The 461,373-nt window shown below is 64.6% G+C and carries 397 protein-coding genes, 15 tRNA genes, 3 rRNA genes and 1 riboswitch (2 of these 416 only partly in view); of the genes, 158 read left to right on the forward strand and 257 right to left on the reverse strand.

What is annotated here, in order from left to right; translation table 11 throughout:
- The 3 genes in view from PWP93_RS06350 to PWP93_RS06360 are tightly spaced (at most 4 nt apart) and all read right to left on the reverse strand, a layout consistent with a single transcriptional unit that may run on beyond the window.
- Positions 1-554, reverse strand: partial view of a xanthine dehydrogenase family protein molybdopterin-binding subunit gene (locus PWP93_RS06350; RefSeq protein WP_421043861.1) — the beginning only. It extends 2,488 nt beyond the left edge of the window; only the first 554 of its 3,042 coding nucleotides appear in the window; its start codon is at positions 552-554; the stop codon falls past the left edge of the window.
- 4 nt (positions 555-558) lie between these two features.
- A complete protein-coding gene (locus PWP93_RS06355) occupies positions 559-1,173 on the reverse strand; it encodes a UbiX family flavin prenyltransferase (protein WP_057928645.1) in 615 nt (204 codons plus the stop codon).
- Positions 1,166-2,656 carry a UbiD family decarboxylase gene (locus PWP93_RS06360; RefSeq protein WP_421023870.1) on the reverse strand — a complete coding sequence of 497 codons (1,491 nt, stop codon included), beginning with the start codon at positions 2,654-2,656 and terminating at the stop codon, positions 1,166-1,168. The genes PWP93_RS06355 and PWP93_RS06360 overlap by 8 nt, the downstream gene beginning before the upstream one ends.
- A 279-nt stretch (positions 2,657-2,935) precedes the next feature.
- Between PWP93_RS06360 and PWP93_RS06365 the strand changes: the two genes are divergently transcribed.
- The 3 genes from PWP93_RS06365 to PWP93_RS06375 are packed head-to-tail and all read left to right on the forward strand — an operon-like array spanning position 2,936 to position 6,355.
- On the forward strand, positions 2,936-3,877 hold the full coding sequence (locus PWP93_RS06365) for a LysR family transcriptional regulator (protein WP_421023869.1): 942 nt from the start codon (positions 2,936-2,938) through the stop codon (positions 3,875-3,877).
- On the forward strand, positions 3,874-5,313 hold the full coding sequence (locus tag PWP93_RS06370) for an aldehyde dehydrogenase family protein (RefSeq protein ID WP_057928643.1): 1,440 nt from the start codon (positions 3,874-3,876) through the stop codon (positions 5,311-5,313). Before PWP93_RS06365 ends, PWP93_RS06370 begins: the two co-directional genes overlap by 4 nt.
- Before the next feature lie 19 nt (positions 5,314-5,332).
- Positions 5,333-6,355 (forward strand): XdhC family protein, encoded by a 1,023-nt coding sequence (locus tag PWP93_RS06375; RefSeq protein WP_421043862.1) that lies wholly within the window; start codon positions 5,333-5,335, stop codon positions 6,353-6,355.
- Between the two features lie 401 nt (positions 6,356-6,756).
- Here PWP93_RS06375 and PWP93_RS06380 read toward each other — a convergent pair whose 3' ends face one another.
- The 4 genes from PWP93_RS06380 to guaB form a co-directional block, all read right to left on the reverse strand.
- Positions 6,757-8,055, reverse strand: coding sequence for a tyrosine-type recombinase/integrase (locus PWP93_RS06380; protein WP_421023867.1), 1,299 nt, complete (start codon positions 8,053-8,055; stop codon positions 6,757-6,759).
- A gap of 222 nt (positions 8,056-8,277) precedes the next feature.
- Positions 8,278-9,861: a glutamine-hydrolyzing GMP synthase gene (guaA, locus tag PWP93_RS06385; protein ID WP_421043863.1), complete on the reverse strand. Its 1,584-nt coding sequence runs from the start codon at positions 9,859-9,861 to the stop codon at positions 8,278-8,280.
- Between the two features lie 205 nt (positions 9,862-10,066).
- The gene (locus PWP93_RS06390; protein WP_421043864.1) at positions 10,067-10,714 is read right to left on the reverse strand and encodes a hypothetical protein; all 648 of its coding nucleotides are present in this window, start codon (positions 10,712-10,714) and stop codon (positions 10,067-10,069) included.
- Between the two features lie 6 nt (positions 10,715-10,720).
- Entirely contained in the window at positions 10,721-12,181 is a 1,461-nt protein-coding gene (guaB, locus tag PWP93_RS06395; protein ID WP_421023864.1) for an IMP dehydrogenase, read from the reverse strand.
- Between the two features lie 312 nt (positions 12,182-12,493).
- Between guaB and PWP93_RS06400 the strand changes: the two genes are divergently transcribed.
- Positions 12,494-13,540: a DMT family transporter gene (locus PWP93_RS06400; RefSeq protein ID WP_421043865.1), complete on the forward strand. Its 1,047-nt coding sequence runs from the start codon at positions 12,494-12,496 to the stop codon at positions 13,538-13,540.
- Positions 13,541-13,601: 61 nt separating this feature from the next.
- On the opposite strand, the gene PWP93_RS06405 is transcribed toward PWP93_RS06400, so the two are convergent.
- Together PWP93_RS06405 and PWP93_RS06410 are read right to left on the reverse strand one after the other, a co-directional pair.
- On the reverse strand, positions 13,602-13,934 hold the full coding sequence (locus tag PWP93_RS06405) for an RnfH family protein (protein WP_421043866.1): 333 nt from the start codon (positions 13,932-13,934) through the stop codon (positions 13,602-13,604).
- Positions 13,931-14,374: a type II toxin-antitoxin system RatA family toxin gene (locus PWP93_RS06410; protein WP_421043867.1), complete on the reverse strand. Its 444-nt coding sequence runs from the start codon at positions 14,372-14,374 to the stop codon at positions 13,931-13,933. Before PWP93_RS06410 ends, PWP93_RS06405 begins: the two co-directional genes overlap by 4 nt.
- Positions 14,375-14,476: 102 nt before the next feature.
- Between PWP93_RS06410 and smpB the strand changes: the two genes are divergently transcribed.
- Complete coding sequence (smpB, locus tag PWP93_RS06415) at positions 14,477-14,923, forward strand: SsrA-binding protein SmpB (RefSeq protein ID WP_129561912.1); 447 nt, start codon at positions 14,477-14,479, stop codon at positions 14,921-14,923.
- Between the two features lie 18 nt (positions 14,924-14,941).
- Here smpB and PWP93_RS06420 read toward each other — a convergent pair whose 3' ends face one another.
- The 3 genes from PWP93_RS06420 to ppsA all read right to left on the reverse strand — a co-directional run bounded on the left by PWP93_RS06420 (position 14,942) and on the right by ppsA (position 18,969).
- On the reverse strand, positions 14,942-15,898 hold the full coding sequence (locus tag PWP93_RS06420) for an SPFH domain-containing protein (protein ID WP_421023860.1): 957 nt from the start codon (positions 15,896-15,898) through the stop codon (positions 14,942-14,944).
- 45 nt (positions 15,899-15,943) lie between these two features.
- Positions 15,944-16,360 (reverse strand): NfeD family protein, encoded by a 417-nt coding sequence (locus tag PWP93_RS06425; RefSeq protein WP_421045020.1) that lies wholly within the window; start codon positions 16,358-16,360, stop codon positions 15,944-15,946.
- A 209-nt stretch (positions 16,361-16,569) separates the two neighbouring features.
- Entirely contained in the window at positions 16,570-18,969 is a 2,400-nt protein-coding gene (gene ppsA / locus PWP93_RS06430) for a phosphoenolpyruvate synthase (protein WP_421023859.1), read from the reverse strand.
- Between the two features lie 403 nt (positions 18,970-19,372).
- On the opposite strand from ppsA, the gene ppsR reads away from it, so the two are divergent.
- Positions 19,373-20,188 carry a posphoenolpyruvate synthetase regulatory kinase/phosphorylase PpsR gene (gene ppsR / locus PWP93_RS06435; RefSeq protein ID WP_421043868.1) on the forward strand — a complete coding sequence of 272 codons (816 nt, stop codon included), beginning with the start codon at positions 19,373-19,375 and terminating at the stop codon, positions 20,186-20,188.
- 97 nt (positions 20,189-20,285) lie between these two features.
- On the opposite strand, the gene PWP93_RS06440 is transcribed toward ppsR, so the two are convergent.
- The 16 genes from PWP93_RS06440 to rpsB form a co-directional block, all read right to left on the reverse strand.
- The gene (locus PWP93_RS06440; protein WP_421043869.1) at positions 20,286-21,071 is read right to left on the reverse strand and encodes a TrmH family RNA methyltransferase; all 786 of its coding nucleotides are present in this window, start codon (positions 21,069-21,071) and stop codon (positions 20,286-20,288) included.
- A gap of 94 nt (positions 21,072-21,165) precedes the next feature.
- On the reverse strand, positions 21,166-21,846 hold the full coding sequence (gene rnhB, locus PWP93_RS06445) for a ribonuclease HII (protein WP_421045021.1): 681 nt from the start codon (positions 21,844-21,846) through the stop codon (positions 21,166-21,168).
- Between the two features lie 110 nt (positions 21,847-21,956).
- A complete protein-coding gene (gene lpxB / locus PWP93_RS06450; protein WP_421043870.1) occupies positions 21,957-23,126 on the reverse strand; it encodes a lipid-A-disaccharide synthase in 1,170 nt (389 codons plus the stop codon).
- Between the two features lie 3 nt (positions 23,127-23,129).
- On the reverse strand, positions 23,130-23,918 hold the full coding sequence (lpxA, locus tag PWP93_RS06455) for an acyl-ACP--UDP-N-acetylglucosamine O-acyltransferase (RefSeq protein ID WP_421043871.1): 789 nt from the start codon (positions 23,916-23,918) through the stop codon (positions 23,130-23,132).
- Positions 23,919-23,957: 39 nt separating this feature from the next.
- Positions 23,958-24,422 carry a 3-hydroxyacyl-ACP dehydratase FabZ gene (gene fabZ, locus PWP93_RS06460; RefSeq protein WP_421023855.1) on the reverse strand — a complete coding sequence of 155 codons (465 nt, stop codon included), beginning with the start codon at positions 24,420-24,422 and terminating at the stop codon, positions 23,958-23,960.
- A 261-nt stretch (positions 24,423-24,683) separates the two neighbouring features.
- Entirely contained in the window at positions 24,684-25,757 is a 1,074-nt protein-coding gene (gene lpxD, locus PWP93_RS06465) for a UDP-3-O-(3-hydroxymyristoyl)glucosamine N-acyltransferase (protein ID WP_421043872.1), read from the reverse strand.
- Between the two features lie 18 nt (positions 25,758-25,775).
- Positions 25,776-26,318: an OmpH family outer membrane protein gene (locus PWP93_RS06470; protein WP_152617265.1), complete on the reverse strand. Its 543-nt coding sequence runs from the start codon at positions 26,316-26,318 to the stop codon at positions 25,776-25,778.
- Positions 26,319-26,362: 44 nt separating this feature from the next.
- Positions 26,363-28,672, reverse strand: a complete 2,310-nt coding sequence (gene bamA, locus PWP93_RS06475) for an outer membrane protein assembly factor BamA (RefSeq protein ID WP_421043873.1) — start codon at positions 28,670-28,672, stop codon at positions 26,363-26,365.
- Positions 28,673-28,739: 67 nt separating this feature from the next.
- On the reverse strand, positions 28,740-30,158 hold the full coding sequence (rseP, locus tag PWP93_RS06480; protein WP_421043874.1) for an RIP metalloprotease RseP: 1,419 nt from the start codon (positions 30,156-30,158) through the stop codon (positions 28,740-28,742).
- Positions 30,159-30,289: 131 nt separating this feature from the next.
- The gene (locus PWP93_RS06485; RefSeq protein ID WP_421043875.1) at positions 30,290-31,471 is read right to left on the reverse strand and encodes a 1-deoxy-D-xylulose-5-phosphate reductoisomerase; all 1,182 of its coding nucleotides are present in this window, start codon (positions 31,469-31,471) and stop codon (positions 30,290-30,292) included.
- A gap of 12 nt (positions 31,472-31,483) precedes the next feature.
- Positions 31,484-32,293, reverse strand: coding sequence for a phosphatidate cytidylyltransferase (locus PWP93_RS06490; protein ID WP_421043876.1), 810 nt, complete (start codon positions 32,291-32,293; stop codon positions 31,484-31,486).
- The gene (gene uppS / locus PWP93_RS06495; protein ID WP_421043877.1) at positions 32,287-33,069 is read right to left on the reverse strand and encodes a polyprenyl diphosphate synthase; all 783 of its coding nucleotides are present in this window, start codon (positions 33,067-33,069) and stop codon (positions 32,287-32,289) included. Before uppS ends, PWP93_RS06490 begins: the two co-directional genes overlap by 7 nt.
- A gap of 73 nt (positions 33,070-33,142) precedes the next feature.
- The gene (gene frr, locus PWP93_RS06500; RefSeq protein ID WP_421023848.1) at positions 33,143-33,703 is read right to left on the reverse strand and encodes a ribosome recycling factor; all 561 of its coding nucleotides are present in this window, start codon (positions 33,701-33,703) and stop codon (positions 33,143-33,145) included.
- 92 nt (positions 33,704-33,795) lie between these two features.
- Complete coding sequence (pyrH, locus tag PWP93_RS06505; protein WP_035531856.1) at positions 33,796-34,512, reverse strand: UMP kinase; 717 nt, start codon at positions 34,510-34,512, stop codon at positions 33,796-33,798.
- 253 nt (positions 34,513-34,765) lie between these two features.
- A complete protein-coding gene (gene tsf, locus PWP93_RS06510; protein ID WP_421023847.1) occupies positions 34,766-35,647 on the reverse strand; it encodes a translation elongation factor Ts in 882 nt (293 codons plus the stop codon).
- A gap of 210 nt (positions 35,648-35,857) precedes the next feature.
- Positions 35,858-36,613: a 30S ribosomal protein S2 gene (gene rpsB / locus PWP93_RS06515; protein ID WP_035531861.1), complete on the reverse strand. Its 756-nt coding sequence runs from the start codon at positions 36,611-36,613 to the stop codon at positions 35,858-35,860.
- A 388-nt stretch (positions 36,614-37,001) separates the two neighbouring features.
- On the opposite strand from rpsB, the gene map reads away from it, so the two are divergent.
- From map to PWP93_RS06530, 3 genes are all read left to right on the forward strand, one after another.
- Complete coding sequence (gene map, locus PWP93_RS06520) at positions 37,002-37,823, forward strand: type I methionyl aminopeptidase (protein ID WP_421023846.1); 822 nt, start codon at positions 37,002-37,004, stop codon at positions 37,821-37,823.
- 206 nt (positions 37,824-38,029) lie between these two features.
- Positions 38,030-40,609, forward strand: coding sequence for a [protein-PII] uridylyltransferase (locus PWP93_RS06525; RefSeq protein WP_421043878.1), 2,580 nt, complete (start codon positions 38,030-38,032; stop codon positions 40,607-40,609).
- A gap of 1,049 nt (positions 40,610-41,658) precedes the next feature.
- Positions 41,659-42,612: a pseudouridine synthase gene (locus PWP93_RS06530; protein ID WP_421043879.1), complete on the forward strand. Its 954-nt coding sequence runs from the start codon at positions 41,659-41,661 to the stop codon at positions 42,610-42,612.
- A 91-nt stretch (positions 42,613-42,703) separates the two neighbouring features.
- Here PWP93_RS06530 and def read toward each other — a convergent pair whose 3' ends face one another.
- The 5 genes from def to PWP93_RS06555 form a co-directional block, all read right to left on the reverse strand.
- On the reverse strand, positions 42,704-43,237 hold the full coding sequence (gene def / locus PWP93_RS06535) for a peptide deformylase (protein WP_213295933.1): 534 nt from the start codon (positions 43,235-43,237) through the stop codon (positions 42,704-42,706).
- Positions 43,234-45,294: an NAD-dependent DNA ligase LigA gene (gene ligA / locus PWP93_RS06540; protein ID WP_421043880.1), complete on the reverse strand. Its 2,061-nt coding sequence runs from the start codon at positions 45,292-45,294 to the stop codon at positions 43,234-43,236. Before ligA ends, def begins: the two co-directional genes overlap by 4 nt.
- Before the next feature lie 193 nt (positions 45,295-45,487).
- Positions 45,488-46,816, reverse strand: a complete 1,329-nt coding sequence (locus PWP93_RS06545) for a cell division protein ZipA C-terminal FtsZ-binding domain-containing protein (protein WP_421023840.1) — start codon at positions 46,814-46,816, stop codon at positions 45,488-45,490.
- Positions 46,817-46,898: 82 nt separating this feature from the next.
- Positions 46,899-50,417 (reverse strand): chromosome segregation protein SMC, encoded by a 3,519-nt coding sequence (gene smc / locus PWP93_RS06550; protein WP_421043881.1) that lies wholly within the window; start codon positions 50,415-50,417, stop codon positions 46,899-46,901.
- 202 nt (positions 50,418-50,619) lie between these two features.
- Entirely contained in the window at positions 50,620-51,693 is a 1,074-nt protein-coding gene (locus PWP93_RS06555; protein ID WP_421023838.1) for a DMT family transporter, read from the reverse strand.
- Between the two features lie 540 nt (positions 51,694-52,233).
- Between PWP93_RS06555 and dapC the strand changes: the two genes are divergently transcribed.
- The 6 genes from dapC (at position 52,234) to cls (ending at position 58,607) form a co-directional block, all read left to right on the forward strand.
- Complete coding sequence (dapC, locus tag PWP93_RS06560; RefSeq protein WP_421045022.1) at positions 52,234-53,469, forward strand: succinyldiaminopimelate transaminase; 1,236 nt, start codon at positions 52,234-52,236, stop codon at positions 53,467-53,469.
- 78 nt (positions 53,470-53,547) lie between these two features.
- Positions 53,548-54,375 (forward strand): 2,3,4,5-tetrahydropyridine-2,6-dicarboxylate N-succinyltransferase, encoded by an 828-nt coding sequence (gene dapD / locus PWP93_RS06565; protein ID WP_421043882.1) that lies wholly within the window; start codon positions 53,548-53,550, stop codon positions 54,373-54,375.
- A complete protein-coding gene (locus PWP93_RS06570; protein WP_035531888.1) occupies positions 54,375-54,743 on the forward strand; it encodes an ArsC family reductase in 369 nt (122 codons plus the stop codon). The genes dapD and PWP93_RS06570 overlap by 1 nt, the downstream gene beginning before the upstream one ends.
- 94 nt (positions 54,744-54,837) lie before the next feature.
- Positions 54,838-55,977 carry a succinyl-diaminopimelate desuccinylase gene (gene dapE, locus PWP93_RS06575; RefSeq protein ID WP_421023835.1) on the forward strand — a complete coding sequence of 380 codons (1,140 nt, stop codon included), beginning with the start codon at positions 54,838-54,840 and terminating at the stop codon, positions 55,975-55,977.
- 25 nt (positions 55,978-56,002) lie between these two features.
- The gene (gene prmB / locus PWP93_RS06580) at positions 56,003-56,899 is read left to right on the forward strand and encodes a 50S ribosomal protein L3 N(5)-glutamine methyltransferase (RefSeq protein WP_421023834.1); all 897 of its coding nucleotides are present in this window, start codon (positions 56,003-56,005) and stop codon (positions 56,897-56,899) included.
- Between the two features lie 220 nt (positions 56,900-57,119).
- The gene (gene cls, locus PWP93_RS06585) at positions 57,120-58,607 is read left to right on the forward strand and encodes a cardiolipin synthase (RefSeq protein WP_421043883.1); all 1,488 of its coding nucleotides are present in this window, start codon (positions 57,120-57,122) and stop codon (positions 58,605-58,607) included.
- 27 nt (positions 58,608-58,634) lie between these two features.
- Here cls and PWP93_RS06590 read toward each other — a convergent pair whose 3' ends face one another.
- The gene (locus tag PWP93_RS06590) at positions 58,635-59,117 is read right to left on the reverse strand and encodes a glutathione peroxidase (protein WP_421023832.1); all 483 of its coding nucleotides are present in this window, start codon (positions 59,115-59,117) and stop codon (positions 58,635-58,637) included.
- A gap of 100 nt (positions 59,118-59,217) precedes the next feature.
- Here PWP93_RS06590 and PWP93_RS06595 point away from each other — a divergent pair, with 100 nt between their 5' ends.
- Positions 59,218-61,164 (forward strand): ATP-binding cassette domain-containing protein, encoded by a 1,947-nt coding sequence (locus PWP93_RS06595; protein WP_421043884.1) that lies wholly within the window; start codon positions 59,218-59,220, stop codon positions 61,162-61,164.
- Positions 61,165-61,251: 87 nt separating this feature from the next.
- Complete coding sequence (locus PWP93_RS06600) at positions 61,252-62,421, forward strand: CaiB/BaiF CoA transferase family protein (RefSeq protein ID WP_421045023.1); 1,170 nt, start codon at positions 61,252-61,254, stop codon at positions 62,419-62,421.
- A gap of 111 nt (positions 62,422-62,532) precedes the next feature.
- Here the strand turns inward: PWP93_RS06600 and PWP93_RS06605 are convergent, their stop codons facing one another.
- The 3 genes from PWP93_RS06605 to alr all read right to left on the reverse strand — a co-directional run bounded on the left by PWP93_RS06605 (position 62,533) and on the right by alr (position 65,400).
- Positions 62,533-62,802, reverse strand: a complete 270-nt coding sequence (locus PWP93_RS06605) for a DUF2866 domain-containing protein (protein ID WP_421023830.1) — start codon at positions 62,800-62,802, stop codon at positions 62,533-62,535.
- 131 nt (positions 62,803-62,933) lie between these two features.
- Entirely contained in the window at positions 62,934-64,310 is a 1,377-nt protein-coding gene (gene radA / locus PWP93_RS06610) for a DNA repair protein RadA (protein WP_035531908.1), read from the reverse strand.
- A gap of 19 nt (positions 64,311-64,329) precedes the next feature.
- Entirely contained in the window at positions 64,330-65,400 is a 1,071-nt protein-coding gene (gene alr, locus PWP93_RS06615) for an alanine racemase (protein ID WP_421043885.1), read from the reverse strand.
- 219 nt (positions 65,401-65,619) lie between these two features.
- Here alr and lplT (PWP93_RS06620) point away from each other — a divergent pair, with 219 nt between their 5' ends.
- Positions 65,620-66,930: a lysophospholipid transporter LplT gene (gene lplT / locus PWP93_RS06620; RefSeq protein WP_421043886.1), complete on the forward strand. Its 1,311-nt coding sequence runs from the start codon at positions 65,620-65,622 to the stop codon at positions 66,928-66,930.
- A gap of 61 nt (positions 66,931-66,991) precedes the next feature.
- Positions 66,992-67,798: a bifunctional hydroxymethylpyrimidine kinase/phosphomethylpyrimidine kinase gene (gene thiD, locus PWP93_RS06625; protein WP_421043887.1), complete on the forward strand. Its 807-nt coding sequence runs from the start codon at positions 66,992-66,994 to the stop codon at positions 67,796-67,798.
- A gap of 43 nt (positions 67,799-67,841) precedes the next feature.
- Here thiD and PWP93_RS06630 read toward each other — a convergent pair whose 3' ends face one another.
- Genes PWP93_RS06630 through tsaB form a run of 4 tightly spaced genes read right to left on the reverse strand, consistent with a single transcriptional unit; the run spans position 67,842 to position 71,236 of the window.
- On the reverse strand, positions 67,842-68,954 hold the full coding sequence (locus PWP93_RS06630; RefSeq protein ID WP_421045024.1) for a DUF1853 family protein: 1,113 nt from the start codon (positions 68,952-68,954) through the stop codon (positions 67,842-67,844).
- 5 nt (positions 68,955-68,959) lie between these two features.
- Positions 68,960-69,961 (reverse strand): uracil-DNA glycosylase family protein, encoded by a 1,002-nt coding sequence (locus PWP93_RS06635; protein ID WP_421043888.1) that lies wholly within the window; start codon positions 69,959-69,961, stop codon positions 68,960-68,962.
- A complete protein-coding gene (gene rimI / locus PWP93_RS06640) occupies positions 69,948-70,442 on the reverse strand; it encodes a ribosomal protein S18-alanine N-acetyltransferase (RefSeq protein ID WP_421023825.1) in 495 nt (164 codons plus the stop codon). The genes PWP93_RS06635 and rimI overlap by 14 nt, the downstream gene beginning before the upstream one ends.
- Positions 70,439-71,236, reverse strand: coding sequence for a tRNA (adenosine(37)-N6)-threonylcarbamoyltransferase complex dimerization subunit type 1 TsaB (tsaB, locus tag PWP93_RS06645; RefSeq protein ID WP_421043889.1), 798 nt, complete (start codon positions 71,234-71,236; stop codon positions 70,439-70,441). The genes rimI and tsaB overlap by 4 nt, the downstream gene beginning before the upstream one ends.
- A gap of 161 nt (positions 71,237-71,397) precedes the next feature.
- On the opposite strand from tsaB, the gene PWP93_RS06650 reads away from it, so the two are divergent.
- From PWP93_RS06650 to aceA, 3 genes are all read left to right on the forward strand, one after another.
- On the forward strand, positions 71,398-71,667 hold the full coding sequence (locus tag PWP93_RS06650; RefSeq protein WP_413189194.1) for an acyl-CoA-binding protein: 270 nt from the start codon (positions 71,398-71,400) through the stop codon (positions 71,665-71,667).
- A gap of 382 nt (positions 71,668-72,049) precedes the next feature.
- On the forward strand, positions 72,050-73,777 hold the full coding sequence (locus tag PWP93_RS06655; protein WP_421043890.1) for a DEAD/DEAH box helicase: 1,728 nt from the start codon (positions 72,050-72,052) through the stop codon (positions 73,775-73,777).
- Between the two features lie 384 nt (positions 73,778-74,161).
- A complete protein-coding gene (gene aceA / locus PWP93_RS06660) occupies positions 74,162-75,469 on the forward strand; it encodes an isocitrate lyase (RefSeq protein WP_421043891.1) in 1,308 nt (435 codons plus the stop codon).
- Positions 75,470-75,662: 193 nt separating this feature from the next.
- Here the strand turns inward: aceA and PWP93_RS06665 are convergent, their stop codons facing one another.
- Positions 75,663-76,097 carry a universal stress protein gene (locus tag PWP93_RS06665; RefSeq protein WP_421023820.1) on the reverse strand — a complete coding sequence of 145 codons (435 nt, stop codon included), beginning with the start codon at positions 76,095-76,097 and terminating at the stop codon, positions 75,663-75,665.
- Between the two features lie 202 nt (positions 76,098-76,299).
- Entirely contained in the window at positions 76,300-77,211 is a 912-nt protein-coding gene (locus PWP93_RS06670) for a LysR family transcriptional regulator (protein ID WP_421043892.1), read from the reverse strand.
- Between the two features lie 168 nt (positions 77,212-77,379).
- Between PWP93_RS06670 and PWP93_RS06675 the strand changes: the two genes are divergently transcribed.
- Complete coding sequence (locus PWP93_RS06675; RefSeq protein ID WP_421023819.1) at positions 77,380-78,159, forward strand: haloacid dehalogenase type II; 780 nt, start codon at positions 77,380-77,382, stop codon at positions 78,157-78,159.
- Positions 78,160-78,221: 62 nt separating this feature from the next.
- Positions 78,222-79,814, forward strand: coding sequence for a malate synthase A (gene aceB / locus PWP93_RS06680; protein WP_421043893.1), 1,593 nt, complete (start codon positions 78,222-78,224; stop codon positions 79,812-79,814).
- Positions 79,815-79,920: 106 nt separating this feature from the next.
- Here the strand turns inward: aceB and PWP93_RS06685 are convergent, their stop codons facing one another.
- Positions 79,921-80,322 carry a gamma-glutamylcyclotransferase family protein gene (locus tag PWP93_RS06685; RefSeq protein ID WP_421043894.1) on the reverse strand — a complete coding sequence of 134 codons (402 nt, stop codon included), beginning with the start codon at positions 80,320-80,322 and terminating at the stop codon, positions 79,921-79,923.
- Between the two features lie 174 nt (positions 80,323-80,496).
- Here PWP93_RS06685 and PWP93_RS06690 point away from each other — a divergent pair, with 174 nt between their 5' ends.
- Entirely contained in the window at positions 80,497-81,396 is a 900-nt protein-coding gene (locus PWP93_RS06690; RefSeq protein ID WP_421043895.1) for an AraC family transcriptional regulator, read from the forward strand.
- Between the two features lie 59 nt (positions 81,397-81,455).
- On the opposite strand, the gene PWP93_RS06695 is transcribed toward PWP93_RS06690, so the two are convergent.
- The 9 genes from PWP93_RS06695 to gltX form a co-directional block, all read right to left on the reverse strand.
- On the reverse strand, positions 81,456-81,920 hold the full coding sequence (locus PWP93_RS06695) for a GNAT family N-acetyltransferase (RefSeq protein ID WP_421043896.1): 465 nt from the start codon (positions 81,918-81,920) through the stop codon (positions 81,456-81,458).
- A 161-nt stretch (positions 81,921-82,081) separates the two neighbouring features.
- A tRNA-Asp gene (locus PWP93_RS06700) sits at positions 82,082-82,158 on the reverse strand.
- Positions 82,159-82,250: 92 nt separating this feature from the next.
- Positions 82,251-82,325 (reverse strand) — tRNA-Glu (locus PWP93_RS06705).
- Positions 82,326-82,381: 56 nt separating this feature from the next.
- A tRNA-Asp gene (locus tag PWP93_RS06710) sits at positions 82,382-82,458 on the reverse strand.
- A gap of 91 nt (positions 82,459-82,549) precedes the next feature.
- Positions 82,550-82,623: transfer RNA gene (locus tag PWP93_RS06715), tRNA-Glu, on the reverse strand.
- Positions 82,624-82,690: 67 nt separating this feature from the next.
- Positions 82,691-82,767: transfer RNA gene (locus PWP93_RS06720), tRNA-Asp, on the reverse strand.
- Positions 82,768-82,851: 84 nt separating this feature from the next.
- Positions 82,852-82,927 (reverse strand) — tRNA-Glu (locus PWP93_RS06725).
- Between the two features lie 48 nt (positions 82,928-82,975).
- Positions 82,976-83,051, reverse strand: a tRNA-Ala gene (locus PWP93_RS06730).
- A gap of 239 nt (positions 83,052-83,290) precedes the next feature.
- A complete protein-coding gene (gene gltX, locus PWP93_RS06735; RefSeq protein ID WP_421043897.1) occupies positions 83,291-84,712 on the reverse strand; it encodes a glutamate--tRNA ligase in 1,422 nt (473 codons plus the stop codon).
- A 606-nt stretch (positions 84,713-85,318) separates the two neighbouring features.
- Here gltX and PWP93_RS06740 point away from each other — a divergent pair.
- Positions 85,319-86,239, forward strand: coding sequence for a patatin-like phospholipase family protein (locus tag PWP93_RS06740; protein WP_421045025.1), 921 nt, complete (start codon positions 85,319-85,321; stop codon positions 86,237-86,239).
- A 76-nt stretch (positions 86,240-86,315) separates the two neighbouring features.
- Here the strand turns inward: PWP93_RS06740 and PWP93_RS06745 are convergent, their stop codons facing one another.
- The 5 genes from PWP93_RS06745 to PWP93_RS06765 form a co-directional block, all read right to left on the reverse strand.
- Positions 86,316-87,014, reverse strand: coding sequence for a C40 family peptidase (locus tag PWP93_RS06745; protein ID WP_421043898.1), 699 nt, complete (start codon positions 87,012-87,014; stop codon positions 86,316-86,318).
- Between the two features lie 161 nt (positions 87,015-87,175).
- On the reverse strand, positions 87,176-88,813 hold the full coding sequence (locus PWP93_RS06750) for an ABC transporter ATP-binding protein (RefSeq protein WP_421043899.1): 1,638 nt from the start codon (positions 88,811-88,813) through the stop codon (positions 87,176-87,178).
- Positions 88,810-89,916, reverse strand: coding sequence for an ABC transporter permease (locus PWP93_RS06755; protein ID WP_035531944.1), 1,107 nt, complete (start codon positions 89,914-89,916; stop codon positions 88,810-88,812). Before PWP93_RS06755 ends, PWP93_RS06750 begins: the two co-directional genes overlap by 4 nt.
- 1 nt (position 89,917) lies before the next feature.
- On the reverse strand, positions 89,918-90,955 hold the full coding sequence (locus PWP93_RS06760; RefSeq protein WP_421023810.1) for a microcin C ABC transporter permease YejB: 1,038 nt from the start codon (positions 90,953-90,955) through the stop codon (positions 89,918-89,920).
- A 34-nt stretch (positions 90,956-90,989) separates the two neighbouring features.
- The gene (locus tag PWP93_RS06765) at positions 90,990-92,819 is read right to left on the reverse strand and encodes an extracellular solute-binding protein (protein WP_421045026.1); all 1,830 of its coding nucleotides are present in this window, start codon (positions 92,817-92,819) and stop codon (positions 90,990-90,992) included.
- A 223-nt stretch (positions 92,820-93,042) separates the two neighbouring features.
- Here PWP93_RS06765 and fabI point away from each other — a divergent pair, with 223 nt between their 5' ends.
- Positions 93,043-93,834, forward strand: coding sequence for an enoyl-ACP reductase FabI (gene fabI / locus PWP93_RS06770; protein ID WP_421043900.1), 792 nt, complete (start codon positions 93,043-93,045; stop codon positions 93,832-93,834).
- Between the two features lie 120 nt (positions 93,835-93,954).
- Here the strand turns inward: fabI and PWP93_RS06775 are convergent, their stop codons facing one another.
- The 7 genes from PWP93_RS06775 to cysS all read right to left on the reverse strand — a co-directional run bounded on the left by PWP93_RS06775 (position 93,955) and on the right by cysS (position 101,654).
- Positions 93,955-94,302, reverse strand: a complete 348-nt coding sequence (locus PWP93_RS06775; protein WP_421043901.1) for a hypothetical protein — start codon at positions 94,300-94,302, stop codon at positions 93,955-93,957.
- 434 nt (positions 94,303-94,736) lie between these two features.
- A tRNA-Ser gene (locus PWP93_RS06780) sits at positions 94,737-94,830 on the reverse strand.
- 151 nt (positions 94,831-94,981) lie between these two features.
- Positions 94,982-96,232 (reverse strand): aspartate kinase, encoded by a 1,251-nt coding sequence (locus tag PWP93_RS06785; RefSeq protein WP_421023807.1) that lies wholly within the window; start codon positions 96,230-96,232, stop codon positions 94,982-94,984.
- A gap of 420 nt (positions 96,233-96,652) precedes the next feature.
- Positions 96,653-98,107 (reverse strand): tRNA lysidine(34) synthetase TilS, encoded by a 1,455-nt coding sequence (gene tilS, locus PWP93_RS06790; RefSeq protein ID WP_421043902.1) that lies wholly within the window; start codon positions 98,105-98,107, stop codon positions 96,653-96,655.
- 51 nt (positions 98,108-98,158) lie between these two features.
- Positions 98,159-99,130, reverse strand: coding sequence for an acetyl-CoA carboxylase carboxyltransferase subunit alpha (locus tag PWP93_RS06795; RefSeq protein ID WP_035531959.1), 972 nt, complete (start codon positions 99,128-99,130; stop codon positions 98,159-98,161).
- 131 nt (positions 99,131-99,261) lie between these two features.
- Positions 99,262-100,209, reverse strand: a complete 948-nt coding sequence (locus PWP93_RS06800) for a DNA-3-methyladenine glycosylase family protein (protein ID WP_421043903.1) — start codon at positions 100,207-100,209, stop codon at positions 99,262-99,264.
- Between the two features lie 47 nt (positions 100,210-100,256).
- Positions 100,257-101,654 (reverse strand): cysteine--tRNA ligase, encoded by a 1,398-nt coding sequence (gene cysS / locus PWP93_RS06805; RefSeq protein WP_421043904.1) that lies wholly within the window; start codon positions 101,652-101,654, stop codon positions 100,257-100,259.
- 323 nt (positions 101,655-101,977) lie between these two features.
- Here cysS and PWP93_RS06810 point away from each other — a divergent pair, with 323 nt between their 5' ends.
- The 4 genes from PWP93_RS06810 to PWP93_RS06825 all read left to right on the forward strand — a co-directional run bounded on the left by PWP93_RS06810 (position 101,978) and on the right by PWP93_RS06825 (position 104,801).
- A complete protein-coding gene (locus PWP93_RS06810; protein WP_421043905.1) occupies positions 101,978-102,694 on the forward strand; it encodes a tetratricopeptide repeat protein in 717 nt (238 codons plus the stop codon).
- A 70-nt stretch (positions 102,695-102,764) separates the two neighbouring features.
- Entirely contained in the window at positions 102,765-103,346 is a 582-nt protein-coding gene (locus PWP93_RS06815; RefSeq protein WP_421023802.1) for a peptidylprolyl isomerase, read from the forward strand.
- Positions 103,347-103,484: 138 nt separating this feature from the next.
- Entirely contained in the window at positions 103,485-103,979 is a 495-nt protein-coding gene (locus PWP93_RS06820; RefSeq protein WP_421043906.1) for a peptidylprolyl isomerase, read from the forward strand.
- A gap of 24 nt (positions 103,980-104,003) precedes the next feature.
- Positions 104,004-104,801 carry a UDP-2,3-diacylglucosamine diphosphatase gene (locus PWP93_RS06825; protein WP_421043907.1) on the forward strand — a complete coding sequence of 266 codons (798 nt, stop codon included), beginning with the start codon at positions 104,004-104,006 and terminating at the stop codon, positions 104,799-104,801.
- A 51-nt stretch (positions 104,802-104,852) separates the two neighbouring features.
- Here the strand turns inward: PWP93_RS06825 and cysE are convergent, their stop codons facing one another.
- Both cysE and PWP93_RS06835 read right to left on the reverse strand, forming a co-directional pair.
- The gene (cysE, locus tag PWP93_RS06830) at positions 104,853-105,671 is read right to left on the reverse strand and encodes a serine O-acetyltransferase (RefSeq protein WP_421043908.1); all 819 of its coding nucleotides are present in this window, start codon (positions 105,669-105,671) and stop codon (positions 104,853-104,855) included.
- Positions 105,672-105,908: 237 nt separating this feature from the next.
- Positions 105,909-106,778, reverse strand: a complete 870-nt coding sequence (locus PWP93_RS06835; protein WP_421025201.1) for an RNA methyltransferase — start codon at positions 106,776-106,778, stop codon at positions 105,909-105,911.
- 345 nt (positions 106,779-107,123) lie between these two features.
- Here PWP93_RS06835 and PWP93_RS06840 point away from each other — a divergent pair, with 345 nt between their 5' ends.
- The 4 genes from PWP93_RS06840 to PWP93_RS06855 all read left to right on the forward strand — a co-directional run bounded on the left by PWP93_RS06840 (position 107,124) and on the right by PWP93_RS06855 (position 113,490).
- Complete coding sequence (locus PWP93_RS06840) at positions 107,124-107,924, forward strand: inositol monophosphatase family protein (protein WP_421023799.1); 801 nt, start codon at positions 107,124-107,126, stop codon at positions 107,922-107,924.
- A 131-nt stretch (positions 107,925-108,055) separates the two neighbouring features.
- Complete coding sequence (lplT, locus tag PWP93_RS06845; protein ID WP_421045027.1) at positions 108,056-109,405, forward strand: lysophospholipid transporter LplT; 1,350 nt, start codon at positions 108,056-108,058, stop codon at positions 109,403-109,405.
- Positions 109,406-109,439: 34 nt separating this feature from the next.
- Entirely contained in the window at positions 109,440-112,142 is a 2,703-nt protein-coding gene (mutS, locus tag PWP93_RS06850) for a DNA mismatch repair protein MutS (protein WP_421043909.1), read from the forward strand.
- A gap of 49 nt (positions 112,143-112,191) precedes the next feature.
- Positions 112,192-113,490 carry a hypothetical protein gene (locus tag PWP93_RS06855; RefSeq protein WP_421043910.1) on the forward strand — a complete coding sequence of 433 codons (1,299 nt, stop codon included), beginning with the start codon at positions 112,192-112,194 and terminating at the stop codon, positions 113,488-113,490.
- Between the two features lie 82 nt (positions 113,491-113,572).
- On the opposite strand, the gene PWP93_RS06860 is transcribed toward PWP93_RS06855, so the two are convergent.
- A complete protein-coding gene (locus PWP93_RS06860; protein ID WP_421043911.1) occupies positions 113,573-114,118 on the reverse strand; it encodes an FKBP-type peptidyl-prolyl cis-trans isomerase in 546 nt (181 codons plus the stop codon).
- 32 nt (positions 114,119-114,150) lie between these two features.
- On the opposite strand from PWP93_RS06860, the gene PWP93_RS06865 reads away from it, so the two are divergent.
- Positions 114,151-115,425, forward strand: a complete 1,275-nt coding sequence (locus PWP93_RS06865) for a JmjC domain-containing protein (RefSeq protein WP_421043912.1) — start codon at positions 114,151-114,153, stop codon at positions 115,423-115,425.
- A gap of 231 nt (positions 115,426-115,656) precedes the next feature.
- Positions 115,657-115,923, forward strand: a complete 267-nt coding sequence (locus PWP93_RS06870) for a hypothetical protein (protein WP_421043913.1) — start codon at positions 115,657-115,659, stop codon at positions 115,921-115,923.
- Positions 115,924-116,172: 249 nt separating this feature from the next.
- Here the strand turns inward: PWP93_RS06870 and PWP93_RS06875 are convergent, their stop codons facing one another.
- The 3 genes from PWP93_RS06875 to PWP93_RS06885 form a co-directional block, all read right to left on the reverse strand.
- Positions 116,173-118,455 carry an ATP-dependent DNA helicase gene (locus PWP93_RS06875; protein ID WP_421043914.1) on the reverse strand — a complete coding sequence of 761 codons (2,283 nt, stop codon included), beginning with the start codon at positions 118,453-118,455 and terminating at the stop codon, positions 116,173-116,175.
- A 75-nt stretch (positions 118,456-118,530) separates the two neighbouring features.
- Positions 118,531-118,764 carry a DUF465 domain-containing protein gene (locus tag PWP93_RS06880; RefSeq protein WP_035531989.1) on the reverse strand — a complete coding sequence of 78 codons (234 nt, stop codon included), beginning with the start codon at positions 118,762-118,764 and terminating at the stop codon, positions 118,531-118,533.
- Between the two features lie 112 nt (positions 118,765-118,876).
- Positions 118,877-119,848 carry a colicin transporter gene (locus PWP93_RS06885; RefSeq protein ID WP_421043915.1) on the reverse strand — a complete coding sequence of 324 codons (972 nt, stop codon included), beginning with the start codon at positions 119,846-119,848 and terminating at the stop codon, positions 118,877-118,879.
- A 214-nt stretch (positions 119,849-120,062) separates the two neighbouring features.
- Here PWP93_RS06885 and PWP93_RS06890 point away from each other — a divergent pair, with 214 nt between their 5' ends.
- The gene (locus PWP93_RS06890; protein WP_421043916.1) at positions 120,063-122,399 is read left to right on the forward strand and encodes a Tex family protein; all 2,337 of its coding nucleotides are present in this window, start codon (positions 120,063-120,065) and stop codon (positions 122,397-122,399) included.
- A 124-nt stretch (positions 122,400-122,523) separates the two neighbouring features.
- Here the strand turns inward: PWP93_RS06890 and PWP93_RS06895 are convergent, their stop codons facing one another.
- The 17 genes from PWP93_RS06895 to ndk all read right to left on the reverse strand — a co-directional run bounded on the left by PWP93_RS06895 (position 122,524) and on the right by ndk (position 142,020).
- Positions 122,524-124,410, reverse strand: coding sequence for a potassium transporter Kup (locus tag PWP93_RS06895; protein ID WP_421043917.1), 1,887 nt, complete (start codon positions 124,408-124,410; stop codon positions 122,524-122,526).
- Between the two features lie 266 nt (positions 124,411-124,676).
- The gene (locus tag PWP93_RS06900) at positions 124,677-125,249 is read right to left on the reverse strand and encodes a phosphoribosyltransferase (RefSeq protein WP_413189228.1); all 573 of its coding nucleotides are present in this window, start codon (positions 125,247-125,249) and stop codon (positions 124,677-124,679) included.
- A gap of 37 nt (positions 125,250-125,286) precedes the next feature.
- A complete protein-coding gene (locus PWP93_RS06905) occupies positions 125,287-126,633 on the reverse strand; it encodes an adenylosuccinate synthase (protein ID WP_421043918.1) in 1,347 nt (448 codons plus the stop codon).
- Positions 126,634-126,776: 143 nt separating this feature from the next.
- Complete coding sequence (locus PWP93_RS06910; protein ID WP_421043919.1) at positions 126,777-127,928, reverse strand: ATP phosphoribosyltransferase regulatory subunit; 1,152 nt, start codon at positions 127,926-127,928, stop codon at positions 126,777-126,779.
- Between the two features lie 139 nt (positions 127,929-128,067).
- The gene (locus PWP93_RS06915; protein WP_035535019.1) at positions 128,068-128,259 is read right to left on the reverse strand and encodes a DUF2065 domain-containing protein; all 192 of its coding nucleotides are present in this window, start codon (positions 128,257-128,259) and stop codon (positions 128,068-128,070) included.
- Positions 128,260-128,306: 47 nt separating this feature from the next.
- Complete coding sequence (gene hflC, locus PWP93_RS06920) at positions 128,307-129,212, reverse strand: protease modulator HflC (protein ID WP_421043920.1); 906 nt, start codon at positions 129,210-129,212, stop codon at positions 128,307-128,309.
- Positions 129,213-129,224: 12 nt separating this feature from the next.
- Positions 129,225-130,700 (reverse strand): FtsH protease activity modulator HflK, encoded by a 1,476-nt coding sequence (gene hflK / locus PWP93_RS06925; RefSeq protein WP_421043921.1) that lies wholly within the window; start codon positions 130,698-130,700, stop codon positions 129,225-129,227.
- A 107-nt stretch (positions 130,701-130,807) separates the two neighbouring features.
- Complete coding sequence (hflX, locus tag PWP93_RS06930) at positions 130,808-131,980, reverse strand: GTPase HflX (RefSeq protein ID WP_421043922.1); 1,173 nt, start codon at positions 131,978-131,980, stop codon at positions 130,808-130,810.
- 74 nt (positions 131,981-132,054) lie between these two features.
- Entirely contained in the window at positions 132,055-132,291 is a 237-nt protein-coding gene (hfq, locus tag PWP93_RS06935) for an RNA chaperone Hfq (RefSeq protein WP_028210028.1), read from the reverse strand.
- 163 nt (positions 132,292-132,454) lie between these two features.
- Complete coding sequence (gene der, locus PWP93_RS06940; protein WP_421043923.1) at positions 132,455-133,792, reverse strand: ribosome biogenesis GTPase Der; 1,338 nt, start codon at positions 133,790-133,792, stop codon at positions 132,455-132,457.
- Between the two features lie 340 nt (positions 133,793-134,132).
- Positions 134,133-135,278 (reverse strand): outer membrane protein assembly factor BamB, encoded by a 1,146-nt coding sequence (bamB, locus tag PWP93_RS06945; RefSeq protein WP_213296173.1) that lies wholly within the window; start codon positions 135,276-135,278, stop codon positions 134,133-134,135.
- A gap of 65 nt (positions 135,279-135,343) precedes the next feature.
- Positions 135,344-135,973: a tetratricopeptide repeat protein gene (locus tag PWP93_RS06950; protein ID WP_421023741.1), complete on the reverse strand. Its 630-nt coding sequence runs from the start codon at positions 135,971-135,973 to the stop codon at positions 135,344-135,346.
- 119 nt (positions 135,974-136,092) lie between these two features.
- On the reverse strand, positions 136,093-137,430 hold the full coding sequence (hisS, locus tag PWP93_RS06955; protein WP_421043924.1) for a histidine--tRNA ligase: 1,338 nt from the start codon (positions 137,428-137,430) through the stop codon (positions 136,093-136,095).
- Between the two features lie 82 nt (positions 137,431-137,512).
- Positions 137,513-138,820, reverse strand: coding sequence for a flavodoxin-dependent (E)-4-hydroxy-3-methylbut-2-enyl-diphosphate synthase (gene ispG, locus PWP93_RS06960; protein ID WP_421043925.1), 1,308 nt, complete (start codon positions 138,818-138,820; stop codon positions 137,513-137,515).
- A gap of 115 nt (positions 138,821-138,935) precedes the next feature.
- Positions 138,936-140,063, reverse strand: coding sequence for a helix-turn-helix domain-containing protein (locus PWP93_RS06965; RefSeq protein WP_421043926.1), 1,128 nt, complete (start codon positions 140,061-140,063; stop codon positions 138,936-138,938).
- Positions 140,064-140,311: 248 nt separating this feature from the next.
- A complete protein-coding gene (gene rlmN / locus PWP93_RS06970; RefSeq protein ID WP_421043927.1) occupies positions 140,312-141,466 on the reverse strand; it encodes a 23S rRNA (adenine(2503)-C(2))-methyltransferase RlmN in 1,155 nt (384 codons plus the stop codon).
- A gap of 128 nt (positions 141,467-141,594) precedes the next feature.
- Complete coding sequence (gene ndk / locus PWP93_RS06975; RefSeq protein ID WP_421043928.1) at positions 141,595-142,020, reverse strand: nucleoside-diphosphate kinase; 426 nt, start codon at positions 142,018-142,020, stop codon at positions 141,595-141,597.
- Positions 142,021-142,341: 321 nt separating this feature from the next.
- On the opposite strand from ndk, the gene PWP93_RS06980 reads away from it, so the two are divergent.
- Positions 142,342-143,040: a Bax inhibitor-1/YccA family protein gene (locus PWP93_RS06980; RefSeq protein WP_421043929.1), complete on the forward strand. Its 699-nt coding sequence runs from the start codon at positions 142,342-142,344 to the stop codon at positions 143,038-143,040.
- A gap of 122 nt (positions 143,041-143,162) precedes the next feature.
- On the opposite strand, the gene PWP93_RS06985 is transcribed toward PWP93_RS06980, so the two are convergent.
- The 10 genes from PWP93_RS06985 to PWP93_RS07030 all read right to left on the reverse strand — a co-directional run bounded on the left by PWP93_RS06985 (position 143,163) and on the right by PWP93_RS07030 (position 152,442).
- Positions 143,163-143,936 (reverse strand): MBL fold metallo-hydrolase, encoded by a 774-nt coding sequence (locus PWP93_RS06985; protein WP_421043930.1) that lies wholly within the window; start codon positions 143,934-143,936, stop codon positions 143,163-143,165.
- Positions 143,937-143,943: 7 nt separating this feature from the next.
- A complete protein-coding gene (gene bamC, locus PWP93_RS06990) occupies positions 143,944-145,083 on the reverse strand; it encodes an outer membrane protein assembly factor BamC (RefSeq protein WP_421043931.1) in 1,140 nt (379 codons plus the stop codon).
- 102 nt (positions 145,084-145,185) lie between these two features.
- Positions 145,186-146,091, reverse strand: a complete 906-nt coding sequence (gene dapA, locus PWP93_RS06995; protein ID WP_421043932.1) for a 4-hydroxy-tetrahydrodipicolinate synthase — start codon at positions 146,089-146,091, stop codon at positions 145,186-145,188.
- Positions 146,092-146,135: 44 nt separating this feature from the next.
- Positions 146,136-146,831 carry a class I SAM-dependent methyltransferase gene (locus PWP93_RS07000; protein ID WP_421043933.1) on the reverse strand — a complete coding sequence of 232 codons (696 nt, stop codon included), beginning with the start codon at positions 146,829-146,831 and terminating at the stop codon, positions 146,136-146,138.
- A gap of 12 nt (positions 146,832-146,843) precedes the next feature.
- The gene (locus PWP93_RS07005; RefSeq protein ID WP_421023731.1) at positions 146,844-148,046 is read right to left on the reverse strand and encodes a tryptophan--tRNA ligase; all 1,203 of its coding nucleotides are present in this window, start codon (positions 148,044-148,046) and stop codon (positions 146,844-146,846) included.
- A 4-nt stretch (positions 148,047-148,050) separates the two neighbouring features.
- Positions 148,051-148,716, reverse strand: a complete 666-nt coding sequence (locus PWP93_RS07010) for a site-2 protease family protein (RefSeq protein WP_421023730.1) — start codon at positions 148,714-148,716, stop codon at positions 148,051-148,053.
- Between the two features lie 81 nt (positions 148,717-148,797).
- Positions 148,798-149,433 carry an L-threonylcarbamoyladenylate synthase gene (locus tag PWP93_RS07015; RefSeq protein ID WP_421043934.1) on the reverse strand — a complete coding sequence of 212 codons (636 nt, stop codon included), beginning with the start codon at positions 149,431-149,433 and terminating at the stop codon, positions 148,798-148,800.
- A 206-nt stretch (positions 149,434-149,639) separates the two neighbouring features.
- On the reverse strand, positions 149,640-150,470 hold the full coding sequence (locus PWP93_RS07020) for a 3',5'-nucleoside bisphosphate phosphatase (RefSeq protein ID WP_421043935.1): 831 nt from the start codon (positions 150,468-150,470) through the stop codon (positions 149,640-149,642).
- 84 nt (positions 150,471-150,554) lie between these two features.
- Positions 150,555-151,463 carry an alpha/beta fold hydrolase gene (locus tag PWP93_RS07025; protein WP_421023727.1) on the reverse strand — a complete coding sequence of 303 codons (909 nt, stop codon included), beginning with the start codon at positions 151,461-151,463 and terminating at the stop codon, positions 150,555-150,557.
- Positions 151,464-151,530: 67 nt separating this feature from the next.
- Positions 151,531-152,442 carry a ferritin-like domain-containing protein gene (locus PWP93_RS07030; protein WP_421043936.1) on the reverse strand — a complete coding sequence of 304 codons (912 nt, stop codon included), beginning with the start codon at positions 152,440-152,442 and terminating at the stop codon, positions 151,531-151,533.
- Between the two features lie 213 nt (positions 152,443-152,655).
- On the opposite strand from PWP93_RS07030, the gene PWP93_RS07035 reads away from it, so the two are divergent.
- The 3 genes from PWP93_RS07035 to PWP93_RS07045 all read left to right on the forward strand — a co-directional run bounded on the left by PWP93_RS07035 (position 152,656) and on the right by PWP93_RS07045 (position 154,747).
- Entirely contained in the window at positions 152,656-153,180 is a 525-nt protein-coding gene (locus PWP93_RS07035) for a gamma carbonic anhydrase family protein (protein ID WP_421023725.1), read from the forward strand.
- Between the two features lie 67 nt (positions 153,181-153,247).
- Positions 153,248-154,210: an Hsp33 family molecular chaperone HslO gene (hslO, locus tag PWP93_RS07040; RefSeq protein ID WP_421043937.1), complete on the forward strand. Its 963-nt coding sequence runs from the start codon at positions 153,248-153,250 to the stop codon at positions 154,208-154,210.
- Between the two features lie 132 nt (positions 154,211-154,342).
- Entirely contained in the window at positions 154,343-154,747 is a 405-nt protein-coding gene (locus tag PWP93_RS07045; RefSeq protein ID WP_421043938.1) for a hypothetical protein, read from the forward strand.
- A gap of 93 nt (positions 154,748-154,840) precedes the next feature.
- Here the strand turns inward: PWP93_RS07045 and ftsB are convergent, their stop codons facing one another.
- From ftsB to PWP93_RS07090, 9 genes are all read right to left on the reverse strand, one after another.
- Positions 154,841-155,263, reverse strand: a complete 423-nt coding sequence (ftsB, locus tag PWP93_RS07050) for a cell division protein FtsB (RefSeq protein ID WP_421043939.1) — start codon at positions 155,261-155,263, stop codon at positions 154,841-154,843.
- A gap of 101 nt (positions 155,264-155,364) precedes the next feature.
- Complete coding sequence (eno, locus tag PWP93_RS07055; protein WP_028216897.1) at positions 155,365-156,648, reverse strand: phosphopyruvate hydratase; 1,284 nt, start codon at positions 156,646-156,648, stop codon at positions 155,365-155,367.
- Positions 156,649-156,916: 268 nt separating this feature from the next.
- A complete protein-coding gene (gene kdsA, locus PWP93_RS07060) occupies positions 156,917-157,771 on the reverse strand; it encodes a 3-deoxy-8-phosphooctulonate synthase (RefSeq protein ID WP_421023722.1) in 855 nt (284 codons plus the stop codon).
- A complete protein-coding gene (locus PWP93_RS07065) occupies positions 157,768-159,429 on the reverse strand; it encodes a CTP synthase (RefSeq protein ID WP_421043940.1) in 1,662 nt (553 codons plus the stop codon). Before PWP93_RS07065 ends, kdsA begins: the two co-directional genes overlap by 4 nt.
- Positions 159,430-159,606: 177 nt before the next feature.
- Positions 159,607-160,410 carry an alpha/beta fold hydrolase gene (locus tag PWP93_RS07070; protein WP_421043941.1) on the reverse strand — a complete coding sequence of 268 codons (804 nt, stop codon included), beginning with the start codon at positions 160,408-160,410 and terminating at the stop codon, positions 159,607-159,609.
- Positions 160,411-160,492: 82 nt separating this feature from the next.
- Positions 160,493-163,069, reverse strand: coding sequence for a DNA internalization-related competence protein ComEC/Rec2 (locus PWP93_RS07075; RefSeq protein WP_421043942.1), 2,577 nt, complete (start codon positions 163,067-163,069; stop codon positions 160,493-160,495).
- 109 nt (positions 163,070-163,178) lie between these two features.
- Positions 163,179-163,967, reverse strand: a complete 789-nt coding sequence (locus tag PWP93_RS07080) for a TatD family hydrolase (protein ID WP_421043943.1) — start codon at positions 163,965-163,967, stop codon at positions 163,179-163,181.
- 52 nt (positions 163,968-164,019) lie between these two features.
- A complete protein-coding gene (gene lolD / locus PWP93_RS07085; RefSeq protein ID WP_421043944.1) occupies positions 164,020-164,751 on the reverse strand; it encodes a lipoprotein-releasing ABC transporter ATP-binding protein LolD in 732 nt (243 codons plus the stop codon).
- Positions 164,744-165,997 (reverse strand): lipoprotein-releasing ABC transporter permease subunit, encoded by a 1,254-nt coding sequence (locus PWP93_RS07090; RefSeq protein WP_421023716.1) that lies wholly within the window; start codon positions 165,995-165,997, stop codon positions 164,744-164,746. Before PWP93_RS07090 ends, lolD begins: the two co-directional genes overlap by 8 nt.
- A gap of 165 nt (positions 165,998-166,162) precedes the next feature.
- On the opposite strand from PWP93_RS07090, the gene PWP93_RS07095 reads away from it, so the two are divergent.
- From PWP93_RS07095 to PWP93_RS07115, 5 genes are all read left to right on the forward strand, one after another.
- On the forward strand, positions 166,163-167,317 hold the full coding sequence (locus PWP93_RS07095; RefSeq protein ID WP_421043945.1) for a regulator: 1,155 nt from the start codon (positions 166,163-166,165) through the stop codon (positions 167,315-167,317).
- 57 nt (positions 167,318-167,374) lie between these two features.
- The gene (recJ, locus tag PWP93_RS07100) at positions 167,375-169,081 is read left to right on the forward strand and encodes a single-stranded-DNA-specific exonuclease RecJ (RefSeq protein ID WP_421043946.1); all 1,707 of its coding nucleotides are present in this window, start codon (positions 167,375-167,377) and stop codon (positions 169,079-169,081) included.
- A 105-nt stretch (positions 169,082-169,186) separates the two neighbouring features.
- A protein-coding gene (prfB, locus tag PWP93_RS07105; protein ID WP_421023713.1) for a peptide chain release factor 2 occupies positions 169,187-170,291 on the forward strand; the annotation gives its coding sequence in 2 pieces (ribosomal slippage) (positions 169,187-169,267 and positions 169,269-170,291; 1,104 coding nt in all).
- Positions 170,292-170,414: 123 nt separating this feature from the next.
- Positions 170,415-171,950, forward strand: a complete 1,536-nt coding sequence (lysS, locus tag PWP93_RS07110; RefSeq protein WP_421043947.1) for a lysine--tRNA ligase — start codon at positions 170,415-170,417, stop codon at positions 171,948-171,950.
- Between the two features lie 275 nt (positions 171,951-172,225).
- The gene (locus PWP93_RS07115; RefSeq protein ID WP_421043948.1) at positions 172,226-172,963 is read left to right on the forward strand and encodes a glycine zipper 2TM domain-containing protein; all 738 of its coding nucleotides are present in this window, start codon (positions 172,226-172,228) and stop codon (positions 172,961-172,963) included.
- 86 nt (positions 172,964-173,049) lie between these two features.
- Here the strand turns inward: PWP93_RS07115 and iscX are convergent, their stop codons facing one another.
- The 12 genes from iscX to PWP93_RS07175 all read right to left on the reverse strand — a co-directional run bounded on the left by iscX (position 173,050) and on the right by PWP93_RS07175 (position 182,719).
- Positions 173,050-173,247: a Fe-S cluster assembly protein IscX gene (gene iscX / locus PWP93_RS07120; RefSeq protein WP_421023710.1), complete on the reverse strand. Its 198-nt coding sequence runs from the start codon at positions 173,245-173,247 to the stop codon at positions 173,050-173,052.
- Positions 173,248-173,273: 26 nt separating this feature from the next.
- Positions 173,274-173,615 (reverse strand): ISC system 2Fe-2S type ferredoxin, encoded by a 342-nt coding sequence (gene fdx / locus PWP93_RS07125; RefSeq protein ID WP_421043949.1) that lies wholly within the window; start codon positions 173,613-173,615, stop codon positions 173,274-173,276.
- Positions 173,616-173,785: 170 nt separating this feature from the next.
- Entirely contained in the window at positions 173,786-175,657 is a 1,872-nt protein-coding gene (hscA, locus tag PWP93_RS07130) for a Fe-S protein assembly chaperone HscA (protein WP_421043950.1), read from the reverse strand.
- A 142-nt stretch (positions 175,658-175,799) separates the two neighbouring features.
- Entirely contained in the window at positions 175,800-176,336 is a 537-nt protein-coding gene (hscB, locus tag PWP93_RS07135; protein ID WP_213296298.1) for a Fe-S protein assembly co-chaperone HscB, read from the reverse strand.
- Positions 176,337-176,443: 107 nt separating this feature from the next.
- Positions 176,444-176,767, reverse strand: coding sequence for an iron-sulfur cluster assembly protein IscA (gene iscA, locus PWP93_RS07140; RefSeq protein WP_421023708.1), 324 nt, complete (start codon positions 176,765-176,767; stop codon positions 176,444-176,446).
- A gap of 169 nt (positions 176,768-176,936) precedes the next feature.
- Complete coding sequence (gene iscU / locus PWP93_RS07145; RefSeq protein WP_421043951.1) at positions 176,937-177,341, reverse strand: Fe-S cluster assembly scaffold IscU; 405 nt, start codon at positions 177,339-177,341, stop codon at positions 176,937-176,939.
- 95 nt (positions 177,342-177,436) lie between these two features.
- Positions 177,437-178,660 carry an IscS subfamily cysteine desulfurase gene (locus PWP93_RS07150; RefSeq protein ID WP_421043952.1) on the reverse strand — a complete coding sequence of 408 codons (1,224 nt, stop codon included), beginning with the start codon at positions 178,658-178,660 and terminating at the stop codon, positions 177,437-177,439.
- Positions 178,661-178,732: 72 nt separating this feature from the next.
- The gene (gene iscR, locus PWP93_RS07155) at positions 178,733-179,266 is read right to left on the reverse strand and encodes a Fe-S cluster assembly transcriptional regulator IscR (protein ID WP_028216877.1); all 534 of its coding nucleotides are present in this window, start codon (positions 179,264-179,266) and stop codon (positions 178,733-178,735) included.
- Positions 179,267-179,418: 152 nt separating this feature from the next.
- Complete coding sequence (locus PWP93_RS07160; protein ID WP_421023706.1) at positions 179,419-179,901, reverse strand: low molecular weight protein-tyrosine-phosphatase; 483 nt, start codon at positions 179,899-179,901, stop codon at positions 179,419-179,421.
- A 126-nt stretch (positions 179,902-180,027) separates the two neighbouring features.
- Positions 180,028-180,276 (reverse strand): hypothetical protein, encoded by a 249-nt coding sequence (locus PWP93_RS07165; protein WP_421023705.1) that lies wholly within the window; start codon positions 180,274-180,276, stop codon positions 180,028-180,030.
- A gap of 167 nt (positions 180,277-180,443) precedes the next feature.
- Positions 180,444-181,880: a lactate utilization protein B gene (locus tag PWP93_RS07170; protein ID WP_421043953.1), complete on the reverse strand. Its 1,437-nt coding sequence runs from the start codon at positions 181,878-181,880 to the stop codon at positions 180,444-180,446.
- 116 nt (positions 181,881-181,996) lie between these two features.
- Positions 181,997-182,719 carry a (Fe-S)-binding protein gene (locus tag PWP93_RS07175; protein ID WP_421043954.1) on the reverse strand — a complete coding sequence of 241 codons (723 nt, stop codon included), beginning with the start codon at positions 182,717-182,719 and terminating at the stop codon, positions 181,997-181,999.
- A gap of 235 nt (positions 182,720-182,954) precedes the next feature.
- On the opposite strand from PWP93_RS07175, the gene PWP93_RS07180 reads away from it, so the two are divergent.
- Positions 182,955-183,758, forward strand: a complete 804-nt coding sequence (locus PWP93_RS07180) for an IclR family transcriptional regulator (RefSeq protein WP_035531082.1) — start codon at positions 182,955-182,957, stop codon at positions 183,756-183,758.
- Between the two features lie 185 nt (positions 183,759-183,943).
- On the opposite strand, the gene pbpG is transcribed toward PWP93_RS07180, so the two are convergent.
- Positions 183,944-185,125, reverse strand: coding sequence for a D-alanyl-D-alanine endopeptidase (pbpG, locus tag PWP93_RS07185; RefSeq protein WP_421043955.1), 1,182 nt, complete (start codon positions 185,123-185,125; stop codon positions 183,944-183,946).
- 736 nt (positions 185,126-185,861) lie between these two features.
- On the opposite strand from pbpG, the gene PWP93_RS07190 reads away from it, so the two are divergent.
- The gene (locus PWP93_RS07190) at positions 185,862-186,437 is read left to right on the forward strand and encodes a phasin family protein (RefSeq protein WP_421043956.1); all 576 of its coding nucleotides are present in this window, start codon (positions 185,862-185,864) and stop codon (positions 186,435-186,437) included.
- Between the two features lie 232 nt (positions 186,438-186,669).
- Here the strand turns inward: PWP93_RS07190 and lpdA are convergent, their stop codons facing one another.
- The 3 genes from lpdA to aceE form a co-directional block, all read right to left on the reverse strand.
- The gene (gene lpdA / locus PWP93_RS07195; protein WP_421043957.1) at positions 186,670-188,445 is read right to left on the reverse strand and encodes a dihydrolipoyl dehydrogenase; all 1,776 of its coding nucleotides are present in this window, start codon (positions 188,443-188,445) and stop codon (positions 186,670-186,672) included.
- 101 nt (positions 188,446-188,546) lie between these two features.
- Complete coding sequence (aceF, locus tag PWP93_RS07200; RefSeq protein ID WP_421043958.1) at positions 188,547-190,190, reverse strand: dihydrolipoyllysine-residue acetyltransferase; 1,644 nt, start codon at positions 190,188-190,190, stop codon at positions 188,547-188,549.
- Between the two features lie 80 nt (positions 190,191-190,270).
- On the reverse strand, positions 190,271-192,967 hold the full coding sequence (aceE, locus tag PWP93_RS07205; protein WP_421023698.1) for a pyruvate dehydrogenase (acetyl-transferring), homodimeric type: 2,697 nt from the start codon (positions 192,965-192,967) through the stop codon (positions 190,271-190,273).
- 296 nt (positions 192,968-193,263) lie between these two features.
- Here aceE and fixL point away from each other — a divergent pair, with 296 nt between their 5' ends.
- From fixL to PWP93_RS07225, 4 genes are all read left to right on the forward strand, one after another.
- On the forward strand, positions 193,264-195,780 hold the full coding sequence (gene fixL / locus PWP93_RS07210) for an oxygen sensor histidine kinase FixL (protein ID WP_421043959.1): 2,517 nt from the start codon (positions 193,264-193,266) through the stop codon (positions 195,778-195,780).
- The gene (fixJ, locus tag PWP93_RS07215) at positions 195,777-196,427 is read left to right on the forward strand and encodes an oxygen response regulator transcription factor FixJ (RefSeq protein WP_129561776.1); all 651 of its coding nucleotides are present in this window, start codon (positions 195,777-195,779) and stop codon (positions 196,425-196,427) included. The genes fixL and fixJ overlap by 4 nt, the downstream gene beginning before the upstream one ends.
- A 276-nt stretch (positions 196,428-196,703) precedes the next feature.
- Positions 196,704-197,558 carry a bifunctional methylenetetrahydrofolate dehydrogenase/methenyltetrahydrofolate cyclohydrolase FolD gene (gene folD / locus PWP93_RS07220; RefSeq protein WP_421043960.1) on the forward strand — a complete coding sequence of 285 codons (855 nt, stop codon included), beginning with the start codon at positions 196,704-196,706 and terminating at the stop codon, positions 197,556-197,558.
- Positions 197,559-197,871: 313 nt separating this feature from the next.
- Complete coding sequence (locus PWP93_RS07225) at positions 197,872-199,971, forward strand: M3 family metallopeptidase (protein ID WP_421043961.1); 2,100 nt, start codon at positions 197,872-197,874, stop codon at positions 199,969-199,971.
- A gap of 113 nt (positions 199,972-200,084) precedes the next feature.
- Here PWP93_RS07225 and PWP93_RS07230 read toward each other — a convergent pair whose 3' ends face one another.
- Complete coding sequence (locus tag PWP93_RS07230) at positions 200,085-201,371, reverse strand: amidohydrolase family protein (RefSeq protein ID WP_421043962.1); 1,287 nt, start codon at positions 201,369-201,371, stop codon at positions 200,085-200,087.
- Positions 201,372-201,456: 85 nt separating this feature from the next.
- The gene (gene dinB / locus PWP93_RS07235; protein ID WP_421043963.1) at positions 201,457-202,614 is read right to left on the reverse strand and encodes a DNA polymerase IV; all 1,158 of its coding nucleotides are present in this window, start codon (positions 202,612-202,614) and stop codon (positions 201,457-201,459) included.
- Between the two features lie 134 nt (positions 202,615-202,748).
- Here dinB and PWP93_RS07240 point away from each other — a divergent pair, with 134 nt between their 5' ends.
- A complete protein-coding gene (locus PWP93_RS07240) occupies positions 202,749-203,453 on the forward strand; it encodes an aspartate/glutamate racemase family protein (RefSeq protein ID WP_421023691.1) in 705 nt (234 codons plus the stop codon).
- Between the two features lie 91 nt (positions 203,454-203,544).
- Here the strand turns inward: PWP93_RS07240 and PWP93_RS07245 are convergent.
- Together PWP93_RS07245 and PWP93_RS07250 are read right to left on the reverse strand one after the other, a co-directional pair.
- Positions 203,545-203,621, reverse strand: a tRNA-Met gene (locus PWP93_RS07245).
- Positions 203,622-203,770: 149 nt separating this feature from the next.
- On the reverse strand, positions 203,771-204,316 hold the full coding sequence (locus PWP93_RS07250; RefSeq protein ID WP_421043964.1) for a PadR family transcriptional regulator: 546 nt from the start codon (positions 204,314-204,316) through the stop codon (positions 203,771-203,773).
- A 255-nt stretch (positions 204,317-204,571) separates the two neighbouring features.
- On the opposite strand from PWP93_RS07250, the gene PWP93_RS07255 reads away from it, so the two are divergent.
- Complete coding sequence (locus PWP93_RS07255; protein WP_421043965.1) at positions 204,572-205,558, forward strand: NAD(P)H-dependent flavin oxidoreductase; 987 nt, start codon at positions 204,572-204,574, stop codon at positions 205,556-205,558.
- A gap of 317 nt (positions 205,559-205,875) precedes the next feature.
- Positions 205,876-206,661: an exodeoxyribonuclease III gene (gene xth, locus PWP93_RS07260; protein ID WP_421043966.1), complete on the forward strand. Its 786-nt coding sequence runs from the start codon at positions 205,876-205,878 to the stop codon at positions 206,659-206,661.
- 46 nt (positions 206,662-206,707) lie between these two features.
- Here the strand turns inward: xth and PWP93_RS07265 are convergent, their stop codons facing one another.
- The 4 genes from PWP93_RS07265 to glnA all read right to left on the reverse strand — a co-directional run bounded on the left by PWP93_RS07265 (position 206,708) and on the right by glnA (position 213,271).
- Positions 206,708-208,801: a prolyl oligopeptidase family serine peptidase gene (locus PWP93_RS07265; protein ID WP_421043967.1), complete on the reverse strand. Its 2,094-nt coding sequence runs from the start codon at positions 208,799-208,801 to the stop codon at positions 206,708-206,710.
- 136 nt (positions 208,802-208,937) lie between these two features.
- Complete coding sequence (gene ntrC, locus PWP93_RS07270; RefSeq protein ID WP_421023686.1) at positions 208,938-210,521, reverse strand: nitrogen regulation protein NR(I); 1,584 nt, start codon at positions 210,519-210,521, stop codon at positions 208,938-208,940.
- Positions 210,522-210,571: 50 nt separating this feature from the next.
- Positions 210,572-211,714 (reverse strand): nitrogen regulation protein NR(II), encoded by a 1,143-nt coding sequence (glnL, locus tag PWP93_RS07275; protein WP_421043968.1) that lies wholly within the window; start codon positions 211,712-211,714, stop codon positions 210,572-210,574.
- Between the two features lie 141 nt (positions 211,715-211,855).
- Positions 211,856-213,271 (reverse strand): type I glutamate--ammonia ligase, encoded by a 1,416-nt coding sequence (glnA, locus tag PWP93_RS07280; protein ID WP_421023684.1) that lies wholly within the window; start codon positions 213,269-213,271, stop codon positions 211,856-211,858.
- 466 nt (positions 213,272-213,737) lie between these two features.
- On the opposite strand from glnA, the gene PWP93_RS07285 reads away from it, so the two are divergent.
- Positions 213,738-214,202, forward strand: coding sequence for a rhodanese-like domain-containing protein (locus tag PWP93_RS07285; protein WP_421043969.1), 465 nt, complete (start codon positions 213,738-213,740; stop codon positions 214,200-214,202).
- Positions 214,203-214,382: 180 nt separating this feature from the next.
- Here PWP93_RS07285 and PWP93_RS07290 read toward each other — a convergent pair whose 3' ends face one another.
- The 5 genes from PWP93_RS07290 to hrpA form a co-directional block, all read right to left on the reverse strand.
- Positions 214,383-215,219, reverse strand: coding sequence for a competence/damage-inducible protein A (locus PWP93_RS07290; protein WP_421043970.1), 837 nt, complete (start codon positions 215,217-215,219; stop codon positions 214,383-214,385).
- Between the two features lie 99 nt (positions 215,220-215,318).
- Positions 215,319-216,152 carry an EI24 domain-containing protein gene (locus PWP93_RS07295; RefSeq protein ID WP_421043971.1) on the reverse strand — a complete coding sequence of 278 codons (834 nt, stop codon included), beginning with the start codon at positions 216,150-216,152 and terminating at the stop codon, positions 215,319-215,321.
- Between the two features lie 131 nt (positions 216,153-216,283).
- A complete protein-coding gene (locus PWP93_RS07300; RefSeq protein ID WP_421043972.1) occupies positions 216,284-217,312 on the reverse strand; it encodes a sterol desaturase family protein in 1,029 nt (342 codons plus the stop codon).
- 69 nt (positions 217,313-217,381) lie between these two features.
- Positions 217,382-218,413, reverse strand: coding sequence for a beta-propeller fold lactonase family protein (locus tag PWP93_RS07305; protein ID WP_421043973.1), 1,032 nt, complete (start codon positions 218,411-218,413; stop codon positions 217,382-217,384).
- Between the two features lie 101 nt (positions 218,414-218,514).
- Positions 218,515-223,173, reverse strand: a complete 4,659-nt coding sequence (gene hrpA / locus PWP93_RS07310; RefSeq protein ID WP_421043974.1) for an ATP-dependent RNA helicase HrpA — start codon at positions 223,171-223,173, stop codon at positions 218,515-218,517.
- A 23-nt stretch (positions 223,174-223,196) separates the two neighbouring features.
- Here hrpA and argA point away from each other — a divergent pair, with 23 nt between their 5' ends.
- The 3 genes from argA to proP all read left to right on the forward strand — a co-directional run bounded on the left by argA (position 223,197) and on the right by proP (position 227,014).
- On the forward strand, positions 223,197-224,597 hold the full coding sequence (gene argA / locus PWP93_RS07315; RefSeq protein ID WP_035530996.1) for an amino-acid N-acetyltransferase: 1,401 nt from the start codon (positions 223,197-223,199) through the stop codon (positions 224,595-224,597).
- A gap of 66 nt (positions 224,598-224,663) precedes the next feature.
- Complete coding sequence (locus PWP93_RS07320; RefSeq protein ID WP_421023677.1) at positions 224,664-224,939, forward strand: oxidative damage protection protein; 276 nt, start codon at positions 224,664-224,666, stop codon at positions 224,937-224,939.
- Between the two features lie 605 nt (positions 224,940-225,544).
- A complete protein-coding gene (gene proP / locus PWP93_RS07325; protein WP_421043975.1) occupies positions 225,545-227,014 on the forward strand; it encodes a glycine betaine/L-proline transporter ProP in 1,470 nt (489 codons plus the stop codon).
- A gap of 132 nt (positions 227,015-227,146) precedes the next feature.
- Here proP and PWP93_RS07330 read toward each other — a convergent pair whose 3' ends face one another.
- The 5 genes from PWP93_RS07330 to PWP93_RS07350 form a co-directional block, all read right to left on the reverse strand.
- A complete protein-coding gene (locus tag PWP93_RS07330; protein ID WP_421043976.1) occupies positions 227,147-227,635 on the reverse strand; it encodes a metallophosphoesterase family protein in 489 nt (162 codons plus the stop codon).
- A 97-nt stretch (positions 227,636-227,732) separates the two neighbouring features.
- Positions 227,733-228,137: a cupin domain-containing protein gene (locus tag PWP93_RS07335; RefSeq protein ID WP_421043977.1), complete on the reverse strand. Its 405-nt coding sequence runs from the start codon at positions 228,135-228,137 to the stop codon at positions 227,733-227,735.
- Positions 228,134-229,558 carry an FAD-containing oxidoreductase gene (locus PWP93_RS07340; protein ID WP_421043978.1) on the reverse strand — a complete coding sequence of 475 codons (1,425 nt, stop codon included), beginning with the start codon at positions 229,556-229,558 and terminating at the stop codon, positions 228,134-228,136. The genes PWP93_RS07335 and PWP93_RS07340 overlap by 4 nt, the downstream gene beginning before the upstream one ends.
- 240 nt (positions 229,559-229,798) lie before the next feature.
- The gene (locus PWP93_RS07345) at positions 229,799-230,008 is read right to left on the reverse strand and encodes a hypothetical protein (protein ID WP_421023672.1); all 210 of its coding nucleotides are present in this window, start codon (positions 230,006-230,008) and stop codon (positions 229,799-229,801) included.
- A gap of 192 nt (positions 230,009-230,200) precedes the next feature.
- A complete protein-coding gene (locus PWP93_RS07350; protein ID WP_421043979.1) occupies positions 230,201-230,815 on the reverse strand; it encodes a glutathione S-transferase family protein in 615 nt (204 codons plus the stop codon).
- 520 nt (positions 230,816-231,335) lie between these two features.
- Here PWP93_RS07350 and PWP93_RS07355 point away from each other — a divergent pair.
- From PWP93_RS07355 to PWP93_RS07370, 4 genes are all read left to right on the forward strand, one after another.
- Complete coding sequence (locus tag PWP93_RS07355; RefSeq protein ID WP_421043980.1) at positions 231,336-231,584, forward strand: hypothetical protein; 249 nt, start codon at positions 231,336-231,338, stop codon at positions 231,582-231,584.
- A 383-nt stretch (positions 231,585-231,967) separates the two neighbouring features.
- Positions 231,968-232,240: a hypothetical protein gene (locus PWP93_RS07360; protein ID WP_421023670.1), complete on the forward strand. Its 273-nt coding sequence runs from the start codon at positions 231,968-231,970 to the stop codon at positions 232,238-232,240.
- A gap of 63 nt (positions 232,241-232,303) precedes the next feature.
- Positions 232,304-232,510: a hypothetical protein gene (locus PWP93_RS07365; RefSeq protein ID WP_421023669.1), complete on the forward strand. Its 207-nt coding sequence runs from the start codon at positions 232,304-232,306 to the stop codon at positions 232,508-232,510.
- A gap of 300 nt (positions 232,511-232,810) precedes the next feature.
- The gene (locus PWP93_RS07370; protein WP_421043981.1) at positions 232,811-233,968 is read left to right on the forward strand and encodes an acyltransferase family protein; all 1,158 of its coding nucleotides are present in this window, start codon (positions 232,811-232,813) and stop codon (positions 233,966-233,968) included.
- Here the strand turns inward: PWP93_RS07370 and PWP93_RS07375 are convergent.
- Positions 233,928-235,145, reverse strand: a complete 1,218-nt coding sequence (locus PWP93_RS07375) for a phage terminase large subunit (protein WP_421043982.1) — start codon at positions 235,143-235,145, stop codon at positions 233,928-233,930. The genes PWP93_RS07370 and PWP93_RS07375 overlap by 41 nt on opposite strands.
- A 456-nt stretch (positions 235,146-235,601) precedes the next feature.
- On the opposite strand from PWP93_RS07375, the gene PWP93_RS07380 reads away from it, so the two are divergent.
- Positions 235,602-235,814, forward strand: a complete 213-nt coding sequence (locus tag PWP93_RS07380) for a DNA-binding protein (RefSeq protein ID WP_421043983.1) — start codon at positions 235,602-235,604, stop codon at positions 235,812-235,814.
- Here PWP93_RS07380 and PWP93_RS07385 read toward each other — a convergent pair.
- Positions 235,811-236,809, reverse strand: a complete 999-nt coding sequence (locus tag PWP93_RS07385; protein ID WP_421043984.1) for a tyrosine-type recombinase/integrase — start codon at positions 236,807-236,809, stop codon at positions 235,811-235,813. The genes PWP93_RS07380 and PWP93_RS07385 overlap by 4 nt on opposite strands.
- A gap of 788 nt (positions 236,810-237,597) precedes the next feature.
- On the opposite strand from PWP93_RS07385, the gene PWP93_RS07390 reads away from it, so the two are divergent.
- Positions 237,598-238,800 carry an MFS transporter gene (locus PWP93_RS07390; RefSeq protein ID WP_421043985.1) on the forward strand — a complete coding sequence of 401 codons (1,203 nt, stop codon included), beginning with the start codon at positions 237,598-237,600 and terminating at the stop codon, positions 238,798-238,800.
- 118 nt (positions 238,801-238,918) lie between these two features.
- Entirely contained in the window at positions 238,919-239,056 is a 138-nt protein-coding gene (locus PWP93_RS07395) for an entericidin A/B family lipoprotein (RefSeq protein ID WP_421023667.1), read from the forward strand.
- A gap of 106 nt (positions 239,057-239,162) precedes the next feature.
- On the opposite strand, the gene PWP93_RS07400 is transcribed toward PWP93_RS07395, so the two are convergent.
- Positions 239,163-240,158, reverse strand: a complete 996-nt coding sequence (locus PWP93_RS07400) for an EamA family transporter (protein ID WP_421043986.1) — start codon at positions 240,156-240,158, stop codon at positions 239,163-239,165.
- A 697-nt stretch (positions 240,159-240,855) separates the two neighbouring features.
- Between PWP93_RS07400 and PWP93_RS07405 the strand changes: the two genes are divergently transcribed.
- The 5 genes from PWP93_RS07405 (at position 240,856) to PWP93_RS07425 (ending at position 246,566) form a co-directional block, all read left to right on the forward strand.
- A complete protein-coding gene (locus tag PWP93_RS07405) occupies positions 240,856-241,263 on the forward strand; it encodes a GreA/GreB family elongation factor (protein WP_421043987.1) in 408 nt (135 codons plus the stop codon).
- Between the two features lie 83 nt (positions 241,264-241,346).
- A riboswitch (TPP riboswitch) is annotated at positions 241,347-241,486 on the forward strand.
- Positions 241,487-241,582: 96 nt separating this feature from the next.
- A complete protein-coding gene (thiC, locus tag PWP93_RS07410; RefSeq protein WP_421023664.1) occupies positions 241,583-243,514 on the forward strand; it encodes a phosphomethylpyrimidine synthase ThiC in 1,932 nt (643 codons plus the stop codon).
- 172 nt (positions 243,515-243,686) lie between these two features.
- A complete protein-coding gene (locus PWP93_RS07415; RefSeq protein ID WP_421023663.1) occupies positions 243,687-243,908 on the forward strand; it encodes a glycine zipper 2TM domain-containing protein in 222 nt (73 codons plus the stop codon).
- Positions 243,909-244,342: 434 nt separating this feature from the next.
- Positions 244,343-244,717: a hypothetical protein gene (locus tag PWP93_RS07420; RefSeq protein ID WP_421043988.1), complete on the forward strand. Its 375-nt coding sequence runs from the start codon at positions 244,343-244,345 to the stop codon at positions 244,715-244,717.
- A gap of 247 nt (positions 244,718-244,964) precedes the next feature.
- A complete protein-coding gene (locus tag PWP93_RS07425; RefSeq protein WP_421043989.1) occupies positions 244,965-246,566 on the forward strand; it encodes an L-lactate permease in 1,602 nt (533 codons plus the stop codon).
- 111 nt (positions 246,567-246,677) lie between these two features.
- Here PWP93_RS07425 and bamC (PWP93_RS07430) read toward each other — a convergent pair whose 3' ends face one another.
- Entirely contained in the window at positions 246,678-247,913 is a 1,236-nt protein-coding gene (gene bamC / locus PWP93_RS07430; RefSeq protein WP_421043990.1) for an outer membrane protein assembly factor BamC, read from the reverse strand.
- A 393-nt stretch (positions 247,914-248,306) separates the two neighbouring features.
- On the opposite strand from bamC (PWP93_RS07430), the gene PWP93_RS07435 reads away from it, so the two are divergent.
- On the forward strand, positions 248,307-248,795 hold the full coding sequence (locus PWP93_RS07435; protein WP_421043991.1) for a DUF2844 domain-containing protein: 489 nt from the start codon (positions 248,307-248,309) through the stop codon (positions 248,793-248,795).
- Positions 248,792-250,138 (forward strand): DUF3443 domain-containing protein, encoded by a 1,347-nt coding sequence (locus tag PWP93_RS07440; protein ID WP_421043992.1) that lies wholly within the window; start codon positions 248,792-248,794, stop codon positions 250,136-250,138. Before PWP93_RS07435 ends, PWP93_RS07440 begins: the two co-directional genes overlap by 4 nt.
- A 22-nt stretch (positions 250,139-250,160) precedes the next feature.
- Here PWP93_RS07440 and PWP93_RS07445 read toward each other — a convergent pair whose 3' ends face one another.
- Entirely contained in the window at positions 250,161-250,820 is a 660-nt protein-coding gene (locus PWP93_RS07445) for a hypothetical protein (protein WP_421043993.1), read from the reverse strand.
- A 171-nt stretch (positions 250,821-250,991) separates the two neighbouring features.
- Between PWP93_RS07445 and PWP93_RS07450 the strand changes: the two genes are divergently transcribed.
- Together PWP93_RS07450 and PWP93_RS07455 are read left to right on the forward strand one after the other, a co-directional pair.
- On the forward strand, positions 250,992-252,797 hold the full coding sequence (locus PWP93_RS07450) for a VRR-NUC domain-containing protein (protein ID WP_421043994.1): 1,806 nt from the start codon (positions 250,992-250,994) through the stop codon (positions 252,795-252,797).
- Positions 252,794-255,085 carry an ATP-dependent DNA helicase gene (locus tag PWP93_RS07455; RefSeq protein ID WP_421043995.1) on the forward strand — a complete coding sequence of 764 codons (2,292 nt, stop codon included), beginning with the start codon at positions 252,794-252,796 and terminating at the stop codon, positions 255,083-255,085. The genes PWP93_RS07450 and PWP93_RS07455 overlap by 4 nt, the downstream gene beginning before the upstream one ends.
- A 167-nt stretch (positions 255,086-255,252) precedes the next feature.
- Here the strand turns inward: PWP93_RS07455 and PWP93_RS07460 are convergent, their stop codons facing one another.
- The 18 genes from PWP93_RS07460 to PWP93_RS07545 all read right to left on the reverse strand — a co-directional run bounded on the left by PWP93_RS07460 (position 255,253) and on the right by PWP93_RS07545 (position 272,852).
- Positions 255,253-256,113, reverse strand: coding sequence for a 3-hydroxybutyryl-CoA dehydrogenase (locus PWP93_RS07460; protein ID WP_421043996.1), 861 nt, complete (start codon positions 256,111-256,113; stop codon positions 255,253-255,255).
- Positions 256,114-256,287: 174 nt separating this feature from the next.
- A complete protein-coding gene (locus tag PWP93_RS07465) occupies positions 256,288-256,821 on the reverse strand; it encodes an acyloxyacyl hydrolase (protein ID WP_421045028.1) in 534 nt (177 codons plus the stop codon).
- 576 nt (positions 256,822-257,397) lie between these two features.
- Positions 257,398-258,339, reverse strand: a complete 942-nt coding sequence (locus tag PWP93_RS07470; protein ID WP_421023652.1) for a DMT family transporter — start codon at positions 258,337-258,339, stop codon at positions 257,398-257,400.
- Positions 258,340-258,671: 332 nt separating this feature from the next.
- Positions 258,672-258,748 (reverse strand) — tRNA-Pro (locus PWP93_RS07475).
- A gap of 81 nt (positions 258,749-258,829) precedes the next feature.
- Positions 258,830-259,228 (reverse strand): MerR family transcriptional regulator, encoded by a 399-nt coding sequence (locus PWP93_RS07480; protein ID WP_421043997.1) that lies wholly within the window; start codon positions 259,226-259,228, stop codon positions 258,830-258,832.
- A gap of 145 nt (positions 259,229-259,373) precedes the next feature.
- A complete protein-coding gene (locus PWP93_RS07485; RefSeq protein WP_035530944.1) occupies positions 259,374-259,784 on the reverse strand; it encodes an integration host factor subunit alpha in 411 nt (136 codons plus the stop codon).
- A 90-nt stretch (positions 259,785-259,874) separates the two neighbouring features.
- Entirely contained in the window at positions 259,875-262,328 is a 2,454-nt protein-coding gene (pheT, locus tag PWP93_RS07490) for a phenylalanine--tRNA ligase subunit beta (RefSeq protein ID WP_421043998.1), read from the reverse strand.
- Between the two features lie 118 nt (positions 262,329-262,446).
- Positions 262,447-263,460 carry a phenylalanine--tRNA ligase subunit alpha gene (gene pheS, locus PWP93_RS07495; protein ID WP_213296418.1) on the reverse strand — a complete coding sequence of 338 codons (1,014 nt, stop codon included), beginning with the start codon at positions 263,458-263,460 and terminating at the stop codon, positions 262,447-262,449.
- Between the two features lie 154 nt (positions 263,461-263,614).
- Complete coding sequence (gene rplT / locus PWP93_RS07500; protein WP_007585475.1) at positions 263,615-263,974, reverse strand: 50S ribosomal protein L20; 360 nt, start codon at positions 263,972-263,974, stop codon at positions 263,615-263,617.
- A 30-nt stretch (positions 263,975-264,004) separates the two neighbouring features.
- The gene (gene rpmI, locus PWP93_RS07505) at positions 264,005-264,202 is read right to left on the reverse strand and encodes a 50S ribosomal protein L35 (protein ID WP_035530936.1); all 198 of its coding nucleotides are present in this window, start codon (positions 264,200-264,202) and stop codon (positions 264,005-264,007) included.
- A gap of 330 nt (positions 264,203-264,532) precedes the next feature.
- The gene (gene infC / locus PWP93_RS07510; RefSeq protein ID WP_421025197.1) at positions 264,533-265,054 is read right to left on the reverse strand and encodes a translation initiation factor IF-3; all 522 of its coding nucleotides are present in this window, start codon (positions 265,052-265,054) and stop codon (positions 264,533-264,535) included.
- A 49-nt stretch (positions 265,055-265,103) separates the two neighbouring features.
- Positions 265,104-267,011 (reverse strand): threonine--tRNA ligase, encoded by a 1,908-nt coding sequence (gene thrS, locus PWP93_RS07515; RefSeq protein WP_421043999.1) that lies wholly within the window; start codon positions 267,009-267,011, stop codon positions 265,104-265,106.
- 306 nt (positions 267,012-267,317) lie between these two features.
- Positions 267,318-267,394 (reverse strand) — tRNA-Val (locus PWP93_RS07520).
- A 97-nt stretch (positions 267,395-267,491) separates the two neighbouring features.
- On the reverse strand, positions 267,492-269,744 hold the full coding sequence (locus PWP93_RS07525) for a RelA/SpoT family protein (protein ID WP_421044000.1): 2,253 nt from the start codon (positions 269,742-269,744) through the stop codon (positions 267,492-267,494).
- A 111-nt stretch (positions 269,745-269,855) separates the two neighbouring features.
- Positions 269,856-270,209 carry a RidA family protein gene (locus PWP93_RS07530; RefSeq protein WP_421023647.1) on the reverse strand — a complete coding sequence of 118 codons (354 nt, stop codon included), beginning with the start codon at positions 270,207-270,209 and terminating at the stop codon, positions 269,856-269,858.
- Between the two features lie 60 nt (positions 270,210-270,269).
- Entirely contained in the window at positions 270,270-271,163 is an 894-nt protein-coding gene (locus PWP93_RS07535) for an alpha/beta fold hydrolase (RefSeq protein WP_421044001.1), read from the reverse strand.
- Positions 271,164-271,475: 312 nt separating this feature from the next.
- Complete coding sequence (locus tag PWP93_RS07540) at positions 271,476-272,117, reverse strand: CoA transferase subunit B (RefSeq protein WP_213296431.1); 642 nt, start codon at positions 272,115-272,117, stop codon at positions 271,476-271,478.
- A gap of 15 nt (positions 272,118-272,132) precedes the next feature.
- A complete protein-coding gene (locus PWP93_RS07545; RefSeq protein WP_421044002.1) occupies positions 272,133-272,852 on the reverse strand; it encodes a CoA transferase subunit A in 720 nt (239 codons plus the stop codon).
- Positions 272,853-273,116: 264 nt separating this feature from the next.
- On the opposite strand from PWP93_RS07545, the gene PWP93_RS07550 reads away from it, so the two are divergent.
- Positions 273,117-273,683 (forward strand): LuxR C-terminal-related transcriptional regulator, encoded by a 567-nt coding sequence (locus PWP93_RS07550; RefSeq protein WP_421023644.1) that lies wholly within the window; start codon positions 273,117-273,119, stop codon positions 273,681-273,683.
- Positions 273,684-273,800: 117 nt separating this feature from the next.
- On the opposite strand, the gene PWP93_RS07555 is transcribed toward PWP93_RS07550, so the two are convergent.
- Positions 273,801-274,241 carry an acyl-CoA thioesterase gene (locus tag PWP93_RS07555; protein ID WP_421044003.1) on the reverse strand — a complete coding sequence of 147 codons (441 nt, stop codon included), beginning with the start codon at positions 274,239-274,241 and terminating at the stop codon, positions 273,801-273,803.
- Between the two features lie 30 nt (positions 274,242-274,271).
- Positions 274,272-275,051, reverse strand: a complete 780-nt coding sequence (locus PWP93_RS07560) for an SDR family oxidoreductase (protein ID WP_421023642.1) — start codon at positions 275,049-275,051, stop codon at positions 274,272-274,274.
- A gap of 176 nt (positions 275,052-275,227) precedes the next feature.
- Between PWP93_RS07560 and PWP93_RS07565 the strand changes: the two genes are divergently transcribed.
- Positions 275,228-276,901 (forward strand): electron transfer flavoprotein-ubiquinone oxidoreductase, encoded by a 1,674-nt coding sequence (locus tag PWP93_RS07565; protein WP_421044004.1) that lies wholly within the window; start codon positions 275,228-275,230, stop codon positions 276,899-276,901.
- A 120-nt stretch (positions 276,902-277,021) separates the two neighbouring features.
- Here the strand turns inward: PWP93_RS07565 and PWP93_RS07570 are convergent, their stop codons facing one another.
- The 4 genes from PWP93_RS07570 to PWP93_RS07585 form a co-directional block, all read right to left on the reverse strand.
- Positions 277,022-277,282, reverse strand: coding sequence for a glycosyltransferase family 9 protein (locus tag PWP93_RS07570; protein ID WP_421044005.1), 261 nt, complete (start codon positions 277,280-277,282; stop codon positions 277,022-277,024).
- Between the two features lie 215 nt (positions 277,283-277,497).
- Positions 277,498-278,598, reverse strand: coding sequence for a chorismate synthase (gene aroC / locus PWP93_RS07575; protein WP_421023639.1), 1,101 nt, complete (start codon positions 278,596-278,598; stop codon positions 277,498-277,500).
- 113 nt (positions 278,599-278,711) lie between these two features.
- On the reverse strand, positions 278,712-280,736 hold the full coding sequence (locus PWP93_RS07580; RefSeq protein WP_421044006.1) for a 1-acyl-sn-glycerol-3-phosphate acyltransferase: 2,025 nt from the start codon (positions 280,734-280,736) through the stop codon (positions 278,712-278,714).
- 140 nt (positions 280,737-280,876) lie between these two features.
- Positions 280,877-281,332: a CBS domain-containing protein gene (locus tag PWP93_RS07585; protein WP_421023637.1), complete on the reverse strand. Its 456-nt coding sequence runs from the start codon at positions 281,330-281,332 to the stop codon at positions 280,877-280,879.
- A 337-nt stretch (positions 281,333-281,669) separates the two neighbouring features.
- Between PWP93_RS07585 and PWP93_RS07590 the strand changes: the two genes are divergently transcribed.
- From PWP93_RS07590 to PWP93_RS07600, 3 genes are all read left to right on the forward strand, one after another.
- Positions 281,670-282,998: an O-acetylhomoserine aminocarboxypropyltransferase gene (locus PWP93_RS07590; RefSeq protein ID WP_421044007.1), complete on the forward strand. Its 1,329-nt coding sequence runs from the start codon at positions 281,670-281,672 to the stop codon at positions 282,996-282,998.
- Positions 282,995-283,834, forward strand: a complete 840-nt coding sequence (locus PWP93_RS07595) for an alpha/beta fold hydrolase (RefSeq protein ID WP_421023635.1) — start codon at positions 282,995-282,997, stop codon at positions 283,832-283,834. The genes PWP93_RS07590 and PWP93_RS07595 overlap by 4 nt, the downstream gene beginning before the upstream one ends.
- Positions 283,835-283,959: 125 nt before the next feature.
- Positions 283,960-284,280, forward strand: a complete 321-nt coding sequence (locus tag PWP93_RS07600) for an Mpo1-like protein (protein ID WP_421045029.1) — start codon at positions 283,960-283,962, stop codon at positions 284,278-284,280.
- Between the two features lie 60 nt (positions 284,281-284,340).
- On the opposite strand, the gene PWP93_RS07605 is transcribed toward PWP93_RS07600, so the two are convergent.
- Positions 284,341-285,648 (reverse strand): YihY family inner membrane protein, encoded by a 1,308-nt coding sequence (locus PWP93_RS07605; protein WP_421044008.1) that lies wholly within the window; start codon positions 285,646-285,648, stop codon positions 284,341-284,343.
- Positions 285,649-285,773: 125 nt separating this feature from the next.
- Between PWP93_RS07605 and wrbA the strand changes: the two genes are divergently transcribed.
- The 4 genes from wrbA (at position 285,774) to PWP93_RS07625 (ending at position 289,275) form a co-directional block, all read left to right on the forward strand.
- Positions 285,774-286,382 carry an NAD(P)H:quinone oxidoreductase gene (gene wrbA, locus PWP93_RS07610; protein ID WP_421044009.1) on the forward strand — a complete coding sequence of 203 codons (609 nt, stop codon included), beginning with the start codon at positions 285,774-285,776 and terminating at the stop codon, positions 286,380-286,382.
- A gap of 20 nt (positions 286,383-286,402) precedes the next feature.
- The gene (locus PWP93_RS07615) at positions 286,403-286,816 is read left to right on the forward strand and encodes a DUF2069 domain-containing protein (RefSeq protein WP_421025195.1); all 414 of its coding nucleotides are present in this window, start codon (positions 286,403-286,405) and stop codon (positions 286,814-286,816) included.
- 186 nt (positions 286,817-287,002) lie between these two features.
- Positions 287,003-288,439, forward strand: coding sequence for an FAD-binding oxidoreductase (locus PWP93_RS07620; RefSeq protein ID WP_421044010.1), 1,437 nt, complete (start codon positions 287,003-287,005; stop codon positions 288,437-288,439).
- A 29-nt stretch (positions 288,440-288,468) separates the two neighbouring features.
- On the forward strand, positions 288,469-289,275 hold the full coding sequence (locus tag PWP93_RS07625) for a metallophosphoesterase (protein ID WP_421045030.1): 807 nt from the start codon (positions 288,469-288,471) through the stop codon (positions 289,273-289,275).
- A 7-nt stretch (positions 289,276-289,282) separates the two neighbouring features.
- Here PWP93_RS07625 and PWP93_RS07630 read toward each other — a convergent pair whose 3' ends face one another.
- Both PWP93_RS07630 and PWP93_RS07635 read right to left on the reverse strand, forming a co-directional pair.
- Positions 289,283-289,423, reverse strand: a complete 141-nt coding sequence (locus PWP93_RS07630) for a hypothetical protein (protein ID WP_421023631.1) — start codon at positions 289,421-289,423, stop codon at positions 289,283-289,285.
- Positions 289,424-289,583: 160 nt separating this feature from the next.
- Positions 289,584-290,522 carry a LysR family transcriptional regulator gene (locus tag PWP93_RS07635; protein WP_421044011.1) on the reverse strand — a complete coding sequence of 313 codons (939 nt, stop codon included), beginning with the start codon at positions 290,520-290,522 and terminating at the stop codon, positions 289,584-289,586.
- A 155-nt stretch (positions 290,523-290,677) separates the two neighbouring features.
- Here PWP93_RS07635 and PWP93_RS07640 point away from each other — a divergent pair, with 155 nt between their 5' ends.
- From PWP93_RS07640 to PWP93_RS07665, 6 genes are all read left to right on the forward strand, one after another.
- Entirely contained in the window at positions 290,678-292,294 is a 1,617-nt protein-coding gene (locus PWP93_RS07640) for an efflux transporter outer membrane subunit (protein ID WP_421044012.1), read from the forward strand.
- 10 nt (positions 292,295-292,304) lie between these two features.
- Positions 292,305-294,554: an FUSC family protein gene (locus tag PWP93_RS07645; protein WP_421044013.1), complete on the forward strand. Its 2,250-nt coding sequence runs from the start codon at positions 292,305-292,307 to the stop codon at positions 294,552-294,554.
- Entirely contained in the window at positions 294,544-294,744 is a 201-nt protein-coding gene (locus PWP93_RS07650; RefSeq protein ID WP_421044014.1) for a DUF1656 domain-containing protein, read from the forward strand. Before PWP93_RS07645 ends, PWP93_RS07650 begins: the two co-directional genes overlap by 11 nt.
- A gap of 54 nt (positions 294,745-294,798) precedes the next feature.
- Positions 294,799-295,662: an efflux RND transporter periplasmic adaptor subunit gene (locus tag PWP93_RS07655; RefSeq protein ID WP_421023626.1), complete on the forward strand. Its 864-nt coding sequence runs from the start codon at positions 294,799-294,801 to the stop codon at positions 295,660-295,662.
- A 191-nt stretch (positions 295,663-295,853) separates the two neighbouring features.
- On the forward strand, positions 295,854-296,438 hold the full coding sequence (locus tag PWP93_RS07660) for a hydrogenase maturation protease (protein ID WP_421044015.1): 585 nt from the start codon (positions 295,854-295,856) through the stop codon (positions 296,436-296,438).
- Positions 296,439-296,638: 200 nt separating this feature from the next.
- Positions 296,639-298,543 carry a propionate--CoA ligase gene (locus PWP93_RS07665; protein ID WP_421044016.1) on the forward strand — a complete coding sequence of 635 codons (1,905 nt, stop codon included), beginning with the start codon at positions 296,639-296,641 and terminating at the stop codon, positions 298,541-298,543.
- 31 nt (positions 298,544-298,574) lie between these two features.
- Here the strand turns inward: PWP93_RS07665 and PWP93_RS07670 are convergent, their stop codons facing one another.
- The 3 genes from PWP93_RS07670 to PWP93_RS07680 form a co-directional block, all read right to left on the reverse strand.
- Complete coding sequence (locus PWP93_RS07670; protein ID WP_421044017.1) at positions 298,575-299,957, reverse strand: MFS transporter; 1,383 nt, start codon at positions 299,955-299,957, stop codon at positions 298,575-298,577.
- Between the two features lie 196 nt (positions 299,958-300,153).
- Positions 300,154-300,972 carry a 5'-methylthioadenosine/adenosylhomocysteine nucleosidase gene (locus PWP93_RS07675; RefSeq protein WP_421044018.1) on the reverse strand — a complete coding sequence of 273 codons (819 nt, stop codon included), beginning with the start codon at positions 300,970-300,972 and terminating at the stop codon, positions 300,154-300,156.
- An 84-nt stretch (positions 300,973-301,056) separates the two neighbouring features.
- Positions 301,057-303,429 carry a UvrD-helicase domain-containing protein gene (locus PWP93_RS07680; protein ID WP_421044019.1) on the reverse strand — a complete coding sequence of 791 codons (2,373 nt, stop codon included), beginning with the start codon at positions 303,427-303,429 and terminating at the stop codon, positions 301,057-301,059.
- A gap of 182 nt (positions 303,430-303,611) precedes the next feature.
- On the opposite strand from PWP93_RS07680, the gene PWP93_RS07685 reads away from it, so the two are divergent.
- Together PWP93_RS07685 and galU are read left to right on the forward strand one after the other, a co-directional pair.
- The gene (locus PWP93_RS07685) at positions 303,612-306,491 is read left to right on the forward strand and encodes a valine--tRNA ligase (RefSeq protein ID WP_421044020.1); all 2,880 of its coding nucleotides are present in this window, start codon (positions 303,612-303,614) and stop codon (positions 306,489-306,491) included.
- Between the two features lie 65 nt (positions 306,492-306,556).
- Entirely contained in the window at positions 306,557-307,438 is an 882-nt protein-coding gene (galU, locus tag PWP93_RS07690; RefSeq protein ID WP_035533635.1) for a UTP--glucose-1-phosphate uridylyltransferase GalU, read from the forward strand.
- A gap of 94 nt (positions 307,439-307,532) precedes the next feature.
- Here galU and PWP93_RS07695 read toward each other — a convergent pair whose 3' ends face one another.
- From PWP93_RS07695 to PWP93_RS07710, 4 genes are all read right to left on the reverse strand, one after another.
- Complete coding sequence (locus PWP93_RS07695) at positions 307,533-307,760, reverse strand: sulfurtransferase TusA family protein (RefSeq protein ID WP_421045031.1); 228 nt, start codon at positions 307,758-307,760, stop codon at positions 307,533-307,535.
- 129 nt (positions 307,761-307,889) lie between these two features.
- On the reverse strand, positions 307,890-308,957 hold the full coding sequence (locus PWP93_RS07700; RefSeq protein WP_421044021.1) for a Gfo/Idh/MocA family oxidoreductase: 1,068 nt from the start codon (positions 308,955-308,957) through the stop codon (positions 307,890-307,892).
- A 72-nt stretch (positions 308,958-309,029) separates the two neighbouring features.
- On the reverse strand, positions 309,030-310,037 hold the full coding sequence (iolG, locus tag PWP93_RS07705; protein WP_421044022.1) for an inositol 2-dehydrogenase: 1,008 nt from the start codon (positions 310,035-310,037) through the stop codon (positions 309,030-309,032).
- On the reverse strand, positions 310,030-310,920 hold the full coding sequence (locus PWP93_RS07710; protein ID WP_421023616.1) for a MurR/RpiR family transcriptional regulator: 891 nt from the start codon (positions 310,918-310,920) through the stop codon (positions 310,030-310,032). Before PWP93_RS07710 ends, iolG begins: the two co-directional genes overlap by 8 nt.
- 283 nt (positions 310,921-311,203) lie before the next feature.
- Here PWP93_RS07710 and PWP93_RS07715 point away from each other — a divergent pair, with 283 nt between their 5' ends.
- The 7 genes from PWP93_RS07715 to iolB all read left to right on the forward strand — a co-directional run bounded on the left by PWP93_RS07715 (position 311,204) and on the right by iolB (position 320,126).
- Positions 311,204-312,265 (forward strand): sugar ABC transporter substrate-binding protein, encoded by a 1,062-nt coding sequence (locus PWP93_RS07715; RefSeq protein ID WP_421044023.1) that lies wholly within the window; start codon positions 311,204-311,206, stop codon positions 312,263-312,265.
- Positions 312,266-312,346: 81 nt separating this feature from the next.
- Positions 312,347-313,522: an ABC transporter permease gene (locus tag PWP93_RS07720; RefSeq protein ID WP_421044024.1), complete on the forward strand. Its 1,176-nt coding sequence runs from the start codon at positions 312,347-312,349 to the stop codon at positions 313,520-313,522.
- A gap of 13 nt (positions 313,523-313,535) precedes the next feature.
- Complete coding sequence (locus tag PWP93_RS07725) at positions 313,536-314,348, forward strand: ATP-binding cassette domain-containing protein (RefSeq protein ID WP_421023613.1); 813 nt, start codon at positions 313,536-313,538, stop codon at positions 314,346-314,348.
- Positions 314,349-314,381: 33 nt separating this feature from the next.
- Positions 314,382-316,400, forward strand: coding sequence for a bifunctional 5-dehydro-2-deoxygluconokinase/5-dehydro-2-deoxyphosphogluconate aldolase (locus PWP93_RS07730; RefSeq protein ID WP_421044025.1), 2,019 nt, complete (start codon positions 314,382-314,384; stop codon positions 316,398-316,400).
- Positions 316,397-318,394, forward strand: a complete 1,998-nt coding sequence (gene iolD, locus PWP93_RS07735) for a 3D-(3,5/4)-trihydroxycyclohexane-1,2-dione acylhydrolase (decyclizing) (protein WP_421044026.1) — start codon at positions 316,397-316,399, stop codon at positions 318,392-318,394. Before PWP93_RS07730 ends, iolD begins: the two co-directional genes overlap by 4 nt.
- The gene (gene iolE, locus PWP93_RS07740; RefSeq protein WP_421044027.1) at positions 318,391-319,326 is read left to right on the forward strand and encodes a myo-inosose-2 dehydratase; all 936 of its coding nucleotides are present in this window, start codon (positions 318,391-318,393) and stop codon (positions 319,324-319,326) included. The genes iolD and iolE overlap by 4 nt, the downstream gene beginning before the upstream one ends.
- Positions 319,323-320,126 (forward strand): 5-deoxy-glucuronate isomerase, encoded by an 804-nt coding sequence (gene iolB / locus PWP93_RS07745; protein WP_421044028.1) that lies wholly within the window; start codon positions 319,323-319,325, stop codon positions 320,124-320,126. The genes iolE and iolB overlap by 4 nt, the downstream gene beginning before the upstream one ends.
- Before the next feature lie 7 nt (positions 320,127-320,133).
- Here the strand turns inward: iolB and PWP93_RS07750 are convergent, their stop codons facing one another.
- Positions 320,134-321,762, reverse strand: a complete 1,629-nt coding sequence (locus tag PWP93_RS07750) for a methyl-accepting chemotaxis protein (RefSeq protein ID WP_421044029.1) — start codon at positions 321,760-321,762, stop codon at positions 320,134-320,136.
- A 561-nt stretch (positions 321,763-322,323) separates the two neighbouring features.
- On the opposite strand from PWP93_RS07750, the gene tssA reads away from it, so the two are divergent.
- The 21 genes from tssA to PWP93_RS07855 all read left to right on the forward strand — a co-directional run bounded on the left by tssA (position 322,324) and on the right by PWP93_RS07855 (position 350,013).
- Positions 322,324-323,382 carry a type VI secretion system protein TssA gene (gene tssA / locus PWP93_RS07755; RefSeq protein ID WP_421044030.1) on the forward strand — a complete coding sequence of 353 codons (1,059 nt, stop codon included), beginning with the start codon at positions 322,324-322,326 and terminating at the stop codon, positions 323,380-323,382.
- 49 nt (positions 323,383-323,431) lie between these two features.
- Positions 323,432-324,004: a type VI secretion system contractile sheath small subunit gene (gene tssB / locus PWP93_RS07760; protein WP_421044031.1), complete on the forward strand. Its 573-nt coding sequence runs from the start codon at positions 323,432-323,434 to the stop codon at positions 324,002-324,004.
- Positions 324,005-324,054: 50 nt separating this feature from the next.
- Positions 324,055-325,554 carry a type VI secretion system contractile sheath large subunit gene (tssC, locus tag PWP93_RS07765; protein ID WP_421044032.1) on the forward strand — a complete coding sequence of 500 codons (1,500 nt, stop codon included), beginning with the start codon at positions 324,055-324,057 and terminating at the stop codon, positions 325,552-325,554.
- Positions 325,555-325,595: 41 nt separating this feature from the next.
- Complete coding sequence (locus PWP93_RS07770; protein WP_421044033.1) at positions 325,596-326,078, forward strand: Hcp family type VI secretion system effector; 483 nt, start codon at positions 325,596-325,598, stop codon at positions 326,076-326,078.
- 92 nt (positions 326,079-326,170) lie between these two features.
- On the forward strand, positions 326,171-326,692 hold the full coding sequence (gene tssE / locus PWP93_RS07775; RefSeq protein WP_421044034.1) for a type VI secretion system baseplate subunit TssE: 522 nt from the start codon (positions 326,171-326,173) through the stop codon (positions 326,690-326,692).
- Complete coding sequence (tssF, locus tag PWP93_RS07780; protein WP_421044035.1) at positions 326,689-328,566, forward strand: type VI secretion system baseplate subunit TssF; 1,878 nt, start codon at positions 326,689-326,691, stop codon at positions 328,564-328,566. The genes tssE and tssF overlap by 4 nt, the downstream gene beginning before the upstream one ends.
- Positions 328,563-329,657: a type VI secretion system baseplate subunit TssG gene (gene tssG / locus PWP93_RS07785; RefSeq protein WP_421044036.1), complete on the forward strand. Its 1,095-nt coding sequence runs from the start codon at positions 328,563-328,565 to the stop codon at positions 329,655-329,657. The genes tssF and tssG overlap by 4 nt, the downstream gene beginning before the upstream one ends.
- Positions 329,658-329,694: 37 nt before the next feature.
- Positions 329,695-331,638: a type VI secretion system Vgr family protein gene (locus PWP93_RS07790; RefSeq protein ID WP_421044037.1), complete on the forward strand. Its 1,944-nt coding sequence runs from the start codon at positions 329,695-329,697 to the stop codon at positions 331,636-331,638.
- Between the two features lie 98 nt (positions 331,639-331,736).
- A complete protein-coding gene (locus PWP93_RS07795) occupies positions 331,737-333,803 on the forward strand; it encodes a type VI secretion system Vgr family protein (RefSeq protein ID WP_421044038.1) in 2,067 nt (688 codons plus the stop codon).
- A 15-nt stretch (positions 333,804-333,818) separates the two neighbouring features.
- Positions 333,819-336,203 carry a DUF2169 family type VI secretion system accessory protein gene (locus PWP93_RS07800; RefSeq protein ID WP_421044039.1) on the forward strand — a complete coding sequence of 795 codons (2,385 nt, stop codon included), beginning with the start codon at positions 333,819-333,821 and terminating at the stop codon, positions 336,201-336,203.
- Complete coding sequence (locus tag PWP93_RS07805) at positions 336,200-337,285, forward strand: pentapeptide repeat-containing protein (RefSeq protein ID WP_421044040.1); 1,086 nt, start codon at positions 336,200-336,202, stop codon at positions 337,283-337,285. The genes PWP93_RS07800 and PWP93_RS07805 overlap by 4 nt, the downstream gene beginning before the upstream one ends.
- Positions 337,282-337,947 carry a DUF3540 domain-containing protein gene (locus tag PWP93_RS07810; RefSeq protein WP_421044041.1) on the forward strand — a complete coding sequence of 222 codons (666 nt, stop codon included), beginning with the start codon at positions 337,282-337,284 and terminating at the stop codon, positions 337,945-337,947. Before PWP93_RS07805 ends, PWP93_RS07810 begins: the two co-directional genes overlap by 4 nt.
- 5 nt (positions 337,948-337,952) lie before the next feature.
- Positions 337,953-338,339: a PAAR-like domain-containing protein gene (locus PWP93_RS07815; RefSeq protein WP_421045032.1), complete on the forward strand. Its 387-nt coding sequence runs from the start codon at positions 337,953-337,955 to the stop codon at positions 338,337-338,339.
- On the forward strand, positions 338,339-338,905 hold the full coding sequence (tssJ, locus tag PWP93_RS07820) for a type VI secretion system lipoprotein TssJ (RefSeq protein ID WP_421044042.1): 567 nt from the start codon (positions 338,339-338,341) through the stop codon (positions 338,903-338,905). Before PWP93_RS07815 ends, tssJ begins: the two co-directional genes overlap by 1 nt.
- On the forward strand, positions 338,902-340,296 hold the full coding sequence (gene tssK, locus PWP93_RS07825; protein WP_421044043.1) for a type VI secretion system baseplate subunit TssK: 1,395 nt from the start codon (positions 338,902-338,904) through the stop codon (positions 340,294-340,296). Before tssJ ends, tssK begins: the two co-directional genes overlap by 4 nt.
- Positions 340,297-340,347: 51 nt before the next feature.
- A complete protein-coding gene (gene icmH, locus PWP93_RS07830; protein ID WP_421044044.1) occupies positions 340,348-341,610 on the forward strand; it encodes a type IVB secretion system protein IcmH/DotU in 1,263 nt (420 codons plus the stop codon).
- The gene (gene tssM / locus PWP93_RS07835; RefSeq protein ID WP_421044045.1) at positions 341,607-345,254 is read left to right on the forward strand and encodes a type VI secretion system membrane subunit TssM; all 3,648 of its coding nucleotides are present in this window, start codon (positions 341,607-341,609) and stop codon (positions 345,252-345,254) included. The genes icmH and tssM overlap by 4 nt, the downstream gene beginning before the upstream one ends.
- Before the next feature lie 55 nt (positions 345,255-345,309).
- Positions 345,310-346,908 (forward strand): FHA domain-containing protein, encoded by a 1,599-nt coding sequence (locus tag PWP93_RS07840; protein ID WP_421044046.1) that lies wholly within the window; start codon positions 345,310-345,312, stop codon positions 346,906-346,908.
- A gap of 235 nt (positions 346,909-347,143) precedes the next feature.
- Positions 347,144-348,388 (forward strand): MFS transporter, encoded by a 1,245-nt coding sequence (locus PWP93_RS07845; RefSeq protein WP_421044047.1) that lies wholly within the window; start codon positions 347,144-347,146, stop codon positions 348,386-348,388.
- Between the two features lie 176 nt (positions 348,389-348,564).
- Complete coding sequence (locus PWP93_RS07850; RefSeq protein WP_421044048.1) at positions 348,565-349,050, forward strand: adenosine-specific kinase; 486 nt, start codon at positions 348,565-348,567, stop codon at positions 349,048-349,050.
- 6 nt (positions 349,051-349,056) lie between these two features.
- Entirely contained in the window at positions 349,057-350,013 is a 957-nt protein-coding gene (locus tag PWP93_RS07855; RefSeq protein WP_421044049.1) for an ATP adenylyltransferase family protein, read from the forward strand.
- Here PWP93_RS07855 and PWP93_RS07860 read toward each other — a convergent pair.
- From PWP93_RS07860 to PWP93_RS07890, 7 genes are all read right to left on the reverse strand, one after another.
- A complete protein-coding gene (locus PWP93_RS07860; RefSeq protein WP_421044050.1) occupies positions 349,999-350,703 on the reverse strand; it encodes an ABC transporter ATP-binding protein in 705 nt (234 codons plus the stop codon). The genes PWP93_RS07855 and PWP93_RS07860 overlap by 15 nt on opposite strands.
- A complete protein-coding gene (locus PWP93_RS07865; protein WP_421044051.1) occupies positions 350,700-351,503 on the reverse strand; it encodes an ABC transporter ATP-binding protein in 804 nt (267 codons plus the stop codon). Before PWP93_RS07865 ends, PWP93_RS07860 begins: the two co-directional genes overlap by 4 nt.
- Complete coding sequence (locus PWP93_RS07870; RefSeq protein WP_421044052.1) at positions 351,500-352,828, reverse strand: branched-chain amino acid ABC transporter permease; 1,329 nt, start codon at positions 352,826-352,828, stop codon at positions 351,500-351,502. The genes PWP93_RS07865 and PWP93_RS07870 overlap by 4 nt, the downstream gene beginning before the upstream one ends.
- A complete protein-coding gene (locus tag PWP93_RS07875) occupies positions 352,825-353,793 on the reverse strand; it encodes a branched-chain amino acid ABC transporter permease (RefSeq protein WP_421044053.1) in 969 nt (322 codons plus the stop codon). The genes PWP93_RS07870 and PWP93_RS07875 overlap by 4 nt, the downstream gene beginning before the upstream one ends.
- Before the next feature lie 45 nt (positions 353,794-353,838).
- On the reverse strand, positions 353,839-354,300 hold the full coding sequence (locus PWP93_RS07880) for an acyl-CoA thioesterase (protein ID WP_421044054.1): 462 nt from the start codon (positions 354,298-354,300) through the stop codon (positions 353,839-353,841).
- An 88-nt stretch (positions 354,301-354,388) separates the two neighbouring features.
- Positions 354,389-354,919 (reverse strand): NUDIX domain-containing protein, encoded by a 531-nt coding sequence (locus tag PWP93_RS07885; RefSeq protein WP_421044055.1) that lies wholly within the window; start codon positions 354,917-354,919, stop codon positions 354,389-354,391.
- A 129-nt stretch (positions 354,920-355,048) separates the two neighbouring features.
- Entirely contained in the window at positions 355,049-356,338 is a 1,290-nt protein-coding gene (locus PWP93_RS07890; protein ID WP_421045033.1) for a YbfB/YjiJ family MFS transporter, read from the reverse strand.
- A gap of 125 nt (positions 356,339-356,463) precedes the next feature.
- Here PWP93_RS07890 and PWP93_RS07895 point away from each other — a divergent pair, with 125 nt between their 5' ends.
- Positions 356,464-357,393 carry a LysR substrate-binding domain-containing protein gene (locus PWP93_RS07895; RefSeq protein WP_421044056.1) on the forward strand — a complete coding sequence of 310 codons (930 nt, stop codon included), beginning with the start codon at positions 356,464-356,466 and terminating at the stop codon, positions 357,391-357,393.
- Between the two features lie 123 nt (positions 357,394-357,516).
- On the opposite strand, the gene alaS is transcribed toward PWP93_RS07895, so the two are convergent.
- Positions 357,517-360,141 carry an alanine--tRNA ligase gene (gene alaS, locus PWP93_RS07900; RefSeq protein WP_421044057.1) on the reverse strand — a complete coding sequence of 875 codons (2,625 nt, stop codon included), beginning with the start codon at positions 360,139-360,141 and terminating at the stop codon, positions 357,517-357,519.
- A gap of 342 nt (positions 360,142-360,483) precedes the next feature.
- On the opposite strand from alaS, the gene PWP93_RS07905 reads away from it, so the two are divergent.
- Entirely contained in the window at positions 360,484-361,704 is a 1,221-nt protein-coding gene (locus PWP93_RS07905) for a CaiB/BaiF CoA transferase family protein (RefSeq protein ID WP_421044058.1), read from the forward strand.
- A gap of 22 nt (positions 361,705-361,726) precedes the next feature.
- Here PWP93_RS07905 and PWP93_RS07910 read toward each other — a convergent pair whose 3' ends face one another.
- Positions 361,727-361,981, reverse strand: coding sequence for an alpha/beta hydrolase (locus tag PWP93_RS07910; protein ID WP_421044059.1), 255 nt, complete (start codon positions 361,979-361,981; stop codon positions 361,727-361,729).
- Between the two features lie 176 nt (positions 361,982-362,157).
- On the opposite strand from PWP93_RS07910, the gene PWP93_RS07915 reads away from it, so the two are divergent.
- Entirely contained in the window at positions 362,158-363,882 is a 1,725-nt protein-coding gene (locus PWP93_RS07915; protein WP_421044060.1) for a glutamine--tRNA ligase/YqeY domain fusion protein, read from the forward strand.
- A gap of 128 nt (positions 363,883-364,010) precedes the next feature.
- Here the strand turns inward: PWP93_RS07915 and PWP93_RS07920 are convergent, their stop codons facing one another.
- Both PWP93_RS07920 and PWP93_RS07925 read right to left on the reverse strand, forming a co-directional pair.
- Positions 364,011-364,460 (reverse strand): NUDIX hydrolase, encoded by a 450-nt coding sequence (locus tag PWP93_RS07920; protein WP_421044061.1) that lies wholly within the window; start codon positions 364,458-364,460, stop codon positions 364,011-364,013.
- A gap of 7 nt (positions 364,461-364,467) precedes the next feature.
- A complete protein-coding gene (locus PWP93_RS07925) occupies positions 364,468-364,854 on the reverse strand; it encodes a hypothetical protein (protein WP_421044062.1) in 387 nt (128 codons plus the stop codon).
- Between the two features lie 289 nt (positions 364,855-365,143).
- On the opposite strand from PWP93_RS07925, the gene PWP93_RS07930 reads away from it, so the two are divergent.
- Entirely contained in the window at positions 365,144-365,386 is a 243-nt protein-coding gene (locus PWP93_RS07930) for a hypothetical protein (protein ID WP_421044063.1), read from the forward strand.
- A 325-nt stretch (positions 365,387-365,711) separates the two neighbouring features.
- Here the strand turns inward: PWP93_RS07930 and PWP93_RS07935 are convergent.
- The 3 genes from PWP93_RS07935 to PWP93_RS07945 all read right to left on the reverse strand — a co-directional run bounded on the left by PWP93_RS07935 (position 365,712) and on the right by PWP93_RS07945 (position 367,243).
- Positions 365,712-365,788: transfer RNA gene (locus PWP93_RS07935), tRNA-Arg, on the reverse strand.
- Positions 365,789-365,925: 137 nt separating this feature from the next.
- Positions 365,926-366,756 carry an undecaprenyl-diphosphate phosphatase gene (locus PWP93_RS07940; protein ID WP_421023589.1) on the reverse strand — a complete coding sequence of 277 codons (831 nt, stop codon included), beginning with the start codon at positions 366,754-366,756 and terminating at the stop codon, positions 365,926-365,928.
- Positions 366,757-367,066: 310 nt separating this feature from the next.
- Positions 367,067-367,243 (reverse strand): hypothetical protein, encoded by a 177-nt coding sequence (locus PWP93_RS07945; protein ID WP_421023588.1) that lies wholly within the window; start codon positions 367,241-367,243, stop codon positions 367,067-367,069.
- A gap of 136 nt (positions 367,244-367,379) precedes the next feature.
- On the opposite strand from PWP93_RS07945, the gene PWP93_RS07950 reads away from it, so the two are divergent.
- From PWP93_RS07950 to PWP93_RS07965, 4 genes are all read left to right on the forward strand, one after another.
- Positions 367,380-368,291: an aldose epimerase gene (locus PWP93_RS07950; RefSeq protein ID WP_421044064.1), complete on the forward strand. Its 912-nt coding sequence runs from the start codon at positions 367,380-367,382 to the stop codon at positions 368,289-368,291.
- A 164-nt stretch (positions 368,292-368,455) separates the two neighbouring features.
- On the forward strand, positions 368,456-369,130 hold the full coding sequence (locus PWP93_RS07955; protein WP_421044065.1) for a peptidoglycan DD-metalloendopeptidase family protein: 675 nt from the start codon (positions 368,456-368,458) through the stop codon (positions 369,128-369,130).
- A 702-nt stretch (positions 369,131-369,832) separates the two neighbouring features.
- Entirely contained in the window at positions 369,833-370,159 is a 327-nt protein-coding gene (locus tag PWP93_RS07960) for a DUF2288 domain-containing protein (protein WP_421023585.1), read from the forward strand.
- A 50-nt stretch (positions 370,160-370,209) separates the two neighbouring features.
- A complete protein-coding gene (locus PWP93_RS07965; RefSeq protein ID WP_421045034.1) occupies positions 370,210-371,511 on the forward strand; it encodes an MATE family efflux transporter in 1,302 nt (433 codons plus the stop codon).
- Between the two features lie 27 nt (positions 371,512-371,538).
- On the opposite strand, the gene PWP93_RS07970 is transcribed toward PWP93_RS07965, so the two are convergent.
- The gene (locus tag PWP93_RS07970; protein WP_421023583.1) at positions 371,539-371,679 is read right to left on the reverse strand and encodes a hypothetical protein; all 141 of its coding nucleotides are present in this window, start codon (positions 371,677-371,679) and stop codon (positions 371,539-371,541) included.
- A 169-nt stretch (positions 371,680-371,848) separates the two neighbouring features.
- Between PWP93_RS07970 and PWP93_RS07975 the strand changes: the two genes are divergently transcribed.
- Complete coding sequence (locus PWP93_RS07975) at positions 371,849-372,022, forward strand: hypothetical protein (RefSeq protein WP_174220040.1); 174 nt, start codon at positions 371,849-371,851, stop codon at positions 372,020-372,022.
- Positions 372,023-372,234: 212 nt separating this feature from the next.
- Here PWP93_RS07975 and rrf read toward each other — a convergent pair.
- From rrf to PWP93_RS08000, 5 genes are all read right to left on the reverse strand, one after another.
- Positions 372,235-372,348 (reverse strand): 5S ribosomal RNA (gene rrf / locus PWP93_RS07980).
- A gap of 155 nt (positions 372,349-372,503) precedes the next feature.
- A 23S ribosomal RNA gene (locus PWP93_RS07985) occupies positions 372,504-375,383 on the reverse strand.
- 300 nt (positions 375,384-375,683) lie between these two features.
- Positions 375,684-375,759, reverse strand: a tRNA-Ala gene (locus PWP93_RS07990).
- A 43-nt stretch (positions 375,760-375,802) separates the two neighbouring features.
- Positions 375,803-375,879, reverse strand: a tRNA-Ile gene (locus tag PWP93_RS07995).
- A gap of 65 nt (positions 375,880-375,944) precedes the next feature.
- A 16S ribosomal RNA gene (locus tag PWP93_RS08000) occupies positions 375,945-377,477 on the reverse strand.
- Together the 16S, 23S and 5S rRNA genes with 2 tRNA genes alongside form the textbook arrangement of a ribosomal RNA operon.
- Before the next feature lie 603 nt (positions 377,478-378,080).
- On the opposite strand from PWP93_RS08000, the gene PWP93_RS08005 reads away from it, so the two are divergent.
- From PWP93_RS08005 to PWP93_RS08020, 4 genes are all read left to right on the forward strand, one after another.
- Positions 378,081-379,295: a DUF2863 family protein gene (locus PWP93_RS08005; RefSeq protein ID WP_421044066.1), complete on the forward strand. Its 1,215-nt coding sequence runs from the start codon at positions 378,081-378,083 to the stop codon at positions 379,293-379,295.
- Between the two features lie 198 nt (positions 379,296-379,493).
- Positions 379,494-380,432: a helix-turn-helix transcriptional regulator gene (locus PWP93_RS08010; protein ID WP_421044067.1), complete on the forward strand. Its 939-nt coding sequence runs from the start codon at positions 379,494-379,496 to the stop codon at positions 380,430-380,432.
- Positions 380,433-380,442: 10 nt separating this feature from the next.
- Entirely contained in the window at positions 380,443-381,117 is a 675-nt protein-coding gene (locus PWP93_RS08015) for an energy-coupling factor ABC transporter permease (protein ID WP_421023581.1), read from the forward strand.
- Positions 381,118-381,278: 161 nt separating this feature from the next.
- Positions 381,279-382,055, forward strand: coding sequence for a BspC domain-containing protein (locus tag PWP93_RS08020; protein ID WP_421044068.1), 777 nt, complete (start codon positions 381,279-381,281; stop codon positions 382,053-382,055).
- A 93-nt stretch (positions 382,056-382,148) separates the two neighbouring features.
- On the opposite strand, the gene PWP93_RS08025 is transcribed toward PWP93_RS08020, so the two are convergent.
- Both PWP93_RS08025 and yaaA read right to left on the reverse strand, forming a co-directional pair.
- Positions 382,149-383,312: a M14 family metallopeptidase gene (locus tag PWP93_RS08025; RefSeq protein ID WP_421044069.1), complete on the reverse strand. Its 1,164-nt coding sequence runs from the start codon at positions 383,310-383,312 to the stop codon at positions 382,149-382,151.
- Positions 383,313-383,347: 35 nt separating this feature from the next.
- Positions 383,348-384,142, reverse strand: a complete 795-nt coding sequence (gene yaaA, locus PWP93_RS08030) for a peroxide stress protein YaaA (protein WP_421023578.1) — start codon at positions 384,140-384,142, stop codon at positions 383,348-383,350.
- Positions 384,143-384,207: 65 nt separating this feature from the next.
- Between yaaA and PWP93_RS08035 the strand changes: the two genes are divergently transcribed.
- Positions 384,208-384,723: a putative toxin-antitoxin system toxin component, PIN family gene (locus tag PWP93_RS08035; protein WP_421044070.1), complete on the forward strand. Its 516-nt coding sequence runs from the start codon at positions 384,208-384,210 to the stop codon at positions 384,721-384,723.
- 97 nt (positions 384,724-384,820) lie between these two features.
- Complete coding sequence (locus PWP93_RS08040; RefSeq protein WP_421044071.1) at positions 384,821-386,014, forward strand: pyridoxal phosphate-dependent aminotransferase; 1,194 nt, start codon at positions 384,821-384,823, stop codon at positions 386,012-386,014.
- Positions 386,015-386,148: 134 nt separating this feature from the next.
- Here PWP93_RS08040 and PWP93_RS08045 read toward each other — a convergent pair whose 3' ends face one another.
- Positions 386,149-386,790 (reverse strand): glutathione S-transferase, encoded by a 642-nt coding sequence (locus PWP93_RS08045; RefSeq protein WP_421023575.1) that lies wholly within the window; start codon positions 386,788-386,790, stop codon positions 386,149-386,151.
- Positions 386,791-386,898: 108 nt separating this feature from the next.
- On the opposite strand from PWP93_RS08045, the gene PWP93_RS08050 reads away from it, so the two are divergent.
- From PWP93_RS08050 to PWP93_RS08070, 5 genes are all read left to right on the forward strand, one after another.
- A complete protein-coding gene (locus PWP93_RS08050; protein ID WP_421044072.1) occupies positions 386,899-388,461 on the forward strand; it encodes a 3-hydroxyacyl-CoA dehydrogenase in 1,563 nt (520 codons plus the stop codon).
- A complete protein-coding gene (locus PWP93_RS08055; RefSeq protein WP_421023573.1) occupies positions 388,458-389,249 on the forward strand; it encodes an oxepin-CoA hydrolase, alternative type in 792 nt (263 codons plus the stop codon). The genes PWP93_RS08050 and PWP93_RS08055 overlap by 4 nt, the downstream gene beginning before the upstream one ends.
- A gap of 55 nt (positions 389,250-389,304) precedes the next feature.
- On the forward strand, positions 389,305-390,420 hold the full coding sequence (locus tag PWP93_RS08060) for a phosphotransferase (protein ID WP_421044073.1): 1,116 nt from the start codon (positions 389,305-389,307) through the stop codon (positions 390,418-390,420).
- Positions 390,421-390,503: 83 nt separating this feature from the next.
- Positions 390,504-391,763 (forward strand): acyl-CoA dehydrogenase, encoded by a 1,260-nt coding sequence (locus tag PWP93_RS08065; protein WP_421044074.1) that lies wholly within the window; start codon positions 390,504-390,506, stop codon positions 391,761-391,763.
- A 169-nt stretch (positions 391,764-391,932) separates the two neighbouring features.
- Entirely contained in the window at positions 391,933-392,649 is a 717-nt protein-coding gene (locus tag PWP93_RS08070) for a glutathione binding-like protein (RefSeq protein WP_421044075.1), read from the forward strand.
- A gap of 100 nt (positions 392,650-392,749) precedes the next feature.
- On the opposite strand, the gene PWP93_RS08075 is transcribed toward PWP93_RS08070, so the two are convergent.
- From PWP93_RS08075 to PWP93_RS08210, 28 genes are all read right to left on the reverse strand, one after another.
- Entirely contained in the window at positions 392,750-393,220 is a 471-nt protein-coding gene (locus PWP93_RS08075; protein WP_421044076.1) for a MaoC family dehydratase, read from the reverse strand.
- Positions 393,217-393,675 carry a MaoC family dehydratase gene (locus PWP93_RS08080; protein ID WP_421044077.1) on the reverse strand — a complete coding sequence of 153 codons (459 nt, stop codon included), beginning with the start codon at positions 393,673-393,675 and terminating at the stop codon, positions 393,217-393,219. Before PWP93_RS08080 ends, PWP93_RS08075 begins: the two co-directional genes overlap by 4 nt.
- 71 nt (positions 393,676-393,746) lie before the next feature.
- On the reverse strand, positions 393,747-394,868 hold the full coding sequence (locus tag PWP93_RS08085; RefSeq protein ID WP_421044078.1) for an acyl-CoA dehydrogenase family protein: 1,122 nt from the start codon (positions 394,866-394,868) through the stop codon (positions 393,747-393,749).
- 11 nt (positions 394,869-394,879) lie between these two features.
- Positions 394,880-396,076 (reverse strand): acyl-CoA dehydrogenase family protein, encoded by a 1,197-nt coding sequence (locus PWP93_RS08090; RefSeq protein WP_421023567.1) that lies wholly within the window; start codon positions 396,074-396,076, stop codon positions 394,880-394,882.
- Between the two features lie 67 nt (positions 396,077-396,143).
- On the reverse strand, positions 396,144-396,599 hold the full coding sequence (locus PWP93_RS08095) for a DUF1178 family protein (protein ID WP_421044079.1): 456 nt from the start codon (positions 396,597-396,599) through the stop codon (positions 396,144-396,146).
- A gap of 249 nt (positions 396,600-396,848) precedes the next feature.
- The gene (locus PWP93_RS08100) at positions 396,849-397,442 is read right to left on the reverse strand and encodes an NUDIX domain-containing protein (protein ID WP_421044080.1); all 594 of its coding nucleotides are present in this window, start codon (positions 397,440-397,442) and stop codon (positions 396,849-396,851) included.
- A 93-nt stretch (positions 397,443-397,535) separates the two neighbouring features.
- Positions 397,536-397,838 carry a DUF2818 family protein gene (locus PWP93_RS08105; RefSeq protein ID WP_421044081.1) on the reverse strand — a complete coding sequence of 101 codons (303 nt, stop codon included), beginning with the start codon at positions 397,836-397,838 and terminating at the stop codon, positions 397,536-397,538.
- On the reverse strand, positions 397,838-399,310 hold the full coding sequence (nuoN, locus tag PWP93_RS08110) for an NADH-quinone oxidoreductase subunit NuoN (RefSeq protein ID WP_421044082.1): 1,473 nt from the start codon (positions 399,308-399,310) through the stop codon (positions 397,838-397,840). The genes PWP93_RS08105 and nuoN overlap by 1 nt, the downstream gene beginning before the upstream one ends.
- 23 nt (positions 399,311-399,333) lie before the next feature.
- Complete coding sequence (locus tag PWP93_RS08115; RefSeq protein ID WP_421044083.1) at positions 399,334-400,833, reverse strand: NADH-quinone oxidoreductase subunit M; 1,500 nt, start codon at positions 400,831-400,833, stop codon at positions 399,334-399,336.
- 20 nt (positions 400,834-400,853) lie between these two features.
- Positions 400,854-402,905 carry an NADH-quinone oxidoreductase subunit L gene (nuoL, locus tag PWP93_RS08120; protein WP_421044084.1) on the reverse strand — a complete coding sequence of 684 codons (2,052 nt, stop codon included), beginning with the start codon at positions 402,903-402,905 and terminating at the stop codon, positions 400,854-400,856.
- Positions 402,906-402,919: 14 nt separating this feature from the next.
- Positions 402,920-403,225, reverse strand: coding sequence for an NADH-quinone oxidoreductase subunit NuoK (gene nuoK / locus PWP93_RS08125; RefSeq protein WP_006052894.1), 306 nt, complete (start codon positions 403,223-403,225; stop codon positions 402,920-402,922).
- An 11-nt stretch (positions 403,226-403,236) separates the two neighbouring features.
- On the reverse strand, positions 403,237-403,914 hold the full coding sequence (locus PWP93_RS08130) for an NADH-quinone oxidoreductase subunit J (RefSeq protein ID WP_421044085.1): 678 nt from the start codon (positions 403,912-403,914) through the stop codon (positions 403,237-403,239).
- 183 nt (positions 403,915-404,097) lie between these two features.
- The gene (nuoI, locus tag PWP93_RS08135; protein ID WP_129561604.1) at positions 404,098-404,586 is read right to left on the reverse strand and encodes an NADH-quinone oxidoreductase subunit NuoI; all 489 of its coding nucleotides are present in this window, start codon (positions 404,584-404,586) and stop codon (positions 404,098-404,100) included.
- Positions 404,587-404,600: 14 nt separating this feature from the next.
- Complete coding sequence (gene nuoH, locus PWP93_RS08140; RefSeq protein WP_035534409.1) at positions 404,601-405,665, reverse strand: NADH-quinone oxidoreductase subunit NuoH; 1,065 nt, start codon at positions 405,663-405,665, stop codon at positions 404,601-404,603.
- Positions 405,666-407,999 carry an NADH-quinone oxidoreductase subunit NuoG gene (gene nuoG, locus PWP93_RS08145; protein WP_421044086.1) on the reverse strand — a complete coding sequence of 778 codons (2,334 nt, stop codon included), beginning with the start codon at positions 407,997-407,999 and terminating at the stop codon, positions 405,666-405,668.
- A 117-nt stretch (positions 408,000-408,116) separates the two neighbouring features.
- Positions 408,117-409,445, reverse strand: coding sequence for an NADH-quinone oxidoreductase subunit NuoF (gene nuoF, locus PWP93_RS08150; RefSeq protein WP_421023559.1), 1,329 nt, complete (start codon positions 409,443-409,445; stop codon positions 408,117-408,119).
- On the reverse strand, positions 409,442-409,927 hold the full coding sequence (nuoE, locus tag PWP93_RS08155) for an NADH-quinone oxidoreductase subunit NuoE (protein ID WP_213296627.1): 486 nt from the start codon (positions 409,925-409,927) through the stop codon (positions 409,442-409,444). The genes nuoF and nuoE overlap by 4 nt, the downstream gene beginning before the upstream one ends.
- A 152-nt stretch (positions 409,928-410,079) precedes the next feature.
- A complete protein-coding gene (locus PWP93_RS08160; RefSeq protein WP_421023557.1) occupies positions 410,080-411,333 on the reverse strand; it encodes an NADH-quinone oxidoreductase subunit D in 1,254 nt (417 codons plus the stop codon).
- Between the two features lie 9 nt (positions 411,334-411,342).
- Entirely contained in the window at positions 411,343-411,948 is a 606-nt protein-coding gene (locus PWP93_RS08165) for an NADH-quinone oxidoreductase subunit C (RefSeq protein ID WP_421023556.1), read from the reverse strand.
- Positions 411,949-411,970: 22 nt separating this feature from the next.
- Positions 411,971-412,450 carry a NuoB/complex I 20 kDa subunit family protein gene (locus tag PWP93_RS08170; RefSeq protein WP_035534401.1) on the reverse strand — a complete coding sequence of 160 codons (480 nt, stop codon included), beginning with the start codon at positions 412,448-412,450 and terminating at the stop codon, positions 411,971-411,973.
- A 72-nt stretch (positions 412,451-412,522) separates the two neighbouring features.
- Positions 412,523-412,882: an NADH-quinone oxidoreductase subunit A gene (ndhC, locus tag PWP93_RS08175; RefSeq protein WP_421044087.1), complete on the reverse strand. Its 360-nt coding sequence runs from the start codon at positions 412,880-412,882 to the stop codon at positions 412,523-412,525.
- 161 nt (positions 412,883-413,043) lie between these two features.
- Positions 413,044-413,128 (reverse strand) — tRNA-Leu (locus PWP93_RS08180).
- Positions 413,129-413,239: 111 nt separating this feature from the next.
- Positions 413,240-413,626, reverse strand: coding sequence for a preprotein translocase subunit SecG (gene secG, locus PWP93_RS08185; protein WP_421045035.1), 387 nt, complete (start codon positions 413,624-413,626; stop codon positions 413,240-413,242).
- A gap of 100 nt (positions 413,627-413,726) precedes the next feature.
- Positions 413,727-414,509 carry a triose-phosphate isomerase gene (tpiA, locus tag PWP93_RS08190; protein WP_421044088.1) on the reverse strand — a complete coding sequence of 261 codons (783 nt, stop codon included), beginning with the start codon at positions 414,507-414,509 and terminating at the stop codon, positions 413,727-413,729.
- 179 nt (positions 414,510-414,688) lie between these two features.
- Positions 414,689-415,705 carry an NAD(P)H-quinone oxidoreductase gene (locus PWP93_RS08195; protein WP_421044089.1) on the reverse strand — a complete coding sequence of 339 codons (1,017 nt, stop codon included), beginning with the start codon at positions 415,703-415,705 and terminating at the stop codon, positions 414,689-414,691.
- Between the two features lie 94 nt (positions 415,706-415,799).
- Positions 415,800-417,947, reverse strand: coding sequence for a polyribonucleotide nucleotidyltransferase (gene pnp, locus PWP93_RS08200; protein WP_421044090.1), 2,148 nt, complete (start codon positions 417,945-417,947; stop codon positions 415,800-415,802).
- A 344-nt stretch (positions 417,948-418,291) separates the two neighbouring features.
- Complete coding sequence (rpsO, locus tag PWP93_RS08205) at positions 418,292-418,561, reverse strand: 30S ribosomal protein S15 (RefSeq protein ID WP_027795476.1); 270 nt, start codon at positions 418,559-418,561, stop codon at positions 418,292-418,294.
- A gap of 147 nt (positions 418,562-418,708) precedes the next feature.
- Positions 418,709-420,022, reverse strand: a complete 1,314-nt coding sequence (locus PWP93_RS08210; protein ID WP_421045036.1) for a branched-chain amino acid ABC transporter substrate-binding protein — start codon at positions 420,020-420,022, stop codon at positions 418,709-418,711.
- 247 nt (positions 420,023-420,269) lie between these two features.
- On the opposite strand from PWP93_RS08210, the gene PWP93_RS08215 reads away from it, so the two are divergent.
- Positions 420,270-420,740 (forward strand): hypothetical protein, encoded by a 471-nt coding sequence (locus PWP93_RS08215; protein WP_421045037.1) that lies wholly within the window; start codon positions 420,270-420,272, stop codon positions 420,738-420,740.
- Between the two features lie 133 nt (positions 420,741-420,873).
- Here the strand turns inward: PWP93_RS08215 and PWP93_RS08220 are convergent, their stop codons facing one another.
- The 6 genes from PWP93_RS08220 to PWP93_RS08245 all read right to left on the reverse strand — a co-directional run bounded on the left by PWP93_RS08220 (position 420,874) and on the right by PWP93_RS08245 (position 427,962).
- Entirely contained in the window at positions 420,874-422,418 is a 1,545-nt protein-coding gene (locus PWP93_RS08220; RefSeq protein ID WP_421044091.1) for a 2-isopropylmalate synthase, read from the reverse strand.
- A gap of 325 nt (positions 422,419-422,743) precedes the next feature.
- Positions 422,744-423,622 (reverse strand): CDP-diacylglycerol--serine O-phosphatidyltransferase, encoded by an 879-nt coding sequence (gene pssA, locus PWP93_RS08225; RefSeq protein ID WP_421023549.1) that lies wholly within the window; start codon positions 423,620-423,622, stop codon positions 422,744-422,746.
- An 11-nt stretch (positions 423,623-423,633) separates the two neighbouring features.
- Positions 423,634-424,287 (reverse strand): phosphatidylserine decarboxylase, encoded by a 654-nt coding sequence (locus PWP93_RS08230; RefSeq protein ID WP_035534386.1) that lies wholly within the window; start codon positions 424,285-424,287, stop codon positions 423,634-423,636.
- A gap of 137 nt (positions 424,288-424,424) precedes the next feature.
- A complete protein-coding gene (ilvC, locus tag PWP93_RS08235; RefSeq protein ID WP_421045038.1) occupies positions 424,425-425,471 on the reverse strand; it encodes a ketol-acid reductoisomerase in 1,047 nt (348 codons plus the stop codon).
- Positions 425,472-425,579: 108 nt separating this feature from the next.
- Positions 425,580-426,071, reverse strand: coding sequence for an acetolactate synthase small subunit (gene ilvN / locus PWP93_RS08240; protein ID WP_028226244.1), 492 nt, complete (start codon positions 426,069-426,071; stop codon positions 425,580-425,582).
- Positions 426,072-426,186: 115 nt separating this feature from the next.
- Positions 426,187-427,962, reverse strand: coding sequence for an acetolactate synthase 3 catalytic subunit (locus tag PWP93_RS08245; RefSeq protein WP_421045039.1), 1,776 nt, complete (start codon positions 427,960-427,962; stop codon positions 426,187-426,189).
- 426 nt (positions 427,963-428,388) lie between these two features.
- Here PWP93_RS08245 and PWP93_RS08250 point away from each other — a divergent pair, with 426 nt between their 5' ends.
- From PWP93_RS08250 to PWP93_RS08295, 10 genes are all read left to right on the forward strand, one after another.
- Entirely contained in the window at positions 428,389-428,952 is a 564-nt protein-coding gene (locus PWP93_RS08250; RefSeq protein WP_213300244.1) for an RNA polymerase sigma factor, read from the forward strand.
- Positions 428,949-429,386 (forward strand): DUF3619 family protein, encoded by a 438-nt coding sequence (locus tag PWP93_RS08255; RefSeq protein WP_421044092.1) that lies wholly within the window; start codon positions 428,949-428,951, stop codon positions 429,384-429,386. The genes PWP93_RS08250 and PWP93_RS08255 overlap by 4 nt, the downstream gene beginning before the upstream one ends.
- Positions 429,387-429,403: 17 nt before the next feature.
- Positions 429,404-430,210 carry a DUF3106 domain-containing protein gene (locus PWP93_RS08260; protein ID WP_421044093.1) on the forward strand — a complete coding sequence of 269 codons (807 nt, stop codon included), beginning with the start codon at positions 429,404-429,406 and terminating at the stop codon, positions 430,208-430,210.
- A 126-nt stretch (positions 430,211-430,336) separates the two neighbouring features.
- The gene (locus tag PWP93_RS08265; RefSeq protein WP_421044094.1) at positions 430,337-430,912 is read left to right on the forward strand and encodes an RDD family protein; all 576 of its coding nucleotides are present in this window, start codon (positions 430,337-430,339) and stop codon (positions 430,910-430,912) included.
- Positions 430,913-431,147: 235 nt separating this feature from the next.
- Positions 431,148-432,101, forward strand: a complete 954-nt coding sequence (locus PWP93_RS08270) for a UDP-2,3-diacylglucosamine diphosphatase (RefSeq protein ID WP_421044095.1) — start codon at positions 431,148-431,150, stop codon at positions 432,099-432,101.
- A 77-nt stretch (positions 432,102-432,178) separates the two neighbouring features.
- Positions 432,179-433,210 carry a glycosyltransferase family 4 protein gene (locus PWP93_RS08275; protein WP_421044096.1) on the forward strand — a complete coding sequence of 344 codons (1,032 nt, stop codon included), beginning with the start codon at positions 432,179-432,181 and terminating at the stop codon, positions 433,208-433,210.
- A gap of 163 nt (positions 433,211-433,373) precedes the next feature.
- Positions 433,374-433,946 carry a diacylglycerol kinase gene (locus tag PWP93_RS08280; RefSeq protein ID WP_421045040.1) on the forward strand — a complete coding sequence of 191 codons (573 nt, stop codon included), beginning with the start codon at positions 433,374-433,376 and terminating at the stop codon, positions 433,944-433,946.
- Between the two features lie 200 nt (positions 433,947-434,146).
- Positions 434,147-434,887 carry a TetR/AcrR family transcriptional regulator gene (locus PWP93_RS08285; protein WP_421044097.1) on the forward strand — a complete coding sequence of 247 codons (741 nt, stop codon included), beginning with the start codon at positions 434,147-434,149 and terminating at the stop codon, positions 434,885-434,887.
- Positions 434,884-435,468: a TIGR00730 family Rossman fold protein gene (locus tag PWP93_RS08290; protein WP_421044098.1), complete on the forward strand. Its 585-nt coding sequence runs from the start codon at positions 434,884-434,886 to the stop codon at positions 435,466-435,468. Before PWP93_RS08285 ends, PWP93_RS08290 begins: the two co-directional genes overlap by 4 nt.
- A gap of 115 nt (positions 435,469-435,583) precedes the next feature.
- Positions 435,584-436,330, forward strand: coding sequence for an SDR family oxidoreductase (locus PWP93_RS08295; protein ID WP_421044099.1), 747 nt, complete (start codon positions 435,584-435,586; stop codon positions 436,328-436,330).
- Positions 436,331-436,355: 25 nt separating this feature from the next.
- On the opposite strand, the gene PWP93_RS08300 is transcribed toward PWP93_RS08295, so the two are convergent.
- From PWP93_RS08300 to PWP93_RS08320, 5 genes are all read right to left on the reverse strand, one after another.
- A complete protein-coding gene (locus tag PWP93_RS08300; protein WP_421044100.1) occupies positions 436,356-436,979 on the reverse strand; it encodes a DUF924 family protein in 624 nt (207 codons plus the stop codon).
- Positions 436,976-437,719, reverse strand: a complete 744-nt coding sequence (locus PWP93_RS08305) for an alanyl-tRNA editing protein (RefSeq protein WP_421044101.1) — start codon at positions 437,717-437,719, stop codon at positions 436,976-436,978. The genes PWP93_RS08300 and PWP93_RS08305 overlap by 4 nt, the downstream gene beginning before the upstream one ends.
- 147 nt (positions 437,720-437,866) lie before the next feature.
- Complete coding sequence (locus tag PWP93_RS08310) at positions 437,867-438,277, reverse strand: group II truncated hemoglobin (protein ID WP_421044102.1); 411 nt, start codon at positions 438,275-438,277, stop codon at positions 437,867-437,869.
- A 152-nt stretch (positions 438,278-438,429) separates the two neighbouring features.
- Positions 438,430-438,741, reverse strand: a complete 312-nt coding sequence (locus tag PWP93_RS08315; RefSeq protein WP_421044103.1) for a Zn-ribbon domain-containing OB-fold protein — start codon at positions 438,739-438,741, stop codon at positions 438,430-438,432.
- Positions 438,738-439,907, reverse strand: coding sequence for a thiolase family protein (locus tag PWP93_RS08320; RefSeq protein WP_421044104.1), 1,170 nt, complete (start codon positions 439,905-439,907; stop codon positions 438,738-438,740). Before PWP93_RS08320 ends, PWP93_RS08315 begins: the two co-directional genes overlap by 4 nt.
- A 289-nt stretch (positions 439,908-440,196) precedes the next feature.
- On the opposite strand from PWP93_RS08320, the gene PWP93_RS08325 reads away from it, so the two are divergent.
- From PWP93_RS08325 to PWP93_RS08345, 5 genes are all read left to right on the forward strand, one after another.
- A complete protein-coding gene (locus PWP93_RS08325) occupies positions 440,197-441,213 on the forward strand; it encodes a PDR/VanB family oxidoreductase (protein WP_421044105.1) in 1,017 nt (338 codons plus the stop codon).
- A 29-nt stretch (positions 441,214-441,242) separates the two neighbouring features.
- Positions 441,243-442,562: an aromatic ring-hydroxylating dioxygenase subunit alpha gene (locus PWP93_RS08330; protein ID WP_421044106.1), complete on the forward strand. Its 1,320-nt coding sequence runs from the start codon at positions 441,243-441,245 to the stop codon at positions 442,560-442,562.
- An 18-nt stretch (positions 442,563-442,580) separates the two neighbouring features.
- A complete protein-coding gene (locus tag PWP93_RS08335; RefSeq protein ID WP_421044107.1) occupies positions 442,581-443,069 on the forward strand; it encodes an aromatic-ring-hydroxylating dioxygenase subunit beta in 489 nt (162 codons plus the stop codon).
- 8 nt (positions 443,070-443,077) lie between these two features.
- Entirely contained in the window at positions 443,078-444,751 is a 1,674-nt protein-coding gene (locus PWP93_RS08340) for an AMP-binding protein (RefSeq protein WP_421044108.1), read from the forward strand.
- A gap of 167 nt (positions 444,752-444,918) precedes the next feature.
- Positions 444,919-445,674 carry an SDR family NAD(P)-dependent oxidoreductase gene (locus PWP93_RS08345; RefSeq protein WP_421044109.1) on the forward strand — a complete coding sequence of 252 codons (756 nt, stop codon included), beginning with the start codon at positions 444,919-444,921 and terminating at the stop codon, positions 445,672-445,674.
- A gap of 16 nt (positions 445,675-445,690) precedes the next feature.
- On the opposite strand, the gene PWP93_RS08350 is transcribed toward PWP93_RS08345, so the two are convergent.
- From PWP93_RS08350 to PWP93_RS08405, 12 genes are all read right to left on the reverse strand, one after another.
- A complete protein-coding gene (locus tag PWP93_RS08350; RefSeq protein WP_421044110.1) occupies positions 445,691-446,188 on the reverse strand; it encodes a MarR family winged helix-turn-helix transcriptional regulator in 498 nt (165 codons plus the stop codon).
- 91 nt (positions 446,189-446,279) lie between these two features.
- Positions 446,280-448,799, reverse strand: a complete 2,520-nt coding sequence (locus PWP93_RS08355) for an ABC transporter permease (RefSeq protein WP_421045041.1) — start codon at positions 448,797-448,799, stop codon at positions 446,280-446,282.
- A 197-nt stretch (positions 448,800-448,996) separates the two neighbouring features.
- Complete coding sequence (locus tag PWP93_RS08360; protein WP_421044111.1) at positions 448,997-449,611, reverse strand: DUF4126 domain-containing protein; 615 nt, start codon at positions 449,609-449,611, stop codon at positions 448,997-448,999.
- Between the two features lie 186 nt (positions 449,612-449,797).
- The gene (locus PWP93_RS08365; protein WP_421044112.1) at positions 449,798-450,118 is read right to left on the reverse strand and encodes a DMT family transporter; all 321 of its coding nucleotides are present in this window, start codon (positions 450,116-450,118) and stop codon (positions 449,798-449,800) included.
- A 135-nt stretch (positions 450,119-450,253) separates the two neighbouring features.
- Entirely contained in the window at positions 450,254-450,952 is a 699-nt protein-coding gene (gene kdpE, locus PWP93_RS08370; protein ID WP_421044113.1) for a two-component system response regulator KdpE, read from the reverse strand.
- Positions 450,945-453,773, reverse strand: a complete 2,829-nt coding sequence (locus PWP93_RS08375; protein WP_421044114.1) for a DUF4118 domain-containing protein — start codon at positions 453,771-453,773, stop codon at positions 450,945-450,947. Before PWP93_RS08375 ends, kdpE begins: the two co-directional genes overlap by 8 nt.
- A gap of 131 nt (positions 453,774-453,904) precedes the next feature.
- Positions 453,905-454,495: a potassium-transporting ATPase subunit KdpC gene (gene kdpC, locus PWP93_RS08380; RefSeq protein ID WP_421044115.1), complete on the reverse strand. Its 591-nt coding sequence runs from the start codon at positions 454,493-454,495 to the stop codon at positions 453,905-453,907.
- Between the two features lie 44 nt (positions 454,496-454,539).
- Complete coding sequence (gene kdpB, locus PWP93_RS08385) at positions 454,540-456,651, reverse strand: potassium-transporting ATPase subunit KdpB (RefSeq protein ID WP_421044116.1); 2,112 nt, start codon at positions 456,649-456,651, stop codon at positions 454,540-454,542.
- A gap of 16 nt (positions 456,652-456,667) precedes the next feature.
- Positions 456,668-458,473 (reverse strand): potassium-transporting ATPase subunit KdpA, encoded by a 1,806-nt coding sequence (kdpA, locus tag PWP93_RS08390; protein ID WP_421044117.1) that lies wholly within the window; start codon positions 458,471-458,473, stop codon positions 456,668-456,670.
- Positions 458,470-458,562 (reverse strand): K(+)-transporting ATPase subunit F, encoded by a 93-nt coding sequence (kdpF, locus tag PWP93_RS08395; protein ID WP_027819619.1) that lies wholly within the window; start codon positions 458,560-458,562, stop codon positions 458,470-458,472. The genes kdpA and kdpF overlap by 4 nt, the downstream gene beginning before the upstream one ends.
- A complete protein-coding gene (locus PWP93_RS08400; protein ID WP_421044118.1) occupies positions 458,559-458,684 on the reverse strand; it encodes a potassium ABC transporter ATPase in 126 nt (41 codons plus the stop codon). The genes kdpF and PWP93_RS08400 overlap by 4 nt, the downstream gene beginning before the upstream one ends.
- A 185-nt stretch (positions 458,685-458,869) precedes the next feature.
- Positions 458,870-459,550 carry a lipase secretion chaperone gene (locus PWP93_RS08405; protein ID WP_421044119.1) on the reverse strand — a complete coding sequence of 227 codons (681 nt, stop codon included), beginning with the start codon at positions 459,548-459,550 and terminating at the stop codon, positions 458,870-458,872.
- Here PWP93_RS08405 and PWP93_RS08410 point away from each other — a divergent pair.
- Positions 459,519-459,791 carry a hypothetical protein gene (locus PWP93_RS08410; protein WP_421044120.1) on the forward strand — a complete coding sequence of 91 codons (273 nt, stop codon included), beginning with the start codon at positions 459,519-459,521 and terminating at the stop codon, positions 459,789-459,791. The genes PWP93_RS08405 and PWP93_RS08410 overlap by 32 nt on opposite strands.
- 130 nt (positions 459,792-459,921) lie before the next feature.
- Here the strand turns inward: PWP93_RS08410 and PWP93_RS08415 are convergent, their stop codons facing one another.
- Both PWP93_RS08415 and PWP93_RS08420 read right to left on the reverse strand, forming a co-directional pair.
- Complete coding sequence (locus PWP93_RS08415; RefSeq protein ID WP_421044121.1) at positions 459,922-460,983, reverse strand: esterase/lipase family protein; 1,062 nt, start codon at positions 460,981-460,983, stop codon at positions 459,922-459,924.
- Between the two features lie 187 nt (positions 460,984-461,170).
- Positions 461,171-461,373, reverse strand: partial view of a quinone oxidoreductase family protein gene (locus tag PWP93_RS08420; RefSeq protein ID WP_421023518.1) — the end only. It continues 772 nt past the right edge of the window; 203 of the gene's 975 nt are visible here — the last part of the coding sequence; its start codon lies off the right edge, out of view — the gene reads right to left on this strand; its stop codon occupies positions 461,171-461,173.

Genomic DNA, 461,373 nt, shown 5'->3' on the forward strand with positions numbered 1-461,373 from the left:
AAATGCCGGTCGCTGATGACGTTGCTGCCGACGCGTTCGTGCAGCACCGGCGCGTCGTCCTTCGCGGCTTGTTCAATCGACGTCACGGGATCGAGCATCGCGTAGTCGACCTTGATCAGATCGAGCGCGTCTTCCGCGAGCGCACGCGATTCGGCCATCACGACCGCGACCGGCTCGCCGACGTAGCGCACGCGGTCCATCGCGAGCGCCCACTGTTCCATCGGCGATTTCACGCCGACGACGAACGGTCGCGACCACGGACGCAAATCGTCGCGCGTGAGCACGGCGCGCACGCCCGCGAGTTTCGATGCGGCTTGCGTATCGATAGACAGGATATCCGCGTGCGCGTGCGGCGAACGCAGAATCGCGGCGTGCAGCGTGCCCGGCTTGACAGCGATGTCGTCGCCATAGCGGCCACGGCCCGTCAGGATCGCCGGGTCTTCGAGGCGCTCCATCGAGCGCCCGATGTGACGCTGCGGTGCGGTCGCTTCGCGCATCTCTTTGCCGGCGACGCGCGCGTCCATGTCGGCAAATGCGGTTTCGCGCTGATTCATGACGTTACTCCTCACGTGCGGCGCGGCCGCCGAATTCATCGGCGAGACCGCTCCAGCGGCGCGCAATCTCGTCGTGCTCGATGCCGAACAGATCGAGAATGCGCCCGACCGTGTGGTCGACCACGTCCTCGATAGTCTGCGGATGCGCGTAGAACGCGGGCACCGGCGGCATCACGATCGCGCCCATTTCCGTGGCGAGCGTCATGTTGCGCAGATGCGCGAGATTGAGCGGCGTTTCGCGCGCGACCAGCACGAGGCGGCGGCGCTCCTTGAGCATCACATCGGCGGCACGCGTAAGCAGGTTGTCCGCGAAGCCGTTCGCGACGCCCGCGAGCGTTTTCATCGAACATGGCGCGATCACCATGCCTTCGGTCAGAAACGATCCGCTCGCCACGGCCGCGCCGATATCGCGCACGTTGTGCACGACATCGGCAACGGCTTCGAGATCGCCACGCGCGAGGCCGAGTTCCTGTGCGGCCGTCACCGCGCCCGACGACGACACGATGAGATGCGTCTCGTGCGTGCCGAGCCGGCGCAACGCGGCGAGCAAACGCACGCCGATCACCGCGCCGCTTGCGCCCGAAATGCCGACGACGATGCGCTTCTTTCGTTCAGCCATGATCGCGCGACAAATAGGCGTCGAACGCGCTGTTGTCAGCGGCGACGAGTGCGTGCAGGTCGACCGTGTCTTGCCCCGGTATGTGTACGCGCGTGAACACATGCGCGGGATACACGACGGGGCGCGTCGCATCGAGGCCCATCTTCGCGCTCACGCCTTGCAGATGCGACGGCGCATCGTCGGGCTGACCGACCGTCGTCGATGGATCGAGCGGCGAACCTTGCGCGCCTGCTATCACGACGAGATCGCGGTCTGCCTGGAAGCGCGTCGCGATCGCCCATTCGATTTCGGCGGGATCGTGCACGTTCACATCGGTATCGACGACGACGACCTGCTTGATGTCGTAATGCGCGCCGAACGCGCACAGGATGACGTTCTTCGCTTCGCCTTCGCGCTGCTTGTCGAATTGCACCCACAGGTGATAGCGGCACACGCCGCCCACCGACAGATGCACGTCCTTCACGGCGGGATGGCTGCGCTGAAGATGCGCGAGCAACGTGGCTTCGCGCGGAATCGCGCCGAGCAGCAGATGCTCCATTTCGGCGGGCACGATCGTATGAAAAATCGGATCGCGCCGATGCGTGACGGCCGTCACTTCGATGACTTCGCGTGCTTCCTTCGCGCTGTAGTACTTCGGAAATTCGCCGAACGGACCTTCCGGCTCGCGCACGTTCGGCAGAATGCGCCCTTCGATGACGATCTCCGCAAACGCCGGCACGTGCACGCCGTTCGTCATGCATCGCACGACAGGCAGCGGCGCACCGTGCAGCGCGCCCGCGATTTCGAGTTCGTCGTGATCGATCGGCGTGATCGCTTGCGACGCGAGCATCGTCAGCGGATCGACGCCAATCACGATGGCGACGTCGAGGGCATCGCCCGCGGCTTCCGCGTCGCGCTGGAATGCGTAGAGATGACGCGGCAGCAGCAGGATCGCCATGCGATCGGCGCCATGCACCTGAATGCGGTTGATCGAGACGTTCTGCACACCGGTGCGCGGATTGCGCGCGATCACGAGACCGGCGGTGATGTACGGGCCGTTGTCGTGTTCGCTGTGCGTGGGAATGGGCAGCAGCGCGTGAAGATCGATGCCGCTCGTATGCACCACTTGCTGACAGGGCGCGTCCTCACGTTGAATCAGTTTCGATGCGAGCGGCACGGCGGCCGCAGCGGAAAAACGCGCGAGCAACGCGGATTCATCGACGCCCATCGCTTCCGCGATCCACGCGCGCTTCGACATGAAGCCGCTCACGACGGGCATCGCATGTCCGTGCGGCTGCGTGAAAAAAGCAGCTTGGTCGCCGTCGAGCCGCTTCGCAATGGCGGCGAGTTCGTGCTCGAGCGCGACGGGCTTGTCGATCGTCGCGACACGGCCGGTTTTCGCGAGATGCGCGAGCCAGTCGCGCAGCGACAAGCCGGTGTCGGCGTGATCCCGTGCCCAGGCGAATGAGGGAATGCCGTGCGTCGCGGCATCGCGTGTGTTCATCATCGTCTCCATCTGTGAGCGCCTGCCATGGCAAGCGCATGGGATGAAGCGTAGCGAGATCGCGCCATAACATCTAATACTGTTTACTGATGCGACGAATCATTCGTTCTTATATCAGTGTTAGCCCTGATGACAGCGTTCTTACAGTTACGTATCAATAGACCGCTCGCGCACGCCCTTACGGAAGGGCGCGTCACGATAAGCCGCCCTGCACCGTCGACGAACGCAGGGTGATAATGTCATCGCACCCCATTAGCGTAACTGATGCCCCGAGGGAACATGGACCTCAAGCAAATTCAGTACTTCATCGCGCTGTTCGAGGACGGCTCGGTCACGCGCGCCGCGAAGCGGCTGAACATCGTGCAACCGGCCTTGAGCATGCAGATTGCGAAGCTCGAGGACGAACTACATCAGCAGCTGTTCGAGCGCGGCGCAGACGGCATGGCGCCGACCGCCGCCGGACGGCTGATGTACCGCCTGTTTTTGCCGATCATGCGCGATCTTGCCCACGCGCGGCAGCAACTCGTGCAGCGCGACGAAGTGGTGACCGGGCATGTCGGCATCGGGCTGATCGCATCGGTGACGGAAAGCGTGCTCGCGGATTCGCTGTCGCGCTTTCACGCGCGTTACCCCGATGTCGAAGTCACCGTCGCCGATGGCTACAGCGCGACCTTCATCGACTGGGTGGCGGGCGGCCAGCTCGATGCCGCCATCATCAACAAGCCGCGAGCGCGCCTTTCGCTCGACTCGCGCCCGCTGCTCGACGAAGAGATGGTGCTTGCCACCAGCGCCGCGCATGGTCCCGACTTGCCCCATGCAATCGAACTCGCGCAATTGCCCGAACTCGAACTGGTGCTGCCGACGAAGCGCCACGGCCTGCGCGGCGTGCTCGACAGCGCCGCGCAACACGAGGACGTTTTGCTCGCGCCGCGCTTCGAGATCGACGTGCTTTCGACGATTCTGAAGCTCGTCGAGCACACGCGGTTCGCGACGATCCTGCCCCGCATCGTCGTTGAGCGGGCGGCGCGGCATGGCACGTTGCGCGCGTGCCCGATTCTGGCGCCTCGCATCGTGCGGCACATTGTCTGCGTGAGCCATCCGCGCCGCCCGTTGAGCGCGGCGGCAGAAGCACTGATCGAGATCATCGGCGACGAGTTGCACCGCGCGTCGAACATGTCGGGCGACGAGCCCTCACACACCATCAAGGAACGTTCAGCATGAACGCACGACACTGGATTGCCGGTGAATGGACCGGCACGCCCGACATCGACAGCATCGATCCCGCGACGGGCGAGGCCATCGGCCAGTTCGCCGACGGCGGATCGGGCGAAGCCGATGCCGCCATCGCCGCCGCGCGCCACGCGTTCGATCGCACGACATGGGCGCAGGACGCGCGTTTGCGCCAGGACGTGCTGCTCGGCTGGGCGTCGGCGCTCGAAGCCGAACGCGACACGCTCGCAACGCTGCTCACGCGCGAGAACGGCAAGGCGATCACGCAATCGCGCGGCGAGATTGCGGGTGCGATATCGGAAGTACGCTATTACGCGGGGCTCGCGCGGCATATTGCCGGGCACGTGCTCGAACCGGAACCGGGCACGATATCGACGATGCTGCGCGAAGCGGCCGGCGTTGCGGCAATCATCGTGCCGTGGAATGCACCCGCCGTGCTGCTCGTGCGCTCGCTCGCGCCTGCACTGGCGGCCGGCTGCACGGCGATCGTCAAACCGGCGGCGCAGACGTCACTGCTCACGGCCGCGATGTTGCGCTGCTTCGAATGCACGGCGTTGCCTGAAGGTGCGGTGAACCTCGTCAACGAACGGGGACACGCCGCCAGCCAGCGGCTCGTGGATTCTCACGACGTCGATGTGGTGAGCTTCACGGGGTCGACGGCAACGGGCAAGAAGATCATGGCGGCCGCTGCCGACAGCATGAAGAAGCTGTCGCTCGAACTTGGCGGCAAGTCATGCTGCGTCGTCTTCGACGATGCCGATATTGCGGCGATAGCGCCGCGTCTCGCGCGCGCCGCGACGATCATCTCCGGGCAGCAATGCACGGCGGCGCGCCGGGTGCTGGTTCATGCGTCGCGCGCCGCGGAGATGCGCGAGCACCTCGCGTCGGCGCTTGCGTCGCTGAGGGTCGGACCGGGCATCGATCGGGCAACGGATATCGGCGCGCTCATTGACGGCACGACGCGCGATGCGGTGCAACGGACGATCGAGCGCGCGTGCGGGATGGCCGAGCGCGTGCTGCTGCGAGGCACTTGCTCGGGGCATGCGTTTCTGTCGCCGACGCTCGTCGAACATGGCGATCCCAAGGCGTTCTTCTGTCAGGACGAGATCTTTGGCCCGTTCGTCACGCTGGAAGTCTTTGAGAACGAAATGGAAGCGATCGACAAAGCCAACGACACGGTCTTCGGTCTCTCGGCAAGCGTATGGACGCACGACGGGGCGCGCGCGTTCCGCGTCGCGCGTGCGCTGCGCAACGGCACTGTGTGGATCAATGACCACAACAAGCTTTTCGCCGAAGCCGAAACAGGCGGGTATCGCCAAAGCGGACTGGGTCGGCTGCACGGCTACGATGCGCTTGCGGACTTCACCGAGTTGAAGCACATCTGCATGCCGGCCGGCGTTGCGGAACGTATCGCGCCGTTGCGGTGAATGGCAGGGAGGCGAGTCAATGGACAGCGTGGATCTCGAAGTACTGAAAAGCAGCGCGCGATGGTTGGCAGACGGGCATCGCGTGCTGCTGGTGACGGTGGTGAAGACATGGGGATCGTCGCCGCGTCCCGTAGGCGCGATGCTCGCCGTGCGCGCCGATGGGCATGTGGTCGGGTCGGTGTCGGGCGGATGCATCGAAGACGATCTGATCGATCGCGTGCGGCAGCGAGGCATCGAACAGGAAAGGCCGCAGGCGTTGAAGTACGGCGTCAGCGCGCAAGAAGCGCATCGCTTCGGCCTGCCTTGTGGCGGCACCATTCAGCTCGTGCTGGAGCCGTTGATGCTTGCGAGCGGTATCGCCGAGCTGTGTGCAGCGGTGGAGGCAGGCAGGCTCGTCGCGCGCACGCTCGACTTGACGACGGGGGCTGCGCGCCTCGAACCGGCGCAGGCGACGGACGGCGTCCTCTTCGACGGGACGACGCTGCTGACCATCCATGGGCCCCGTTACCGGATGCTGGTGATCGGCGCGGGACAGTTGTCGCGCTATCTTTGCAGCATCGCGGTTGGGCTGGATTATCAGGTCACGGTGTGCGATCCGCGCGAGGAATATACGGACGAGTGGAACGTGCCGGGCACGAGCATCGTTCGCGCCATGCCCGACGACACCGTGATGGACATGAAGCTCGACGAACGCTGTGCGGTGATCGCGCTGACGCACGATCCGAAGCTCGACGATCTCGCGCTGATGGAAGCGCTGAAAACGCCTGCGTTCTATGTGGGTGCGCTCGGTTCGCGTCGTAATAACGCGGCGCGGCGGAAGCGCTTGAGGGAGTTCGATCTCAACGATGAAGAACTCGCACGCCTGCACGGACCGGTGGGCATCTACATCGGCAGCCGGACGCCGCCGGAGATCGCCCTGTCGATACTTGCCGAATTGACGGCCGCAAAAAATGGCGTGTCGTTGCCAGAACTTCTACGGGTCGAAGGCGCGAAGGCGGCCCGCGAGATGGCGGGCAACGTGGTGGGCTGTGGCGCCTTGTAAGCGGAGCAGAAACGAATTTTGCATGGTTTCTGCGTCTGCGAATCGCACACTCTATCAAAGCGTCGATGGTCAGTTTGTTGCTCGCTGGGAAAACGCCCGCCTGCAAGGCTATGCCGCGACGTCTGCGGCCACAATCGCGGGACTGCGGCGCTGCGCGACGATATGCCCGCACATCGGGAATATCGCGCTCCCCTACCCGCATTTCGCGCCGGTGGTAAGACCCAGCCCGACCATTTGAATCCTCTCCTGGAGACAACCAATGTTTGTCCAAATGAATAGGAAACCGATTCATCTAGAAAAGTTTTTTGCCGTATGACGAAATTTTGTTCATTGCCGTCCAGCGTCAAACATGGCGATCCTAATGCAAACGGGTTCATTCTTGAGCACACAGACGTTCGAACTCAAGAGATGTACTCACGAGTCTTAGCTGGGTGTGCCAGCGTTAGGTCGCTCGCCTTTGGATTCGTAGCAATCCAGCCGTCCAGCATATCTGCCCACGCCTGGAGCATCGTCCTCCTCTGCTCTGCATACTCCGCCTTGTTGTAGACCGCGCGCACGCCACGCTGTTCGTGAGCGAGGCATTTCTCAATCCAGTCGGTGTTGAACCCTGCTTCATGCAACAGCGTGCTGGCAGTCCGACGCAGATCGTGCACCGTGAAAGGATTAAAATCTGTCCCATCGTCGCGTATCAGCTTGACCGTGCTGTCAATGACCCGGTTCAGAGTCGCCATACTTATTGGGGATGCCGTCTCATAGCGGCCGGGATGCACGTACGAACTCGCTCCGAAGCACGTCTTGAATGCGACCAGAATGTCCAGAGCCTGTTGGCTCAGATAGACAATGTGGGGGCGACCGGCCTTCATCCGATCCTTCGGAATTGTCCAGACTGCGGCGTCGAAATCTATCTCACCCCACATCGCCAAAATGAATTCGGACTTGCGCACCAGAGTGAGCAGCATGAATCTGATAGCAAGGCGCAGCGTAGGCATCGTCGGCGTCTGTTCCAATGCACTGAAAAACAGATGGATTTCGGAAGGCGACAGGGTCCGATCGCGCGGCTTGAAGGTGGCGATCGCAGACGGGCGGATGGCCTCCGCAGGATTGTCCACCTTTAGTCCCCGCGCCTGCACGAAACGGTAAACCTGCAGAACTATGTCGCGCGCCTGCACGGCAGGGGCCGCAGCGCCCCTCTCCTTGATCTTCTCGCAGCGCGCCATCAGTCGCGCGGGCGTGATCTCTCCCAACTTCAGCCGGCCAAATTCCGACGCGAGATTCCGCTCGTATACTGATTTGCGCATCGCTCGTGTGGAGTCGGCAAGAGCAGTCTCCACAAAGTATTTCTCCGCCCACTTACCAAACGTCAGCGCCTCGGTCGCCTCGACCCGTTTCTCGACTTTCGCACGTGACGGACTCTCGCCACGTTGGATTGCTCCGTAGGCATAGTCGCGTAGAAGCCGGGCTTCCGGGAGGCTAATAGCCATCCCGAATCCGAGTTCGTCTGGCTTGCGTGGCTTCCGTGCGGAAAGTGATGGATCGTAGCGGCCGATAACCAGGGTTTCCCGGCGACCGTTCACCCGGTAGTCGTACCGGAAGCTCACCGCGCCTGACGGCGTCACTGCCGCATATAGCCCCCGCTGATCAGCAACCTTATAGATCTTCTGGGCCGGCTTCAGCGCTCGCAACTGCATGTCTGTGAGCATAGGGACTCCTCGAACGTATACCGTCAACCGATACCGTCAGACTAACTTGACGGTATCGGACAAGGCCGTCCGAGGAAGAAATGTCGGTACCGTCACCGATACCGACATTTCCATCAGGTATTGCCCGGATCACAGCAGACCACACCGGACAATAACCTCATGTTTTTAAACGGAAAAACATGAAAAACCGGACCTCACGGAACGACTTGGGAGCAGTCTAAATCATTCCCACTCAATCGTCGCCGGCGGCTTCCCCGAAATGTCGTAGACCACCCGATTAATCCCCCGCACCTCGTTAATGATGCGGTTGGACACCTGCCCAAGCAGTTCATGCGGCAGATGCGCCCAATGCGCGGTCATGAAGTCGAGCGTCTGCACCGCACGCAGCGCGACCACGTACTCGTAGGTACGGCCATCGCCCATCACACCCACGCTCTTCACGGGCAGAAACACGGCAAAAGCCTGGCTCGTGAGCTCATACCACGACTTGCCGGACTCCTTATCGACGGTGTTGCGCAGCGTCTCGATGAAAATCGCATCGGCACGACGCAGCAGATCCGCGAACTCGCGCTTCACTTCGCCGAGAATACGCACGCCGAGGCCCGGGCCCGGGAACGGATGGCGATACACCATATCGTGCGGCAAGCCGAGCTTCACGCCCAGTTCGCGCACCTCGTCCTTGAAGAGTTCGCGCAGCGGCTCGAGCAGCTTGAGGTTCAGCGTCTCGGGCAGGCCGCCCACGTTGTGGTGGCTCTTGATTGTATGTGCGCTCTTCTTGCCCTTGCCCGCCGACTCGATCACGTCCGGATAGATCGTGCCCTGCGCGAGCCACTTCGCATCCGTGAGCTTGCCCGCCTCGGCCTGGAACACCTCGACGAACTCCGCGCCAATGATCTTGCGCTTCGCCTCCGGATCAGTCACGCCCGCCAGCTTCGACATGAACGCCGCGCTCGCATCGACGTGAACCACTTTCACGCCGAGGTTATCCGCGAACATCGACATCACCTGCTCAGCTTCGTTTAAGCGCAGGAGGCCGTGATCGACGAACACGCAAGTCAGCTGATCGCCAATCGCGCGATGCAGCAGCGCTGCCGCCACCGACGAGTCCACGCCGCCCGAGAGGCCGAGGATGACGTGCTCGCTGCCCACCTGCTTGCGAATCGCTTCGACGGCTTCATCGATGTAGTGGCCCATTTCCCAGTCGGCCTTCGCGCCGCAGATGCCCAGCACGAAGCGCTCGAGCATTGCGCGGCCCTGCACCGTGTGCGTGACTTCCGGGTGCCATTGCAGACCGTAGAAGTGACGTGCTTCGTCGGCCATCGCCGCGATCGGGCACGATTCCGTCGATGCCATCAGCCTGAAGCCTGGCGGCATGTCGGTGACCTTGTCGCCGTGGCTCATCCACACCTTGAGCATGCCGTGGCCTTCGCTCGTGCGGAAGTCCTCGATACCTTCGAGGAAACTCGTGTGGTTGCGCGCGCGCACTTCGGCGTAGCCGAATTCGCGCAGATGGCCGCCGTCGACCTTGCCGCCGAGCTGCTCGGCCATCGTCTGCATGCCGTAGCAAATGCCGAGCACCGGCACGCCCAGTTCGAACACCGCTTGCGGTGCGCGCGGTGTATCGGTTTCGGTGACGGAGTTCGGTCCGCCCGAGAGGATGATGCCCTTTGGCGCGAACTCGCGGATGAATGCGTCGTCGACGTCGTGCGGATGGATTTCAGAGTAGACGTTGGCTTCGCGCACGCGGCGCGCGATCAGTTGGGTGACTTGCGAACCGAAGTCGAGAATCAGGATTTTGTCGTGCATGGCAGCGGACGAGACCTAAAAAAGAACAGATACAGAAAGCCGCGCGCTGGGTGAATCTGGCGCGCGGCGTGAATTCATCGGAAACCTGGCGCTTGATGGCTGCGGCGCAAAACAGTGCATAAACCGGCGAACGAGCCAATAAGCAGGTAGCGCAATCCGGACATAAAGCGACGGGTATTGCCCGCGCCCCGGCTTCTCGCGCGAATCAGCCACGCAGCGGCGGCCGCGGCGCGTCTGCTGCTTCGTCTCGCGCGGCAAGATACGGATCTTGCACTTGCGCAGCCGCACCCGCTGAAGCGGGTGTTGCCGGCGCGGGTTCTGCGCGGGCCGCGCCAGTTGCCACCGCGCCGCCCACAAAAACCGGCTTCGCGTATGCCACGGGCTCTTCGCGCTTCGTCCTGGCCACGGCGCGCGCTTCGCGTTCCTGCGCGGCGGCCTCGGCCGCCTGTGCCTTCTCGCGCCGCTTCACCGCACCGGCAAGCCGTGTGCCGCCCAGCCCGACGATGATCAGCCAGGCGCTCAGTGCTCCAGCCACCAGTTGGCCGAAGCCCGTGAGTTGCGGCGTATGCAGGCCAATCAGCCAGACCAGCATCAGCACGCCAGCGATCCAGTTAACGTGCCCCACCGTGCGCCCGACCGTGACGGTCAAGTCGCCGTCAAAGGCCGCTCGCAGCGCAATCCACGCGAAACCAGCCAGCACCACTCCGAACGCCTGGCCGATGAGCGGCGGCTGCGCCTGCACCAACTGCAAGGCGTTGTAGAGCGAGCTCCAGGGCGTGAGCAGGAACAGCACGCCGAACCCCAGCAGCATCAACGCGTCGACAATCAGCACTATGCGCAGCAGCGGCTTCATCGCGGTTTAGTCCACGTGGTAGTTGGGCGCTTCCTTGGTGATCTGCACGTCGTGGACGTGGGATTCGTTCAGGCCGGCACCGGTGATCTGCACGAACTCCGCCTTCGCATGCAGCTCGTCGATCGTGCGGCAACCGCAGTAGCCCATCGAGGCGCGCACGCCGCCGATCAGCTGGAACAGGATTGCGTTGATCGGCCCCTTGTAGGCAACGCGGCCTTCGATGCCTTCCGGCACGAGCTTGTCGATATTGGCCGAGTTGTCCTGGAAGTAGCGGTCCGCGGCGCCGTCCTTCATCGCACCGACCGAGCCCATGCCGCGGTACGACTTGTACTGGCGGCCCTGGAACAGGAACACGTCGCCCGGCGACTCTTCGGTGCCTGCGAACATGCTGCCCATCATCACAGCGTTCGCGCCGGCTGCCAGCGCCTTCGAAACGTCGCCCGAGTAGCGCACACCGCCGTCGGCGATGCACGGCACGCCCGTGCCCTTGAGCGCTTCCGAGACATTGGAAATCGCGCTGATCTGCGGCACGCCCACGCCCGCCACGATACGCGTCGTGCAGATCGAGCCCGGGCCGATGCCGACCTTCACGCCGTCCGCGCCGTACTCGACGAGCGCGCGCGCGGCGTCAGCCGTAGCGATGTTGCCGCCGATCACCTCGACGTGCGGGAAATTCTGCTTGACCCACCGGACGCGCTCGAGCACGCCCTTGCTGTGGCCGTGCGCCGTGTCGACCACGATCACGTCCACACCGGCCTGCGCCAGCAGTTCGACGCGCTCCTCGTTGTCCGGGCCCACGCCGACAGCCGCGCCCGCGCGCAGCTTGCCGTGCTCGTCCTTACACGCGGCCGGATGCTCGGTCTGCTTGGTGATGTCCTTGACGGTCATGAGGCCGCGCAGCTCGAACGCGTCGTTCACGACCAGCACGCGCTCGAGACGGTGGCTGTGCATGAGCGCCTTGGCTTCGAGAAGCGGCGTGCCTTCCTTGACGGTGACGAGGCGCTCGCGCGGCGTCATGATCGAGCGCACCGGCTCATCCAGACGCGTTTCGAAGCGCAGGTCGCGGTTCGTCACGATACCGACGAGTTGCGCGCCTTCCACCACCGGGAAGCCCGAGATGCCATGCTGCTGCGAGAGGGCGATCACGTCCGCGACTTTCATCTGCGGCGGAACCGTGATCGGGTCGCGCACCACGCCCGATTCGAACCGCTTCACCTTCGCAACCTCGCGCGCCTGCTCGGCCGGCGTGAGGTTCTTGTGGATGATGCCGACGCCGCCCTGCTGCGCCATCGCGATTGCGAGGCGGCCTTCCGTGACGGTATCCATCGCGGCCGAGACAAGCGGAATATTCAGGGAGATATTGCGGGTCAGCCGGGTTTTCAGGCTGGTGTCGCGCGGGAGAACGTCGGAAAAGGCGGGGACGAGGAGCACGTCATCGAACGTGAGTGCTTTCTGGATCAGACGCATGGCAAATCCTATAGGCGCAAAAGCAGATTATACGGGATAGCGCCCTGGAAATCATCAGTGTCTACAGTAGCTTAGCGCCGTTTTCGGGATTTTTTTGAGGTTTGGGGCGGGGCACGCGGGGATATAAGAGCCCTGTGTCAGACCCGATTTTCTGGCCGCCGGCCGAACGCTGCGACTCAGGAATCGGGAGATCGGGAAAATCTGGAATCGCGCCGTGCAGGATTGAACAAGACGGCCACGCGGCCTGTGATTAAGCTTCCACCCATCCTGCAAGGCCAGAATGGCCGGATTGAAATTGTGGAGGCAAGGGAAATGCAGCGTGGTGTGTTGTACGGCGTGCTCGCCGGTGCGTTGTGGGGAACGGTGTTCCTGGTTCCGCGCCAGTTGACGGAGTTCTCGCCGCTGCTCCTGAGCGCCGGGCGCTACGCAATGTATGGCCTCGTGTCGTTCGCCGCCCTTCTGCCCATGCTGCGGCGCGTCTGGCCACGCCTGACTCGCGCGGACCTCGCCGCGCTCGTGAAACTCGCTCTCGTGGGCAACCTGCTGTACTACCTCTTTCTTGCGAGCGCGATTCACCTCGTGGGTATCGCGCCGGCCTCGCTGATTGTCGGCGTCCTGCCCGTCACGGTCACGCTGCTCGGACGCGGCGATCATGGCGCGGTGGCACTCTCTAAGCTGGTTTGGCCGCTCGCCATGATCGCGGCCGGCATCGTGTGCATCAACGTCGATGTTTTCACTGCGGGCGCAAGCGATCACGCCAGCACGCTCACGAAGATAGCCGGCCTTGGCTGCGCGGTTGGCGCGCTCGCTTGCTGGACGTGGTACGCCGTCGAAAATGCCCGCTATCTGCAACGCAACGCCCATTTCGGCGGCAACGAGTGGTCGGTGCTTTGGGGCGTCGTGACAGGCGCGCTCGGTGGCCTGCTCTGGCTCGCGGTGCTCGTCATGCCCGCCGGCATGGTGCAGCACAGCGTGGCCAGCGGACGCTGGACAGCATTCTGGCAACTGAACCTCGTGCTGGCCATCGGCGCGTCGTGGCTTGGCAACGGCCTCTGGAACGCGGCGTCCAAGCGGCTCCCGCTTACGCTTTCGGGTCAGATGATCGTATTCGAGACGCTGTTCGCCCTGCTCTACGGTTTCGTCTACGACCACCGCCTGCCACGCATGCTCGAAGTCGCAGCCATCTTGCTGCTGGTCGTGGGCGTGAGTTGGTCAGTCCGCCAGCATTCGGGCGGCCCGGAAGACACGGCGCATGGAGACGGTATCGTGCCGAAAGGCGATTTGCCGGGAATTCCTGCCATTGGCGAAACGAACGCCTCGGCAAGTAACGGCCCGGAGCGCCGCCGCACGGCGAATTGAAAAGCCCGAGGGCGCAACACGCGCCCTCGGATAGCCACTCATTTGCCCCGTCAACGCCGATTTAGCGCGAATCCTTGTTTTGCCACTTGCGGCCCTCGATCGAGCCTTCCTTGCGCGTCTTGTCGACACGGCGCTGGCGCGCGAGCTTGGGGTCGACCACCAGCGGGCGATAAATTTCCACGCGATCGTGATTGGCGAGCACCGTGTCGAGCGGCTTGAGCTTGCCGTAGACGCCCACCTTCAGTTTCGTCAGATCGATTTCCGGATGGCGGACGAGAATGCCGCTGGCGTCGATGGCCTGCTGCACCGTCGCGCCGGGCTCGAGCTCCACCCCGATGAGCGTCTGCGCGTCAGGCAGTGCATAGCAGACGTCGATGAACAGTTTCGCGCTCATGGCTTGTTCTTGCCGTAACGCTGGTCGGCGCGCTTCACGAACGTGTCGACGAAGGTGTTCGCAATATGGTGGAACACAGGGCCGATGATCTTCTCGAGAAGAATGTTAGAAAACTCGTAGTGCAGCGAGAATTCGATCTTGCAGGCATCGGAGCGCAACGGCGTGAAGCGCCAGGCGCCCGTGAACTTCCTGAACGGGCCGTCGGCGAACTCCATGTCGATGCGCTCGGGCCGCTTGTGCTTGTTGCGCGTGGCGAAGTGCTGCTTGATGCCCTTGAAGTTGATATCGATTTTCGCTTCCATTCCGTTCTCGTCCTTGCGGCGAACCTCGACGCCGCCGCACCACGGCAGGAAGTTGGGATAGTCGTCGACGTCGGTCACGAGGTCGAACATTTGCTCCGCCGAATGGCGAATCAACACGGTTTTCTGAACATCCGCCATAAATTGCGCAATGCGAGGCAAGGGTGAAAGCGCCACGGGCTTTCGGTGGCCCGCTTTGCTAAAATCGTAATTTTAAACGAGTTGGGCGTTTCCCATTTTCCTATGAGCATCATCGACAACAGAAAAGCCTTCTTCGATTACTTCATCGAAGAGCGCCACGAGGCGGGGCTCGCGCTCGAAGGATGGGAGGTCAAGGCCATGCGCGCCGGACGAGCCAACATCAAGGAAAGCTACGTCGTGATCAAGAACGGCGAGCTGTACCTGATCGGCACGCACATCAGCCCGCTGCCCGAAGCCTCGACGCACATCCAGCCCGACCCTACGCGCATCCGCAAGCTGCTGCTCCACCGCGAGGAAATCGACAAACTGATCGGCAAGGTCGAGCAGCGCGGGTTCACGCTCGTGCCGCTGAACTTCCACTACAAGGGCGGCCGCGTGAAGTGCGAGATTGGCCTCGCGAAGGGCAAGAAGCTGCACGACAAGCGCGAAACGGAGAAGCAGCGCGACTGGCAGCGCGAGAAGGCGCGCCTCATGCGCACGCCGACCTGAGCACGCCCAGGCACCCGCTCAGGCGCCCTTCGCCGCATCGCGGCTCAACTGCGTCTCTTTCATGCCCGAGCGGTTCACGATGGTGAGCGCCGAAGCAATCATCGAGCTCAGGTCGCTCATATTGCCGGGCACGATCAGCGTATTGCCCTGCTTCGCGAGATTGCCGAACGCCGTGACGTACTGCTCGGCCACCTTGAGATTGACCGCATCCATGCCACCCTGCGCCTGGATCGAGTTGCCGATCTTCTGGATGGCCTGCGCATTCGCCTCGGCCACCGCGAGAATGGCGGCCGCCTGACCCTGCGCCTGATTGATGGCGGCCTGCTTCTCCCCTTCCGACTTCTGGATCGCCGCTTCGCGCGCGCCCGCCGCGAGGTTGATCTGCTCCTGCTTGCGCCCTTCCGAGGCCGCGATCAGCGCGCGCTTTTCACGCTCCGCCGTGATCTGCGCCTGCATCGCGTGCAGGATTTCCTTCGGCGGCGTGAGGTCCTTGATCTCGTATCGCAACACCTTCACGCCCCAGTTGGCGGCGGCTTCATCGAGCGCCGAGACGACGCTGTGATTGATGAAATCGCGCTCCTCGAACGTCTTGTCGAGTTCCAGCTTGCCGATCACCGAGCGCAGCGTGGTCTGGGAAAGCTGCGTGATGGCGAACACGAAGTTGCTCGAGCCGTACGAGGCCTTCATCGGATCGGTCACCTGAAAGTACAGCACGCCGTCCACCTGGAGCTGCGTGTTGTCGCGCGTGATGCAGATCTGGCTCGGCACGTCGAGCGGAATTTCCTTGAGCACGTGCTTGTAGGCCACGCGGTCGATGAACGGCAGCACGATCGAGAGACCCGGTGTAAGCGTGGCATGGTAGCGACCCAGCCGCTCGAGCACCCAGGCATGTTGCTGCGGCACGATCTTCATGGTCCTCGAGATCAGCACCACGACGATCACGAGCAGAATCACCCCAACGATAGGCACTTGCATACGCATCCCCTTTTTGCTTTGACTTCGGCTTCGATTTGACTTCGTTCAGGCGTGGCGCGTGCCTTCGCGCGCACCCGGCGCCACGCTGCCGGCGCGCCTCGCCGCAACAACGAGGCAACTGCCCCGCACCGCCTTGATTTCGTAGAGATGGGCGTCCTCGGGCTCGCCCGGCGCGAGTTCGACATCCCACTCGGCGCCCCGATACATCGTGCGTGCGCACCCGTCTCGCCACTCGGCGACCGGGACAGTCGAGCCGATGTCGAGATTCACACCCGGATCGGTTGACGCGTCGACCATGCGCCGGCGCCGCCCGAACCGCGAGCGCCGCAGTGCGATCACGGCCATCAACGCCACGAGCGCAGCTGCCACCATTTGGAGTTCGAGCGGCGCGCCCAGCTCATAGGCGAGCACACCCGCGAGGCACCCGAGCGCGATCATCAGCAAATAGAACGTGCCGGTCATCAGCTCGGCGACGATCAGCACGCCTGCGCCGATCCACCAGAACACACCATGCGGACCCACGTCGACCTCCCAAAGTAAAACACCCCGGCTTGACCGGGGTGTTATAGCACGAAGCTGACACTGATTTGCGCAGCGTGCGAAGCAAGGCATAAGCCGCCTCAACTTCCGCACGCTGCGCGTGCCGGAGCGGCAGGGTCAACAGGCGGGCATTACTTCGCTTGCGACTTCGCGAGCGCCTGCCACGTATCGACGATCGTGTCGGGGTTCAGCGACATCGACGCAATGCCTTCGTCCGCGAGCCACTGGGCGAAGTCCGGATGATCGGACGGACCCTGGCCGCAGATGCCGACGTACTTGTTCAGGCGCAGGCAGGTTTCGATCGCGCGCTTGAGCATGAACTTCACGGCCGGATCCCGTTCGTCGAAGTCGACTGCCAGCAGTTCCATGCCCGAGTCACGGTCGAGGCCGAGCGTGAGCTGCGTGAGGTCGTTCGAGCCGATCGAGAAGCCGTCGAAGTACTGCAGGAACTCTTCGGCGAGGATCGCGTTCGACGGCACTTCGCACATCATGATGAGACGCAGACCGTTCACGCCGCGCTTCAGACCGAACTTCTCGAGCAGCCCGACCACACGCTCCGCCTGCTTGAGCGTGCGCACGAACGGCACCATGATCTCGACGTTGGAGAGGCCCATCTCTTCACGCACGCGCTTGAGCGCGAGGCACTCCATCTCGAACGCCTGCGCGAAGTCCTCGGCGACATAACGCGACGCGCCGCGGAAACCCAGCATCGGGTTTTCCTCATCCGGCTCGTAACGCGAACCGCCGATCAGCTTCTTGTACTCGTTCGACTTGAAGTCCGACAGACGCACGATGACGGGTTTCGGATAGAACGCCGCCGCGATCGTGGCGATGCCTTCCGTGAGCTTGTCGACGTAGAACGCACGCGGCGACGCATGGCCGCGCGCCACGCTCTCGACCGCCTTCTTCAGGTCCGCGTCGACGTTCGGGTACTCGAGGATCGCCTTCGGGTGCACGCCGATGTTGTTGTTGATGATGAACTCGAGACGCGCGAGGCCAACACCTGCATTCGGCAGTTGCGAGAAGTCGAACGCGAGTTGCGGGTTGCCGACGTTCATCATGATCTTGACCGGAATCGCCGGCAGCTCGCCGCGCTGCACTTCGCTGACTTCGGTTTCGAGCAGACCGTCGTAAATGCGGCCTTCGTCGCCTTCGGCGCACGACACGGTCACCAGCGCGCCGTCCTTCAGCACGTCGGTTGCATCGCCGCAGCCCACGACTGCCGGCACGCCCAGCTCACGCGCGATGATCGCGGCGTGGCAGGTACGGCCGCCACGGTTCGTGACGATGGCCGAAGCACGCTTCATCACCGGCTCCCAGTTCGGGTCGGTCATGTCGGCGACCAGCACGTCGCCCGGCTGCACGCGTTCCATTTCGGACGGATCGTGAATCACCTTCACGCGGCCCGCGCCGATCTTCTGACCGATCGCGCGGCCCGTTGCGAGAACCTGCGACTGGCCCTTGAGCTTGAAGCGCTGCTCGGCCTTGCCCGCGGCCTGGCTCTTCACCGTCTCCGGACGCGCCTGGAGAATGAAGATCTTGCCGTCGAGGCCGTCCTTGCCCCACTCGATGTCCATCGGGCGCTGATAGTGCTTTTCGATGATGACGGCGTACTTCGCCAGCTCGATCACGTCTTCGTCGGTGATCGAGAAGCGGTTGCGCTGCTCATGCGAAACGTCGACCGTCTTCACGCGGCCCGGCTCGCCCGGCTGCGTGAACTCCATCTTGATGAGCTTCGAGCCGATCGAGCGGCGGATGATCGGCGCCTTGCCCTGCGCGAGCGTGGTCTTGAAGACGTAGAACTCGTCCGGATTCACCGCACCCTGCACGACAGTCTCACCAAGGCCGTAGCTCGACGTGATGAAGACGGCATCCTTGAAGCCGGACTCCGTGTCGAGCGTGAACATCACGCCCGCGGCGCCGCGGTCCGAGCGGACCATGCGCTGCACGCCAGCCGACAGTGCGACTTCGGCGTGGGTGAAGCCCTTGTGGACGCGATAGGAAATGGCGCGGTCGTTGTAGAGCGACGCGAACACGTGCTTGAGGCGATCGAGGACGTCCTCGATGCCCACCACGTTCAGGTAGCTCTCCTGCTGGCCGGCGAACGAAGCGTCGGGCAGGTCTTCGGCCGTAGCCGACGAACGCACAGCGAACGAAAGCTCGGACGGCGAGCTGTTCTTGAGCGTCTCGAAGCCCGCGCGGATGTCTGCCTCCAGCTTCGGCTGCAGCGGCGCGTCGACGATCCACTGGCGGATTTCCTTGCCCGCTTCGGCCAGCGCCTTGACGTCGTCGACGTCGAGCGTCTCCAGACGAGCGGCGATCCGTTCGGTCAGGTTGTTGTGCTTCAGAAAGTCGCGGAAGGCGAGCGCGGTCGTCGCGAAGCCCGTAGGCACACGCACGCCAGCTTCAGCCAACTGGCTGATCATTTCGCCAAGCGAGGCGTTCTTGCCGCCCACGATCTCGACATCGGTCATCCGCAACTGCTCGAAAGGCACTACATAAGCCTGATCCTTGGCAACGGTGTTAGTCATTACAAGCCCCTAAGTGTGAAAAAAATTCACGATTGCGCAAGTGGGCTCGAACGCGGGCCGCCTATTGGGAGCGGATTCGCGTCTTGCGCAACCTGTTGGAGAAGCAATCGCCACCACCCGGGGGCCAGCATCCAGCACAAGGAGAAGCAGGGAGATGCGCGCGATTGCACGAAATTACCCGGAATCGCTGCGAATTGACGTCCAATTGAGCCATGATGAGCTGCGGTTTGGCGCGAATGCACTGCAATTGCTTATCCAACAGGTTGCCGCTATTCTACCGTGCCGACTCTCGAAAATGTGTCTGTCGGTGAGAATCCCCTCTCAGGGCTCATCCACAAAGCTCAGGGAGTCTCTTCCGGGCGCTCCGCCCGTCTGGCCCCACTTACACGCCCAGCCTCAACCGATGTCGCCTACCGTATTCATCGTCTCCGACGGTACCGGGATCACTGCCGAAACTTTCGCGCACTCGATCCTCTCGCAGTTCGACCAGAAATTCCGCCTCGTGCGCGTGCCATTCATCGACTCGGCGGACAAGGCCTACTCGACCGCCGAAAAGATCAACGAAGCCGCAGTGCATGAAGGCCGCCGCCCGATCGTCTTCACGACGCTGGTGGACAGCAACTCCAACGAAATCCTCAAGCGCTCGAACGCGCTCGTGCTCGACATGTTCCAGACCTTCGTGGAGCCGCTGGAGCAGGAACTGGAGCTCAAGTCGAGCCACGCGATGGGCCGTGGCCACCAGAACGCCGACACCGACGAATACAAGAACCGCATCGAGGCCATCAACTTCTCGCTCGCGCACGACGACGGCCAGTCCGACCGCAATCTGAACGACGCCGACGTGATCCTCGTGGGCGTGTCGCGTAGCGGCAAGACACCGACCAGCCTTTATCTGGCGATGCAGTACGGCGTGAAAGCGGCAAACTATCCGCTGATCCCCGACGACTTCGAACGCGGCAAGCTGCCCAATTCGCTGCTACCGTATCGCGGAAAGATCTTTGGGCTTTCGATCGATCCGCAGCGTCTCACGGAAATCCGTAACGAGCGGCGGCCTGGCAGCAAGTACGCGGCGCTGGAGAATTGCCGCTACGAAGTCAATGAAGCCGAGGCCATGATGCGCCGTGAGAACATCAAATGGCTCTCGTCGACGCACAAGTCCATCGAGGAAATCGCCACGACGATCTTGCAGGAAATCCGCCTCGACAAGCCGGTGTACTGAAGATCGCTCCGTGTAGAAACGAATAAGGCCTGCTCACTCGCGAGCAGGCCTTTTTGTTGCATCAGTCACCAAGGCGTGAACCCGTGCTGAGCGCAGCTCAACGCGCGTGGCGCTGCTGACGGCATTGCTCGAAGATGCATACAGCGGCAGCCGCCGCCACATTCAGGGACTCCATGCCGCCCGGCTGAGGAATCGTCACGCGCAACGCCGCCGCGTCGCGCCACAGCTGCGAGACGCCCGCCCCTTCGTTGCCGAAAACCCACGCCACCTGCCCCGTGAGATCGGTCTCGTCGATGGCCCGCGCGCCATGCGAGTCGGTGATCACGACCGGCACCCCCAGCATGGCGATCAGCGTCTCGGGTTCGACATTTTCGAAGACCTGCAGCAGGAAGTGCGCGCCCATAGCCGAGCGCAGCACCTTCGAAGACCACGCGTATGCCGTGCCCGGCGTGCAGAACACCTTGTCGACGCCCGCCGCCGCCGCGCTGCGCAGGATCGAGCCGACGTTGCCCGCATCCTGCAGGCCGTCGAGCACGAGGCAGGTCGATTCGACCCGCTCAGGCAGATGCGCCTCTGGCATATCCACGAGCAGCAGCATGCCCACGCCGTGCACGACGTTCGAAAGCTGGCCAAAGAGCGCATCGGGCAGCGTGATCACACGGCGCTCGTCGACGCGCTCGACGATGGCCTGCGCCTCGGCATGCGCGAGCGCGCCTTCGGTCACGATGCAATATTCGGGCTGCGTGCCACCGTCGAGCCATGCGCTCGCGAGGTGAAAACCCTCGAGCAGAGCTTGATGGCTGCGCCGCTGCTGATGCGTCGAGCCGGCCAGCGCCTTCAGGCGCTTGTAAAGCGGATTGTCGCGCGAAGTAATGGCTTTCACAGGCGGGCCTGGCGATTTGAAAAAGGAAGGTTGAAAAGAACAACGGCGCCGCACGAAGCGACGCCGGACTGCATGAACCCGGGCATTGCGCTGCTCAGGCTGATGCGAAGGCGTCGTCGTCCGGAGCGGCGTCGCCAGCTGTACTTGCCAAGCTCGTCAGCGCGAGGCCATGCAGCGCATACGCGTCGCGCACGGGCGCGAACGTGCGCCGGTGGTGCACGCAAGGGCCATGCTCGCGCAGCGCGGCCAGATGCTGTGCGGTGCCGTAACCCGCGTGCGCATCGAAGCCATACACGGGGAACGCCTCGTGCAACTCCAGCAGCATGCGGTCGCGCGAGACTTTCGCAATGATCGACGCCGCCGAGATGCTGGGCACGAGCGCGTCGCCGCCGATCACGGCCTCGCTGCGCACCGGCAGCACCGGGCAGCGGTTGCCGTCGATCTTGGCGAGCGTGGGTTTCACGCTCAGCCCCTCCACGGCGCGCCGCATCGCCAGCATGGTCGCGTGCAGGATATTGAACGAGTCGATCTCCTCGACGCTCGCCGACGCCACGCACCATGCGAGCGCGCGTTCGACGATGAGGTCGTAGAGCGCCTCGCGCGCTTTCGCCGTGAGCGCCTTGGAGTCGTCGAGACCTGCGATCGGACGCGCCGGATCGAGAATCACGGCGGCGGCGGTGACCGGGCCGGCGAGCGGCCCTCGTCCAGCTTCGTCCACGCCGCAGACGATGTCGTCAGGCGACTCGAACAACAGACCCGCTTGCTCCGCCCACATTTGCCGCTCCGCGCGTTTCTCGGCCGCTTTCGACGGTGCTTTGGAGCTGGCTTGCGCTGCGGCTTTCGCCGCTGGCGCCTTCGCGCGAGTGCGCTTGATCGCGCCTTCGGTCATGCCAGGCTCCTGCGGCGATCCACTACGCTGGCAACCACCTCCGCCGCTCGCTCCGACATGTTCTGCCGCAGCGCATGGTGCATCTGCGTGAACACTTCGGTCAGCGTGCGCCGGTTTGCTTCGTCGTGCAATTGCGTGAGCGTGGCGTCCGCGAGCGCCTCGGGCGTGGCGAAGTGCTGAAGGATCTCGGGCACCACGAAGCGTCCCGCGAGAATGTTCGGCAGACCGACATACGGCAGGTAGCCCTGACGGCGCATGATTTGCCCCGTGAGCCAGGGCACCTTGTACGAGATGACCATCGGCTTCTTGAGCAGCGCCGCCTCTAGCGTGACCGTGCCGCTCTTGACGAGAATCGCATCGGCGGCGGTCATCGCCACCTGCGACTGCCCGTCGATGATCGTGAGCGCCAGGCCCTGGTGCGAGTTGGCGAGCTCCTGCAGCTGCGCGTGGATCGCCGGCGTCGCCGCCGGCATCACGAAGCGCAAGCCCGGCTCGCGCTGCTGCATGATCTGCATCGCGTCGAAGAACGTCGGGCCGATCAGGTTGATCTCGGAGCGGCGGCTGCCCGGCAGCACCGCGATGATCGGTCCGCTGTCTGACAAGCCGAGCGCGCGGCGCGCGCCGGGCACATCCGGCTCGAGTGGGATATCGTCGGCAAGCGGATGCCCCACGTAGGTCGCCGCCACACCCGCTTTCTCGAGGATCGCCGGCTCGAACGGAAACACGCAGAGCATGTGATCCACGGCCTTCTGGATCTTCTTGATGCGGCCGCCGCGCCACGCCCAGATGGACGGACACACGAAGTGGATTGTGGGAATGCCCGCGTCGCGCAGCGGGTGTTCGAGACCGAAGTTGAAGTCGGGCGCGTCCACGCCGATGAAAACGTCGGGCGGGTCCGCGAGTAGTTGATGCTTGAGTTCGCTGCGAATGCGCAGAATCTCGGGAATGTGCTTGAGCGCCTCGACATAGCCCCGCACGGTGAGCTTGTCCATCGGCCAATGCGCTTCGAAACCGGCGGCCTGCATGCGCGGCCCGCCGATTCCGTAGTAGTGCGCAGTATCGGGCAGCCTGCCAGTCAGCCCTTTGAGCATCGACGCCGCAAGCAGGTCGCCGGACGGCTCGCCGACAACCATGGCGAGGCGCAGCGGACGGGTTTGAAGCGCCATCGGTTAGCGGATGATGCCGCGTTGCGACTGCTCGACGAAATCGAGCAGCGCCTTCACGTGTGCGTCACCGTCGCCGCCCGCTTGCGCGAGTTCGGCGATCTGCACCTTCGCCTCTTCGAGCGACAGGCCGTTCTTGTACAGCACGCGATAGGCCGAACGCAGCGCCGAGATCGCATCGGGCGTAAAGCCGCGGCGGCGCAGCCCTTCGACGTTGATGCCATGCGGCACCGCCTTGTTGCCCGCGGCGACCACGAACGGCGGCACATCCTGCACGAGCGCCGATGCGCCGCCCACCATCGAGTGCGCACCGATGCGCACGAACTGATGCACGCCCGTCATGCCGCCGACGATCGCGAAATCGTCGACGATCACATGGCCCGCGAGTTGCGCGTTGCTCGACATGATCACATTGTTGCCGAGCCTGCAGTCGTGACCCACGTGCACATACGACATGATCCAGTTGTCGTCGCCGACAATCGTGACGCCGGTGTCCTGCACCGTGCCCGTATGAATCGACGTGAACTCGCGGATGGTATTGCGATTGCCGATCACGAGCTTCGTGGGCTCGCCCTTGTACTTCATGTCCTGCGGACGGCCGCCGATGATCGCGTAGTGGCCGATCATGTTGTCTTCGCCGATCGTCGTATGGCCTTCCAGCACACTGTGCGAGCCGATTTTGGTGCGTGCACCGATGGTGACGTTGGCCCCGATCACCGCATACGGCCCGATCTCCGCCGATTCATCGACTTGCGCGCCGGTCTCGACGACCGCGGTGGGATGGATCCTGCTCATTCGTCCTGGCTCTCCATTCTGTTGCCGTGCTGGCGCGTCTTACTGCGCCGCGTCCATTTTCTTGACGGTGCACATGAGTTCCGCCTCGCAGGCGACAGCGCCTTCCACTTCGGCCTGCGCCTTGAACTTCCAGATGCCGCGCATGTAGCGCTCGAACGTCACGTTCAGGATGAGTTGATCGCCCGGTTCGACCACGCGCTTGAAGCGCGCGCCATCGATGCCGACGAAGTAGTACAGCGTGTTCTCGAAATCCTGCTCCTCTTCCGAAAACGTGAGGAGCGCAGCGGTTTGCGCCAGGGCTTCGAGAATCATCACGCCAGGCATGACCGGGCGCTGGGGAAAATGGCCCTGGAAAAAGGGCTCATTGACGGTCACGTTCTTCAACGCCTTGATGCTCTTGTGCGGCACGATTTCGGTGACCCGGTCCACCATCAGGAACGGATAACGGTGCGGAAGCAGCGTGAGGATCTTGTGGATGTCGAAGTTGAGTTTTTCGATGTTCATGGTGTTTCTGCTCACGCTGGAATTGCGTGTGACTGTCGAATGCGATGTCCGAAGTGCCTTGCCGAAGCATGGCTCCCGCAGTGCCTCACGGCCCGCGCTTCTGGCGCAGTATGCGCCATGTGCGACACTTCGTGCATGCGGATTGCCCCGGGTCTCGCAGACCAGATCTCGCAACCGGGTCTCGCAGACCGGGACACATGGATAGGCACGCGCCCAAGGCTCGAGCGCTTCACGCCCGAGCCACGAACCTGCCTTACCTTGTTACGCGCCGCCTTGTGCCTTCTGGGCAGCGGCTTCGAGCGCCCTGATGCGATCGCGCAACTTGTCGATATTGCGCAGCAGCGCGGCGCTCTTGTTCCAGTCGGCGTGATCGACCGCCGGGAACGCGCTCGTGTAGATGCCAGCCTTGGGCAACGACTTCGAGACACCCGACTTCGCCGTGACGATAACGTAGTCGCCCAGCGTGACATGTCCCGCGATGCCAACTGCGCCGCCGATCATGCAATGGCGGCCGATCGTGGTGCTGCCTGCAATGCCCGCGCAACCCGCAATCACGGTGTATGCGCCCACCTTGCAGTTGTGACCGATCTGTACGAGGTTATCGATCTTGACGCACTCCTCGATGATCGTGTCGGCCATCGCGCCACGATCGATCGTGGTGTTCGCCCCGATCTCGACATCGGGGCCGATCGAGACGCCGCCCACTTGCGGAATCTTCACCCAGCTGCCCGTGCGTGCATCACCCTCGCCCGTGAAGTCGGGCGCAAAGCCAAAGCCGTCCGAGCCGATCACGGCACCGGCGTGCACGATGGCGCGCGCGCCGATCCTGCAGCCGTGATAAACCGTCACGCCCGGATAGAAGTGCGAGCCCTCGCCCACCTGGGTGCCACGGCCAATGAACACGTTGGCGTCCAGCCACACGTGCTCGCCGATCGTGGCACCCGCCTCCACCGTGACGTTCGGGCCGATCACCGCACTCGCGGCAATCTTTGCCGTGGCATCGACATGGGCGCTCGGGTGCACGCCTGCCTGCACCTTCGGTGCGGCCAGATCGATGAACGCCTGCGCCACGCGTGCGAAATAAGCATACGGATTGGGCGTGACGATGAAATTACGACCGTCGCGGGAAGCCAGTTTTTCGAGATCGTCCGGGCTGATCAGAACGGCGCCTGCGCGAGTCGTCTCGACCTGCGACAGATACTTGGGGTTGGCGAGGAACGCCAGTTGTTGCGGACCCGCCTGATCGAGCGGCGCGAGCGAGCCGACACGTTGCGTCGGGTCGCCAACTACAGCGCCGCCGAAGCGCCCGGCGATGTCCTCAAGCGTAAAAGCCATGCGCGAGATGCTCCTGCCTCAATTGCTGCTGCCAGCGCCGCCAGACGCGAGCGCCTTCAGGACCTGGTCGGTGATGTCGATGCGCGGGCTCACGTACACCGCTTCCTGCACGATCAAATCGTAGTGCTGCTGCTCGGCGATCTGCTTGATCACCTTGTTCGCCCGATCCAGCACCGCCGCAAGCTCTTCATTGCGACGCTGGTTCAGATCTTCGCGAAACTCGCGCTGCTTGCGCTGGAAATCGCTGTCGAGCTGCGACAGATCGCGCTGCTTCTGCGCGCGATCGCCGGGCGACATGCCCGGCCCATTCTTGTCGAGGGAGTCCGACATGGACTTCAAGCGTTGCGCCATGTCCTGCAAGTCCTTGTCGCGCTTTGCGAACTCGGCTTCGAGCTTGGTTTGCGCGGCCTTCGCGGGGGCGGATTCGCGCAGGATGCGATCGGAGTTGACCGCCGCGATCTTCGCTTCCTGCGCATGGGCCGCGCCCGTGCCAACAGCGAGCATCGCCAGCGACAGCGTCAAGGCCCCGATCGTCCGTCTGGAAAACATACCCGTTAGCAAAGTTATCCTCTCGTTTCTGTAAATACCTGTTCCTGCGAGCCTCGTCAGAAGGCCGTGCCAATCTGGAACTGGAACTTCTGGTACTGATCGCCTTCGTGCTTGACGATCGGGAAGCCAAGGCTCAGCTTGAGCGGGCCGATAGGCGAAATCCACGCTAGACCCACACCGTACGCATAGCGCAGACCGTTCGCGCCCGTGCTGGTGTTGCCCTCGTCGCCCCAGACGTTACCGGCGTCGACGAATGTGAAGACGCGCAGCGTGCGATCGTAGCCCGTGCCCGGCAGCGGGAACGTGAGCTCGATGTTGCCGACCACCATCTTCGAACCGCCGATCGGGTCGTTAGTCTTGGCGTCGCGCGGACCCAGCGAGCTCGGCTCGTAGCCACGCACCGAACCGATACCGCCCGCGTAGTAGTTCTTGAAGATCGGGTACGGCTTGCCGTCGAGGCCCTTGCCGTAGCCGGCCTGGAAGTTCATGCCCAGCACGAAGCCGCGTGCGAACGAGTAATAGTACTGCGCCTGCACGTCGGTCTTGACGTAAGGCGTCGAGCCGACCGGCGTACCCCATTCAAAATTCGCCTGCGTAAAGTAGCCGCGGCTCGGAATCAGCGCACTGTCGCGCGCGTCGCGCGACCAGCCGATCGTGAACGGAATGTTGTTCGACACACGGCCGAAGTTTTTCACGTAATCGATGTAGCTCTGCGGCGTGTACGCGTCGGTGTCGAGCGTGTCCTGCTCGAAACCGAGGCCGAAGAAGACCGTGTCCACTTCCGAGAACGGAATGCCGAACTTCAGGTCAGCGCCCGTCGTGATGATCTTGAAGCTCGAATCGGTCGAGTAGTACAGCGGCTGGTACGTGCGGTAGTAGACGTCGGTAATGCGCTTGATGCCGTCCACAGTGAAGTACGGGTCCACCTGCGTGACAGCCAGCGTGCGGTACGTCTTCGCGGTGTTGATGTTCACCGAGAGGCTCGTGCCCGAGCCGAACACGTTGTCCTGCGAGACCCCGGCCGAGAGCACCACCTTGTCCGTGGACGAGAAGCCCGCGCCCAGCGTGATCGCGCCGGTCGGCTTTTCGGCCACCTTCACGTTCACGTCGACCTGGTCGGGCGTGCCTTCCACCGGCACCGTGGTCACGTCGACATCGGTGAAGTAACCGAGACGGTTGATACGGTCCTTCGAAAGCGCGAGGCGGCTCGAATCGAACCACGAGCTTTCGAGCTGGCGCATTTCGCGGCGCACGACTTCGTCACGCGTGCGCGTGTTGCCGATCACGTTGATGCGGCGCACGTACACGCGGCGGCTCGGGTCGATCTGCAGCGTGAGGTCGACCGTGTGGTCGGCCTGATTGATCTGCGGCAGCGCATTGACGGTGGCGAATGCGTAGCCGTATTCGCCGAGCTTGTCGACGATCGACTTGGTCGTAGCCTGCAGCTTCTCGGCCGAGAAGCGGTCGCCCGGCTTGATCTTGATGAGCTTGTTGAGCTCGGCCTCACGGTCGAGCAGATTGCCCGCCAGGTGGATGCCCGAAACCTTGTAGGGCTCGCCTTCGTGGATCCCGATCGTCAGGTACATGTCCTTCTTGTCGGGCGAAATCGAAACCTGCGTCGAGTCGATGTTGAACTCGAGGTAGCCGTGATTCAGGTAGTACGAGCGCACGTTCTCGAGGTCGCCCGTGAGCTTTTCCTTCGAGTACAGGTCGTTCTTCGTGTACCACGAGAACCAGTTCGGCGTGGAGAGTTGCATCTCCGAGAGCAGCGTGCCGCTGCTATACGTCTTGTTGCCGATGAAGTTGATCTGCCGGATCTTCGCGCTCGGGCCTTCGACCACCGAGAACAGCAGGCCGACGCGGTTGCGGTCGATCGGGGTTACCGTGGTCGTGACTTCGGCAGCGTAGAAGCCGCGCGTGAGGTACTGACGCTTGAGTTCCTGCTCGGCCTTGTCGACGAGCGCTTTGTCGTAATAGCGACCTTGCGAGAGACCGACTGCGCGCAGCGCCTTCGTGAGGTTGTCCTTGTCGAACTCCTTGATGCCGGCGAAGTCGATCGTGCCGATGGCTGGCCGCTCCTGCACCTGCACGACCACGACACCGCCTTCGGTGCCGACGCGCACGTCGTTGAAGAAGCCCGTTGCATACAATGCGCGAATGGCATCGGAGGCCTTGTCGTCGGTGAACGTATCGCCCTGCTTGATGGGCAAGTACGCGAACACCGTGCCCGGCTCGACGCGTTGCAGTCCTTCGATGCGGATGTCCTGTACCACGAAAGGCGTTGTCGCCGCGTGAGCGACCAGGCCATGCGCGGCAATCGCCGCAGCCGCAACCGTTTTTGGAACCAAGCGATGAGGTCTAAACAACGTGCTTCCCCAGTATGTATAGCTGCATCAGATCAGGCGGCCCGCCCTCGGACGCCGCCAGACATCTTTAAAAATGGATTAACCGAGCCAGATCGTTGAACAACGCGATCGCCGACAGCGCGACGATGCAGGCAAGTCCCGCGCGCTGCAGGACGAGCTGCCAGCGGTCCGAGACGGCTTTGCCCGTTACGGCTTCAACCGCATAATATAACAGATGCCCCCCATCCAATACCGGAATTGGGAGCAGGTTGAGTACGCCGAGGCTAATGCTGACAAGGGCGAGGAACGACAGGAAGGCGGACGGACCGAGTCTTGCGCTCTTGCCCGCATAGTCAGCAATCGTCACCGGGCCCGACAGATTTTTCAGAGACGCCTCGCCCGTGAGCATGCGGCCGAACATACGCAGCGAATAGATCGCGATATCCCACGTGCGGAACGCACCCAGCCGAACGCTCTCGATCGGCCCGTAGCGGACGTCCACAGTGGGCGCCTGGGCCGCGAGCGCCGCACCGATGCGCCCCACTTCCTCACCTGTTTCGCCGTCACGCTGCGCCATGGGCGTGATCATGAGCGTCAACGTCTGCCCTTGTCCGGACGCGCCGTTCTGCGCAACGATTTGCGTATCCCCACGCACGATGCGCAGGTGCACAGGCTTGCCCGCGTGGGCCTTCACGTAGCCGATGAAAGTGCTTGCGCTGTCAACGGGGCGGCCATCGATCGCAACCAGGCGATCGCCTTTTTCCAGCCCCGCCTGCTGGGCAGCACTGCCCGCCTCCACGCCCGCGATCGTCAGTTTGGCACCGCCGGCCTCGAGACCGAGCTTCGACATGAAGTCGTCGTCGAGATCTTTGCTGGTGAGGCGCGAGAGATCGAGGGGAAAGTCGTAGGTGCCGCCGCCGTCACGCGCGGAGAGCACCACGCGGTTTTGATCGAAGGCCGCCGACAGCAGCTTCCAGCGCAGATCGGCCCACGAGCGCACGGGCTCCGTGTCGCTGCCGTTCGCGTCGCTCACGGCGAGAATGGTCTCGCCGCCCTGGAAGCCGGCCTGCGCGGCGACCGTCTGTGCCGGCGGCACGGCAACGATGGCGGTCGGCTCGGTCACGCCGCTCGCAAACACCGCTGCGAAGAGCACGATGGCAAGAATGAAATTGGCCAACGGCCCGGCAGCGACGATGGCGATGCGCTTGCCAACCGACTGCCGGTTGAACGCGTGCGGCAAATCTTCGGCGGGAATGTCCCCTTGCTTGTCCTGCAACTCGCGCTCGTCGAGCATCTTGACGTAGCCGCCGAGCGGCAGCGCCGAGATCGTCCATTCGGTCCCGCTCTTCTTGCTGACCCACTGCACGAGCGGCTTGCCGAAGCCGATCGAAAATCGCAGAACCTTGACGCCGCACAAGCGTGCGACGCTGTAGTGTCCATATTCGTGCACGACAACGAGTACGCCGATCGCCACGACAAAAGACACCAATTCGGTGAGCAGATTCATATGCGCCTCCTCTGCTGGAAGCAGCGCGCCAATGCGGGTCAACCTCGTTGGCGGGCCGATGGGTCTGCAAGCAGACCCTCACGCCTCCGCGGGCGGCCTGAGCACAGCCCGGGAGCGGCCCGAGCGAGGCTTCAGGCCGGCACCGGCAGGCTGTCGATGATCTTGAGCGCCGCGCGGCGCGCGGCTGCGTCGGCTTCGAGCACGACTTCGAGACTCGCGGCGCGGCGATTGTCCAGCGCGTTGAGCACGGCGTCGACCGTCTGCGCAATCGCCATGAAACCGATCCGGCGGTTGAGGAACGCCTCCACCGCGATTTCGTTGGCTGCGTTGAGCGTGGCGCTCGCCACGCCGCCCTCGGCCAGCGCCTTCATTGCCAGCGCAAGACACGGGAAACGTGCGTAGTCCGGCTTCTCGAAATTGAGCGTGGCCACCTGCGCGAGGTCGAGTTGCGCAACGCCCGAATCCACACGATCCGGGAACGCGAGCGCGTGCGCGATCGGCGTGCGCATGTCCGGGTTGCCCAGTTGCGCGAGCACCGAACCGTCCGCGTACGAGACCATCGAGTGGATCACGCTCTGCGGGTGGATCAGCACGTCGATGCGCTCGCCTGGCAGATCGAACAGATAATGCGCCTCGATGACTTCGAGGCCCTTGTTCATCATCGTGGCCGAGTCGACAGAAATCTTGCGGCCCATGGACCAGTTCGGGTGCTTGCACGCCTCGTCCGGCGTCACGTCGACGAGCGTGGCCGGCTCGCGCGTGCGGAACGGGCCGCCAGAAGCGGTCAGGATGATCTTCGTCACGCCGCCATGCTGCGTGCCTTCGGCGGGCAAACACTGGAACACGGCGTTGTGCTCGCTGTCCACCGGCAACAGCACCGCGCCGTTATCGCGCGCCGCATTCATGAAGATGTCGCCCGACATCACGAGCGCTTCCTTGTTTGCGAGCAGAATGCGCTTGCCGGCCTGCGCCGCCGCGAGTGTGGGCACGAGGCCCGCCGCGCCGACGATGGCGGCAACCACGGTGTCGCATCCATCGCTCTTCGCGACATCGGCGAGCGCCTGCGGCCCGTACGCCACAACCGTCTTCGAACCTGCCGCGCGCAGCTTGCGCTCGACCGCCGCGGCGGTATCGGCATCGCCGACTACGGCCACTTCGGGCGCGAAGCGCAGACATTGTTCGACGAGCTTGTCGCCGTTGCGGTGCGCAGTGAGCGCGTAGACGGAGAACCGTTGCGGATGACGCGCAACCACGTCGAGCGTGCTGTCTCCGATCGAGCCCGTGGATCCGAGCAAGGTGAGTCGTTTTTGCATTTCCATTAGTCTCTAACCGAGCAGCAGCATGGCAAGCGGCAGGACCGGCAGCAGCGCGTCGATGCGATCGAGCACGCCGCCGTGGCCTGGCAAGAGGCCGCTCGAATCTTTTACGCCCGCCTGGCGCTTCGTCATCGACTCGAACAGATCGCCGATCACGCTGAACGCGACCAGCACGGTGAGCACGAAGAGCGCCCGGCCAAGGCCGAGGCGGGTCGCCAGCGCAGAATACAGGGTCGGCTCGAACGCGTGCAGCGCGAGCGCGGCGCCCGACACGGCCATCACGGCCACCCACCCGCCCACGGCGCCTTCCCAGGTCTTGCCCGGACTGATCGCGGGCGCGAGCTTATGCTTTCCGAATGCCTTACCTGCAAAGTATGCGCCGATATCGGCAAGCCAGACGATCAGCAGCAGCGAGAGCACGAACGCCACGCCCACCGTGCGCGCCGCGACCAGCGCGTGCCAGCAGGCGCAGAAAATCACAAGCCCGGCGGCGAGCAGGAAGGCGCGCCAGACGCCGGCGCCGAGCGTCGGCTTGCGCACGAGCACGTAAGGGCCGGCGATGAGCCAGAAGATGCCGGCGGCCTGATAAAGCGGATGAGCCGACTCGAGCCGCTGGCTTGCGATGACAGCCAGCACGGCAATTGCCGCATAGACGATCGAGCCCGCTTTGCCGGCCTTGAGCAGGCGCGCCCACTCCCACGCGGCAAACAACACCACGACGCCGATCAGCACGCCAAACCAGGCAACCGGTGCGAACAGGGTGACCGGCAGGAGGATGGCCAGCAGGACGAGCGCCGTGATGACACGGGTCTTTAGCATGAAAGCGAGTCGGCGTTCTGGGATTGGTTTACGAGTTGGGCGCTCGTGCGGCCAAAGCGGCGCTCACGTTCGGCGTAGGATCCGATCGCGCGATTGAGCGCATCGGCGTTGAAGTCCGGCCAGAACGTGTCGGTGAAATAAAATTCTGCGTACGCGAGTTGCCAGAGCAAGAAATTGCTCACACGCTGCTCGCCACCGGTGCGAATGAAGAGATCGGGCTCCGGCGCGTAGTTCATGGCCAGATACTGGCCGATGGTGTCCTCGGTGACGGGCACCGGCTCGCCGGCCGCAGCGGCAGCCTCGACCAGTTTGCGGGTCGCCTGCATGATGTCCCAGCGGCCACCGTAATTCGCCGCGATGGTAAGCGTGAGCCGCGTGTTGCGCGCGGTCTTGGTTTCCGCGCGGCGAATCAGGTCCTGGATGCGCTCGTTGAACATCGACAGGTCGCCGACCACGCGCAGACGAATGCCGTTCGCATGAAGGCGCGCCACTTCGCGCTCTAGCGCGGTGACGAACAGGCGCATCAGGAACGACACTTCGTCGGTCGGACGCCGCCAGTTTTCCGAACTGAACGCGAACAGGGTGAGGTATTCGACGCCATTCTCGACGCAGGCCTCGACGACCGAACGCACGGCATCGACGCCGCGCGTATGGCCCGCGACACGCGGCAAGCGGCGTTGCGTCGCCCAACGGCCATTGCCGTCCATGATGATCGCGATGTGGCGCGGCACGGCCGCCACGTCGGGCACGCGAACGGTTGAGCTGGTATAGGTCATGGCCGTCAGACTAAAACTACGGATACGGACAAAAGGGCAGGAGAACCCTGGCGGAGCTGAGAACCTGGCGGCCTCAGACCGTCATGATCTCCGCTTCCTTGGTCTGGACGAGCTTGTCGATCTCGGCAACGAAGCGGTCCGTCAGCTTCTGGACGTCGTCGCCAGCGCGGCGCTCGTCGTCTTCAGAGATTTCCTTGTCCTTCACGAGCTTCTTGAGCGTTTCGTTGGCGTCGCGGCGCAGGTTGCGCACGGCCACCTTGGCCGTCTCGCCTTCGCTCTTGACAACCTTGGTGAGCTCCTTGCGGCGCTCTTCGGTCAGCGCGGGCATAGGCACGCGGATCAGATCGCCGTGCGTAGCCGGGTTCAGGCCGAGATCCGACTCGCGGATCGCCTTTTCGATGACCTGCACCATCTTCTTTTCCCACGGCTGCACGCCGATCGTGCGCGCGTCCACGAGCGTGAGGTTCGCGACTTGCGAGATGGGCACGGGCGAGCCGTAGTAGTCGACCTGGATGTGATCGAGCAGACCGGTATGGGCACGGCCCGTACGGATTTTCGCCAGATCGCTCTTGAACGCTTCGATCGAGCGCTGCATTTTTTGCTCAGCGCCCTTCTTGATGTCAGCCACAGCCATTTTGATACCTCCGAACCTTCATTACGGAACGGGCCCGCCAGCGCGCTCGGGGGCGGCGCGGCCCATGTTCGTTTCCCGTTTGAGACGAGAGTTTACACGTGGACGAGCGTGCCTTCGTCTTCGCCTTGAATGATGCGCTTGAGCGCGCCCGGCTTGACGATGGAAAAAACCCGGATGGGCAGCTTCTGGTCGCGGCACAGCGCAAACGCCGTCGCATCCATCACCTGCAGATTGCGGCCGATTGCCTCATCGAAGCTGATCGTCGAGTAGCGCGTGGCAGAAGGATCCTTTTTCGGGTCCGCCGAGTAGACGCCGTCGACCTTGGTGGCCTTGAGCACGACTTCCGCGCCCACTTCCGCGCCGCGCAGCGCAGCGGCGGTGTCGGTGGTGAAGAACGGGTTGCCCGTGCCCGCCGCGAAGATCACGACCTTGCCCTCTTCGAGCTGGCGAATCGCACGCGGGCGAATATACGGCTCGACCACCTGGTCCATGCGCAGCGCCGACTGCACGCGCGCCTCGATGCCTGCGTGACGCATGGCATCCTGCAGCGCGAGCGCGTTCATCATGGTGGCGAGCATGCCCATGTAGTCGGCCGTCGCGCGGTCCATGCCGGCTGCGCCGCCCGCGACGCCGCGGAAAATGTTGCCACCGCCGATCACGACCGCGAGCTGGGTGCCAAGCCGCACCACCTCGGCCACGTCCGCCACCATTCGTTCGATCGTGGCGCGGTTGATGCCGAAGGCATCGTCGCCCATCAGGGCTTCGCCGGAAAGTTTAAGCAGGACGCGTTTATAGGCGGGTGTGGGCATGGGGGTATCCAGGATCGCGCGCAAAGGGCAATAACTTGAAACTGTAGGGGTGAAATACGGCTTGGGGCAAGCGCCGCCAGAATAGCGAAGATTTGCGCCACGGGGCGCGGCGGGAGTCCACCGCGCAAGGCGCCGCTACATCGGGCGTCGCTATGCTGCCCACCGCGGCGGAAACGCTCCGCCGCGGCTTGCTACGGTACTGCTTGGTGCTTTTACTGCGGTACGGCTTGAAGCTTGAAGGCTTGCGCGGCCTTTATTGCTGCTTTGCAGCAGCGACTTGTGCGGCCACCTCGGCGGCGAAGTCGTCCTGGCGCTTCTCGATGCCTTCGCCCACCACGAAGAGGGCGAACTTCTGCACCGTCGTGCCAGCAGCCTTGAGCATCTGCTCGATCGTCTGCTTGTCGTTCTTCACGAACGGCTGGTTCAGCAGCGACACTTCCTTCAGGTACTTCTGAACCGAACCTTCGACCATCTTCGCGACGATCTCAGCCGGCTTGCCCGATTCGGCAGCCTTCTGCTCGGCGATGCTGCGCTCCTTGGCGATCAGGTCGGCCGGCACGTCGTCCGACGACAGCGAGACCGGCTTCATGGCGGCGATGTGCATCGCGACGTCCTTGCCCACTTGCTCGTCGGCGCCCGTGTACTCGACCAGCACGCCGATGCGCGTGCCGTGCAGGTACGCAGCCAGCTTGTTGGCGGTTTCGAAACGCGCGAAACGGCGGATCGAGAGGTTTTCACCGATCTTGCCGACCAGCGCGAGGCGCACTGCGTCGACCGTCGAGCCGTCCAGCGGCAGCGCCGATAGCGCAGCGACGTCAGCCGGGTTCTGCGTAGCGACGAGCTCGGCGATCTGCTTCGCGAATGCGAGGAAGTCGTCGTTCTTCGCAACGAAGTCGGTTTCACAGTTCAGTTCGACCACCGCGCCAGCGTTGGCACCGATGAACGACGAGATCACGCCTTCTGCCGTGACGCGCGAAGCTGCCTTGCTCGCCTTGTTGCCGAGCTTCACGCGCAGCAGTTCTTCAGCACGCGCGAGGTCGCCGTCGGCTTCCGTCAGCGCCTTCTTGCATTCCATCATCGGCGCGTCGGTCTTCGCGCGCAGTTCTGCCACCATGCTTGCGGTAATTGCCGCCATCATTCGCTCCTTGAATCTGTCTGGTACGCGCCAGCCGCATGATTCGATGCGGCCGGCAGGAATTCGTTTCCGTAAATACCGTGCTGAAACGCTTTTTTACAGCTGCTTCTACAGGACTACGGTGCCGCCCATATGACGCGGCTTCGAACGCCACGGCTTAAAAAAAAGGGGCCTATGGAAGCCCCCTTTTCTTGCCGGACACGGGGCGGCTTACGCCTCCGGATTGACCTCGACGAACTCGTCGTCGCCTTCGTTGCCGCGCACGGCTGCAACTACTTCGTTGACCGCGCTGGCACGGCCTTCGAGGATCGCGTCAGCCACGCCTTGCGTGTAGAGCGCGACAGCCTTGCTGGCGTCGTCGTTGCCCGGGATCACGTAGTCGATGCCTTCCGGCGAGTGGTTCGTGTCGACCACGGCGATGACGGGGATGCCCAGCTTGTTGGCTTCCGTCACGGCAATCTTGTGGTAGCCGACGTCGACCACGAAAATTGCGTCAGGAATGCCGCCCATGTCCTTCACGCCGCCGATCGACTTTTGCAGCTTGGCGATTTCGCGTTCGAACAGGAGCGCTTCCTTCTTGCTCATCTTCTCGAGCTCACCGGCTTCCACGGCCGCTTCCATGTCCTTCAGGCGCTTGATCGAAACCTTCAGCGTCTTGAAGTTGGTCAGCATGCCGCCGAGCCAGCGTGCGTTCACGAACGGCATGCCAGCGCGCGCCGCCTCGTCGGCGATCGTGTCGCGCGATTGACGCTTCGTGCCGACGAACAGAATCGTGCCACGGTTCGATGCCAGCTGACGCACGTACTTCAGTGCGTCGTTGTACATCGGCAGCGTCTTTTCGAGGTTGATGATGTGAATCTTGTTGCGATGACCGAAAATGAAGGGAGCCATCTTCGGGTTCCAGAAGCGCGTCTGGTGACCGAAGTGGACACCTGCTTCCAGCATTTGGCGCATGGTAACTGCCATGTTTCAATTCTCCGCTAGGGTTGGGTCTTAAGCCGGCTGCCGTATCGGTACGCCGCCCCGCTTACAGGGCTGACGCACCCGACACCCTGGATGCACCGGCTCGCGATTTCGCTTTGTTACTGCCTTGCTACTTAATGTTGCCGCCGTTATTTTTTGCCCGCGGCGACAGCAGGCATAATCGTGTTCCAAAGCTTCCGCAACCGAAAGATACAGGAAGCGACTTAGCCGAAGAGTATAGCACGTAAAGCTGAGCGCACTCAAGCCAGCTATTACCCTCGGAACGAATGCGCCGGCGCGCGGCGCGCTCGGCCGCCCCCCCTCAAAAGCCAGCGATCGTCCGGATAAGGTGCGATAATTTAATATTCGACTGCATTTTCGGGCGCACACCATGGCCATTTCGATCAAGAACGAACACGACATCGCGCAGATGCGCGTCGCCTGCCGGCTGGCAAGCGAGGTGCTCGACTACATAACACCGTTCGTCGTGGCGGGTGTGACGACGGGCGAGCTCGACCGGCTCTGCCACGAATACATGACCAACGTGCAAGGTACGGTTCCGGCGCCGTTGAACTATCAGCCGCCGGGCTATCCGCCCTACCCGAAGGCCATCTGCACCTCGGTGAACGACGTGATTTGTCACGGTATTCCGGGCGACAAGGCGCTGAAGAACGGCGACACGCTCAATATGGACATCACGGTGATCAAGGACGGCTATTTCGGCGACACGAGCCGCATGTTCATCGTTGGCGAGGGGTCGATTCTCGCGAAGCGCCTCGTGCAGACGACCTATGAATGCATGTGGCTCGGCATCGACCAGGTGCGCCCGGGCGGCCATCTGGGCGACATCGGCCATGCCATCCAGCGCTACGCCGAAGCGCAAGGCTACAGCGTCGTGCGCGAGTATTGCGGCCACGGCATCGGCACGGTGTTCCACGACGAGCCGCAGGTGCTCCACTATGGCCGCGCCGGCACGGGCGTCGAGCTGCTGCCGGGCATGATCTTCACCATCGAACCGATGATCAACGCCGGGCGCCGCGAGATCCGCACCATGCCGGACCAGTGGACCGTCAAGACCAAGGACCGCAGCCTCTCGGCGCAATGGGAGCACACTGTGCTCGTGACCGAGACCGGCTACGAAGTGCTGACGGTTTCGGCCGGCACGCCGGCCAAGCCTGCCATCGTTGCGCAGATGGCCGGTTCGGCCGCCTGATTGCAGGGCGCGCGCTGGGGGCGAGCGCAACAGCAGGCGGCACAATGCAGTTCTGTAAGCAGGCTTCACCCAGGCATCATTCAGGCATACCCCGGACATAAATCAGGCTTAACCCGGCATCGCCCCCCGCCCGCACGGTCCACCGCCCGGCAGTCCGCGCGTGGGCGCCGGGCATTCTCCAACCCGCGCCAACTGTACCAAAGCCCATGAGCGTTCCCGCCGTCGCCGCACCCGATACGTCGTCGCTGAAGTCCGACTACAAGGCCGCCAAGGCCCAGTTGCTCGAACGGTTCAGGAGCGCATCCAATGTCGACTCGCTGATGCGCGCGCTCGCCCGCGCCACCGACGACACCCTGCGCCGCGCATGGAGCCTGTGCGAGCTGCCGGCCTCGCTCGCGCTCGTGGCCGTGGGCGGCTTCGGGCGCGGCGAACTCGCGCCGTACTCCGACGTCGACATCCTCGTGCTGCTGCCTGACGATGAAGCGCTCGCACCGCTCGAATCCCGCCTCGAACACTTCATCGGCCTCGCGTGGGACCTCGGCCTCGAAATCGGCAGCAGTGTGCGCAGCGTCTCGCAATGCCTTGAAGAAGCCGCCGGCGACGTGACGGTGCGCACATCGCTGCTCGAAGCGCGCCGCATCACGGGCAGCCCGACGCTGTTCGGCGATTTTGTCCAGCGCTACCGCGACGCCATGGATCCGCGCGCATTCTTCCAGGCCAAGGTGCTGGAAATGCGCCAGCGTCATGGGCGCTTCCAGGACACGCCCTATGCGCTGGAGCCGAACGTCAAGGAAAGCCCCGGCGGCTTGCGCGACCTGCAACTGATCCTGTGGGTCACCGAAGCCGCAGCCTTTGGCAGCAGCTGGAAAGAACTCGATCAGCGCGGACTCATCACGGAGCGCGAAGCGCGCGAGTTGCGCCGCAACGAGGCGTTCCTGAAAACCCTGCGTGCGCGCCTGCACGTAATCGCCGGCCGCCGCCAGGACATCCTCGTGTTCGATCTGCAGACGAGCGTGGCGGAAAGCTTCGGCTACTCGGCCAGCGCGGCGCGGCGCGCGAGCGAGCAGCTCATGCGCCGCTACTACTGGGCGGCCAAGGCGGTCACGCAGCTTGCGACCATCCTCATCCAGAACATCGAGGCGCAACTCTTCCCGAGCACGAGCGGCATCACGCGTACCCTCTCGGATCATTTCGTTGAAAAACAGGGCATGATTGAAATCGTGACCGACGACGTGTTCGAGCGCGAACCGCATGCGATCCTCGAAGCCTTCCTGCTTTACGAACAGGTGCCTGGCGTGAAGGGCCTCTCGGCGCGCACCTTGCGCGCGCTGTACAACGCCCGCGAGAAGATGGATCAGCACTGGCGCCGCGACCCGGAAAACCGCCGCCTCTTCATGGCGATCATGAAGGAGCCCGCTGGCATTACGCATGCCATCCGGCTGATGAACCAGACGAGCGTGCTGGGGCGCTATCTGCTGAATTTCCGGCGCATCGTCGGGCAGATGCAGCACGACCTCTATCATGTCTACACGGTCGATCAGCACATCCTGATGGTGCTGCGCAATATCCGGCGCTTCGCCGTGGCCGAGCACGCGCACGAGTACCCGTTCTGCAGCCAGTTGATCGCCGATTTCGAGCGGCCCTGGGTGCTTTACGTGGCGGCGCTGTTCCATGACATCGCCAAGGGGCGCGGCGGCGACCATTCGCAGCTCGGCATGGCCGACGCGCGGCGATTCTGCCGCGAGCATGGCATCGCCAGCGAAGACTCCGACCTGATCGTCTGGCTCGTGCAACAGCACCTGACCATGAGCCAGGTCGCCCAGAAGCAGGACACGAGCGATCCCGAAGTGGTGAAGCGCTTTGCCGATCTGGTGGGCTCCAAGCGCCGGCTGTCGGCGCTCTATCTGCTGACGGTAGCCGATATCCGCGGCACCAGCCCGAAGGTATGGAACAACTGGAAGGGCAAGCTGCTCGAGGATCTCTACCGCTCGACGCTCGCCGTGCTCGGCGGCGCCCAGCCCGACGCGCACTCGGAGCTCAAGACGCGCCAGGAACTGGCGCTCGCGCTGCTACGCCTCGAAACCGTGCCGGAAAACGCGCATCGCGCGCTGTGGGACAAGCTCGATGTGGGCTATTTCCTGCGCCACGACGCCGCCGACATCGCGTGGCAAACGCGTGTGCTCTACCGCTACGTGGAAACGCCCTCGCCAGTCGTGCGCGCTCGGCCTTCACCCGTGGGCGAAGCGCTGCAAGTGCTGGTCTATGCGAAGGACCGGCCGGACCTGTTCGCCACCATGTGCGCCTACTTCGACCGCAGCGGCCTGTCCGTGCTCGATGCGCGCGTAAGTACGACGCGCCACGGTTACGCGCTCGACAACTTCATCGTCGCCCACCCCGAAGGCGACGTGCATTACCGCGATATTGCGAATCTGGTCGAGCAGGAACTCGCCCAGCGCCTCGCGGCGTCCGGCAATCCGCTGCCGGAGCCGTCGAAGGGACGGCTCTCGCGCCTGTCGCGCACCTTCCCGGTCACGCCGCGCGTCGACCTGCGGGCCGACGAGCGCGACCAGTACTACATCCTGTCCGTGTCGGCGAACGACCGGCTGGGCCTTCTTTATTCCATCGCGCGCGTGCTCGCCGAGCACCGCATCGGCGTCCAGGCGGCGCGGATCAATACGCTCGGCGAGCGCGTGGAGGACGTGTTTCTGCTCGACGGGTCGGGTCTGTCCGACAACCGCCAGCAGATCCGCGTCGAAACCGAACTGCTGCGCGCGATAGCAGTGTGAAAGCAACATCGAAAGACGTAGAACCATGCGAGCCAAACTGACAGCCAAACATCCGCGCCCGGCCACGCCCGAACGCGCCCCCGTGCGCCGCGGCAGCACGACCGCCCGCAAGCCGGTGCGCTCAGACGAGGCGCGGCCGGCTGAAGGACGGCCCGCACAAGCGCGCCCGTCCATGGCAAAAACCGGCGGGAAGCCCATGTCCGGGAAGCCAGCGACCGCGCGCGAGCGCGACCGTCGAACCGGCCCGCGCGCGCGCGCGCGAAGGCGGCGGCCACGGCGACGAGCGCCGCCGCCGCGACGCGGGCGACGCGCCACACAGCGCCAAACCGTGGGGCCGCGACGTGCGGCCCGCGCGCCGGACTGATGGCGATGAGCGCCCGTTCCCGCGCAATCGAGGCGAGGGCGACGAACGCCGGCCGTTCCGGGCGCGTGATGAGGGCTCCTCCGAGCGCCGTTTTGAACGTAGCGGCAATAACGAAGGACGCCGCCCGTTCCGCCCGCGCGAGGAAGGCGGTGAGCAGCGCCGTTTCGAGCGCAGCGGCAATAGCGAAGGACGTCGCCCGTCCCGCCCGCGCGAGGAAGGTGGCGAGCAGCGCCGTTTCGAGCGCAGCGATAATAACGAAGGACGCCGCCCGTTCCGCCCGCGTGAGGAAGGTGGCGCGCAGCCCCGTTTCGAGCGCAGCGGCAATAGCGAAGGACGTCGCCCGTCCCGCCCGCGCGAGGAAGGTGGCGAGCAGCGCCGTTTCGAGCGCAGCGATAATAACGAAGGACGTCGCCCGTCCCGCCCGCGCGAGGAAGGTGGCGAGCAGCGCCGTTTCGAGCGCAGCGGCAATAACGAAGGACGTCGCCCGTCCCGCCCGCGCGAGGAAGGCGCCGAACGCCGCTTCGAACGTAGCGGCAGCGACGAAGGTCGCCGCCCGTTCCGTGCACGCGAAGAAAACGATCGCCGCGCACCGGGTGCCGCACCACGCGGCGATCGCCCCGCATTTCGCCGCGACCAAGGCTCCGACGAACGCCGCCCGCGTGACGAACGAGGCTTCGCGCGCCCCGTGAAAGCCTCGTGGGACAACGCAAACGAGCGCGGCAACAGCGCCCCGCGCCCACGCAGCCGCAACGAAGGCGAATCGTTCGCGCCGCGTGAGCGCAAACCCTTGGCGAAGGGCTCCAACCGCGCGCCGCGCCGCCCACCCGCCGCGGGCGACCACACTGCTCCGCAACGCACCGCGCGCGTGGAAATCGATGGCGACAATACGCTACGCCTCTCCAAGCGCATGTCGGAGCTGGGCCTGTGCTCACGCCGCGAAGCCGACGAATGGATCGAAAAGGGCTGGGTCTATGTGGACGGCGAAGTCGTCGACACGCTAGGCGCCAAGGTCACGCCGCAACAGCGCATCGAAGTCGACCCGGCCGCGCTCGCCGCACAGGCACGTCAGGTGACGATCCTGCTGCACAAGCCGGTGGGCTACGTCTCGGGCCAGGCCGAGGACGGCTATGAGCCGGCGGCCACGCTCGTGACGGCCGAGAATCATTGGGACGGCGATCACTCGGGCATCCGCTTTTCGGCAAAACACCTGCGGACGCTCGCGCCGGCGGGCCGCCTCGACATCGACTCGACCGGCCTGCTCGTGCTGACCCAGGACGGCCGCGTGGCAAAGCAATTGATCGGCGAGAGCTCCGACATCGACAAGGAATACCTCGTGCGCGTGACCTATGGCGACATCGAGATGGAAGTCGACCAGCACTTCCCGCCCGAGTTGCTGGCGAAGCTGCGCCACGGCCTCTCGCTCGACGACGTGCCGCTCAAGCCCGCCATGGTGAGCTGGCAAAACGGCGAGCAATTGCGCTTCGTGCTGCGCGAAGGCAAGAAGCGCCAGATCCGCCGCATGTGCGAACTCGTTGGACTGAAGGTGGTGGGCCTCAAGCGCGTGCGCATGGGCCGCGTGCTGCTAGGTGCACTGCCGCAGGGGCAGTGGCGCTATCTGTCGGCGGACGAGGCGTTCTGAGCACCGCAAGTTGATGCCAGTCGCAGCAAATAAAACGGGAGCCGCGGCTCCCGTTTTTTTCATGCGCACCCGCTTGTTCGCACACCCGACCTTAATCGTCGCTCTTCGGGTCGAGATCGGGGAACAGGATGTCGGTGAAACCGAACTTCGAGAAGTCGGTGATCCGCATGGGGTACAGCTTGCCGATCAGATGATCGCATTCGTGCTGGACCACGCGCGCGTGAAAGCCTTCCGCCACGCGCTCGATGGAGTTGCCGTACTGGTCGAAGCCGTTGTAGCGGATCATCGAATAGCGGCTCACCGCACCGCGCAGGCCGGGCACCGAAAGGCAGCCCTCCCAGCCCTCTTCCATGTCGTGCGACAGCGGATGGATGACCGGGTTGATCAACACGGTTTGCGGCACCGGCGGCGCTTCCGGATAGCGCTCGTTGTCTTCGAAGCCGAAGATCACGACCTGCAGATCGACGCCGATCTGCGGCGCGGCGAGCCCTGCCCCGTTAGCCGCATGCATCGTGTCGAACATGTCGGCAATCAGCTCGTGCAATTCGGGCGTGTCGAAATGGTCGACCGGTCTGGCGATGCCGAGCAGGCGCGGATCACCCATTCTGAGAATTTCGCGAATCATGTCGTGTGCCCCTCCAGGAGCTTGTGCAACCCTTCTTCGTCGAGCACCGGCACGCCGAGTTCCTCGGCTTTCGCAAGCTTGCTGCCTGCTTCGGCGCCCGCCACCACGTAATCGGTCTTCTTCGACACCGAGCCAGCCACCTTCGCGCCGGCCGCTTCCAGCATTTCTTTCGCTTCATCGCGCGTGAGCGTGGGCAGCGTGCCGGTGAGCACCACCGTCTTGCCCGCCAGCACCCCCACGGGCGCTTTCGGCGCGGGAGGACCGTCCGCCCATCTGACCTTGCCCGGTGCGCGCAGTTGCTCGATTACGGTGCGGTTATGTTCTTCCGCAAAGAACCGATGAATCGACTCGGCCACGATCGGCCCGACATCGTTCACTTCGAGCAGTTGCTCGATGGACGCGTCCATGATCGGGTCGAGCGAGCCGAAATGCTTGGCCAGATCCTTCGCCGTGGATTCACCCACGTGGCGAATCCCGAGCGCGTAAATGAAGCGCGCCAGCGTGGTGGACTTGGCCTTCTCGAGCGAATCCAGCAGATTCTGTGCCGACTTGTCCGCCATGCGGTCGAGCTCGGCCAGCGTGGAGAAGCCGAGATTGAACAGGTCGGCCGGCGTGCGCACGAGATTCTGCTCGACAAGCTGGTCGATGATCTTTTCCCCGAGACCGTCGATATCGAGCGCGCGGCGCTGCGCGAAATGCCATAGCGCCTGCTTGCGCTGCGCCGGACAAAAGAGGCCGCCAGTGCAGCGGGCGATCGCTTCGTCGGGCAGACGTTCGATGCTCGAACCGCACACCGGGCATTCGGTGGGCATCACGAACTCGCGCGCGTCCGCAGGACGCCGCTCGGCGAGCGCGCTCACCACCTCGGGAATCACATCGCCCGCGCGGCGCACGATCACCGTGTCGCCGATGCGGATGTCCTTGCGACGCACTTCGTCTTCGTTGTGCAGCGTGGCGTTGGTGACGGTCGCGCCGCCCACGAACACGGGTTCGAGGCGCGCGACCGGCGTGATGGCGCCCGTGCGGCCCACTTGCACGTCGATGGCGACAACCTTCGTGAGCGCCTCCTGCGCCGGGAATTTGTGGGCGAGCGCAAAACGCGGCGCGCGCGAGACGAAGCCGAGCGTATCCTGCTCGTCGCGCCGGTTGACCTTGTAAACCACGCCGTCGATGTCGTAGGGAAGCGACTCACGCTTCTCGCCCACGGCGCGGAAAAATTCCAGCAGCCCCTGCGCGCCTTTCACGACCGCGCGCTCGCTATTCACGGGCAGGCCCATTTCGGCGTACCAGTCGAGCAGTTCGCTGTGCGTGGCGGGCATGGGCTCGCCTTCGAGCACGCCAATGCCATAGGCGAAAAACGACAGAGGCCGCTGCGCGGTGATCTTCGAATCGAGCTGGCGCAGGCTGCCTGCCGCGGCATTGCGCGGGTTCGCGAACTCCTTGTGGCCCGCTTCGCGCTGACGCTCGTTCATGCGGTCGAAGTCGCGGCGGAACATCAGCACCTCGCCGCGCACGTCGAGCACTTTCGGCACGCGCCGGCCTTTGAGCCGCAGCGGCAGCGAGCGGATCGTGCGCACGTTTTCGGTGACGTTCTCGCCCGTCGTGCCGTCGCCGCGCGTGGAAGCCTGCACGAACATACCGTCCACGTAGCGCAGCGAAATCGCCAGCCCGTCGAACTTGAGCTCGCACGCGTACTCGACCGGGTCGCCTTCGCCCTTGCCGAGTGTATCGGACACCCGCTTGTCGAAGGCGACGATGTCTTCGTCGGCAAAGCCATTGTTGAGCGAGAGCATCGGCACGTCGTGCACCACTTGCTCGAAGCCCGCTGCCGCCTCGCCGCCCACGCGCTGCGTGGGCGAATCGGGCGAGACGAGTTCCGGATGCCCGGACTCGATCTGCTGGAGCTCGCGGAACAGCTTGTCGTATTCCGCGTCGGGCAGCTCCGGCTGGTCGAGCACGTAGTACGCGTGGTTGGCGCGCTCGAGTTCGGCGCGCAACCACGACGCGCGCTGGGCCGCAGTGGACTCTTCGGAAGGACGGGCGGGAGAACGGACCATGCTTGGGGCGGTTTCTTCTGAGTGATCTGGATTGTCAGATTATCTCAGGAAGCCACCGCCGTGGCATCGGCCGAGCGGCCAGCTTCGTGCGTCGCCGAACGGCCCGCGTTTGCAAGCTCGCGTTTGCGCCACGCACAAAAAAGCGCGGCGCCGTGATGGCGCCGCGCTTCTCGCAATGGCAAAGCCTCAGCCCTTACTGGCTGAAGAGCCGCCGCGTGGCCGGCGAACCCGCCGGAATGCCGGCCTGCTCGAGCTTTGCGTAGAGCGTCATGAGCTGCTTGTCGATGGACTGCAGCACGGACTCCGGCAGCGGCCGGCGTTGATCGTCCACCACGCGGCCGCCGATGCGTTCCGCGAGCGAGCGAGCGTAATCGCACATCAGGCGGAACGGCAGGATGTCTTCGTCGGCCACCGGCACGTCGAGAACCAGGGTAATCATCTGGCCGCCCTTGTAGGTGAGATCGTCGCGCAGGAAGTTGGTGTCGCCGAATTGCAGCATGAACACCGGGCTCTGCTTCGAATCGAGCTTCACGAAACGCGTGCCATCGCGCGAAAGCAGCAAGCCGTCCTGGGCGGCCACCGCCTGCACGTAGTTCGCCGACCACGGCGCGCCGTCCGAGAGCACATTGATCGACAGCTGGGCATCGCACTGCGCCGCGAAGCCGTCGAGCTCACGGGCCATCGCAACAGTTTCGGTCATATCGGGGAATTCGGGCAGGCCATCGAGCGCATCCGCGAACTGCTGGACGCCCGCGACGAACTCGGAGAACTCCAGTTCGTTGAGCGGACCGTTGCGATTCGCCAGCTGCGCGGCCGCGCGCAATTCCTCGTAGCGCACGCCGTTTTGCAGCAGTTCCCAACCGTCGCCGCCTTCGGGCTTGCCTTCGATATGCACCGGCTTGCTGCCCGCGCGACGCAAACGCTGCGCAAGCGGAATCACGCGCTCGCCGGGCTGCGGCCCGCCGAGCCGGATCGGCACGATGCAGTCGATGCGCCGATCCACGATGGCGGGCGGCGCCGACGATATCGTCGTAGCGGCCGGCAGCACCGGCTCGACGCGATCGTCTTCCGCGCGCTTTTCGCCCTGCTTTTCATCATGCTTTTCGTCGCGCTTCTCATCCTTCGCGACATCAGCCGCGGGCTCGCCGTGCTCTGTTGAGGACGCAAGCGACTCGTCGGCCTCCTCAGCCTCGTCGCTCGAAAAGCCATTCGACGAAGTTCTCTCCGCCTGGATGTCCACCGGCGTATCCGCGGGCGCCACCGCGCCGAAGCCCGGCTCCATGCGCTCCTCGGCGGCGCTGCCGCCCGCGAGCGACGGCTCGCGTTTGGCCGGCGCGCGGGCTGGCTCGATGAACGGGCTCTGCTCGTTCAGGTCGTCGCGCAACGGCGCCTCGACCGCTTCCTCGGGCATCGGGCGCGGCATGCGCCGGCGCACTTTGGCGTTCTGCCACGCGTTGTACACCACTACGCCCCCGACGACCACGGCACCCGCGCCGATCAACCCGAGAGTCAACTGATCCATGCATGCTCCATCTGCAATTCTTTTCCGGCGGCGCGCCTGGTCCCTTCATCCTTCCTGAACACGCACGCCGCGTGCGTGGCCATCAGGCCGTATTCTGTGCGAAACCCGCCGCCGTTTCCATGTCGACCGCAACGATGCGCGAAACACCCTGCTCCTGCATCGTCACGCCAATCAATTGCTGCGCCATCTCCATCGCGATCTTGTTGTGCGAGATGAACAGGAACTGCGTCTTGTCCGACATCGCGCGCACCAGATTGGCGAAGCGTTCCGTGTTGGCGTCGTCGAGCGGCGCGTCCACTTCGTCGAGCAGACAGAACGGCGCCGGGTTCAACTGGAACATCGCGAACACGAGCGCCGTGGCGGTGAGGGCCTTCTCGCCGCCCGAGAGCAGGTGGATCGTCGAGTTCTTCTTGCCGGGCGGCTGCGCCATCACCTGCACGCCGGCGTCGAGAATCTCGTCGCCGGTCATGATGAGCTTCGCCTGGCCGCCGCCGAAGAGGCGCGGGAACAAGTCGCCGAAATGCCGGTTCACCTCGTCGAAGGTGCCTTGCAGCAGCGTGCGCGTTTCCTGGTCGATCTTGCGGATCGCGTCTTCGAGCGTTTCGATCGCGCTCGTGAGGTCGGCGGACTGCGCGTCGAGGAAGACCTTGCGCTCCTTCGCGGCGGCCAGTTCGTCTAGCGCGGCCATGTTGACCGGCCCCAGCGCCGTGATCGCGTTATTGATGCGCGTAACTTCGCCTTGCAGATACGAAGGTTTGAGGTCGGGCGAAAGCTTCTCCTGCAGCGCGGTTTCGTCCACGCCCGCAGCCTGCAGTTGCTCGACGAACTGCTCGCCGTTCAGTCGCGCGGCCTGCTCCTTCAACTGCAATTCGGTGATGCGGTCGCGCAGCGGTTGCAGTGCGCGCTCGGCGGTAAGACGCATCTCGTCGGCCGCGCGCAGCTTCGCGCTCAGGTCGTCGAGCTCGGCGCGCGCGGCGCGCAGCGCCTCTTCCTTCTCCGCACGGATTTCCAGCGCGTCCTGCAACCCCGTGTGCGCGGTCTGCTCGTTGATCGTTTCCAGCTCGGCGCGCGCGTCTTCGAGCGAGGCGGCCACGCGCTCGCTCTGATCGTGCGCGACCTGGATGTTGCGCTTGAGCTCTTCGATGCGGTTGGCCATGTTGCGCGCCGCGAAACGTGCATCGCCCGCCGCGCGCTCGAGATCGCGCGCCTCGTTGCGGGCGCTGCCCAATTCCTCGTCGAGCGCCTCGAACGCCAGTTGATTGTCTTCGAAGCGAGCCTGCAATTCGGCGAGCTCGACGTCGTGGCGCTCGAAGTTCGCCTCCGACTCCGCGCGCAGCGCACGCTGCTCTTCGATCTGTGCGCGGATCTCTTCGAGTTCCTCGCGAATCTGCGTGCTGCGCGCCGTGTAGCGCTCGTGCGCCTGAGTGAGCTTGAGCACGTCCATCTGCAGCGCGTGCACCCGCTGCGTCGCGCGTTCGGCCTGCTGGCGCACTTCGGTGAGCGCCTGGGCCGCCTGGGTGTGCGCGGCCTCGGCGCGCACGGCGACGGCACGTGCGTCGTCGGCGAGCAGCGCCTGGGCGCGCACCTGACGCGTGAGGTTTTCGATTTCCTGCTGGCGCGCCAGCATGCCCGCCTGCTCCGAGTCGGCGGCATAGAGCTGCACGCCCACGCGCGTCACCACATGGCCGGCCTTCACCACGAACGCGCCGCCTTCGGGCAACTGCGCGCGCTTCGCGAGCGCTTCGGCCAGATCGGCGGCCACGAACGTCGTGCCGAGCCATTCGTTGAGCACCGCGCGCAGGCCCGCGTCGTCGATGCGCACGAGAGAAAGCAGCGGCGTGAGGCCCGCAGGCGCGGCCAGCGCCGGGCCAGCGGGCGGCGGCGCGTAGAACGCGAGCTTGGCCGGCGGCGCGTCGGTCGCGAATGCCTTCACCCAGTCGAGGTTCGACACTTCGAGCGCGGCCAGGCGCTCGCGCAGCACGGCCTCGAGCCCGGTCTCCCAGCCGGCTTCGACATGGAGCTTCTTCCACAAACGCGGCAGCGCGCCCAATTCATGGCGCTCGAGCCACGGCTGGATCTTGCCTTCGGTCTGCACGTTCTCCTGAAGCTGCTTGAGCGCCGCGAGGCGCGCTTCGAGCTGATGGATCTGCGCGCCTTCGGCCTGCACGCGCTCGTGCGCGGCGCGGCGCTCGGCGTCGAGGCGTGGCACGGTTTCCTGCGCATCGGCAAGGCGCTGCTGCGCCTCGTGCAGGATCTCTTCCTGCTCGGCCAGTTGCATGCGCAACTCTTCGAGCTGTGCTTCGTCGGGTGCGTCGAGCCCGCCTTCCTCCGACTTCAGGCGCTCGTGGCGCTGCTGAAGCTGCTGGAGCATCTGATCGGCGTTGCGCTGATGCGCGGCTTCGAGCTTGATCGCCTGCTCGGTGCGCGCGATGCCCGCGCGCTCGTCGTTCAGTTGGGACTGAGCGTCGCGCCAGCGGTTTTCGAGCGCGGGCAGCGCTTCCTGCTTCGCCGCCGCCTGTTCTTCGGCGATGGCTGCCTTCTCCTCGCCCATCGCGAGCTGCTCTTCGGCATCGGCGATGTCGTCCTGGGCCTTCTGCGCCTGCACCTGCCATTGCTCGCGCTGGGCGGTGAGCGCCGCGATCTGCGCCTGCACCCGATTGCGCGATTCGACGATGAACTTGATTTCCGCTTCGAGGCGGCTCACTTCGGCGTTCGCTTCATAGAGCGAGCCTTGCGCGCCCTGCATCGCATCGCTGGCCGAATAGTGCGCGACGCGCAGCGTTTCGAGCTGCGCTTCGACTTCGCGCAGCTGCGCGGTGTGCCGCTCCAGGTCAATCTGCGCCTGCTCGATCGCGCGCTGCTGGCGCTGCTGCTCGCCGGCCGCTTCGTTCTTGCGCAAGAGCCATAGCAAGCGCTGCTTTTCTTCGCCTTCGGCTTGCAGCTCGCGGAACCTGGTCGCCACCACGGCCTGCCCTTCGAGCTTCTCCAGGTTGGTGGAGAGCTCGCGCACGATGTCCTCCACGCGCGTGAGGTTCTCGCGCGTGTCGTGCAGACGGTTTTCCGTCTCGCGGCGGCGCTCCTTGTACTTCGAGACACCCGCGGCCTCTTCGAGGAACACGCGCAGTTCTTCGGGCTTCGCCTCGATGATGCGCGCGATCATGCCCTGCCCGATGATCGCGTACGCACGCGGCCCAAGGCCGGTGCCGAGGAAGATGTCCTGGATGTCGCGCCGGCGCGCCGGCAGATTGTTGATGTAGTAGCTCGAGGTGCCATCGCGCGTGAGCACGCGCTTGACGGCGATCTCGGCATACTGGCCCCACTGGCCCGCGGCGCGCCCGTCGGCGTTGTCGAACACGAGTTCGACGCTCGCGCGGCTGCCGGGCTTGCGCGCGGTGGAACCGTTGAAAATGACGTCCTGCATCGACTCGCCGCGCAGTTCCGAGGCGCGCGATTCGCCGAGCACCCAGCGCACGGCGTCGATGATGTTCGATTTGCCACAGCCATTGGGCCCGACCACCCCGACGAGTTGGCCCGGGACCTGGAAATGCGTGGGATCGACGAAGGATTTGAAGCCAGCGAGTTTAATCGAGGTCAGACGCACGGCGATATCGCTGTTTGAATAGGGAAGTGAACGGGACCGCCCGCGCCGCAAGCCATGCGCCGCACGCGCATGGGTCACGCATCGATTGCTGCGGGCACTTCAGGCACAACACCAGCACTTCGGGCACTACATCTCGGGCAGCTGCCACGGCTCGCCGCGCGAAGCACTGTGTGCGCGCCCGCCCGGCGAGGATCAGCGGCAATCATACCATCGTGCGCGCGCCTTTCTGCCCGCTGCGCGGCGAAGCTCCGGGGTCGCCGGCGTCATGGGTCCCGCCGTCGGCATCGTCGCCTTCGCCGCTTTCGTCGATCGGGCACGCTTGCGCGTGGGCAATCACGCTGGCATCGGCGCTCGCGTGCTGCTCGTGCCTCCCGCCCGCTTTGGCGTCCTGCGCGCGGTGCACCCAGCTCGATAGCAGCGTGGCCAGCACGATGCATGCGCCGCCCGCGCACTCGCGCGGCCCTGGCGTTTCACCCGCGAGCAGCCACGACGAAAGCGCGGTCACCACGAGTTCGAACAGCATGATGATCGACGCGCGGTTCGCAGGCACGCGCGCGAGGCCGTACTGCACCAGCATGTTGTTCGAGCTCAGCAGCAGCCCGAGCACGACCACCAGCAGCACGATGCGCGCCAGCGGCTCGCCGCCGTGCAGCACCGGCGTCGGCTCGAAGCGCGACGCCACGACGCCGCAGATCGCCGCCCCGGCAAAGATCACGGCAGTGCGCATCTCCGGCTTCATCTGCGGCAGCACGCGGCTCGTCTTCACCACGAGCACATTGCTCATCGCGAAGCCCATGCCGCCCGCGAGCCCCGCCCATTCGGCCGCGTTGGCCGGCAACGGCACGCCGAGCTTCGGCGACCACAGCATGAGCGCCGCGCCCAGCAGCGACAGCGCGGAAAGCGCCGCGCCAGCCCCCGTGAGGCGCTCGTTCAGGATGAAATGCGCGTAGATCGCCGTCCATGCCGGCGTGAGGTAGAACAGCAGGAGCACACGCATCACTTCGCCGTGGATCGCGCCCCACACGAAGCCCATATTGGCCACGCCCGCAGCCAGCCCAAGCATCGGCAGCACCCAGTGCCAGCGCACCGTGGCGATCGAGCGATGGCGCAACAACAGCACGAAGAGGCACCCCGCTGCACTAGTGGCCGCTCCGGCGGCCGTGCCGGTCAGCCCGAGGCTAGCGAGCGTGCGCAGCGGATACCAGATCACGCCCCACACCGAGGCGCCGATCATGATGGCGAGCGTCGGCCAGCCGGACTTCAGGCTCGTGTTCATCGCCCGGCTCTCTCACACCGCGCCCGCGCGAAGACAGCGCGCAACGGCTGCTTTTCGGACTGCATACTCCTCCTTTGTTGCTTCTCGTTTGTTACTGACTGTCCTGCCGGTTTGTCTTGCCCGATGCCGTATGTGCGGTATGCGCGTTGCGCCATGCCCGGGCAAGCTTCGTCGCCGAAGCGCGCCCACCGGGCCTTCCGGGTGCATTTCTGGATCATGGTCCGGGCCACATGCCTTGCCTGCGCACACGCCGGAGCGCCCGCAGGCCGTGCATCGCCACGTTATAATCGACGCTTTTCCAGCCGCAGCAGCCTTCATCCCCGACGCGCGACAAGCTCCGTGCCGCCGCGATCCACGCCATCCATGCCGGATCGCGCCGCCAGGCACGGCAGAAACCGGCCCTATCATGGCCACGACATCGCCGCGCCGGGTTACATCGGATCACATCGTCGCCGAAGCCGGGCCGCCGCTGCCGGCCGATATGCCGACCATTGCATCGCGCGCTGTCCAACCGTGTTTCGCCTTTCGCCCGCCAAGCCCGTGAATCCGCTACTCGACACTCTCCAGCCCTATCCCTTCGAAAAGCTGCGTGCGCTCTTCAAGGACGTCGCGCCGAATGCCGGCCTGCGCCATATCAGCTTCGGGATCGGCGAGCCGAAACATCCGACGCCCGCGCTGATCCGCGACGCCATCGTCGCTTCGCTCGACGGCCTGTCGGCCTACCCGGCCACGGCCGGCAGCCCCGCGCTGCGCGAGGCGATCGCGAAATGGGTGACCGAGCGCTACAGCCTGCCCGCCATCGACGCGAACACGCAAGTGCTGCCCGTGTGCGGCTCGCGCGAGGCGCTCTTTGCGCTCGCCCAGGCCGTAGTGAACCCGACGGCGAATCCCTCGGCGGGAGCAAAAGATCCGGCAAAGCGGCCGATCGTACTCTGTCCGAATCCGTTCTACCAGATCTACGAAGGCGCTGCGCTGCTCGCGGGCGCCGAGCCGTACTTCGTGAACAGCGATCCCAGCCGCAACTTCGCCTGCGATTATTCGCAGGTCCCCGAAGAGGTCTGGGCGCGCACGCAGTTGCTCTATGTCTGCTCGCCGGGCAATCCGACGGGCGCCGTGCTCACCCTCGAGGACTGGCGCGAGCTGTTCGCGCTCTCCGAGCGCTACGGCTTCGTGATCGCCTCCGACGAGTGCTACTCGGAAATCTACTTCGACGAAACACATCCGCCGCTCGGCGGCCTGGAAGCGGCGCACCAGCTCGGCCGCGGCTTCGAGCGTCTGATCATGCTCTCGAGCCTCTCAAAGCGCTCGAACGCGCCCGGCATGCGCTCGGGCTTCGTCGCGGGCGACGCGGCACTGCTCAAGCAGTTTCTCCTTTACCGCACGTACCACGGCTCGGCGCTGTCGCCGGTCTGGCAGTCCGCCAGCATCGCGGCCTGGGGCGACGAGGCGCACGTGCGCGAGAACCGCGCGAAGTACCTGCAGAAGTTTTCGACCGTGACGCCGATGCTCGCCGACGTGCTCGACGTGAAACTGCCCGACGCCGCGTTCTATCTGTGGGCCAACGTCGCGCGCACTGGCCTTACGGATACCGCGTTCGCCCAGCGCCTCTACGCCGACTATAATGTGACGGTTCTGCCCGGCTCGTACCTCGCTCGCGAAGCGCATGGCGCGAATCCCGGCAAAGACTTCGTCCGCATGGCGCTCGTCGCCGACGTCGAGGAGTGCATCGAGGGCGCGCAGCGCATCGTCGAGTTCTGCCGCTCGCTCAAGCAGTAACAGTAAAGCCATCTACGTACGCGCGCCCGTCCCCGGATGCGCGAGTCATCGCACTTGAACTCATACGAAACCACCATCATGTCGCAACAACTTCAGCAGATCATCGACACCGCCTGGGAAAACCGCGCCGACTTCTCGCCCAAGTCGGCTCCGAACGACGTGCGCGAAGCCGTCGCCCACGTCATCGCCGAGCTGGACAAAGGCGCGCTGCGCTGCGCCGAGAAGAAGGACGGCGACTGGGTCGTCAACCAATGGGTGAAGAAGGCCGTGTTGCTGTCGTTCCGCCTGGAAGACAACGTGCCGATGCCCGCCGGCGGCTACAGTCAGTTCTACGACAAGGTGCCCTCGAAGTTCGCCAACTACACGGCCGAAGACTTCGCCGCGGGCGGCTTCCGCGTCGTGCCGCCGGCCATCGCGCGCCGCGGCTCGTTCATCGCGAAGAACGTCGTGCTGATGCCGTCGTACACCAACATCGGCGCCTATGTCGATGAGGGCACGATGGTCGACACGTGGGCCACTGTCGGCTCGTGCGCGCAGATCGGCAAGAACGTGCACCTCTCGGGCGGCGTGGGCATCGGCGGCGTGCTGGAGCCGCTGCAGGCCAACCCCGTCATCATCGAAGACAACTGCTTCATCGGCGCGCGTTCGGAAGTCGTGGAAGGCGTGATCGTCGAAGAGAACTCGGTCATCTCGATGGGCGTGTACCTCGGCCAGTCGACCAAGATCTACGACCGCGAAACCGGCGAAGTCTCGTACGGCCGCATTCCGGCAGGCTCGGTCGTGGTGGCCGGCAACCTGCCCTCGAAGGACGGCTCGCACAGCCTCTACTGCGCCGTGATCGTCAAGAAGGTCGACGCGAAGACGCGCGCCAAGGTCGGCCTGAACGAGCTGCTGCGAGGCGACTGATGGCGAAGGCCGCAAAAACCGTCGTCGTCTACGGCATTCCGAACTGCGACACCGTGAAGAAGGCCCGCGTGTGGCTCGAGGAGCACGGTATCGAGTTCGAATTCCACGACTTCAAGAAGGCCGGCGTGTCGAATGCGCTGGTCCAGGACTGGCTCAAGGATGTGTCTCTGGATCTGCTCATCAACAAGCGCGGCACGACCTGGCGCGGCCTGTCCGACGTGCACAAGGCCGAAGCCGACACGACCGCCGGCGCGATCGCGCTGATGATCCACAAGCCGTCGATCATCAAGCGGCCGGTCGTGGCCGTGAATGGCCGTGTGAAGACGCTGGGTTTTTCCGCCGAACAATACGAGGCGCTGTTCGCTTGAGAAAAGCGCCGTTCGCCTGAAACGGTTTTCCGTTGCTGTTGCCGGCCCCTGTTCGATCAGCGGTGCCGGCATTTTTATTGAAAGTGGTTCATTCATGTCCGCCACCCTCGCCCTTACCGAAGCCCTGATCGCCCGCGCGTCCGTGACGCCCGACGACCAGCACTGCCAGCGCATCATGACCGAACGCCTCGGCGCGCTCGGCTTCGCGTGCGAAACGATCGAATCCAACGGCGTGACCAACCTGTGGGCCGTCAAGCGCGGCACGGGCGGCGCCGCGGGCCCGCTGCTCGCCTTCGCGGGCCACACCGACGTAGTGCCCACCGGCCCGCTCGAGCAATGGAGCTCGCCGCCGTTCGAGCCCGCGCACCGCGACGGCAAGCTCTACGGACGCGGCGCCGCCGACATGAAGACCTCGCTCGCGGCGTTCGTGGTGGCGAGCGAAGAGTTCGTTGCCGCGCATCCGCAGCATCGCGGCGCGATCGCCTTTCTCATCACGAGCGACGAGGAAGGCCCCGCCACTGACGGCACCGTCAAGGTCGTCGAAGCGCTGCAGGCGCGCGGCGAAAAGATGGATTACTGCATCGTGGGCGAGCCCACTTCCACGCACACGCTCGGCGACTGCGTGAAGAACGGCCGGCGCGGATCGATGTCGGGCAAGCTCGTCGTGAAGGGCGTGCAGGGCCACATTGCCTATCCGCATCTCGCGAAGAATCCGGTGCATCTGCTCGCGCCCGCGCTAGCCGACCTCGTCGCCGAAAAATGGGACGACGGCAACGAGTACTTCCCGCCTACCACCTGGCAGGTTTCCAACATCCATAGCGGCACCGGCGCCTCCAACGTGATCCCCGGCCATGCCGACGTGATGTTCAACTTCCGCTTTTCGACCGCGAGCACGGTGGAAGGCCTGCAAAAGCGCGTGCATGCGATTCTCGACAAGCACGGCCTCGAATACGATCTGCACTGGAGCGTGAGCGGCCTGCCCTTCCTCACCCCGCGCGGTGCGCTTTCGGATGCGCTCGAACAGGCGATCCTCGGCGAGACCGGCGTGAAAACCGAACTGTCGACCACGGGCGGCACGTCCGATGGCCGTTTCATCGCGCGCATGTGCGAGCAGGTCGTGGAGTTCGGACCGCCCAATGGCAGCATCCACAAGATCGATGAGCATATCGAAGTAAAATTCGTCGACCCGCTCAAGAACGTGTACCGTCGCGTGCTGGAACAACTGATCGCCTGAGCGGCCTATTGCTGGAGTCAATGACATGCCCCATTCACTAGCCACGACCTTTTCCACCGTGCGCGACCTGCTGCGCTACGGCGTCTCGCGCTTTTCGGCCGCGCATCTCGCGTTCGGCCATGGCTCGACCAACGCCTACGACGAAGCCGCGTATCTGATCCTGCATACGCTGCATCTGCCGCTCGACCTGCTCGATCCGTTTCTCGACGCGCGCCTCGCGCCCGAGGAAATCGACAAGGTGCTCGCCGTGATCGAGCGCCGCGCCAACGAGCGCGTGCCGGCCGCCTACATCACGCAGGAAGCGTGGATGCACGGCCTGCGCTTTTACGTGGATGAGCGCGTGATCGTGCCGCGCTCGTTCATCGGCGAACTACTCGAAGACGGTTTGCAGCCCTACGTGGAAGACCCCGAGCAGGTCACCGCCGTGCTCGAGCTGTGCACGGGTTCCGCAAGCCTTGCGATCCTCGCGGCGCACGCGTTCCCGAACGCCGACATCGACGCCGTCGACCTCTCGGCGCCCGCGCTCGAAGTCGCGGCGCGCAACGTGCACGAGCACGGTCTCGACGAGCGCATCGCGCTCTTCGAAGGCGACCTGTACGCGCCGCTGCCCGAGCGCCGCTACGACGTGATCATCACGAATCCGCCGTACGTGAACGCCGAATCGATGCAGGCGCTGCCGCCCGAGTACCGCCACGAGCCGGAGATGGCGCTCGCGGGCGGCGCGGACGGCATGGATATCGTGCGCCGCATAATCGGGCAAGCGCGTAACTGGCTGACCGACGACGGCGTGCTCGTGGTCGAAATCGGCAACGAGCGCGCGAACGTGGAAGCCGCGTTCGGCGGCCTCGAACTCGTCTGGCTCTCGACGAGCGCGGGCGACGACCAGGTGTTCCTGATCCAGGCCGCTGACCTGCCGGTCTGAGCATGGGGAAATAGCGGTCCGGCAGCGCTCGAATGCACTCGGGAACGCTGCCGGGCCGCGGCGCGCCCTCACGCGCTCCCGATTAGCGCAATGCCGGCGTGCAAGCAGACTCGCCGCGGCGCGACAGGGTTCGGTAAGATGAATGTTTCCCGGCTTACGCGGTTCGCACGGCTCGCACTCGCAGCTGCGCCGCACGGCTTCAGGAGCGTCCCGCGCCTTTATGCGATTCGACTGGTCAACTCTGGGCATTCTGCTCGCGATCACCCATTTGCTCGGCCTGATCGCCGCCTGCCACGCCATCCTCAATACGCGCACCTCGCAAGGCGCAATCGCCTGGGCCGTCTCGCTCGCGACGATGCCCTACTTCACGCTGATCCCCTATCTGTTCCTCGGCCGTAGCAAGTTCGAGGGCTATGCGGACGCACGGCGTCTACGCAACGAAACCTTGCGCACGCGCGCGCACATGCCCGCCTGGCGCCCGCCCGGCGGCCCCGATGACGAACTGGCCAATACGGCCGACTGGCCCGTCGACGAACTGAGCACGCGCATGATCCGCTCGTTCTCGCGCCTGGCCGGCATGCCGCTCGTGGCGGGCAACACGGTGCGTACGCTCGTCAATGGCGAAGCCACGTTTTCTGCGATCTTCGACGCGATCGAACAAGCGCGCCGCTACGTGATCGTGCAGTTCTTCATCGTGCGCGCCGACGCGCTCGGCGACATGCTCAAGGACGCGCTGCTCGCCTGCACCGCGCGCGGCGTGCGCGTGCTTTTCCTCTACGACAGCATCGGCAGCTTCGACCTGCCGGCGCGCTACGTGCACGAGCTTCGTGCGGGCGGCATCGAAGTGCATCCGTTCTCGACAAAGCGCCGCTTCGTCAACCGCTTCCAGCTCAACTTCCGCAACCACCGCAAGATCGTGGTGGTGGACGGTGAGCGCGCGTTCGTGGGCGGCCATAACGTAGGCGTCGAATATCTGGGCGCAAAGGCGCCGCTCTCGCCGTGGCGCGACACGCATATCGAGGTGCGCGGCCCGGTGGTGGCCAACATTCAGTTCGCCTTCACCGAAGACTGGTACTGGGTCACCCAGGAACTGCCCGGCTGCGAACCGCCCGCCCTGATGCAGCGAATCGAGCCGCGAGTCGAGTCGCGCGAGCGCAGCGACATGCACTGCCTCGTGATGCCCACCGGCCCCGCCGATCGTCAGGAAACCTGCTCGCTCTTTTTCGTCGAGGCGATCAACGCCGCGAAAAAACGCGTCTGGATCACCACGCCTTACCTCGTGCCCGACGAAGCGGTGTTCTCGGCGCTGCGCCTCGCGGCGCTGCGCGGCGTGGACGTGCGCATCATGATCCCGAGCCGGCGCGATCACTTCGTGGTGTTCGAGGCATCCACGCTCTACGCCTACGACGCGCTGCGCGCGGGCATTCGCATCTTCCGCTACAAGCCGGGCTTCCTGCACCAGAAAGTCGTGCTGATCGACGACACCGCCGCCGCCATCGGCAGCGCGAACCTGGACAACCGCTCGTTCCGCCTGAATTTCGAAATCATGGTGCTGACCGTGCACCGCGGCTTCGCCGCCGAAGTCGAGGCGATGCTGCTGCACGACTTCGAGCAGACCTTCGAGATCGACCGCAGCGAATATCGCAACGCCCACGCGTGGCGCAAGATCTCGATGCATGTTGCCCGCCTCTTCGCGCCGGTTCTGTAGCCCGCCCACGAGCCAGCCGGTACGCCTTTACAGCAGTTGCTCGATGTCCGCAGCAATGGCGTCGGGTTTCGTGGCGGGCGCATAGCGCTTGACGACCTTGCCATCGCGACCCACGAGAAACTTCGTGAAGTTCCATTTGATCCGCCCGATGCCGAGCAGCCCCGGCGCCTCGCCCTTGAGCCACTGGTACAGCGGGTGCGCGTTCGCGCCGTTCACCTCGACCTTCTCGAACATCGGAAACGTGACGCCGAAGTTCTTTTCGCAGAAGGCGCCGATTTGCGCGGCGTCGCCCGGCTCCTGCTTGCCAAACTGGTTGCACGGAAAACCGAGCACCGCGAGTCCGCGTGCGGCGTACTGCTCGTGGAGCTTCTGCAAGCCCTGATACTGCGGCGTGAATCCGCATTCGCTCGCCGTATTGACGATCAGCATGATCTTGCCCTCGTATTGCGCGAGGCTCACTGGCGCGCCACCACCGAGCGGCGTGGCCGAAAACGAATAAACCGTCGACATCTCGCTCTCCCAACGAAAGCGCCAGTCTACGTGAGAAAACCGGCCCGGTTAAAATAGCGCTTTACGTTTTATCCGCGGTTTTGTCCGCGCCAGCGCTCTCGTGATCCGCTTCAATCAATTCAGCCTTGCCCGCGGCACCAAGCCGCTTTTCGACCAGACCTCGTTCACCCTGAATCCGGGCGAAAAGGTCGGCCTCGTCGGCGCCAATGGCGCGGGCAAGTCCACGCTCTTCGCCGTGCTGCGCGGCGAGTTGCATGCGGATGCCGGCGATTTTTCGATGCCGCCGTCGTGGCAGATCGCCCACGTCGCGCAGGAAACGCCGGCCGTCGAGAAAAACGCGCTGGAATACGCGCTCGATGGCGACGCCGCGCTGCGCGAAATCGAGGCGCGCATCGCCTCTGCTTCCGCGGCCCACGACGGCGCGGCCGAGGCCGAGGCGCACGCCGCCTTCGCTGACGCCGACGGCTACACCGCGCCCGCGCGCGCCGAGGCGCTGCTGCTGGGCCTCGGCTTCACCATGGAGCAAACGCAGCAACCGGTGGCGAGCTTCTCGGGCGGCTGGCGCATGCGCCTGAACCTCGCCCAGGCGCTGATGTGCCGCTCGGACCTGTTGCTGCTCGACGAACCCACTAACCACCTCGACCTCGACGCGATCGTCTGGCTCGAAGACTGGCTCCACCGCTACCCCGGCACGCTGGTCGTGATCTCGCACGACCGCGAGTTTCTCGATTCCGTCTGCAACGTCACGCTGCATCTGGAAAACCAGCAGGTCAAACGCTACGGCGGCAACTACTCGCAGTTCGAAATCCTGCGCGCACAACAGCTGGCGCTCCAGCAAAGCGCCTACGAAAAGCAGCAGAAGACCGTCGCGCATCTGCAAAGCTTCATCGACCGCTTCAAGGCAAAGGCCACCAAGGCGCGCCAGGCACAGAGCCGCGTCAAGGCGCTGGAGAAGATGGAGCTGATCGCGCCCGCGCACGCAAGCTCGCCGTTCACGTTCGAGTTCCGCACGCCCGACTCCGCGCCCAATCCGATGCTCGTGATGGACAGGGTGCGCTGCGGTTACCGTGCCGACGACGGCAGCGAAACGCCCATCGTCGAGGGCGTCGCGCTGTCGATCCAGAACGGCCAGCGCATCGGCCTGCTCGGCGCGAACGGACAAGGCAAGTCCACGCTCATCAAGACGCTTGCCGCAACGCTCGCGCCGCTCTCGGGCGAATTACGCACCGGCAAGGGCCTGCAGATCGGCTATTTCGCGCAGCATCAACTGGAAACGCTGCGCCCGGACGACACGCCGTTGCAGCACCTCGCGCGCCTCGCGCCCGACACGCGCGAGCAGGAACTGCGCGACTTCCTGGGCGGCTTCAACTTTCCGGGCGAGATGGCCACGGCGCCCATTGCCCCATTCTCGGGCGGCGAGAAAGCACGCCTCGCGCTAGCGCTCATCATCTGGCAGAAGCCGAACCTCCTGCTGCTCGACGAGCCGACCAACCACCTCGACCTGGAAACGCGCCACGCGCTCACCATGGCGCTCGCGCAATTCGAAGGAACGCTGATCCTCGTGTCGCACGACCGGCATTTGCTGCGCGCCACGACCGACCAGTTCATGCTGGTGGCGAAGCATCGCCTGCAACTGTTCGACGGCGATCTCGACGATTACCGCGACTGGCTGCTCCAGCACGCCGCCGAACAGCGCGCAGCCATCAAGAGCGCGGCGCTCGGCACGGCAAATGCGCTGGATGGCGACACGGGCGACGCCGTGAACCGCAAGGAGCAACGGCGCCAGGAAGCGGAGACGCGCCAGCGGCTCTCGCACCTGAAAAAGCCATTGCAGGCGAAAATCGGCAAGATAGAAAAGGAGATGGATGCACTCAATGCCGAGAAAGGCACGCTGGACGCGTTCGTCGCCGACCCGGCCAGCTATGAGCCGGCGCAAAAGACCCGGCTGACCGAAGCGATCCGCCGTCAAGCCGAAGTCCAGGCGCGCCTCGAAACGCTCGAAGCCGACTGGCTCGGCGCGCACGAGGAGCTTGAGCAGATCGGCTGACGCAATCGGCGCCCCCACGGTCATCCCCATTGTCAGGCGCTAATCAGGAGCAAACGAGTGTCGAATCGAGTGTCGATCCCCCCCGCATTGCAGGGCCTGCGCGTTCTCGATCTGACCCGCCTCCTGCCTGGCCCCGTAGCCACGCTGCGCCTCGCGGAAATGGGTGCCGACGTGCTGAAGATCGAACCGCCCGGCGCCGGCGACGCAGCGCGCAACATGATGCAAAGCGCCGAGGACGAAATCGCGGGCCGGCCAGGCGCGTTCTACCGGCTCGTCAACCGGGGCAAGCGCGAGACGCGGCTCGATCTCAAATCGGAAGGCGGCCGCGCCGTCTTGCTCGCGCTCGCGCGCGATGCCGATGTGCTCGTGGAGAGCTTCCGCCCCGGTGTGATGGAGCGGCTCGGCCTCGGCTACGATACCTTGCGCGCGAATAATCCCAAGCTCGTCTACTGCGCGATCACCGGCTATGGCGCGAACGGGCCGTTCTCCGACCGGGCCGGCCACGATCTGAACTACATCGCGTACGCGGGCGTGCTCGACCAGATCGCCACGCATGAAGGCGAGCCCGTGCTGCCGAACTTCCAGATCGCCGACCTGCTCGGCGGTGCGCAAGCCGCGCTCTCGCAGATCCTCGCCGCGCTCTGGCACGTGGCGCGTGGCGGCGAAGGCCGTTTCGTCGATGTTTCGATGGCGCACCAGGCGCATGCGCACAACGTGATGGCTCACGTCGCACTCGCCAACGACGACGCAGCGGCGCTCCAGCCCGGCGGCGGCCTGCTCAATGGCGGCGTGCCCTGCTACAACCTGTACCGCACGCTGGACGAGCGCTGGCTCGCCGTGGGTGCGCTCGAACTGAAGTTTTGGCAAACGCTGTGCACGGCCATTGGGCGCGAGGATTGGGCCCAGCGGCACTGGAGCCTCGGCCAGACGCCAGGCGGGGCGGACGCAGCGGCGCTCACGCGCGAACTGGCCGCGCTCATCGCGAGCGAAACGCTGCAGACGTGGATCGACCGGCTAGAGGTGATCGATTGTTGCGTCTCCCCCGTCCTCAAGCCCGGCGAGGCTGCCAACCACCCACTGTTCAACCCCGAGGTGCTGCAAGCCCTGCTCGACGACGCCGCTGCCCAGCGCGAGGCCACTGCGCGCAACACAACCAGTCAGGGTACGGCCGCGCCCACCGCAACGGCTGGGAGCAACCCCGCGCCAGCCGGCCAGGCGCCCGGCAAGAAGCCGTTCAACTATGGTCCTTGGGGCTGACTGAAGAAGCCGTAAATGAAAACGGGCGCTTGCCGGCTCCGAAGCGGAGCATCAAGCGCCCATTTTCACAATGAAGATTGAACGGTGCGAAGCCGAGCTGCAGGCTCCGGCCTAACGACGCGGCAAAGTCTGACGTGGCGAGCGCTCGTCGTCGTAAAGCACGTGCTTGCGGCCTTCCACATGATGCGCGATGGTGCTGCGCACCTGAGCCGCGGTCACGTTGCCAGCCACCACCTGACGCGAAATGCGGCCGTCGCTGTCGATCCACTCGACGATGCGACAGCTACTGCCCCAAGGCTGCAAGAGCGGCTCGGAGACCCGGCAGCCGCGCACGACGATCGAGCTACCGCCGATGCCGATGGACGATTCTGTCTGTTTCAAGTCGCTATCCTTTCCGCTGGATGCGGGTTGAGCATCGCGAAAGCATAGGGAAATCACGAAACGAAAAGGTTACAGTGCGTACCAGGGTTGTTACCAATCATTACGCGCCAGACCGCGGCGGCGCGCCGGCCCTACTCGAGCTCGCGCACGCGGTCGATGGCTTCCTCGATCCGCTCCACGGCGATGACGTTCAATCCCTCGATCGGCTGTTTCGGCGCATTGGCGCGGGGAATCAGCGCACACGTAAAGCCGAGCTTGGCCGCTTCCTTCAAGCGATCCTGCCCGCGCGGCGAGGGTCGGATCTCCCCGGCGAGCCCCACTTCGCCAAATACGATCAGGCCCTTTGGCAACGCCTTGTTACGCATCGATGAGTGGATGGAAAGCAGCACGGCGAGGTCGGCGGCCGGTTCGGTGATCTTGACGCCGCCCACCGCGTTCAGGAATACATCCTGATCGAAGCAGCCGATGCCGGCATGGCGATGCAGTACCGCCAGCAGCAGCGCGAGGCGGTTCTGCTCCAGCCCGACCGCGAGGCGGCGCGGATTGGGCACCTGCGCCGTATCGACGAGCGCCTGCACTTCCACGAGCAGCGGCCGCGAGCCCTCCTGGGTCACCAGCACGCAGGAGCCCGGCACGCTTTGCTCGTGCTGCGAGAGAAACAGCGCCGACGGATTGGCCACGCCGCGCAGCCCGCGCTCGGTCATCGCGAACACGCCCAGCTCGTTGACCGCGCCGAAGCGGTTCTTGAACGCGCGCACGAGCCGGAACGACGAGTGCGTGTCGCCCTCGAAGTACAGCACCGTGTCGACGATGTGCTCCAGCACGCGCGGGCCCGCGAGATTGCCCTCCTTCGTCACGTGGCCAACCATGATGATGGCCGTGCCTGACTGCTTGGCAATGCGCGTGAGCTGCGCGGCGCACTCGCGCACCTGTGCAACCGACCCGGGCGCGGAGGTGAGCGCCTCGGAATAGATGGTCTGGATGGAGTCGATCACGGCGACGTCGGGCTTTTCGGCCTCGATGGTCGCCTGGATTTTTTCGAGCTGGATTTCGGCGAGCAATTGCAGCTCGCTCGCCTTCGAGCCCGGATCAAGCAAGGCAAGCCGTTGCGCGCGCAACGCGATTTGCGCCGCCGACTCCTCACCGCTCACGTAGAGCGCGCGCCGCTCGGCCGCGATCTGCGCGAGCGACTGCAGGAGCAGCGTGGACTTGCCGATGCCCGGATCGCCGCCGATCAGCACCACGCCGCCCGCGACCAGACCACCGCCCAGCACGCGATCGAACTCGCCGACACCGGTGGTGAAGCGCGGCACGTCGGACGCCTCGATATCGGCCAGACGCCGCACCGGCGCGCTCTTTGCCAGCGCCTGAAAGCGGTGATTGCCGGCCGGCTCCGCAACGCTCTCGACCAGGGTGTTCCACGTGCCGCACGCGGGGCACTGTCCTTGCCATTTCGGCGCCTGTCCGCCGCATTCGGTGCAGATATAGAGCGTCTTCGCCTTCGCCATGCTTTTTGCCATGGTGGGTTTATTCCGCGCGAACCGGCACGCGCGGCGCGACCGCACACATCAGCTCGTAGCCGATCGTGCCGCATGCTTGCGCGACATCGTCGATAGGCAAATTCGTGCCCCACAGCTCGACGCGCGCGCCCACACCCGCGCCCTGCACCGACGTGAGATCGACCGTGAGCATGTCCATGGAGATGCGCCCGACCACGCGCGTGCGCACGCCTTCGACGATCACGGGCGTGCCTTCGGGCGCGACGCGCGGATAGCCGTCCGCGTAGCCGCAGGCCACCACGCCGATGCGCATCGGCTGGCGCGCCGTGAAGATCGAGCCGTAGCCGACACTCTGGCCTTCAGCGATCGTCTGCGTGGCGATGATCTCGGAGGCGAGCGTCATGGCCGGCTGCAAACCGACGCCATCGAGCGCCGAGGCCACGCCCGAAGGCGAAGCGCCATACAGAATGATGCCGGGGCGCACCCAGTCGAAATGCGATTCGGGATGCCATAACGTGGCCGCCGAGTTCGCAAGGCTGCGCGTGCCCGCGATGCCTTGCGCGCCGCGCTCGAACGCCGCCATCTGCGCGCCGATGCCGCGCGGCGTATCGGCGTCCGAAAAGTGCGTCATCAAGGTGATCTGGCCGATGCCGGGGCAAGCGCGCGCCCGCTCCCACGCCGCACGGTATTTCTCCGGCGTGTAGCCGAGCCGGTTCATGCCGCTGTTCATCTTGAGCTGAACATTGAGCGGCTTGGACAGACGCGCCATTTCGAGCATGCGCATTTGTTCGTCGCAATGGATCACCGTGGTGAGGCTATAGCGGTCGATGACGTCAATGTCGGTCGGCCGGAAGAAGCCCTCCAGCAGCAGAATCGGCCCGGCCCAGCCCAGTTCGCGCAATTTCACCGCCTCTTCGAGGTCGAGCAGGCCAAAACCGTCGGTCGCGCGCAGGCCGGGAAAAGCGCGCGCAAGCCCGTGCCCGTAGGCATTGGCCTTGACCACGGCCCAGATTTTCGACTGCGGCGCGTATTTGCGGACGACGGCGAGATTATTGGCGAGAGCGGTGGTATGAATCGTGGCGGAAAGGGGGCGAGGCATGGGATTTTTTCGCAAAGACGCTTTTGAATCAGGACCTTACAGGGTGATTTCAGCACCCGTCAGGCCCGTCTGACAGGCGGTCAAGGAATGTGCTAGTCCGAATCACGCTATTTTCGTGATATAAAGCCCTGCGCACAACCCATTTCGAACGTAATAAAGCCCGGATGCCTCCCACCCGTCCGGGGCGGACGGACCGCAGCGAGGAAAGCATCGCATCAGATGAAAAAAGGCTTTTACACCATCATGGCCGCGCAGTTTTTTTCGTCGTTGGCCGACAATGCGCTCCTCATCGCTGCAATCGCACTGCTGAAAGACCTCCACGCCCCGAACTGGATGACGCCGCTGCTCAAGCTGTTCTTCGTCCTCTCCTACGTCGTTCTTGCCGCATTCGTCGGCGCCTTTGCTGATTCCCGCCCCAAGGGCCAGGTCATGTTCATCACGAACACGATCAAGGTCGTGGGCTGCGCCATCATGCTCGCCGGCACGCATCCGCTGTTTGCCTATGGGGTGGTCGGCTTCGGCGCGGCGGCCTATTCGCCGGCCAAGTACGGCATTCTCACGGAACTGCTGCCGCCTGAGCGCCTCGTGGCCGCCAACGGCTGGATCGAAGGCACCACGGTCGGCTCGATCATCCTCGGCACGGTGCTCGGCGGCGCGCTGATCAGCCCGCATATCGCCGCCCACATCATTCGCCACACGCCCGCCTCGATCAGCACCCCCGCCGAAGCCGCGATGCTCGTGATCATGGTCATCTACGTGATCGCCGCGCTCTTCAATCTGCGCATCCCCGACACCGGCGCGCGCTATCCGCGCCAGCAGCACGGGCCGATCCGCCTCATCACCGACTTCGCCGAGTGTTTCAACACGCTCTGGCGCGACAAGCTCGGCCAGATTTCGCTCGCGGTCACGACGCTGTTCTGGGGCGCCGGCGCGACGCTGCAATTCATCGTACTCAAGTGGGCCGAAGTGTCGCTCGGCATGTCGCTCTCGGAAAGCGCTGTGCTGCAAGCCGTGGTGGCCGTGGGCGTCGCCGCCGGCGCGATGATCGCCGCCGCGCGCGTGCCGCTCAAGAAGTCGCTCTCGGTGCTGCCAGTAGGCATCATGATGGGCATCGCCGTCATGCTCATGGCGTTTTACACGCGCAGCCTGTTTCCGCCGCACTGGGGCCTGCATGTCGGCCATATGCGCATCCCGGGCTATCTCGTGTTCGCCTATATCTTCCTGATGGTGGTGGGCGCGCTCTCGGGTTTCTTCGTCGTGCCGATGAACGCGCTGCTCCAGCATCGCGGCCACGTGCTGCTCTCCGCCGGCCACTCGATCGCCGTGCAGAATTTCAACGAGAACCTCTCGGTGCTCGTGATGCTGTGCCTCTACGCCGTGCTCGTCTGGCTCGATGTGCCGGTGACCATCGTGATCGTGCTGTTCGGCACCTTCGTCTGCCTGATGATGTGGCTCGTGATGCGACGCCACCAGGCCAATCAGCGCTCGTTCGACTCGGTCGCGCTGATCGGCGAAAATCATCGCCACTGAATCCCGCGCCCGCGCGGCGGTGGCCTGCGGGCCCGGCGCGCGGCACATTAGCGACGCCGCCATGACCTCACCGATTTCCAACGTCCTCACGATCGCCGGCTCCGACTCGGGCGGCGGCGCAGGCATCCAGGCCGACCTCAAGGCTTTCTCCGCGCTCGGCGCCTATGGCGCGAGCGTCATCACCGCGCTCACTGCGCAGAACACCCGCGGCGTTACCGCCATCCACGCGCCCGATGCGGGCTTCGTCACCGCGCAGCTCGACGCCGTGTTCGAGGACATCCGCATCGACGCCGTGAAGATCGGCATGCTGGCCAACGCATCGATCGTGCGCGCCATCGCCGATGCGCTGCGCCGCTACCGGCCGCCGCGCATCGTGCTCGACACGGTGATGATTTCGAAGAGCAATCACGCGTTGCTCGCGCCCGAGGCCGTGACGGCGCTGCGCGAGGAACTGCTGCCGCTCGCGGGCGTCGTCACGCCAAATCTTCCCGAGGCCGCGGCGCTGCTCGGCGTGACGCCGGCCGCCGATGAAGCCGCGATGGTCGAGCAAGGCGAGGCGCTGCGCGCGCTCGGCGCGCAAGCCGTGCTGATGAAAGGCGGCCACCTGGGCGGCGCAGACAGCCCCGACTGGCTGATCGAAGCCGGCGGGACGCTGCGTCTGGGCGGGCCGCGCGTGCCGGTGACGAACACGCACGGCACGGGCTGCACGCTCTCCTCGGCGATCGCCGCGCTGTGGCCGCAGCATGCGACGCTCGCGGAGGCCGTCACGCAAGCGAAGACGTATCTCACCGGAGCGCTCGAAGCGAGCGAGCGGCTCGACGTAGGCCATGGCGTCGGCCCGGTGCATCACTTCTGGCGCTGGTGGTGAATCCGGCGCGGCGCGCTCGTCATTCGTAACGTCGTAGCTGACGTCATGGGCGCGCAAAGGCCTGGGCGCGCGCCGGCCAGTCGTCGGGAACGATGAAACCTCGCGAGCGCTCAACGTAGCTGCCCGCGCCATCGGCCACAAATGCGGCGACCATCACGGGCTCATGAGCCTGCGTGAGGCCTGCGAACAATGGTGCAGCCGGCACCGGCGCGGCCACGGTTCTGCGGGCCGCGGACGCATCGCCCTCCACATCGCGATGGTGCCTGGCGCCGCAGCCCTCGTGCCGGTCACGCTCGTCGTGGGGTATCGACAAGCATTGCCCACCGTCCGGCCCGATCCGCCGTGGTGCAAGCCAGGCGAGCCGCGGCAGCACACTCCAGCCATCGGCGCCTTCACGATCCGCGAAATCGGCCCAGTCCGCCCGCGTGACCCACCAGCCGCGCCCATGCTGCTCTGCGAGTTCGGGCGGGTCGCCCGGCGGCGTGCCCGCCCCCTTGCCCGCGCGATAGAAAAGCCAGCCCTTCCAGAACATCTGCGCGAGCCACGGCCCTGGATAACCGAGCCAGGCGAACTCTTCGCGCGCACTCAGGCGCAGTTGGTGATCGCGCAGATGCGCGAGCTTCAAATCGAAACGATCGCGCAGGTTCGGCCCGACGAAATCGGCAAGTCCCGGCGCACCGTTCTCCGCCATGCCGAGGTGCATGTACCACTTAACCGCCAGTTCCCAATGGAGCCGCTGGCCGTTGCGCGTTTGAACGAGGAAGTCGCATTCGCCCAGCGTGAGGCCCGCGCGCCGCAGTGCGACGTTGGCCGCGACGAGCCGGGGCGCCGGTCCATGTGCGAGAAACCAGCCGAGCAGCGTTTCGGCGTAGCGGCCCAGCCGCGTGAGGCGCGTCGCGTCGAGCGAGGCATGCAAGCGGGCAGGATCGCGATCGAGTTGCCTAAGCCACGCTGCGGCGGCATTCGCCTCCTCATCGCTCGCCCATAGCTCGGCAAGCGGCGCATGTGGTTGCGCACGCAACAAATCGGCACTGAATAGCAGCCACGCGAGATCGCGCACGACTGGGTCAGTGAGATCCCGATAGAGCGAATCGAGCAGCAGCTTGCTGAAACCCGCGGCAGCCAGCTCGCCCGACGAGGCATCCGCGGGCCGCATCATCGTCATCGCTTGCCGCCACCCGCCGCGCGCCAGGTGTCGCGGGCAAGGCACAGGTCGGTCCACGCCTTCGATTTGTCGTTCAGGCTGCGCAGCAGATAGGCGGGGTGATACGACACGATCACGGGCACGCCCTCGTACTGGTGCACGCGCCCGCGCAGCGAGGCGATACTGCCGTCGGTCCTCAGCAGGCTTTGCGCGGCGAAGCGCCCAAGGGCGACGATGATCTTCGGCTTCACGAGCGCCACCTGGCGTTGCAGATACGGCTCGCAGCGCGCGACCTCGTCGGGCTCGGGATTGCGGTTGCCGGGCGGGCGGCATTTGATGACGTTCGCAATATAGACGTTTTCGCCGCGCGCGAGTGACAACGCCTTCAGCATGTTGTCGAGCAGCTTGCCTGCCTGGCCGACGAACGGCTCGCCGAGGCGGTCTTCGTTTTCGCCCGGCGCCTCGCCGATCAGCATCCACTCCGCAGCGCGATCGCCCACGCCGAACACGGTGTTGGTGCGCTTCTCGCACAGACGGCAACGCGTGCAGGAGGCCACGCGTTCGGCGAGCGCATCCCAGTCGAGCGTCGCGACGTCATCGCGCGGAGCCGGAGCAGGCTCCAGATCATGCGGCAACGACGGCTCGGGCATCGCATCGAACCAGGCGAAATCGTCTTCGGTCAGCGGCAGCGGTTCTTCCTGCGCGGCCTGGCCCGCCTGAATGGGCACGGCGGCTGCGCGGCCACGGTCGGGGTCGGTCAGCGGCAGCGGCGAGACCTGCGCTTGCACAACGGCGTGCTGTTGCGGCGCTTGCGCTGCGACGCGTTGCGCAACCGGTTGCGGCGTCGGCGCTGTTCGCGGCACTGTTCGCGGCTCTGCGTTCGGCGCGGCTTGTCCGGCCAGGCTGGCGCTCGCAGCCGTCATCGATTCAGAGGATGACGGTGCCGCCGTAGTCATGTCCCGGCGCACCCAGCGCGGCGCGAGGCCGAGCTCCTCCAGCGCGATCTCATCGAGCGGCATCGGCGCCCTCCATTGCAAAGGTGAAGCGCATCACGATCGCGTCTTCACGGGTGTGATGGCGAGCCGGATAATAGTTCTTGCGACGCCCGATGGTGACGAAGCCAAACTGCTCGTAGAGCCGGATCGCGCGATGATTCGACGGCCGCACTTCCAGCAACAGCCCTTCGAGCTGCTGCGCACGCGCGAGACGCACGCTTTCGCGCAGCAGCGCAAGGCCCGCGCCCAAGCCCTGCGCCTGCGGCGCGACGCACAGGTTCAGCAGATGCATCTCGTCGACGACCGGCATCAGCACGCAATAGCCGATCAAGGTGCCCGTCACATGGCGCATGCACACGCCAAAGTAGCCGTTGCGCAGCGAATCTTCGAAGTTGCCGCGCGACCACGGGAATTCGTACGCGGATTTTTCGATGACCACGACCTCGTCGAGATCGCTCTCGGTCATCTGCGAGAGGTAGCGGTCCGTCATCAGCACGCCGCTCATCGCCCCCCCTCGCCGCTGTTGTGTACCCCGCCCTGCGCAGCTTTTGCCGCCATGCGTTCGGCCGTGGTCTGCGCGACCTTGTTGCGCACGTATTCGGGCGCGGCCTCGTCGGCGCGCAGCGTGCGGCCCGCGCGGAACGCGCGCAGCGCCGCGTGTGCGAGCGGCAGCGCGTGCGGCAGGGCTTCGGCGTCGATGGTGCGCGCGGTCGTCGAGGCGACGAGGCGCGCGCCGAACGCCGCCGCCGCGTTGCCGGCGAGCGTGAACGGTTCGTCGGGCGCCGCGATGGCCTCGGGTGCATCGAGCGACGCCGGGCGCAGCGTGCGCCAATCGTTCGCGGCCGCATCCCACGCGTAATCGGCCCAGTACGCTTCGTCCATGCGCGCGTCCAGCGCCGCGAGCACGCGTGTCGCCGCCGGATCGCGCATGCGTGCGCTCTCGGCACAGATGAGCAGCGTGCTCACCGGCACCACGGGAATGTCGACGCCGAAGGCCAGGCCCTGGGCGACGCCCGTGGCGGTGCGCAGGCCGGTAAAGGAGCCTGGGCCCGCACCGAACGCGATCGCATCGCAGTCGGCCAGCGCGAGCCCCGCTTCGGCCAGCAACTCGCCGATCGCCGGCAAGAGGCGCGTGCTGGAGACGGCGCCGGTGGCTTCATGGCGCATCCAGACGCGCGGCTCGGGCGGCGCCTCGTTGGCGGATCCGGATGCGCCGCTGACGGGCGCGGCGGCGCGGAGCAATGCGACCGAGCAATATTCGGTCGAGGTATCGAGAGCAAGCAGCACGGTTTCAGTCATGAGCGCTATTGTAATGCGCCGCCTTCGTGCAGTCGCCGGCCAGGCATGGCCCATGCGGCGACGCTCAGCCTCCATAGAATGGAGGAACGGTTCCAGCCCGTTACCAGGCGGCGCTGCTACCATCGCCGGGCTGTTCCGATCATCCAGTGGAGGAAAAAACAATGAGCGATGTGAATGCCCAATTCGAGCAGGCCCAGCAAGACGTGCAAAAGCTGCCGGAGCGCCCGGGAAACCTGACGCTGCTGCGCCTGTACGCGCTCTTCAAGCAGGCCACCGAAGGCGACGTGCACGGCGACAAGCCAGGATTCACCGATATCGTCGGCAAGTACAAGTACGAGGCGTGGGCCGCACTGCAAGGCACCGCGCAAGATGCCGCGAAAGCGCAGTACGTCGAGGTCGTCGAATCGCTCAAGAGCGGCGCCGCGAACTAGAAGCAACCGGAAGCGCCGGCGAGCGGCCTCGCCTCAAACCAGACGAAACGATTGCTGGCGCACTGCAACAAAACAAGATACAATACACGCTGCGTTGCGCTCCGGTCGCCCTTGCGATCAGCAATACGCCACGTAGCGTTAAGCTCCAATCCAGTTTAGAACCTGTCCCCCCCTGCCATGGCCCAGTTTCCGGGCCGTCAAGTATCAGGCTGGCGGTTGGCCAATCCCGGCTAAGCCGCACCCAAAACAGCTTCTAACGAAAATCCGCCTTCGCCCTTGTGTGGTGCGGATTGCCCCCGTTTTTCGATTTGCTCGCAAATTCAGACGACTTGGGTATGCCGATTGGCGCCGACGTTCTATTTCCTGTGTACCAAGGATTTTCATGACTTCGAGCAATACCCAAAGCCCCCTCGACGCGATTGCCAACGACGCCCTCGGTCTCAACGCCGCCACCGCTGCTCCTGAAGCCGCCGTGCAGGCCGACGACACGCCCGCAGGCCCGACGTTCGCATCGCTCGGTCTGTCGCCGGAGATCGTCTCCGCGCTGACCGCGGCGGGCTACAAGGCCCCGACGCCCGTGCAGGAACGCGCCATTCCTGCCGCCATCGCGGGCCGCGACCTGCTGGTTTCCAGCCCGACCGGCTCGGGCAAGACCGCTGCCTTCATGCTGCCCGCGATCGAACGCTTCGCGCAGCTGCAAAAAGCCCAGGCCGCCCAACCGCGCGAGCCGCGTCCGCAAGGTCAACCCGGCCAGCAAGGCCAGGGCGACCGCCGCCAGCGCCGTCCGCAACCGGTCGCGCGCCCCGGCCTGCTCGTGCTCACGCCCACGCGTGAACTCGCCATGCAGGTGACCACGGCTGCGTCGACCTACGGCCAGCATCTGCGCCGCCTGCGCACCGTCAGCATTCTGGGCGGCGTGGCCTACGGCCAGCAGCTCATGCTGCTCGCGAAGAACCCCGAGATTCTCGTGGCGACCCCGGGCCGCCTGCTCGACCACCTCGAGCGCGGCCGCATCGACCTGTCCGAGCTGAAGATGCTCGTGCTCGACGAAGCCGACCGCATGCTCGACATGGGCTTCATCGACGACATCGACACGATCGTGGCCGCCACGCCCGAGTCGCGTCAGACGATGCTGTTCTCGGCCACGCTCGACGGCAAGATCGCCTCGATCACGGGCCGCCTGCTCAAGGACCCCGAGCGCATCGAGATCGTGCGCAAGGTCGAAGCGAACTCGAACATCGCGCAAACCGTGCACTACGTGGACGACCGCGATCACAAGGACCGTCTGCTCGACCACCTGCTGCGCGACGAGAGCCTCGACCAGGCCGTCGTGTTCACGGCGACCAAGATGGATGCGGACCAGCTCGCTGGCAAGCTCGCCGACGCCGGCTTCGAAACCGCTGCCCTGCACGGCGATCTGCCGCAAGGCGCGCGCAACCGCACGATCCGTGCGCTGCGCGAGCGTCGCGTGCGCGTGCTCGTCGCCACCGACGTCGCGGCGCGCGGCATCGACATCCCCGGCATCACGCACGTGTTCAACTACGACCTGCCGAAGTTCGCCGAAGACTACGTGCACCGCATCGGCCGCACGGGCCGCGCGGGCCGTTCGGGCATCGCCGTGAGCCTGGTGCATCACGCCGAGCAAGGCGCGCTCAAGCGCATCGAGCGCTTCGTGCGCGCACCGCTGCCGGTCAACGTGATCGAAGGCTTCGAGCCGCGCAAGGCGCCGCCCTCGAACCGCGGCTTTGGCGGCCGTGGCCGTCCGGGCGGCGGCAATGGCGGTGGCCGTCGCTTCGGCAACGGCAGTGGCAAGCCGGGCGGCTACGGCAACCGTGGCGGCGAGCGCAGCTACGGCGATCGTCCGCAGGGCGAGCGCAGCTTTGGCGAACGTTCGTCCGGCGGCGAGCGCAACGGTAATAGCTGGGGCAACCGTCCGGAAGGCTCGCGTGGCGGCTATGGTCAACGCGAAGGCGGCTATGGCGCCTCGCGCGGCGAAGGCAATGCCCGCGGCGGCTACGGCCAGCCGCGCGGCGACGGCTACGGCCGTTCGCGTGAAGGCTACGGCGCGCGCCGCAACGACGGCCCGCGTGGCGCACGTCGCGACAGCTAAATCAGCGCGCGGCGGCGGACGGCAACGTCCGCCCGCCAACTGATGTTGAAAAGGACCGGTGCTCGTCACCGGTCTTTTTTTGTCCGCGCCCAAAATTTCACAATACAAAAAATTTTTTTGCTTCGTAAAAAATCGTGTTGCGGGGCACAAATAGATCCATTGCAAGATGGAAAATTGCGTTTCTTATCGCGAAATAAAATACATAACTTATTGAATTTATTGATTTAAAATTTACCAAAAAAACCCACCCCTTGTCTGTTGCGGGGCGATCGATTTGCCTAGACTCTTATATAAGAGTTCGCGAACCGAAATCCCCTTTGCGAATCTCAGCGGTTCAGCAGTTCCGATCACCGGTTTATCTCCAGGTAAACGAAGGAGCCCATCATGTCGCCCCGTCAACAGCAAGCACAGCAACTTCAACAGCAATGGGAAACGGACCCGCGCTGGAAGGGCATCAAGCGCAACTACACGGCTGACGACGTGGTACGCCTGCGCGGTTCGATCCAGCCCGAGCACACGCTCGCGAAGATCGGCGCTGAAAAGCTCTGGAAAGGCGTGACCACCGAGCCGTTCATCAACTCGCTCGGCGCGCTCACGGGCAACCAGGCCATGCAGCAGGTGAAGGCCGGTCTCAAGGCCATTTACCTGTCGGGCTGGCAAGTCGCCGGCGACGCCAACCTCGCCGGCGAAATGTACCCGGACCAGTCGCTCTATCCGGCCAATTCGGTGCCGCAGGTGGTCAAGCGCATCAACAACACGCTCACGCGCGCCGACCAGATCCAATGGTCCGAAGGCAAGAATCCAGGCGACGAAGGCTATGTCGACTACTTCCAGCCCATCGTGGCCGACGCTGAAGCCGGCTTCGGCGGCGTGCTCAATGCGTTCGAACTGATGAAGGCGATGATCGAAGCGGGCGCCGCGGGCGTGCACTTCGAAGACCAGCTCGCTTCCGTGAAGAAGTGCGGTCACATGGGCGGCAAGGTGCTCGTGCCGACGCGCGAAGCCGTCGCCAAGCTGACGGCCGCGCGTCTGGCCGCCGACGTCTGCGGCGTGCCGACCGTGCTGCTCGCGCGCACGGACGCCGAAGCCGCCGACCTCGTCACCTCCGACATCGACGACAACGACAAGCCGTTCCTCACGGGCGAGCGCACGGTGGAAGGCTTCTTCCGCACGCGCAACGGCCTCGAGCAGTCGATCTCGCGCGGTCTCGCCTACGCGGCCTACGCCGACATGATCTGGTGCGAAACGGGCAAGCCGGATCTCGAGTTCGCGAAGAAGTTCGCGGAGGCGATCCACAAGGAATTCCCGGGCAAACTGCTCGCCTACAACTGCTCGCCGTCGTTCAACTGGAAGAAAAACCTCGACGACGCGACGATCGCGAAGTTCCAGCGCGAGCTCGGCGCAATGGGCTACAAGTTCCAGTTCATCACGCTGGCAGGCTTCCACTCGCTGAACTACTCGATGTTCAACCTCGCACACGGCTATGCGCGCCAGAACATGAGCGCGTTCGTCGAGCTCCAGCAGGCCGAGTTCGCCGCGGCAGAAAAGGGCTTCACCGCCGTGAAGCACCAGCGCGAAGTGGGGACGGGCTATTTCGACGCCGTGACGCAAACGGTCGAACGAGACGCATCGACCACGGCGCTGCACGGCTCGACCGAAGACGAGCAGTTCTTCGACCAGAAGGTGGCGTAAGACCACCCGCAGGGGGCACGCCCCCCGCTTTTTCTGGCGCCGGACGCACGGCGCGGCAGCCGGTTCGCAAGTCCTTGGCGGGGCCTGCCGGACGCCGCCACCGCCGCACGCGCGCCAGAGTGTAGTGAGGCAAGCCACGGAAGGCGCATGGACATCGCGCCGTGCATGTCCATGCGCCGACTGCGGCTATGCACTATCGATAGACGATCACCGGAATCTTCGTATGCGTGAGCACGCGCTGCGTCTCGCTGCCGATCAACAGGCTGCCCAGACCGCGCCGCCCGTGCGAAGCCATGAATATGACGTCGCAGCCGCAGTTTTCGGCGGCTTCGATGATGCCGAGGTACGGGGAAGGATGCACGCTGGTGCAGGAGTCGCAGGTGACGCCCACGCTGTGCGCCGCGTCCTCCACCTCCTGCAGGTGGATGCGCGCCTCGCGCTCGCTGCGGGTCTGAAAGTCGCCGGGCAGCTCCATCACGACATCGGCGTAAGGCGAGTACGGATATTGCGGCAGGCACGCGTAGGCCGTGACGCGGGCGCCCACCGTTCGCGCGAGATCGATCGCGCCGTCAATCGCCTTCTTCGACAGATCGGTGCCGTCGGTTGGAACGAGGATGTGCTTGAACATGGCGCCCTCCGTGTTCCCGTGCTCTCTGCATCCGGGTGGCCTCGCGAACCGCGCCATGGCCTCGCACGGCGCCCCGCTACGCCCTCAGATCGATTGTAGTGCGCGAATAAGCGGTGCACGGCGCGCATGCGGGCATCCCCCCATATCGGAAACGCGGATGCACTGGCCGTGACGCAGAGGCGGAAGCACGAACCGCCAGGACTCAGTCCTGGCCCCAGTAACCCGGCTGGCCGTAGGTATGCTTGAGAAAGTCGAGAAAGAGGCGCACGCGCAACGGCAAGTGCCGGCGCTGCGGAAACACGGCGTGAATGCCGATGGGCGGCGCGGCATAAGCGTCGAGCACGCTCGCGAGCCGGCCCGCTGCAATATCCTCACCGACTTCCCACCACGAGCGCCACGCGAGGCCATAGCCTTCGAGGCACCATTCGTGCAGCACCGCGCCGTCCGAGCATTCCATCGTGCCGGAAACGCGAATCGACACCACTTTGTCGTCCTGCTGAAAGGTCCAGCCGCGCTGCTGGTTCGCGCTGCTCGCGCCGAGCGCGAGACAATTGTGACGCGCGAGGTCGGCCAGCGTCTCGGGCGCGCCGCGCCGCGACAGGTATGCGGGCGACGCCACGCAGACGCGCCGGTTTTCGCCGAGCTTGAGCGAAACGAGCGACGAATCGGGCAGCTCGCCCAGCCGCACCGCGCAGTCGAAGCCTTCGTTGACGAGGTCGACGAGCCGGTCCGAGAGGTCGAGCGTGGTCGTCACGTCAGGGTGCGCGGACGTGAAATCGGGCACGAGCGGCGCGACGTGCCGCCTGCCGAAACCCGCCGGCGCGGACACGCGCAGGTGCCCGCTCGCCTTCACGCCGCCCGCGGAGACGCTGGCCTCCGCGTTCTGCATGTCATGAATGATGCGCTGGCAGTCTTCGAGGAACGCGGAGCCCTCGAACGTCAGCGTAATGCGGCGCGTGGTGCGCACAAACAGCTTCACGCCGAGCCGCTCTTCGAGCGCGTCGATGCGCCGGCCGATGATGGCGGGCGCGACGCCTTCGACCTGCGCCGCCGCGGAAAGACTGCCCTTCGCCGCGACGTTGGCGAAAGTTTCGATTTGTTTGAAGCGATCCATCGGAACAGGAGGAAAACAGGATTACGCAACACCTTTGATAGAAAAAAACCTCTAGAGCGTCAGATTAGGTGGGTAAAAGTAAAAGATCAAGTGATCAATCCCGTCTTTTTCAGCACCCATGATCATGAATACAATTCCCCCCGACCTCTGATGATGGAGTGCAAGGCTATGTCGGCCACAACGACACCACGATTCCCCAAGGCTGTGATCTTCGACGCATACGGCACGCTCTTCGACGTGCACTCGGTCGTTGCCGCGGCCGAGCAGATGTTCCCCGGTCACGGCGACGCGCTCTCGCAGCTCTGGCGCCTGAAGCAGATCGAATACACGCAGTTGCGCACGCTCTCGGACCCCGCTGGCGCGCGCTACCGCCCCTTCTGGGATATCACGCTCGACGCGCTGCGCTACGCGGCGCGCCGCCTGAACCTGTCGCTTTCCGGCGCGGGCGAAAAGCGGCTGATGGACGAATACGCCTGCCTCTCGGCCTTTCCCGACGTGCTGCCCGTGCTGCGCCGCCTGCGTGCGCCGGCCGCTGACGGCACGCGCATGGGCCTCGCCATCCTCTCGAACGGCAATCCGCAGATGCTCGACATCGCGGTGAAAAGCGCCGGCATGAACGGCCTGTTCGACCACGTGCTCTCAGTCGACGCCGTGCGCGCCTATAAACCAGCCGCGGCCGCCTACGCGCTCGGCGCCAGCGCGTTCGACGCCGCGCCGCGCGACATGGTGTTCGTCTCGTCGAACGGCTGGGATGCCGCCGGCGCCGCCTGGTTCGGCTATACCACATTCTGGATCAACCGCCAGCGACTGCCCGCCGAAGAGCTCGGCGTGCCGCCGCACGGCACCGGCGGCGGCATGGCAGAACTCGCCGCCTTTCTCGAAACCGCTGTGCCTGCCGAGCGAAGCCGCCCCGCGCCCCAGCCCGGGCGCGTGACGAAATCGTCCTGACCGGCACGGTAATTACAACAACCACCGCATTCAAAGTCTGACCGACCAAGGAGCAAGCAATCATGGCGAACACGTTGAACCTGCCGCAAGGCATGCAGATCTCGGCTGAAATCAAGCCCGGCTTCGAAACGATCCTCACGCCCGAAGCACTCGAACTCGTCGCGAAGCTGCACCGCGCATTCGAGCCGCGTCGTCAGGAACTCCTCAAGGCGCGCGTCGAGCGCACCAAGCGCCTCGACGCCGGCGAGCGTCCCGACTTCCTGGCTGAAACGAAGTCGATCCGCGAAGGCGACTGGAAGATCGCGCCGCTGCCGAAGGACCTCGAATGCCGCCGCGTCGAAATCACGGGTCCGGTCGAGCGCAAGATGATCATCAATGCGCTGAACTCCGGTGCGGACTCCTACATGTCCGACTTCGAGGATTCGAACGCGCCGAGCTGGGACAACCAGATCACCGGCCAGATCAACCTCAAGGACGCCGTGCGCCGCACGATCTCGCTGGAACAGAACGGCAAGACCTACAAGCTCAACGAAAAGACCGCCACGCTGATCGTGCGTCCGCGCGGCTGGCACCTTGACGAGAAGCACGTGACGGTCGACGGCCAGCGCGTCTCGGGCGGCGTCTTCGATCTCGCGCTCTACCTGTTCCACAACGCGAAGGAGCTGGTTGCACGCGGCAGCGGTCCGTACTTCTACCTGCCGAAGATGGAGAGCCATCTCGAAGCGCGCCTGTGGAACGACATCTTCGTCGTGGCGCAGGAAGCCGTCGGCATCCCGCGCGGCACGATCCGCGCCACGGTTCTGATCGAGACCATCCTCGCCACGTTCGAGATGGACGAAATCCTCTATGAACTGCGCGAGCACAGCTCGGGCCTGAACGCCGGCCGCTGGGACTACATCTTCTCGGCTATCAAGAAGTTCAAGAACGACAAGGACTTCTGCCTCGCCGACCGTTCGCAGATCACGATGACGTCGCCGTTCATGCGCGCCTACGCGCTCGAACTGCTCAAGACGTGCCACCGCCGCAATGCGCCGGCCATCGGCGGCATGAGCGCGCTGATCCCGATCAAGAACGATCCGGCGGCGAACGACAAGGCCATGGGCGGCGTGCGTTCGGACAAGGCGCGCGATGCCGGCGACGGTTACGACGGCGGCTGGGTTGCGCACCCGGGCCTCGTGCCCATCGCGATGGAAGAGTTCGTGAAGGTGCTCGGCGACAAGCCGAACCAGATCAGCAAGCAGCGCCCCGACGTCAATGTGACGGCCAAGGACGTGCTCGACTTCCGTCCGGAAGCGCCGATCACCGAAGCCGGCCTGCGCAACAACATCAACGTCGGCATCCACTACCTGGGCGCATGGCTCGCAGGCAATGGCTGCGTGCCGATCCACAACCTGATGGAAGACGCGGCAACCGCGGAAATCTCCCGTGCGCAAGTCTGGCAGTGGATCCGCTCGCCGAAGGGCAAGCTCGAAGACGGCCGCAAGGTCACGGCCGAGCTCGTGCGTGAATTGATCCCGCAAGAACTCGACAAGGTGAAGGCCTCGGTCGGCGGCGACACCCAGCCGTACGTGCGCGCTTCGCAGATCTTCGAACAGATGTCGACCTCGGAGAACTTCGTCGACTTCCTGACGCTGCCGCTGTACGAGGAGATCTGATCGTTCGAATCACCTGACGACTGATCGATACAAAAGGCCCGGCGGATGCAAATCCGCCGGGCCTTTGTACTTCTATCCAGTGCTTCTACGCCGTGCCGCGCACCGATCAACGCGCGAGACGGTGCGCGATCCAGTCGCCGTCATGAATCCGCGGCCGCCCTTCCACCGCATGACGCGCCACCGGATAGAACAGGCACTCGAGCCGCTCGCCCGCCACTTCCACGCTCACCTTCTGCGAGACGAAGAGCCCGTCGACGCCCGGATACACCTGCTCGATCTCGTCGAGCACGGCCACCAGCGCTTCGTCGATTTCGTAGACCTCGCCGATCACCGGCGTGGCCTGCGCATCGGCCACCATCCCCGGGTACGCCCCAAAGTCGAACAGGTAACCCGCGACCGCCGTACTGCCCACGAGGCGCGGCTGCCGGAGCGCATTGCGTGACGCCGAGAGATGGATGTCGTTGATCTCGCCCGCGCGCAGCGTGCCGTAGATGAATACGTACTTCATTGCTTGTGCTCCTTGCTCCCGGTTGCCGGCTGGCTGCCGGCTAGCTGCCTGTTGCCGATGACTCGTGCAGCAAATCGGCAGCATTATGCGCCTGCGCCCATGCCGATGGGCACCATCGGACAGCCATGCACACGCGCGCCTACAATAATGCGCACAGAAACGCGCAGATCCACCATGCCCTTTTCCTCGCCCGCCGCCTTGCCGCCCGCCGAGCTCGCCGACATCCCGCCCGAATTCGAGCCGACGCCCGAGCACCCGATCCGCGTGCGCTCGCGGCCCATGGCCGCCGGCGTGCGCATCGCGCGGCATACGCACGCGTGGGCGCAGCTCGCCTACGCGTCGCGCGGCGTGCTGCGCATGGCGACGCCCGGCACGACGTGGATGGTCCCGCCTTCACGGGCAATCTGGGCTCCGCCATTCGTCATGCATGAAGTGGCGATCGTCGAGGATGCGTTCCTGCGCACGCTCTATGTCGATGCCTCGGTCATTCCGCCCGGGCTCGACGCTTGCCGCGTGGTGGAGGTGTCCGGCCTGCTGCGCGAGGCGATCGCCGCGTTCGACGAGCGCGGCATCGACCCCGCGCGCGAGCGCCTGCTGGGCGCCGTGGCGCTCGACGAAATCACGCGCTCGGCGCCGCTGCCGCTCTCGGTGCCGATGCCCGAGGAAAAGCGCCTGCACTCGCTGTGCGAGGCGCTGCTCGCCGATCCTGCCGGACCGGGTTCGCTCGAATACTGGGCGGCGCACGTGGGCGCGAGCACACGCACGATCGCGCGGCTCTTCCGGCAGGAGCTTGGCGTGAGTTTTTCGCAGTGGCGCCAGCAGGCGATCCTCGCGCGTGCGATTCCGCTCCTGAACCAGGGCAAGCCGATGGCCGTCGTGGCCCATGAGCTCGGCTACCAGAGCCAGAGTGCGTTTTCGGCGATGTTCCGGCGCGCGTTCGGCGAGAGCCCGCGTGCGTTCATTGCGCGCGGGACAGGCGAGCGGGAATTGGGCCCGCACGAAGACGACATGGCGATCGACACGCCGGCCCTGGCAGCGCCTCTGGGACCGCTGACGGCACGGCACGACGTTTGAGCATGCACGGCGGGGCGAGCGCCACAACGCTGCTTCGCGCTGAGATCTCCGGAAATTCGTCAGACCGGCCGCGTCATGTGACGGATCGAGCCGAGGCGCGCGAGCCGTGGCCCCGCCACCCGGTAGCCCATGCGCAGATAAAGCCGCGCCGCGGGATTGTCGACGAACACGCGCAACTGCAACTCGCGCAGGCCGCGCTCGCGCGCCCAGCGATGCGACATGTCGAGCAGGAAGGTCCCCGCACCGTTGCCGCGATAACCCTCGGCGATCTGCACGTCACGTATATGCAGCGAGTCGGCCTCCTGCGTCACGCGCAGCACGCCAATGGCCTCGCGATCGAGTTCGAGGATGAAATTTTCCGATTCGCGGTAGCTGGCCAGAAAGAGGTCGCCGCGCCAAATCAGATGATGGCGCACGTAATAGCCCCCCATGTTCCTGCGCGTCAGCGACTCGGCGAATTCGAAGTCGTCCATGGTGGCGTGACGCAACTGGAAGCGCGACGGAATGTCGTTCGGTGCGAACATGGCAAGCAACGCGGCAAAACGCGACAATTCGAAGTTCCGACAACGCTACGATAACGCGCCGGCTCAGGCAATGGCCGTTTGTCCGTATCCGCGTGGATGCGGCATGGAGATAGGAGAGAGAAATAGAAAAAGCCCGCTGGAAATCCAGCGGGCTTTGATTCTGGCGGAGCGGACGGGACTCGAACCCGCGACCCCCGGCGTGACAGGCCGGTATTCTAACCGACTGAACTACCGCTCCAGTCCTGCTTTGCTGCACCGGCGGTCGGTTAGAACCCGCTGGCGGCGTCGCCCTGCTGCTTGCTGTACTACGCTGTGGCGCCGCATTTTATTTGGCGTCCCCTAGGGATTCGAACCCCTGTACTCACCGTGAAAGGGTGATGTCCTAGGCCTCTAGACGAAGGGGACAACACAGGCTTGCGCCTTGAACTACATTCCACCCGAGACACTGGGCAGATCGAATCTGGCGGAGCGGACGGGACTCGAACCCGCGACCCCCGGCGTGACAGGCCGGTATTCTAACCGACTGAACTACCGCTCCAGTCCTGCTTTGCTGCACCGGCGGTCGGTTAGAACCCGCTGGCGGCGTCGCCCTGCTGCTTGCTGTACTACGCTGTGGCGCCGCATTTATTTGGCGTCCCTAGGGATTCGAACCCCTGTACTCACCGTGAAAGGGTGATGTCCTAGGCCTCTAGACGAAGGGGACAACACAGGCTTGCGCCTATAACACTTCAACTAAAAGCCCGCTCAATATTTCTGAACGGGCTTCTATCTGGCGGAGCGGACGGGACTCGAACCCGCGACCCCCGGCGTGACAGGCCGGTATTCTAACCGACTGAACTACCGCTCCAGTTCGACATAGACAGATGGGCGTCGGTTGATTCCCACCTGCTGCCTCATCGATATCGCGACGATTTGCTCGATGACGCTCATTTGGCGTCCCCTAGGGGATTCGAACCCCTGTACTCACCGTGAAAGGGTGATGTCCTAGGCCTCTAGACGAAGGGGACATAATCTTTTCAGATAATGCCTTGCTACACTTTACTACGCTGTTCTGATGGTGGAGGTAAGCGGGATCGAACCGCTGACCTCTTGCATGCCATGCAAGCGCTCTCCCAGCTGAGCTATACCCCCTTGCAGAACAGAAGCGAGATTTTAAACATCAATTTCGCTTTCGTCAAGAGTGTTTCGAATCTTTTTTTCATCGCTTCGAGGTTTCTACGAAACATCGTTGCTCGATTCGACCACTCTTTGCGTGAAACTTACCGCTGTTTCGCGCTCCGTATTCAACGGAGCCCGAATACTACAAGAACTCCCGCTCCGGCGCTAGTGCCAGAGCGAAAATTCTTCAATTATTTTTACGCACGCGCCTTTCAGGCGCCCTTCGCAAGACCGTGCTCGATGCGGCTCACGACCACGTCACGGCCGAACAGCGCGAGCACCGCGTCGATTGCCGGCGTGTGCGTCGTGCCAGCCACGAACAGGCGCACCGGCATCGCGAGTTGCGGCATCTTCAGCTTGTGTGCGCCCAGCGTCGTCTTGAAGGCGGCCGAGATGGCTTCCTTGGTCCACTCCGCACTCTTGAGCGCGCTCGCGAGGTCGGCGAGAGCCGGACGCACCGCGTTGGTCACGTGCTGCGCCAGCGCATCTTGTTCGGGCTGCGGCTCGCGATAGAACATCATGGCGCTCTCGGCGATTTCCTTGATGGTCGTCGCGCGATCCTTGAAGAGCGCCACCACGCCGGCGAGCGCCGGCCCCTTCGCGAGTGCCGCACCGTCCACGCCCAGCGCCGCAAAGAAGGGCTTCGAGAGCTCGGCGAGGCGCGCGTTGTCGACTTCCTTCAGGTAGTGGTTGTTGAGCCAATTGAGCTTGTTGTGGTCGTACTGCGCCGGCGACTTGCCCAGATGGTCGAGATCGAACCATTCGACGAACTGCTCGCGTGAGAACACTTCCGCATCGCCGTGCGACCAGCCGAGGCGCGCGAGGTAGTTCAGCACCGCTTCCGGCAGGTAGCCGGCGTCGCGATAACCCATCACGCTCATCGCGCCGTGACGCTTGCTCATCTTTTCGCCCTGTTCGTTGAGCACCGTCGGCAGGTGCCCATAGACAGGCGGCTCGGCGCCCAGCGCGCGCAGGATGTTGATCTGGCGCGGCGTGTTGTTCACGTGATCGTCGCCGCGAATCACGTGCGTGATCTTCATGTCGATGTCGTCCACGACGACGCAGAAGTTATAGGTCGGCGTGCCGTCCGGGCGCGCGATCACGAGGTCGTCGAGTTCTTCGTTGGAGATCTCCACGCGCCCTTTCACCGCGTCGTCCCATGCGACCACGCCCGTGAGCGGGTTGCGAAAACGCAGCACCGGCTGCACGCCTTCGGGCGGCGTCGGCAGGACCTTGCCGGGCTCCGGGCGCCACGTGCCGTCGTAGCGCGGCTTTTCGCCCGCCTCGCGCTGGCGCTCGCGTAACGCGTCGAGTTCTTCGGTCGACATGTAGCACGGGTACACGAGGCCCTGATCCTGCATCTGCTTGAGTACTTCGCGGTAACGGTCCATGCGCTGCATCTGGTAGAACGGGCCTTCATCGAAATCGAGGCCGAGCCATTGCATGCCTTCGAGGATCGCGTCGACCGCTTCGGTGCTCGAGCGCTCGAGATCGGTGTCCTCGATCCGCAGTACGAAAACGCCCTTGTTGTGGCGCGCGAACGCCCACGGATAGAGCGCGGAGCGAATGTTGCCGAGGTGGATGAAGCCGGTCGGGCTCGGCGCGAAGCGGGTACGGACGGGGGTCGTGGTCATGTGCGAATACTCGAGGACGGTGCCGCCCGGCGACCGTCAGGCGCCGCGGCGTGCTCGATACGAGCGGCGCAGCAGGCGAAATACAGGCCGGTGGGCGGCAAAGGTTCGCGCGGGCGTAGCCATGGCGATGCGGGCTTGGAAGCCGCACGACGCAGCGCGACACGGCAAGTGCAAGACGCGAACGGAAAACCGGGAAAATTAGAGACGGGATTATACCCGCCACGCGCCGGTTCGACCGCGCATGGGGGAAGCTCCGGGCCCATCCGCGAGGCGCAGAATGCCCGGCCGCTGTCGATACATCGCATCGAAATTCGCCGGCACATCGCAAACACATCGCGTTACACGCACGCAACGTAAGCGCGCATGGCTTTGCCTTATCATGTCGGCGCGCTGGCGCCCTCGCCTGCGTGGCCCCGCGTGGTCGCAATCGCGGGCCGCAAGAATAGACGCGACGCGCACCGCACGAAAATAGCCTTCGCGCGCGCCGCCTGGAGAATCTGCTTGAAACCCAGTTCGAAGCCGAATCTGAATCCCGCCCAGCAAACGGACCCACAACAGGGCACACAACAGGGCCCGCAACCGGACCGTCACCCGTCGCCGCTTTCATTGAGCCGCCGCCATTTCTCGCTCGCGGCTGCCTCCACCGTCCTCGCCGCCTGCACCACCGCGGGCACGCAACCGACCGACAACAAAAGCGTCACCGCCGCTCCCCCCCCGTCCGCCAAAACGCAGCGCCCGATCCGTGTGGGCCTTGCGCTCGGCGGCGGCGCTGCGCGCGGATTCGCGCATATCGGCGTGATCAAGGGACTCGAGGCGCGCAACATCCAGGTCGATCTGATCACGGGCACGAGCGCGGGCTCGGTGGTGGCCGCGCTCTACGCGTCGGGCATGAATGGCTTCGCGCTCAACAAGCTGGCACTGACGATGGATGAAGCGTCGATCAGCGACTGGGCCATGCCGTTTCGCAACCGCGGTGTTCTGCAAGGCGTGGCGCTGCAGAATTTCCTGAACACGACGCTGCGCGATCGCCCGATCGAAAAAATGGCCAAGCCGCTAGGCGTGGTCTCAACCGATCTGCGCACCGGTCAGGCGATCCTGTTCCAGCGCGGCAATACAGGCATTGCCGTGCGAGCCTCGTGCAGTATTCCGTCGATTTTCGAGCCGGTCCGCATCGCGGGTCACGAGTACGTGGACGGCGGCCTCGTGAGCCCGGTGCCGGCGTCGTTCGCGCGCAAGATGGGCGCGGACTTCGTGATTGCCGTGGATATTTCGTCGCGCCCGGAAACGGCGCCCACGCAAAGCCAGTTCGACGTGCTGATGCAGACCTTCACGATCATGGGCCAGTCGATCAAGAACTACGAGCTCGAGAAGTACGCCGACATCGTGATCCGCCCGAACCTCAACGCCATGTCGAGCAGTGATTTCACCCAGCGCAATGCCGCGATCCTCGCCGGCGAGGAAGCCGCCGCCAAGATCTTCCCCGAGATCGAACGCCGGCTGGCTGCCGCACGCACGGCGACGGCGTAAGCGGCGATCGAAAACAAAAAAGCCTGCTTCGATGAAGCAGGCTTTTTTTGCACCCGTATTGCAACTGATTGGGCGATTAGTTGCCGCTGCTGCCGTCGAACTGCGCGCTCACGCGCTGCTTGAGGCCTTGCTCCTGATCCGGCGTAAACGACGCTTCGATGCGACGCGCACCCGTGAAGCGCTTTTCCCAATAGCCGTTGTCCAGATCGTCGACGCGAATCGTGCTGCCGGTGGACGGCGAGTGCACGAACTTGTTGTCGCCGATATAGATGCCCACGTGCGAGAACGTGCGGCGCATCGTGTTGAAGAACACGAGGTCACCGGGCTTGAGGTTGCTCATGCTCACCTTCTCGCCCACGCGGCTCATTTCCTCTGCGCGGCGCGGCAGGTTCATGCCGAGCGTGTCCTGGAACACGTAGCGCACGAAACCGCTGCAGTCGAGACCCGAATCCGGCGTATTGCCACCCCAGCGATAACGCACGCCGATCATGTTCAACGCGCCCACTACGACGTCGCCGGCCTTGCCGGCCATGCCGGACAGAAATGCCTTCGCACCGCCTTGAGCCGGAGCGGTGGTCTGGGTCGTGGCTTGAGCAGCGGGCTGAGCTGCGGAAAGCGACTGGAGATTCGTCGAATTGCTCGGCGAAAATGAGACGTTCTGATTAAAACTGCTTGCTTCGTCGGCGAACGCGCCGTTAGCTGCAGCCATCAGTGCGCCGATAAACATCCCGGCGACGACGCGCGTGCAAGCCTGGGTCAAGGATCGGTGCTGCATGGGTCGAAATAAATTGCCCGTAAATCAGAGGGTTAGAAGAAAAAGTTTGGACGATAGTAGCCAGTAAGTATTTGTGTGTCAAAACAAATAGAAAAAAACAATTACGATGCAGGCCTCATTGGTGAATTTCACCAAAAAACCCCCTTAAGTTCCGCGATCGTTCATCGATCAAACGCGGCTTTCAGCAACTTTCGCGTGTAAGGGTGGGCAGGCTCGTCGAAGATTCTTGTTACATCTCCGGTCTCGACAATCGCCCCGTTTTGCATGACCGCGACCCGATGAGCCATCGCACCGATGACCTCGAGATCATGGCTGATGAATACGTAGCCCAGATTGTATTTGCGTTGCAAATCAGTCAACAAACGCAACACCTGCTGCTGGATCGAGACATCGAGTGCGCTGGTGGGTTCGTCGAGCACGATCACGCGCGGCTCGAGCACGAGCGTGCGCGCAATTGCAATGCGCTGGCGCTGGCCGCCGGAAAACTCGTGCGGGTAGCGCTGCAAAACCGTGCGGTCGAGGCCCACTTCCCGTAACACGGACACGATGCGCTTGCGGCGCTCGTCGCCGGAAAGATCGGGCCGGTGCAGCGCCAGCCCCTCCCCTACGATGCGCTCGATGGTTTGCCTGGGTGAAAGCGAACTGAACGGATCCTGAAAGACCACCTGCAGGTGCGAACGCAGCCCGAGCTTGTCGCGGCCCTGATAGCTCTCGATGGAACGACCCTGGAACTCGATCGCGCCAGCCGCGGTACGTTGCAGACCCAACACCGCCATCGCGAGCGTCGATTTTCCCGACCCGGACTCGCCGACGATGCCAAGCGTCTCGCCCTGGCGCACCGAGACGCTCGCGTCGTCGACCGCACGAAAGCGGCCGTGCCGCCACCAGCCCGTAAAACCAGGCAGCTTCGTTGCGAAATCGACGCTCACGTCTTTCGCTTCGAGCAGCACCGGCGCGATCGGCAGCACCGGCAGCACGTTGCGCTCGGGCCGGCTTGCGATGAGCCGCTGTGTGTAGGGATGCTGAGGCGATTCGAAGATTTGCTCGACGCTTCCGGTCTCCACGAGCCGGCCCTTCTCCATCACCGCCACGCGCTGCGCGAAGCGGCGCACGAGATTCAGATCGTGCGTGATGAGCAGCACCGACATGCCCCCGCCGGACTTGCCCGCCTCCTCGCGCTGCAGCTCGCGCAAGAGTTCGACGATCTGCCCGCGGATCGTCACATCGAGCGCCGTCGTAGGCTCGTCCGCCAGCAACAGGCGCGGGCGACACGCGAGCGCCATCGCGATCATCACGCGCTGGCGCTGGCCGCCCGAAAGCTGATGCGGATAGCTGAACAGACGCCGGCGCGGCTCCGCAATGCCAGTGCGCTCAAGCAGGCCCGCCGCGCGTTCGTACGCTTCCTTCTTCGTCACGCCATCATGCAGCACGATGGTTTCCGCAATCTGCTCGCCAATCGTGTAGAGCGGATTGAGCGCCGTCATCGGCTCCTGGAAGATCATCGCGATGTCGCTGCCGCGCAAGCCGCGCATGGCGCGCTCACTCTTCGCGAGCAGATCCTCGCCGTCAAGACGGATCGCACCCGAGATGCGTGCATCGCTCAACAGCCGCAGGATCGCGAGCGCGGTCACGGTCTTGCCCGAGCCCGACTCGCCCACGAGCGCCACGCGCTCGCCGCGCTCGATGGACAGCGCGACGTCGTCCACGGCGAGCGTCTCGCCGAAGCGCACGCTCAGATGCTCGATCGAGAGCAAGGGCCCTGCATTCTTCGCATCGACATCCCCTGGCAGCGCGCTCACTGATTGCCTCCGGCCTTCATCGCGTCGGAGATGCGCGTATCGAGCGCGTTGCGCAGCGCGTCGCCCATGAACGTGAGCAGCAGCAAGGTCACGACGAGCACGCCGAACGTCGACATCGAGATCCACCACGCGTCGAGATTGCCTTTGCCTTGCGCGAGCAATTCACCGAGGCTAGGCGTCGGCGGCGGCACGCCCAGGCCGAGAAAGTCGAGGCTCGTGAGCGCGAGGATCGAACCGCTCATGCGAAACGGCAAAAACGTGATGACGGGCGTGAGGCTGTTGGGCAACACGTGGCGCCAGATGATCTGCCAGTTCGAAAGCCCCATGGCGCGCGCGGCGACCACGTAATCCTGATTGCGATTGCGCAGGAACTCGGCGCGCACGTAGTCGGAAAGCCCAATCCAGCCGAACAGCGAGAGCAGCACGATCAGCAGGATGAAGCCCGGCTCGAAGATCGACGCGAAGATGATGAGCAGATAGAGCTCGGGCATCGCGCTCCAGATCTCGATCAGGCGCTGTCCGACGATGTCGACGCGTCCGCCGAAGTAACCCTGGATCGCCCCCGCCAGCACGCCGAGCAGCGTGCCGATCGCGGTCAGCACCAGTGCGAACTCCACCGAGACGCGAAAGCCATACAGCAGCCGCGCGAACAGATCGCGCCCGCTCGCATCCGTGCCGAGCCAGTTATCGCGCGACGGCGGCGCCGGATTCGGCACCTTCGAAAAATAATTGAGCGTGTCGTAGTAGTACGGATTCGGCGGATAGATCGCGAAGTTGCCGGGCGCGTCGAAGCGGTGGCGAATGTACGGGTCGAGATAGTCGGCGGACGTCGGGAAATCGCCGCCGAAGGTCGTCTCGGGATACGACTTGAAAAGCGGGAAATAGAGGTGCCCGTCGTAGCGCACCACGAGCGGCTTGTCGTTGCACCAGAGCGGGCCCGCAAGACTCGCCGCGAAGGCGATCACGAAAACGATCAGGCTCCAGTAGCCAAGGCGCTGCTGCTTGAAGCGCAGCCACACCCGGCGCGCGGGCGTGGGCGACTTGAAGGCGCGTACGCTCTCGGTGCGCAGTTCGGGTTCGGCGCCGGCGCGGGTTCGGTTCAACTCAGCGCTCCAGTTGTTCGAATTGAATGCGGGGGTCGACCCACACGTAACAGAGATCGGAGATGAGCTTGGTCAGGAGTCCGATCAACGTGAAGAGATAGAGCGTGCCGAGCACCACGGGATAGTCGCGCCGCACCACCGATTCGTAGGACAGCAAGCCGAGGCCGTCGAGCGAAAACAGCGTTTCGATCAGCAGGCTGCCCGTGAAGAATGCGCCGATGAACGCAGCCGGAAACCCGACGACGAGCGGCAGCAGCGCGTTGCGAAACACGTGCTTCCACAGCACGGTGCGCTCGGACAGGCCTTTCGCGCGCGCAGTCAGCACGTATTGACGGCGGATTTCTTCGAGAAACGCGTTCTTGGTGAGCATGGTCGTGACAGCGAAACTCCCCACGACCGAAGCCGTGACCGGCAGTGTGATGTGCCACAGGTAGTCGAGAACCTTGCCGCCGAGCGAGAGCGTGTCCCAGTCGTCGGAGGTCAGGTTGCGCAGCGGAAAAAGCTGCAGGAAGGTACCGCCGCCGAACAGCACGAGCAGCAGCACACCCAGCACGAAGCCCGGTATCGCATAGCCGATCAGCACGATAAGACTCGTGACGAGGTCGAATCGCGAGCCGTTGCGCACCGCCTTGGCGATGCCCAACGGCACCGATATCAGATAAGTGAGAAAGAAGGTCCACAAGCCGATGCTGATCGACACCGGCAGCTTGGAGATAATGAGCGACCACACGCTCTGATGGTGAAAATAGCTCTGCCCGAGATCGAAGCGCGCGAAGCGGCCGAGCATCAGAAAATAGCGCTGCAGCGGAGGTTTATCAAAGCCATAGAGCTGCTTGAGTTGCGCGATCTGTTGCGCGTCCACCCCCGAATGCGCGCGCATGCCGAACGGCATGCCCTGCTCCGCGCCGCGCTTGAGCTCGCGCACCGCCTGCTCGACGGGGCCGCCCGGCACGAACTGGATCACCGCGAAAGTCAGCGTGAGCACGCCGAGCAGTGTCGGGATCATCAGCAACAGGCGTTTGACGATGTAGCTCCACATGGTTCTTCGTGTCCGTCAAGAGTGGTCGGGCATCTCAGTGCTGCGGCGCGTGCGCGCCGCCAAGCCACCACGTCGATATGATCCAGTCGACCGCGCCATAGTACAGCGGCAGCTTCGCCGGATAAGCCAAGGTCTTCTTGTACGCCACGCGGTGCGTCGCGCTGTACCACTGCGGCACGACATAGTAGCCGTGCATCAGCACGCGGTCGAGCGCATGCGTGGCGTCGAGCAGTTGCTCGCGCGTCTGCGCAAGCATCAGCGACTTGAGAATCGCGTCGACGGCCGGCGACTTCAGGCCGATCAGGTTGCCCGAGCCCGGCTCGTCGGCGGCCTTGCTGCCGAAGCGGTCCAGTTGCTCCGCGCCCGGGACCTGCACGTCGGGGAACTTGATCGTCGTGATATCGAAGTCGAAGGCATCGAGCCGCTTCTGATAAAGCGCAAAGTCCACCGAGCGATAGTTCACCTGAATGCCTAGCCGAGCCAGCGCTTGCGTGTACTGCGCCATGATTGGCGCCCATTGTGCGGCGGCACTCGTGTCGTCGAGCACCTCGAGCACGAACGGCTGACCTTGCGCGTTGCGCAGCGCGCCGTCGCGATATGTCCAACCCGCCTGTGCAAGCAGCGCACGCGCCTTGAGCAGATTCGCACGCAGAGAGCCCGGCGGATTGGTGCTCGGCTGCACAGGCGGCGGACCGAATACCGCCGGATCGAGCTGCTTGCGCCACGGCTCGAGCAGCGCGAGTTCGCCGGGCGTCGGCACACCCTTCGCCTGCAAATCCGTGTTCACGAACCAGCTGTCGATGCGTTTGTACTGGCTGTAGAACAGCATGCGGTTGAGCCACTGGAAGTCGAGCGCGAGATCGAGCGCCTCGCGCACGCGCACGTCCTGGAACATCGGCTTGCGCAGGTTGATCACGTAGCCCTGCATGCCGGTGCCGTTGTGCTGCGGGAATTCGCGCTTGATGAGCTCGCCGCTGTCGAACTTCTTGCCAACGTCGCGGCGCACCCAGTTGCGCGCCACGTATTCGACGAGCGCGTCGTACTCGCCCGCCTTGAATGCCTCGAGACGCGCGACGTCGTCCGAATAGAGTTTGTAGACGATGCGCTCGAAGTTGTGGGCACCCACGCGCACGGGCAGATCCTTGCCCCAATACGCGGGATCTCGCTTGTAGGTAATCGTGCGGCCATTCGAATAACGCTCGATCACATACGGGCCGCTGCCGATCGGCTCCTCGAACCCGATCTGGTCGAACGCAATGCGCGTGCCGTCCGCGCGCAAGCCCCACTTGTGCGAGAACACCGGCATGCCGCCCGCGATGAGCGGCAGCTCGCGATTGTTGCTGTGAAACTCGAAGCGGACGGTTGCCGGGTCGACCACCACGGCGCGCACGATTTCACTGAAATAGGCCTGCATCGACGGCGCGGCCTGACGGCTCTTGAGCATGTCGAGCGAGAACTTGACGTCGGCCGCGGTAACCGGATCGCCGTTCGAAAAATGCGCGCGAGGATTCAAGTGAAACGTGACCGACAAGCCATCGGGCGCGATGCGGATATCGTCGGCGAGCAAGCCGTACGCTGACGCCACCTCGTCCATGCTGCCCGTCGTCAGGCTCTCGAAAATCATGCCGAGTCCCGGCGCCGAGTTGCCGCGCATCGTGAACGGATTGAACTTGTCGAAGCTCGTGAGCCGGTCAGGATTTGCGAGCACCAGCGTGCCGCCCTTGGGCGCATTCGGGTTCACATAATCGAAATGCTTGAAGTCTTGCGGATACTTCGGCTCGCCGTATTGAGCGATGGCGTAAACCGCGTGCGCCGAAGGCATCGTCGCGAATGCGAAGGCGAGAACAAGCGCCGTGCCCAGCATGCGCCACCCTGCCCGCCCGTTGCCCCGCCGTGCGCAACCCTGATCAGGACGCCAGCCAGGAACCATTGCCCCACGCGCCATGCGCGTTCTCCTGCCTCGCGTTCCTGTCGTCATAGAAAGGGATTTGTCCGGGGTGCGGTGTCAATTGTGAGAGAATTCTACCCAAACCACGCGGCGCCGCCTCTACTGGCGCCCGGTGCATTGAACCTGTTCAGGAGAATTCATGGGCTTCCTCGCTGGCAAACGCATTTTGTTGACCGGCCTGCTGTCGAACCGATCGATCGCGTATGGCATTGCGCAGGCATGCAAGCGCGAAGGCGCGGAACTGGCGTTCACGTACGTCGGCGAGCGCTTCAAGGACCGCATTACCGAATTCGCGCAGGAGTTCGGCAGCAACCTCATTTTCCCCTGCGATGTGGCCGACGACACGCAAATCGAAGCGCTCTTCACCGACCTCAAGCAGCACTGGGGCACGCTCGACGGTCTCGTCCACTCGATCGGCTTCGCGCCGCGCGAAGCCATCGCAGGCGACTTCCTCGACGGCATGACGCGCGAAAACTTCCGCATCGCCCACGATATCTCGGCCTACAGCTTCCCAGCGCTCGCCAAAGCCGCGCAACCGATGCTCGCGGCCAACGCCTCGCTCCTCACGCTCACTTATCTCGGTGCCGAGCGCGCGATCCCCAACTACAACACGATGGGCCTCGCGAAGGCCTCGCTCGAAGCAAGCGTGCGCTACCTCGCGGTATCGCTCGGCGCCAAGGGCGTGCGCGTGAACGGCATCTCGGCTGGCCCGATCAAGACGCTCGCGGCAAGCGGCATCAAGAGCTTCGGCAAGATTCTCGACTTCGTCGAGCACAATGCGCCGCTGCAGCGTAACGTGACGATCGAGCAAGTCGGCAACACGGCGGCGTTCCTGCTCTCCGATCTGGCGGGCGGCGTGACGGCGGAAATCGTCCACGTCGACGCCGGCTTTAACGCCGTGGTCGGCGGCATGGCGGGCCTCGGCGAATAACGCGCCGCCAGGTCCTGCCCGTGCCTCGTTGCGCCGGCAACCGCAGCAAGTAAAAAGCCGCCCCTCGGGCGGCTTTTCTTTTGACCGGGTTCAGGTCCGTCGCGATACGGACGAACTGGCTTAGCGCCAATGTCCGGGAGGACCGCCGTGATCGCGGTCATAGTGACCGCGGCCATGGTCGTAACCGCCGTGATGGCGATACCAGTCGTCACGCGCCCAGTAGCGGCGGCCATCCCAATAGCGATCACCGTACCAGCCGACCACGACGGCCGGCGGCGCCGCGTAGACCGGCGCGGGCTGATAAACCACGGGCGGCGGAGGCGGCGGTACGTAGACCGGTTGTGGCGCGACGTAAACCGGGGCCGGAATACCGATGTTGACGCCGACGCTCACGCCGGCCATAGCCGCACTCGATGCACCGATAGCCAAGCCCGCGACCAGCATTGCAACAACACGAGCGAACTTCATGAACTCACCTTTTGGGGTTGATGTTTTGTTGGGGTCAATATAGCGCAGGCTCCCGGACCGCGTATTTCAATATTGTAATAACTGATGCACAAAACCACCGCGAGTTCGCCAGCGTAACGTCTGGTTACACCCGAGGCTAATTCGCAATCGCGCACGCGCGGCACACAGGCGGCACATAGGCAATTCGCCCCATTCAGCCTTGACTCGGCTCGAATGCGACTTCAAATAAAACATGAAAAGATGAACGGCTGAAACGCAAAAATCATTGCACCACTCAATTCGGCATCCTTATAAAAATTCAAGCAGGCAATGACCCCAGGCGTTCACGCGAAGCTCAATGAAATGAATCGCCCGGTCGAGTATGCGTCCATGAATTCGCGCGGAAAAAACAAAAACCCCGCAAGCCGAGACTTGCGGGGTTTCGCCGCCATAACTGGCGGAGACGGAGGGATTCGAACCCTCGATCCAGGTTTTGGCCCAGATGCTCCCTTAGCAGGGGAGTGCCTTCGACCTCTCGGCCACGTCTCCCGAAAACTTCGTTCGCGCCAGGGAGGCAGCGCAACGAAGCAAAGATAATAGCGGGTTCGAGCGCTCTGGTCAATTTTTAAGACGCACTTTTTTCAAACTTTTTCGTGCGTGCTCACAATTGCCCGTCACACCCGCGTCATACGACACCGGTTCAAGCGTGCTCGAGCTCGAATGCCTTGTGCAACGCGCGGACCGCCAACTCCATATACTTCTCGTCGATCAGCACCGAGATTTTGATTTCGGACGTCGAAATCATCTGGATGTTGATGCCCTCTTCCGAGAGCGTGCGGAACATCTTGCTTGCCACGCCCACGTGCGAGCGCATGCCCACGCCGACTACGGAGACCTTCGAAACTTTCGCATCGCCCAGCACCTGCTCGGCGCTCACGTGGCCCTTCACCTGGTTCGTCAGGATATCCATCGCGCGCTGGTAGTCGCCGCGTCCAACCGTGAACGTGAAGTCGGTCTTGCCGGCCACGCTCTGGTTCTGGATGATCATGTCGACGTCGATGTTCGCGTCCGCCACCGGGCCGAGAATCTGATACGCGATGCCCGGCTTGTCGGGCACGCCCATCACGATGATGCGGGCCTCGTCGCGCTGGAACGCGATACCCGAGATGACTGCTTTTTCCATGGTCTCGTCTTCTTCAAAGGTAATCAGGGTGCCCGACTTCATTTCCTCGTCGAGGTTCATCGCCGGATCGGTCAGGCTGGAGAGCACGCGCGTCTTCACCTGATACTTGCCCGCGAATTCCACCGAGCGGATCTGCAGCACCTTCGAGCCGAGGCTGGCCATTTCCAGCATTTCTTCGAACGTGATGCGATCGAGCCGGCGCGCGTCGTCCACCACGCGCGGGTCGGTCGTGTAGACGCCGTCCACGTCGGTGTAGATGAGGCATTCGTCGGCCTTCAGCGCCGCTGCGACCGCAACCGCCGAGGTGTCCGAGCCGCCGCGGCCGAGCGTGGTGATGTGGCCTTCCGGATCGATGCCCTGGAAGCCCGTGATCACGACCACCTTGCCGTCATCGAGATCGGCCAGCACGCGCTCGCCGTCGATGTCGTTGATGCGCGCCTTGGTGAAGGAGCTGTCGGTTTTGACCGGCACTTGCCAGCCGGTATAGCTGATGGCGTCCACGCCGGCTTCTTGCAGCGCGATCGACAGCAGACCGACGCTCACCTGTTCGCCGGTCGACGCAATCATGTCGAGCTCGCGCGGGCTCGGCTGCGGCGAAATCTCTTTCGCGAGACCGAGCAGACGATTGGTTTCGCCGGACATCGCCGAGGGCACGACGACCATCTTGTGGCCGGCCTTGTGCCATTTGGCGACGCGCTTGGCAACGTTCTTGATGCGCTCGACCGAGCCCATCGAGGTGCCGCCGTATTTGTGTACGATGAGTGCCATTGTCGTTCTGAACTGGAGATGTTACCGCGCTGGCGCACCGAAGACGGCTCCGCCCGGTACCGTTCAGGCCGCGCGAAGGCTTGGCGCGTGCAGCACACGCGGAATTTGCCCGGGCGGCCGCGAGGCAGCCGCATCGGCATCGAAGAGATACTGATACGCGCTCGCGCGCCCTGCCCGCATACCGCTACGACGTCCTTGCAACCGTCGGATACCGCTGAAGGAGACATCGCGTCCTGGCACGGCATACGCCGCTTTTGACGGCGTCCGTGAACGCGAAAAAGCGGGCTGGACAAACAAGTTACCCTACCCGATCAAGGTCAAAATTACAAGGCGAAATTGGGCCATCGGGGGCGAAAAAGGCTTGTGCGGCAAGGATTTGCGCTGGCGCATTTGGTGCTGGCGCATTTGGCGCTGGCGTGCTCACGCAATCAGCAAATCCTCGCGCCATTCGATGCGCCGCCAGCGTGACGCACCGCCTTGCGCGCCGAACGCCGAACGGTTGACGCCGATCCGGGGCACGAACAGCAGCGTCTCGCCGACATACAGCAGCGGCACATCGCGCTCCCACGCCGGCACGCCGCGCGCCTGGAACAGGTTCTTGAGCGTGCGGCTCACGTTCGCGGCTTCGTCGCGCAGGCGCTCGCCACCCTCTCTCGCACACGCCACGAGCGTGCCCTCGCGCAATACGCCTTCGGGTACGGCATCGGGATCGCTCGCATCGGCGGGCGCGAAGACGTAGCTGCCCCGCCATGATGGCAGGCGCCAGACTTCCTCGCCGCGCCAGTTCATGCTGACGGGCCCGCGCCGGGCGCCTTCGCCCGCAACGGTGTCCTCCGTGCTCGCAGGCATCGCTTCCGCTCGTGGCGCTTCCCATGACACGCGGCCCCGATAGCAGCGCAGCGTGCATCCGGCGTGATCGACCCGCAGCGCATGGCCCTCGCCTTCGCGCGCGATCTCGCGCAACTGGCGCAGCGCGTCGGCGAGCCGCGCGGTCGACGCCGCAGGCAAGCCGAGCGCGCGCATCCAGTAGCGCAACAGATTGAGCGCACGCGTATCGTCTAACGCGACGAGCGCGGCATGCGAAAGCGTGCCGGTGTCATCGTGCCCGGCCGCGTGCAAATCGATTCGCGCGAGGTCATCGAGCAGGCGTTGCGCGGAAGCAGCGTGTGCAGCCGTACGCGCGAGCGCATCGCGAAAACCGGGGAAATGCGCGGAAAGCGCAGGCAGCACGTCATGGCGCAATGCGTTGCGCGCATAGCGCGTGTCGGCATTCGATTCGTCCTCGACCCAGTGCACGTGATACGCGCGCGCATAGCGCTCTAGTTGCGCACGCAACAAATACAGCAACGGCCGCACGCGCGAGGCAGCGCCAGTCATCTCGCGCGCGGGCGCCATCGCGGCGAGTCCCGCCAGCCCCGCGCCGCGCAGCAATTGCAGCAGGACCGTTTCCGCCTGATCGTCGGCGTGCTGTGCAAGCCACAGCGACCGAACTCCGTGCGCTTCACACATCGCATCGAGCGCGCGGTAGCGCGCCTCGCGCGCCGCCGCTTCCACGCCCATCGCGCCCATCGCGCCCATCGCATCGTCGCGCGCGAGCGTCACGCGCCGTGCGTCGAACGTCACGCCGCAGGCGCGCGCCGTAGCCTCGCAATGCGCGAGCCACTGATCGGCGTTCGGGCTCAAACCATGATGCACGTGCAGCGCCACGAGCCGCGCCGCGCCCGCCGTGCGCACCGCCGCGTCGAGCAGCACCGACGAGTCGAGACCGCCGCTGAACGCAATGGCGATGCGCGCATCGGCGGGAAGGCTGGAAAGCACAACGCCGAGCGCATCGAGAACGATGCGCCCGGCGTCGGATTCGGGATGGTCGGTCACGGCATGACGGCGGCGCCTCTGGCGCCGGCTCGTGTCAGCGACTTCGCGCGCTTACGCGCCCGACGTCGTTTCCTTGAACTTGCCGTACTCCATCAGGCGCTCGTAACGGCGCGCCTTCAGATCGGCGATGCTCATACCCTGGAACTGGCGCAGCGAGTCGGAGAGCGCGCGGCGCAGCAGCGCGGCCATGCCCTTCGGGTCGCGATGCGCGCCGCCGAGCGGCTCGTTCACGATCTTGTCGATCAGGCCGAGCGCCTTGAGGCGGTGCGCGGTGAGACCCAGCGCCTCGGCGGCCTCGGGCGCCTTGGCGGCGCTCTTCCACAGAATCGATGCGCAGCCTTCCGGCGAGATGACGGAATACGTCGAAAATTGCAGCATCATGACCGTGTCGGCCACGGCGATCGCGAGCGCGCCGCCCGAACCGCCTTCGCCGATGATCGTCGTGATGATGGGCGTCTTGAGTTCTGCCATCACGTAAAGATTGCGGCCAATGGCTTCCGACTGGCCGCGCTCTTCCGCGCCGATGCCGGGGTAGGCGCCCGGCGTGTCGACGAAGGTGAAGATGGGCAGGCCGAATTTTTCGGCAAGGCGCATCAGGCGCTCGGCCTTGCGATAGCCTTCCGGACGCGGCATGCCGAAGTTGCGCGCAGCGCGCTCCTTCGTGTCGCGGCCCTTCTGCTGGCCGATCACCATGCAGGCCTGGCCATTGAAGCGCGCGAGGCCTCCAACGATCGAAAGGTCGTCCGCGAATGCGCGGTCGCCATGGAGTTCATGGAAATCGGTGAACAGCTCGTGCACGTAGTCGAGCGTGTACGGACGCTGCGGATGACGCGCGATCTGCGAGACCTGCCACGGGCTCAGGTTCGCGTAGAGGTCCTTCGTGAGCTGCTGGCTTTTCTTCGACAGCCGCTCGATCTCTTCCGAAATATCGACGGCCGAATCGTCCTGAACGAAGCGCAGTTCTTCGATCTTCGCTTCGAGTTCAGCGATCGGCTGCTCGAAATCCAGAAACGTGGTTTTCATGTGTTGGAATCCTTGCACTATGCGGCAGCGCGTATTCTAACCGCGCTGGCCATCGTCGAAATCTGAACCGAACTATCAAATTCGGATATCGATAGAAAATAGCTTAACAAGCCCGAGTCGCGGCATCGTTTTCACGACGGTTCGAGGCTGCGCCACATATACCAGGTTGCGACGGTTCGCCACGGCTCCCAGTTGGCCGCGACTTCACGGGCTTCGCTGCGCGTGACCGGCTCTCCGCTGAAGTAGTTGACGCTGATTGCCTGGATGAGTCCGAGATCGTCCAGCGGCAGCACGTTGGGGCGCGCGAGGTTGAAGATCAGGAACATCTCGGCGGTCCAGCGGCCAATGCCACGAATGGCCGTGAGCTCCGCGATCACATCCTCGTCTTCCATGCTGGTCCACTTGCCCACATGGAGCGCACCCGAGACGAAGTGCTGGGCGAGATCGAGGATGTACTCCGTCTTGCGCTTCGACAGGCCGCACGCCGCCAGTTTCTCGTGGCCGAGCTTGAGGAACTGTTGCGGCACGAGCTTCGGGCATGCGGATTCGACGCGTTGCCACAACGCCTGGGCCGCCGCGGTCGAGATCTGCTGGCCGACCACCGAACGCGCGAGCGTGACGAACGGGTCGTCGCTGCTCATGAGATGCACAGGGCCGAACTTCGGAATGAGCTTCTTGAGGATGCGGTCGCGCTTGACGAGATCCGCGCAAGCCTTGTCCCAGTAGTCGGGACGCACGACCTCCGGCTCGTTGCCGCGCACGGACGCCGCCGGCGCCTCGATGCCGTCACTGGCGGTGCCACCCTCGGAAAATGCGCTCGCCATCGGTGCGGCGCCGTCGAGCGCGCCATTGCCCTTCGCGCGCGCCGGCCTGGCCGCGGCGCCCGCCTTGACGGCGCCATTGGGCGCGTGATGCTCGGCCTGCGCCTTCGCGCCCGCCTTCTTCGCGCCGTCAACCGCAGCGGTGTCGTCTTGCTGCGCCTTCAGGGCGCCAGTGCGCGCGGCGCGCCTTTTAGCCTCGCCTGCCGCGCCCGTGAGCGACGCAGAGCGCTTTGCCTGCGTCTTCGTGGCCGTTGCCATCCTGCCTCCTGCCTCGCGAATCGATCAGTGGAAACTGGACAGCCCGCTTACACGCGGCGCCACTCGGTCAACCCGCCCGGTTTGTCTTCGAGCGCGACACCGGCATCGAGCAGTTCGGCCCGGATCCGGTCCGCCTCCGCATACTGTTTCGCCTGCTTCGCGGCGGTGCGCGCCGCGATCTTCGCCTCGATCGCGGCCACGTCAAGCGCGCCCGCATCTTGCGCGCCCGCGGCCTGCTGAAGGAACGTGCGCGGCTCACGCACGAGCACGCCGAGCACGCGCGCGAGGCGCTGCAACTGACGCGCCAGCACGGCGTCGCGCGAGCGGTTCACTTCGGTTGCCAGCTCGAACAGCACCGAGATGGCAACCGGCGTATTGAAATCGTCGTTCATTGCAGCCTGGAAACGCTGCGCGTGCGCCTCGTTCCAGTCAAGTTCGCCCGCATCCGGGCTCACATCCTTGAGCGCCGTGTACAGACGCGTGAGCGCATTGCGCGCGTCGTCGAGGTGCACATCGCTGTAATTGAGCGGCGAACGGTAGTGCGCGCGCGCCATGAAAAAACGTACGACTTCCGCATCGTACTTGGCCAGCACCTCGCGAATCGTGAAGAAGTTGCCGAGCGACTTCGACATCTTCTCGTTGTCGATCTGCACGAAACCGTTGTGCATCCAGTAATTGACGAACTTCTCGCCGGTGGCGCCTTCGCTTTGCGCAATCTCGTTCTCATGGTGCGGAAACTGCAGGTCCTGACCGCCGCCATGAATATCGAAATGCTTGCCGAGCAGCGTGCAGCCCATTGCCGAACATTCGATGTGCCAGCCCGGACGGCCGCGGCCGTACTTCGAATCCCAACTCGTGTCGGCGGGCTCGTCCGCTTTAGCCTGCTTCCACAGCACGAAGTCAAGCGGATCCTGCTTGGCGTCGTTCGCCGCGACTCGTTCGCCCGCGCGCAGGTCCTCGATCGACTTGCCCGACAGCGCGCCGTAGCTCGCGAACTTGCGCACCGCGTAATTCACGTCGCCGTCGCTGCCCTGGTAGGCGTAGCCATTGCTTTCCAGCATGCCGATCATGTCGAGCATTTGCGGGATGTACTGCGTCGCGCGCGGCTCGCGATCGGGACGCTCGACGCCGAGCGCATCCGCATCTTCGTGCAGCGCATCGATGAAACGGTCGGTCAGCGCCTTGATCGTCTCGCCGTTTTCCACCGCGCGGCGAATGATCTTGTCGTCGATGTCGGTGATATTGCGCACGTAGGTCACTTTGTAGCCGAGCGTGCGCAGCCACCGCTGCACTATGTCGAACACCACCATCACGCGCGCGTGCCCCACATGGCAATAGTCGTACACCGTCATCCCGCAGACGTACATGCGTACGACGCCGGGCTCGATTGGCACGAAATTTTGCTTGTCACGCGCGAGCGTGTTGTAGATGCGCAGTGATTCCATAGAGACGATGGATACGTGGGTCGAAAGAAATCCGCGACAGCGCCGACAACAGCCCGCGAGTGAATGCACCGCGTTGCCCGAGGCTGCGTACAGTCGCGCTCAATCAGTCATCAGGGCGGAGACGACCACGAGTAGTGAAAGAAAGCCTGGCGTGCCGCGAAGACTGTCCGGAAGCAACACCCCGGGGGCCGGCCACAACAAGCCGCGACGAACCGGAGAGGACGCTCGACAGGCACCCGCTGTCGCGCGGCCAAAAGCGCGCGACGAAAACGCACAGACCTTTTGTTAGAATGGCTCGGAGTATAACACCGCGACCTTCCCCTATGAAATCTTCCAGCGCCTGCGCGCCCCGCGCTGCGACCCTTGCCGCGGCAGCTCTCGCGAGTGTCGCGTTCGTCTTCGGCGGTGCGTTCGTGGTGCATGCCGCGCCGCCTGCCACGGCCGATGGCACACCCGGCGCCGATGCGGCGATCGCCCAGCGCAACTGGGCGGCGGCGCTCACGGAGCTGGACGCGCGCATCAAGTCGAACCCGCGTGACGTGCAGGCGAAGTTCAAGCGCGCGACCATCCTCGCACGCCTTGGCCGCGACAACGACGCCATTGAAGCCTTTACCGAGCTCACGCAAGCCTACCCCGAGTTGCCCGAGCCCTATAACAATCTCGCGACGCTCTACGCGAAGCATGGCCGCTATGAAGAGGCGCGCGTCGCGCTCGAAACGGCCACGAAGGCCAACCCTTCATACAGTCTCGCGTGGGAAAACCTCGGCGATTTGTACCTGCGCATGGCCGACGCGTCGTACCGCCACGCGAGCAGCCTTGGCCACACGAGCGGCGCAACACTGCAGCGCCTGACCGACATTGAGAAGATCGTCAATCCGCCGGCAGCGAAGCAGCGCGCGCGCGCAGCAGCGGCAGCGGCAACACCCGCGCCGGAAGCCGGGACGACGACCGTGAGCCCGATGCTCGACAATCCGGTGTACCAGTTCGGCGGCCCCACCGGGTCGCTCGCGACGCCGCCCTTCGTGGCGCCGTCGCGCTAAGCCGCTGCGCGCTTCGGATTCGTTCGGCGGCGCACAGCGACACGTTTTTCCCGTACTTCCGAGGACACTCATGAAATGGTTGATGTTGGCGCTCGGCAGCGCCGCCCTGATCGCGAACGCGCCCGCCTTTGCGCAAACCGGCCAGCAGGCCGCGCATCCACAGGTGCTCTTCAAGACCAGTGAAGGCGACATCCGCGTCGAACTCTATCCCGAGAAGGCGCCCAAGACTGTCGACAACTTCCTCCAGTATGTGAAGTCCGGCCAGTACAGCGGCACGATCTTCCATCGCGTGATCCGCGGCTTCATGATCCAGGGCGGCGGCTACACTACGAGCTTCGTCGAGAAGCCCACGCGCGCGCCTGTTCCGCTCGAGAGCAAGAACGGACTGAAGAACCTCACCGGCACCATCGCGATGGCGCGCACCAGCGATCCGAACTCGGCCACGGCGCAGTTCTTCATCAACACCGTCGACAACGCCGGCCTCGACTATCCGAACCCGGACGGCAATGGCTACGCGGTGTTCGGCAAGGTCACCCAGGGCATGGACGTCGTGAAGAAGATCGAAGCGGCGCCCACTACCTCGCGCGGCCCGATGTCGGACGTGCCGCAAAAGGAAATCGTGATCCAGTCGGCCACCGTCGTCGGCAAGTAACGCCGCAATTCAATCGTCGCAAAGCTGCCTCACTATTCGTCACGCGGCGCTGCAACGGTACACGCGAGCGGCCACACGCCCCGCCTCGTACCGCTACCGCGCCGCCCTTTCCCCCCAGCCACTGACTAAGGATCCATCATGGTCGAACTGCACACGAACCACGGCGTCATCAAGCTCGAACTGAACGCCGAGAAGGCACCGAAGACGGTCGCCAACTTCCTCAACTACGTGAGGAGCGGCCACTACGACGGCACGGTGTTCCACCGCGTCATCGACGGCTTCATGATCCAGGGCGGCGGCTTCGACGCCAGCATGCAGCAAAAGCCCACCCAGGCACCGATCGAGAACGAAGCGAACAACGGCCTGAAGAACGAGCGCGGCTCGATCGCCATGGCGCGCACCAACGATCCGCACTCGGCGTCGGCGCAGTTCTTCATCAACGTTGCCGACAATGACTTCCTGAACCACTCGTCGCCGACGCCGCAAGGCTGGGGCTACGCCGTGTTCGGCAAAGTCGTCGACGGTCTCGACGTAGTCGAGAAGATCAAGAAGGTCAAGACGGGCTCGAAGGGCTTTCATCAGGACGTGCCGCTCGAAAACGTCGTGATCGAGAAGGCTGTCGTCGTCGAATAACGTCAAGACGCGCGCGCTTCATTCATGCTGCAGGAAAAGGCATTAAGACACGCCGCTGCGGGCGTGCCCGGCGAGGGCAGACGTCCGCACGCGGCGCGTCCGTTTTTCTTCATCTCCGACCTGCACCTGAGCGCAGCCATTCCGCGCACGGTCGCCGCGTTCGAGCATTTCATCAGCGTCACGGCCGATCAGGCCGACTCGGTGTTCATTCTCGGCGACCTCTTCGAATACTGGATCGGCGACGACATGCTCGCCGATCCTTTCGTCGCGCGCATGACCGCGCTGATGCACACGCTCGCCGAGCGCGGCATCGCGCTCTACGTCATGCACGGCAACCGCGACTTCCTGCTGGGCAAGCGCTTCATGAAAGCCACGGGCGCCATTTGGCTGCCCGACCCCATCGCCATCACCGCATTCGGCACGCGCATCGCGCTCGCTCACGGCGACGCGCTGTGCACCGACGATCGCGGCTATCAGTTCTTTCGCCGTTTCGCGCGCAACCGTCTCGCGCAACTGCTTTTTCTCGCGTGGCCGTTCCGCTGGCGCCGCTCACTCGCCGAGCGCATGCGCCACAAGAGCGAGGCAGGCCGCGATCGGCCCGCGCTGCCGAAATACGATGTCACCGCCAAGGGGGTTGCGACGCTCTTCAGGCGCGCACGCGCGAACACGATCATTCACGGGCATACGCATCGTCCCGCGCGCCATCAGGAACCCGGCGGCACGCGCTGGGTGCTGCCCGACTGGGATCTCGATCACGGCAAGTCGCGCGGCGGCTATTTGCGCGTCGACGCTGAAGGGTTCAGGATGTTGCCGCTCGATTGAGCGCGTGCCGGAAAACACGCGCCAGCGACATGAAAAAATACCGTGAGACGCTCAGACGCGTGCCGCTTGTTCTGGTGCATTTCCGGGCTCGCGCGGGGTCGCCCCGCCCTCTAGTCCCTCCGAGAGCCGGCGCAGTTCCGCGAGCGTCGCATCGGCGCCATGTAGCGCCTCGAGCCGCGCGCCCAGCCGCTCGAGCGCGGCGGCCATCGCATCCACGCGCTGCGTCTGCGTGGCGGCATGATCGATCAGGCCGTGAATGGCGAGCGAAACAGGGTCATCGGCATTCGGCGTGATGCCGTAGGCACAGAAGCCCTCACGCGCGCTCCCCGACTTCACTTGCTCCGGCGCGGTTTTCGCGGGCGCGACGATGCGCGCCGGATTACCCACCGCGGTGCCGCCCGCGGGCACCGGCTTCACGACCACGGCGTTCGAGCCGATCTTCGCCTGCGCGCCTACCGTGAAACCGCCCAGCACCTTCGCACCCGCGCCCACGATCACGCCGGGGCCGAGCGTCGGATGGCGCTTCGCGCCGCGCGTGAGCGACGTGCCGCCGAGCGTCACACCCTGGTAAATCGTGCAGTCGTCGCCGACTTCAGCGGTCTCGCCAATCACCACGCCCATGCCGTGATCGATGAACACGCGCCGCCCAATGGTGGCGCCCGGATGGATCTCGATGCCGGTCAAAAAGCGTGCGACCTGCGAGACATAGCGCGCAAGCCAGCGGCGCTTCGCGAGCCAGCAGGCATGGGCAAAGCGATGCAGGAAGAGCGCATGCAGACCCGGATAACAGGTCAAGACTTCCCAGGCGCTGCGGGCGGCGGGATCGCGCTCGCGGATCGTGGCGATGTCTTCGCGAAGTCTCTTGAACATGGCTGTCACACGCTCGACGTGAGGGACATGGGGAAAAGGCCGCGCGTCGCCCTTGGCGCGCACAGGTCATGCACGGCTTTAGCAGCCATCCTTATTTGCTTGTGATCGACAATCGATTGTAGGCGAAAGGCGCGCGCAAGCCAGCAAGCCCCCGCGGGCATCAAGGTCGAACGCGCGGCCGTGACGTCTGCTCCCGGTGCGCCTCCTTAGGGGCGTCGATGCGGGCCTCGATGCGGGCTATTTCCCGCCTTCCCTGCCCTTGCGCATCAGGATGTGCTTGGCGATACCGCGCACGATGTTGACCTCCTCGCGCTCGAGCCCAGAGCGCGCGAACAGCCTGCGCAGACGCGACATCAGCTTCTTCGGATTGGCGGGATCGAGAAAATCGAGCGCGATCAGGGCGTTCTCGAGATGCACATACATGCGCTCGATGTCGTCGCTCGTGGCGAGCGGCGTCCCTGCGGACGGCCCGCCCGGCACCGCCCCCGCGCCCGGCAATGCCATGCCGGGCTCACCCTCGCCGAGGTACGCCAGTCGCAGTTCGTAGGCCAGCACCTGGACCGCCTGCGCGAGATTGAGCGAGCTGTAGGCCGGATTCGCCGGAATGTGGGCGAGCGCGCTGCAGCGCTCGACGTCGTCGTTCGAGAGCCCGGTGCGCTCGTTGCCGAACACGAGCGCGATGTCACCGTGCGCGACCTGGCGGCAGGCATCTTGCACCGCCTGGCGCGGCGCCCCCGGCGGGGGTCCGTATTCGCGCGTGCGCGCCGTGAGCGCCATCGACCATTGCACGCCCGCGAGGGCGTCGGCCAGCGTCGGGACGATGTGGGCGGCGGCGAGCACGTCGTCGGCGCCGCTCGCCATCGCGACGGCCTCCGGATCGCAATGGACCTGCGGCACGCGCGGCGCGACCAGCACGAGGCGCGAAAAACCCATGGTCTTCAGCGCGCGCGCCGCGGCGCCGACGTTGCCCGGATGGCTGGGCTCGACCAGCACGAAGCGGGTGGACGTGAAACCGCCTCGTAGCGGTTCGTGGGCCTCGCCGGCGGGCGACGGGGATGCCGCTGTAGCGGCCGGATGGGCGGGCGGGACGTGTGAATCTGGGGGCACCAAGATGAATCTCTGAGAGCAACAAATATAGAATTTTCTATGTTATCGCGCCTTGGCCTCCCGGCCTATCCGCGCCGTCGACCAGCCTCTACCGGCATGGCTATCGATACAGCGATATAGGAATACATATATTCGGGTAAAATACGAGATTCGCGCGTTTTCGGCCGGCCAGGCCAACGCGCCCCGCTCTTATCCAATTCGTCTCCGTTGGCGGTTCAGGACCTGTAAGCTCAGCCGCAAGCCGTTCGTGGCTCGCGCCCTGTCCAATCGTTAGACGCTTTTATCTTCTGCACCACCGGCGCGCCGCATGCTCGGGCAAGCGCCGGACAACAAGGATCCAGGCACATGCATCCCATGCTCAACATCGCTGTCAAGGCCGCGCGCCGCGCCGGACAGATCATCAACCGCGCGTCGCTCGACCTCGACCTCATCCAGGTCGCGAAGAAGCAGCATAACGATTTCGTCACGGAGGTCGACAAGGCGGCTGAAGCGGCCATCATTGACACGCTCAAGACCGCCTACCCCGATCACGCGATCCTTGCCGAAGAATCCGGCCACTCGGAGAACGAATCGGAATATCAGTGGATCATCGATCCGCTCGACGGCACGACCAACTTCATCCACGGCTTCCAGTACTACTGCGTCTCGATCGCGCTCGCGCACAAGGGCATCGTCACGCAGGCAGTGGTCTACGACCCCACCCGCAACGACCTCTTCACAGCCTCGCGCGGCCGCGGCGCGTTCCTGAACGACCGTCGCATCCGCGTGGGCCGCCGCGACCGGCTCGCCGACGGCCTCATCGGCACAGGCTTTCCGTTCCGCGAAAAAAACGGCCTCGATAGCTACTGCGAGCTCTTCGCCGAAATGACCAACGTCTGCGCCGGCCTGCGCCGCCCGGGCGCCGCCGCGCTCGATCTCGCGAACGTCGCGGCGGGCCGCATGGACGGCTTCTTCGAACAGGGTCTCAACCCGTGGGACGTCGCGGCGGGCGGCCTGCTCGTCACGGAAGCCGGCGGCCTGGTCGGCAACTACACGGGCGACTCCGACTTCCTGCACATGGGTGAAGTCGTCGCGGGCAATCCGAAGATTTACGCGCAAATGGTGCCGGTGCTCTCGAAGTACACGCGCGTGAAGAAGGAAGGCTGAGCGAAGCCGCCTGCGCGCGCAGCTCTGGCGCATCAAGCGGCTTCGGCCGCTTTTTTGTTTCGCGCACGGTGTCTCGCGCGAGGTCGTCGCCCTGACGATCCACGATGGCACCTCAACAGCTCTTCCCCGCGATGAAGAAAGGCTTCTATACGATCATCGCCGCGCAGTTCGTTTCGTCGCTCGCCGACAATGCGCTTCTGATTGCGGCAATCGCGCTGCTCACGGTGATCTCGTCGCCGGCCTGGGTCACGCCGCTCCTGCAGATTTTCTTCACGATCTCCTACGTGCTGCTTGCGCCCTTCGTCGGCGCGTTCGCCGACGCGCTGCAAAAGCGCCACGTAATGTTCGTCTCGAACGCGCTAAAGGCCGCCGGCTGCCTGCTGATGATCGCGGGCGCGCACCCGATGATCGCCTATGGCGTGGTGGGCTTCGGCGCGGCGGCCTACTCGCCCGCAAAGTACGGAATCCTCACAGAATTGCTGCCTGCCGAAAAACTCGTCGCGGCGAACGCGTGGCTCGAATCGGCCACCGTGCTCTCGACGATCGCAGGCACGATGCTGGGCGGTGCGCTCGTCTCTACTTACGCGGAACGCTTCGTCGCCCATCATCCGATGCCATTCATCCGGACGGCCGCCGATCTCGCGATGCTCGCGGTGATGCTTACCTACGCGCTCGCCGCGCTTATCAATATCGGCATTCCCGACACCGGCGCGCGCTACGAGAACCGGCTCAGGGAGCCGGGCCGCCTCGTGTCCGACTTCGTGCATTGCTTCAATGTGCTGTGGGCCGACAAGCTCGCGCAGATCGCGCTATGGGTCACGACGCTGATGTGGGGCGCCGCCGTCACGCTGCAACTGCTCGTGCTCAAATGGGCCGATGCGAATCTCGGCCTGTCGCTCTCGAAGGCCGCCGTGATGCAAGGCGTGACGGGGCTCGGCATCGCGCTGGGCGCGGCGGCCGCGGCCGCCTGGGTGTCGCTGCGCGCGTCGTTGCGCGTGCTGCCGGTGGGCGTGCTGTGCGGCTTGGTGGCCGTGGCGATGGCGTTCTACAGCAAGGCGCTCTTTCCGGCAGGCGAAGGCGTGCGCGTCGGCGCATTCGTCATGCCCTTCTACCTGCTCTTCGCGTATCCGCTGATGGTGCTGCTCGGCACGCTCGCGGGCTTTTTCATCGTGCCGATGAACGCACTGCTCCAGCATCGTGGCGCGACGCTGCTTTCAGCGGGCCATTCGATCGCCGTGCAGAACTTCAACCAGAATCTCGCCGTGCTGCTGATGCTCGGCGCCTACGCGCTGCTGCTGACGGCAAGGATGCCGGTGCAGTGGATCATCGTCGTGTTCGGTCTGTTCGTCGCCGCGATGATCGGGCTCGCGATGCGGCGCAGTGCGGCAAACGCACGCACGAACGACATGCAGGCGCTCGTCGACGGGCCTCGCGCGCACCAGACCATCCGATCAGGTTCGCACGAGCGCGACGCGGGTTAAACTCACGCCCTGAACCCTTAGCAAGACACCGAGGATGGCTACACACACCGCCAGCGCCAGCGACACCGCGCAACACACTCCCATGATGCAGCAGTACCTGCGCATCAAGGCCGACCATCCGGGCACGCTCGTGTTCTACCGGATGGGTGACTTCTATGAGCTGTTCTTCGAAGACGCCGAGAAAGCCGCGCGCCTGCTCGATCTCACGCTCACGCAGCGCGGCGCGTCGGCGGGCAATCCGATCAAGATGGCGGGCGTGCCGCATCACGCCGTCGAGCAATATCTCGCGAAGCTCGTGAAGCTCGGCGAGTCGGTGGCGATCTGCGAGCAGATCGGCGACCCGGCCACCTCGAAGGGACCGGTCGAGCGCAAGGTCGTGCGCGTGGTCACGCCCGGCACGCTGACCGACGCCGCACTCCTTTCCGATAAAAACGACGTCTACCTGATGGCGGTCTGCCCGGGTCACAACCGGCGCGGCGTGACGGTCAACGTCGGGCTCGCGTGGCTGAACCTCGCGAGCGGCGCGCTGCGTCTCGCCGAAGTCGCGCCGGAACAGGCCGCGGCGGCATTCGAGCGCATTCGTCCCGCGGAAATCCTCGTCGCGGAAATGCCGGCGGAATCCTCGGGCTGGGCGCCGCCCGCTGGAACCGGCGCAGGCTCAGGCGGTGCATTGACGCGCGTGCCGGCCTGGCACTTCGACGTCACCTCGGGCAAGCAGCGCCTGTGCGACCAGCTCGACGTCGCAAGCCTCGACGGTTTCGGCGCGCAGGCTCTCACCAGCGCATGCGGCGCGGCCGGCGCGCTGCTGCTGTATGCGGCCGCCACGCAAGGCCAGCAGTTGCGCCACGTGCGCAGCCTCAAGGTCGAAGCCGAATCCGAATACATCGGGCTCGATCCGGCCACGCGCCGCAATCTCGAACTGACCGAAACGCTGCGCGGCACCGAATCACCCACGCTGTGCTCGCTGCTCGACACGTGCAGCACCGCCATGGGCAGCCGTCTGCTGCGGCATTGGCTCCACCATCCGCCGCGCGACGCGGGCATCGCACAGATGCGCCAGCAGGCCATCGGCGCGCTGCTAGAAGCGCCGCCGCCCGCCAGCGTCGACGCATTGCGCGGCGCGCTGCGCCAGATCGCCGACGTCGAGCGCATCACGGGGCGCCTCGCCTTGCTCTCGGCACGCCCACGCGATTTGTCGAGCTTGCGCGACACCTTCGCCAATCTGCCTGCGCTGCGCGAGCAGGTCGCCGCAGCGAGCGGCGCTTCGGCCACGCTCACACACATCGTCGAAGGGCTTGTGCCGCCCGGCGACTGCGCGGACCTGCTGCAGCGCGCGGTCGCGCCCGAGCCTGCCGCCATGGTGCGCGACGGCGGCGTAATGGCGACCGGCTACGACGCCGAACTCGACGAACTGCGCAACCTGTCCGAGAACTGTGGCCAGTTCCTGATCGACCTCGAGGCGCGCGAGCGTGCACGCACCGGCATCGGCAATTTGCGGGTCGAATACAACAAGGTGCACGGCTTCTATATCGAAGTCACGCGCGGCCAGACCGACAAGGTGCCCGACGACTACCGCCGCCGCCAGACGCTCAAGAACGCCGAGCGCTATATCACGCCCGAGCTCAAGGCATTCGAGGACAAGGCGCTCTCCGCACAGGAGCGCGCGCTCGCACGCGAGAAGGCGCTCTACGACGCGCTGCTCCAGGCACTACTGCCCTTCATTCCCGATTGCCAGCGCGTCGCGGCAGCGCTCGCCGAGCTCGACCTGCTCGCGGCCTTCGCCGAACGTGCGCGCGCACTCGACTGGAACGCGCCGGAATTCACCGAAGCGCCCAGCATCGAGATCGAACAGGGTCGCCACCCTGTCGTCGAGGCGCAGGTCGAGCAGTTCATCGCCAACGACTGCACCCTGAGCGCCGAGCGCAAGCTGCTGCTCATCACCGGCCCGAACATGGGCGGTAAATCGACGTTCATGCGCCAGACAGCGCTCATCGCGCTGCTCGCCTACGTGGGCAGCTATGTGCCGGCAAAACGCGCGCGCTTCGGCCCGATCGACCGCATCTTCACGCGCATCGGCGCCGCCGACGACCTCGCGGGCGGCCGCTCGACCTTCATGGTCGAAATGACCGAAGCCGCCGCCATCCTCAACGACGCCACGCCGCAAAGCCTCGTGCTGATGGACGAAATCGGCCGCGGCACGTCAACCTTCGACGGCCTCGCGCTCGCATGGTCCATCGCGCGGCACCTGCTCACGAGCAATGGCTGCCATACGCTGTTCGCGACGCACTACTTCGAGCTCACACAGTTGCCCGCGGAGTTCGCGCAGGCAGCCAATGTACATCTGTCGGCGGTCGAGCACGGACACGGCATCGTGTTCCTGCACGCCGTGAGCGAAGGCCCCGCCAACCAGAGCTACGGGCTCCAGGTCGCGCAACTTGCGGGCGTGCCCAACCCGGTGATCCGCGCGGCGCGCAAGCACCTCGTGTATCTGGAGCAACTCTCGGCCGGACAGCCCACACCGCAGCTCGACCTGTTCGCCGCCCCCGCCTCTGCCGAAGACGACGATTTCGACACGCAACCGTACGTCGAAGACGCACCGGCAGCAGCCGACCCGGGCGCCGCGCTCGTCGCCGAGCGGCTGCGCGCGCTCGATCCGAACGAGTTGCGACCGCGCGATGCGCTCGATCTGCTGTACGAACTGCATGAACTGGCCACCGCGCCGGACGGCAAACGCTGAGCGTCGCCTCGCGACGCCGCCCCGGCCATTTCGACATGGCCGGGGCGGCGTGCGAGATGTTGCTCCGAGTGTCGCTATTTCGCCGCGTCGCGGACTACAGAGCGCGCTCGTCTGCCTGGCGCTGTTCGGCCTGTCCCTCGCCGCGCGAGCGCAAGATTCTTCGTCTTCACCACGCTATTCGTTCGCCGTCGTCGCGAACGTCGTCACCGAGCCGGGCGACGAAGCCACGCTTCAGCGCCTCATCGACGCTATCGGCCGCGATCCGCAGATTTCGTTCGTCGTTTACGATGGCAATCTCAAAGGACCGCACGAGACATGCACGGATCACCTCTACGACCGGCGCCGCGCATTACTCGACGCCTCGCGCGCACCGCTCGTGTTCGTGCCGGGCCAGCGCGACTGGAGCACCTGCGGCAGCGCTGGCGCAGGCGGCTACGATCCTGTCGAGCGGCTCGATTTCCTGCGCCAGAATTTTTTCACCGATACCAATTCGCTCGGCCAATCCCCTCTCACGCTCACGCGCGAAAGCGAGGTCTCGCGTTTTCGGCCTTATCGGGAAAATACACGCTGGCAGTTCGGCGACACGGTGTTCATCGCAATGAATGCGCCCGACGGCAACAATCATTTTCTGAATGCCGGCGGCCGCAACGGCGAATTCGAAGACCGCGTGATCGCCAACGGTTTCTGGTTAGAGCATGCAGCCGAGTTTGCGCGCCGCCGCAATGCGCGTGCCATCGTCATCTTCATGCAGGGCGATGCGATGCCCGAACAGTACGAGCGCAAGGACCGCTTTGCATGGCTACGTTTTCGCCGCACGCCACGCGACGGCTACACCGAGTTGCGGCACAGTCTCACGAAGCTTGCGGAAACGTTCCGGGGCCCGGTGATCCTCGTGCATCCGGAAACGACGAAGCTCGCGCGTGGCTTCGCCATCGATCAGCCCTTGCGCAACGAGAAAGGAATCAGGATTGCTAACGTCACGCGGATTGCATTCTCGCTGCACGACCCGCTCACGCAGTGGCTTCAAATCGATGCGGACATGGCGCGCCGCACACCGCTGCGCGTGAGTGTGCATGAGGTGCCCAGCCACCTGCCGCTGCTGCCGCCTCAACCGCCGGCTCTTCTGCAGGGTGGCAGCAGCGAACCCGCGTTGCCGGAAATGCCCGAAATATCGTCGATGCCCGACGTGACGGAGATTCCCGGGATGCAACAGGCGCCCGATGCAAACGGCACGAGCGGCACAAACGGCGCGGGCGGTGCAAATCGGGCGGGCGACATGGGTGCGCCAGGCGGCGCGAGCGCGGGAACGGTGATGCCCGCGTGGCCTTCACAGCGCACGGCGCCATGAACGCGACGAGGCGAGAAACGAACCGGGACTCGAAGCAAAACGCGCCAGCAGTCACTACGGTCACTACCGGCGCGTTGCCCGGTCAATGCAGGGTGGGCTTGGAGGCGGCTTCGTCGCCGTCTTCGTCATCGTCCTCATCGGCGATTTCGAGACCGTCCGCGCCATGCGCATGTTCGTGCTCGATCTCATCCTCGGTCGCCTGACGCACTTCCTTGACCGACAGCGCGAAGCGCAGCGCCATGCCCGCTAGCGGGTGATTGCCGTCGAGCACGACCTTGTCCTCTGCAACGTCGGTGACGGTGTAGATGAGCGTGTCGAGATCATCGTCGCCCTCTTCGGGCGTGCCTTCGAACTGCATGCCCACTTCGAGCGGTTCCGGGAAGCGGTTGCGCGGCTCGATCTTGACGAGTTCGGGATCGTACTCGCCGAAAGCGTCGGAAGGCTCAAGCTGGATCTGGGTCTCGAAGCCCGGCTCCTTGCCGTCCAGCACTTCCTCGATCTTGGGGAACGTGCCATCATAGCCGCCATGCAGATAGACCATCGGCTCGTCGCTTTCCTCGATCAGATTGCCCTGCGCATCCGATAGCTTGTAAGCGACCGACACGACGGTGTCCTTTGCAATTTTCATTCGATCCTCCAGATTACAGACCACATTATACGATGCCCAAGCGGTCCCCAGACCACCCGGAGGACGCCTGCAAGCGACGCGCCCCCTCCTCCCTGGCATGTCCCGCGCCCGATACGCCCACGCCACTGCTTGGCGGCCTGAGTCCGGCGCAGTTCATGAAGAAATACTGGCAGAAAAAGCCATTGTTGATCCGCCAGGCGATACCCGGCATCGCCGCGCCGCTCTCGCGCGACGAACTCTTCGCGCTGGCCGACCAGGACGACGTCGAATCCCGCCTCATCACGCATTTTCGCAAGCGCTGGGCGCTCGAGCATGGCCCGTTCGCCGCCGACGAACTGCCGACACCGAAGACGCGTCAATGGACCTTGCTCGTGCAAGGCGCGGACCTGCACGACGACCGCGCGCGGGCGCTGCTCGAACGCTTTCGCTTTGCACCCGACGCCCGCCTCGACGACCTGATGATCTCGTACGCCTCCGACGGCGGCGGTGTCGGCCCGCATTTCGATTCGTACGATGTGTTTCTCCTGCAGGTGCATGGCAAGCGGCGCTGGCGCATCGGCGCACAGCGCGACCTGTCGCTGCAGGAAGGGCTGCCGCTCAAGATCCTCGCGAATTTCGAACCCGAAGAGGAATGGGTGCTGGAGCCGGGCGACATGCTGTACTTGCCACCGCACATCGCGCACGACGGCGTGGCCGAGGGCGAATGCATGACCTGCTCGATCGGCTTTCGTTCGCCTTCCACGACGGAACTCACGAGCCAGTTTCTCTACTGGCTGGCCGAGCGCGGCGCAAACGGCGCCGCTGGCCGGAATTCGGGCAAACACAAAGATGCGAACAGCAGCGCAGGCAACCCTACGCTCTACCGCGACCCTGACCAGCCAGCGGTGTTGCATGCGGCACAACTGCCCCCGGCACTTGTGGAGCGCGTCTCGGCCGTGCTTGCTAAAGTGAGATGGGACGGTGCGGATGTATCTTCGTTCGTCGGCTCCTGGCTTTCGGAACCGAAATCGAATGTGGTATTCGACGCTCCCGAGAAACCGCTGGACGAAGCGCGTTTTGTTGCGCGCGCCGCGAAAAATGGGATAAGACTCGACCGCAGGACAATCCTGCTTTACGATGCGCGGTCGTATTACCTGAACGGGGAGCAGTACTTGCTCAAAGAAGTGAGAAAATGGCTGCCGGCATTGGCCGACAACCGCTTTCTGGATGGGAAACGCTTTGTAACACTCTCACACGATTCGTGTGTGACATCGTTGCTACACGAATGGTATTGTGCGGGCTGGTTACGGCTCGGGGTGCTTGCGTAAGCGCTTCGGACTGTTATACCGTACTAATATAGTGCTTGTATGAGAAAGACAACGTATTGTCCCCGGATTTGTCGACGGTCGATACGAAAGTGCCTATAATTTCCGCCCAGGCCGTAGGGAAGATTCACGCTCTTGCAGTGCATCTCCACCAGCGGCTCAGGTCGGTGTTGGGGCACATTACCGGTATTATTTTGCGCTGTTGCTTACCTTTAACCATAAAAGGACGTGATCATGAAGAAATCCCTCCTCGTAGCATCCCTGCTGGCAGCTGTTGCACTGGCTGCGTGCAACAAGAGCAGCGACCAAGCTGCTGCGCCGGCTAGCGATGCTGCTGCTGCTTCGGCACCGGCTGCTGCCGCTTCGGACGCAGCCGCTGCTGCTTCGGGCGCCGCTGCTGCGAGCGACGCTACGGCTGCTGCGAGCGACGCTGCTGCTTCGGCTACCGCTGCTGCTTCGGACGCTGGCGCTGCTGCTCCGGCTTCGGGCGCAAGCCAGTAAGCTGCATTCGCGAGATGCTCGCCCGAAGCTCCGGCTTCAGCGAGCCTCGAAGCGAACCGCCGTGCAGTCTGATGGCCTCGTCAGATGCGCGGCGGGCAAACAAAAAGGCCACGAACCCAGGTTCGTGGCCTTTTTGTTTGTATCTTCTCGATCACTTAACGTCATTTCAGCACACAGACGTATGCGCAACGCATGTAACGACCGTTGCGCATATGCAAGCGGAAATTACACGACGCGCGCTCGGCAGCGTCATTGAGCGCCCTGCTCTTCCTCGCCCGTGAAGAAAGCCCGCACGACCTCGATCTCGCGCGTGCGCTTGAACGGCGGCAAGCTTTGCCAGATGCGCCGCCCATAAGGCTTGTCCACGAGGCGCGTGTCGCAGATCATCAACACGCCGCGATCGGTCTCCGCACGAATCAGGCGCCCGGCGCCCTGCTTGAGCGTGATGACGGCCTGCGGCAGTTGATGAACGGCGAATGGGCTCAAGCCCTTCTTCGCCAGCGCGTCGAGGCGTGCGGCCAGCACAGGATCGTCGGGCGGCGCGAACGGCAGCTTGTCGATGACGACGAGCGACAGCGCATCGCCCCGCACATCGACACCTTCCCAAAAGCTCTGACTGCCCACCAGGATCGCATTGCCATACGCGCGAAAGCGTTCGAGCAATTCAGTACGGCTCGCATCGCCCTGCACCAGCAATGGCGTATTCCAGCCACGTGCCACGATCGTGTCGCGCAGCTTCCCGGCGATCTTGTCGACGGCGCGCAAGGTCGTGCACAACATGAAAACCCCGCCCCCCGACGCTTCGATGGCGGGTAGCGCGGCGTCGAATACCGCGTCGGTGAATTGCGGCGACGACGGCTGCGGCATATTGCGCGGCACGTACAGCAAACCCTGCTGCGGATAATCGAACGGGCTCGGCAACGTCATCGAGCGCCGCGAGCTCAGGCCCATCTGCGCCGCGTAGTGCGTGAAGTCGCCGCGCACGGAAAGCGTCGCCGACGTAAAGATCCACGTGCGCGGCACACCCGCACGCTGCTTCGCGAAAATGGGCGCCACCGAAAGCGGCGTCTCGTGCAACTGGACCGTGTGCGAGAACACTTCGACCCAGCGGACCTTTTCATCGTCGGCGCTGGACTCGCTTGCGGCGTCACCTGGAGCGTCGGGCTGGTCAGCACCGCTGGCAGCCTGCGCGACGCGCGACGACGCGTCACCGGACGCGGCTGGAGCTACCCACCCGGCCAGCACGCCCTGGAGTTCGCGCGCGCGGCGCAGGCACGCCCCCAGCGATTCTGCACGCTCAGCTTGCCCCGCAAGTGCAGCAGCGAGCGCGTCGAGCTCGGTTTGCAAGGCATCGAGCGCGTCGAAGAGCGGATGATCCTCCGGCAACTGCGTGATCGACACGCGCAGCGAATCTTCCTTGAATGCGAGCCGCACATCGCGCGCCGCGCGTTCGAGCGCCGCCCCGAGCTTCACCCACTCCACCGCATCGCGCGCATGGCTCAGGCCTTCAGCCACGCAATCGCGCGCGAGTTCGAGAAACTGCGCAGTCGAAAGCGTCTCGCCGAAAAACAACGTGGCGGTTTCGGGCAGTTGGTGCGCCTCGTCGAAGATAATCGTGTTGGCGCTCGGCAGCAGCTCGGCCATGCCCGTGTCGCGCAGCATGATGTCGGCGAAGAACAGATGGTGATTCACGACAACGATGTCGGCCTGCTGTGCCTCGCGGCGCGCCTGCATTACGAAGCAGTCCTTGTAGTTCGGGCACTCCTGACCCAGGCAGTTGTCGCGCGTGGAGGTGACCATCGACCAGACCGCGGCCGTTTCCGGCACGCTCGCGAGCTCGGCCTTATCTCCCGAACGCGTAATCTTCGCGAAACGGATGATCTCCTGCAGATACGCCGTTTCCTGGCGCGACGGCAAGCGGCCATTGTCGGCCGTGCGCTGCAGATAGTAGTGGCACAGATAATTCGAGCGGCCCTTGAGCATAGCCACGCTCACGGGCACGGCGAGCGCGTCACGCACCGTTGGAATATCGCGAGCGAATAGCTGGTCCTGCAAGTGCTTGGTGCCCGTCGAGACGATTACCTTGCCGCCCCACAGCATGGCCGGCACGAGATAGGCGTAGGTCTTGCCGGTGCCGGTCCCCGCTTCGACGATCAGCGTGTTGTCGCCAGACTCGGTGGCTGCACGCGCGGCATCTTCGGCACGATCCTGCGCGGGGACCGGTGCACCACGCTCGAGACGCCGTGCGGGACGCGACTGCGCCTCGAACATCGCCGGTTCCGGCAAGGCTTGGGCAGCGGCTTCCATCGCTGCGGCCACGGCGCGCGCCATCTCGATCTGCGCGGCGCGCGGGCGATAGCCATCGATCTCGCGTGCGAGCAACCCATTGGCGGCGAAGAGCTCTTCGAGCTCGGCGCCGCGGCGCGCGCTCAATGCAGGTGCAGTCGATGATGAATGGGTGGCGCATGCGTCCCCCTCCTGCGCGCCGCCGTCGCGCGCGGGACGGGATCGGGAAACGGTCGTTGAATTCAAGGCAAGCGGTTCCTGCTCGGTCCTCGGAGCGCGGCCCGACTACAGCCGCGCCCCGGCGCCTGCCAGGACCCGGAATCAGGCGTGCCCGTTCGAGGTCTTTGTTGAATCGGGTTCCAGCTGCAGTTGCAGCAGGATGATGTTGTCCTTCAGCTTGAGCTTGCGCCTCTTCAGCTTCTGCAATTCGAGATCATCGTAGTCCGATGTCTCGCACATCCTCTCGATCAGACGGTCGAGATCGTCGTGTTCCGATTCCAGTTGCAGAATGCGGTCACGAAGGACCTCGCCCTTGACTTCACGATGCTCGCGCATGCTCGCCTCCTCGTCATGATCGGCGCACGCCGTGCGAAAGGTCGCACGCCTGAGGTTGCTGTCCGGCTGAAAAAGCGGGGTGCTGCCTGGTACCGCTGGAGGCCGTTCAGTTCTACTGGCCCTGCGGTTTTTGTTGCTGTTGCTGCTGCGCCTTCTCGGCCGCCTGCTTCTGACGTGCTTCCACATCAGCCTTATGCTTCGCCGCCTCTTCCTGCTTCTGCTGGAAGCGCTCAGCTTTCTTGGCACGCTCTTGCGCCTTCTGCTGGCCTTCGCGGCGAGCTTCGTCCAGTTGCTTCTGATAATCCGACTGTTTCTTGTCGTATGCGGCCTGGTTGGCCGCACGTTGCGACTGAGCCTGCCCGCCCTCGCGCTGTGCCTGCTGCACCGCGTGCTGGCGCTGCTTCTCCTGAAACGCCTGCTCGTTCGCGGCACGTTGCGGCGCTTCTGCCTGACGCTGCGCCTGAGCGAGCGCGTGCTGACGCTGCTTGTCTTCATAGGCCTGCGCACTCGCTGCCTCATTCGCAGCGCGTTGTGGCGCGTCGGCCTGGTCCTTCGCCCGCTGCAACGCGGCCTGCTCGTCGCGTCGGCGCGCATTGTCTGCGCGCTGCTCTTCGTCGAGCGTCAACTGCTCGCGGCGGATATCCGCCTGCACGACGCGCATCGCATCACGCGCCGTGCCGAGACAGTGGTTCACGAAAAACGTGTCGTAGCAATTGTGCTGCGCGACGGCGTACTGGTAATTGTTTTCCGCAGTACGCCGGTCAAGAACCTTCTGCCGCTCGGCGAAGCCATTGCTCGCGGCGGCATCCGGAGCCGTTGCGCCCGTGGCCACCGCCGCTGCACCCGGAGCAGCCCCCAACGCCGCACCCGGCGCGTGCGCCGATTCCACTGCCGACGCCGCACCCGCGCCATCGATCGGTCCGCCGACTTCGACCGGGCGCGTGTCTTGCGCGCCGCTGGCCGTCACTTCTTGCGCGAGGGCCGGAACGCTCGCCGTCGCCAGCAATGCGACAGCGCAGGCCGCCGCTCGGGCGGTGGTCCGCCATGCTGCGCGTTCGCGCGCGTCGGGCTGGATTTGTGTCAAACGGGATGGGATCAACGTCTTCTGAGGGCAACGGAACATGCCTGAAATTCTAACACCCCCCGAGTTGAGCGCCCCGCCATTTATGGCAAAATGCCCCGCTCCGCCAGCCGGCGGGCGCTCGCTCGCTTGACGTCGCCGCCCGCCTATCCGGCCGCAAACCCAGGAATACGAACCCGGGACCGCAAACCGATCCTCGCAGGAATATCCAGACTCTATGACGGAAACCGTAGCACTCAAGATCGTCCAGCGTATCGCCAGCGAACTGACCGTTCAACCGCGTCAGGTGGCGGCCGCCGTCCAGCTTCTCGACGAAGGAGCGACCGTTCCGTTCATCGCCCGTTACCGCAAAGAAGTCACGGGCAATCTCGACGATACGCAACTGCGCACGCTCGAGGAACGGCTGCTGTATCTGCGCGAACTCGAAGACCGCCGTGCCGCGATCCTCGCGAGCATCGAAGAACAGGGCAAGCTCACTGACGAGCTGCGCACCGCCATCGAGGCCGCCGACAGCAAGCAGGTGCTCGAAGACCTCTACCTGCCGTACAAGCCCAAGCGCCGCACGCGTGCGCAGATCGCGCGCGAAGCCGGCCTGCAGCCGCTCGCCGACGCGCTGCTCGCCAATCCGCTGCTCGACCCGCAAACGGAAGCCGCGCAGTACGTGGACGCCGAAAAGGGCGTCGCCGACGTGAAGGCCGCGCTCGACGGCGCGCGCGACATCCTCTCGGAGCAGTTCGGCGAAACGGCCGAGTTGCTCGGCAAGCTGCGCGACTGGCTGTACAACCAGGGCGTCGTGATTTCGAGCGTGGTCGAGGGCAAGGAAAACGAGGAAGGCGAGAAGTTCCGCGACTACTACGAGTACTCGGAAACGATCAAGACGGTGCCGTCGCACCGCGCGCTCGCCCTCTTTCGCGGCCGCAACGCCGGCGTGCTGATGGTCAAGCTCGGCCTCGGCGGCGAGCTCGACGCGCAGGTGCCGCATCCCGGCGAAGCGATGATCGCGCGTCACTTCGGCATCGCCAACCAAGCCCGTCCTGCCGACAAATGGCTCTCCGACGTCTGCCGCTGGTGCTGGCGTGTGAAGGTGCAGCCGCACATCGAAAACGAGCTGCTCACGAACCTGCGCGAGCAGGCCGAAACCGAAGCGATCCGCGTGTTCGCGCGTAACCTCAAGGACTTGCTGCTCGCCGCGCCCGCCGGCCCGAAGGCCGTGATCGGCCTCGATCCGGGCCTGCGCACCGGTGTGAAGGTCGCCGTCGTCGACCGCACGGGCAAGCTGCTCGCCACCGATACGATCTATCCGCACGAGCCGCGCCGGGACTGGGACGGCTCGCTCGCGAAGCTCGCGCGCATCGCCGCGCAAACGCAGGCCGAGCTCATCAGCATCGGCAACGGCACGGCCTCGCGCGAGACCGACAAGCTCGCGAGCGAACTGATCTCGAAGCATCCCGAACTCAAGCTGCAAAAGATCGTGGTCTCCGAGGCCGGCGCCTCGGTCTATTCGGCGTCCGAACTGGCAGCGAAGGAATTCCCCGAGCTCGACGTCTCGCTGCGTGGCGCGGTGTCGATCGCGCGGCGTCTGCAAGATCCGCTCGCCGAGCTCGTGAAGATCGAGCCCAAAGCGATCGGCGTGGGCCAGTACCAGCACGACGTGAACCAGCGCGAGCTGGCGCGCTCGCTCGACGCCGTGGTCGAAGACTGCGTGAACGCCGTGGGTGTCGACGCCAATACCGCATCGGTGGCGCTGCTTGCGCGCGTGTCGGGTCTGAACGCGACGCTCGCGCGCAATATCGTCGATTACCGCGACGCCAACGGCCCCTTCCCCTCGCGCGATCATCTGAAGAAGGTGCCGCGTCTGGGCGACAAAACCTTCGAGCAGGCCGCGGGCTTTTTGCGCATCAACGGCGGCGAGAATCCGCTCGACCGCTCGTCGGTGCACCCGGAAGCGTATCCCGTCGTCGAGCGCATGCTCGCGAAGATCAAGCGCACTATCGGCGACGTGCTCGGTAGCCGCGAGGCGCTCTCGGGTCTCTCGCCGGCCGAGTTCGTCAATGAGCGCTTCGGTCTGCCGACCGTGCGCGATATCCTCTCGGAACTCGAAAAGCCGGGCCGTGATCCGCGCCCCGAGTTCAAGACGGCGACCTTCCGTGAAGGCGTCGAAAAGGTGTCCGACCTCGTGCCAGGCATGGTGCTCGAAGGCGTCGTGACCAACGTGGCGGCGTTCGGCGCGTTCATCGACGTGGGCGTGCATCAGGACGGCCTCGTGCACGTCTCGGCCATGTCGACGAAGTTCATCAAGGACCCGCACGAAGTTGTGAAGGCGGGCCAGGTCGTGAAGGTGAAGGTGCTCGACGTCGATGTGAAGCGCCAGCGCATCGCGCTCACGATGCGCATGGACGACGATCCGGCAAGCGCTGCGCAACGCAGCGGCGCCGGCAGCAATGGCGGAAACCGCAATCAGCGCGGCGGCGATGCGAACCGCGGCGGCCAGCGCTCGCGCGACGCGGAACCAGCAGGCGCAATGGCGGCGGCCTTCGCGAAACTCAAGCGCTAACGCGCCAGCGCGGGATGGCGCGGGAACTGCGAAGCCCCGCGCCGCGCTTCGCAACAGGTAACGAAAAAAAGGCACCGCAGCGGTGCCTTTTTTGTTGTTCACGCAACGATCAACGATCGAAACTTTAAATCTCGATCTTCGTCCCCAGTTCAACCACGCGGTTGGCGGGAATGCTGAAGAAGTCGGTCGGCTTCGCGGCGTTCTGATGCATCCACGCAAACACGCGCTCGCGGAATATCGACATGCCCGGCAACTGCGTGGGCACGACCGTTTCACGCGCCAGGAAGAACGACGTATCCATCATCTCGAACGACGTGCTCTCTCTGCGGCCTATCTCTTCGAGCACCGCCTTCACGTCCGGCGTTTCATTGAAACCGTAGTCGGCCTTCACGAGATACAAGCCACCGCCGATATCTTTGATCTGCACGCGCTCCGAGTCGGCAACATAAGGAATGTCGCGAATCCGGAACGTCAGGAAGATCGTGCGCTCGTGCAGCACCTTGTTGTGCTTGAGGTTGTGCAGCAGGCTCACCGGCACGAGCGTGTCGCTGCCCGTGAGATAAATGGCCGTGCCGGACACGCGATGCGGCGGATGCGCGAGCAGCCCCTGCAGGAATGGCATCAGCGGAATACCGTCGGCGGCAGTGCGCTCCTTGACGATCATGCGTCCCTTGAACCACGTCATCAGCAGGAAGAACAGCAGCGCGCCGATGCTGAGCGGCAGCCAGCCGCCCTCCTCGACCTTCAGCAGGTTCGCGCCGAAGAAGCCGAGGTCGACGATCATGAAACACGCAATGATGAACGTCACGAGCCAGACGTTCCATTTCCAAACCTTCACCATCACGACACTCGCGAGCATGGTGGTGATGACCATGGTTGCCGTCACGGCAATGCCATACGCGGCAGCGAGGTTATCGGAGCTCTTGAAGCCCACGACAATGCACAGAATGATGACGAGCAACATCCAGTTCACGACCGGCACATAGATCTGGCCGATGGCGAGATCGGACGTATGCAGCACCTTCATGCGCGGCACGTAGCCGAGCAGAATCGCCTGACTCGTAAGCGAGTACGCGCCCGAAATCACGGCCTGCGACGCAATCACGGTCGCCACCGTCGACAGCACCACGAGCGGCAGCAGCGCCCATTCCGGCGCAAGCAGGAAGAACGGATTTTCGATTGCGCGATGGTCCTGCATCAGGAGCGCGCCCTGGCCGAAATAGTTGAGCACGAGCGAGGGCATCACGAGCCCGTACCACGCGTAGCGAATCGGCTTGGCGCCGAAGTGGCCCATATCGGCGTAGAGCGCTTCGGCGCCGGTCAACACCAGCACGACCGAGCCCAACACCACATAGGCCTGCAGCAGGTGCGCGCCCATGAACGTGACCGCGTAATACGGATTAAGCGCGGCGATCACGCCAGGCGCATGAACGATGCGCGAAACGCCGAGGACGCCGATGGTCACGAACCAGAGCACCATGATTGGCCCGAACAGGCGCCCTACCAGCGAAGTGCCGTGCCGCTGGATCCAGAACAGCGCAATGAGGATCACCATCGTGAGCGGCAGCACGAGATGCGAGAGCTTGGGCGCCGCAATCTCGAGACCTTCGACCGCCGACATCACCGAGATGGCGGGCGTAATCACGGCGTCGCCGTAGAACATGCACGCACCGAAGATGCCCAGCGCCGTCAGCACCACCGCGGACTTGCTCTTGCGGTCGAACGAGCGCATGGCGAGCGCCATGAGCGCGAGCACGCCGCCTTCGCCGTTGTTGTCGGCCCGCATCACGAAGAGCACGTACTTGACGCTGACGACGATGATGATCGCCCAGAACAGCAGCGAGATCACGCCGAGGATGGAGGTGTTGTTAAGCGGAATGCCGTGGGCCGGGCTGAACGCTTCTTTGAGCGCATACAGCGGACTCGTGCCGATGTCGCCGAACACCACGCCGATAGCCGCTACTGCGAGTGTCGGTAGCGGCTGCTTTGCCACGTGCGTGCTAGTTGTCATATACGCGGAAATCCGTTTGAGGCGGAAAAAACGAGCGCTATTCTAAACTGGCTGCGGACGAAACCCGAGTGATCGTTGTGACCCCGCGACGCCTGCCTGTCCCGCGGGAGTTTAGCATGGCCCCCAGCTGCGCCAACCGGGTCGTGTATCGTGGTTGGCCTGTGCGTACGGCAATAGCGCGAAAAGCGCGCGACGCATAAAAAAACGGAGCCTGAAAGGCTCCGTTCCGGACGGGTATCGCGGTAATGTCAGCGGCTTACAGACGCTTACTTCTGCGCATCCTGCTGGGCCTGCTGCAGACCACGCTTGATCCATGCGCCGAGATTGTGGGGGCGCACCGTATCCCACTCCTCGAACGGCTGATGAATCCAGGGATTAGTCGGCAAATGCTGAACGAAGTAGTCGGGCTTCACCTTCGAGCAGCCCTTGTACCAGAGCACCGCCGAACGCACACCGGTCACGGCCGGGTAGCGTTCCTTGAGATGCTCCTGCACACGCGCAAGCGTGACGCCCGAGTCGACGAGGTCGTCGACGAGCAGCACGTTGCCCGAAAGCTCGCCACGCGTCATCGTGATGTACTGCGCGATGTCGAGATCGCCTTGCTGTGTGCCCGCCGCTTCGCGGTACGAACTCGTCGCCAGGATCGCGAGCGGCAAGTCGTAAATGCGCGAGAGCTGGTCGCCCACGCGCAAGCCGCCCCGAGCAAGACACAGGATCTGGTCGAACTTCCAGCGCGAATCGTGTACCGAAAGCGCGAGCAGCTCGATCAGCCGGTGATACTCATCCCAGCCGACCCACAGATTCTTTTCGTCGTTGCGCGGGTCCATCATCTGAATCATTTTTGCATCTACCTTGTTTCTGCTTATTTCTGCGTCTTTACGCCTTGAACGGATGACGCAGCAGGATCGTTTCGTCGCGATCGGGGCCCGTGGAGACCATGTCGACCGGAACGCCCGCCACTTCCTGCACACGCGACAGATACGCCCGCGCGCTCTTGGGCAGGGCATCCCATTGCGTGATGCCGATGGTGCTTTCCTTCCAGCCTTCGAACGTTTCGTAGACCGGCTCGCATGCGGCCACTTGCGACGCCCCGCGCGGCAGAATATCGACATCCCTGCCGTCGACCTTGTAGCCCACACACAGCTTCACTTCGTCGAGGCCGTCGAGTACGTCGAGCTTGGTAATGCACAGGCCCGTCACGCCGTTGATCTGGATCGAGCGGCGCAGCGCGGCGGCGTCGAGCCAACCGGTGCGGCGCGGGCGGCCCGTGACCGAACCGAATTCCTTGCCCACCTTCGCGAGCGTGAGGCCGACTTCTTCCTGACGGTCAGCGTTATCGGCATCGTACAGTTCGCTCGGGAACGGGCCCGCGCCGACGCGCGTGCAGTACGCCTTGGTGATGCCGAGGATGTAGTTGAGCTGCTGCGGGCCCACGCCCGCGCCCGCCGACGCCGCACCGGCAACGCAGTTGCTCGACGTGACGTACGGATAGGTGCCGTGATCGATGTCGAGCAGCGTGCCTTGCGCGCCTTCGAACAGCAGGTTGCCGCCCTGGCAGTTCACGTCGTAAAGGCGACGCGAAACGTCCGTGACCATCGGCTTCAGACGCTCGGCATACGAGAGCATCGTGTCGAGGGTCTGCTGGAAATCGACCGCGGGCGCACCCAGGTATTGGGTGAGCACGAAGTTGTGATAGTCGAGGTTCTCACGCAGGCGCTCGGCAAAGACTTCCGGCTCGAACAGGTCCTGCACGCGCAAGCCGCGGCGCGCCACCTTGTCTTCGTAAGCCGGGCCGATGCCCCGGCCGGTCGTGCCGATCTTCGCGGCTCCGCGCTTGGCTTCCCGCGCCTGGTCGATGGCGACGTGATACGGCAGGATGAGCGTGGTGGCTTCGGAGATGAAGAGGCGCTTCTGGACGTCGATGCCCGCTTCTTCGAGTTCGCCGATTTCCTTGAACAGGGCTTCGGGCGAGAGCACCACGCCGTTGCCGATGTAGCAGGCGACGCCGGCGCGCATGATGCCCGAGGGGATCAGCCGGAGAATGGTCTTCTTGCCGCCGATGATGAGAGTGTGACCGGCATTGTGGCCGCCCTGGAAACGCACCACGCCTTGCGCGTGGTCCGTCAGCCAGTCGACGATCTTGCCCTTGCCTTCATCGCCCCATTGGGTGCCCACGACGACGACATTGCGCCCCGGGGTTACATTCACTGCGCTGGCAGACATGGTGTTTCGTTAGCTGGTTAAAAACGTATTCTACCTGGGTTCGGCGGCAAGGCCGCCATTTTTTCCCAAAATTCCCAGGATTTCCTTTTGCGCTCAACGGCATGCGTGCAGACCGCGTGCCGTCCCGGCTCCCTGGCTGCGACTCAGGCGCGCGCCTCGACCACCCACGCGCCGTTGCGCTCGACGAGCACGCGGTCGCAGGCGAATTCGTCCATGTCGTGCTCGTGGCCCGGAAGTGCCTGGATCACGACCTCGCCGGCATCGCGCAGCGCCACGACCGCGGCACGCAGCGACTCGCCGTGGGCCCACGGCGCGAGCACCGCGGTGCTGCGTGCCTCGACCGGCGAAATACGCGCCACTTCACGCAGATCCAGCGAAAAACCCGTCGCCGCGCGGGCGCGGCCATACGCCTCGCCCACCTTGTCGTAACGCCCGCCGCGCGCGACCGCGTTGGGCACGCCGTCTACGTAGGCAGAGAACATTACGCCGCTGTGATACGCGTAGCCGCCCAGATCGGCGAGATCGATCATCAGTTCCGCACCCTCGATCTCGCCCATGAGGAACGCGAGGTCGTCGAGCGCGCGCGCAATGCCGGGCAGCGCCGGCAAGCGCTTGCGCGCCTCGTCGATCACGCTGGCGTCGCCGTACAGCGACGGCAGCGCGCGCAGCGCGTCGCGCGACACGGGCTGCAGAGCGGCGGTGAGCTCCGCCAGATGCGGCACGTCCTTGCCAGCCAGCGCTTCATACAAAGCATCGCCGAGCGCCGCGGCGGCGGGATCGGCTTCGAAGATCGCCGCGAGCACGCCCGCGTGCGAAAGATCGAGGCGCACCTTCGCGAGGCCCGCGAGGCGCAGCGCGTCGAGCATCAATTGCTGGATTTCGAGGTCGGCCTCCAGGCCCGCATGGCCATAGATTTCCGCGCCGATCTGAATCTGCTCGCGCGTGGCGTGCAGGCCGCGCGGGCGCGTGTGCAGCACGTTGCCTGCGTAGCACAGGCGCGTCACGCCCTGGCGGTTCAGCAAATGCGCGTCGATACGCGCAACCTGCGGCGTCATGTCCGCGCGCAGTCCGAGCGTGCGGCCCGACAGTTGATCGACGAGCTTGAAGGTGCGCAGGTTCAGATCGCGCCCGCTGCCCACCAGCAGCGACTCGAGATACTCGAGCAGCGGCGGCATGACCATCTCGTAGCCATAGGCGCGAAAGCGGTCCAGCAGGCTGCGGCGCAGCACTTCGATCTTGCGTGCCTCGGAAGGCAGCACGTCGGCGATATTCTCGGGAAGTAACCAGGTCGACATCGAATCAATCCTACAACTACAGCGATAAGGGCCACGCGGCGGCGGAACGCGCCAGCCGCGGGGCCTGAGCGCGCACGCGCGCCTGATGCGCGGGCCGAACGATAGAAACGGCGCATGCCGCGAGGCATGAGCCTTGAATTCAAGTAGCGAGCAACAGCAACACGAGTCCGAGCCCCATCACGATCAGCCCGCCGATCCGGATGTGATGCGGCGGCCGTTCCGCAATTCTACGAAACGTGTCGCGCCAGGCCGCCGGAAAGACGAACGGGAACATGCCCTCGATAATCAGCATCAACGCGATCGCGAGCAACAGGGAACCAGCTATGTTCATGCGAAAAAACGCGCCGCGCAAGTGCGCGGCGCCCGTGTCTCGTTTGTTTAATGTTTGCGCGGCGCAGCAGCAGCGGGAGCCGACTGCGCCTCTCCGTTCGGACTGCGCATGAAGCGGAAGAAGTCACTCGAGGAGTCGACCACGACAACGTCGCCCGGTTTGAAGCTTTCGCGGTACGCCTGCATGCTTTGATAGAAGCGATAGAAGTCCGGATCGCGGCCATACGCCTGCGCGGCGATTGCGGCAGCCTTGCCGTCACCTTCGCCCTTGATGGCCTGCGCCTGGCTGTTCGCATCGGCCAGCGCGGCCTGCTGCTGGCGCTCAGCTGCGTCCTTGATCTTCTGCGCCTCGGCAGCGCCCTTCGCGCGCTGCTCGGCGGCGGCCTGCTCGCGCGTGGCGCTCATGCGCTTGTAGACCACCTCGGCAAGCTCCGCCGGATAGTCGATGCGCGTGAGCTCGATGTCGATCACATCGATGCCGAGCGGCGCCGCAGCCACCTTGAGGGCGTCGCGCGCGCCGTTGGCGATCGCCTCCTGCTGTGCAAGGGCTTCGCTCAAATCGACCTTCGAGAACGCGCTCGACAGCGCATCGCGCGAAAGCGGCGCGAGCCGGTCCGCGAGGGTCTGCGGGTCGCCCTTGGTGGCCGCGAAAAGCTTGAGCGGATCGGCCACGCGGTAACGCACGACCGGGTTCACGAGCAGCTCGGTTTTGTCCGCCATCGTGTAACGGTCAGCATCGGGCGCATCGAACGCCTGGATACGCGTGTCGATGAGCGTGGCGGTCTGAAACGGCGGCGGCAGCTTCACGTGCAGGCCAGGGCCCGCGAGCGTCGCATTGGCGCCGCCCGAGGCGGATACCACCGCAACATGGCGCGGATCGACGACGAACACCGCCGACGACGCCACTAGCACCACCACCACGAAGGCGACGACGAACGCAATGATCTTGTTCATGTCGGCGCTCCGTTATTGCACATCGTCTTCGCGGCCGCGCGAACGCAGCGCGTCGCGCGAACGGAAAGCATCGCTGGCCGCCTGGGCCGCTTCGCTCGCAGACGGCGCCGGTGCCGCGCTCCGCGGCGCGGATTGCGCGCCCTGCTGTGCACCTTGCTGCGTGCTTTGCGGCTGCGCGCTTTGCTGCGCGCCCGGCTGCGCGTCGCTGCTTGCCGCAGGCGCGGCTGCGGCGCTCGCTGCATCCGATGCACCGCTCGCCGGCGCGGCGTCCGTGCCAGGAGCGCCCGTTGCAGCCGCAGCGCGCTGACGCGTCGCGTCGACGATCTTGTCGAGCGGCAGATAGATCACGTTATTGCCTGACTTGCTGTCGACGAACACCTTCGTCGTATTCGAGTAGATGTGCTGCATGGTGTCCAGATACATGCGCTCCCGAATCACGGCCGGCGCTTTCGCGTATTGATCGTAGACGCTGTTAAAGCGCTGCGCGTCGCCCTGCGCCTTCGCCACCACGCGGTCGCTGTAGGCCTTGGCGTCTTCGATCACACGCGCCCCCTCGGTTTGCGCGCGCGGCAGCAACTGATCGGCGTAGGCCTGCGCATCACGTTTCGCGCGCTCGCTTTCCTGGCGCGCCTTCGTCTCGTCGTCGAAGGCGGCCTGCACGCGATCGGGCGCCGAAACGCCCTGAATCGTCACGCCGACCACGCCAAGCCCGGTCTTGTAGACGTCCAGCGCATGCTGGATCGAATCGGCAAGCTGCGCGCGAATCGGTTCACGGTCCGCATAGAGCAGATCGTGGGTGCTACGCGCGCCCACCACGGTGCGCACGGCGGCCTGCGCGGCCTGGCTCACGGCAAGGTCGGGGTCGGCGCTATGGAACAGGTAATCTGTAGGCTGCTTGACCTGGTACTGCACGGTGAAACGCACATCGAGAATATCGCCATCGTGCGTAAGCACCGAGGCGTCCTTCACATTCGACGGACGCACGAGATTATTACGACCGATCTCGACACTGCGGATCTGGCCGACATTCACGATTTCCTGCGACTGGAACGGGAACGGGAAACGCCAGTGCACGCCCTGACCGACCGTGTGGCGATACTGACCCAACTGCAGCACGACGCCAGCCTGCCCTTCCTGGACGACGAACACACCGCTGCCCACATAAATGGCGATCAGCACGCCAAGCACGATACCCACGCCGATGCGCGCATTGCGGCCGTTGTCCGGTCGAGGCCCGAGCCCGCCCGGCCCCTTGTTGCCCTTCTTGCCGAAGAGCGTCGACAACCGGCGATTGAAATCGCGCCACATTTCGTCGAGATCGGGGGGGCCGTCACCCTTGCCGCCGCCGTTGTTGCCGTTATTGCCCGACGGGCGCCGTGCGTCGTCGGTGCGCTGGCCATTGCCCTCGCCACGGCCCCAACGCGGGTCGTTCAACGAGAAAATGGCGCTCGCGCGCTGCCAGCCAGTCCGCTTGTTGTAATCGTTCACCTGTGTTCGTTCACCAGAGTAGACAGCGGGTCATGTGCGTGGAAATACCTCGTCGGCGCACTTCAGTCCGCCGTTCGGACGCACCGCGAGGCGCTTTCCGATAGCGTTCAGCGGCCGAGTTCGGGCTCCCTGCTGGGTTGTTCGTGCGGCGCCGCGCTCCAGTCGGCGGCGAGGAACTGCGACGGCTGGGCGAGCGGCTCGGCAGTCGCGATTTCGGCGATGGCGGCGCGCAGCGCATCCAGTCCGACGCCCGTGCGCGCGCTCAAAAAGACGCGCGAAATATTACCATACTCGTCCCGCTCGACCGTCCCGCCCCGGGCCGCCAGTTCTGGCACGGCGTCGATCTTGTTGAACACCAGCACCTGGCGAATCGTGTCCGCGCCGATCTCGTGCAGCACTTCGTTCACCTGGTCGATCTGATCGAGCCGCACGGAACTCGACGCGTCCACCACGTGCAACAGCAAGTCGGCCTGCACGGTTTCCTGCAGCGTTGCGCGAAACGCCGCAACGAGCTGGTGAGGCAATTCACGAATAAAGCCGACGGTGTCCGACAACACGATCTGGCCGACATCGTCGCCAAGCCACACGCGCCGCGACGTCGTGTCGAGCGTCGCGAACAACTGGTCGGCCGCATAAGCCTGCGCCTTGGTGAGCGCGTTAAACAGCGTGGACTTGCCCGCGTTGGTGTAACCGACCAGCGAAACCGACATCGTGCGCGTGCGCTCGCGCTGACGCCGCTGCGTGCCGTGCTGGCGACGCAGCTTGGCGAGCTTGCCCTGCAGCATCTTGATGCGCTCGCCGATCAGCCGCCGGTCCGTTTCGAGCTGCGTCTCGCCGGGGCCGCGCAGGCCGATACCGCCCTTCTGGCGCTCAAGGTGAGTCCATGCGCGCACGAGGCGCGTGGCGAGATATTGAAGCTGCGCGAGTTCGACCTGCAGCTTGCCTTCGTGGCTGCGCGCGCGCTGCGCGAAGATGTCGAGAATAAGGCTCGTGCGATCCACCACGCGACGATTCAACGCACGCTCCAGATTACGCTGCTGGGCAGGCGAAAGCGCGTGATTGAAAATGACGATTTCGATGTCGTTCGCTTCACAGGCGAGACGCAGTTCCTCGGCCTTGCCGCTGCCGATGAACATGGCGGCGTCCGGGCTGGAGCGGCGCCCGGTAAGCGTGACAGCGGGCGAGGCGCCCGCGCTCTTCGCGAGCAGGCTGAGTTCTTCGAGACTGGCTTCGAAGTCGGTCTTGCCGAAGTCGATGCCGACGAGTGCGGCGTTGATCAAATTAGCAGATATCAAAATGAAAGCGGCCGGGCCGCAAGCGCCAGCGGGGCGCTCCGGACCGGCCGCGTCGAGGATCAGGACGCTTCCGCGTCCGGGTGGAAGTTCACCGGACGCGCCGGGACCACCGTGGAAATGGCGTGCTTGTAAACCATTTGCGTAACCGTATTACGGAGCAACACGACGTACTGGTCGAACGATTCAATGTTCCCTTGAAGCTTGATGCCGTTGACCAGATAGATCGAAACAGGCACGTGCTCCTTGCGCAGCGCGTTCAGAAACGGGTCTTGTAACAGTTGCCCTTTGTTGCTCATAGCAAACTCCGTATTTTTTTGCAGGTTTAACTAAACTGGCGCCGAAGAAAAAGAAATCCGGCGCCAATCGCTACACTATAGCTGATTCTCGTTCCACCGCACCCCTCCACACCGTCCGGCCAGGAGGCCCAGCAGTGCACTTGCGCGCGGTAACGAACGCAGCTCAACTTTTTTCAGTGTAGGGATTCGTCGAAGAGCGAAACTCTATGCGCAATGGAGTCCCGGTCAACGAGAAAGTTTCCCGGAAGCGGTTCTCCAGGTAGCGCTTGTAGGTCTCAGTCACCGCATCGAGTGCATTGCCGTGAATCACGATAATGGGTGGGTTCTGTCCCCCCTGATGCGCATAGCGCAGCTTCGGACGCACAGGGCCACGACGGCGCGGTTGCTGGAACTCCACCGCCTCGATGAGCGCGCGTGTCAGGCGCGGGGTCGGAAGCTTGGACATTGCCGCGGCATACGCCTCGTCCACCGAGCGCATCAGCGGGCCAATGCCGAATTTTTCGGTCGCCGAGATGAAGCGCATTTCCGCGAAGTCGAGGAACTTCAGCTTGCGCTGCAAGTGGTGCTTGGTGCGCTCGCGCGCGTGGTCGTCCATGCCGTCCCACTTGTTCACGCCCACCACGAGCGCACACCCCTGCTCCACCACGAAGCCGGCGATATGCGCGTCCTGATCAGAGATTTCCTGGCGCGCATCGAGCAGCAGGATGACCACGTTGGCATCGGCAATCGACTGTAGCGTCTTCACGACCGAAAACTTCTCGATGGCCTCGAATACCTTGCCGCGGCGACGCAAACCCGCAGTGTCGATCAAGGTGTACTTCTTGCCGCCCCGCTCGAAATCCACATAGATAGAGTCGCGCGTGGTGCCGGGCATGTCGAACGCAATCACGCGGTCTTCGCCAATCAGCGTATTCACGAGCGTGGACTTGCCCACGTTCGGGCGGCCGACGATCGCGATCTTGATGCCATGCTTGCCGGCGTCCTCGTCAACCGCTTCCGGACGATCCGCATAGGCCTGATCGAGCGCTTCGTTGATCATCTCCGTTACGCCGTCGCCGTGCGCCGCGGAAATCGCGCGCGGGTCGCCAAGGCCAAGCTCGTAGAAGTCGGCCGCTACGGCGCTGTACTTCATGCCTTCGGCCTTGTTGACCACGAGAAAGATCGGCCGGCCAGTCTTGCGCAGGTAATCGGCGATGTGCTTGTCCTGCGGCGCGAGACCATTGCGGCCGTCACAGATGAACACGACGATGTCTGCTTCCTCCACCGCCTGGCGCGTCTGACGCGCCATTTCGTGCAGGATGCCGTCTTTCGCGATCGGCTCGAAGCCGCCGGTATCGACCACGAGATAGGCGCGATCGCCCACCCGCCCTTCGCCGTAATGGCGGTCGCGTGTGAGGCCGGGCAGATCGGCCACCAGCGCATCGCGCGAACGCGTGAGCCGGTTGAAGAGCGTGGATTTCCCCACATTGGGGCGCCCGACTAGGGCGATTACGGGTTTCATCTGATCTTTTCTACGGTAAGGCGCGGCGTCGGCACGTCCGGCGCATCGCGCGGCAAGCGTCTGCGTTCAGGCTTGCAGAGCTGCAATAGTTGCAAATTATCACGAATTGGGTCGCGCGCCCGCTGGATGAGCCCTTAGGGGTTCCGGCACGTGCCGTGCCGTAGAGCGGGATTCCCTGCCTGACAGGGGGCGACCATCGGGGCCCAACATTGGTGCGCCCCATCCCCGCCAACCGGCTCGAGGAAAGCAATGCGCAAGCACAAAATACAAGAGGCCGCTGCCTGCGGGCGCGGCCCCTCGATGCGACACCCGGCAGCACGCGCCGGGCGTCCCCGTCCGGTCAACGCGGACGCAGGCCGTACAGGTCGCCGTCCTTCGTTTGCACGACGAGCGTGTTGCCAGCCAGCACCGGCGCGGCGGTGATCGGGCTGCCGTCGGTCTTCACGCGCGAGACGAAGCTGCCGTCGTCGAGCGAAAGAAAATGCACGTAACCCTGGTAGTCGCCAACCACGACTGCGTGGCCGAGCACGGCAGGCACGCTGACGTCGCGGTTCTTAAGCTTGTCCGTACTCCAGACCTGCTCGCCGGTCGAGACGTTATATGCCTTCACGACCGACCAGTCGTCGCCACCGACCACCTCGGTGTCGCCCTGGGCGATACCGCTCGTGCTCGAGAACGGCTTCTCCCACATTGGACGGCCGGAATTGGCGTCGAAGCAGCCCAACTGGCCCTGGAACGTGACCGCGCACGTGGTCGCGCCAACGAGCGTGGGTGGACCACTCACGTCATTGATGCGCTCGACTTCGGTCACACCCTTCGGATAGGACACCGGCGTTTCCCAGAACGCATCGCCACTTTGCAGGTTGATCGCTGCGAAGGAGCCGCCCGGGAAGCCGGCGATCACAGCCTGCTCGCCCGCGAAAGTCATACCGGCGGAGACCCGCAGGTTGAGCGGCACCGCACGGTTGCGATAGACCCACTTCTGCTCACCGGTCTGGCCGTTGAACGCGACGATCTGGCCGTCGATGGTGCGCACGATCACGAGACCATTGCCGACCAACGGCGGCGAAATTATCTCGCCCGGCGCCTTGGCTTGCCACGAGAGCTTGCCATTGGCGTCGAGCACGTAGACGTTGCCCTTCAGGCCGCCGACAGCCGTGAGATTGCCATCGCTGCCAACGCCTGCGGAGATATCGTCCTTGAGCTTCGTACTCCAGACTTCTTTGCCCGTCTGCGCGTCGAACTTTGCGACAGAACCGTTTTCGCCGGCAGCATACACCGCATCGCCCACGGCGACCGGCGAGAACAGATAACGGCCTGCCTTGCCGACGCTCGCCTTCCACACCTGCTGGACGTCCAGCACCGGCTTGAACTCGGTCAGCGGCACCGGTACGCGACGCTCATCTTTCGTCGACGAGCAAGCCGCCAGCGCGAGAACGGTCATCGCACAGGCGACAGGTACAACGGTTCGTTTCAGCAAATTCATCGGTGAACGAAGCATGAATGGAAATGGTTTAGCGTTTATATTCACGGGCGGCACGCGCAGCTTGCTCAGCCACCCAGCGCGTCAAGCTTGAACTGGACCAACTGGCGTTCGGCGGCATCGCTCTTGGGCAGGGTGTCGAGCGCAAGCTTGTAGGCCGCGCGCGCTTCATCCTGCTTGCCCGCTGCCGCGAGCAGGTCGCCGCGGCCATCCGCGACGATACCCTTGAACGGTCCCGAATCCGGTTGCGGAATCAGCGCAAGGCCCTGATCGTAAGCCTTCTCGTCGAGCAGGACGGAAGCCAGACGGATCTTCGCGACCTGACGGAACTCCTCGTCCTTCGCATGATCGGCCGCCCACTGCAATTGAGCTTTCGCTCCCGCGGTGTCACCCGCCATATAGAGCGATTTGGCCACACCCAGCGCGGTCATCTGCGCGTACGCGGTGCCGCCGAAGCGGTCTTCCATGTCAGTCGCGATGCGTGTGAGCATGGCCTTGTCACTGCCAGCGGTCGCCTGCTGCACCTGGTCGTACAACACCGCGGCCTCAGCGGCCTGGCGGCGTTGCCAGAAGTTCCAGCCGTTCCACGCGGCGAGCGCGAGCATAACGATCAGCACGATCCACGTAGTGGCGTTGCCCCACTGCGCCCACCATGCCTTGAAACTCTCGATCGATTCCTGTTCGTCGTGGTAACTCATCGCGTAGCGATTCCTTGTTTATTCTGGAGCCAACTGCCGGGCGCGCCACAGGCACCGGCTGGATGCATCGATCCTGATCGTGAAGACCCCGCGCCCCGAAGTTGCCCGAAGTGGCCCTATCAGTCGTCGCCGTCTTCGGCGGATGCAACCATCGCATTGATTAGATATTCGGTCAAGTCTTCGAGTGCTACCGTCTGTTGCTCGCTGCGAGCCGCATCGGCGCCACCGCGCAGCGCCTTCACGCCCGCTTCGCCCCTGGCCACTTCGTCTTCGCCAAGCACCACGGCGAACGCCGCTCCGCTTGCGTCCGCACGCTTCATCTGCGACTTGAAGCTCGCCGACTGACCGTCCGCGCTGCAGTGAAGGATGACATCGAGACCCGTGTCACGCAGCCGCTCGGCCACGATGAACGCCTGCTCGCGTGCTGCCTCGCCCTGGTGCACGACGTAGACGTCGCAACCTTCCTCTTCGGGCACAAGGTTTTCTTCCTTGAGCAATTCCAGAATGCGCTCGACACCCATTGCCCAGCCGCACGCGGCCGTCGGCTTGCCGCCGAGCTGTTCGATCAGCGGATCGTAGCGGCCGCCGGCTGCCACCGTGCCCTGCGCGCCGAGCTTGTCCGTAACCCACTCGAACACGGTCAGATTGTAGTAATCGAGACCACGCACGAGACGCGGGTTGATCTTGAACGGAATGTTGTTCGCCTTGAGCAGACGTTGTAGCCCGTCGAAGTGGGCGCGCGAGTGCTCGCCGAGGAAGTCGATCAGCTTCGGCGCATTGTTTGCGATTTCCTGGAGCGCGGGGTTCTTCGTGTCGAGCACGCGCAGCGGGTTCGTATACAAGCGGCGCTTGCCGTCTTCGTCGAGCAGATCGACGTGCTGCTCGAGATACTTGATGAGCTCGACGCGATGCGCGGCGCGCTCTTCGGCAAGACCCAGCGAATTGATTTCCAGCTTGATGCCGGTCAGGCCGAGGTCGTCCCAAAGACGCTGGCACATCAAAATGATTTCTGCGTCCGCATCCGGGCCCGCGAAACCGAGCGCTTCTACGCCGACCTGATGGAACTGGCGATAACGGCCGCGCTGCGGACGCTCGTGACGAAACATCGGGCCGACGTACCACAGACGCTTCGGGCCGTCGTAGAGCATATTGTGCTCGATCGACGCGCGCACGACCGCAGCCGTGTTTTCCGGGCGCAGCGTGAGGTTCTCGCCGTTGAGCGCGTCGGTGAAGCTGTACATCTCCTTTTCGACGATGTCGGTCACTTCGCCGATACCGCGCGTAAAGAGCTGCGTATGCTCGACGATCGGCGTGCGGATGTTCTGGTATCCGTACGAACGGAGCATGGACTTCACGGTCGTTTCGAAGAAGTCCCACAACCCTGCGTCCTGCGGCAGGATGTCGTTCATGCCCTTCACGCCGGTCAGTTTTTCGAGCTTTCTTTTCTGTTCAGTCATTGCGTTGCGTATGTGCCTGCGAATAGTGAAATTCGGGCGATATTCGGTTGCGCCAGGAATCGATATCCGAAAAACGAGGCGCTCAGGCCGTCGCTTCGGTCTTGCCGTACTTGCGCACGACGTAGTCGCTCACGATCTGCTGGAATTCCTCGGCAATATGCTCGCCGCGCAGCGTCTTGACCTTCTCGCCGTCGACGAAGACCGGCGCTGCGGGATTCTCACCCGAGCCTGGCAGGCTGATACCGATGTTCGCGTGCTTGGACTCGCCCGGGCCGTTCACGATGCAGCCCATGACGGCGACGTTCATCGTCTCCACGCCCGGATATTCAGCGCGCCAGACCGGCATTTGCGCGCGCAGATAATTCTGGATCTGCGAAGCAAGCTCCTGGAACAACGTGCTGGTCGTGCGACCGCAGCCCGGACAGGCGATGACCATCGGCGTGAACGAGCGCAGACCCATGGTCTGCAAAATTTCCTGTCCGACCACGACTTCGCCCGTGCGCGGAGCACCCGGCTCCGGCGTCAGCGAGATGCGGATGGTGTCGCCGATACCCTGCTGGAGCAGCACCGAGAGTGCCGCCGTCGACGCGACGATGCCCTTCGAGCCCATGCCCGCTTCGGTCAAGCCGAGGTGCAGCGCGAAATCGCAACGCCTCGCGAGTTGCTGGTATACGGCGATCAGGTCCTGCACGCCGCTGACCTTGCACGACAGGATGATCTTGTCACGACCGAGACCGAGTTCGACAGCACGCTCCGCCGAACCAATGGCCGACTGGATCAGCGCTTCGTACATCACGCTCTGCGCTTCCCACGGCGTCGAGCGCGCCGCGTTCTCGTCCATCATGCGCGCGAGCAGATCCTGGTCGAGGCTGCCCCAGTTCACGCCGATACGCACCGGCTTGTCGTACTTGATGGCGGCTTCGATCATCTGCGCGTACTGCGTGTCGCGCTTGGCGCCCTGGCCAACGTTGCCCGGGTTGATGCGGTACTTCGAGAGCGCCTCGGCGCACGCCGGATAGTCACGCAGCAGCAAGTGGCCGTTGTAGTGGAAGTCGCCGACGAGCGGCACCGTCACGCCCATACGATCGAGCTGGTCGCGAACATGCGGCACGGCCGCGGCGGCTTCCGGCGTGTTCACCGTGATGCGCACGAGCTCAGAGCCGGCCTGCGCCAATTCCTTGATCTGGATAGCCGTACCGATCGCATCCGCGGTATCGGTATTGGTCATCGACTGCACGCGCACCGGCGCGTCGCCGCCGATCGTCACCAACTGGCCGCCCCAGCGCACGTGCACCGCGTGCGACTTGCGGCGCGGCGCGTGACCACCGAGGATAGGCTCCCTGGAACATATCTGGCTGTTGCTGGACGGGGATAGCGTTTCGCTTTGCATCGAAGAACCCACATTTACACCTCGCGCGCGACGACACCCTTGACGAGTGCGATGCAGCGCGAATTGAAAAAGCATCGCGGCCCGTCACCTGGCCGCGATGCACGTCATATCTTGATCAGGGCAGCACGAAGCGCGCGACATTGCCACGCGCCGACGCATACTTCGATGCATCGACCGGCTGGCCGTCGATGGTCATCGACTCGATGCCGGCCTTGTTGCCCACCGTGATCCTGAGCGGCTCGACACCGGAAATCTCACGCCCGTCGTTGCCGTGGATCAGCCCGGAGAAGAGCTCCTTACCATCTTTCTGGCGCACGCTGACCCAGGAATCTTGCGTCACGCGAATCGCGAACGTAGACGTGCCGGGCGCCGCCGGCGCCGAAGCCGCTTGCTCCGGTGCGGCTGCCGCTACCGCCGCTGCGCTCGCCGGCGCGGGGGTAGCGGCTGGCGTGGCGCTTGCCGGTGCGGCTGAAGCCGGCTGCGGCGCGCTCGCTGCGCCTTGAGCGCCTGCGGCCTGACCGCTAACTTGACCGTCTGCCTGGGTGTTCGTTGCATTAGCAGCGTTCGCGGCCTCGCCACCTTGCTCCTGGCGTGCACCCTGCTCGACCGCTGCGCCCGCCGTCGAGCCCTCGGCCACCGTGGCCGAAGCAGCGCCCGATTCGTTGCTCGCAGCACTCGTCGCGCCGCCCGCCATCGACTTCAGACGCGCGAACCATGCCGACGATTCGCCGCTATTCGTGTGCCACATCGAAATCCCGATCACGGCGATCACGACGAGCGCGAGGCCCCATAGCCACGATGCACGTCGGCGCGGCGCATGTCCGCCGCCGCCCAGCGAAAGCGAGACGCGGCCGCGCGGCAAATCCGCGCCCGCCGATGCGGGCATCGACAGATCCGGCTGCGGCACGCCGCGCTCGCGGCGCAGCGCCTGGGTAAGCGGCGCGGGATCGGCGCCAAGCAGTTTCGCGTAGGCTCGCACCACGCCGAGCGCGAACGTCGCATCCGGCAAATGACTGATATCGCCCGCTTCGAGCTCGCGCAGCTTCGGCACCGCCACTTTCAAACGCGCCGAGACATCCTCGACCGACCAGCCCTTTGCCGTGCGCAACTGCGCAAGACGCGCGCCTACTGAGGCCAGCGTGTCGGGCACGGCCTGCACCGGCGATGGCGAGCCGTCGGATCCCGAACGGCCTGCGTTGGTCTCTGTCCCGTCTGTCCCGAAAGGGTGCTGCGGCTCGCTCATCCCAAAGTCCTTGCGTCGATTCTTTTCTATCCCGGAACCGGCGGGCGCGCCGCGCCCTGCCTCGGTTCGCAGACCGTTTATAACAAAATGCGCGGCAACTGTGCCGCATCCGATCGCTTCTGCAATGTTTCTTGTCAAATTTGACGGCTATGTTGCGTTATCCCCCGCGCAACCGCGTCGATACTGCCTTTCGCGTTCTCTTACTGCCCCGCTATCACCCTTTTCCGACTTATCCCGGCCAACGGCGTTCAATGTCGAACCGGATGCACGTCGATTACCTTTCGCGCACTGCGCTCGGCGAGGCGCGTCCGGTCCTTGACCTCGCCCGCGAGCTGGCCACAGGCCGCGTCGATGTCGTCGCCGCGCGTCTTGCGCACGGTTGTGACAACGCCCGCATCCATCAGAATCTGCGCGAAACGCTTGATCTGATCCGGCTTCGAGCGCAGCAGGCCCGACTCGGGGAACGGATTGAACGGGATCAGATTGAATTTGCACGGCACGTCACGCGTTACTGCGAGCAACTGTCGTGCGTGCTCTTCGGTGTCGTTGACGCCGTCGAGCATGCAGTACTCGAACGTGATGAAGTCGCGCGGCGCCACCTTCAGGTAGCGCTGGCAAGCGGCCATCAGTTCGCGCAGCGGGTACTTGCGGTTCAGCGGCACAAGCTCGTCGCGCAGCGCGTCGTTGGGCGCGTGCAGCGACACCGCGAGCGCGACCGGCAGGTCGGCGCCAAGGCGGTCCATCATGGGCACGACGCCCGAGGTCGAAAGCGTGACGCGCCGACGCGACAGGCCGTAAGCGTTGTCGTCGAGCATCAGGCGCATCGCGGGCACGACCGCATCGTAATTCAGAAGCGGCTCGCCCATTCCCATCATCACGACGTTGGTGATGACGCGTTCACCCTTGCCCTCACCGCCGGTCGCACGGCCGCCTGCCTCGCCCAGAAGCGAGGCGCGCAGGGCGAACTCCGCCATGCGCAATTGGCCGATGATCTCTGCAGTGGTGAGATTACGTGAGAACCCCTGCTTGCCGGTGGAGCAAAAACGGCAATTCACCGCACATCCCGCTTGTGACGACACGCACAGCGTGCCGCGCGTTTCTTCGGGGATGAACACGGTCTCGACCGCGTTGCCGTTGCCGACGTCCACGAGCCACTTGCGCGTGCCGTCGGAGGAAACGTTGTCGGAAATAATACCGGGCATGCCGATCGAGGCGCGCCCTTTGAGCTTCTCGCGCAGCGATTTGGCCAGATCCGTCATGCCGTCAAAGTCGGTGGCATTGTATTGATGAATCCAGCGCTGAAGCTGTTTGGCGCGAAACGGCTTCTCGCCCAGGCTCTCGCAATATGCGACCAGCCCTTGAGCGTCGAGATCGAGAAGGTTGACGGTGGAACTGCTCGTCATGTCGAATCCTGCCATTTCAGTGCGAGAGCGCGTTCACCGCCGGATTCGAGAGAACCCGGCACCGGACAGTGAACGACATCGCCGTTCGCGACCCTATGCTGCTTGAACTGCTATCGCGCCTTGGTTGCTTAGCGCGAGTAAACGTTGACTTCGGGGAAGAAGAACGCGATTTCGACGCGCGCCGTTTCAACAGCGTCCGACCCGTGAACTGCGTTGGCGTCGATGCTGTCCGCGAAGTCGGCGCGGATCGTGCCCTTTTCCGCCTTCTTCGGATCGGTCGCGCCCATCAGGTCGCGGTTCTTCAGAATTGCGTTCTCACCTTCCAGGACCTGGATTTGCACCGGGCCCGAGATCATGAACTCAACGAGGTCCTTGAAGAACGGACGCTCGGCATGAACAGCATAGAACTTCTCAGCGTCGGCGCGCGAGAGTTGGACCATGCGCGAGGCAACGATCTTCAGACCAGCGTTTTCGAAGCGGCTGTAGATCTGGCCGATCACGTTCTTTGCCACTGCGTCCGGCTTGATAATCGACAGGGTGCGTTCGAGCGCCATAAAAACTCCAGAAAATTAAGAGGTTACAGATTCAAATGAATCCGCAATTGTAGCATGTTCCCATGTATGATTGCGATTGAACCCCGTTAGGTTAGTGGGCGAGGCCCAGCCGGCGCCAAAGCCGCCCTGGCCCACCTTTCAGCGCCAATTAAGCATGGGAGGTTACGCTCCCGATGTAACAAAGCTACGGCCGCAAATCTACCGTAGAAGAACTGCATGCAGCCCCCGTTGAAACTCCGGGACACCACGCATATCTTAAGAATGAGCGGATCGCGCAACTGTCGCACGCCGCCTGCCACGCCTCTCACGCAAGGAGAAAGCATGAACGAGTATCCCTACAACTTCGGCCGCGGCGGCACCGTTGTCTCCGCCGAGACCCGCAACCGCGTACTGCGCAACACCTACTGGCTGCTCGCGCTGTCGATGGTGCCGACGGTGTTCGGCGCGTGGCTGGGCGTCTACACGGGTTTCTCGCTGTTCGCCGCCACTAGCCCCACGATGAGCCTGCTCGCGTTCCTCGCAATCGCATTCGGCTTCATCTTCGCCATCGAGCGCACCAAGAACAGTTCGCTCGGCGTGTTCGTGTTGCTGGGCTTCACGTTCTTCATGGGCCTGATGCTCTCGCGGCTGCTGTCGTTCATCCTCGGCATGTCCAACGGCGCGTCGCTCATCATGCTCGCGTTCGGCGGCACCGGCGTGATCTTCGCAGCCATGGCCACCATCGCGACTGTCAGCAAGCGCGATTTCTCAGGCCTCGGCAAGTGGCTGTTCATGGGCGTAATCGTGATCCTGCTCGCCGGCCTCGCGAACATGTTCCTGCACCTGCCGGCGCTGATGCTCACGGTGTCCGTGCTGGCCATCGTGATCTTCTCGGCCTATATGCTGTTTGACGTGCAGCGCGTCGTGAACGGCGGCGAGACCAACTACATCACGGCCACGCTCGCGATCTATCTGGATCTCTACAACGTGTTCACGAATTTGCTCGCGATCCTCGGTATTTTCGGCGGTAACCGTAACTGAACCGCGCGGGGTCGGCTCCGTTCCGGCCCTCGTGCGCAAGCAAAAAGCCCATGATTCGCATCATGGGCTTTTTTTCGTCCGCGAATGTTCGCCTTGGGCCCTGGACAGCTTGAGACCAGAGTTCAGAGAGCGAGCCAGTCGAAGCCTTCGCCTTGCGTCGCAACCCCGATTTCGGTGGCCGCATTGCCCAGCACGGCCGCCATGGCGGCGCGCGCGAGTTCAGGTGTGTTGTTCTGCTGGCTCAGGTGCGCCGCAACCAGATGGCGCAGCTTCGATCGATCGAGCGCCGCGAGAATGCCGCCCGCGGACTCATTGTTCAGGTGGCCGTGGGAACCGCCAATGCGCGCCTTGAGCGACGCTGGATAACGGCTCGCCGCCAGCATCTCCGCATCGTGGTTGCATTCGAGCACGAGCGCGTCGCAGCCGCTCAGCACGGCGTGGATGTGCGGCGTCGACTCGCCAACGTCGGTCAACACCCCGAGCCGATTCGCACCATCATTGAAGACGAACTGCAGCGGTTCGCGCGCATCGTGCGGCACGGTGTACGGCAGCACGCCTAGCTCGCCGATTTCGACCACCCCATCGCTCCAGAGAACGTTGAGCTCGACGCCGGCATCGTCGGCGCCGACTGCCTGCGCCGTGCCCCAACTCATGTAGAGCGGAATCGACCAGCGGCGCGCCAAAGTCAGCGCGCTGCCGATGTGATCGCTATGCTCGTGGGTGATGAGAATCGCACTCAGCGTATCGGCAGCCAGGCCCGCTCGGGCTAGCCGCCGCTCGACTTCCTTCGCTGAGAATCCGCAGTCCAGCAGCACGCGCGTGGGCGTCGCGCCGCAGCCCGCTTCCACGACCAGTGCATTGCCCTCGCTACCGCTGCCGAGGCTTGCAAAGCGCACGGCGGGATCAGTTCAACTGGGAATGAAGCGCCGTCACGATGCGCTGCGCATCCGCCGACGTATCCACCTGGCCGTTCGCGGAGAGCACCGCGACCTGGGTCGAATTGCCTTTCGAGCGCACCGAGATCATATACTCGGGCCCCTGATTCTTTGCGGCCTTCTTGGGGTTATAGAACAACTTGCCGAGCAGGCCGTCACCCTTGAGCTCCTGCATGGAGTCCGCGTAGCGCACGTAGTAGATGCCCTTCGCGCGGTCGCGATTGTCGACCGTGAAATTGGTCCGATCGAGCGCGAGACCCACACGCAACCACGCAGTGTCGAATGCCTCGGGCAGATCGAGCGTGGCCCCGTCCGAACCGGACGCGACCTTGGCCGCCGCGGACGACGGACGCGCATCGGTCAGCAGCTGCTTGGACTGCGCATCGTTCAAACCGAACTTCTGCATGACCTTCGCGAGGAATGCGGCTTCGAGGGCCGGATCACGCGGACGCTCAACCCATCTCGACGAGGTCTTGTCCTGGCCGGTCAGTACCTCTTCCATCGCGCTGTGCGTGATCGAAATGTCAGTCTGGCCGTTTGCGCCGCGCGTGACCAGCGTACGGAACTTGTCGCGCGTACCCGACGAATAGGCGAAGTCGACCACACGGCCGATGGTGCGACGGAACCAGTCGTCCGGAATATTGGCGCGGTTTTCGGCCCAGTCCGTCGTCATGATGCCCGTGGCCGGCGAATCGGTCGTGAGCGTGAAGCCGTTGTCGGTCCAGAATTCCTGCAGTTGCGGCCAGACGTCGTCAGGCGTGCGGCCGTCGATCACGAGCCAGCGGCGGTCACCGTCACGCTCGACGTGCATGCCGAGCGGATCCTGCGCATTCGGCACGCCGAGCGTGGCATTGCCCGCGCTCGTGACAGTGCGCTGCGCTGCGCCGCCGAGCGCCACGGTGGGCGGCGGCGCGACATACTTCTGGTCGCTCGACACCGTGGACAGATCCTGCGGCACCGCCAGTGCCGGCGCGCTTGGCGTGTCCTTATAGTTGACGCGATCCGACGCGAACATATCGTTCAGCGACTCGCAGCCCGCGAGCGAGCCGAGTGCGAGCGCCAGCACTGCCATACGGGTGGCGTGGAGAGAAAGAACGGAACGTTTCATGTGGACCTTCGTAATACGGTAACGCTAAGCCTTGACCTGCCGGAATTCGTGGCGGCGTCAGTTGAAAATACGGCGTTTTCGGCTGGAAAGAACCCGAGCCGGTTAGCCGATCAGACCCGCTTCGCGCAGCGCGGTGCGCACCACGTCGTGGTAGCGCTCGTCGAGCGGCGTGAGCGGCAGACGGATGCCGCCTTCGATGCGGCCGAGCTCCTGCAGCGCCCACTTCACCGGAATCGGGTTCGATTCGATGAACAGATTCTTATGCAGCGACAGCAGCTTCAGATGGATCGCTCGTGCAGTCTTCGCGTCGCCTTCGAGCGCGGCGCGGCACAGCTCGCTCATCTGGCGCGGCGCGACGTTCGCGGTCACCGAAATATTGCCGTGGCCGCCGAGCAGCATGAGCGCGATCGCGGTGGGATCGTCGCCGCTGAAGATCATGAAGCCTTCCGGCGCATGCTTGATGAGATGCGCGGCGCGGTCGATGTTGCCCGTGGCTTCCTTCACGCCGACGATGCCCGGCACCTGCGCGAGGCGCAGGATCGTCTCGTTCGACATGTCCGCGACCGTGCGGCCCGGCACGTTGTACAGCAGCACCGGCAGGTCCACCGCTTCCGCGATCTTCGCGAAATGGCGGTACATGCCCTCCTGGGTCGGCTTGTTGTAGTAGGGCACGACCTGGAGCGACGCTTGCGCGCCGACATCCCTGGCAAGCTTCGTGAGCTCGATCGCCTCAGCCGTGGAATTGCCGCCAGCGCCGGCGATGATCGGCAAGCGGCCGGCAGTATGCTCAACCGCCGTCTTGACCATCAGGATGTGCTCTTCGACGTCGAGCGTGGCGGACTCGCCGCTCGTGCCGACGACGACGATGGCATCCGTCCCCTCTTCCACGTGCCAGTCGATCAGTTTGCGAAACGCCGGCAGATCGAGGCTGCCGTCTTCGTGCATGGGAGTGACGATCGCGGGAATGCTGCCGCGCAACGTGATGCCGTCCTGAGTTCCGTTAGCCATGAAACTTCAAAAAAATGAGTACGTTAAACCGCGATTGTAGCGGATTAGCCGGTCAGATCGTAACGAACCAGGGGTAGTACCTGAGTCGCTGCGCCATTACCGGTTCTTTCGACTCTATCCGCCTCGTTTGGCCTGGCAAGGTTTTCCACCGCCGGGTGGTGCGCCGCGCGCGTCTCACGCACAGCGCAAATGCGTTGAACAAACGCCTCACGGGGTTGTGGGAGAAATCCGTCCTGATAAGCGATCACACGCAGCGTGCGCGAGCAAACCGCCAGCAACTCGCCCGGCGCCAGCAGGAATGCCGGATTCGAAGGTTTGCCGACCGTCTCGTTGCCTTGCGCGAAGGTTTCGTAGATCAGCACGCCACCCGGCGCGAGTGCGTCGATGAGACGCGGCATGAGCGGACGATGCAGATAATTCGTCACGACGATGGCCGCGAAACGCGCGCCGGCTGGCAGCGGCCAGGGTGCGCCTTCGAGGTCGCACTCGAGCGTGGCGATGCCTGCCACGCCGCGCATCGTCGCGAGCGCCGCGGCGTCGCGGTCAAGCGCCACCACGGAATGTCCGCGGGCCGCGAGCCAGCGCGCATGACGCCCCCCGCCCGAGGCGACGTCGAGCACCGAGCCGCCCGGCGCGATCAGGTGCGCCCACTGGCGCACCCAGCCCGAGGGCTCGGACAGTCCCCCATGGGCCGGCCCCGTGGGTGCCAGCGGCGCGCTGCCGCCAGAAGCGAGCGTCATCGCAATCGGCTCTTAGTTATACGAGAGGCCCATTGCCTCACGCACGTCGCGCATGGTCTCGTTGGCGAACTTGCGCGCCTTGTCGCAACCATCAGCGACGATCGCGCGCAACAGCGACGGATCGTCCATGTACTTCTGGGCGCGCTCGAGCATCGGCTGCTGCTCGCGCAGGATGCCTTCGATCACCGGCTGCTTGCACTCGATACAACCAATGCCCGCCGAACGGCAGCCCTTCTGCACCCAGTCGTGGGTCTGCGCATCGGTGTAGACCTGATGCAGCTGCCACACCGGGCACTTGTCCGGATCGCCCGGATCGGTGCGGCGCACGCGAGCGGGGTCGGTCGGCATGGTGCGGACCTTCTTCGTGATCGACTCGGCGTCTTCGCGCAGGCCGATCGTATTGCCGTACGACTTCGACATTTTCTGGCCGTCGAGGCCCGGCATGCGCGACGCCTCGGTCAGCAGCACCTGCGGCTCCGGCAGGATGATCTTGCGCTCGCCTTCGAGATAGCCGAACAGGCGTTCGCGATCGCTCATCGAGAGGCTCTGCGACTCGGACAGCAGCGCGCGCGCCTGTTCGAGCGACTCTTCGTTGCCTTCCTGTTGCCAGGCATTGCGCAATTCGTGATAGAGCTTCGAGCGCTTGCCGCCGAGCTTCTTCGCGGCTTCGTTGGCCTTGTCCTCGAAACCCGGTTCGCGGCCGTACATGTAGTTGAAGCGCCGCGCCATTTCGCGCGCCATTTCGACGTGCGGCACCTGGTCTTCGCCCACCGGCACGAGCGAGGCACGGTACAGCAGGATGTCGGCGGCCATCAGCACGGGATAGCCGAGGAAGCCGTAGGTGCCGAGATCCTTGTCGCGCAGCTTCTCGATCTGCTCCTTGTACGTCGGCACGCGCTCGAGCCAGGACAGCGGCGTGCTCATGCCGAGCAGCAGCGCGAGCTCCGCGTGCTCGGGCACGCGGCTCTGGATGAACAGCGTCGACTGGTTCGGATCGATGCCGGAAGCCAGCCAGTCGATCAGCACGTCCCACACGTTTTTCTCGATGACCTCGGGCGTTTCATAGTGCGTCGTGAGCGCATGCCAGTCGACCACGCAGAAGAAGCACGGGTACTCGGACTGAAGCCGCACCCAGTTTTTCAGCACGCCGTGATAGTGGCCGAGGTGCAGCGACCCGGTGGGCCGCATGCCGGAGAAGATACGGTCAGGGAACATGATGTTATGAGAGAAGCGATACAAGAGGGGTAAGGATAGCCGTCACCGCGTCGTAGCCAAGCGACACGAGCGGGCGCAGCCAGAAGCGCGTAAAGACGCCGCTCACGAGGAGCGCCATCACGATGATGAAACCATAGGGCTCGAGGCGCGAGAGCGCAATGCTCGCGCGCGTGGGCAGCAGCGCCGCGAGCACCCGCCCGCCGTCGAGCGGCGGCAGCGGAAAGAGATTCAGCACGCCGAGCACCAGATTCACGCCCACGCCGGCAGCCGCCATACGCGTGAAGAACGGCTCCTCGACGCCGAACACGGCCAGCCCCACGCCGACCACGCCCCAAATGAGCGCCTGCACGAAGTTGCAGGCTGGCCCCGCGGCGGCGACCCACAGCGTGCCCCAGCGTGGATTGCGCAGATTGCCAAACGAAATCGGCACCGGCTTGGCATAGCCGAACACGAACGCGCCGCTCGTCAGGAAATAGAGGATGAGCGGCATCGCGATCGTGCCGACCGGATCGATATGGCGCATCGGATTGAGCGACACGCGGCCCAGCACATAGGCGGTATTGTCGCCGAGCAGACGAGCGACGTATCCGTGGGCGGCTTCATGCAGCGTGATCGCGAAGATCACCGGCAAGGCGTAGACGACGAGCGTCTGAATAATGTTGGCGTCCATGGCGGCGTATTGTAACAACGCGCTGTCAATGCGGAACCAATGCCGGAGCCAATGCGCCGACGCGCACGCAGGCCGCGCGCATCAAGCTGGCTCCTTCAGGCCGAACGGCGCAAGATCGCCGAGCCCCGCGCGCACGAGCACGGGCTCGTCGCCGGTGAGGTCGATGACGGTGGACGACTCGCGCGGACACGCCCCACCGTCAATCACGAGATCGAGCTGCTTTTCGAGGCGCTCGCGGATTTCGTCAGGGTCGTTGAGCGGCTCGGTGTCGGGCGGCAGGATCAATGTCGAGGCGAGCAGCGGCTCGCCCAGTTCCTCGAGAATCGCGAGCGGAATCGCATGACCCGGCACGCGCAGCCCGATGGTCTTGCGCGAGGGGTGCGAGAGCCGTCGCGGGACTTCCTTGGTCGCTTCCAGAACGAATACGTAGGGCCCGGGCGTCACCGACTTGATGAGCCGGTATTGGCGGTTATCCACCATCGCGAAATTAGCGAGTTCGGAAAGATCGCGCACCATCAGCGAGAGCAGCGCCTTTTCGTTGAGCGCGCGAATGCGGCGCAGACGCTCGGCGGCCTGCTTGTCGTCGATGCGTGCCGCGAGCGCGTAGCTCGAATCGGTGGGCAGCGCAATCACCCCGCCGTCGCGGATGATCTGCACGGCCTGCTTGACGAGGCGCGGCTGCGGATTTTCTGGGTGAAGCCGAAAAAACTGTGACATGGCAGTAATCAGCTATCAGCTAACGGAGACAGGACGGAACAGGCAACGCGTCGCGCCATGGTGATGCAATTGCACAAACAGCAAAACCAACCGGACGGCACGAAAACGAAGAACTGCGCGAGGAACTACGCGAATAACCGCGCGAAAAACGGCGAACCGCGCAGTGACGCAAGAACGGCGGAGATGGGCCACGCTGCGCGCGCGGCCTAGAGCCATCGCTCCCAGACAGGCTTGAGATCGGAAGGCAGAGGCGGCAGCGAGCCCGGCATGATCGCCTCCTCGCCGGGGGCGTGAAAGTCCGAGCCGCGCGACGCCTCGAAGCCGAAGCGGCGCGCAACGGCGGCGTATTCGCCGTACTGGTCGGGCGTATGGCTGCCCGTGACGACTTCGATGGCCTTGCCGCCGAGGTCGATGAATTCGCCAAAGAACGTGTCGAATTCGAGCGGCGTGTAGTGGTAGCGGCCAGGGTGAGCGACCACGGCCTCGCCGCCCGCGGCCTTGATCCACGCGACGGCATCCGCGAGTTTGGCCCAGCGATGCGCGACATAGCCCGGCTTGCCCTCGCCCAGCCAGCGCGAAAACGCGTCCTGAGTGTGCTGCGCGCGGCCCGATTCGACAAGAAAACGCGCGAAGTGGGTACGTGAAATCAGATCGGGATTCGAGACGTATTGAAGCGCGCCTTCGTAGGCGTCCGGGATGCCTAGCGCTTCCAGACGCTCGCCAATCGCCTCGGCGCGCGCGGCTCGGCCATCGCGCGTGCGAGCGAGTCCGTCGACGAGCGCCGCGCATTCGGGATCGACATGCAGGCCGACGATGTGCACTGTGCGCGACGCCCACGTGACCGAAATCTCGACGCCGTTGAGATAGCGCATGCCGAGCGCCTCGGCGGCGGCTCGCGCCTCGCGCTGTCCGCCCAGCTCGTCGTGATCGGTGAGCGCCCACAATGCCACGCCGCCCGCCTGCGCCAGCTGCGCAACGGCAGCCGGAGCCAGCTGGCCATCGGAGACAGTGGAGTGACAATGGAGGTCGGCGTTCATCGCAGGCTTAAAAACAGGCTTGAAAATAATAACGATCCATTTTACTGCAATGCGGCGAAGACGGTTCGAGACGGCGGAACCGGGCTAGCCTGCGCAGAAGGCCTCGATGAGATGGGCGACCGCTTCCGGCTGATCGTGATGGACCATGTGGCCCGCGTCGTCGATGAAGCGCTCTCGCCAGTCGGGAAAGGCCTCGAAGCGCTTCTTGAAGACATCGATGGGCACCTTGCCCGCGAGGCGCGCCAGCGTCTCCGACTGCGTGGCTTCGACATGCAGCACCTTCGCGCGCACGCATGCCCAGACCGCCATGACCTCTTCGAGGCGGTACAGCACTGGATTGACCATCTTGTGCGCGGGATCGCCGAGCAGCATGTAGCCGCCTTCGCCATGCTCGCCGACGACAGGCTTCGACCAGTGCTGGGCGAGGAAACGCGCGCGCGCCGGCACGAGGCGCGGGTTCGTCTTCACGAGCCGCGCGGCCACATCGTCGAGCGTGGCGTAGGGGCGCAATTGCGGCGGCACACGCATTTCGTCGAGCCATTGGCGCACGCGGCCCGGCGCCTGCGCGGGCACGGTCGCCGGCATGCCGAAGCCTTCCAGGTCGACCACGCGCCGCACGCGTTCGGGCCGCACGCCAGCGTAGAAGCACACGACATTCGCGCCAAGGCTGTGCCCTACCAGGTTCACCTCGCCCGCTTGTGCTTCAGGCGCGTAATGATCGAGCAGCGCGTCCAGGTCGGCGAGGTAATCGTGGAACCAGTAGCCGCCCGCGCCCTGCTGCGCCGCCGGCCAGTCGGACAGGCCGAAGCCGCGCATATCCGGCGCGATCACCTGCCAGTTGCCGCCGAGCGCATCGACGACGAACTGGAACGAGGCGGCCACGTCCATCCAGCCATGCAGCATGAAGAGCGTGGGCGCGTCTTCGGCGCCCCAGCGACGCACGTGCAGGCGGATGCCGTTCACGTCGACGAATTCGGATCGGGAAAGATTCATTGCACGCGCATAAACGAATGATCGTTCGATTATATCGGTACGATCTGACAGATGGGCCAGCGCCCTTTCACTTTTCCTCCGTGCAGCTGCGGGCGGCGGATTCGCTCGCCGCAGCGGCATCCTGCGCCGTCAGCGTGTCGAGTTCGGCCTGATCGAAGCCCGCCGCGCGGCGCGCCTCGAAATTGAACGGCCCGCGCATGCGCGGCGCGTTGTACTGCGCGGCGAGCGCGAGCCATGCCGCGTGGGGATCGAGACCGCGCGTCTCGCACAGATAACGGAACCAGTGATTGCCGATGCGTACGTGCCCGACTTCGTCGCGCAGGATGATGTCGAGGATCGCGGCGGATTCGTCGTCGCCGGCCTGTTTCAGGCGCGCGCGGATGGGCGGCGAGGCGTCGAGGCCGCGCGCCTCCAGCACGCGCGGCACCAGTGCCATGCGCGCGAGCACGTCGTTGCTCGTGCGCTCGCACATTTCCCAGAGGCCGTTGTGCGCCGGGAAATCGCCGTAAATGTGGCCGTAGTCCGCCAGCCGCTGGCGCAGCAGCGAGAAGTGATACGCCTCCTCGGCCGCCACTCTCAGCCAGTCAGCATAGAAGGCGTCGGGCAGGTTGGCGAAGCGCCATACGGCGTCGAGCGCGAGATTGATCGCATTGAATTCGATATGCGCCAGCGCGTGCAGCAGCACGACGCGCCCTTGCGGCGTGCTCATGCTGCGGCGCTGCAAGCTGCGCGGCTCGACCAGTTCCGGGCGTGCCGGGCGGCCCGGGAGATCTGAGGGCGCCACGAGCGTTCGCGTCGCGTCCCAGTGCACGGCGCCTTGGGACGCGGCGCGCAGCACCTCGGAATGGAGTGCGCCAACGGCTTCAGCTTTGGCAAGCGAATCGCGCTCGCGCAGGGCGTCGAGCGCGGCGGCGCGCCAGTTGGCGCGGCTCTGGGCGCCATCAGTCGAGTTGACGGCTTCGGAAAACACGGAACTCATCGCAAAAAAGACCAGAATCGGGACAAAAATCAACAAAAACCACCGGATGCGCGGCCGGCACACTGCAAGCGCGTCAGGCACGCCACCCCGCGCGATTGAGGGGCGGCGAGAGCGCACGGACGCAACCGTTTACAATACGCGATTCACCCGGCCCGCAGCGCCCTTGAGCGCATGCCACAGCCGCCCCCAGCAGATAAAAGGAGACGTAACACCGTGGCCATCTACAAGCTTGGCGAAGCAGCGCCCACCATTCATGAGAGTGTATTTGTCGCCGACAACGCCACCGTCATCGGCAAGGTCGAACTCGCCGAGGAGTCGAGCGTCTGGTTTGGCGCGACCCTGCGCGGCGACAACGAGCCAGTCAAGGTGGGCGCGCGCAGCAATGTTCAGGAAGGCGCGGTACTGCACACCGACCCTGGCTTCCCGCTCACGCTCGAAGCCAATGTGACGGTCGGGCACCAGGCCATGCTGCACGGCTGCACGGTCAAGGAAGGCGCGCTCATCGGCATTCAGGCCGTGGTCTTGAATGGTGCGGTGATCGGCCGCAACTGTCTGGTTGGCGCTGGCGCCGTGGTAACGGAAGGCAAGGTGTTCCCCGATAACTCGCTCATCCTTGGCGCGCCGGCCAAGGTCGTGCGTGAGTTGACCGAGGCCGACATTGCGGGTCTCAAGCGCAACGCGGATGTCTACGCGGAGCGCCGCGAGTATTTCAAGGCGCAGCTCGTGCGGATCGGCTAAAGGCGGCTCGCCTCGCCGCCGCGACTCGCGGGACGCGCTAGCCAAGAATCAAATGAAGGAAAAGACCGTGAACGACCAGTTGCAAAAATTCATGTTCAGCGCAGCCCCCGTGCGCGGCGAGATCGTCTCGTTGCGCAACACGTGGCAAGAGGTGCTGACGCGCCGCCAGTACCCGGCGCCCGTGCGCACCGTGCTCGGCGAAATGATGGCGGCCTGCGCCCTGCTCTCGGCCAACCTGAAGTTCGACGGTACGCTGATCATGCAGATCCTCGGCGATGGCCCCGTGCGCATGCTGGTCGTGCAGTGCAGCTCCGACCTCTCGATGCGCGCGACCGCGCGGCTCGCAGAAGGCGTCGAAGCCAAGGACTTGGCTGCGCTGGCCGTTGGCACGACGCTCGCCGATCTCATCAACGTGAGCGGCCAGGGCCGTTGCGTGATCACGCTCGATCCGGCCAACAAACAGCCGGGCCAGCAGCCCTACCAAGGCATCGTGCCGCTGAATGGCGAGAACGGCCCGCTAGGATCCATCGCGGAAGTGCTCGAGCACTACATGCATCACTCCGAGCAGCTCGACACGCGCCTGTGGCTAGGTGCAAACGACGACCGCGCGGTGGGCATGCTGCTGCAGAAGCTCCCCGGCGATGGCGGCATCGTGCCACACCCGCACGAACTCGACGCCGACACGTGGGAGCGCGTCTGCACGCTCGGCGGCACGCTCACGCGCGAAGAGTTACTCGAGCAGGAGCCCGAAACGCTGTTTCGCCGCCTCTTCTGGCAAGAGAACGTGAACCACTTCGAGCCCGTGTCCACGCGCTTTCTGTGCAGCTGCTCGCGCGAAAAAGTGGGCGCCATGCTCAAGATGCTGGGCCGCGAGGAGGTCGACGGCGTGATCGAGGAGCGGGGCCACGTCGAAATTCACTGCGACTATTGCAATCAGCGCTACGAGTTCGACCCTGTCGACGTGGCGCAACTTTTCGCCACGCCCCGGCTCTCAGAAGGTGTCGCCCCCGCCGAGGACCGGCGCCACTGATCGATTTCGGCGTGCGGGCACGCCGGCCCGCTGGATTGCCTGCGCGGCCGGCGCACGGCAGCAACCCTGAGCCGAAACCGGACCCGCTCATCGGCAGCGTTGCTTAGGCATCCGACAGATGGAGGAAAAGCAATGAACTCGAACAAGTCCTTCGCATGGCAACCGTGCGTACGGGGCTTGCCGCGCACAAGGACGATGCTCGCGATCGCTGCGCTCGCTGCGGGTGTCACGCTCATGAGCGGCTGCACGCTGGATCCGCCCGGACCTTCGCCGATCTACAGCCGCCTGCCCGCGAATCAGGCCGACGCCTTGCAGCCCACACCGCTGCTCACGCCCGAAGGGCGCGCCCGCTATGATGCGATCGACCGTCAGGCGCTCTCCGAATCGGATCAGGCGGCCACCGCCGCAGCCGCCGCGCAAGCCTGGTCGCGCGCCTATGCGCCGCCTGTCAGCGTCTATGGCAGCTATTACAGCGGCGGTTGGGGGAGCGGCTGGGGCACGGGTATCGGCTATGGCTACCCGGGCTGGGGCTGGTAAGCATGCCGCCCCATCACCCACCCTGCACGAAATAAAAAAAGCGCGGCTTCCAACAAACGGAAGCCGCGCTTTTTTGCCCCTCGAGGGCGAGATCTAGCCTGCCTTCTTTGCATCCTTGCTATGCCCGTGCCGCTTCTCCGGCACGCGCGACACCGGGTTGGGCACCACCTTGACCGGCGCCGCTGACATCTCGCCGCGCGTGGAAACGTTCGACGAGCCGGTCGGCGTGGCGGACGACGGCTGGTTGGGCGAAACGAACTGCACGAACACCTCGCCGTCCTTGACCATGCCCATCTCGTAGCGCGCGCGCTCCTCGACAGCCGCCGTGCCGCTCTGGAGATCCTGCACCTCGCCCGCGATGCGTTCGTTGCGCAGTTTCTCTTCGTCGTTCTGCTTCTGCTGTTTGGCAAGCTGCTCGCGCAGTTCATGCACACGCAGCCAGCCGCCATGGCCCCACCAGAGCGGATACTGAATCAGCGCGAGCAGGAGAATCAGGACGACAGTAACAAGCCGCATGTAAGGTGCCGGATAAATACACGCCGCCCTGCGCGTGACGCAGGGCGGCGGAAAGGGATTACGAAGAAGGACAGCAAGGCTGCTGCCGGGAGCGGGTCCGCTTAACGGAGGTTATAGAATGCCGACTTGCCCGGGTAGCTGGCGATATCACCGAGATCTTCCTCGATGCGCAGCAGCTGGTTGTACTTCGAGATGCGATCGCTGCGCGAGAGCGAGCCGGTCTTGATCTGGCCGGCGTTCAGGCCCACGGCGATGTCGGCGATCGTCGAGTCTTCGGTTTCGCCCGAGCGGTGCGAGATCACGGCCGTGTAGCCCGCGCGCTTGGCCATTTCGATCGCTGCGAAGGTTTCCGTCAGCGTGCCGATCTGGTTGATCTTGATGAGGATCGAGTTGGCGATGCCCTTCTCGATGCCTTCCTTCAGGATGCGCGTGTTGGTGACGAACAGGTCGTCGCCCACGAGCTGGACCTTCTTGCCGAGCTTGTCGGTCAGCAGCTTCCAGCCGGCCCAGTCGGACTCGTGCATGCCGTCTTCGATCGAGACGATCGGGAACTTGTCGGCGAGCGTCGCGAGGTAGTCGGCGAATTCCGCCGACGACAGTTGCAGGCCTTCGCCCGCGAGCTGGTACTTGCCGTCGTGGTAGAACTCGCTCGCTGCGCAGTCGAGCGCGAGCAGCACGTCTTCACCGGCGCGGTAGCCGGCCTTCTCGATGGCTTGCAGGATGGTCGAGAGGCACTCGTCGTTGCTGCCGAAGTTCGGCGCGAAGCCGCCTTCGTCGCCCACTGCCGTGCTCATGCCGCGATCCGAGAGGATCTTCTTGAGCGCGTGGAACACTTCCGCGCCGCAACGCAGCGCTTCGCGGAAGGTCGGCTGGCTCACCGGCACGATCATGAATTCTTGAATGTCGAGGCTGTTGTTCGCGTGTGCGCCGCCGTTGACGATGTTCATCATTGGGACCGGCAGTTGCATCGCGCCCGAGCCGCCGAAGTAGCGGTACAGCGGCAGGCCGGCTTCTTCAGCGGCAGCCTTCGCGACGGCCATCGAAACGGCCAGCATCGCGTTCGCGCCAAGACGCGACTTGTTGTCGGTGCCGTCGAGCTCGAGCAGGGTCTTGTCGAGGAAGGCCTGCTCCGAAGCGTCGAGTCCCATGATCGCTTCCGAAATTTCGGTGTTGATGTGCTCGACCGCCTTCAGCACGCCCTTGCCGTTATAGCGGCCGGCTTCGCCGTCGCGCAGCTCGATCGCTTCGCGCGAGCCCGTCGATGCGCCCGACGGCACTGCCGCGCGGCCCATCGTGCCCGACTCGAGGAGCACGTCGCATTCGACGGTAGGATTGCCGCGCGAATCCAGGATCTCGCGACCGATGATATCTACGATTGCACTCATGGTTTCCTCAGGAATTGACTGTATTTCTTGCGCGACCGGAGCCGCCTGATGCATGGACACGGACCCGCGAGGCACAGCTTCTATGCGCTTTCGGGGTACACCGTCATATGGGACAGGCGGCGCGGTCGTCAGGTTCAACTTGCCGCAGCGCGCCGGCTATGCATCTGCTGCACAGCCGGTCTTGCGCCGCTTTGCTCCTCCATCACGCCGCCCATGCAATCGAAGCGGCGCGTACTGCATATTGCTTGCGTACTGCTTGATCCGGCGATCAGTTGAAATCGCTCTCGAGCAACGGTGCGCGCTTGACCGCCTGGTCGAGCGTGACGAGCGTTTCGAGCAGATCAGCCATGCGATTGAGCGGCACGGCATTGGGGCCGTCCGATTTCGCCTCGGCGGGCTTCGGATGGGTCTCCATGAAGACACCCGCGATGCCCGTGGCCATGGCCGCGCGTGCGAGCACCGGCACGAATTCGCGCTGACCGCCCGAACTCGTGCCCTGTCCGCCCGGCAACTGCACCGAGTGGGTCGCATCGAACACGACCGGCGCGCCGGTCTCGCGCATGATCGCGAGCGAGCGCATGTCCGACACGAGATTGTTGTAGCCAAACGAGACGCCTCGCTCGCACGCCATGAAGCGGTCTTCGGAAAGACCTGCCTCACGCGCCGCATCGCGCGCCTTGTCGATCACGTTCTTCATGTCGTGCGGCGCGAGGAACTGGCCTTTCTTGATGTTCACCGGCTTGCCCGAGCGCGCGCACGCATGGATGAAATCGGTCTGGCGGCACAGGAACGCGGGCGTCTGCAGGACGTCCACGACCGACGCCACCGGTCCGATCTCTTCTTCCGTATGCACGTCGGTCAGCACGGGCAGGCCGAGCTGGCGCTTCACTTCAGAGAGGATGCGCAGACCCTCGTCCATCCCGAGGCCGCGAAACGACTTGCCGCTCGAGCGATTGGCCTTGTCGTAGGACGACTTGTAGATGAACGGAATGCCGAGCTTCGCGGTGATTTCCTTCAGGCGGCCCGCCGTGTCGATCGTCATCTGCTCGGATTCGACGACACAGGTGCCCGCGATCAGGAAGAACGGCTTGTCGAGACCGACCTCGAAACCGCACAGATTCATGCTTTCTCCTCCGCGTGCGCCTGCTGGTGGGCGACCGCCGCTTCGACATAGGCCTTGAACAGCGGATGGCCGTCGCGCGGCGTGGACGTGAATTCCGGGTGGAACTGAACGCCCACGAACCACGGGTGCATGTCGCGCGGCAACTCCATCATCTCCGGCAGGTCCTCGGTCGGCGTACGGGCGCTGATGATAAGGCCGCCGGCTTCGAGCTTGGGCACGTAGCCGTTATTGACTTCATAACGGTGACGGTGACGCTCGTTCACGTCCTTGCCATAAATCTCCGATGCAAGCGTGCCCGGCTTGATCGGGCAACGCTGGGAACCGAGGCGCATGGTGCCGCCGAGATCCGAGTCTTCGCTGCGCTGCTCGACCTTGCCTTCGCGGTCCTTCCATTCGGTGATGAGCGCGACCACGCGGTCCGGCGTGTCCGGATCGAACTCGGTGCTGTTCGCGTGCTTCAGGCCCACCACGTCGCGCGCGAATTCGATCACGGCGAGCTGCATGCCGAGGCAGATGCCCAGATACGGCACCTTCGCTTCACGGGCGTACTGAATGGCCTTGATCTTGCCTTCGGTGCCGCGACGGCCGAAACCGCCCGGCACGAGAATCGCGTCGAGATGCTTGAGGCTTTCAACGCCCTCTTCGTCGATCTGCTCGGAATCGATGTATTCGATGTTCACCTTCGTCGAGGTCTTGATCGACGCGTGGCGCAGTGCTTCGATGAGCGACTTGTACGACTCGGTCAGATCGACATACTTGCCGACCATGCCGATCGTGACTTCATGCTGCGGATTCTCGAGCTTCTCCACCATCTCCGACCACACCGCCAGATTCGCGGGACGTGCCGAAAGCTTCAGCGCGTCGCAGACGATCGAGTCGAGGCCCTGGTCGTGCAGCATCTGCGGAATCTTGTAGATGCTGTCCGCGTCCCACACCGAAATCACGGCGTCTTCGGGCACGTTCGAGAACATCGAGATCTTCGCACGTTCGTCGTCGGGAATGCGGCGGTCGGCGCGGCACAGCAGCACGTTCGGATAGATGCCGATTTCGCGCAGCTTCTGCACGCTGTGCTGCGTGGGCTTGGTCTTGAGCTCGCCAGCCGTGGCGATGAACGGCACCAGCGTAAGGTGCACGAAGCACGCGCTGTTGCGGCCGAGGCGCAGGCTCATCTGGCGCGCGGCCTCGAGGAACGGCAGCGATTCGATGTCGCCCACCGTGCCGCCCACTTCGACGATCGCCACGTCCGGCTCGCCACAGGTGGCCGAAGCCGCGCCGCGCTCGATGAACGCCTGGATTTCGTTGGTGATGTGCGGGATGACCTGCACGGTCTTGCCCAGATAGTCGCCGCGGCGCTCCTTGCGGATCACCGATTCGTAGATCTGGCCCGTGGTGAAGTTGTTGGCCTTGCGCATCTTCGTGCTGATGAAGCGCTCATAGTGGCCGAGGTCGAGGTCAGTTTCCGCTCCGTCTTCCGTCACGAACACTTCGCCGTGCTGAAACGGGCTCATCGTGCCGGGGTCGACGTTGATGTAGGGATCGAGCTTGAGGAGGGTGACTTTCAGACCGCGCGATTCGAGGATCGCGGCGAGGGAGGCGGCGGCAATACCCTTGCCAAGGGAAGAAACTACGCCGCCGGTGACGAAAACATATTTGGTCATCGCTGGATGCTCGCGGGAAAAACGGATTATACCGTAAAGCAAGGGCTAACCCTGAATTTTGCGTGAGCTCTTTATCGGGCGACGCGCGGCCATGAAGGACTGATTGCGCCCCTTCCAATGCTTGCCGCGATGCTTGCCGGACCCGCCGCCAGGCGTGCCCGCGCGAAACCATGCAGCTCAGTTGCCGTTGGCCATTGCGTAGAGCATGCGCTGCACTGCGCGCGCCGTCTCGATCGGCCGCTCCATCGGGTAGAGGTGGCTGCCCTCGATCCATTCGAATCGCTCGCCGGCAATGCGCTGCGTGGCCGCCAGCCCGACCTGGCGCACCTCCTTCGAGCGCGTTCCGCCGATAAAGCTGACCGGTACGGGTGAGCCATGCGCGAGCCGCGTGCCGAAGGTGTGCGGCAAGGTTCGGTAGATCAGGTACTCGGTGCGGCGGTCGAACGCGAGCGTGCGCGTGCCGTCGGCCGAGGTCTGAGGAATGCCGAAGTCGATATAGTCGGACAGTACGCGCTCGTCCCAGCGCGCGAACGCGGGCTTCGAATGAAAATGGCGCCAGGCCTCTTCGCGGTTCGCCCAACTGGTGCGGCGCGTGCGCGTGACGGCGGCCGGAGAGAGGCGCTCGTCGAGTCCCGTCCATTGCGAGAATCTGAGCATGCTGCTGCGCCAGCCCGCGATCACCGGCGAGTCGAGCATCACCACGCCCCTCACCCAGTGCGGCTTCCTGAGCGCCGCCATCAGCGAGAGATAGCCGCCGAGCGAATGGCCGACCAGCCAGACCGGATTTTCGTAACGGCGCCCGATGTCCTCGATCAGTTGATCGACGAGATGCGGCCAGTCGCGCGTCACGGGGTAGCGCGCGTCGTGGCCGATGCGCTCGATATAGCGCAGTTCGTGGGTGTCGCCGAGCTCCGCGAAGAGCGTGCGATAGGTCGAAGCCGGAAAGCCGTTCGCGTGCGAAAAGTGGATGACGTTCTTCAATGCCCTGTTGTCTCCGGTCCTCAGTTCTGTTGCTGGATTTGCTGATGCTGCTTCACCGGACTTCCCTGCCCTTGCACGCGCCTCATTCGCCCTTGTCCATCCAGTAGCGCCGCTGCGTATCGCGAAAGCGCTCGACGCCAAGCGCGCCGGGCGCCGCTTCGACTCGAGCCGCGCCATCGGTGTCGCTGCGCGCCAGCACGATGTGGCGCGATTCGTAGCGCGCGAACACCCCCGGGTGCGGATGGTGAAACCGGTTCAAATAGGCTACCTGAAAAATGGCGACGCGCGGCCCGACAGAATCGAGGAACGGCTCGGTCGACGAAGTCTTGCTCCCGTGGTGCGGCACGACCAGCACCTGGGCCTGCAGACGGCTGGGGTCGCGCGCGACGAGCGTGCGCTCGGTGGGTGCCTCGATGTCGGCGGCGAGCAAAGCGGAGACGGAGCGGCTTTCCGTATTACCCTCGGTGCCGCGCCCAGGCGCCGTGGAGATGCGCAGCACGCAGCAATGCGCATTGGGTTTGCCGGAGAGCGCTCCGGCGCTTGGCCAGAGCACCTCGAACGTGACGCCATCCCACTGCCAGCGCTGGCCGGCGGCGCATTGCACGGCGTCGGCGCCCGCGCGGCGCGCGCTCGCCCAAAGTGGATGATCGGGCAGAATACCCGCGACGAACTGATGCACCGGCACAGCATCGAGTACGGCCTGCGCGCCGCCCGAGTGATCGGAATCGTCGTGGCTCACCATGAGCGCGTCGAGCCGCATCACGCCATGCGCCTGCAGATAAGGCACGACGATCCGCTCGCCTGCATGCGTGGATTCCGGCCCAGGGCCGGCATCAAAGAGAAGCGTGTGCCGCGCGGTCTCGACGAGCACTGCCGTCCCCTGCCCGATGTCGAGCGCGCTCAGGCGAAACGTGCCTGACGGCGGGCCGCTCGGCGGAGGCACAAGAAGCGGCAACCAGGTGAATGGCGCGAGCCAGCGCAACGACCAGCCGCGCGGCGCGAGACACCATGCGACGCCCACCGCCGCACAACCCAGCGCCCAGTAGCCGGGCTGGGGCAGGCGCAACACAGCCCACGGCCACCCTTCCAGCGTGGCGAGCGCGGTGGCGAGCGCCTCGATCAACGAATGCGCCGCGCGCAGCGCGAAGGCATCGAGTGGTGCAGGCAGCACGACGCCAGCCAGCACGGTGGGCGTCACGAACAGGCTGACCCACGGAATTGCAAAAGCGTTCGCCAGTGGCCCAATCAGCGGGATCTGCATGAACCAGTACGCAGTGAGCGGCGCGAGTGCAAGGGTGACCGCCCACTGAACACGTGCTCCGTCCCGCATCTTGGTCCAGAGGCTGCGCGCGACTCGACGCCAGCGCTCGTAACTGATGACTGCATGGAGGCACGCACCCAGGCGTGGCGGGCGACTCGCTTCTGGCTGCTCCGTCCTCTCGCGCATCGGATCGGCTTCTTCCGGCGAAAGTTCGATATCGTCGATTCGCCACACGCGCGGCACCCCGCTCGCCGCGAACAGGATGGCCGCCACGGCACCGAAGGAAAGCCAGAATCCAGCCGCTGTGACCGCCCACGGATCGCGCAGCAACACAAGACCGAGTGCCCACGCGAGCACATGGCCGCGCGCCAGTTCGCGCGAACTCCAGAGCGCCGCGGCCGTGACCATGAGCATCCACAGCGCGCGCTGCACGGGGACGTTGAATCCGGCCAGCGCAGCGTAGGCCGCCGCCACGCAGAACGCGCCCGCAACGGCCATTTTCTGTGCCGGCACGAGCAGCGGCGCTTCGACGCCACGCCAGCACGCACGCCGCCAGAGCGCGCCCACGATCCAGCCGGACAAGCCTGCGACGAACGTTAGATGCAGCCCAGAAATCGCCACGAGATGGCTCGTGCCGGTATTGCGCAGCAGCCGCCAGTCGGCGTCGCTCACGGCATCCTGCGCGCCGGTCGCCAGCGCCACGACGATGCCGCGATGCGGCGCATCGGCGAGCACGGCGTCGATGCGCGCACGCACCGCCTCGCGCACCCGCTCGATGCGCACGCCAACGCCTCGTGCATCTACTGCCAGCCGCCGCGCATGCTCGGGGTTGCTGACGTAGCCTGTCGCGCGCACACCCCGCGAGAGCAAGGTGGTTTCCGTGTCGCGCAACCCGAAGTTGCCTTCGCCGTGAGGACGCTTGAGCCGCACGCTCAGGCGCCAGCGTGCGCCGGGTTCGATGCGGGGCAACGGCGCGTCGCGCGCCATCCACGTGAGTTGTATGCGTTGCGGCAGCTTCGCACCAGCGGCGCGGGCGGACCACGACTCCACGGCAAACACGAAGCTTGCCCTGCCTGCGTCGTGCGCGAGCATGCGCGCGACATGTCCGGTCACCTCGATATCGCGTGCCTGCCAGGCCACCGGCAACGCTTCGGCGAGCCGCAGCTCCGCGCGCCAGGCAGCATAGCCGAAGCCTGCGCAGGCCGAGGCCGTGCCCACGGCCACCCAACCGGCGAACCTCCGCAGGCCGCCCGGCGCATCGCCCAGCATCCACATCGCCCCCAGCGCCGCAAGCACTGCCAGCACCACCAACGCGAGCCACGCGCCCCACCCCGGCAATGCCGCCTGGCGTTGCAGCACGATCACTCCGAGCGCGAATCCGCACCACATTGCACGCATCGCGCCTCCTTCGATTCAGGGTGGCGCGCAGGCAAAAGCCGCATGAGTTGCGCTCGCCACCCGATACAGCCGCTTTATCGTGCGATAAAACGCGCCATCCTCGAAGGAATTATGCAGACGAAAGTGCGAGCCGGGGCAGCGCCGCCACAGCGTTGGCCGTTGTGCCAAGGGCGAGTTCTTCGGGCGTCATGCCGCGCAATTCGGCAAGCACGGCGCCGATGCGCGGCACCTGGTCAGGCGTGTTGCGCGCCCGATAGAGCCAGGACGGCGAGATGTCGGGAGCATCGGTTTCCATGACGATCGCCTCGATCGGCAATTGCGCCGCGAGGCGCCGGATCTGCAAGGCCCGCTCGAAGGTCACGTTGCCGCCGAAGCCCAGATGCATGCCGTGCTCGATAAATGCATTCGCCTGCTGGAAGCTGCCGTTGAACGCATGCGCGATGCCACGACGCACGCCTTGGCGGCGCAGGCCCTTGAGCACCTGATCCTGCGACTTGCGCACGTGGCAGATCGCGGGCAAGTCGAACTCGCGGGCAAGACGCAGCTGCGCGTCATAGAAGTATTGTTGGCGCGCGTCGTCGAGACCGGGCACGAAGTAGTCGAGGCCGATCTCGCCAATACCGACGAAGCGCGGATCGTCAAGACTCGCCTCGACCTCGGCGCGCAGCGCGTCGACATCCTCGTCGCGAGCGCGCGGCGTATAGAGCGGATGAATCCCGAGCGCGTAGACCGCGCCCGGCGTGCGATGCGCAAGCGCGCGCACGGTCGCGAAGTTCTCGCGCGCGATGGCGGGGATCACGATGCGTGCGACGCCCGACGCGCGCGCGGCCGACGCCACGGTGTCGCGGTCGGCGTCGAACTCGCCGGCATCGAGATGGCAATGCGTATCTACCCACATAAAAATCCACCTGGCAAACGCGCTCCTGCTACGCACAAGCGACGCACGAGCGTCAAGCCTGCACGACCGGCTCCTCGTGCAGGGTGCCGTCGCGCAGTCGCACGATGCGGTCGCAGCGGGCCGCGAGGTCGGGGTCGTGCGTGACGATCACAAAGCTCGTCTGGAATTGATCGGACAATTCGAGCATCAGGTTGAACACCGTCTCCGCCGTGCTGCCGTCGAGATTGCCGGTCGGCTCGTCCGCGAGGACACAGGCGGGCCGCGTCACCAGCGCGCGCGCGATCGCCACGCGCTGGCGCTCGCCGCCCGAGAGCTCGCCGGGGCGATGCCGCGCGCGATGCGCGAGGCCCACGCGATCGAGCATCTCGAGCGCTTCGCGGCGCGCGTCGTCCTGCGTCATGCGGCGAATGCGCAGCGGCATCGCCACGTTATCGAGCGCCGAAAACTCGGGCAGCAGATGATGGAATTGATAGACGAAGCCCAGCGCGCGATTGCGCAGGTCGTTGCGATCGCGCTCGGAAAGCTCCGTGAACGGCTTGCCGAGCAGCTTGACTTTGCCGGTGCCCGGCTCGTCGAGACCGCCCAGCACGTGCAACAGCGTGCTCTTGCCCGACCCGGACGCGCCCACGATCGCGAGCTTCTCGCCGCGCTTCACCGAGATCTCGGTGTCGTGCAGCACGTTCACGGCCAGCGCACCCTGCCCGAACACCTTGGAAACGCCGTGCCCTTCGAGCACGTACGGATAGTCGCCCGCCGTGGCGAGAATCGATTGACGTTCACTCATAACGCAGCGCCTCCGCCGGACGAACCTTGGCCGCGCGCCAGCTTGGATAGAGCGTCGCAAGCGCGGACAGCACGAACGCAATCGAGCCAATGCGGATCACGTCGGACGCGACGAGTTCCGAAGGCAGCTCGCTGATGAAATAAACCGAAGGCGGCAGGAACTGCACGCCGAGCAAATGCTCGATCATCGGCACGCTCCATGGAATGCTCCACGCGATCAGGCAGCCGAGCGCGATGCCGATGGCGGTGCCCGCGAAGCCGATCGTCACGCCCTGCACGAAGAAGATCTTCATGATCGAGCCGGGCTGCGCGCCGAGCGTGCGCAGGATCGCGATGTCGGCCTGCTTGTTGGTGACGGTCATCACGAGCGACGACACGAGATTGAACGCCGCCACTGCGATGATGAGCGTGAGAATGATGAACATCATGCGCTTTTCGATCTGCACGGCCGAGAACCAGGTCTTGTTCTGCTGCGTCCAGTCGCGGATATAAAGGTCGCCCGAGAGCGTATGCACGAGCTGGCGCGCCACCGCGGGCGCGCGCTGCATGTCCTTCAGGCGCAGACGGACGCCGCTCGGCGCGGAGAGGCGATAGAGCACTTCGGCGTCGCGGATATTGATGAGCGCAAGCGAGCTGTCGTACTCGTAATGCCCCGACTCGAACACGCCGACCACCGTGAACTGCTTCAGGCGCGGCAGCATGCCCGCCGGCGTAATGCTGCCTTCGGGCGCGACCAGCGTGACCTTGTCGCCCTTCGTCACGCCGAGACTCGCGGCAAGGTCACCGCCGAGCACGATGTTGAAGCCCCCTGGCGTGAGGTCGTTCAGGCTGCCCGCCTTCATTTCCTTGCCGATGTCGGACACCTGCGGCTCTTCGGACGGCTCGACGCCACGCAGCGCGACGCCGCTCAGGCTCTCGCCGCGCGTGAGCAGCGCCTGGGCATCCACATAGGGCGCGGCACCGATCACCTCGGGATTGCTCTTTGCCTCTTTGGCGGTGAGCTGCCAGTCGGGCATAGCGCCGGTCGGCGAAAAAATTTCGATGTGCGCCAGCACCGAGAGCATGCGGTCGCGCACGTCGCGCTGAAAGCCGTTCATCACCGAGAGCACGACGATGAGCGCCGCCACGCCAAGCGCAATGCCCGACATCGAAATGAGCGCGATGAACGAAATAAAGCCGTTGCCGGTCGTGCGCTTGCCGGCGCGCGTGTAGCGCCAGCCAATTTGCCATTCGTAGGGAAGTTTCAAGCGAATCCTTTCGTGCGTCTTCGTTGCGCGTGGGGCGCGCCGGCCCGCAAGCTGCTGGATCAAGTTTACGCGCCGCAGCAAACCGGCGGTCAACCGCGAAGTTTGCCACACTCGAGACGTCTCACGGACTTTACGCCGCCGCGGCGCCAACGGCGCCGAAGTACAATGCGCACCATCATGCCCGTCGACCGACTCCATCTCCTCGTGCCGTTCGCGCTGCCATCCGCGGCGGCAGCCTCAACCGCCCTCGCTGGCCTCGAATTCCCGGCACTCTCGAAACTGGTCGCGCGCGCGACGCTGGGCGAGCAGGTGATCGGCGAGGATTTTCAGCGCACGCTCCCGCACGAGCGATGGATCGCGCGCGCGTTCGGCGCGGCCGCGCCCCGGGCGGCCGATAAAGCAGCCGACACAGCGGACAAGAACGGTGTGAGCAGCGCCGACGACGAAGCCCCGCTCGCCCCGTGGATGCTGCTCGCCGACGGCGGCACGCCCGGCGACGCCACCTGGGCCTGCATCCAGCCCGTGCACGTGCGCATCGCCCACGACCATCTGGTGCTGATCGACCCGGCTTCGCTCGAACTCGCCGACGCCGATGCCGCAGCGCTCTACGCCGTGGCCCGACCGCTCATCGAGGAACTCGGCGTGCGCGTCGAAGCGCCCACGCCCCAGCGCTGGTATCTGTCGAGCGATCAGTTCGGCACGCTCGCGGGCGCGTCGCCGCTGCGCGCGAGCGGGCGCAACATCGAGATCTGGCTGCCTCACGAGGCGCACTCGGGCCAGCGCTCGCGTGCATGGATGAAGGTGCAGAACGAGGTGCAGATGGCCTGGTTCGAACACCCCGTGAACGAAGCGCGCGAGGCGCGCGGCCTGCCCGCCGTCAACTCGATCTGGTTCCACGCGCAAGGCGCGCTGCACCCGGTCAAGCGGGCGTTCGCCCGCGTGCGCTCGGACGCGGCGGCCACGCGCGGGCTAGCGCTCGCCGCCGGCGCGGAACTCGGCGCGGCGCCCGAGACGTTCCGCGCGCTGACTGCCGCGCCTGCATCGGCTGGCGACGCGTTGCCGGACAACGTCACGCTCGTCGAACTCGACCCGTTCTCCGCCGCCTATATCCAGCAGGACTGGGGCGGCTGGAACGCCGCGTTCGCGAAGCTCGAGCGCGACTGGTTCGCGCCCGCGCTCGCCGCCCTCCAGGCCGGCGAGCTGGCCGAACTCGGCTTCACGCTGTGCGGCGACACCGGTTCGGTCACGCTCACGGCCACGCGCGGCGACCTGCGCAAATTCTGGCGACGCCGCGAGTTCGCGTCGCTGTTCGTCGAATAACATCCAGCGTTTCTTACACGCGTTTCTTACACGCGCTTCTTACATGACCTCTCACGCATGACCCGAATCGTCACCCGCGCCTGCTCCCCCGCCGATACCGAAGCTCTGGTCCGTCACGGCCTGCACCCAGTGCTCGCCCGGCTCTATGCCGCACGCGGCGTTTGTCAGCCCGACGAGATCGAGACCGGCCTCAACCGGCTGCTCCCGCCCGCCGGCATGAAGGGGCTCGACGACGCCGCGACTCTGCTCGCCGACGCGCTCGAAGCGCAGTGCCGCATGCTCGTGGTCGCCGACTACGACTGTGACGGCGCGACCGCCTGCGCCGTGGCCGTGCGCGGCCTGCGCATGCTCGGCGCGCAAATCGACTATCTGGTGCCGAACCGTTTCGAGTTTGGCTATGGCCTCACGCCCGAGATCGTCGCGCTCGCGGCCCAGCGCAAGGGCGGGCCACCTGATGTCCTGATCACGGTGGATAACGGCATCGCCAGCGTGGAGGGCGTGGAGGCCGCCAACGCGCTCGGCATCGAAGTGCTCGTGACCGACCACCATCTGCCCGGCGACACGCTCCCCGACGCACGCGCTATCGTCAACCCGAACCAGCCGGGCTGTACGTTTGAGAGCAAGTGCATCGCGGGCGTGGGCGTCATGTTCTATACGCTGCTCGCCTTGCGCGCCGAACTGCGTCAGCGCGGCTGGTTCGATGAAACGCGTCCCGAGCCACGTCTGGATGGCCTGCTCGATCTGGTCGCGCTCGGAACCGTCGCCGACGTCGTCAAGCTCGACAGCAACAACCGCGTGCTCGTCGCACAGGGTTTGCAGCGCATCCGCAACGGCCGCATGCAGCCCGGCATCGCCGCCCTGTTTCGCGCCGCGGGCCGCGACGCGAAAAGCGCTTCGGGCTTCGACCTGGGCTTCGCGCTCGGGCCGCGCCTGAACGCGGCTGGCCGCCTCTCCGACATGTCGCTCGGCATCGAATGCCTGACCACCGACGACGTGGGCCGCGCCTGGGAACTCGCCCAGCAACTCGATACGATGAACCGCGAGCGCCGCGAAATCGAAGCGGGCATGCAGCAGCAGGCGCTCGCCGATCTCGCCAGCGTCGATCCGCAGGACAACGCCACGCTCACGCTCTTCAACGAGGGCTGGCATCAGGGCGTGATCGGCATCGTCGCCGGGCGGCTCAAGGAGAAGTTCCACCGCCCCTCCTTCACGTTCGCGCCCGCCGACGACAATGGCGAGCTCGTGAAGGGCTCGGGCCGATCGATCCCCGGCTTCCATCTGCGCGACGCAATCGACCTCATCAGCAAGCGCGAGCCCGGCCTGATCCACAAGTTCGGCGGCCACGCGATGGCCGCGGGCATGACGATCGCCGCCGCCGACGTGCCGCGCTTTGCCGCCGCGTTCGAGCGCGTGGGCCGCGAATGGCTCTCCGCCGAGGCGCTCGCGCGCACGGTGGAGACCGATGGCGAGCTCGAGGACGCGTGGTTCACGCCCGATTTCGTCGAAATGCTCGACGCGGCCGTCTGGGGCCAAGGATTTCCCGCACCCGTTTTCTCGGGTGAATTCGAGGTGGCCTCGCAGGCGCTCGTGAAGGACAAGCATCTCAAACTCCAACTGCTGCGCGGGCGCCAGCGCTTCAACGCGATCTGGTTCAACCATACCGAGACGCTGCCGCAGCATACGACCGTCGCCTACCGGCTCGTGCGCGACACGTGGAACGGCGTCTCGCGCGTGCAGCTCGTGGTGGAGCACGCGGCGCTCTGAGGGGCGCATGGGGCGCGAACCCGGCGCTGCGCACCGTCCGCCGCGCCCTTGATGCATGTCCAATCGGCTATAATTTGATGTTTTACACGCCGGATCACGACACAAATGGAAGCGGAACGTCTCAACGCGATCGAAGCCCTTTTGGCGGACCTGCGCACGCGCGCAGGCGAGCTACGGGGGTATCTTTGACTACGACGTAAAAGCCCGACGGCTCGTCGAAGTCAACAGCGAACTCGAAGACCCTGACGTCTGGAACGACTCCAAACACGCACAGGGTCTCGGCAAGGAAAAGAAGCTGCTCGAAGGCGTGGTGCACGTGCTCGACGGCATCGAGAACGACACGCGCGACACTCAGGACCTCTTCGAGATGGCCCGCGAGGAAGGCGATGAAGACACGCTCGTCGCCATCGAAACCGATGCTCAGGCGATCGAAGCGCGCGTCGCCGACGTCGAGTTCCGCCGCATGTTCGCGAACCCGGCCGACCCGAACAACGCGTTCATCGACATCCAGGCGGGCGCGGGCGGCACCGAGGCCTGCGACTGGGCTTCGATGCTGTTGCGCCAGTACGTGCGTTACTGCGAGCGAAAGGGCTTCAAGACCGAAGTGCTCGAAGAGTCCGAAGGCGACGTGGCCGGCATCAAGAGCGCAACGATCAAGGTCGAAGGCGAATACGCCTACGGCTTCCTGCGCACCGAAACCGGCATTCACCGCCTCGTGCGCAAGTCGCCGTTCGATTCGTCGGGCGGACGCCACACGTCGTTCTCGTCGGTGTTCGTGTATCCGGAAATCGACGATTCGTTCGAGATCGAAGTCAATCCGGCCGACCTGCGCATCGACACGTACCGCGCTTCGGGCGCGGGCGGTCAGCACATCAACAAGACCGACTCCGCCGTGCGTATCACGCACATCCCGTCGGGCATCGTCGTGCAGTGCCAGAACGACCGCTCGCAGCACCGCAACCGCGCCGAAGCCATGGCCATGCTGAAGTCGCGCCTGTACGAAGCCGAAATGCGCAAGCGTCAGTCGGAGCAGGACAAGCTCGAAGCGGGCAAGTCGGATGTGGGCTGGGGCCACCAGATCCGCTCCTACGTGCTCGACAACAGCCGCATCAAGGATCTGCGCACGAACGTCGAAATCAGCAACACCAAGGCCGTGCTCGACGGCGATCTCGACGCTTTCATCAGCGCAAGCCTGAAACAGGGCGTGTAAGCCCGGGCGCCGCCCTCTTCTGCCGCGCCGCGGCCCGTGAGGCACTCCGCCCGGGCCGCAAACCGAAACATCTGCCCGTATCTTCTGCGGACACAAACCGCGAATCCAAGAACCCGAGCCACCATGACCGAACCGACCCAGCCGAACGCGGCCAGCGCCGCGCCCGAAGTCGACGACAACCAGATCATCGCCGAGCGCCGCGAAAAGCTGCGCGCGCTGCGCGAAGCGGGTGTCGCCTATCCGAACGACTTCCGCCCCACCCACCACGCCGCCGACCTGCAGCGCACCTACTCCGACACCGACAAGGACGCGCTCGAAGCGCAGGCCCTCGAAGTGTCGATCGCCGGCCGCATGATGCTCAAGCGCGTGATGGGCAAGGCGAGCTTCGCGACGGTGCGCGACGGCTCGGGCCAGATCCAGTTCTTCATCACGCCCGCCGACGTGGGCGAAACCACCTACGACGCGTTCAAGAAGTGGGATCTCGGCGACATCGTCGCGGCCAAGGGCGTGCTGTTTCGCACCAACAAGGGCGAGCTCTCGGTCCGCTGCACGGAACTGCGCCTGCTCTCGAAGTCGCTGCGCCCGCTGCCGGACAAGTTCCATGGCCTGTCTGACCAGGAAATGCGCTATCGCCAGCGCTATGTCGACCTGATCGTCACGCCCGAAGCGCGCGAAACCTTCGTGGCGCGCACCAAGGCGATCTCGTCGGTGCGCCGTTTCATGGCCGACGCCGGTTTCATGGAAGTCGAAACGCCCATGCTGCACCCGATCCCGGGCGGTGCGGCGGCCAAGCCGTTCGTCACGCACCACAACGCGCTCGACATGCAGATGTTCATGCGCATCGCGCCCGAGCTCTATCTGAAGCGCCTCGTCGTCGGCGGCTTCGAGCGCGTGTTCGAGATCAACCGGAACTTCCGTAACGAAGGCGTTTCGCCGCGTCACAATCCGGAATTCACGATGATGGAGTTCTACGCCGCGTACACGGATTACACGTGGCTCATGGACTTCACGGAACAGCTGATCCGCCAGGCCGCCGTGGATGCGCGCGGCAACGCCGTGCTCACGTACCAGGGCCGCGAGCTCGATCTTTCGAAGCCGTTCCATCGCCTGACGATCACCCAGGCGATCCAGAAGTACGCGCCGCAGTACACGAACGAGCAGCTCGCCGACACGGACTTCCTGCGCACGGAACTCAAGAAGTTCGGCGTGGACACGAACCAGCCTGCGTTCCTGAACGCGGGCGTGGGCTCGCTCCAGCTTGCGCTCTTCGAAGAAACTGCCGAGTCGCAACTGTGGGAGCCGACCTTCATCATCGACTACCCGGTCGAAGTCTCGCCGCTCGCGCGCGCCTCCGATTCGACGCCAGGCATCACCGAACGCTTCGAGCTCTTCATCACGGGCCGTGAAATCGCCAACGGCTTCTCAGAGCTCAACGATCCGGAAGACCAGGCCGCGCGCTTCAAGAAGCAGGTCGAGCAAAAGGATGCCGGCGACGAGGAAGCGATGTACTACGACGCCGACTACATTCGCGCGCTTGAGTACGGCATGCCCCCGACGGGTGGCTGCGGCATCGGCATCGACCGCCTGATCATGCTGCTTACCGATAGCGCCAGCATCCGCGATGTGATTCTCTTCCCGCATCTGCGCCGCGAAGACTAAGCCTCACACGTGCCGAACGGGGCGCATGCGGCTCAGGCCGTATGCGCCCCGTTTGCATTTGTAACCGGCAGTAAATGTGCCCGCCCCACTGCCGGGCGCGCCAGATACATAGGCGGAAAACCCGTATCGTGCGGGGCGACACGCCCCCTGCCTTCGTTCGATCCCTGTTTCGACTTGTGCTCGCACAAGTCAGGTTACAAATTGAAACGTCCGAACGATCGAATTGGCCCAAACTTGTTCAAATAAAGGTAACTCTGCCCAAGACGGAGCCACTCATGAACAATCCTGATCCGAAACCGACCACACCGAACCGCCGTATCCACCCGCTCGTCGCCACTGCGGCGGCGGCTGTCATTGTTGCCAGCCTCGCGGCCACGGCGGCCATCACCGGCGTCTTCCCCAAGGCATCGAGCACGACTGAACAGAACGCGCAAAGCCAGACCGGCCAGACCGAGATGATGGCATCGCAGCCGGTGCTCGACTCGACCCGGCCCGCGACCAGCGCGCAAATCACGCAGAACGCGGCGCAGAATGCCGCACAGAACGAGCAAAACGCCGCTGCTGAGCCGCAGCCTGCGCCAGTGGCCCGGCAACAGCCGGCGGCACCGGCCGCTCCGCCGCCACAGTACGCCCAGCAGCCGCAGCAATACGCCCAGGAAGCGCCACCCCAGCAGGCCGCGTGCGCCTCGTGCGGCGTGGTCGAGGGCATCTCCGAGTCGCGTCAGGAAGGTCATGGCACCGGCATCGGCGCGGTGGGCGGCGCAGTCGCGGGTGGCGTGGTCGGCAATCAGTTCGGCGCCGGCAACGGCCGCACCGCCATGACGCTGCTGGGCGCGCTCGGCGGCGGCCTCGCCGGCAATTCGGTGGAAAAACATCTGCGCAGCACCACGAGCTACTCGGTGCGCGTGCGCATGGACAACGGCAAGACGCGCTACTTCACGTATCACGAAGCGCCGCCGTTCCAGCAAGGCCAGCGCGTGCGCGTCGAACACGGCACGCTCGCGGCAGGATGATGAACGCGTAACTTCGCGCCCCGCTCCTGAAACGAAAAAGGCGATTCACCTTCACGGTGAATCGCCTTTTTGCCGCACGAATCGGATCAGTAACCCGCTTCTTCGATCCAGGCCGCCTGAATGGCCTCCAGGATCTTCTCATTGGAGCGCTCGGGAGCGTCGTCGAAACCTTCGAGCTCGGTGATCCAGCGATGCAGATCGGTGAAGCGCACGTACTGCGGGTCGATCTCGGGATGCGTATCCGTCAACGCCATTGCGATGTCCTGCGTATCGGTCCATTTCATGGCAGCGCGCTCCTCTCTCCGATAGATTAGTGGCTTTCCTTCGCGTGGTTGATCGAGTAACGCGGAATCTCGATCACGAGGTCATCTTCGGCGGGCACGAGGGCCTGGCACGACAGCCGCGAAGTGGGCTCCAGACCCCACGCCTTGTCGAGCAGGTCGTCTTCGGTTTCCTCCGACGGCTCGAGCGCATCGAAACCTTCGCGCACGATCACGTGACAGGTCGTGCAGGCGCACGACTTCTCGCAAGCATGTTCGATCTCGATGCCGTGCTCGAGCAGCGCATCGCACACACTCTCACCCGGCTTGGCGTCGATGACCGCGCCCTCCGGACACAGTTCGACATGGGGCAGCACCACGATTTGAGGCATTGTGATTTCCGTATCCAATAACTTCTGTATCGGGCGCGACCCGCCTGCCGGCGGTGTCATCGCCCATTCTACTGAGCTCGCGCGCCTGGCTGCATCGGGAAAGCACGCACGCGGCGCGCGCTTTACATCTTGCTTCCCGGTGCGTCGGCCGGCGCGCGCCCAATCAACCTTTAACCAATTTCGTCGAGCTTCTTGCCCGCGAGCGCGCGCTTGATGCCCTTGTCCATGCGCCGTGCGGCAAACTCGTCCGTGCCTTCGGCGAGCGACTTGGTCGCCGCTTCGATTGCGTCGGTGTCCTCGCCCTGCACGATTTGCGCGAGCGCTGCGATCAGCGCATCGAGCTGCGCGCGCTCGGCTTCGTCAAGCAGCTCGCCGTCGGCGGCCAGGGCGGAGTTCGTCGCCTCGATCACGCGTTGCGCCTCGACCTGCGCCTCGCGCAGCGCGCGAGCGCGCATGTCGATGTCGGCGGTCTTGAAGCTGTCCTCGAGCATCTTTGCGATGTCGTCATCGGCCAGGCCGTAGGACGGCTTCACCATCACCGACGCCTCCACGCCCGAAAGCTGCTCGCGCGCGAACACGGACAAGAGACCGTCGGCGTCCACCTGGTAGGTCACGCGGATGCGCGCCGCGCCCGCCGCCATCGGCGGAATGCCGCGCAGCTCGAAGCGTGCAAGCGAGCGGCAGTCGGAGGTGAGCTCGCGCTCGCCCTGCACCACGTGGATCGCCATCGCGGTCTGGCCGTCCTTGAAGGTCGTGAAGTCCTGCGCGCGCGCGACCGGGATGGTCGAGTTGCGCGGAATGATCTTCTCGACGAGGCCGCCCATCGTCTCCACGCCGAGCGACAGCGGGATCACGTCGAGCAGCAGCCAGTCGTCCTCGCCGCCGCGGTTGCCGGCGAGCAGGTCGGCCTGGATCGCCGCGCCGAGTGCGACCACCTGATCGGGATCCAGATTCGTGAGCGGCGCCTGGCCGAAGTACTGCTCGACGGCGCGGCGAATCACCGGCATGCGCGTCGCGCCGCCCACCAGCACCACGCCCTTCACTTCGGTCGCGGCCACCTTGGCGTCGCGCAGCGCCTTCCTCGTGGGCGTGAGGGTGCGTTGCACGAGCGCCTGCGTGAGCGCCTCGAACTGCGGCTCGTCGATCGTCAGCGTGATCGGCTTGCCGTTAGAGAGCGTGACTTCAATGCGCGCCTCGGGCGCCGACGAGAGCGCTTCTTTCGCGTCGCGCGCGCGGTCGAGCAGCAAGCGCACGTCTTCGGGCTTGAGCGCCGCGCGCTCGATGCCGGACTGCTCCAGCATCCAGGCGAAGAGCGCCTGATCGAAGTCGTCGCCGCCGAGCGCGGAATCGCCGCCCGCGGCGAGCACTTCGAATACGCCCTTCGTGAGCTTGAGGATCGACAGGTCGAAGGTGCCGCCGCCCAGGTCGTAGACCGCGTAGAGCCCTTCGGCGCCGTTGTCGAGGCCATAGGCGATCGCAGCAGCGGTCGGCTCGTTCAGCAGGCGCAACACGTTCAGGCCAGCGAGGCGCGCAGCGTCCTTGGTGGCCTGGCGCTGCGCTTCATCGAAGTATGCCGGCACCGTGATGACCGCGCCGACGAGTTCGTCGCCAAGCGTGTCTTCGGCGCGCTGGCGCAATGTAGCGAGAATTTCCGCCGAGACCTCGACGGGACTTTTCACGCCGTCGACGGTCTGGATCTGCACCATGCCCGGTGCGTCGACGAATTCGTACGGCGCGTTCGCCGCACCTTCCACGTCGGCCTTGCCGCGACCCATGAAGCGCTTGACCGAGACGATCGTGTTGCGCGGGTCGCTCGCTGCCTCGGCCTTGGCCGAGCGGCCGATGCGGCGGCCGCCGTTCGTGAGATAGCGCACGACCGACGGCAGCAGCACGTGGCCGTCTTCGTCGGGCAGCACGTCGGGCACGCCGCTGCGCACCGCGGCGACCAGCGAGTTCGTCGTGCCGAGGTCGATGCCGACGGCGAGCCGCCGCTGATGCGGCGCCGGCGCCATGCCGGGTTCGGAAATTTGCAGTAATGCCATCTGTGTGATCTGTTGCGGGCCGCCTGGCATCGTCTGGTCGATCTTTTCGACGATGAATCGACAGCCCTGTGCTGTATCCGTTTCCTACGCTTTTTCCACGCGCCCATGGGGCGCCTGGGCGGCCCCGCCTGGGCGGCCCCGCCTAACTCTCCAGCCGTTCGATCTGCGAATCGACTTCGGCCGCCACGCGCTCGACGAACATCAACTGGCGCACCGCTTCCGCCGCCGGCTGATTCGAGCCGCTGTCAAGCAACGCGCCCAGCTTCGCGAGACGCACGCGCTCGTCGTCGCGCAGTTCGGCCGCGAGCGCATCGAGCGCGTCGACATTCTTCGCGCCCACCGCATCCTCGATCGCCTCGCGCCATTCCATCTGCTGCATCAGGAACGCCGGCTCCATGGCCGTATTGTTCTCAGCGCCAACTTCGATGCCGCGCAAATGCAGCAGATAAGTCGCGCGCTTGAGCGGATCGCGCAGCGTCTGGTACGCCTCGTTCGCGCGCGTGGCCCACTGCATCGCCACGCGCTTTTGCGCCTCGCCGGCCGCGGCGAAGCGGTCGGGGTGCACCTGCGCCTGCACGGCGCGGTAAGCGTGAGCGAGCGCGTCGGCGTCGAGCGCGAACTGCTCGGGCAGGCCGAACAATACGAAATGGCTATCGGAGAGCGAAGAAAGCGAGGCCATCGAAATGAACGTTTTGGGGTGCTGTCGTGAAGATCCGGCGATATCGCTCGCCGCATCAAAAAATCAAAAAGGCGGCACAGGCCGCCTTTTCACCGCAATACGCGCGCTCAAATGCGGAAGGACTCGCCGCAGCCGCACTCGTCCTTCACGTTCGGGTTTTTGAACTTGAAGCCCTCGTTCAGACCTTCGCGCACGAAGTCCAGCTCCGTGCCGTCGATATAGGCAAGGCTCTTCGGGTCCACGATGACCTTCACGCCATGGCTTTCGAACACGTTGTCCTCGGGCGCGAGCTCGTCGACATATTCGAGCTTGTACGCAAGGCCCGAGCAGCCCGTCGTGCGCACGCCAAGACGCAGGCCCACGCCCTTGCCGCGACGGGTCAGGTACTTCTGCACGTGCTGTGCCGCTTTTTCTGTCAACGTGATTGCCATAACGTTTCACCGCTTCCCGCGTCGCTCGCTTCAGGCTTGCGCCTGCTTCGCCCCGACGCGGCGCAGGCTCGCCTGCGTCCAAATTCGTTTATTCCGCAGCGGCTAGCTCACCGGCTTGCCACTGCCCCGCCCGCTCGCGCGCCGAACCCGGCGCACGCTGTCGTGAGCCTTAAGCCGCGTCCACCTTGGCTTCCGTCGTATGACGCTGACGGTAGTCGGCCACCGCTGCCTTGATTGCGTCTTCCGCGAGAATCGAGCAGTGGATCTTCACCGGCGGCAGCGCCAGTTCTTCGGCGATCTGCGTATTCTTGATGTCGAGCGCCTGATCGAGCGTCTTGCCCTTCACCCACTCGGTCACGAGCGAGCTCGAAGCGATGGCCGAGCCACAGCCGTAGGTCTTGAACTTCGCGTCTTCGATCACGCCGTCCGCGCCCACGCGGATCTGCAGCTTCATGACGTCGCCGCATGCGGGCGCGCCGACCATGCCGGTGCCGACTGCGTCGTCGTCCTTCGCGAACGAGCCGACGTTGCGCGGGTTTTCGTAGTGGTCCAGAACCTTGTCGCTATATGCCATGATCACACTCCTTCAATTCGTGTTTGCCGCGCTGCATGCAGTGGTCTGCCGATTGCGCTGCGGCCGGGTCGATGTTCGATGCGCCTGAATGCGCCTTAGTGCGCCGCCCACTGGATGGTCGACAAATCGATGCCGTCCTGGTGCATTTCCCACAGCGGCGAGAGCTCGCGCAGCTTGGCGATCTTCGTCTGCAGCAGGTTGATCACGTAGTCGACGTCCTGCTCGGTCGTGAAGCGGCCCACCGTGAAGCGAATCGAGCTGTGTGCGAGTTCGTCGTTGCGGCCTAGCGCGCGCAGCACATACGACGGCTCAAGCGACGCCGAGGTGCACGCCGAACCCGACGACACCGCCACGTCCTTGACCGCCATGATCAGCGACTCGCCTTCGACGAAGTTGAAGCTGATGTTCAGGTTGTGCGGGACACGCTTTTCCATGTCGCCGTTCACGTAGGTCTCTTCGATTTCCGAAAGGCCCTTGAGCAGACGATCGCGCAGCATGCGAACGCGCTCGTTTTCCGTGGCCATTTCTTCACGTGCGATGCGGAACGCCTCGCCCATGCCGACGATCTGGTGCGTGGCCAGGGTGCCCGAGCGCATGCCGCGCTCATGGCCGCCGCCATGCATCTGCGCTTCGATGCGCACGCGCGGCTTGCGGCGCACGTACAGCGCGCCGATGCCCTTCGGGCCGTAGGTCTTGTGCGCCGAGAATGACATCAGGTCGACCTTCAGCTTTTGCAGGTCGATGGGCGCCTTGCCGGTGGATTGTGCGGCATCGACGTGGAAGATGATGCCCTTCTCGCGGCAGATTTCGCCGATCGTCTCGATGTCCTGGATCACGCCGATCTCGTTGTTCACGTGCATCACGGAAACGAGGATCGTGTCGGGGCGGATCGCGGCCTTGAAGTCGTCCAGATCGATCAGGCCATCTTCCTTGACGTTCAGGTACGTGACCTCGTAGCCTTCGCGCTCGAGCTCGCGGCAGGTATCGAGCACGGCCTTGTGCTCGGTCTTCACCGTGATGATGTGCTTGCCCTTGTTCTTGTAGAAGTGCGCGGCGCCCTTGATCGCGAGGTTGTCCGACTCGGTCGCGCCGGAGGTCCAGATGATTTCGCGCGGGTCGGCATTGACGAGCGCCGCGACGTTCTCGCGCGCTTCCTCGACGGCACGCTCCGCGTCCCAACCATAGGCGTGGCTGCGCGACGCCGGATTGCCGAACTGCTCGCGCAGATACGGAATCATCTTGTCCACCACGCGCGGGTCGACAGGCGTCGTCGCGCTGTAGTCCATATAAATGGGCAGGTGGGGAATGTCGTTATTCATCTATCGCTCCGGGGGATTCTGTCTGCTGCTCTGTGTATTGCGCTGGCCGTGGTCGGGATCCGCAATACGGGATCAGGAACCGGCCATGTTGAATATGGAATTCGGCCCGAGCGGCACCGTGCGCACCGGCTCCATCGCCGGCGCCTCGGTGCGGCGGTCGCGCAGGACCGTGGGCGCGGCGCCTTCGCGGGCGCGCTGCTTGTCCACCAGATCCTTCAGCGAAACCGAATCGAGGTACTCGACCATCTTCTGGTTCAGCGTCGACCAGAGCTCGTGCGTCATGCAGTGGCCGTCGTGCTGCTTGGTGCCCTCGCAGGCGCCCTTGCCGCCACATTGGGTCGCGTCGAGCGGCTCGTCCACGGCGATGATGATGTCCGCGACCGTGACGTCCTCCGCGCGGCGCGCGAGGTTATAGCCGCCGCCCGGCCCACGGACCGATTCGACGATTTCATGGCGGCGCAGCTTGCCGAACAACTGTTCCAGGTACGACAGCGAGATATGCTGGCGCTGACTGATACCCGCAAGCGTCACCGGGCCCTGCTCCTGGCGCAGGGCCAGGTCGATCATCGCCGTGACGGCGAAACGGCCTTTGGTGGTGAGTCTCATGATGTAGGGGAACCGCAATTCTCGACAATTTTCGTCAAGTATAAATACATGACTAGTTTAGTCAAGTATCCGCGCCACCATCCGGGTTATTAGGCGCATGACGAAAAGGGAAAACGGCGCAAACCTGCACGGGAGTACGCCGCACGCTCATCTCAGTCCGCCAGTTGAGGGCGCAAGGCCGCCAGCAGGCCCGAACACGCCGTTTCGCACTGGTCGAGTACCGTCTCGAACCCGGCGGCGCCCCCAAAATACGGGTCGGCGACCACGCGCGCCTGCAACTGCGGCGCGAATTCCATCAGCAGCCGGATCTTGTCGCGCCCGGCAGACGGCGCCACTTGCTCGAGTGCCGTCACATTGGCGTCGTCCATCGCGACGATCAAGTCGAATGTGCGAAAGTCTTCCGCCGCGATCTGGCGGGCGCGCAGCGGCGCCAGATCGTAGCCGCGCCTGGCCCCGGCTTGCTGGGCGCGTTCGTCGGGCGCCTGGCCGATATGCCAATCGCCCGTGCCCGCCGAATCGACCGACACGTGCGCGCTCAAACCCGCCTCGTCGACAAGGCGCCGCATCACGGCTTCAGCCGTGGGCGAGCGGCAGATGTTGCCGAGGCAAACGAAGCAGACGGAAACCTTTTTCATCGAGTCGGATGTGAGGCGGCCAACGGTTTGCAACAAGCCTCTACGGCGCGGGCGAATTTTCAATTATACAAAGTGTCGACGATGTGCGCTGGGCGTAGCGTGCGCCATCGCCCATGCCGCGGCGGCTTAGATCGCGTTGGTCCGCGGCAAGGGCACGACGTCGCGGATTGCCTTGACTGGCGCCTTGACGGGCGTAGTCACCTCGCCCGCGCTGCCAACCAGCCCATATGAAACTGCGCGCGCCAACTCGGCGCTCACCTGATCGGCTGCCAGCGGAAACTGCTGCTCGGCGGTATTCCATGCATGGACCCATGCGATCGCCGCAAGCGGCACGATCAGCGCCAACGGCCAATACACCATTATTTTCTTTCTCATGATGCGACTCTCTCTCGACTGTGGAGCGACAGGCTCAGACGCACTATCGCCAGTCGAAATGATATAGATGATCGCAATCAGGAAAAACCCGGCAAAAACGAACATACTGTTGTCTCAGGCTAAACAGTGCGCCGCCAGGTGCGGGTGGACCGGCTGGGAGTGCTTCGTCACGTCTTCCGTGTACGCCCGGTCGCATCCAGATGCGTGTGCCGCGCGGCGTAGAGTTCGCGGAACGTGCGCCCGACCGGAGCCGGCATGTCGCGTCCGTCGGTCCAGCCGCGCGCGAACGGCAACTTGCGAATGAGCTGCGCCTGGCCGCCCATACGCTCCAGCACGCGCACACCGAGCTTCGTGAGCAGCGCATAAGCGCCGGGATTCAGCGCGAACCAGCCCCATACCGCCAGCGCCGCACGTTCGCGCCACGGGCGCAGGCTCCGTTCGGTCTGTTTCTCGCGCAGTTTGCGCAGCAGGTCCGAGAGCGGGATGCCCACCGGACAGACGCTGTTGCACTCGCCGCAAAGCGTGGCGGCCTGCGGCAGATCGAGTGCCTTGTCGATGCCCACGTAGCTTGGCGTGAGCACCGACCCCATCGGCCCCGGATAGACCCAGCCGTACGCGTGCCCACCCACCTTCTGATAAACCGGGCAATGGTTCATGCAGGCGCCACAGCGGATGCAGCGCAGCATCTCCTGAAACTCGCCGCCGATGAGGCCGGTGCGCCCGCCATCGACGAGCACGACATACATATGCTCGGGACCGTCCTGGTCATCCGCCCCGCGCGGGCCCGTGAGAACGGAAAAATAGTTCGAGGTGGCCTGTCCCGTGGCCGAGCGCGGCAGCAGGCGCATTGCGGTGGCAAGGTCTTCGAGCGTCGGCAAGACTTTTTCGATGCCGGTGACCGCCACATGCACGCGCGGCATGACGGTGCACATGCCTTCGTTGCCCTCGTTCGTCACGAGCACGACCGAGCCCGTCTCCGCGATGAGGAAGTTGCCGCCCGTCACGCCCATGTCCGCCGAAAGGAAGTGCGGCCGCAACATCTCGCGCGCCTCGCGCGTCATGTCGGGAATTTCCGTGAGGCGCGGCCTGTGATGGGTCTTCGCGAACAGGTCGGCGATCTCGTCCTTGTCCTTGTGGACGACGGGCGCAATGATGTGGCTCGGCGGCTCGTTGTTGTTGATCTGCAGAATGTATTCGCCGAGGTCCGTTTCGATGGATTGCACCCCCATCTCCGCGAGCACCGTGTTGAGTTGCATTTCCTCGGAGACCATCGACTTCGTCTTGATGACCTTGCTCACCTCGTGCTTGCGCGCGATTTCAGCGACGAGCTTCGCCGCATCACGCGACGTCTCGGCAAACAGGACCGTCACGCCGCGCCGGCTCGCCTCGGCTTCGAACTGCTCGATCCAGACATCGAGATTCTCCAGCGCACGATTGCGGCGCGCCTTGAGCGCCGCGCGCGTGGCCGGAAAGTCGATCGCCGTGATCGCTTCCGCACGCGCGGAAACGAACTTGGTCGAGAGCTTCTTGAGGTTCTGCTGCAGACGCTGATCGGCCAGCTTCTGGCCGGCGCGCGCCTTGAATTGCATCGATTGAACTTGCATGGGGTGGAGTCGGACGTAAGTGCGTTCGTGTGCCGTCGTGTGCGGTCGGATTCAGGCGGATGCTCCGGGCCTCTTGAGTCTTTGATGCCCCGAGGCCCCGGCTGGCGAGCGGCGTCTCAAACGTCGCCGGCGAGCACCTGGGCGATGTGCAAAACCCGGGTGCTGACATCGCCGGTGCGGCGCAAACGCCCTTCGATGTTCAGTATGCAGCCGAGGTCGCCGAGCACCACGGCACCCGCTCCGCTCGCCTGCACGTTGATGCATTTTTCGTCCACGATGGCCGTGGAGATCGCCCCGTACTTGAGCGCAAAGGTGCCGCCAAAACCGCAGCAATGCTCGCAGTCCTTCATCTCCTGCACAGCCACGCCGCGCTGCGCGAGCAACGCGCGCGGCTGGGCCTTCACGCCTAGTTCACGCAGACCAGAGCACGAGTCGTGGTAGGTCACCGGCCCGCGGAATTCGCCTTCGGGCAGCGTGACTTTCGCAACGTTCATGAGGAAATCCGTCAATTCATAGACGCGTTCGCGCAGCTTGCCGTAGCGCGCCATCAACTCGGGATCATCGCGAAAGAGATCGCCGTAATGCGCGCGAATCATCCCGCCACAGGAGCCCGACGGAATCACCACATAGTCGTACTGCTCGAATTCGCGCAGCGTCTTTTCCGCGAGGTCGCGCGCGAGCGGCCGCTCGCCCGAGTTGTAGGCCGGTTGCCCGCAGCAGGTCTGCGCGGGCGGGACGTCCACCTCATAGCCTGCTTCCTCGAGCAACTTGAGCGCCGAAAAGCCGATTTCGGGACGCATGGTGTCGACAAGGCAGGTGACGAACAAACCGACTCGCATGGGAACTCCTGGTGAAAACCGTCCCCGATTATCCGATGTTTCGCCGCTGCCACCAACGCCGGAGTGCTCCAGGATCGATGACCCGGCAGGCCTGGCACAGGCGTGAACGCGGCCGCCGCAGCGGAACACCATCCCGCCAACCGCTGTCTTTTTTCACAATACGAGATACAATGCTCGCTGCCGTGCCGAGTTTCTTATACTCGCCATACGAATCCGCCCCTGGAATCTGCCCCCCATGACCGACACCAATCCGGATCCGAAGACCTCGATTCAGGTGATCGAGCGCATGATGCGCCTCCTCGACGCGCTCGCCGCACACACCGACCCGGTCAGCCTGAAGGATCTTGCGCAACGCACCGAACTGCATCCGTCCACCGCGCACCGCATTCTCAACGACATGGTGAGCTGCCGGCTCGTCGACCGCTCGGACCCTGGCACGTACCGGCTGGGCATGCGACTGCTGGAACTGGGCAATCTCGTGAAGGCGCGCCTCTCGGTACGCGACGCCGCGCTCACGCCCATGCGCGAACTGCATCGTCTCACTGGCCAGACTGTGAACCTCTCGGTGCGCCAGGGCGACGAGATTGTCTATATCGAGCGAGCTTATTCCGAACGTTCAGGCATGCAGGTGGTGCGGGCGATTGGCGGCCGCGCGCCGCTGCACCTCACTTCGGTTGGCAAACTCTTCCTTGCCGCCGACGAAGCCAATCGCGTTCGCGCTTACGCCACGCGCACGGGCCTTTCGGGTCACACCCGCAACAGCATCACCGACCTCGGCCGCCTGGAGCGCGAACTCGCTCACGTGCGTCAGCAATCTTGCGCACGCGACAACGAGGAACTGGAACTGGGTGTGCGCTGCATCGCAGCGGGCATTTACGACGATACCGGCAAGCTCGTTGCCGGGCTGTCGCTTTCGGCACCTGCGGACCGTCTTCAGGACTCGTGGCTTGGGCAACTGAGCAAGACGGCGCTCCTGATTTCCGAATCGCTCGGTTACCACCCGGAGCCGGCGGAAGGCAGCGTGCAGACCGCAGCCTGAGCGACCAGATCGCCTCGAGCACGAACCCGTTTCGCGCAATCGCATCGAAGCTCCCCCGAAGCGCCGGCACATCCGGCGCTTCTCTTTTTCCGGCTTTTCAATCGAAGAACTCAGCCCAAAAGACAACGCCCCGCGATTGCGGGGCGCTCGTACTGGTGCAACGGAAAGCGGCGCAGCGGCGCTGATCAGGTACCCGCGCCTCCCGCATCCGCACTCGTGATGTGCGGCTGCTGGTCAGCGCCGCCGTTGTCGATCCACGTGCGCACGCGGGTCGCGTCAGCGAAACGCGAATACTTGCCGCTCGAATCGAGCAACACCATGATGACCGGACGGCCATGGACCGTCGTTTGCATCACGAGGCACTCGCCCGCTTCGTTGATGAAGCCGGTCTTCTGCAGGCCGATGTCCCACGACGGATTGCGGATGAGCGCGTTCGTGCTGTTGTAGGCAAGATTGCGCTTGCCCGTGTACACGTCATAGCTACGGTCGGTCGAGAACTGGCGAATGAGCGGATACTGGTAAGCCGCGTTCACCATCTTCACGAGATCGCGCGCGGTCGAAACATTGTGGCTCGACAGCCCGGTGGAATTCTCGAAGTGCGTGTCGGTCATGCCGAGTTGCTTCGCCTTCGCATTCATGGCGGCGATGAACGCCGGCCGCCCGCCCGGGTAGTAGCGCGAGAGCGCCGCCGCAGCGCGGTTTTCCGACGCCATCAGCGCGATATGCAGCATGTCTTCGCGCGAGAGCACCGAACCCACCGAGAGGCGCGAGCCGGTGTTCTTCTCGTAATCGCGGTCTTCGTCCGTGACTTCAATCGACTCGGTAAGCGACGCCTTCGAGTCGAGCACGACCATCGCGGTCATGAGCTTGGTGATCGAGGCGATCGGCACCACGGCATGCGAATTCTTGTCGAAGAGCGGTTCCAGCGAGTTCTGGTCCACCACGTAGGCAACGCCCGAGCGCAGCATCAGCGAATCGGGCGTTTCATGGAGACCGAACGCCTGGCCCACCGTCGGCTGACGCGGCTCGAACGCCACGCGGCGCACCGCCGAGCGATGGCGGCCGTTCATGGTGTAGCTGACGCGGCGCTTCTTTACTGCCGGACGCGCATCGCTCTCCTGCGCTGCGGCAACGCTGGGTGCGGCCGCTTTTTTGGCGACCTTCGCGCTGCTTGTGCTCTTCTTGCTTGTCTTGCTAGTTTTCTTTGCCTTGGCCGTCGAGGCCGCAGCGGTGTTCTGCGACGCAGCAAAAGCGCCCTCGGGCACTATGAGCGTTGCACTGATGACCACGGAGACAGCCACCGACAGCGCGGTACTGACAACCGATGAAGGCACCAGCTTGAACGACAGGAGCTTGTCGGATTTCATTGGTGTTCTGGATGGAGCGGCGGGATCGTTCGCCAAGTGTAGTAAAACCACGAAAAATTCGCAAATTGAAGCACTTATGGCTACTCGTTAAACCGAAGTCTGACTTTTGATTGAGATGACCAATGTACTTCGAGCACTCAATGGAGAAAGACAATCGCCCGGGCAGCCACAGCCTGCTGCGCCTGGCGCCGACAACGTCTTCTGTTGCCTACATTGACGGCACGCGCTATGCAAACTTTATGTGGGAGTAATACCGAGGACGACTCTCTAACGCCGATGTCGCCGAATCGCGCGACGCGCATTCGACAGCAATGGATCTTTAACGTTCCATGAAGGAGTTTGGTGGACGCGCGAGGCGCAATCCCGCATCGACCTTCGATGAATCATGCGGCGCACGCCATTTCCGACGCACACCGTCATCCTGAATCTTGCCAGATTGAGCGCACATATGCTTGACATTGTCGGGCAAAGCCTCGCCGCAGGTAGGTTGGCGGACGCTATGCCGCAATTCGTCAAACTCGACAAATACGCCTCATGCCGCACGCATAAGTAGTTGTTTAACAAAAGTTTAATGTAATTGTGCGTCGCACCAAAAGTTCTTGACATTCATCTCCGTCGACCTAAAATCGAGATCAATGCTGCGACGCACCAAAGCGCCGTGCAGATTCCCCAAGAGTCTTGCCACTTACTTCAGGCGGCCCACGAACGAGGCCGCCAAACATCCAGGAGCGTAACCATGAGTCTGCTGACCCCTGAGCAATTCGCCGCTGCCCAGAAAGCCAACCTCGAAACGCTGTTCGGCCTCACCGGCAAGGCATTCGAAGGCGTGGAAAAGCTCGTCGAATTGAACCTTCAGGCCGTTCGCTCGAACCTCGCGGAATCCCAGGAACACGCCCAGCGCGCGCTGTCGGCAAAAGATGCGCAAGAGTTCTTCGCCGTGCAGTCGAGCTTCGCTCAGCCGCTCGCCGAAAAGCTGCTCTCGTACGGCCGTCACGTGTACGAAATCGCTTCGGCCACGCAAGCCGAGTTCGCGAAGGTTGCTGAAGCGCACTACGAAGAACAGAACCGCAAGGTCCAGTCGCTCGTCGACAATGTCGCCAAAAACGCACCGGCCGGTTCGGAAACCGCGGTTGCCGTGATCAAGTCGGCGATCAACGCTGCGAACACGACCTACGAAACGGTCCACAAGGCCACCAAGCAAGCGGTCGAAATGGCCGAAAGCAACTTCAACGCCGCCTCCGCAGCAGCCAGCAAGGCAGCCGCACAAGCTTCGCGCTCGGCTGCCGTCGCTGCGCCCAAGAAGCCGGCCTGAGTGTTACGCATCGGCCTGGGCGCGCTGCAGGTCGTATAAGCCGCGCCCAGTGCCGGACCCGGCGCTCCGGTCCGGCATGCCGCTTGCCCGGTTGCTGGAAGGCCGGGAATTTTTTTGGCTCCAGCGTTTTTGGCTCCAGCGCCTCTCGCAGCCAGACACAGTCGTTATGGCGAGCCAATAAAAACGGCGCACTCCTCGCGGAGTGCGCCGTTTTTTCATGCTCGCGGCAAACTTACTTCTTCTTTTGCGGCGGTAGGTCCGTACAGACGCCTTCATACAGTTCGGCGGCCATGCCCACCGACTCGCCCAGCGTCGGGTGCGGGTGGATGGTCTTGCCGATGTCGGTCGCATCCGCGCCCATTTCCACCGCGAGGCAGACCTCGCTGATGAGGTCGCCCGCGTTCAGGCCGACGATTCCGCCACCGATCACGCGATGCGTCTCTTCGTCGAAGATCAGCTTGGTGAAGCCCTCGTCGCGGCCGTTGGCGATCGCGCGGCCCGAAGCGGCCCACGGGAACACTGCCTTGCCGTACTTGATGCCTTCGGCCTTGCACTGCTCTTCCGTCTTGCCGGCCCAAGCCACTTCCGGATCGGTGTAGGCCACCGACGGAATCTGCATGGCGTCGAAGTATGCCTTCTCGCCGTGCGCCGCTTCCGCTGCCACGTGGCCTTCATGCACGGCCTTGTGCGCGAGCATCGGCTGACCGACGATGTCGCCGATCGCGAAGATGTGCGGCACGTTGGTGCGCTGCTGCTTGTCGACCTCGATGAAGCCGCGATCCGTCACGGCAATGCCGGCCTTGTCCGCGCCGATCTTCTTGCCGTTGGGCGAGCGGCCCACGGCGACCAGCACGAGGTCGTAGCGCTGCGGCTCGGCGGGCGCCTTCTCACCCTCGAAGGTGACGTAGATGCCATCGTCCTTCGCCTCGGCGCCCGTCGTCTTGGTCTTGAGCATGACATTCGCGAAGCGCTTCGCGTTGTACTTCTCCCAGACCTTCACGAGATCGCGGTCGGCACCGGCCATCAGGCCGTCGAGCATTTCGACGACGTCGATCTGCGCGCCGAGCGTCGAGTAGACGGTCGCCATTTCGAGGCCGATGATGCCGCCGCCGATCACCAGCATCTTCTGCGGGATCTGGCGCAGCTCGAGCGCGCCGGTCGAATCGACCACGCGCGGATCTTCGGGAATGAAAGGCAGCTTGACGGCTTGCGAGCCCGCGGCAATGATCGCCTGCTTGAACTTGACGATTTTCTTGCCGCTCTCGCCCGCCACTTCCATGTGGTACGGATCGAGGAAGGTGCCCACGCCGGTCACGACTTCGACCTTGCGTGCCTTCGCCATGCCGGCGAGACCACCCGTGAGCTTCTTGACGACGCCCGACTTGAAGTCGCGCAGGCGGTCGAGGTCGATCTGCGGCTTGCCGAACGAGATGCCGTGCGATTCGAGCGCAGCGGCCTCGTCGATCACGAGCGCCGTGTGCAGCAGCGCCTTCGACGGGATGCAGCCCACGTTCAGGCACACGCCGCCAAGCGTCGAATAGCGCTCGACCAGCACGGTCTTCATGCCGAGGTCGGCCGAACGGAACGCTGCCGAATAGCCACCGGGGCCGGCGCCGAGCACGAGCATGTCGCATTCGACATCGGCACTGCCGCCAAAGCTGCCGGCTTGCGGCGCGGCGGTTTTCGAAACTTCGGCAGCCTTCGGGGCCTCGGCAGCCCTGGGCGCTTCGGCCTTCGGTGCGGCAGCCGGCGCAGGCGCGGCAGCAGCAGCCGACACTTCGACCAGTGCGATCACGGTGCCTTGCGACGCCTTGTCGCCAGCCTTGATCTTCACTTCCTTCACCGTGCCCGCGACATCGCTGGGCACTTCCATCGTGGCCTTGTCCGACTCGAGCGAGAGCAGCGTCTGCTCCTTCTCGATCACATCGCCGGCCTTGATGTTGACTTCGATGACGTCGATGTCCTTGAAGTCGCCGATATCCGGCACTTTCACTTCGACGAGACTCATGGTGTCCCCTATTGGAACGACCGGCCGCGCTCGCCGTGCCGCGCACGCGCATGGACACTGCGCGTGCGACGTGGCGGCGTCAGCCGGTCAATGAAGCGGTTTTACAGAATCACGCGGCGGAAGTCGCCGAGGATCGCGCCAAGGTACGCATTGAAGCGCGCGGCAGCTGCGCCGTCGATCACGCGGTGATCGTACGAGAGCGACAACGGCAGCGTGAGGCGCGGCACGAACTGCTTGCCGTCCCATACCGGCTTCATCGCGCTCTTCGACAGACCGAGGATCGCCACTTCCGGTGCGTTGATGATCGGCGTGAAGTGCGTGCCACCGATGCCGCCGAGCGACGAGATCGAGAAGCAGCCGCCTTGCATCTGGTCCGGCTTGAGCTTGCCTTCGCGCGCGAGCTTCGAGAGCTCGGCCATTTCCTTGGCGATGTCGACGAGGCCCTTCTTGTCCGCGTCGCGGATCACCGGGACGACGAGGCCGTTCGGCGTGTCGGCGGCAAAACCGATATGGTAGTACTGCTTGAAGACGAGGTTGTCGCCGTCGAGGCTCGCGTTGAATGTCGGGAACTTCTTGAGCGCGGCGACGCAGGCCTTGATGACGAACGCGAGCATCGTGAACTTAACGCCCGCCTTCTCGTTTTCCTTGTTCAGCTGCACGCGCAACGCTTCGAGGTCGGTGATGTCCGCTTCATCGTTGTTCGTGACGTGCGGGATCATGACCCAGTTGCGGTGCAGGTTCGCGCCTGAAATCTTCTTGATGCGCGACAGCGGCTGCGTGTCGATCGGGCCGAACTTCGTGAAGTCGACCTTCGGCCACGGCAGCAGGTTCAGGCCAGCGCCGCCGGCAGGTGCTGCCGCGGCAGCAGGCGCCGCGAGCGCACCCGTCATCACGCCCTTCACGAACGCGGTGACGTCGTCCTGGGTGATGCGGCCCTTCGGACCCGTGCCCGTGACACGTGCAACGTCCACGCCCAGATCACGTGCGAACTTGCGCACCGACGGCGATGCGTGGCTCGGACGGCGCGAACCGCCTTCGCCTGCCGGGATGATCGGCGCCTGCGCGAGCGCCGACGGCGCTGCAGGAGCGGCCTTGGCCGGCACGGCCTGGGGCGCGTCCGACGGCACTTCGACCGGTTTCGCAGCCGGTGCGGCGGCCGGAGCCGCTGCGCCTTCAGCTTCCACCACGACGATTTCCGTGCCTTCCGACACGTTGTCGCCGACCTTGACCAGAATCGACTTGACGACGCCGGACACCGGGCTCGGCACGTCCATGGTCGCCTTGTCCGACTCGAGCGTGACGAGCGACTGCTCCTTCTCGACGCGGTCGCCGACCTTCACGCCGATCTCGATGACCGGCACATCCTTGTAGTCGCCGATGTCGGGGACCTTGACGCTTTGCGCGCCGCCGCTCGCAGCGGGCGCGGCTGCCTGCGCAGCGGGTGCAGCAGGGGCTGCGGGCGCAGCAGCGGGGGCAGCGGCAGGCGCTGCAGCCGCGGCCGCGGCAGCGCCGTCCAGCAAGAGCACGAGCGTGCCTTCCGACACGTTGTCGCCCTGCTTGACCTTCACTTCCTTGACCGTGCCCGAAGCCGGGCTCGGCACATCCATGGTCGCCTTATCCGATTCCAGCGTGATCAGCGACTGCTCTTTTTCGACGGTATCGCCCGCCTTCACCAGCACCTCGATCACAGGAATGTCCTTGTAATCGCCGATGTCCGGCACCTTGACTTCGATCGTTTGACTCATTGTTAGTGTCTCCGGGGCCGCATACGACGCGCCTCCTCGCTTCGAGGAGGCGCTCATGCCATGCACAGGGGGATGATGTGTTAGACAGTCATCGGGTTGGGTTTGGACGGGTCGAGCTTGTACTTCGCAATGGCGTCGGCGACGACCTTGCGCTCGATCTTGCCTTCGTCCGCGAGCGCGTTGAGCGCTGCGACCGTCGTCCAGTAACGATCGACTTCGAAGAAGTGACGCAGATTCTCACGCGTGTCCGAGCGGCCGAAGCCGTCGGTGCCGAGCACCACGAACTTGCGCGGCACGAGGCCACGGATCTGGTCGACCAGTGCGCGCACGTAGTCGGTCGATGCGATGACCGGGCCTTCCGTGCCCTTGAGCAGCTTCTCGACGTGCGACTCGCGGCGCGGCTCGCTCGGGTGCAGCAGGTTCCAGCGCTCGACTTCGTGGCCTTCGCGAGCGAGTTCCGTGAAGCTCGGCACGCTCCAGAGGTCGGCCTCGACGCCCCAGTCGTTCTTGAGCAGGTCGGCGGCCGCGATCACTTCGTTGAAGATCGTGCCCGCGCCCATCAGTTGAACGCGCGGACCCTTGGCCTTCGCGTCGCCCTTGCGGAACGAGTACATGCCCTTGAGGATATCGGCCGCAACGTTTTCGCCCTGCGGGATCGCCGGATGCTCGTAGTTCTCGTTCATCACGGTGATGTAATAGAACACGTCTTCCTGTTCCTGGACCATACGGCGCAGGCCGTCCTGCATGATCACGGCCAGTTCGTAGCCGAACGTCGGGTCATAGGTGACGCAGTTCGGCACCGATGCCGCCCACAGGAGCGAGTGGCCGTCTTCGTGCTGCAGGCCTTCGCCGTTGAGCGTCGTGCGGCCTGCGGTGCCGCCCAGCAGGAAGCCGCGCGAACGCATGTCGCCCGCCGCCCACACCAGATCGCCAATGCGCTGGAGGCCGAACATCGAGTAGAAGATGTAGAACGGCACCATGATCTCGCCGTGCGTCGAGTACGACGTCGCGGCTGCGATCCAGTCGCACATGCCGCCGGCTTCGTTGATGCCTTCCTGGAGAATCTGGCCCGTCTGCGATTCCTTGTAGAACATCAGCTGGTCAGCATCTTCCGGCACGTACTTCTGGCCATCCTGATTCCAGATGCCGATCTGGCGGAACAGGCCTTCCATACCGAAGGTACGCGACTCGTCCGGCACGATCGGCACGACGCGCTTGCCGAGCGCCTTGTCCTTGAGCAGGATGTTGAGGATACGCACGAACGCCATGGTCGTGGAGATTTCACGGCCTTCGCCCGTGCCCTTGAGCAGCGGATCGAACGCTTCGAGCGCCGGCACCGGCAGCGATTCCGCCTTCTGGCGGCGCGCGGGCAGATAGCCGCCGAGGTCCATGCGCTTCTGGCGCATGTACTCGAGCTCCTTCGAGCCTTCCTCGAACTTGAGGTACGGCACGTCGACGAGCTGCTCGTCCGTGATCGGCAGACGGAACTGGTCGCGGAACTTCTTGAGCTGGTCCACCTGCATCTTCTTCTGCTGGTGGGTGATGTTCATGGCCTGGCCGGCTTCGCCCATGCCATAGCCCTTGATCGTCTTGGCGAGGATCAGGGTCGGCTGGCCCTTCGCGTGCTGTGCCTGGTGGAATGCCGCGTAGATCTTGTGCGGATCGTGGCCGCCACGGTTCAGGTTCCAGATGTCGTCATCGGACCAGTCGGCGACCAGCGCCTTCAGTTCAGGCGTGTTGAAGAAGTGCTCGCGCACATAGGCGCCCGACTCCGACTTGTACGTCTGGTACTCGCCGTCGACGACTTCCATCATGCGGCGCATCAGCGCGCCCGACTTGTCGCGCGCGAAGAGCGCGTCCCAGCGGCTGCCCCAGATGACCTTGATGACGTTCCAGCCGGCGCCGCGGAACTCGCTTTCGAGTTCCTGAATGATCTTGCCGTTGCCGCGCACCGGGCCGTCGAGACGCTGCAGGTTGCAGTTGATGACGAACACGAGGTTGTCCAGACGCTCGCGGCCGGCCATGCCGATCGCGCCGAGCGATTCCGGCTCGTCCGTTTCGCCGTCGCCGAGGAAGGCCCAGACCTTGCGGCCGTCGGTCTTCGCAATGCCGCGCGCCTGCAGGTACTTCATGAAGCGTGCCTGGTAGATCGCCATGATCGGGCCGAGGCCCATCGAGACGGTCGGGAACTGCCAGAAGTCCGGCATCAGCCACGGGTGCGGGTACGACGAGATGCCCTGGCCGCCCACTTCCTGGCGGAAGTTGTCGAGCTGGTTCTCGGACAGGCGGCCGAGCAGGAACGCGCGCGAGTAGACGCCCGGCGACGAGTGGCCCTGCACGAAAACGAGGTCGCCGCCATGTTCCGGCGACGGAGCACGCCAGAAGTGGTTGTAGCCGACGTCGTAGAGTGTCGCGGCGGAAGCGAACGAGGCGATGTGGCCGCCCACGTTCGTGTTCTTGCCCGCGCGCAGCACCATGGCGATGGCGTTCCAGCGCGTGTACGAGCGAATGCGGTGTTCGATGTCCTGGTCGCCGGGGTTCTTGGCCTGGTTGGCAACGGGAATCGTGTTGATGTACGGCGTGTTGGCCGAGAACGGCAGATGCTCGCCATGCACGCGGGCGAATTCGATCTGCTTCTCGATCAGATAGTGAGCGCGGTCGGGACCAATGGTGGAGATGACGCCGTCCAGCGCCTCCAGCCATTCGGCGGTTTCCTGAGGATCTTCGTCCTTTTCGGTGGCAATGTATTTCAGGACTTCGTCGGGTACAGCGGACATACTCGTCTCCTGGATGTAGGGGAACGCTGTTGATCGGACCATGCGGATGACGACCCTCGCGACGTGACAGGACCCTCCGCATCAGCATTGCGGGCGATTGTAATTACCGCATCTCGCTTCATGCAAGGAATTTTTCGAATTGCGAGATTGATTTTTATAATGTGAAAAATTGCTGCGTCGCACGCTGAATCGTTCATGCCCTTTCGCCGATATCCGCCAGTTCGCACCCGTTTATCGGCGAATTGCTGCTTTTTTCACGGCGTTTGGAACTCTTACGCTGAGCTACAATCCTTGCCATGTTGACCGAACGGCTTTTCGCACGCTCGGCGCGACCGCCCGGTTCGCCCGGCGAGTCATCGCCGTCCCGCTGGCACCACGGACCCTGGTGGTCGAATTCCTATTTGCTGACGCCGCTCCTGTCGATCCTCGTATTCCTGATCGTCATGAGCCTGATCTTGTGGAGCCTGAACCGCCGCGAGCAGCAACAGCAGGAAGACACGCTTTACCGCAACGTCGCCTGGGCCCAGCAGCAGATCCGCCTCTCCATGACGGGCGCGCAGGAGCAATTGCAGGCGCTCCAGCGCGACCTGGTTGCCGGCCACAACGACCCGCAGTACTTCCAGACGTCCACCACGGACATCATGCAGGGTCACCCCGAGATCCTCTATCTGAACTGGTATACGAGCCAGCAGGAGCCGCGCTGGCCCAACACGGCCATGCCGGTGTTCGGCCAGCGCCTGGCCAAGCCCAACGACGCGCAGATGGACGAGGCCGTGAAGGCCGCCTTCGCCGAAGCCCGCTCGACGCGCCGCCAGGTCTACTCGCCGCTCATCTACGACGACGTGGGCAACGGCTATATCACGTTGCAGACGCCGGTTTACCGCGACCGCGAGTTCCTCGGTTCGGTGGCCGCCGTGTTCTCGGTCGAAGGGATCCTCAAGCACGACATCCCCCCTGAGCTGTCCGCCAAGTACAAGATCTCGCTCATCGACGCGAACAACCGCGAACTCGCCACCACCTCGACGCGCCCGCGCCTGCCGCACGACGTCTACTACGACCTGCCGCTCGACCCGCCGGGCCAGGGCGTCTCCGTGCGCGTGTACTCGTATCCGCAGATGACCAACTTCACGAACAATACGCTCGTGTGGCTGGTTGCGGGACTTTCGTGCTTCGTCCTGTGGAGCCTGTGGAGTCTCTGGAAGCATACGCGCCAGCGCTTCGAAGCGCAGCAGGCGCTGTACGCGGAAGCATTCTTCCGGCGCGCGATGGAAAATTCGGTGCTGATCGGCATGCGCGTGCTCGACATGCACGGGCGGATCACGCACGTGAACCCCGCCTTTTGCCGCATGACCGGCTGGGACGAAAGCGACCTCGTGGGCAAGCATGCGCCGTTTCCCTACTGGCCGCGCGACGCCTACCCTGAAATGCAGCGCCAGCTCGACATGACGCTGCGTGGCAAGGCGCCCTCCTCCGGGTTCGAGCTGCGCGTGCGCCGCAAGGACGGCTCGCAGTTCCATGCGCGCCTCTATGTCTCGCCGCTCATCGATAGCTCGGGCCGCCAGACCGGCTGGATGTCGTCGATGACCGACATCACCGAGCCCAAGCGCGCGCGCGAGGAACTCGCCGCCGCGCACGAGCGCTTCACCACGGTGCTGGAGAGCCTCGACGCCGCCGTCTCGGTGCTCGCCGCCGACGAAGCCGAGTTGCTGTTCGCAAACCGCTACTACCGCCACCTCTTCGGCATCCGCCCGGACGGCCATCTAGAACTGGCCGGCGGCGGCGGCTTCGATTCGGCTGCAGCGTCGTCGGATTCGATCGACATGGTGGACGCCTACGCGGGCCTGCCCGCCACCGCGCTCACCGAAAGCGCCGCCGATGCCCAGGAAGTCTATGTCGAGAGCATCCAGAAGTGGTTCGAGGTGCGGCGCCAGTACATCCAGTGGGTAGACGGCCACCTCGCGCAGATGCAGATCGCGACCGACATCACCACGCGCAAGCAGGCCCAGGAACTGGCCCGCCAGCAAGACGAGAAACTGCAGTTCACGAGCCGCCTCATGACGATGGGCGAAATGGCCTCGTCGCTCGCGCACGAGCTGAACCAGCCGCTCGCCGCCATCAACAACTATGCCTCGGGCACCGTCGCGCTCGTGAAGTCAGGGCGCGCCGCGCCCGACAACCTCTTGCCCGTGCTCGAAAAGACCGCGCAGCAGGCGGTGCGCGCGGGCATGATCATCAAGCGCATCCGCGAATTCGTGAAGCGCAGCGAGCCCAAGCGCCAGGCCACGCGCGTAGCCGACATTGTCGCCGACGCCGTGGGGCTCGCCGAAATCGAGGCGCGCAAGCGCCGCATCCGCATCGTGACCGACATGCGCTCGCGCATGCCCGTGATCTACGTCGATCCGGTGCTCATCGAGCAGGTGCTCGTCAATCTTCTGAAGAACGCCGCCGAAGCTATGGCCGAGGCGCGCCCGAATGCGGTCGATCCGGTGATCCGCGTGATCGTGAAGCGCGACGGCGGCAACGTCTGCATTAGCGTGGTCGATCAGGGCCCGGGCGTCGACGAGGCCACCGCCGAGCGTCTCTTCGAACCTTTCTACAGCACCAAGTCCGATGGCATGGGCATGGGGCTGAATATCTGCCGTTCGATCATCGAATCGCATCGCGGGCGTCTTTGGGTGGTCAACAACGTCGAAGCCGACGGCCACATCAGCGGCGCCACATTCCATTGCAGTCTGCCCATCGGCGAAACGGACCGTTCCTCGCGCGACGGATCCGACGAGCCGACTACACAAACCGTTACGGGAGAGCCATGAACAGCCCAGTCACCACCCAGGAAACCGTCTTTGTTGTCGACGACGATGAAGCCGTACGAGACTCCCTGCGCTGGCTGCTCGAAGCGAATGGCTACCGCGTGCAGTGCTTCACGAGCGCGGAAGAGTTCCTCGATGCGTACCAGCCGGCGCAGCAAGCCGGACAAATCGCCTGCCTGATTCTGGACGTGCGCATGCAGGGCATGAGCGGACTCGAGCTGCAGGAGCGCCTGATCGCCGAAAACGCCTCGTTGCCGATCATCTTCGTGACCGGCCACGGCGACGTGCCGATGGCCGTCTCCACCATGAAGAAGGGCGCGATGGACTTCATCGAGAAGCCGTTCGACGAAGCCGAACTGCGCAAGCTCGTCGAGCGCATGCTGGAGAAGGCCCGCAGCGAAAGCACCAACGTGCAGCAGCAGCGCGCTGCGGCCGAGCGGCTCGGCAAGCTCACGGCGCGCGAGCACCAGGTGCTCGAGCGCATCATCGCGGGCCGCCTGAACAAGCAGATCGCCGACGATCTGGGCATCAGCATCAAGACCGTCGAAGCGCACCGCGCGAACATCATGGAAAAGCTCAACGTGAACACGGTCGCCGACCTGCTGCGTCTCGCGCTTTCCAACAAGCCGCAACAGGCGCAGCAGCAATAAAACTGCTGCCAGAACGGCGCGACGGGGAAGGCATGATCTTGCGCGGCGCATGACGCCGCGCGGCGCCTTCCTTACCACATTCCCATCGCTTCTTCCTGTTTCGTTCGGCCCGTGTTTCGTCTGGCCGCGACAGTTCGCGCGCGCCGCGCGGGTATAATGTCGCCCTTTGCAGCCGGCGCCCCGCCTCTCCCTGCGCACGGGCGTCAAACCAGCGTCAAGCGACCCGCCGCGCTCCGGCATGCATCCGCGCATCGCCCACTCTCGATTCGACCGACCATGACAGCCACCCTCATCGACGGCCTCGCCCTCTCCAAGAAACTGCGCGCCGACGTCGCCACGCGCGCCGCCGCCCTCACTGCCCGCGGCCATCAGCCTGGCCTCGCGGTCGTGCTGGTCGGCGACAATCCCGCGAGCGAAGTCTATGTGCGCAACAAGGTGAAGGCCTGCGAAGACAACGGCCTCCATTCGTCGTACGACCGCTACGCCGAAACGCTCTCCGAAGCCGATCTGCTCAAGCGCATCGACGAACTGAACCGCGACCCGAAGATTCACGGCATCCTCGTGCAGTTGCCGTTGCCCAAGCACATCGACAGCCACAAGGTGATCGAGGCGATCGCACCGGAAAAAGACGTGGACGGTTTTCACGTGGCCAACGCCGGCGCGCTCCTGACCGGCCGGCCGCTGTTCCGCCCCTGCACGCCCTATGGCGTGATGAAGATGTTCGAGGAGTACCAGATCCCGCTCGAAGGCGCGAACGCCGTGGTGATCGGCCGCTCGAACATCGTCGGCAAGCCGATGGCGCTGCTGCTGCTCGAAAAGGGTGCCACGGTCACGGTCTGCCACAGCAAGACGCGCGATCTCGCGAAACACACGCGTGAAGCGGACATCGTGGTGGCTGCCGTGGGCAAGCGCAACGTGCTGACCGCCGACATGATCAAGCCGGGCGCCACCGTGATCGACGTGGGCATGAATCGCGACGACAACGGCAAACTGTGCGGCGACGTCGATTTCGCGGGCCTGAAGGACGTGGCCGGCTTCATCACACCGGTACCGGGCGGCGTCGGCCCGATGACCATTACGATGCTGCTCGTCAACACGATCGAAGCCGCGGAGCGTGCAGCTGGAGCCTAGGCACGCCCAGCAACCGCTTGCCAGACCGGCACGCGGTTGCGAACGCTTCACTGAAAACGGCCCTGTGCATTCCTGCTTGGGCCGTTTTTTTTCGTGCATGCACTGGCGATGCGCAGAGCGCGGCGCGTCGATTGCGCCGCCTCGGCCCGACTTCTGTTAATTTGCACGGGTGCTCCGGTTGGAAAGCGCGCACTGCGCCCCAATAACCGGAATATCGGGGCGTGCGAAAGCGCGCGGCGCCCCGGCCCTCCCCCGGCTGCGCATCGGCCCATTTCATTGCGAATCAACCGCGACAGAAGGAACAGGACGCATCATGGCAACTACTCCCTCCGATAATCCGCTGCTCGATTTCACCGGCCTGCCGCGCTTTGGCGAGATCCGCCCCGAACACGTAACGCCCGCACTGGACGTGCTGCTCGCGAACGCGAACGCCGCGGTCGAGCGCGCGGCCCAACCCATGACGCCCTCGCAGTGGAGCGACGTGGTCGAACCGCTCGAGCGCGCCACCGAACCGCTCTCGCGCGCCTGGGGCGTGATCGGACACCTGAATGCCGTAGCCGACACGCCGGAGCTGCGTGCCGCGTATGGCGAGAACCTGCCGCGCGTAACCGAGTTCTGGTCGAGCGTCGGCCAGAATCTCACGCTCTACGAGAAGTACAAGGCCATCGCGAACCACAATTCGTTCCAGTTGCTTTCCACCGAGCGCAAGAAGATTCTCGATAACTCGCTGCGCGACTTCCGCCTCTCGGGTGCGGAGTTGCCCGAAGACCAGAAGCCGCGTTTCGCCGAGCTGCAGGAGCGCCAGGCGTCGCTCGCGAAAGCGTTCTCCGACCATGTGCTCGACGCCACCAACGCCTATGCGTTCTACGCCACGAGCGAAAGCGAGCTCGCCGGCCTGCCCGACGACGTGATCGCTGCCGCGCGCGAAGCCGCCGAGCGCGAGGACAAGCAAGGCTGGAAGTTCACGCTGCACTTCCCCTCGTATTTCCCGGTGCTGCAATACTCGGAAAACCGCGCGATGCGCGAGACGATGTATCGCGCCTACGTCACGCGCGCATCGGAGCTGGGTCCTCAATACGGCGGCGGCAAGCCCGACTGGGACAACACCGCAATCGTCGACGATCAGCTCAAGCTGCGCGCCGAAGAAGCGAAGATGCTCGGCTACAACAACTTCGCCGAGGTTTCGCTCGCGCCGAAGATGGCCGAGTCGCCCGCGCAGGTCACGAGCTTCCTCGAGGACCTCGCCGCGCGCGCACGCCCGCACGCCGAAAAAGACTGGCAGGAACTGCGCGAGTTCGCCGCGAACGAACTCGGCCTCGCGCAGATCGAGCCGTGGGACATGGCCTTCGCAGCCGAACGCCTGCGTCAAAAGCGCTACTCGTTCTCGGAGAACGAGGTCAAGCAATATTTCCCCGAAGACTTCGTGCTCAAGGGCCTCTTCAAGGTTACGGAAACACTGTTCGGCGTGCGCATCCGCGACGACAAAGCCGCCGTCTGGCACCCGGACGTGCGCTTCTTCCGAGTCGAGAACGCGGACGGCACCCTGGTCGCGCAGTTCTATCTCGACCTCTACGCACGCGAAGGCAAACGCGGCGGCGCATGGATGGACGATGCACGCTCGCGCCGCAAGCTCGAGGGCGACAGCGTGCAGACGCCGGTCGCGTATCTCACCTGCAACTTTTCCGCGCCGGTGGGCGGCCGCCCCGCGTGCTTCACGCACGACGAAGTCATCACGCTGTTCCATGAATTCGGCCACGGCCTGCATCACATGCTCACGCGCGTAGACGAACTCTCGGTCTCGGGCATCAACGGCGTGGAATGGGACGCGGTCGAACTGCCCTCGCAGTTCATGGAGAACTTTTGCTGGGAGTGGGACGTTCTCACGGAGATGACCTCGCACGTCGACACGGGCAAGCCGCTGCCGCGCGAACTCTTCGACAAGATGCTCGCCGCGAAGAACTTCCAGAGCGGCCTCGGCACGCTGCGCCAGATCGTGTTTTCGCTGTTCGACATGGCGCTGCACATGGACTTCGACGCCTCGAAGGGCAAGACCGTGAACGATCTCGCGCGCGAGATCAACGCGCGCTATCACGTCATTGCGCAAGCTCCGTTCTCGCGCTGGCCGAACACCTTCAGCCATATCTTCGCGGGCGGCTACGCGGCGGGCTACTACAGCTACAAGTGGGCCGAAGTGCTTTCCGCCGATGCCTACGCGGCGTTCGAAGAAGCCGCGCAAGCCGCGAAGTCGAGCGTGCTCGACGCGGCCACGGGCACGCGCTATCGCAAGGAGATTCTGGAAGTGGGCGGCAGCCGCCCGGCGATGGAATCGTTCAAGGCGTTCCGCGGACGCGAGCCCAACATCGATGCGCTGCTGCGCCATAACGGCATGGAGCAGCCGCCGGCACAACACTAAACGCGCCTCGCGCACCTTCACGAAAAGCCGCGCATGGGAGTGCATTCCATGCGCGGTTTTTCATCGTCCACCGCTCGTTGGCCAATCTATTGGCGAATCTGATGGCGAGTCGCTTACCGGTGCAGCCTGAAATCGACGCTCGTGGGCCGTCCTTCGAGCGCAAGCGCCACGCGTTGCGCCGGCTGGCGACTCACCACCCGACCCCGGCTCACCACAGCAAGGCGCGCTGCACGTAGCCGAATCGCTTCGACAGGATCGCGCGCATCGAGCACCACGAGATTGGCCGCGCTTCCCGGCGCAATGCCATAGCCTTCGAGACCGAGAATCTTCGCGGGATTGACCGTGACCGCGTCGAAGCATGTGCGCGACGCCTCCACGCCCGTCATCTGTGCGACGTGCAACCCCATCTGCGCGACCTCGAGCATGTCGCCCGAGCCGAAGCTGTACCAGGGATCCATCACGCAATCGTGGCCGAACGCGACGTTGATGCCCGCCGCCAACAGCTCGGGCACGCGCGTCATGCCGCGGCGCTTGGGATAGGTATCGGAGCGGCCCTGCAGCGTAATGTTGATGAGCGGATTCGCGATCGCTGCCACGCCGGACTCGCGCATGAGCGGGATGAGCTTGCTCACGTAGTAATTGTCCATCGAGTGCATCGACGTGAGATGCGAGCCCGTCACGCGACCGTGCAAACCGAGACGATGCGTTTGCGCCGCGAGCGTTTCGATGTGGCGCGAGAGCGGGTCGTCGGACTCGTCGCAATGCATGTCCACGCGCAGGCCTTGCTCCGCCGCGAATTCGCAGAGCAGCCGCACCGATTCCGCACCGTCGGCCATGGTGCGCTCGAAATGCGGGATGCCGCCCACCACGTCCACGCCCATCGCGATGGCACGCTTGAGATTGTCGAACGCGCCGGGGCTGCGCAGCAGTCCGTCCTGCGGAAACGCCACGAGTTGCAAGTCGAGGTACGGCGCCACGCGGCGCTTCACTTCGAGCAGCGCCTCGACGGCAAGCAGGCGCGCGTCGCAAACATCGACGTGCGAGCGGATCGCCAGCAGCCCGCGCGCGACGGCCCAATCGCAGTACTGCAGCGCGCGCTCGACGAGCGCCTCTTGCGTGAGCTGCGGCTTGAGCTCGCCCCACAGCGCGATGCCCTCCAGCAGCGTGCCCGACGCATTCACGCGCGGCAGCCCCCAGGACAGCGTGGCATCCATGTGGAAATGCGCGTCGACGAACGGCGCGCTGACGAGCGCACCAGCCGCGTCGATCTCCTCAGGCGCCTGCGCCGCGAGATGCGGCTCGACGGCAATGATGCGCCCCGCCTCGACACCGATATCGACCGTGGGATGCCCGGCCGGATGCGCATGCGCGAGCACGGCGCGGCGAATGATCAGATCCATGCATGGCTCCTTGCTGGCGTTTTCTTGTACTGCGCGTTGATGCCGCTTTTTTTCAGTTCCGCCTTGATTCTATCGGAGCATGAATTCACGCCCCCGCTTCGCGGTCGTCGTCTTCGGGATCGTCGTCGAACAGCGCGAACTGGCCGCGCAGCATGGGATTGTCCTCTTCGAGCCGCACGCCCGCGCCCAGCAGGCGCACCGCGAGCTTGCGCCGCGCCAGCCCCTTCTCGAGCAAAGCGAGCAGCGTGGGCAGATCGGTGGCGTCGGCCACGCATTCGACCGTGGTGCGCTGAAAATTCGCGAAGCGGATCTTCACGAAGAGCTTGCGCACGGCGTGCGCGCAGCCGGCGCGCTCGATGCGCGCGTCCAGTTGCGCGGCAAGACGCTTCAGCTCCTCGCTGCACGCTTCGAGCGTGAGCAGATCGTTCACATAGGTCGTCTCGACACTTACCGACTTGCGCTCCTGATCCGCGCGCACGGGCCGCTCGTCGATGCCGCGCGCCAGTTCGTAGAGCCGCTTGCCGAACACGCCGAAATGCCGATGCAGATCGAACAGCGACCACGTGCGCAACTGCGTGCACGTGGACAGCCCAAGGCTCTCCAACTTGGCCGCCGTGACCTTGCCCACGCCGTGAATCTTGCGCACGGGCAGCGCCGCAACGAATGCATCGACCTCATGCGGACGCACGACGAAGAGCCCATCGGGCTTGTTCCAGTCGGAAGCGATCTTGGCGACGAACTTGTTGGGCGCAACGCCTGCCGATACCGTCACCCCCACGACCTCGCGCACGCGCTCGCGAATCTCGTTTGCGATGAGCGTGGCGCTGCCCTTGCACCGCGTGGTGCGCGACACGTCGAGATAAGCCTCGTCGAGCGAGAGCGGCTCGACGTCCGCCGTGTAATCGCGGTAAATCGCCATGATCTGCCGCGAGGCGATGCGGTACTTCTCCATCGCCGTGGGCAGGATCAGCAGATCGGGACACTTGCGCATGGCGAGCGCCGACGACATGGCCGAGTGCACGCCAAAGCGGCGCGCCTCGTAATTGCAGGTGGCGATCACGCCCCGCTGGTCCGGCCTGCCGCCCACCGCAAGCGGGCGCCCGCGCAGCGTGGGGTCGTCGCGCATTTCAACCGATGCATAAAAGCAGTCGCAATCGCAATGGATGATCTTGCGAGCGAAGCTGGCAGCCGGCGAGAGGTCGGAAGAAAGCGTGTTCAAGGTACCGATACTGTACAAAAACACAGTGCCATTTTCAAGAAAACTGTCCGCGCACCGTGGCCTCGCCGTACTGCGGCACGCGTGCTGGACCGTACCTGTACAGCGGAGCGGACATGCCTATACTCGTCCGATCATTTCAATCCATTGCGGGACTGGCGATGAAAACGATCGGTGTGATTGGCGGGATGAGCTGGGAGTCGTCGGCGGAGTATTACCGGCTGCTGAACCGCTACGCGAAGGCGCGGCTCGGCGGACATCACAACGCGCGCAGCCTCATGGCGACGGTTGATTTCGCCGATATCGAAGCCTTGCAGCGCTCGGGCGACTGGGACGCGCTGGGCGTGCAGATGGCGCAGGCGGCCGCGCAACTGGAACGCGGCGGCGCCGATCTCGTGCTGCTGGCGACCAACACGATGCATCGCGTGTGCGCATCGATCGAAGCGGCGATTGCGATCCCCTTCCTGCATATCGCCGATCCGACCGGTGACGCGTTGCGCGCGGCGGGCGTGACGCGCGTAGGTCTGCTCGGCACGCGCTATACGATGGAACAGGACTTCTACACAGGCAGGCTGCGCAACGTGCACGGCATCGAGGCGCTCGTGCCCGACGAGCGCGAGCGCCTGGACGTGCATCGCATCATCTACGATGAACTCTGTCATGGCGCCGTGAAAGCGGAATCGCGCGGCGTGTATCAGCGGGTGATCGAAGCGCTCGCAGCACGGGGCGCACAAGCCGTCATCCTCGGCTGCACGGAAATCACGCTGCTGATCAAACCCGAGGACTCGGCAATACCGGTGTTCGATACGACCGCACTGCATGCACAGGCGGCTGTGGATTGGGCGCTGGAAAACCAGGGTCGCTGAGGCGAGCTGGATGGCAGGCGGGCACGGATTGCGCGCCCAGAACGGAAAAAGCCTGCATGACTTTCATCATGCAGGCTTTGAGAATCTTTCCTGGTTGCGGGGGCAGGATTTGAACCTGCGACCTTCGGGTTATGAGCCCGACGAGCTGCCAGACTGCTCCACCCCGCGTCCGTCAGAGAAAGCAATTATAGGCACATCCTGTGTTCGCGTCAACACTTTATTTCCAGTCGTCCATGTCGGGAGCGGCCTTGCTCATATCGGCGCATCGAGGTCGATTCGGGATCCAAACTTATTTGCAATGACCATTGCATTGAACGCTACGCCTGGTCGTCATTGAGAAGCGGCTTGAGCTCCTCGGCCCATTCGAGCCACGATTCCTGCGTGCGTATCCCCGCCTTGAGAATCGCATACTGCAACTGCTGCCCGCGCGTGAGCACCGGCGCGCCGAAATCGCGCTGCTCGATCTCGCGATACGTCTTGAGGCGCGCACGCGCTTCCTCGATGAGCCGCGGCACTTCCTCTCCCAGTCCTAGTGGGCCGATCACTGCGTCGGCGCGCAGCTTCAGCAAGAACACGTTGCGGTCGTCGGGGCCCAGACGCGTTTCACGCGCCCAGCGCTCGACTTCTTCGCGGCCTACCGGCAGCACGCGGTAAACCTTCCTGCGCGTGGCGCCGGCGTGTGCGTCGTCCTCCTCCAGAACGGCAACCCAGCCGGCCGTCACCATGCGGCCGAGTTCGCGGTAGATCTGCTGATGCGTGGCATGCCAGAAATAGCCAATCGCCCGGTCGAAGCGCCGGGCGAGGTCGTAGCCGGACGACGGCTTTTCCAGCAGGGCAATCAGGATGGCGTGAGGGGTCGACATCAGGCGATTCTAAACCAGGTCCCTGCGATGCCGCCCCGGTTTCCCGTGTCTCGTCCCGGTCGAGCTTGAATGCGGACACTATGCAACCAGTTGCATAGTGTCCGCCGGTTTGCTATGTTTCATCCTGTTGGCCCGCCAGCACGGGCGCACAACGCAAACAACACAGCGGCGCCCAAATCCGGCCGCCGCCTTCATTCAGCTTTGCATGAGATGGAGTCCGGCGCACACCCGCCCGCTCCCGACAAGGAGATACGCATGGCCCTGCCAGCCGTCCTGCGACGCGGCCTCTCGATTCCCGTCGTCGGCTCGCCGCTTTTCATCATCTCGAACCCCAATCTCGTGATCGCGCAGTGCAAGGCGGGCGTGGTCGGCTCGTTCCCCGCTCTGAACGCGCGGCCCGAGCACGTGCTGGGCGAATGGCTCGACCGCATCACGACCGAGCTCGCCGAATACAACGCGAAGCATCCCGATCAGCCCGCTGCGCCGTTCGCGGTGAACCAGATCGTCCACAAGTCGAATGACCGCCTCCAGCACGATCTGGGCGTATGCGCCGAGTACAAGGTGCCCATCGTGATCACGTCGCTGGGCGCGCGCGAGGACGTGAACCAGGCCATTCATGGCTGGGGCGGCATCGTCTTGCACGACGTAATCAACAACACGTTCGCAAAGAAAGCCATCGAGAAAGGCGCGGACGGCCTGATCGCCGTCGCTGCCGGCGCGGGCGGACATGCGGGCACGCTCTCGCCGTTCGCGCTCATCCACGAGATTCGCGAATGGTTCGACGGCCCGTTGCTGCTCTCAGGCGCAATCGGCAACGGCAACGCAATTCTTGCGGCGCAAGCCGCCGGCGCGGACCTCGCGTATGTCGGCTCGGCGTTCATCGCCACCGATGAGGCGAATGCGGTCGACGCCTACAAGCAGATGATCGTCGAAAGCGGCGCGAGCGATATCGTCTACTCGAATCTCTTCACCGGCGTGCACGGCAACTACCTGCGTTCGAGCATCGTGGCGAGCGGCCTGGATCCCGACGCGCTGCCGCAATCCGATCCGTCGGCGATGAACTTCGGCTCGACCCGCGTGAAGCCGTGGAAGGACATCTGGGGCGCAGGCCAGGGCATCGGCGCGGTCAAGCGCATCGTACCCGCTGCCGAACTGATCGCGCGCCTGAAGCGCGAATACGAAGCCGCGCGCGAACGCCTGGGTGTGGCGAGCGCGAGTGCCGAAGCCGCGGCGCTAGCCTGATCCACGGCAACGTAGGACGAGGGGAACGCATGGTGCAAACACCGGCGTTCCCCGCACCCGCTCGCGAAGCACACGCGCTTCGCACATGCCGCACCTGGCACACTCGCATTCACTCGACGATCCTCACGCGTGCAATCTCCTCTTCGACATCGCGCAAGCGGTCCTTGCCGAAGAATATTTCTCACCGACGAAAAAAGTCCGGCGCACCAAATGCGTCGCGTCGAACCCATCCGCCTCCGGCGTGGCACGGCGGCGGCCCGCCCCGTGTCGTCGGGCGTTATGATTCGGTATTTCGCCGATCCAACGCTCATTCATTCATGAAAATCGCAACGTGGAATGTGAATTCCCTGAAGGTCCGCCTGCAGCACGTCATCGACTGGCTCGGGCAGAGCCAGGTGGACGTGCTCTGCCTCCAGGAGCTGAAGCTCACCGACGACAAGTTCCCGCGCGCCGAACTCGAGGCTCAAGGCTACCGCAGCTGGTTCGCAGGCCAGAAGACCTATAACGGCGTGGCCATTCTCGTGCGCGATGGACTGGCCGTCGACGAGGCCACGATCGTGCGCAACATCCCCGGTTTCGAAGACCCGCAGCAGCGCGTGATTGCCGCCACGGTGGACGGCGTGCGCATCGTCAGTGCGTATTTCCCGAACGGCCAGGCGCCCGGCACCGAAAAATTCGCCTACAAGCTGAGCTGGCTGGACGCGATGCACGACTGGCTCGGCGAAGAGATGGGGCGGCATCCTCAGCTCGCGCTGCTCGGCGATTACAACATCGCGCCGGAAGACCGCGACGTGCACGACCCCAAGGCCTGGGAGGGACAGAATCTCGTCTCGCCCGAAGAGCGCGCGCAATTCCAGCGCCTCATCGCGCTCGGTTTCGTCGACGCCTACCGCCAGTTCGAGCAGCCCGACAAGACGTTCACGTGGTGGGACTATCGCATGTTCGCGTTCCGCCGCAACGCGGGCTTGCGCATCGACCACATCCTGCTCTCGCCCACGCTCACGCCCGCGCTCGTGTCGTGCGAAATCGACAAGGTGCCGCGCAAGTGGGAGCAACCTTCGGACCATACGCCGGTCGTGGCCGATCTGAAGATCGCGGGCTGAGCGCGCCAATCGCGCCAGTCGGGCGCGGGCACTCAGCCCGCGCCGCTCACCACGTTGCGGCGAGCGTGGTCCACAAAAAGCGGTACACGAGCGCGTCGTACTGCGCGCGCTCCAGCGAGTCGCTGCCTGGCCCGTGGCCGCCCTCGGTGTTCTCCAGATACCAGACGTTCGCGTGCCCCTGCTCCTGCATGCGCGCGACCATCTTGCGCGCATGTGCGGGATGCACGCGGTCGTCGCTCGTCGAGGTAGTGAAGAGCACGGGAGGGTATGCAACGCCGGCTTTCACGCGCTGATACGGCGAATATTCGGCAAGCGCCCACCCTTCTTCGGAATCCTCAGGATCGCCGTATTCATCCATCCAGGACGCGCCGGCATGCAGCAGCGGATAGCGCTGCATGTCGAGCAGCGGCACCTCGCACACGACCGCGCCGAACAGTTCCGGACGCTGCACCATGCACGCGCCGACCAGCAAGCCGCCGTTGCTGCCACCCTTGATGCCCAGTTGCGCCGCGCTCGTATATCCCTCTGCGACCAGTTGCTCCGACACGGCGATGAAATCGTCGAACGAGCGCTGCCGATGCTCGCGTTGCGCGCTCACATGCCAGGCGGTGCCATACTCGCCGCCACCGCGAATATGGGCGATGGCGACGATGCCGCCCTGCTCCAGCCAGCCGATGCCCGAGCCAACCAGATACTGGGGCGTGAGTGCGATAGCGAAGCCGCCATAGCCCGTCAACAGGCATGGCAGCGGCTTGCGCGCCGTACCCTCGAGTGCGGCGCGCGGGCCCACTACGGTGAACGGCACCATCGTGCCATCCGCGGAACGCGCATGCGAGCGGATCACCGCAAGCGGCGCGGCATCGAACTGCGTGGGCCAGCGATCGAGCAGCTCCCAGTTCTGCAGGTCCTGCTGCGCGAGATCGGCAAGCCAATATTCAGGCGGCAGCAAATAGTCGTCCACATCGACGAAGACTTCGTCGTTGAGCGTGTCCTCGATCGGCGACACATCCACCTGCGAGCTCGCGCGCGCCGGGAAAAAACGTGATTGCCACGTCCATGCGCCGTCTTGCTGCTGCGGCTGCCACAGCATCGTGCGGCTTTGCACGTCGTCGAGCCACGAGACGATCAGGACGTTTTTCGTCGTGCTCCAGTCGCACGCCGACGTCACCGGCGTGGGCGTGAAAAGCGGTGTGACGGTGCGCTCGCCAGCAAGAAATGCGTCTTCGCGGATCGCGAGCAGCGAACCGCCCGCCCAGGTGTGTTCGCCGAGCGACCAGTCGAGCCTCGGCTCGAGCATCAGCCAGCCATGCCACGCGCCCACTGCCACGTGCGAGGGCACGTCGTAAAGTTGCCACTGCTCGCGCTCGTCGAGCCGGTACGTCAAGGAATCGAAAAAGTCGACGCTGCGCACCACGTCATGACGCTTCTCGACAGGGTCGTAATCGCCCTCCACGCTGATGTCGTCGAACTCGCCGCGGAACACCACGGGTGCATCGGCGAGGCGCGTGCCGCGCGTCCAGCGGCGCACTTCGCGCGGATAACCCGAGCGCGTGAGCGTCTTCTTGCCGAGCTTGCCGCCCGCATCCCAGCCGACGTACACCGTATCGCGGTCGATCCACGAGATGACGTGCTTGCCTTCCTTCTCGATCGCAAAACCGCCGTCGACGAACACACGTCTTTCGAGATCGAACTCGCGCACGGTGACGGCATCGGCACCGCCGTCCGAAAGCTGGATCAGTACGCGGTCGCCGTCGGGATACAGGATGTCGATGCCCGCGCACACCCAGGGCATGCGTTCAGCCGCGCCGAGTGCGTCGAAGTCGATGAGCGTCTGCCACTGCGGCTTGCGCGCGCGCCAGTCAGCCCACTTCGCGCGGCGCCACAAGCCCTTCGGATTGTCCTCGTCTTCCCAGAGATCGTAGGCCCACTCCTGCCAGCGGCTCGGGATCACGGGCCGCTCGCGCGGCAAATAGGCCTGTGCAAGACGCTTTTCCAATGCTTCGAAGCGTTCGCCGCCTTGCCACGCACTGCGCGTGCGCGCGTTCTGGGCCTCGACCCAGACCATGGCGGCGGGGTCGTCGAGCGATTCGAGAGAGAGGAACGGATCGGCCTCGGCGGGCCACGGGGAAGTCACGGGCATATTCGATCATCGACGGAAAAACCAGCGTCGATTATGCCCCACCACGCGCGAAGCGCCTTGCGCGTGGACGCGGCCCGTGCGGGACGGCCCGTGCGGGACGGCGCAAGCCGCCCGCCGCGCACGGTTCATGCCGCGCTCATTCGAGGTCGAGTTCCTGGATCTTGCGCGTGATGGTGTTGCGGCCGATGCCGAGGCGCTCGGCGGCCTCGACCTTGCGGCCGCGCGTATAGTCGAGCGCTTCGCGAATCACCGCGGCTTCGAAGCGCCGCGAGAGTTCGTCCATGACGCCTGCACTGTTCTCGCGCAGCAAGCGCGCGACTTCGGTGCGCAAGCCGCTTTCCCAAACGCCCACCGGTGGCGCCGCAGCACCATTGCTGGTCGCCGGATGCACAGCCGGCATGCCGCCGCTTGCGCCCGGCATGCCTGCGAAACCCGCGGCACCGGCAACACCCGCTGGAGCGGTCAGCGCGCTCTCGCCCCCCGCGAGCGGCATCCCCACCGGAACCGTGGCCGCCGTGGCTTCGCCTGACGCGCCAGCATGCGTGCCGTCGGTTGCCGCGGCATGCACTGGCACCAGATCGGGCGGCAGGTCCTTGATCTCGATGGTCTGCGCGGGCGCCATCACCGTGAGCCAGTTCGCGAGGTTTTCGAGCTGGCGCACATTGCCTGGAAACGCCAGCGACGACATATACGCCAGCGCCTCGTCGGACACGCGCTTGGGCTCGACGCCGAGTTCGCGCGCACTCTTCTGCAAAAAATGGCGCGTGAGCAGCGGAATGTCCTCGCTGCGCTCGCGCAGCGCCGGCAAGCGCAGGCGAATCACGTTGAGGCGGTGATACAAGTCCTCGCGGAACAGCCCCTGGCGCACGCGCGTTTCCAGGTTCTGGTGCGTAGCAGCGATCACGCGCACGTTCGCGCGCAACGGGTTGTGGCCGCCTACACGATAAAACTGCCCATCGGAGAGCACGCGCAACAGGCGCGTCTGCAAGTCGAACGGCATATCGCCGATTTCGTCGAGAAACAGCGTGCCGTTCTCGGCCTGCTCGAAGCGGCCCTGACGCATCGCCTGCGCCCCCGTGAACGCGCCGCGCTCGTGGCCAAACAATTCGGATTCCAGAAGATCCTTGGGGATGGCGGCAGTGTTCAGCGCGATGAACGGACCGTTCGCGCGTGGGCTATGGCGGTGCAACGCGCGCGCGACCAGCTCCTTTCCGGTGCCGGACTCGCCAGTGATGAGCACGGTGGCCGCCGAATGCGAGAGGCGGCCAATGGCGCGAAACATGTCCTGCATCGCAGGCGCCTGGCCCAGCATCTCGGGCGCCTCGGCGGGACGCTCGTCCCAATGATGCTCGCCGCGCATGCTCTCGTCCACGGCGCGGCGGATCAGCTCGACGGCCTTGGCCACGTCGAAGGGCTTGGCGAGATACTCGAACGCGCCGCCCTGGAACGCGGCCACCGCGCTGTCGAGGTCGGAGAACGCGGTCATGATGATGACGGGCAGGCCCGGCAAGCGCTCGCGCACGGTCTGCAGCAATTCGAGGCCCGAGCCGCCCGGCATGCGAATGTCGGAGACGAGCACCTGCGGGCTGTCGTGTTCGAGCGCGCTCGCGGCGTCGCGCACGTTCGAGAAGCTGCGGGTCGCGAAATTCTCGCGCGCCAAGGCTTTTTCGAGCACCCAGCGTATCGATTGGTCGTCGTCTACTATCCAGATCGGCTTCATAAGGTCGGTCAGAAGTCCTGGTGGCTTGCGATGGAAGTAATGGCGGTGAATCAGTTGTCGAGCGGCAGCAGGATCTGAAACTCCGTGTGGCCCGGCCGGCTTTCCACTTCGATCAAACCGTCATGCTGCTGAACGAAGGTCTGCGCAAGCGTGAGCCCGAGACCGCTGCCATCCTCGCGTCCGGAGACGAGCGGATAAAAAATGCGGTCGCGGATCTCCTCGGGAATGCCGGGTCCGTTATCGATGACATGCAAGTCCAGTGCCAGCTTGCACAGGCGCTTGGAAATCGTGACTTTGCGCGCGATGCGCGTGCGCAGCTCGATGCGCGCGTCGCCCTGCGAAATCCGCTCGCGCAACGCCTGCGCCGCATTGCGCACGATGTTCAGCAGTGCCTGGATCAGCTGCTCCTTGTCGCCGCGCAGGTCGGGCACGCTCACGTCGTAGTCGCGCTCGATCGTGAGGCCACGCGGAAACTCGGCGAGAATCACGGCACGCACACGCTCGCACACTTCGTGAACGTTCACGTCGCCGACGATATGCGGATGCCGGTGCGGCTCGAGCAGCCGGTCGACGAGCGTTTGCAGCCGGTCCGACTCCTTGATGACGACCTGCGTGTACTCGCGCAGCTCGTCGCGACCGAGCGTGCCGAGCTCGAATTCGAGCAACTGCGCCGCGCCGCGAATGCCGCCGAGCGGATTCTTGATCTCGTGCGCGAGATTGCGGATCAAATGCTTGTTGACGGTCGCAAGGTCGTGAATGCGCTCCTCGCGATCGCTCTTGAGATGGCGCTCGTTTTCGAACAGCTCGAGCAGCACGTAGTCAGGCGCGCTCTCGAGAAAACCGACGATCGCGTGCACGTGCAGCGCCTCGCGGCCCGGACGCTCGAGCGCGGCGTCGAGGCGCGTCGCATGAAAGCGATGCGCAGCGATCGACGCGATCGTTTCGAGCAGTTCATCCGCGTTGGAGAAAAGATCGGACCACGCCATCTGCGCGAGCTGGCGCCGCGAAAGATCGAGCATCGCCTCGGCCGTGGGGTTCGCGAACGCCACGCGCAAGGTGCGCTTGTCGAGCACGAGCACGACGGTGGGCAGCGCCTCGAAGCCGGGCAACAGCCCCGACTCCACGAGCGCCGTCTCGTCCGAGAGCGGCTCCGCATGACCCTTCCTTGCCTTGATCAGATTCTTGAGCACCATGTCGCAGGCCGGCTTTCAGTCCGGCTTTTAGTCCATTCGAGGCCAACGAAAAAGGGACGGCAGCACCGTCCCTTTGTGATCGATCGCCGCTATCGAAAACGCGCTACGCTGCATTGCGGCTCGCGTAGCGCGTTGCGTCGATTACAGCGAGTAGTACAGTTCGAACTCGACCGGGTGCGTGGTCATGCGCACGCGCTGGAGCTCGCCTTCCTTCAGCTCGAGGTAGGCGTCGAGCATCGAATCCGTGAACACGCCACCGCGCGTCAGGAACTCGCGATCCTTGTCGAGCGCTTCGAGTGCCTGGTCGAGGCCCGCGCAGACGGTCGGGATCTTTGCATCCTCTTCCGGCGGCAGGTCGTACAGGTTCTTGTCTGCAGCTTCACCCGGGTGGATCTTGTTCTGCACGCCATCCAGACCCGCCATCATCAGTGCCGAGAAGCACAGGTACGGGTTGGCCAGCGGATCCGGGAAGCGCGTTTCGATACGGCGTCCCTTAGGATTGCTCACGTGCGGAATGCGGATCGAAGCCGAACGGTTGCGTGCCGAGTAAGCGAGCTTGACCGGCGCTTCGAAGTGCGGAACCAGACGCTTGTACGAGTTCGTGCCCGGGTTCGTGATGGCGTTCAGCGCGCGAGCGTGCTTGATGATGCCGCCAATGTAGAACAGCGCGAATTCCGAGAGGCCTGCGTAGCCGTTGCCTGCGAACAGGTTCTGGCCATCCTTCCAGATCGACTGGTGAACGTGCATGCCCGAACCGTTGTCGCCAACGATCGGCTTCGGCATGAACGTGGCCGTCTTGCCGTACGTATGCGCGACGTTGTGGATGATGTACTTCATCTGCTGCGTCCAGTCGGCGCGCTGAACCAGCGTCGAGAACTTCGTGCCGATTTCGTTCTGGCCCTGGCCCGCCACTTCGTGGTGGTGCACTTCGACCGGAATGCCGATCTGTTCGAGCAGCAGACACATTTCCGAGCGCATGTCCTGGAACGTGTCGACCGGCGCGACCGGGAAGTAGCCACCCTTCACGCCCGGACGGTGACCCGGGTTGCCGCCTTCCATTTCGCGCGACGACGACCACGGTGCTTCATCCGAGCCGATCTTGACGAAGGTGCCCGACATGTCCGTGTTCCACTGGACCGAGTCGAAAATGAAGAACTCGGGTTCCGGACCGAAGAAGGCCGTGTCGCCGAGGCCCGTGCTCTTCAGGTACGCTTCGGCGCGCTTGGCGAGCGAGCGCGGGTCGCGCTCGTAGCCCTTGCCGTCTGCCGGCTCGACCACGTCGCAGGTGAGGACCAGCGTGGACTCTTCGTAGAACGGGTCGATGAACGCGGTGTTCGCATCCGGAACGAGCAGCATGTCCGAGGCTTCGATGCCCTTCCAGCCGGCGATCGACGAACCGTCAAACGCATGGCCCGACTCGAACTTGTCTTCGTCGAAATGCGACAGCGGGACCGAGACGTGTTGCTCCTTGCCGCGCGTGTCCGTGAAGCGGAAGTCGACAAACTTGACGTCTTCGTCCTTGACGAGTTGCATGACGTCGGCCACGGATTTGCTCATAACCTTTTCTCCTGATTAACGATTTCGGCGAACGTTGCCGCCGTGCCAATTCTGTTGATCCACACCGCTGTGAATCGATCGTGACATATAAAGCAGCTTCTGTGCCAGTTTTTCACCCTACCTGAGCAAACCCAATGCGGGCAGGCACCGGAAGCGAAACGGCGCGCGCCGCAAACGTGCCGGCGCCACAAACCACCCGGTGACTCGCACCAAACTCGTGCATCCCCAGATTTGGCGCATGAAACACACTCCATTATGGTGCATAAAAATTTCTACGCACCAATTCGATGCGAAACTGCCGGTGCGATAAATCGCACGCACCGGACACGCGCATGCGAAGCCGGTGCATCAAGGCCCTGCCGGCCCGCCAGCCCTCATTGGCGCGCCACGAACGCCCGCTTCCTGCACCATGCAGCGCGCTAGAATAATCCTTTGGTCCAACACGAGAAATAGGAGATCTGCTGTCATGAGTACGCTCGAACAGTTGTACGCCCAAGCCGAAAAGCGCCGCGTCGAGAGCCAGTTGCCCTACGCGGGCGCGGTCTCGCCCGCCGAGGCGTTCGAGCTTCTGCAACTCGATGCGCGCGTGAAACTCGTCGACGTGCGCACGCGCGCCGAACTCGATTGGGTCGGCCGCCCCGTGGTGGGCGACGGCCAGTATGCCCATGTCGAGTGGACGCGCTATCCCGGCGGCGTGCCCAACGCCGAATTCATCGCCCAGCTCAAGAGCGTCGCCGATCCCGACGCACCTGTGCTGTTCCTCTGCCGCAGCGCCGCGCGCTCGAAGCTCGCGGCCATCGAAGCCGCCAAGGCCGGCTTCACGCATGCGTACGACTTGCTGGAAGGCTTCGAGGGCGACAAGAACAGCGAGGGACATCGCAAGACGGTCACGGGCTGGTGCTTCCGCGGCCTGCCCTGGCTGGGCGCCTGATGCCAAAGCGGCGCGCCGTGCCGGAATCAACCGGGTTTGGGCGGATTTGACTGGCACAAACCCGGCTGATCACTTTGAGCGCCCCATGTGACACGCCGATGATGGACACGCACGCCCCGAAGCGCCAGCCCGGGATCATGCGAATCTCGCGCAGGAACTCGCCGTGGCCGGCGTTAGCGGTTAGTGGCGCGACGCAGCACTCTGGATCTTGGCCGGCTCGGGCGGCTCCACGATGTCGCCGCCCAGCAGATGCACGCCTTCGCGCAGTTTCACGAACGCTGCCGCGACGGCCTCCGGCTCCCCTTTCACGCCCAGATCGATATGCCGGCGCGCATAAACGCCGCCGCGCTCCGTGTCGCCCACGCTCGGCAGACTGAACACGCGCACGCCCGGGAAATCATGCTCGATGCGCTCCATGAGCGGCGTGAGCGTCGACTCCGGCAACTCGAACACGAGCAGCGACTTCTCCGCGTGCGGCATCTGATGATGCAAATGCGCGTACTTCGTATCGAGCACCCATTCGATCATCGGCCAGGCCATCACCGGAAAGCCCGGCACGAAATGATGGTCGCGAATCGAAAAGCCCGGGATCTTGTTGTAGCCGTTCGGGATGATCTCGCAGCCCAGCGGGAACGCGCCCATCTGGAAGCGGTGCTGGTTCTCGAGCGAATCGAAGTCGACCGGACCGGCACCCGAGTGCATGTCGCGGATACGCTCGCGGATCGCGGCCTCCGCGTCAGGATGCAGCGCGAGGGGCACGCCGAGCGCAGCCGCTGCGCACTGGCGCGTATGGTCGTCGGGCGTCGCACCGATGCCGCCCGTGGAAAACACGATGTCGCCTGACGCGAACGAGCGCTCGAACGTCGCCGTGATGCGCGCCGGGTCGTCGCCGACATATTCGGCCCACTCGAGCGCGAGGCCGCGCGTGCCGAGCAGTTCGATGATTTTCGGCAGATGCTTGTCGCTGCGGCGGCCCGAGAGAATCTCGTCGCCGATGATGATGACGCCAAATGCCATGAATGACCTCGTCGTGATTCGTTGTAGTGCGTCGTGGTTTGTCGTAATTCTTCGCAAGCGCGGGAGTCGGGAGCAGCAGGCTCCCGTGCGGATTCAGTTTTAGTGTGTGACGGTCACATCATGCCCCGTCTGCCGTGTTTGCGCCGCGCGCAGACGCTGAAGCGCGTGCAGGCAGTAGTGGCCGAACCAGAGTGCCGTGAACACCAGAATGAACGCATAGATCCACACAGTCGCCATGGCCACGAACGGGAAAAACAGCAGCAGCCACGCAGAGGCGATCCAGATCGCCGTGGGCAGCGAGCTGAGCAGGCCGCTCGCCACACCGATCGCGAGCAGCGGCAGCCGGTACCGGCGCACGAGCTCGCGCCGCTCCTCAGCGCTGGCGTGCAGCGCGAGCGCGTCATAGGTCATCACGCGATAGGTCAGCCAGCCCCACAACAGCGGCGGCACCAGCGCGAAGAACGGCGGAAAGAACCAGAACGGCAGCGAGACGCACAGCAGCACGATGCAAATCACCGTGGTCCAGAGCGAATGAAGCAGGCTGCCGTACCAGCTGCCGCCACGCCGCTCCTCCAGCGTCGAGTACTGCCGGGCCGAGAGATAGCGGATCACGCGCGGCATCGAAATCGCAACGATCAGCAGCAGCACTGTAATGACGATGAGCGGAACCGACAGCACGATCACCACGAATGGTCCGATCATGTTGCGCAGCGCGCCATAGCCGAGCAGGTCGAACAGACGGTAGAGATACGCAGTGGCCCACCAATGTTCGAGCGCTGGACGCAACGCATCGACGAGCGGTTGCCAGAACGCATAGAGCAGGCCGCCCCACACTCCCGCCGCCACGAGAAACGGCACGAAGGTGAGAAACAGCATCGAGGGATGGAACGCGCCCACCAGTGCGCGCCCGAACGAGCGCAACAGATCGTTCATGCGAGGAGGAAAACAGCGGTCAGACGAGCAAGCATCGCGAGGCCCATGGGTTCGGTGCGTCAAATCGACAGCATAAACCACGGCGCGACGGGCCGTCCAAAGTCGTGAAGTATCACGAAGTACCGATTGGATCAGGCGGCGCTGGCGTCGTCGCGCGTATCGCCCTTAGTACGCCGCTGCGCCGCGAGCCGCCGCGCGATGCGCCGGAACGCGAGCCCCTGCTGCGCCCAGAAACCCTCGCCGTAGCGTTCGCCTTCGAGCTGATCGCGGATCCCGGTGGGCTCGATTTCGCGATTGAACGAAGCACTGCCGAACATCATGTCCCACCACGGAAACAGCACGCCGAAATTGCAGCCATAGGTCGTGCCCTCGTGCCCATAGCCGATGGCGTGATGGCGGCGGTGAAAGCGCGGGCTCACGACGAGCCGCTCGCCGAGCCAGCCGAAGTGCCAGCGAATATTGGCGTGCTGCACGTTCTGCACGAAGTTCGTGAGCGCGACGAGCACGACGAACTGTGCGGGCGGCACGCCAATGACCAGCGCAATCGCGGCGAACATGCAGGACTGTCCCAGCACGTCCAGCAGGTGATTGCGGTTATCGCACCAGAACGACATCTTGCGCTGGCTGTGATGGACCGCATGCAGCTCCCACCAGATGCCGAAGCGGTGCGAAAAACGGTGATACCAGTAGCCGAAGAAGTCGAGAACGATCAGATAGATCGCGAACGTGACGAGCGGCACGGTCGTCACGCCGGGCCAAAGATTGTCGATGTCGACGCTCATCACGCCGTGCAGGCGCAACCAGCTCTGCGCGCGGTCGAAAACCGGCTGCAGCGCGAAAAAGAACAGCAGATTGAAGATGCCCAGACGCGTGATCCAGGTATAGACGGCATCCACGCCCACGCTCTTGCGGTCGCGCCATTGCTCCGCCGGCACGAGCGCTTCGAGCGGCCGCAGGATCACGTACATCGCGCCGATCTCCAGCACGCCGACGATCACCCAGTAAAGCGCGTCGAACGTGTCCTCGTCCACGTCCATGAGGCCCGCGTAAAAGAGCAGCGGCTGCAGGACCTTGACGTACGCGAGCGTCTGGAGCCACGACACGAGGTCGTCGGCGCCAGACACGGCCCAATGCACGCAGGAGTTCAGAAAGGCTGGCATGTGCGGCGGCGAATCATCTACGAAACACGACTAGAGGCACGGGCAGAAGCGCCCGGGAAACCACGTAAATCAGGCGCCATTGGGCGACATGACCGGCGCACGGTCATAGAAGTAAATGCCATGGGGCGAGCGCCCCACCGGAATCGTCTTGATGAGCTTCTTCGTCTGCATGTCGATCACGCCAATGTGCTTGGCGAAGCGGAACGTCACCCACAGATAGCGCTTGTCGGCGGTGAGCTCCATGTCGTCGGGTCCCGGCAGCAGGCCGTTGATCTCGCCCACTTTCTCGAGTGACTCTTCGTCGATGATGCTGATGACATTCGACACGCGGCTCGACACCAGCACGTGGCGGCCATCCACCATCGAGCGGAAGTTGTGCGCCGCCTTGCCCACCTGAATCGTCTTGACGACCTTCTGGTTGCGCCAGTCCACCACCGCGACGTAGTCGGCGCCCGTCATGCCGACGAGCAGGTATTTCTCGCCGGGCGTGAGCCACAGGCCCGCAGGCGCCGCGCCCACCTTCATCTTCCAGAGCACGCGCTGGGTGGGCAGGTCGACCGCCGCGATCTCGCCCGACACCTGCAGCGAAACGAACACGGTATTGTTGTCCTTCGTGAACGCGAGGTGGCTCGGCATGGCCGAGAGCGGCAGGCGCTTGGCGAGCGTGAAATTGCCGGCGCCGCCGTAGTGATAAATATCGAGACGGTCGAGCCGCAAGCCCGTGGTCACGAACCACTTGTTGTCGGGCGAGAAGCCGAGTTGATACGGGTCCTCGATATTCTCGATCCAGCGCTGCGGCTTGCCCGTCTTCGGATCGACGAACAGCAGGTTGTTCGACACCGAATTCGCGACGATGAGCGAGCTGTTGTCCGGCGTCGGGAACAGGTGGTGCGGCTCTTTGCCGGTGGGCACGGTGCCGACGACCTCGTGGGTCTTGTCGTCGATGAGGCTCAGCGTGGCCTCGCCCGAATTCAGCACGATGATGTTGTTGGCGCGCGCCGCGGTTGCGCCAATGCCCGCGAACGCGGCGCAGGCCAGCGCCGCGCAGGCGCCCTTCACGAGGAGGCGGCCCGCGGCGCGGCCAAAAGATTGATTACGCATGGAGAGTGGTTCCCGGACTGGTTCGTGATTGTAGAACGTCTACCTTCCTGCAAGGTTGACGTTGGGCCGATGAAATGCGACAGCACGCCGCGCCCAGACTTTCAGCGCAGCATCGACTCCCAGACCTTGTGCAGCCGCTTGACCGATACCGGCATGGGCGTGCGCAACTCCTGCGCGAACAGCGAGATGCGCAGTTCCTCGAGCAGCCAGCGGAACTCGGCCAGGCGCGGATCGAACACGCCGCCGCGCTGCGAAAGCGCGCGCTGATACTGCTGCGCGAGCGGCAGGAATTCGCTCGCCTGGCGCGCGTCGCGCGACGGGTCGGCGCGCAGCTTGTCGATGCGCAGCGCCACGCCCTTGAGATAGCGCGGGAAATGCACGAGCTGCGCGTACGGCGTCTCCAGAATGAAGCGCTTGCCGATGAGCGCATCGACCTGCGCCTGCATGTCCGCCGCCGGCGCGCCGAACGCCTTCGCCTGCACGAGCTTCTTCGCCAGCGACGCGTATTCGGCAAGGATCTGGCCCACCAGCCGCGCGATCTCCTGCGCGAGCAGCGAGAGACGGCCGCGCCCTTCGTCCTTGCGCGCGTGGAAGCTCGCCTCGTCGTCGGGCAGCGGGTCCTGCAGGCAGGCGCGATCGAGCGCGAGTTCGATCAGCTGGTCTCGCAATTCCTCCTGGGTAGCCCGCGCCATGAACTGCATGGCCATCTCGCGCAGCCCCGGCAGATTCTTCTCCATGTAGCGGATCGGCTCGCGCAGCTGCAGCGCGAACAGACGCCGCAGGCCTGCGCGATGGATGCGCGCGGCCTCTTCGGGCGAGTCGAACACTTCGACGTCGCAATGCGCGCCACGATCGACCAGCGCAGGATAGCCGAACAGCGTCTGGCCGCCCCGGCGGATCTCCAGCAGCTCGGGTAGCTTGCCGAAGTTCCACGTCGTGAGGTTCTCGTAGAGCGCGGTGGCCGGCGCCGCGTCGGTGGACGCAGGCGTGTGCGGCGCGTTGCCCTGCCGGGGTGCGCTCGCAGGCGCGTTGACGCCGGGCTGCGGCGCAGATTGCGAATCTTGCGCAGCGGTGCGCGGCTCCCCGCCCCCACGTGCCTCCAGCGCCGCCAGCGCGGTCGCGCTCGCGAGCTTCTGGAACTGCTGCTGCGCCTGCGCGCCGAGCTCGCTGCGCAGTTGCGCGAGATTGCGGCCCATCGCCAGCTGGCGACCGTGCTCGTCGATCACCTTGAAATTCATGAAAAGGTGCGCCGGCAGCAATTCGAGCTTGAAATCGGACGACTTCAGGGCCACCTGCTTCTGCTCTCTCACGTCGATGATGAGCGCCTCCACGAGCCCGCCCGCGCCAAAGCGCTCACCGCCCGCGCGCTCAGCGAAGCCCGCCGCGTATTCGGGCAGCGGCACGCAATGGCGGCGCAGCGTCTGCGGCAGCGACTTCAGCAGCAGATGCGCCTTCTCCTTGAGCATGCCCGGCACGAGCCATTCGCAGCGGCGCGCGTCGACCTGATTGAGCGCGTAGAGCGGCACCGCGAGCGTCACGCCATCGCGCGGCGAGCCCGGCTCGAAGTGATAGGTGAGCGCCATCGCCACGCCCGACATCGTCATGCGCTTCGGGAACAACTCGGTCGTCACGCCGGCGGCCTCGTGGCGCATCAGGTCGTCGCGAGAGAGGTAGAGCAGACGCAGCTTGTCTTCGGGCTCGCCGCTTTTTTTCACCTCGTCGCGATACCAGCGTTCGAACGATGCGCCCGAATAAATGCCCTCGGGAATCGCGTGATCGTAGAACGCGAAGATCAACTCGTCGTCGACCAGCACGTCCTGGCGGCGCGACTTGTGCTCGAGCTGCTCGATATCGGCGAGCAGCTTGCGGTTGTGCGCGAAGAACGCGAGCTTCGTGTCGAACTCGCCTTCCACCAGCGCGCCGCGAATGAAAAGTTCGCGCGCCCGCGCCGGATCCTGCTTGCCGAATGCCACGCGCCGGCGCTGATACACCGGCAGGCCATACAGCACACCGCGCTCGAATGCGCTCACCTGCGCCGCGCGCTTTTCCCAGTGCGGCTCGGAAAGCGACTTGCGCAACAGATGCGCGCCCACTTTTTCGAGCCATTCGGGCTCGATCCTCGCGATGCAGCGCGCGTACAGGCGGCTCGTCTCCACAAGCTCGGCGGCCACGACCCAGCGTCCCGCTTTCTTCACTAGCGCCGAGCCCGGCCACAGGTGGAACTTGATGCCGCGCGCTCCGAGATAATGGGGATCGTCGTCGGCTTTCAGGCCGATGTTGCCGAGCAGCCCGGTGAGCAGTGCGTGATGGATCTGCTCGTAGGTCGCGTCCGCTTCGTTGATGCGCCAGCCGTGCTCGCGCACCACCGTGAGCAGTTGCGAATGGACGTCGCGCCATTCGCGCAGACGCAGGTGCGAAAGGAAGTTCGCGCGGCACGAATCGACGAGTTGCTTGTTCGACTTCTTGTGTGCGACGGCCTCCTCGAACCAGGCCCAGATCTTGAGCCACTGAAGGAATTCGGAGCGCTCGTCGGCGAAGCGCCGATGCGCCTGGTCGGCCTGCTCTTGCGCCTCGATGGGCCGGTCGCGCGGGTCCTGCACCGAGAGCGCGCTCGCGATGATGAGCACTTCGCGCATGGCCTGCTCGTCGCGCGCGGCGAGAATCATGCGGCCCACGCGCGGATCGAGCGGCAGACGCGCGAGTTCGCGGCCCAGTGCCGTGAGCGCATTGTCGTCGTCGACGGCGCCAAGTTCATTGAGCAGCTGGTAGCCGTCGGCGATCGCGCGGCCCGGCGGCGGCTCGATGAACGGGAACGTCTCGATCGCCGTGAGGTGCAGCGATTTCATCCGCAGAATGACCGCCGCGAGCGACGAACGCAAAATTTCCGGATCGGAAAATTTTGGCCGCGAAAGGAAATCCTGCTCCTCATAGAGGCGGATACAGATGCCGTCCGCGACGCGGCCGCAGCGGCCGGCGCGCTGGTTCGCGGCGGCCTGCGAAATCGATTCGATCTGCAACTGCTCGACCTTGTTGCGGTACGAATAGCGCTTCACGCGCGCGAGGCCCGTATCGACCACGTAACGGATGCCAGGCACCGTGAGCGAGGTTTCCGCGACGTTGGTGGCCAGCACAATGCGGCGCGCGTTCGACGGCTTGAACACGCGCTCTTGCTCCTGCGCGGAAAGCCGCGCGAACAGCGGCAGAATTTCCGTGTGCGGCGGATGATGCTTGCGCAGCGCCTCGGCGGCGTCGCGAATCTCGCGCTCGCCGGGCAGGAACACGAGCACGTCACCGGAGCCCTCGCGGCACAGTTCGTCCACGGCGTCGACGATGGCTTCCATCAGGTCGCGATCCGTGTCCCGCTGTGATTTCGCGCCTTTTTCACGCCCTGTCGTGCCCTGTGCGGCTTTCACTGCCGGACTGTCTTCCTGCACGGGCCGATAGCGCACCTCGACGGGATAGAGCCGCCCGCTCACCTCGATCACGGGCGCCGGCTTCTCCTCGCTGCCGAAATGGCGCGCGAAGCGATCGGCGTCGATGGTCGCCGAGGTCACGATCAGCTTCAGATCCGGCCGGCGCGGCAGGATCTCTTTCAGGTAGCCGAGCAGAAAGTCGATGTTCAGGCTACGCTCGTGCGCCTCGTCGATGATGATCGTGTCGTAGGCCTTGAGCAGAGGATCGGTTTGCGTCTCGGCGAGCAGAATGCCGTCGGTCATGAGCTTCACCGACGCGCCCGGCGCAAGATTGTCCGTGAAGCGCACCTTGTAGCCGACCACTTCGCCAAACGGCGTGCCGAGTTCCTCGGCAATGCGGCGGCCCGTGGCCGACGCTGCAATCCGGCGCGGCTGCGTATGGCCGATGAGGCCGGTGCCGCCCGCGCCGCGCCCGCGCCCGAGCGAGAGCGCGATCTTCGGTAGCTGCGTGGTCTTGCCCGAGCCGGTCTCGCCGCTCACGATCACGACCTGGTTTTCGGCGATGGCGCGCGCGATCTCCTCGCGACGGCCCGAGACGGGCAGCGCTTCGGGGAACGTGATTGGCGGAATCGGATTCGGCGCGATGGGCGCGCGCGGTTCCCGCGGCTCACGCGATTCACGCGATTCACGCGGCGGGCGCTCGACGCGCGGCGCGCGCTCGCCTTCGCCTGCGGGACGCGATGCGTTTCCGGATTTCGGCGCGGCGGGCCCAGGCGCGGACGGCTGAGACACGGCCGGATGCTTCGGTTGTTTCGGTTGATTCGGCTGTTGCGCGCGCGGGGGCGGATTGCGCGGCGTCTGCGGTTGCGTCCGCACATCGCGCGGTTCGCCACGCCGCGCTGCGCGCCGATCGTTGCGCGACGCGCCCGGCTGCGCGGCCGGCTTGCTCTCGTTTCGATTTTCCGCGCGCGGTGCGGCTCGCGTTTGTGTTTGCGCTTGCGTCTGCGGTTGCGCGGATGTCTGCGGTTTTTCCTGCTGCGACTGGCCTTGTGCAGGCGTCTGTGCCTGGGACCTTGCTTGCGGTCGTGCCTGCGTTTGCGGCGCCGTCTGCGCTTGCGTTTGCCCTGCCTTCTGGCTGCCCTTGTCCACCGCCGTCTGCGCGCTCTTTTGCGGTTTGCCCGATCCACCGCCCACGAGCGCGGCGAGCCGGTCGGCCGACGCCAGCTTCGGTCCGTCGCCGTACTTCTGCGACGCGCGCTTTTCCTGCGCGCCGCCGTGCGCCGCGTCTTTCCCGCCGGGGGTGTTGCTGCCCTGCGCCGAGGCAGGTCTTTTGGGTACATTCGACATGGGGGCGCATTATAATCCCGGGCATGAATTCCCAAACCGACCTCGTCCCCGCCTCCGCGAGCGCGCCGGCTTCCGCCGCCGCGGACTCCGCTTCGGAGCAAGCTGCCCAGCAAGCCGCGCAGCACGCGCAGTTCGTCGACTGGATGCGATCGGTCGCGCCCTACATCCACATGTTCCAGGGCAAGACCTTCGTGGTCGGCTTCGGCGGCGAAGTCGTGCACCAGAACCTGCTGAACGCGCTCGTCGCCGACATCGCGCTCTTGCAGGCCATGGGCATCCAGATCGTGCTCGTGCACGGTTCGCGCCCGCAGGTCGAAGAGCAGATGAGCCTGCACGGTGTCGAGTCAGAGTTCTCGCACGGCATGCGCATCACCAATGCCCGCGCGCTGGAATCGGCGAAAGAAGCCGCCGGCGAAGTGCGCCTCGACATCGAAGCCGCGATTAGCCAGGGTCTGCCGAACACGCCGATGGCGCACGCGCACATCAGCGTGGTCTCGGGCAACTTCGTGACGGCGCGCCCGGTCGGCATTCTGGACGGCGTCGACTTCCAGCACACGGGCGTGGTGCGCAAGATCGACGCGGACTCGATCCGCCACTCGCTCGCGAGCCGCAAGCTCGTGCTGCTCTCGCCGCTCGGCTTCTCGCCCACGGGCGAGGCGTTCAATCTGTCGATGGAAGACGTCGCCTCGGCGGCGGCCATCGCGCTGCGCGCCGACAAGATCATTTTCCTCACGGAAACGCCGGGTCTCATCAGCGAGGAAGGCGATCTGATCCGGGAAATGTCGCTCGACGACGCCTACAAGCTGCAGGAAAGCGGCACCGTGCTCGGCGACGAAGGCTTCTATCTGAAGCACTCGATCCGAGCCTGCCGCGGCGGCGTGGGCCGTGCGCACATCCTGCCCTACGCGCTCGACGGCAGCGTGCTGCTCGAGCTGTTCCTGCACGACGGCGTGGGCACCATGATCTCGTACGAGAATCTGGAGAGCCTGCGCGAAGCCACGCCGGACGACGTCGGCGGCATCCTCACGCTGATCGAGCCGCTCGAAAGCGACGGCACGCTCGTGCGGCGCGGGCGTCACCAGATCGAACGCGACATCGACCATTTCTCGGTAATCGAGCACGACGGCGTGCTGTTCGGCTGCGCGGCGCTCTACGCGTATTCGCAGGAGCGCATCGGCGAAATGGCGTGCCTCACGGTCTCGCCCGAGGCGCAAGGCTCGGGCGACGGCGAGCGGCTCCTGCGCCGCATCGAGCAGCGCGCGCGAGCACGTGGCCTCACGCGCATTTTCGTGCTTACCACGCGCACCGAGCACTGGTTCTTGAAACGCGGCTTCGTAAAGGCCACCGTCGACGACCTGCCCGAAGACCGCCGCCGCCTCTACAACTGGCAGCGCAAGTCGCTCGTGCTGATGAAACAGCTGTGAGCGTCCCCATCTGCTGAGGACGCAGCGACACGCCGCCACCCGATACGACTACAGGAGAAGCACAGCATGGCCCGTATGATCCAATGCGCGAAGCTCGGCAAGGAAGCCGAGGGACTCGACTTTCCCCCGCTGCCCGGCGAACTCGGCAAGCGCATCTACGAAAACATCTCGAAAGAAGCATGGCAGATCTGGCTCAAGCAGCAGACCATGCTCATCAACGAGAACCGGCTGAACATGGCCGACCCGCGCGCGCGCCAATATCTGATGAAGCAGACCGAGAAGTTCTTCTTCGGCGAAGGCGCCGATCAGGCGTCGGGCTACGTGCCGCCGACCGAAGGCTGAAGCTGCGCCCGACGCACTGCAAAAACCGCGCCCCGGCGCGGTTTTTTATGTGCTTTTCAGGCCATCCATGCCACTCGCGCGACACGCTACAGGGCTGCGTCACTATGGCCGGCAAGATCGCCCAATCCCCCGCCACACAGGGCCTGGCGGGCTCCCCGAAGAACCCCGCCGGACGGGCGGTTTGCACGATCTTACGTTATCGTGCTATCATAACGTCTTGTTCGACATTCATTAGTCATCAATTTCAATCAGGCCGGCGCCCAAAAACGCCTTCTTCCTGCTTGTTTTCATACAAAAAGAATGCTCCGCCACGCGGGCCTTCTTTTTCGTTTCCGCGACGCTTCACTCCGCACCCTCGTGCGAGTCCAGCGTCCTTCTGCGTCCTGCCCCCCAACCACGGCCACGCAAGGCGCAACGCAAACGCACAATTCGACCGAGTGTCGTTTCGCGACACTTCAGCATGCCATTCATGCGTCGCCTGCCTCGCAGGCTCACCGAACGCTCGCACTGTGCGGCGTTCGCGCACGACATGCTTGCCGCTATCGCGAAACGGCACTCTCCGGCAACTGTGGCGAGCCATTGCAGGCCCGTCGCTGTCATTGGAGATGCAGACCTTGACCGCTTCCACTTCCGGTTCATCGGCCACCTCGGCCGATCTTACCCTCGACGAAATTACGATCGTCGATAAAAGACTCCTCAAACGCGCCGTCGGCGCCATGGCACTCGGCAATGCCATGGAATGGTTCGACTTCGGCGTCTACAGCTACATCGCCGTCACGCTCGGTCAAGTATTTTTCCCGTCGAGCAACCCCTCGGCGCAGCTGATCGCGACTTTCGGCACGTTCGCTGCGGCGTTCCTCGTGCGCCCGATCGGCGGCATGGTGTTCGGGCCGCTCGGCGACCGCATCGGCCGCCAGCGCGTGCTCGCGATGACCATGATCATGATGGCCTGCGGCACTTTCGCGATCGGCCTGATCCCGTCATATAACTCGATCGGCATTGCCGCCCCCGTTCTGCTGCTCGTGGCACGCCTGATCCAGGGCTTCTCGACGGGCGGCGAATACGGCGGCGCGGCAACCTTCATCGCCGAGTTCGCCCCCGACAAGCGCCGCGGCTTCATGGGCAGCTTCCTCGAATTCGGCACGCTGATCGGCTACGTGCTCGGCGCCGGCACGGTTGCCGTGCTGACCGCCATGCTCTCGCACGAGCAACTGCTCGACTGGGGCTGGCGCGTGCCGTTCATGATCGCCGGCCCGCTCGGCCTCGTGGGTCTCTATATCCGTACCAAGCTCGAAGAAACGCCAGCATTCAAGCGTGAAGCCGAACTGCGCGAAGCGCAGGAAGATGCGCGTCCGAAGCTCACGCTGAAGTCGCTCGTCACTGAACATCTGCGCCCCTTCCTGCTGTGCGTGGGCCTCGTGCTGATCTTCAACGTGACCGACTACATGGCGCTCTCGTACCTGCCGAGCTATCTCTCGGCGACGCTGCACTTCAACGAAACGCACGGTCTCTTCCTCGTGCTGATCGTGATGGTGCTGATGATGCCGATGACGCTCGCGTTCGGCCGCCTCTCGGACGCCATCGGCCGCAAGCCGGTGATGCTCGCGGGCTGCGTGGGCCTGATCGTGCTGTCGATTCCCTCGCTCACGCTGATCCAGACGGGCGAGCTGTTTCTGGTGTTCTTCGGTCTCCTGATTCTCGGTACGCTGCTCTCATGCTTCACGGGTGTGATGCCTTCCGCGCTGCCGGCGCTGTTTCCGACCGCGATTCGCTATGGCGCGCTCGCCATTGGCTTCAACGTATCGGTGTCGCTGTTCGGCGGCACGACGCCGCTGGTCGCCGCCTGGCTCGTCGAGCACACGCAGAACCTGATGATGCCCGCGTACTACCTGATGGGTGCGGCCGCGATCGGCATCGTCTCGGTGGTGTCGCTGCGCGAAACGGCACGCAAGCCGCTGCCCGGCTCCGCACCGTGCGTCGGCAGCAAGGCCGAAGCCCATGCGGTGATGCGTGGCGTGCATGTCGCCCGCGAAATCGACGAACGCTATGCCGCTCACACTGCGGTTCGGGTGTAACGCAGTCGTTACGCAGCGACGGCGCTTCAGGCGCCGCGGATTTCGCATCGGAAATTGTCGAAGGCCAGCCTCGCGCTGGCTTTTTTGCGTTTCGCCTGAAGTCTCGCGTCGCCCCGCGTCTGCGCAGTTGGCTCAGTCGATCAGCCGCGTGTGCTCGATGTGCAGCGCACCGTCGTTTCCGATCGTCAACATCGCTGCGGAAATGGGCAATTTGAAGCGGCGTGGTCCGGCGCTGCCAGGGTTCACGAAGTGCACGCCGTGGCGAATTTCGTGCTCCGGCTTGTGTGAATGGCCGCTGACCACGACAGCGATGTCCTGCGCCGCCTTGTCGGCGCCGAGGCCACGCAAATCGCGCAGTTCGTGAACGACTGCAAGCGCGATGCCGCCGATTTCGACCACGGTTTGCACCGGCAGTGCCGCAGCCCAGGAGCCACGGTCGTTATTGCCGCGCACGGCGGTCAACGGCGCGATCTGCGCCAGCCTGTCGAGCACGCCTTGCTCGCAAATATCGCCGGCGTGGATGATCGCATCACTGCCCTCCAGGAAACGCAGCAGTTCGGGCCGCAGGAGATTGTGCGTATCGGAAACTAGCGCGACGCGCAACGGACGTTGACGTGACATGGGATGGCGTTTCGTAGCGGAAAGCGGATACCGGTGATTATCGTCGACACGCGGCGCGCCTCGCGTGGGAAAGGAACACCGTCGCAATGCGCCGGCATCACTCGGGTGCATCCACACCCGCGCCAAAATATACGGCGAGCCAGACCGTAGGCGTTGCGGTATCGGTCCACGCCACGCGATGCCGGCAGTGTGCAGGAATATGCACGTAGTCGCCAGGACACATCCGATGGCGCGCGCCGCCTCGCGCCTCGAATTCCAGCACCGCTGCACCCGCGAGCAAAGCGACCCATTCGTCGCGCGGATCGTCGTACCAGAACCCTTCTGGACTCGCCTGCCCCGTCGAGACGATCCGCTCGATCAGGACTCCCGCCTGCCCGGCGAGCCGTTCGAAGCGCTCATCGCGCGCACTGGCTTCGATGCCGGCGTAGAGGTTGCCCGAAAGACTCGCTGCCGGACCTCGAGCGAGTTCCCCGGAACCCGCGTTCTCACCTGACACGCTCATACGAGTGGCCTCAGTCCGTCAAGCAAGGTCGGCACGAGCTCGCTCACCGTCGGGTGAACGTGCATCGCGTATTCGAGCGTCGTATACGGCGCGTCGGCGGTCATCGTGTCAATGAAGGTGTGGATCGCCTCGTCACCCTCCGCGCCGAAGATCGTCGCGCCCAGAATGCGCTGCGTTTGCGCATCCACGAGCGCCTTCATGAATCCATCCGTCTCACCGCGCTCGCGGGCGCGGCCGACGCGCGACATCGGCATGGTCGCGATCAGCGCGGGCCGCCCGCTTGCGCGGACGTCGTGCTCGCTCGCCCCCACCCGCGCAAGCGGCGGATCCACGAACACGGCATAGGCGGGAATACGCGTGTCGGCGCTACGGCGCGCGCCGTCGAGCAGATTTGCCGCGACGATCTGGTAATCGTCGTACGAGGTGTGCGTGAATGCTCCGCGGCCGTTCACGTCGCCAAGTGCCCACACGCCAGTCACGCGCGTACGCAGTTCTCCGTCGACCGGGATGAGACCGTGCTTGTCCCGTTCGATGCCTGCCGCACCGAGCCCGAGATCGTCGGTGTTCGGAATACGCCCCGTTGCGAATAGCAGATGCGAAACGTCGAGCGCTTCGCCGCCGAGTTCGATGCGTATGCCGCCCGGATGCTGGCCTGCATCGCCGCTCGCCCCGAGTGGCGCGACACTGCGTGGCGCGTTGCCGAAGCGAAACTCCACGCCTTCGCGCGCAAGCACGTCCTGCACCGCCCGAGCCACGTCGTCGTCCTCGCGCGCCAGCACGCGGTCCCCGCGCACGAGCACCGTCACGCGGCTGCCGAAACGCCGAAACATCTGTGCGAATTCGAGCGCCACATAGCTGCCACCAACAATCGCCAGATGCACCGGCAACGTCTCCAAAGCGAGCAACGTCGAGTTGGTTTCGTATCGGATATGGTCGAGCCCGGGCACGTCGGGAATGGCGGCGCGCGTTCCCGTGTTGATGAAGATCTCGGGTGCTTCCAGCGTCGCCGTTTCGCCGCCCGCCAACGTCACGCTGACCACATGCGCCGCGCTAAATCGCGCATGCCCCTGCAGCACCGTAACGTTAGAGGCATGGCGCAGCCAGTGTTCGACACCGTCGCGCGACGCGCCAATGATGCGGTCCTTGCGTGCCTTCACGAACGCCAGATCGACGCTCACCTCGGCGTCTTGCGCGGCATTGCCGATCCGCACGCCGAAGTCCGCCGCGTGGCGCGCCACATGCGCCGCGCGCGCGCAGGCAACATAGGCCTTGGTCGGCGTGCAGCCGACATTCACACACGTGCCGCCGAACGCCGCGCGCTCGATCACCGCCGTCTTGCGTCCGCTGGCGCCCAGCCGCACTGCGAGCGGCGGACCGCTCTGCCCTGTGCCGATCACGATCGCATCGAAACGCTGTGCCATGCCGTTCTCCTCGTGCGAAACATCTGCGCGCGTCACGTCCGCGCCATCTTACGCCGGCGCCGCAAATTCCATGCACGGGTAGTCCGCGAATTTCGAATCGGAAAACGAGAAAAAAGAGCCGCCCCGGATCATGGGGCGGCTCAGAGGGTGACGCTGCAACAGCAAACGGGCGATGCCGCTGCGCGTCGGGGGGGAGAATCGTAAAGCAGTACGCTGTCTATCGAGCGTAGGCAAACAGGGTCAATGGACGCGCTCGACAGGCGCCACGCATTCGTGGCTTGCACACCAGAATTCGCGCGAGCGCTGCAGCGCTGCGCGCGCACCGCGCGTCGCCACCATCAGCCCGATCTGACCCATGTTGAAGTCGAGCGACACCATCAACTGCATGAGGTCCACCATCGGCAGGACCAGTGCAGGTTGATACAGTTGTCGTTCGATAAAGGATTTCATGACGGCTCCCACTGAAACCGCCGCGTCTCACTGACGTAGCGTCATTTCCATGAGAGCCATTCTAGGAATGGAGCGTCCGCCGATAAATGGCCCGGACGCGAAGTCACTTGTCGTCAAACACGAACAATCGTGCAAACAGCGGGGCCCGCGATCAACGAGCCTACGGTGCCGGCCCGTGCACGGTTCCGAAGCTCATTCGAGCGGCGTAGCGACAAACTCGGGCAACGCCTCGGCGCGGGCAGCGTGTGCGGCAAGCGCCGGATAACGCGCGGGATCCACCGCGCCCGGCAAGATGTGCTGGGTGAAACGCCAGGCCACCGCGGCCGTGATGTCGGCCTGCGTGATTCGCCCAGCGCACAGCCAGCCAGTGCGGCCGTCCAGCAACTTGTCGAGCACCGTGTACGCGGCGTGCATCTGCGCGGTGACGCGCTGCAGCCACGGTTCGTGCTGACGCTCCTCGGGCCGCAACTGGCGCTCGTACACCTGCTGGACCGTCTTTTCCATGGCGGCCAGCGCGAACCCGTTCACGCGCAGCGCGAAAGTGCGCTCCTGCGATTCCTCCGGCATCAGGCGCCGCGCCGGCGGCACCTTGTGGTCGAGATAATCGAGGATCAGTGTGGAATCGATCAACAGCGTGCCGTCGTCGTCGATAAACGTCGGCGCCTTGACGACCGGATTGATCTGCGCGAACTCGTCGTAATGCCGGAATACCGACACGCTGCGATGCTCGAACGGCATGCCAAGCACGTACAGCGAAATCGCGACACGACGTACATACGGAGAATCCATCATGCCAATCAACTGCATTGCCACACCTCGCACAAGAAAAAGGGGACCGGGCAGCCGATAGTGCAGCATCGGCGCATTCATTTCAAGATTTGCGGATCGTTCCGGGAGCCCATGATCGAACCCCATTATCACCAGGCAACTGCACTGGAAGCGCAGCTACGGCGATGCCAAGGTTTCCCTAAAGCGATTGATAACAAGCAACTAAAACGGCTCCAAATAACGCCGTGTCGATGTGTCGCGAAAGATTCGATTTGCCTGGCGCTACATTTGTTAACTGTCGTCGTGTGTGATGCGACGCGTCATTGCTGCAATGCAACCTTACCGCTTTCCGGGAATAGCGAAGACGCGTCCATGCGTACTGGCACGCCGCGCAAGGCTCGGTATGGCACAAGTCGCAACACAAGGATGCCGAACTATCACTCACCCTGCATTCCAAGCGGTTTTCGTGCGCCGCATGTGTTGCACTGCATCGCCGGGAAACTCCTGGATACATACGCCGAAAGGCTGCGATAGTCTGACTGCACTAGGAGACGAAATCATGAGACAAGCATTCAATGTTGGCGTCGTCATCATCCTCGCACTCCTCCTCGCGAACCGAGCGATGACGCGCGCGCAGGCGCATGAGACCAGCTCGGTAACTTGCGCGCAAGGCTCGGAACTCGTGCGGCTCGACGCGCTCGGGCGCGGCTTCACCGCCATCGGCGCGCGCAGCCAGGGAGAGAATTTCCTCTCGTCGTGCCTCGTCTCCGGACAGGCTCAGGTCGGCAAAATCGTCGCTCACGACTGATTCGGCCGAACCGCATCGAACGCACAGCGCGAGACAAACAACCGTTCTATTCTTCGTGCGGCGTTGCCGCACGGCGTGCGGATCGGCCAGATACGTTCTGTGACATAGCGGCTTGACGCCTTCGCCAGACATAGCGGGGGCGACGCATACGCTCGATTGGGCCGACGCGCGCGCCATTAAACGCAAAACCAGGCGCCACTCCTCTTCGGGCGAGGTCGTTCACCCTCACGCGTCCATACCACTTTCACAGCGCTATTGCCCTGCACGCGCATGACATGCGCGTGCACTCATGCCTCGATATTTCACAAACGTTAATTAACATTCCCCCGAGTTGCCAATGGCCGCGTTTGGCGGCGACAATGGTGCGCGATCAGGAGGAATTTATGAGAGGCAGCATCCTGTTGCTTGGTCTTGGCATGCTAACGGCATGCACATCGGTAACCAGTGTGAACGCGAGACAGGATGGGCATTTTTCAATCACGAGCCGGGCGCGTTGGGACATCGTCTCGTGGAACCACGTGCGCAGCGCCGGTTTCAAGGAAGCGCAGGCTTATTGCCACAAGCAAAATAAAGAGATGCACGCGGTCGACGTGCACAGCGAAGGACTGCGCGGCGTTACTCCGCAATCAGTAGAGGTAATCTTCGACTGCATCTAAATTGCCTTCCCTCATGCCGCACACCCCCGCCCATCAAGCCTTTTGCGGATTCACGCCGGCTTTTTGAGCGATTCCTTGCGCAACAGCAATGGTTTGTTGCCGCTGTCCCTGATACCCAATTCGCATCTTGCAGATACACTGACGAAACATTTTGTTACGGCCTGTATCATGCTTACCGCCTTTTTTCTCGTGGCGCCTTTGGCAATTGCGGCGCTTTTCGGCTTTGCGCGGCTCGTCAATCCGCGCACCGGCCAGATCGGCAGCCGCTGAGCACACGGCGCGCCCCTGACATCGTTGCGATGTCCCGGCAGCCCCTAGGCCCAGCGACAAAAAACCCGCGAGGCGGTACGCCATCGCGGGTTCAGGGGGCTTCTTGCGAAGCCTGTTCGGGTTTCAGGTTGTCCTGGTGCCGGCGACCGGACTCGAACCTCTTTTATCTCCAATATTTGCATAGCCATATGCGCCATTTTTGGGGAGAAAAAACCGGGATTATCATCTTTGATGATGCGAATGAAGACTTATGCTGGTATAGAATCCGCGCGAAGTTAGAAAATACAAAGGACAGGAACAATGAACCGGGCCGACAAGGTTAAAAGCCTCGATCCGCTGACGAGCCTGCGCTTCGTCGCGGCGATGATGATCGTGGTGCACCACATCAAGCTCTATTTCCCGTGGAAGATCGCGACAGACGCGCCATCAACGCTCGTTCACGGGGTCAGCTTCTTCTTTGTCCTGTCGGGCTTCATCCTGACGCACGTCTATACGTCGAAGCCCTTCCCAGGATATGCGCAGTTCATGCGCGCCCGGTTCGCACGACTATGGCCGGTGCACGTCTTCGCGCTCCTTACGCTCATCATCTTCGTGCGCCCGGACTCGATCACGTTCGACGGTCCGGGCATGTTCAGCAAGTGGGCCGTGCTCGCGGCGAATCTGACGCTCACGCACTCATGGGTACCCTTCATCGCCTATGCGTTCTCATGGAACGGCGTATCGTGGTCGATATCGACCGAGATGGCCTTCTACCTCGTGTTCCCGCTGCTGCTGGTCAATATTCGGCGCACCTGGCATTGGAAAATGGCCGGCGCGGCCGCGCTGCTCGCTGTCATGCTCATGGCCATCAGCGCCGCACATCTGCCAGCAGACGGTGGCGTTCAGGACCTGACCGTCTCGTCGCTGACCTACACCAACCCGCTTGTGCGAGTCTTTGAGTTCTGCCTTGGCATGTCGACGTGGGCGCTCTGGGATCGCTTCCTGAAGCCTCTGCGGCTGCACGTGCTGGCATGGACGGCAGTCGAGATCGCAATCGTCGCGGCAATCGTTGTCTGGCTTGGATGGGGTTTCTACGCGGCGGCGCAGCACATTACGAATCCGGCGTCGCTATCCGAGTTCGGTCAGGCTGGTTCGTGCTGGCTGTTCGCGATCCTGATTGCCGTAATGGCATCTGGTCGAGGCCTGCTCGCGCGGGTTCTGAGTCTGCGACCACTGGTATTTATGGGCGAGATCAGCTTCTCGATCTATATGCTGCACCAGATCCTGCTCAAGTTCTTCATGGGCTGGCTACCGGCTGGAGTGACGACGCCGCTGATGTTCTTCTCGGCGATGTTCTTCTGTGCGGCGGCAAGCTTTGTGATGATCGAGCGACCGGCGCAGCGCTTCCTGATGCGCAAGCGCGCGCCGGTATCGGAGCCTATCGCACGCGTCGCGCGCGGATCAATCCATCAACAGTGACCGTGCCGCCTGAGAAAACCGCGATTCCAGTCGCATATACAGTGGTAGTGGCAGATAGGCTGAAGCGGACGACGGGTGAGGCGACATAGACAACTCCAATCGAATTCGTCGCCGAAATACCTGAGTTGAACGTTGTCTGCCCCAGGGTGGCCGCGCCTGCACTTGTCAGGGTTACAGTTGTGCCCGCCGACGTTACGGTGGCGCCAGTGCCGATATTGAATTTGTTGTCGACCTCAACATCCCAATCGCCCGCAGTGAGCGAAATGCTGGTCGAGTTCGCATTCACGCCAGTCGTAAGCGCGGTGCCCGTTGCGGATTGCTGCTGATATTCTCCGAAGCTCCCCGCATTGGCATTGTTGTTCGTCGTGGTGCCGACGATTCCTTCGCCCACCACCACGTCGCCCATGTGCCGGTCATAGGCGCTGGCCACGATAGCGCCCCACGTGGCGGGGCCGGCCTTCACGGTGCAGTCTTCCAGCACATACGCGCGGCCATCGGTGCCTAGCGCCACCACGACGATCCCAATGGCATCGTTGTCGGCGTTGTCCACGTCGCCAGAGCCGGACGGATCGACCGCCACGACCACGCGCACGAAGTCGGGCAGTTCCTGATCCGTGCCGTGCCGCCACTTCTCAATGGTTTCTTCGGCGAAGAGCTGGTTCGGCGTCGCATCGCTGAACTCGCCTCGCAGAAAACGTTTCTGGAGGCGCTGGCTCATGCCCTTGAGCGTATCCAGATAGTCCGCGCTGAGGTTCTGCGCGTTGTCGTTTGGGTTGATCTGGAAACTGGCGTAGTCGTCAGGATTCGAGAGCGGTTCGCCGGTTTCCGGGTCAACCTTCAGCACGAAGCGCTTGTATGTCCAGTGTGCTTTTGATGGGGGATTGCAGTCGAACAGCGCTCGCACCTTCAGCGGCGTGGGGTCACGCCCCTCGATGCGCATCATGGCCTTCTGCGCGAGACGCGTCACAGCCACATCGACCGACGATATGGGGATATGCGAGGACTCGTTGAAATAGAGCGTGCTGAATTCCTTGCCAAGAATCTTTTCGACGCGCTCCGAGTCATCCAGGCCACCAAACCATATCTCGCTGTCCTCCCCGGTGCCGCTATGGATCGTCGCGTAGCCGTCGCCCTTATGCATGGTCCATTCGACCGCCGGGAACGCCAGCTTCATCATCTTCGGCCACGTGTCGAGTACGATCGCCGCCTCTTTTTTTGAGAGAGATGATGAGCGAAGAATTGCGCAAAACGATCATGGACGCTATGCGCAGCGTCTCAGAGCGAGCCGACGAATTTAAAGCCGGTTGCGCGACGTTCGATGGAGAGTGGCCAGACGCTGAAGACAAGGCGATCTATGACGCCGAGGTTGCGTTGGTACGAAGCTTTGATACGGACATCGGATTGAGCGCTGGGCGATCGGCGATCTTCCTGATGCGCCGATGCCGCCCGTCCAGACCCTCGAAGAACGGCGCAGAAAGGACCGTGTGCGCTGGGACATCTGGGGAGCAAAACGTAAGCCATTCTCGAACATGCTGATGCAACTCCAGGGCGAGGCTCACGCACCGAAGGGATCAACTGGACGTGTCTATGCACAGGACATGACCGGCGAGAGCCTGGAAGACCGGAGGGCTGCATGACCGAAGAAACCAAAGCCGCCCTGAAGGCGCTCGAGCTCTACGCGGCGCGCCACCCGCGACCCACCCAGGTCAACCAGAAGCAGGCGGCCGAGATGCTTCACGTGAGCGCGCGCACTGTTCACAACATGCTGAAGGCCGGCACGCTCAAACTGAACAAGTGCGGCATGATCCCCATCGAGTTGATAGACGCAGTGCTGGAAGCGGCCTAGATGCGCGCGGCGATATGCTCGGCGGACTCGCGGTAATAGACGGCGCTGAGCATCTCCAGATCGGTGTGCCCGCTGATCTTCGAGAGCGTGAGAACGTCGACCTTGCGCGCGAGCCGGGTGAGCGCCTCGGCGCGACTGTCGCGAAACGTCAGGCCAGAGATCTTCAGGCGCCCCTTGGTCTTGCGAAAAAGCGCATCAAGGGAGTCTGCGCTGAGAGTGAAGAAGCGCTCCCGATCCGCGACCGGTGCGAGCAGGCGCACCGTGTGGCGCGTGAGCGGGATCTCACGCGGCTTGAGCGTCAGGTATTGCATCTTGTGCTCGACGCGCGCCACGCGCTTTTTCAGGTCACACGTGCCCTTGCCGAGCTGGAGTATCTCCGAAGCGCGCATTGCGGAGCGCAGCGCCACCAGAAAGGCGAGCGCCACCTCCTGACTCTTTGACACTGGCGCGCGGCCCGAGACATACCCAAGCGCGCGGCAGATCGGCCGCACCTCTTTCCATGGGTCGACACGCCGGTCGCGCGGCGGGCCCTCCTGAGGCGACTTGAATCCGGTGAACGGGTTGTGTGTGAGCCAGTGCCACTCGTCGCGCGCGGTGTAGAAGACATTCCGGATGAGGTTGATGTCGCGCACGACCGATCCGGGCTTGACCTTCTTCAGGCGCGCGTCGCGCCACTCGACGAGCTGCGGCGTCTTGAACTCGGCCAGCTTGAGCGCGGCCAGATGCGGGAAATCCTTTTCGAAAGCTTTCAGGCGCAGCGCCTCGGCGCGTGCGCCGGCCTTGCCGGAAGAGACGCGCTTCGCATACTCGCGGAACATCTCGGCGACCGTGTGCAGCTCACCTGGTTCCGCGCCGATCCGCGCTCTGATCTCGGTTTCCCGGTTCGCGGCCCAGGCGCTCGCCTCGCGCTTGGTGCGGAAGGTGCCAGAGTCGCGCACATCGCCAATCTTGATCTGGACTCGCCAACCGTTCTTGTACGGAGTGATGGATGCCACCGTGGGGCCTCGCTTGGGGCTGCGTTGGGGCCTCAAGTGTACAAAGTGCCGTTTGGTTCGGCAAATCCTAGCAAATCAGATAGGTCTATCCCCTTGATTTCCTGTGTTTTCCGTTTATAGTGGAAACGCACGGAAGTATCAGTGGTGCCGGCGACCGGACTCGAACCGGTAAGCCGTGAGGCGGCGGATTTTCGTCACACTACGTCTTTCGACGCCGCCCGCGAAGCTCTCGCGGATGTTCGTGCGCTGGACTATGCCTTCGCCATAGCCTCTTGGCGCTGTAATACCGCGCCAAAGCCTTAGGCGCCCCCCGTCTAGTCTCTACACCTTCCTGGCCGGCGCGAACATGCACCAGCCGGCTTGGCTCGGCGTTGCCTCGGCACAATGCGCGCTTGCGCACTGCAAAGTCCAGGGGTTTCTCCGAATTTGAGGGGTTCTGCACCGGCCGTTTCCGGCTGGGCACTCAATCTAGTTTTAAGTCCGCTATGTTTACCAATTTCATCACGCCGGCAAAGCGGACGCGATTCTACCATTGGCACAGCGATTCCGGCTCAAGCCGATAACGATGCCGTCCGACTCGCTACCCGCGCGTCACGCAACCAAAATGTTGCGCACTCAACGTGTTTAAAGCTCGCCCCCGGCGCGCGTCTGCGCGAGGGGCGGCACGATCGCGCACGCTCCGGTATGATCGGCACGCCCGAACTCATGCAGACGGCGTTTCGCCGGCATGAACGAGGGCAGCCTTTTCAGCATCTCATATCGCTGGGCGCCGCCCGCATACCGTGCACATGTCCACACCCGATTCCGCATCCGCTGGCGAACGCCAGTCGCTGCGCGGCTTGCTGCTTTTGCTCGCGACCATCGCGGGCGTCGCGGTCGCGAACATCTATTACAACCAGCCGCTGCTCGACGACTTCCGCCATACGTTCCCCGCCGGAGCCGCGTGGATCGGCGCGGTGCCCGCCGCCACGCAGCTCGGCTACGCCCTGGGAATGCTCCTGCTCGCGCCGCTCGGCGACCGCATCGACCGACGCCGCATCATCCTCGTGCAGACGGGGCTGCTCTGTCTCGCCTTGCTCGCCGCCGCCGCCGCGCCCTCGCTGCCGGTGCTGATCGGCGCGAGCCTCGCCATCGGCGTGCTCGCCACCATCGCGCAGCAGGCCGTGCCGTTCTCGGCTGAACTCGCGCCGCCCGAGCAGCGCGGCCACGCCGTGGGCACCGTCATGAGCGGTCTCCTGCTTGGCATCCTGCTCGCGCGCACCGCAGCCGGGTTCGTCGGCCAGTACCTCGGCTGGCGCATGGTGTTCGCCGCCTCGATCGTGGCGCTGCTCGTGCTCGCCGTGGTGGTCGTGAAAAAACTGCCGAAGAGCCAGCCGACTTCGACGCTCGGCTACGGCAAGCTGCTTGCCACGCTCTGGCACCTCACGGTCGAATTGCGCGGCCTGCGCGAAGCCTCGGCCATCGGCGCTTGCCTTTTTGCCGCGTTCAGCTTGTTCTGGCCCGTGCTCACGCTGCTGCTCGCGGGCGAGCCGTTCCACCTCGGCTCCGAGGTCGCCGGGCTCTTCGGCATCGTCGGCGCGGCGGGTGCGCTCGCCGCGCCATGGGCGGGCCGCTCCGCCGACAAACGCGGCCCGCGCGCCGTCATCACGCTCTCGATCGCGCTCATCGCCCTCGCGTTCGTGATCTTTGCGTTCTCGGGCACGAGCCTGATCGGTCTCGTGATCGGCGTGATCGTGCTCGATGTGGGCGTGCAGGCCGCGCAGATCTCGAATCAATCGCGCATTTACGCGCTGCGCCCCGAAGCGCGCAGCCGCGTGAACACCGTATTCATGGTCTGCTACTTCATCGGCGGGGCAACGGGTTCGGCGGTGGGCGCGGCCACCTGGCATGCGTTCGGCTGGATGGGTGTGTGCGCAGCCGGTCTGGGTTTCAGCGCGCTCGCGGCGTGGATTCACTACACCACGCGTGCGCAGTCCGACGCAAACACATAACCGTACATGACGCGTTCACCGCGCGGAGCGCGTATGCGCACCGCATCGCGAATTCGCGACAGCGGCCAGGCACGGGATGTGCTGAAAAGGGCTCACTCACTCAGCGGAGGCCCTTCTCATGAAACGCCTGATTGCCTTCTTTCTCATCACCGCGTCGGTTGCCGCGCTGGCCGCCTGCAATACCGTCGCGGGCGCGGGCGAAGATCTGTCCTCGGGTGGCCACGCCATCACGAACAGCGCCGAGAAAGCGAAGTAACCGGCGGCATTCGCGGCGCCGGCACACCTGCCGGCGCCGGAACCGCGCTGCTGCCAACGCGTTAGCGCGGGCGCAAAAACTTCGTGCTGCGAATAATGCGGCAAGTTCAGGACCCACGTCGCCTGTCGTCGAACAGGAACGAGAGTCCAACGCTGCCGAGAATCAGCACGGTGGCAATGATCGTGCCGAGGGTAATCGGCTCGCCGAGCGTAAGCGCCCCGATGATCACCGCGACAACCGGGTTTACATACATGCAGCTGCTCGCCACGATCGGGCTCGTGTGCCGGATCAAATAACCATAGGCAACATACGCAGCCATCGTGCCGATTACCATCAGGTAGACGAACGCGACGACCGGCAGGACATGCAGCGCGCCCATACGCTCGCCGGTGATCCATGCCACCAGCGTCGAGATCGCACCGCCAAGACCGATCTGCAGCGCCGTCGCGATAAAGAGATCGGAGGGCAATTCGAGCCGTCCCGCGAGATGCGCACCGACCGCCCAGAAGAGCGCGCCGCCGAGAATCGCAAGGCTACCGCCCGCCGTGCTGCTCGCCCCGCCGTCGTGGCTGAGAATCGCGATGCCAACAAGACCCAGCGCCACTGCCGCCCATTCGCCCTTCACGACGCGCCGCCCGGCTGCCGCGGCAATGAGCGTGGCGAACAGCGGCACGGTCGCGACCATCACGGCCGCGGTGCCCGTGCCGACCGTGCGCATGCCATAGGCCAGCATGCCGCTCGACAGGCCCACCAGCATCGTGCCGACCACGCCTGCATTGCGCACCTGCGCAAGCGTCGGCATGGGAGGACGCCGGCGCACGGCGAACACAAAGAGCCCGATGCCCGCGAACAGATTGCGCAGGCCCGAAAGCAGCAGCGGCGGAAAAGAGCCGAGCGCCACGTGCACGCCGAGATAGGTCGAGCCCCAAACGAAGTAGACAACCGCGAGCGATAGGGCCACACGACCGCCGCGCGACTGCGGCAAGCGCACGCTGCGCGCGAGACGCCAGCATTGCGCTCCGGTCTGTATCAACGCCTGTAGCAACCCTTGGGTAAGTGAGCCGCCGCTCCAGCGAGAAGGCAAACGGGGAAGCATGGTCATTGCACCGCGGAGAGACTGGGGGCTGACCGCGGACACCCCGCCGGTCGTGGGACGGGACGAATGAAGCGCAACGGCATGATCGAAGCAGCGAAAAGAAAGTGCGAGATGTGCCTCGATGCGCCGCAATGGAGCCACTAAGGACACGAAGAGCCCGAATCGGGCGTCACGCATTATGCAACAAGGCACCTGGTTGCGGACGAAGCGAGCACGCCTTTATGCGCAAGGCGTACAACTTGCGCGCAAACCCGACTGAAACGCCGTGGTCGAACGCCCGCCGCGACGGCCATAGCGTCGCTCTGCGGCAAGACGTCGCCATCCCCTCGCCGACACCGCACGCTTCGCCCGGGACGCGTTGCCGACGCAGGTCGTCCATGAATAACAAGACCGTGTTAACATGCCCTCTGCTTTCAAAAAACTTTCAGTTAACTCTGTCGTCCCCTATGCCTCCGTCGTTCACGCATCTTGCCGTGCATCTCGCCGCACCGTTGCCGCCGCGCACCCAGCGCGGCGCGTCTGCGCGCGCGGGAACGCTTCTGGATGCGCGGTCCGCCGCCCGACGACACGTCCCCGGCTCCCAGGCCCCGCTCGCCGCCGCCCGGCGTCCATACTGAACCACCCTCCGCTTTCCGGAGCCGTTCGGTCGGGCTCCGGGCCGATCCCTCACTTTTTTCAATCCCGGATCGTAAGGAGAACCACCATGTCGAAGAAAATCCGCTATCTGACCGAGCTCGATCTCGCTCGCCTCGAAAAATGCGCCGCCGAGCCCGGTGCGGCCGCCGCACGCCAACCCATGCTCGACGACCTGCTCGAGCGCGCGGAGATCGTCGACTCGCGCAAGGTCGCCGCCAATGTCGTCACCATGAACTCGCAGGTCACGCTCGTGAACGAACGCACGGGCGAGGAAGTCACGTTTACCGTGGTCTACCCGGTGAGCGCCAACCTCGACGCCGGACGCCTGAACGTTTTTTCGCCCGCGGGCCTCGCGCTGCTGGGCGCGAAGCGCGGCGAGTCCGTGCGCTTCACGCCGCCGAGCGGTGCCGTCGAGACGTTCAAGATCGACCGCATCCTGTTTCAGCCCGAAGCCGCAGACGATTTCACGCTGTAAGCAACGCGCGCCCGCGCTTGGCCTGGCACATTTCACATGCCGAAGCACTTGCCAGATCGTCGCAGCACGGTGTATCGTTTGGCCTGCTTACGCGGGGGTCCTGCGTCATGCGCCGCTTCGAATCGTTCACACGAATGTTCAAGCCGCGTATTGCGTGGGTGAGAAATACCCTTTGAACCTGATCTGGATAATGCCAGCGCAGGGAAGCGTCCGGACTTCGCAACGCAAACGCCTCACCTCATCACAGCGAAGTCCGTCCACGTTCCGTCTCATCTCCTGCTAAGCCGCTGTTCCCACATAGCTTTGCATGGAGAGAGGCATGAACGCCAACCCGAAATTCGTTTCCGCTAACGCGCACGTCGACGAAGCTGCAATCGCGCCGCTGCCCAATTCCCGCAAGATTTACGTAACCGGCTCGCAGCCCGACATTCGCGTGCCGATGCGCGAAATCACGCAATCGGACACGCCCACGGGCTTTGGCGGCGAAAAGAATCCGCCGATCTACGTCTATGACACTTCGGGCCCGTACACCGACCCCGAAGCGAAGATCGACATCCGCGCGGGCCTGCCCGCACTGCGTCAAGGCTGGATCGAAAAGCGCGGAGACACCGAAGCGTTGCCCGGCCTCTCCTCCGAATACGGCCGCGAGCGCGCCGCCGATTCGGCCACGGCCGAACTGCGCTTCCCGGGCCTGCACCGCACGCCGCGCCGCGCGAAGGCCGGCAAGAACGTCACGCAGATGCACTATGCGCGCCAGGGCATCATCACACCCGAGATGGAATTCATCGCCATCCGCGAAAACCAGCGCCGCGCCGAGTATCTGGAAAGCCTCAAGACGAGCGGCCCGAACGGCGCGAAGCTGGCCGCGATGATGGGCCGCCAGCACCCGGGCCAGGCATTCGGCGCGGCAGCCTTCGGCGCCAACGCCCTGCAGGAAATCACGCCCGAATTCGTGCGCGAGGAAATCGCGCGCGGCCGCGCAATCATCCCTGCGAACATCAATCACCCGGAAAGCGAGCCGATGATCATCGGCCGTAACTTCCTCGTGAAGATCAACGCGAACATCGGCAATTCGGCGGTCACGTCGTCGATCGGCGAGGAAGTGGACAAGATGACGTGGGCGATCCGCTGGGGCGGCGACACGGTCATGGATCTCTCGACCGGCAAGCACATTCACGAAACACGCGAGTGGATCATCCGCAACTCGCCGGTGCCGATCGGCACCGTGCCGATCTATCAGGCGCTCGAGAAGGTCAACGGCAAGGCCGAGGACCTCACGTGGGAAATGTTCCGCGACACGCTGATCGAGCAGGCCGAACAGGGCGTCGACTACTTCACGATTCACGCGGGCGTGCGCCTGCAGTACGTGCCGCTCACCGCCAACCGCATGACGGGCATTGTTTCGCGCGGCGGTTCGATCATGGCCAAGTGGTGCCTCGCGCATCACAAGGAATCCTTCATTTATGAGCATTTCGAAGAGATCTGCGAAATCATGAAGGCCTATGACGTGAGCTTCTCGCTCGGCGATGGCCTGCGTCCCGGCTCGATCTACGACGCCAACGACGAAGCGCAGCTCGGCGAGCTCAAGACACTCGGCGAGCTCACGCAGATCGCGTGGAAGCACGACGTGCAGGTGATGATCGAAGGTCCCGGCCACGTGCCGATGCAGCTCATCAAGGAGAACATGGATCTGCAGCTCGACTGGTGCAAGGAAGCGCCGTTCTACACGCTCGGGCCGCTCACCACCGACATCGCGCCGGGCTACGACCACATCACCTCGGGCATTGGCGCCGCGATGATCGGCTGGTTCGGCACGGCGATGCTCTGCTACGTCACGCCGAAGGAACACCTCGGCTTGCCGAACAAGGACGACGTGAAGGAAGGCATCATCACGTACAAGCTTGCGGCGCACGCGGCCGATCTCGCGAAGGGTCATCCGGGTGCGCAAGTGCGCGACAACGCGCTGTCGAAGGCGCGTTTCGAGTTCCGCTGGGAAGACCAGTTCAACATCGGCCTCGATCCGGACAAGGCACGCGAGTTCCACGACGAAACGCTGCCGAAGGATTCCGCGAAGGTCGCGCACTTCTGCTCGATGTGCGGCCCGCACTTCTGCTCGATGAAGATCACCCAGGACGTGCGCGACTTCGCGGCAAAACAGGGCATGACCGACGACGAGGCCCTGAAAAAGGGCATGGAAGTGAAGGCCGTCGAGTTCATCAAGCAAGGCGCGGAGATTTATCAGCGCCAGTAAGGCACGCAAGACGGTGTGCTGCGCGCCGCGAAACAATTTCTAACGATTCCGACAACTCGTTGACAAGCGCATACACCCGGATACGGGAGGCGCTTCTACGATAAATGCATTGGAAGCGCATCAGGCACTAAACCGCCTGGTGCGCCTCGCCCGATACAACCGGAGTCGAAAAATGAAAACACTTGCACGCGCACGCACTCTCCTCACTGTGACAACGCTCGTTGCCGTAGTCGGCAGCCTCTCGGCTTGCGACAACATGTCGAGGCGCGACCGCGACACCGCAATCGGCGCGGGTGTCGGCGGCGTCGCGGGCGCGGCCATTGGCGGCAGTGCGCTCTCCACGATCGGCGGTGCTGCGGTAGGCGGCATCATCGGCAATCAGGTGGGCAAGTAAGGGCCACGTCTGCCCTGCCTGACACAGCGAAAAACTCACGACATAACAACAGGCAATTAGCCGGCAATCCGGGTTGCACATGCCGGCTTCAGAGAGGATACGCGGCGCATGTCTCGCAAGAGCATGCGCCGCGTTTGCATTTGGCCGCGACTATGCATGCGTGTGTTTGGGCATGCAGTCATGCAAGCACGCGAAAGATGCGGTGATTCAAGTGCAACACAGGGTGGCGGCGAGGAGCGTAAGCTCGATCGATCAGGTTCCGGGTGCCCAACGCACTTACTGCCGGCCGAGTAAGGAGTCCGCCATGAATCGCCCCTTAGCCGCCCTTGCCTCGCCTTGCAGCGCCTCGATGCGCCAATCCTCGTTGGAGCGCCTCGATGCGCCAATCCTCGTTGGAGCGCCCGTGGGCGCGCGGCGCGCTCAGGCGGAGCTCGATGCTCGCTGCAACGGCCGTCCTGCTCGCGCTTTCCGGCTGCTACTACTATTACCCATACGGCTATTCGCCGTACTACTACGGCACCGTGCCCGCCTCGAGCACGCAGCATGAAAACGCGGTCTTGCAGACCAATCCGCAAGCGAATCTGCCTGCCAACCCCGCACCCGCGGCCGTCCCCGAACAATACCCCGGGCCGCTTTATCCCTCCCCGCCCGTTGCTATCGCGGTGCCGGCCTGGCCGCTCTATTCCTCTTATCCGGCTTTTCCGGCTTACCCCCCGTATTACCCCTATCCCGCGTGGGGATGGGGGGCGCCCGCCATCTCCTTTGGCTTTGGCTACTGGAGCGGTGGGGGCGGCCACTGGCATCACTAAGCGCCAGCCAGCGCCACCCAGCGTTACGCGCGCCGCACGACCGTACTTTCCCTCCCTTGACGCTCCCGAACCATTTTCTATGCTGCTATTGGGTATCGGGTACTGAAGCACGGCCTTACTGAATTCCGCTCCCCATGGCGGCGCGCGGGTCTACCGCGCGCCGCGCGCACTGCCGACGCCACGCCCGGCACACCTTTGCGCCCGCACGCATCGATGCGCCGATACCAATCAGCATAAAGGAGACGTCATGTTCCATCAGCTGTTGACTCCCATCGGCAACTCGCTCTTCCTGTCGTTCATCGTGGCGGTGCTGCCGATCGCCGTGGTGCTCGTCCTGTTGGGCTGGGCGCGCCGGCCCGCGTGGCAGGCTTCGCTCGCGGGCCTCGTCGTGGGCCTCGTCGTCGCGATCGCGGGCTGGCAGTTCCCGGTCAATCTCGCCATCAGTTCGGTGCTCAACGGCGTGGTTTTCGCGCTGTGGCCGGTCATGTGGATCGTCGTCACGGCCATCCTGCTTTACAACATTGCGGTGCGCTCGGGGCGCTTCTCGGCGTTTCGCATGTGGCTGCTCGACAATCTGCCCAACGACCGGCGCATCGTGCTCGTGGTGGTGGGCTTCTCGTTCGGCGCGTTGTTCGAAGGCATCTCGGGTTTCGGCACCCCCGTCGCGATCACCAGTTCGCTATTGATCATGCTCGGCTTCCCGGCGCTCGAGGCACTCACCTTCACGCTGATCTTCAACACGGCGCCGGTGGCGTTCGGTGCGCTTGGCGTGCCGATCACGGTGCTCGGCGCGGTCACCCACCTGCCCGCCGACGCGCTCGGGCAAATGGTCGGCCGCCAGTTGCCGTTCTTCGCGGTGGCGCTGCCGTTCTATGTAATCGCCATCTACGCGGGCGTGGGCGGCATGCTGCGCATCTGGCCGGTGCTGCTGGTCTCGGGCGGCAGCTTCGCGCTCACGCAGTTCGTCACGGCGAACTACATCAACTACAGCCTGACCGATGTGCTCTCCTCGCTCGTCTCGCTGATCCTCACGATCCTGTTTCTGCGCGTGTGGAAACCCGCGCCCGACGCGCGCTTCGAGATCAAGGTCGACCGCGCCAAGGAAGTGCGCGGCGACGTCTCGGGAACGCAGGGATGGTATCCATGGATCATCGTGGCGGTGGTCGTGATTCTCTGGACGATCGCCAAGGTGTTCGCGATCGGCGACCTCAAGGTGCACTGGCCGGTTCTCGACAAGGCCGTCTACATCACGCTGTACAAGACGCCGTATGGCGCGATCTGGGACTTCCAGCCGCTCGGCACGGGCACCGCGATCCTGCTTGCGGCCATCATCACGGCGCTGGTCGTGCGGCTCAAGCTCGCCGACTTCGGCGCCGCGATCGTCGACACCTGGGTACAAACGCGCATCGCCATCCTGACCGTTGCCACCATCGTCGGGCTGGCGTTTTTGATGAACTACTCGGGCCTGACTTATACGCTGGGTCTCGGCGTGGCCTCGGTGGGCGCGTTCTTCCCGCTCGTCTCGGCGTTCCTCGGCTGGGTGGCCGTGTTCCTCTCGGGCAGCGACACCTCGGGCAACGCGCTATTCGGCAATCTTCAGGTGGTGGCCGCGCACCAGCTCAATCTGGACCCCGTGCTCATGGCGGCGACCAATTCGTCGGGCGGCGTCATGGGCAAGATGATCTCGCCGCAAAATATCGCGACGGGCGTGGCAACCACCGACCTCAAAGGGCAGGAAGGCTATGTGTTCGCGAAAACCTTCAAGCACTCGATCCTCCTGACGGTGCTGCTCGGCATTCTCGTGTGGCTGCAGCAAAACGTGTTCACGTGGATGATTCCTCCGCATTGAAGACGGCGTGCAGCATGAATGGAAAAACCGCCTGCGAATCGAGGAATTCGCAGGCGGTTTTTTTGATTGTCCCGGGGCGGCATGGGCGACGCCCCCTGCATTCGAGAATGCTTAACGCAGTTGCTCGACCACGAGGCTCATGATCTCGCGAGCCGGCCGCGACGAGTCGACCTGCCCGTTGTCGTCGACGACCGACACGCGGGTCTGGTTCTCGGTCACGGCGCGCACATTGAGCTTGTACTGCTTCGCGACCTTGTCCTTGTGGCCGTGGAAGAGCTGGCTCCAGAAGCCCTGCTCCGCCGAGCTCAGATCCTGCGGATCCACGTAGCGCAGATAGTAGATGCCCTTCGTGCGGTCGCGGTCGTCCACCGTGAAGTTCGAGCGGTCGAGCGCGACGCCCACGCGCAGCCATGCGCGGTCGTACGGCTCGGAGAGCGTGAGTTCGGTCGACGTGTACTGGCCCCCTGCGGCGTTCGCCGCCGACGCATCGGACGGCGCACTCTGCCCCGCGACAGCAGCGTTCTGCGCCGCGACGGCGGCAGCGGCCGCGTCGGCACCCTTGGCCGGCGTCTTGCCGTTGGCATTCGCTTTCGCGTCGGCCTCGGCGGAGATCTGCGCGTCGGGCACGCCGGGCTTGGCGCGCGCGAGCGTCACCATGAGCCGCTTGAGGTACTCCGTTTCGAGCGCCGGATCGTTGGGCTTCGGCACCCAGTGGGTGGTTTCGTTGTTGGTGCCGGTCAGCTGCTCGCTCAGGCCCTTCTGGCTGATGAAGATGTACGTGCCGCCGGTGGGCGACGTTTCGAGGCGCGTGCGGTACTTGTTGCGCTCGGCCGTGACGTACGAATTGCCCGTGGCCCACGACAGCGTGTTGCGAATGAGGCCGTCGTTGATCTTCGGATGGGTTTCGTTCCAGTCGGTTTCCATCACGCCCTTGTCGCGCTGGTCGACCACCAGCAGGAAGCCCTGCTCCTGCCAGAAGCGGCGCACCTGCGGCCAGACCTGGTCGGGCGTGCGGCTGTCGATGACGAGCCAGCTTTCCGTGCCGTCACGCTGAATGTGCATGCCAGGCACCTGCGGGAGCACCTGGGTCTGGTCGGACACGGGCGCCGCGGCCTGAACCTGCTTGAGCGCGGACAGCGAGGTTTCGCCGCCTTGCGGAGGCAGCGAGCGCTGGTCGCCTGTTTCGTCGAGCAGGTTCGGCGGCACGGCCAGCGACGCCTGCTTCGCCTTCGCATCGCTGCGGTAATCGATCTTGCCGGGCGTCGGCGAACTGCAACCGGCGACCAGCCCGCCCGCCATCAGGAGCGCGAGCGCGCGTGCGGCAAGACGTTGGTGAAAATCACTCATGTTCGGGTAATCCCTTCGGCTAGGCCACGGGCTAGTTTCCGTGGATCAACCAGCCATTTTACCGGTGAGACGCCGCGCTGTGCAAAAACCGGGCGGCGACGGCACTGCCCGGCATGCCTCAGCCCGTCAGACCGGCGCTCCAGACGCTGAATGACGGACCCCGCAGCCCGCTTTTACCCGATCTATGTAACGTTCATCAACATTCCATAAGCCACTCTCCACACCTGCGAATCGAGAAAATTTCTTTTTCTATCAATGCACTAAGGACGCAGACGCGGGACCGCCAGTTTTGCGCCTCTCGACATTTGAAGTTCGCAGATCTTGCAGAAGCGGCCCGATGTTAATTTCCCCGAGAAAAAGAGATAAGCGCAAAGAACAACATACGGAGAGTTGATGAAAACTTACAGCCGCTTGCAGGCGGGCCGCGCTGCGGCCTTCGCCTGCCTCTTCTCGTGCCTCGCGGCCGGTGCCGCGACAGCCCACGCAGCACTCGGCGACATAGTCCCGCCCGAGGCGCCACCAGCCTCCGCGCCCGCTAACGGCCTGACGCTCGCAGGCGGCGCAGCGCGCGTGACGCGCTACGTCGACACGGGCGGCACGCACTTCAACGCGTACATCGCCACCCATAGCGGCCAGATCTTCGCCTACACGTGGCAAGGCCCCACCCCGCCGGACCTCGATGTGCTGCTTGGCCGCTACGCCGCCGACTGGCACAGCGGCGCCGCCGCGCTCCATGCCGCCGGACGCGCCGGCCTGCACGCTGCACGCGTCGATACGCCCACGGTCGTCGTCGAATCCGGCGGCCACATGCGCAGCTATATCGGCCGTGCGTGGCTGCCCGCGGCATTGCCTGCGGGCGTCACGGAAGGGGACCTGCAATGAGCACGCCGGCACGACGCGTTTCGCCCACGGGCGAGCGTGCAGGCGCGCGCTCCGGCGTACTCGCAGGCCTCCTCGCCGCAGTGCTCTCGACAGTGCTCTCGGCAGTGCTCACGGCCTGCGGGGGAAGCGGCAACACCGGCGTAGTAAGCGTCACCACGCCCGCCAGCACGCCCGCTGCCGCCAGTGCGCCGTCAAGTGCGAGTTCGCCGTCTGCGACCAGTCCGGACACATCCAGTACGACCGGCACCGTACCGCAATCGACCACGCCGAATGTCCTTGCGGTCAGTGTCGCAGCCACGCCTGAAGCCGCACGCAACATGCTCATGGCGAGCGTGACGGTATGCGTGCCGGGCACGACGACCTGCGCAACCGTCGATAACGTGCAGGTCGACACCGGCTCGCAAGGCCTGCGCCTGCTCGCCTCCGCGCTGCCCGCCGGATTCGCCCTGCCCGCCGTCAATGCGGGCGCCAGTTCGTCACCCGCTGGTGAATGCGCGGCCTTCGGCACCGGCTATACGTGGGGCGCGGTGCGCAGCGCCGACGTGCGGCTCGCGGGTGAAGTCGCCCCTTCATTGCCGATCCAGGTGATCGCTGACCCATCCGTGCCAGTCACGCCGAGTTACTGCCAGGGCTTCGGGTTCGCGATGATCAACTCCACCGCGCTGCGCTCGAACGGCATCCTCGGCGTCGGGACGTTCAACGCCGACTGTGGCGCAGCCTGTGTCAATCAGCCCAATCGTTCGTGGTACTACGCATGCCCTTCCGGCAACTGCACGGCGAGCGCGCAGCCACTCGCGCAGCAGGTGCGCAACCCCGTCGCGTCGTTTGCCAACGACAACAACGGCGTCGTGATCGATCTGCCCGCGGTGCCCGATACGGGCCAGAGCGCGGTGAGCGGATCCCTGATCTTCGGCATCGGCTCGCAACCGAACAATGCGCTCGGCAGCGCTACCGTGCTGCGCGCGAATACAGTTACGGGCTACGTGACGACCACAACCTCGGACGGTTCGATCTATTCGCTCAGCTATCTGGACAGCGGATCGAACGGCTTCTTCTTCGCGAACTCCGCCCTCACGCGCTGCGGCGTGTGGTACTGCCCGAGCACGCCACAAAGCATCGGCGCATCGATCAAGGGAACGGACGGCATCAGCGCACCGGCCTCGGTTTCGGTCGCGAACGCGCAAACGCTCCTCGCCAGCAGCAACTGGGCGTTCAACGACCTTGCAGGCTACAACGGCAATATGTTCGGCTGGGGATTGCCGTTTTTCTTCGGGCGGCGCATCTATACGGCAATCGAAGCTCAGGTGACGCCGGCGGGAACGGGGCCGTATTTCGCGTTCTGAGTGGCGCGCGCAAGCGCGCGGGTCACTCGTCGTCGACGTCCGGTGCGGGTGTGGTCCGGGCGAGCGCGCCCGGAGAAAGCCAGCGGAACGACGTGAGGCTGCCCGTCTTGTCGTAGGTGCACTCGGCAGCGGTGGACGGGCGCGGGGCCTTGTGCAAACCGAGCTTCACGGCAAGCGCCGCGATCGGCGTGGTGGGCTTGCTCTCCGCGACTGAAGCCGCGAGTGGGTCCGCAACAGGCGCGGACGCCGCGGAGACCCCGGAAGCCGCCGACACCATGGACCCAGCCGGCGGCGCTGACGCGCCACGCGCAGTCGCTGCGCCAGTCGACGTTGAAGTTGCAGTCGAGGTCGGCATGGAACTGGCCGAAACGCTCGCCGCACTCGCATCGGAGGCGCTTGCTGCCGCACCCACGGGCGCGCCCGCCAGAGCGGCGGCGGCCGATGCGCTGAGCCCGCCCGATGCCGGCAATGCGCCGCGATCGAGCAGCCCCTCGACCACGACGCGTTTGCCGCGATACGCCACGGCGGTATGCGTGACGGACAGTGCGCCCAGCGAAGCGCTGGCGAGCCGGCTGCGCATTTCCCGCGCGCACTCACTGGGATTCTGGTACTGCGCGACGCATCCCGCGAGCAGAGTGGCCCCGGCGGCGAGGCCGACGAGGCAAGCTTTCCGTTTGTTCATCGCTCTTGTTGCGCTTCTCGCGCGGTTCGGTTTTCAGGCTGCGGCAATTGTAGCGTACAGGCCGCAAGGACCCGAGGCGCACCGGACTTTGGCGCCGCTGCCGCGACCGGGGGCTCGCGGGCACGCGCCGGCCTGCTATCATCACTGCTGTATATTCATACAGTGCCGCGCGTGCTTCCCGACTCCCCCGATCCGTTCTATTACCTCGCGAACTTCGAGCGCGCGCTCGCCTCGCTCGATGCGCGCTGCGCCGACTTGTTCGACACAGCCGAGCAGCGCTTCATGCAAAGCTTCGGCGCTCTGCCGCGCGGCTCGCGCGCGCTGTTCGTACGCATGCTGATGCGTAAGGGCCCGAATTTTCGCGCAAGCAAACTCGACTACGCCGAGATTGGCTGCCCGCGCGCCGCGGCCGCTCCCCTCGCCGATGCCGGCTGGCTGGACAGTGCGCCCGTGCTTGCGTTCGATGCCCTCGCGGCACTCGTCACCAAAGCCGAATTGCAGGCGCTCAGCGCGCGCCTGCTGGCCGATGCCGTTGCGCCCGGCGCGCGCGCCACGCGTGCCGAAACGCTCGAAGCCCTGCAAGCCGCTGCGCCCGAGGCGCACGGTTGGTCAACGTGGTTTCCGGGCTCGACCGATACCGTCTTCCATTTGGCCGCCGCGCCGCTGTGCGAACGCCTGAGGCTGATGTTCTTCGGCAATCTGCGGCAAGACTGGTCCGAGTTCGTGCTCGCCGATCTGGGCGTCTATCGCTACGAGTACGTCCCGCTCGACAGCGCGTCGCGCGCGTTCCGGCAGCGCGCCGACATCGACGCCTGGCTCGCGCTGCGAGACTGCCGCGAAACCTTCGATCTCGCGCCCGACGCCGCAAGCGCCGTCAACGCCGTCAACGCCGTCAACGCCGTCAACGCCGTCAACGCCGTGAGCGCGGCGCTCGATACGCTCGACATGCTCGCGCCGCACACCCGGTCCAACGACTGGCTGCGCTCGCGTCACGACCGGGTGCGCCACGCAGCGGGTCAGGCTGCAGAGCGGCTGGGCGAACCGGCGCTCGCCTGGCGCGCCTATGTCGGCTGCGGCCATCCCGAGTCGCGCTACCGGCGCGTGCGCGTGCTCGAGCAGTTGGGTCGCCGCGACGACGCCCTCGCGCTCGCGCAGGCGATTGCCGGCGCGCCCGCGAACGAGGAGGAAGCACAACGCGCGACACGCACGCTCGCGCGCCTCGCGCGGCGGCGCAGCACGAGCGCGATACCAGCGGCAACACAGGCAGCGACGCGGGCAGAAATCGCGGCAACTGGCGTAATCGAAGCCAGCGATGCGCCGACGTTCACCAGCGCCGAACTCACGCTGCCCGCCGCCTGCGCGGGCCTGCGCGTGGAGGAAGCCGCGCGCCGGACGCTCGAGTGCGCGGACGCACCGGTCTTCTACGTCGAGAACACGCTCATCAACGGCCTGTTTGGCCTGCTCTGCTGGCCCGCGCTTTTCGCAGCGCTGCCGGGCGCATTCTTCCATCCGTTCCAGCGCGGCCCCGCCGATCTGCACGCCGCCGACTTCGTCCAGCGGCGCGCCGGGCTCTTTGCCGCCTGCCTCGCCGAACTCGAAAGCGGCACGTACCGCGCGACCATCGAGCAGCGTTTTGACGAGAAGCACGGCATCCAGTCGCCTTACGTCGCATGGCCCGCGCTCGACGCCGCGCTCCTCACGCTCGCGCTCGACTGCTTTCCCGCTGCCCATCTGCGGCTATGGTTCGAGCGGCTCCTGCGCGAACCCGCCGCGAACCGCTCGGGCCTGCCAGACCTCGTGCGTTTCTGGCCCCGCGAGCAACGCTACGAACTGATCGAAGTGAAAGGCCCCGGCGACCGGCTGCAGGACAATCAGCGCCGCTGGCTCGCGTATTGCGCCGCGCACGGCCTGCCCGTGACCGTGCTACAAGTGCGCTGGGCGGCGCAGGCCAGCACGAACGCTGCGTCAATGCCATGAGCTACACCGTCGCGGTCCGTACGCTCTGTGAGTTCACCGCAAAACGCGGCGATCTCGATTTGCGCTTCACACCCTCGCCCGATGCAAGCGAAGGCCGCGCCGGCCATGCTGCGATCGCCGCGCGCCGGCCCGCCGGCTACGAAACCGAAGTCGCGCTCACCGGCGTATTCGGCACGCTCACCGTGCGCGGCCGCGCCGACGGTTACGATCCAGCACGCCAACGGCTCGAAGAATTCAAGACCTATCGCGGCGATCTGGATGCGATGCGCGAGAACCAGCGTGTGCTTCATTGGGCACAGTTGCGCGTCTACGGCGCGCTGATGTGCGAAAAGCTCGGCCTCGACGCGCTCGAACTCGCGCTCGTCTATTACGAGATTGGCTCGGGACGTGAGACGGCGCTCGTCGAGCACGCGAGCGCACAGCTATTGCGCGCGGAATTCGAATCGCAGTGCGCGCGCTTCATCGCGTGGGCGGAACAGGAAAGCGCGCATCGCGCGGCGCGCGACTGTGCGCTCGCGGCATTGCGCCTGCCGCATGCTGCGTTCCGCGAAGGCCAGCGCGATCTCGCCGAGGCGGTATGGCGCGCCGCGACGCAAGGCCGCTGCCTGCTCGTGGAGGCGCCGACCGGCATCGGCAAGACCATCGGCACGCTGTTCCCGCAGTTGAAGGCCTGCGCGCGCGCCGGTATCGACAAGGTGCTGTTCCTGAGCGCCAAAAGCTCGGGGCGTCAACTCGCCATCGATGCGCTCAACACGCTTGCCGATGCGCAGGCCGATGGCAAAGCCGGCGCGGGCAGCAGCACGACCGCGCTGCCGCTGCGCGTTTTGGAACTGGTCGCGCGCGAGAAGGCCTGCGAGCACCCCGACCTCGCCTGCCACGGACAATCGTGCCCGCTTGCGCGTGGCTTCTACGACCGCCTGCCCGCCGCGCGCGCCGCCGCCCTCGAGCGCGTGCGGCTCGAGCGCGCGACACTGCGCGAAGTCGCGCGCGAGCACGAGGTGTGTCCGTACTATCTCGGCCAGGAGCTGGCGCGCTGGAGCGACATGATCGTCGGCGACTACAACTACTACTTCGATGTGAGCGCCATGCTGTTCATGCTCGGTGCGCACAATCAGTGGCGCATGAGCGTGCTCGTCGACGAAGCACACAACCTGCCTGAACGCGCCCGCGCGATGTATTCCGCCGAGATCATGCAGACCCGCATGGACGCCGTGCGACGCGCCGCGAGCGCCCCGGTGAAGCGCGCATTGACGCGTCTCGCGCGCCACTGGAATGCGCAAACCGCCATGCAGCCGCAGGCCTGGCGCGCGAGCGAAACGCTGCCCGAAGGTTTCGTCGCCGCGCTCGGCGATGTGATTGCCGCGATTGGCGACCAGCTTGCGCAACCGGCGCTCATGCGCGACGCCGAACTCGAACGCTTCTATTTCGACGCGCTGCACTTCGTGCGCATGGCCGAGCGCTTCGACGCGCAATCGATCTTCGACGTCACGCCGCTGCGCGCACGGGAAGCGAAGCGTCCGCGCTCGACACTCTGCATCCGCAACATCGTGCCGGCGGGCGCGCTGCGCGCGCGCATGGCGGCGGCCCACAGCGTGACGCTTTTCTCCGCCACGCTCGCGCCCACGCACCACTACACCGACATGCTCGGCTTGCCGGAAAACACCGTGAACGTCAAGATCGGCACGCCATTTCGCACCGAGCAACTCGAGGTGCGGATCGCACGCGATATCTCGACGCGCTACAAGGACCGGGAGCGCTCGCTCGACATACTGGTCGCGCGCATCGCCGCGCAATATGCTGCGCGGCCCGGCAATTACCTGTGCTTCTTCAGCAGCTACGATTATCTTCAGCTTGCCGCCGATACCTTCGTCGCGCGGCATCCACATGTGAGCACATGGATGCAGTCGCGCACGATGGACGAAACCCAGCAACAGGCTTTCGTCGCGCGCTTCGTGGAAGGCGGCTGCGGGATCGGCTTTGCGGTGCTCGGCGGCGCTTTCGGCGAGGGCATCGACTTGCCGGGCACGCGCCTGATCGGCACCTTCATTGCGACGCTCGGCATGCCGCAGGTAAATCCCGTCAACGAGGCGATGCGCGAGCGCATGGAAACGCTCTACGGCGCCGGGTTCGACTACACCTATCTGATTCCCGGATTGCGCAAGGTCGTACAGGCCGCGGGCCGCGTGATTCGCACCGAACGCGACAACGGCGTCGTGCATTTGCTCGACGACCGCTTCGCGCGGCCCGACGTGCGTGCATTGCTGCCGGCATGGTGGCAGCTTGGCTGAATGCCATTGATTAACAGGCCTAAACATTCGGATGCGATCCTCTCCACGTGAATTTGCATGACCCAGACGCTTTGCGCAGTGGACTCGAACTCACAGTCGCAACCGAATAGCGGGGTCATGCAGTACACGGTCGGCCTGCACGCCTGAGCCCTAATGCTCCGCAATCCTCAGGATGTCTTGTCGTACTGGTACACGCCCCGACCGGTCTTGCGGCCGAGCTGCCCTGCCGCCACCATCTCGCGCAAAAGCGGGCACGCACGATACTTCGAATCGCCGAAGTCCTTCAGGAACACATCCATCACGGAGAGGCACACGTCGAGGCCGATCAGGTCCGCGAGCGCCAGCGGCCCAATCGGATGATTCGCGCCCAACTTCATGCCGGCGTCGATTTCTTCGGCACTCGCAACGCCTTCGGCGAGCACGAAGAATGCCTCGTTGATCATGGGCACGAGAATGCGGTTCACGACGAAACCCGGCGCGTTCTTGACCGCGATGGGCGTCTTGTCCAGACGCTGTGCGAGATCGCGCACCGCGTCGACCACGGCCGGGCGCGTCTGCAGGCCGCGAATGACCTCGACGAGCGGCATCATCGGCACGGGATTGAAGAAGTGCATGCCGATGAAACGCGCTGGATCGGCAAGCGTCGTCGCGAGCGCCGTGATCGAAATAGATGAGGTGTTCGAGGCGATGATCGCGTCGGGACGCGCAGCGGCTTCGATCTGCTTGAGAATGCGCGTCTTGAGCTCGGCGTTTTCCGTGGCTGCTTCGATCACGAGATCGGCGCTGCCAAGGCGCTGGTAGTCGGTGCTGGTCTCGATGCGCGCGAGGGCTGCATCGCGCACTGCCGCATCGAGCTTGCCCTTCGAAACGAGCCGATCGAGGCTGTGCGTGAGCGTCGCCACACCTTTGGAGAGCGCCGCCTCCGTCACGTCGATCATCACTGCCTTGAGACCCGCCACGGCCACCGCCTGCGCGATGCCATTGCCCATGGTGCCCGCGCCCACGATCCCAACCGTTTCGATTGCCATGCCTGCTCCTCACTCACTGGTCTGCGACGCCGGTGCATCGCCGATGAAAAAAACCGGCCATGCGGTGCGCGTGATGCACCGCATCATGACTCGACAGTGTAAGGCTTATGAAGACAGGCTGAAACCGGTGCGTCGGGGGGTTAAACCATCCCCCCCTCCCCGGACACGTCTGGCTCAAAAGTTGTACTGCACGTAGATCTGGCCGAAGTTCAGACCAGGGTTAGGCGTCTTGATGTCCGCGTTGGAGACATGTTGAAAACGAATGCCAGCCTGAAAGTTCTGGTGCTCGCCGAACTGCGCACCCACCCCCACCAGGTCCGCGAACTGGAATGCCGTCGACATGGTACGGTCGCCCGTGAGCTGTACGTGCGAAAGCAGGCGCACGCCTACGCCGGCCTCGAAGAACGGCCGGAACCAGCCGCTGTCCTTGATGATGCGAAACACCGGCGTCACGCCGAATTCCCAGATGTTCGGATGCGAGGCGCCATCTTCGGTGAGATCCCAGTACGCGACGTGCCCCTCGCCCACCACCGTGAAATGAAAACCCGCGAAATGCCACCATTGAAGCCCTGGATCCCAGACCAGGCCCAGGTCGAGCTTCTTCACTCCATAGCTCGCGACGCCGGCTCCAAGCTGAACGCCGAATTGGTCAGCATGCGCACCTGCCGCTCCACAGGCCAACAGCGCCGCGCATGCCCCACGTGCCATCCGAAGCGGCCACTCTGATCTTTTTTCTGTCATGAATATCCCTGGAAACGAACGACATTTCACGACGCGATATTTAAGCTCGATGTTCCCCTTTGGCGCGCTCATCTGCGGTCATTTGCGAATTCTTCTCGCAGTGTGCATCCAGTGTAATAGCGACCTCTACTTTCTGCTTGTAACCAGGCGCACCTCGCTTGAACGCCCTGACTCAAGGCTTTCACTACGATATGCAATACCTTGCAATCAAATCGAATGACGCATTATTCGGCAGGTTTTACTTTACAAGAAAGTATCGACCTTATCGCTTTTACCTGAAGCGATCGGACCAAAGCGAACCTGCTGGCATTCACTGAACTTTCAGCGAAGCGGATTAGCGCGCCCGTGCGTTCGATCACGTGAATCTGAAGAACCGCATCCAGACAAATCACGCAGGCGCACAAACGCCCCGCACTGATGTCGTTCATCAAGCGTGGCGATGCGAAAAAAATGGGAGGAAAAACGGTAGCGCGAGACGTCGCGTTGCACGACGGCTTATCGTTGCGTACGCAACTAGGTCAATTGACGTACCGCCAGCAGCGCTTACTGTTGTTTGGCGCCCGCGCCTTCCCTGCGCGCCCCCATGCCCGGAAGCCGCTTGATAAAGCCAGTCGCAAGCGACGTGCCCACGAGGATCGCAGCACAGGCCTCGATCATGCCCACCGACACATGCTCATCAAGAAACAGCGCACCCCAGAGGATGCCGAACACCGGGATCACGAACGTCACGGTAATCGTGCGCGCCGGGCCAATGGCGGCAATCAGGCGGAAGAACAGCAGATAGGCAACTCCCGTGCACGCGACGCCCAGGCAGAGCGCCGCGCCCCACGCATGCAAGGAAACCGCGGCATGCGGCCAGGTGGCGAGTGCGAAAGGCGCCAGCACGATGGTGGCGGCCGTCATGGTGCCAGCAGCCACGGTGAGCGGATCGACGCCGGTCAGATGACGCTTCGTGAAACTCGCCGCGACGCCGTAAAGCGCCGCCGCACAAAGCGCAGCGCCGGCGGCGAGCACGGTGGCCGATGTGCCCGCGCCATCGCCGGCGCGCGTGGCAATCTGATCCCAGACCAGCGCGAGCACCCCTGCAAAGCCAATCGCGAGGCCCGCGATGCGCAAGCCGCTCAGCCGGTCCTTGAGCCACAAATACGCGACCACGGCGCCAAACAACGGCGTAGTCGCATTGATCACCGAAGTCACGCCTGCGGAGAGCGTGAGCTCAGCCCACGCGAAGAGGCAGAACGGCGCGGCCGAATTGAGAATGCCGACCACGAAGAGCGGCCACGCGCGCTCGCGCAATGCGCCAAGCGCCTCGCGAGGCGAGCGCCGCGAAAACAGCACGATCAGCAGAAACAGCGCGCCAATGCCAACGCGCAGCGCCATCAGCGGCGCCACGCCCAGATCGGTCACGCCGACGCGAATAAAGAGAAATGACCCGCCCCACAGGGCGGCGAGAAAGACGAGCTGAGCAAGTTCGAGCGGATTCATGGTCGACAGTGCGCGTACGAAAGGGACAACACCGGCAGTCAAGCGCTAATCGTAATGGGCGTGGCACAACCCTCATAGCGAATGATTCTCATCGATATGTGAGAAAAATTAGCACCGGTTGTTGCGCACTTATTCCTGACCGATGGCGGCCAACGCTTTGAATTGAAGGGCTTACGTAGACCGGCGGACCGTGCCGGGTTTCAGGGGGGCTTAGGCGTGAGAGCCCGCGGAGGAACACAACGAGGCGGGTTCGCGTGTGATCGCGCCGAGCCACATTTCTGGCGCAAAAGAAAAAGGCCTTACGATTTTCATCGTAAGGCCTTTTTGACTTCTGGTCGGGGCGAGAGGATTTGAACCTCCGACCACCTGCACCCCATGCAGGTACGCTACCAGGCTGCGCTACGCCCCGAGAGCTAGAAAGTATAACAGAGCGCTTCTCTAATTAGAACCACCTAAATCGCAATTCGCTACAAAGATTGCCGAAGGGTCTTCACTGACCGAGCAGATCGATCACATGCAGCAATTCCTTGCGCAGTTGATCGACGTCGACCAGCGCCATATTGCCCTGCGCAACGCTCTCCTCACCCGCCTCGCCCGGCGCGGCCTCTTCCACCACCGCGCCCGACGAATCGAGGCGATTGCGCGCGCCGTTGATCGTGAATCCCTGCTCGTAAAGCAACTCGCGAATGCGCCGGATCAGCAGGACTTCATGGTGCTGATAGTAGCGGCGGTTGCCGCGCCGCTTGACCGGCCTCAACTGCGTGAACTCCTGCTCCCAATACCGCAGCACATGGGGCTTCACGCCGCACAACTCGCTCACTTCGCCGATCGTGAAGTAGCGCTTGGCGGGGATGGGAGGCAAGACGACCTTTTCGATTGTCGATGTCATCGCCGGGTTGCCGTCGTGGTGGTTGCGCAAATGTGGCGTCGCCGCCGGTCAGTGGTTTCCAGTCACGCCCGCTGCACGATCTGTCGCGTGCGGCCCGTGCGAGCGTGCGCGGGTTCTCCCCGCGCATGATGCCTTGATCGGTGGATCAGCGCGAAAAGCTAGCCTCGGCGCCGCTCTCGACCAGTGCCTTGAGCTTCTGGCTCGCATGGAACGTCACCACGCGTCGCGCAGCAATGGGAATCGCCTCTCCGGTCTTCGGATTGCGGCCCGGCCGTTGCGGCTTGTCGCGCAACTGGAAATTGCCGAAGCCCGAAAGCTTCACGCTGTCACCGCCTTCGAGCGCGTCGCGAATCACTTCGAAGAACGCTTCGACCATGTCCTTGGCCTCGCGCTTGTTGAGCCCGACGTTGTCGAACAGCAGTTCGGCGAGCTCGGCTTTGGTCAGCGTGGGCGTGTCGTTCGTGGCGCTTGCCGACGAGGCAGGAATGTCGCGAATCATGGCGCTACGCTGTGCCGCAAGAAGGGCTTCGAAATCACTCGAGTTCATTTCGTTCATCTATCTATGAAATGGCGCGCTTCCGGTTGGCAGGGTGACTGCAACCTCGCAAACCGGAAGTCGATGTCGGCAGGAGATGAGCCGTAGAGCTTATCCGCGCAACCGGGCGCCAAACACTCGAGCCAGGCGATCCACCAGGGACTTGATGGCCGCATCGACCGTTTCGTCCTGAAGGGTTCCGCCAGTATCTTGCAGGGTCACCCGGAAGGCAAGGCTTTTCTCGTCCGCGCCAAGTCCGGAAGTATTTGATTTTGCACGAAATTCATCGAATAACGCAACCCTCTGGACAATCTTGCAGGGTTCGTCTTGCAGACCCTTCTGGAACTCGTCGAGCAGTGCCTGCACTTCGATCTTTTGATCGACGACAAGTGCGATGTCGCGTCGAACCGGCGGAAATTTCGAGACTTCCGACGGCGCGGGCAGTTCGCGCGCCATCAGCGCGTCCGCTTCGACTTCGAACAACATCGGCGCATGAGGCAGGTCATACTTCTGCATCCAGCGCGGATGCAGTTCGCCAATCCAGCCCACCGCGCGGCCATCGACTTCGATGCGCGCGCTACGACCCGGATGCAGCGCCGGGTGCTCCGCCTTCACGAAACGCGACGCTTTTGCCGCACCCAGCGGCGCAAACAGCGCTTCGAGATCGCCCTTCACGTCGAAGTAATCGACGCCGCGCGTGGGCGCGCCCCACTGCTCTTCGAGCGCGGGACCATAGGCGAGCGCGCCAATCATCTTCGGCTGCGCGAAACCTTCCACCGCCATCTCGCCGGCCTTGATCGACGGATCGTGCAGGAACACGCGGCCTGCCTCGAACACGCGCACGCGATCTGCGCGGCGGTTGAGGTTATGGCGCAGCACATTGATGAGGCTGCCGAACAGCGTCGTGCGCATGACCGAAAGCTGGCTCGCGATCGGGTTCAGCAGCTTTACGGGATTCGCGTTGCCCGCGAAATCCTGCTCCCACTCGGCATCGACGAAGCTGAAGTTGATCGTTTCGGCGTAATCGCGCGCCGCGAGTGCGTGACGAATCGCGTGAACCGAGCGGCGCATTTCGTTCGTTGCACGCATCTCGCTGCGTGCGACAGGCGGGTTCGCGGGAATCTTCTCGAAGCCGTAAATGCGCGCGACTTCTTCGATCAAGTCTTCCTCGATCTCGATGTCGAAGCGATACGGCGGCGGCATCACGCTGAACGTGTCGTCGCCATTCTCCGCACTGCGTTCGAACGCAAGGCCGAGACGCGTGAAGATTTGTGCGATTTCATCAGCACCAATCTTCACGCCGATGATGCGGTTCGCACGCGCGACGCGCATCTTCACCGGCGCGCGCTTGGGCACGTTCACGGTCTGGTCGTCGACCGGGCCGGCTTCGCCGCCGCAAATGTCGAGGATCAATTGCGTGATGCGCTCGATGTGCTCGACAGTCGTGGACCAGTCCACGCCGCGCTCGAAGCGGTGGCCCGCATCGGTCGAGAAGTTGTAGCGGCGCGAGCGGCCACGAATGCTGTCCGGCCACCAGAACGCGGCTTCGAGGTAGATGTTCTTCGTGTCTAGCGAGACGGCGGTGCTGTCGCCGCCCATGATGCCCGCGAGGCTTTCGATCTCGCGCTCGTCGGCGATCACGCCCACGGTTTCATCGACTTCGACGGTGCTGCCGTTGAGCAGCTTGAGCTGTTCGCCCTTCTTGCCCCAGCGCACCTCCATCGAACCGTGGATCTTGTCGAGATCGAACACGTGCGACGGGCGGCCCAGTTCGAGCATGACGTAGTTCGAAATATCGACGAGGGCCGAGATGCTGCGCTGGCCCGAGCGCTCGAGGCGCTCGACCATCCACGCGGGCGTCTTCGCGTGCGCGTTCACGCCGCGAATCACGCGGCCCGAGAAACGGCCGCACAGGTCCGACGCCGAGATCTTCACGGGCAACGTTTCGTTGAGCTTGACGTCGACCTTCGGGAACACGGGCGCTTGCAGCGGCGCACCGGTGATCGCGGCGGTTTCGCGCGCGATGCCGTACACCGAAAGGCAATCGGCCTTGTTCGGCGTGAGCTTGATTTCGAAAATGGTGTCGTCGAGATTGAGCGTCTCGCGGATGTCCTGACCGATGGGCGCGTCTTCGGGCAGGATCATGAGGCCGCTGTGGTCTTCCGAGAGCTTCAGTTCGCGCGCCGAGCACAACATGCCCTGGCTTTCCACCCCGCGCAACTTCGAGAGCTTGATCGCAAAGGGCTTGCCGCCCTCTTCTGCGGGCGGCAGCTCCGCGCCCACGAGCGCCACCGGCACCTTGATGCCGGGCGCCACATTGGGTGCGCCGCAGACGATCTGCAGCGTCGCGCCGGTGCCGGCGTCGACCTGCGTGACGTTGAGTTTGTCCGCGTCCGGGTGCTTGACGACTTCGATCACGCGGCCCACGACGATCTTCGCAGTGGGCGGCGCGGCCGGACGCAGGCCTTCGACTTCGAGGCCGGCCATGGTCAGCGCATGGGCCAGTTCATCGGTCGTGAGCTTCGGATCGACAAAGCTTCTCAGCCAGGATTCGGGGAATAGCATTTCGTTTTACGTTCCAGACAGATTGAGACCGTCGCGTAGCGTTTTCTCGCGCACTGCCCTAAGGCTTGTGGTGCTGCGTGCGCTTCGCGAACCGCGGATGCCGTGCCTAGCCTCAGGCTCAGGCGAACTGGCGCAGGAAGCGCAGGTCGCCTTCGAAGAACAGACGCAGATCCTGCACGCCATAACGCAGCATCGTGAGGCGTTCGAGCCCGCTGCCGAACGCAAAGCCGATATAGCGCTCCGGGTCGAGGCCCATGTTGCGGATCACGGTCGGATGCACCTGGCCCGAGCCCGAGATTTCGAGCCACTTGCCGGCGTTCTTGCCCTGCTCGAACATCATGTCGATTTCGGCGGACGGCTCCGTGAACGGGAAGTACGACGGGCGGAAACGCACCTGGATGTCGTCGCGCTCGAAGAACTTCTTCAGGAAGTCCGTATAGACGCCCTTGAGATCCGCAAAGCTGATGTTCTCTTCGATCCACAGGCCTTCGACCTGGTTGAACATCGGCGAGTGGGTGGCGTCGCTGTCCACGCGATAAGTACGGCCCGGCACGATCACCTTGATGGGCGGCGTGTGCGTGCGCGCGTAGCGCACCTGCATCGGGCTCGTGTGGGTGCGCAGCAAGAGCGGACGGCCTTCGGCATCCTTGCCGTCCACATAGAAGGTATCCTGCATCGAACGCGCCGGATGGTTTTCCGGGCTGTTGAGCGAGGTGAAGTTGTACCAGTCGGTTTCGATCTCGGGACCGTCGGCCACGTCGAAGCCGATCGAGCCGAAGATCTGCTCGACGCGCTCCCACGTCTGCATCACCGGATGCAGGCTGCCCGTGCCGGCGCCACGGCCCGGTAGCGTGACGTCGATCGCCTCGGCGGCGAGACGCTGGTTCAGCAGCGCGTCGGCAAGCGCCTGGCGGCGCGCGTTGAGCGCGGCCTCGACCTGCTGCTTGACGGCGTTGATGCGCGCACCTTCGGTCTTGCGCGTTTCCGGGTCGAGCTTGCCGAGGCCCTTGAGCAGTTCGGTCAGCGCGCCCGATTTACCGAGAAAACGCGCTTTTTCATTTTCAAGCGTGTTGACGTCGGAGGCGGAGGCAAAGGCGCGTTGCGCGTCGGCGACAATCTGGTCCAGATCCATTGATCCCATCTTTTCAGCGTCAGTGTTTGAGACTTGAGCGGCGCAGGAAGCGCTTCGCCAACAAAAACGGGGCTCGGTGAGGAGCCCCGTTTTTGTTGCAGCATCACCGAGACAACCGGAATGTCTGCTGCAACGAACCTGCGCAATACCTTGCTTAGGCAGCGACGGCGGCCTTCACCTGCTTGACGATCGCAGCAAATGCAGCCTTGTCGAACACAGCCATGTCAGCCAGAACCTTGCGGTCGAGTTCGATCGAAGCCTTCTTCAGGCCGTTGATGAACACGCTGTAGGTCATGTCGTGCTGACGCACCGCCGCGTTGATACGCGTGATCCACAGTGCGCGGAACACACGCTTCTTGTTGCGGCGATCGCGGTAGGCGTACTGGCCTGCGCGCATGACCGCCTGCTTGGCGATGCGATAGACGTTATTGCGGCGGCCGCGGTAACCCTTGGCCAGCTTGATGATTTTCTTGTGACGGGCCCGTGCGGTAACCCCACGTTTGACTCGAGGCATGAGTAGCTCCTATGAGTTGTCGGTTGAGGATTACGCGAACGGCATCATTGCGCGAACGGACTTCACATCAGACTCGTGAACGGCCGTTGCACCACGCAGATGACGCTTATTCTTGGTGGTCTTCTTGGTCAGGATGTGACGCTTGAAGGCTTGACCGCGCTTGACGGTACCACCCGGACGAACCACGAAGCGCTTTGCAGCGCTCTTCTTGGTCTTCATCTTGGGCATGACAAAAACTCCATTTATTTGATGGACATGGGTGTGCGGCTGGCTCCCACGCCCGGTTTTCAAAAACCGCGCGCTTCGCCCTCAAACCGCCCTTCGAAACCCACTCCACTTGTTTTGGCAGCTGGCTGGCTTTTAAAAAACAAGCTTGCCGCCGCTTTCAGGAAAAACGCCCGTTTGCCGCACATTGACGTGCGGCGCGCGGGCGCCGTTCCGGAACCTGCTTGCCGTTTCCCCGCGCATTTTACTGCACTCACCGCGTGGAAAACGTCTGACAAAACTACCGTGGCCGCCGCGCATGGAACAACAGAACAACAACGCGCGGCGCGCCAATTACTTCTTCTTCTTGGGCGAAAGCACCATGATCATCTGGCGCCCTTCCATCTTCGGCATCTGCTCGACCTGACCGACTTCTTCGAGATCGGTGCGCAGGCGCTCGAGCATACGCATGCCGATTTCCTGGTGGGCCATTTCGCGGCCCCGGAAACGCAACGTGATCTTCGTCTTGTCGCCATCTTCAAGGAAGCGGACGAGATTGCGCAGCTTGACGTTGTAATCGCCGTCGTCGGTACCCGGACGGAATTTGACTTCCTTGACCTGGATGACCTTCTGCTTGAGCTTGGCCTCGTGTTGCTTCTTCGCCTCCTGGTACTTGAACTTGCCGTAGTCCATCAGGCGGCACACGGGGGGCACGGCCTGCGGGGCGATTTCAACCAGATCGACGTCCTGTTGTTCCGACATGCGGAACGCATCAGCCAGCTTTACGATGCCGAGCGGCTCGTTGTCGATGCCAACGAGACGCACCTCGGGTGCCGAGATTTCACCGTTGATGCGATGCGACTTATCCGTAGCGATGTTACGTTTCCTCTAAAAATTAAAAAAACGAGCCGCGCTGCCAGGTGGCTTACTTGAACGTCTTGACATCCTGCGCCAGACGCTCAGCGAACGCGTCGACCGGCATGACACCCAGATCGACGCCGCCACGGGCACGCACGGCTACCGTTTGTGCTTCACGCTCTTTGTCGCCGACAACCAGCAGGTACGGGACCTTCTCAAGCGTGTGCTCGCGTATTTTATAGCTAATTTTCTCGTTGCGCAAATCGGCCTGCACTCTAACCCCTTGTTTTTGCAACGATTGGGCTAGATTTGTCGCGTATTCGGCCTGACTTTCGGCGATATTCATCACAACAGCCTGCACCGGAGCGAGCCAGGACGGCATCGCGCCCGCATGGTGCTCGATCAAAATCCCGAGGAAACGCTCCATCGAACCGAGAATTGCACGATGCAGCATGATCGGGCGGCGGCGGCTGTTGTCCTCGGACACGTACTCGGCGCCCAAGCGCTCCGGCAGCACCATGTCGAGCTGCAGCGTGCCGCACTGCCACGAGCGGCCAAGCGCGTCCTTGATGTGGTACTCGACCTTCGGACCATAGAACGCACCCTCGCCCGGCAACTCCTCCCATTGCAGGCCACAAGCCGTGAGCGCCTCGCGCAGACCCTGCTCGGCGCGGTCCCACGTCTCATCCGTTCCCGCGCGCGAATCCGGGCGCAGCGAGAGCTTGATGTCGATGTGATCGAACCCGAAATCCTTGTAGACGCTCATCGCGAGCGTGTTGAAGGCGATCGACTCGCTGATGATCTGGTCTTCGGTACAGAAGATGTGTGCGTCGTCCTGAACGAAGCCGCGCACGCGCATCAGACCATGGAGCGCACCCGACGCCTCATTGCGGTGGCACGAGCCGAATTCCGCATAGCGCAGCGGCAGGTCGCGATACGAACGCAGGCCGTGGTTGAACACCTGGACGTGACCCGGGCAGTTCATCGGCTTGATGGCGTAGTCGCGCTTCTCCGACTCCGTCGTGAACATGTTTTCACGATAGTTCTGCCAGTGGCCCGACGCCTCCCAAAGCGAGCGGTCCATGATCATCGGCGTCTTGATTTCGTCGTAGCCAGCCTCGCGCAGGCGGCCGCGCATGTACTGCTCGACCTGTTGCCAGAGCGTCCAGCCCTTCGGATGCCAGAACACCATGCCCGGCGACTCGTCCTGCATGTGGAACAGGTCGAGCTGCTTGCCGAGCTTGCGGTGGTCGCGCTTCTCCGCCTCCTCGAGCATGTGCAGGTACTGGTCCTGGTCTTCCTTCTTCGTCCAGGCCGTGCCGTAGATGCGCTGCAATTGCTCGTTCTTTGCATCGCCACGCCAGTAGGCCCCAGCGACCTTCATGAGCTTGAAGACCTTGAGCTTGCCAGTGGACGGCACGTGCGGGCCGCGGCACAGGTCCGTGAAGCCGCCGTGCGCGTAGAGCTTGATGTCCTCGCTGCCAGGAATCGATTCGATGATTTCGGCCTTGTACTTCTCGCCGATGCTCTTGAAGTAATCGACCGCCTCGCCGCGCGAGACGACACGGCGCGTGACCGGCTCGTCCTTCTTCGCGAGCTCCTGCATGCGCTTTTCGATCTTTTCGAGATCTTCGGGCGTGAAGGGACGGTTGTAGGCGAAGTCGTAGTAGAAGCCGTTGTCGATGACCGGCCCGATCGTGACCTGCGCTTCCGGATAGAGCTCCTTCACCGCATAGGCGAGCAAGTGCGCCGTGGAGTGACGGATGATGTCGAGGCCGTCGGCATCCTTCTCCGTGACGATGGCAAGCGACGCGTCGCGATCGATCAGCTTCGACGTGTCGACCAGCTCGCCGTCGAGCTTGCCGCCGAGCGCCGCCTTGGCGAGGCCGGGGCCAATCGAAGCCGCCACTTCGGCGACCGTGACGGGATGATCGTACTGTCGAACCGAGCCATCGGGCAGACGTATCGCAACCATGTTTTTCTCCAGAAGTGCCGTGGAGGCACATCGTATCGTTCGTGGAAGATTGCCGGTAAAGCCACTCGCTGCAACCCGCGAAAACTTCGCGGCGAAAAAAAATGCGGCCCCGCTTTCGAGGGGCCGCATTCACTTTTCAAACCAGATTGCAGGGCGAAAGAGATCCTCGACTATCAGCGTCGCTCCGAAGTGGTTTCGGTAAACGTTCGCGGTGTCATAACCGTATTCGCCTTAGGCGCTCATTCAGCGCTTTTACTGCACGTGAAGCCTCGATATGCACTACCCGTATCGCGACTTCGATTTCGTTGGTAGGCTCGATTGGACTCGAACCAACGACCCCCACCATGTCAAGGTGGTGCTCTAACCAGCTGAGCTACGAGCCTGAAGAAGCAAGATTGTATGTTGCCTGCGCTGGCTTGGCAAGTATTTTTTGCGGCGGAGCACAAAAGCCAGGCCCCGCCAGAAGCCGGGTCCCGCGCCTCAGTGCTTGCGCGCCGCCCTGAGCACGCCGCCCACCTCGCCGAGCAGCACGCACGCGCGCTGGATCTGCGCCGAATTCGACACCTCGACCGTGAACTGCATGTATGCGGCGTTGCGTCGCGATTGCGTCTTCACGCCGATCACGTTCATCTTCTCGCGCGCGAACACTTCCGAGATGTCGCGCAGCAAGCCCTGACGGTCGCTGGCCTCGATCAGGATATCGACCGGATACACCGATTGGCCACGCCCGCCCATCACGTCCGCGGACCAGGTGGTCTGCAGCACGCGCTCAGGCGCGCGGCCGGCCATGCGCAGGAAGGTCGGGCAATCGCTGCGGTGAATCGACATGCCCTTGCCGCGCGTGACAAAGCCGCAGATATCGTCGGGCGGCGCCGGCCGGCAGCACCGCGCAAGCTGCGTGAGCAGCGCATCCACGCCCACCACGAGCACGCCCGACGAACCGCCGTGTGTCACATTCGCGCCGCTCGCGCGCTTGGTGATCTGCTCGGGTGTCTCGTCTTCGGGTTCGGCGGCGGGCGCATCGTGCAGCGCCTGCTCGACGTGACGCAAGCTGAACTCTTCCTTGCCGACCACGCTAAAGAGCTCGTCGGGCGACTTGAAGCCGAGCTTGGCCGCAAGCTGATCGAGATTCACGGACGTGCGCCCCTCGCGCTGCAGCGTCTTTTCCACCATCGCGCGGCCGTTGGCGATGTTCTCCTGAGCCTCGATGGCGTTGAACCACACGCGCACCTTTTGCCGGGCGCGGTTGCTGTGCAGATAGCCGAGCTGCGGGTTGAGCCAGTCGCGCGACGGGCCGCCCTCTTTCACCGCGACGATCTCGACGGTCTGACCGTTCTGCAACTGCGTGTTGAGCGGCACCATTGCGCCGTCCACGCGCGCGCCGCGGCAGCGATGGCCGAGCTCGCTATGCAGGTGATACGCGAAGTCGAGCGGCGTCGCACCCTGCGGCAATGCAATCACGCGCGCCTGCGGCGTGAGCACGTAGATGTGGTCGTCGTCGAGCGTGGCGTGGCGCAGTTGCTCCCACGGCTGAGGGCCGTCGGCCACATCGTCCTTCCAGGCCAGCAACTGACGCAGCCAGGCGATCTTCTCGTCGTACGCGCTGGCGGCACTGAACTGGCCGCCATAGCCCTTCGAGCCGGCCTCCTTGTAGCGCCAATGCGCGGCCACACCATATTCCGCGAACTGATGCATCTCCTGGGTGCGGATCTGCACTTCGAACGCGCGGCCATCGTCGCCGATCACGACCGTATGCAGCGAACGATAGCCATTGGGCTTGGGCCGCGAGATGTAGTCGTCGAACTCCTTCGGCACTGGCTGCCAAAGGTTGTGCACGATGCCAAGCACCGTGTAGCAATCCTTGATATCGCGCACGATCACGCGAAACGCGCGCACGTCGTAGAGCTCGGAGAAGTCGATCTCCTTGCCGCGCATCTTCTTCCAGATGCTGTAGATGTGCTTGGGCCGGCCGCTCACCTCGGCATCGATATGCGCGGCGGCAAGCTCGTGCTGCAGCCGTTCGATGGCCTCGGCCACATAGCTCTCGCGCTCCACGCGCTTTTCATCGAGCAGCTTGGCGATGCGCTTGTAGGTCGCCGGCTCCTCGAAGCGGAACGCGAGGTCTTCGAGCTCCCACTTCAATTGCCAGATGCCCAACCGGTTCGCGAGCGGCGCGTAGATTTCGAGCGTCTCGCGCGCGATCTCGGGAGCGGGCGTGACCTTCGCCGCCGCGTAGTAGCGCAGCGACTGCACGCGCGACGCGAGCCGGATCAGCACCACGCGGATGTCTTGCGCGAACGCCAGCAGCATCTTGCGCAGCGACTCCACCTGGGCCCGGCGCGCGGCCTGGGCATCGCGGCCTTCGCGGCCGGCTTCGGATGCTGCGTTCTGCGCCGCCGTGCGCAGGCTCACGGTGCCCAGGCGCAACAGCTTGCGCACGTCGAACACGAGCTTGACGACCTCGGCGCCGAAGCGCGCCTCGATCGTGCCCTCGGGGGCGTCGAGATGCGGCGCGATATTGAAGAGCGCCGCCGCCAGCACTGCGGGAGGATCGACGTTCAGGCGGCTCATGACGGAAGCCGTGCCTTGCGCGTGCTCGACAAGCGGCTCGCCCGTGGAAAGGCGCGCGTCGCCGGCGTGTTCGCGCACGAACGCGAGCGTGTCGTCGAGCGACGGCAGCGCGGCGCGGGAGGAGGCTTCGGCGGAAACGGGAGGTACGGTGTCGCTGCTCATGAGACGGCGCCCGCCGGCGTACCGGCCGGGCTGCAAACTACGATGAAACGATTCAGGCCAATGGTCGCGCAACAAGTACTTTCAAGCACGGTCAAGCGTGCTCAGTCACACTCAATCGCGCTGCGCAGCCACCACGACGATTTCGACGAGGCATTCCGGATTGGCGAGCTTCGCCTCGACAGTCGCGCGCGGCGGCGTGGCGCCCTGCGCCACCCACTTGTCCCACTCGGCATTCATGCCCGGAAAATCCTTCATGTCGGCGATATAGATCTGCACCGAGAGCAGCAGCGACTTGTCGCTGTTCGACTCGCCCAGCAGACGGTCGATGTGGCCGAGCACTTCGCGCATCTGGCCGCCGATGTCCTGGTTGGTGTCCTCGGCGATCTGGCCCGCGAGATAGACCGTGCCGTTGTGAATCGCGGTTTCCGAAAGACGCGGGCCGACGTGGTGACGAATGACTGCCATGAAGAGTCCTGTTGAAGTTGAATGTTCGATGCGCCCCCGGCGGGCCGGGAAATCTCGATATTATGACCCGCCGACGGGCCCGCCGTCGAAGAAACGGCGCGCAATCTCGATCTGGTCGGCCGCCAGAAACGCTGGCGCATGCCCGACGCCCGCGATCTCGACACTCGACACCTGCTGGCCGGTTTCGACCATCTTTGCCACGGTTTCGCGCGAGAGCAGATCGGAAAGCGCACCGCGCACCGCGAGCACCGGCCCCTTGAACGCGGCGAGCGAGCGCCATAAAAACTGTTCGCCCTGCTCATTCTGCTCGGGCGTGACGCCCTTGAAACCTTCGGCGATGCGCGGGTCATAGCGGTAACGCCACGCGCCGTCCACCTCGTGCAGCAACGGCGTGTTGATCTCGCGCCACTCCTGCGCGGTGAGCGGGCCGAACGACGACGCCAGCAGCGCCGCATTGTCGATGCCTTCCTGCTGCGAGCCGAAGCGCTCGTCGCGGCCGACGTAATCGCCAATGCGCCCGAGCGCCGCCGGCTCGATATGCGGGCCGATGTCGTTGAGCAGCATGCGGCCGATGGGTGCTCCCGGCAGTCCCGCGAGCGCCATGCCGATCAGGCCGCCCATCGAGGTGCCGAACCAGTCCACCTGCTCGACGCCCGTGCGCGCGATGAGCGTGACCATGTCCGCGACGTACTGCGCGACGCCATAGCCGCGCGGGTCGACGAGCCACGACGAAAGACCGCGCCCCACGACGTCCGGGCAAACCACGCGATATGTTCCGCACAACGCCGCAGCAAGCCTGTCGAAGTCGCGACTCGAACGCGTCAGACCATGCACGCACACCAATACGCGCGGATTGGCGGGATCGCCCCACTCGGTATACGCCATGCGGTGGAGCCCCGAAGGACTAAGGCACTGGACGTAATGCTGACGCGGCACGGAAGACGGTTCGGTCATCGCTCAAGTCTCGCTGGTTCCGCCGTTAGGCTGTGAGGCCATTGTAAACGGCTTTGCCGTGCGCAACCGCCGCGCACGCCGAGGCTCGCGGGCACGTTCGGGCCTATCGGGCACGATGGCGCCCCACGTGCGGTGCCAGGTTCAACGTCCTTACACCGGCCATCCGGTGTATGCCATTCAGCCGAGGTTTCAAATCCGTGCGGGCGCGCAAGAATGGACCCATCCTGAATCAGCCACAAACGCAAAACGGGCGGAACCGAAGTCCCGCCCGTCTAAATCATGCCGCAGCCGTCGACTACCGCATTGCCGCGATCAACTCACCGCGCTCACATCGAGCGGCGCGCCGGTCTTGGCCTTGATCTCGTCCACCGTCACGCCCGGCGCGAGTTCAGTCACCTTCAGGCCCGCATCGGTCACTTCAATCACGCCGAGGTCGGTGATGATCAGGTCGATCACGCCCACGCCCGTGAGCGGCAGCGTGCACGCCTCGAGAATCTTGTGCTGGTCGCCCTTGGCCACATGCTCCATCAGCACGACCACGCGGCCCACGCCCGCGACGAGGTCCATCGCGCCGCCCATGCCCTTGATCATCTTGCCGGGGATCATCCAGTTGGCCAGGTCGCCCTTCTCGCTCACCTGCATCGCGCCGAGGATCGCGAGGTTGATGTGGCCACCGCGAATCATCGCGAACGAGTCCGCCGACGAGAAGATCGAAGAACCCGGCAGCGTCGTGACCGTCTGCTTGCCGGCGTTGATCATGTCGGCATCCACTTCCTCCTCGGTCGGAAACGGTCCGATGCCGAGCAGGCCGTTTTCCGATTGCAGCCACACTTCCATGCCCTGCGGCACATGGTTGGCCACCAGCGTCGGCAGACCGATGCCGAGATTCACATAAAAGCCGTCTTGCAGTTCCTTCGCCGCGCGGGCGGCCATTTCGTCACGATTCCATGCCATGGTCGGTCTCCTTTGTCACTTGCCCGCCGGGTTGTTCGACCCGGTGCGCACGGTGCGTTGTTCGATGCGTTTCTCCGGGTGCGCATTGAGCACGATGCGCTGCACGAAGATGCCCGGCGTATGGATGCTGTCCGGATCGAGTTCGCCGTTCTCGACGATCTCCTCCACTTCCACCACAGTGATCTTGCCCGCCATCGCGCACATCGGGTTGAAGTTGCGCGCCGTGCGCCGATAGATCAGGTTGCCCGACTTGTCAGCCTTCCAGGCCTTCACGAGCGCCACATCGGCCGTGAGCGAATGCTCGAGCACGTAGTGCTTGTCGCCGAACTGGCGCGTTTCCTTGCCTTCGGCGATGAGCGTGCCGTAGCCGGTATTAGTGAAAAACGCCGGAATGCCCGAGCCGCCGGCGCGCAGCTTTTCGGCCAGCGTGCCCTGCGGCGTGAATTCGAGCTCGAGTTCGCCCGAGAGATACTGGCGCTCGAATTCCTTGTTTTCGCCCACGTAGGACGAGATCATTTTCTTGATCTGGCGCGTCTCCAGCAGCAGGCCGAGGCCGAAGCCGTCGACGCCCGCGTTGTTGCTGATGCAGGTAATGCCCTTCACGCCCGAATCGCGCAGCGCGCCAATCAGGGCCTCGGGAATGCCGCACAGCCCGAAACCGCCTACCGCGAACGTCTGTCCGTCCTTGACGATGCCTTCGAGCGCGGCAGCCGCGCTTTTATAGACCTTGTTCATCAGTGTGTCCCTTCCTCGTATGGAAATACGTCGATGCGCCGGTTCGTTGAACCTGTTCGTTGAATTCTTGTTGAATGCATTCGTTCGGCCCAGCGTGCCGGCGCCGCAGCCGCCCGGATGCCTCATTTTAATCACGGCCCGGTGGCGTTGCCGCGAACCCGGCCCGGCATCCGCCAGGCCCTCCGATGGTTGCAAAGCGTACGCTGGGCGGGCATTGCGGCACAATACGCAAAACTACATAAAGCCATACCCGCATCGTCCGCCATGCCAGCACCCGCAAACGCCACTACCGCACTCGACTACCAGACCGCCTTCCATCTCGCGCCAATTGGGCTCGTGCTCGCGCGCGAGCGCATCGTGGAGGACTGCAATGAGGCCGTTTGCGCCATTTTCCGCTGCCCGCGCGAGGCGCTGGTCGGCCAGTCGTTTCTGGTGCTGTATCCGTCGGCAGTCGAGTTCGAGCGCATCGGCGAGCGCATTCCACCCATCATGACAGCCCAGGGCAGCTACGCCGACGACCGCATCATGAAGCGCTTCGACGGCGAACTCTTCTGGTGCCACGTCACGGGCCGCTCGCTCGACCGCGCGGAGCCGCACGCTGCCGGTGTCTGGACCTTCGAGGACCTGAGCGCGACACGGCGCGTGGCGGTCGAGCTCACGCCGCGCGAGCGCGAAATCGCGGCGCAACTGGTCACGGGCAAGACGAGCAAACAGATCGGCAAAATTCTCGACATCAGCTCGCGCACGGTGGACATCTACCGCGCGCGGCTCATGCGCAAGTACGACACGGGCAACGCTACCGAACTGCTGCAGCGGCTACTCGGAAATTGAAGCGCCAGGAACGCCGCGTATTGAAGAGGCGAAGAGGAGGCTGAGAAGCGGCGGAGATGCGGCGGAGATGCGGTGGAGTGCGGCGCGCGCGGGACATGCGCACGCCGTAGAACCCAATCATTGCGCCTTCACGAGCGGCGCGTTTTCAATCGTCGCGCGCAGGCTGTCTGGAATCGGCACGGATTTACCCGCCGTGTAGTCGATCCATACACAGCGCGCATTGCCGCGCGCATACACGGTATCGGGATCGTCCACGCGGCGCAGCTCGAAACCGGTATCGAAACTACTGCGGCCCGGCTCGCCCACCGTCATCGTGCAAACGATATCGCCGGGATAGTGCAACTGCTTGAGGAAATCCATCGACGCGTTCACGATCACAGGCCCCTGTCCATCGCCTCGTTCGCGGCTCTCGCCGCCTACGCCAATGTGCTCGAACCACGAAATCCGCACCTGCTCCATGTAGCGGAAATAGACCGTGTTGTTCACATGGCCGAACGCGTCCATGTCGCCCCAGCGGATTGGCATGATCATTTCAAAAACAGGGTGGTACTCACTCATTGCACTCTTTACATTTGTTGCACTGGAAATTCACATCAGGCCGAAGCCATCGTCGGCGGTGATGATCGAGCCGTTCATGAAGGCTGATTCATCCGCAGCCAGCAGCAGCAACAGGCCGTCGAGATCCGCCGGCGTGCCCACCCGGTGGCGCGGCAGCATCGAGATGAGCTTTTGGCCCTGCTCGGTCGCCCAATGATGATGGTTGATCTCGGTGTCGATATAACCGGGACAGATTGCATTCACGTTGATGCCGTGCCGCCCCCACTCCAGCGCCATGGCTTTCGTCATATGCACGACGGCCGCCTTGCTGATCGAGTAGAGGCCGATCTGCGGCAGCACGTTCAAGCCGGCCACCGAAGCGATATTGATGATGCGGTACGCCGGCTTCGAAGCGCCACCATTGCCGCGCATGATCATGCGTTTGGCCACTTCCTGGGCAACGAAGAAAGCGCCGCGGGTATTGGTGTCGAAGACGTACTCGAAGTCGGCGGGCGTGACCTCGGCCAGCTTCTGGGTGGTCGAGACGCCCGAGTTGTTGACGAGAATATCGATGGTCCCCGCCTCGGTCTCGGCATGCGCGACCGCCGAGCGGATGCTCTGGTAATCCGTCACATCGAGCGAGACCACATGCGCGGCCCCGCCGCCAGCCTCAATTTCGGCGCGCAATTCCTTGAGGCGCTCCACGCGCCGGCTCGCCAGCACGACCTTCGCACCCGCCTGTGAGAGCACCTGGGCAAAACGCTTGCCCAGACCGCTCGACGCGCCGGTGATCATTGCCACCTTACCTTCCAGATTGATCGAACGGCCCATTTTCGCTTCCTGTTCAAGGATGAAAGAGCGCCGGAATACACCACCGGCGGCGCGCCGGGTATTCTGGCACAAAATAGAACGATCGTGCTAAAGTTGGCCCGTTGGGTTGCGGCCTGGGGAACGTTACCCGACAATACGAACCCGAAAAAAGTATTCTAATGGCAAGAGGAGCTTTGATGACCCCCGCAAGTCTTTTGGAGCAATACGGCCCACGCGAGTCGATGGAATACGACGTGGTGATCGTGGGCGGCGGCCCGGCAGGCCTGTCCGCGGCGATCCGCCTGAAACAGCTGGCAGCAGAAAAAGGCGCTGAGATCGGCGTGTGCGTGCTGGAAAAAGGCTCGGAAATCGGGGCGCATATCCTCTCGGGCGCGGTCATGGATCCGCGCGCCATCGGCGAGCTCATTCCCGACTGGAAAGAGCAAGGCGCGCCGCTGAACGTGCCGGTTACCGAAGATCAATTTCTTTTCCTTTCGGAAACCAGCGCGAAAACGGTGCCCAACTGGGCGCTGCCGGACAACTTCAAGAACCACGGCAACTATGTGATCAGCCTCGCGAACGTCACGCGCTGGCTTGGGACAATGGCCGAGGCGCTGGGCGTGGAAATCTTTCCGGGTTTCCCGGCCGCCGAAGTGCTCTACAACGACGATGGCTCGGTCAAGGGCGTGGCCACCGGCAACATGGGCGTCGGCAAGGATGGCGAGCCTACCGAGAATTTCCAGCTCGGCATGGAGTTGCACGCCAAATACACGCTGTTCTGCGAGGGTTGCCGCGGCCATCTGGGCCGTCAACTGAACGAGCATTTCAAGCTCGGCAAGGACGCAGACCCGCAGGTCTACGGCATCGGCATCAAGGAGCTGTGGGAGATCGATCCGGCCAGGCACAAGCCAGGCCTCGTGATTCACACGGCGGGCTGGCCGCTCGAAAAAGACACGTACGGTGGCTCGTTCCTCTACCACACCGACAATAACCAGGTGATGGTGGGTTTCGTCGTCGGCCTCGCGTACCAGAATCCGTACCTCTCGCCGTTCGAGGAATTCCAGCGCTACAAGACGCATCCGGCGATCCGCAAGTATCTGGAAGGCGGCAAGCGCGTTTCGTATGGCGCGCGTGCAATGACGGCGGGCGGGCTGATGTCGCTGCCGAAGCTGGTGTTCCCGGGCGGCGCTTTGGTGGGCGACGACGCGGGCTTCCTGAACGCTGCGCGCATCAAGGGCAGCCATGCGGCGATCAAGACCGGCATGCTCGCGGCGGAAGCGGCGTTCGATGCGGTACAGGCCGGCCGCCAGAGCGATGAACTTGCCGCGTATCCGGAAGCGTTCAAGCAGTCGTGGCTCTACACGGAACTGTACAAGGCGCGCAACTTCAAGCAGTGGATGAGCAAGGGCCTGTACCTGGGCACGCTGATGGTGGGCGTCGAGCAGAAGCTCATGGGCGGCAACGTGCCGTGGACGCTGCATCACCAGCACCGCGATCACGAGATGCTCAAGCCGGCGTCGCAGTGCAAGCCGATCGAGTATCCGAAGCCCGATGGCAAGCTCACGTTCGATCGCCTGTCTTCGGTGTTTATTTCCAATACGAATCACGAAGAGAACCAGCCCGCGCATTTGACGCTGAAGGATGCGAGCGTGCCAGTGAACGTGAATCTGCGCACCTATGCGGGCCCTGAAGCGCGCTTCTGCCCTGCCGCGGTCTATGAATTTGTGAAGAACGACGACGGCAGCGACCGCCTGCAAATCAACGCGCAGAACTGCGTGCACTGCAAGACCTGCGACATCAAGGATCCGACGCAGAACATCGTATGGGTCACGCCCGAAGGCGGCGGCGGCCCGAACTACCCGAACATGTAAGATCGGAAAACGAGAAAACAAAGCCGCTCCCTGGAGCGGCTTTTCGTTTCATGCAGGCGCGGCATCTCGCGACACCCGCCGCTCGACGCGTTCGGGAACGATCAACTCGCCATCAATGCTTCAAGACGCGCCCTCACGCGCGCGCGAGAACGTGCCCCGCTCACCCACCGCGGGCTGCCGAAACAGTTCGATCGAGTCGTACCACGCGTGCACGCCGTTTCGCTGCCCCAAAACCAGGTGGAAATGGTCGACGAGCAGACTCGTCGGCGCCCCGAGCGCGCCAGCCAGATGTGCCGGGCCGCTGTCGATCGTCACCACGCGATCGATGCTCGAGATCAACACCGCCACGTCGCCGAAACCCGCCTCGAGCGGCGCGGTCAAGTCAACCAGCTTCGCGCCACGCCTCCACAACCGCACGGCGACCCGGCGACAACGCGAAGAATGTAATGCCCGGCGCCGTGAGCAGCGCACCGGGTTCGGCATCCGGAATCGAGCGGCGCGCAGCGCGCACATGCCGATGGATTGCCGTTCCAGACCCGCGCGACCGAGCGGCGCCAGCCGGCGGCGCAAGCACGGACTTGCCTCGCGCGCGGCGATCAGGCGTCGCTGGCCGGGATCTTCGGCGTCGCCACGACGACGTCGCCGTTTTGCGCGCGATGGCGCAGCGCATGGTCGATCAACACGAGCGCGAGCATCGCTTCGGCGATCGGCGTCGCGCGGATGCCCACGCATGGGTCGTGGCGGCCGAAGGTCTCGACCGTGGCCGGATCGCCGGTCTTGTCGATCGAGCGGCGCGGCGTGCGGATGCTCGAAGTCGGCTTGATGGCGATCGACACGGTGATGTCCTGCCCGGTCGAAATGCCGCCGAGCACGCCGCCCGCGTGATTGCCATGAAAGCCCTCGGGTGTGAGTTCGTCGCCATGCTCCGAGCCGCGCTGGGCCACGCTGGCGAAGCCCGCGCCGATCTCGACGCCCTTCACCGCATTGATGCCCATCATGGCGTGGGCAATGTCGGCATCGAGGCGGTCGAACAGCGGCTCGCCCCAACCCACCGGCACGCCGCTCGCCACCACGTCGATGCGCGCGCCAATCGAGTCGCCGTCCTTGCGCAACGCGTCCATGTAGGCTTCGAGTTGCGGCACGATGTCGGCATTCGGCGCGAAGAACGGGTTTTCGGGCACATGCTTCCAGTCGACGAACGGCACGTCGATCTCGCCGAGCGCGCTCATGAAGCCGCGCACTTCCACCCCGAAGCGCTCGCGCAGCCATTTTTTCGCGACGGCGCCGGCCGCCACGGTGGGCGCCGTCAGGCGCGCCGACGAGCGGCCGCCGCCGCGATAGTCGCGGATGCCGTACTTCTGCCAATAGGTGTAGTCGGCGTGGCCTGGGCGGAAGGTCTCGACGATGTTGCCGTAATCCTTGCTGCGCTGATCGGTGTTGCGGATCAGGAGCGCGATGGGCGTGCCGGTCGTCACGCCCTCGAACACGCCCGAGAGGATCTCGACCTGGTCGGCTTCCTGGCGCTGCGTGACGTGGCGCGAAGTGCCTGGGCGACGGCGGTCCAGATCGATCTGGATATCGGCTTCGGTGAGCGCCATGCCGGGCGGGCAGCCGTCGATGACGCAGCCGATGGCCGGCCCGTGGGATTCGCCGAAGGTGGTGACGGTGAAAAGCGTACCGAGCGTGTTGCCGGACATGGCGGTGGTCCAAAGTAAATCGGGGAATCCAGCATTATGCCAGCCCGCGCGACGACCCGCCCGCGCTGCTTTTCCGCTGCCGCCCGAGCCAGCCTTCCCCGCCCCCGCCGCACTCAGCGCCGCGCGCCGCGCAACTCGGTCACCTTGCGCTGGAGTTCGTCGACCGTCACGTCTTCGGGCGCCACCGGCTCGCCCACCGCGAGCGTGAGCCGGCTCGTCAGCCCGCGCCGCACCGGCCGCTCCTGGCCCGACGCCCCGTGTCGCGAGAACGCGCTGCCCCACAGCCCGCGCAGCGCCATCGGCACGACCGGCGCCGGGAAGCGCCTGAGGATCTCCGTCACGCCGTGGCGGAACGGATTCACCTCGCCAGTCTTCGTGAGCTTGCCTTCGGGAAAGATGCACACGAGCTCGCCGTCGGCAAGCGTGGCGGCGCAGCGCTCGTAGGCCTCCGTCAGCAGCGCTGCGTCCTCGTGCGCCGGCGCGATCGGGATGGCCTTCGCATGCCGGAACAGCCAGCCGAGCAACGGCGAGCGGAAGATCTGGTGATCCATCACGAAGCGGATCGGCCGCGGGCTCTCTGCCATGATGACCACCGCATCGACATAGCTCACGTGATTGCAGACCAGCACCGCGGCGCCCTCGGCGGGAATGCGCTCGGCATGCACGAGCCGCACGCGATAGACGGTATGCACGAGCACCCACGCCATGAAGCGCAGCAGGAACTCGGGCACGAGCGCGTAGATGTACGCGGCCACGATGATATTGAGCAGCGCCGTCGTGAGAAAAATGCCCGCGATGCCGACGCCCGCGGCCGTGAGCGCCATCGCCATGAGCGCCGAGACGATCATGAAAAGCGAGTTGAGAATGTTGTTCGCAGCGATGATGCGTGCGCGATGGCTGGGCGCGCTGCGGCTCTGAATCAGCGCGTAGAGCGGCACGCTGTAGAAGCCGCCGAACATCGCGAGCAGGAACAGGTCGGCCAGCACGCGCCAGTGCGCGGGCGTGCGCACGAACTCGCCCACCGAAAGCAGATGGGACGCCGCGGGCAGCGCATGGCTCGCGAAAAACAGGTCGATGCCGAAGACGCTCATGCCGATCGAGCCGAGCGGCACGAGACCGATCTCGATGCGCCCGCGCGAAAGCCGCTCGCACAGCATCGAGCCCGTGCCGATGCCCAGCGAGAACATGGCGAGCAACAAGGTCACGACATCGGGATCGGCGGACAGCACGTCCTTGGCGAAGTTGAAGAACGAGGCCAGAAACGTCGCGCCGACGAACCACAGCCACGAAATCCCGAGCAGACTCAGGAACACGGTGCGGTTGCCGTGCGCGAGGCGCAAGTTGCGCCAGGTTTCGGAAAACGGATTCCAGTTGATGCGCAGCTCCGGCTGCGGCGGCGCGCAGGGCGGCACGAACGCGCTGGCCACACGGCCGATCAGCGCGATGGCGATGCACAGGCCGCCGAGCCACCAGGCGCCCGCCGGCGTCGCGGCCGGGACCGTCGTGGAAGCGGCGTTCGACGCAACACCGGACGCAACACCGGAGGCGACGCCGGACACCGCATCGGACACGCCAATGCCAGCCATGAGCCCGCCCACGATCGTCCCGATCAGGATCGCCACGAAGGTGCCCATCTCCACGAGCCCGTTGCCGCCGACGAGTTCGTCGTCCGCGAGCTTTTGCGGCAAATACGCATACTTGATGGGCCCGAACACCGTGGAGTGCACCCCCATCAGGAACGTGCACAGATAGAGCAGCGGCGCGCTGTGCATCCAGAAACCCGTCGCGCCGATCAGCATCACCGCGATCTCGAAGGTCTTGACCCAGCGCGTGAGCACGGCCTTGTCGAACTTGTCGGCGATCTGTCCCGACGTAGCGGAAAAGAGCACGAACGGCGCGATGAAAATCGCCGAGATCAGGAACGCCACGGTTTTCGGATCGACGCCGGAAAAGCGCGCCGCCTGATAGGTCACGAGCGACGTGAAGCCGATCTTGAAGACGTTGTCGTTCATCGCGCCGAGGAACTGCGTCCAGAAGAACGGCGCAAAACGGCGCTGGCGCAGCAGCGCGAACTGCGAGCCATGACCGCTCGCTTCGCTGGCCGCGCGCTGCGCGACGGGCATCGGACTTTCGCTCATCAAGTGAGATCGTGCTGTAGGAATGGAAGACCAGACGCGAAAAAGCGCGCTAAACGCGCGCTTTTCATGCGGATTCGTGCGAATTGGTGCGAGCAGTACGAAAACGGCCCGCGCGCGTGAGTCAGCGCGCGGGGCCAGGATCAACGCCCCGAATGCTGCTCTTCCTCGGGCCAGTCGCGAATATAGGCCTTGAGCAGCTTGTTTTCGAAGCCTTGTGCCTCCACCACGGCCTTCGCCACGTCGTAGAACGAGATCACGCCCATCAGCGAGCGGCTGTCCATGACGGGCAGATAGCGCACGTGATGCTCGAGCATCATGCGGCGCACTTCGTCGACGTCGGTTTCGGGCGTGCACGTGATGGGGTGGTCGTCCATCACCTTGCGGATCGTGGTGGTGCCGACGCCGCCGCCATTCGCGCTCACCGTCATGATGATCTCGCGGAACGTGAGCATGCCGACCAGATCGCCGTACTCCATGACGACGAGCGAGCCGATATCGCGCTCGGCCATGGTATTCACCGCTTCGTGCAACGACGTGTCGGGCGTAACGGTATAGAGCGTATTGCCCTTGACCTTGAGAATGTCGCTCACACGCATGTTGTGTCTCCTGTGCCGATGAGGCCTGGCCATACCGCGCCGAGCCTCATTTCTTGCAAAAAATATGGGGGCGATGCCGAAAAGAATTGCTACCTGTTTTCGATGCTATCGGAAAGGCCGGCAAAAGGAAAGTCGCGGGGAAAGCCGCGGCAAAGCCGGCCGGTCGCCCTATGCGGTTGGGCAAGCAAGCGCCGCGCCCGCGATCCGTTGCCAGGCGCCCGGCAAGCCGGCGCGCCCTCGCCGCCCGGCCCTGCGGCGCGCCCCCGCGAGCGCAGGCCGGTGTTACGATGCCAGCACCTTTCACCCGACGCCGGCTCGCGCCGGCCGTGCTGCCACGATGTCCGACCCACGCTTCGACACGCTCGCGCTGCATGCCGGCGCCGCGCCCGACCCCGTCACCGGCGCCCGCGCGACGCCGATTTATCAGACCACGTCGTTCTCGTTCCGCGACACCGACCACGCGGCGGCGCTCTTCAACATGGAGCGCGCGGGCCACGTGTATTCGCGCATCTCGAACCCCACGGTCGCCGTGTTCGAGGAGCGCGTGGCCGCGCTCGAAGGCGGCGTGGGCGCGATCGGCACCGCGAGCGGCCAGGCCGCGCTGCATCTGGCGATCGCCACGCTGATGGGCGCGGGCTCGCATATCGTGGCGTCCACGGCACTCTACGGCGGCTCGCACAATCTGCTCGACTACACGCTGCGCCGCTTCGGCATCGCCACGACTTTCGTGAAGCCAGGCGACCTGGACGCCTGGCGCGCGGCCCTGAGGCCCGAGACGCGCCTGCTGTTCGGCGAGACGCTCGGCAATCCTGGGCTCGATGTGCTCGACATCGCCGGCGTCGCGCAGATCGCGCACGAGCACCGCGTGCCGCTGCTCGTCGACTCGACCTTCACCACGCCGTATCTGCTGCGCCCGTTCGAGCACGGCGCCGATCTCGTCTACCACTCGGCCACGAAATTCCTCGGCGGCCACGGCACGACCATCGGCGGCGTGCTGGTGGATGGCGGCACCTTCGACTTCGACGCCTCGGGCCGCTTCCCCGAACTCACCGAGCCTTATGCGGGCTTTCACGGCATGGTGTTCAGCGAGGAGAGCAGCGTCGCGCCGTTCCTCCTGCGCGCGCGCCGCGAAGGGCTGCGCGACTTCGGCGCGTGCCTGCATCCGCAGGCCGCGTGGCAGTTGCTGCAAGGTATCGAGACGTTGCCGCTGCGCATGGAGCGGCATGTGGCGAACACGCGACGCATCGTCGAATTTCTCGATGCGCACGAAGCCGTGCAGTCGGTGGCCTATCCCGAGTTGCCCGGCCATCCCGACCACGCGCTCGCCCAACGCCTGCTGCCGCGCGGCGCAGGCGCCGTGTTCAGCTTCGATCTGGCCGGAGGCCGCGAGGCCGGCAAGCGCTTCATCGAGTCGCTGTCGCTTTTTTCGCACCTCGCGAACGTCGGCGACGTGCGCTCGCTCGTGATCCACCCCGCCTCCACCACGCACTTCCGCATGGACGAGGCCGCGCTTGCCGCTGCCGGCATCGGCGCGGGCACCATCCGCCTCTCGATCGGCCTCGAAGATGCAGACGACTTGATCGACGACCTCAAGCGCGCGCTCAAAATGTCACAAAAAGCGCCACAGAAATCCGCCCCGGCCGCAGCGGGCAAGGAGGCGTCATGATCGTCGACGTCGCAGGGCAAGCCGCTTATGCCTATACGGGCGGGCGCCCATTCGATCCGGCCCGGCCAGTGGCGGTGTTCGTCCACGGGGCGCAGCACGATCACAGCGTGTGGGCGCTGCAATCGCGCTATTTCGCGCACCACGGCTTCAGCGTGCTGGCCGTCGATCTGCCAGGCCATATGCGCAGTGCGGGCCCGGCGCTCACGAGCATCGGCGCGCTCGCCGACTGGCTCGACGCCCTGCTCGCGGCGCTCAAGGTGGAGAAAGCGTTCGTCGCCGGACACAGCATGGGCTCGCTGATCGCGCTCGAATTCGCCGCGCGTCACACCGGGCGCGCCTTGGCCATCGCGCTGCTCGCCACCGCCGTGCCGATGGCCGTCTCCCCCGCACTGCTCGAGGCCGCGCGCGAGCGCGAACCGGAGGCCATCGCGCTCGTGAACGCGTGGTCGCATTCGACGCTCGCGGCCAAGCCTTCGAGCCCCGGCCCCGGCTTCTGGCTGCGCGGCATGAACCAGCGACTGATGGAGCGCGTCTCGGCGCGAGGCGCGCCGCAGCTCTTTCACGCCGACTTCGCGGCCTGCAACGCCTACGCCGACGGACTCGCCAGTGCAGCCAAAGTGCGCTGCCCGGTGCGCCTGATCGTCGGCAAGCGCGACATGATGACCCCGCCGCGCGCGGCACACGCGCTCGCGGGCGCGCTCGCGCAGGCCGGCGCCCCCGTCGACACGGTGACGCTGGACGCCGGACACGCACTGATGACCGAGCAGCCCGACGCAACGCTCGATGCGCTCTTCACGTTTGCGGTGCAGCAAGGGACGCGGGTGGGGAACGGCTAGCCGGACTTCACGGCCTGCGCGGACTGCGGCCGGTGCAGGTTGCACGGTCGTGCGGATCGCCGCAGAATGACTGGATGAGCGACCCTTGGTGCAGCGGCACGCAGCGCGCAAAGGAGGAGACGATGATGAGCCATCCCACCGATACCGGGCACTTCGCGAATTTCGCGCAGTTCTATCCGTTCTATCTGAGCGAACACAGCAACGTCATGTCGCGGCGGCTGCATTTCATCGGCTCGCTGGGCGTGATCGGCTGCCTCTCCATGGCGATCGCCACGGGCGACTGGCTCTGGCTGCCCGCCGCTGTGGTGTGCGGCTACGGGTTCGCCTGGATCGGCCACTTCATGTTCGAGAAGAACCGCCCGGCCACGTTCCGGCATCCCATCTACAGCCTGATGGGCGACTGGGTCATGTTCTCGGATATCTGCCGCGGAAAGATTTCGATCTAGTAGCCGCGCGCGTACTCGCCCACGGTTCTTTGCCGGTTCTTTCCCGACACGCCCTCACCTTCAGGCCGCCGGGTGCGGCAACCCCGGGTGGTCCGCGCCCGCCTCGGCAATGCGTGCCAACTCGCGCCGCGCCGCCAGCAACGAAGCGAGCGATATCGAAAGCTTGTCGTTCTCCAGAGCGCCGAGCAGCGTCGCGGCGTCGATATCGCTCGATTTGAGCTGATACGCCAGTTCCTTGCGATCGACCACGAAGCGCGCGTAAATGCGCTCCACCGAAATTCGCGCGGGATTCGCGATCAGAATGTAGTGTGGCTTCTCGCCGTCCTTTTCCAGCCGGCCGATCAGTTCGTCCTCCTCCAGATCCGTCACGAGCCGCGTGACGGTGGCAAGGTCGCGCCGCAGCAGTTGCGCGAGCTGCTCGGCGGTGCTGCCCGGCTGGCCCGCGTCGCGCGCGTCCGCGAGTCCCGCAAGCAATTCGAGCGCATCCAGCAGGTCGCTGCCGGGAAAACGCGGCCGATTGAATCGTCCGGTGCGGATCTCGGGCAGCGCCGACGTGATCATCGCGCCCACGAGCGTGATGAACCAGCTCAGGTACATCCACAGCAGGAACATCGGCGCCGCCGCGAACGCGCCATACACCGCCGTATAGGTCGGGATGCGCCGCACGTAAAGGCCGAAGCCGCGCTTGGCCAGCTCGAAAGCAATGGCCGCCGCGACGCCGCCCACCACGGCGTCGCGCCACTCCACGCGGCAATTCGGCAGATAGACGTAGAGCATCGTGAACGCGAGCGCCGTGAGCGGCAGCGAAGCGCCGATGAGCATCCAGTCGAACACCATCGATACGTGCTGCTCAGTGGCGAGCGCGACCGAGCGCGTGAACAGATACGACGAAATCGACAGACTCACGCCGATCAGGATCGGCGCGAGCGTGAGAATCGCCCAGTACACCAGCACGCGCTGCGCGAACGGCCGCGCCTTGCGCACCCGCCAGATCACGTTGAACGCCGACTCGACCGTCATCATCGTCATGACCGAGGTGACGAACAGCACGATCATGCCCATCGTCGTGAGGCCCTTGGCCTTCGACGCGAACTGATTGAGGTACATGAAGATCTGGCTGTTGATCTGCGCCGGCATCAGATGGTCGGCGAGAAAGTCCTGCAGCGAATTCTGGAACGTCGCGAAGATCGGGAACGCGGTGAAGAGCGCGAACGCAACGGTGGCAAGCGGCACGATCGAGAGCAAGGTGGTGAACGTCAGGCTGCCCGCCACCTGCGGAATGCGGTCTTCGCGGCTTCGCCGCGCGGCGAAGCGCGCGAGGCGCTTCACGATATCCAGATCGATCCGTAATCTCGACAACACGTCCATTGGCCTTGCCCTATCCAGACAGCACACCGCATTTTGCGAAAACCCAGCGAAAAAACAGCGCAAAACTGGCTGAAAACTCGCGGCGAACCCAGCCCCTATAATATCCCGTCCACCGACGAGGCCCGATGAAACCAATTCTTGTGCTCTATTACAGCCGCCATGGCGCGACCCACGAACTGGCGCGCGCCATCGCCCAGGGCATCGACAGCGTGCCTGGCGCCGAAGCGCGCGTGCGCACGGTGCCGCCCGTATCCGCGGTCTGCGAGTCTACCGCGCCCGACATTCCCGACGACGGCCCGCCCTACGTGGAACTGCGCGACCTCGAGCAATGTGCGGGCCTCGCGCTCGGCTCGCCCACGCGCTTTGGCAACATGGCGGCCCCGCTCAAGTATTTCCTCGACGGCACCACGCCGCAATGGCTCTCGGGCGCGCTCGCGGGCAAGCCTGCCTGCGTCTTCACGTCGACCGGCAGCCTGCACGGCGGCCAGGAAAGCACGCTGCTCTCGATGATGCTGCCGCTCCTGCATCACGGCATGCTGCTCTTGGGCATTCCGTACACCGAAAGCGCGCTCACTTCGACGCAAAGCGGCGGCACGCCCTACGGCGCCTCGCATCACGCGCGCGCCGACGGCCGCGGCCACGGCCTCACCGCCGACGAAAAAACGCTGGCCGTGGCGCTGGGCGTGCGGCTCGCGCGGGCGTCGCTCGCGCTGTCGCAAGGCGAGCTTCCATGAACGCCGGCGGCGAGCCGCCCATGCCGGCCTCTTCGCCCCGCACGCAAGCCGACATCGCCGAGCGCCGCACCGGCGCACCCGCCGCGCTCGGCGCGTTCGTCATGCTCGCCGCGCTCACGCTGCTGTGCCTCGCGTGGGAGTGGAAACTCGCGCCGCTGCGCCCCGGCGGCAGCGCGCTGGTGCTCAAGGCGCTGCCGCTTGCCGCCGCGCTGCCCGGCGTGCTGCGGCGCCGTCTCTACACGCTGCAATGGGCATCGATGCTGGTGCTGCTCTACTTCGCCGAGGGCATCGTGCGCGGCATGACCGACCCTGCGCCTGGCAAGCTGCTCGGCTGGATCGAGGTGGCGCTGGCGCTTGGGTTCTTCGGCTGCGCGCTCGCGTATGTCGCGCCGTTCAAGCGCGCCGCACGGCGCGCCAAGCGGGAAAGCGCGTGAGCATGCACAAACGCACAAGCGTGCATCAGTGCGCACACCCGGCGGCCCCTGCGCGCGCCTTGACTATCCGGTCCCCCGGCATGTCACACTAACCCTTTAGCCAGAACCGCAGGCCGGCGCGTTGCGCACGTGGCGCTCGTCAGTGCCCCGGCCCCACCGCCCGGCCCCGCAGACAACTCGCCCGCCATGACCCCAAGCAACGCACTTGCCCGCCAAGCCTTCCTCGACGCCTGCGCCAGCGCCATCGGCGCACAGCACGTGCTGATCGACGCCCACGACACCGCGCCCTACCTCGCCGACTGGCGCAAGCGCTATGAGGGCGCCGCGTGTGCCGTGCTGTGTCCCGCAAGCGCCGACGAAGTCGCCGCAATCGTCAAGCTTGCGCACGAACATCGCATCGCGCTCGTGCCGCAGGGCGGCAACACCGGCCTTGCGGGCGGCGCGACGCCCGACACGAGCGGCCGCCAGGCCGTGCTCAGCCTGCGCCGCCTGAACCGCGTGCGCGAAGTCGACACGCACAACAACACGATCACCGTCGAAGCCGGCGTGATTCTCGCCGAGGTCCAGGCGCGCGCCGCCGAGGCCGGGCGCCTCTTTCCGCTCTCGCTCGCGGCTGAAGGCAGCTGCACGATCGGCGGCAATCTCTCGACCAACGCGGGCGGCACCGCCGTGCTGCGCTATGGCAACACGCGCGAACTGTGCCTCGGCCTCGAAGTGGTGACGCCGCAGGGCGAACTCTGGGACGGTCTGCGCGGCCTGCGCAAAGACAACACGGGCTACGACCTGCGCGACCTGTTCATCGGCGCGGAAGGCACGCTCGGCATCATCACCGCCGCCGTCATGAAGCTGCATCCGCAGCCGGCCGCGCGCGTCACGGCACTCGCGGGACTCGCCTCCGCACACGCCGCACTCGACTTTCTCGCGCTCGCGCAGCGCTTTGCCGGACCGCTCCTTACCGGCTTCGAGCTGATGTCGGACTTCTGCATGCAACTGGTGGGCCGGCACTTCCCGCAGTTGCGCTACCCGTTCCAGCAGCGCCACGCGCAAGTGGTGCTGCTCGAACTCTCCGACAACGAAAGCGAAGAACACGCTCGTGCGCTCTTCGAGCGCCTCATGGAAGCCGCGCTCGAAGCAGGGGTCGTGGAAGACGCCGTGGTCGCGGAAAGCCTCGCGCAGTCGCAGGCGTTCTGGAATATCCGCGAGCACATTCCGCTCGCGCAGGCGCAGGAAGGGCTGAACGTGAAGCACGACATCGGCGTGCCGATCTCACGCATCGGCCATTTCATCGAGGAAACCGACGCCGAAATCGCGCGCATGGTGCCCGGCGCGCGCATGGTGACGTTCGGCCATCTCGGCGACGGCAATCTGCACTACAACGTGCAGGCGCCCGAAGGCGGCGACCCGAAGCGTTTCCTCGCGGAAAACGAGCCCACGCTGAACCGCATCGTCTACGACAGCGTCGCGCGCCATCGCGGCACGATCAGCGCGGAGCACGGCCTCGGCCAGTTGAAGGCCGACGAGAACGCGCATTACAGGAGCGAAGTCGAGCTCGCGCTGATGCGTGCCGTGAAAACCGCGCTGGATCCGCTCAATCTGATGAATCCGGGCAAGGTCATCCGCTGAACGCGGCAATGAACGCCCAGGGAGGCGAAGTGAAAGTTCGTGTGCTATCCGACCTGCATCTGGAAAACGACGAGCCGGACACGATCCCGCACGCGCAGGCCGATCTCGTCGTGCTCGCGGGCGACATCCACAATCACGGGCTGGGCTTGCGCTGGGCCGCCGAAACGTTCGACCCGCAGGTGCCCGTGATCTACGTGCCGGGCAATCACGAGTACTACGACGGCGAGCTCGGCGCGCTCGAAGCAGCCATGCGCGACGCCGCCGCCACGCTCGACAACGTGCACTTTTTGAATAACGGGACGTACGTCGATCCGGCGGGCCGATTTCGGGTGCTCGGCACGACGCTATGGGCGGATTTCGCGCTGTTCGGCGCCGATGAGGCCGCGGTCGAAGCGGCGATCGAGGCCGCGAAGCGCGTGATGCTCGACTTTCGCGGGCTGATTCAGGTGTCGTGGCCCGCGAGCCCCGAATCGGCCGCGCGCGATTTCACGCCCGCCGACTCGCTCGCGCTGCACGCGCATGCGCGAGCCTGGCTCGAAGGGGAACTGGCGAAGCCCTTTGCGGGCAAGACGATCGTCGTTACGCACCATGCACCGCATCGGCTGAGCCTCGCGGCGCGCTATGCGGATGATCTGGTCTCGGCGGGATTCGTGAACGATCTGGGCGCGCTGGTGAGCGCGCCCGCCGCGCTCTGGATCCACGGCCACACGCATACGTGCTTCGACTACACCGTCGATGCCACGCGCGTGGTGTGCAACCCCCGCGGCTATCGCGACCGGCGCACCGGCCAGCCGGAAAATCCGGCCTTCGCGTGGGACAAGGTGGTGGAGATCTGAGCGGCGCTCACCGTGGGTCGCGCGGGCGCTGCGTGCGCAGTGTGATGGGTTGGAGCTGCGCGCGGCGCATGCGCAGCAAGTCACGCGATGCGGCAATGCCGATCAGGCCTATCATCACGGCGATGCCGATCATCGTATGCATATCCATGGAAAACCTCGGGTTCTGGCGGATTGACGTTTCAGTTCCGCTACCTTATCAAGCCGCCGCGACGGCGTGCGTAAGGAAGTGTTGCCATCGTCCGAAGCTGTAACAGGCTGTCACGGCGCGCCGTCAGCGCGCCCGCGTCAAGTCCCTGCTCCCGGCCCGCTCAAGTCCGCGCGAACTGCCGCAGCTCGGCCTGGTCTTCGGCCATCGTCGCGGGCAGGTTCTCGCGCAGCAGTTCGACCCACGTGCGGATCTTCGCGTCGAGGTACTGGCGTGACGGATACATTGCATAGATATTCATCTCCTGCGACTTGTATTCGGGCAGGATCCAGACAAGCTCGCCGCTGCGCAGGCCGCTAATGGCCGAATAGATCGGCAAGAGCCCGATGCCCATGCCCTCGCGCACCGCCACGGCCAGCGCTTCGGCGACATTGACCTGGAACGGGGCCGCGCCGAGGTCGATCGTCTGCTCTCCGTCCGGTCCGCTGAACTGCCACTGCGACGCCGGAAAGACCGGCGTCACCATCTGCAGGCAGCGATGATTCGCGAGGTCGCGCGGCGTTTGCGGCACGCCGTGGCGCTCCAGGTAGGCCGGCGACGCGCACGCAATGCTGAACGCGCTCGTCAGGCGCTGCGAGACGAAACCCGAATCGGGCAGATCGGTGGCCAGCACGAGCGTGACGTCGTAGCCCTCGTCGAGGATATCGGGCATGCGCTGCGCAAGCGTGAGGTCCACCTGCACGTCCGGATACAACTGCTGATACTGCCCCACCGCGGGCACCACATAGTGCTGGCCGAAGCTGGTCATGGCGTGCACCTTGAGCCGGCCCGAGGGCCGCGCATGCGCATCGCCGGCTTCGGCTTCCGCCTGGTCCACATAGGCCAGGATCTGCTCGCAACGCTGGAGATAACGCTCGCCGGCCTCGGTGAGCGCGATGCGGCGCGTCGTGCGGTTCAGGAGCCGCGTGCGCAAATGCGCCTCCAGATCGGAGACCGCGCGCGATGCGTAGGCCGTCGTCGTATTCAGATGCTGGGCGGCGCCGGTGAAGCTACCGGCTTCGACCACCCGCATGAATACACGCATGTTCTGAAGCGTATCCATAACAATCCTTTAGCTGACGGACGAATTGTTACATATTCCGCAAAATCGATTGTCTCAAATCACGTAAGAATGCCTTGCATCCTTACTGGTTATTCGCCAATCCAGCAAAAAATATAATGCGGTACGTCAAACTATGTATGTAAAAGGAGAAAATCGTGCAGTCTCCGGTACCGAAAGGACTAGCCGCACTCACGGTTCTTACGTTCTCGTTGATAATCGCGGGCTGCGCCAGTACCGGGGGCATCGCACCGCAAGCGAAGCACACGGACGCGGCCGAACTGGACGCCGGCTCGGCCATTCGCGCCGCCAACACCGACGCGCAATGGCCCGCCAGCGACTGGTGGCGCGCCTATAACGACCCGCAGCTCAATGCGTGGATCGAGGCGTCGGTCGCAGGCAATCCGTCGCTCGCCGCCGCCCAGGCGCGCGTGCGCGAGGCGCGCTCGATGGCCGGCGTCGCGCAAGCGGGGCTCCTGCCGCAGATCAACGGCAGCATGTCGGTGCAGCGCCAGCAATGGGCCGACAACGTCTTCTACGGCCCCGGCCCGCTCGCCGGCGCCAACACTTGGAACAACACCGCCACGCTCGGCCTCTCGTACCACCTCGATCTCTGGGGCCAGGACAAGAACGCCGCCGAGCGCGCGCTCGACATGGCGCACGCCACGGCCGCCGATGCGCGCGCCGCGCAGCTCGAGCTCGAAGTGAACGTGACGCGCGCGTATATCGATCTGTCGATGAACTACGCGTTGCTCGACATCGCGAAGCAAAACCTCGCCGAGCAGCAGAAAATTCTCGCGCTCGCGCAAAAGCGTCTCGCAGGCGGCATCGGCACGCAGCTCGAAGTGAGCCAGGCCGAAACGCCGCTGCCCGAGCACGAGCGCCAGATCGACGCGCTCGAAGAAAGCATCGCGCTCGACAAGAACCAGCTTGCCGCGCTCGCGGGCAAGGGTCCCGGCGCGGGCGAATCGATCACGCGCCCGTCGCTCTCGCTTGACGCTCCGGCGGGCCTGCCCTCGGCGCTGCCGGCCGAACTGATCGGCCATCGCCCCGACGTGGTCGCGGCGCGCTGGACCGTCGCCGCGCAGGCGCGCGGCATCGACGTCGCGAAGGCCCAGTTCTACCCGAACGTCGACTTGCTCGTCTCGATGGGCGGCTATGCGGCGGCCGGCCCGCTGTTCCAGTTCCTCAAGTCGATGAGCGGCAGCTACGCGGGCGGCGCCGCGCTCTCGCTGCCAATCTTCGACGGCGGGCGCCTGCGAGCGCAGCTCGGCGCGCAATCGGCGGCCTACGACATCGCTGTCGAGCAGTACAACCAGACGCTCGTGAGCGCGCTCAAGCAAATCGCCGACCAGATCGTGCGCATGCGTTCGCTCGCCACCCAGGAAGACGACGCGCATCGCTCGGTCGCGGCCGCGCAGCGCAACTATGACCTCTCGCAGGCCGGCTTTCGCCGCGGGCTCAGCGACTATGTCAACGTGCTGATCGCGCAGACGCAGTTGCTGCACGCGCAGGAAGGCGTCGCGCATATCCAGGCTGCGCGCCTCGCCGCTCATGCGACGCTGGTGGCGGCGCTCGGCGGCGGCATGATCGATCCGGCAGCGGGCCCGACGCAAGCCGAGCAATTACCCGCGCACGGCAAGAAGACGCGCGACGTGCCGCTCATGCCGGCAGCGCTGCTTGCACCGAAGCTGCCGAACGTGGATAAGGCCGGCGTGGATACGGCTCATGCGGGCGATTCGGCCAACGCGGCCGATTCAACCCCTGCGCACTGAGGCCGCGAAGATGGCTGCGTCCTCTCCCACTTCCACGCAAGCCGGCGGCCCACGCGTGTTTCAGGCGTGCGCCGACTGGGCACGCACCGACGGCCTCGTCTGGCTCTACATCCTCAAGGCGATTGCCGCGGCGCTGCTCGCGCTCGGCGTGGCGATGAAGCTCGACCTGCCCTCGCCGCGCACCGCCATGACCACGGTGTTCATCGTGATGCAGCCGCAAAGCGGCCCCGTGTTCGCGAAAAGCTTCTACCGGATCTGCGGCACGCTGGTCGGCCTCGTGGTCATGCTCGCGTTGATCGGCGTGTTCGCCCAGCAGCCGGAGCTCTTCATCGCCACCACGGCGCTCTGGGTGGGCATCTGCACGGCGGGCGCGGCGCGCAATCGCAACTTCCGCTCGTACGGCTTCGTGCTCGCGGGCTATACGGCCGCACTGATCGGCATCCCGGCCTCGCAGCATCCCGATGGCGCGTTCATGTCCGCGATGACGCGCGTGGCCGAAATCTCGATCGGCATCCTGGCGTCGGGCTTCGTGAGCGCCGTGGTGTTTCCGCAGTACACGGGCGAGCTGCTGCGCGCCACGGTGCGCCAGCGCTTCTCGTCGTTCGTCGACTATGTGTCGGCGTCGCTAGGCGGGCAAGTCGAACGCTCGCGGATCGAAGCGACCAACGCGCGCTTCGTGGCCGACATCGTCGGCTTCGAGGCGAGCCGAAGCACGGCCGTGTTCGAGTCGCCCGACGCGCGCATGCGCGCGGGGCGGCTGGCGCGCCTGAACACCGAGTTCATGACCGTCTCGACGCGCTTTCACGCGCTGCATCAGTTGATGAACCGCCTGCGCGAGGCCGGCTCGACCGTCACGGTCGACGCGCTCGAACCGTACTTCCGCGAAATCGCGCCGCTGTTCGACAAGTCCGGCGAACCGGTGCTCAGCGCCGCCGATGCGGTGCACGTGGCCACCCAACTCGAAAACTACCGCGCGACGTTGCCGAGGCGCGTGCGCGAAACGCGCGTGCAGCTCGAAGCCGATCTGGGCCAGCAAGGCAAAAACGCGGACTCGCGCGCCGCGCGCCTGCTCGATTTCGACACGGCCACCGAGCTCTTCTACCGCTTCGTGCACGAGATGAACGAATACACGGCGACCTACGCCTCGCTCGCCGTCGACACCCACTCGCGCGAGAAATGGGTCGCGCGCTATGTGCCGAAGACCAATCTGGTCGCGGCCGCCGTGGCGGGCCTGCGCGCGGCCGTCGTGATGGGCCTGCTCGCCGCGTTCTGGATCGCGAGCGCGTGGCCGAGCGGCGCGAATCTCGTGCTCACCGCTGCCGCCACCTGCGCGCTGGCCTCCGCCTCGCCCCAGCCCGCGCGCATGTCGAGCCAGATGGCGGGTGGCACGATGCTCGCGTCGGTGGTCGGCATGTTCCTCACGTTCGGCGTGTTTCCGCACATCGACGGCTTTCCGTTGCTGTGTGTCGCGCTTGCGCCCGCGCTCGCCTTCGGCGTGTTCCTCACGACTCGCCCCGCGTATATGGGCTACGGCATGGGCTACTGCATCTTCCTGTGCTTCCTCGTGGGTCCGGACAACGTCGTGCAGTACAACCCGGCCGGCTATATGAACGACGCGCTGTCGCTCGTCATGTCGATGATCGTCACGGCCGCCGCGTTCGCGGTGCTCCTGCCGCCCTCCGCGCCGTGGCTGCGCAAGCGCCTCCTCGCCAATCTGCGGGGCCAGGCCGCGCACGCGTGCCGCGCGCGCTGGCTCGGCGCGAGCGGGCTAGCGGGCCTGCGCAATCGCTTCGAAAGCGGCGCGCGCGACCTGATGTTCCAGCTGCACGCGCTCGCGGGCAACGACGACGCGTTGCGCCACGACACCCTGCGCTGGATGTTCGCGACGCTCGAGATCGGCAATGCCGCGCTCGATCTGCGCGAGGAGCTGGCCGCCGTAACGGAGCACCCCGCGCCGTGGCGCGACGCCACCGCGGCCACGCTCAAGGCCGTGAGCGCGCTGTTCGAGCGCCCCGATGCGAACCGCCACGCCACCGCGCTCGCCGCCACCCGTGCAGCCATCGCGGCCTGCCACGGCGTGCTCGAACGGATCGTGCAAGACAACGCGCCGCGCGAAACGCGTCATCGGTTGCAGCGCATCCTGAGCCATCTGCATTTCATCCGCACCGCGCTTATCGATCCGCAATCGCCGTTCGCAGCGTATTTGAACCCACCGATGGATCAACCCGGTACCCCGCAAGGAGCAAACCATGCCGCGTGACGTCGCGTTTCTCGACGCCTACCTTCCCGCGATCGTCCTGCTCTTCATTCTGGGCGCGGCGCTCACGTGGGTGCTCGATTCCGTGCTGGCCCGAACCGGCCTCTACCGGATCGTGTGGCACCCCTCTCTCTTTCGCGTGAGCCTGCTCGTGGTCGTGTGCTGCGTGCTGGGGCTCGCCATCTATCGCTGAACTCGCTGAACTCGCTGAAATAGCGCAAACCGCCGAACCGGATTCAAACGAATCATGACTATCCGAAACATCATTGGCTTTCTCGCGACGGCTCTTATTTTCGCCGTCGCCATTCTGGTCGGGCGCGCCCTGTGGGTGCACTACATGGACGAGCCCTGGACCCGCGACGGCCGCGTGCGCGCCGAAGTCGTGAACATCGCACCCGACGTCTCGGGCGCCGTGGTCGAGCTGCCCGTGCGCGACAACCAGTTCGTGCACAAGGGCGACCTGCTGATGCAGATCGATCCGTCGCACTACCAGATTGCCGTGGAGCAGGCACAAGCCGCCGTGGCCGCGCGCAAGGCCGAACTCACCATGAAACAGGACGACGCGCGCCGCCGCGCCGACATGGACAGCCAGGTCGTCTCGCAGGAAAGCCGCGAGAATGCCTCGCACACCGCGAACTCGGCGCAGGCGCAGTACCAGCAGGCGCTCGCCGCGCTCGATGCCGCGAAGCTCAACCTCGAGCGCACGCGCGTAGTCTCGCCGGTGGACGGCTACATCACCAACCTCCAGGTGTTTCGCGGCGACTACGCGAACGCCGGCCAGGCGAGGCTGGCCGTGGTGGACAGCCACTCGTTCTGGGTCTACGGCTATTTCGAGGAAACCAAGCTGCCGCGCGTGAAGGTGGGCAACAAGGCCGACATCAAGCTGATGAGCGGCGGCACGCTCGAAGGTCATGTGGAAAGCATCTCGCGCGGCATCTACGACCGCGACAATCCGCAAAGCCGCGAACTGCTCGCCGACGTGAACCCGACTTTCAACTGGGTGCGCCTCGCGCAGCGCGTGCCGGTGCGCATCCACATCGACAAGGTGCCGGACGGCATGACGCTCTCCGCAGGCACGACCTGTACCGTGGTCGTGAAACCGGGCGCGTGAGCTCAAGCGCGCCTGAACATTGCTTAAAGGTTTTAACCGTTAATCAAAGGTTGTCCGACAGTCAATCGCCTGAACCTGCAAAACTTATCCCAGCACACGCATAAATTCCTGGCCCCTTGACACACCTCAACACAAAAATGCGCGGCAGCTAAGAATATTCTGAACTCTGTGTCCTTCGCAAAGTGAGTCGCGTGAGCTTTCTCTACGAGCACGTTCCGTTTATCTTCACACGCCCCCTGACGGCGCCGGCCCGCGCCGCCACGCATACGCCGGCGCTGCCGCGCATCGTCGTGCTGGGACTCGGCAATCTGCAATGGGGCGACGCCGGGTTCGGCATGCGCGCGATCGAGCGGCTCAAAGCCGGCTGGCAATGCGCATCGCATGTCGAGTTCGTCGCGGGCGGCACCCAAGGACTCGCGCTCCTGCCGCTCGTCGAGTCGGCACAGCGCATGCTCGTCTTCAACTCGGCCGACTTCGGCCGTGCGCCCGGCACGCTGTGCGTGCGCGAAGGCGATGAAGCCGTGCAGCATCTGCGCACGCGCCCCGTGAACCTGCATCAGATGGATTTCGCCGATGCGCTCGCCTGCGCACAGCTCAAAGGCCGCTATCCGCGCGAACTCGTGCTGATCGGCGTGCAGCCGCACGCGCACGACGCGTATGGCACGGGACTCGGCGCTGCGGTGAGCGCGCAGCTCGATCCGGCGGTGGTGATCGCGTGCCGCCGGCTACGGCGCTGGCATGCGCACCCGCGCCCACTCGCGCAATCGCTCGCGTAACCCCACACCGCGCGCGACGCATCTGTGGGCAGATCTGCGGGCGAATCTGCAGGTCCACCCACGGGTGAACCCGCGTTGCCCGCGCCCATTGCACTGCACTATCCTCGACCCTTCGGAGCCGGGTCCAGCCGCCATACCGGCATCATGCGGGCGCCGTCCCATGCGCCGCGCCCGCGACACCGTACGGGAGGATGGACGTCATGCGCCGTTACCGCGAGTTCCACCGCGAGTCGATCGATCGCCCCGAGGACTTCTGGCGCCGCGAAGCCGCGCGCATCCATTGGCAAACGCCGTTCACCGAGGTGCTCGACCGCTCGAATCCGCCCTTCGCGCGCTGGTTCGTGGGCGGGCGCACGAACCTGTGCTTCAACGCCGTCGACCGGCACCTCGACACCCGCGCACAACAGAATGCGCTCGTCTACGTGTCGACCGAAACCGGCATCGAGCGCCGCTACACCTACGCCGATCTGCACGCCGAAGTGAACCGCATGGCCGCCGTCATGCGCTCGCTCGGCGTGCAGCGCGGCGATCGCGTGCTGATCTATCTGCCGATGATTCCCGAGGCCGTGTTTGCGGTGCTGGCCTGCGCGCGCCTCGGCGCGATCCACTCGGTGGTGTTCGGCGGCTTCGCGGCCCCGAGCCTCGCCGCGCGCATCGACGACGCCAAGCCCACGCTGCTCGTCTCCGCCGACGCCGGCGCACGCGGCGGCAAGGTGATCGACTACACGCCGCTCGTCGACGAGGCCATGGCGCGCGCCGAACATGCGCCGCCGCGCGTGCTGCTGATCGACCGGCAGCTTGCGCCCGAACGCCTCAATGCGCCTTGGCTGGTCGACTATGAACCGTTGCGCGAGCAGCATTACAACGCGCACGTCCCCTGCGAATGGCTCGAATCGAACGAGCCTTCCTATGTGCTCTACACCTCCGGCACGACCGGCAGGCCCAAGGGCGTGCAGCGCGACGTCGGCGGCTACGCGGTGGCGCTCGCCGCGTCGATGGAGTACATCTTCGAGGGCCGCGCCGGCGACACCATGTTCACGGCGTCGGATATCGGCTGGGTCGTGGGCCACAGCTACATCATCTACGCGCCGCTGCTCGCGGGCATGACCACGGTGATGTACGAAGGCACGCCCGTGCGGCCCGACGGCGGCATCTGGTGGCGCCTCGTCGAGCAGCACCGCATCAATCTCATGTTCACCGCGCCCACCGCGATACGCGTGCTCAAGAAGCAGGATCCGGCGCTGCTGCGCGCCGCCGACCTGTCGAGCCTGCGCACCCTCTTTCTCGCAGGCGAGCCGCTCGACGAACCCACGTCCGTGTGGATCTCGGACGCGCTCGGCAAGCCCGTGGTCGACAACTACTGGCAGACCGAGACCGGCTGGCCGATGCTCGCGATCCAGCGCGGCGTCGAAGCGTTGCCGCCGAAGGTCGGCTCGCCTGGCGTGCCGTGCTACGGCTACGACCTCGTGCTGCGCAACGAGCATACGGGCGAGCCCTGCGCGCAGGGCGAGAAAGGCGTGATCACGCTGAGCTACCCGCTGCCGCCGGGCTGCATGCAAACGGTCTGGGGCGACGATGCGCGCTTCGTGAAGACGTATTGGGAGAGCGTGCCGGGCCAGCAGGTCTATTCGACCTTCGACTGGGGCGTGCAGGACGAAAACGGCTACGTGACGATCCTCGGCCGCACCGACGACGTCATCAACGTGGCGGGCCACCGGCTCGGCACGCGCGAGATCGAGGAAGCGATCTCGTCGCACGCGGCGGTCGCCGAAGTCGCCGTGGTGGGCGTGAACGACACGGTGAAGGGCCAGGCCGCGCTCGCGTTCGTGGTGCTGCGCGACGCGGGTGCGGCGGCCGATCGGGCGGCGGCGGACAAGCTCGCCGCCGCGCTCGCGGCCACCGTGGACCGCCAGCTCGGCGCCATCGGGCGGCCCGCGCGCGTGCACTTCGTGTCGATGCTGCCGAAGACGCGCTCGGGCAAGCTCCTGCGCCGCGCAATCGCGGCGCTCGCCGAAGGGCGCGATCCCGGCGATTTGCCGACCATCGAGGACGCAGCGGCGCTGCAGCAGATCCGCGAGGCGGTCGAGCCAACCGGCAAGGCGTGAAGCGGCGATCCAAGGCGCGCCCGCCGCGCCTTCAGGAAAGCTGGGCGCCGCGCTCGGTGGCGCGGCGGGCTTCGCCCTGCGCCGCCTCGCCGCCTTCGTCTGCTTCGACCCTCGCATCTTCTCCCGCCTCAACGCGCACACGCGACGGCAACGCCGCGACCGCCAGCGCCGCCACGAGTCCTGTCACCGCGAACGCCACGAAATTCCACGACCAGTTTGCGCCGACGCTCGCGATGTAGCCGCCCATGAGCGGCCCGCACATCGCCCCGAAACGCGCGAAGGACAGCGCCCAGCCCGTCGCCGCGCCGCGCGCGTGCGACGGATAGAAGTGCGTCAGATAGCCGGTCAGGATGAGCGAAGCCGAGATGCTGCCGATGCCCGCGAGCGCCACGAGCGCATAGCTCACGACGAGCGCGTTGCGGGTCATCAGCGCAGCGATCGCGAGCGCGCCGATGGCATAGGCCAGCGCGACCGTCGCACGCGCGCCGAAGCGGTCGGCGATCTTGCCGAGCACCACGCCGCCGCATGCCGAAGTCAGGCTGAAAACAAGCAGGAAGGCGAGGCTCGAGCCGAGATCGTAGCCTTGCTTGCGCATGATCATCGGCAGCCAGGTGTTGAGGCCGTACACGAGCAACATGCCGCAGAACAGTGCGATCCAGAAGCAGGCCGTCGCGCGCAGACGGCGGCGCGCGAAGATCGCGGCCACGATGTCGCGCAAGCTCGTCCGTCGCTGGGACGCGGCGCCGCGTGCCGCCGGCAGCTCACCGGTCACGCCGAGCCGGGCGGCGAGCACGCTCGCCTCGTCGAAGCGTCCGCGCGCGGCCAGATATTCGAACGATTCGGGCAATGCGAGCGCCATCGGCAGCAGCGCGAGCAGCGGCAGCGCACCCACCGCCATCACACCGCGCCAGCCCCATGCGGGCAACAGCGCCATGGCTGCGAGCGCCGCGCACAGGATGCCGAGCGAGTAGCCCGAGTACATCATTCCGTAGTTGAAGCTGCGCCGCGCCGGCGGCGAATACTCGATCGTGAGCGCGGCGGCCACCGGAATCACGCCGCCGAGACCGAGGCCGCCCAGAAACCGGCACAGGCCGAACCAGAACGGCGTGGGCGCGATCGCGGCGCCGGCCATCGTGAGCGAGAACAGTGCGACGCAGGCCAGCAGCATGCGCCGCCGCCCGAGCAGATCGCCAAGCGTGCCGATCGCCATCCCGCCGAAGAACATGCCCGCGAGCGCGTAGCTGCCGAGCGCGCCGAGTTGCATCGGCGTGAGGCTCCAGTGTCGGTCGGCGGCCAGCGCGGGCAGCACCGCGCCGAGACTGCCGACGTCGTAGCCTTCGAAGAGAACGGACAAGCCGCAGACGAGCAGGACGGCGCGCGTCGTGCGCGCGGGGATGGAGCGGGCATCGGACATGGGCGGGCACGGCGCCGTCCCGTCCGGGCGTCTCCAGATGCCTTGCAGCAAGGCCCCTGGACGCGGACTTTCAGGCGCAGTCGGTCAATGGCGGTTGAACGGCAGGCCAGATTACTTTATATATAAATAATTTCACAGTCATTGTTAACCCGCGCCCACGGGTCGACTGCGGGCCGCCGGCGCCCATCCGCGCCGCTCAGCGGCCCGCCGGGCGGTACGACGCGAGAAAGCGCCGCAGAATGCCCGTCGAATACGTCCCGGCGATGTCGGTGAGGAACGACGAGAACGAGGTGCTCGCATGCTCGTCGGCGGTGTCGGAAATGGTGCGCACGACGGCGCACGGCACCTCGTACTCGTGGCAGACCTGAGCCAGCGCCGCGCCTTCCATTTCCACGGCGAGCGCATCGGGCAAAGCCGCGCGCAATGCGCCCACAGCCGCCGCACTGGCCACGAACTGGTCGCCGCTGATCACGAGCCCGCGATGCACCCCCGGCAGCGCGGTTTCGAAGCGCGGCAGCGCGGCGCTAAAGCGCGCCGCCAGCGCCGTGCCCTCTTCCGCGACGAAGCGCTCGCAGGCGGCGGCCAGCGCATCGGCCAGCGCACGGTCGGCGTCAAAGCGCGAGCGCGCGAGCAGCGGAATCTCGTGGCGAGGGAACAGCGGCTCGGCGTTCATGTCGTGCTGGAGCAGCGTCTCGCCCACCACCACGTCGCCCACGTGCACGTCCGGCCCCACGCCGCCCGCTACGCCCGTGAACACCACCGCGCCCACATCGAAGACGTGGATCAGCGCGCTCGCCGTGGCCGCCGCGGCCACCTTGCCGACGCGCGCGAGCGTCACCACGCACGGCACGCCGTGCACAGTGCCGACGTGATAGTCGCGCCGCCCGAGCGTGCGCGTGACGACACCCGATTCGGCCTGCATCGTGGCGATCAGATCGCCGAGTTCCTGGGGAAGCGCGGCAAGCACGCCAAGCGGGCGCGCCGCTGCGCCGGGCTGTGTGGAAAGGGAGTTCATTGCTTCAAGGGCCTGCCGGGTTGCGTCGATGGGTTATGTCGACCGGTTACATCACTGGGTTGATGCGTTGCACGGAAACGCCGCTCACTCGACCGGCTGCAGCTTCGCCACGGCCAGCGCGAGCCATTTCTCGCCATGGCGCTTGAAGCGCACTTGCGCCTTGGCATCGGCACCGCTGCCTTCGAGCGCCGTGATCGTGCCTTCGCCGAACTTCGTATGAAACACGACCTGGCCCACGCGAAAGCCCGTCTCGGCTGCGCGCTGCTCGTTGGCGAACGCCGGCGCGGGGCTCTTGTCCGCGATATAGGCATCGCGATCGCGACTGCCACCGCCGCCGCTTCCGCCACCCGGACGCGAGAACCAGTCGCGCCCCCAGCCGGCGTTGTCCGAGCGCCCGCCCCAGCGCGCGCCCGCCTCGACCTTCGGCGTGAGCCATTTGAGCGACTCCTGCGGCAGTTCGTCGAAGAAGCGCGATCGCACGTTGTAGCGCGTCTGGCCGTGCAGCAGACGGCTCTGCGCGAACGAGATATAGAGCCGCTCCTTCGCGCGCGTGATCGCCACGTACATCAGGCGGCGCTCCTCCTCGAGGCCATCGGCTTCCATCGCGCTGTTCTCGTGCGGGAACAACCCCTCTTCGAGACCGGTGATGAACACCGCCGTGAATTCGAGCCCCTTCGCGGCGTGCACAGTCATCAACTGCACGGCGTCCTGGCCCGCCTGCGCCTGATTGTCGCCCGCTTCGAGCGACGCATGCGAGAGAAACCCCGCGAGCGGCGTCATGAGGTCGGGGTTCTGCGCGGGATCCGTGATCGCGGGCGCGTCGAGCACTTCGATCTCGCCTTCCTGCGAGACGATCTCGGGCAGCGCGCTCGCGCCGGGGCGCAGCGGAATCGAGCGCGCCGGCGTGTCCATGCCGTAGCCTTCCTCGCTCACGAACGCGGTGGCCGCGTTCACGAGTTCCTGCAAGTTCTCCAGACGGTCCTGGCCTTCGCGCTCGCCCTGATAGAACTCGGCCAGACCGCTCATGCGCACCGTGTACTCGACCGTCTCGGGCAGGCTCATTTGCGCAGTTTCGGCGCGCATCTTCGCGATCAGGTTCGCGAACGAGCCGAGACTCGTGCCGGCCTTGCCCGTGACATAGGGAATCGCCGCCGCCATCGAGCAGTTATAGAGGCGTGCGGCATCCGCAAGCTGCTCGATCGAGCGCGCGCCAATGCCGCGCGTCGGGAAGTTCACGACGCGCGCAAACGCGGTGTCGTCGTTGGGATTGTCGATCAGGCGCAGATAGGCGAGCGCGTGCTTCACTTCCTGACGCTCGAAGAAGCGCAGGCCGCCATACACCTTGTACGGCACGCCCGCGTTCACGAGCGTGTGCTCGATCGTGCGCGACTGCGCGTTGCTGCGGTACAGAATCGCGATCTCGTTGCGCGCGAGGCCCTGATTGATGAGCGCCCGCACTTCCTCGACGATCCAGCCCGCCTCCTGCGAATCGGTGGCGGCCTCGTAGACGCGCACCGGCTCGCCGTGGCCCGCGTCGGTGCGCAGATTCTTGCCGAGGCGCCGCGAGTTATGCGCGATCAGATAGTTCGCCGCATCGAGAATGTGCCCGTGCGAGCGGTAGTTCTGCTCGAGCTTGATCAGGTGCTTCACGCGGAACTCGTTCTCGAAGTCGCGCATGTTGCCCACGTTCGCGCCACGGAACGCGTAGATCGACTGGTCGTCGTCGCCCACGGCGAAGATCGCGTTGCCCGAGCCCGCGAGCAGCTTGAGCCACGCGTACTGGAGCTTGTTGGTGTCCTGGAACTCGTCGACGAGGATGTCGCGAAAGCGCGCTTGATAATGCGCGCGCAGCGGCGGGTTGTACGCGAGCAGCTCGTAGCAGCGCAGCAGCAGCTCGGCGAAGTCGACCACGCCTTCACGCTGACACTGCTGCTCGTAGGCTTCGTAGAGCTCGACGAACTTGCGGTTGTAGTGATCCGTGACGTCGACGTCTTTCGGCCGCAGGCCCTGCTCCTTCGCGTTGTTGATGAAGTGCTGAAGGTTCTTCGGCGGGAACTTCTCGTCGTCGATGTTCAGACCCTTCATCAAGCGCTTGATGGCCGAAAGCTGGTCGGCCGTGTCGAGGATCTGGAAGGTCTGCGGCAGGCCGGCGTCGCGGTAATGCGCGCGCAGCATGCGGTTGCACAGGCCGTGGAAGGTGCCGATCCACATGCCGCGCGTGTCGATGGGCATCATCGCCTGAAGGCGGCTCGTCATTTCACGTGCGGCCTTGTTCGTGAAAGTCACGGCGAGAATCGTCATCGGCGAGGCGAGGCCCTGCTGGATGAGCCACGCAATGCGCGTGATCAGCACGCGCGTCTTGCCGCTGCCGGCCCCGGCCAGAATGAGCGCCGGTTCGTTCGGCAACGTGACGGCGGCGTGTTGTTCGGGGTTCAGGTTGGCGAGCAGTTCAGGCATGAATGAGGGGCGCAAGGAAGGCCGCGAGGAAAGCCGCAAGCAGGGGCGCCATCGCGGCGGGCTTCGAAGTAGACCGTCATTATAAAGGCCATACCGGCTATGGACGGGCCCCGGGCCCGGCCTGACGGCGCTTCCCCTTATAATCGAAGGTTTTCAGCATCTTTTTTCGGCAGATTCCACCCATGAGCGACAGCACGCTAGCGAAAAGCTTCGAGCCGCAGACGATCGAAGCCCATTGGGGCCCCGAATGGGAGCGCCGCGGCTATGCCGCCGCGACCCTCACGCCCGGCCGCGCCAACTTCTCGATCCAGTTGCCGCCGCCCAACGTCACGGGCACGCTGCACATGGGACACGCGTTCAACCAGACGATCATGGACGGCCTGACGCGCTACCACCGCATGCTCGGCGAGAACACCCTGTGGGTGCCGGGTACCGACCACGCTGGCATCGCCACCCAGATCGTCGTGGAGCGCCAGCTCGACGCGCAGAAGATCTCGCGCCACGACCTCGGCCGCGAGAAGTTCGTCGAACGCGTGTGGGAATGGAAGCAGCAATCGGGCTCGACCATCACGGGCCAGGTGCGGCGCCTGGGCGCTTCGATCGACTGGTCGCGCGAGTACTTCACGATGGACGACAAGATGTCGGCCGCCGTGCGCGACGTGTTCGTGCGCCTCTATGAACAGGGCCTGATCTACCGCGGCAAGCGCCTCGTGAACTGGGATCCGGTGCTGCTCACCGCCGTCTCGGACCTCGAAGTCGCGAGCGAAGAGGAAAACGGCCACCTGTGGCACCTGCGCTACCCACTCGCCGATGGCTCGGGCCACCTCACGGTCGCCACCACGCGCCCGGAAACCATGCTCGGCGACACGGCCGTGATGGTCCATCCGGAAGACGAGCGCTATGCGCACCTGATCGGCAAGACCGTGAAGCTGCCGCTCGCGGACCGCGAAATCCCGATCATTGCCGACGAGTACGTGGACCGCGAGTTCGGCACGGGCGTCGTGAAGGTCACGCCCGCGCACGACTTCAACGACTACCAGGTGGGCCAGCGCCACGGCCTGCCGATGATCGAGATCCTCACGCTCGACGCGAAGATCAACGACAACGCGCCCGCAAAATATCGCGGCCTCGACCGCTTCGAGGCGCGCAAGCAGGTGGTGGCCGACTTCGAGTCGCTGGGCCTGCTCGAATCGGTGCAGCCGCACAAGCTGATGGTGCCGCGCGGCGACCGCACGGGCGTCGTGATCGAGCCGATGCTCACGGACCAGTGGTTCGTGGCGATGACCAAGCCCGCACCCGAAGGCACCTTCAACCCCGGCAAGTCGATCACCGAAACCTCGCTCGAGGTGGTGCGCAACGGCCAGATCAAGTTCGTGCCGGAAAACTGGACCACCACCTACTACCAGTGGCTCGAGAACATCCAGGACTGGTGTATCTCGCGCCAGCTCTGGTGGGGCCACCAGATTCCGGCCTGGTACGGCGAGAACGGCGAAATCTTCGTCGCGAAGAGTGAGGAAGAAGCGCGCGCGCAGGCCGACGCCAAGGGCTACAAGGGCGCCTTGAAGCGCGACGAGGACGTGCTCGACACGTGGTTCTCGTCGGCGCTCGTGCCATTCTCGTCGCTCGGCTGGCCTGCGGATACGCCTGAGCTGAAGGCCTTCCTGCCCTCCTCCGTGCTGGTCACGGGCTTCGACATCATCTTCTTCTGGGTGGCGCGCATGGTCATGATGACCACGCACTTCACCGGCAAGGTGCCCTTCGACACGGTCTACGTGCACGGCCTCGTGCGCGACGCCGAAGGCCAGAAGATGTCCAAGAGCAAGGGCAACACGCTCGACCCGATCGACATCGTCGACGGCATCGAGCTCGAAGCGCTGGTCGCCAAGCGCACCACCGGCCTCATGAACCCCAAGCAGGCCGCGACCATCGAGAAGAAAACGCGCAAGGAATTCCCGAACGGCATTCCCGCCTTCGGCACCGACGCGCTGCGCTTCACGATGGCCTCGATGGCCACGCTCGGGCGCAACGTGAACTTCGACCTCGCGCGCTGCGAGGGCTATCGCAACTTCTGCAACAAGCTCTGGAACGCCACGCGTTTCGTGCTGATGAACTGCGAAGGCCACGACTGCGGCTTCTCGAAGCCGGGCGCTACACGGCCAGGATGCCAGCCGGGCGATTGCGGCCCGGGCGGCTACACCGACTTCTCGCAGGCCGACCGCTGGATCGTCTCGCTGCTCCAGCGCGTGGAAGCCGAAGTCGCGAAGGGATTCGCCGACTATCGCTTCGACAACGTGGCCAACGCCATATATAAGTTCGTCTGGGACGAATACTGTGACTGGTACCTGGAGCTCGCGAAGGTTCAGATCCAGACCGGCACGCCCGCGCAGCAGCGCGCCACGCGGCGCACGCTGTTGCGCGTGCTGGAGACGGTGCTGCGCCTCGCGCATCCGGTGATTCCGTTCATCACCGAAGCGCTGTGGCAGAAGGTGGCGCCGCTCACCGATGCTTATCCGGCGGGCGCGGCCGAGGGCGAAGCATCGATCATGATGCAGCGCTACCCGCTGGCCGAGCCGAAGAAGATCGACGAAGCCGCCGAGCAATGGGCTGCCGACCTGAAGGCCGTGATCGATGCATGCCGCAACCTGCGTGGCGAGATGGGCCTCTCTCCCGCCACGAAGGTGCCGCTGCTGGTGACGGGCAACGCGGAGCGCCTCGCGTCGTTCGCACCCTATGCGCAAGCGCTCGCGAAGCTCTCGGAGGTGCAGATCATCGCCGACGAAGCGACGCTCGACGCCGCCTCGGCAGGCGCGCCGGTTGCTATCGTGGGTACGGACAAGCTCGTGCTCAAGGTGGAGATCGACGTGGCGGCCGAACGCGAACGTCTTTCGAAGGAGATCGCGCGACTGACGAACGAAGTGACGAAGTGCAATGCCAAGCTAGGAAATGACAGTTTTGTTGCAAAAGCGCCCCCGGCGGTGGTTGAGCAAGAGCAGAAGAGGCTGGCAGAATTTCAGGCAACGCTGGGCAAGCTGACCGCGCAACTCGCGCGGCTGCCGGCCTGAATCGGCTTAAGGTGAGGTTTGGCGGCGCGCACGGCGCCAGACCCATCAGGACCAGGACTAGAGACATGCTAAAAGTTACCAAAGCGGTATTCCCGGTGGCGGGCCTCGGCACGCGCTTCCTTCCGGCCACCAAGGCGAGCCCGAAGGAAATGCTCCCGGTCGTGGACAAGCCGCTGATCCAGTACGCGGTCGAGGAGGCCGTCGCGGCTGGCATCACCGAAATGATCTTCGTAACGGGCCGCAGCAAGCGCGCGATCGAAGACCACTTCGACAAGTCATATGAGATCGAAGCCGAGCTCGAAGCACGCGGCAAGGAAAAGCTGCTCGAACTGGTACGCAACATCAAGCCGAACAACGTCGACTGCTTTTACGTGCGCCAGCCCGAAGCGCTGGGTCTGGGTCACGCCGTGCTGTGCGCGGAAAAGCTCGTGGGCGACAACCCGTTCGCCGTGATCCTCGCCGACGACCTGCTCTACGGCACCCCGCCCGTCATGCAGCAAATGGTCGAGGTGTTCGACCACTACCACAGCTCGGTGCTCGGCGTGGAAGAGATCCCGCCCTCGGAAACGCGCTCGTACGGCATCGTCGACGGCAAGGAGTGGGAAGACTCGATCGTCAAGCTCTCGGGCATCGTCGAAAAGCCGGCGCCCGAAGTCGCGCCGTCGAACCTCGGCGTGGTGGGCCGCTACGTCCTCAAGCCGCGCATTTTCCAGCACCTGCGCTCGATCAAGCCGGGTGCGGGCGGCGAACTCCAGCTCACCGACGCCATCCAGTCGCTGCTCGCCGATGAACAAGTACTCGCGTACAAGTATCACGGCACGCGCTTCGACTGCGGCAGCAAGCTCGGCTACCTGAAGGCCACCGTGGAATTCGCGCTGCGCCACCCGGAAGTCGCCACCGATTTCGCGGAATATCTGCGCACGCGCAAGCCGGAGCTGGAGGGCTAATCAGTCCCCATCCCGGCAAAGAAAATGGCCCGCAATCTCACGATTGCGGGCCATTTTTTCATGCGATGCGCTCGAGCGCATCCCTGCAGTTATATCAGCGGCGGCGCATCAGGAACACAAAGGTCTTGTCCTGCTGCGAGCTTTCCACGATCTCGTTGCCCGTTTGCTTGGCAAAGGCCGCGAAATCGCGCTGCGAGCCGGGATCGGTCGCGAGAACCTTGAGAATCTGGCCGCTTTCCATGTCGGCGAGCGCCTTCTTGGCGCGCAGGATCGGCAGCGGGCAGGTCAGCCCACGCGCATCCACTTCCTTGTGAACATCAATCTGCATTGGGTTGGATCCTTCGTTGGCGCGCCACCTCGGCGGAGGGCGCAGGGTGTGCACGGATAGCAGCGATTTTACCGCAGCCGCGTACAACGCCGCTTGTGCCTTCTTTGCACCTTCTTTGCGCCTTCAGAGCGTCACCGCCTGGCCCGTGCGCAGCGACTCGCGCAACGCACAGCCGATTCGCGTCGCTTCCAGCGCGTCCTCCAGCGTCGCGCCCTGCTCCGCACTCGCCGTCGCGTCCTCCGCCACGCCGGCCTCACGCGCGCGCACCGCTGCGACAAACGCCTGCGCTTCGATCAGAAACGCCTCCTCGAAGCGGTCGAAGAAGGTCGGCGTGCAAACGCTGCGCACGCCGTGCGCGTCGTAGATCTCCACACGGTTCGCGCGCGGCACATGGCCGATCGCCAGCGCGCCGGCCGTGCCGATCACCTCGCTCGACGTGTCGTTGCCATGTGCCATGGTGCGCGATGCGTAGAACATCGCGAGCTTGCCGCCTTCGAACTCGCAGATCGCCACGCCGTTGTCGATGTCGCCGAATTCACGCAGGCCCTCGTGCAGCGCCACCGCGCCGGCCGCGAACACGCGCGTGGCGCGCGGCTTGCCGAGCAGCCAGCGCGCGACGTCGATATCGTGCACGGTGCAGTCGAGAAAAATGCCGCCGGAGCCGGGCGCGAAGCGCACGAAAAAACCGTCCGGATCGTTGAGGTCGCAGGTTTGCGAGCGCACGAGAAATGGCCGCCCGATCGCCCCCGCGCGCAGCTTCGAAAACGCGTCGTGATAGCTCGGATCGAAACGGCGCATGAAACCGATTGTCACCTGCCGCCCGGAAAAGCGCCGCGCCTCTTCGACCACGCGCTCGCATTCGGCCACGTCGAGCGAGAGCGGCTTCTCGCAGAACACGTGCTTGCCCGCGTGCAACGCAGCGACAATCTGCTGCGCGTGAAGCGCAGAGGGCGTCACGAGCCATACGGCGTCTATCGTTGCATCGGCCAGCAACTCGGCGTAGTCGCGGTATTGCCGCGCTTCGGGTATCGCCTCGAGGGCCCACGCGAGATCGTCGTCGAGCGGGCTGCATGCGGCCGCCAGCTTCGCGCCCGGCACACGGTACGCGAGATTAAGCGCATGCCGCCGCCCGAGCCGGCCCAGTCCGGCCACGCCCACGCGCAACGGCCGGGTACGTTCATTCGCCTGCATCGCCTGTCTCCTTCGGGATCCTCTCTATCTGGCGAGCACGATGCCGCCACGGCCCTCACTCGCGCGACGTGATCACGCTCCCAGCTTCACTACGCGGCCTTCGCGCCACGACAGCGCCGCCGCCTCCGCAAGCTCCAGCGCCTTGAGGCCGTCGGCCACGCTCGTGCGCACGGGCGTGCCCTGCGTGAGAGCCTCGTAAAAATGCGCCATCTCGCGCGCATAGGCGGCCCGGTAGCGCTCGAGAAAGAACGCTTCCGGCACGTCCCGCGCCACCGCTCCTTTGGTCCACGACACCACCTCGGTCGGCGTCATGTTGCCTGCCTGAAGCATGCCCGCGCTGCCGAGAATCTCGAAGCGCTGGTCGTAGCCATAGGCCGCGCGCCGCGACGTGTTGATCTGGCAAAGACGGCCGCGCTTCGTGCGGATCGTGACAGCAGTGGAGTCGATGTCGCCCGCGTCGGCGATGGCGGGGTCCGAGAGACAACTGCCCGTCGCATGCACAGTGTCGGCTTCGTCGTCGAGAATCCAGCGGAAGATGTCGAAGTCGTGGATCAGCATGTCCTTGAAGATGCCGCCCGAGCGCACGATGTACTCCACCGGCGGCGCGCCCGGGTCGCGGCTCGTCACGACCAGCATCTCGGGCGTGCCGATCTCGCCGCCATCCAGACGCGCCTTGAGCGCCGCAAAAGTGGGATCGTAGCGGCGCTGAAAGCCGATCATGGCCACCACGCCCGCGCGTGCCACCGCGTCGGCGCATTCGCGCGCGCGGCCGATCGCAAGATCGACCGGCTTCTCGCAGAAGATATGCTTGCGCGCCGCCGCCGACTTCAAAATCAGTTCGGAATGCGTATCGGTCGATGAGCAGATCACACTAGCATCGATCGAGGCGTCGCCGAGCGCGCCCTCCACATCGGCTACCTGAGCGTCGTGCTGCGCCGCGAGCGCGGCCGCTGCCTCGCGGTTCACATCGACCACGTACTTCAGGCGCACGCCGGGCTGGCGCGCGAGGTTCGCCGCATGAATCCGGCCGATGCGGCCCGCGCCGAATACTGCAACATTGCATGTTCCTGCTTCAGTCATCGTATTCTCCAGGGTCGGTCGATTCTTCCACGTTGAGTTCGAGCCGGTACGCGAGTGCAACGAACAGCGCCTGGCACAGGCAAAACGTGCTCGTCAGCGAGCGGAACGCGAATGCGCTCCCCTCCTTCACATAGAGTTGCGCGTCGGCGTGTCGCGCGAGCGGCGAAAGTTGGCTATCCGTAATCACCAGTGTCTTCGCCTGATGCTGCTGCGCCACGCGCAGGCAGTACTGCGTCTCCTTGCCGTAAGGCGCGAAGCTGATGGCGATCACCACGTCGCCTTTCTTCACGCTGCGGATCTGCTCGTGATACATGCCGCCGAAGCCCGACACGAGATGCACGCGCTTTCTCGTGTGCTGCAATGCGTAGACGATATAGCTCGCCACCGCGAACGAGCGGCGCACGCCGATCACGTAGATGTTGTCCGCGTGCTCGAGCATCTTCACCGCGGCGTCGAACTGCGCATCGTCGAGTCCGGCCTCGAGTTCGTCGAGCCCATTGCGGCACGCGCCGATGAATTCGCGCGCGACCGCACCGCCGAGATCGGGGCTCGCGCTGCCGTCTTTCGCCTCGATCAACTGGCGTATGCGCTGCTGGTAGCTCGTGGGCGACGCCCCCTGCCCCGCATAGGCCTGGCGGAACACCGCCTGCAAATCGGAGAAGCCCGAAAAGCCGAAGCGCTGCGCGAACCGCACCACCGCCGACGGATGCACCGAGCAGCTCGCGGCGATGTCGCTCGTGCGATCCATCATGACGCTCGCGCGGTTCTGCTCGATATAGTTCGCGACGCTCTTCAACTGCCGCGGCAACGCCTCGTACTCGTGCGCGATGCGCTGCATCAATTCGTCCACGCCTGCTACGGCGTCGCTGGTTTCATCGGCCATGATCGTTTTTCCCTGTTGCTTGCTGCAGTGTGGCAAACCCCTGCCACGAAGCCCTGCTGGCCCACGCATGCATGGCATGCCGACGGAGCCGATTATAGGCAGCGGCGCACACGATTGGAACAAATTTTCCATTTTTATTTGCAATGAAATTTCTGTTGCAACTCGCCAGACGATCGCCTACTCTTGTCGTTGAGCGAAGCGGCAACGCAAGCCAGGAAGTCAAGCCGAGAAGCGCGCGTCGCTCACCCCAAGAACGAACGACAGACCGAGAAAGGTGGAGACAATGACGCAACGCAAGGGCAAGACCATGCTCCGAAGGTTGGCCGCAGCGCTCACGCTGGCAGCGGGACTGAGCGGCTTGAGCGCGCTGGGTGCGCAACCGGCGCAGGCCGCCGACGCGCACTTCGTGCTGATCAGCCACGCGCCGGATTCGGACTCGTGGTGGAACACCATCAAGAACGCCATCAAGCAGGCCGACGAAGACTTCAACGTCGAAACCGACTACCGCAATCCGCCCAACGGCGACATCGCCGACATGGCGCGCCTGATCGAGCAGGCCGCCGCGCGCAATTACGACGGCGTCGTCACCACCATCGCCGACTACGACGTGCTGAAGAATTCCATCGGCAAGGTCACGGAAAAGAAGATCCCGCTCGTCACGATCAACTCCGGCACCGAGGACCAGAGCGCGAAGCTCGGCGCAATCATGCACGTGGGCCAGCCCGAATACGTGGCGGGCCACGCAGCCGGCGAAAAGGCCAAGGCTGCGGGCGTGAAGTCGTTTCTCTGCGTGAACCACATCGCCACCAATACGGTGTCGTTCGACCGTTGCCGCGGCTTTGCGGACGCCATCGGCGTGAACTACAAGACCTCGACGATCGACTCGGGCCAGGACCCGACCGAAATCCAGTCGAAAGTGAGCGCGTATCTGCGCAACCATCCGAACACCGGCGCGATTCTCACGCTCGGCCCTGTGCCGGCGGCAGCCACGCTCAAGGCGGTTCAGCAGATGGGCCTCGCGGGCAAGATCTACTTCTGCACGTTCGACTTCTCCGATGAAATCGCCAAGGCGATCCGCGCGGGCACGATCCAGTTCGCCATCGACCAGCAGCCGTATCTGCAGGGCTATATCCCGGTGGCCGTGCTCGCGATCGTGAAGAAGGAACATACGACCGACCCGGCGAAGATCCGCCAGATTCTCGAAGCCAATCCGAAGTTCAAGCAGCGTCTGGACACTTACGGCCTGCAACCCTCGTACGGACCGCGCAATATCCGTTCGGGTCCGGGCTTCATCACCCGGGAGAACCTCGACAAGGTCGTGAAGTACGCGGGGCAGTACCGCTGATCCCGCAGGTTCGAAACGTCTTTTGGTCAGCAAGAGACCGCACCTGGCGCATACCAGGTGTGGTCGAATCAAGGAGCCATCATGGGTGTAGCCGGCAAACACTTCCCCTCGCATGCAACGGACGACACACAGGACCCGCGCGCGGGTCAGCCGTCGTCAGCGGGGCCTGGCGCGACCGACGAGCGCGTGCGGCGCGAATCGTGGTTCGGGCATCTGCTCGGCCGCCCCGAATTTGCCGCGATTTCCGGCACCGTGCTCGTGTTCGCCGTGTTCGCGATCGGCGCGGGCGGCTCCGGCATGTTCGACCTCGACGGCGTGATGAACTGGTCGCAGGTGGCCGCTTACTTGGGCATCCTCTCGGTTGGTGCGTGCCTGCTGATGATCGCCGGCGAATTCGACCTCTCGATCGGCTCGATGATCGGCTTTGCCGGCATGATGGTGGCCATCCCCACCATGTACTTCCATTGGCCCATTGCGCTGTCCATCCTGTTCGCGTTCGCGGGCTGCATCGCGTTAGGCGCATTGAACGGCTACCTCGTGATGCGCACGCGGCTGCCCTCGTTCATTGTCACGCTCGCGTTCCTGTTCATCCTGCGCGGCCTCACACTCGCGCTCTCGATCATGTTCGCCGACCGCACCATCGTCTCCGGCGTGGGCGACGTCGCGAAAGCCGACTATGTGACCAACCTGCTCTTTCACGGCACGGCGTTCAAGGGCCTGTTCGTGGCGCTCGCGCACATCGGCATCGGCAAGATGCTCGACAACGGTCAGCCGCTCGTGCCGGGCGTGCCGAAGGTCATTCTCTGGTGGTTCGCGCTCGTGGCCATCGGTGCGTTCACGCTCGCCAAGACGCGCTACGGCAACTGGATCCTCGCCGTGGGCGGCGACGCCAACGCCGCAAAGAACGTGGGCGTGCCGGTCAAGCGCGTGAAGATCGCGCTCTTCATGCTCACCGCTTTCTGCTCGTGCCTGTTCGCCGTGCTGCAAGTCTGCGATATCGGCTCGGCCGCAGCCGACCGCGGCCTGCAAAAGGAGTTTGAAGCCATCATCGCCGCAGTAATCGGCGGCACGCTGCTCACGGGCGGCTATGGCTCGGTGATCGGCGCCGCGTTCGGCGCGCTCATCTTCGGTGTCGTGCAGATCGGCATCACCTACACGAACATCGACTCGGACTGGTTCCGCGTCTTCCTTGGCGTGATGCTGCTCATCGCCGTGCTTTTCAACCACTATGTGCGCCGCCGCGTCGCGCAATCGTAAGCCGGAGGCCGACATGAACCAGACTGAAAGCGCAAATGCGAACAGCGACACGATCCTCGCACTGGAAAACGTCAGCAAGTACTTCGGCAAGGTCATCGCGCTCAACGGCGTCACGCTGCGTCTGAAGCGCGGCGAAGTGCACTGCCTGCTCGGCGACAACGGCGCGGGCAAGTCCACGCTCATCAAGACGCTAGCCGGCGTGCACGCGCCTACCTCGGGCCAATATTTAGTGGACGGCAAGCCCGTGCGCTTCGATTCGCCCAAGGACGCGCTCGACCTCGGCATCGCAACGGTCTATCAGGATCTTGCACTGGTGCCGCTGCTCTCCGTGGCGCGCAACTTCTTCATGGGCCGCGAACCGCAGAAGAAGCTTTTTGGGTTCATCAACGTGATGGATCTGGATGCGAGCGCAACCATCGCGAAGGATCGACTCTCCGAAATGGGCATCAACGTGCGCGACCCGCATCAGGCCATCGGCACGATGTCGGGCGGCGAGCGCCAGTGCCTCGCGATCGCGCGGGCGATTCACTTCGGTGCACGGGTGCTGATTCTCGACGAGCCAACGGCCGCGCTCGGCGTGAAGCAGAGCTTCAACGTGCTCAAGCTGATTCATAACGCGCGCGCCAAAGGCATCTCGGTGATCTTCATCACCCACAACGTCCACCACGCGTACCCGATTGGCGACTCGTTCACACTGCTCAATCGCGGCCGCTCGCTCGGCACGTACACGAAAGACACGATCAGCAAGAACGAAGTGCTCGACATGATGGCCGGCGGCGCGGAGATGCAGAAGATGATTGCCGAGCTCGACGGCGCGACCATTTGAATACGTGCGGGACCGAATACGACAGGAATGCACATGGCTCTCCCCAGCACCTCCCCTTCGCGCTTCGCGAGCGCGCGCAGCCGCGACATCGTCTGCCTCGGCCGGCTCGGCGTGGATCTCTATGCGCAGCAGGTGGGCGCGCGGCTCGAGGATGTCTCCACCTTCGCCAAGTATCTCGGCGGTTCGTCGGCGAACATTGCCTTCGGCTGCGCGCGGCTCGGCCTGAACGCGGCCATGCTCACGCGCGTCGGCGACGACCATATGGGCCGCTTCCTCACTGAAACACTCGCCAAGGAACGCTGCGATACGAGCCACGTGCGCATCGACCGCGAGCGGCTCACCGCCCTCGTGCTGCTCGGCTTGAAGGACCGCGATACCTTTCCGCTCATCTTCTATCGCGAGAACTGCGCCGATATGGCCGTCGATGCGGGCGACTTCGACGAAGCCTTCATTGCCTCGTCGAAAGCGCTGCTCATCACCGGTACGCACTTCTCGACCGAACATGTGAACCGCGCGAGCCTCGCCGCGCTCGACTACGCGCGCCGCAACAACGTGCGCACCGTGCTCGACATCGACTATCGGCCCGTGCTCTGGGGCCTGACCGGCAAGGCTGATGGTGAAACGCGCTTCATCGCGAGCGCAGGCGTGAGCGAGCATCTGCAACGGATCCTGCCGCGCTTCGACCTCGTGATCGGCACCGAGGAAGAGTTCCGCATCGCGGGCGGCAAGGAGAACCTCCCCGACGCGCTCAAGCGCGTGCGCGAGGTCACGGCCGCCACGCTGCTCGTGAAGCGCGGCCCGCTCGGCTGCCAGATCGTCGAGGGCGCCGTGCCCGATTCCCTCGACACCGTGCCGTTGCAGCGCGGCGTGGAAGTCGAAGTGCTCAACGTGCTCGGCGCGGGCGACGCGTTTGCGGCGGGCTTTCTTTCGGGCTGGCTGCGCGACGCGCCGCTCGAGGACTGCGCCCGTGCGGCCAATGCGTGCGGCGCGCTCGTGGTCTCGCGCCACGGTTGCGCGCCTGCCATGCCCACACCTGCAGAGCTCGACTATTTCCTGCGCGAAGCCGCAATGGACCCCGTGCGCATGCGCCGCCCCGACCGCGACGCGACGCTCGCCCGACTGCATCGCGTGACGCCCGCGCGCAAGCGGTACGATGAAGTGCTGGGTTTCGCATTCGATCATCGCAACCAGTTCTTCGACCTCGCCCAGCAAACCGGCGCCAGCGAGGCGCGTATCTCGCACCTGAAGAACCTGTTCGTCGACGCCGTGGCGCAGACCGAAAGCGAGCTCGGCCTGCAAGGCCGCATCGGCGTCCTGATCGACGACCGCTACGGCCAGGACGCGCTCAACGCGGCAACCGGGCGCGACTGGTGGATCGGCCGGCCGGTCGAACTGCCGGGCTCGGTGCCGCTCGTGTTCGACCATGGCCGCTCGATCGGCACCACGCTCGCAGCCTGGCCCATCGGGCATACGGTGAAGTGTCTCGTGCAGTTCCACCCCGACGAGCCCATCGAGCAGCGCCTCGAACAGGAAGCGCAGCTATGCGCCCTCTACGACGCGGTCCAGGCAAGCGGCCACGAACTGCTGCTCGAAGTGATTCCGCCAAAGCTCGATGGCGAGCCGAACGCCCCCGACACCGTCTATCGCGCGCTCAAGCGGCTCTACAACGTCGGCCTCTACCCCGAGTGGTGGAAGCTCGAACCGATGGACGCGGCGCAGTGGCGCGAGATTGACGCGCTGATCGCCGAACGCGATCCGTATTGCCGTGGCGTGGTGCTGCTGGGCCTCTCGGCGCCCATCGAGCAATTGACGAGCGGCTTTCGCGCGGCGGCGGCTTCGCAGACGTGCCGCGGCTTCACGGTAGGACGCACGATCTTCTACGAGCCGAGCCTCGCCTGGCTCGCGGGAGAAATCGACGACCAGGAACTGGTCGCGCGCGTGCGCCGCGCCTTCGAGGCGCTGATCGCGGCTTGGCGCGCAGCGCGAAGCGAGGTACGAGACCCGACACAGCAGCGCGATGCTCACGCCACGCATGAGGAGAAAGCAGCATGAATCAGCGCATTGCTCCCAACGCTGGCACATCACAGACAACGCCCGACGCCCAGCCCAATACCCCTGCCGCTACGGTGCGCCTCACCACGGCACAGGCACTGGTGCGTTTTCTCGCGGCGCAGCGCGTAGCCTGCGATGACGGCTCAGGCCGTACAGAGCCGCTGTTCGGCGGCGTGTTCGCCATTTTCGGGCACGGCAACGTGGCGGGCCTCGGCGAGGCGCTTTATCACTATCGCCACGAACTGCCCACGCTGCGCGCGCACAATGAGCAAGCGATGGCGCACAGCGCGATCGCCTATGCAAAGGCACATTTCCGCCGCCGCATGATGGCCGTCACGACCTCGATCGGTCCAGGCGCCACCAACCTCGTGACAGCCGCCGCGCTCGCGCACGTGAACCGCCTGCCGCTCCTGCTGTTGCCCGGCGACACGTTCGTCTCGCGCGAACCCGACCCGGTGCTTCAGCAAGTCGAAGATCCTCATGATGGCGGCGTCTCCGCCAATGACGCGCTCAAGCCGGTGTCGCGCTATTTCGACCGCATCGTGCATCCCGCGCAGTTGCTCACCGCCTTGCCGCGCGCACTGCGCGTGCTCACCGACGCTGCGCAGTGCGGCCCGGTCACGCTCGCGCTGCCGCAGGACGTGCAGGCCATGGCGTGGGACTATCCCGCGAGCTTCTTCACACCGCGCCTCGTGAACTTTCATGCGAATGTGCCAGTGCAAAGCGAGATCGACGCGGCGCTTGCGCAACTGCATCGCGCCAAGCGTCCGCTCATTGTCGCGGGCGGCGGCGTGCTCTACTCGCGGGCCGCGGCTCAACTCAAGGCGCTCGCCACCGCGCGCGGCATTCCGGTGGCGGAAACGCAGGCGGGCAAGGGCGCGCTCGCCTGGGACGACCCGCTCAATGTGGGCGCCATCGGCGTGACGGGCTCGCCCGCCGCGAACGCGCTCGCGCGCGACGCCGACTGCATCCTCGCGGTGGGCACGCGCCTGCAGGACTTCACGACCGGCTCGAATTCGCTGTTCGCGCACGCACACGTGATCGGCGTGAACGCGAATGGCTTCGACGCGCTCAAGCACAACGGCCTGACCGTGGAGGCCGATGCGAAGCTCGCGCTCGCGGCACTTGGCGACGAGCTCCTCAACTGGCGCGCGGACGCGAACTGGACCGCCTGCGCGCGGCGCCTCGCCGACGAATGGCGCGCAAGCGTGGACGCGCTCACCCACGCGCCGCAGGAGCGTCACAGCCTGCCCTACGATGCCGATGTGATCGGCGCCGTGCAGCGCTCGTCGAGCCGTTCGTACACTGAAGACATTGTCGTATGCGCGGCCGGCACCCTGCCCGCCGAACTGCACAAGCTCTGGCGCGCAGGTCAGCCGGGCGCGTACCACGTCGAATACGGCTACTCGTGCATGGGCTACGAGATCGCGGGCGGGCTGGGCGCGAAGCTCGCGCGGCCCGATCGCGAAGTCATCGTCATGGTGGGCGACGGCAGCTATCTGATGATGAACAGCGAGATCGCCACCTCGGTGATGCTCGGTGCGAAGCTCATCATCGTCGTGCTCGATAACCGTGGCTATGGCTGCATCAACCGGCTCCAGCAGGCCTGCGGCGGCGCGCCGTTCAACAACCTGTTCGAGGACTGCGCGCAAGGGCCGCTCGGCGCGCCGCGCATCGACTTCGCTTCGCACGCGCGCGCGCTGGGCGCGCAGGCCGAGCACGTCGCCAACATTGCGGAACTCGAAACCGCGCTGCAACGTGCGCGCGCGGCCTCACGCACCTACCTCGTCAGCATCGACACCGACCCTGCACGCACGACCGAGGAAGGCGGCTGGTGGTGGGAAGTCGCCGTGCCCGAGGTATCGACACGTGCTGCCGTGCGCGAAGCGCGCGAGCACTATGACGCGCATCTCGCTGCGCGCGGCCGGCGCGAGCGGACCGGCGATGCACAGCCCGCGACCCCATCCAGGCATGACGAGACGGAACCCACATGAGCGCATTCGACGTACGCATCGGCATCAATCCGCTGTCGTGGATGAACGACGACCTGCCCTCGCTCGGAGGCGAAACGCCGCTCTCCGTGGCGCTCACCGAAGGGCGCGAGATCGGCTACGAAGGCTTTGAGCTCGGCAACAAATTCCCGCGCGAACCGCAGGCGCTCAAGGCATTGCTCGCGCAATACGATCTGTCGCTCGTGTCGGGCTGGTACTCGGGCATGCTGGCGCATCGCAGCGTGGCGGCGGAGATCGAGGCCGTCGGCCCGCATCTGGATTTGCTCGCGCAAAACGGCGCCACCGTGATGGTGTATGGCGAAGTCGCCGATTCGATTCAGGGTGCGCCGCGCCCGCTCTATCAGCGCCCGCGCTTTTTCAGCGAAAAGCAGTGGGACGACTACGCCGCGCGCGTGGAGGGGTTCGCGCGTCATACGCTTTCGCGCGGCGTGCGGCTTGCGTATCACCATCACATGGGCGCGTATGTGGAGACGCCCGCCGACGTCGACAAGCTCATGGCGCGCACGAGCGACGCCGTGGGGCTGCTGTTCGACGCGGGCCATATCACGTTCGCGGGGGGCGACCCCGTCGTGGAACTCGACAAGCACATCGCGCGCGTCTGCCACGTGCACTGCAAGGACGTGCGCCCCGCCGTCGTGAAGCTCGCACGCAACCGCAACTGGAGTTTCCTCGACGCGGTGCTAGCGGGGGCCTTCACGGTGCCCGGCGACGGCGCAGTCGACTTTCCGGCGATCGTCGCGCGCCTGAAACAGCACGGGTATCGCGGCTGGCTCGTCGTGGAGGCCGAGCAGGATCCGGTGATCGCACCATCGTACGAGTATGCACAAAAGGGTTACCGCACGCTGCGTTCGCTGATCGATTCGCCCATTGATTCGGATCACCAGGAAAGTGGCACAAGCAAGGAGGCAGCATGAGCCTGTTGGTCAAGGCCGAGCGCGAAGGCCAGACGATCGCGCGCGTCACGCCCGCCACGGCGGGCTGGCGCTATGTCGGCTTCGCCGCGTACCGGCTCGCGGCGGACGAGTTGGTCTATGTCTACGAGACGGACCGCGAAAGCTGCATCGTCGTGCTCTCGGGCGCCGTGAATATCGAAGCAGACGGCAGGCAGTATTCGAATCTCGGCTCGCGTGACAGCGTATTCGAAGACGCCGCGCCGTACGCACTCTATCTGCCGCCCGGCGTGAAGGCCACGGTGCGCGCCACCCGCGAGGCCGAGCTGGGCGTGGCGAGCGCGCCCGCACAGGGCACGCTGCCGGTGCGGCTCATCGAGCCCTCACAAATGAAGCGCTCCACGCGCGGCAAGGGCGCGAATACGCGCTACGTCTGCGATATTCTTCCGCAGACTGAACCGGCGGAATCGCTGCTTGTAGTGGAGGTGCGCACGCCCTCGGGCCATTCGTCGAGCTATCCGCCGCACAAGCACGACGCCGACCGCCTGCCTCAAGAGAGCGCACTGGAGGAGACCTATTACCACCGGCTCAATCCGCAGCAAGGCTTCGCGTTCCAGCGCGTCTATACCGACCTGCGCGATCTCGACGAGACCATGGCCGTGGAGGATCACGACGTCGTGATGGTGCCGCGCGGCTACCATCCCGTGGTCGTGCCGTACGGCTATGACTCGTACTACCTGAACGTCATGGCCGGTCCCAAACGCGAGTGGCACTTCCACAACGATCCCGCGCACGAGTGGATCATCGAGCGCGACGCGAAGTGAGGCAATGTCACGCGAGCTGAAAAGTGTTCACGAGACGTTTGAGCACCTTGGCCTGATCGTCGAGCGACTGCGCCGCCGCCGTGGCCTCTTCCACCAGCGCGGCGTTCTGTTGCGTGCCTGCATCCATTTGCGTCACCGCGCGATTGATCTCCTCGATGCCGGAGCGCTGCTCGCTCGACGCCGCCGAAATTTCGCCGATGATGTCGTTCACGCGCTTCACGGCCGACATGACTTCTTCCATGGTCCGGCCCGCGTCGCTGGCGAGCGTCGAGCCGTTCGCCACGCGCGCGACCGAGTCGGTAATCAAGGCCTTGATCTCTCTCGCCGCCGCGGCGCTGCGCTGCGCGAGATTGCGCACCTCGCCCGCGACCACCGAGAAGCCGCGTCCCTCCTCACCCGCCCGCGCCGCTTCGACCGCGGCATTGAGCGCCAGAATGTTGGTTTGAAACGCGATGCCCTCAATCACACCGATGATGTCGGCGATGCTCTTCGCGCTCTCGTTGATCTCATTCATCGTGGCCACCACGCGGCCCACCACGGCGCCCCCCTTCTGCGCGATTTGCGAAGCGTTGCCGGCCAGCGTGCTCGCTTGCTGCGCGTTTTCGGCGTTCAGGCGGACCGTGGAGGTCAACTGCTCCATGCTGCTCGCGGTGCGTTCGAGCGCAACGGCCTGCGCCTCGGTGCGGTGCGAAAGATCGAGATTGCCCGTTGAAATCTGTCCCGATGCAGCGGCAATCGCTTCCGCGCTCGCGGCGATCTCGGCCACAGTAACCGAAAGCCCTTTCTGCATGTCCCGCAAAGCGCCCAGCATGCTGGACGCGTCGCGCGCGTGAACCTCGACCGGCTGTGCGAGATCTCCCGAAGCAATACGCGCGGCAATGGCCTTCGCATGGGCGGGTTCGCCGCCGAGTTGGCGCGCGAGTCGCCTCACGACCCATTCGCTCACGACGAACGCGAGCACGAAGAGACCCGCCGTCGCCGCAGCGATCATCACGAACGACGATTCGTAGATGAACGCCGACGCCGCGATCGTCGCCTTGGCGGCAGCGCCGCGCTGTGCAACGAGCCGATCGACGAGCGTTTCGAGCTTCTCTGTTTCGACGAGCAGCGACACGTCCCGCGTGCCGACTTGCCAGTTCATCTGCGATAGGTCGAGCGGCTGCGCCTTCACCAGCGTGACAAACTCGCGCAATTGCCCGCTCCATGTTTGCACCGCCGCCGCGAACTGCTTTTGCTGGGCAAGCGCGTCACTTCCCGACTGAGCCGAATATTGTTCGAGCACTTTCATTTCGGTCACGAGCGCGGCAAGATTCTTTTCGATGTCGGCGCCCAGATCGTCGCGCTCCTTGGCGGTGGTCGCCGTGAGCAGCATTTTCTGCGCGCGGCTCGCCCGCAGCACCTGAGCGCGCGCTTCCTCCGCCGCACGGCTGGCAATGTGGCCCTGCTCGTAGATCGATTCTGTTGAATCGTTCAGACGACTGATCTGCGCGAGCGAAAATGCGCCGATAGCCAGCGTACCGGCCAGCACCACCGCAAACGCAACGCGCAACATCGTCTTCACCGAGAGCGCCCTGCCCGCTCGCGCATCTTGCGGCACGAAACTGGCGTGCCGCCGTCCCTGCAATGCAGCTTTCATGTCTTGACGGTCTCCTTCTTGTTGTCCGGCTGCACGAGAGATTTCCCCAAGTCCGCCTCGACCCCGTCTACGGCAGATTTGCCAAAAACTTTAGCGCGGCGTGCGTCAGGCGTTCGCAATTTACCCATGAGCAAGACGTCTGCACTTCAATCAAGCAATTTCCATATCAATACAATAATTCAGACTGCATATTAATTGCGATAACGAAATTTTTATCCCGATTCAGATACCCAATATGCAGAATGATTAAATTAATTTGGCAACTTGATAATCATCATAAATTTTATCGATTGCCAACCCTCCCCTGACAATCGGCATTACTCTGTCACCACTATATCCAACACATGAAAAGCGGAATGCATTCCGTAGAAAATCTCAGCTTTTAATGCCGAAGCCCCTTGGCCTCCAGCACGCACATCGATTCACATAAAGCAAATCAAGAACGATCGAGACCAAACCTCACGATATCTCGATTGCGAAATATTTAGCCTCTTACTCATAAAGATATTTTTATTAACAAAAAAATATCCAACGTTCATCTGAATTATGGGGAAACACCGTGTGAATACCGATCAGGATTACCCGCTTACCGCCCCGCTCATGGCGCCCGAATCAGCGGGTGCGAGTGAATCAATGGACGATTGCGGCGAAAACCTCGAGTACGACGCGGCGTTCATCGGACTTGAACGTACTGTCGCCGGCGTTGGCGATCAGCAATATGGAGACACGGTCATTGCTGCTGTCGCGCCAGATTGGCATCTCGTCAAGCAACAGGCAGAAGCTCTGCTGCAACGCTCGAAAGATCTGCGCGTCGTGGCGTGGCTCACCCGCGCGTGGATGGAATCCGCCGGATTGAGGGGGTACGCGAAAGGCCTGGCGCTGACTGCTGACCTGCTCGACAGCCATTGGGATGGCGTGCACCCCCGTATTGCACTCGACGACGACGGGCAACCCGACCCGTTCTATCGCACGAATGCGCTGCAAGCGTTCTTCTCACCGGAAGCCCTCGGTGCGCGCGCTCGTGCAGCGAGCCTGCTGCTGGTGCGCGGTGTCGACCTTTCACTGCGCAAAGTGTCGGCACTGCTAGACGGCTCGACCGAACAGGAGGGCGGCGTCACGCGGCAGGAATTGTGCGTGGCGCTCAATGCACAACGGGCCTCGCTCGACGTCGTAGACGAACTGCTCGCTCATATCGAGAATCTCCGCCGCACCGTGTCGGGCCATCTGGACGAGACATGGGCGCCCGACACGAGCGCGGTGGAAAAGCCTTTGCGTGCCGTGTACTCGCTACTGGCGGAAAACACTGCAGATAACGCTGCGGCTGCGCAATCAAACACGACTGCAGCGGCAACGTCACCGGCTGCAAGCAGCAGGCTACTCGCAGACTCGGGCCATGCCGGCGAAGTTCGCTCGCGAGACGACGCGAGCCTGCTGCTCGAAAAGGTCTGTCTCTATCTCGAAGCCTGTGAACCGGCTCACCCGTCGTCGTTGCTGATCCGCCGCGCTCAACGCCTGCTACATATGACGTTTTACGAAATCATTCGCGACATGACGCCTGAGGCCATTCCGCATATCGACCTGCTGGCCGGCCTCGGTGGCAACGCCGTGGCGCAATCCTAGCCATCGATCTTCATGATCAAGCACCTCCCTTATTTATAGGACTCCGAAGATGAGCGATTCGAAATCAACCGGACAAAAATTCATTGGGCGTAATCGCGCACCGCGGGTTCAGATCGAATACGACGTCGAGACCTACGGAAGCAATCAGAGCGTAGACATTCCGTTTGTCATGGGCGTGCTATCGGACCTCGCGGGCAAATCCAACCGGCAGCAGCCCAGCCTGGAACAACGCAAGTTCCTCGAAATCGACGTTGATAATTTCGACGACCGCTTGAAGTCGGTGCAACCGCGGGCGGCCTTCCACGTGCCCAACGAAATCTCGGGCGACGGCCACCTGGCCATCGATCTCACCTTCGAGTCGATGGAAGACTTTTCGCCGGCGAGCGTCGCGCGCATGGTGCCCGAGCTGAACCAGTTACTGATGGCCCGGCGCCAGCTTTCGAATCTGCTCTCCTACATGGACGGCAAGAGCAATGCCGAAGCCATGCTCATGCAAGCGCTGAAGAGCCGCCCGCTGCTCGAGTCGATCGCGCGCCTTACCGACCAAGCCGCCGCCAAAACCCCGGTCCCGGATCAGGACCAGCCAACGGGTTCGCCGTCGGACGGCAAAACCGAAGCCTGACGAAACCAACTGCACAGCAGCCCATCCACCCGCCTTCCGGTGAAACGCACATGAAGACTGCCGAAGCCATACTGCAAACGACGACCATCGACTTTCCATCGCACGATGAGTTCGCCGTCGCGCTCGTCGACGAACTGAATCCGCGCAGCGACCGCGCGCGCGAAGCCATTGACGCAGCCGTCAAGACACTCGCTTTTCAGGCGCTCGAAAACGCGGTTGTCGTATCGGACGACGCTTACCAGACGATCCAGACGATCATTGCGGAGATCGATCGCAAGCTCTCGAATCAGATCAATAGGATCATCCACCATGAGGAGTTCCAGCAACTCGAATCCGCATGGCGTGGCCTGCATTACCTCGTGACGAACAGCGAGACGAACGAGCAGTTGAAGATCCGCTATATGCCCGCCACGAAAACGGAGCTCAACCGCTCGCTGAAGCGCTACAAGGGCGTCGCGTGGGACCAGAGCCCGATCTTCAAGAAGATCTACGAAGAAGAATACGGCCAGTTCGGTGGCGAACCGCTTGGCTGTCTCGTGGGCGACTATTACTTCGACCACGGACCGCAAGATGTGGAAATGCTCGGTGAGATCGCGAAAATCTCGGCCGCAGCACACTGCCCCTTCATTAGCGGCGCGTCGCCGGCCGTGATGCAAATGGAGTCGTGGCAGGAACTGTCGAATCCGCGCGATCTAACCAAGATTTTCCAGAACAGCGAATACGCTGCATGGACGCATCTGCGCAAGTCCGATGATGCGCGCTACCTCGGCCTGACAATGCCGCGCTTTCTTGCCCGCCTGCCCTACGGCGCGCGCACGAACCCCGTGGAGGCATTCGACTTCGAGGAAGACGTCGACGGCGCAAACCATGACCGCTATGCATGGATCAACGCCGCATACGCCATGGCGACCAACATCAACCGATCGTTCCGGAATTTTGGCTGGTGTACAGCGATTCGCGGCGTCGAATCGGGCGGCGCTGTGGAGGATTTGCCGGCACACACGTTCCCGACCGACGACGGCGGCATCGATATGAAATGCCCGACCGAAATCGCCATCAGTGATCGTCGCGAAGCCGAACTCGCGAAGAATGGCTTCATGCCGTTCGTGCACCGCAAGAACTCCACCGTTGCGGCATTCCTCGGCGCACAATCGCTGCAAAAGCCTGCTGAGTACCACGATGCGCTCGCCACCGAAAACGCCAAGCTTGCCGCGCGTCTGCCCTATATCTTCGCTTGCAGCCGCTTCGCCCACTACCTGAAGTGCATCGTGCGCGACAAGGTGGGTTCGTTCAAGGAGCGTGGCGAGATGGAAGCGTGGCTCAACGACTGGATCATGCATTACGTCGACGGCGATCCCCAGAATTCCTCGCAGGAGACAAAGGCGCGCAAACCGCTGGCCTCCGCGCGCGTCGTCCTCGAAGACATGGAGGACAACCCCGGTTATTACAGCGCCAAATTCTTCCTGCGCCCGCATTATCAGCTCGAAGGTCTTACCGTATCCCTACGGCTCGTCTCGAAGGTTCCCGCACTCAACGGGGCCGCCGGTTGAGCCACTTCGTGACGTCCCTTCTCAATCAATAGGAGATCGAAATGTCTGTAGATATGTACATGCTCGTCGATGGCGCCAACGGCGAATCGAAGGATGCCAACCATAAAGGCTGGACCGACATCCTGTCGTATTCGTGGGGTGCGAGCCAGCCCGGCTCGATGTCGACCGGCGGCGGTGGCGGCATCGGCAAGGTCAGCTTCGACGACCTGACGGTGGAAGCCTATGCCGACAAGGCAACCCCGGCCATTCTCAAGTACTGCGCAAACGGCAAGCACCTCCCGCAGATCCAGTTGTCGATCTGCAAGGCGGGCGGTTCGCAAGTCGAGTATAAGCGCGTCACGCTCACGGATGTTCTCGTCGTCGCGGTCCAGCAAAATGCCGACCAGAACTCCGAAGCCGTGAAGATCACCTACCGGTTCCAGGCGGCCAAGGTCAAGCAGCAGTATTGGGAGCAGACCGACCAGGGCGGCAAGGGCAGCGAAAGCGTGCTCTCCTGGAACATCAAGGAAAACCGCGAGATGTAACTCGTCTTTAGTTTTCTGCATCATATTTAGTTATACAAACAGTGCGGGCGGCGTGCCGACCGCACTGTCCGGCTTCTTTTGTATCGACCACCATGAGTCACGTCACGATGCCGCACTCCGCAGCGCTCGAAGATATCCAGCGCCGCTACCCTCCCTGCCTGTTCGATCGACTGATCTCGGGCCGTGAGCCGATGCGCCCGGCAAACGACGCCAGACGCAAGTCGCTCCACGAAGCGGTGCTGCGCGATCTCGCATGGCTGCTCGGCAGCATCAATACGCGCGGCGTGAACAATCTGCGCGACTTCCCGCAGATCGCCACATCCGTGCTCAACTTCGGCATTCCGGCGCTGGAGCACGTGACACTGCAAGCCGAGGCCGCACGACTGCTCGAGGTCGAGGTGCGCGAGGCAATTGTGCGCTTCGAGCCGCGCCTCACCCGCGACTCCCTCGACGTTCAATGCCGGCCGGCGACCACGCCGGGCGGCCAACCTTGTCTTGAACTGCGTATCGAGGGCGACTTGATCACTCTGCCTAATCGCACCCGAATCGTACTCGTCGCGGATTTCGTCGAGGCAGGCGAAGGGCTCGTGTTCAGGTCGCGAGGCAGCTCATGACCCACACGCGCCTGCTTGATTACTACAACCGGGAGCTCGGCTACCTGCGCGAACTCGGTTCGGAATTCGCCTCTGCGTTTCCCGGCGCCGCCGCCCAGCTCGGCATGCGCGACACACAGACTGCCGATCCGTTCGTCGAGCGCCTGCTCGAAGGTTTCGCGTTTCTGGCCGCACGCATCCACCTCAAGATGGATGCCGAGTTCCCCCGCTTTTCCGAGCGTCTGCTGGATATCGTCTATCCGCATTACCTCTCGCCGATGCCGTCGATGGCGATCGTGGCGTTGCAACCCAATCTGCTTGCGGGCTCGATGCATTCGGGCTACATACTGCCCGCAGGTTCCGCGCTGAAGGCGCAGCTCGCCGAGGGCGAGCAGACAGCCTGTGAATTTCGCACTGCGCACGAAGTCACGCTGTGGCCGCTGGAAATCGCCGATATCAAATTGCGCGCCGACGCGAGCGCCTTACCGCTCTCGCGCTGGCCGCTCGGTGGCAAGCACGTAGGCGGCGCGCTCCACATCACGCTGCGCGCTCACAGCGTCACTGATATTCGCGAGCTGCCGATCAAGAAACTGATGTTCTTTGCGAGCGCGCCTGATGCGCTCGCACATCCGCTGATCGAGCGCGTGCTTGCACACAGCATCGGCGCGTGCTGCCACAGCGAAGAGGACGGCCCGCAGCACGCCATATGGCTCGGCTCGGACGCCGTCCGCCACGAAGGCTTCGACGCCGACCAGGCCATGCTGCCCTCGCGGCAAAACGCCTTCGAGGGATACCGGCTCTTGCAGGAGTATTTCGCGTTCCCGGAGCGCCTGGGGTTCTTCAGCTTCAACGGTCTGGAGCGTGCATTGCCCAGCCTGCGCGGCCGCGCCTTCACGCTCACGGTGCTGCTCGATGCGGGCTCGCCCGAGCTGGAACGCGCAATCGACGCGCGCAGCCTCGCGCTCCATTGCACGCCTGCCGTCAACCTCTTCGAGCGGCGCACGGATCACATCGCCATTTCGCCATCGCGCCACGAGTATCACCTGGTCGTCGACCGGATGCAGCCTGCCGATTTCGAAATCTTTTCGATCCGCAAAATCACTGGCCAGTCGCAAGCCGGCGCGGCCAATGTCGACTTCTTTCCGTTCTACGGCGGCCCCGAAAGTTCATCGATGCAGCTCGGCCGCTACTTTTCGATGCGTCGCGAGCCCCGGCCCATTGCGCCAAATGCCGCCCGCTCGGCCACTCGCGCCACCTATCCGGGCAGCGAGGTGTATGTGTCGCTCGTGGACCAGCACGACGCGCCCTGGCCTGACGCCCTGCGCCACATCAGTGCCGATGCGCTCTGTACCAACCGTCATCTGCCGTTGTCGATTCCGCAGCACAACACAACCGATTTCACCTTGCGCGCGTCATGCCCCGTGGACACCGTCAAGGTGCTGCGCGGGCCGACCACGCCGCGCGGCGCGCTCGCAGAGGGCGAATTGACATGGCGGCTCATCAGTCATCTGGGGCTCGACTATCTGGGGCTCGCGGATGCAAGCGAAAGCGAGGGTTCGCAAACTCTACGCGATCTGCTGCGTCTCTATGCCGATGGCGCCCGCCGCAACCTGCTCGCACAGATCGATAGCGTGCGCAGCGTCCGAATCACGCCTGCGTATCGGCGCCTGCCGCATCCGGGGCCGGTCATGGTCGGCCGCGGCGTCTGCATCTCGCTGCTGCTCGACGATCTGGCGTTCGCAGGTGGCAGCACCTATCTCTTCGAATCAGTGCTGGAGCAATTCCTCGCGCGGCATGTATCGATCAACAGCTTCAGCGAACTCGCGGTATCGACGCTGCAACGCGGCGCGATCCGGCGGTGGCCTTCACGCATCGGCAGGCGGCCCGCCGTATGAACAGGCCCACGTTCGACACGCCGTCGTGGTGGCACGAGGTCGAAGCCGCCCCCTATGCACACGATCTCTTTCAACTGCTGCGACGGCTCGACGCTCAATGCGCGCCCCATCCGCGTCTCGGGCATGCATGGTCGCCGCGCGAGGAGCCCGTGCGCATCGGCCAACAGCCGTCGCTTGCGTTCGCCCCCGCAACGGTGGCGAGCGCACACGCAAGCGACGGACAGTTGCCCCATTTGTCGATTCTCGGTTTTGGGCTGTTCGGGCCGAACGGTCCCTTGCCGCTCCATTTGACGGAGTTCGCAAGAAACCGCTTGCGCAATCACGACGATCCCGTCCTGTGCGCATTCGCCGATCTGTTCCATCACCGGCTCGCGCTGCTGTTCTACCGCGCGTGGGCCGACGCGCAACCGACAGTGAGCGCAGACCGGGACGGCCATTCATCCTTCGATCGCTACGTCGCGTGCCTCGCGCACATCGGTCTCGCGTCGTTGCCCCACGGGCACATGCCGGGTCCGCACGCGCTCTACGGCATGACTGGCCGGCTGGTTCGCAAATCACGCGACGCGCACGGATTGCAGCAGATGCTGGGCGCGTGGCTCGGCATGCCGGTGCGCGTCGTCGAATGGGTCCCGCAGTGGATCGCGCTCGAGCAAGGGGACCGCGTGACCTTGGGGCCCGCAGCGCCCGGCGCGCGGCTCGGAGGGGGCGCAATGATTGGCGCGGCCGTACGCGACGCGAGCAGCAAGTTCGAGATCCGCGTGGGGCAATTGACGCTCGAGCAGTTTCGCGCGCTGCTGCCCGGAACCGCCACGATGAAAGAATTGGCGGCATGGGTGCGCGCCTATGTCGGCCGCGAGTTCGCCTGGGATTTGCGGCTGGTGCTCGCGAACGACACCATCGCGCCAATCAGTCTGGGCGACACCACGCCGCTTGGCTGGGGCAGTTGGCTCGGCGCGCGAGCGAGCGCAACCGATACGGCGCACAGCGACGAGTCCTGTGCCGACGACTTCGTCTACTCCCCCGAGCACGCTCTCGCAGCCCGCGCAACGCGTCGTGGCAAACCCCATTCGGCTTCTGGCGTAGCGCCATGAATCGTATTGCTTTCCATCACCCGTTACAGGCGTTGACATGACACGCATCGTTACCGCGAACCTGCCCACTGGCTTCGAAACACTGAGCTTCCGTTCGCTCGAGGGCACCGAGAGACTCTCGACCCTCTACACCTTCGACGTGGAGATGGTCAGCCCCAGTGCCTCCCTCGATCTCAACGCGCTGACCGGCAAGCCGCTCAACCTCGCCATCGCCACCCCCGACGGCACGCCCCGCTATCTCGGCGGACACATCATGCGCTGCGAGTTCGCCGGCCGCGAAACCGACACCTCGCGCAGCTACCTCTACTCCCTCACGCTGCGGCCCTGGCTCTGGTTTCTCACCCGGACCGTCGACTCCCGCATCTTCCAGAATCTCAGCGCACCCGACATCCTGCGCCAGGTCCTCCAACCCTACGGCTTCACCGCCGAAACACGTCTCGCCGCGCGCTACCGCACCTGGGACTACTGCGTGCAGTACCAGGAGAGCGACTTCGCATTCGTCAGCCGCATGATGGAACGCGAGGGCATCTACTACTACTTCCGCCACGAGGCCGACCAGCAGGTGCTCGTGCTCATCGACGACATCGCCTCGCACGACCCGCTCCCCCTCTACCCCACGCTGCCCTGGCTCGCGCCCGACCGGCTCGTGCGCGCCGGCGAAATCGGCGTCGAGGACTGGCGCCCCGCCGTCGAGTTGCGCTCCGGCGTCTTCGCCGTCAACGACCACGACTTCCGCAAGCCCCGCGCCGATGTCTCGCAGCGCCGCGCCAACCCGCTCGGCAACGACCACGCCGGCTACGCCAAGTACGACTGGCAAGCGGGCTACATCAACGCCGACGAAGGCGAGCGCTATGCCACCGTCCGGCTCCAGGAAGAACAGGCCGGCCACGCCCAGAGCCGCGCCAGCACCCACGCTCGCACCATGGCGCCGGGCTACATCCTCACGCTCGAAGGCTGCCCGCGCAGCGCCGACAACGTCGCAAACCTGATCATCGCGGTCACCTACCGGCTCCAGGAAGGCGGCTACGCCACCGGCAGCAGCGAGGCCCACTACGACTTCGACTTCGTCGTGCAGCCCACCTCGCTGCCCTGGCGCGCACCGAGCGTCACGCCGGCACCGAGAGCCACCGGCCCTCAGACCGCCGTCGTGGTGGGTCCGGCCGGCGAGACGATCTGGACCGACGAGTATGGCCGCGTGAAGCTCCAGTTCCGCTGGGACCGCTACGGCCAGGGCGATGAAAACAGCTCGTGCTGGGTGCGCGTGTCGAGCGCCTGGGCGGGCAGCGAGTTCGGCGCACTGCAGGTGCCGCGCATCGGCCAGGAGGTGGTCGTCGATTTCCTGAACGGCGAGCTCGACCGCCCGCTCGTCACGGGCCGCATCTACAACGCCGAGCAGATGCCGCCGTTCAACCTGCCGGGCGCGGCCACGCAAAGCGGCATCGTCACGCGCACGCCGGGCGGCACCACGGCCAACGCGAACATGCTGCGCTTCGAGGACAAGGCCGGTGCCGAACAGGTGATGCTGCACGCCGAGCGCAATCTCGACATCTCCGTCGAGAACGATGCCTCGCACACCGTGGGCGGAGACAAAACCACGACTATCAACGGCGACTCGATCACGCAAATCAACGGCAATTCGATCACCCAGATCAACGGCAACCAGGTCAACAACATCAATGGAAATGCGCTGGCCCTGATCCTCGGCACCAATTCGCAGATCGTTGCCGGCAACAACCTGATCGGCACCATCGGCTCCCAGGAGCTGCTGAACACCAACCAGCTCCTTGCCTCCATCGTCCAGGAACTCGTGATCGGCCTGCAGGTGACAGCCGTCGGATCGACGTTTGGCTCCGTGGGCGTAGCCGGCCTGGCAGCCGGCGTCCAGTTGGGCGCGACAGGCATTCGGGTCAATAAAGTCGACACGGCAGTGGACTCGATCGACACCTCGGTGACGCATGTCGGCTGCTCCGTGAAATTCTGATCCCGTCCTTGGGCTCATGAAACTCATCGAACCCGCAAGCATCGACGCTTTTCCTGAGCCACCTTGCTTCCAAAACCATTACCGACTGAGAGGCTGACATGACGCATAACGTTAACGCGACGACTCTGCCCACTGGCTTCGAAACACTGAGCTTCCGTTCGCTCGAGGGCACCGAGAGACTCTCGACCCTCTACACCTTCGACGTGGAGATGGTCAGCCCCAGTGCCTCCCTCGATCTCAACGCGCTGACCGGCAAGCCGCTCAACCTCGCCATCGCCACCCCCGACGGCACGCCCCGCTATCTCGGCGGACACATCATGCGCTGCGAGTTCGCCGGCCGCGAAACCGACACCTCGCGCAGCTACCTCTACTCCCTCACGCTGCGGCCCTGGCTCTGGTTTCTCACCCGGACCGTCGACTCCCGCATCTTCCAGAATCTCAGCGCACCCGACATCCTGCGCCAGGTCCTCCAACCCTACGGCTTCACCGCCGAAACACGTCTCGCCGCGCGCTACCGCACCTGGGACTACTGCGTGCAGTACCAGGAGAGCGACTTCGCATTCGTCAGCCGCATGATGGAACGCGAGGGCATCTACTACTACTTCCGCCACGAGGCCGACCAGCAGGTGCTCGTGCTCATCGACGACATCGCCTCGCACGACCCGCTCCCCCTCTACCCCACGCTGCCCTGGCTCGCGCCCGACCGGCTCGTGCGCGCCGGCGAAATCGGCGTCGAGGACTGGCGCCCCGCCGTCGAGTTGCGCTCCGGCGTCTTCGCCGTCAACGACCACGACTTCCGCAAGCCCCGCGCCGATGTCTCGCAGCGCCGCGCCAACCCGCTCGGCAACGACCACGCCGGCTACGCCAAGTACGACTGGCAAGCGGGCTACATCAACGCCGACGAAGGCGAGCGCTATGCCACCGTCCGGCTCCAGGAAGAACAGGCCGGCCACGCCCAGAGCCGCGCCAGCACCCACGCTCGCACCATGGCGCCGGGCTACATCCTCACGCTCGAAGGCTGCCCGCGCAGCGCCGACAACGTCGCAAACCTGATCATCGCGGTCACCTACCGGCTCCAGGAAGGCGGCTACGCCACCGGCAGCAGCGAGGCCCACTACGACTTCGACTTCGTCGTGCAGCCCGCCTCGCTGCCCTGGCGCGCACCGAGCGTCACGCCGGCGCCGAGAGCCACCGGCCCTCAGACCGCCGTCGTGGTGGGTCCGGCCGGCGAGACGATCTGGACCGACGAGTATGGCCGCGTGAAGCTCCAGTTCCGCTGGGACCGCTACGGCCAGGGCGATGAAAACAGCTCGTGCTGGGTGCGCGTGTCGAGCGCCTGGGCGGGCAGCGAGTTCGGCGCACTGCAGGTGCCGCGCATCGGCCAGGAGGTGGTCGTCGATTTCCTGAACGGCGAGCTCGACCGCCCGCTCGTCACGGGCCGCATCTACAACGCCGAGCAGATGCCGCCGTTCAACCTGCCGGGCGCGGCCACGCAAAGCGGCATCGTCACGCGCACGCCGGGCGGCACCACGGCCAACGCGAACATGCTGCGCTTCGAGGACAAGGCCGGTGCCGAACAGGTGATGCTGCACGCCGAGCGCAATCTCGACATCTCCGTCGAGAACGATGCCTCGCACACCGTGGGCGCGAACCAGACCACGGTGATCGACGGCGACTCGACCACGATCATCAACGGCAACTCGTACACGACCATCGGGCAGGACTCGATCACGACCATCAACGGCGATCAGTGCACCACCATCAACGGCGACTCGTGCCAGACCGTCAACGGCAATACCAGCTCGACGGTCATCGGCAATACCACTTCGCTGATCGTCGGCAACTCGGGCTCCATGCAAACCGGCAACGTGGCGGGGATGATCGTCGGCACGACGAGCCAGTTGGTCGTCGGCAACTCGTTGCTCGGCACGGTGGGTTCGCAAGAGATCCTGACGACCAATCAGCTCATTGCCTCGATCATGCTGGAGATGGTGGCCGGCCTTCAGGCCTCGGCCGTGGGACTGGCGGTCGGCGCGACCGGCTCATCCATCCAGGTCGTCGGCAGTTCGATGAGCCAGACCGCATTCCGGCTCAGCAACACCCACATGGCCGTCGATGCAATGGATATGTCGGTGACTCACGTTGGCTGCTCATGCACGTATTGATGCAAAGGATCCCTAATGAAAATCATCAAACCCATGGCCGCTGGCATCCTGACACGCATCTACCGGCTCGACGGCATCGAGCGGCTCGGCGTGGCCATGCCGGTCATGACAACGCTCGAAGGGAATCCGTGCATCGTGGGCGAGCAGGAAATGACGCAACTCGCCCCAGTGGTGCTGGGCACGGCCACGCTCGACGCGGGGTATTCCAAGCCGCATGCGGAATTCCTCGTCGCCTCCAGCGCCTTCGCCGCACATTGCGACGCGCAGCGCACGAGCCGCGCCGGTATTGAATTCGGGGGCTATGCGAAGCATCTGGCCGTCGCCTTCCCGGAAACATTCGACGAAGCGAGCATCGCGCTCGACGAGTTCATGCCGGTCGCGAGCGATGCGCCCGAGCGCCGCGCGCTTTACGGCGAATGGGATCAGGCGAGCGCCGCCGCCGATCCATTCGGCTTCCCGCCGGCATTCGAGCGCGCATGGTTCAACGTGGCGCCCGCTGATCAGCAGCGTCGCGATCTGCAGGCCTGGCCTGACGCGATGTCGTGGCGCATCGCCGGCATGCATCCCGTCCACGACCGGCAGCAGGGCTCATTGATGCCGCTGCGCGGCCGATGCTTCGTGATACGGCAAGGCGCTCCGGGCCTCGAACCCGTGCCGATGCGCCTGACGACGGTCTGGTTCATGCCCGACCGTGAACGCGCCGTCCTCGTCTTTCACGGTGAAACCCCCGTCGAGCAATTCGATGCGAACGATATCGAGTGCCTGATGCTTGCCATAGAGACACCGAGCGAGCCACGCAGCGTTGCGCACTATACCCAGGTTCATGCGAAGCGCACGCATGCGCAGGACGCGGCCATGCACTCGCTGGTCGATTCGGACCTGATGCCTTCGAATGTGAATTCCGTCGCCGCTCCGCCCGATCCCACGCCGCCCGCCCCGGCCTGGCAGAACGCCATGCAGCGCTACGGCGAACGGCTGATGCGCGATGCCCAGACGCGTGCGCGCGCGTCGCTGCCAACAGGACGCCCCGGCGCGGCGGCGTCCCCCGTCGCCAGCCTCGACGCGCTCACCATGCCCGATCTGTCACCCGCTTTGCCGCGCATGAGTGAACTCGCCGAGTTCGTGGCAAAGAATCAGGCCATGGCCAGCGAGGCCACGGCGCAGGCCCGCTCGCACGCGACCGCAGCACAGGCACGCATGGCCGCGCAACCCGGCGTGCCGCAAAGCGTCGGCGCAGGCCGCCGCGGTCCGCCCCAGATCAAGCGTCTGATGGATATCCTGCGCGCCACGCCCGCCGCCGAGCCCCTTTTGCCACCCGACCTGGAGAGCAAACTGCTCGCCATGTACCGGCAATCAGCCCAGCATCAGGAGGCCGCCGACGCTGCCACACCGGAAGCTTCGCAGTCCGCGCGGATGCGCGTGAAGGAAAAGCTGGCGCGCGGCGAGTCGCTCGCAGGCGAGGATCTGACGGGCACAGACCTGAGCGAACTCGATCTGCGCGGCGCGGACCTGAGCCGCGCACTCATGGAGAGCGCCAACCTGAGCGGCACCGATCTGCGTGAAGCCACGCTCGCGGGTGCAGTGCTCGTGCGTGCGGCCCTGCATCGCACGCAGCTGGCAGGCGCGAACCTCAGCGAGGCCAATCTATCGCTCGCACATTGCGAGGAAACGTCGTTCAAGGGCGCAACACTCGACCGTGCGACGTGCGAGAAAACGCGCTTTCGTCGCTGCGATTTCAGCACAGCCCATCTGGTGCGAGTCGACCTGCGCGAGTGCGAATGGGAAGCGGCGCGCTTCACCGGCGCAACGCTCAGCGATCTCGTCATCACCGGGCAGACTTTCGCGAACGCCGACTTTAGCGGCACGACGATCCGCAAGATGTCATTCGTCCAATGCACGCTGAACGAAACGTCGTTCGGCAAGGCGGATATCGAGGGATTCGGCTTTCTGGGGACCCACGCGAGCCAACTGCGCTTCGACGACGCGACGATCCGCAAGGCCTGCTTCATCAAGGACACCCGGATCGACGCCACGCGCTTCGCCGGCGCGGCGCTCACGGAGGTCAACTTCCGCTCGGTGGCCGCACCGGGCCTTTGCCTCGAAGGCGCACGCACGAAGCAATGCGACTTCTCCGACGCCGTGCTCACGGGCGCGAGCCTGCGCGGCGCGCAACTGCACGACGCCATGATGATCCGGACCGACCTCACCGATGCCGATCTGTCGAACAGCGACCTGATCGGCGCATTCATGCGCGGCGCGAACCTCACGCGCGCAAAGCTCGCCGGAGCGAACCTGTTTCGCGCCCTGCTCGCTGAGGCGCGGCTCGATGATCTCATCGGGCTCGACGATGCCTATACGGTCCAGACCACCTGGGTCCCACGCGCGAGGGCCGCAGCATGACGTTCACGCGCGACACCCTGCTCCAGCATGTGCGCAACGGCGCGCCCGTGCGCGATGTCGAGTTGCTCGGGCTCTCGCTGGAGGATTGCGACCTTGCCGGCGCGCGATTCGAAGGCGTGACCTTCACCGGAACGTCACTGGCACGCGCATCGTTGCGCGAGTGCCTGTTCCAGCGTTGCGAGCTGCGCGACGTCACGCTCGCGCACGCTGACCTGAGCGACAGCATCTGGCTCGACTGCCGCTTGACATCCGTGGATGCGTCGCATGGCACGCTCGCCACCGCCCGGCTGCACGGCTCGCACGCAAGCGATTGCAATTTCACGTCTGCACGGGCGCACGGGCTGGCCTGCATCGAAAGCACGCTCGAACGATGCCGATTCACCGCCGCCGAACTGGACCGCGCCATGTTCGAACGCACCACACTGGCCGGCGTCTCGTTCAGGCGGGCCCACATCGAGAAAACCGTATTCCACAAGATCGACCTGCGCGATGCGGCCTTTATCGAGGTGCAGTTGATCAGTACGGCATTCATCGGCTGCAAGCTGGACGGGCAACGGCTTCACGATATGACGCTGCAGGCCTGCCAGTTCGCCCAGTGCTCGCTGACGAATGCCGTGTTCGACCGCGCATCGCTGCCCAACTGCAATTTCCAGGGAGCGGAGCTTGCGGGCGCATCGTTCGTGGCGGTGCAAGCTCCGGGCGCGATCTTCTATCAGGCACGCCTGCCGCAAGCCCGCTTTCATCACGCGCACTTGCCCAGCTCGATGTGGATCGAGGCCTTCGCGCAGCACGCGGATTTCAGCAGCGCATCGCTGGAAGCCGCGCAGTTCCAGCGCGCGGATGCAAGCCACGCCTCGTTCGAGGGTGCGCACCTCATGCGCACCGATTTTTCGGACGCCGTCCTCACGGACGCCAACATGCACGACGCGCGTATCGACGGCCTGCGTTGCCAGGGCGCCGTCGACGCGCCCTGCGCCGGGCATCCGGGCATCGCCCCCGACGACGCCGCGCAATTGGCCGCGGAGCAATGGTCGCGCGAGCGCGACGCGCGCCTCGGCGCCCACACCCATGGAGAATCATGATGAAGACCAATCTCGCAGCCTCCCCCGTCAGACGGCCGAGCGCCGCCGAACCGCTTCCCGCCGGCGCGGTCCTCGCACGGCTCGCCGAAGGTCTCTGGCTCGTCGACATGCCGGGCACGAGCGTGTCCTGCCGGCGCGCCTTCTCATGCCTGATCGACCCACGGCCCGGCGATCGCGTCGCAGTCTGCAACAGCGACGGCGAGGCCTTCGTGCTTGCCGTGCTCGAACGCCCGAACCACGACGCCGTGACGCATCTTCGTGTGGACGGCGACCTGCTGCTCGAAGCGACTCGCGACCTGCAATTGCGCGCGGGCCGCGAACTGGCGGGCGCCGCGCAGCAAACGCTGCGGCTCGACACGCAAGCCCTGGAGGTTGGCGCGCGCACAGCGCGCCTGCGCGGCGAAGACATCGAAATGCAGGCCAGCGAGGTCCGCCTGCATACGGGCCTCATGCGCGTCGTCGCCAACGTGCTCGAAAGCGTGGCGAAGCGCATCACACAGGTGAGCCGCACCATGTATCGCAGCGTCGAGACCGTCGATCACCTGCGCGCCGCGAATATCGATCACGCGGCTAGTGCAAGCATGCGCCTGCACGGCTCGACCGTGATCCTGACGGCCGAGCAGCTAACCAAGGTCGATGCCGAACAAATCCATCTGGGGTGAACACTATGGTCATGGTCAATTCGAGCGCCGGCGGCGGCAACGACGCGGTCAGCGTGAACGCCACGCCGCCTTTCGGCACGCCGATCGGTTACGGCAACCACGCAACCCGCAGCGAGGCAATTCCCAACGTCCCCCACATCCAGGTGGGAGGGGGCCCGATTCACAACACCGCAACTGTCATCCCGTCTACCAAGGGCGATGCCGGCGGTTCGATGGGCGGCTGCGCGTCCGGCACGGTGCAGTCGTCCAACCGCAACACCAACGGCTCGGCCAAGGTGTTCGTATGCGGCTGCCAGGTGACGCGCAACACCGACCCCACCACGCAGAACTCCACGAACACGCAAGGTACGGGCACCTCCGCCAGTCAATACATCGTCTACGTCCTGAGTTGATGAGCATTCCAAATCACTTCGCCACCACAGCCGAGTCGCCAGCCGATCCCGAACGCCGTCGCTGGATCGCCGCGCTCGGCGGTCTTGTCGTCACCGGCTGCTCGTCCACCAAGCCGCCCCCGAGCGATGCCACGGCCTACAGCGTGCACATCTCGGTGGACAAGCTCGTGAATCTGGACAGCCGCGGCCGGCCCGCGCCGATTCTCGTGGGCATCTACGAACTCAAGGCCACCGACGCCTTCGACCTCGCGAGCTTCCCCGCGCTCCAGGATCGCGCGAAAGAAACCTTGGGCGAAAACCTCGTCTCGCTCGAACAGATGGTGCTCGTACCCGGCGAGCGCCGCATCGTCAAGCGCCGCGCCAACGAAATGGTTCGCGTGGTGGGCTTCGTCGCCGGCTATCGGGAACTGGAGCAAAGCGGCTGGCGCAGCTCGGTGGAAGTGCACGCCCCGCGCCGCGGCATGCTGGCCTCGATCGTCTGGCCCTTCGCGCCCGATCCTCCCACCGTTGCGTTGCGCGTGGGCGAACGCAGTCTCGTTTCAGAATTGAATGGAAAAAATCAATGAACACATACGATACATTGCACGCCGCAGCATCCGACGCGCCGCCGCTACGCAATCCGCACACCTCGCGCAGCAAGGTCGTCTGGTCGGAAGGCATGTATCTACGGCCTCAGCATTTCCAGCAACTCGAGCGTTACCTGGAAGGTTATGTGCAGCAGCGTTGCGGCGCGCTCGAGGGGGCGTTCTGGGGATTTGCCACCCTCGATCTCGACCCGGACGCCCTCGCGCTCGGCAAGATCGCCGCCCTCGGTGCACAAGGCATTTTCCCGGACGGCACGCCATTCGACCTGACCCATGCCGATGACCTGCCCGCGCCGCTCGACGTCCCGACGAGCGCCGACGGCGAACTCGTCGTGCTCGCCTGGCCGGTCCAGCGCGTCGGCGCCGAAGACATCATCTTTGACGAGCAGTCCGAATCCATTGCGCGGTATGGCGTTTGCACGTCCGAGGTCGCGGACACCAACGCCGTCGCGCTCGGCCCCGCTACGCTGGACCTCGCCCGCCCGCGCGTGCGGCTCGCGCTCGCCTCGCAGCTCGGCGGCGAGTGGCAAACGCTCGGGGTCGCGCGCGTACGCGAACGGCTTGCCGACAACCGGGTGGTGCTCGATCCGCGCTATGTGCCGCCCATGCTCGTTGCGAGCCGCCACCCGGTGCTGCAAGGCTATGCGGGCGAGTTGCACGGGCTGCTGGAGCAGCGCGCCCAGGCGCTCGCCCAGCGCATCGCGCAGCCGGCCCGCGCGGGCGTAGCCGAAGTCGCGGAGTTCCTGCTGCTGGCGCTCGTCAACCGGGCGCTCGCCGATACCTCGCGCGCACTCTCGAACAACCACAGCCACCCGCATAGCTGGTTCCGCGAATGGCTGCGGCTTGCGTTCGAACTCAGCACCTATACGAGCGACGCGCGCACGCCCGCGTTGCGCCCGCTTTATCGACACGACGATTTGCACGGCAGCTTCGCCCCGCTGATGGCGCAGTTGCGCACGGCTCTCTCGATCGTGCTGGAGCAGCATGCCGTGTCGCTGCCGCTGCACGAGCGCGCCCATCGCGTATGGGTCGCCGAAGTGCCGTCGCTGGACTTGCTGCGAGACGCGGGCTTCGTCCTTGCGGTCCAGGCGGAAGTGCCCGCCGAAACGATGCGCTCGCGCTTTCCCGCGCAAATCAAGATCGGTCCGGTGGAGCGTCTCGCCGATCTCGTGCACCTGCAATTGCCCGGCATCGGCCTGCGCCTGCTGCCGGCCGCGCCGCGCCAGATCCCCTATCACGCGGGCTTTCACTACTTCGAGCTGGAAACGGCTGGCGATCTGTGGAAGCAGCTCGAACAGTCGGCCGGGCTTGCGCTGCATGTTGCCGGCGAGCTGCCCGGACTCACGATGACCTGCTGGGCGATTCGCCGCTAGCGCACCCGCGAACATTGCGCCTGGCGCTGCCTCCGCCCTCTTCACCGAGCCATGAACTCCGTTGCCTCGTCGCCCAACGATATGCCTCTCGATGCCGCGCGTAACCCCCAAGCGCCCTCACCCTTACCCTCGGCTGCCGTGCGCGACCCGTACCCGCGCAACCGGCTGGTTTCGCTCGCCAGCCGGCTGCTCGACGCCGTCGTGCAGATCCGGCTGCAAACGCCGACCGAGCCGCGTGCGCTGCGCGAGCAGCTGATGCGGGAGATGCGCGCCTTCCAGTCCCATGCACAGCAGGCCGGGTTGTCGCCGGAAACCATCGTCGCCGCGCGCTACTGCCTGTGCACGGCGCTCGATGAAGCGGTTGCGCTCACGCCCTGGGGACGCGCACATGCCTGGTCGTCCTATGGATTGCTGGTCGCGTTTCATAACGAGACCTGGGGCGGCGAGAAATTTTTTCAGCTGCTCGCACGCCTGTCGGCGCAGCCGCAACTGCACGTCGATCTGATGGAACTGCAGTACGTGTGCCTCGCGTTAGGCTTCCAGGGGCGCTACCACGTGATGCGCGATGGAGCAGCCAAGCTCGAAGGGCTGAGCCACCGCCTCTATCGCCTGCTCAGCACCACGCGTGCGCCCGTGCCCAAGGCGCTATCCGCGCAATCCCGCGCGCCGGACGCCGCGGCGGCAACGCGTCTGCGCTTTGGCCTGCCGCCGTGGGTATGGGTCGCCAGCGCCGCGCTGCTGGCCGCCGTGTGCCTTGCGGGGTTCCGCTTCGCCATCGACTCGCGCGCGGCCCGCACCGAGGCGGCCATCACCGCATTACGCCTGCCCGATGTGGCGGCTCCCGTGCCAAGCGACATCGCCCGCTGGCTCGCGACCGACATCGCCTCGGGCCGGCTCACCGTGCGCAGCACTGACGATCGCACGATCATCGCCATCCGCGGCGACGGCGCCTTCGCCTCCGGCGCCACGGCGGTCGTAGCGGCGTATCAACCCACCGTCGGCCGGATCGCCGCGGCGCTGAACCGCTTTCCCGGCGACCTCACCATCACGGGCCACACGGACAACCAGCCCGTGCGCACGGCTGCGATCCCGTCGAACACGGCGCTTTCCGTGGCCCGCGCCAATTCGGTCAAGGACGCGCTCATCGCCGCCAGTCTCGACGGCAACCGGTCGATCAAAGCCGAAGGCGCCGGCGATTCGCAGCCGATCGACACCAATGCCACGCCAGCAGGCCGCGCGCATAACCGGCGCGTGGACATCGTGTTGTTCCTCAAGCGCGGCACGCCCGCTCCCTCGCCTTCCCGCCCTTCATGAATGTACTGAGACGTTTCTTCCAATTCATCACCTCGTCGCTGCTATGGATCAGCATCGCCGTGCTGCTCCTCGCCGCGTGGATCTGGTTCGACGGGCCGCTCGTCGCATTCGGTGAAAACCTGCCGCTGCAAAGCCGTCGCGCCCGTGCGATCGTGATTGCCGTACTGCTGGCCTGCTGGCTGTGGTGGCTCGTGCGACGCCTGCGCTCGCGCGCGGGCAAGGCCGGGCCGATTGCGCGCTGGCGCGAGCGGCGCCGCCTGCACCGCGAGCAGGCGGCGGCCGAGATCGGGCCCAACGCGGAGCGCCTCGTCGAACTGCGCGCGCGCTTGCTCGACGCGCTCAAGCGGTTGCGCGACTGCGCCCCGTCCACCTCGCGCGTGGCGGCATGGATCGACCGCCTCACCGGCCGCAGCAAATACCGCCTGCCGTGGATCGTGGTCGCGGGCAGCGCCGACTCCGGCAAGACGAGCCTCTTGGCCAGCAGCGGATTGCGCCTGCATGGTCCGCTTCCGGAAGGCGCGCTGGTTCCGCCCACGACGCAGTGCGACTGGTGGTACGCCGACGAAGCGGTGCTCGTCGACACCCCGCGCGACACGCTGGACACGCGCCAGGACGGCACACCGGAACCGCACGGCATCTGGACCACGCTCACCGGGCTGCTGCGGCGTTATCGGCCCCGCCAGCCGCTTAACGGCGTGCTGCTGACCGTCGCCGCCGACACGCTCGTCACCATGACGGCCCCCGAGCGCACGGCGTGCGCCGAGCGGCTCGCGCGGCCGCTGCGCGCCATGCAGACGCGGCTCGACGTGCGGGTGCCCGTGTATATCTGCGTCACGCGGATGGACCGGCTGCGCGGGTTTTCCGACTACTTCCGCAACCTGGGCGATGAAGCGCGCGAGGCGGCGTGGGGCATCGGCTATGCGCTCACGGATCCGCGCCCCGGCAATCCGCTGTGGCCGGCCCACAACGGCCTCGCGGAGCTTGCGAAGCGTCTCGACGATGGACTGTGCGCCGCGCTCGATGCCGAGCCGGACGCCGACGCGCGCGCCCACGCGTACCTGTTCCCTCAGCAGTTCGACGTCGTGCGACAGGCCATTGCGGCGTTCTGCGAAAGCCTCTTTCGCGAGTCGCGCTTCGAAGCGCCGCTGCATTTGCGCGGCATATACTTTACTGCTGCGCGCAATGGCCCCTCCACCACCGACTGCGTGCTGAGCGCCTCGCCCGACATGTCGGCGCCACAGCGCGAATTTGCGGCGCCCGCCGTACCGGCCGGACCCGCCGAGCGCAACGGCTTTTTCATCAAGTCGCTGTTGCGCGACGTGCTGTTCGCCGACACCGGCTTTGCAGGCGTGAGCCGCGCCGAGCGCCGCCGCAACGCGCTCTGGCAAACCGTGCTGGCGATCCTCGCCATCGTGACGCTCGCAGCGCTCGCGGCCGGCTTGATATTCAGTTATGCGAACAACCGTGCCTACCTCGACGAAATCGACGCACGCGTAGCCGCCTTCAAGCGCGACTCGTCCCAGCCGCTCGAAGCCGCCGACCCGCAAACCCTCGCGCCGATGCTCGACGCGCTGAAGGCGCTGCCCGATTCGCCGCGCTTCGACGCCGAATCGCCGCCCTTCTTTCGCTACCGTTTGGGGCTCTTTCAGGGGACGCGCATCCGAGACGCCGCCGAGGATGCCTATCAGCGCGCGCTTCACGAGAAGCTGCTGCCGCTCGTTTCGGCTCATCTGGAGCAACTGCTCTCCGGCGCACCCACCAACGACATCGAATACGATTACGCTGCGCTGAAAGCCTATTTGATGCTGCACGATCCGGCACACTACGACGGCAGTTTCGTCGCCGCCTGGCTTTCGCTCGACTTCCAGCGCACTTTGCCCGCCAGCACGACACAGGCCGAGCGCGCGCAAATCGACACGCACCTGTCGAACCTGTTCGCGTCGCGCAGCATCGCCGCTGCGGGGCCATTCGCGCAGCCGGTCAATCAGGCGCTCGTCGACGCCGTGCGCGCGCGCGTGGCCCGGGTCCCGCTGCCCGAGCGAACCTGGCGCGTCCTGCGCCGCGAGCTGCTGCGCACGATGCGCGCCCCCCCGTTCACAATCGCCGAGGCCGGCGGCCCGCAAGCCGCGCTGGTCTTCGTGCGCGCGAGCGGCAAGCCGCTGACCGACGGCATCGCCCCGCTCTATACGTACCTCGGCTATTGGGACACCGTCGACAAGCGCCTTGGCGAGGTCACCGCTTCGCTCGCCCGCGACGATGCCTGGGTGCTCGGCATCGCGGGCGCGGCGAAAGCGGACAACGCCAAGCTCGCGGGCTGGGCCGAGCAGGCCCGGCGGCTTTATCTAAACGAGTACGTGGCGACATGGGACAGCTATCTCGGCGACTTGCGGCTCGCGCCTGCACCGTCGATGGAGCAGAGCATCCAGCGCGCACGCGTGCTCTCCGCGCCCGATTCGCCGCTGCGCAACCTGCTGCAGGGCGCCGCGAAGGAGACCCGGCTGCTGCGCCCGGAAGCGGACAAACCGCAGCTTGCGGCACGCTGGCGACAGCGCATGGACGTCGCGCGTCATTCGCTCGAAGCGGTATTCGGCAAGAATCCGGCGGATAGCGTACCGGCTGGCCAGGATGCGCCGACCGAAACCATCGTCGATGCGCACTTCGCCGCGCTGCGTCAGCTCGTTGACGGACAGGGGCCGGACGGGCGCGGCGGTGCGCCGCTCAATACGGTCCTGCAAAACGTCGATGCGCTGTACAGCTACCTGACCTCCGCGAGCGCCGCGCTCGCAAGCGGCGGCGTGCCGCCTGCGACCGACGTGTTCGCCAAACTGCAAGCCGACGCGGGGCGGCTGCCCGTGCCGCTGCGCGAGCTCCTGAGCGATCTGTCGCGCAACGCGGTGCAAGGCGTGAGCGCTTCGGCGAGGCAAACGCTCACCGAGCAGACCACCAATGGCGTCGGCAACGTATGCCGGCAGATGATCGCCGGACGCTACCCGTTCGTGCGCAATGTCGCCCGCGATATGCCGCCGGACGAATTCACGCGGCTGTTCGCCTCCGGCGGCGTGCTCGACGACTACTTCCAGAAAAATCTCTCCGCTCAAGCCGATACGAGCGGACCGCGCTGGCGCTTCCGGCCGCTCGCGGTGGCGAGCGCGGACGGCATGGGCTTCGCCGCGTCCGCCGCCCCACGCGACGCCCGGATACTCGACACCTTCAGCCAGGCCGCGAAGATACGCGACATCTACTTCGGATCGAACGGCCGCAGCCCGGCCTTCGAAGTGGTGCTCACGCCGCAGGAAACCGATCCGGACATCCTGCAGTACTCGCTCACCGTGGGCGCCCAGACCCTGCGCTACGCGCATGGGCCAGCCACACCTCTCCTCGTCAAATGGTCCGCCGACAGCACCCAGCGCGCGACGCTGGAGATCAACACGGTAGGCGGACCGCAGACGCTGCTGGGCGAAGGACCGTGGGCGCTGCAGCGCCTGTTCGATAAAGCGCAGCTCGCCCCCGGCGACACAGCGGACAGCCAGAACGCGACTTTCGACATCGGCGGGCGCAAGCTCACGTTGCGCCTTGCAGCGGTCACGGCCGGCGGCGACGCCCTGCACCGCGCCGAACTGCTTGCCTTCCGCTGCCCCGCTTGACGCGGCGCGCTGGCATGCCACGGCATTTCCCTGTTCTGCTCTGCGAGCCCCTTCCATGACTGAACAATCCAGTTTCGGCATCAAGATTTCCGTGCTCGCCTGCAACGGCGCAGCTCCCGTGAATGCCATCGGCACCGAATTTGGCGCCGCCGGAGGCACCATCGGCGCCGGCCCCGCCAACACCCTCGTGCTGCCCGACGACACCGGCGGCGTGGCCGGCCATCACGCGGATCTGCGCTGCGTGGGCGGTGGCTGGCGCTTGCGCAACATCAGCGAGCGCGGCACGCTGACCGTCAACGGCAAGCCGCTCATCCCCGGCGGCGACATGCGCGTGGGCGTGGGCGACTACATCGGCCTTGGCCCGTACGTGCTGCGCGTGGCGCCCGGGCTCGTGGCTCCCGACTGGCGCGCCGACACTGCGCCCCCGCGCGTGGACGCACCCCAAGCGGCACCGGCGCCGCCAGCGCTGCACCTGCCGCGCCACGACGCCGGCCCGCTCGCCGATGCGCCCTCGGCCGAATGGCTCTCGGACGGCAGCACGCTGCTCGAGTCGCCGATCGCATTCGGCGACCTGACGGATATGCCGGTGGATCCGCTGGCGCTGTTCGGGTCCGTCAACCGCGCCTGGCCAGGCGCGCACAATCCGCAAGCCGCCGACCTCTTTGGCGATGAAGTCGGCCTGAATCCACGGGCCGACAGCCCGCCCGCCCCTTCGGAGCCCCGTTTTCATATGAATGAACGACGCATGCCAAACGAACTGCATAGCGCATTCTCGATGAATGTCCCGGCGCCCATGGCCGAGCCTCATGACGACGCCTCGCGAGCGGGCGCGGTGGGCGATGCAGCCGACATCGCGGCCAATATCGCGCCGGACATCGCGCCGCTATCGCGAGATCTCTTCGAGATCCACGGCCTGGCCGGCGAGTTGGACCACGCCGCCCCTGGCGTCCCCGCCGCCCCTGCCAACGCGGCCGGCGGTCAGCCGCCCCCCGACGCCCAGTGGAGCGCTGCTGCAGAACAAGCGCCCGTACCCATGAGGGTCCGCTACGACACACATTTCGGCGCCGGACTGCACGATGTGGCGCCAATGATGTTCGCCGGGCAATCGCTTCGGTCTAGCGGCGCAGCCGCGTCGCGAGCCGCGGTGGCGGCGCCTGCGCCCGCCGCCCGCGCCGCGGAGTCTGGTGCGAACGTCGTCATGTCCGGCATGACGACGTCCGGCGCAGTGGCTCCCAGCGTAGCGACGCCCGGCATAGCGACGCAAAGTGCAAAGCCTCCCGCCGAGCCGGGGCGGCGCGAAGCCATCGACTCGCGGGCGCGCGCCGCGACGCACCCTGCCCCCGAGGCTGCCGACGACCGGTTCGCAGTGCTGCGTGCGTCGTTCCTCGGGTTGGCCGCCTCGGCACACCCCGATAGCCGCACGGCACCGATGCCAGCCGACGTCATCGATCCGCTGGAGCGCCACGCGGCGAGCACCGCGCGGCCGTTGCCGATGGCGCAGGAGGACACCGCCGCAGCCCTCGTCGCGGCGTTCTTCGCGGGCGCGGGCATTGCGCCCCACGAGGCGGCGACAGCCGGGCTCGACACCGAGTTCATGTACGCCCTTGGCGGCGTGGCGCGCACGCTGCTCGCGAGGCGTAGCGGGTCGTTATAGCGCGACGGGCGAGGTCCACGAGAACCGATGTTCGAAAGGTCATAAAAGAGAATCGGCCACGAATGGCCGATTCTCGACAAAATATGTCCGGACTGTTCAGTCAAGACACATTACACTGCGCTTCATAACTCCTATACATGACCTTTTCATGCCATCGCCGCGCCGGGTTCTTCATACCTGTATGAACCCCGCTCCCGACGCAGCGCCCGCGTGAAGCCTTTTCGCTTATCGACATATGGAAACCAGTCTCGACAAGCGCGCCGCGCCTGCGTCCGCGCCCTCGGCGACGCCCGCCTCCAGCGTGCAGCGCACCGTGTACTCCGTGCTCGGCGCGATCAGCTTTTCGCATCTGCTCAACGACATGATCCAGTCGTTGATCCTGGCCATCTATCCGATGCTCAAGGACAACTTCTCGCTGTCGTTCACGCAGATCGGCCTCATTACGCTTACCTACCAGATCACGGCCTCGATGCTGCAGCCCCTCGTGGGCGTCTTCACCGACAAGCGCCCGATGCCGTACTCGCTGCCCGTCGGCATGGGCTTCACGCTGTGCGGCCTGCTGCTGATGTCGGTGGCGCCGAGCTTCCCCGTGCTGCTGGTCGCGGCGGCGCTGGTGGGCTGCGGCTCCTCGGTGTTCCATCCGGAATCGTCGCGCGTCGCGCGCATGGCTTCGGGCGGCCGCCACGGCCTCGCGCAGTCGCTGTTCCAGGTGGGCGGCAATGCGGGCACCTCGCTCGGGCCGCTGCTCGCCGCCGCGATCGTGATTCCGCACGGCCAGCGCAGCATTGCGTGGTTCTCGGTGGCGGCGCTCGTCGCAATGTTCGTGCTCGCGCAGATCGGCCGCTGGTACAAGGCCCATCCGGCGATGAAGAAAAAGCGCGCCGAGGGTTCGCAGGTCGCGCTTTCGCGTCGTCATGTGGCCGCCGCCATGGGCATTCTCGTGCTGCTGGTGTTCTCGAAGTACTTCTACCTCGCGAGCATCAACAGCTACTTCACGTTCTATCTGATCGACCGCTTCCACCTGACCGTACAGGCCGCGCAGATTCATCTGTTCATCTTCCTTGCGGCGGTGGCGGCCGGCACGATCATCGGCGGCCCGGTGGGCGACCGCATCGGCCGCAAGTACGTGATCTGGGGCTCGATCCTGGGTGTGGCGCCGTTCACGCTGCTGCTGCCCTATGCGAACCTGTTCTGGACCAGCGTGCTGACCGTGATCATAGGCGTGGTGCTCGCCTCGGCGTTCTCGGCCATCCTCGTCTATGCGCAGGAGCTGATTCCCGGCAAGGTGGGCATGGTCGCGGGGCTGTTCTTCGGCTTCGCGTTCGGCCTCGGCGGCATCGGCGCGGCGGTGCTCGGCCAGCTCGCCGACGCCACCAGCATCAGCTTCGTCTACAAGGTCTGCTCGTTCCTGCCGCTCATCGGCATCCTCACGGTGTTCCTGCCCGATGTGGAGGGCAAGCGCGCGAAGCAAGCGGCCTGAGAAGGCGCCTGAGCGCCGAAGCGCGTAATGCATGAACGACGGCCGGTTGCCCGCAGGGGCGCCGGCCGTTTTTCATTGCGGCAGTGCATGAAATGGCACAAAGCCCTCGCCTTGGACACGCGGCGACTTCGTACTAGGCTTCTTGAATCACGCCGCTGCCGCGCGGGAGGTCCGCCATGCAATTGTTCACGGTAGAGATCGTCAAGCCCGAAGCCACCAACTTTATCCTCGGGCAATCGCACTTCATCAAATCGGTCGAAGACCTGCACGAAGCACTCTATGGCGCGGTGCCCGGCATCCAGTTCGGCCTCGCGTTCTGCGAGGCCTCGGGCAAGCGTCTCGTGCGCCGCTCGGGCACCAGCGACGCGCTCATCGAGATGGCCACCGACAACGCGCTGCGTATCGCGGCAGGTCACAGCTTCATCGTGTTTCTCGGTGAGGGCTACTTCCCCGTCAACGTGCTCAATGCCGTGAAAGCCGTGCCCGAGGTCTGCCGCATTTTTTGCGCGACCGCCAATCCGACCGAAGTGCTGATCGCCGAGACCGACCAGGGGCGCGGCATTATCGGCGTGGTGGATGGCGAGCCGCCGCTTGGCGTCGAAACCGGGGAAGACGTGCGCTGGCGCCTCGACCTGCTGCGCGCGATCGGCTACAAGGCCTGAGCGCCGATGGCCGCGAGCCTGCTCACGGCCCCCGCGCTGCGCGACGCCATCGCCCAGCGCACGCGCCACGCGCTGCTATGCGCAGCGCTGCAGCCCATCGAAACCACGCTCACGCACATCGACGATGGCGGCGTGCGCTTTGTGGTTCGCGAGGTGTCGAGTCTCGCGCGCAAGGAGGCGGCGCGGCACGCGGGTGCGCCTTCGCAAGATGCGCTGCAAACGCCGACGCCGCCGTCGCGATGCAACCCCTTTCTGCCCTATGACGAAGACCTGTGCGTCGGTGATCTTTCTTCGACGCACGTAGCACTGCTCAACAAATACAACGCGCTCGACGAGCATCTGCTGATCGTCACGCGCCGCTTCGCGCCCCAGGAAGCGCTGCTCGATCACGCCGATTTCGCAGCGCTGCTCGTCGTGCTGCGCGGTTACGATGCGCTGGTTTTTTACAACGGCGGCCCGGAAGCCGGCGCGAGCCAGCCACACAAGCATCTTCAGGCGGTGCCGCTGCCGCTCGACGTGCAAGGGGCATCGGTGCCAATCGAGACGCTGCTCGGCGCGGCTGCACCCAACGAAAGCCGTGTGCCGGGGCTGCCTTTCGCGCACGCCTTCGCGCGGCTCGATCTGGGCGGACATGCCGCTGATGAAATCGCGGATCAGGAAGCACAGCGCGCACTCGACGCCTACTGTGCGTTGTTACGCACGGCAGGCGTCGGCGCGGTTGACGTCGATGGCGTGCCGCATCAACACACGCCCTACAACCTGCTCGTCACGCGCCGCTGGATGCTGGTCGTGCCGCGCGAAACGGAACGCGTCGCGGGCATCTCCGTGAACGCGCTCGGTTTCGCGGGCTCGCTGTTCGTGCGCGATGCGGAACAATACGAAACGCTCGCGCGCATCGGGCCGATGACGGCGCTCGCGCGCGTCGCAAAACCAGATGCGCCGCCGGCGTCAGCCCACGCCTAGCCAGTCGCGCACGATGTCTTCGCGCTGCGCAAGCGTTCCTGGCGTGCCCTCGAACACGATGCGTCCATGCCCCATCACCGCGATGCGGTCCGCGAGCCCTGGTGCAAGTTCGAGGCGCTGCTCGATGAGCAGCACCGCAATGCCGCGTTCGCGCAGCGCGCGCAGGCACGCGCCGACGCGCGCGGCCATCTGCGCGGCAAGCCCCTCGGCGGGCTCGTCGACGATCAGGAGATCAGGATCGCCCACGAGTGCACGGGCCAGCGCGAGCATCTGCTGCTCGCCGCCCGAGAGCACGCCCGCGCGCGCGCTGCGGCGCTCGCGCAGGATCGGAAACAGCGCGCGAGCGTCGTCGATGGTGAAGCGCGGAGCGCCACGCTTCGCGAGACCGAGACTCAGGTTCTCGTCGACGCTCAGGGTCGGGAACACGTCGCGCTGCTCCGCGACGTAGCCCAGGCCCAGCCGCGCGATCTCGAAGGTGCGCAGCGGCGCGAGATCCACGCCCGCGAAACGGCGCACACCCTCGGCTTCGACCATCGACATCAACGCCTTCGCGAGCGTCGAGCGCCCGGAGCCGTTGCGGCCCGCGAGCGTGACGATCTCCCCCGCGCCGATGCGCAGATCGACGCCATGCAGCACCTGGCTCGCGCCGTACCACGCGCGCAGATTCCCGACTTCGAGCAGCGCGGTCATGTCGAGCGCCTCCTCATGTGTTCGGGGGCGTTGAAGCGGGCATTGAAGCGGACATCGAAATGCGCGCCCAGATAGGCGTCGCGCACGGCTGCATCGGTGCGAATCGCCTCGGGTGTTCCGGTCGCGATCACGCGCCCCTGCACCAGCACCGAAACGCGGTCGGCGAGGCCGAACACGGCATCCATGTCGTGCTCGATCAGCAACACCGTCTTGCCCGCCGTGGTCGCGCGGATCAGATCGACGGCGCGCGAAGCTTCGGCGCGATTCATGCCGGCGGTGGGCTCGTCGAGCAGCAGCGTTTGCGCGCCGCCGGCGAGCGCGAGACCCAGATCGAGCGCGCGTTGCTCGGCGTAGCTGAGCGCCGCGGCCTCGCGTTGCGCGGCGTGCGCGAGGCCCAGGGCGTCGAGCAGTTCGGCCACGCGTGCGTCGGCGCGCGCGGAGCCCAACCAGCGCGCCGCGAGCCCCGCACCGCCGCGCAGCGACGCCAGTACCGCGCAGCGCAGGTTTTCGCGCACCGGCAGGCGCGCGAACACGCTCGTGGTCTGGAAGCTGCGCGCAAGGCCGCGCCGGGCGAGCACGGCGCTCGTCAGGCGCGCGACGTCCTCGCCGTGTAACACGATGCGTCCGGCACTCGCGCGCTGCTCACCCGCGATCAGGCTGAACAGCGTGGACTTGCCTGCGCCATTGGGGCCGATCAGCGCGTGGCGCTCGCCCTGGCGCACGTCGAGATCGACGCCGCGCAGCACGGCCGTCGCGCCAAAGCGTTTCTCGACGCCGATGAGTTGCAGCGCGGGCGTCATGCCGCCTCCTTGCGCCGGTCGAGCGTGTCGAGCCGCTCGTGCTGATCGAGCGCGCGCACGGCGTGCCGCGCGCGGCGCGCCGTCCAGAACGCCACGCCCGTCAACACGCCAATCGCCATGGCGAGCCCCCACGCCGCACGTGCCGGGAGCATGGCGAACCACGCGCCCGCAGCGTCGTCGCCGAAGCGCAGCGCATAGGCCCATTGCACCGCCAGCACAAGCGCCAGCGCGCCGCACGCAGCCGCGAGCATGGCCATCGTCCAGTACGCGCCGCATTGCCGCCAACCGTGCCGGGCGAGCGCTGCGCGCTGACGCGCGGCAAGACCCGCGAGCCCGTCCGGCGCCGCCAGCACCACGACGATGAAAAAGAGCCCCACGTACAGCATCCACGCCCGCGACATGCTCGCCACGCCCACGCTGAACGCGACCCACACCAGCGCGCCGAGCACCGGCCCGAAGAACGATGCAGTCCCGCCCGTCACGGTCGCGATCAGCACGGCCGCCGAGCGCATCATGCCGACACTTTCGGCGGCGGCCAGTTCCACATTGATGAGCGTGAGCGTGCCGGCGACACCGGCGAAACCCGCCGCGAGCACGATCATTGCTGTTCGCACACGCGCCGGCGACGCGCCGAGCGACGCGGCGCGCACCGGGTTGTCGCGCACCGCGTTGGCGAGACGCACGAACGGCGCGTGCGACAGCACGCGAATCACGACGCTTGCAACCAGGCACCAGGCGGCAATTACCCAGTATGCCTGACGATCCGGTCCGAAGGTCCAGCTTGCCGCGGCTCGCACCATTGACATGGCCGGCCCGCTGGCGCGGTCGATGGCGACGCCCGCCTCGCCGCCGAACCAGTCGGGCAGCGCCCACGCGGCAGCGGCAACGAGCTCGCCGAGCCCGAGCGTGATCATGGCGAACGCGGTGCCGGCGCGGCGCGCGGCGACGAGCGCGATCACTGCGCCGACCGCAGCGCCCGTCACACCGCCCACGAGCGGCAGCAGCGGCAACGGAATCGCGTAGTGATTGAAGACGTGTGCAGCGGCAAGCGCCCCGAGCCCCGCGGGCGCCGCGTGGCCGAATGACAGCAGCCCGGTTTCGCCGAGCAGGAGGTTGTACGAGAGCGCGAAGACGATCATCGTCGCCGCCTGGGCGAGGCAAGCGAGCAGCCAGCCCTGCGGCACGCCAGCGGGCGAAAGCCACGCGGAAACGAACGGCGGCAGGCCAAGCAGCGCCGCGAGCGCAAGCCAGGGCACGCAGTGGCGCCAACGCGCCGGCCGCTGGCCGGCCGTGTCCACTTCGGTGCGGGATTTATCGGCTTTCATGGCGCGTCCCCGCCACGCTGGCCGCGTTGGCCGAACAAGCCTTGCGGACGCACCGCGAGCATCGCGACCAGCAGCAGATACGGCAGCAGCGGCGCAATCTGCGCCAGCGTGAGCGCACGCCACGCGGGTGCGAGCGTCACCCCCAAATGTGCGGCCACGCCGCCCAGCGATACGTCGCTCGACACCGCGAAGGTTTGCAGCAGGCCTACCGCGAGCGCAGCGACGAACGCGCCGGAGAGCGACCCGAGCCCCCCCGTGACGACCACCACGAACACGATCGAGCCCATCGATTCGGCCATCGCCGGCTCGACCACGAAGAGCGGCGCGGCAACCACGCCCGCCAGCGCGGCAAGCGCGGTGCCGAGCGCGAACACCATTGTCTGCACGCGCGGCACATCGTGGCCAAGCGCTTCGACCGCCTCCCGATGCGTGAGCGCCGCGCGCACCACGAGGCCCGTGCGCGAGACGCGCAGTGCCGCGTGGATCGCGCCGAGCATCGCGATGGCCACGAGCATCGCAAACGCGCGATAGCGCGAGAAAGCCGCGCCGCCGAATCTGAAAAGCGCGCCGTCGAGCCATGCGGGCACGCTCGCCGCGAGCGGCTGCAAGCCCCAGACGAGCTTGACCAGTTCGCCGATCGCCAGGGCAGCGCCAAAGGTCAGCAACAGCGCATTGAGCGGATTGCCCATCGTGCCAGTGTTGGCCGGGTGCGCTCGGCGCAGCAGCGTGCGCTCGAACGCAGCGCCCGCGAAGCCGACGGCGAGCGGCGCGAGCACGAGCGCCCAGCCGAACCCGAGCGTCGCTCCAAGCGTGACGCCCAGATACGCCCCGAGCATGTAGAAGCTCGCATGCGCGAAGTTGAGCACGCCGAGCATGCTGAAGATCAGCGTGAGCCCGGCGGACAACATGAACAGCAGCAGGCCGTAGCTTGCGCCGTTGAGCATGTCGATCACGAAAGCCTGCACGGAGGACGCCTTGGGCGGTGTTGTTGTGTCGCGTGAAGGGCGCGTTCAGGCCGGCGGCGCGCCTGCGCCCTCGGCCACCAGCGGCGCGAGCGCGGCATGCAAGGCATCGGGCAGCGCGCTCACGGGACGGCGCGTAACGCGATCGACGTAGACGTGCACGAAATGTCCCTGCGCCGCAGGCGTGGACTCGCCTTCGCGAAAGAGCCCGACTTCATAGCGCACGCTCGACGAGCCGAGCTGCGCCACGCGCAGCCCCGCCTCCACACGCTCGGGGAACGCGAGCGGCGCGAAGTAGTTGCACTGCGTTTCGACCACCAGCCCGATGGTCGCGCCGTGTTCGATATCGAGGGCGTCCTGGCGAATCAGATACTCGTTCACGACCGTGTCGAAGTAGCTGTAGTAGACGACGTTGTTGACGTGGCCGTAGACGTCGTTGTCCATCCAGCGCGTGGTGATGGACAGGAAATGGCGATAGTCGGAACGCGCGATGGCTACGGGTCGGTTCATCGGAGGAGTCGATTCATCGGACAGGTGAGGTTCATCGGACAGGTGAGGTTCATCAAAGCCGGGAGTCGGGCAGCGTACCGGTGCGCGCTCACTGCCCGGGCCGCTCGACATATTCGAAAGGCAGGCCGCGCCGGCGCATCCAGTCGCCGAGCGCCGGGCCGGTGCCCGCACGCCATGGCCGCAGCTTCGCGGGCTCCACGAGCTGGTATTCGAGCAGCTCCGGCGAAAGCGCGATCGCGCCCGCCGCCTTCACGTGATAAGCGATGATGAGCTCGTTCTTGCGGACGAATTCGTAGACACCCACGAGTTCGACGCTTTGCGCACGCAACCCGGTCTCTTCGAACACCTCGCGCGCGATGCCCTCCTCCGGCGTTTCGCCGTTTTCGAGGAAGCCGGTGATGAGCGCGAACATTCCCTCGGGCCAAGCCGCGTTGCGCGCGAGCAGAATGCGCCCCTCGTACTCGACGATGGCGGCCACGACAGGCAGCGGGTTGTTCCAATGGACATAGCCACAGGCGAGATCGGGACACGCGAGGCGCACGCGGCCGCCCTCATGCTCGGGATCGGCGCGTTCGGTGAGGCGCGACGCGCAACGCGGGCAAAACTGGTATTCGCTCATGAATCGGTCGGGATCGCAGGGTATGCGGCAGCCGTCCGGCGGGTCGCTCCGCAACGGCGCGCAATAGCAAAAAACAGCACAAAACGGCTATTTTAGTGCGCCATCGAGGGCGGCGTGCAGCGCCAATCCCTATCTCTGGCATCCCGGCAAGGGATGACGCCCTCCCTCACTCATCCTCACTCGCCCACGCGCACGCACGGCGCGCCACACGAGCCCCGCTGCGCCCGCGAGCAAGGCCAGCGCCGCGAGCCCGAGCGAAGGCGAGAACGAGCCCGTCGATGCCGCCAGCGGCGCGGCCACGAGCGGCCCCGCGATCTGGCCGATTCCGTACGCGCCGGTCGCGTAGCCCATGAGCGCGGCGGCATGCTCGCCGCGCAGCAGGCGCGCTTCGCGCATGGCGAACAACGTAATCGCCGTGAATGGCAGGCCGATCAGCACGCTGCCGAGCGAGAAGCCCACGGCGTTCGGCCAGACGATGCCGAGCGCGATGCCCAGCGACTGCAGCACATAGCAGGCGGCGAGAATGAGCCGGTTGTCCCAGCGCAGCGGCACGCGCGCCGCCGAAAGCGCGCCTACGATCAGCGCGACGCCGAACATCGGCCAGAACAGGTCGGGCCACACGGAGCCCGGCAGCGCGTGGCGCGCGATCACGGGCAGGAAGGTCGCTGTGATGATGTAGCCGAAGCCCGGCACGCCGTAGAGGAGCACGAGCCAGAATGCGTCGGTGCGCGACCCGTCGGCCGGGGCCGCCGGCGTGGCAGTTCGTGCCGGGGACAGGGGCGCGGCCGCCGCATCAGGCGGCTCGCTTGCATCGTCGCCGAACACCGGCCACACGAGCGCTGCGATCAGCGCGCAGATCAGCCCGAAGCCGATCCAGCCCGCCTGCGCGCCCAGGCCACCCGCCGCGCTCACCATCACCCCCGTCGCGACGATGCCGACTCCCGGCCCCGTGAAGATCACCCCGCCCCACGCGTTCGCGTCGAGTTGCGCGAGGCGCCGCAGGCCCCACTGCGACGCGAACACGAACGTCGCCGCGCTCACCGCGCCCGCCGCGAAGCGCACCATCGCCGAGATCCAGAACGAATGCGTCAGGCCCATCGCGACCATCAAAAGCGCCGTTGCCGCCAGCCCGGCGCGCACGATGCGCGCGGGCGCGAAGCGCAACGCCACGCACCCCACCGCGCCGACAAAATAGCCCGCGTAGTTGAGCGACGCCAGCCAGCCGCCATGGCGCAAATCCAGCGCGCCGCCATGCAGCATCAACGGCAGCAGTGGCGTGAACGCGAAGCGCCCGACGCCGAGCGCCACCGCCAGCACCGCCATGCAGGCGAGCGCGGCGCGCCGCGCGGCGTGCCGACGATGGGCCGGATGCGTGGGAAGCACGCGGGAGGCGTCGGGGCGGGAAGCAATGTCGTTCATGATCGGCAGCGGCTCACTGGAGATGGCGGGGGCATCGCACAGGACGCCGGTGTGAGCATCGTAGTCGCCGACAACGTTCACGAAAAATGAATTATGATGAACAGATCCATCCCCAGGAGAGAATCATGGATCTCGCCGCGCTCGCGATCTTTCGCGCCGTCGTCCGGGAAAACGGCGTGACGCGGGCCGCCGCCAAGCTCAACCGGGTTCAATCGAACGTCACCACGCGCATCAAGCAGCTCGAAGACCAGCTAGGCACGCCGCTCTTCACGCGCGACGGCCGCCGCCTCGTGCTCACGCCCGCGGGCGAGAGACTGCTGCCCTACGCCGAGCGCCTGCTCGCGCTCGCCGACGAGGCGCGCCACGCCGTCAAGGCGGGCACGCCGAGCGGACGCCTGCGCCTCGGCACCATGGAAAGCATGGCGGCCACCCGCCTGCCGGGCATCCTCGCGCGCTACCACCAGAACTGGCCGGAGGTCACGCTCGAACTGGAGACCGGCACCACGGGCCACCTGATCGAGCGCCTGCGCGAGTTCGAGGTGGACGCCGCGCTGATCGCGATGCCACTCGCCGGCCCGCCCGACGCCGAAACCTTCGACTACGTGCCCGTATACCGCGAGGAGCTGGTGATGATCACGCCGCGCGGCCACCGGCCGATCCGCCAGCCCCGCGACGTCGCGCTCTCGACGCTCGTGGCGTTCGAGCGCGGCTGCGCCTACCGCGACTATGTGGAGGCCTGGTATCTGGAGCACGGCATCCGGCCCACGCGCGTGCTGGAGCTCGGCTCGTATCACGCGATCGTCGCCTGCGTGGCGGCGGGTGCCGGTGTGGCCGTTGCGCCTCGCGCCGTGCTCGAACTGCAGCGCAACGCCGACGAAGTGGCGATTCATTCGTTCGGCAAGCTCGGCCGGGTCGATACACTACTCGCGTGGCGGCGCGGGCACTTTTCGCCCGCGCTGGACGTCTTGAAAACCGCACTGCTGGCGCATGCGAAAAGCGAAGCGCGCGCTCGCGACGAGACGGCCAGGGAAGAGCGTTTGCCAACGAGCGCCTGAACGCAACCGGAAGCGACCCAACCCCGCCTGCGGCGCGCACCCAAACAAAAAGGGCCGCCCTTACGGACAGCCCTCTTGCATTGATCCCATCGATCGCCGCGGCTTCCCAGCCGCGCGCGGGCGTTACAGCTTCGCTTCGACCCAGCCCTTCACACCCGCAAGCGCCGCCGGCAGGTTAGCAGGCTCGGTGCCGCCGGCCTGCGCCATATCCGGACGGCCGCCGCCCTTGCCGCCCACCTGCTGGGCCACGAAGTTCACGAGCTCGCCGGCCTTGACCTTCTTGCTGGCCTCGGCGGTCACGCCCGCGATCAGGCTGACCTTGCCGCCGTCGACGGCCGCCAGCACGATCGCCGCGCTCTTGAGCTTGTCCTTGAGCTTGTCCACCGTCTCGCGCAGCGTCTTCGAGTCCGCGCCTTCGAGCGTGGCGGCCAGCACGTGCACGCCGTTCACTTCGATGGCCTGGCCCGCGAGCTCGTCGCCCTGGCTCGACGCCAGCTTCGACTTGAGCGCGCCCAGTTCCTTCTCGAGCGACTTCACCTGATCCTGGACCTGCGCGATACGCTGCGTGAGTTCCGAAGGCTGCGCCTTCAGAGCCGCCGCCGCCGCGTTCACGCGCGCGTCGAGTTCCTGCACGAAACGCACGGCGTTGTCGCCCGTGATCGCTTCCACGCGGCGGATGCCTGCCGCCACGCCGCCTTCCATCACGATCTTGAAGAGGCCGATGTCGCCGCTGCGGTTCACGTGCGTGCCGCCGCACAGCTCGCGCGAGAAGCCGAGGTCGAGCACGCGCACTTCGTCGCCGTACTTCTCGCCGAAAAGCGCCATCGCGCCGCCCTTCACGGCTTCGTCGTAAGGCAGCACGCGCACGATGCCGGGCGCGTTCGCGAGCACTTCCGCATTGACGATTTCTTCGACGCGGCGAATCTGCTCGTCGGTCATCGGCGCGTTGTGCGCGAAGTCGAAGCGGGTTTTATCCGCATCGACGAGTGAGCCCTTTTGCTGCACGTGCTGGCCCAGCACCTCGCGCAGCGCCTTGTGCATCAGGTGCGTGGCCGAGTGGTTGCGCGCCGTGCGGGCGCGGCGGATGGCGTCGATTTCCGCCTTCACGATGTCGCCCACCTTGAGCGTGCCCTGCTCGAGCATGCCGTGGTGGCCGCTCACGTCGGCCTGGACCTTGAGCGTGTCCGCCACCGCGAAGCGCACGCTCGCGTTCGAGATCACGCCCTGGTCGCCCACCTGGCCGCCCGATTCCGCGTAGAACGGCGTGTGGTCGAGCACGACCACGGCGTCCTGGCCCGCCTTCACTTCGTTGACCGAAGCTCCATCCACGTAGAGCGCGACGACCTTCGCGTCGTCGAAGACGATTTCCTCGTAGCCGTGGAACGTGGTCTTCGCGCCCGAGTATTCGAGGCCCTGCGCCATCTTGAACTTGCCCGCCGCGCGCGCCTGCTCGCGCTGACGCGCCATGGCGTCGTCGAAGGCCGGTTCGTCGACCGTGACGTTGCGCTCGCGGCAAACGTCCGCTGTCAAATCGAGCGGAAAGCCGTAGGTGTCGTGCAGCTTGAAGGCGAGTTCGCCGTCGAGCGTCTTGCCATTCTTGGCTTCGAGGTCGGCCAGCGCGGCTTCGAGAATCGACATGCCGTGCTCGATGGTCTCGAAGAAGCGCTCTTCTTCCTGGCGCAGCACATCGGTCACGCGCTGCTGCGCTTCCTTCAGTTCCGGATAGGCCGCACCCATCTCCACGACGAGGTCGTTCACGAGCTTGTGGAAGAAGCCGGTCTTGCGGCCGAGCTTGTAGCCATGGCGGATCGCGCGGCGCACGATGCGGCGCAGCACGTAGCCGCGGCCTTCGTTGCCCGGAATCACGCCGTCGACGATCAGGAACGAGCACGCGCGGATGTGGTCCGCGATCACCTTCAGCGAGTTGTTCGTGAGGTCGGCGGTGCCGGTCTCGCGGCCAGCGGCCTTGATCAGGTTCTGGAACAGGTCGATCTCATAGTTGCTGTGCACGTGCTGCAGCACGGCGGCGAGTCGCTCCAGCCCCATGCCGGTGTCGACGCACTGCTTGGGCAGCGGCGTCATGTTGCCCTGGGCGTCGCGGTTGAACTGCATGAACACGAGATTCCAGATCTCGATGAAGCGGTCGCCGTCTTCTTCAGGAGACCCCGGGGGGCCGCCCCACACTTCCGGGCCGTGGTCGTAGAACACTTCCGAGCACGGGCCGCAGGGGCCGGTGTCGGCCATCTGCCAGAAGTTGTCGGAGGCGTAGCGCGCGCCCTTGTTGTCGCCGATGCGGATGATGCGCTCCACCGGCACGCCCACTTCCTTCGCCCAGATGTCGAAGGCTTCGTCGTCTTCCTTGTAGACGGTGACCGTGAGCTTCTCGGCCGGCAGGCCGTAGACCTTCGTCAGCAGTTCCCAGCAGTAGTGAATCGCATCGCGCTTGAAGTAGTCGCCGAACGAGAAGTTGCCGAGCATCTCGAAGAACGTATGGTGGCGCGCGGTGTAGCCGACGTTCTCGAGGTCGTTGTGCTTGCCGCCCGCGCGCACGCTGCGCTGCGCCGTCGTGGCGCGCGAGTACGGACGCGATTCGGTGCCGAGGAACACGTCCTTGAACTGCACCATGCCCGAGTTGGTGAACAGCAACGTGGGGTCGTTGCCCGGCACGAGGCTCGACGAGCGCACGATCGTGTGGCCCTTCGACTCGAAGAACTTGAGGAATTTCTCGCGGATTTCGGCGGCTTTCATGGCGTGCTGTATTTACCTTCGGGGCGTTCAGTGCTGAATCTTGTGAAGTCGTCGAAGCCCGCGCATGGACCTGGAATGCTCCCGGATGCGCGCGGAATCGGCGATGCTGAATCGGACGATTATACGGGATCGCCGTGTGCTCGCGGCGGCGCGCTCCGCAGTGTGCACGGGCGAGACAGCGTGCCGGCATGCTGGTCCGTCTCGCCCGCCATGTTCCGCATAGCGGAACTTTGTGCCGAAATACAACATCTTCGCGGACAGATCGCTTAAGATGCCCGAATCGGCCGCCACGCTGCCCGCATGGGCGGCCCCGGGCCACAGAACGACATTGGAAGACATAGCATGGGCGCTCTCAGTCATATCCGCGTACTCGACCTCACCCGCGTCCTTGCCGGACCATGGTGCGCGCAGACCCTCGCCGACTTCGGCGCCGACGTGATCAAGGTGGAGCGCCCGGGCGCCGGCGACGACACGCGCCATTGGGGGCCGCCGTACCTGAAGACGCCGGACGGCCAGGACACCGCCGAAGCCGCCTACTATCTCGCGCCGAACCGCAACAAGCGCTCGGTGACGCTCGACATCGCGACGCCCGAGGGCCAGCGCATCGTGCGCGAGCTCGCGGCACAAAGCGATGTCGTATTGGAGAACTACAAGGTCGGGCAGCTCAAGAAGTACGGGCTCGACTACGAGTCGCTGCGCGCCGTGAAGCCCGACCTCATCTACTGCTCGGTGACCGGCTTCGGTCAGACCGGGCCCTACGCGCCGCGCGCGGGCTACGACTTCATCGTGCAGGGCATGGGCGGCTTCATGAGCATCACGGGCGAGCGCGACAGCCTGCCGGGCGGCGGCCCGCAGAAGGCGGGCGTGGCGATCGCCGATCTCATGACCGGCATGTACGCGACCATCGCCGTGCTCACGGCGCTCGCGCACCGCGACCGCACGGGCGCCGGCCAGTACATCGACATGGCGCTGCTCGACGTGCAGGTGGCCATGCTCGCGAACATGAACACGAACTACCTCGCGAGCGGCACGCCGCCGGCGCGCTGGGGCAACGCGCATCCGAACATCGTGCCCTATCAGGCGTTCCAGACGAGCGACAGCTGGATCATTCTCGCGGTGGGCAACGACGGGCAGTTCCGCAAGTTCGTCGAGATCGCGGGCCGCCCCGAGCTCGCCGACGACGAGCGCTTCGCGACCAATCCCGCGCGCGTGCGCAATCGCGACACGCTGGTGCCGATCGTCGCCGATCTGATTCGCACGCGCAGCAAGGCCGACTGGATCAGCGCGCTCGAAGGCGCGGGCGTGCCGTGCGGGCCGATCAACAACCTCGCGGAAGTGTTCGAGAACGAGCAGGTGGTCGCGCGCGGCATGCAGGTCGATGTGCCGCACCCCTCGGGCGCGACGGCGCGGCTCGTGCGCAACCCCATCCGCATGAGCGAGACGCCGCCCACCGTGACGAGCCATCCGCCGACGCTGGGCGAGCACACCGTGCAGGTGCTGCGCGACGTGCTCGGGTATAGCGAGGAGCAGGTGGCGGCTCTGCGCGGCAAGGGCGTGGCCTGAAGCGCGGGTGGCGAGGTGGGGATCAAGCCGCCCCGCCCTTGCGCATCGACATCAGCCATCCGAAGCTGTGCGCCGCCAGCAGCACGCAGCTCTCGCCCGCCGGATCGGCATTCAAGGTGACCTCGAGCGTGCGACACCAAGCGTTGCAATCCGGATGCATCCGGTCGGGCATGCGCACTCGCTCGAACCCCGCGTGTGCGGCCTCCCAGCGCCTTTGCCCATGCCCCGACCCCGAGTTCAGATAGCCCGGCAGCACCCGCGCCCGCGGTTCGTTCATCGTCACTTTTCCTTTTGTCCTTGCGAGACTTCGCAGCGGCCCGCGCAACGCGCCGGCGCGACGCCCGCGAGCCGGGACTGGCAGGCCCCACCTCGTCAGGTAGAATGGAAGACACACTGGGCGCCGGGTTGCGACTTTCCTTATGTACCGCGCCCTCGAACGACTTCCCTTTTCGCATGAATACCGAACGTAAAGACGCCGACCGCACGGACGCGCCTGCGGCATCCAATTTCATCCGCAACATCATCGACGACGACAACCGCTCGGGCAAGTGGGCACAGCGCGTGGAAACGCGCTTCCCGCCGGAGCCGAATGGATATCTGCACATCGGCCACGCGAAGAGCATCTGCCTGAACTTCGGCGTCGCGAAGAGCTATGGCGGCGTGTGCCATCTGCGTTTCGACGACACCAATCCTGAAAAGGAAAGCGTCGAGTACGTCAACTCGATCATCGACGCAGTCAAGTGGCTCGGCTTCGAGTGGAAGAAGGCCAACGACGACCGCGACTACCTCTTCTACGCGAGCGACTACTACGACAAGCTCTACGAATTCGCCGAGCTGCTGATCCAGCGCGGCCGCGCCTACGTGGACAGCCAGTCGCCGGAAGAGATGCGCGCGAACCGCGGCTCGGCCACCGAAGCCGGCAAGAACTCGCCGTTCCGCGACCGCTCCGTCGACGAAAACCTCGACCTGTTTCGCCGCATGAAGGCGGGCGAGTTCGAGGAAGGCGCGCACGTGTTGCGCGCGAAAATCGACATGGCGTCGCCGAACTTCAACATGCGCGATCCGGTGATCTACCGCATCCGCTTCGCGCATCACTACCGCACCGGCGACAAATGGTGCGTGTATCCGATGTACGACTACACGCACTGCATCTCGGACGCGCTCGAGAACATCACGCACTCGCTGTGCACGCTCGAGTTCGAAGATCATCGGCCGCTCTACGACTGGGTGCTCAACGAACTCGCCGATGCCGGCGTCTTCACGCGCCCGCTGCCCCAGCAAATCGAGTTCTCGCGCCTGAACCTCACCTACGCGATCACCAGCAAGCGCAAGCTGCTGCAACTCGTGAACGAAGGCCACGTGGACGGCTGGGACGACCCGCGCATGCCCACCATCGTCGGCGTGCGCCGGCGCGGCTTCACGCCTGAAGCGATCCATCTGTTCTGCGAGCGCATCGGCGTGACCAAGGTGGATTCGTGGATCGACATGAGCATTCTCGAAGGCGCGCTGCGCGACGATCTCGACGAAAAAGCGCCGCGCACCGTGGCCGTGCTCGACCCCGTCAAGCTCATCATCGACAACTATCCGCAAGGCCAGAGCGAGGACTGCACGGCGCCCGTGCATCCGCATCATCCGGAGCGCGGCCTGCGCACGTTCCCGATCTCCCGCGAACTGTGGATCGAGCGCGAGGACTTCAACGAGACGCCGCCCAAGGGCTACTTCCGCCTGTTCCCGGGCAACAAGGTGCGCCTGCGCTACGGCTTCGTGATCGAATGCACGGGCGCGGACAAGGACGAGAATGGCAATGTGATCGCCGTGCACTGCAACTACTTCCCGGACAGCAAGTCGGGCACCGACGGCGCGAACAACTACAAGGTGAAGGGCAACATCCACTGGGTGAGTGCGGCGCATGCGTGCCCGGCGGAAGTGCGTCTGTACGATCGCCTGTTCCGCGAAGAGCAGCCCGACGCGGGCGGCCGCGACTACCTCGACGCGCTCAACCCGAATTCCAAGCGCGTGGTGCAAGCGTATCTGGAGCCGGGCGCGCGCGACGCGGCGCCGGAAGACCGCTATCAGTTCGAGCGCCATGGCTACTTCGTCGCCGACCGCTACGACTCGAAGCCGGGTGCGCCGGTGTTCAACCGCATCGTCGGCCTGCGCGACAGCTGGGGCAAGTAAGCCAGCACGCAAAAGCGGCTGGAGGCTGTGCCGCTTCAGCACCAGATGCAAAAAACCCGCACGTTCATCACGTGCGGGCTTTTTATTTGGCTGGTCGCATCAAGCCGATAACCGCATGGGTCATTCATTCAAAGCCGGCCATGCAACTCCGCGAGCGAGAGCGTCGTGCCGAAGAGCCGCGCGAGACTGCGGCTCGCGTACTGGTCCACGTCGACGGGCGCGACCCATGCCCAGGCGTCCATCTCGGGAATCATCACGCCGTCGTGACGACGCGGGAAAAGCGATACGCAGTGGCATTGCGACAGATCGAGTTCGCCCGCGTCGGCACGCGCGGCGAACAGATGCAGATCCTTGTCGCGCCGATACACGAAGCGCCCGAGATCGACGAGCCGCGACGCGTCGATCGCAATGCCGGTCTCCTCGACCATTTCACGCAATGCGCTTTGCGCCTCGGTCTCGCCGGGCTCGCCCTGCCCCTTCGGAATGTCCCAGTGACCAGTGCCGGTCGCGTGCGCAAGCAGCACGCGGCCGGTCGGGTCGAGCAGCACGATGCCGCACGAGACGGTCTTGTCGTTCACTGCGTGTTCAGTGCTTCTTCTGATAGACCCAGGCGCCGCTGCCGACACGGCAGTATTGCGGGCGCAGCGTCATCGACTGCCCCTTCGCGGTCACGACCACTTCCGAGTCGCGGCAGGTCTTGTCGCCATCCTTCTGGGTCTTGTTCGGCGTAATGGTGGCGCCGATCTTCACGGGGTTGCGCAGGCCATCGTTGTTCCAGTTGGAGGTTTCGCCGTCCGCCTTGTTCGCGACCGAATCGCGCACCGCGCTGGCGAGCGACTTGTAGTCCGCCTGCGTCATCCAGCTAGCCGGCGTGTCATTGAGGAAACCCAGATTGGCAGCCTGCGCGGCCGAACCCGCCGAAAGCAGCAATACGGCGGAAAGGCCGGACAGAATACGGGGCGATTTCAGCATTGAGCGTTCTCCCTGAGCAGAAAATGAGGGGAAAAATAATGAACGAATTTTCGGGGACGAATTAAAGCCAAGCGCCATTAGCAGGCAAAGGTTAATTGCGGAAAAGGATAACACGCGCCCCAATTTTTACCTGCCCGGTGCGGCGAAGCCACGGCACGCCTCGCCCGGCGCAAAGGTCAGTTCTCGAATTGATTCCGCAAGCGTTTCGGATTGATCCGATAGCGATTCAGGCAAGCGGCGCATAAGCTTTGCCCATCAATCACTTACGCACCGCCAGGCCTTTTCTGTCATGACTTACGCCATTGCCCTACGGATCTTTGCCGTCATGCTGTCTCTGCTAGCCATCGGGCTTATGGCCATGATCGCCCAGCACACGCACAAGCCGCGGCCTGAGTCGAACGCGCCGCACTTCGCCATTCACCTCGGCCACGCGCCGCACTGGCCTGAGACCATGTTGCGCGGCGGCGTCCTGTGCCTGCTCGCCTCGTTCGTCGTACTCACAGCCACTTGCATCCTGATCGCGGACACCTGATCCGCCGCACGATACCTGCTCAATGAGCCGACGGCTGCCAGCGTCGGTGAGCGTACCCAGCAGTGCCACCACGTCCTTGATCTCGGCATCGAAAAATGCCGGCGCATCGCCGGGCTTGCGGGCGAACGGCGTAATGAACGGGCAATGGCGGTTGCGGGGAAGCCAGGACAGGCCGCCTCAAAATAGTTTCCCAAACAGAATCCTGTGGATCTGGCCCACAGAAAACGCCAGCTGTTTGAGCAAAAATCGGGCTGTCTGGTGGTTACACGGCCCGTAGATAGCAAAAAGCCCGGTCAGAAAAACCGGGCTAAGTGCTTGAATTCATTGGCGCGACAGGAGGGGCTCGAACCCCCGACCCTCGGCTTAGAAGGCCGATGCTCTATCCAGCTGAGCTACTGTCGCGTGAGTGGCCTGCAAGGCAACGCGCCGCAGGCGCGGCGCAGACGGGCGTGGATTATACCTCGTTCGGCCCGCACCGGCCCTGCCCGATTACGGTGCCGCGCCGCCCACAGCAGCGCGGCACCGGCACAGTCAAACCATCAAAGCGGCTGCGGATGCGTCACGAACCAGCCGAGGAAGATCGCGCCCGCGATTACGCAGTACAAGCCGAACGAAGCGAGGCGGCCGCGCCCTTCGAAATAGCGCATCAGGAACTTCACGCTCAGCCATGCGGCGATACCGGTCAGCACGCCCCCCACCAGGGCCGTCACCAGTTGGTCGTGCGCATGAAAGAGCTTTGGCAGTTCGAGCACGCCTGCCGCGAAAATAATCGGCGTGCCGAGCAGGAACGAGAACTCGGCGGCCTTCTCGGTCGTGAGGCCCGCGGCGTTGCCGGCGATCATCGTCAGGCCGCTGCGCGAGAAACCGGGAATCAGTGCTCCGATCTGCGCGAGGCCAACGAGAAATGCCTGGCGAAACGAGAGCTTCTCGGGCGGCCGATGTGTGCGCGCACGCTGCAACCGGTCGCCGAACCACAGCAGCACGCCGTTCACCATCAGCGCCGCGGCAACGATCCGCAGATCATGAAAGATCGCTTCGATGCGCTTTTCGAGCAAGAGACCCACGAGGCCGGTCGGAATCGTGCCGATGATGAGCGCCCACATCATATGGCCGTCATCGTTCTTGCGGCCCCCGAGTGAAGCGAAAAAACCGCTGATGAGCGCGATCCAGCGCTCGCGGAAATACCAGAGCAGAGCAATCGCCGTACCGAGGTGCAGCGCGACGAGGAACGGCAGAAGTTGCGGAGCATGCTTGTCGATATGCATGCCGAAAAGCGCCGGCACGAGCAAGGTATGGCCAAGACTGCTGACCGGGAAAAGCTCCGTGACACCTTGCAGCACGCTCAGAAATAGCAGAAACGAGAGACTCACGCGGGGATCCTCGAGATGGTTGGACAGAGTGCCGGACCATCGCGGGACAGTGCGGCAAGGCGCACCGATTATGCCGGGGCCGTATTGCAGCGCCAAGCATCGAGACTCATTTGTCTGAAAAGTTACCGCGCCGCAACAAAATTGTGCGGAGAAAAATCGGATTCGCGTAACAAAAAATGGGGGATTCGAGCGCGAACAACCCTGCAGGTAGCCCGTTCGCGAGATAGAAGAGGTGAACTGAAAGTCAGCGCGAAGAACAACGAAAGAATATCGAAAGCGTCGAGACCTGTTGCTCAGGTCGAGTGATCGATCAACGGGCGACCTTATAGAAAAAGTACGCGCTGCTGCCGATAAACAAGCTGAACAGTCCCATTCCCATCGCCATGGCGAGATCCATTTTGGCGCCCTCCTTCTTCGTTTCTTCGTTGCTGTGTGCGCAAACGCACGGTTCAGGGCGATTATGGGCTTGCCCAAGCTTGCGCAACACTCACGATTTCCCGACGAGGGTTTTCACGCATCCGAAAGCGGCGCACAATCCCCGGGCGCGTCGAACACCGACGCAGTCCCGGCTTTGAGCTCATCTCGCCGTTGCCCGCTCCCTCTTTTCGACTCGACGCCCGCCAATGGAATCAAGCCCTCAGCACGACATTCTCGAACTCACCCACGGCGCCTCGACACTGCGTCTGGCACCGCGGGCCGGCGCGCGGCTGCTGTCGTGGCACGTCGACGGCAAGCCGATCATCCGCTGGCCCGACAATGCGAACTGGGATCAGCCGGCGCGCGTACGTGGTGGCAATCCGCTGCTCTTCCCGTTTCTCGGACGCCATTTCGTCGATGGCCAGATCGGCCGCTGGTGCGACGCCCAAGGCGTCGTGCGCGATCTGCCGACTCACGGCTTCGCGCGAGATCTCCCGTTCACCGCCCAGGTCGACGCCGCCAGGCGCGGCGTGACCATGACATTGGTGGACTCTGCGGCCACGCATAGCGGCTACCCGTTCGCATTTCGCTTCGAAGCTGCCTACCGGCTCGTCGACGATCACACACTCGATGTCGAACTCACCGCGACGAACACCGGCGATGCGCCCATGCCCTGGTATGCGGGCCATCACTTCTACTTCGAGTTGCCGCACGAGCAGCGTGCACAGAGCACGCTCGACGTACCGCCGGCACAGCGCCGCCATCAGTTGCCCGATGGATCGATCAGCGCGCCGGAGCCCGGCGAGCCACAGTATCGCCTTGATGATGCGCGCATTCAGGACCGCTTTCACGTGCTCGAGCCGTCAGCGACGGCGCGGCCGGTACGCCTGGTTGCGCCCGGACTCAAGCATGCGGTCACGTTCGACCTCGACCGGCCGGACTCGCTTCCCTGGTACGCGGTGACGACCTGGACCGAAGCGGCCGAGTCCGACTTTTACTGCGTCGAACCATGGCTCGGCCTGCCCGATGCCATTCACAATGGCCTCGGCCTGCGCTGGCTTGCAGCGGGCACCACCGAAGCCGCCGCCTTGCGCTTGCGTTTCGAGCCGCTCGACTGATATGCCGCGCGTTGTCGTCACACGACCTTTGATGAGCGGACACGCCGGTCGATTCGTCAGGGGAAAAACGCAGGCGCGGCGCCAATTTCGCTAGAATTGAACGTTTTGCCGGAACGGCACCTCTCCCGAGGCGAACCGCCGGCAGCGTCTTGCGAGGTTCAACGTTGGCAAAGGGATTTAGACGTTTTGCATGCGCAGCGCTCGTTGCGCTGCTCGCGGCCTGCGGATCTGCGCCGGTCGGCCCCGGGTTCTACCGCGTGGAGCGCGGTGACACGGTCAGCAAAATCGCGCGCAGTAACCGCCAGTCGGTTTCGAATATCGTGCGCTGGAACAATCTGCAGAACCCCGACGCGATCGAAGTCGGCCAGGTGCTGCGCGTCTCGCCCCCGGGCGGCGCGTCGGCGAGTGCCCAGCGCACCGCCCCGCGGCCGGATGCTGCGGACAGCGCGAGCACAACGGCTGCGCCCGCTTCGTCCATTTCGCTTATTTGGCCAACCACGGGTCAAATCGTCCGCAACTTCGACGGGCGCGACTCCAAGGGCATCGACATGGTCAACAGCGCCGGCACGCCCATCGTCGCCGCTGCACCGGGCACCGTCGTGTATGCCGGCAATGGCCTGCGCGGCTACGGCAACCTGCTGATCATCAAGCACGATGGCGAATACCTCACTGCCTACGCGCACAATCAGGCGTTGCTCGTGAAGGAAGGCGAAACCGTGGCGCAAGGGCAAAAGATCGCCGAAATGGGCAATAGCGACAGCGATCGCGTCATGCTGCATTTCGAACTGCGCTATCAGGGACGCTCGATCGATCCGGCTCGCGATTTGCCGCCACGCTAACTAGTTTTGGTAAAAAAAAGCCCGGCATGGTGCCGGGCTAACGGGGGTTTGGCGCATATCGGCAAAGGACCGGTTTACCATGCGCCGAATGGCAATCTATCAACGTGCCTCTGACGGCGCAATCACTTAATTAGATCGAAAATGTGTCGCGGCGCACGGATTATGTGTCGCATCAATTTCGGATGAAGATTAGGGCCGCGGCCGCTACCGGATTCGCGCACAAATGTGCGCATTGCAGCGCGCTATGCATGACCACCTGAAAATGCCGAAAAGGCTTGTTGGACGGGCGCGACGGCATGCCATCAGGTGCACTGGAGAGGCATCGCCTGCTGCATTATCCCGCACTGCAATACTGCACATCGAAGCCGCTTGCTCACCTCGCCATTTGGTGTGCAAACGCACAAATAAATGCAATTATTTGCGTGAGTGGAATTTTTGAAACACCGAATTTCGGCTTCGAAATTTCCGCCTTTTCTCAGACATTTTGTTTATCCGGCTGTTAGCAGTTTTGTCCGATTAATTATCACCAGTCGAATTTTCTATATGCTTTTCTACTGCGAATTCGGGCATCCGACTATTCCGCGTGTGTGAAGCGCGCGTTGGCCCGATCTTCCGTTCGATGCTCGGCCCCGTGTCAGCCAGCAGGCCGCCCATTCGCAAGCTATCGTTTATAGTAACGCCCGCAACTCAATGCCCAAGACCATGACTACCGACGCCACGATTCCCCACGACGACGCCCCTAGCCCGCTTTACGCCAAGTTGCTCGGCGAGACCGCCAAGATCGACTGGCAGGATCTCGAACGATTCTTCGCGCAAGGCAAACTGCTCGCGGTCGCTAGCGACCTCGACCTCGTGAGCATCGCCGAAGCCATCGCAAGCGACAACAGCGCGCAAGTGACGCAATGGCTCTCCGCCGGCCTCATCGAACGCATGCAGGCTTCGACCGCCGCCGACTACGCCGAGCGCAAGCCCGAACTCTGGGCCGTTGTGGTTTCTCCGTGGATCTGCGTGCAGGAACGCCGCAGTTGAGCGAGAATCTGGCACTTCCGACGCGCGGCGGCTGGCATCGGCGCGTGTTGGTGCTGGCCATTCCGATCGTCCTTGCGAATCTCACCCAGCCCATTCTTGGCGCCGTCGATACGGCTGTCGCCGGCCATCTGGGCAGTGCCGCCGGTCTCGGCGGCGTCGCGCTAGGAGGCCTCTTTTTCAACTGTGTGTTCTGGGGCTTCGGTTTCCTGCGCATGGGCACCACCGGGCTCGTCGCCCAGGCTTTCGGCGCCGACGATCAGCCCGGGCTGCGCGCAAATGTCGTGCGCGCGTTGCTGCTCGCCTTCGGCATCGGCGCGTTGATCTTGCTGATACGGGCGCCCCTGATCCGCGATGTCCTCGAACTGATCGGCGGCAGCGCCGAAGTCCAGCGCAATGCACGGCTATACTGCCATGCCCGCATCGGTTCAGCGCCGTTTGCGCTGGCAAACTACGTCGTGCTCGGCTATCTGCTTGGCACACAGCGCGTACGTATCGCCCTGGTCTCGCAGGTGCTCATCAACGTCGTCAATGTGATTGCCGTGCTTGCCTACGTCTATGGATTCGGCTGGGGCATTGCGGGGATTGGCGCAGCGACGGCCACCGCCGACACGATGGGCTTCGCGTTCGGCGCTGCCGTGCTGTGGCAACTGCGGCCGCGCGATCTCGCGCCGCTGGCTTGGCGCACGATCTTCGAACCTGCTGCACTCAAGCGTCTCGTGGCGATCAATCGCGACATCTTTCTGCGCACGATGTGCCTGCTGGGATTGTTCGGCTGGTTCTCGCACGTCGGCGCCAGGCAAGGCGATGTGATTCTTGCCGCCAACGCCTTACTGCTCAATTTCCAGACTTTCATGGCATACGGGCTCGACGGCTTCGCTCACGCCACCGAAGCGCTCGTGGGCGCGGCGATCGGCGCACGTGACCGCGACGCTTTCCGGCAAGCGGTCAAAGTGAACCTGTTCTGGGCGGTGCTGGGTGCGCTTGGGTTTTCGGCGGCCTACTGGGGCGCCGGTATATGGATCATCACGCAATTAACCGATCAACCCGCCGTGCGCGCAGCCGCGCAAACCTTTCTGCCATGGGCGGCGCTGTCCCCACTCATTTCCGTGTGGGGGTTCCTGCTCGACGGCGTTTTCATCGGCGCCACGCGCACTCGCGAGTTAATGCAGGCCATGGCTGCCTCGCTGCTTGTTTTTGTCATCGCCTCGTGGGCGCTTGTTGGGCTGTTCGGCAATCACGGACTCTGGATGGCGTTGCTGATCTTCATGGCAGCACGTGGCTTGACCCTATCCCCTTTACTGCCCCGGATCACTGGCGCAATTCAGGGTCCCAAAGTGCAACAAGCACCCTAAGGCGCCTGTTCTTGCCAGCTGGCGCGCTTACTGCGCCGGCGGCGTTTCGATCATCACCGGTGGGCGATCATCGGTCGGAACGCCGTGATAGTCGGCCGGATCGTGGGGCGGCGGCCCATGATGCTTGCTCGTTGCATCGTCGGCACAAGCAGAAAGCAGTGCGACCATCGCTATGGCCAGGCAGACACGTACCATTAACGCAAACTCCCTCAAATTATGTTGCCATGCAGCAGTCTAACGCGTGCAGACGCATTTGACGGCTCGGGAACATTGCTCTTTTTTTCGTGCCCGCTTCTGTTCTAAGATACCCACATGGCTGCAACCGAAGGAGGCTGCCATGGATGCGGAAACTATTGCGGGGCTGATCGGACTTGCTGTCGGTTTGCTGGTTCTGCTTGGGCTATCGATTTTTGAATCGCGGGCTTACAAGCAGGAACACGACGGTGAAGGCATGATGCATCACTGGCTGGCCGAGCATCATGTGCTCGACCGCATGCGTCGCAGGCACTGAGCTGACTTAGCGAGACCGTCGAACGGTCTCTCTGCGCGCCGCAGTGAGCTTTCTCTTGGCGCGGCTGGGCTCGCCAGCCGCGATGGTCATTTTTTGTCACGCTCGCTTAGTCCAGGAAGACCAAGCGTGCTCCGCTATTTTCCACGCACGTAAACGCCAGAACCCCGGCGCTCATTCTGAGCCACCGGGGTTCTGGACATACTGCATAAGGAGCCTGACGATTACCTACTTTCACACGGGCAATCCGCACTATCATCGGCGTGGAGCTGTTTCACGGTCCTGTTCGGGATGGGAAGGGGTGGGACCAGCTCGCTATGGTCATCAGGCATGACGGGTTGCTGCGTCGCACGGGTTTGGGTCAACCTGGCGCCACAGCCAATCGGGAAGAAGCGTAAAGAGGTGCTGTTTCTTGGGGTTGTGTTGTTTCCGGCACAACACCGATCTCTCAACCGTGCGTCTGTTCTCAAGACACACCTGTTATAGGATCAAGCCTTACGGGCAATTAGTATCAGTTAGCTTAACGCATTACTGCGCTTCCACACCTGACCTATCAACGTCCTGGTCTCGAACGACCCTTCAAGGGGATCAAGTCCCCGGGGAAGTCTCATCTTGAGGCGAGTTTCCCGCTTAGATGCTTTCAGCGGTTATCTCTTCCGAACATAGCTACCCGGCAATGCCACTGGCGTGACAACCGGTACACCAGAGGTTCGTCCACTCCGGTCCTCTCGTACTAGGAGCAGGCCCCCTCAAACTTCCAGCGCCCACGGCAGATAGGGACCAAACTGTCTCACGACGTTTTAAACCCAGCTCACGTACCTCTTTAAATGGCGAACAGCCATACCCTTGGGACCGGCTACAGCCCCAGGATGAGATGAGCCGACATCGAGGTGCCAAACACCGCCGTCGATATGAACTCTTGGGCGGTATCAGCCTGTTATCCCCAGAGTACCTTTTATCCGTTGAGCGATGGCCCTTCCATACAGAACCACCGGATCACTATGACCTGCTTTCGCACCTGCTCGACTTGTCAGTCTCGCAGTCAAGCACGCTTATGCCATTGCACTATCAGCACGATTTCCGACCGTACCTAGCGTACCTTCGTACTCCTCCGTTACACTTTGGGAGGAGACCGCCCCAGTCAAACTGCCTACCATGCACTGTCCCCGACCCGGATCACGGGCCAAGGTTAGAACCTCAAACAGATCAGGGTGGTATTTCAAGGACGGCTCCATGCAGACTGGCGTCCACACTTCACAGCCTCCCACCTATCCTACACAAACCGGTTCAAAGTCCAATGCAAAGCTACAGTAAAGGTTCATGGGGTCTTTCCGTCTAGCCGCGGGGAGATTGCATCATCACAAACACTTCAACTTCGCTGAGTCTCGGGAGGAGACAGTGTGGCCATCGTTACGCCATTCGTGCAGGTCGGAACTTACCCGACAAGGAATTTCGCTACCTTAGGACCGTTATAGTTACGGCCGCCGTTTACCGGGACTTCAATCAAGAGCTTGCACCCCATCATTTAATCTTCCGGCACCGGGCAGGCGTCACACCCTATACGTCCACTTTCGTGTTTGCAGAGTGCTGTGTTTTTATTAAACAGTCGCAGCCACCAGTTTATTGCAACCCCTTCACCCTCGGAGCGCAGGCTCCTCAAGCTACCAGGGCGTACCTTATCCCGAAGTTACGGTACCAATTTGCCGAGTTCCTTCTCCCGAGTTCTCTCAAGCGCCTTAGAATACTCATCTCGCCCACCTGTGTCGGTTTGCGGTACGGTTAATGTTGAACTGAAGCTTAGAGGCTTTTCCTGGAACCCCTTCCAGTTGCTTCGCTTCCGAAGAAGCTCGCGCCACACCCTTGAATTGCGCGCCCGGATTTGCCAAAGCGCCTTCTCCAATGCAGCGACCGGGACTTCCAACACCCGGACAACCTTCCGCGATCCGTCCCCCCATCGCATTCAACACTAGTGCAGGAATATTGACCTGCTTCCCATCAGCTACGCATTTCTGCCTCGCCTTAGGGGCCGACTCACCCTACGCCGATGAACGTTGCGTAGGAAACCTTGGGCTTACGGCGAGGGGGCCTTTCACCCCCTTTATCGCTACTCATGTCAGCATTCGCACTTCCGATACCTCCAGCACACCTTCCGGTGCACCTTCGCAGGCTTACGGAACGCTCTCCTACCATGCACATAAATGTGCATCCGCAGCTTCGGTATATGGCTTAGCCCCGTTACATCTTCCGCGCAGGACGACTCGATCAGTGAGCTATTACGCTTTCTTTAAAGGGTGGCTGCTTCTAAGCCAACCTCCTGACTGTTTTAGCCTTCCCACTTCGTTTCCCACTTAGCCATATTTGGGGACCTTAGCTGGCGGTCTGGGTTGTTTCCCTCTTGACACCGGACGTTAGCACCCGATGTCTGTCTCCCGTGATTGCACTCTTCGGTATTCGGAGTTTGCTATGGCGACGTAATCCGCAATGGACCCATCAACCATGACAGTGCTCTACCCCCGAAGGTGATACACGAGGCACTACCTAAATAGTTTTCGGAGAGAACCAGCTATTTCCAGGTTTGTTTAGCCTTTCACCCCTATCCACAGCTCATCCCCTAACTTTTCAACGTTAGTGGGTTCGGTCCTCCAGCACGTGTTACCGTGCCTTCAACCTGGCCATGGATAGATCACCTGGTTTCGGGTCTACACCCAGCGACTGGACGCCCTGTTCGGACTCGCTTTCGCTACGCCTGCCCTATTCGGTTAAGCTTGCCACTGAATGTAAGTCGCTGACCCATTATACAAAAGGTACGCCGTCACCCCTCGCGAGGCTCCGACTGTTTGTATGCATGCGGTTTCAGGATCTGTTTCACTCCCCTCCCGGGGTTCTTTTCGCCTTTCCCTCACGGTACTGGTTCACTATCGGTCGATCACGAGTATTTAGCCTTGGAGGATGGTCCCCCCATCTTCAGACAGGATTTCACGTGTCCCGCCCTACTTGTCGCATCCCTAGTTCTTCCGTTCCGTTTTCGTCTACAGGGCTATCACCTGCTATGGCCGCACTTTCCAGAGCGTTCGACTAACGGTACAGATAAAGAATGCAGGCTGATCCCATTTCGCTCGCCACTACTCTGGGAATCTCGGTTGATTTCTTTTCCTGCGGCTACTTAGATGTTTCAGTTCGCCGCGTTCGCTTCACGTGACCTATGTATTCAGTCACGGATACTCCATTCGGAGTGGGTTTCCCCATTCGGACATCCCCGGATCAAAGCTTGTTTGCCAGCTCCCCGGGGCTTTTCGCAGGCTACCGCGTCCTTCATCGCCTGTGATCGCCAAGGCATCCACCACATGCACTTGTTCGCTTGACCCTATAACGGGTGTGTCTCGCCGCGGTTTCCCGCTCCGGACTCACTCGCTACAGGCTGAGTTTTCGCGTTGTGCCGTATTCCAAAGCCCTCTTTCGAGGAACTTAAAAATACATCGATACAATCACAACCCTGATTCACCTACTCCACACCCATCTCTAAGTGTGTTTCAGATAAATCTCTTTACTACTTCTTCCTGATTGTTAAAGAACGACAGCCGATATTTTCATACCGCTCTGACTGGCTCAATCGCCAATGCAAAAGGCTCTGCTGAACTTCAGCAGAACGCTGTGCATTAGGGATTGGTGGAGGATGACGGGATCGAACCGACGACCCCCTGCTTGCAAAGCAGGTGCTCTCCCAGCTGAGCTAATCCCCCAGTCACATACTCAAGGGATTGCCTCCGCCTCTGGCAGACAAAGTGGTGGGTCTGGATGGATTCGAACCATCGACCCCCGCCTTATCAAGACGGTGCTCTAACCGACTGAGCTACAGACCCCTGAGTCTGTCTTTTCTACAGCCGACAAGTGTGAGCGCTTCAATGTGCTTCGCAATGAGCTCTGGAAAGGAGGTGATCCAGCCGCACCTTCCGATACGGCTACCTTGTTACGACTTCACCCCAGTCATGAATCCTGCCGTGGTGACCGTCCTCCTTGCGGTTAGACTAGCCACTTCTGGCAAAACCCACTCCCATGGTGTGACGGGCGGTGTGTACAAGACCCGGGAACGTATTCACCGCGGCATGCTGATCCGCGATTACTAGCGATTCCAGCTTCACGCAGTCGAGTTGCAGACTGCGATCCGGACTACGATCGGTTTTCTGGGATTGGCTCCACCTCGCGGCTTGGCAACCCTCTGTTCCGACCATTGTATGACGTGTGAAGCCCTACCCATAAGGGCCATGAGGACTTGACGTCATCCCCACCTTCCTCCGGTTTGTCACCGGCAGTCTCCCCGGAGTGCTCTTGCGTAGCAACTGGGGACAAGGGTTGCGCTCGTTGCGGGACTTAACCCAACATCTCACGACACGAGCTGACGACAGCCATGCAGCACCTGTGTGACGGCTCCCTTTCGGGCACTCCCGGCTCTCACCAGGATTCCGTCCATGTCAAGGGTAGGTAAGGTTTTTCGCGTTGCATCGAATTAATCCACATCATCCACCGCTTGTGCGGGTCCCCGTCAATTCCTTTGAGTTTTAATCTTGCGACCGTACTCCCCAGGCGGTCAACTTCACGCGTTAGCTACGTTACCAAGCCAATGAAGGCCCGACAACCAGTTGACATCGTTTAGGGCGTGGACTACCAGGGTATCTAATCCTGTTTGCTCCCCACGCTTTCGTGCATGAGCGTCAGTATTGGCCCAGGGGGCTGCCTTCGCCATCGGTATTCCTCCACATCTCTACGCATTTCACTGCTACACGTGGAATTCTACCCCCCTCTGCCATACTCTAGCCTTGCAGTCACCAATGCAGTTCCCAGGTTAAGCCCGGGGATTTCACATCGGTCTTGCAAAACCGCCTGCGCACGCTTTACGCCCAGTAATTCCGATTAACGCTTGCACCCTACGTATTACCGCGGCTGCTGGCACGTAGTTAGCCGGTGCTTATTCTTCCGGTACCGTCATCCCCCCGGGGTATTAACCCAGAGGTTTTCTTTCCGGACAAAAGTGCTTTACAACCCGAAGGCCTTCTTCACACACGCGGCATTGCTGGATCAGGCTTGCGCCCATTGTCCAAAATTCCCCACTGCTGCCTCCCGTAGGAGTCTGGGCCGTGTCTCAGTCCCAGTGTGGCTGGTCGTCCTCTCAGACCAGCTACAGATCGTCGGCTTGGTAGGCCTTTACCCCACCAACTACCTAATCTGCCATCGGCCACCCCAATAGCGCGAGGTCTTGCGATCCCCCGCTTTCATCCACAGATCGTATGCGGTATTAATCCGGCTTTCGCCGGGCTATCCCCCACTACTGGACATGTTCCGATGTATTACTCACCCGTTCGCCACTCGCCACCAGGTGCAAGCACCCGTGCTGCCGTTCGACTTGCATGTGTAAGGCATGCCGCCAGCGTTCAATCTGAGCCAGGATCAAACTCTTCAGTTCAATACCTGTTACTGTTTTCTGTCCCTCTCGAGACAGGTCGCTCACTCAAAGCTGACAGGTTCTGAATAAATTCAAAAACCTGACTTACTTTTGTGTGAGACTCTTGATACTTTCGCTACTCCCGGCCATTCCCGAAAGAATCACCAGGTCACGAAACCCATCAAGCGCCCACACTTATCGGCTGTAAATTTTTAAAGATCGCGTCGCACAAGACACCGGAACCACTTCGAACTACCCGGCGTTTTCTGCGTTGCTGCATCAGCAGCAGAGAAACGAGATTATGCAGACTCTTTCGCGTTTCGTCAACATCTTTTTTAACGTCGCCGTTTAAAAACTGATGACTTCACGCCCCGCCGTTTCTCGCGGCAGGCTTCGCTGCCGGACTTCAGCTGGCGAAGGAGCGGAATTCTAGTCACGCGAATGCGATCTGGCAAGGGGTTTATGAGTCGCGGCCGCCGATACCGTCGACATGTGCCAATCTTCTGTAGCGAAGCACAACGCCTCATCTCGCGCCCTCGCCTCCAGCTACTCTGTAGGGCAAACCGATGGCCTGCGCGGAACAGACTAGAATATGAGGTTCTCTGCATCCCAACTCACGGATTTATGCGCTCGCGAATCGCCAAACGCCTTCCTCCCGATGCCGACAAGCTCGTCGGCCTGTCGCTCGCCCTGTTCGCCTCGGGCAGCCGCACCGAAGACCGCTTCTGGGAGGCCAAGCTCGACACGCTGCTCGCGAAGGTCGTGCGCAACGGCAACCAGACTACACTCGACGCCGCGCTCGACCATCTTCAGCAGAACCACCCCGACGCCTATGGCGCGCTCGCCGATATGGCCGAGACCCACAGTGAGTCGTTTCTCATCGAGCACGACGGTACACAGTACGAAGCGCTGCTCGTCGCGGCGCCCGTGCTTGCCTGGACCCGCTACGTCATTCCGTCGGGGCCGCTCAAATCGGATGCATCGGACGCGCTGCGTACGCACCTGCAGGCACATGTGCTGGCGAGCGGCGCGCGTGTAGCGATGGCCCCCTATCTCTACAGCATTGACCAGTTGCCCCGCCACCACGTCGAGACCTGGCGTCTCGCACAGCAGCTTTCGCAAGCTGCCTTGCATGGCACCGCAGCAAAGATCAGCGCGGGCGAGTTGCCCGAGACTTCACCGATCCTCGCCGACCCGCGCTTCCTGCTGGCCGTGGTTGCCGCGCCGGTCGGTGCGCCGCTGTTCCGCTGGCAGGAAGAGGAGCACGGTTCGCGCATCGAGCGTGGCCAGTGCCTCGAGCAATGGGCCACGCAGGGCGGCGCCAATCTTGCTGTCGTAATGCCCGGTTGCGAATTCGAATGTCTGCTGCCGGATGCCTACTACTCGGCCTGCCGCGACGCCGACGAACGCGTGCGCCCCCACACCATCCGCACTGCGGTGCGCTACTTGCTCGATACGATCGATGCAAGCGCCCAAGACCTGCGCGCCGTTGTCGCCGGCTTTGGCGAGCGGCGTATCGACGAATACCGCGTCGGATTCACGAAGCGCGGCAGCAACGATGTCCTGTACGGCGTAGTCTGGCCGCTCTACGGCCGCGAGAACGGTGATGCCGACATCGACGAGGAACCGTCCGAAGAAAATATTGGCACCGGCCCGCTCGAAGAGATCGTCGCGCTACTGAAGGAATCGGGCATCACCGACATCCGCCGCCATGCCGGCCGTTTCGAGCCGGAATACTGCGACGACTGCGGCGTACCTCTATACGCAGACCCACTCGGTGAGATTGTTCATGCCGAGATGCCGGAAGATGCTGAACCCGTTCAGCCACATTTCCACTAAGCAATACGACATATTCCTACCCTGCCCCGCCTATGTGCGGGGCTTTTTTTTGCCCTATGTCCTACGCCATCTGGACAGGCCGCCGCGACGCAAGCTTTTTGTCATCATGGCGCTGTTGGCCCGGTTTTAAGCGGCGCGTGCAGGGCATGCGCCGCACAACATTTCGAGAGGGGCCATTCACGAGAGGAGGGCTATGCTATGCGGTTTGCGGTATTCAATCCGGACGCCGAACGGCGCGAAGGGCTCAAGGCGCTGTTACGACAAATCGATCGACGTGCACGCTTTAACGACGCGCCAGACTGGCGCAGTGCCGAACGTGCGATGCAGCGCTTCACACCAAACCTGCTGGTGATCGACTGGCACGACGGCATCCGCCCCGGCGAGTTGCACAATTTCTCGAGCCGGCATCAGACGCTACCGGTCGCCGTGCTCGTAGACCGCAGCGAGCCGCCACACTCTCTTCGGGCGGTACTTGCCGAAGGCGCACGCGGCATCATCAGGCGCACCACCGACTCAATCCTGATCGTCAAGCTGCTCGAGCTTATTCTGCTCGGCGGCGACCACCTTCCCGCCGACATATTCGGTCCTTCGTTCTGCCCACATGGCTCGTGGCCAGTGCCGCAGCGCCGCCACTGCAAAAGCGCGCCGCATGTGGCCAAGGCGCACCTCAAGACAAGCCTTTCACCCCGCCAGGAACAGATCCTCCGCTGCGTCCACATGGGCGCCACGAACAAGATGATCGCCAGAGCCCTCGGCATCAGCGAGGGCACCGTCAAAGTTCATCTGGCGAGCATCTTCCAGCAACTCGGCGCCCCCAACCGGGCTGCTGCCGTCGCGATCTACAACGGCTTGCTGGCGAATCAACTGCAAGTGCTGCGCACACGCCGGGACAGCGCGCCCAAACCCGCATACGGTGAGCATGGCCCGGTGCCCTTGCGCTCGCGTGCCAAGCGTTCCTTCCGCTATCCGTTGCGACAAGACGACAGTACGGATCCCCTACCGTTAGCCGCGGAACCGGGCGTGCCTTACGGCGACGCGGCGCCAGCCCCACTTGAGCCTCGCTCCGAAGCCGACTCGAACAGCGAAGAGCAGGAGACGCCGCCCAGCTGCGCACACCTTTTGCGCTCCAACGAGTAATATTAAGCACATGGGGTTCCTGTATACACCGCTTCCGCTGTGGGTCATCGTCGGTGCATGGATTGCAGCCGGGGGCCTGCTCGCGCTCGCGTTATGGAATAACCCGTTCAAGCGTCTGCAAGACGCCACGCTCCAGCACGTGTGGCTCGCCATCGTCGTGGCGGTCTCCGTGCTGTGGGCGAGCAATGCCTGGCTCGAGGACGGCACCGTGCTGCATCTGCTCGGCGCCACCCTCGTGGTCACGCTGTTCGACTGGGGGCTCGCACTCGTCGCCATGGCGGTGGTCGTTGTGCTGGCCGCGGTCATCTTCGACACTCCTTGGGACGGCGTCGCGCTAACCTTCCTCGTATTCGGCGCGTTCCCTGTAGCCGTCTCTGCGTTGATGCAGCGAGCCTGCACTGCATGGCTGCCGCGCAATCTCTTCATGTTCATCGTCGGCCAAGGTTTTGTCTCGCCCGCCATCGCGGTCTCGGCGGCAGCCTATCTGGCACTTGGCACCCACGTCGCGCTCAACGGTGGCTCGATGCTCACCGTGCCCCCAGGCTATGCCTTCAGCGTATTCCTGCTCGCGTCCGGCGAGGCCTGGTTTACCGGTATGGCCACGGCGCTGATCGCGGTCTATCGCCCCGCGTGGGTCACGACCTACGACGTGCGGCGCTATCGGCTGGGTGGCCCACGCACCTGACCCGGACACACCGCGGCCACAAGCCGCAGCTTGCACGGCAGGCACGCCAGGAAGCCATTCCGCCAGCCGGCTCCGCGAAATATTTGTCTGGCCCCGGAACTCATCCATGCGGTGCAGCATCTTACGGTGCCTGATGTCCCACCCTCATCCAGAATAATCAGATGGACCGCTACAACGCATCTCGCCAGTTGCTGACTGTAATTGGCCGGCTGGCCGCCTGCGCCGTGAGTCTCACATTCGTTTGTACGCTGCCCGCCCAGGCCGATCAGCTCGATCAGGCCACTCAAGCCGGCCCCATCGATCAACCAGGCGATTTTGCCAGCCGGCAGAGCGAGCTCGCGAATTCCTTCGTGACCCAAATACATGCCGACCCGCTGGTCGCAAGCTGCGCAGCGCACGGCAATTTCATTGCCAGCACGTCGGACGCACTCGATCATGTCGAGTTTCCGCCCAGCTCTTTCGACAGTGCACACTCTACCGTCACGCCCTGGAACGACTCGTTCGACGAAGGCAAGCAGCGCGTGAAAGTCGATACGATCGTAACTGTCGATGGCATCGGCATTCCCAAAGACAGCGGCCACGGGCCCTACGATCTGAAGTTCCGCTGCGGCTACGTAGGCCAGCAGATCCTCGCATTCAGCTGGAACGATCCCGTACCGCCCCTGCGCGCACGCAGCGAGTCCCGCGCCTCGACAGGCGGCACTGCAGCCCACGCCAGCGGCAAGCACAGCACGAAGTCGAAGAAGACCACTGGCAAGAGCAAGAAGACCGCGACTTCGAGCAAATCGGGCCACAAGTCCTCGGCCACGAGTACAAAGAGCACGAAGGGCACGAAGGGCACCAAAAGCGCAACGGGCAGCAGCAAGCCGACAACGAATTCGGCCACCACGTCGACAGCCAGGAAAACGAGCACGAAAAAGAAGTCAACGACGCAATGATGACCCGGCGCGGTCCACACGGCGTGCGCCGCACATGACAAAGGGGGAAGCGGTGCACACCGCTTCCCCCTTTGTCATGCTGCTGCCTTCGCGTCAGGCGAACTTGACGACGTGCTGCAAGATCGCTTGCAACATGGCGGCGCCTAGTACGGCGCTACGCTCCCCGTTCCAGCCCACCCGCTCATCGGGCAGGTTCGCGTTGTCCTTGAACGGCATTTCAAGCGTGAGCGACAGGCAACCGTAGCGATGCCCGATGTACTTCGATGCGAGCTTGAGCGCATCTTCACGATAGCGGCTCGCTTCGTAGCCGTGCTTGTCCTGGAAGTCCGGGCTCGCCACCTTGAACGCTTCGATGAATGCAGCCTGCTCGGCGCGCTGCTGCTCGGTGAAGCCGGGCAGCATTTCCGAACCGGCCACAAACACATAGGGCAGCGTCTCGTCGCCGTGAATGTCGAAGAACAGATCGCAGCCGGTTGTCTCGATTGCATCGCGCACGACGAGCACCTCGGGGCTGCGCTTCGCATCGGGTTCCATCCATTCGCGATTCAGGTTCGCGCCCGCAGCATTGGTGCGCAGGTTGCCGTGCACGCTGCCGTCCGGATTCATGTTCGGCACGATGTGGAAGATCACGCGCTCGAGCAGCATGCGCGCGACCGGATCGCCCGACCAGTCGCCCCAGCCCGCCAGACGCTTCACGAGCCCTTCGACAAACCATTCGGCCATCGACTCGCCCGGATGCTGGCGCGCGATGATCCAGACCGTCTTCTTGGGCTTGCCTTCGGGCGTAGTGTCGCCCGGCATGCCGAGCGAAAGAAGCGTCATCGGCCGACCCTCGACTGTCTGGCCGAGTTCGCTCAGCGTCGCGTGCGGAAGCTGCTGGAGCGCCCCGAGAAATTCGGAATGGCGCTCCTCGCTGTACGGCTCGAAGTACGCGTAATAGACACTGTCGAACTCGGGCGTATGGTCGATGACGAACGCCTTGCCGTCGTACGAGGTCGGTACGCGGAACCAGTTCACGCGGTCATAGCTCGCCACGGCCTGGTAGTCGCGCCACCCTTCGGGAAATGCGCACGCCGAGCCGTTCTCGAACGTCATCACGCAACGCTCGCCGCGCCCGCCCGTGAGGCGGAAATAAAACCACTGCGCGAAATCCGATTGACTGTCGGCACGCACGCGCAGGCGGATATCGTCGGCTTGCTCGCACGAGAGCACTTCAATCGCGCCCGCATCGAACTGGCTGGAAATGGAAATCGTCATGTCTGTTTCCTTTGCTGGATCGGCAATCCGGCCGCTCAATCGGCCAGACGCCGGCGGAACACATACGTCGAATCGTTCGATGCCGCAGCATCGAATGCATAACCTTCCATATCGAAGGCCTTGAGCGCCTCGGGTTCGGCTAAGCGGTTCTCGACCGCATAGCGCGCCATCAGCCCGCGCGCACGCTTCGCGTGGAAGCTGATGATCTTGTAGCGGCCGCCCTTCCAGTCTTCAAACACCGGCGTGATGATGGGCGCCGCGAGCGCCTTTGGCTTCACGGCCTTGAAGTACTCGGTCGATGCGCAGTTCACCAGCACGCGCGCACCTTTCTTCGCTTTTTTCTGATTGAGCTCGAACTGCGCGTTGAGCGCGTGCGTGATGCGCTCGCCCCAGAACGCGTAAAGGTCCTTGCCGCGCGCATTCTCGAAGCGTGTGCCCATCTCCAGCCGATAAGGCTGCAGCAGGTCGAGCGGACGCAGCACGCCGTACAGGCCCGACAGCACGCGCACGTGCTGCTGGGCGTAATCGAGATCGGCGTGAGTGAGCGATTTCGCGTCGAAGCCTTCGTACACGTCGCCGTTGAACGCGAGCACGGCCTGCTTCGCGTTGGCCTCGCTAAAGTGCTTCGACCAGTCGGCGTAGCGCTGGAAGTTCAGGCTGGCGAGCGGATCCGAGATGCTCATGAGCGAGCCGATCTGCTGCGGCGAAAGACGGCGCAGGCCATCGATCAGCTCGGCTGCGTCGTCGACGAAATCAGGGATGGTGTGGGTTTCGATGTGCGCCGGCGTGTCATAGTCGAGCGATTTGGCCGGCGACAGAACGATTATCATAGAGGCTTGCAGGCACGAGCGTGCCGATGTTCAAAGGCGAAAGCCCGATTGTAGCGAATTCACGAATGACCGGTTTTACGCCCTCAGACAGCTTCCCCGCCCCATCCCCCGCCACGGCAGCGCAAGATCCGCTCGCCGTGGTGCTCGATTCGAATGTGTGGCTCGACATTCTCGTGTTCGACGATCCGCATACGCGCCCCATTCGCGCCGCGCTCGAACGTGGCGCGCTCGATGCGCTGATCGACGCACGTTGCCATGCCGAGCTTGCGCACGTGCTCGACTATCCGCAATTCCAGGGGCGCGGCACGGACAAGGCGGCCGCGCTCGCCACGCTGGCGACGCTCGTGCGGCAGATCGCGCCGCCAGCGCTGCCCGCCGACGCCCGTGCGCTACCCCAATGCCGCGATCGCGACGATCAGAAGTTCCTGGAGCTTGCGCGGGCCAGCGGCGCTGTGTGGCTCGTATCGAAAGACCGAGCGCTGCTCAAGCTCGCGAAGCGTATCGCGCGCGATTTCGGCTTTCGCATCGGCACACCCGAAGCCTTTGTCGCCGAAACCTCGGCGGCCTGGGCTGGCGTATGACCAGCGGATCAGCCACTCACGCCCCGGCCGTTCGCGGCCCGACCGATTTGCCTACAATCGAGTTTTCCCGTTCCACCGTCTTCCATCCGCCCGCGCCATGAACGCATCGCATCCCTCGCAAGATCCGTCGCAAACCTCGCTGCTCTCGCCCTCTTTCCCCTCCCGCCTGCCCGACGTCGGCACGACGATCTTCACGGTGATGAGCGCGCTCGCCGCAGAAAAGGGCGCGGTGAACCTTGGCCAGGGCTTTCCCGATTTCGACTGCGATTCGCGCATCGTCGACGCCGTCGCGCAGGCCATGCGCGACGGCCACAACCAGTACCCGCCGATGGCCGGCATGGCCGTGCTGCGCGAAGCCATCGCGGAGAAGGTCGCGAATATCTACGGTCATCGCTACGACGCCAACACTGAAATCACCGTGACGGCGGGCGCCACCCAGGCGCTGCTCACGGCGATCCTGTGCGCGGTGCATCCCGGCGACGAGGCCATCGTGGTGGAGCCGACCTACGACAGCTACCTGCCGTCGATCGAACTGGCGGGCGGCAAGCCCGTGTTCGTGACGCTCGAAGCGCCCGACTATGCGATTCCGTTCGACCGCCTCGCTGCGGCCATCACGCCAAAGACCCGCCTCATTCTCATCAACACCCCACACAACCCCACAGGGACCGTGTGGCGCGCCGAGGACATGCGCAAGCTCGAAGAGATCGTGCGCGGCACCAATGTGCTGATTCTCTCCGACGAAGTCTACGAACACATGGTCTACGACGGCCAGCCGCACGAGAGCGTCGCGCGCTATCCGGAACTCGCGGCGCGCAGCTTCATCGTGTCGAGCTTCGGCAAGACTTTTCACGTGACGGGCTGGAAGGTCGGCTACGTGGCCGCGCCGGCGCCGCTCACCGCCGAATTCCGCAAGGTGCATCAATTCAACGTGTTCACCGTGAACACGCCGATGCAGGTCGGTCTCGCGCAATACCTGCGCGACCCAAAGCCGTACCTGGAGCTGCCCGCTTTCTATCAGAACAAACGCGACTTCTTCCGCGCCGGTCTCGCGAACTCGCGCTTCAAGCTGCTGCCGTGCCAGGGCACGTACTTTCAATGCGTGGACTATTCGGCAATCAGCGACCTGCCCGAAGCCGAATTCTCGAAGTGGCTCACGGCCGAAATTGGCGTGGCGGCCATTCCGGTTTCGGCGTTCTATCACGAGCCGCACGAATCGGGCGTCGTGCGCTTTTGTTTCGCCAAGCAGGAAAGCACGCTCGCGACCGCGCTCGAACGCCTCGTTCGGCTCTGAAGCCCGGCGACGCGCGATGCATCCGCGAACGGCAAGGCGTTCCCGAGCATCGCGCAAGGCGGCGCGCACTCCCGCACGCTGTACCGCGCCGCAAAGCCGCCTGCCGAGCTGCCGATGCCATGCAAGCGCCAAGCTTACGCATTGGCTTCGATATAGGCCTTGCGCTCGGCAGCCACGCGCTGGGCCGCAGGCCGCTCGCCCACGCGCTTCAGGTAGGACTTCCAGTCCACGCCGGCTTCGGCGAGAAGGTCGCGACCGTAAATTTTCTGCGTCGCCATCGCGACAAGCGGCAAGCTCGCGAACGCCACAATGTCCACGATCCCGAACTGCTCCCCGCACACATACGGCGCGAACTTCGCGAGCCGCTTGAAGCTCGCGATATAACGGTTCAGGCGCTTCTCGACGCTCGCCTTGACGTCCGCGCTCACCGTCCCGCCGAAGAACGCTTCGGCATAGAGTTCGCGCACCGAGAGTTCCAGATGCGTCTCGATCACGGCAATGAGCTCACGCTCCTTTGCCGCCGCCCATGGATCGGCGGAGAAAATGCGCTTCTCGGGATAGCAAGCCGCCAGATATTCGACGATCACTTCCGACTCGCACAGAAAGCCGTGCTCGGTCTCGACGAACGGCACCTTGCCCGTGGGCGACTGCGCCAATTGCGCCTCGGCAAGCGGGAGTTTCGCCGTCACTTCCTCGAACGCGATGCCATACTCGAGCATCACGAACTTGACCTTGTTGTAGTAGTTCGACAGCGCAAAACCATGCAGCTTGATCATTCTCATTGCCTCCTTGAAGGCAGCGGCGTCCGTCTTGAACCCGCTGAATCGTTTTCGTTAAATTGTACGACCGTGCTATTCTAGGCCAATCATGGAGCCAGGCTTCCAATGACTTCCCATCATTTCAACATTGAGACAATTGGCATCGTCGGCACCGGCGCAATGGGCCGCGGCATCGCCCAGATTGCCGCGCAGGCGGGCCTCGCGGTGCGCCTCTACGATACCAATGCGCAGGCGGTCGCCGCAGCGAGCGCGTATCTCGCCGATACCTTCACGAAACTCGCCACAAAAGGCAAGCTTAGCGAGACCGATGCCAACGCCGCGCTCGCGCGCATCACGGGCGTGCACACGATCGACGGCCTTGCTGGCTGCGATCTGGTGGTCGAAGCGATCGTCGAGAACCTGGACGCCAAGCGCGTCCTCTTCCGCGAACTCGAAACCGTGGTGAGCGGCAAGTGCCTGCTCGTTTCGAACACGTCGTCGCTGTCGATCACGGCGATCGCCGCTGCCTGCGGCGATCCCTCGCGCGTCGCGGGCTATCACTTCTTCAACCCCGTGCCGCTGATGAAGGTCGTCGAGGTCATCGACGGTCTGCGCAGCGACCCCGCCGCCGGCGACGCCCTCATGGCGCTCGCGCGCCGCATGGGCCACACGCCCGTGCGCGCGAAGGACATGCCGGGCTTCATCGTCAATCACGCGGGCCGCGGCATGAACACCGAGGGCTTGCGCGTGGCCGGCGAAGGCGTGGCGAGCTTCGCCGATATCGACCGCATCATGCGCGAGCAGGCCGGCTTTCGACTCGGGCCGTTCGAACTGTTGGACCTGACCGCGCTCGATGTCTCGCATCCCGTGATGGAGTCGATCTATCACCAGTTCTACGAGGAGCCGCGCTTCACGCCTTCGCCCATCACCGGCGTGCGCCTCGCGGGCGGGCTCGTTGGCCGCAAGAGCGGTGAGGGCTTCTATCGTTATGTCGATGGCAAGCAGCAAGTGCCCGAAGAACCCGCCGCGCCCACGACGCTGCCCGCGCGCGTCTGGGTGAGCCGCCGCAATGCTGCAGCGCGCGAGGCCGTGCTCGCGCTTGCCGCCCAGGCGGGCGTCGCCATCGACGAAGGCGACGCGCCCGGCGCCGACTCGCTCATCGTGATCGCGCCGCTCGGCCTCGACGCCACCACCGCTGCACTCGAAGAGCAACTCGACGCAAGCCGCGTCATCGCCATCGACACGCTGTTCCCGATCGCCAGCGCGAAGCGCCGCACGCTGATGACGACGCCCGCCACCACGCGCGCCGCACGCGATGCGGGCCATGCGCTCTTCGCCGCCGACGGCGTACCGGTCACGGTGATCCGCGATTCCACGGGCTTCGTCGCGCAGCGCATCGTCGCGACGATCGTGAATATCGGCTGCGACATCGCACAGAAGCAAATCGCGTCGCCGCACGATATCGATCTGGCTGTCACGCTCGGCCTCGGCTACCCGCAGGGGCCGCTCGCACTCGGCGACACACTGGGCGCACGCACGATCCTCGCCATCCTGAACAACATTCACGCCGTGCTCGGCGACCCGCGCTATCGCCCATCGCCGTGGCTCGCGCGCCGCGCGCAGCTCGGTCTTGCTCTCACGCAACCCGACGCGGCAGACATCAACACAACAAACGAGGCACAGCAATGAGCGCAGAACTCCGCAGCACTCGCCCGCACGACCACGAATCCACACTCGTGCTGACGCTGTCGAACCCCGGCGCGCGCAACGCGCTGCATCCAGACATGTACGCCGCCGCCATCGAAGCATTCGATGCAGCCGAACGCGACAACTCGCTGCGCGCGATCGTTATCACGGGCGCCGACAACTTCTTTTGCGCGGGCGGCAACCTGAACCGTCTGCTCGAAAACCGCGCCAAGGATCCTTCCGTGCAAGCCGCCAGCATCGACATGCTCGCGCAATGGGTCACGGCCATGCGCCAGTCGAGCAAGCTGGTGATCGCCGCGGTCGAAGGCGCGGCTGCGGGCGCGGGCTTCTCGCTGGCGCTCGCAGCCGACTTGCTGGTCGCCGCCGACGACGCAAAATTCGTCATGGCCTACTCGCGCGTGGGCCTCACGCCGGACGGCGGCGGCTCATGGTTCCTCGCGCGTGCGCTGCCGCGCGCGCTTGCCTTCGAGTTGATGGTCGAAGGCAAGCCCATCGGCGCATCGCGCCTCGCGGACCTGGGCGTCGTGAACCGCGTCGCAAAACCGCAGAAGGCGCTCGATACGGCGCTCGCCTGGGCAGACGATCTCGCGAAGATCTCGCCGAACGCGGTCGCCCGTATCAAGGGGCTGACGAGCGCAGCGGACATGCAGTCGCTCGACGACCACCTCATTGCGGAACGCGAGAGCTTCGTGACTTCGCTGCATCACCGCGACGGGCTCGAAGGCATCACCGCGTTCCTCGAAAAGCGGCAACCGGTGTACAAGCGATAAGCGAATCGTCGCGCCTGTAACGCTTCGACGCGGCCCGACGAGAAGGGAGACGAACATGGCACAAGCCACCCCGAATGCAGGCAAGACAACCGCCAGCGACTCGACCGACTTTTCGGCGTTCGAAGGCACGCGCGCCGTTGCCGAGCGTCAGCGTTTCGACACCGGGGCGCTGACCGCCTGGCTCGCCGCGCACGTCGACGGCTTTGAAGGACCGCTCTCGGTCGAGCAGTTCGCCGGCGGCCAGTCGAACCCCACGTTCAAGCTCGTCACGGCAGAGCGCAGCTACGTGATGCGCGCGAAGCCCGCACCGAAGGCGAAGCTACTGCCTTCGGCGCACGCAATCGAGCGCGAGTATCGCGTGATGGCCGCGCTCGGCGCCACCGACGTCCCCGTCGCGAAGATGCTCGCGCTCTGCGAGGACGAAGCCGTGATCGGCCGCGCGTTCTACGTCATGGAGTTCGTCGAGGGCCGCGTCCTGTGGGACCAGGCGCTGCCCGGCATGACGCGCGAGCAGCGCGGCGAGATCTACGCCGAGATGAACCGCGTGATCGCCGCGCTCCACAACGTGAATCCCAACGCCATCGGACTTGCCGATTATGGCAAGCCCGGCAATTACTTCGCACGCCAGATCGACCGCTGGAGCCGCCAGTACCAGGCTTCGCAAACCGAGCCGATCGACGCAATGAACCGGCTGATCGAATGGCTGCCGCAGCATCTGCCCGACGACACGGGGGCGCGCGTTTCGGTCGTGCATGGCGACTACCGGCTCGACAACCTGATCTTCCACCCCACCGAGCCGCGCGTGCTCGCGGTGCTCGACTGGGAACTCTCGACGCTCGGCGACCCGCTCGCCGACTTTTCGTATCAATGCATGGCCTGGCATGTGGAACCGGGCCAGTTCCGCGGCATCGGCGGGCTAGACTGGCAAGCGCTCGGCATTCCCGACGAGCAGCATTACGTACAGCGCTATTGCGAGCGTACGGGCCTCGAGATTCGCGGCGACTGGAACTTCTATCTCGCCTACAACATGTTCCGTATCGCGGCCATCCTCCAGGGGATCATGAAGCGCGTAGTCGAAGGCACGGCCGCGAGCGCCCAGGCCGCCGACGCAGCGCGACGCGCAAGGCCGATGGCCGAGCTCGCGTGGCAGTATGCGCAAAAGGTGCGCTAGCGCCGCTTCGCCTCCCATCGATTCGATCGGCATTCCATCAGCACTCGATCCTTACGCGGTGCTCCTTATTTGCGAGGTCACGGATGAATTTCGACTATTCCCCGAAAGTGCAGGCGCTTCGCGAGAAACTGCTCGCGTTCTTCGATGAACACATCTACCCGAACGAGACCGTCTATCACGAGGAAGTCGAGCGCAATCGCGCGAACGGCGATGCCTGGATACCCACACAGATCGTCGAGCAACTCAAGCTGAAGGCGCGCGAGGCCGGCCTCTGGAATCTGTTCCTGCCCGATTCGACACGCGGCGCGGGGCTCACCAACCTCGAATATGCGCCGCTGTGCGAGATCATGGGCCGCGTGATCTGGGCGCCCGAGGTATTCAATTGCAACGCGCCCGACACCGGCAACATGGAGACCATCGAGCGCTACGGCACCGAGGAACACAAGCGCCAGTGGCTAACGCCGCTGCTGGAAGGCCAGATTCGCTCGGCCTTCCTGATGACGGAGCCCGAGGTGGCTTCGTCGGATGCGACCAACATCCAGACGCGCATCGAGCGTGACGGCGACCACTACGTGATCAACGGCACGAAATGGTGGTCCTCGGGCGCCGGCGATCCGCGCTGCGCGGTGTATATCGTGATGGGCAAGACCAATCCCGATGCGCCGCGCCACGCGCAGCAATCGATGATACTCGTGCCGTCCGACACGGCCGGCATCACGGTCAGACGTCCGCTCACCGTGTTCGGCTACGACGACGCGCCGCACGGACACATGGAAATCACGCTCGAGAACGTGCGCGTGCCGGCATCGAACATCCTGCTGGGCGAAGGCCGCGGCTTCGAAATCGCACAAGGGCGACTCGGGCCGGGCCGCATCCACCATTGCATGCGCCTGATCGGCGTTGCCGAGCGCGCAATCGAATTCATGGCGCAGCGCGCGCTCTCGCGCACTGCGTTCGGCAAGACCATCGCGCAGCAGACGGTCACTCAGGAGCGTATCGCGGAGGCCCGCTGCATGATCGAGCAGGCGCGCCTGCTCACGCTCAAGACCGCGTACATGATGGACACGGTGGGCAACAAGGGCGCGCGCGGAGAAATCGCGATGATCAAGGTAGTCGCGCCGAACATGGCCTGCCAGGTGCTCGACTGGGCCATCCAGGTGCATGGCGGCGGCGGTGTGAGCGGCGACTTCCCGCTCGCTTATGCTTACGCACACGCGCGCACGCTGCGTTTCGCCGATGGCCCCGACGAGGTGCACCGCAACGCCATTGCCAGGCTCGAGCTCGCGCGCTACACCAATCCGGCGGCGGCTTCGCGTGTGGAGATGCCGATCACGCGTTCATAGACGATCGAGGCCCGAAGCCCGCTTCTGGTCCGCAAGCAAGATCAAGCCCACAAGCGCAGCAGGGGTGCTCATGCGCCCTCTGCGCGGCCCGCCGATCTATGCTAATTTGCGCCAGTCCACGCGCCGCGCAAGTCTGGCGACGCCTTCGTCCAGGTGCCAAGGAGCCACGATGATCGATGTCTACAGCTGGGCCACGCCCAACGGCCACAAAGTCCATATCATGCTCGAGGAGACCGGCCTCGAGTATCGCGTGCATCCCATCGATATCGGAGCCGGCGACCAGTTCAAGCCCGAGTTCCTCGAAATCAGCCCGAACAACAAAATCCCTGCCATCACGGATTCCGAGGGCCCCGTGCGCGCCGACGGCAAGCCGTTTTCGCTGTTCGAGTCGGGCGCGATCCTGATCTATCTGGCCGCGAAAACCGGCAAGTTCATGCCTGAAGACCTCGCGGCCCGCTACGACGTGCTGCAATGGGTGATGTTCCAGATGGGCGGCCTCGGGCCCATGCTCGGCCAGGCACACCACTTCCGCATCTACGCGCCCGAGAAAATCGAGTACGCTGTGAACCGCTACACGAACGAGGCCCGGCGCCTCTACAACGTGATGGAAACGCAGCTGGAAAAATCCGAATATCTGGCCGGCGATGATTACACCATCGCCGATATCGCCGCGTTCCCGTGGACGCGCTCGTGGCAAAACCAGGGCATCGATCTCGACGCGCTGCCCAACGTGAAGCGCTGGCATGAGACCATCGCGGCGCGCCCTGCGGTCCAGCGCGGCGTCGAAGTGCTGGCGAACGCCCGCAAGGCGCTCACGGACGACAAGGCGCGAGAGATCCTGTTTGGCGCGACGCAGTACGCGAAGCACGGCTCGAAAGCAGCCTGACGATCGGCACAAGCCAAAACGAACAAGGGGCGCGCGGCTTGTGGCCGGGCGCCCCTTGTTCATTCCGAGCGTGCGCAAATGGACACGCGCGCTCAGTGATTCAGAAGTAATGCCGTGTGATGAATTCGGCCACGCACGCGGGCCGCTCGCTGCCCTCGCATTCGATGGCGATGTCCCAGACGACTTGGGCACCGCCGCCCTCGACATCGCTCACCTCTTTCACGCCAATACGCGCCCGCACCCGCGCGCCCACGGGCACCGGCGACGTGAAGCGCACCCGGTTGAGCCCATAGTTCACGCCCATGCGCTGACGCATCGGGACCGTCTCCGTGAGCAGCGCCGGCACGAGCGAGAGCGTGAGAAAGCCATGGGCGATCGGCCCGCCGAATGGCGATTCGCGGCGCGCACGCTCCGCGTCGACATGAATCCACTGATGATCGTCGGTCGCGTCGGCGAAGCCCAGCACGCTCGCCTCGCTCACCGTGCGCCAGTCGCTCAGGAGCGGTTGCGCACCCACGAGCGCGCGCAAGGCCGCGACGTCGGCGATTTCCACCGCAGTCACCGCGCTCAAGATGCATCTCCCGGATGGGTCAGCCCGAACAGCCCCTTCGAGCTCACCGTCACGACGATCTCGCCGTGCTGATTGCGGCCTTCCCAGCGTGTCTCGACGATCCCGCGATCCGGCTTGCTTTGAGAAACGCGCTTGCTCACGATGTTGTTGGTCAACGTAATCGTGTCGCCGACGCGCACCGGTTTGATCCAGCGGATCTCGTCGATTCCAGGCGAGCCCATCGACGTCGAGCCCTCGAGGAAGTTGCGCACGAGCAGGCCCATCATGACCGAGCACGTGTGCCAGCCACTCGCGACAAGGCCGCCGAAGTGCGACGCCTCGCCGGCCGCCTCGCTCAAATGAAACGGCTGCGGGTCGAATTGCTGCGCGAACTGCACGATCTCCTCGCGCCCGAACGTATGCGAGCCGACTTCATACGCCTTGCCCACTTCGAGATCTTCGTAACTCACTCCCATCGATGCCTCTCCGTTTCATGTTGCATTTCGACGCGCTTCATAACGCCTTACCCGCACGCGCGCATTGAACCTCAAGCGGCCGCCTGCGCAAATCCAGGCAGCGAAGCAAAACGTTCGAGATGGTGATCGACGTCACCGAGCGTGGTCTCGATGATCGTGAGCCGCTTGAACAAATGTGCTGCCGAGACTTCGTTGGTCACACCCATGCCGCCATGCAACTGCACGGCCTGCTGGCCGACGTAGCGCGCCGCCTGCCCGACGCGAACCTTGGCTGCCGAAATCGCGCGGCGCCGCTCGTCAGCCGAAGCGCTACTGTAACGCGCAGCCGCCAGATATGTGAGCGAGCGTGCCTGCTCGCCATGGATCAGCATCTCGGCCATGCGGTGCTGGAGCGCCTGGAAATGCGCGATCGGCACGCCGAACTGCTGGCGCGTCTTCGTGTACTCGACGGTCGCATGATTGAGGGCGTCGATGGCGCCAACGGCTTCCGCGCACAGCAGGAAGGTTGCGTAATCGGCAATTCTCTCCCACGTGGCCGCGCCCGCGCCAGCAAGGCGGCTCGCACTCGCGCCGTCGAATTTGAGCGTCGCAGCGCGCTGGCCGTCGATCGTGCGATAGTCGCTCACCTCGACGCTCTTCTCATCGCGCCGCACCACGAACAGCGCGACTTCGCCCGCGAGGCGGGCCGGCACGATCCAGTAGTTGGCCTGCGCGCCGTGCTGCACGACCGACTTGCTGCCCGTGAGCGTAAAGCCGTCGCCCGTTTCCTTTGCGAGCGTGCCGAGAGCAAACAGGTCATAGCGCGCATCGGGTTCATGAAATGCCGCAGCGAACTTGATCTCGCCGGCCGCCGCGCGCTCCAGCAGTTGCGCGTTTTGCGCATTTTCCGCGCTCGTAAGCTTTAGCGCCTCGATGCCCACGGCAGTCGCCCAGTACGGCTCGATCACGAGCGCACGGCCCAGTTCCTGCATGACCACGAGCATGTCGAACGGCGAACCGTCGAAACCGCCCTGCTCCGCCGGCACCGGCAGCGCCGTGAGGCCAAGTTCGACGAACGCGTTCCAGTGCGCAGCCGAAACGCCCTCAGGCGTCTTCACGATCGCCTGGCGCGCTTCGAAGCCGTAATTCTTGTCGAGATAGCGACGCAGCGCGTCGGCAAGTTGCTGTTGCTCTTCGGTGAAATTGAAGTCCATTGCGCCGCTCCTCAAATCCCCAGAATCATCTGCGCGATGATGTTCTTCTGGATTTCGTTCGACCCGCCGTAAATCGACGTCTTGCGATAGTTGAAGTAGTAAGCCGCGAGCGGTGCTGCATCATCGTCGCCGCCGGCCGCGTGTGCACGCTCGCCCTCGAGGAACGCCGGATCGAACGGCGCGGCCAGCGGACCGACCGCATCGACCATCAACTCGGTGAGCGCCTGCTGGATTTCGGTGCCCTTGATCTTGAGCATCGACGCCTCGGGCCCAGGGCCCCGACCATGGCCACTGCTCGCGATCACACGCTCGGCGGTCACTTCGAGCCCCATCAACTCGATTTCGACGGCGGCCACGCGCGCCGCGAAAACCGGATCGTGCAGCAACGGCTTGCCGTGCTTCTTCTGCTCCAGCGCGACACGTTTGAGGAACGCGAGTTCGCGCTTCGACGCGCCCACGCGCGCGATGCCCGTTCGCTCATGGCCAAGCAGATATTTCGCATAGGTCCAGCCGCGGTTCTCTTCGCCAACGAGATTCTCGACCGGGACTTTCACGTCTTCGAAGAATACTTCGTTCACCTCATGGTCTTCATCGAGCATGATGATCGGGCGCACGGTGATGCCGGGCGTCTTCATGTCGATGAGCAGAAACGAGATGCCCTCCTGCTTCTTCGCGGCGGGATCTGTACGCACGAGGCAGAAGATCATGTCGGCGTGCTGGCCGAGCGTGGTCCAGGTCTTCTGACCATTCACGACGTAGTGGTCGCCCTCGCGAACAGCACGCGTGCGCAAAGAGGCCAGATCCGAGCCAGAGCCGGGTTCGGAATAGCCCTGGCACCACCAGTCTTCGCCGGAGAGAATGCGCGGCAGATAGCGTCGCTTTTGCGCGTCGTTACCGTACTTCATGAGCACGGGCGCGACCATCGAGACACCGAATGGCAGGACCATCGGCGCGCCAATGCGGCCGCATTCCTCGTCCCAGATGTGGCGCTGCGTTTCGTTCCAGCCCGGGCCGCCATATTCGGCTGGCCACGCTGGCACCGACCAGCCGCGCTGACCGAGCAGCTTGTGCCAGTTGGCGATGTCGTCGCGGCTGAGGCGCTTGTGATTGAGTACTTTTTCGCGCACGGCTTGAGGCAGATTGGCCTCGAGCCAGGCGCGGACTTCGGCGCGAAATGCGTCGTCGGTGGGGGTGTAGTCGAGATCCATGCGGGTTGTCTCCTGGCCGCGGACGGTGGGGAATACACCCCAAGCCACGGCGAAGACCCGCATCACCTTATTGCAGCGGGCCCTTCAACGCGGCCGGAACCGGCAGCGGCATCACATCGATGCCTTCTTCGACGAGAGCTTGCGCATCTTCCGCTGATGCCACCCCGCGGATATTGCGCGCCGGCGCTTCGTTGTAGTGAATGCGCCGCGCCTCCTCGACGAAACGGTCGCCTACGTTCTCCGTCTTCTCCAGGACCTCGCGCATCACCCGCATCGCATGCGCCTGCCATTGCGCCGCCTGTGCCGCTTGAGCGGACTGTGGCGCCTGGCCTGCAGCGGACGATGCCGCGCTCGCGCCCGAAAGATTCAGTCGGGGTGCGGACGGCACGCGGCTTACATTGGTGGCGCCGCACATCGGACATTCAACCAGCTTGCGCGAAAGCTGCGACTCGAAGTCGTCAGCGGAAGCGAACCAGCCTTCAAACCGATGGCCGTCTGGGCACTGTAAATCGAGGACCTTCATGAGAATCGAGGCTTGCGTTGAGTGTAGCTCAAAATGTACATTTGTGAACGATCGTTCGTAACTTTTTACCCAAGGTATTCGCTATCTCCCCGGTACCGAACGGCCGGTTTGCCGGTGATTGTAGCGCCGCCCAGCACGGTGCGCTCAGCGCAAAAAAGCCTGGCTGATATGAATACGGCGGCCTTCGAAAAGCGAAGGCCGCCGTATTCAATGGATTGGCGTGCAGGCGCCGCCAGCGGCGCGCGAAGCTCAGCCCCGCTCAGGCTGCCCGAGCGGCCAGGCGCCCGACAGCGCCTTTTCGAGCCAGAACGTGCCGATGATTGTCTTCACATCGGTGATCTTGCCGGTCCGCACCCATTCGAGCAGTTCGGGCAGCGTTGCCGTGAACGTCTCGAGAAACTCGCCGTCGTCGAGCTTGGCCTCGCCCGCGGTCAAACCGCGCGCAAGATAGATGTCGATGAATTCGGTCGAGTACGAAATCACGGGATGAATCTGCGCGAGATAGACATACTCGCGCGCCGCGTAGCCCGTCTCTTCCTTGAGCTCGCGGATCGCGCAGGCAAGCGCGCCTTCCTGCGGATCGAGCTTGCCGGCCGGGAATTCGGTCATCACTCGCGAAAGCGGATACCGATATTGACGCTCCATCAGCACGCGGCCATCGTCGAAAAGCGGGATCACCATGACGGCGCCCGGATGCTGGACATACTCGCGCGTCGCATGCTTGCCGTCGGGCAAAGCAACCGTGTCGCACTTGAGCGTAAGGAATTTGCCCGCGTGGAGCGTCGTGCTTTCCACACACGTCTCGGCGAGCGCCGGGTCGTGCTTATGATGTTCAGCAGCCATGTTCAACCTCTGGGAAGCGCTTGTACGGATAAATCGCGGGAAACCGCAATGTGATCGAATGGCGTGCTCCTCGTGCGGGACGAGGAGCACGCATTACGCCGGGCGGCGTTTGACGAGATATTGCCAGGTGAAGCCGGGGAACGCGAACACGACAAACAGACTGAACGTGATGGCGTAGAACTGCCAGCCCTGGTCAAAGCGGTTGCCGGCGCGCGCCTCCAGCATGAAGCCGAACGCGCCAACCACAAAATACAGCACGATCATTTCGGCAATGCGAATCCACACGCTTTTCTTCTGCGCGCGCAACGGCACCATACCGAACAATCGCTGATTGAGAAACGGCAGGTTGGCGCCCGCGAGCGCCAGCAACACAATAAACCACCCTGCTGCCGACATTACAGAGGCAGCGTATGCGAGACGGCCCGCAGGCAGAGCGACATCAGCGGTCCGGGGACAATGCCGAGCACCAGCACCGCCACGCCATTGAGCGTGAGCAGCGCGCGATTGCAGGCATGGCTCTCGATCGGCGCGGTGTCCTGCGGCGTGTCGAAGTACATCAGCTTGACGATGCGCAGGTAGTAGAACGCGCCGAACAGCGACGTAATGACCGCGAGCACGGCAAGCCAGGTCAGGCCCGCATTCATGGTCGCTTCGAGCACGGCAAGCTTCGCGTAGAAGCCGACCGTCGGCGGGATGCCGGCGAGCGAGAACATCATGAGCATCATGACGAACGCAAACACCGGGCTGCGCTGGTTCAGACCCTTGAGGTCGTCGAGCGTTTCAGCCTCGAAATCGCGGCGGGCCAGCAGCATGATGACGCCGAACGCGCCAAGCGTCGTGATCAGATAGACGATGCTGTAGAACATCGCCGAGCTGTACGCACTGGCCGCCCCGGTCGCCTTGTTGTCGACGATGCCGGCCAGCAGGCCGAGCAGCACGAAGCCCATGTTCGAGATCGCCGAGTAAGCCAGCATGCGCTTGACATTGCGCTGGACGATACCCGTGATGTTGCCGACGATCATCGAGAGCGCCGCCAGAATGATCAGCATTTCCTGCCAGTCCACGGCCAGCGGCAACAGACCCATGACGAGGAAGCGCACGGCCCACGCGAACGCCGCGACCTTCGGGCCGCCACCGGTGAGCAGCGTCATGGCCGTAGGCGCGCCTTGATAGACATCGGGCACCCACATGTGGAACGGCACCGCGCCCATTTTGAACGCCACGCCCGCGACGATGAACACCACGCCAAACAGCAGCACGATGTCGTTGATGTGGCCCGAGGCAACCGCCTTGAACACGTCGCCGAGGTCGAGCGAGCCGGTCGCACCATACAGCATCGAGATGCCGTAGAGCAGGAAGCCTGACGCGAGCGCGCCCAGCACGTAGTACTTCATGGCCGCTTCGTTCGACTGCGTCGCGTTACGGCGCAGCGCGATAACCGCGTAGAGCGACAGCGACATCAGCTCGAGGCCGAGGTACAGCGTGAGGAAGTTGTTGCCCGAGATCATCACGATCTGGCCAAGCAACGAGAACATGCCGAGCAGGAAGAACTCGCCCCGGAACATGTCGCGGTCTTCGAGGTACTTGCGCGAGTACACGATCGTGACCGCGTAGCCGAGCGTGACCACCGACTTCATGGCGCTGGCGAACGCGTCCACCACGTACATCCGCGTGAAGTAGTAGTACACGTGCGGATCGAACGCGTTCACCGCGAACCAGATGCCGGCGATCAAGGTCGTCAGCAGCGCGATGAAATAGGTCGTGCGCCGGCCCGAAGGGCCGGTGAACGTGTCGTTGAGCCACGCAACGACGACACCGGCCATGACCAGCGCGTCGGGTAGCAGAGCGTTCATAGGGGCGTTTGGCATGATCTTTTGTTCCTCCGCTCGTATTACTGTGACAGCGGCAGCTTCGACACTGCGACGTGGGAGAGGAGGTTTTCCACGGAAACGTGCATCACATCGGTAAAGGGCTTCGGGTAGACGCCCATGAAAAGCGTGAGCAGCGCGAGCACCCCGAGAATCAGGTATTCACGGCTGCTGATGTCCTTCAGCTCGCGAACATGGTCGTTCGCGACGGCGCCGAAGTACACCCGCTTGTACAGCCACAACGTATAGGCCGCGCCCAGGATCAGCGTGAACGCCGCCCCGAAAGCGATCCAGAAGTTGAACTTCACTGCCGCCAGAATCACCATGAATTCGCCGACGAATCCCGAGGTGCCCGGCAGGCCGCAGTTGGCCATCGCGAACAGCATGGCCAGCGCCGCGAATTTCGGCATCGTGTTGACGACGCCGCCGTAATCGGCAATGTCGCGCGTGTGCATGCGGTCATACAGCACTCCGATGCAAAGGAACATCGCGCCCGAGACGAAGCCGTGCGAGATCATCTGGACGATTGCGCCTTCCATCGCCAGTTGGCTCGACGGGCCGAACATAAAGAAGCCGAGCGTGACGAAGCCCATGTGCGCGATCGACGAGTACGCAACCAGCTTCTTCATATCCGACTGCACGATCGCCACGAGACCAATGTAGATCACGGCGATCAGCGACAGCGTGATGATTACCGGCGCCAGATAGTGACTCGCATCGGGCGTGACCGGCAGCGAGAAACGCAGGAAACCGTACGCGCCGAGCTTCAGCATGATGGCGGCCAGCACCACCGAGCCGCCCGTGGGGGCCTCGACGTGCGCATCCGGCAACCACGTGTGGACCGGCCACATCGGCACCTTGACCGCGAACGCGAAGAAGAACGCGATGAACAGCAGGATCTGCGGCGTCATTGCAAGCTTCGCGCCCTGCCACGTAGCAAGATCGAACGTCCCCGTCTCGCGGTAGAGGTACAGCAACGCGATCAGCATCAGCAGCGAGCCGGCCAGCGTATAGAGAAAGAACTTGAACGCCGCATACACGCGGTTCGGACCGCCCCACACGCCGATGATGATGTACATCGGAATGAGCGTGGCCTCGAAGAACACGTAGAACAGCAGACCGTCGGCGGCGCAGAAGACGCCAACCATCAACCCCGACAAGATGAGGAACGCGGCGTAATACTGGGCGACGTTCTTCTGGATCACTTGCCAGCCCGCGATCACAACGATCACTGTGATAAGTGCAGTCAGCACCACGAGCCACAATGAAATGCCGTCGATGCCGAGGTGATACGAAATATTGAACCGCTCGATCCAGACCGACTTCTCCTCAAACTGGAGTGCAGCCGTGGTCGTGTCGAAGCCCGAAACGAGCGGAAGGGTGACGAGGAAACTAAGCACCGAACCGATGAGCGCGAGCCAGCGGTCCGCGCTCGAGCTCCGAAGGGAACCCACTATAAGAACGATGATGCCGAAAACGATCGGCATCCAGATCGCAATACTGAGAATCGGAGTTGCGTGCATGCGTTTTTTTCCTCGCCTTCTTATTTGCCGCTGAGCGTTACAAACAGAGTAAGGAGGCCAAGCATGCCAATGATCATGGCAAATGCGTAGTGGTAGATATAGCCGGATTGCAGGAAACGAATGACCGATGCAAACCAGCCGATAAACTTGGCGCTCCCATTCACGACACCGTCGATCACGACGACATCGCCTTCCTTCCACAGCCCTCGACCGATAGCGACCGCTCCGCGAGCGAAGACGACTTCGTTGATCTTGTCCAGGTAATACGCATTCGTCAGCAGCCTGTACACCGGCGAGAACATGCGCGACACGACGGCCGGCAGATCCGGGCGCTTCATGTAGAAGAACCAGGCCACGATCACACCCGCGAGTGCAAGCCACACTGGCAGACCCGAGAACGCGTGCGTGCCCATCGCGACCCAGCCATGGAATTCTTCACCCATCTCAGCAAGCGCCGGGTGATTTTCGCCAATGAAAATGACTTTCTGGAACGCTACGCCGTGCGCGAAGAAGTCGCCGAACAGCAGCGGCTGAATCGCATAGGCGCCGGCGATCACCGACGGGATTGCGAGCAGGACCAGCGGCACCCAGATCACCCACGGCGACTCGTGCGGCACGTGAACGTGGTGATCGTCGTGGCCATGGCCGTTGCCGTGACCATGCACTGCAGCTTCGGCGCCCATCGGCGAATCGGGATGCTTCGGATTACGGAAGCGCTCTTCACCGTGGAACACGAGGAAGTACATGCGGAACGAGTACAGCGCCGTCACGAACACGCTCGCGACCACCGCGAAATAGGCGATGCCCGAGCCCGCAAGGTGCGATGCCTTCACCGCCTCGATGATCGAGTCCTTCGAATAGAAGCCCGAGAAGAACGGCGTGCCGATCAGCGCGAGCGAGCCGATGAGCGAAGTGATCCACGTAATGGGCATGTACTTGCGCAGGCCGCCCATGTTGCGCATGTCCTGGTCGTGGTGCATGCCGATGATGACCGAGCCCGCGCCGAGGAACAGCAGCGCCTTGAAGAACGCGTGCGTCATCAGGTGGAACATCGCGACAGGATACGCCGACACGCCGAGCGCCACGGTCATGTAGCCGAGCTGCGAGAGCGTGGAGTAAGCGACCACGCGCTTGATGTCGTGCTGCACGATGCCGAGGAAGCCCATGAAGAGCGCGGTAATCGAACCGATCACGACGATGAACGAAAGCGCGGCGTCCGACAGTTCGAACAGCGGCGACATGCGCGCGACCATGAAGATGCCGGCCGTCACCATGGTGGCGGCGTGGATCAGCGCCGAGATCGGCGTCGGGCCTTCCATCGAGTCAGGCAGCCAGACGTGCAGCGGGAACTGCGCCGACTTGCCCATCGCGCCGACGAACAGGCAGATGCACGAGACCGTGAGCAGGTTCCACGAGGTGCCCGGGAACGTCAGCGCGGCAATTTCGTGGCCCTTCGCGAACACGTCGTTGTAATTGAGCGAACCGCCGTACGCGAGCAGCAGGCCGATGCCCAGCAGGAAGCCGAAGTCGCCCACGCGGTTCACGAGGAACGCCTTCATGTTCGCGTAGATGGCGCTTTCACGCTTGAAGTAGAAGCCGATCAGCAGGTACGAGACGAGGCCCACTGCTTCCCAGCCGAAGAACAGCTGCAGGAAGTTGTTGCTCATCACGAGCATCAGCATCGAGAACGTGAACAGCGCGATGTACGAGAAGAAGCGCTGGTAGCCCTCTTCTTCCGCCATGTAGCCGATCGTGTAGATATGCACCATCAGCGACACGAAGGTCACGACGATCATCATCAGCGCCGTCAACGAGTCGACCAGGAAGCCCACTTCGAACTTCAGGCCGCCCACCGACATCCATTCGTAGATGGTCGCGTTGAAGCTCGCGCCGTTCATCACGTCGAAGAACGTGATGCACGAGAGCACGAAAGCAATCGCGACGCCGAGAATGGTGACCGTATGCGCGCCCGCGCGCCCCACCGTTTTGCCGAACAACCCGGCAATGAGAGAACCGGCGAGCGGCGCCAGCGGGATCGCCAGCAATAGGGTTTCGTTGAGTGTCGTTGCCATAAACAGAGCCTGCCTTAACCTTTGAGCTGATCGAGGTCCTCGACATTGATCGTGTCGAGGCTGCGGAACAGAGTCACAAGAATAGCCAGACCAATTGCGGCTTCCGCTGCCGCAACAGTTAGCACGAAGAACACGAAAATCTGTCCGTGAACGTCACCTAGGTAATGAGAAAACGCTACGAAATTGGTGTTCACCGCTAACAACATCAACTCGATCGCCATCAGGATGATGATGACGTTGCGCCGATTCAGAAAAATGCCGACGATCGAGATCGCAAAGAGGATCGCGCCGAGGACGAGGTAATGGGCCAGGGTCAACATAATGCTCTCCTCTACGCTTGGCTCTTGGTGCCGGTCGCGGCCGGGGTCGCTTCGACGTCGCTCGCCTCGGCCACTTCCGGAACTTCCTTGACCGCAGGCATCTTCACGAGGCGCACGCGGTCCTGGCGACGCACGCTAACCTGCTTCGAAACGTTCTGGCGCTTGGCGTTCTTGGGCTCGCGCACGGTCAGCGAAATAGCCGCGACGATCGCCACGAGCAGCACGAGGCCGGCAATTTCGAATGCGAAGATGTAATCGGTATAGATGATCTTGCCGATCAGGTGCGTATTCGACACCGATGCGGCGGCCGCGGCCGAGGTATCCGGCACCGGCGCCGTGGTCGCACCATAGCCGTGCCACAGAATCAGCGCGGTCTCGATCACGATGATCGCTCCCACGATGGTCGCCACCGGCACGAAGCGCTTGAAGTCGCGGCTCAGCACGTCGATGTTGATGTCCAGCATCATCACCACGAACAGGAACAGCACCATCACCGCGCCCACGTAGACGAGCACCAGCAGGATCGCGAGGAATTCGGCCTCGAGCAGCATCCACACCGCGGCCGCGTTGAAGAACGCGAGCACGAGGAAGAGCGCGGACGAGACAGGATTGCGCGAGGTGATCACCTTCAGCCCTGATAGCGTGAGCAGCAGCGCGAAGATGTAGAACAGGACGGTCGTGAATTCCATGATTACTGGTTCATCGTTGAGGCCATCGTAAGGCGGATTGCGCAGCGCAAACTGGCGGCCAGACCAGAAGGCGTCGCGCCGCGGTTCCCGGGCTGCGGCTTTGCGGCGCCCGGCTTTTGCCCAGACACACACGTTCCCCGCAGCGGACCCGAACTGCGGGCCGATACAGCGTCAAACTGAAGATCAACGGTACGGTGCATCTGCTGCCTTGTTCGCCGCGATCTGCGCTTCGTAGCGGTCGCCGACGGCCAGCAGCATATCCTTCGTGAAATACAGATCGCCGCGCTTCTCGCCGTGATACTCGAGAATGTGCGTCTCGACAATCGAGTCGACCGGGCAGCTCTCTTCGCAGAAGCCGCAGAAGATGCACTTGGTCAGGTCGATGTCGTAGCGCGTGGTGCGGCGCGTGTTGTCCGCGCGCACTTCCGATTCGATCGTGATCGCGAGCGCGGGACACACGGCCTCGCACAGCTTGCACGCGATGCAGCGCTCTTCGCCGTTTTCATAGCGCCGCAATGCATGCAGGCCACGAAAGCGCGGGGAGATCGGAGTCTTCTCTTCCGGAAACTGCACGGTGAACTTGCGCTTGAAGGTATAGCGCCCCGTCAGCGCGAGCCCCTTGAGCAGCTCGGTCAGGAAGAACGTCTTGAAGAAGTTTTGGATAGCGGTCATGTTTCCTTCGCCCCTTATTTCCAGATGCTCAGCGGCGACATATACCAGAAGCCGATCACGATCAGCCACACGACGCACACCGGAATAAACACCTTCCAGCCAAGACGCATGATCTGGTCATAGCGATAGCGCGGGAACGTCGCGCGCGCCCAGATGAACACCGACAGGAAGAAGAAAGTCTTCAGCACCAGCCAAAAGACGCCCGGAATGAAATCGAGGAACGCGAACGGTGCGCTCCAGCCGCCGAGGAACAGCACGGACGTAAGCGCCGAGATCACGATCATGTTGATGTACTCAGCAAGGAAGAAGAGCGCAAAGCCCATCCCCGAGTACTCGATCATGTGGCCGGCGACGATTTCAGACTCCCCTTCCACCACGTCGAACGGATGGCGGTTCGTTTCGGCGAGGCCCGAGATGAAGTAGACGACGAACATCGGCAGCAGCGGCAGCCAGTTCCACGAGAGGAACGTGACGCCGTGGCTCGCGAACATGCCTTGCATTTGGCCGCGAACGATGTCCGAGAGGTTCAGGCTGCCCGACACCATCAGCACCACGACCAGCGCGAAGCCCATCGCGATTTCATATGAGACCATCTGCGCCGCGGCGCGCATCGCGCCAAGGAACGCATACTTCGAGTTCGAGGCCCAGCCCGCGAGAATCACGCCGTAGACGCCGAACGACGAAATCGCCATCACGTAGAGCAAACCCGCGTTGATGTCGCCGAGCACCGCGCCCGCCTGGAACGGAATCACCGCCCAGACCGCGAAGGCCGGCACCACCACCATGATCGGAGCGACCATGTAGATCCAGCGGCTCGCCTGCGCGGGCTGAATGACTTCCTTGAGCAGCAGCTTCAGCACGTCGGCGATCGGCTGCAACATGCCGCCGGGACCCACGCGATTCGGGCCGAGACGCACGTGCATCCAGCCGATCAGCTTGCGCTCCCACAGGATCAGGTACGCCACGCACAGCAGGATCACCACCGCGACGACGAGAATGCGCACCAGCGCCCAGACGGTGGGCCATGCCACGCCGAGCAGCTGGCTGCCGCCTGCATTGATCGTATCGAACAAGCTCATTTACGCCTTCTCCACCAGCAGTTCACCGAACAGGCTGCCGAGCTGCGCGGCGGCCGGCGTTGCTGCCGACACGCGCACCGCCGTCGGCGCAAGATTCGCATCGCGCGTCGCGGGCGCGGTCACCGAGAGCTCGCCCTGGCGCACGCGCACGGCGTCGCCCTCTTTCAGGCCGAGCTGGTCGAAGAGCGCGGCCGGCAAGCCGATGGTGTTCGCCACGCGTGCCGCCATTGTGAGCTGCAGCGCCTCGCCGCGACGCACGAGTTGATCGGCGCGGTAGATAGGCACGTCGGAGATGCGCTCGAAGCGGCCAACGGCTGCCTTCGCAAGGCTGCCTCGAGTCACCTGGGCCGTGGCTTTGTTCGACAGGCGCGCAGTGATGTCGCCCTCGCCGAGCGCCTTGCGGCGCACGTCTTCCGATGTTTCGTACTCGAAGCCCTGCGCGCCGAGCAGCGTGCCGAGCACGCGCAGGACCTTCCAGGCCGGCCGCGTGTCGCCGAGCGGACGCACGACGCCGTTGAACGACTGGACCGTGCCCTCCGCGTTGACGAACGTGCCCGAGGTCTCCGTGAACGGCGAGATGGGCAGCAGCACGTCGGCGTAGTCGAGGCCGGTCTTGAACGGCGAGAACACAGCGACCATCTCGGCCTGCGCAAGCGCGGCGCGCGCGGCAGCCGGGTTGGCCGTATCGAACTCGGGTTCGACGTTGAACAGCAAGTAACCCTTGCGCGGCTGCTCGAACACTTCGCGAGCGTTCAGGCCGTTGCTTCCCGGCAAGGCGCCCACGAGGTGCGCGCCGACCGTATTCGCAGCTTCGGTGAGGAAACCGAGCGTCGCACCCATCGTTTCGGCGATGAACTGCGCAGCCGCATGCAGCCGCGCGAATTCCGGATGCTGGACGGCAGCGTTGCCGAGCAGCACGAAGCGGCGCTCGCCGCTCGCGAGCGAGGCGGCCACCTGCTTTGCGGCGTCGTTCGCCTGCGCGCCGGCGAAGCCTTCAGGCAGCGCAACACCCTTCGCCTCCGCAGCCGCCGCGGCAATCGCAGCCAGTTCGTCAAGCCATGCCGAAGGCGCGGCGACGATACGCTGCGCGTTCGGGATCAGCGAGCCGTCAGCCGATGCCTGCAGGAATGCCACGCTTGCGCCGCCCTTGGCTGCCTGGCGCAGACGCGCGGCGAACAGCGCGTGGTCGCGGCGCAGGAACGAGCCGATCACGAACGCCGAGTCGGCATACGACAGATCCGCAATCTTGGTGCCGAGCCACGGCGCGCCCGCGAGCGGCGCCGAGAAGTCGCTCTGGCGCAGCCGGAAGTCGACGTTCGGCGTACCGATCGCGTCCGCGAACTGCTTCGCGAGATAGAGTTCTTCGGCCGTGCTGTGCGGGCTCGCGAGCAGAGCGAGCTGGTTCTCGCCGTGCTCGTCGCTGATGCCCTTGATACCCTTCACCACGTATTCGAGCGCGGTCTGCCAGTCGGTCTCGACCCACTGGCCACCCTGCTTGATCATCGGATGCGTGAGGCGATCCTCGGCGTTCAGCCCTTCATACGAGAAGCGGTCCTTGTCCGAGATCCAGCACTCGTTGATGGCTTCGTTCTCGAACGGCAGCACGCGCATCACGCGGTTGTTCTTCACCTGCACGACGAGGTTCGCGCCCGTCGAATCGTGCGGGCTCACCGACTTGCGGCGCGACAGTTCCCACGTACGCGCGGAGAAGCGGAACGGCTTGCTCGTGAGCGCGCCGACCGGGCACAGGTCAATCATGTTGCCCGAGAGTTCCGAGTCCACCGTCTTGCCGACGAAAGTGCTGATTTCCGAGTGCATGCTGCGGCCGAGCATGCCGAGTTCCATCACACCGGCAATTTCGTCGCCGAAGCGCACGCAGCGCGTGCAGTGAATGCAGCGCGTCATCTCTTCCATCGAGATGAGCGGGCCAACGTTCTTGTGGAACACGACGCGCTTTTCCTCGCTATAGCGCGAGGCCGACTTGCCATAGCCAACCGCCAGATCCTGCAACTGGCATTCGCCGCCCTGATCGCAGATCGGGCAGTCGAGCGGGTGGTTGATCAACAGGAATTCCATCACGGCTTGCTGACCCTGCACGGCCTTGTCGGACGTCGTGCGCACGACCATGCCTTGCGACACCGGCGTCGCGCACGCGGGCACGGCCTTCGGCATCTTCTCGACATCAACGAGACACATCCGGCAGTTGGCCGCGATGGACAGCTTCTTGTGATAGCAGAAGTGCGGAATGTACGTGTCGACCCGTTGCGCAGCCTGGATCACCATGCTGCCTTCGGGCACCTGCACCTTCTTGCCGTCTATTTCAAGTTCAACCATGATGGTTAATCGTCCCTAACCTGTTACCGCTCAATTACCCAGCGGCATGCCCCGTCACATCGCCGTTGCGTTCCGCCACGCGGTTCGCGCCCAACACGCCTTTGCCTTTAAGCCGCCTCATGCAGCCACAGTTTGCGAGGCCGCGTGCGAGCCGGCATGTCCGCCGACCAGGCAACGCTTGTTGTGCACGTGATATTCGAATTCGTCCCAATAGTGCTTGAGCATGCCGCGCACCGGCATGGCCGCTGCATCGCCGAGTGCGCAGATCGTCCGGCCCATGATGTTGCCCGCCACCGAGTTCAGCAGGTCCAGGTCTTCCTGGCGGCCCTGGCCATGCTCGATGCGATTCACGACGCGATAGAGCCAGCCGGTACCCTCTCGGCACGGCGTGCATTGGCCGCACGACTCTTCATAGTAGAAGTACGACAGACGCAGCAGCGAGCGCACCATGCAGCGCGTTTCGTCCATGACGATGACCGCGCCCGAGCCGAGCATCGAGCCCTGCTTGGCAATGGAGTCATAGTCCAAGTCTGTCTGCATCATCAAATCGCCCGGAATGACCGGCGCCGACGAGCCACCCGGAATCACGGCCTTGAGCTTCTTGCCGCCGCGCACGCCGCCGGCGAGTTCCATGAGCTTCGCGAACGGCGTGCCAAGCGGAACCTCGTAGTTGCCCGGACGCTCCACGTCGCCCGAGATGGAGAAAATCTTGGTGCCGCCGTTGTTCGGCTTGCCAATCTCCATGTACGTCTGCGGACCAACGGTCAGCAGGAACGGCACCGCGGCGAACGTCTCGGTATTGTTGATCGTGGTGGGCTTGCCGTACACGCCGAAGCTCGCCGGGAACGGCGGCTTGAAGCGCGGCTGGCCCTTCTTGCCTTCGAGCGACTCGAGCAGCGCGGTTTCTTCGCCGCAGATGTACGCGCCATAACCGTGGTGCGCGTGCAGCTGGAACGAGAAGTCCGTGCCGAGAATGTTGTCGCCGAGGTAGCCAGCCTGGCGCGCCTCTTCAAGCGCGGCCTCGAAGCGGCGATATACCTCGAAGATTTCGCCGTGGATGTAGTTGTAGCCTACAGTGATACCCATCGCGTACGCGCCGATGGCCATGCCTTCGATCACGGAATGCGGATTCCAGCGCAGGATGTCGCGATCCTTGAACGTGCCCGGCTCGCCTTCGTCCGAATTGCAGACGAGATACTTCTGCCCCGGGAACTGACGCGGCATGAAGCTCCACTTCAGGCCCGTCGGGAAGCCCGCACCACCACGACCGCGCAGGCCGCTGGCCTTGACGTCGGCGATGACCTGCTCGGGCGGAATCTTTTCTTCGAGGATGCGGCGCAACTGCTTGTAGCCGCCACGCGCGACATAGTCTTCGAGATGCCAGTTCTCGCCGTTCAGGCCCGCGAGAATCAGAGGTTGAATGTGACGATCGTGCAACGAAGTCATTTCGAAAGCTCCTCGAGCAGCTGGTCGATCTTCTCGCGGCTCATGAAGCTGCACATGCGGTGGTTGTTCACCAGCAGCACCGGTGCGTCGCCGCACGCGCCCATGCACTCACCTTCCTTCAAGGTGAACTTGCCGTCGGGCGTGGTTTCGCCGAAGTCGATTCCGAGCTTCTGCTTCAGATATTCAGCCGTGCTTTCCGCACCGCCATCCGGGCCGAGCTGGCACGGCAGGTTCGTGCAGAGCGTGATCTTGTGCTTGCCGACAGGCTTCGTCTCGAACATCGTGTAGAAGGTGGCGACTTCCTGGACCGCGACAGGCGGCATGCCAAGATAATCGGCCACGAACTGCATGAGTTCGGGCGACAGCCAGCGATGCTCTTCCTGAGCAACGGCCAACGCCGCCATCACGGCAGACTGTTTCTGATCGGCGGGGTACTTCGTCAACGCGCGATCGATTTCTTTCAGGCCTTCAGCTGAGATCATTTTCAGACACGACTCTTTCATTTCCTACCGTTGCAATTCCCGCCACACAAACTCCCGTCGCGCGTGAAGCGTACCTGCTCGCTGCGACAGACGTGGCGTTCCCGGTATTTCGCCATGCGCCCTCTTGCCAGGACGCACCGGCAGTTTGCTGCTTAGCGGTCAATTTCACCGAACACGATGTCCTGCGTGCCGATGATCGTGACCGCGTCGGCAATCATGTGACCGCGCGCCATCTCATCCAGCGCGGACAGATGGGCATAGCCAGGCGCGCGGATCTTCAGACGATACGGCTTGTTGGCGCCATCCGACACCAGGTAGATGCCGAATTCGCCCTTTGGATGCTCCACGGCTGCGTAGGCCTCGCCTTCGGGCACGTGGAAACCTTCGGTGAAGAGCTTGAAGTGGTGAATCAGCTCTTCCATGTTCGACTTCATGTTGACGCGCGACGGCGGCGCAACCTTGTGATTGTCGACCATCACTGGGCCAGGATTCTTGCGCAGCCACTCAATGCACTGTTTCGCGATGCGAGTCGATTGACGCATTTCCTCGACGCGAACGAGGTAGCGGTCGTAGCAGTCGCCGTTCACACCCACGGGGATGTCGAAGTCGAGCTGGTCATAAACCTCGTAAGGCTGCTTCTTGCGCAGATCCCACTCGATGCCCGAGCCGCGCAGCATCGCGCCGGTCAGGCCCAGTTGCATCGCGCGCTCCGGCGTCACCACGCCGATGCCCACGAGACGCTGCTTCCAGATGCGGTTGTCGGTGAGGAGCGTTTCGTACTCGTCGACGCAAGCGGGGAAGCGCGTGAAGAAGTCGTCGATGAAGTCCAGCACCGAGCCCTGGCGCGCCTCGTTCATGCGCGCGAGCGCCTTCTCGTTGTGGATCTTCGAAGCCTTGTACTGCGGCATCGCGTCGGGCAGATCGCGGTACACACCGCCCGGACGATAGTAAGCCGCGTGCATGCGCGCGCCCGAGACCGCCTCGTAGACGTCCATCAGGTCTTCGCGCTCGCGGAACGCGTAGAGGAACACCGCCATCGCGCCCACGTCGAGCCCGTGCGAGCCGATCCACATCAGGTGGTTGAGCACGCGCGTGATTTCGTCGAACAGCACGCGAATGTACTTCGCGCGAATCGGCACCTCGATGCCGAGCAGTTTCTCGATGGCAAGCACATAGCCGTGCTCGTTGACCATCATCGACACGTAGTCGAGACGGTCCATGTACGGGACCGACTGAATGAAGGTCTTGTTTTCTGCGAGCTTTTCCGTCGCACGGTGCAGCAGGCCGATGTGCGGATCGGCGCGCTGGATCACTTCGCCGTCGAGCTCGAGCACGAGGCGCAGCACGCCGTGCGCTGCCGGGTGCTGCGGGCCGAAGTTGAGCGTGTAGTTCTTGATCTCTGACATGCGACCCTCTTAGTGTTTCCTCAGACCACCGTAGCGATCCTCGCGGATCACGCGCGGCGTGATTTCGCGCGGCTCGATCGTGACCGGCTGGTAAACCACGCGCTTCTGCTCCGGGTCGTAACGCATTTCGACGTAGCCCGAGATCGGGAAGTCCTTACGGAACGGATGGCCGATGAAACCGTAGTCGGTCAGGATGCGGCGCAAGTCGGGGTGACCTTCGAAGACGATGCCGAACAGGTCGAACGCCTCGCGCTCGTACCAGTTGGCCGAACTCCAGATGTCGACAAGCGAGGACACGATGGGCACGTCGTCATCCGGCGCGAACACGCGCAGGCGCAGACGCCAGTTATTCGTGATGGAGAGCAGATGCGACACGGCCGCGAAGCGCTGGCCTTCCCAAGCGCCATCGCCGTATGTCTGATAGTCGACGCCACACAGGTCAATCAACTGCTCGAAGCGAAGCGACGGATTGTCGCGGAGCTCCTTCGCCACGCTGAGGTAATCTGCAGAGCTTATGACCAAGGTCAATTCGCCGAGCGCTTCGGTGAGACTGACGACGCGCGCACCGAGGGCCGCTTCGAGGTTCGCTTTCAGGGTCTCGAGTTTGCTTGCCATATTATGGGGAGGCGCTTGGCCTTTATTGACGGGCGATGGTGCTGGTACGGCGGATCTTCGCCTGCAACTGGATGATCCCGTACACGAGGGCTTCCGCTGTCGGGGGACAACCCGGCACGTAGACGTCGACCGGCACGATGCGATCACACCCGCGCACGACCGAATACGAATAGTGGTAGTAGCCGCCGCCGTTGGCGCACGACCCCATCGAAATCACCCAGCGCGGCTCGGCCATCTGATCGTAGACCTTGCGCAACGCGGGCGCCATTTTGTTGCACAGCGTGCCGGCAACGATCATCACGTCTGACTGACGCGGGCTCGGGCGAAACACCACGCCGAAGCGGTCGAGGTCGTAACGGGCCGCGCCCGCGTGCATCATCTCGACCGCGCAACACGCAAGACCGAACGTCATCGGCCACAGCGAGCCGGTGCGCGTCCAGTTGATCAGCTTGTCAGCCGTCGTGGTGACAAACCCTTCCTTCAAGACCCCTTCGATACTCATGTGCTTTCCACTCCAGACGGACGGCCTGCGGCGTGTCCGCAGCGCCACCCATGCTATCCGGCGATTAACCTCTTATTCCCAGTCGAGACCGCCCTTCTTCCAGATGTAGGCAAAGCCCAGCAGGAATTCGAGCAGGAACAGCATCATCGACAGGAAGCCCGGCCAGCCGATATCGCGCAGGGCAACACCCCACGGAAACAGGAACGCCGTTTCGAGGTCGAAGATGATGAAGAGAATGGCCACGAGGTAATACCGTACATCGAACTTCATGCGCGCGTCTTCGAACGCTTCGAAGCCGCACTCGTACGGTGAAATTTTTTCGCTGTCGGGCCGGTTGGGACCGAGGATCTTGCCGATGCTAACCAACGCCACGCCCAGACCAAGACCTACGAGAAGGAATAACAGGACGGGGTAATAGGTAGCGAGATTCAAGGCTATCCTCTTTCGGTTGGTTCTGAGGTTCCGCAGGAACTTCAAGTCGCGCTGCGGGAATCACTTTACGTACTTCGCGCTACGAACGAAACGAACACGACGTATAAAACAAAAATGCCAGCCGAAGCTCAAGCAAGCGGCTGGCATTTTTTAGATAACATTGGTGCCGACGGCGAGACTCGAACTCGCACAGCTTTCGCCACTACCCCCTCAAGATAGCGTGTCTACCAATTTCACCACGTCGGCACTACATGCAATCCGGGACAACAATTTCATGCAACCCGCGAATCGCTTCAAGACTTAAATTCTAACTTGTTCCCGCTCTTTGTTCAATGCACAAAAACAAGTTTTTCAGAATTATTTCGGTACGTCGTTGCTGGCGGCGGCCGGCGCTGCCGCCGGAGCGCTAGCCGCGGAAGCCGCAGGAACAGATGCAGCAACCGGCGCCGTAGCCACGACGGGAGCCGGCGCCGTAGCACCCAGCAAGCCTGCCGAAGGCTTCGAATGATAAGACCCCAAGTAAGTTAATGCAAGCGTCGAGACAAAAAAGACCGTTGCAAGAATCGCCGTTGTGCGCGACAGAAAGTTCGCGGCGCCGGTCGCGCCAAACAGGCTACCCGAAGCACCGCTGCCGAACGCGGCGCCCATGTCGGCGCCCTTGCCGTGCTGCAGCAGAACGAGGCCGATCACCCCGAGCGCCGACAGAATCTGGACGACGATAATCAACGTTTTCAAATACAGCATCACACTCACCTGAGTCCTTGTTGAGCACAGCCTCCCCGGAGGCATGCGCATGTGCGGCCGGCACGAGCCTCGCGGGAGGCGACGTGCCCAAGCCTTACTCTTATCCCGCGACGCTCGCGCCCGCCCCAGCGGCCGCGCAAATCGCGAGGAAATCCCCAGCTTTCAGCGCAGCGCCGCCGATCAGGCCACCATCGATATCGGGCTGACGAAACAACTCCGCCGCATTCTCCGGCTTCACGCTGCCGCCGTACAGCAGCGGCACATCCGCCACCTGCGCGCCCTTCGCGGCAAGCCGCGCACGCAGGAACGCATGTACCTGCTGCGCCTGCTCCGCAGTCGCGCTCTTGCCTGTGCCAATGGCCCAGACCGGCTCATAGGCTACGACGATGCGCGCCGATTCTTCGACCGACAGCACCGCCAGCACTGCGCCCAGCTGCGCGCCGACCACTTGCTCGGTCGTACCGCCTTCACGCTGCTCCAGCGTCTCGCCCACGCAGACGATCGGCGTGAGCCCGGCCGCAAGCGCGCGCTGCGTCTTCTGCGCGACAAGTTCGGAGCTTTCGCCGTGATACGCACGACGCTCCGAGTGACCGACGATCGCGAACCCTGCCTCGAATTCGGCAACCATACCCGCTGCGACTTCGCCCGTCCAGGCGCCCTGCTCGTGCGCGGACACGTCCTGCGCGCCCCAGACTACGCGGCTGCCGCCGAGCAAAGCCTGAGCCTGCGCAAGATAGGGAAACGGCACGCACACCCCGACGCGCACCCCGGCGTGCAGCGACTGCACGCCCTGCACGACGCCTTCGAGCAATGCCGCATTGGCCGCGAGGCGACCATGCATCTTCCAGTTACCGACTACGAGCTTCGATCGTTGATTCGTCATTGTTCCGGTTGCTGTTAAAAGCGGACGCAAAACGCAGAATTTTACTGCTTGCAATCGAGGCGGGTCAAACCGGCCTGCTCCAGACCCGCGAAAAAAGCATCAAAAAAATGCCGAAAAATCAAAGCATGAACCCGCCGTTGCCTCATACAGCGGGCCCGCGCGGGTTCATAGCCGCGCCTTCAGGTCGACTGTCCCCAATCGAGCATGATCTTGCCGATGTGTTCGCCGCTCTCCATCAGCGCGTGGGCCTCGGCCGCCCGCGCAGCCGGGAAGACGCGGAACACGACCGGCTTGATCCGCCCCTCTTCAAGCAGCGGCCACACATTCGCCTTCAATTCCTGGGCGATCTGCGCCTTGAATTCAACCGAACGGGCGCGCAGTGTCGAGCCCGTAATCGTCAGGCGGCGGCGCAAGATTTCGCCCATGTTGACCTCGGCCTTCGAGCCGCCGAGCGTCGCAATCAGTACGATGCGGCCCCCATTGGCCAGTGCCGAAAGCTCGCGCGACACATAACCGCCCGCAACCATGTCGAGAATCACGTCGACGCCACGGTCGTTCGTGAGCGCCTTAACGACCTCCACGAAATCTTCGTTGCGATAGTTGATGGCGCGGTCGGCGCCCAACTGCTCGCAGGCCCGGCACTTGTCGTCCGACCCCGCGGTCGCGAAGACGCGAAAGCCGAGTGCATGCGCAATCTGGATAGCCGTAACGCCGATCCCGCTCGAACCGCCCTGCACGAGCAGCGTCTCGTTCTCGCCGCCCTCGCCCTTGCCAAGCAAGGCGCGCTGGAACACGTTGCTCCACACCGTGAAATAGGTCTCGGGCAACGAAGCCGCTTCAATATCCGTGAGTCCCTTCGGCACCGGCAGGCACTGACCGAGCGGCGCGACCGCGTACTCGGCGTAGCCGCCGCCCGCGATCAGCGCGCACACACGATCGCCGAACTTCAGGCCGAACGGATTGCTCTTTTCGTCGATCGTCCCGCCGACGATCTCGCCCGCCACTTCGAGCCCCGGCAGATCGGAAATCCCCGGCGGCGGCGCATACGAACCCTTGCGCTGAAACACGTCGGGGCGATTCACGCCCGACGCACCCACCTTGATCAGCACCTCGCCGGCCTTCGGCTCGGGCATCGGGCGCTCGGTCAACTTGAGCACGTCCGGCGCACCGAATTCAGTAATTTCCACTGCCTTCATCTCGCGTCTCCGTAGGGCGTAAACCTCAATCTCACATTCTCATAAAAAAACGGCCGGCGCGCTCATCGCGTGCCGGCCGTTTCAGCAATCCGCCTTACTGCTGCGGCTCGCCCTGCGGTGCGCCGTTAGCGGCTGCTTCGTTGAGCAGCGCCTTGGCGGACAGGCGCACGCGGCCCTTCTCGTCCGTCTGGATGACCTTGACCTTCACGATCTGGCCTTCCTTCAGGTAGTCGTTGATGTCCTTGATGCGCTCGTTGGCGATTTCGGAAATATGCAGCAGGCCATCCTTGCCCGGCAGCAGGTTCACGATCGCGCCGAAGTCGAGCAGCTTGAGGACCGCGCCTTCGTACACCTGGCCCACTTCCACTTCAGCCGTGATGTTCTCGATGCGCTTCTTCGCTTCGGCCATACCTTCGCTCGAGGTCGAAGCGATGGTCACGACGCCGTCGTCCGAAATGTCGATGGTCGTGCCGGTTTCTTCGGTCAGCGCGCGGATCACCGAACCGCCCTTGCCGATCACGTCGCGGATCTTCTCCGGGTTGATCTTGATGGTGATCATGCGCGGAGCGTAGGCCGACAGTTCCGTGTTCACGCCCGACACCGCCGAGGTCATCTTGCCGAGGATGTGCATACGGCCTTCCTTCGCTTGCGCGAGGGCGACCTGCATGATTTCCTTGGTGATGCCCTGGATCTTGATGTCCATCTGCAGCGCGGTCACGCCAGCTTCCGTGCCCGCAACCTTGAAGTCCATGTCGCCGAGGTGATCTTCGTCACCGAGGATGTCGGTCAGCACAGCGAATTTGTTGCCTTCGAGGATCAGGCCCATCGCGATACCCGCGACGTGCGCCTTCATCGGCACGCCGGCGTCCATCAGCGCGAGGCAGCCGCCGCACACCGAAGCCATCGACGACGAACCGTTCGACTCGGTGATTTCCGAGACCACGCGGATCGAGTAGCCGAACTCTTCGGCGCTCGGCAGGCACGCGACGAGCGCGCGCTTGGCCAGACGCCCGTGGCCGATTTCACGGCGCTTGGGCGAACCCACGCGGCCCGTTTCGCCGGTCGCGAACGGGGGCATGTTGTAGTGGAGCATGAAGCGGTCGCGGTACTCGCCTTCGAGCGCGTCGATGATCTGCTCGTCGCCCTTGGTGCCGAGCGTCGCGACGACCAGCGCCTGCGTTTCGCCGCGCGTGAAGAGCGCCGAACCGTGGGTACGCGGCAGCACGCCGGTGCGGATCTCGATCGGGCGCACGGTGCGCGTGTCACGGCCGTCGATGCGCGGCTCGCCGTTAAGGATCTGCGAGCGGACGATCTTCGCTTCGAGGTCGAAAATGATGTTGCCGACCGTCGCCTTGTCGGCCGCCGTCGTGCCGGCCGCAGCCGCTTCTTCTTCGAGCTTCGCCGACGTTGCTGCGTAGACTTCCTTCAGCTTGGTCGAGCGTTGCTGCTTGTCGCGCAGTTGATATGCGGCGAGCAGATTGTCGTTGGCGATGGCCGTGACGCGCGCGATGAGCGCTTCGTCCTTCGGCGCCGGCTGCCAGTCCCACTCGGGCTTGCCGCCGTCACGCACCAGTTCGTGGATTGCGTCGATGGCCGTTTGCATCTGCTCGTGGCCGAACACCACGGCGCCGAGCATCACGTCTTCCGGCAGTTGGTCGGCTTCCGACTCCACCATCAGCACGGCGCGCTCGGTACCGGCCACGACGAGGTCGAGACGCGAGTCCTTGATCTGCGCGCGCGTCGGGTTCAGCACGTATTCGTTGTTGATGTAAGCAACGCGTGCGGCGCCAACCGGACCGTTGAACGGCAGACCCGAGATCGCCAGTGCAGCCGACGCGCCGATCAGCGCAGGGATGTCAGCCGGGATTTCCGGGTTGATCGACAGGACGTGGATCACGACCTGGACTTCGTTGTAGAAGCCTTCCGGGAAAAGCGGGCGCAGCGGGCGGTCGATCAGGCGCGAGATCAGTGTCTCGCCTTCCGACGGACGGCCTTCGCGGCGGAAGAAGCCGCCCGGAATCTTGCCGGCCGAATAGGTCTTCTCGATGTAGTCGACGGTGAGCGGGAAGAAGTCCTGACCCGGCTTCGCGGTCTTGGCGCCAACGACGGTCGCGAGCACCACGGTGTCTTCGACGTCGACGATGACGGCGCCGCTCGCCTGACGGGCGATTTCACCGGTTTCGAGGCGCACATTGTGCTGGCCCCATTTGAATTCCTTCACGACTTTATTGAACATGGTCATGGTCACTCACTCCTTACTCATTTGTTATGCATCGCCCGCACACGCGGGCGACACGGCAAGACAGAATCCGGCACCGCGCAGGTAGAGGAGTGTTATGCCATTCCAGCGGACCGCGCGGATGCGACGATGACGCGGCGCGTCTACGACGTGTTGTCGCACGATTCGATGGAATGACACAAAGCTCTGCCCCGAGGCCCGGCCCTGCTGCTCTTACTGCTGCTTTTACCGCTATGGTTGCTGCTTCGTACTGCTATCCGGCGCGCATCGCATGAAGCGGACCGTTCAAAAACAAAATGCCTGCATCAGTGGAACTGACACAGGCATCTTTCGGCAAGACCTTGCGATTACTTGCGCAGACCCAGCTTCTCGATCAGTGCGCGGTAACGATCTGCGTCCTTGCCCTTCAGGTAGTCGAGCAGCTTGCGGCGGCGGCTCACCATGCGCAGCAGACCGCGGCGGCTGTGGTGATCCTTCGCGTGCGACTTGAAGTGGCCGGTCAGTTCGTTGATACGCGACGTCAGGAGGGCAACCTGGACTTCAGGCGAACCCGTGTCACCGGTGCCACGCGCGAATTGCGCGACGATGTCGGACTTCTTGATATCTGCTACGGACATTTTGCTTTTCCTTTAAAACAAACAAGCGGTCACGGAAGAATGGCCGTGCCGTGGTTGTGACTATTGCTGTCTTGCCGTAAATCACGACAAGACGCGCATTGTAGCACAGGCCCGATTCGCCGCGAGCACGGCCTGCGCGGGCCCGGTTCAGGGACGCTTCATCTTGCAGACCGTCGCCGGCACCGTGCGTTCCGCCGACAGCGTCAGCACCGTGCGAAAGCCGTATCCCGACCCCTCGTTGTCGTAGCGCACACCCGGCGCGCCCTGCTTGTCCATCTGCATCACGTAAAGGGGCTGGATCATCTGATGATCCTCGGCGCGCATCCACATCGGATGGAAGCTGCTTTCGTCTCCCGCGTAGCGCATGCCCTCGAGCGCCCTCGCGACCGCTTCCGGCTGCGCCGAGCCGGCCTTCGTCATGGCCTGGGCGAGCATCTCCACGAGCATGCTCATGCGCAGCACCGGATAGTCGTCCTGCGGTGCCTGATAGCGGGCCCGGAACGCCGCATACCACCCGTCGGAGCCCGCGCCGCCCGCGTTCGGATGCCAGTCGGCCACGGCGATCACGCGCTTGACGCCGGCCTCGCCGAGCGCCGCCGGCGCGCCGAGACTGTTGCCGTAGAACGTGTAGAACCGGGTGTCGAGCCTCTGTTCGCGCGCGGCCTTCACGAGCAGCGTGAGATCGCTGCCCCAATTTCCGGTGATGACCGCATCCGCACCCGCCGCGCGAATCTTCGCGACATAAGGCGCGAAATCCTTCACCCGGCCGATCGGATGAAACTCGTCGCCCACCACGGCGATGTCCGGGCGCTGCTTTGCCAGCGCCGCGCGCGCGAGCGTGCTCACATCGTGGCCGAAGCTGTAGTCCTGATTCAGCAGGTAGACCTTCCTCACCGATTTGTCGGCGGCGATCACGTCCGCGAGCGCCTCCATGCGCATGCCCGCGTGCGCGTCGAAGCGAAAGTGCCAGAAGCTGCAATTCGCGTTGGTGAGTGCGGGATCGTCGGCCGAATAGTTGAGGAAGAGTTCGCGATTATCGGGCGCGCGCGCGTTCTGGCGATCGATCGCCGCGACGAGCGCCGCCGCCACCGCCGAGCTGTTGCCCTGCAGGATGAAGCCGATATGGCGATCCGCCGCCGCACGCAGCTGCATCAACGCTGCCTCGGTGCTGCCCTTGCTGTCGAGGACCACCAGTTCGAGCGGATGACGCCCATCGGCCAGCGTGACGCCGCCGCGCGCATTCACGCGCTCGAAGCCGAAACGCAGATTGCGCTCGACGGCCGCACCCGCGTCCGCGAACGGTCCGGACATGCCTTCGATCAGCGCGAGCTGGATCGGCTGCCCAGCAGGCGCTGGTGCGCTCGCCGCATGCGCGCCAGCCGCCGCCAGCGCCACGCCCAACCCTGTCGCCGCCAGCGCCGCCTTCGCGCGCGTCCATCGTGTCTTGATGCATGACTTCATGCGCCCGCCCTCTTCGTCCATGACCCTGTTCATGTGAAGCGCGGATCATAGGACGCCCATGCGCACCCCGGCAAGCCATCGCGATCCCAACGTGTCAAAATAACGGTTCCAGACAATTCGAACCCAGCTTCGAATCCGCACGGCGTCCATCGCGCACGTGTCCATGAGGGACTTCATGCTCAAGCGCTTTTCATCCGCCATCGCCGCGCGGCTGCCGCGCGCCACGTTCCGCGCGCTCGCCGCCAGCATGGGCGCGCTCGCACTCGCCGCCTGCGTGCAGCCGTGGCAGCAATTTCACGCGGGCGACGACGCACAGGCCGTGGTTGCCCGCTTCGGCCCGCCGCGCGAAGTCTACGATCTCCCCAACGGCGGCAAGCGCCTGATGTGGCCCACCCAGCCGATGGGCGAAACCACCGTCGCCGCCGACATCGACGCCAGCGGCAAGGTGCAGAGCGTGCGCCAGGTGCTGCAACCCAACGAGTTCTACAAAGCCGAGATCGGCAAATGGACGCGCACCGATGTGCTCGTGAACTTCGGCCGTCCGGTAGAAACCGCCTACTTCCCGCTGATGAAGCGCGATGCCTGGACCTACCGCTACCTCGAAGACGGCGTCTGGTACATGCTCTACAGCTTCTATTTCGACGACCAGGGCATTCTGCGGCTCACACAAAAGACCCCCGATCCGCTTCACGATCCCGACCGGCGCAGCGTGTTCTAAGTCCGCAAGCGGTCGCCGCGCATCGCCAGCAACCCTGCAAGACAAAGCCCCCGCGCTCACACGAGCACGGGGGCTTGTCATTTGGGCGGCGCGGCGCAGGCAGGGCAAATCGCCCCCGCCGCGCTGGCACCGCCTATGAACGCTGCGGATTGAGCTTGTCGCCCGAATAAAGCTTGTTCAGCGCCGAAATATAAGCCTTCGCCGAGGCGGCAACGATATCCGGATCGGTTCCCACGCCGTTGACGATGCGGCCTGCCTTCGAGAGGCGCACGGTCACTTCGCCCTGCGCCTGGGTGCCCGTCGTGATTGCGTTGACCGAGTACAGCAGCAGTTCCGAGCCGCTGCCCACTTCGGTTTCGATGGCGTTGAGCGTGGCGTCCACCGGGCCATTGCCCGCGGCTTCGCCGGTCACTTCCTTGCCGTCCGCCGAGAACACCACACGAGCGTGCGGGCGCTCGCCCGTCTCCGAGTGCTGCGCGAGGGAAATGAACTTGAAGTGCTCCTTCTCCTGCGCTTCCGCCGACTCCTCGGTCACGATCGCGATGATGTCTTCGTCGAAGATTTCGGCCTTGCGGTCGGCCAGTTCCTTGAAGCGCGCGAACGCGCTGTTGAGCTCAGCTTCGCTCTCGAGCGCAATGCCGAGTTCCTGCAGGCGCTGCTTGAACGCGTTGCGGCCCGACAGCTTGCCGAGCACGATCTTGTTCGCGGTCCAGCCCACATCTTCCGCGCGCATGATTTCGTACGTGTCGCGCGCCTTGAGCACGCCGTCCTGATGGATGCCCGACGCATGCGCGAACGCGTTCGCGCCCACCACGGCCTTGTTCGGCTGCACCACGAAGCCGGTGATCTGCGAAACGAGCTTCGAGGCCGGCACGATCTGCGTGGTGTCGAGGCCGAGCTCCAGGCCGAAGTAGTCCTTGCGGGTCTTTACCGCCATGACGATTTCTTCGAGCGAGGTGTTGCCCGCGCGCTCGCCCAGACCGTTGATGGTGCACTCCACCTGACGCGCGCCGCCAATCTGCACGCCGGCGAGCGAGTTGGCGACGGCCATGCCGAGATCGTTGTGGCAATGCACCGAGAACACCGCCTTGTCCGAATTCGGAATGCGCTCGCGCAGCTTCTTGACGAGGTTGCCGTAAAGCTCCGGAATGCCGTAGCCCACTGTATCGGCGATATTGATCGTGGTCGCGCCTTCGGCGATCACCGATTCGATCACGCGGCACAGGAAGTCCATGTCCGAGCGGCTGCCATCTTCGGGCGAGAATTCCACGTCGTTCGTGAACTTTCGCGCGAAGCGCACGGCCAGCTTCGCCTGTTCGAGCACCTGCTCGGGAGACATGCGCAGCTTCTTCTCCATGTGCAGCGCGGAGGTGGCGATGAACGTGTGGATCCGGAAGTGATCGGCGGGCTTGAGCGCGTCGGCGGCGCGCTGGATATCCTTGTCGTTCGCACGGGCGAGCGAGCAGATGGTGCTGTCCTTGATCATGCCGGCGATCGTGTGGATCGCGTCGAAGTCGCCGTTCGAGCTGGCCGCAAAGCCCGCTTCGATGACGTCGACCTTCATGCGCTCGAGTTGCTTCGCGATGCGGATCTTCTCTTCTTTCGTCATCGACGCACCGGGCGATTGCTCGCCATCACGCAACGTCGTATCGAAAATGATGAGCTTGTCTGCTGCCATTTCGGGTCTCCAGGGGGACTTGTTCAGTGTCTAAAAACGGATTTTGGGTGTTCGCGCCACCGTGGGCGACGCTGACAATGAACGAGGCTTACGGAGGGCGAGCGAGATCAGCGCGGCAGGCGCGCTAGCGCTAGCGTGCTTAGTCGCGCGCCGGCTTGAAGGGAGAAGAAGGGGAACAGGATGGTGTCCATGTCGGCGACTATAGCCGGATTCCACCGATAGCGCAATTGGCAAGGGCCCACGGCTCCGGGAAGCGAATTAAAAGGGCCGCGCTCGTGCGCGGCCCTTCATACGTTTGCCCAAGGCTTGCCTGGAGTCAGGCGCCCTACCGCTCGCGCGGCAAAGAACGCGCCGGGTTCGTGCGCCCGCGCACGCCCTGCCAGGCCCAGAACACATAGCCCGAAAGTCCGTAGAGCACGAAGAGGCCGAACAGCATCAATGGCGGATCGGACGACACGAGCACGAACGCCACTACCACGAGCAGCGTGGCCGCGAATGGGACGCGATGCCTTACATCGAGCGCTTTGCCGCTATAGAACGGCGCGTTCGAAACCATCGTCACGCCCGCATAGATCGTCAGCGCGAAGGCGGTCCAGGGCAGCCACGAAAGCTTCACCGGTACGCGGTTGTCGGTGGCGAGCCAGACGAAGCCCGCGATCAGGGCCGCCGCAGCCGGGCTCGGCATGCCTTGGAAGAAGCGCTTGTCCACCACGGCGATATTGGTGTTGAAGCGCGCAAGACGCAGTGCGGCGCCCGAGCAGTAGACAAATGCCGCGAGCCAGCCCCAGCGCCCGAGATCCTTGAGCACCCACTCGTACATCACGAGCGCGGGCGCGACGCCGAACGAAACCATGTCCGAAAGGCTGTCGAACTGCTCGCCGAACGCGCTCTGCGAGTGCGTCATGCGCGCGACACGCCCATCCATGCCGTCGAGCACCATCGCCACGAAAATGGCGATGGCCGCCACCTCGAAGCGCACGTTCATGGCCTGCACGACCGCGAAGAAGCCGCAAAACAGCGCCGCGGTGGTGAACGCATTGGGCAGCAAGTAGATGCCGCGCTTTTTCAGGAAGTCCTGGCGCGCGGCACGACGGCTCGCGGCAAGGCCCACGGGATCCTGAACCACCGCCTTGTTGCGGCGAAACGGGCGCGGCAGCGGCGCGCCAGCGGGATTGCGGGGTCGACGCGGTTTAAATCCGGCCATCGCTGCCCTCCTTATGCCGATTGCGTCGGCAGTTCGGCGAGGATCGTCGACGAAGCGGACACCTTTTCGCCGATCGACACGCGCGGACGGCTGCCAACCGGCAAATACACGTCCACGCGCGAGCCGAAGCGGATGAAGCCGTAGCGCTGGCCGCGCGAGAGCGGTTCGCCGGCGCGCACGTAGCAGAGAATGCGGCGCGCGATGAGGCCGGCGATCTGCACCGAGGTGACGGTCGTGCCGTCGGCCATCGTCAGGACGACTGCGTTGCGCTCATTTTCGGTCGAGGCCTTGTCGATGGCGGCGTTCAGGTACGCACCCGGGAAGTACTCGACCTTCGCGACGGCGCCGTCCACGGGCGAGCGCTGCGAGTGCACGTTGAACACATTCATGAACACGCTGATCTTGAGCGCTTCACGGTTGGCGTACGGGTCGTGTGCGGTTTCGACCGCAACGATGCGGCCGTCGGCCGGGCACAGCACGGCATTGGCCTGGGTGGGAATCGGGCGCGGCGGATCGCGGAAGAACTGGACGACGAAGATCAGGATCAGCCAGAACGGCCATGCGAGACCGAAGCCTGCGACCGCATGGATCAGGAGCGCAACGACGGCCGCAATGGCGATGAACGGCCAGCCTTCGCGCGCGATGATCGGATGAGGGTAATTCATGGTGGCTTCGCTGTTATTTTAAAAACCGTAGCATAACAAAAGCCGCCCAGGGTTCATCCCACCTGGGCGGCTTTCTTTGATACCGGGCGTCGTGCAATGCGGCAATCCGCACGCACGACCAGAACGGCTCCGTCAGATCAGTTCTTCGACTGGTCGACGAGCTTGTTCGCGGCGATCCACGGCATCATCGCGCGCAGCTTGGCACCGACCACTTCGATCTGGTGCTCGGCGCCGAGGCGGCGGCGCGACTGCAGTGTCGGCGCGCCGGCCTTGTTCTCGAGAATGAAGCTCTTCGCGTACTCGCCGGTCTGGATGTCCTTGAGGACGTCCTTCATGACCTTCTTCGTCTCTTCCGTGACGACGCGCGGGCCCGTCACGTACTCGCCGTACTCGGCGTTGTTCGAGATCGAGTAGTTCATGTTCGCGATGCCGCCTTCGTAGATCAGGTCGACGATCAGCTTCAGTTCGTGCAGGCACTCGAAGTACGCCATTTCCGGCGCGTAGCCCGCTTCCACCAGCGTTTCGAAGCCAGCCTTGATCAGCTCGACCGTACCGCCGCACAGCACGGCTTGCTCGCCGAACAGGTCGGTTTCGGTTTCTTCGCGGAAGTTCGTTTCGATGATGCCGGCACGGCCGCCGCCGTTCGCTGCCGCGTACGACAGAGCGATGTCACGCGCCGCGCCCGACTTGTCCTGGTGGACAGCGATCAGGTGGGGCACGCCGCCGCCTTGCGAGTAGGTGCCGCGAACCGTGTGGCCCGGCGCCTTCGGCGCGATCATGATGACGTCCAGATCCGCGCGCGGGATCACCTGGCCGTAGTGCACGTTGAAGCCGTGAGCGAACGCGAGCGCTGCGCCGTTCTTGATGTTCGCGTGAACTTCCTTCGCGTAGACGTCGGCGATCTGCTCGTCGGGCAGCAGCATCATGACGACGTCGGCGTTCTTCACCGCTTCGGCCACTTCCTTGACCTGCAGGCCGGCGTTCTCAGCCTTGCTCCACGATGCGCCGTTCTTGCGCAGACCGACCGTGACGTTCACGCCGCTTTCCTTCAGGTTCAGCGCGTGGGCGTGGCCTTGCGAGCCGTAACCGATGATCGTGACCTGCTTGCCCTTGATGAGGGAGAGATCGGCGTCCTTGTCGTAGAAAACTTTCATGTTGGTTCCTTGGCGAGATACTTGATGAATTTCGGTATTGCTATCAGCTTGCGCTGCACCGGATGCGTCGCTCTTGCGCTCGGCACCCGGTCGAGTTGCGGTGCATGATCCGACAAACCCGCAAAAAAAGATCGGGGGTCACACCTTCAGAATGCGCTCTCCGCGCCCGATGCCCGAGCCGCCCGTACGAACGGTTTCGAGAATCGCAGCGGCGTCGATCGCTTCGATGAACGCGTCGAGCTTGTCGCTCGCACCCGTCAGTTCGATCGTATAAGTCTTTTCGGTGACGTCGATGATACGGCCGCGGAAAATGTCCGCCATCCGCTTCATCTCCTCGCGTTCCTTGCCGACCGCCCTGACCTTGATCAGCATCAGCTCGCGCTCGATGTGGGCGCCCTCGGTCAGGTCGACCACTTTCACCACCTCGATCAGGCGGTTCAGATGCTTCGTGATCTGTTCGATCACGTCGTCCGAGCCAATGGAAACGATGGTCATGCGCGACAGCGAACGGTCTTCGGTCGGCGCCACCGTCAAGGTTTCAATGTTGTAGCCGCGTGCGGAGAAGAGGCCGACCACGCGCGAGAGCGCGCCCGGCTCGTTTTCCAGCAAAACGGAAATGATGTGTCTCATGATGTGATCCGCGAATTATCCAGTTTGACGAGGCTGCCGCCCTTCCCCGCGAACCCGCACGCCCGTTGTGTGGACGCGCGCCGCGCGAGGTTGGTGCGGCGCCGTGCAAATACCGTTAGAGGTCTTCCGAGCCGAGCAGCATCTCGGTGATGCCCTTGCCGGCCTGTACCATCGGCCAGACGTTTTCGGAAGGGTCGGTCTGGAAATCGAGGAACACCGTGCGGTCCTTCAGGCGCAGCGCTTCCTTGAGCGCCGGCTCCACATCAGCCGTCTTTTCGATCCGCATGCCGACGTGGCCATACGCTTCGGCGAGCTTCACGAAGTCAGGCAGCGCATCCATGTATGAATGCGAATAGCGCTTGCTGTATTCGATCTGCTGCCACTGGCGAACCATGCCGAGGTAGCGGTTGTTCAGCGAAATGATCTTCACGGGCGTGTCGTACTGCTTGCAGGTCGACAACTCCTGAATGCACATCTGGATCGAGCCTTCGCCCGTGATGCACAGCACGTCGGAGTCGGGATGCGCCATCTTCACGCCCATCGCCGCCGGCAGGCCGAAGCCCATGGTGCCGAGGCCACCCGAGTTGATCCAGCGGCGCGGCTCGTTGAAGCGATAGAACTGCGCGGCCCACATCTGGTGCTGGCCCACGTCCGAACACACGAACGCGTTGCCGCCCGTGAGCTCCCACGCCTTTTCCACCACGTACTGCGGCTTGATGATGTCGCTCGAGCGGTCGAATTTCAGGCAGTTCTTCTCGCGCCAGCCTTCGATGTCCTTCCACCAATCGGCGAGGGCCGCCGTATCGGGGCCGTGCTCGGCGTGCTGAAGCTGCTCGATGAGCTCCTTGAGCACTTCCTTCACGTCGCCGACGATAGGGATATCGACCTTCACGCGCTTCGAGATCGACGACGGGTCGATGTCGATATGAATGATCTTGCGCGGACGCGAAGCAAAGTGGTGCGGGTCGCCGATCACGCGGTCGTCGAAGCGAGCGCCGATCGCGATCAGCACGTCGCAGTGCTGCATCGCCATATTGGCTTCGTAGGTGCCGTGCATGCCGAGCATGCCGAGGAACTTGCGGTCGCTCGCGCGGTAGCCGCCCAGACCCATCAGCGTGTTCGTGACCGGGTAGCCGAGCAGGTCGGCGAACTGGTTCAGTTCGCGCGACGCATCAGCGAGGATGATGCCGCCGCCGGTGTAGATATACGGACGCTTGGCCGAGAGGAGCAGCGAAACCGCCTTACGGATCTGCCCCGAATGGCCCTTGGTGACCGGGTTGTACGAGCGCAGCGCGACGTTTTTGATCGGTTCATACGCGCACGGCGTCTTCGACACGTCCTTCGGAATGTCGATCAGCACGGGGCCGGGACGGCCGGTGCGCGCAATGTAGAAAGCTTTTTTGACGGTGGCGGCAAGGTCGCGCACGTCCTTCACGAGGAAGTTGTGCTTCACGCAGGGACGCGTGATGCCGACCGTGTCGCACTCCTGGAAGGCGTCCTGACCAATCGCGGCGGTAGGCACCTGGCCGCTGATGATCACCATCGGGATCGAGTCCATGTAGGCCGTCGCGATGCCCGTCACCGCATTGGTGACGCCAGGTCCCGAGGTCACGAGGCACACGCCGACCTTGCCGGTCGAACGCGCGTAGGCGTCGGCCGCATGCACGGCTGCCTGTTCGTGGCGCACGAGAACGTGCTGGATCTTGTCCTGCTTGTACAGCTCGTCGTAAATGTAAAGTACCGAGCCGCCGGGGTAGCCCCAAATGAATTCGACCTGCTCGTCGGCGAGCGCCTTCATCAGCACGGTTCCGCCGATGGACGTATGAGCTTGGGAGTCAGATTCTTGCGAGGGGGGGACCGACGTGGAGAATTCCGCGCTGGGCATATTCATCATTCACCTTTCGAAATTTCGGCAAAAATTTGATCGGGTGCTCTCTGCCGGGCTTGTGGCTCGGGTTCAAGCGGCGCGTCCAGTTGACAGATGAGCCTCATGGGCCACACCTGAATTGAGACAAGTCACTTATGTTGCGAACCATCGACGATATCGTTTAGTCATTGTTTGGTCAAGCAATTCCTGGAACTTTCGCGCGTATCGGGCATAAATGTTGCGCGCAGGCCCAACCCGCTCGCGGGCCGATGCACAGCGGGCCCCGCCGGGCCGTGTGCGAGTAGTGCCCGCACGGCATCCGCCACGGTGACTTGACGCAGCGGACCGGCCATGGGCTACCCGAACGGCCTGAAAATTTGCTAGCATCCGCGAGTTTTACGACATTTTTCGAACGATTACGCGTACGCTGGTGGCGGCGCCCTGCAACGGATGGCATCAGACAAGGAACTCGCCGACTTCCTGGCGGGCGTCGAAAGACGCGCGTTCAAGCAGACGGTCTACGCCGTGCGCGACGACGACGCCTCGCTCGATATCGTGCAGGACGCGATGATCAAGCTCGCGGAAAAGTACGGAGACCGGCCCGCCGCCGAACTGCCCCTGCTGTTCCAGCGCATCCTGCAGAACACCATGCACGACTATTTCCGTCGGCAGAAGGTGCGCAATACCTGGGTAAGTCTCTTCTCCTCGCTCGGCAATGCCGAGGATGAGGAATTCGACATCCTCGAAACCTTCGAGGCCGAGTCGGGTTCGGCAGGCGCGGAAAGCAGCGAGCAGCAGATCGAGCGCGCGCAGGTGCTCAACCTGATCGACGAAGAGGTCCAGAAATTACCGGCACGTCAACGAGAAGCGTTTCTGATGCGTTACTGGGAAGATATGGATGTCGCCGAAACCGCCGCCGCCATGGGCTGTTCCGAAGGGAGCGTGAAAACGCACTGTTCGCGGGCCACCCACACGCTGGCTCAAGCGCTCAAGGCCAAAGGAATCACGCTATGAGCTCCGCCCTTGACAATAAAGAAACAGAATTCGTGCAGGCAATGCGCCGCGCGCTCGACGAAAGCGCCGCAGGCCTGCCCGCTGCCACTACCGCCCGTCTCGCTGCTGCCCGCAAGGTCGCGCTGAGCCGCAAGAAAGCCGAGCAACCGGTGTTCGTGCGCGTGCCGTCGTTGGCGGCCGCGGGCGCCGGCACGCTTCCCGGCGCCGCGCAAGGCGGCCTCAATCCGCCCCGCCGGCGTTCCGCGCTCGCGCGCTTCGCACTCGCCTGGCCGCTCGCGGCACTGGTGGCGGGGCTGTTCGCCATTGCGTACTTCGAAGACCAACAACGTACCGCGGAACTCGCCGATATCGACGCGGCCATGCTGAGCGACGATCTACCGCTCACGGCCTACCTCGACCACGGGTTCAACGCGTACCTGTCGCGCGCGCACTGAAGCGGGGGATTCACGGGGTGAGTTACAAGCGCGGCTTGGCCGTTGTCATTGGAACCGTAGTCGCGGCGCTCGTATCGTATGTGGCGACGTATCCGCGCTTTCATCCCGCGCCGGCCGCCGGGCCCGTTGCCGCGGCGCCGGTGCAATCCCAGGCTTCCAGCGTCGGGGCCCCGGCTGCCGCGCCTGTGCTGCCCGAAAACGCCGGCCCGCTGTCCTGGGCGCGCCTCACGGACGCCCAGCGCGCGGCGCTCGCGCCCTTTGCCGGCGAATGGGACACGTTCAGCGACGCGCGCAAGCGCAAGTGGCTGAGAATCGCCGCACGTTACCCGAAGATGTCGCCAGAAGCGCAAAAGCGCCTCCAGGAACGCATGACCGAATGGGTGCGCATGACGCCTGAGCAGCGCCGCGTGGCGCGCGAGAACTATCAGGTGTCCAAGGAACTGACCGCACAGGCGCGCCAGCGTGCGTGGAAGGCCTATCAGCAGCTTCCCGAAGAGCAGAAAGAGCACCTCGCCGCCAGCGAGCGCAAGCGCCGCACCGTGGTCAGCGCGCCGCCGAGCGGCAACAAGAGCGAGATTCGCGACATCGGACGGCTCGTGAACGAGCGCGAGCACGGCGTGCGGGCGCGCACGGCGTCCGGCGCCTCTGGGGCGCGAGGCGCGTCCTCGCCGGCGCAGCCTGGTCAGCCGGGTACCTCCGGGCAACTCCCGACGCCGCCCGCTGCCGCGCTCGCAGCCAGCATCCCCGCAGCGGGCAGTTTCGTGCCGGCCATTCCCATACCGGTATCGCCCGCCGAGGCGCCTGCGGCATTCAAGGGATCCTGAGCGCGCGCTTGTACGCTCTGTGCGTCGCCCTTCGCGGGCGCCAGCGCGTTTTCCCGCGTTACTCACCGCAGCGCTTAGCGTTTATCCTCACGGTGTCCCGTCCCTTATCTGCATCGCGACGCCGCCGTGACCGAACCCGTCTCCGCCACCGTGCCCGCCGCAAGCGTTGCGCAACGCTCGCCATCCGCATACGCAGCAACGCCTGACGCACAGCCGCCCTCACCCTTGCCACCCGTTACCGTGCGGCGAAGGCTCGCCGCGCTCGTCTACGAAGCTGTGCTGCTATTTGGCGTGATCTTCGCCGCCGGACTCGCGTTCAGCCTCGTTTTGCAACAGCGCAACGGCTACACCCATCATCGGCTGATGGCCGCGTGGATCGCCTTCGTGGCGGCGGTCTATTTCGTCGGCTTGTGGCATCGCGGCGGGCAAACGCTGCCGATGAAGACCTGGCGCCTGCGCGTAGTCGGCCCCGACGGCGCACCACCCTCGCTCGCCCGCGCCACCCTTCGCTACTTCGCTGCGTGGCTGTGGTTTTTGCCACCGCTCGCGCTACATCCGCTCCTGAACCTTTCGGTACCGCATACGCTCGTGCTCGAAGCCGTCTGGTTCGCGTTGTGGGCCGCGAGCGCGCGCTTCGCGCCCGGACGCCAGTTCCTGCACGACAGGATCGCCGGGACACGCATCCTCGCCCTGCCGAGGTAAGCCCAGACGCCAGCGCCGCCGCGCCGCCCCGTCATCGAACCGTCACGGCACGTCACGGCACGTCGCGCCTGCGCTGCCGTTCGCGCAGGCCACCATGCCGCCGCCAGCCTCCGCGCGGCTTCGCGCGCGCCTCCGGATTCTCACAAGGACTGCGTAACAAGACCTTCTTGTGACTGTCACGTCGACGTCACGGCTTCATGGCGCAATGCGCGTATTGCAACCTGCCGCGTGTGCCATGGCCCAGAAGACGTCCGCGACCTCATTATTCCGGCAGACCACCGGGCCGGGCGCCGACCCCGCCGCCTTCCACCCCGGTCCCGGCGCAACAGCGCCCGCACTGTCCCTGCCTTTGCCCCTGAACGGCGCGCCGTCTCCCGCCGCCCACGACGACGATCACCCCGCCCCGCACCGCTATCGCACGATCTGGCTCTCCGACATTCATCTGGGCACCAACGGCTGCCAGGCGAACTATCTGCTCGACTTCCTGCGCCACAACGAGTCCGAGTATCTGTATCTGGTGGGCGATATCATCGACGGCTGGCAACTGCGCAAGGGCTGGTACTGGCCGCAGGCGCACAACGATGTCGTGCAGAAAATCCTGCGCAAGGCGCGCAAGGGCACCCAGGTGGTCTACATCCCCGGCAATCACGACGAAGGCGCGCGCCAGTTCTGCAACCTCGCGTTCGGCGACATCCACGTGCGCGAGGAGGCGTTCCACACGACGCTCTCCGGCAAGCGCCTGTGGGTCGTGCACGGCGATCTCTTCGATGGGGTGATCCAGCACGCCAAATGGCTCGCCTATCTCGGCGACTCGGCCTACACGATGATTCTGGTGCTGAACCGCTGGTTCAACCGCATCCGCGCGCGCATGGGCTTCCAGTACTGGTCGCTCTCGCAGTACCTCAAGCACCAGGTCAAGAACGCGGTGAACTTCATCTCGTCGTTCGAGAGCGTGATGACCGACGAAGCGCGTCGTCGCGGCTGCGACGGCGTGGTCTGCGGCCACATCCACAAAGCCGAGATCCGCGAGATCGACGACGTGCTCTATTGCAACGACGGCGACTGGGTGGAAAGCCTTTCGGCGCTCGTCGAGACCTTCGAGGGCGAGCTGCGCATCGTCTACTGGACCGTAATGCAGTCGCCCGAAGCCCAGCGCGCGGCGCGCAAGCAGCGCGTGAGCGCGGCCTGAACCACGCTAGAACACGCTTAAGCCTCACCCGCCACAACCCGCCATTCCAACCGACGTAACCCGAGAGCCGACGACCAATGAAAGTGATGATCGTGACCGATGCATGGGAGCCGCAAGTCAACGGCGTGGTACGGACGCTGAAGAACACCACGCGCGAACTCATCGCGCTCGGGCATCAGGTCGAATTGCTCACGCCGCTCGAGTTCCGCACAGTGCCGTGCCCGACGTACCCGGAAATCCGGCTCTCGCTGATGCCGGGACGCCATCTGCGCAAGCGCATCGACGCGTTCGGCCCTGACGCCATCCACGTCGCCACCGAAGGCCCGCTCGGGCTGGCCGCGCGCCGCTACGCCATCGACCACGACCTGCCGTTCACGACCGCCTATCACACGCGCTTTCCCGAGTACGTGCAGGCGCGCTTCGGCATTCCGCTCGAAGCGACCTACCGCTTCCTGCGCTGGTTCCACAAGCCCTCGCTCGCGGTGATGGCGCCCACGCCCGTCGTCAAGACCAACCTCGAGAAGTTCGGCTTCACGAACGTCGTGCTGTGGACGCGCGGCGTCGATCTCGACATCTTCCGGCCAATGGAGTCGAAGGTGCTCAACACGGCGCGCCCGATCTTCCTCTACGTGGGGCGCGTGGCCGTGGAAAAGAATGTCGAAGCCTTCCTCAAGCTCGATCTGCCGGGCTCGAAGTGGGTCTGCGGCGAAGGCCCGGCGCTCGCCGAGCTCAAGTCGCGCTATCCCCTGGCCAACTACCTGGGCGTGCTGAGCCAGCCCGAGCTCGCAAAGGTCTATGCCGCCGCCGACGTGTTCGTATTCCCGAGCCGCACCGATACCTTCGGCCTCGTGCTGCTCGAAGCGCTCGCCTGCGGCACGCCGGTGGCCGCCTACCCGGTCACGGGTCCGATCGACGTGCTGGGCACGGGCGGCGCAGGTGCCATGAACGCGGATCTGCGCGACGCCTGCCTCGAAGCCCTCAAGATCGATCGCACCGCGGCGCGCGCGTGGGCCGAGCGCTTTTCGTGGACGGCCGCATCGGAGCAGTTCGCCTCGCACCTGAAGCCGCGCTCGAGCGCCCGCATGCAGGAATCGGGCGCGGCGGCCTGAGCGCCTCGAATACCGCCTGCAGCCCGCAGCGAAGCCGATGACCCGCATCCGCCCCGCACCTGGCGCCACCGTCGACGCCGACGATGGCGGCCAGACGCTCACAGCCGCGCCCCGCGCAGCGGACGAGGACGCGTGCGATACTGCGGCATCGACTTCGTCTGTTATGGCCCCAAGTCCCTCATCCCCCTCCAAGGCGCCCCCAGCGCTCGCGTCTTCGTGCGCGGGCGAACGCCCCGCGCCGCATCGCGAACCGCCCGGACCAACCGAGCCGCTGGAGCCCGCGCATCTGCACGAGCCGCTCGGCCCGGACGATCCGTTGGCCCCACTGCCGTTCAACCCCTACAAGGGCAACCGCGGCGTGATGCGCGCCTGGCACGCGCTCAAATATTCAATCAAGGGTTTTCGCGTCGCCATCCGCGAGGAAAGCGCGTTTCGCCAGGAGCTCACGCTCGCGGCGATCCTCGTGCCCATCGGCGTGCTGGTGCCGGTCGAGCCGGTCGAGCGCGTGCTGCTGCTCGGCTCGGTGATGCTGGTGCTGATCGTCGAGCTGCTCAATTCGAGCATCGAAAACGCCGTCGACCGCATCGGCCTCGAACGCAACGAACTTTCGGGCCGCGCCAAGGATCTCGGCAGCGCGGCGGTCACGGTCGCGCTCCTCACCTGCGTGATGGCGTGGGGATTGATCCTCGTGCCACGCTTCGGCCCCGCGCTGCTGCACTGGCTCGGCGCGCGCTGAGCCCCGCACCCGTCCCGCACTGCACGCCCCTTTCCCGGCGTTCATGCCCCGCCTGGCGGACAGGGGTGGATAGACGCCGGGATCGTCGGTTTATAATCGAACGACAGTCTTAAAAAACGACCACCCGCGACCGGGCACGCGACGCTTCGCACTTGCGACAGCGTTGCCGGCCCAGCGCCGCACATCCAAGGCCGGACGACATGGATTCAAAACCTCCCCGCCGTACACGCGAACGGATTCTTGAGCTGTCGTTGAAACTGTTCAACGAGATCGGCGAGCCCAACGTCACCACGACGACCATCGCCGAGGAAATGGAGATCAGTCCAGGCAACCTGTACTACCACTTCCGCAACAAAGACGACATCATCAACAGCATCTTCAGCCAGTTCGAGCAGGAGATCGAAAAGCGTCTGCGCTTTCCGGACGACCATCGCGCCACCATCGACGAAATGTGGGCGTACCTGCAATACATGGTCGATTTCACGTGGCGCTACCGCTTCCTCTACCGCGACCTGAACGACCTGCTCGCACGCAATCGCACGCTGGAGATGCATTTCAAGCAGATCATCAGCCACAAGGTGCACTTCGCGAAGCAGTTCTGCGAGCAACTCGTGGAAGACGGCGAGATGGTCGCCACGGCCGCCGAGATCGACGTGATCTCGACCAATATCGGCGTGATAGCCACCTACTGGCTCTCCTACCAGTTCGTGATGAACCCGCGCAAATACAACGACCAGGAAGCGATCCAGGACGAGCTGCACCAGGTGAGCGTGCAGATCATCTCGCTGATGGCGCCTTATCTGCGTGGCCGCGCGCGCCAGCTCTTCGACGATCTCGTCTCGGGCAAGCTGCCCAAGCGGCAGTTCTACGATTACCTGCCGCCACGCGAAGGCGCGTCGGGGACGGCAGGCGCCAAGGACAACAAGGATTCCCGCGCATGAAAGCAGTCTGCGTATATTGCGGCTCCTCGATGGGAGCCAGACCGGTCTATCACGAAGCAGCGCAGGCGTTCGGGCGCGCACTCGTCGAGGCCAATCTCGCGCTCGTCTACGGCGGCGGCAAGGTGGGCCTGATGGGCGTGATCGCCGATACCGTGATGGCCCACGGCGGCCGCGCGATCGGCGTGATTCCCGAGCTGCTGGTGGACAAGGAAGTGGGTCACAACGGCCTGACGGAGCTGCACGTCGTGCCCGACATGCATCAGCGCAAGAAGATGATGGCCGACCTCTCCGATGCGTTCGTCGCGATGCCCGGCGGCGCGGGCACGCTCGAAGAGCTGTTCGAGGTCTACACGTGGGCGCAGCTCGGCTATCACCACAAGCCGGTGGGCGTGCTCAATATCGATCGCTTCTACGACCCGCTCATCGCGCTGCTCGATCACACCGTGCGCGAAGGCTTCATGCGCCAGACCTATTTCGAGCTGCTGCAGATCGACAGCGACCCCGCCGCGCTGATCGGCAAGCTCAGGCACTACCACGCACCCGCCAAGGACAAGTGGGCCGATCAGCGCGAGAACGTTTGAGCATTGGGGCGTTTAGGCACTTTGGGCGCTTTGGGCGGCTGAGCCCGCGCTGATCCGCGCCGCACGCGCATCCCCATGCTACGCATGGACGCCATCGACAGGAGGTGACATCCAGATGGGCAAGGTCGTTCTGATCACAGGCGCGAGCCGCGGCATTGGCCGCGCATGCGCGCGGCTGCTCGGTGCGCACGGCTGGACCGTGGGCGTGAATTATCTGCACAACGAACCGGCCGCGGAGGAAACCGCGGCCGAGGTGGGCCGCGCGGGCGGCCACGCGCGCGTGCTGCGCGGCGACGTGGCCAGCGAGACAGACGTGGTCGCGATGTTCGACACGCTCGAATCGGCGTACGGGCGCATCGATGCGCTCGTGAACAACGCTGGCATTGTCGCGCCCGGCTCGCAAGTCGCCGACATGGACGCCGCGCGCCTCAAGCGCATGTTCGATGTGAACGTCTACGGCGCCTTCCTGTGCGCGCGCGAAGCGGCGCGGCGCATGTCGAAGGATCGCGGCGGCGACGGCGGCTCGATCGTGAATGTGTCCTCGGCGGCGGCGCGCATCGGCTCGCCCAACGAGTACGTCGACTATGCGTCGTCCAAGGGCGCCATCGACACGATGACGATCGGCCTCGCCAAGGAACTCGGTCCGCAGGGCGTGCGCGTGAATGCGGTGCGCCCGGGCCTCATCGACACGGAAATCCATGCGAGCGGCGGCCGGCCCGAGCGCGCGGCCGTGCTCGGCGCGCAAACGCCCCTCGGTCGTCCTGGCAGCGCCGACGAAGTGGCGCAAACGATCGTGTGGCTTTTGAGCGATGCGGCGTCGTACGTGACGGGCGCCCTGCTCGATGTGAGCGGCGGGCGCTGAGCGATCCGCCCAGCGCCCCAGCGCGTTAGAACGACGAGCCTGGCTCGCGCAGAAACGCGGCTTCGTCGCGGGTGGTCGTGCGCCCTAGCTGCACATTGCGGTGCGGGAACCGCCCGAAGCGTTCGATGACGGCCGCGTGGCGCAGCGCGTAATCGTAGTAACCCTTGCATTGCGGATCATCGTGCGCGAGTTCGCCGAACAGCCGCAACGACTCGCGCTGCGCCTCGGCGGATTCCGCGTGCTCGAACGGCAGATACGCGAACACGCGATGATGCGGGCTCGGCAGATGCCGATCGGCGCCGCTCGCCAGCATCGCGCGCGCGATGCCGAGCGCCTTGTCGTCCGAAGAAAACGCACGCGGCGTGCCGCGATGGCAATTGCGCGAGAACTGGTCGAGCACGATCACGAGCGCCAGTGCGCCCTCGGGCGTCGCGCACCACGCATCGAGTTCGCCCGCGCACGCGGCGTCGAGCAGCGCGCCGAAGCGTTCGCGCAGCCGCGCATCGAACGCCCCATCCTTGCGAAACCACATCTTGCGCTCGTAGCCGAATTCCGCCGAGCCCGGCAGGCCGAACCAGAAGTCGAGCACCTCTCTCGCGCGCGGATCGAGCCCGTCGTGTGTGGGAGCGGCGTCGGGCGCGGCGCTCATTCGGCCAGCTCCAGCACGAGCCGGCGCGTGCGCGCGCTCTTTTTTTCGAGCTTCGCCACGCGCAGGCGGCCGATCTCTTCGGTATTGCGCACGTGCGTGCCGCCGCAAGGCTGGAGGTCGACGTTCTCGATGCGCAGCAGGCGCACGCGCCCGAGCCCCATCGGCGGCTTCACGCTCATCGTGCGCACGAGTTCGGGACGCTGCTGCATTTGCTCGTCGGTGATCCATTCGGTGGCGACGGGATGCGCACCGGCCACCAGTTCGGCGAGACGCGCCTCGACACTCTCGCGCTCGATCGGCTCGACGGTCGCAAAATCCAGGCGCGCATAGTCGGTCGTGATGCTGCAGCCGTCCACCGCATAGGGCAGCACCGCGCACATCAGATGGCTCGCCGTATGCAGCCGCATATGCCGATGACGGCGCGCCCAATCGATTTGCGCGCGCACGCGTTCGCCGGCGGCAAGGCGCGCGAGCAGCGCCTCCTGGCCCCGCGCCGGGACGTGCAGCGCGTCGTCGGGGGTCGCGCCTTCGAATTTGGCCTTGCGTGTGTCGGCGATCGTGATGCGCGTGCCGTCCGCAAGCACGAGCGCGCCCGTATCGCCGGCCTGCCCGCCGCCGAGCGGATAGAACACGGTCTGGTCGAGCCGCACGCCATCGTCGTCGACGGCGATCACCGTGGCGTCGCACTGCGTGAGATAGGCGTCTTCGCGAAAGAGCGCGCGGGTGGGAGGTGTCGTCATGGGGATCTGTCTCCTGCCGTCAAGGCCGAATCCTGCATTATGGGAACGCACGCAGCGGACCAAAAGACAGGCTGTGCGCGCGCCACCGCCGGACTGTACCGGCGCGCTTACCGGGCCGATCGAGTCGATCGCTTCACGAAGCCCGCCTCAGCCCGGACGATTGCGCATCCAGTCTGCGGTATCGAAAAACGAATGCAGCAGGCGCTCGCGCAGCGCCTCGGCCAGGCCGACATCCTCCATCGCCCAGGCCATGCAGCGCAGCCACTGGTCGCGCTCGGACGAGGCGATGGCGAACGGCAGGTGTCGCGCGCGCAGGCGCGGATGGCCGAAGCGCTCGATGTAGTGGTCCGGGCCGCCGAGCCAGCCGCACAGGAACCAGAACAGCTTGTCGCGCGAGCCGTCCAGCGTCTGCGGGTGCATCGCGCGGATGCCGGCAAACTCGGGCTCGAGATCCATCAGGTCATAAAAACGGTCGACGAGCTCGCGCACGCGCGCCTCGCCGCCGAGGAGTTCGAAGGCCGTGGGTTGCTGGGGCGCTTCGTCGGCTGGATCGGTCATACGGTTCAATCGTTGCGAAATTCGGTTGCGAAATTCGGTTGCCAAAACGGTGTCGGCAAGACGCCTGACGTCCTGCCGGGGAAGCCGCCATTTTCGCATGGCGGCGCAGGCAATGCGCCGCCCCCTTCCTGCGCCATGCTTGTGATAAGCCGTTAGCGCCCTCGCGCCCACACCCGCATGGCCTCGTCGATGACGAGCGCCACCGCTTCGCCCTCGCGCAGCGCCGTGTCGCTGCGCGCGATCACCACAGGGCCGGCCTCGGCGCGCACGCTGGCGAGATACACGTCGCTCCCGCCCTGGGCTCCCACACGATGGCGCACCACCGTGCTTTCCTCCACCACGCCGCCACCCGCAGCCTCGCTCGCCCAATCCGCCGCGCCACAGCACGGGCAGCGATAGCGCGCCGGAAACACCGCCTCGCCGCACGCGTTGCAGCGCGGAATCATCAGAACCGTCTCGCTCATGCCGGCCTCCTTTCGAGCACGACGGCATTCGCACACATGCCGTAGCGGTACTGCACCATGCCGTAGCCGCTCACGAGCGCGAGCCGCGCCTCATGCACCTGACGCGCACCGGCCAGGCCCTGAAGCTGCCGGATCGCTTCGACAAGCCCGTGCATGCCGCCCGCCGCACCCGCCTGCCCCGCCGAAAGCTGCCCGCCCGAGGTATTCACCGCCAGCTTGCGCAACGCAATGCGCGCGATCAGCGCGCGCAGGTCGCCGCCGGGCGCGTAGCCGAGATCGGCGAGCTGGATCAGCGTCATCACCGGGTAGTCGTCATAGACCGAAATCACGTCGATGTCGGCGGGCGTGGCCGCAGCCTGTGCCCAGAGCGCGCCGGCGAGCGCGGCAAGGCCCGTCTCCAGGCCATCGCCGATCTGATGATCGAGGTTGTAGCGGCATTGCAAGGCGCGTACATGAAGCGGCGCATGCGCGTGTTCGGCCTGCGCTTTCACGAGATCCGCGCGCGCCACCACGACGGCGTTCGCCCCGCACACCACGGGCACGCAATCGAAGCGCCCGAGCGGATCGGCCACGCGCGGCGCGGCGAGATACTCGTCGAGCGTGAGCGGCGCGCGGTACACCGCGCCCGGATTGAGCGCAGCCCACTCGCGCTGCGCCACGCACAACGCGCCGTAATCGCGCGCGTCCAGCCCGTAGCGGCGCGCATGGCGCTGCGTGAGCATCGAGAAGAGGCTGTTCGGCCCACCGTTCTCGAGCGGCCGCAGATACGTGCGCGTCGTGAGGTTGTAGTGCTCGACCAGTTGCCGGAAATCGGCGGCCTCGAAGCGGTCGCCGGACAGCAGCACGATCACCGAGGCGTCGCCGTGCTGCACCGCGCGGATCGCGTGCTGCAGCATGTTGATCGCGCTCGCGCCGCCGTGGCAGTCGTCCATGCACCAGCGCGGGCTGATGCCCAGCCGCCAGGCCATGTCGATCGCATGATCGGGCGCGAGCGTGAACGACGCCACGCCAAGGCCGTCCACCTCGCGCGCATCGAACCCCGATTGCTCGAGCGCCAGCGCAAACGCCTGGGCGAGCAAATCGCCGGTCGTGTGCTCCGGCGCCTGGCGCCGATACGGCACCTCGACGCCACAGACTACGGCAGCGCCTCCGAAATCAGATTCCATGTCCCCTCCTCGCACGGCTTGCCGCCGCGCGTGTCCTGTCCGTGTTCATCTTGCCTCGACTCCTCCGCGCTTTTCCTGCCGCCCCGACCTCGGGCGCACCCGCCTTGACAGCCGGTTTTTTTCATTATCCAATAAAACACATGAATTTTCATATTTTCGAGTCTAAAGGGTTTACGCGGGGGGGTCTCGCGGACGTTCACGCAGATGCGCGCTCGAATCGCCGTCGCAACGCGTCAATCCCGCTGATCGAAACAGGCGGCGCCGCCGTCGCCGCACAAGGAGCCTCGCAATGAGCACCGCGCCCGTCATCGATGCCTTCGACGTCCTCGTCGAAGCCGTCGAGCCGCTTACGACGCACGTCACCGCGTTTCGCCTGCGCGCGCCCGATGGCCGAGCACTGCCCGGCTTCACTGCCGGTGCGCATATCCGCGTGCAAGTGGGCGGTGGCGACTGGCGCGCTTATTCGCTCATCAATCTCGCATCCGAAACCTGCAGCGCGTGCGAGCACGCGCCCGATCACTACCTGGTCGCGGTACGCCGCGAAGACGTGGGCGCGGGCGGCTCGCTGTGGATGCACACGCAAGTGCTCGCCGGCGACACCCTGCGCATCGCGCCGCCCGTCAACGCCTTCGCGCTCGACGCCGACACCGCCGACACCGCCGACACCGCCGACGCCGTGCTGATCGCGGGCGGCATCGGCATCACGCCGATCGCCTCGATGGCCGCCACGCTGGCCGCACGCGCGGCCCGCTACACCCTGCACTACACGGGGCGCTCGATCGCGCAACTCGCCTTCGTCGGCGCACTGCGCGCGCTCGCCGGCGAGCACCTGCATCTCTATGGCGACGATGAAGACAGCGAAGCTAACCGCTTCGACCTCGCGCGCCTGTTTGCCACGCTCACGCCGGGCCAGCCGATCTATGTTTGCGGCCCGCAAGGCCTGATCGACGCAGTCATCGGGCTTGCCACCGAACGCGGCTGGCCGCGCGAGCGCATCCGCTCGGAGCTGTTCGCAGCCGCCACGCCCCACGCCGGCGACGCCGCATTCGAAGTCGAATTGCGCCAGAGCGGCATGACCCTCACCGTGGCCCCCGCGCAGACGATCCTCGACGCCATGCTCGACGCCGGGCTCGATCCGCTCTACGACTGCAAACGCGGCGAATGCGGCGTGTGCCAGGTGGGCGTGATCGAAGGCGCAGTCGATCACCGCGATTACTGCCTGAGCGAAGCGGAAAAGTGCTCGGGCAAGGTGATGCACATCTGCGTGTCGCGCGCCCGCGCGGGCCGCCTCATCATCGACGCATAAACATCCACGCCCCAGCCAAGGAGTCCGTCATGCCCCGCTATCGCGAAGACGCCGCCGCGCTTGCCGCGCTCGTCGAGCCGGACCAGGTCCACCGCGACGTGTATCTGGATCAGGAAGTGTTCGACCTCGAAATGGAGCGGCTCTTTCACCGCACCTGGGTCTATCTCGGCCACACGAGCCAGGTGCCCAACACCGGCGACTACCTCACCGTCGACATCGCAAAAGAGCCGCTCGTGATGGTGCGCCAGGCCGACGGCAGCGTGCGCGTGCTGAAGAACCGCTGCGCGCACAAGGGCGCGAAGCTGGTGAGCGCCCCCACCGGCAACACCGGCAAATTCTTCCGCTGTCCTTACCATGCGTGGACCTACCAGACCGATGGCAAGCCGCTCGCGATTCCGCTGAAGAACGGCTACGAAGGCACGCGCATGAGCGAGTGCCCCTCGGGCCAAGGCCTGACCGCCGTAGCCAACGTACAGACGTATCGCGGCTTCGTGTTCGTGCGCCTGTCCGACGAAGGCCCGTCGTTCGGCGACTATTTCGGCGACTCGCTCTCGTCCATCGACAACATGGCCGACCGCTCGCCCGAAGGCGAGCTCGAAATCGCGGGCGGCTGCCTGCGCTACGTGCACAACTGCAACTGGAAGATGTTCGTCGAGAACCTCAACGACACGATGCATCCGATGGTGGCGCACGAATCGTCTGCGGGCACAGCGAAAAAGCTCTGGGACGGCAAGAGCGCCGATGAGCCGAAGCCCATGGCAATCGAGCAGTTCGTGCCGTTCGTGTCCGACTACGCGTTCTTCGACGGCATGGGCGTGCGCGTGTTCGAGAACGGCCACAGCTACACGGGCGTGAACTTCTCGATCCATTCGAGCTACGCCGCGCTGCCCGAATACGAGCAGCAGCTGGCCGCGGCCTGGGGCGAGGAAAAAGCCAGGCAGGTGCTCGGCACCTCGCGTCACAACACGGTCTACTACCCGAGCCTCACGATCAAGGGCGCAATCCAGGCGATCCGCGTGGTGCGCCCCATCGCGCCGGACAAGACGGTGATCGAGTCGTGGACATTCCGCCTCAAGGGCGCGCCCGAGGTGCTGCTGCAACGCACGCTCACGTATTCGCGTCTCATCAACTCGCCAATGTCGGTGGTGGGCCACGACGACCTGCACGCGTACCGCGCGATCCAGGAAGGCCTCGCCGCGAACGGCAACGCATGGGTGAGCCTGCACCGCGACTATCGCGCCGACGAGAGCGAGGCGCGCGACCTCACCGTCAACGGCACGAGCGAGATCTCGATGCGCAACCAGTTCCGCGCGTGGGCGCGCTACATGGCGCCGCAAGCGTCGAAATAATTCCGGGGGGACCCAGCGATGACTGCAACACCTGACACGGCCCTGCGCGAGACGCTCGCCGATTTCGTCTACCGCGAGGCGCGCCTCATCGACGAAAAGCAGCTCGACGCATGGTACGAGCTGTTCGCCGCAGACGGGCTCTACTGGATTCCGCTCGCGCCCGATCAGCGCGACGGCCTCAATCATGCCTCGCTGATGCATGAGGACCGCCTGCTGCTCAAGCTGCGCGTCGAGCGCCTGAAACAGCCGCGCGCCTTTTCGCAGCAGCCGGAGAGCCGCTGCCAGCACGTACTGCAGCGCCCCGAGATCGAGTCCGCCGGCGCCGACGGCTACCGCTTGCGCACGCCGTTCTTCTACGCCGAAGCGCGCGGCGACGAACAACTGATCTTCACAGGCGTGGTGCGCCATCACCTCGTCGAGGAAGGCGGCGCGCTGCGCATCCGCGAAAAGCGCATCGATCTGCTCAATTGCGACGCGGCGCTGCCGTCGGTCCAGCTTTTCATGTGAGGCACGCGGTGAACCACGAACCACGCCATTCCGATCCATTGCCGTTCGCTTCGGTTTATGCGGCCTTTGCCGCGAGCGCCGCGCGCTATCCCGACCACGACTTCCTCGTCGTGCTGCCGGAGACCGCGCAGATTTACGGCATCGACGCACGAACGCTGCGCTATGGCGAGGCGCTCTCCCAGGTCGACGCGCTCGCTGCGCACTACCGCGCCGCGGGCTTTGGCCTCGGCCATCGTGCGGGGCTGATGCTCGAAAACCGGCCCACGTTCTTCCTGCACTGGCTCGCGCTGAATGCGCTCGGCGTCTCGGTCGTGCCACTCTCGACCGAGTTGCGCGCCGCCGAACTCGAATACATCACAGGCCACAGCGAACTCGATCTCGCAGTCGCGCCTTCAGCGCGCCATGCCGATCTGCGCGCGGCGGCGCTTGCGGCGCAGCGCAGCGTCGCGCTCCACGACGCCGATGCCGATGCCGATGCCGATGCGATCCCGCACGCGGCCGCCGGGGCCCGCGCGCCGGTCCAGGATGCGCCCGACGCCCACACCGAATGCGCGCTGCTCTACACCTCGGGCACGACAGGCCGCCCGAAAGCCTGCGTCTTGCCCAACGAGTACTTTCTGCTCGCGGGCGTTTGGTACAACCGCATCGGCGGCTTGTGCGCGCTGCGGCCCGGCGTCGAGCGCCTCGTCACGCCGCTGCCGATGACGCACATGAACGCGATGGCGTACTCGACCATGGCGATGATTCTCGCGGGCGGCGCCATCGTCGCGCTCGACCGCTTTCATCCGCGCAGCTGGTGGGCGAGCGTACGCGATGCGCGCGCGACCGTGATCCACTATCTCGGCGTGATGCCGGCCATGCTGCTCGGCGCGCCGGAAACCGTGCACGACCGCGACCACGCGGTGCGCTTCGGCTTTGGCGCAGGCGTCGACAAGACCCTGCACGCGCCGTTCGAAACCCGCTTCGGCATCCCGCTGCTCGAAGCCTGGGCGATGACCGAAACCGGCGCGGGCGCAGTGGTGATCGCCAACCGCGAGCCGCGCAACATCGGCATGTCGTGCTTCGGCAAGCCCGAGGCGGCGCTGGAGGTCAGGATCGTCGGCGACGACGGGCAGCCTGTCCTCGTGGGCGAACCAGGCGAGCTGCTCGTGCGCGCGAGCGGCGAGACTCCGCGCCGGGGCTTCTTCCGCGAATATCTCAAGGAGCCCGAAGCAACGGCCACGGCCTGGGAAGGCGGCTGGTTCCATACCGGCGACATCGTGAGGCGGGATGCCGACGGCCAGATGTATTTCGTCGACCGCAAAAAGAACGTGATTCGCCGCAGCGGCGAGAACATCTCGGCGGTCGAAGTCGAGAGCGTGCTGCGCAAGCATCCGGGCGTGGCCGACGTGGCCGTCGCGGCCACGCCCGATGCGCTGCGCGGCGACGAAGTGCTCGCCTGCGTCGTCGCGCGCGAGCCGCTGCGCGAAGCCGAGCGCACTGCGCGCGCCGCCGAGCTCGTGGAGCTCTGCCTCGCACAGCTCGCGTATTTCAAGGCGCCCGGCTATGTCGCGTTCGTCGACGCACTGCCGCTCACCGGCACGCAGAAGGTGCAGCGCGCCGCCCTCAAGGACCTCGCGCGCACGCTGCCCGGCAAGCCGGGCTGCGTCGACACGCGCGCCATGAAGAAACGCCAGGATTGAGATGAAACGCCCCCCACGCTCACTACGGTCGCTGCCCCCCGAGGGGGCCGTCAGTCTCCTTGGGGCGGCCCGGCGGAGACTGACATGAAACAACCCCCACGCTCACTACGGTCGCTGCCCCCCGAGGGGGCCGTCAGTCTCCTTGGGGCGGCCCGGCGGAGACTGACATGACCACGAACACCAACCACCAGGAAGGCGCCCTGAACCGTGCCGCCATCGTCACCGGCGGCAATGCCGGCATCGGCCGGGCGATCGTCGAGCATCTGCTCGAAGCCGGCTATGAAGTGATCTCGCTCGACCTGCGCGCGAACGCGCCGGGCCACGCACGCCTTCGCACCGTCGAGGTCGATCTTTGCGACGCGGCGGCCGCGCGTGAAGCCGCGTCCGAAATCGCGGCGCGCCATGCACCCACCACGCTGATCCACAACGCCGGCGCGATTCGCCCGGCGCTTCTGCCCGACGTCACGCACGAAGACCTGCTCGCACTCACGAACCTGCATCTCGCCGCGCCCATCGCACTCGCGCAGGCGATGCTGCCCGCCATGCGCACGCAGCATTTCGGGCGTCTCGTGCTGATTTCGTCGCGCGCCGCGCTCGGGCTCGCCACGCGCACGGCCTACTCGGCGACCAAGGCGGGCATGCTCGGCCTCGTGCGCACCTGGGCGCTCGAACTCGGGCCGCTCGGCGTCACCGCGAACGCGATTGCGCCCGGCCCGATCCAGACCGACATGTTCCATGAGATCGTGCCCGCCGACAGCCCGAAGGTCGCGCAAATCGCGGCCGGCATTCCCGTGGGCCGGCTCGGCCAGCCCGACGACATCGCGCGCGCCGCAATGTTCTTCGCGGCGGCGGAGAACGGCTTCGTCACGGGGCAAACGCTTTATGTGTGCGGCGGCACGAGCACGGGCAGTCTCACGCTTTGACGAGCCTCGGGCCGCCTCACTTCGCGTGCTGCTCGATCAGCTTGCGCAGCACGTCGACGAATATCTTCGCTGTCTCGGGCTCGAACGGCAGCAGCACTGAAGCCTCGTGCTCCAGCGCGAGCGCCACCAGTTCCGCAGCGAGCGTGCTGCCATGCGGCGTGAGCGCCACGAGCGTGCGGCGGCGGCTCGCTGGGTCTTCCTGACGCACGACCAGCCCCGCCGCCTCCATGCGGTCGATCAGCTTGCTCACCGTGGGCTGCTTCGCGAGAATCACGCGCCCCAGATCGCCCATCGGCAGCGAGCCGTCGGAAAGACACGCGAGCACGCGCCATTGCAATACCGGAATCTTCTTGCGCGCGAGCGTGGCGTGGAATTCGTCGGAAATGAGACTGCTCGCGCGCGCGAGCAGCGCGGCGAGATAGGTGTCGAGAAAGCGCATCGGCGCGGGGGCGCCGGGCACGGCCGGCTGGGTCGTACGCTTCGGTGTGCGCTTGGGAGTCGATTCGGTATTCATGGCATGGGAGAAAAAAGCCCTGGCATCATATGCCGAAATCCATGCCAATGGCAGGCCCTACGCCTGTCTGAGCCGCAGCGCACGCGGCCCTTCACGCATCGCGCAGCGATTGCAGTGCGGGCCGCGCGAGCACATGCCGCAGGCTGATCCAGCCGCCCACGCCCGCGCAGGCCACGCCCGCCGCGACGCCCGCGGGCAGGAGCCACGGATCGAACGCGAGATGGAAGGCGAACACTTTCGTGGCCAGCACCGACCCCACGGCCAGCGCGCCCACCGCCGCCATCAGCCCCGCGAGCGCGCCCACGGCAACGAACTCGGCCACCTGCACCGCGCGCACCTGCGCATGCGAGGCGCCCAGCGCGCGCAGCAGCGCCGACTCGCGCATGCGCTCGTCGCGCGTGCCCGCAAGCGCCGCATAGAGCACCAGCACGCCCGCCGCAAGCGTGAAGAGAAACAGGAACTGCACCGCGTTGATCACCTGCTCCAGCATGCGCTGGACCTGCGCGAGGATCGGGCCGACGTCGATGGCGCTCACGTTCGGATACTGTGCAACGAGCCCGTCCACCACGGCGCGCCGGTTCTCGGGAAGATGAAAACTCGTGATGTACGTGGCCGGAAAATCGCGCAACAGCGCGGGGGGCATCAGCACGAAAAAGTTCACCTTGAACGAACCCCAGTCGAGCTTGCGCACGCTCGTCACCGGCGCCGTCACTTCGAGGCCGGTCACGTCGAAGGTGAGCACGTCGCCGGGCTTCACGTCGATGAGCTTCGCGAGCCCCTGCTCGATCGATAGTTGCGGCGCGCTCGAATCGCCATACCACGTGCCCGCCTCGATGCGGTTGTCCTCGGGCAATTGCGTCGTGTACGAGAGGTTGAACTCGCGATCGACGAGACGGCGCGCATCCTCGCTCTTGTACTTTGCGGGATCCACGGGCTTGCCGTTGATCGTGACGAGACGCCCGCGCACCATCGGTTCGAGATCGGGATTCGCGATGCCGTGCGTCGTGAGCCACGCGGCCACGGCGTTGCGCTGCTCGGGCTGGATGTCGATGAGGAATTCATTGGGCGCATCGGGCGGCGTGGATTTGCGCCAGCCGTCGATCAGGTCGTTGCGCGTCATCGCGATGAGCAGCAGGCACATCAGGCCGATCGCGAGCGAAGTGATCTGCAGCGCGCTCGCGCCGGGCCGCCGCTCGAGCGATGCGAGCGCATAGCGCCAGCCCACGCCCGCGCGCGCCTCGAAGCCGTTGCGCTGGCTGCGCGCCACGCGCGCCGCGCCCCACAGCGCGACCCGCGCGGCGCCGGCGAACACGACGAGTCCCAGCGCAAAGCCGCCCGCAACGATGCCGCCGAGCTTGAGCTCGCCCGCCGCGATCACCAGCAGCCCCGCAAACAGCGCAATGCCGATGGCGTACGCGGCCCACGCCGTGCGGCCCTCGTCGCCCCACTCGCGGCGCAGCACGCGCACCGGCGGCACGCGCGTGAGCGGCAGCAGCGGCGGCAGCGCGAAGCCGAGCAGTAGCACGAGGCCCGCCGCGATGCCTTCGAGCGCGGGCAGCGGCCCGGGGTGCGGCAGCACCACGTCGATCAGCGTGCCGAGCCAGGCGAGCAACGCGAGATGGCCCGCATAGCCCAGCACCACGCCCAGCACGCCGCCCGCCAGTCCGAGGCCCGTGAATTCGAGAACGAAAAGCGCACGCAGCGTACGCTGGCTCGCACCGAGGCAGCGCATCGCGGCGCAGCCGTCCAGATGGCGACGCGTGTAGCGGTGCGCGGCCATCGCGATCGCTACGGCCGCCAGCAGCGCCGTGAGCAGCGAGACGAGCGTAAGGAAGTGGCGCGCGCGGTCGAGCGCCTGGCGCACCTGCGGCTGTCCGTCCTGCAGCGATTCAAGGCCGACGCCGCGCAGCTTGCCGCCGTCCACTCGCGCGTGCGCCCACTCGGCGAACCGCGCGACGGCGGAATCGGGGCCCGCCACGAGCAGCCGGTACGTGACGCGGCTGCCGTAGCCCGTGAGGCCAGTCGAAGGCAGATCGGCGGCGTTGAGCATCAGGCGCGGCGAGAAGTTCACGAACGAGAAGCCGCGATCGAGTTCGCGCGTGATGAGCGCGCCGATCGTGAAAATGCGCGTGCCGACCTTGACCCGGCTGCCCACCTGGACCTTGAGCGCGTCGAGCAGTTGCTGGTCGACCCAGACCGTGCCGGGCGGCGGGATGCCCCGCATCTCGCGCTCGGGCGCGCCAGGCGCGGACGCGAGACGCAACGCGCCGCGCAGCGGATAGCCCGGCGAGACGGACTTGACCGCGGCAAGGCGCGTGGCCGCCCGGGCGTCGGGCGCACCCGCGGCCCCTTCGGCGCTCACCATGCTCGGGAAGATGGCCGTGGTTGCGGTATGCAAGGCCAGCGACTGCGCTTCTTGAGCGAAAGCAGGATCGACCGGATGGTCGGCGCGCACGATGAAGTCCGCGGCGATCATGCCCCGGGCGTCGCGCTCCAGGCCACGCTGGAGCCGGTCGGCGAGAAAACCCACGCTTGCAAGCGCCGCCACCGCCAGCACGAGCGCCAGCAGCAGCATCGTCAGCTCGCCCGCGCGCCAGTCGCGCGCGCTCATGCGCGCGGCGAGGCGCACGAGGTCGGGCCAGCCAAGCGGGGTACGAGGGGTATGTGAAGTGGGGACGGCCGGCGGTGCAGCGCCCGCCCCGCCGCAGTGCGGCTGCTCACTGCCCGCGCGCGGCGGCATGGGCCCGGAACGGTCCGGGTCACCCCCCGGCGCTGCGCTGGAGGCAGGCGAGGAAGGCCCGGCGCCGCTCAATCGTGGCGGCTCCGCAGCGAAAAGCGCGAGACCATATGCGTGGCCATGCCGCGAAACCCGCCCTGCACGCCACGCCATAGGCGCGGCAAGGCCCAGGCAGCCACCAGCAGGAAAGCCACGAGCATCACCAGAAACAGCAACGGCGCGAACAGTGCAAGCAGCACGCCTATAAAGGTCATGCCGTCCTCCGCGCCGGACGCGACGACGTTCGACACCGGCTCGGGCGAGAGATTGATCAGTGCGCGCGTGCCGGCCTTGGCCAGATGCGCCATGCCAGCGAGCGTGCCGCCGGCGAGCGCCGCCACCGTGAGCAGCGCCGGATCGGCATGGCCGAGCGCGCCGACCGCCAGCACAGCGCCGGCGGGAATGCGGATGAAGGTATGCACGGCGTCCCAGAGCGAGTCGAACGCGGGGACTTTATCGGCGAGAAATTCGAGCACCGTGAGCGCGGCGGCAATGCCGATCACCCAGGGCGAGGCGAGAATCGCCAGTGTGTCGGGCAAATGGATGAAGCCGAGGCGCTGCAGCACGCCGGCTATCAGAACCGTGAGGTAGAGGCGCAGACCGCTGCCCCAGGAAAGGCCCGCGGCAAGCGAAAGTGGTTCCAGCATGACTGCCTCCTCGCGCGAGGCGCGTGCGGCGCCGTCCCCACGAACCGGACGTGGTGCGGAGTGTTGGGAGTGATCGGGCTATGGTCATTCCATTATAGCCACGCAAACCTTCGCGTCGCTGCTGCGTTGCACGAGCGCACCAGACGTGGCGCGCCCTGCACGGCAACCCGCACTGAAACAGGCGCCTCAGGCCGCCGACGAAAGCTTGAGCCCGACGAGCCCCAGTACGATCAGCGCGGCGCTGGCCACGCGCGCGACGCTGGCCGCTTCGCCCATCACAATGATGCCGAGGATGAACGCGCCCACCGCGCCGATGCCGGTCCATACCGCGTACGCCGTGCCGAGCGGCAGTTGGCGCATGGCGAGTGCGAGCAGCCAGAAGCTGCCGAGCGCCGTCACGATGGTGAACGCCGACCAGCCGAGCTTGGTAAATCCAATGGACAGCTTGAGACCCGACGCCCATGCAACTTCGAGCACGCCGGCAATGAGGAGGTAAATCCAGGCCACGAGAACGTTCCCCTTGAGAAGTGGGGCCGTCCCCGTTTGAAGATGAGACGCAAGGTCGTCCTTACGCGTCTGTAAGTATATCACGGCGGGGCCTGCAGCCTGGCCGGGCCGGCCACCCGCTTCGGCACGCCAGTGCTACTGCACGCCCACCAGCCGATACCCCACGCCCGTCTCGGTGACGATGTGCTCGGGCTGCGCCGGATCGCGCTCCAGTTTCTGCCGCAGATGCGCCATATAGATGCGCAGATAGTGGCTGCTCTCGACGTGCGAAGGCCCCCAGACCTCGCGCAGCAGTTGCCGGTGGGTCAGCACGCGGCCCGCGTCGCGCACGAAGGTCGCGAGCAGGCGGTACTCGATCGGCGTGAGGTGCACAGGCGCGCCGTCGCGCGTCACCTGGCGCAGGGCCAGGTCGACGGTCACCGCGCCGAAGCTCACCTGCGGCGCTTCGTTCGCGCCGCCCCGGTTGCGGCGGCGCAAATGCGCGCGAATGCGCGCGAGCAGCTCGGAGACGCCGAACGGCTTGGTGAGGTAATCGTCTGCGCCGGCGTCGAGCGCGGCAACCTTTTCGCTCTCCTGCGTGCGCGCCGACAACACGATCACCGGCAGGTCGCTCCAGCCGCGCAGCTCGCGGATCACGTCGAGCCCATCCGTGTCGGGCAGGCCCAGATCGACGATCACGAGGTCGGGCTTGCGCGTCGCCGCCTCGACGAGCCCCTGTTTGCCGGTCTCGGCGTCGTAGACGGCAATGCCCTCCCCCTCCAACGATGCGCGCACGAAGCGGCGGATCTGCTTTTCGTCTTCGATCAGGACAACGGCGAGGCTCGGATCACTCATGGGCGGGCTTGAGATCGGCGGGTTCATCGGTCGGCAACGGCGGCGGCGTCTGCACCGGCAGCGCAAACCAGAACGACGCGCCTTCGACGTGGCCATCGGCGGCCAGGCGGTTGGTTGCGCCGATTGTACCGTCGTGCGCCTCCACGATCGCGCGGCAGATCGCAAGCCCGAGGCCGATGCCGGGCTTCGCCGATTCCTTCTCGCCGCGCGTGAACTTCTCGAATACGCGCTCGCCCATGCCGTGCGGCAGGCCCTGACCCGCATCGTCGATGCTCACGCGCACGAACGGCTGACCGTTCTCTTCGATGCGGCGCGCGGAGATCGTGAGCGGCGTGTCGGGCGGCGTGTACTTCGCGGCGTTTTCCAGCAGGTTCGAGAAGAGCCGCTCCATGAGCACCGCGTCGAGCTGCAGCAAGGGCAAGCCCGCTTCGAGCTGCACCTGTACCGGGTGCCGCGCCAGCACGCGGCGGCACGCGGCCAGCGCCGCGCCCACGGTTTCCTCCAGCAGCGTCCACTGCCGGTTGAGCTTGAGGCTGCCCGCCTGCAGCCGGGCCATGTCGAGCAGATTCGTGACTATGCCGGTCATGCGCAGCGCCTCATCGTGGATCGCCTCGATGAGCTCACCGGAGCGTGCATTCCGTGCGTCGGCCGGCGTGCCAGCCGCATCGGACTCATGCGCCTGCGCGAGCATCGACGAAAAGCCAACGATGGCCGTGAGCGGCGTGCGCAGGTCGTGCGAGATCGCCGAGAGCAGCGAGTTGCGTAATCGTTCGGACTCCATGTTGACGAGCGCGTCGCGCGCGATCTCCACGTAGTGCACGCGTTCGAGCGCGAGCGCGATCTGCGCGGCGAACGCGTCGAGCATGCGCTGCTGCTCGGGCACCTGCATTTCGCGCGCGTCGCGCGTGACCACCGCAAGCACGCCGCGCGTGCGCATCGGCGCCTTGAGCGGCAGATAGAGCGCCGCCGCTGCGGGCAGCGTGTCGGTGCCGCGGCCGGCGGGCTTTTGCTGGTCGTAGACCCACTGGCCCACATCGATGTCGAGGCTCCCCGGTTCGAGCATGATCTGCGGATCGGGGTCCTCGATCTTCTGCTGGACCTTGTCGGCGCTGTCGGGCAGGAGTATCGCCACGCGCGCGCCGAACACCTCGCTCACATGGCGGCTGCCGATCGCCACGATCTGTTCCGTCGCGAGCGCGGCCGCCAGCTCGCGCGCCATCGCGTACATCGCGCCCGTGCGCTGCTCGCGCCGCTGCGCGACGCTCGCCTCGCGGCGCAGGCTCGAAGTGAGATGGCTGATGACGAGCGAGGTGAGCAGCATGCCCACGAAGGTCAGCAGGTACTGCGTGTCGCTCACCGAGAACGACAGGCGCGGCGGCACGAAGAAAAAATCGTAGGCGGCCACGCTCGCGAACGAGAGCAGCACGCCGGGGCCGCGCCCGAGCTTCGTCGCCGTGAAGATCACGCCGAGCAAATAGAGCATCACGAGATTGGCGAGCGCGATGCGGTCCATCACGGTGCTCGCGAGCACCGTGATGGACGCGCAGATCAGCAGCGCCGCCGCGTAGGCGCGCGGCGGCGAGCGATTCGCAGTGCCGCTCGCGATGGCCGCACGCCAGGCGTTGGCCGCGCGCCGCGGCCGACGCCTCACGCTGCGCGCCCGCGAGCCGGTCGTTATCGGCGGCGCTCGCGCGCACCAGGTCAAGTCAGCACCCTCGGCCTTTTCGGCGAGGCGCTCGCCGAACGGCCGGCGCAGCCAGCGCCACCACGATGCGCCGCTGCGCGCCGAAACGCCCGCCACGAGCTTCGAGACGTTGCGCAGCCGCGCATAGCCCGCGAGCGTAACGGCCGCGTCCTCGCCGGCGAGCGTGGCGGTTTCCGCGCCCAGCTCGGAGGCGAGCTTGAGGGCGCCGAGCGTACGCTGGCGCACCTCGTCGGGCAAGCGCTGAAGCCTGGGCGTCTCCACGTACACGGCGATCCAGTCGGCCTTCAGGCTCGCCGCGAGCCGCGCCGAGGCGCGCACCAGCGCGCTCGCCTCGGGGCCCGGGCCCACGCACACGAGCAGCCGCTCGCGCGCCTGCCAGACGTGCTGGATCGAGCGGTCGGCGCGATACTCGTGCATCTGCGCGTCGACGCGATCGGCCGTGCGGCGCAGCGCCAGTTCGCGCAGCGCGATCAGGTTGCCCTTGCGGAAGAAATTGCGCACCGCGCGCTCGGCCTGCGCGGGCATGTACACCTTGCCGTCGCGCATGCGGTCGAGCAGCTCCTCGGCGGGCAGGTCGACCAGCGTGACTTCGTCCGCGCCGTCGAACACGCGGTCGGGCACCGTCTCCCAGACGCGGATGCCGGTGATCTGCCCCACCACGTCGTTGAGGCTTTCGAGGTGCTGGACGTTGACAGTCGTGTAGACGTCGATGCCCGCGTCGAGCAGTTCGTAGACGTCCTGCCAGCGTTTCATGTGGCGCGCGCCCTGGACATTCGAATGCGCGAGCTCATCGACCAGCACGAGTTGCGGCTTGCGCCCGAGCGCCGCGTCCAGATCGAACTCCTCGAGCATGCGCCCGCGGTACGCGATGCGCTGGCGCGGCAATTCTTCGAGGCCGCTCGTGAGCGCGGCGGTCTCGCTGCGCCCATGGGTCTCGACGATGCCGACCACCACGTCCATGCCCTCCTCCTGGCGGCGGCGCGCGGCCTGGAGCATCGCGTAGGTCTTGCCGACGCCCGCCGACGCGCCAAAGAAAATCTTCAGCTTGCCGCGGCGGCGTTTTTCTTCGTCGCGCTGGAGCCGGTCGAGGAGTTCGTCGGGATCGGGGCGGTTCATGCGGGTTTCATGGGGGGATTCGCGGAAGATCGTCTCACCGCGGCACTGAATAAGCAAACAGCAGGCGCCGCATGCTGCCGAGGCGGCATGCGGCGCCCGGCTGCCATCAGCCTTCGGCGTCGCGTCATAGTTCAGCTCGCCGTCTTGCCGTCGAGCGCGAGGTTCAGTTCGAGCACGTTCACGCGCGGCTCGCCGAACACGCCGAACTGGCGTCCCCGGGTATAGCGATCCACGAGCGCCTGCACGTCGTTCGTGCTCAAGTGGCGCGCCCTGGCCACGCGTGGCACCTGGTACGCGGCGGCGGCCGGCGAGATCTCGGGATCGAGCCCGCTCGCCGACGAGGTCACGAGATCGGCGGGAACAGGTTGCGACCCGGGCTGCGAAACATCGGTGCCCGCGGCCTTGAGCGCCGCGATGCGGCCTTTGACTTCGTCGGCGAGCGCCGGGTTGGTCGGGCCGAGGTTCGAGCCGCCGGAACCGGCCGCGTTGTATGGATTCGGCGCCGTGGCCGAGAGACGGCCCCAGAAGTACTGGGGCGCATCGAACTGCTGGCCGATCAGCTTGCTGCCCACCACCTTGCCGTTCACCTCGACAAGACTGCCGTTCACCTGTCGATGAAACACCGCCTGGCCGAACGCGGTCATCACGGCCGGATACACGAGACCGGTGATCGCCGCGAGCACGGCGAAGATCACGATAAGAGGTCGAAACTGCGCTTTCATTCTGGATTCCTGTTCATCAGATAGCATCAGATAACGTGCGACTGTCAAACCCAGCCGAACGCGGTGAGCACCATGTCGATCAGCTTGATGCACGGGAACGGCAGGAGAATGCCGCCGAGGCCGTAGATCAGCAGATTGCGGCGCAGCAGCGTCGCGGCGCCGAGCGGCCGGTACTTCACGCCCTTGAGCGCGAGCGGAATCAGCATCACGATGATGAGCGCGTTGAAAGTCACCGCCGAGAGAATCGCCGACGACGGCGAGCTCAGATGCATGACGTCGAGCACGCGCAACTGCGGATAGGTCGTCGCGAACGCCGCCGGAATGATCGCGAAGTACTTGGCGACGTCGTTGGCGATCGAGAAGGTCGTGAGCGAGCCGCGCGTCATGAGCATCTGCTTGCCGATCTCGACGATCTCGATGAGCTTGGTCGGGTTCGAGTCGAGATCGACCATGTTGCCCGCTTCCTTCGCGGCCTGGGTGCCGGTGTTCATCGCCACCGCCACGTCGGCCTGCGCGAGCGCCGGCGCGTCGTTGGTGCCGTCGCCGGTCATCGCCACGAGCTTGCCTTGCGCCTGGTGCGCGCGGATCGTCGCGAGCTTGGTCTCGGGCGTCGCTTGTGCGAGGAAGTCGTCCACGCCCGCTTCGGCGGCGATCGCGGCGGCGGTCAGGCGGTTGTCGCCCGTCACCATCACGGTCTTGATGCCCATCTTGCGCAGTTCGGCGAAACGCTCCTTGATGCCGCCCTTCACCACGTCCTTCAACTCGATCACGCCGAGCACGCGCGCGACCTTGTCGTGCATCTCCGCCACCACCAGCGGCGTGCTGCCGCGGCGCGCGACGTCGTCCACTGCCGTGTTGACTTCCGTGGGAAAGCGGCCGCCCTGGCCTTCGACATAGTGCTTGATCGCATCGGCGGCGCCCTTGCGGATCTCGCGGGCATGCGTGCCGGGCGCCGTGCCCTCGGGCGACAGGTCCACGCCGCTCATGCGCGTCTGCGCGCTGAAGGCGAGGAACACCGCGTGCAGCCCGCCCATGTCGCGCTGGCGAATGTTGAAGCGCTGCTTCGCGAGCACCACGATGCTGCGGCCTTCGGGTGTTTCGTCGGCGAGCGAGGCGAGCTGTGCGGCGTCCGCGAGCGCTTCCTCGGTCACGCCGGGCGCGGGCACGAACGCCGACGCCTGGCGATTGCCGAGCGTGATCGTGCCGGTCTTGTCGAGCAGCAGCACGTCCACATCGCCGGCGGCTTCCACCGCGCGGCCCGACGTGGCGATCACGTTGGCCTGCATCATGCGGCTCATGCCCGCCACGCCGATCGCCGAAAGCAGCCCGCCGATGGTGGTCGGAATCAGGCACACGAGCAGCGCGACGAGCACCGTGATCGTCACCACGTGGCCCATCTTCGCTGCCTCGACCGAGAACATCGAGAACGGCAACAGCGTCGCGGTCGCGAGCAGCAGCACGATGGTCAGCGCAACCAGCAGAATCGTCAGCGCGATCTCGTTGGGCGTCTTCTGGCGCTTGGCGCCCTCGACCATCGCGATCATGCGGTCGAGAAATGCCTCGCCTGGGTTGGCCGTCACCCGCACGACGATCCAGTCCGAGAGCACGCGCGTGCCGCCCGTGACCGACGAAAAGTCGCCGCCCGATTCGCGGATCACCGGCGCCGATTCGCCCGTGATCGCCGATTCGTCCACCGAGGCCACGCCCTCGATCACCTCGCCGTCGGCGGGAATGGTGTCGCCGGTCTCGACCAGCACCACGTCGCCGCGCCGCAAATCGGACGCGGTCATGATGCGGATCGGCGCCTTCGGATGCGGCTCGTTGAGCTTCTTGGCCATCACGTCTTTCTTGGCCTGGCGCAGCGATGCGGCCTGCGCCTTCGAGCGCCCTTCGGCCAGCGCCTCCGCGAAGTTCGCGAACAGCACCGTGAACCACAGCCACAGCGCGATGACGAGAATGAAACCCGCGGGCGCCTCGGCCTGGCCCATGAGCGCGGCGACCCAGAGGATCGTCGTGAGCACGCTGCCCACGTAGACGCAGAACATCACCGGGTTGCGCAACTGGGTGCGCGGATTGAGTTTCCTGAACGAGTCCACGATGGCCGGGCGCACGAGCGCCGGATCGAACATGGACCGTGTTGCACTATGTTGTGTCATTTGATGATGTTCCCGTTCAATGCACGCCCATCATGATCAGATGCTCCACACCCGGGCCGAGCGCGAGCGCCGGCACATAGGTGAGCGCGCCCACCAGCAGCACAGTGCCGAGCAGCAGCACGACGAAGAGCGGTCCATGCGTGGGCAGCGTTCCGCCCGTCACGGCAATGCGCTTCTTGCCCGCGAGCGAGCCCGCGATGGCGAGCACCGGCACGATGGTGCCGAAGCGGCCGAACCACATCGCGATGCCGAGCAGCCAGTTGTAGAACGGCGTGTTGACAGAAAGCCCCGCGAACGCGCTGCCGTTGTTGTTGGCGGCGGAGCTGAACGCGTAGAGGATCTCGGAGAAGCCATGCGCGCCGGGGTTGGCGATGCCCGCCTTGCCCGCGTCGGCGAGCACGGCGATCGAGGTGCCGAGCAGCACCAGCATCGGCGTGAGCAGCACGACGATCGCCACCATCTTCATCTCGAACGACTCGATCTTCTTGCCCACGTACTCGGGCGTGCGCCCGATCATCAGACCCGCCACGAACACCGCCAGCAGCGCGAACACGAGCATGCCGTAGAGGCCCGAGCCCACCCCGCCGAAGATCACTTCGCCAAGCTGGATGAAGAGCATCGGCACGAGACCGCCGAGCGGCGTGAGCGAGTCGTGCATCGCGTTCACCGCGCCGCACGAAGCCGCCGTGGTCGCCACGACGAAGATGCCCGTCTGCGCAACGCCAAAGCGCGTTTCCTTGCCCTCCATGTTGCCGCCGGCTTGCAACGCGCTGGCGTGCTGATCGACGTTCAGCGACGCCAGCAGCGGATTGCCCGCCTGCTCCGCCGAAAGCTCGACGCCCACCGCGACGGCGAATGCAATTGTCATCACCGCGAGCACCGCGACGCCCTGCCTGCGGTCGCCCACGACATTGCCGAACACGAGACACAGCGCCGCCGGAATGATCAGGATCGCCAACGTTTCGACGACGCTCGAGAACGGCGTGGAATTCTCGTACGGATGCGCCGAGTTCGCGTTGAAGAAGCCGCCGCCGTTGGTGCCGAGCATTTTGATCGCGACCTGCGAGGCGACCGGACCCATGGCGAGCGTCTGCGAAGTGACTTTCGTGTCGACGGTGACGGGATGGCCCTGCGCGTCCTTGACCGGATTGCCCTGCGCATCGACTTTGGGCGCGGCGTAGGTGGTGGTCTGGAGCGTGGGCACCGCCTGATACGGCTTGAAGTTCTGGATCACGCCCTGGCTCATCAGTAGCGCCGCGATGATCGCCGCCATCGGCACGAGGATGTAAAGCGTCGTGCGCGTGAGGTCCACCCAGAAGTTGCCGATGGTTTGCGCCGAGTGGCGCGCAAAGCCGCGAATCAGCGCGATCACCACGACGATGCCGGTGGCCGCCGAAAGGAAGTTCTGCACCGTCAAGCCGAGCATCTGCGTGAGGTAGCTCACGGTCTGCTCGGGCGTGTAGTCCTGCCAGTTCGTGTTGGTCACGAAGCTCACGGCGGTGTTGAACGCGCCGTCCGGCGTCATCGCGCCGAAGCCTTGAGGATTGCCTGGCAGCCGACCTTGCACGCGCAGCAGCACATAAAGAAGGCCCACGCCCAGCACGTTGAACGAGATGGTGGCGAGCGCATAGCGCTTCCAGTTCATCTCGGCGCTCGGGTCGACGCCGGCGATGCGGTAAAGCAGATTCTCGAGCGGCGCGAAGCAACGCACGACACGCGAGCGCCCGTCGAGCACGCGCGTGATATAGCCCGCGACCGGCACCGCAAGCGCCAGCAGGACGACGATGAAAATCCCCGCTTGCAACAAATTGTCGGTGTTCATTCGATATCCTCCGCGCGCAGCAGCGCATGGACGAGATAAACGAACAGCAACAGCGTCGCCGCCCCCGATAGCCAGAAGATCCAGGTCATGAGCGCGCCCCCGTTTCGCCCCGATCCGCGCGGCGGTACTGCATAAGCTTCCCGCAGCCGGCGATCAACGCGTAAGTGAGCGCGGCGAAGACCGCCAGCCCCCCGATATACAGCACATCCATTGTCGTGTTCTCCATTCGCGGATGACGGATGGCGGTAAGGTACGGTGTATCGCGTTAAATCCGGATCAAAGGTTTTGGTGCGCGTATAAAAATCGCGTAAACGCGGACGGGCGCCGTGGATGGCGCCATCCAAGGCTCATGAGGCAAACGGAGCGGCAAGAGAGGTAAAAAGAAAGGCCCTCCGGCTAGTCGACGCTACCCGGCTGGCGACCGAGCGAGGCCGCACGCAGGGCTTCGCCGGGCTCGGTGAAGATGCGTTCACGCAACTGTGCAATCGATGCATCGCGCGCCGCGCCGGCAGCCTGGGCCGCCTCGATCTGCATGCGCTGAGATGCGTACTCGGCATATTTTGCCCGCCACGCGTCGTCGTCCTGCTGCATCCGCGCCACGCGCCCCGCCGCTTGGGCGCCGAGCACGGAGGTCAGTTCCGAGCGCATCTGGTCCGGCGATGCATGGGCGTCCTGCAAGGTGGAAATCTGGTCGAGCACCGCGTCTTGCGCCCTGGCCTGCTCGCGCAGCGCGCGCTCGGCAGCCGGCAACTGTTGATCCAGCGCCGCAAGGCGCGCCCGCTTTTCGGCTTCCGGGAGCGCGCCATCGAGACCGATGGCGAGGCGCTCGACTTCGTAACGCTGCAACGCGAACTGCGCGCCGAAAAATGGCTCGCTCCATTCACCGAGTTCGCGGCTCGCGAGCGCCGCGCGCTGCGCGAGCGTATTGCGCAACGCATCGATGTCGATCCGGGTGGCGCTGGCGGCCGCGCCGGCAGCCGGCTCCGGCAGTTGCGCGAGCGCGGCCCGCCAGGCCTGATAGCGCTGCCAGACGACGAGCCTCGGCTTGGGCCGGCGTACCTTCGAGCTGCGCGGCAATCTCGCGCGCAACGAAGGCGTCGAGCCCGGCCGCGCCCAGATCGGTTTGCGCGCTCACGCAGTAATCGAAGAAGAGGCGCACCTGCGGGTCGCGCGCGAGATAGCCACGGCCATCGGTCGGCAAGCGCGGCGCACTCGCGCCGGCAGCGCGGCCGGCAGCCGATCGGGCCCGGCCCGCGGCACCGCCTCGGAGCGCGCGAGGCCGGCGGCGGTGCGCTCGGCACCGGCCGCCACGCGGTGAGCGCCCCGCCATCGTCACGCTCCACGCGGTTCGCGCCGGTCAATGCAACCCAAGCGGCCACGGCCGCCGCCACCGCAATCGCGGCAACCGCCACGACGCCCCGCCTGCTGCGTCTTGCCCGCGCCATCACTCAGACGCCCTGCAACTTCAAACGGTTGGCGTGCGTACGAATCACGGCGACGGGGTCTTCGGCGTAGGCGCCGCGAATGCCGAACAACTGGTTGATCTCGTCCACGTGATTCCACTTGTAGTTCACGCCAATCACCTGGCCGTACAACGAACTGCACGTCGACACGAGGCCGTCATTCACACCCGAGTTCCGCCCGAGCATCACGGTGCCGGTCAGGAGCAGCGCAGGTGTCGTCATGTCGAGGCCGACGGCCGGATCGATCAGCGGCAGCACGCTCGCGTCCTTCACGACGACCATGCTGCCGAGACGCGCCTGCTGCTGGATGGCCGAGCCCGACCACGAGTACAGTAGGTGCTTGTGGCCGCCAACCGTCTCGCTCGCCGCACCGGTCCGGCACGAACCGGGCGCGCCAAGGCCGGCACTCGGGAAGCGCTGGTTGAAGTGCGCGGCCGAGTCGGTTCTGAGGGTGCGCAGCGCGAGCAGCGCATCCTGGTTCGTGATGTGCGCGCTGTTCGAAAGCACGCCGTACATGTTGAGGAATGCGGCCACGGCCTCCGACGACTTGCCGCTGGGATCGCGGTTCAACTGGTCGACGGCGAAGTCGGCGAACTCGCTGCCGCGATGCGGCGTGCCGATGGTCGTCACGGAGGCGACGAGTTGCGGCGCCACCGCGGCGACGTAACGCGACGTGAGACCGCCCTGGCTATGGCCGATGAGGTTGACCTTCTGCGCGCCGGTCGCGGCGAGCACACGCTTGACGTAGGCGAGGAGCTGCTCGCCACGGCCATTGGGTCCGTCGTCGGCCTGGAAGCTCGACACGTTCGCCGTGTAGACCTGCGCACCGTGGCTTTGCAGATCCGACGCGATGCCATACCAATAGTCGATCATGCCGAAGATCTTGTCGGTGCCGGTCAGGCCGTGCACGAGGATGATCGGATACCTGGTTGCCGCATATTGGTCGACGGCGGGCGCGGCGGCGGCAGGCCTTGGCTGAGAAAGGAACAGAGCGGCGCAGAGCGTGAGCGCGCCCGCCGCGGTACAGAATCTGGTTGAACGTATCATGCTGGATCCCCTTGCCCATGGTCGTATCCGGCGCAGGCCGGCCTCGCAGGATAATCAGGAGCACGGAATGATCCAATTTCAGTCTTGTCAATAACTGATATAAGTCAGCGCCGGAACATGGAAAGCCGTCGGCCCGTTCGAACGGGGCGGAGCCGGCAGCCCCGCCCCATCGGGCATCGTCTATCGCTCAGGGCAGTAAAACGGTCGAGCCGGTCGTGCGGCGCGCCTCGAGATCGGCATGAGCCTGGCCCACGTCCTGCAGCGCATAGCGCTGATTGATCGAGGTCTTGACCTTGCCCGAGGCGACCACCTCGAACAACTCGGCGCTCATCGCCTCATAATCGGCGCGCTTCGCGATGTAGGTGAAGAGCGTCGGGCGCGTGAAGAAGA

This window comes from Paraburkholderia sp. A1RI-2L (assembly GCF_048957375.1).
Classification (GTDB): Bacteria; Pseudomonadota; Gammaproteobacteria; order Burkholderiales; family Burkholderiaceae; genus Paraburkholderia.

Excerpts from the sequence above, each read along its gene's own strand:
- PWP93_RS06355 (WP_057928645.1), bottom strand. The coding sequence starts at position 1,173 with ATGGCTGAACGAAAGAAGCGCATCGTCGTCGGCATTTCGGGCGCAAGC.
- PWP93_RS06360 (WP_421023870.1), bottom strand. The coding sequence starts at position 2,656 with ATGAACACACGCGATGCCGCGACGCACGGCATTCCCTCATTCGCCTGG.
- PWP93_RS06365 (WP_421023869.1), top strand. The coding sequence starts at position 2,936 with ATGGACCTCAAGCAAATTCAGTACTTCATCGCGCTGTTCGAGGACGGC.
- PWP93_RS06370 (WP_057928643.1), top strand. The coding sequence starts at position 3,874 with ATGAACGCACGACACTGGATTGCCGGTGAATGGACCGGCACGCCCGAC.
- PWP93_RS06375 (WP_421043862.1), top strand. The coding sequence starts at position 5,333 with ATGGACAGCGTGGATCTCGAAGTACTGAAAAGCAGCGCGCGATGGTTG.
- PWP93_RS06380 (WP_421023867.1), bottom strand. The coding sequence starts at position 8,055 with ATGCTCACAGACATGCAGTTGCGAGCGCTGAAGCCGGCCCAGAAGATC.
- guaA (WP_421043863.1), bottom strand. The coding sequence starts at position 9,861 with ATGCACGACAAAATCCTGATTCTCGACTTCGGTTCGCAAGTCACCCAA.
- PWP93_RS06390 (WP_421043864.1), bottom strand. The coding sequence starts at position 10,714 with ATGAAGCCGCTGCTGCGCATAGTGCTGATTGTCGACGCGTTGATGCTG.
- guaB (WP_421023864.1), bottom strand. The coding sequence starts at position 12,181 with ATGCGTCTGATCCAGAAAGCACTCACGTTCGATGACGTGCTCCTCGTC.
- PWP93_RS06400 (WP_421043865.1), top strand. The coding sequence starts at position 12,494 with ATGCAGCGTGGTGTGTTGTACGGCGTGCTCGCCGGTGCGTTGTGGGGA.
- PWP93_RS06405 (WP_421043866.1), bottom strand. The coding sequence starts at position 13,934 with ATGAGCGCGAAACTGTTCATCGACGTCTGCTATGCACTGCCTGACGCG.
- PWP93_RS06410 (WP_421043867.1), bottom strand. The coding sequence starts at position 14,374 with ATGGCGGATGTTCAGAAAACCGTGTTGATTCGCCATTCGGCGGAGCAA.
- smpB (WP_129561912.1), top strand. The coding sequence starts at position 14,477 with ATGAGCATCATCGACAACAGAAAAGCCTTCTTCGATTACTTCATCGAA.
- PWP93_RS06420 (WP_421023860.1), bottom strand. The coding sequence starts at position 15,898 with ATGCAAGTGCCTATCGTTGGGGTGATTCTGCTCGTGATCGTCGTGGTG.
- PWP93_RS06425 (WP_421045020.1), bottom strand. The coding sequence starts at position 16,360 with ATGACCGGCACGTTCTATTTGCTGATGATCGCGCTCGGGTGCCTCGCG.
- ppsA (WP_421023859.1), bottom strand. The coding sequence starts at position 18,969 with ATGACTAACACCGTTGCCAAGGATCAGGCTTATGTAGTGCCTTTCGAG.
- ppsR (WP_421043868.1), top strand. The coding sequence starts at position 19,373 with ATGTCGCCTACCGTATTCATCGTCTCCGACGGTACCGGGATCACTGCC.
- rnhB (WP_421045021.1), bottom strand. The coding sequence starts at position 21,846 with ATGTGGGCGGAGCAAGCGGGTCTGTTGTTCGAGTCGCCTGACGACATC.
- lpxB (WP_421043870.1), bottom strand. The coding sequence starts at position 23,126 with ATGGCGCTTCAAACCCGTCCGCTGCGCCTCGCCATGGTTGTCGGCGAG.
- lpxA (WP_421043871.1), bottom strand. The coding sequence starts at position 23,918 with ATGAGCAGGATCCATCCCACCGCGGTCGTCGAGACCGGCGCGCAAGTC.
- fabZ (WP_421023855.1), bottom strand. The coding sequence starts at position 24,422 with ATGAACATCGAAAAACTCAACTTCGACATCCACAAGATCCTCACGCTG.
- lpxD (WP_421043872.1), bottom strand. The coding sequence starts at position 25,757 with ATGGCTTTTACGCTTGAGGACATCGCCGGGCGCTTCGGCGGCGCTGTA.
- rseP (WP_421043874.1), bottom strand. The coding sequence starts at position 30,158 with ATGAATCTGCTCACCGAATTGGTGTCTTTTGTCGTGGCGATCGGCGTA.
- PWP93_RS06485 (WP_421043875.1), bottom strand. The coding sequence starts at position 31,471 with ATGCAAAAACGACTCACCTTGCTCGGATCCACGGGCTCGATCGGAGAC.
- PWP93_RS06490 (WP_421043876.1), bottom strand. The coding sequence starts at position 32,293 with ATGCTAAAGACCCGTGTCATCACGGCGCTCGTCCTGCTGGCCATCCTC.
- uppS (WP_421043877.1), bottom strand. The coding sequence starts at position 33,069 with ATGACCTATACCAGCTCAACCGTTCGCGTGCCCGACGTGGCGGCCGTG.
- frr (WP_421023848.1), bottom strand. The coding sequence starts at position 33,703 with ATGGCTGTGGCTGACATCAAGAAGGGCGCTGAGCAAAAAATGCAGCGC.
- pyrH (WP_035531856.1), bottom strand. The coding sequence starts at position 34,512 with ATGCCCACACCCGCCTATAAACGCGTCCTGCTTAAACTTTCCGGCGAA.
- tsf (WP_421023847.1), bottom strand. The coding sequence starts at position 35,647 with ATGGCGGCAATTACCGCAAGCATGGTGGCAGAACTGCGCGCGAAGACC.
- rpsB (WP_035531861.1), bottom strand. The coding sequence starts at position 36,613 with ATGGCAGTTACCATGCGCCAAATGCTGGAAGCAGGTGTCCACTTCGGT.
- map (WP_421023846.1), top strand. The coding sequence starts at position 37,002 with ATGGCCATTTCGATCAAGAACGAACACGACATCGCGCAGATGCGCGTC.
- PWP93_RS06525 (WP_421043878.1), top strand. The coding sequence starts at position 38,030 with ATGAGCGTTCCCGCCGTCGCCGCACCCGATACGTCGTCGCTGAAGTCC.
- def (WP_213295933.1), bottom strand. The coding sequence starts at position 43,237 with ATGATTCGCGAAATTCTCAGAATGGGTGATCCGCGCCTGCTCGGCATC.
- ligA (WP_421043880.1), bottom strand. The coding sequence starts at position 45,294 with ATGGTCCGTTCTCCCGCCCGTCCTTCCGAAGAGTCCACTGCGGCCCAG.
- PWP93_RS06545 (WP_421023840.1), bottom strand. The coding sequence starts at position 46,816 with ATGGATCAGTTGACTCTCGGGTTGATCGGCGCGGGTGCCGTGGTCGTC.
- PWP93_RS06555 (WP_421023838.1), bottom strand. The coding sequence starts at position 51,693 with ATGAACACGAGCCTGAAGTCCGGCTGGCCGACGCTCGCCATCATGATC.
- dapD (WP_421043882.1), top strand. The coding sequence starts at position 53,548 with ATGTCGCAACAACTTCAGCAGATCATCGACACCGCCTGGGAAAACCGC.
- PWP93_RS06570 (WP_035531888.1), top strand. The coding sequence starts at position 54,375 with ATGGCGAAGGCCGCAAAAACCGTCGTCGTCTACGGCATTCCGAACTGC.
- dapE (WP_421023835.1), top strand. The coding sequence starts at position 54,838 with ATGTCCGCCACCCTCGCCCTTACCGAAGCCCTGATCGCCCGCGCGTCC.
- prmB (WP_421023834.1), top strand. The coding sequence starts at position 56,003 with ATGCCCCATTCACTAGCCACGACCTTTTCCACCGTGCGCGACCTGCTG.
- cls (WP_421043883.1), top strand. The coding sequence starts at position 57,120 with ATGCGATTCGACTGGTCAACTCTGGGCATTCTGCTCGCGATCACCCAT.
- PWP93_RS06590 (WP_421023832.1), bottom strand. The coding sequence starts at position 59,117 with ATGTCGACGGTTTATTCGTTTTCGGCCACGCCGCTCGGTGGTGGCGCG.
- radA (WP_035531908.1), bottom strand. The coding sequence starts at position 64,310 with ATGGCGAAGGCGAAGACGCTCTATATCTGCACCGAATGCGGCGGACAG.
- alr (WP_421043885.1), bottom strand. The coding sequence starts at position 65,400 with ATGCCTCGCCCCCTTTCCGCCACGATTCATACCACCGCTCTCGCCAAT.
- lplT (WP_421043886.1), top strand. The coding sequence starts at position 65,620 with ATGAAAAAAGGCTTTTACACCATCATGGCCGCGCAGTTTTTTTCGTCG.
- thiD (WP_421043887.1), top strand. The coding sequence starts at position 66,992 with ATGACCTCACCGATTTCCAACGTCCTCACGATCGCCGGCTCCGACTCG.
- PWP93_RS06630 (WP_421045024.1), bottom strand. The coding sequence starts at position 68,954 with ATGCGGCCCGCGGATGCCTCGTCGGGCGAGCTGGCTGCCGCGGGTTTC.
- PWP93_RS06635 (WP_421043888.1), bottom strand. The coding sequence starts at position 69,961 with ATGCCGCTCGATGAGATCGCGCTGGAGGAGCTCGGCCTCGCGCCGCGC.
- rimI (WP_421023825.1), bottom strand. The coding sequence starts at position 70,442 with ATGAGCGGCGTGCTGATGACGGACCGCTACCTCTCGCAGATGACCGAG.
- tsaB (WP_421043889.1), bottom strand. The coding sequence starts at position 71,236 with ATGACTGAAACCGTGCTGCTTGCTCTCGATACCTCGACCGAATATTGC.
- PWP93_RS06650 (WP_413189194.1), top strand. The coding sequence starts at position 71,398 with ATGAGCGATGTGAATGCCCAATTCGAGCAGGCCCAGCAAGACGTGCAA.
- PWP93_RS06655 (WP_421043890.1), top strand. The coding sequence starts at position 72,050 with ATGACTTCGAGCAATACCCAAAGCCCCCTCGACGCGATTGCCAACGAC.
- aceA (WP_421043891.1), top strand. The coding sequence starts at position 74,162 with ATGTCGCCCCGTCAACAGCAAGCACAGCAACTTCAACAGCAATGGGAA.
- PWP93_RS06665 (WP_421023820.1), bottom strand. The coding sequence starts at position 76,097 with ATGTTCAAGCACATCCTCGTTCCAACCGACGGCACCGATCTGTCGAAG.
- PWP93_RS06670 (WP_421043892.1), bottom strand. The coding sequence starts at position 77,211 with ATGGATCGCTTCAAACAAATCGAAACTTTCGCCAACGTCGCGGCGAAG.
- PWP93_RS06675 (WP_421023819.1), top strand. The coding sequence starts at position 77,380 with ATGTCGGCCACAACGACACCACGATTCCCCAAGGCTGTGATCTTCGAC.
- aceB (WP_421043893.1), top strand. The coding sequence starts at position 78,222 with ATGGCGAACACGTTGAACCTGCCGCAAGGCATGCAGATCTCGGCTGAA.
- PWP93_RS06685 (WP_421043894.1), bottom strand. The coding sequence starts at position 80,322 with ATGAAGTACGTATTCATCTACGGCACGCTGCGCGCGGGCGAGATCAAC.
- PWP93_RS06690 (WP_421043895.1), top strand. The coding sequence starts at position 80,497 with ATGCCCTTTTCCTCGCCCGCCGCCTTGCCGCCCGCCGAGCTCGCCGAC.
- PWP93_RS06695 (WP_421043896.1), bottom strand. The coding sequence starts at position 81,920 with ATGTTCGCACCGAACGACATTCCGTCGCGCTTCCAGTTGCGTCACGCC.
- gltX (WP_421043897.1), bottom strand. The coding sequence starts at position 84,712 with ATGACCACGACCCCCGTCCGTACCCGCTTCGCGCCGAGCCCGACCGGC.
- PWP93_RS06745 (WP_421043898.1), bottom strand. The coding sequence starts at position 87,014 with ATGCAGCACCGATCCTTGACCCAGGCTTGCACGCGCGTCGTCGCCGGG.
- PWP93_RS06760 (WP_421023810.1), bottom strand. The coding sequence starts at position 90,955 with ATGTGGAGCTACATCGTCAAACGCCTGTTGCTGATGATCCCGACACTG.
- PWP93_RS06765 (WP_421045026.1), bottom strand. The coding sequence starts at position 92,819 with ATGCTGGGCACGGCGCTTGTTCTCGCCTTCGCATTCGCGACGATGCCT.
- fabI (WP_421043900.1), top strand. The coding sequence starts at position 93,043 with ATGGGCTTCCTCGCTGGCAAACGCATTTTGTTGACCGGCCTGCTGTCG.
- PWP93_RS06775 (WP_421043901.1), bottom strand. The coding sequence starts at position 94,302 with ATGAAGTTCGCTCGTGTTGTTGCAATGCTGGTCGCGGGCTTGGCTATC.
- PWP93_RS06785 (WP_421023807.1), bottom strand. The coding sequence starts at position 96,232 with ATGGCACTCATCGTACACAAATACGGCGGCACCTCGATGGGCTCGGTC.
- PWP93_RS06795 (WP_035531959.1), bottom strand. The coding sequence starts at position 99,130 with ATGAAAACCACGTTTCTGGATTTCGAGCAGCCGATCGCTGAACTCGAA.
- PWP93_RS06800 (WP_421043903.1), bottom strand. The coding sequence starts at position 100,209 with ATGGCAACGGCCACGAAGACGCAGGCAAAGCGCTCTGCGTCGCTCACG.
- cysS (WP_421043904.1), bottom strand. The coding sequence starts at position 101,654 with ATGGAATCACTGCGCATCTACAACACGCTCGCGCGTGACAAGCAAAAT.
- PWP93_RS06810 (WP_421043905.1), top strand. The coding sequence starts at position 101,978 with ATGAAATCTTCCAGCGCCTGCGCGCCCCGCGCTGCGACCCTTGCCGCG.
- PWP93_RS06815 (WP_421023802.1), top strand. The coding sequence starts at position 102,765 with ATGAAATGGTTGATGTTGGCGCTCGGCAGCGCCGCCCTGATCGCGAAC.
- PWP93_RS06820 (WP_421043906.1), top strand. The coding sequence starts at position 103,485 with ATGGTCGAACTGCACACGAACCACGGCGTCATCAAGCTCGAACTGAAC.
- PWP93_RS06825 (WP_421043907.1), top strand. The coding sequence starts at position 104,004 with ATGCTGCAGGAAAAGGCATTAAGACACGCCGCTGCGGGCGTGCCCGGC.
- cysE (WP_421043908.1), bottom strand. The coding sequence starts at position 105,671 with ATGTTCAAGAGACTTCGCGAAGACATCGCCACGATCCGCGAGCGCGAT.
- PWP93_RS06840 (WP_421023799.1), top strand. The coding sequence starts at position 107,124 with ATGCATCCCATGCTCAACATCGCTGTCAAGGCCGCGCGCCGCGCCGGA.
- lplT (WP_421045027.1), top strand. The coding sequence starts at position 108,056 with ATGAAGAAAGGCTTCTATACGATCATCGCCGCGCAGTTCGTTTCGTCG.
- mutS (WP_421043909.1), top strand. The coding sequence starts at position 109,440 with ATGGCTACACACACCGCCAGCGCCAGCGACACCGCGCAACACACTCCC.
- PWP93_RS06860 (WP_421043911.1), bottom strand. The coding sequence starts at position 114,118 with ATGAAAATTGCAAAGGACACCGTCGTGTCGGTCGCTTACAAGCTATCG.
- PWP93_RS06865 (WP_421043912.1), top strand. The coding sequence starts at position 114,151 with ATGCCCAAGCGGTCCCCAGACCACCCGGAGGACGCCTGCAAGCGACGC.
- PWP93_RS06870 (WP_421043913.1), top strand. The coding sequence starts at position 115,657 with ATGAAGAAATCCCTCCTCGTAGCATCCCTGCTGGCAGCTGTTGCACTG.
- PWP93_RS06880 (WP_035531989.1), bottom strand. The coding sequence starts at position 118,764 with ATGCGCGAGCATCGTGAAGTCAAGGGCGAGGTCCTTCGTGACCGCATT.
- PWP93_RS06890 (WP_421043916.1), top strand. The coding sequence starts at position 120,063 with ATGACGGAAACCGTAGCACTCAAGATCGTCCAGCGTATCGCCAGCGAA.
- PWP93_RS06895 (WP_421043917.1), bottom strand. The coding sequence starts at position 124,410 with ATGACAACTAGCACGCACGTGGCAAAGCAGCCGCTACCGACACTCGCA.
- PWP93_RS06900 (WP_413189228.1), bottom strand. The coding sequence starts at position 125,249 with ATGATTCAGATGATGGACCCGCGCAACGACGAAAAGAATCTGTGGGTC.
- PWP93_RS06905 (WP_421043918.1), bottom strand. The coding sequence starts at position 126,633 with ATGTCTGCCAGCGCAGTGAATGTAACCCCGGGGCGCAATGTCGTCGTC.
- PWP93_RS06910 (WP_421043919.1), bottom strand. The coding sequence starts at position 127,928 with ATGTCGACCTGGTTACTTCCCGAGAATATCGCCGACGTGCTGCCTTCC.
- PWP93_RS06915 (WP_035535019.1), bottom strand. The coding sequence starts at position 128,259 with ATGAACATAGCTGGTTCCCTGTTGCTCGCGATCGCGTTGATGCTGATT.
- hflC (WP_421043920.1), bottom strand. The coding sequence starts at position 129,212 with ATGAACAAGATCATTGCGTTCGTCGTCGCCTTCGTGGTGGTGGTGCTA.
- hfq (WP_028210028.1), bottom strand. The coding sequence starts at position 132,291 with ATGAGCAACAAAGGGCAACTGTTACAAGACCCGTTTCTGAACGCGCTG.
- der (WP_421043923.1), bottom strand. The coding sequence starts at position 133,792 with ATGAAACCCGTAATCGCCCTAGTCGGGCGCCCCAATGTGGGGAAATCC.
- bamB (WP_213296173.1), bottom strand. The coding sequence starts at position 135,278 with ATGAATTTGCTGAAACGAACCGTTGTACCTGTCGCCTGTGCGATGACC.
- PWP93_RS06950 (WP_421023741.1), bottom strand. The coding sequence starts at position 135,973 with ATGAGTTACCACGACGAACAGGAATCGATCGAGAGTTTCAAGGCATGG.
- hisS (WP_421043924.1), bottom strand. The coding sequence starts at position 137,430 with ATGACTGAACAGAAAAGAAAGCTCGAAAAACTGACCGGCGTGAAGGGC.
- ispG (WP_421043925.1), bottom strand. The coding sequence starts at position 138,820 with ATGCAAAGCGAAACGCTATCCCCGTCCAGCAACAGCCAGATATGTTCC.
- PWP93_RS06965 (WP_421043926.1), bottom strand. The coding sequence starts at position 140,063 with ATGAGCGAGCCGCAGCACCCTTTCGGGACAGACGGGACAGAGACCAAC.
- rlmN (WP_421043927.1), bottom strand. The coding sequence starts at position 141,466 with ATGACGAGCAGTTCCACCGTCAACCTTCTCGATCTCGACGCTCAAGGG.
- ndk (WP_421043928.1), bottom strand. The coding sequence starts at position 142,020 with ATGGCGCTCGAACGCACCCTGTCGATTATCAAGCCGGACGCAGTGGCA.
- PWP93_RS06980 (WP_421043929.1), top strand. The coding sequence starts at position 142,342 with ATGAACGAGTATCCCTACAACTTCGGCCGCGGCGGCACCGTTGTCTCC.
- bamC (WP_421043931.1), bottom strand. The coding sequence starts at position 145,083 with ATGAAACGTTCCGTTCTTTCTCTCCACGCCACCCGTATGGCAGTGCTG.
- dapA (WP_421043932.1), bottom strand. The coding sequence starts at position 146,091 with ATGGCTAACGGAACTCAGGACGGCATCACGTTGCGCGGCAGCATTCCC.
- PWP93_RS07000 (WP_421043933.1), bottom strand. The coding sequence starts at position 146,831 with ATGACGCTCGCTTCTGGCGGCAGCGCGCCGCTGGCACCCACGGGGCCG.
- PWP93_RS07005 (WP_421023731.1), bottom strand. The coding sequence starts at position 148,046 with ATGTTCCCTGACCGTATCTTCTCCGGCATGCGGCCCACCGGGTCGCTG.
- PWP93_RS07010 (WP_421023730.1), bottom strand. The coding sequence starts at position 148,716 with ATGGACGCCAACATTATTCAGACGCTCGTCGTCTACGCCTTGCCGGTG.
- PWP93_RS07015 (WP_421043934.1), bottom strand. The coding sequence starts at position 149,433 with ATGTCACAGTTTTTTCGGCTTCACCCAGAAAATCCGCAGCCGCGCCTC.
- PWP93_RS07020 (WP_421043935.1), bottom strand. The coding sequence starts at position 150,470 with ATGAACGCCGACCTCCATTGTCACTCCACTGTCTCCGATGGCCAGCTG.
- PWP93_RS07025 (WP_421023727.1), bottom strand. The coding sequence starts at position 151,463 with ATGAATCTTTCCCGATCCGAATTCGTCGACGTGAACGGCATCCGCCTG.
- PWP93_RS07030 (WP_421043936.1), bottom strand. The coding sequence starts at position 152,442 with ATGAGTTCCGTGTTTTCCGAAGCCGTCAACTCGACTGATGGCGCCCAG.
- PWP93_RS07045 (WP_421043938.1), top strand. The coding sequence starts at position 154,343 with ATGAACTCGAACAAGTCCTTCGCATGGCAACCGTGCGTACGGGGCTTG.
- ftsB (WP_421043939.1), bottom strand. The coding sequence starts at position 155,263 with ATGCGGCTTGTTACTGTCGTCCTGATTCTCCTGCTCGCGCTGATTCAG.
- eno (WP_028216897.1), bottom strand. The coding sequence starts at position 156,648 with ATGAGTGCAATCGTAGATATCATCGGTCGCGAGATCCTGGATTCGCGC.
- kdsA (WP_421023722.1), bottom strand. The coding sequence starts at position 157,771 with ATGAATCTGTGCGGTTTCGAGGTCGGTCTCGACAAGCCGTTCTTCCTG.
- PWP93_RS07065 (WP_421043940.1), bottom strand. The coding sequence starts at position 159,429 with ATGACCAAATATGTTTTCGTCACCGGCGGCGTAGTTTCTTCCCTTGGC.
- PWP93_RS07075 (WP_421043942.1), bottom strand. The coding sequence starts at position 163,069 with ATGCGTGCAATGTGGTGCGGATTCGCGCTCGGAGTGATCGTGCTGCAA.
- PWP93_RS07080 (WP_421043943.1), bottom strand. The coding sequence starts at position 163,967 with ATGTGGGTAGATACGCATTGCCATCTCGATGCCGGCGAGTTCGACGCC.
- lolD (WP_421043944.1), bottom strand. The coding sequence starts at position 164,751 with ATGAGTGAACGTCAATCGATTCTCGCCACGGCGGGCGACTATCCGTAC.
- PWP93_RS07095 (WP_421043945.1), top strand. The coding sequence starts at position 166,163 with ATGCGCACCATCATGCCCGTCGACCGACTCCATCTCCTCGTGCCGTTC.
- recJ (WP_421043946.1), top strand. The coding sequence starts at position 167,375 with ATGACCCGAATCGTCACCCGCGCCTGCTCCCCCGCCGATACCGAAGCT.
- lysS (WP_421043947.1), top strand. The coding sequence starts at position 170,415 with ATGACCGAACCGACCCAGCCGAACGCGGCCAGCGCCGCGCCCGAAGTC.
- PWP93_RS07115 (WP_421043948.1), top strand. The coding sequence starts at position 172,226 with ATGAACAATCCTGATCCGAAACCGACCACACCGAACCGCCGTATCCAC.
- iscX (WP_421023710.1), bottom strand. The coding sequence starts at position 173,247 with ATGAAATGGACCGATACGCAGGACATCGCAATGGCGTTGACGGATACG.
- fdx (WP_421043949.1), bottom strand. The coding sequence starts at position 173,615 with ATGCCTCAAATCGTGGTGCTGCCCCATGTCGAACTGTGTCCGGAGGGC.
- hscA (WP_421043950.1), bottom strand. The coding sequence starts at position 175,657 with ATGGCATTACTGCAAATTTCCGAACCCGGCATGGCGCCGGCGCCGCAT.
- hscB (WP_213296298.1), bottom strand. The coding sequence starts at position 176,336 with ATGGCCTCGCTTTCTTCGCTCTCCGATAGCCATTTCGTATTGTTCGGC.
- iscA (WP_421023708.1), bottom strand. The coding sequence starts at position 176,767 with ATGGCAATCACGTTGACAGAAAAAGCGGCACAGCACGTGCAGAAGTAC.
- iscU (WP_421043951.1), bottom strand. The coding sequence starts at position 177,341 with ATGGCATATAGCGACAAGGTTCTGGACCACTACGAAAACCCGCGCAAC.
- PWP93_RS07150 (WP_421043952.1), bottom strand. The coding sequence starts at position 178,660 with ATGAATAACGACATTCCCCACCTGCCCATTTATATGGACTACAGCGCG.
- iscR (WP_028216877.1), bottom strand. The coding sequence starts at position 179,266 with ATGAGACTCACCACCAAAGGCCGTTTCGCCGTCACGGCGATGATCGAC.
- PWP93_RS07160 (WP_421023706.1), bottom strand. The coding sequence starts at position 179,901 with ATGAAAAAGGTTTCCGTCTGCTTCGTTTGCCTCGGCAACATCTGCCGC.
- PWP93_RS07165 (WP_421023705.1), bottom strand. The coding sequence starts at position 180,276 with ATGAGAAAGAAAATAATGGTGTATTGGCCGTTGGCGCTGATCGTGCCG.
- PWP93_RS07170 (WP_421043953.1), bottom strand. The coding sequence starts at position 181,880 with ATGCAAGTTCAATCGATGCAATTCAAGGCGCGCGCCGGCCAGAAGCTG.
- PWP93_RS07175 (WP_421043954.1), bottom strand. The coding sequence starts at position 182,719 with ATGCGAGTCGGTTTGTTCGTCACCTGCCTTGTCGACACCATGCGTCCC.
- PWP93_RS07180 (WP_035531082.1), top strand. The coding sequence starts at position 182,955 with ATGACCGACACCAATCCGGATCCGAAGACCTCGATTCAGGTGATCGAG.
- pbpG (WP_421043955.1), bottom strand. The coding sequence starts at position 185,125 with ATGAAATCCGACAAGCTCCTGTCGTTCAAGCTGGTGCCTTCATCGGTT.
- PWP93_RS07190 (WP_421043956.1), top strand. The coding sequence starts at position 185,862 with ATGAGTCTGCTGACCCCTGAGCAATTCGCCGCTGCCCAGAAAGCCAAC.
- lpdA (WP_421043957.1), bottom strand. The coding sequence starts at position 188,445 with ATGAGTCTCGTCGAAGTGAAAGTGCCGGATATCGGCGACTTCAAGGAC.
- aceF (WP_421043958.1), bottom strand. The coding sequence starts at position 190,190 with ATGAGTCAAACGATCGAAGTCAAGGTGCCGGACATCGGCGATTACAAG.
- aceE (WP_421023698.1), bottom strand. The coding sequence starts at position 192,967 with ATGTCCGCTGTACCCGACGAAGTCCTGAAATACATTGCCACCGAAAAG.
- fixL (WP_421043959.1), top strand. The coding sequence starts at position 193,264 with ATGTTGACCGAACGGCTTTTCGCACGCTCGGCGCGACCGCCCGGTTCG.
- fixJ (WP_129561776.1), top strand. The coding sequence starts at position 195,777 with ATGAACAGCCCAGTCACCACCCAGGAAACCGTCTTTGTTGTCGACGAC.
- folD (WP_421043960.1), top strand. The coding sequence starts at position 196,704 with ATGACAGCCACCCTCATCGACGGCCTCGCCCTCTCCAAGAAACTGCGC.
- PWP93_RS07225 (WP_421043961.1), top strand. The coding sequence starts at position 197,872 with ATGGCAACTACTCCCTCCGATAATCCGCTGCTCGATTTCACCGGCCTG.
- PWP93_RS07230 (WP_421043962.1), bottom strand. The coding sequence starts at position 201,371 with ATGGATCTGATCATTCGCCGCGCCGTGCTCGCGCATGCGCATCCGGCC.
- PWP93_RS07240 (WP_421023691.1), top strand. The coding sequence starts at position 202,749 with ATGAAAACGATCGGTGTGATTGGCGGGATGAGCTGGGAGTCGTCGGCG.
- PWP93_RS07250 (WP_421043964.1), bottom strand. The coding sequence starts at position 204,316 with ATGTCGACCCCTCACGCCATCCTGATTGCCCTGCTGGAAAAGCCGTCG.
- PWP93_RS07255 (WP_421043965.1), top strand. The coding sequence starts at position 204,572 with ATGGCCCTGCCAGCCGTCCTGCGACGCGGCCTCTCGATTCCCGTCGTC.
- xth (WP_421043966.1), top strand. The coding sequence starts at position 205,876 with ATGAAAATCGCAACGTGGAATGTGAATTCCCTGAAGGTCCGCCTGCAG.
- PWP93_RS07265 (WP_421043967.1), bottom strand. The coding sequence starts at position 208,801 with ATGCCCGTGACTTCCCCGTGGCCCGCCGAGGCCGATCCGTTCCTCTCT.
- ntrC (WP_421023686.1), bottom strand. The coding sequence starts at position 210,521 with ATGAAGCCGATCTGGATAGTAGACGACGACCAATCGATACGCTGGGTG.
- glnL (WP_421043968.1), bottom strand. The coding sequence starts at position 211,714 with ATGGTGCTCAAGAATCTGATCAAGGCAAGGAAGGGTCATGCGGAGCCG.
- glnA (WP_421023684.1), bottom strand. The coding sequence starts at position 213,271 with ATGAGCAAATCCGTGGCCGACGTCATGCAACTCGTCAAGGACGAAGAC.
- PWP93_RS07285 (WP_421043969.1), top strand. The coding sequence starts at position 213,738 with ATGAGTACGCTCGAACAGTTGTACGCCCAAGCCGAAAAGCGCCGCGTC.
- PWP93_RS07290 (WP_421043970.1), bottom strand. The coding sequence starts at position 215,219 with ATGGCATTTGGCGTCATCATCATCGGCGACGAGATTCTCTCGGGCCGC.
- PWP93_RS07295 (WP_421043971.1), bottom strand. The coding sequence starts at position 216,152 with ATGAACGATCTGTTGCGCTCGTTCGGGCGCGCACTGGTGGGCGCGTTC.
- PWP93_RS07300 (WP_421043972.1), bottom strand. The coding sequence starts at position 217,312 with ATGCCAGCCTTTCTGAACTCCTGCGTGCATTGGGCCGTGTCTGGCGCC.
- PWP93_RS07305 (WP_421043973.1), bottom strand. The coding sequence starts at position 218,413 with ATGCGTAATCAATCTTTTGGCCGCGCCGCGGGCCGCCTCCTCGTGAAG.
- hrpA (WP_421043974.1), bottom strand. The coding sequence starts at position 223,173 with ATGTCGAATGTACCCAAAAGACCTGCCTCGGCGCAGGGCAGCAACACC.
- argA (WP_035530996.1), top strand. The coding sequence starts at position 223,197 with ATGAATTCCCAAACCGACCTCGTCCCCGCCTCCGCGAGCGCGCCGGCT.
- PWP93_RS07320 (WP_421023677.1), top strand. The coding sequence starts at position 224,664 with ATGGCCCGTATGATCCAATGCGCGAAGCTCGGCAAGGAAGCCGAGGGA.
- proP (WP_421043975.1), top strand. The coding sequence starts at position 225,545 with ATGCAGACCTTGACCGCTTCCACTTCCGGTTCATCGGCCACCTCGGCC.
- PWP93_RS07330 (WP_421043976.1), bottom strand. The coding sequence starts at position 227,635 with ATGTCACGTCAACGTCCGTTGCGCGTCGCGCTAGTTTCCGATACGCAC.
- PWP93_RS07335 (WP_421043977.1), bottom strand. The coding sequence starts at position 228,137 with ATGAGCGTGTCAGGTGAGAACGCGGGTTCCGGGGAACTCGCTCGAGGT.
- PWP93_RS07340 (WP_421043978.1), bottom strand. The coding sequence starts at position 229,558 with ATGGCACAGCGTTTCGATGCGATCGTGATCGGCACAGGGCAGAGCGGT.
- PWP93_RS07345 (WP_421023672.1), bottom strand. The coding sequence starts at position 230,008 with ATGAAATCCTTTATCGAACGACAACTGTATCAACCTGCACTGGTCCTG.
- PWP93_RS07350 (WP_421043979.1), bottom strand. The coding sequence starts at position 230,815 with ATGCAGTTGATTGGCATGATGGATTCTCCGTATGTACGTCGTGTCGCG.
- PWP93_RS07355 (WP_421043980.1), top strand. The coding sequence starts at position 231,336 with ATGAGACAAGCATTCAATGTTGGCGTCGTCATCATCCTCGCACTCCTC.
- PWP93_RS07360 (WP_421023670.1), top strand. The coding sequence starts at position 231,968 with ATGAGAGGCAGCATCCTGTTGCTTGGTCTTGGCATGCTAACGGCATGC.
- PWP93_RS07370 (WP_421043981.1), top strand. The coding sequence starts at position 232,811 with ATGAACCGGGCCGACAAGGTTAAAAGCCTCGATCCGCTGACGAGCCTG.
- PWP93_RS07375 (WP_421043982.1), bottom strand. The coding sequence starts at position 235,145 with ATGATGAAGCTGGCGTTCCCGGCGGTCGAATGGACCATGCATAAGGGC.
- PWP93_RS07380 (WP_421043983.1), top strand. The coding sequence starts at position 235,602 with ATGACCGAAGAAACCAAAGCCGCCCTGAAGGCGCTCGAGCTCTACGCG.
- PWP93_RS07390 (WP_421043985.1), top strand. The coding sequence starts at position 237,598 with ATGTCCACACCCGATTCCGCATCCGCTGGCGAACGCCAGTCGCTGCGC.
- PWP93_RS07395 (WP_421023667.1), top strand. The coding sequence starts at position 238,919 with ATGAAACGCCTGATTGCCTTCTTTCTCATCACCGCGTCGGTTGCCGCG.
- PWP93_RS07400 (WP_421043986.1), bottom strand. The coding sequence starts at position 240,158 with ATGACCATGCTTCCCCGTTTGCCTTCTCGCTGGAGCGGCGGCTCACTT.
- PWP93_RS07405 (WP_421043987.1), top strand. The coding sequence starts at position 240,856 with ATGTCGAAGAAAATCCGCTATCTGACCGAGCTCGATCTCGCTCGCCTC.
- thiC (WP_421023664.1), top strand. The coding sequence starts at position 241,583 with ATGAACGCCAACCCGAAATTCGTTTCCGCTAACGCGCACGTCGACGAA.
- PWP93_RS07415 (WP_421023663.1), top strand. The coding sequence starts at position 243,687 with ATGAAAACACTTGCACGCGCACGCACTCTCCTCACTGTGACAACGCTC.
- PWP93_RS07420 (WP_421043988.1), top strand. The coding sequence starts at position 244,343 with ATGCTCGCTGCAACGGCCGTCCTGCTCGCGCTTTCCGGCTGCTACTAC.
- PWP93_RS07425 (WP_421043989.1), top strand. The coding sequence starts at position 244,965 with ATGTTCCATCAGCTGTTGACTCCCATCGGCAACTCGCTCTTCCTGTCG.
- bamC (WP_421043990.1), bottom strand. The coding sequence starts at position 247,913 with ATGAGTGATTTTCACCAACGTCTTGCCGCACGCGCGCTCGCGCTCCTG.
- PWP93_RS07435 (WP_421043991.1), top strand. The coding sequence starts at position 248,307 with ATGAAAACTTACAGCCGCTTGCAGGCGGGCCGCGCTGCGGCCTTCGCC.
- PWP93_RS07440 (WP_421043992.1), top strand. The coding sequence starts at position 248,792 with ATGAGCACGCCGGCACGACGCGTTTCGCCCACGGGCGAGCGTGCAGGC.
- PWP93_RS07445 (WP_421043993.1), bottom strand. The coding sequence starts at position 250,820 with ATGAACAAACGGAAAGCTTGCCTCGTCGGCCTCGCCGCCGGGGCCACT.
- PWP93_RS07455 (WP_421043995.1), top strand. The coding sequence starts at position 252,794 with ATGAGCTACACCGTCGCGGTCCGTACGCTCTGTGAGTTCACCGCAAAA.
- PWP93_RS07460 (WP_421043996.1), bottom strand. The coding sequence starts at position 256,113 with ATGGCAATCGAAACGGTTGGGATCGTGGGCGCGGGCACCATGGGCAAT.
- PWP93_RS07465 (WP_421045028.1), bottom strand. The coding sequence starts at position 256,821 with ATGGCACGTGGGGCATGCGCGGCGCTGTTGGCCTGTGGAGCGGCAGGT.
- PWP93_RS07470 (WP_421023652.1), bottom strand. The coding sequence starts at position 258,339 with ATGAATCCGCTCGAACTTGCTCAGCTCGTCTTTCTCGCCGCCCTGTGG.
- PWP93_RS07480 (WP_421043997.1), bottom strand. The coding sequence starts at position 259,228 with ATGACATCGACAATCGAAAAGGTCGTCTTGCCTCCCATCCCCGCCAAG.
- PWP93_RS07485 (WP_035530944.1), bottom strand. The coding sequence starts at position 259,784 with ATGAACGAAATGAACTCGAGTGATTTCGAAGCCCTTCTTGCGGCACAG.
- pheT (WP_421043998.1), bottom strand. The coding sequence starts at position 262,328 with ATGCTATTCCCCGAATCCTGGCTGAGAAGCTTTGTCGATCCGAAGCTC.
- pheS (WP_213296418.1), bottom strand. The coding sequence starts at position 263,460 with ATGGATCTGGACCAGATTGTCGCCGACGCGCAACGCGCCTTTGCCTCC.
- rplT (WP_007585475.1), bottom strand. The coding sequence starts at position 263,974 with ATGCCTCGAGTCAAACGTGGGGTTACCGCACGGGCCCGTCACAAGAAA.
- rpmI (WP_035530936.1), bottom strand. The coding sequence starts at position 264,202 with ATGCCCAAGATGAAGACCAAGAAGAGCGCTGCAAAGCGCTTCGTGGTT.
- thrS (WP_421043999.1), bottom strand. The coding sequence starts at position 267,011 with ATGGTTGCGATACGTCTGCCCGATGGCTCGGTTCGACAGTACGATCAT.
- PWP93_RS07525 (WP_421044000.1), bottom strand. The coding sequence starts at position 269,744 with ATGAGCAGCGACACCGTACCTCCCGTTTCCGCCGAAGCCTCCTCCCGC.
- PWP93_RS07530 (WP_421023647.1), bottom strand. The coding sequence starts at position 270,209 with ATGGCAGTCATTCGTCACCACGTCGGCCCGCGTCTTTCGGAAACCGCG.
- PWP93_RS07535 (WP_421044001.1), bottom strand. The coding sequence starts at position 271,163 with ATGACCGAACCGTCTTCCGTGCCGCGTCAGCATTACGTCCAGTGCCTT.
- PWP93_RS07540 (WP_213296431.1), bottom strand. The coding sequence starts at position 272,117 with ATGGCATGGAATCGTGACGAAATGGCCGCCCGCGCGGCGAAGGAACTG.
- PWP93_RS07545 (WP_421044002.1), bottom strand. The coding sequence starts at position 272,852 with ATGAACAAGGTCTATAAAAGCGCGGCTGCCGCGCTCGAAGGCATCGTC.
- PWP93_RS07550 (WP_421023644.1), top strand. The coding sequence starts at position 273,117 with ATGCCAGCACCCGCAAACGCCACTACCGCACTCGACTACCAGACCGCC.
- PWP93_RS07555 (WP_421044003.1), bottom strand. The coding sequence starts at position 274,241 with ATGAGTGAGTACCACCCTGTTTTTGAAATGATCATGCCAATCCGCTGG.
- PWP93_RS07560 (WP_421023642.1), bottom strand. The coding sequence starts at position 275,051 with ATGGGCCGTTCGATCAATCTGGAAGGTAAGGTGGCAATGATCACCGGC.
- PWP93_RS07565 (WP_421044004.1), top strand. The coding sequence starts at position 275,228 with ATGACCCCCGCAAGTCTTTTGGAGCAATACGGCCCACGCGAGTCGATG.
- aroC (WP_421023639.1), bottom strand. The coding sequence starts at position 278,598 with ATGTCCGGCAACACGCTCGGTACGCTTTTCACCGTCACCACCTTCGGC.
- PWP93_RS07580 (WP_421044006.1), bottom strand. The coding sequence starts at position 280,736 with ATGAGCGAAAGTCCGATGCCCGTCGCGCAGCGCGCGGCCAGCGAAGCG.
- PWP93_RS07585 (WP_421023637.1), bottom strand. The coding sequence starts at position 281,332 with ATGCGTGTGAGCGACATTCTCAAGGTCAAGGGCAATACGCTCTATACC.
- PWP93_RS07590 (WP_421044007.1), top strand. The coding sequence starts at position 281,670 with ATGTCCGACCCACGCTTCGACACGCTCGCGCTGCATGCCGGCGCCGCG.
- PWP93_RS07595 (WP_421023635.1), top strand. The coding sequence starts at position 282,995 with ATGATCGTCGACGTCGCAGGGCAAGCCGCTTATGCCTATACGGGCGGG.
- PWP93_RS07600 (WP_421045029.1), top strand. The coding sequence starts at position 283,960 with ATGAGCCATCCCACCGATACCGGGCACTTCGCGAATTTCGCGCAGTTC.
- PWP93_RS07605 (WP_421044008.1), bottom strand. The coding sequence starts at position 285,648 with ATGGACGTGTTGTCGAGATTACGGATCGATCTGGATATCGTGAAGCGC.
- wrbA (WP_421044009.1), top strand. The coding sequence starts at position 285,774 with ATGAAACCAATTCTTGTGCTCTATTACAGCCGCCATGGCGCGACCCAC.
- PWP93_RS07615 (WP_421025195.1), top strand. The coding sequence starts at position 286,403 with ATGCCGGCCTCTTCGCCCCGCACGCAAGCCGACATCGCCGAGCGCCGC.
- PWP93_RS07620 (WP_421044010.1), top strand. The coding sequence starts at position 287,003 with ATGACCCCAAGCAACGCACTTGCCCGCCAAGCCTTCCTCGACGCCTGC.
- PWP93_RS07630 (WP_421023631.1), bottom strand. The coding sequence starts at position 289,423 with ATGGATATGCATACGATGATCGGCATCGCCGTGATGATAGGCCTGATC.
- PWP93_RS07635 (WP_421044011.1), bottom strand. The coding sequence starts at position 290,522 with ATGGATACGCTTCAGAACATGCGTGTATTCATGCGGGTGGTCGAAGCC.
- PWP93_RS07645 (WP_421044013.1), top strand. The coding sequence starts at position 292,305 with ATGGCTGCGTCCTCTCCCACTTCCACGCAAGCCGGCGGCCCACGCGTG.
- PWP93_RS07650 (WP_421044014.1), top strand. The coding sequence starts at position 294,544 with ATGCCGCGTGACGTCGCGTTTCTCGACGCCTACCTTCCCGCGATCGTC.
- PWP93_RS07655 (WP_421023626.1), top strand. The coding sequence starts at position 294,799 with ATGACTATCCGAAACATCATTGGCTTTCTCGCGACGGCTCTTATTTTC.
- PWP93_RS07665 (WP_421044016.1), top strand. The coding sequence starts at position 296,639 with ATGCGCCGTTACCGCGAGTTCCACCGCGAGTCGATCGATCGCCCCGAG.
- PWP93_RS07670 (WP_421044017.1), bottom strand. The coding sequence starts at position 299,957 with ATGTCCGATGCCCGCTCCATCCCCGCGCGCACGACGCGCGCCGTCCTG.
- PWP93_RS07675 (WP_421044018.1), bottom strand. The coding sequence starts at position 300,972 with ATGAACTCCCTTTCCACACAGCCCGGCGCAGCGGCGCGCCCGCTTGGC.
- PWP93_RS07680 (WP_421044019.1), bottom strand. The coding sequence starts at position 303,429 with ATGCCTGAACTGCTCGCCAACCTGAACCCCGAACAACACGCCGCCGTC.
- PWP93_RS07685 (WP_421044020.1), top strand. The coding sequence starts at position 303,612 with ATGAGCGACAGCACGCTAGCGAAAAGCTTCGAGCCGCAGACGATCGAA.
- galU (WP_035533635.1), top strand. The coding sequence starts at position 306,557 with ATGCTAAAAGTTACCAAAGCGGTATTCCCGGTGGCGGGCCTCGGCACG.
- PWP93_RS07700 (WP_421044021.1), bottom strand. The coding sequence starts at position 308,957 with ATGCAGGCGAATGAACGTACCCGGCCGTTGCGCGTGGGCGTGGCCGGA.
- iolG (WP_421044022.1), bottom strand. The coding sequence starts at position 310,037 with ATGACTGAAGCAGGAACATGCAATGTTGCAGTATTCGGCGCGGGCCGC.
- PWP93_RS07710 (WP_421023616.1), bottom strand. The coding sequence starts at position 310,920 with ATGGCCGATGAAACCAGCGACGCCGTAGCAGGCGTGGACGAATTGATG.
- PWP93_RS07715 (WP_421044023.1), top strand. The coding sequence starts at position 311,204 with ATGACGCAACGCAAGGGCAAGACCATGCTCCGAAGGTTGGCCGCAGCG.
- PWP93_RS07720 (WP_421044024.1), top strand. The coding sequence starts at position 312,347 with ATGGGTGTAGCCGGCAAACACTTCCCCTCGCATGCAACGGACGACACA.
- PWP93_RS07725 (WP_421023613.1), top strand. The coding sequence starts at position 313,536 with ATGAACCAGACTGAAAGCGCAAATGCGAACAGCGACACGATCCTCGCA.
- PWP93_RS07730 (WP_421044025.1), top strand. The coding sequence starts at position 314,382 with ATGGCTCTCCCCAGCACCTCCCCTTCGCGCTTCGCGAGCGCGCGCAGC.
- iolD (WP_421044026.1), top strand. The coding sequence starts at position 316,397 with ATGAATCAGCGCATTGCTCCCAACGCTGGCACATCACAGACAACGCCC.
- iolE (WP_421044027.1), top strand. The coding sequence starts at position 318,391 with ATGAGCGCATTCGACGTACGCATCGGCATCAATCCGCTGTCGTGGATG.
- iolB (WP_421044028.1), top strand. The coding sequence starts at position 319,323 with ATGAGCCTGTTGGTCAAGGCCGAGCGCGAAGGCCAGACGATCGCGCGC.
- PWP93_RS07750 (WP_421044029.1), bottom strand. The coding sequence starts at position 321,762 with ATGAAAGCTGCATTGCAGGGACGGCGGCACGCCAGTTTCGTGCCGCAA.
- tssB (WP_421044031.1), top strand. The coding sequence starts at position 323,432 with ATGAGCGATTCGAAATCAACCGGACAAAAATTCATTGGGCGTAATCGC.
- tssC (WP_421044032.1), top strand. The coding sequence starts at position 324,055 with ATGAAGACTGCCGAAGCCATACTGCAAACGACGACCATCGACTTTCCA.
- PWP93_RS07770 (WP_421044033.1), top strand. The coding sequence starts at position 325,596 with ATGTCTGTAGATATGTACATGCTCGTCGATGGCGCCAACGGCGAATCG.
- tssE (WP_421044034.1), top strand. The coding sequence starts at position 326,171 with ATGAGTCACGTCACGATGCCGCACTCCGCAGCGCTCGAAGATATCCAG.
- tssF (WP_421044035.1), top strand. The coding sequence starts at position 326,689 with ATGACCCACACGCGCCTGCTTGATTACTACAACCGGGAGCTCGGCTAC.
- tssG (WP_421044036.1), top strand. The coding sequence starts at position 328,563 with ATGAACAGGCCCACGTTCGACACGCCGTCGTGGTGGCACGAGGTCGAA.
- PWP93_RS07790 (WP_421044037.1), top strand. The coding sequence starts at position 329,695 with ATGACACGCATCGTTACCGCGAACCTGCCCACTGGCTTCGAAACACTG.
- PWP93_RS07795 (WP_421044038.1), top strand. The coding sequence starts at position 331,737 with ATGACGCATAACGTTAACGCGACGACTCTGCCCACTGGCTTCGAAACA.
- PWP93_RS07800 (WP_421044039.1), top strand. The coding sequence starts at position 333,819 with ATGAAAATCATCAAACCCATGGCCGCTGGCATCCTGACACGCATCTAC.
- PWP93_RS07805 (WP_421044040.1), top strand. The coding sequence starts at position 336,200 with ATGACGTTCACGCGCGACACCCTGCTCCAGCATGTGCGCAACGGCGCG.
- PWP93_RS07810 (WP_421044041.1), top strand. The coding sequence starts at position 337,282 with ATGATGAAGACCAATCTCGCAGCCTCCCCCGTCAGACGGCCGAGCGCC.
- PWP93_RS07815 (WP_421045032.1), top strand. The coding sequence starts at position 337,953 with ATGGTCATGGTCAATTCGAGCGCCGGCGGCGGCAACGACGCGGTCAGC.
- tssJ (WP_421044042.1), top strand. The coding sequence starts at position 338,339 with ATGAGCATTCCAAATCACTTCGCCACCACAGCCGAGTCGCCAGCCGAT.
- tssK (WP_421044043.1), top strand. The coding sequence starts at position 338,902 with ATGAACACATACGATACATTGCACGCCGCAGCATCCGACGCGCCGCCG.
- icmH (WP_421044044.1), top strand. The coding sequence starts at position 340,348 with ATGAACTCCGTTGCCTCGTCGCCCAACGATATGCCTCTCGATGCCGCG.
- tssM (WP_421044045.1), top strand. The coding sequence starts at position 341,607 with ATGAATGTACTGAGACGTTTCTTCCAATTCATCACCTCGTCGCTGCTA.
- PWP93_RS07840 (WP_421044046.1), top strand. The coding sequence starts at position 345,310 with ATGACTGAACAATCCAGTTTCGGCATCAAGATTTCCGTGCTCGCCTGC.
- PWP93_RS07845 (WP_421044047.1), top strand. The coding sequence starts at position 347,144 with ATGGAAACCAGTCTCGACAAGCGCGCCGCGCCTGCGTCCGCGCCCTCG.
- PWP93_RS07850 (WP_421044048.1), top strand. The coding sequence starts at position 348,565 with ATGCAATTGTTCACGGTAGAGATCGTCAAGCCCGAAGCCACCAACTTT.
- PWP93_RS07855 (WP_421044049.1), top strand. The coding sequence starts at position 349,057 with ATGGCCGCGAGCCTGCTCACGGCCCCCGCGCTGCGCGACGCCATCGCC.
- PWP93_RS07860 (WP_421044050.1), bottom strand. The coding sequence starts at position 350,703 with ATGACCGCGCTGCTCGAAGTCGGGAATCTGCGCGCGTGGTACGGCGCG.
- PWP93_RS07865 (WP_421044051.1), bottom strand. The coding sequence starts at position 351,503 with ATGACGCCCGCGCTGCAACTCATCGGCGTCGAGAAACGCTTTGGCGCG.
- PWP93_RS07870 (WP_421044052.1), bottom strand. The coding sequence starts at position 352,828 with ATGAAAGCCGATAAATCCCGCACCGAAGTGGACACGGCCGGCCAGCGG.
- PWP93_RS07880 (WP_421044054.1), bottom strand. The coding sequence starts at position 354,300 with ATGAACCGACCCGTAGCCATCGCGCGTTCCGACTATCGCCATTTCCTG.
- PWP93_RS07885 (WP_421044055.1), bottom strand. The coding sequence starts at position 354,919 with ATGAGCGAATACCAGTTTTGCCCGCGTTGCGCGTCGCGCCTCACCGAA.
- PWP93_RS07890 (WP_421045033.1), bottom strand. The coding sequence starts at position 356,338 with ATGAACGACATTGCTTCCCGCCCCGACGCCTCCCGCGTGCTTCCCACG.
- PWP93_RS07895 (WP_421044056.1), top strand. The coding sequence starts at position 356,464 with ATGGATCTCGCCGCGCTCGCGATCTTTCGCGCCGTCGTCCGGGAAAAC.
- alaS (WP_421044057.1), bottom strand. The coding sequence starts at position 360,141 with ATGAAAGCCGCCGAAATCCGCGAGAAATTCCTCAAGTTCTTCGAGTCG.
- PWP93_RS07905 (WP_421044058.1), top strand. The coding sequence starts at position 360,484 with ATGGGCGCTCTCAGTCATATCCGCGTACTCGACCTCACCCGCGTCCTT.
- PWP93_RS07910 (WP_421044059.1), bottom strand. The coding sequence starts at position 361,981 with ATGAACGAACCGCGGGCGCGGGTGCTGCCGGGCTATCTGAACTCGGGG.
- PWP93_RS07915 (WP_421044060.1), top strand. The coding sequence starts at position 362,158 with ATGAATACCGAACGTAAAGACGCCGACCGCACGGACGCGCCTGCGGCA.
- PWP93_RS07925 (WP_421044062.1), bottom strand. The coding sequence starts at position 364,854 with ATGCTGAAATCGCCCCGTATTCTGTCCGGCCTTTCCGCCGTATTGCTG.
- PWP93_RS07930 (WP_421044063.1), top strand. The coding sequence starts at position 365,144 with ATGACTTACGCCATTGCCCTACGGATCTTTGCCGTCATGCTGTCTCTG.
- PWP93_RS07950 (WP_421044064.1), top strand. The coding sequence starts at position 367,380 with ATGGAATCAAGCCCTCAGCACGACATTCTCGAACTCACCCACGGCGCC.
- PWP93_RS07960 (WP_421023585.1), top strand. The coding sequence starts at position 369,833 with ATGACTACCGACGCCACGATTCCCCACGACGACGCCCCTAGCCCGCTT.
- PWP93_RS07970 (WP_421023583.1), bottom strand. The coding sequence starts at position 371,679 with ATGGTCGCACTGCTTTCTGCTTGTGCCGACGATGCAACGAGCAAGCAT.
- PWP93_RS07975 (WP_174220040.1), top strand. The coding sequence starts at position 371,849 with ATGGATGCGGAAACTATTGCGGGGCTGATCGGACTTGCTGTCGGTTTG.
- PWP93_RS08005 (WP_421044066.1), top strand. The coding sequence starts at position 378,081 with ATGCGCTCGCGAATCGCCAAACGCCTTCCTCCCGATGCCGACAAGCTC.
- PWP93_RS08010 (WP_421044067.1), top strand. The coding sequence starts at position 379,494 with ATGCGGTTTGCGGTATTCAATCCGGACGCCGAACGGCGCGAAGGGCTC.
- PWP93_RS08015 (WP_421023581.1), top strand. The coding sequence starts at position 380,443 with ATGGGGTTCCTGTATACACCGCTTCCGCTGTGGGTCATCGTCGGTGCA.
- PWP93_RS08020 (WP_421044068.1), top strand. The coding sequence starts at position 381,279 with ATGGACCGCTACAACGCATCTCGCCAGTTGCTGACTGTAATTGGCCGG.
- PWP93_RS08025 (WP_421044069.1), bottom strand. The coding sequence starts at position 383,312 with ATGACGATTTCCATTTCCAGCCAGTTCGATGCGGGCGCGATTGAAGTG.
- yaaA (WP_421023578.1), bottom strand. The coding sequence starts at position 384,142 with ATGATAATCGTTCTGTCGCCGGCCAAATCGCTCGACTATGACACGCCG.
- PWP93_RS08035 (WP_421044070.1), top strand. The coding sequence starts at position 384,208 with ATGACCGGTTTTACGCCCTCAGACAGCTTCCCCGCCCCATCCCCCGCC.
- PWP93_RS08040 (WP_421044071.1), top strand. The coding sequence starts at position 384,821 with ATGAACGCATCGCATCCCTCGCAAGATCCGTCGCAAACCTCGCTGCTC.
- PWP93_RS08045 (WP_421023575.1), bottom strand. The coding sequence starts at position 386,790 with ATGATCAAGCTGCATGGTTTTGCGCTGTCGAACTACTACAACAAGGTC.
- PWP93_RS08050 (WP_421044072.1), top strand. The coding sequence starts at position 386,899 with ATGACTTCCCATCATTTCAACATTGAGACAATTGGCATCGTCGGCACC.
- PWP93_RS08055 (WP_421023573.1), top strand. The coding sequence starts at position 388,458 with ATGAGCGCAGAACTCCGCAGCACTCGCCCGCACGACCACGAATCCACA.
- PWP93_RS08060 (WP_421044073.1), top strand. The coding sequence starts at position 389,305 with ATGGCACAAGCCACCCCGAATGCAGGCAAGACAACCGCCAGCGACTCG.
- PWP93_RS08065 (WP_421044074.1), top strand. The coding sequence starts at position 390,504 with ATGAATTTCGACTATTCCCCGAAAGTGCAGGCGCTTCGCGAGAAACTG.
- PWP93_RS08070 (WP_421044075.1), top strand. The coding sequence starts at position 391,933 with ATGATCGATGTCTACAGCTGGGCCACGCCCAACGGCCACAAAGTCCAT.
- PWP93_RS08080 (WP_421044077.1), bottom strand. The coding sequence starts at position 393,675 with ATGGGAGTGAGTTACGAAGATCTCGAAGTGGGCAAGGCGTATGAAGTC.
- PWP93_RS08085 (WP_421044078.1), bottom strand. The coding sequence starts at position 394,868 with ATGGACTTCAATTTCACCGAAGAGCAACAGCAACTTGCCGACGCGCTG.
- PWP93_RS08090 (WP_421023567.1), bottom strand. The coding sequence starts at position 396,076 with ATGGATCTCGACTACACCCCCACCGACGACGCATTTCGCGCCGAAGTC.
- PWP93_RS08095 (WP_421044079.1), bottom strand. The coding sequence starts at position 396,599 with ATGAAGGTCCTCGATTTACAGTGCCCAGACGGCCATCGGTTTGAAGGC.
- PWP93_RS08100 (WP_421044080.1), bottom strand. The coding sequence starts at position 397,442 with ATGGCTGCTGAACATCATAAGCACGACCCGGCGCTCGCCGAGACGTGT.
- PWP93_RS08105 (WP_421044081.1), bottom strand. The coding sequence starts at position 397,838 with ATGTCGGCAGCAGGGTGGTTTATTGTGTTGCTGGCGCTCGCGGGCGCC.
- nuoN (WP_421044082.1), bottom strand. The coding sequence starts at position 399,310 with ATGCCAAACGCCCCTATGAACGCTCTGCTACCCGACGCGCTGGTCATG.
- PWP93_RS08115 (WP_421044083.1), bottom strand. The coding sequence starts at position 400,833 with ATGCACGCAACTCCGATTCTCAGTATTGCGATCTGGATGCCGATCGTT.
- nuoL (WP_421044084.1), bottom strand. The coding sequence starts at position 402,905 with ATGGCAACGACACTCAACGAAACCCTATTGCTGGCGATCCCGCTGGCG.
- nuoK (WP_006052894.1), bottom strand. The coding sequence starts at position 403,225 with ATGTTGACCCTGGCCCATTACCTCGTCCTCGGCGCGATCCTCTTTGCG.
- PWP93_RS08130 (WP_421044085.1), bottom strand. The coding sequence starts at position 403,914 with ATGGAATTCACGACCGTCCTGTTCTACATCTTCGCGCTGCTGCTCACG.
- nuoI (WP_129561604.1), bottom strand. The coding sequence starts at position 404,586 with ATGACCGCTATCCAAAACTTCTTCAAGACGTTCTTCCTGACCGAGCTG.
- nuoH (WP_035534409.1), bottom strand. The coding sequence starts at position 405,665 with ATGAGCTTGTTCGATACGATCAATGCAGGCGGCAGCCAGCTGCTCGGC.
- nuoG (WP_421044086.1), bottom strand. The coding sequence starts at position 407,999 with ATGGTTGAACTTGAAATAGACGGCAAGAAGGTGCAGGTGCCCGAAGGC.
- nuoF (WP_421023559.1), bottom strand. The coding sequence starts at position 409,445 with ATGACTTCGTTGCACGATCGTCACATTCAACCTCTGATTCTCGCGGGC.
- nuoE (WP_213296627.1), bottom strand. The coding sequence starts at position 409,927 with ATGATCTCAGCTGAAGGCCTGAAAGAAATCGATCGCGCGTTGACGAAG.
- PWP93_RS08160 (WP_421023557.1), bottom strand. The coding sequence starts at position 411,333 with ATGTCAGAGATCAAGAACTACACGCTCAACTTCGGCCCGCAGCACCCG.
- PWP93_RS08165 (WP_421023556.1), bottom strand. The coding sequence starts at position 411,948 with ATGGCAAGCAAACTCGAGACCCTGAAAGCGAACCTCGAAGCGGCCCTC.
- PWP93_RS08170 (WP_035534401.1), bottom strand. The coding sequence starts at position 412,450 with ATGAGTATCGAAGGGGTCTTGAAGGAAGGGTTTGTCACCACGACGGCT.
- secG (WP_421045035.1), bottom strand. The coding sequence starts at position 413,626 with ATGCTGTATTTGAAAACGTTGATTATCGTCGTCCAGATTCTGTCGGCG.
- tpiA (WP_421044088.1), bottom strand. The coding sequence starts at position 414,509 with ATGACGAATCAACGATCGAAGCTCGTAGTCGGTAACTGGAAGATGCAT.
- PWP93_RS08195 (WP_421044089.1), bottom strand. The coding sequence starts at position 415,705 with ATGAAGGCAGTGGAAATTACTGAATTCGGTGCGCCGGACGTGCTCAAG.
- pnp (WP_421044090.1), bottom strand. The coding sequence starts at position 417,947 with ATGACCATGTTCAATAAAGTCGTGAAGGAATTCAAATGGGGCCAGCAC.
- rpsO (WP_027795476.1), bottom strand. The coding sequence starts at position 418,561 with ATGTCCGTAGCAGATATCAAGAAGTCCGACATCGTCGCGCAATTCGCG.
- PWP93_RS08210 (WP_421045036.1), bottom strand. The coding sequence starts at position 420,022 with ATGAAGTCATGCATCAAGACACGATGGACGCGCGCGAAGGCGGCGCTG.
- PWP93_RS08215 (WP_421045037.1), top strand. The coding sequence starts at position 420,270 with ATGGGCGCGCTCGCACTCGCCGCCTGCGTGCAGCCGTGGCAGCAATTT.
- PWP93_RS08220 (WP_421044091.1), bottom strand. The coding sequence starts at position 422,418 with ATGGCAGCAGACAAGCTCATCATTTTCGATACGACGTTGCGTGATGGC.
- pssA (WP_421023549.1), bottom strand. The coding sequence starts at position 423,622 with ATGGCCGGATTTAAACCGCGTCGACCCCGCAATCCCGCTGGCGCGCCG.
- PWP93_RS08230 (WP_035534386.1), bottom strand. The coding sequence starts at position 424,287 with ATGAATTACCCTCATCCGATCATCGCGCGCGAAGGCTGGCCGTTCATC.
- ilvN (WP_028226244.1), bottom strand. The coding sequence starts at position 426,071 with ATGAGACACATCATTTCCGTTTTGCTGGAAAACGAGCCGGGCGCGCTC.
- PWP93_RS08245 (WP_421045039.1), bottom strand. The coding sequence starts at position 427,962 with ATGAATATGCCCAGCGCGGAATTCTCCACGTCGGTCCCCCCCTCGCAA.
- PWP93_RS08250 (WP_213300244.1), top strand. The coding sequence starts at position 428,389 with ATGGCATCAGACAAGGAACTCGCCGACTTCCTGGCGGGCGTCGAAAGA.
- PWP93_RS08255 (WP_421044092.1), top strand. The coding sequence starts at position 428,949 with ATGAGCTCCGCCCTTGACAATAAAGAAACAGAATTCGTGCAGGCAATG.
- PWP93_RS08270 (WP_421044095.1), top strand. The coding sequence starts at position 431,148 with ATGGCCCAGAAGACGTCCGCGACCTCATTATTCCGGCAGACCACCGGG.
- PWP93_RS08275 (WP_421044096.1), top strand. The coding sequence starts at position 432,179 with ATGAAAGTGATGATCGTGACCGATGCATGGGAGCCGCAAGTCAACGGC.
- PWP93_RS08280 (WP_421045040.1), top strand. The coding sequence starts at position 433,374 with ATGGCCCCAAGTCCCTCATCCCCCTCCAAGGCGCCCCCAGCGCTCGCG.
- PWP93_RS08285 (WP_421044097.1), top strand. The coding sequence starts at position 434,147 with ATGGATTCAAAACCTCCCCGCCGTACACGCGAACGGATTCTTGAGCTG.
- PWP93_RS08290 (WP_421044098.1), top strand. The coding sequence starts at position 434,884 with ATGAAAGCAGTCTGCGTATATTGCGGCTCCTCGATGGGAGCCAGACCG.
- PWP93_RS08295 (WP_421044099.1), top strand. The coding sequence starts at position 435,584 with ATGGGCAAGGTCGTTCTGATCACAGGCGCGAGCCGCGGCATTGGCCGC.
- PWP93_RS08300 (WP_421044100.1), bottom strand. The coding sequence starts at position 436,979 with ATGAGCGCCGCGCCCGACGCCGCTCCCACACACGACGGGCTCGATCCG.
- PWP93_RS08305 (WP_421044101.1), bottom strand. The coding sequence starts at position 437,719 with ATGACGACACCTCCCACCCGCGCGCTCTTTCGCGAAGACGCCTATCTC.
- PWP93_RS08310 (WP_421044102.1), bottom strand. The coding sequence starts at position 438,277 with ATGACCGATCCAGCCGACGAAGCGCCCCAGCAACCCACGGCCTTCGAA.
- PWP93_RS08315 (WP_421044103.1), bottom strand. The coding sequence starts at position 438,741 with ATGAGCGAGACGGTTCTGATGATTCCGCGCTGCAACGCGTGCGGCGAG.
- PWP93_RS08320 (WP_421044104.1), bottom strand. The coding sequence starts at position 439,907 with ATGGAATCTGATTTCGGAGGCGCTGCCGTAGTCTGTGGCGTCGAGGTG.
- PWP93_RS08325 (WP_421044105.1), top strand. The coding sequence starts at position 440,197 with ATGAGCACCGCGCCCGTCATCGATGCCTTCGACGTCCTCGTCGAAGCC.
- PWP93_RS08330 (WP_421044106.1), top strand. The coding sequence starts at position 441,243 with ATGCCCCGCTATCGCGAAGACGCCGCCGCGCTTGCCGCGCTCGTCGAG.
- PWP93_RS08335 (WP_421044107.1), top strand. The coding sequence starts at position 442,581 with ATGACTGCAACACCTGACACGGCCCTGCGCGAGACGCTCGCCGATTTC.
- PWP93_RS08345 (WP_421044109.1), top strand. The coding sequence starts at position 444,919 with ATGACCACGAACACCAACCACCAGGAAGGCGCCCTGAACCGTGCCGCC.
- PWP93_RS08350 (WP_421044110.1), bottom strand. The coding sequence starts at position 446,188 with ATGAATACCGAATCGACTCCCAAGCGCACACCGAAGCGTACGACCCAG.
- PWP93_RS08355 (WP_421045041.1), bottom strand. The coding sequence starts at position 448,799 with ATGAGCGCGCGCGACTGGCGCGCGGGCGAGCTGACGATGCTGCTGCTG.
- PWP93_RS08360 (WP_421044111.1), bottom strand. The coding sequence starts at position 449,611 with ATGCTGGAACCACTTTCGCTTGCCGCGGGCCTTTCCTGGGGCAGCGGT.
- kdpE (WP_421044113.1), bottom strand. The coding sequence starts at position 450,952 with ATGAGTGATCCGAGCCTCGCCGTTGTCCTGATCGAAGACGAAAAGCAG.
- PWP93_RS08375 (WP_421044114.1), bottom strand. The coding sequence starts at position 453,773 with ATGAACCGCCCCGATCCCGACGAACTCCTCGACCGGCTCCAGCGCGAC.
- kdpC (WP_421044115.1), bottom strand. The coding sequence starts at position 454,495 with ATGAAAGCGCAGTTTCGACCTCTTATCGTGATCTTCGCCGTGCTCGCG.
- kdpB (WP_421044116.1), bottom strand. The coding sequence starts at position 456,651 with ATGACACAACATAGTGCAACACGGTCCATGTTCGATCCGGCGCTCGTG.
- kdpA (WP_421044117.1), bottom strand. The coding sequence starts at position 458,473 with ATGAACACCGACAATTTGTTGCAAGCGGGGATTTTCATCGTCGTCCTG.
- kdpF (WP_027819619.1), bottom strand. The coding sequence starts at position 458,562 with ATGACCTGGATCTTCTGGCTATCGGGGGCGGCGACGCTGTTGCTGTTC.
- PWP93_RS08400 (WP_421044118.1), bottom strand. The coding sequence starts at position 458,684 with ATGGATGTGCTGTATATCGGGGGGCTGGCGGTCTTCGCCGCGCTCACT.
- PWP93_RS08415 (WP_421044121.1), bottom strand. The coding sequence starts at position 460,983 with ATGATACGTTCAACCAGATTCTGTACCGCGGCGGGCGCGCTCACGCTC.